At 62.4% G+C, this 395,413-nt stretch carries 349 protein-coding genes, 2 tRNA genes and 4 pseudogenes; 132 read left to right on the top strand and 223 right to left on the bottom strand.

Features of this window, described 5'->3' with window-relative positions:
* The coding region (locus ACS3WB_RS04440) for a lysylphosphatidylglycerol synthase transmembrane domain-containing protein (RefSeq protein WP_438274351.1) at nucleotides 1-512 on the top strand (512 nt) is incomplete at its 5' end.
* Nucleotides 513-654: 142 nt separating this feature from the next.
* On the top strand, nucleotides 655-2,688 hold the full coding sequence (locus ACS3WB_RS04435; protein WP_438274350.1) for a hypothetical protein: 2,034 nt from the start codon (nucleotides 655-657) through the stop codon (nucleotides 2,686-2,688).
* Between the two features lie 131 nt (nucleotides 2,689-2,819).
* Here the strand turns inward: ACS3WB_RS04435 and ACS3WB_RS04430 are convergent, their stop codons facing one another.
* The 3 genes from ACS3WB_RS04430 to ACS3WB_RS04420 form a co-directional block, all read right to left on the bottom strand.
* A complete protein-coding gene (locus tag ACS3WB_RS04430; RefSeq protein ID WP_438274349.1) occupies nucleotides 2,820-3,848 on the bottom strand; it encodes an NAD(P)/FAD-dependent oxidoreductase in 1,029 nt (342 codons plus the stop codon).
* 73 nt (nucleotides 3,849-3,921) lie between these two features.
* Complete coding sequence (locus tag ACS3WB_RS04425) at nucleotides 3,922-4,242, bottom strand: 2Fe-2S iron-sulfur cluster-binding protein (RefSeq protein WP_292618404.1); 321 nt, start codon at nucleotides 4,240-4,242, stop codon at nucleotides 3,922-3,924.
* 125 nt (nucleotides 4,243-4,367) lie between these two features.
* Nucleotides 4,368-4,745: an Hpt domain-containing protein gene (locus tag ACS3WB_RS04420; protein ID WP_438274348.1), complete on the bottom strand. Its 378-nt coding sequence runs from the start codon at nucleotides 4,743-4,745 to the stop codon at nucleotides 4,368-4,370.
* 387 nt (nucleotides 4,746-5,132) lie between these two features.
* Here ACS3WB_RS04420 and ACS3WB_RS04415 point away from each other — a divergent pair, with 387 nt between their 5' ends.
* The gene (locus ACS3WB_RS04415; RefSeq protein WP_438274347.1) at nucleotides 5,133-10,103 is read left to right on the top strand and encodes a methyl-accepting chemotaxis protein; all 4,971 of its coding nucleotides are present in this window, start codon (nucleotides 5,133-5,135) and stop codon (nucleotides 10,101-10,103) included.
* A gap of 71 nt (nucleotides 10,104-10,174) precedes the next feature.
* On the opposite strand, the gene ACS3WB_RS04410 is transcribed toward ACS3WB_RS04415, so the two are convergent.
* From ACS3WB_RS04410 to ACS3WB_RS04400, 3 genes are read right to left on the bottom strand one after another with little or no spacing between them, the layout of a single operon-like run.
* Nucleotides 10,175-11,071, bottom strand: coding sequence for an MlaD family protein (locus ACS3WB_RS04410; RefSeq protein ID WP_438274346.1), 897 nt, complete (start codon nucleotides 11,069-11,071; stop codon nucleotides 10,175-10,177).
* A gap of 20 nt (nucleotides 11,072-11,091) precedes the next feature.
* Nucleotides 11,092-11,862 carry an ABC transporter ATP-binding protein gene (locus ACS3WB_RS04405; protein ID WP_438274345.1) on the bottom strand — a complete coding sequence of 257 codons (771 nt, stop codon included), beginning with the start codon at nucleotides 11,860-11,862 and terminating at the stop codon, nucleotides 11,092-11,094.
* 2 nt (nucleotides 11,863-11,864) lie between these two features.
* A complete protein-coding gene (locus ACS3WB_RS04400) occupies nucleotides 11,865-13,001 on the bottom strand; it encodes an MlaE family ABC transporter permease (protein WP_438274344.1) in 1,137 nt (378 codons plus the stop codon).
* 139 nt (nucleotides 13,002-13,140) lie between these two features.
* Between ACS3WB_RS04400 and dgcA the strand changes: the two genes are divergently transcribed.
* Together dgcA and ACS3WB_RS04390 are read left to right on the top strand one after the other, a co-directional pair.
* On the top strand, nucleotides 13,141-14,151 hold the full coding sequence (dgcA, locus tag ACS3WB_RS04395) for an N-acetyl-D-Glu racemase DgcA (protein WP_438274343.1): 1,011 nt from the start codon (nucleotides 13,141-13,143) through the stop codon (nucleotides 14,149-14,151).
* Between the two features lie 188 nt (nucleotides 14,152-14,339).
* Nucleotides 14,340-15,527 (top strand): hypothetical protein, encoded by a 1,188-nt coding sequence (locus tag ACS3WB_RS04390; RefSeq protein ID WP_438274342.1) that lies wholly within the window; start codon nucleotides 14,340-14,342, stop codon nucleotides 15,525-15,527.
* A gap of 30 nt (nucleotides 15,528-15,557) precedes the next feature.
* Here ACS3WB_RS04390 and ACS3WB_RS04385 read toward each other — a convergent pair whose 3' ends face one another.
* The 3 genes from ACS3WB_RS04385 to thiD all read right to left on the bottom strand — a co-directional run bounded on the left by ACS3WB_RS04385 (nucleotide 15,558) and on the right by thiD (nucleotide 18,289).
* Nucleotides 15,558-16,604: a glycosyltransferase family 4 protein gene (locus ACS3WB_RS04385; protein ID WP_438274341.1), complete on the bottom strand. Its 1,047-nt coding sequence runs from the start codon at nucleotides 16,602-16,604 to the stop codon at nucleotides 15,558-15,560.
* Complete coding sequence (locus ACS3WB_RS04380; protein WP_438274340.1) at nucleotides 16,605-17,402, bottom strand: UDP-2,3-diacylglucosamine diphosphatase; 798 nt, start codon at nucleotides 17,400-17,402, stop codon at nucleotides 16,605-16,607.
* Nucleotides 17,403-17,482: 80 nt separating this feature from the next.
* Complete coding sequence (gene thiD, locus ACS3WB_RS04375) at nucleotides 17,483-18,289, bottom strand: bifunctional hydroxymethylpyrimidine kinase/phosphomethylpyrimidine kinase (protein WP_438274339.1); 807 nt, start codon at nucleotides 18,287-18,289, stop codon at nucleotides 17,483-17,485.
* Between the two features lie 184 nt (nucleotides 18,290-18,473).
* On the opposite strand from thiD, the gene ACS3WB_RS04370 reads away from it, so the two are divergent.
* The 3 genes from ACS3WB_RS04370 (at nucleotide 18,474) to ACS3WB_RS04360 (ending at nucleotide 20,113) form a co-directional block, all read left to right on the top strand.
* Nucleotides 18,474-18,719: an Lrp/AsnC ligand binding domain-containing protein gene (locus tag ACS3WB_RS04370; protein WP_412773235.1), complete on the top strand. Its 246-nt coding sequence runs from the start codon at nucleotides 18,474-18,476 to the stop codon at nucleotides 18,717-18,719.
* Between the two features lie 407 nt (nucleotides 18,720-19,126).
* Nucleotides 19,127-19,552, top strand: coding sequence for a CHRD domain-containing protein (locus ACS3WB_RS04365; protein WP_438274338.1), 426 nt, complete (start codon nucleotides 19,127-19,129; stop codon nucleotides 19,550-19,552).
* A gap of 147 nt (nucleotides 19,553-19,699) precedes the next feature.
* Nucleotides 19,700-20,113, top strand: a complete 414-nt coding sequence (locus tag ACS3WB_RS04360) for a YunG family protein (RefSeq protein WP_438274337.1) — start codon at nucleotides 19,700-19,702, stop codon at nucleotides 20,111-20,113.
* A 102-nt stretch (nucleotides 20,114-20,215) separates the two neighbouring features.
* On the opposite strand, the gene ACS3WB_RS04355 is transcribed toward ACS3WB_RS04360, so the two are convergent.
* From ACS3WB_RS04355 to ACS3WB_RS04330, 6 genes are all read right to left on the bottom strand, one after another.
* Nucleotides 20,216-22,513, bottom strand: a complete 2,298-nt coding sequence (locus ACS3WB_RS04355) for a xanthine dehydrogenase family protein molybdopterin-binding subunit (protein ID WP_438274336.1) — start codon at nucleotides 22,511-22,513, stop codon at nucleotides 20,216-20,218.
* Between the two features lie 50 nt (nucleotides 22,514-22,563).
* Nucleotides 22,564-24,093 (bottom strand): murein biosynthesis integral membrane protein MurJ, encoded by a 1,530-nt coding sequence (gene murJ, locus ACS3WB_RS04350; protein WP_438274335.1) that lies wholly within the window; start codon nucleotides 24,091-24,093, stop codon nucleotides 22,564-22,566.
* 43 nt (nucleotides 24,094-24,136) lie between these two features.
* Nucleotides 24,137-25,285, bottom strand: coding sequence for a DegT/DnrJ/EryC1/StrS family aminotransferase (locus ACS3WB_RS04345; protein WP_438274334.1), 1,149 nt, complete (start codon nucleotides 25,283-25,285; stop codon nucleotides 24,137-24,139).
* Between the two features lie 16 nt (nucleotides 25,286-25,301).
* Nucleotides 25,302-26,312, bottom strand: coding sequence for a Gfo/Idh/MocA family oxidoreductase (locus tag ACS3WB_RS04340; RefSeq protein WP_438274333.1), 1,011 nt, complete (start codon nucleotides 26,310-26,312; stop codon nucleotides 25,302-25,304).
* A 217-nt stretch (nucleotides 26,313-26,529) separates the two neighbouring features.
* The gene (locus tag ACS3WB_RS04335; RefSeq protein WP_438274332.1) at nucleotides 26,530-27,942 is read right to left on the bottom strand and encodes a mannose-1-phosphate guanylyltransferase/mannose-6-phosphate isomerase; all 1,413 of its coding nucleotides are present in this window, start codon (nucleotides 27,940-27,942) and stop codon (nucleotides 26,530-26,532) included.
* A 164-nt stretch (nucleotides 27,943-28,106) separates the two neighbouring features.
* Entirely contained in the window at nucleotides 28,107-29,117 is a 1,011-nt protein-coding gene (locus tag ACS3WB_RS04330; RefSeq protein ID WP_438274368.1) for an NAD-dependent epimerase, read from the bottom strand.
* Between the two features lie 229 nt (nucleotides 29,118-29,346).
* On the opposite strand from ACS3WB_RS04330, the gene ACS3WB_RS04325 reads away from it, so the two are divergent.
* Entirely contained in the window at nucleotides 29,347-30,306 is a 960-nt protein-coding gene (locus ACS3WB_RS04325; protein ID WP_438274331.1) for a lysylphosphatidylglycerol synthase transmembrane domain-containing protein, read from the top strand.
* Nucleotides 30,307-30,333: 27 nt separating this feature from the next.
* Here the strand turns inward: ACS3WB_RS04325 and ACS3WB_RS04320 are convergent, their stop codons facing one another.
* From ACS3WB_RS04320 to rfaD, 3 genes are all read right to left on the bottom strand, one after another.
* On the bottom strand, nucleotides 30,334-32,241 hold the full coding sequence (locus ACS3WB_RS04320; protein ID WP_438274330.1) for an SDR family NAD(P)-dependent oxidoreductase: 1,908 nt from the start codon (nucleotides 32,239-32,241) through the stop codon (nucleotides 30,334-30,336).
* 61 nt (nucleotides 32,242-32,302) lie between these two features.
* Nucleotides 32,303-33,772, bottom strand: a complete 1,470-nt coding sequence (gene rfaE1, locus ACS3WB_RS04315) for a D-glycero-beta-D-manno-heptose-7-phosphate kinase (RefSeq protein WP_438274329.1) — start codon at nucleotides 33,770-33,772, stop codon at nucleotides 32,303-32,305.
* Nucleotides 33,773-33,918: 146 nt separating this feature from the next.
* Nucleotides 33,919-34,899 carry an ADP-glyceromanno-heptose 6-epimerase gene (gene rfaD / locus ACS3WB_RS04310; protein ID WP_438274328.1) on the bottom strand — a complete coding sequence of 327 codons (981 nt, stop codon included), beginning with the start codon at nucleotides 34,897-34,899 and terminating at the stop codon, nucleotides 33,919-33,921.
* A gap of 449 nt (nucleotides 34,900-35,348) precedes the next feature.
* Here rfaD and waaF point away from each other — a divergent pair, with 449 nt between their 5' ends.
* Nucleotides 35,349-36,422, top strand: coding sequence for a lipopolysaccharide heptosyltransferase II (waaF, locus tag ACS3WB_RS04305; RefSeq protein ID WP_438274327.1), 1,074 nt, complete (start codon nucleotides 35,349-35,351; stop codon nucleotides 36,420-36,422).
* A gap of 38 nt (nucleotides 36,423-36,460) precedes the next feature.
* On the opposite strand, the gene waaC is transcribed toward waaF, so the two are convergent.
* A complete protein-coding gene (gene waaC / locus ACS3WB_RS04300) occupies nucleotides 36,461-37,426 on the bottom strand; it encodes a lipopolysaccharide heptosyltransferase I (protein ID WP_438274326.1) in 966 nt (321 codons plus the stop codon).
* Between the two features lie 190 nt (nucleotides 37,427-37,616).
* Between waaC and galE the strand changes: the two genes are divergently transcribed.
* From galE to ACS3WB_RS04285, 3 genes are all read left to right on the top strand, one after another.
* Nucleotides 37,617-38,627: a UDP-glucose 4-epimerase GalE gene (gene galE, locus ACS3WB_RS04295; protein WP_438274325.1), complete on the top strand. Its 1,011-nt coding sequence runs from the start codon at nucleotides 37,617-37,619 to the stop codon at nucleotides 38,625-38,627.
* Between the two features lie 121 nt (nucleotides 38,628-38,748).
* Complete coding sequence (locus ACS3WB_RS04290; protein WP_438274324.1) at nucleotides 38,749-40,551, top strand: ABC transporter ATP-binding protein; 1,803 nt, start codon at nucleotides 38,749-38,751, stop codon at nucleotides 40,549-40,551.
* Nucleotides 40,552-40,617: 66 nt separating this feature from the next.
* On the top strand, nucleotides 40,618-41,319 hold the full coding sequence (locus ACS3WB_RS04285) for a fumarylacetoacetate hydrolase family protein (protein ID WP_438274323.1): 702 nt from the start codon (nucleotides 40,618-40,620) through the stop codon (nucleotides 41,317-41,319).
* 132 nt (nucleotides 41,320-41,451) lie between these two features.
* Here the strand turns inward: ACS3WB_RS04285 and ligA are convergent, their stop codons facing one another.
* Complete coding sequence (gene ligA, locus ACS3WB_RS04280) at nucleotides 41,452-43,602, bottom strand: NAD-dependent DNA ligase LigA (protein WP_438274322.1); 2,151 nt, start codon at nucleotides 43,600-43,602, stop codon at nucleotides 41,452-41,454.
* A gap of 89 nt (nucleotides 43,603-43,691) precedes the next feature.
* Between ligA and ACS3WB_RS04275 the strand changes: the two genes are divergently transcribed.
* A complete protein-coding gene (locus ACS3WB_RS04275; RefSeq protein WP_438274321.1) occupies nucleotides 43,692-43,976 on the top strand; it encodes a GIY-YIG nuclease family protein in 285 nt (94 codons plus the stop codon).
* 168 nt (nucleotides 43,977-44,144) lie between these two features.
* Here ACS3WB_RS04275 and recN read toward each other — a convergent pair whose 3' ends face one another.
* The 19 genes and pseudogenes from recN to rsmH all read right to left on the bottom strand — a co-directional run bounded on the left by recN (nucleotide 44,145) and on the right by rsmH (nucleotide 68,322).
* Nucleotides 44,145-45,830, bottom strand: a complete 1,686-nt coding sequence (recN, locus tag ACS3WB_RS04270) for a DNA repair protein RecN (protein ID WP_438274320.1) — start codon at nucleotides 45,828-45,830, stop codon at nucleotides 44,145-44,147.
* 181 nt (nucleotides 45,831-46,011) lie between these two features.
* On the bottom strand, nucleotides 46,012-46,911 hold the full coding sequence (locus tag ACS3WB_RS04265; RefSeq protein ID WP_438274367.1) for an outer membrane protein assembly factor BamD: 900 nt from the start codon (nucleotides 46,909-46,911) through the stop codon (nucleotides 46,012-46,014).
* Between the two features lie 412 nt (nucleotides 46,912-47,323).
* A complete protein-coding gene (gene lpxC, locus ACS3WB_RS04260; RefSeq protein ID WP_438274319.1) occupies nucleotides 47,324-48,280 on the bottom strand; it encodes a UDP-3-O-acyl-N-acetylglucosamine deacetylase in 957 nt (318 codons plus the stop codon).
* A 339-nt stretch (nucleotides 48,281-48,619) separates the two neighbouring features.
* A complete protein-coding gene (gene ftsZ, locus ACS3WB_RS04255; RefSeq protein WP_438274318.1) occupies nucleotides 48,620-50,431 on the bottom strand; it encodes a cell division protein FtsZ in 1,812 nt (603 codons plus the stop codon).
* Nucleotides 50,432-50,521: 90 nt separating this feature from the next.
* Entirely contained in the window at nucleotides 50,522-51,844 is a 1,323-nt protein-coding gene (gene ftsA, locus ACS3WB_RS04250; protein WP_438274317.1) for a cell division protein FtsA, read from the bottom strand.
* Complete coding sequence (locus ACS3WB_RS04245; RefSeq protein ID WP_438274316.1) at nucleotides 51,841-52,860, bottom strand: cell division protein FtsQ/DivIB; 1,020 nt, start codon at nucleotides 52,858-52,860, stop codon at nucleotides 51,841-51,843. Before ACS3WB_RS04245 ends, ftsA begins: the two co-directional genes overlap by 4 nt.
* A gap of 124 nt (nucleotides 52,861-52,984) precedes the next feature.
* Nucleotides 52,985-53,157, bottom strand: a pseudogene (locus ACS3WB_RS04240) (D-alanine--D-alanine ligase); the annotation flags it as partial.
* 69 nt (nucleotides 53,158-53,226) lie between these two features.
* Nucleotides 53,227-54,216, bottom strand: a complete 990-nt coding sequence (locus ACS3WB_RS04235; RefSeq protein WP_438274315.1) for a D-alanine--D-alanine ligase family protein — start codon at nucleotides 54,214-54,216, stop codon at nucleotides 53,227-53,229.
* A gap of 4 nt (nucleotides 54,217-54,220) precedes the next feature.
* Entirely contained in the window at nucleotides 54,221-55,138 is a 918-nt protein-coding gene (gene murB, locus ACS3WB_RS04230) for a UDP-N-acetylmuramate dehydrogenase (protein ID WP_438274366.1), read from the bottom strand.
* 199 nt (nucleotides 55,139-55,337) lie between these two features.
* A complete protein-coding gene (gene murC / locus ACS3WB_RS04225; RefSeq protein ID WP_438274314.1) occupies nucleotides 55,338-56,741 on the bottom strand; it encodes a UDP-N-acetylmuramate--L-alanine ligase in 1,404 nt (467 codons plus the stop codon).
* Between the two features lie 119 nt (nucleotides 56,742-56,860).
* Complete coding sequence (murG, locus tag ACS3WB_RS04220) at nucleotides 56,861-57,964, bottom strand: undecaprenyldiphospho-muramoylpentapeptide beta-N-acetylglucosaminyltransferase (RefSeq protein ID WP_438274313.1); 1,104 nt, start codon at nucleotides 57,962-57,964, stop codon at nucleotides 56,861-56,863.
* A gap of 173 nt (nucleotides 57,965-58,137) precedes the next feature.
* Nucleotides 58,138-59,289, bottom strand: a complete 1,152-nt coding sequence (gene ftsW, locus ACS3WB_RS04215) for a putative lipid II flippase FtsW (protein WP_438274312.1) — start codon at nucleotides 59,287-59,289, stop codon at nucleotides 58,138-58,140.
* Between the two features lie 199 nt (nucleotides 59,290-59,488).
* Nucleotides 59,489-60,889 (bottom strand): UDP-N-acetylmuramoyl-L-alanine--D-glutamate ligase, encoded by a 1,401-nt coding sequence (gene murD / locus ACS3WB_RS04210; protein WP_438274311.1) that lies wholly within the window; start codon nucleotides 60,887-60,889, stop codon nucleotides 59,489-59,491.
* Between the two features lie 37 nt (nucleotides 60,890-60,926).
* A complete protein-coding gene (gene mraY / locus ACS3WB_RS04205) occupies nucleotides 60,927-62,033 on the bottom strand; it encodes a phospho-N-acetylmuramoyl-pentapeptide-transferase (protein WP_438274310.1) in 1,107 nt (368 codons plus the stop codon).
* 8 nt (nucleotides 62,034-62,041) lie between these two features.
* Nucleotides 62,042-63,481: a UDP-N-acetylmuramoylalanyl-D-glutamyl-2,6-diaminopimelate--D-alanyl-D-alanine ligase gene (locus ACS3WB_RS04200; RefSeq protein ID WP_438274309.1), complete on the bottom strand. Its 1,440-nt coding sequence runs from the start codon at nucleotides 63,479-63,481 to the stop codon at nucleotides 62,042-62,044.
* Nucleotides 63,478-64,935, bottom strand: a complete 1,458-nt coding sequence (locus tag ACS3WB_RS04195; RefSeq protein WP_438274308.1) for a UDP-N-acetylmuramoyl-L-alanyl-D-glutamate--2,6-diaminopimelate ligase — start codon at nucleotides 64,933-64,935, stop codon at nucleotides 63,478-63,480. The genes ACS3WB_RS04200 and ACS3WB_RS04195 overlap by 4 nt, the downstream gene beginning before the upstream one ends.
* A gap of 37 nt (nucleotides 64,936-64,972) precedes the next feature.
* Nucleotides 64,973-66,730, bottom strand: coding sequence for a peptidoglycan D,D-transpeptidase FtsI family protein (locus ACS3WB_RS04190; protein WP_438274307.1), 1,758 nt, complete (start codon nucleotides 66,728-66,730; stop codon nucleotides 64,973-64,975).
* Nucleotides 66,727-67,107, bottom strand: coding sequence for a cell division protein FtsL (ftsL, locus tag ACS3WB_RS04185; protein WP_438274306.1), 381 nt, complete (start codon nucleotides 67,105-67,107; stop codon nucleotides 66,727-66,729). The genes ACS3WB_RS04190 and ftsL overlap by 4 nt, the downstream gene beginning before the upstream one ends.
* Before the next feature lie 3 nt (nucleotides 67,108-67,110).
* Nucleotides 67,111-68,322, bottom strand: coding sequence for a 16S rRNA (cytosine(1402)-N(4))-methyltransferase RsmH (gene rsmH / locus ACS3WB_RS04180; protein WP_438274305.1), 1,212 nt, complete (start codon nucleotides 68,320-68,322; stop codon nucleotides 67,111-67,113).
* 297 nt (nucleotides 68,323-68,619) lie between these two features.
* Here rsmH and ACS3WB_RS04175 point away from each other — a divergent pair, with 297 nt between their 5' ends.
* A complete protein-coding gene (locus ACS3WB_RS04175) occupies nucleotides 68,620-69,495 on the top strand; it encodes an N-acetylmuramoyl-L-alanine amidase (RefSeq protein WP_438274304.1) in 876 nt (291 codons plus the stop codon).
* A 323-nt stretch (nucleotides 69,496-69,818) separates the two neighbouring features.
* On the opposite strand, the gene ACS3WB_RS04170 is transcribed toward ACS3WB_RS04175, so the two are convergent.
* Both ACS3WB_RS04170 and ACS3WB_RS04165 read right to left on the bottom strand, forming a co-directional pair.
* Nucleotides 69,819-70,037, bottom strand: a complete 219-nt coding sequence (locus tag ACS3WB_RS04170) for a hypothetical protein (protein WP_438274303.1) — start codon at nucleotides 70,035-70,037, stop codon at nucleotides 69,819-69,821.
* 16 nt (nucleotides 70,038-70,053) lie between these two features.
* Complete coding sequence (locus ACS3WB_RS04165; protein ID WP_438274302.1) at nucleotides 70,054-70,515, bottom strand: hypothetical protein; 462 nt, start codon at nucleotides 70,513-70,515, stop codon at nucleotides 70,054-70,056.
* A 146-nt stretch (nucleotides 70,516-70,661) separates the two neighbouring features.
* Between ACS3WB_RS04165 and ACS3WB_RS04160 the strand changes: the two genes are divergently transcribed.
* Together ACS3WB_RS04160 and ACS3WB_RS04155 are read left to right on the top strand one after the other, a co-directional pair.
* Nucleotides 70,662-70,910 (top strand): CsbD family protein, encoded by a 249-nt coding sequence (locus ACS3WB_RS04160; protein ID WP_438274301.1) that lies wholly within the window; start codon nucleotides 70,662-70,664, stop codon nucleotides 70,908-70,910.
* Nucleotides 70,911-71,571: 661 nt separating this feature from the next.
* Nucleotides 71,572-72,003 carry a hypothetical protein gene (locus ACS3WB_RS04155; RefSeq protein ID WP_438274300.1) on the top strand — a complete coding sequence of 144 codons (432 nt, stop codon included), beginning with the start codon at nucleotides 71,572-71,574 and terminating at the stop codon, nucleotides 72,001-72,003.
* Between the two features lie 72 nt (nucleotides 72,004-72,075).
* Here the strand turns inward: ACS3WB_RS04155 and hemA are convergent, their stop codons facing one another.
* The 14 genes from hemA to bchF are packed head-to-tail and all read right to left on the bottom strand — an operon-like array spanning nucleotide 72,076 to nucleotide 87,621.
* Nucleotides 72,076-73,287, bottom strand: a complete 1,212-nt coding sequence (gene hemA / locus ACS3WB_RS04150; RefSeq protein WP_438274299.1) for a 5-aminolevulinate synthase — start codon at nucleotides 73,285-73,287, stop codon at nucleotides 72,076-72,078.
* Entirely contained in the window at nucleotides 73,284-74,297 is a 1,014-nt protein-coding gene (gene puhE, locus ACS3WB_RS04145) for a putative photosynthetic complex assembly protein PuhE (protein ID WP_438274298.1), read from the bottom strand. The genes hemA and puhE overlap by 4 nt, the downstream gene beginning before the upstream one ends.
* A gap of 12 nt (nucleotides 74,298-74,309) precedes the next feature.
* Nucleotides 74,310-75,374: a magnesium-protoporphyrin IX monomethyl ester (oxidative) cyclase gene (gene acsF / locus ACS3WB_RS04140; RefSeq protein ID WP_438274297.1), complete on the bottom strand. Its 1,065-nt coding sequence runs from the start codon at nucleotides 75,372-75,374 to the stop codon at nucleotides 74,310-74,312.
* Nucleotides 75,371-75,676, bottom strand: coding sequence for a hypothetical protein (locus ACS3WB_RS04135; protein ID WP_438274296.1), 306 nt, complete (start codon nucleotides 75,674-75,676; stop codon nucleotides 75,371-75,373). The genes acsF and ACS3WB_RS04135 overlap by 4 nt, the downstream gene beginning before the upstream one ends.
* Entirely contained in the window at nucleotides 75,673-76,131 is a 459-nt protein-coding gene (puhC, locus tag ACS3WB_RS04130) for a photosynthetic complex assembly protein PuhC (RefSeq protein WP_438274295.1), read from the bottom strand. Before puhC ends, ACS3WB_RS04135 begins: the two co-directional genes overlap by 4 nt.
* 10 nt (nucleotides 76,132-76,141) lie before the next feature.
* Nucleotides 76,142-76,792: a photosynthetic complex putative assembly protein PuhB gene (gene puhB / locus ACS3WB_RS04125; protein WP_438274294.1), complete on the bottom strand. Its 651-nt coding sequence runs from the start codon at nucleotides 76,790-76,792 to the stop codon at nucleotides 76,142-76,144.
* On the bottom strand, nucleotides 76,789-77,565 hold the full coding sequence (gene puhA, locus ACS3WB_RS04120; RefSeq protein ID WP_438274293.1) for a photosynthetic reaction center subunit H: 777 nt from the start codon (nucleotides 77,563-77,565) through the stop codon (nucleotides 76,789-76,791). Before puhA ends, puhB begins: the two co-directional genes overlap by 4 nt.
* Nucleotides 77,566-77,583: 18 nt before the next feature.
* A complete protein-coding gene (locus ACS3WB_RS04115) occupies nucleotides 77,584-79,014 on the bottom strand; it encodes a BCD family MFS transporter (protein ID WP_438274292.1) in 1,431 nt (476 codons plus the stop codon).
* Nucleotides 79,011-79,712, bottom strand: coding sequence for a magnesium protoporphyrin IX methyltransferase (bchM, locus tag ACS3WB_RS04110; protein ID WP_438274291.1), 702 nt, complete (start codon nucleotides 79,710-79,712; stop codon nucleotides 79,011-79,013). Before bchM ends, ACS3WB_RS04115 begins: the two co-directional genes overlap by 4 nt.
* Nucleotides 79,712-80,620 (bottom strand): ferredoxin:protochlorophyllide reductase (ATP-dependent) iron-sulfur ATP-binding protein, encoded by a 909-nt coding sequence (bchL, locus tag ACS3WB_RS04105; RefSeq protein WP_438274290.1) that lies wholly within the window; start codon nucleotides 80,618-80,620, stop codon nucleotides 79,712-79,714. The genes bchM and bchL overlap by 1 nt, the downstream gene beginning before the upstream one ends.
* The gene (locus tag ACS3WB_RS04100) at nucleotides 80,617-84,204 is read right to left on the bottom strand and encodes a magnesium chelatase subunit H (RefSeq protein WP_438274289.1); all 3,588 of its coding nucleotides are present in this window, start codon (nucleotides 84,202-84,204) and stop codon (nucleotides 80,617-80,619) included. The genes bchL and ACS3WB_RS04100 overlap by 4 nt, the downstream gene beginning before the upstream one ends.
* Nucleotides 84,179-85,699: a ferredoxin:protochlorophyllide reductase (ATP-dependent) subunit B gene (gene bchB / locus ACS3WB_RS04095; protein WP_438274288.1), complete on the bottom strand. Its 1,521-nt coding sequence runs from the start codon at nucleotides 85,697-85,699 to the stop codon at nucleotides 84,179-84,181. The genes ACS3WB_RS04100 and bchB overlap by 26 nt, the downstream gene beginning before the upstream one ends.
* Complete coding sequence (locus ACS3WB_RS04090) at nucleotides 85,700-86,971, bottom strand: ferredoxin:protochlorophyllide reductase (ATP-dependent) subunit N (protein WP_438274287.1); 1,272 nt, start codon at nucleotides 86,969-86,971, stop codon at nucleotides 85,700-85,702.
* Nucleotides 86,968-87,621: a 2-vinyl bacteriochlorophyllide hydratase gene (gene bchF, locus ACS3WB_RS04085; RefSeq protein WP_438274286.1), complete on the bottom strand. Its 654-nt coding sequence runs from the start codon at nucleotides 87,619-87,621 to the stop codon at nucleotides 86,968-86,970. The genes ACS3WB_RS04090 and bchF overlap by 4 nt, the downstream gene beginning before the upstream one ends.
* A 188-nt stretch (nucleotides 87,622-87,809) precedes the next feature.
* On the opposite strand from bchF, the gene ACS3WB_RS04080 reads away from it, so the two are divergent.
* The 6 genes from ACS3WB_RS04080 to ACS3WB_RS04055 all read left to right on the top strand — a co-directional run bounded on the left by ACS3WB_RS04080 (nucleotide 87,810) and on the right by ACS3WB_RS04055 (nucleotide 93,950).
* Nucleotides 87,810-88,712 carry a cobalamin B12-binding domain-containing protein gene (locus ACS3WB_RS04080; RefSeq protein ID WP_438274285.1) on the top strand — a complete coding sequence of 301 codons (903 nt, stop codon included), beginning with the start codon at nucleotides 87,810-87,812 and terminating at the stop codon, nucleotides 88,710-88,712.
* Between the two features lie 75 nt (nucleotides 88,713-88,787).
* Nucleotides 88,788-90,218 carry a transcriptional regulator PpsR gene (gene ppsR, locus ACS3WB_RS04075; protein WP_438274284.1) on the top strand — a complete coding sequence of 477 codons (1,431 nt, stop codon included), beginning with the start codon at nucleotides 88,788-88,790 and terminating at the stop codon, nucleotides 90,216-90,218.
* A 6-nt stretch (nucleotides 90,219-90,224) separates the two neighbouring features.
* Complete coding sequence (gene chlG / locus ACS3WB_RS04070) at nucleotides 90,225-91,127, top strand: chlorophyll synthase ChlG (RefSeq protein WP_438274283.1); 903 nt, start codon at nucleotides 90,225-90,227, stop codon at nucleotides 91,125-91,127.
* On the top strand, nucleotides 91,124-92,470 hold the full coding sequence (locus ACS3WB_RS04065) for a BCD family MFS transporter (RefSeq protein WP_438274282.1): 1,347 nt from the start codon (nucleotides 91,124-91,126) through the stop codon (nucleotides 92,468-92,470). The genes chlG and ACS3WB_RS04065 overlap by 4 nt, the downstream gene beginning before the upstream one ends.
* Nucleotides 92,467-93,669: a geranylgeranyl diphosphate reductase gene (locus tag ACS3WB_RS04060; protein WP_438274281.1), complete on the top strand. Its 1,203-nt coding sequence runs from the start codon at nucleotides 92,467-92,469 to the stop codon at nucleotides 93,667-93,669. Before ACS3WB_RS04065 ends, ACS3WB_RS04060 begins: the two co-directional genes overlap by 4 nt.
* Before the next feature lie 17 nt (nucleotides 93,670-93,686).
* Nucleotides 93,687-93,950: a hypothetical protein gene (locus ACS3WB_RS04055; protein ID WP_438274280.1), complete on the top strand. Its 264-nt coding sequence runs from the start codon at nucleotides 93,687-93,689 to the stop codon at nucleotides 93,948-93,950.
* 9 nt (nucleotides 93,951-93,959) lie between these two features.
* Here the strand turns inward: ACS3WB_RS04055 and ACS3WB_RS04050 are convergent, their stop codons facing one another.
* Complete coding sequence (locus ACS3WB_RS04050) at nucleotides 93,960-94,424, bottom strand: c-type cytochrome (RefSeq protein WP_438274279.1); 465 nt, start codon at nucleotides 94,422-94,424, stop codon at nucleotides 93,960-93,962.
* 336 nt (nucleotides 94,425-94,760) lie between these two features.
* On the opposite strand from ACS3WB_RS04050, the gene ppsR (ACS3WB_RS04045) reads away from it, so the two are divergent.
* Together ppsR (ACS3WB_RS04045) and ACS3WB_RS04040 are read left to right on the top strand one after the other, a co-directional pair.
* Nucleotides 94,761-96,116, top strand: coding sequence for a transcriptional regulator PpsR (gene ppsR, locus ACS3WB_RS04045; protein WP_438274278.1), 1,356 nt, complete (start codon nucleotides 94,761-94,763; stop codon nucleotides 96,114-96,116).
* A gap of 24 nt (nucleotides 96,117-96,140) precedes the next feature.
* The gene (locus tag ACS3WB_RS04040) at nucleotides 96,141-98,318 is read left to right on the top strand and encodes a GAF domain-containing protein (protein ID WP_438274277.1); all 2,178 of its coding nucleotides are present in this window, start codon (nucleotides 96,141-96,143) and stop codon (nucleotides 98,316-98,318) included.
* Here ACS3WB_RS04040 and ACS3WB_RS04035 read toward each other — a convergent pair whose 3' ends face one another.
* The 12 genes from ACS3WB_RS04035 to ACS3WB_RS03980 all read right to left on the bottom strand — a co-directional run bounded on the left by ACS3WB_RS04035 (nucleotide 98,319) and on the right by ACS3WB_RS03980 (nucleotide 108,846).
* On the bottom strand, nucleotides 98,319-99,023 hold the full coding sequence (locus ACS3WB_RS04035; protein WP_438274276.1) for a heme oxygenase (biliverdin-producing): 705 nt from the start codon (nucleotides 99,021-99,023) through the stop codon (nucleotides 98,319-98,321).
* Nucleotides 99,024-99,045: 22 nt separating this feature from the next.
* A complete protein-coding gene (gene pufM / locus ACS3WB_RS04030) occupies nucleotides 99,046-99,972 on the bottom strand; it encodes a photosynthetic reaction center subunit M (protein ID WP_438274275.1) in 927 nt (308 codons plus the stop codon).
* Between the two features lie 12 nt (nucleotides 99,973-99,984).
* Nucleotides 99,985-100,830 (bottom strand): photosynthetic reaction center subunit L, encoded by an 846-nt coding sequence (gene pufL, locus ACS3WB_RS04025; RefSeq protein WP_438274274.1) that lies wholly within the window; start codon nucleotides 100,828-100,830, stop codon nucleotides 99,985-99,987.
* Nucleotides 100,831-100,930: 100 nt separating this feature from the next.
* Nucleotides 100,931-101,119, bottom strand: coding sequence for a light-harvesting antenna LH1, alpha subunit (gene pufA, locus ACS3WB_RS04020; RefSeq protein ID WP_438274273.1), 189 nt, complete (start codon nucleotides 101,117-101,119; stop codon nucleotides 100,931-100,933).
* Between the two features lie 14 nt (nucleotides 101,120-101,133).
* On the bottom strand, nucleotides 101,134-101,364 hold the full coding sequence (gene pufB, locus ACS3WB_RS04015) for a light-harvesting antenna LH1, beta subunit (RefSeq protein ID WP_438274272.1): 231 nt from the start codon (nucleotides 101,362-101,364) through the stop codon (nucleotides 101,134-101,136).
* Nucleotides 101,365-101,480: 116 nt separating this feature from the next.
* Entirely contained in the window at nucleotides 101,481-101,711 is a 231-nt protein-coding gene (locus ACS3WB_RS04010) for a hypothetical protein (RefSeq protein WP_438274271.1), read from the bottom strand.
* 36 nt (nucleotides 101,712-101,747) lie between these two features.
* Nucleotides 101,748-103,196 carry a chlorophyllide a reductase subunit Z gene (gene bchZ / locus ACS3WB_RS04005; RefSeq protein WP_438274270.1) on the bottom strand — a complete coding sequence of 483 codons (1,449 nt, stop codon included), beginning with the start codon at nucleotides 103,194-103,196 and terminating at the stop codon, nucleotides 101,748-101,750.
* Entirely contained in the window at nucleotides 103,196-104,791 is a 1,596-nt protein-coding gene (bchY, locus tag ACS3WB_RS04000; protein WP_438274269.1) for a chlorophyllide a reductase subunit Y, read from the bottom strand. Before bchY ends, bchZ begins: the two co-directional genes overlap by 1 nt.
* A 13-nt stretch (nucleotides 104,792-104,804) precedes the next feature.
* Nucleotides 104,805-105,803: a chlorophyllide a reductase iron protein subunit X gene (locus ACS3WB_RS03995; RefSeq protein ID WP_438274268.1), complete on the bottom strand. Its 999-nt coding sequence runs from the start codon at nucleotides 105,801-105,803 to the stop codon at nucleotides 104,805-104,807.
* A complete protein-coding gene (gene bchC / locus ACS3WB_RS03990) occupies nucleotides 105,800-106,738 on the bottom strand; it encodes a chlorophyll synthesis pathway protein BchC (RefSeq protein ID WP_438274267.1) in 939 nt (312 codons plus the stop codon). The genes ACS3WB_RS03995 and bchC overlap by 4 nt, the downstream gene beginning before the upstream one ends.
* Nucleotides 106,739-106,822: 84 nt before the next feature.
* Nucleotides 106,823-107,959, bottom strand: coding sequence for a methyltransferase (locus ACS3WB_RS03985; RefSeq protein WP_438274266.1), 1,137 nt, complete (start codon nucleotides 107,957-107,959; stop codon nucleotides 106,823-106,825).
* A gap of 17 nt (nucleotides 107,960-107,976) precedes the next feature.
* The gene (locus ACS3WB_RS03980) at nucleotides 107,977-108,846 is read right to left on the bottom strand and encodes a polyprenyl synthetase family protein (protein WP_438274265.1); all 870 of its coding nucleotides are present in this window, start codon (nucleotides 108,844-108,846) and stop codon (nucleotides 107,977-107,979) included.
* Nucleotides 108,847-108,962: 116 nt separating this feature from the next.
* Between ACS3WB_RS03980 and crtD the strand changes: the two genes are divergently transcribed.
* Both crtD and ACS3WB_RS03970 read left to right on the top strand, forming a co-directional pair.
* Entirely contained in the window at nucleotides 108,963-110,492 is a 1,530-nt protein-coding gene (gene crtD, locus ACS3WB_RS03975) for a 1-hydroxycarotenoid 3,4-desaturase CrtD (protein ID WP_438274264.1), read from the top strand.
* Nucleotides 110,493-110,647: 155 nt separating this feature from the next.
* Nucleotides 110,648-111,352 (top strand): hydratase, encoded by a 705-nt coding sequence (locus tag ACS3WB_RS03970; protein WP_438274263.1) that lies wholly within the window; start codon nucleotides 110,648-110,650, stop codon nucleotides 111,350-111,352.
* Between the two features lie 272 nt (nucleotides 111,353-111,624).
* On the opposite strand, the gene ACS3WB_RS03965 is transcribed toward ACS3WB_RS03970, so the two are convergent.
* The 9 genes from ACS3WB_RS03965 to ACS3WB_RS03925 all read right to left on the bottom strand — a co-directional run bounded on the left by ACS3WB_RS03965 (nucleotide 111,625) and on the right by ACS3WB_RS03925 (nucleotide 121,127).
* Nucleotides 111,625-112,671: a phytoene/squalene synthase family protein gene (locus ACS3WB_RS03965; RefSeq protein WP_438274262.1), complete on the bottom strand. Its 1,047-nt coding sequence runs from the start codon at nucleotides 112,669-112,671 to the stop codon at nucleotides 111,625-111,627.
* Nucleotides 112,668-114,209 (bottom strand): phytoene desaturase, encoded by a 1,542-nt coding sequence (locus ACS3WB_RS03960; RefSeq protein WP_438274261.1) that lies wholly within the window; start codon nucleotides 114,207-114,209, stop codon nucleotides 112,668-112,670. Before ACS3WB_RS03960 ends, ACS3WB_RS03965 begins: the two co-directional genes overlap by 4 nt.
* A gap of 50 nt (nucleotides 114,210-114,259) precedes the next feature.
* Nucleotides 114,260-115,165, bottom strand: a complete 906-nt coding sequence (gene bchO, locus ACS3WB_RS03955; protein WP_438274260.1) for an alpha/beta fold hydrolase BchO — start codon at nucleotides 115,163-115,165, stop codon at nucleotides 114,260-114,262.
* A 57-nt stretch (nucleotides 115,166-115,222) separates the two neighbouring features.
* Nucleotides 115,223-116,191: an alpha/beta fold hydrolase gene (locus ACS3WB_RS03950; RefSeq protein ID WP_438274365.1), complete on the bottom strand. Its 969-nt coding sequence runs from the start codon at nucleotides 116,189-116,191 to the stop codon at nucleotides 115,223-115,225.
* A gap of 232 nt (nucleotides 116,192-116,423) precedes the next feature.
* Nucleotides 116,424-118,181 (bottom strand): magnesium chelatase subunit D, encoded by a 1,758-nt coding sequence (locus ACS3WB_RS03945; RefSeq protein ID WP_438274259.1) that lies wholly within the window; start codon nucleotides 118,179-118,181, stop codon nucleotides 116,424-116,426.
* Nucleotides 118,178-119,203: a magnesium chelatase ATPase subunit I gene (gene bchI / locus ACS3WB_RS03940; protein ID WP_438274258.1), complete on the bottom strand. Its 1,026-nt coding sequence runs from the start codon at nucleotides 119,201-119,203 to the stop codon at nucleotides 118,178-118,180. Before bchI ends, ACS3WB_RS03945 begins: the two co-directional genes overlap by 4 nt.
* A gap of 533 nt (nucleotides 119,204-119,736) precedes the next feature.
* Nucleotides 119,737-119,813: transfer RNA gene (locus tag ACS3WB_RS03935), tRNA-His, on the bottom strand.
* 275 nt (nucleotides 119,814-120,088) lie between these two features.
* Complete coding sequence (locus ACS3WB_RS03930; RefSeq protein WP_438274257.1) at nucleotides 120,089-120,502, bottom strand: phasin; 414 nt, start codon at nucleotides 120,500-120,502, stop codon at nucleotides 120,089-120,091.
* A 241-nt stretch (nucleotides 120,503-120,743) separates the two neighbouring features.
* Nucleotides 120,744-121,127 carry a phasin gene (locus tag ACS3WB_RS03925; protein WP_438274256.1) on the bottom strand — a complete coding sequence of 128 codons (384 nt, stop codon included), beginning with the start codon at nucleotides 121,125-121,127 and terminating at the stop codon, nucleotides 120,744-120,746.
* 268 nt (nucleotides 121,128-121,395) lie between these two features.
* On the opposite strand from ACS3WB_RS03925, the gene ACS3WB_RS03920 reads away from it, so the two are divergent.
* Together ACS3WB_RS03920 and ACS3WB_RS03915 are read left to right on the top strand one after the other, a co-directional pair.
* The gene (locus tag ACS3WB_RS03920) at nucleotides 121,396-124,431 is read left to right on the top strand and encodes a PAS domain-containing protein (RefSeq protein ID WP_438274255.1); all 3,036 of its coding nucleotides are present in this window, start codon (nucleotides 121,396-121,398) and stop codon (nucleotides 124,429-124,431) included.
* 81 nt (nucleotides 124,432-124,512) lie between these two features.
* Nucleotides 124,513-125,106, top strand: coding sequence for a hypothetical protein (locus ACS3WB_RS03915; RefSeq protein WP_438274254.1), 594 nt, complete (start codon nucleotides 124,513-124,515; stop codon nucleotides 125,104-125,106).
* Nucleotides 125,107-125,202: 96 nt separating this feature from the next.
* On the opposite strand, the gene ACS3WB_RS03910 is transcribed toward ACS3WB_RS03915, so the two are convergent.
* Together ACS3WB_RS03910 and ACS3WB_RS03905 are read right to left on the bottom strand one after the other, a co-directional pair.
* The gene (locus ACS3WB_RS03910; RefSeq protein ID WP_438274253.1) at nucleotides 125,203-125,853 is read right to left on the bottom strand and encodes a CoA transferase subunit B; all 651 of its coding nucleotides are present in this window, start codon (nucleotides 125,851-125,853) and stop codon (nucleotides 125,203-125,205) included.
* A gap of 177 nt (nucleotides 125,854-126,030) precedes the next feature.
* On the bottom strand, nucleotides 126,031-126,738 hold the full coding sequence (locus ACS3WB_RS03905; RefSeq protein ID WP_438274252.1) for a CoA transferase subunit A: 708 nt from the start codon (nucleotides 126,736-126,738) through the stop codon (nucleotides 126,031-126,033).
* A 245-nt stretch (nucleotides 126,739-126,983) separates the two neighbouring features.
* Between ACS3WB_RS03905 and ACS3WB_RS03900 the strand changes: the two genes are divergently transcribed.
* Nucleotides 126,984-128,915, top strand: a complete 1,932-nt coding sequence (locus ACS3WB_RS03900; protein WP_438274251.1) for an AsmA family protein — start codon at nucleotides 126,984-126,986, stop codon at nucleotides 128,913-128,915.
* Between the two features lie 133 nt (nucleotides 128,916-129,048).
* On the opposite strand, the gene ACS3WB_RS03895 is transcribed toward ACS3WB_RS03900, so the two are convergent.
* The 4 genes and pseudogenes from ACS3WB_RS03895 to ACS3WB_RS03880 all read right to left on the bottom strand — a co-directional run.
* Nucleotides 129,049-129,852 carry an ABC transporter permease gene (locus ACS3WB_RS03895; protein WP_438274250.1) on the bottom strand — a complete coding sequence of 268 codons (804 nt, stop codon included), beginning with the start codon at nucleotides 129,850-129,852 and terminating at the stop codon, nucleotides 129,049-129,051.
* Nucleotides 129,853-129,946: 94 nt separating this feature from the next.
* Nucleotides 129,947-130,861, bottom strand: coding sequence for an ABC transporter permease (locus ACS3WB_RS03890; RefSeq protein ID WP_438274249.1), 915 nt, complete (start codon nucleotides 130,859-130,861; stop codon nucleotides 129,947-129,949).
* Nucleotides 130,858-132,006 (bottom strand): ABC transporter ATP-binding protein, encoded by a 1,149-nt coding sequence (locus tag ACS3WB_RS03885; protein ID WP_438274248.1) that lies wholly within the window; start codon nucleotides 132,004-132,006, stop codon nucleotides 130,858-130,860. Before ACS3WB_RS03885 ends, ACS3WB_RS03890 begins: the two co-directional genes overlap by 4 nt.
* A gap of 252 nt (nucleotides 132,007-132,258) precedes the next feature.
* Nucleotides 132,259-133,980, bottom strand: a pseudogene (locus ACS3WB_RS03880) (putative bifunctional diguanylate cyclase/phosphodiesterase); the annotation flags it as partial.
* A gap of 660 nt (nucleotides 133,981-134,640) precedes the next feature.
* Here ACS3WB_RS03880 and ACS3WB_RS03875 point away from each other — a divergent pair.
* The gene (locus ACS3WB_RS03875; protein ID WP_438274247.1) at nucleotides 134,641-135,744 is read left to right on the top strand and encodes an NAD(P)/FAD-dependent oxidoreductase; all 1,104 of its coding nucleotides are present in this window, start codon (nucleotides 134,641-134,643) and stop codon (nucleotides 135,742-135,744) included.
* A gap of 94 nt (nucleotides 135,745-135,838) precedes the next feature.
* On the opposite strand, the gene ACS3WB_RS03870 is transcribed toward ACS3WB_RS03875, so the two are convergent.
* Entirely contained in the window at nucleotides 135,839-136,024 is a 186-nt protein-coding gene (locus ACS3WB_RS03870) for a YdcH family protein (RefSeq protein ID WP_292610353.1), read from the bottom strand.
* A gap of 307 nt (nucleotides 136,025-136,331) precedes the next feature.
* On the opposite strand from ACS3WB_RS03870, the gene ACS3WB_RS03865 reads away from it, so the two are divergent.
* Nucleotides 136,332-136,538 (top strand): YdcH family protein, encoded by a 207-nt coding sequence (locus tag ACS3WB_RS03865; protein WP_438274246.1) that lies wholly within the window; start codon nucleotides 136,332-136,334, stop codon nucleotides 136,536-136,538.
* Nucleotides 136,539-136,575: 37 nt separating this feature from the next.
* Here ACS3WB_RS03865 and ACS3WB_RS03860 read toward each other — a convergent pair whose 3' ends face one another.
* Entirely contained in the window at nucleotides 136,576-137,250 is a 675-nt protein-coding gene (locus ACS3WB_RS03860; protein ID WP_438274245.1) for a GGDEF domain-containing protein, read from the bottom strand.
* A 124-nt stretch (nucleotides 137,251-137,374) separates the two neighbouring features.
* Here ACS3WB_RS03860 and purE point away from each other — a divergent pair, with 124 nt between their 5' ends.
* Entirely contained in the window at nucleotides 137,375-137,863 is a 489-nt protein-coding gene (gene purE, locus ACS3WB_RS03855; protein WP_438274244.1) for a 5-(carboxyamino)imidazole ribonucleotide mutase, read from the top strand.
* Entirely contained in the window at nucleotides 137,860-138,966 is a 1,107-nt protein-coding gene (locus ACS3WB_RS03850) for a 5-(carboxyamino)imidazole ribonucleotide synthase (RefSeq protein WP_438274243.1), read from the top strand. The genes purE and ACS3WB_RS03850 overlap by 4 nt, the downstream gene beginning before the upstream one ends.
* Nucleotides 138,967-138,971: 5 nt before the next feature.
* Here ACS3WB_RS03850 and aqpZ read toward each other — a convergent pair whose 3' ends face one another.
* Nucleotides 138,972-139,688 carry an aquaporin Z gene (gene aqpZ / locus ACS3WB_RS03845; protein ID WP_438274242.1) on the bottom strand — a complete coding sequence of 239 codons (717 nt, stop codon included), beginning with the start codon at nucleotides 139,686-139,688 and terminating at the stop codon, nucleotides 138,972-138,974.
* A 272-nt stretch (nucleotides 139,689-139,960) separates the two neighbouring features.
* On the opposite strand from aqpZ, the gene rpsU reads away from it, so the two are divergent.
* Nucleotides 139,961-140,248, top strand: coding sequence for a 30S ribosomal protein S21 (gene rpsU, locus ACS3WB_RS03840; protein ID WP_292610358.1), 288 nt, complete (start codon nucleotides 139,961-139,963; stop codon nucleotides 140,246-140,248).
* 182 nt (nucleotides 140,249-140,430) lie between these two features.
* Here the strand turns inward: rpsU and ACS3WB_RS03835 are convergent, their stop codons facing one another.
* From ACS3WB_RS03835 to ACS3WB_RS03800, 8 genes are all read right to left on the bottom strand, one after another.
* Nucleotides 140,431-141,270 (bottom strand): hypothetical protein, encoded by an 840-nt coding sequence (locus tag ACS3WB_RS03835; protein ID WP_438274241.1) that lies wholly within the window; start codon nucleotides 141,268-141,270, stop codon nucleotides 140,431-140,433.
* A 189-nt stretch (nucleotides 141,271-141,459) separates the two neighbouring features.
* The gene (locus tag ACS3WB_RS03830) at nucleotides 141,460-142,668 is read right to left on the bottom strand and encodes a hypothetical protein (RefSeq protein ID WP_438274240.1); all 1,209 of its coding nucleotides are present in this window, start codon (nucleotides 142,666-142,668) and stop codon (nucleotides 141,460-141,462) included.
* Between the two features lie 311 nt (nucleotides 142,669-142,979).
* Nucleotides 142,980-144,074 carry a calcium:proton antiporter gene (locus tag ACS3WB_RS03825; RefSeq protein WP_438274239.1) on the bottom strand — a complete coding sequence of 365 codons (1,095 nt, stop codon included), beginning with the start codon at nucleotides 144,072-144,074 and terminating at the stop codon, nucleotides 142,980-142,982.
* Between the two features lie 11 nt (nucleotides 144,075-144,085).
* The gene (locus ACS3WB_RS03820; protein WP_438274238.1) at nucleotides 144,086-144,556 is read right to left on the bottom strand and encodes a DUF3606 domain-containing protein; all 471 of its coding nucleotides are present in this window, start codon (nucleotides 144,554-144,556) and stop codon (nucleotides 144,086-144,088) included.
* 30 nt (nucleotides 144,557-144,586) lie between these two features.
* Nucleotides 144,587-145,984: an NAD(P)(+) transhydrogenase (Re/Si-specific) subunit beta gene (locus tag ACS3WB_RS03815; RefSeq protein ID WP_438274237.1), complete on the bottom strand. Its 1,398-nt coding sequence runs from the start codon at nucleotides 145,982-145,984 to the stop codon at nucleotides 144,587-144,589.
* Nucleotides 145,985-146,142: 158 nt separating this feature from the next.
* The gene (locus ACS3WB_RS03810) at nucleotides 146,143-146,460 is read right to left on the bottom strand and encodes a proton-translocating transhydrogenase family protein (protein ID WP_292618519.1); all 318 of its coding nucleotides are present in this window, start codon (nucleotides 146,458-146,460) and stop codon (nucleotides 146,143-146,145) included.
* Nucleotides 146,461-146,636: 176 nt separating this feature from the next.
* The gene (locus ACS3WB_RS03805; RefSeq protein ID WP_438274236.1) at nucleotides 146,637-147,767 is read right to left on the bottom strand and encodes a Re/Si-specific NAD(P)(+) transhydrogenase subunit alpha; all 1,131 of its coding nucleotides are present in this window, start codon (nucleotides 147,765-147,767) and stop codon (nucleotides 146,637-146,639) included.
* Between the two features lie 83 nt (nucleotides 147,768-147,850).
* Nucleotides 147,851-148,003 carry an aa3-type cytochrome c oxidase subunit IV gene (locus tag ACS3WB_RS03800; RefSeq protein ID WP_438274235.1) on the bottom strand — a complete coding sequence of 51 codons (153 nt, stop codon included), beginning with the start codon at nucleotides 148,001-148,003 and terminating at the stop codon, nucleotides 147,851-147,853.
* Nucleotides 148,004-148,413: 410 nt separating this feature from the next.
* On the opposite strand from ACS3WB_RS03800, the pseudogene ACS3WB_RS03795 reads away from it, so the two are divergent.
* Both ACS3WB_RS03795 and ACS3WB_RS03790 read left to right on the top strand, forming a co-directional pair.
* Nucleotides 148,414-149,356, top strand: a pseudogene (locus tag ACS3WB_RS03795) (IS1595 family transposase).
* Nucleotides 149,357-149,530: 174 nt separating this feature from the next.
* Nucleotides 149,531-149,923, top strand: a complete 393-nt coding sequence (locus ACS3WB_RS03790; RefSeq protein ID WP_438274234.1) for a hypothetical protein — start codon at nucleotides 149,531-149,533, stop codon at nucleotides 149,921-149,923.
* A gap of 98 nt (nucleotides 149,924-150,021) precedes the next feature.
* Here ACS3WB_RS03790 and ACS3WB_RS03785 read toward each other — a convergent pair whose 3' ends face one another.
* The 3 genes from ACS3WB_RS03785 to ACS3WB_RS03775 all read right to left on the bottom strand — a co-directional run bounded on the left by ACS3WB_RS03785 (nucleotide 150,022) and on the right by ACS3WB_RS03775 (nucleotide 153,148).
* Nucleotides 150,022-150,213: a hypothetical protein gene (locus ACS3WB_RS03785; protein WP_438274233.1), complete on the bottom strand. Its 192-nt coding sequence runs from the start codon at nucleotides 150,211-150,213 to the stop codon at nucleotides 150,022-150,024.
* A gap of 182 nt (nucleotides 150,214-150,395) precedes the next feature.
* On the bottom strand, nucleotides 150,396-150,899 hold the full coding sequence (locus ACS3WB_RS03780) for a hypothetical protein (RefSeq protein WP_438274232.1): 504 nt from the start codon (nucleotides 150,897-150,899) through the stop codon (nucleotides 150,396-150,398).
* 368 nt (nucleotides 150,900-151,267) lie between these two features.
* The gene (locus tag ACS3WB_RS03775; protein WP_438274231.1) at nucleotides 151,268-153,148 is read right to left on the bottom strand and encodes a M3 family oligoendopeptidase; all 1,881 of its coding nucleotides are present in this window, start codon (nucleotides 153,146-153,148) and stop codon (nucleotides 151,268-151,270) included.
* 146 nt (nucleotides 153,149-153,294) lie between these two features.
* Here ACS3WB_RS03775 and ACS3WB_RS03770 point away from each other — a divergent pair, with 146 nt between their 5' ends.
* The 3 genes from ACS3WB_RS03770 to ACS3WB_RS03760 all read left to right on the top strand — a co-directional run bounded on the left by ACS3WB_RS03770 (nucleotide 153,295) and on the right by ACS3WB_RS03760 (nucleotide 159,356).
* Nucleotides 153,295-154,767 carry a sigma-54-dependent transcriptional regulator gene (locus ACS3WB_RS03770; protein ID WP_438274230.1) on the top strand — a complete coding sequence of 491 codons (1,473 nt, stop codon included), beginning with the start codon at nucleotides 153,295-153,297 and terminating at the stop codon, nucleotides 154,765-154,767.
* Between the two features lie 322 nt (nucleotides 154,768-155,089).
* Nucleotides 155,090-157,351: a L,D-transpeptidase family protein gene (locus tag ACS3WB_RS03765; protein ID WP_438274229.1), complete on the top strand. Its 2,262-nt coding sequence runs from the start codon at nucleotides 155,090-155,092 to the stop codon at nucleotides 157,349-157,351.
* 391 nt (nucleotides 157,352-157,742) lie between these two features.
* Nucleotides 157,743-159,356, top strand: a complete 1,614-nt coding sequence (locus ACS3WB_RS03760) for a DUF882 domain-containing protein (protein WP_438274228.1) — start codon at nucleotides 157,743-157,745, stop codon at nucleotides 159,354-159,356.
* Nucleotides 159,357-159,412: 56 nt separating this feature from the next.
* Here the strand turns inward: ACS3WB_RS03760 and ACS3WB_RS03755 are convergent, their stop codons facing one another.
* Nucleotides 159,413-159,682: a DUF2312 domain-containing protein gene (locus tag ACS3WB_RS03755; protein WP_292610372.1), complete on the bottom strand. Its 270-nt coding sequence runs from the start codon at nucleotides 159,680-159,682 to the stop codon at nucleotides 159,413-159,415.
* 300 nt (nucleotides 159,683-159,982) lie between these two features.
* A complete protein-coding gene (locus ACS3WB_RS03750; RefSeq protein ID WP_438274227.1) occupies nucleotides 159,983-160,285 on the bottom strand; it encodes a DUF1244 domain-containing protein in 303 nt (100 codons plus the stop codon).
* Nucleotides 160,286-160,488: 203 nt separating this feature from the next.
* Between ACS3WB_RS03750 and ACS3WB_RS03745 the strand changes: the two genes are divergently transcribed.
* From ACS3WB_RS03745 to ACS3WB_RS03735, 3 genes are all read left to right on the top strand, one after another.
* Nucleotides 160,489-161,073: a DUF1036 domain-containing protein gene (locus ACS3WB_RS03745; protein ID WP_438274226.1), complete on the top strand. Its 585-nt coding sequence runs from the start codon at nucleotides 160,489-160,491 to the stop codon at nucleotides 161,071-161,073.
* Nucleotides 161,070-162,506: a pyruvate kinase gene (gene pyk, locus ACS3WB_RS03740; RefSeq protein WP_438274225.1), complete on the top strand. Its 1,437-nt coding sequence runs from the start codon at nucleotides 161,070-161,072 to the stop codon at nucleotides 162,504-162,506. Before ACS3WB_RS03745 ends, pyk begins: the two co-directional genes overlap by 4 nt.
* Before the next feature lie 225 nt (nucleotides 162,507-162,731).
* Nucleotides 162,732-162,893 carry a hypothetical protein gene (locus tag ACS3WB_RS03735; RefSeq protein WP_438274224.1) on the top strand — a complete coding sequence of 54 codons (162 nt, stop codon included), beginning with the start codon at nucleotides 162,732-162,734 and terminating at the stop codon, nucleotides 162,891-162,893.
* Nucleotides 162,894-162,916: 23 nt separating this feature from the next.
* Here the strand turns inward: ACS3WB_RS03735 and ACS3WB_RS03730 are convergent, their stop codons facing one another.
* From ACS3WB_RS03730 to ykgO, 3 genes are all read right to left on the bottom strand, one after another.
* Nucleotides 162,917-163,174, bottom strand: coding sequence for a hypothetical protein (locus ACS3WB_RS03730; protein WP_438274223.1), 258 nt, complete (start codon nucleotides 163,172-163,174; stop codon nucleotides 162,917-162,919).
* 193 nt (nucleotides 163,175-163,367) lie between these two features.
* Complete coding sequence (locus tag ACS3WB_RS03725) at nucleotides 163,368-164,039, bottom strand: tetratricopeptide repeat protein (RefSeq protein ID WP_438274222.1); 672 nt, start codon at nucleotides 164,037-164,039, stop codon at nucleotides 163,368-163,370.
* 213 nt (nucleotides 164,040-164,252) lie between these two features.
* On the bottom strand, nucleotides 164,253-164,378 hold the full coding sequence (gene ykgO, locus ACS3WB_RS03720; RefSeq protein WP_011314284.1) for a type B 50S ribosomal protein L36: 126 nt from the start codon (nucleotides 164,376-164,378) through the stop codon (nucleotides 164,253-164,255).
* A 373-nt stretch (nucleotides 164,379-164,751) separates the two neighbouring features.
* Here ykgO and ACS3WB_RS03715 point away from each other — a divergent pair, with 373 nt between their 5' ends.
* Nucleotides 164,752-165,966, top strand: a complete 1,215-nt coding sequence (locus ACS3WB_RS03715; protein WP_438274221.1) for an EAL domain-containing protein — start codon at nucleotides 164,752-164,754, stop codon at nucleotides 165,964-165,966.
* A 33-nt stretch (nucleotides 165,967-165,999) separates the two neighbouring features.
* On the opposite strand, the gene ACS3WB_RS03710 is transcribed toward ACS3WB_RS03715, so the two are convergent.
* Both ACS3WB_RS03710 and ACS3WB_RS03705 read right to left on the bottom strand, forming a co-directional pair.
* Nucleotides 166,000-166,362: a DUF3175 domain-containing protein gene (locus tag ACS3WB_RS03710; protein WP_438274220.1), complete on the bottom strand. Its 363-nt coding sequence runs from the start codon at nucleotides 166,360-166,362 to the stop codon at nucleotides 166,000-166,002.
* Between the two features lie 144 nt (nucleotides 166,363-166,506).
* Nucleotides 166,507-166,815, bottom strand: coding sequence for a cysteine rich repeat-containing protein (locus ACS3WB_RS03705; protein ID WP_438274219.1), 309 nt, complete (start codon nucleotides 166,813-166,815; stop codon nucleotides 166,507-166,509).
* A gap of 263 nt (nucleotides 166,816-167,078) precedes the next feature.
* On the opposite strand from ACS3WB_RS03705, the gene hemE reads away from it, so the two are divergent.
* Nucleotides 167,079-168,056, top strand: a complete 978-nt coding sequence (gene hemE / locus ACS3WB_RS03700) for a uroporphyrinogen decarboxylase (RefSeq protein ID WP_438274364.1) — start codon at nucleotides 167,079-167,081, stop codon at nucleotides 168,054-168,056.
* A gap of 85 nt (nucleotides 168,057-168,141) precedes the next feature.
* Here the strand turns inward: hemE and ACS3WB_RS03695 are convergent, their stop codons facing one another.
* On the bottom strand, nucleotides 168,142-168,426 hold the full coding sequence (locus ACS3WB_RS03695; RefSeq protein ID WP_438274218.1) for a sulfurtransferase TusA family protein: 285 nt from the start codon (nucleotides 168,424-168,426) through the stop codon (nucleotides 168,142-168,144).
* 138 nt (nucleotides 168,427-168,564) lie between these two features.
* Here ACS3WB_RS03695 and ACS3WB_RS03690 point away from each other — a divergent pair, with 138 nt between their 5' ends.
* Nucleotides 168,565-168,696 carry a hypothetical protein gene (locus ACS3WB_RS03690; protein ID WP_438274217.1) on the top strand — a complete coding sequence of 44 codons (132 nt, stop codon included), beginning with the start codon at nucleotides 168,565-168,567 and terminating at the stop codon, nucleotides 168,694-168,696.
* Between the two features lie 30 nt (nucleotides 168,697-168,726).
* On the opposite strand, the gene msrA (ACS3WB_RS03685) is transcribed toward ACS3WB_RS03690, so the two are convergent.
* A complete protein-coding gene (msrA, locus tag ACS3WB_RS03685) occupies nucleotides 168,727-169,266 on the bottom strand; it encodes a peptide-methionine (S)-S-oxide reductase MsrA (RefSeq protein ID WP_438274216.1) in 540 nt (179 codons plus the stop codon).
* A gap of 313 nt (nucleotides 169,267-169,579) precedes the next feature.
* Between msrA (ACS3WB_RS03685) and ACS3WB_RS03680 the strand changes: the two genes are divergently transcribed.
* Nucleotides 169,580-169,810: a hypothetical protein gene (locus ACS3WB_RS03680; protein ID WP_438274215.1), complete on the top strand. Its 231-nt coding sequence runs from the start codon at nucleotides 169,580-169,582 to the stop codon at nucleotides 169,808-169,810.
* A 168-nt stretch (nucleotides 169,811-169,978) separates the two neighbouring features.
* On the opposite strand, the gene ACS3WB_RS03675 is transcribed toward ACS3WB_RS03680, so the two are convergent.
* Together ACS3WB_RS03675 and ACS3WB_RS03670 are read right to left on the bottom strand one after the other, a co-directional pair.
* A complete protein-coding gene (locus ACS3WB_RS03675; RefSeq protein WP_438274214.1) occupies nucleotides 169,979-170,719 on the bottom strand; it encodes a LuxR C-terminal-related transcriptional regulator in 741 nt (246 codons plus the stop codon).
* A gap of 516 nt (nucleotides 170,720-171,235) precedes the next feature.
* Nucleotides 171,236-171,754: a hypothetical protein gene (locus tag ACS3WB_RS03670; RefSeq protein ID WP_438274213.1), complete on the bottom strand. Its 519-nt coding sequence runs from the start codon at nucleotides 171,752-171,754 to the stop codon at nucleotides 171,236-171,238.
* 195 nt (nucleotides 171,755-171,949) lie between these two features.
* Here ACS3WB_RS03670 and ACS3WB_RS03665 point away from each other — a divergent pair, with 195 nt between their 5' ends.
* From ACS3WB_RS03665 to pabB, 7 genes are all read left to right on the top strand, one after another.
* Nucleotides 171,950-172,513, top strand: a complete 564-nt coding sequence (locus ACS3WB_RS03665; RefSeq protein WP_438274212.1) for a hypothetical protein — start codon at nucleotides 171,950-171,952, stop codon at nucleotides 172,511-172,513.
* A 277-nt stretch (nucleotides 172,514-172,790) separates the two neighbouring features.
* A complete protein-coding gene (locus ACS3WB_RS03660) occupies nucleotides 172,791-173,669 on the top strand; it encodes a hypothetical protein (RefSeq protein ID WP_438274211.1) in 879 nt (292 codons plus the stop codon).
* A 134-nt stretch (nucleotides 173,670-173,803) separates the two neighbouring features.
* Nucleotides 173,804-175,735 (top strand): hypothetical protein, encoded by a 1,932-nt coding sequence (locus ACS3WB_RS03655; protein ID WP_438274210.1) that lies wholly within the window; start codon nucleotides 173,804-173,806, stop codon nucleotides 175,733-175,735.
* A 43-nt stretch (nucleotides 175,736-175,778) separates the two neighbouring features.
* Nucleotides 175,779-177,797 carry a type I secretion system permease/ATPase gene (locus tag ACS3WB_RS03650; RefSeq protein WP_438274209.1) on the top strand — a complete coding sequence of 673 codons (2,019 nt, stop codon included), beginning with the start codon at nucleotides 175,779-175,781 and terminating at the stop codon, nucleotides 177,795-177,797.
* 38 nt (nucleotides 177,798-177,835) lie between these two features.
* The gene (locus tag ACS3WB_RS03645) at nucleotides 177,836-179,179 is read left to right on the top strand and encodes an HlyD family type I secretion periplasmic adaptor subunit (protein ID WP_438274208.1); all 1,344 of its coding nucleotides are present in this window, start codon (nucleotides 177,836-177,838) and stop codon (nucleotides 179,177-179,179) included.
* Between the two features lie 56 nt (nucleotides 179,180-179,235).
* On the top strand, nucleotides 179,236-179,706 hold the full coding sequence (locus ACS3WB_RS03640) for a tetratricopeptide repeat protein (RefSeq protein ID WP_438274207.1): 471 nt from the start codon (nucleotides 179,236-179,238) through the stop codon (nucleotides 179,704-179,706).
* Between the two features lie 367 nt (nucleotides 179,707-180,073).
* Nucleotides 180,074-182,221 carry an aminodeoxychorismate synthase component I gene (gene pabB / locus ACS3WB_RS03635; protein WP_438274206.1) on the top strand — a complete coding sequence of 716 codons (2,148 nt, stop codon included), beginning with the start codon at nucleotides 180,074-180,076 and terminating at the stop codon, nucleotides 182,219-182,221.
* Between the two features lie 32 nt (nucleotides 182,222-182,253).
* On the opposite strand, the gene ACS3WB_RS03630 is transcribed toward pabB, so the two are convergent.
* The 4 genes from ACS3WB_RS03630 to ACS3WB_RS03615 form a co-directional block, all read right to left on the bottom strand.
* Nucleotides 182,254-183,045, bottom strand: a complete 792-nt coding sequence (locus ACS3WB_RS03630) for a TOBE domain-containing protein (RefSeq protein ID WP_438274205.1) — start codon at nucleotides 183,043-183,045, stop codon at nucleotides 182,254-182,256.
* Between the two features lie 304 nt (nucleotides 183,046-183,349).
* Entirely contained in the window at nucleotides 183,350-184,183 is an 834-nt protein-coding gene (locus ACS3WB_RS03625) for an amino acid kinase family protein (RefSeq protein WP_438274204.1), read from the bottom strand.
* An 11-nt stretch (nucleotides 184,184-184,194) separates the two neighbouring features.
* Nucleotides 184,195-185,007 carry an amino acid kinase family protein gene (locus ACS3WB_RS03620; RefSeq protein WP_438274203.1) on the bottom strand — a complete coding sequence of 271 codons (813 nt, stop codon included), beginning with the start codon at nucleotides 185,005-185,007 and terminating at the stop codon, nucleotides 184,195-184,197.
* Nucleotides 185,008-185,313: 306 nt separating this feature from the next.
* Nucleotides 185,314-186,453, bottom strand: coding sequence for a PcfJ domain-containing protein (locus ACS3WB_RS03615; RefSeq protein WP_438274202.1), 1,140 nt, complete (start codon nucleotides 186,451-186,453; stop codon nucleotides 185,314-185,316).
* A 283-nt stretch (nucleotides 186,454-186,736) separates the two neighbouring features.
* Between ACS3WB_RS03615 and ACS3WB_RS03610 the strand changes: the two genes are divergently transcribed.
* The 6 genes from ACS3WB_RS03610 (at nucleotide 186,737) to ACS3WB_RS03585 (ending at nucleotide 190,357) form a co-directional block, all read left to right on the top strand.
* Nucleotides 186,737-186,946, top strand: coding sequence for a hypothetical protein (locus tag ACS3WB_RS03610; RefSeq protein WP_438274201.1), 210 nt, complete (start codon nucleotides 186,737-186,739; stop codon nucleotides 186,944-186,946).
* Between the two features lie 77 nt (nucleotides 186,947-187,023).
* Nucleotides 187,024-187,473, top strand: coding sequence for a hypothetical protein (locus ACS3WB_RS03605; protein WP_438274200.1), 450 nt, complete (start codon nucleotides 187,024-187,026; stop codon nucleotides 187,471-187,473).
* 64 nt (nucleotides 187,474-187,537) lie between these two features.
* Nucleotides 187,538-188,590 (top strand): radical SAM protein, encoded by a 1,053-nt coding sequence (locus tag ACS3WB_RS03600; protein WP_438274199.1) that lies wholly within the window; start codon nucleotides 187,538-187,540, stop codon nucleotides 188,588-188,590.
* Nucleotides 188,574-188,786 (top strand): hypothetical protein, encoded by a 213-nt coding sequence (locus ACS3WB_RS03595; RefSeq protein ID WP_438274198.1) that lies wholly within the window; start codon nucleotides 188,574-188,576, stop codon nucleotides 188,784-188,786. Before ACS3WB_RS03600 ends, ACS3WB_RS03595 begins: the two co-directional genes overlap by 17 nt.
* Nucleotides 188,787-188,795: 9 nt before the next feature.
* Nucleotides 188,796-189,038: a hypothetical protein gene (locus tag ACS3WB_RS03590; RefSeq protein WP_438274197.1), complete on the top strand. Its 243-nt coding sequence runs from the start codon at nucleotides 188,796-188,798 to the stop codon at nucleotides 189,036-189,038.
* Between the two features lie 32 nt (nucleotides 189,039-189,070).
* On the top strand, nucleotides 189,071-190,357 hold the full coding sequence (locus ACS3WB_RS03585) for a radical SAM protein (RefSeq protein ID WP_438274196.1): 1,287 nt from the start codon (nucleotides 189,071-189,073) through the stop codon (nucleotides 190,355-190,357).
* A 200-nt stretch (nucleotides 190,358-190,557) separates the two neighbouring features.
* On the opposite strand, the gene ACS3WB_RS03580 is transcribed toward ACS3WB_RS03585, so the two are convergent.
* The 4 genes from ACS3WB_RS03580 to ACS3WB_RS03565 all read right to left on the bottom strand — a co-directional run bounded on the left by ACS3WB_RS03580 (nucleotide 190,558) and on the right by ACS3WB_RS03565 (nucleotide 194,722).
* The gene (locus ACS3WB_RS03580; protein WP_438274195.1) at nucleotides 190,558-191,259 is read right to left on the bottom strand and encodes an MOSC domain-containing protein; all 702 of its coding nucleotides are present in this window, start codon (nucleotides 191,257-191,259) and stop codon (nucleotides 190,558-190,560) included.
* A 505-nt stretch (nucleotides 191,260-191,764) separates the two neighbouring features.
* Nucleotides 191,765-192,658: a CbbX protein gene (gene cbbX / locus ACS3WB_RS03575; protein WP_438274194.1), complete on the bottom strand. Its 894-nt coding sequence runs from the start codon at nucleotides 192,656-192,658 to the stop codon at nucleotides 191,765-191,767.
* 163 nt (nucleotides 192,659-192,821) lie between these two features.
* Nucleotides 192,822-193,241 carry a ribulose bisphosphate carboxylase small subunit gene (locus ACS3WB_RS03570; RefSeq protein WP_438274193.1) on the bottom strand — a complete coding sequence of 140 codons (420 nt, stop codon included), beginning with the start codon at nucleotides 193,239-193,241 and terminating at the stop codon, nucleotides 192,822-192,824.
* 11 nt (nucleotides 193,242-193,252) lie between these two features.
* Nucleotides 193,253-194,722, bottom strand: coding sequence for a form I ribulose bisphosphate carboxylase large subunit (locus ACS3WB_RS03565; RefSeq protein WP_438274192.1), 1,470 nt, complete (start codon nucleotides 194,720-194,722; stop codon nucleotides 193,253-193,255).
* 1,428 nt (nucleotides 194,723-196,150) lie between these two features.
* On the opposite strand from ACS3WB_RS03565, the gene ACS3WB_RS03560 reads away from it, so the two are divergent.
* Nucleotides 196,151-196,462, top strand: a complete 312-nt coding sequence (locus tag ACS3WB_RS03560) for a helix-turn-helix domain-containing protein (protein ID WP_438274363.1) — start codon at nucleotides 196,151-196,153, stop codon at nucleotides 196,460-196,462.
* 161 nt (nucleotides 196,463-196,623) lie between these two features.
* Here the strand turns inward: ACS3WB_RS03560 and ACS3WB_RS03555 are convergent, their stop codons facing one another.
* The 10 genes from ACS3WB_RS03555 to ACS3WB_RS03510 form a co-directional block, all read right to left on the bottom strand.
* Nucleotides 196,624-198,579: a MacB family efflux pump subunit gene (locus ACS3WB_RS03555; RefSeq protein WP_438274191.1), complete on the bottom strand. Its 1,956-nt coding sequence runs from the start codon at nucleotides 198,577-198,579 to the stop codon at nucleotides 196,624-196,626.
* 14 nt (nucleotides 198,580-198,593) lie between these two features.
* A complete protein-coding gene (locus tag ACS3WB_RS03550) occupies nucleotides 198,594-199,826 on the bottom strand; it encodes an efflux RND transporter periplasmic adaptor subunit (protein ID WP_438274190.1) in 1,233 nt (410 codons plus the stop codon).
* A gap of 621 nt (nucleotides 199,827-200,447) precedes the next feature.
* Nucleotides 200,448-202,913 carry a TonB-dependent siderophore receptor gene (locus ACS3WB_RS03545; RefSeq protein WP_438274189.1) on the bottom strand — a complete coding sequence of 822 codons (2,466 nt, stop codon included), beginning with the start codon at nucleotides 202,911-202,913 and terminating at the stop codon, nucleotides 200,448-200,450.
* A 111-nt stretch (nucleotides 202,914-203,024) separates the two neighbouring features.
* A complete protein-coding gene (locus tag ACS3WB_RS03540; protein WP_438274188.1) occupies nucleotides 203,025-203,966 on the bottom strand; it encodes a FecR family protein in 942 nt (313 codons plus the stop codon).
* Nucleotides 203,967-204,076: 110 nt separating this feature from the next.
* Nucleotides 204,077-204,586 (bottom strand): RNA polymerase sigma factor, encoded by a 510-nt coding sequence (locus ACS3WB_RS03535; RefSeq protein ID WP_438274187.1) that lies wholly within the window; start codon nucleotides 204,584-204,586, stop codon nucleotides 204,077-204,079.
* A gap of 129 nt (nucleotides 204,587-204,715) precedes the next feature.
* Complete coding sequence (locus tag ACS3WB_RS03530) at nucleotides 204,716-204,901, bottom strand: hypothetical protein (RefSeq protein WP_438274186.1); 186 nt, start codon at nucleotides 204,899-204,901, stop codon at nucleotides 204,716-204,718.
* Complete coding sequence (locus ACS3WB_RS03525; protein WP_438274185.1) at nucleotides 204,898-206,055, bottom strand: PepSY-associated TM helix domain-containing protein; 1,158 nt, start codon at nucleotides 206,053-206,055, stop codon at nucleotides 204,898-204,900. The genes ACS3WB_RS03530 and ACS3WB_RS03525 overlap by 4 nt, the downstream gene beginning before the upstream one ends.
* A 79-nt stretch (nucleotides 206,056-206,134) precedes the next feature.
* The gene (locus ACS3WB_RS03520) at nucleotides 206,135-208,585 is read right to left on the bottom strand and encodes a TonB-dependent siderophore receptor (RefSeq protein ID WP_438274184.1); all 2,451 of its coding nucleotides are present in this window, start codon (nucleotides 208,583-208,585) and stop codon (nucleotides 206,135-206,137) included.
* A gap of 286 nt (nucleotides 208,586-208,871) precedes the next feature.
* Complete coding sequence (locus ACS3WB_RS03515; RefSeq protein ID WP_438274183.1) at nucleotides 208,872-209,810, bottom strand: FecR family protein; 939 nt, start codon at nucleotides 209,808-209,810, stop codon at nucleotides 208,872-208,874.
* Nucleotides 209,811-209,914: 104 nt separating this feature from the next.
* Nucleotides 209,915-210,424, bottom strand: coding sequence for an RNA polymerase sigma factor (locus ACS3WB_RS03510; RefSeq protein WP_438274182.1), 510 nt, complete (start codon nucleotides 210,422-210,424; stop codon nucleotides 209,915-209,917).
* Nucleotides 210,425-210,609: 185 nt separating this feature from the next.
* On the opposite strand from ACS3WB_RS03510, the gene ACS3WB_RS03505 reads away from it, so the two are divergent.
* A complete protein-coding gene (locus ACS3WB_RS03505; protein ID WP_438274181.1) occupies nucleotides 210,610-211,293 on the top strand; it encodes an O-methyltransferase in 684 nt (227 codons plus the stop codon).
* Nucleotides 211,294-211,887: 594 nt separating this feature from the next.
* Here the strand turns inward: ACS3WB_RS03505 and ACS3WB_RS03500 are convergent.
* From ACS3WB_RS03500 to ACS3WB_RS03445, 12 genes and pseudogenes are all read right to left on the bottom strand, one after another.
* On the bottom strand, nucleotides 211,888-212,232 hold the full coding sequence (locus ACS3WB_RS03500; protein ID WP_438274180.1) for a hypothetical protein: 345 nt from the start codon (nucleotides 212,230-212,232) through the stop codon (nucleotides 211,888-211,890).
* A gap of 1,679 nt (nucleotides 212,233-213,911) precedes the next feature.
* Complete coding sequence (locus ACS3WB_RS03495; RefSeq protein WP_438274179.1) at nucleotides 213,912-214,139, bottom strand: hypothetical protein; 228 nt, start codon at nucleotides 214,137-214,139, stop codon at nucleotides 213,912-213,914.
* 769 nt (nucleotides 214,140-214,908) lie between these two features.
* Nucleotides 214,909-215,124 carry a hypothetical protein gene (locus tag ACS3WB_RS03490; RefSeq protein WP_438274178.1) on the bottom strand — a complete coding sequence of 72 codons (216 nt, stop codon included), beginning with the start codon at nucleotides 215,122-215,124 and terminating at the stop codon, nucleotides 214,909-214,911.
* Between the two features lie 183 nt (nucleotides 215,125-215,307).
* Nucleotides 215,308-215,492 (bottom strand): annotated as a pseudogene (locus ACS3WB_RS03485) (PepSY domain-containing protein); the annotation flags it as partial.
* 7 nt (nucleotides 215,493-215,499) lie between these two features.
* Nucleotides 215,500-215,865 carry a TonB-dependent receptor domain-containing protein gene (locus ACS3WB_RS03480; protein WP_438274177.1) on the bottom strand — a complete coding sequence of 122 codons (366 nt, stop codon included), beginning with the start codon at nucleotides 215,863-215,865 and terminating at the stop codon, nucleotides 215,500-215,502.
* Entirely contained in the window at nucleotides 215,834-216,769 is a 936-nt protein-coding gene (locus ACS3WB_RS03475; RefSeq protein ID WP_438274176.1) for a TonB-dependent receptor domain-containing protein, read from the bottom strand. Before ACS3WB_RS03475 ends, ACS3WB_RS03480 begins: the two co-directional genes overlap by 32 nt.
* Nucleotides 216,770-216,851: 82 nt before the next feature.
* Nucleotides 216,852-217,883 (bottom strand): helix-turn-helix domain-containing protein, encoded by a 1,032-nt coding sequence (locus tag ACS3WB_RS03470; protein ID WP_438274175.1) that lies wholly within the window; start codon nucleotides 217,881-217,883, stop codon nucleotides 216,852-216,854.
* A gap of 19 nt (nucleotides 217,884-217,902) precedes the next feature.
* Nucleotides 217,903-219,282 (bottom strand): amidohydrolase family protein, encoded by a 1,380-nt coding sequence (locus ACS3WB_RS03465; RefSeq protein ID WP_438274174.1) that lies wholly within the window; start codon nucleotides 219,280-219,282, stop codon nucleotides 217,903-217,905.
* Nucleotides 219,283-219,595: 313 nt separating this feature from the next.
* Nucleotides 219,596-219,799, bottom strand: a complete 204-nt coding sequence (locus tag ACS3WB_RS03460; RefSeq protein WP_438274173.1) for a hypothetical protein — start codon at nucleotides 219,797-219,799, stop codon at nucleotides 219,596-219,598.
* 379 nt (nucleotides 219,800-220,178) lie between these two features.
* Nucleotides 220,179-221,423, bottom strand: coding sequence for a class I SAM-dependent methyltransferase (locus ACS3WB_RS03455; RefSeq protein WP_438274172.1), 1,245 nt, complete (start codon nucleotides 221,421-221,423; stop codon nucleotides 220,179-220,181).
* Complete coding sequence (locus ACS3WB_RS03450) at nucleotides 221,410-222,234, bottom strand: DUF1365 domain-containing protein (protein WP_438274171.1); 825 nt, start codon at nucleotides 222,232-222,234, stop codon at nucleotides 221,410-221,412. Before ACS3WB_RS03450 ends, ACS3WB_RS03455 begins: the two co-directional genes overlap by 14 nt.
* Nucleotides 222,234-223,613: an NAD(P)/FAD-dependent oxidoreductase gene (locus tag ACS3WB_RS03445; protein ID WP_438274170.1), complete on the bottom strand. Its 1,380-nt coding sequence runs from the start codon at nucleotides 223,611-223,613 to the stop codon at nucleotides 222,234-222,236. The genes ACS3WB_RS03450 and ACS3WB_RS03445 overlap by 1 nt, the downstream gene beginning before the upstream one ends.
* Nucleotides 223,614-223,802: 189 nt before the next feature.
* Between ACS3WB_RS03445 and ACS3WB_RS03440 the strand changes: the two genes are divergently transcribed.
* The 5 genes from ACS3WB_RS03440 (at nucleotide 223,803) to ACS3WB_RS03420 (ending at nucleotide 226,858) form a co-directional block, all read left to right on the top strand.
* Nucleotides 223,803-224,378 carry a sigma-70 family RNA polymerase sigma factor gene (locus tag ACS3WB_RS03440; RefSeq protein ID WP_438274169.1) on the top strand — a complete coding sequence of 192 codons (576 nt, stop codon included), beginning with the start codon at nucleotides 223,803-223,805 and terminating at the stop codon, nucleotides 224,376-224,378.
* Nucleotides 224,375-225,025, top strand: coding sequence for a ChrR family anti-sigma-E factor (locus ACS3WB_RS03435; RefSeq protein WP_438274168.1), 651 nt, complete (start codon nucleotides 224,375-224,377; stop codon nucleotides 225,023-225,025). Before ACS3WB_RS03440 ends, ACS3WB_RS03435 begins: the two co-directional genes overlap by 4 nt.
* 203 nt (nucleotides 225,026-225,228) lie before the next feature.
* Entirely contained in the window at nucleotides 225,229-226,065 is an 837-nt protein-coding gene (locus ACS3WB_RS03430; RefSeq protein ID WP_438274167.1) for a DUF1295 domain-containing protein, read from the top strand.
* Entirely contained in the window at nucleotides 226,062-226,283 is a 222-nt protein-coding gene (locus tag ACS3WB_RS03425; RefSeq protein ID WP_438274166.1) for a hypothetical protein, read from the top strand. The genes ACS3WB_RS03430 and ACS3WB_RS03425 overlap by 4 nt, the downstream gene beginning before the upstream one ends.
* Nucleotides 226,284-226,357: 74 nt before the next feature.
* Nucleotides 226,358-226,858, top strand: a complete 501-nt coding sequence (locus ACS3WB_RS03420) for a hypothetical protein (protein ID WP_438274165.1) — start codon at nucleotides 226,358-226,360, stop codon at nucleotides 226,856-226,858.
* Between the two features lie 6 nt (nucleotides 226,859-226,864).
* Here ACS3WB_RS03420 and ACS3WB_RS03415 read toward each other — a convergent pair whose 3' ends face one another.
* Nucleotides 226,865-227,275 carry a DUF2177 family protein gene (locus tag ACS3WB_RS03415; RefSeq protein WP_438274164.1) on the bottom strand — a complete coding sequence of 137 codons (411 nt, stop codon included), beginning with the start codon at nucleotides 227,273-227,275 and terminating at the stop codon, nucleotides 226,865-226,867.
* Between the two features lie 724 nt (nucleotides 227,276-227,999).
* On the opposite strand from ACS3WB_RS03415, the gene ACS3WB_RS03410 reads away from it, so the two are divergent.
* Entirely contained in the window at nucleotides 228,000-228,461 is a 462-nt protein-coding gene (locus tag ACS3WB_RS03410) for a DUF3489 domain-containing protein (protein ID WP_438274163.1), read from the top strand.
* A 264-nt stretch (nucleotides 228,462-228,725) separates the two neighbouring features.
* On the opposite strand, the gene ACS3WB_RS03405 is transcribed toward ACS3WB_RS03410, so the two are convergent.
* Together ACS3WB_RS03405 and cpdR are read right to left on the bottom strand one after the other, a co-directional pair.
* A tRNA-Val gene (locus ACS3WB_RS03405) sits at nucleotides 228,726-228,800 on the bottom strand.
* 74 nt (nucleotides 228,801-228,874) lie between these two features.
* Complete coding sequence (cpdR, locus tag ACS3WB_RS03400; RefSeq protein WP_438274362.1) at nucleotides 228,875-229,234, bottom strand: cell cycle two-component system response regulator CpdR; 360 nt, start codon at nucleotides 229,232-229,234, stop codon at nucleotides 228,875-228,877.
* 185 nt (nucleotides 229,235-229,419) lie between these two features.
* On the opposite strand from cpdR, the gene ACS3WB_RS03395 reads away from it, so the two are divergent.
* Entirely contained in the window at nucleotides 229,420-230,307 is an 888-nt protein-coding gene (locus ACS3WB_RS03395) for an N-formylglutamate amidohydrolase (RefSeq protein WP_438274162.1), read from the top strand.
* A 494-nt stretch (nucleotides 230,308-230,801) separates the two neighbouring features.
* The gene (gene hisN / locus ACS3WB_RS03390; protein ID WP_438274161.1) at nucleotides 230,802-231,587 is read left to right on the top strand and encodes a histidinol-phosphatase; all 786 of its coding nucleotides are present in this window, start codon (nucleotides 230,802-230,804) and stop codon (nucleotides 231,585-231,587) included.
* Here the strand turns inward: hisN and ACS3WB_RS03385 are convergent.
* Entirely contained in the window at nucleotides 231,584-232,528 is a 945-nt protein-coding gene (locus ACS3WB_RS03385) for an alpha/beta fold hydrolase (protein WP_438274160.1), read from the bottom strand. The two genes, hisN and ACS3WB_RS03385, sit on opposite strands and share 4 nt — an antisense overlap.
* Before the next feature lie 219 nt (nucleotides 232,529-232,747).
* Between ACS3WB_RS03385 and ACS3WB_RS03380 the strand changes: the two genes are divergently transcribed.
* The 4 genes from ACS3WB_RS03380 to ACS3WB_RS03365 all read left to right on the top strand — a co-directional run bounded on the left by ACS3WB_RS03380 (nucleotide 232,748) and on the right by ACS3WB_RS03365 (nucleotide 240,623).
* Complete coding sequence (locus ACS3WB_RS03380) at nucleotides 232,748-233,209, top strand: Hsp20 family protein (protein ID WP_438274159.1); 462 nt, start codon at nucleotides 232,748-232,750, stop codon at nucleotides 233,207-233,209.
* A gap of 429 nt (nucleotides 233,210-233,638) precedes the next feature.
* Entirely contained in the window at nucleotides 233,639-238,417 is a 4,779-nt protein-coding gene (gene gltB / locus ACS3WB_RS03375; protein WP_438274158.1) for a glutamate synthase large subunit, read from the top strand.
* Nucleotides 238,418-238,609: 192 nt separating this feature from the next.
* Nucleotides 238,610-240,064 (top strand): glutamate synthase subunit beta, encoded by a 1,455-nt coding sequence (locus tag ACS3WB_RS03370; RefSeq protein ID WP_438274157.1) that lies wholly within the window; start codon nucleotides 238,610-238,612, stop codon nucleotides 240,062-240,064.
* A gap of 232 nt (nucleotides 240,065-240,296) precedes the next feature.
* Entirely contained in the window at nucleotides 240,297-240,623 is a 327-nt protein-coding gene (locus ACS3WB_RS03365) for a hypothetical protein (RefSeq protein WP_438274156.1), read from the top strand.
* A 101-nt stretch (nucleotides 240,624-240,724) separates the two neighbouring features.
* Here ACS3WB_RS03365 and ACS3WB_RS03360 read toward each other — a convergent pair whose 3' ends face one another.
* Together ACS3WB_RS03360 and ACS3WB_RS03355 are read right to left on the bottom strand one after the other, a co-directional pair.
* The gene (locus tag ACS3WB_RS03360; RefSeq protein WP_438274155.1) at nucleotides 240,725-242,362 is read right to left on the bottom strand and encodes a DUF459 domain-containing protein; all 1,638 of its coding nucleotides are present in this window, start codon (nucleotides 242,360-242,362) and stop codon (nucleotides 240,725-240,727) included.
* A 152-nt stretch (nucleotides 242,363-242,514) separates the two neighbouring features.
* The gene (locus ACS3WB_RS03355; RefSeq protein WP_438274154.1) at nucleotides 242,515-243,957 is read right to left on the bottom strand and encodes a lytic murein transglycosylase; all 1,443 of its coding nucleotides are present in this window, start codon (nucleotides 243,955-243,957) and stop codon (nucleotides 242,515-242,517) included.
* A 268-nt stretch (nucleotides 243,958-244,225) separates the two neighbouring features.
* Between ACS3WB_RS03355 and ACS3WB_RS03350 the strand changes: the two genes are divergently transcribed.
* The 5 genes from ACS3WB_RS03350 (at nucleotide 244,226) to ACS3WB_RS03330 (ending at nucleotide 247,295) form a co-directional block, all read left to right on the top strand.
* Nucleotides 244,226-245,101 carry a UTP--glucose-1-phosphate uridylyltransferase gene (locus ACS3WB_RS03350; protein WP_438274153.1) on the top strand — a complete coding sequence of 292 codons (876 nt, stop codon included), beginning with the start codon at nucleotides 244,226-244,228 and terminating at the stop codon, nucleotides 245,099-245,101.
* 4 nt (nucleotides 245,102-245,105) lie between these two features.
* Nucleotides 245,106-245,375 carry a DUF7662 domain-containing protein gene (locus ACS3WB_RS03345; RefSeq protein WP_438274152.1) on the top strand — a complete coding sequence of 90 codons (270 nt, stop codon included), beginning with the start codon at nucleotides 245,106-245,108 and terminating at the stop codon, nucleotides 245,373-245,375.
* A 161-nt stretch (nucleotides 245,376-245,536) separates the two neighbouring features.
* Nucleotides 245,537-246,262, top strand: coding sequence for a peptide-methionine (S)-S-oxide reductase MsrA (gene msrA, locus ACS3WB_RS03340; protein ID WP_438274151.1), 726 nt, complete (start codon nucleotides 245,537-245,539; stop codon nucleotides 246,260-246,262).
* Between the two features lie 20 nt (nucleotides 246,263-246,282).
* The gene (msrB, locus tag ACS3WB_RS03335; protein WP_438274150.1) at nucleotides 246,283-246,690 is read left to right on the top strand and encodes a peptide-methionine (R)-S-oxide reductase MsrB; all 408 of its coding nucleotides are present in this window, start codon (nucleotides 246,283-246,285) and stop codon (nucleotides 246,688-246,690) included.
* A 317-nt stretch (nucleotides 246,691-247,007) separates the two neighbouring features.
* A complete protein-coding gene (locus ACS3WB_RS03330; protein ID WP_438274149.1) occupies nucleotides 247,008-247,295 on the top strand; it encodes a hypothetical protein in 288 nt (95 codons plus the stop codon).
* 39 nt (nucleotides 247,296-247,334) lie between these two features.
* On the opposite strand, the gene ACS3WB_RS03325 is transcribed toward ACS3WB_RS03330, so the two are convergent.
* Nucleotides 247,335-247,886, bottom strand: coding sequence for a DUF4112 domain-containing protein (locus ACS3WB_RS03325; RefSeq protein ID WP_438274361.1), 552 nt, complete (start codon nucleotides 247,884-247,886; stop codon nucleotides 247,335-247,337).
* Nucleotides 247,887-247,976: 90 nt separating this feature from the next.
* Nucleotides 247,977-248,936, bottom strand: a complete 960-nt coding sequence (locus ACS3WB_RS03320) for an AraC family transcriptional regulator (RefSeq protein WP_438274148.1) — start codon at nucleotides 248,934-248,936, stop codon at nucleotides 247,977-247,979.
* A 316-nt stretch (nucleotides 248,937-249,252) separates the two neighbouring features.
* Here ACS3WB_RS03320 and ACS3WB_RS03315 point away from each other — a divergent pair, with 316 nt between their 5' ends.
* The 3 genes from ACS3WB_RS03315 (at nucleotide 249,253) to ACS3WB_RS03305 (ending at nucleotide 250,237) form a co-directional block, all read left to right on the top strand.
* The gene (locus ACS3WB_RS03315) at nucleotides 249,253-249,495 is read left to right on the top strand and encodes a hypothetical protein (protein ID WP_438274147.1); all 243 of its coding nucleotides are present in this window, start codon (nucleotides 249,253-249,255) and stop codon (nucleotides 249,493-249,495) included.
* 26 nt (nucleotides 249,496-249,521) lie between these two features.
* Nucleotides 249,522-249,770: a GCG_CRPN prefix-to-repeats domain-containing protein gene (locus ACS3WB_RS03310; protein ID WP_438274146.1), complete on the top strand. Its 249-nt coding sequence runs from the start codon at nucleotides 249,522-249,524 to the stop codon at nucleotides 249,768-249,770.
* A gap of 248 nt (nucleotides 249,771-250,018) precedes the next feature.
* Nucleotides 250,019-250,237 (top strand): hypothetical protein, encoded by a 219-nt coding sequence (locus ACS3WB_RS03305; protein ID WP_438274145.1) that lies wholly within the window; start codon nucleotides 250,019-250,021, stop codon nucleotides 250,235-250,237.
* Between the two features lie 82 nt (nucleotides 250,238-250,319).
* Here ACS3WB_RS03305 and ACS3WB_RS03300 read toward each other — a convergent pair whose 3' ends face one another.
* Together ACS3WB_RS03300 and ACS3WB_RS03295 are read right to left on the bottom strand one after the other, a co-directional pair.
* Entirely contained in the window at nucleotides 250,320-251,843 is a 1,524-nt protein-coding gene (locus ACS3WB_RS03300) for a hypothetical protein (RefSeq protein ID WP_438274144.1), read from the bottom strand.
* Nucleotides 251,844-251,995: 152 nt separating this feature from the next.
* A complete protein-coding gene (locus ACS3WB_RS03295) occupies nucleotides 251,996-253,288 on the bottom strand; it encodes an adenylosuccinate synthase (protein ID WP_438274143.1) in 1,293 nt (430 codons plus the stop codon).
* Nucleotides 253,289-253,692: 404 nt separating this feature from the next.
* Here ACS3WB_RS03295 and ACS3WB_RS03290 point away from each other — a divergent pair, with 404 nt between their 5' ends.
* Nucleotides 253,693-255,258, top strand: a complete 1,566-nt coding sequence (locus tag ACS3WB_RS03290) for a S10 family peptidase (protein WP_438274142.1) — start codon at nucleotides 253,693-253,695, stop codon at nucleotides 255,256-255,258.
* Between the two features lie 303 nt (nucleotides 255,259-255,561).
* Here ACS3WB_RS03290 and serA read toward each other — a convergent pair whose 3' ends face one another.
* The 7 genes from serA to ACS3WB_RS03255 form a co-directional block, all read right to left on the bottom strand.
* Entirely contained in the window at nucleotides 255,562-257,151 is a 1,590-nt protein-coding gene (serA, locus tag ACS3WB_RS03285) for a phosphoglycerate dehydrogenase (protein WP_438274141.1), read from the bottom strand.
* Between the two features lie 176 nt (nucleotides 257,152-257,327).
* On the bottom strand, nucleotides 257,328-258,500 hold the full coding sequence (locus tag ACS3WB_RS03280) for a phosphoserine transaminase (protein ID WP_438274140.1): 1,173 nt from the start codon (nucleotides 258,498-258,500) through the stop codon (nucleotides 257,328-257,330).
* 793 nt (nucleotides 258,501-259,293) lie between these two features.
* Complete coding sequence (locus ACS3WB_RS03275) at nucleotides 259,294-260,130, bottom strand: outer membrane protein (protein ID WP_438274139.1); 837 nt, start codon at nucleotides 260,128-260,130, stop codon at nucleotides 259,294-259,296.
* A 173-nt stretch (nucleotides 260,131-260,303) separates the two neighbouring features.
* Nucleotides 260,304-261,143, bottom strand: a complete 840-nt coding sequence (locus tag ACS3WB_RS03270) for an outer membrane protein (RefSeq protein WP_438274138.1) — start codon at nucleotides 261,141-261,143, stop codon at nucleotides 260,304-260,306.
* A gap of 210 nt (nucleotides 261,144-261,353) precedes the next feature.
* Nucleotides 261,354-262,601, bottom strand: a complete 1,248-nt coding sequence (locus tag ACS3WB_RS03265) for an MFS transporter (protein ID WP_438274137.1) — start codon at nucleotides 262,599-262,601, stop codon at nucleotides 261,354-261,356.
* A gap of 132 nt (nucleotides 262,602-262,733) precedes the next feature.
* Nucleotides 262,734-264,080, bottom strand: a complete 1,347-nt coding sequence (gene glmM, locus ACS3WB_RS03260; protein ID WP_438274136.1) for a phosphoglucosamine mutase — start codon at nucleotides 264,078-264,080, stop codon at nucleotides 262,734-262,736.
* Nucleotides 264,081-264,285: 205 nt separating this feature from the next.
* Nucleotides 264,286-264,483 (bottom strand): hypothetical protein, encoded by a 198-nt coding sequence (locus ACS3WB_RS03255; protein WP_438274135.1) that lies wholly within the window; start codon nucleotides 264,481-264,483, stop codon nucleotides 264,286-264,288.
* Between the two features lie 133 nt (nucleotides 264,484-264,616).
* On the opposite strand from ACS3WB_RS03255, the gene ACS3WB_RS03250 reads away from it, so the two are divergent.
* A complete protein-coding gene (locus ACS3WB_RS03250) occupies nucleotides 264,617-265,756 on the top strand; it encodes an alpha-hydroxy acid oxidase (RefSeq protein ID WP_438274360.1) in 1,140 nt (379 codons plus the stop codon).
* A 76-nt stretch (nucleotides 265,757-265,832) separates the two neighbouring features.
* Here ACS3WB_RS03250 and feoB read toward each other — a convergent pair whose 3' ends face one another.
* From feoB to ACS3WB_RS03205, 9 genes are all read right to left on the bottom strand, one after another.
* On the bottom strand, nucleotides 265,833-267,713 hold the full coding sequence (gene feoB / locus ACS3WB_RS03245) for a ferrous iron transporter B (protein WP_438274134.1): 1,881 nt from the start codon (nucleotides 267,711-267,713) through the stop codon (nucleotides 265,833-265,835).
* Nucleotides 267,710-268,027 (bottom strand): FeoA family protein, encoded by a 318-nt coding sequence (locus tag ACS3WB_RS03240; RefSeq protein ID WP_438274133.1) that lies wholly within the window; start codon nucleotides 268,025-268,027, stop codon nucleotides 267,710-267,712. Before ACS3WB_RS03240 ends, feoB begins: the two co-directional genes overlap by 4 nt.
* A 114-nt stretch (nucleotides 268,028-268,141) precedes the next feature.
* The gene (locus tag ACS3WB_RS03235; protein WP_438274132.1) at nucleotides 268,142-268,993 is read right to left on the bottom strand and encodes a shikimate dehydrogenase; all 852 of its coding nucleotides are present in this window, start codon (nucleotides 268,991-268,993) and stop codon (nucleotides 268,142-268,144) included.
* A 135-nt stretch (nucleotides 268,994-269,128) separates the two neighbouring features.
* Nucleotides 269,129-270,880 carry a SulP family inorganic anion transporter gene (locus ACS3WB_RS03230; protein ID WP_438274131.1) on the bottom strand — a complete coding sequence of 584 codons (1,752 nt, stop codon included), beginning with the start codon at nucleotides 270,878-270,880 and terminating at the stop codon, nucleotides 269,129-269,131.
* 59 nt (nucleotides 270,881-270,939) lie between these two features.
* Nucleotides 270,940-271,146 (bottom strand): helix-turn-helix domain-containing protein, encoded by a 207-nt coding sequence (locus ACS3WB_RS03225; RefSeq protein WP_438274130.1) that lies wholly within the window; start codon nucleotides 271,144-271,146, stop codon nucleotides 270,940-270,942.
* Between the two features lie 203 nt (nucleotides 271,147-271,349).
* Nucleotides 271,350-273,425, bottom strand: a complete 2,076-nt coding sequence (locus ACS3WB_RS03220; RefSeq protein WP_438274129.1) for an elongation factor G — start codon at nucleotides 273,423-273,425, stop codon at nucleotides 271,350-271,352.
* A gap of 162 nt (nucleotides 273,426-273,587) precedes the next feature.
* On the bottom strand, nucleotides 273,588-274,070 hold the full coding sequence (locus ACS3WB_RS03215) for a DUF992 domain-containing protein (protein WP_438274128.1): 483 nt from the start codon (nucleotides 274,068-274,070) through the stop codon (nucleotides 273,588-273,590).
* Nucleotides 274,071-274,238: 168 nt separating this feature from the next.
* Complete coding sequence (locus tag ACS3WB_RS03210) at nucleotides 274,239-274,799, bottom strand: DUF992 domain-containing protein (protein ID WP_438274127.1); 561 nt, start codon at nucleotides 274,797-274,799, stop codon at nucleotides 274,239-274,241.
* Between the two features lie 191 nt (nucleotides 274,800-274,990).
* The gene (locus ACS3WB_RS03205; protein ID WP_438274126.1) at nucleotides 274,991-276,193 is read right to left on the bottom strand and encodes a pyridoxal phosphate-dependent aminotransferase; all 1,203 of its coding nucleotides are present in this window, start codon (nucleotides 276,191-276,193) and stop codon (nucleotides 274,991-274,993) included.
* A 579-nt stretch (nucleotides 276,194-276,772) separates the two neighbouring features.
* On the opposite strand from ACS3WB_RS03205, the gene ACS3WB_RS03200 reads away from it, so the two are divergent.
* Both ACS3WB_RS03200 and ACS3WB_RS03195 read left to right on the top strand, forming a co-directional pair.
* Nucleotides 276,773-277,426: a glutathione S-transferase family protein gene (locus tag ACS3WB_RS03200; protein WP_438274125.1), complete on the top strand. Its 654-nt coding sequence runs from the start codon at nucleotides 276,773-276,775 to the stop codon at nucleotides 277,424-277,426.
* Between the two features lie 398 nt (nucleotides 277,427-277,824).
* Nucleotides 277,825-278,979, top strand: coding sequence for a PQQ-dependent sugar dehydrogenase (locus ACS3WB_RS03195; protein WP_438274124.1), 1,155 nt, complete (start codon nucleotides 277,825-277,827; stop codon nucleotides 278,977-278,979).
* Between the two features lie 27 nt (nucleotides 278,980-279,006).
* Here ACS3WB_RS03195 and ACS3WB_RS03190 read toward each other — a convergent pair whose 3' ends face one another.
* The 3 genes from ACS3WB_RS03190 to aceA form a co-directional block, all read right to left on the bottom strand.
* Entirely contained in the window at nucleotides 279,007-279,570 is a 564-nt protein-coding gene (locus tag ACS3WB_RS03190) for a hypothetical protein (RefSeq protein ID WP_438274123.1), read from the bottom strand.
* Between the two features lie 210 nt (nucleotides 279,571-279,780).
* Nucleotides 279,781-279,987: a DUF4170 domain-containing protein gene (locus ACS3WB_RS03185; RefSeq protein ID WP_011509641.1), complete on the bottom strand. Its 207-nt coding sequence runs from the start codon at nucleotides 279,985-279,987 to the stop codon at nucleotides 279,781-279,783.
* A gap of 12 nt (nucleotides 279,988-279,999) precedes the next feature.
* Entirely contained in the window at nucleotides 280,000-281,307 is a 1,308-nt protein-coding gene (gene aceA, locus ACS3WB_RS03180) for an isocitrate lyase (RefSeq protein ID WP_438274122.1), read from the bottom strand.
* A gap of 168 nt (nucleotides 281,308-281,475) precedes the next feature.
* On the opposite strand from aceA, the gene ACS3WB_RS03175 reads away from it, so the two are divergent.
* Both ACS3WB_RS03175 and ACS3WB_RS03170 read left to right on the top strand, forming a co-directional pair.
* Nucleotides 281,476-282,921 carry a helix-turn-helix domain-containing protein gene (locus tag ACS3WB_RS03175; protein WP_438274121.1) on the top strand — a complete coding sequence of 482 codons (1,446 nt, stop codon included), beginning with the start codon at nucleotides 281,476-281,478 and terminating at the stop codon, nucleotides 282,919-282,921.
* Nucleotides 282,922-283,172: 251 nt separating this feature from the next.
* Nucleotides 283,173-284,339 carry a DJ-1/PfpI family protein gene (locus ACS3WB_RS03170; protein ID WP_438274120.1) on the top strand — a complete coding sequence of 389 codons (1,167 nt, stop codon included), beginning with the start codon at nucleotides 283,173-283,175 and terminating at the stop codon, nucleotides 284,337-284,339.
* Nucleotides 284,340-284,436: 97 nt separating this feature from the next.
* On the opposite strand, the gene ACS3WB_RS03165 is transcribed toward ACS3WB_RS03170, so the two are convergent.
* A complete protein-coding gene (locus ACS3WB_RS03165) occupies nucleotides 284,437-285,003 on the bottom strand; it encodes a c-type cytochrome (RefSeq protein WP_438274119.1) in 567 nt (188 codons plus the stop codon).
* A complete protein-coding gene (gene soxC / locus ACS3WB_RS03160; RefSeq protein WP_438274359.1) occupies nucleotides 284,990-286,267 on the bottom strand; it encodes a sulfite dehydrogenase in 1,278 nt (425 codons plus the stop codon). The genes ACS3WB_RS03165 and soxC overlap by 14 nt, the downstream gene beginning before the upstream one ends.
* A gap of 453 nt (nucleotides 286,268-286,720) precedes the next feature.
* Here soxC and ACS3WB_RS03155 point away from each other — a divergent pair, with 453 nt between their 5' ends.
* Complete coding sequence (locus ACS3WB_RS03155; RefSeq protein WP_438274118.1) at nucleotides 286,721-287,224, top strand: DUF1993 domain-containing protein; 504 nt, start codon at nucleotides 286,721-286,723, stop codon at nucleotides 287,222-287,224.
* 179 nt (nucleotides 287,225-287,403) lie between these two features.
* Here the strand turns inward: ACS3WB_RS03155 and ACS3WB_RS03150 are convergent, their stop codons facing one another.
* The 16 genes from ACS3WB_RS03150 to ACS3WB_RS03075 all read right to left on the bottom strand — a co-directional run bounded on the left by ACS3WB_RS03150 (nucleotide 287,404) and on the right by ACS3WB_RS03075 (nucleotide 308,129).
* The gene (locus tag ACS3WB_RS03150; RefSeq protein ID WP_438274358.1) at nucleotides 287,404-289,143 is read right to left on the bottom strand and encodes an ABC transporter substrate-binding protein; all 1,740 of its coding nucleotides are present in this window, start codon (nucleotides 289,141-289,143) and stop codon (nucleotides 287,404-287,406) included.
* Nucleotides 289,144-289,266: 123 nt separating this feature from the next.
* Entirely contained in the window at nucleotides 289,267-289,596 is a 330-nt protein-coding gene (locus ACS3WB_RS03145; RefSeq protein ID WP_438274117.1) for a DUF2160 domain-containing protein, read from the bottom strand.
* A gap of 72 nt (nucleotides 289,597-289,668) precedes the next feature.
* A complete protein-coding gene (locus tag ACS3WB_RS03140; RefSeq protein WP_438274116.1) occupies nucleotides 289,669-290,475 on the bottom strand; it encodes a carbohydrate ABC transporter permease in 807 nt (268 codons plus the stop codon).
* Nucleotides 290,475-291,377, bottom strand: a complete 903-nt coding sequence (locus ACS3WB_RS03135) for a carbohydrate ABC transporter permease (protein ID WP_438274357.1) — start codon at nucleotides 291,375-291,377, stop codon at nucleotides 290,475-290,477. Before ACS3WB_RS03135 ends, ACS3WB_RS03140 begins: the two co-directional genes overlap by 1 nt.
* Nucleotides 291,377-292,462: an ABC transporter ATP-binding protein gene (locus ACS3WB_RS03130; RefSeq protein ID WP_438274115.1), complete on the bottom strand. Its 1,086-nt coding sequence runs from the start codon at nucleotides 292,460-292,462 to the stop codon at nucleotides 291,377-291,379. The genes ACS3WB_RS03135 and ACS3WB_RS03130 overlap by 1 nt, the downstream gene beginning before the upstream one ends.
* An 11-nt stretch (nucleotides 292,463-292,473) precedes the next feature.
* Complete coding sequence (locus tag ACS3WB_RS03125) at nucleotides 292,474-293,553, bottom strand: ABC transporter ATP-binding protein (protein WP_438274114.1); 1,080 nt, start codon at nucleotides 293,551-293,553, stop codon at nucleotides 292,474-292,476.
* Entirely contained in the window at nucleotides 293,550-295,103 is a 1,554-nt protein-coding gene (glpD, locus tag ACS3WB_RS03120) for a glycerol-3-phosphate dehydrogenase (RefSeq protein WP_438274113.1), read from the bottom strand. Before glpD ends, ACS3WB_RS03125 begins: the two co-directional genes overlap by 4 nt.
* Before the next feature lie 185 nt (nucleotides 295,104-295,288).
* Nucleotides 295,289-296,125 carry a DeoR/GlpR family DNA-binding transcription regulator gene (locus ACS3WB_RS03115; protein ID WP_438274112.1) on the bottom strand — a complete coding sequence of 279 codons (837 nt, stop codon included), beginning with the start codon at nucleotides 296,123-296,125 and terminating at the stop codon, nucleotides 295,289-295,291.
* A gap of 192 nt (nucleotides 296,126-296,317) precedes the next feature.
* A complete protein-coding gene (locus ACS3WB_RS03110; protein WP_438274356.1) occupies nucleotides 296,318-296,548 on the bottom strand; it encodes a hypothetical protein in 231 nt (76 codons plus the stop codon).
* A 195-nt stretch (nucleotides 296,549-296,743) separates the two neighbouring features.
* Entirely contained in the window at nucleotides 296,744-297,193 is a 450-nt protein-coding gene (locus tag ACS3WB_RS03105) for an acyl-CoA thioesterase (RefSeq protein ID WP_438274111.1), read from the bottom strand.
* Between the two features lie 10 nt (nucleotides 297,194-297,203).
* Nucleotides 297,204-299,294 carry a 3-hydroxyacyl-CoA dehydrogenase NAD-binding domain-containing protein gene (locus ACS3WB_RS03100; RefSeq protein WP_438274110.1) on the bottom strand — a complete coding sequence of 697 codons (2,091 nt, stop codon included), beginning with the start codon at nucleotides 299,292-299,294 and terminating at the stop codon, nucleotides 297,204-297,206.
* Between the two features lie 7 nt (nucleotides 299,295-299,301).
* Nucleotides 299,302-300,585 carry an acetyl-CoA C-acetyltransferase gene (locus tag ACS3WB_RS03095; RefSeq protein ID WP_438274109.1) on the bottom strand — a complete coding sequence of 428 codons (1,284 nt, stop codon included), beginning with the start codon at nucleotides 300,583-300,585 and terminating at the stop codon, nucleotides 299,302-299,304.
* A complete protein-coding gene (locus ACS3WB_RS03090) occupies nucleotides 300,585-302,849 on the bottom strand; it encodes an acyl-CoA dehydrogenase (RefSeq protein ID WP_438274108.1) in 2,265 nt (754 codons plus the stop codon). The genes ACS3WB_RS03095 and ACS3WB_RS03090 overlap by 1 nt, the downstream gene beginning before the upstream one ends.
* A gap of 333 nt (nucleotides 302,850-303,182) precedes the next feature.
* Complete coding sequence (locus ACS3WB_RS03085) at nucleotides 303,183-303,797, bottom strand: TetR/AcrR family transcriptional regulator (RefSeq protein WP_438274107.1); 615 nt, start codon at nucleotides 303,795-303,797, stop codon at nucleotides 303,183-303,185.
* Between the two features lie 19 nt (nucleotides 303,798-303,816).
* Nucleotides 303,817-306,951 carry an efflux RND transporter permease subunit gene (locus ACS3WB_RS03080; RefSeq protein WP_438274106.1) on the bottom strand — a complete coding sequence of 1,045 codons (3,135 nt, stop codon included), beginning with the start codon at nucleotides 306,949-306,951 and terminating at the stop codon, nucleotides 303,817-303,819.
* 71 nt (nucleotides 306,952-307,022) lie between these two features.
* On the bottom strand, nucleotides 307,023-308,129 hold the full coding sequence (locus ACS3WB_RS03075; protein WP_438274105.1) for an efflux RND transporter periplasmic adaptor subunit: 1,107 nt from the start codon (nucleotides 308,127-308,129) through the stop codon (nucleotides 307,023-307,025).
* Between the two features lie 510 nt (nucleotides 308,130-308,639).
* Between ACS3WB_RS03075 and ACS3WB_RS03070 the strand changes: the two genes are divergently transcribed.
* The 5 genes from ACS3WB_RS03070 to ACS3WB_RS03050 all read left to right on the top strand — a co-directional run bounded on the left by ACS3WB_RS03070 (nucleotide 308,640) and on the right by ACS3WB_RS03050 (nucleotide 313,881).
* Nucleotides 308,640-310,736: a methyl-accepting chemotaxis protein gene (locus ACS3WB_RS03070; protein ID WP_438274104.1), complete on the top strand. Its 2,097-nt coding sequence runs from the start codon at nucleotides 308,640-308,642 to the stop codon at nucleotides 310,734-310,736.
* 307 nt (nucleotides 310,737-311,043) lie between these two features.
* Nucleotides 311,044-311,259, top strand: a complete 216-nt coding sequence (locus ACS3WB_RS03065; protein ID WP_438274103.1) for a CsbD family protein — start codon at nucleotides 311,044-311,046, stop codon at nucleotides 311,257-311,259.
* Between the two features lie 123 nt (nucleotides 311,260-311,382).
* Entirely contained in the window at nucleotides 311,383-312,150 is a 768-nt protein-coding gene (trhO, locus tag ACS3WB_RS03060; RefSeq protein ID WP_438274102.1) for an oxygen-dependent tRNA uridine(34) hydroxylase TrhO, read from the top strand.
* The gene (locus ACS3WB_RS03055) at nucleotides 312,143-312,355 is read left to right on the top strand and encodes a SlyX family protein (RefSeq protein WP_438274101.1); all 213 of its coding nucleotides are present in this window, start codon (nucleotides 312,143-312,145) and stop codon (nucleotides 312,353-312,355) included. Before trhO ends, ACS3WB_RS03055 begins: the two co-directional genes overlap by 8 nt.
* Nucleotides 312,356-312,564: 209 nt before the next feature.
* On the top strand, nucleotides 312,565-313,881 hold the full coding sequence (locus ACS3WB_RS03050; RefSeq protein WP_438274100.1) for a DUF3422 family protein: 1,317 nt from the start codon (nucleotides 312,565-312,567) through the stop codon (nucleotides 313,879-313,881).
* 43 nt (nucleotides 313,882-313,924) lie between these two features.
* On the opposite strand, the gene ACS3WB_RS03045 is transcribed toward ACS3WB_RS03050, so the two are convergent.
* The gene (locus ACS3WB_RS03045; RefSeq protein ID WP_438274099.1) at nucleotides 313,925-314,911 is read right to left on the bottom strand and encodes an NAD(P)H-dependent flavin oxidoreductase; all 987 of its coding nucleotides are present in this window, start codon (nucleotides 314,909-314,911) and stop codon (nucleotides 313,925-313,927) included.
* 226 nt (nucleotides 314,912-315,137) lie between these two features.
* Here ACS3WB_RS03045 and ACS3WB_RS03040 point away from each other — a divergent pair, with 226 nt between their 5' ends.
* The 4 genes from ACS3WB_RS03040 to ACS3WB_RS03025 all read left to right on the top strand — a co-directional run bounded on the left by ACS3WB_RS03040 (nucleotide 315,138) and on the right by ACS3WB_RS03025 (nucleotide 321,228).
* Nucleotides 315,138-315,746, top strand: coding sequence for a DUF2478 domain-containing protein (locus ACS3WB_RS03040; RefSeq protein WP_438274098.1), 609 nt, complete (start codon nucleotides 315,138-315,140; stop codon nucleotides 315,744-315,746).
* A gap of 175 nt (nucleotides 315,747-315,921) precedes the next feature.
* On the top strand, nucleotides 315,922-316,209 hold the full coding sequence (locus ACS3WB_RS03035) for a hypothetical protein (protein WP_438274097.1): 288 nt from the start codon (nucleotides 315,922-315,924) through the stop codon (nucleotides 316,207-316,209).
* A 696-nt stretch (nucleotides 316,210-316,905) separates the two neighbouring features.
* Nucleotides 316,906-320,166 carry a tetratricopeptide repeat protein gene (locus tag ACS3WB_RS03030; protein WP_438274096.1) on the top strand — a complete coding sequence of 1,087 codons (3,261 nt, stop codon included), beginning with the start codon at nucleotides 316,906-316,908 and terminating at the stop codon, nucleotides 320,164-320,166.
* Nucleotides 320,167-320,409: 243 nt separating this feature from the next.
* Nucleotides 320,410-321,228, top strand: coding sequence for a formate/nitrite transporter family protein (locus ACS3WB_RS03025; RefSeq protein WP_438274095.1), 819 nt, complete (start codon nucleotides 320,410-320,412; stop codon nucleotides 321,226-321,228).
* Between the two features lie 278 nt (nucleotides 321,229-321,506).
* On the opposite strand, the gene ACS3WB_RS03020 is transcribed toward ACS3WB_RS03025, so the two are convergent.
* Entirely contained in the window at nucleotides 321,507-321,932 is a 426-nt protein-coding gene (locus ACS3WB_RS03020) for a PadR family transcriptional regulator (protein WP_438274094.1), read from the bottom strand.
* A gap of 215 nt (nucleotides 321,933-322,147) precedes the next feature.
* Nucleotides 322,148-322,363, bottom strand: coding sequence for a hypothetical protein (locus ACS3WB_RS03015; RefSeq protein ID WP_438274093.1), 216 nt, complete (start codon nucleotides 322,361-322,363; stop codon nucleotides 322,148-322,150).
* 1,258 nt (nucleotides 322,364-323,621) lie between these two features.
* Between ACS3WB_RS03015 and ACS3WB_RS03010 the strand changes: the two genes are divergently transcribed.
* Nucleotides 323,622-324,371 (top strand): HAD-IA family hydrolase, encoded by a 750-nt coding sequence (locus tag ACS3WB_RS03010; RefSeq protein WP_438274092.1) that lies wholly within the window; start codon nucleotides 323,622-323,624, stop codon nucleotides 324,369-324,371.
* A 71-nt stretch (nucleotides 324,372-324,442) separates the two neighbouring features.
* Here ACS3WB_RS03010 and ACS3WB_RS03005 read toward each other — a convergent pair whose 3' ends face one another.
* On the bottom strand, nucleotides 324,443-325,813 hold the full coding sequence (locus ACS3WB_RS03005; RefSeq protein WP_438274091.1) for a glycosyltransferase: 1,371 nt from the start codon (nucleotides 325,811-325,813) through the stop codon (nucleotides 324,443-324,445).
* A 265-nt stretch (nucleotides 325,814-326,078) separates the two neighbouring features.
* On the opposite strand from ACS3WB_RS03005, the gene ACS3WB_RS03000 reads away from it, so the two are divergent.
* The 4 genes from ACS3WB_RS03000 to ACS3WB_RS02985 all read left to right on the top strand — a co-directional run bounded on the left by ACS3WB_RS03000 (nucleotide 326,079) and on the right by ACS3WB_RS02985 (nucleotide 332,337).
* Complete coding sequence (locus ACS3WB_RS03000; protein WP_438274090.1) at nucleotides 326,079-326,309, top strand: hypothetical protein; 231 nt, start codon at nucleotides 326,079-326,081, stop codon at nucleotides 326,307-326,309.
* A 248-nt stretch (nucleotides 326,310-326,557) separates the two neighbouring features.
* The gene (locus ACS3WB_RS02995; protein ID WP_438274089.1) at nucleotides 326,558-327,451 is read left to right on the top strand and encodes a hypothetical protein; all 894 of its coding nucleotides are present in this window, start codon (nucleotides 326,558-326,560) and stop codon (nucleotides 327,449-327,451) included.
* A gap of 90 nt (nucleotides 327,452-327,541) precedes the next feature.
* The gene (locus ACS3WB_RS02990; protein ID WP_438274088.1) at nucleotides 327,542-329,995 is read left to right on the top strand and encodes a glycosyltransferase; all 2,454 of its coding nucleotides are present in this window, start codon (nucleotides 327,542-327,544) and stop codon (nucleotides 329,993-329,995) included.
* Nucleotides 329,992-332,337: a glycosyltransferase family 2 protein gene (locus ACS3WB_RS02985; RefSeq protein WP_438274087.1), complete on the top strand. Its 2,346-nt coding sequence runs from the start codon at nucleotides 329,992-329,994 to the stop codon at nucleotides 332,335-332,337. The genes ACS3WB_RS02990 and ACS3WB_RS02985 overlap by 4 nt, the downstream gene beginning before the upstream one ends.
* A 15-nt stretch (nucleotides 332,338-332,352) precedes the next feature.
* Here the strand turns inward: ACS3WB_RS02985 and rfbD are convergent, their stop codons facing one another.
* Nucleotides 332,353-333,267 (bottom strand): dTDP-4-dehydrorhamnose reductase, encoded by a 915-nt coding sequence (gene rfbD, locus ACS3WB_RS02980; protein WP_438274086.1) that lies wholly within the window; start codon nucleotides 333,265-333,267, stop codon nucleotides 332,353-332,355.
* On the bottom strand, nucleotides 333,267-333,821 hold the full coding sequence (gene rfbC, locus ACS3WB_RS02975) for a dTDP-4-dehydrorhamnose 3,5-epimerase (RefSeq protein ID WP_438274085.1): 555 nt from the start codon (nucleotides 333,819-333,821) through the stop codon (nucleotides 333,267-333,269). The genes rfbD and rfbC overlap by 1 nt, the downstream gene beginning before the upstream one ends.
* Before the next feature lie 104 nt (nucleotides 333,822-333,925).
* On the opposite strand from rfbC, the gene rfbA reads away from it, so the two are divergent.
* From rfbA to ACS3WB_RS02955, 4 genes are all read left to right on the top strand, one after another.
* The gene (gene rfbA, locus ACS3WB_RS02970; RefSeq protein ID WP_438274084.1) at nucleotides 333,926-334,801 is read left to right on the top strand and encodes a glucose-1-phosphate thymidylyltransferase RfbA; all 876 of its coding nucleotides are present in this window, start codon (nucleotides 333,926-333,928) and stop codon (nucleotides 334,799-334,801) included.
* Between the two features lie 25 nt (nucleotides 334,802-334,826).
* Complete coding sequence (gene rfbB / locus ACS3WB_RS02965; RefSeq protein ID WP_438274083.1) at nucleotides 334,827-335,894, top strand: dTDP-glucose 4,6-dehydratase; 1,068 nt, start codon at nucleotides 334,827-334,829, stop codon at nucleotides 335,892-335,894.
* A gap of 71 nt (nucleotides 335,895-335,965) precedes the next feature.
* Entirely contained in the window at nucleotides 335,966-337,267 is a 1,302-nt protein-coding gene (locus ACS3WB_RS02960; RefSeq protein WP_438274082.1) for a UDP-glucose dehydrogenase family protein, read from the top strand.
* Nucleotides 337,268-337,333: 66 nt separating this feature from the next.
* Nucleotides 337,334-337,882 (top strand): hypothetical protein, encoded by a 549-nt coding sequence (locus tag ACS3WB_RS02955; protein WP_438274355.1) that lies wholly within the window; start codon nucleotides 337,334-337,336, stop codon nucleotides 337,880-337,882.
* A 191-nt stretch (nucleotides 337,883-338,073) separates the two neighbouring features.
* On the opposite strand, the gene ACS3WB_RS02950 is transcribed toward ACS3WB_RS02955, so the two are convergent.
* From ACS3WB_RS02950 to lgt, 5 genes are all read right to left on the bottom strand, one after another.
* Nucleotides 338,074-339,027, bottom strand: a complete 954-nt coding sequence (locus tag ACS3WB_RS02950) for a ribose-phosphate pyrophosphokinase (RefSeq protein ID WP_438274081.1) — start codon at nucleotides 339,025-339,027, stop codon at nucleotides 338,074-338,076.
* Nucleotides 339,028-339,172: 145 nt separating this feature from the next.
* Nucleotides 339,173-339,757 carry a hypothetical protein gene (locus tag ACS3WB_RS02945; protein WP_438274080.1) on the bottom strand — a complete coding sequence of 195 codons (585 nt, stop codon included), beginning with the start codon at nucleotides 339,755-339,757 and terminating at the stop codon, nucleotides 339,173-339,175.
* Between the two features lie 136 nt (nucleotides 339,758-339,893).
* A complete protein-coding gene (gene pgeF, locus ACS3WB_RS02940) occupies nucleotides 339,894-340,664 on the bottom strand; it encodes a peptidoglycan editing factor PgeF (protein ID WP_438274079.1) in 771 nt (256 codons plus the stop codon).
* The gene (locus ACS3WB_RS02935; protein WP_438274078.1) at nucleotides 340,661-341,788 is read right to left on the bottom strand and encodes a class I SAM-dependent methyltransferase; all 1,128 of its coding nucleotides are present in this window, start codon (nucleotides 341,786-341,788) and stop codon (nucleotides 340,661-340,663) included. Before ACS3WB_RS02935 ends, pgeF begins: the two co-directional genes overlap by 4 nt.
* 25 nt (nucleotides 341,789-341,813) lie before the next feature.
* Nucleotides 341,814-342,680 carry a prolipoprotein diacylglyceryl transferase gene (lgt, locus tag ACS3WB_RS02930; RefSeq protein ID WP_438274077.1) on the bottom strand — a complete coding sequence of 289 codons (867 nt, stop codon included), beginning with the start codon at nucleotides 342,678-342,680 and terminating at the stop codon, nucleotides 341,814-341,816.
* A gap of 313 nt (nucleotides 342,681-342,993) precedes the next feature.
* Between lgt and ACS3WB_RS02925 the strand changes: the two genes are divergently transcribed.
* Nucleotides 342,994-343,251: an accessory factor UbiK family protein gene (locus ACS3WB_RS02925; RefSeq protein ID WP_438274354.1), complete on the top strand. Its 258-nt coding sequence runs from the start codon at nucleotides 342,994-342,996 to the stop codon at nucleotides 343,249-343,251.
* A gap of 22 nt (nucleotides 343,252-343,273) precedes the next feature.
* On the opposite strand, the gene ACS3WB_RS02920 is transcribed toward ACS3WB_RS02925, so the two are convergent.
* The 3 genes from ACS3WB_RS02920 to ACS3WB_RS02910 all read right to left on the bottom strand — a co-directional run bounded on the left by ACS3WB_RS02920 (nucleotide 343,274) and on the right by ACS3WB_RS02910 (nucleotide 344,643).
* Nucleotides 343,274-343,426: a hypothetical protein gene (locus tag ACS3WB_RS02920; RefSeq protein WP_438274076.1), complete on the bottom strand. Its 153-nt coding sequence runs from the start codon at nucleotides 343,424-343,426 to the stop codon at nucleotides 343,274-343,276.
* Nucleotides 343,427-343,694: 268 nt separating this feature from the next.
* On the bottom strand, nucleotides 343,695-344,177 hold the full coding sequence (locus ACS3WB_RS02915; RefSeq protein ID WP_438274075.1) for a MaoC family dehydratase: 483 nt from the start codon (nucleotides 344,175-344,177) through the stop codon (nucleotides 343,695-343,697).
* A 4-nt stretch (nucleotides 344,178-344,181) separates the two neighbouring features.
* Nucleotides 344,182-344,643 (bottom strand): MaoC family dehydratase, encoded by a 462-nt coding sequence (locus ACS3WB_RS02910; RefSeq protein WP_438274074.1) that lies wholly within the window; start codon nucleotides 344,641-344,643, stop codon nucleotides 344,182-344,184.
* Between the two features lie 92 nt (nucleotides 344,644-344,735).
* Between ACS3WB_RS02910 and ACS3WB_RS02905 the strand changes: the two genes are divergently transcribed.
* The gene (locus ACS3WB_RS02905) at nucleotides 344,736-345,029 is read left to right on the top strand and encodes a DUF4282 domain-containing protein (protein WP_438274073.1); all 294 of its coding nucleotides are present in this window, start codon (nucleotides 344,736-344,738) and stop codon (nucleotides 345,027-345,029) included.
* Nucleotides 345,030-345,203: 174 nt separating this feature from the next.
* On the opposite strand, the gene ychF is transcribed toward ACS3WB_RS02905, so the two are convergent.
* The 3 genes from ychF to ACS3WB_RS02890 all read right to left on the bottom strand — a co-directional run bounded on the left by ychF (nucleotide 345,204) and on the right by ACS3WB_RS02890 (nucleotide 347,800).
* Nucleotides 345,204-346,301, bottom strand: a complete 1,098-nt coding sequence (gene ychF / locus ACS3WB_RS02900; protein ID WP_438274072.1) for a redox-regulated ATPase YchF — start codon at nucleotides 346,299-346,301, stop codon at nucleotides 345,204-345,206.
* 152 nt (nucleotides 346,302-346,453) lie between these two features.
* On the bottom strand, nucleotides 346,454-347,068 hold the full coding sequence (gene pth, locus ACS3WB_RS02895; protein WP_438274071.1) for an aminoacyl-tRNA hydrolase: 615 nt from the start codon (nucleotides 347,066-347,068) through the stop codon (nucleotides 346,454-346,456).
* Between the two features lie 15 nt (nucleotides 347,069-347,083).
* Nucleotides 347,084-347,800, bottom strand: coding sequence for a 50S ribosomal protein L25/general stress protein Ctc (locus ACS3WB_RS02890; protein WP_438274070.1), 717 nt, complete (start codon nucleotides 347,798-347,800; stop codon nucleotides 347,084-347,086).
* A gap of 696 nt (nucleotides 347,801-348,496) precedes the next feature.
* Between ACS3WB_RS02890 and ACS3WB_RS02885 the strand changes: the two genes are divergently transcribed.
* The 3 genes from ACS3WB_RS02885 (at nucleotide 348,497) to amaB (ending at nucleotide 351,612) form a co-directional block, all read left to right on the top strand.
* Nucleotides 348,497-348,997: a YbjN domain-containing protein gene (locus ACS3WB_RS02885; protein ID WP_438274069.1), complete on the top strand. Its 501-nt coding sequence runs from the start codon at nucleotides 348,497-348,499 to the stop codon at nucleotides 348,995-348,997.
* 165 nt (nucleotides 348,998-349,162) lie between these two features.
* The gene (gene proC / locus ACS3WB_RS02880; protein ID WP_438274068.1) at nucleotides 349,163-349,993 is read left to right on the top strand and encodes a pyrroline-5-carboxylate reductase; all 831 of its coding nucleotides are present in this window, start codon (nucleotides 349,163-349,165) and stop codon (nucleotides 349,991-349,993) included.
* A gap of 107 nt (nucleotides 349,994-350,100) precedes the next feature.
* Nucleotides 350,101-351,612, top strand: coding sequence for an L-piperidine-6-carboxylate dehydrogenase (amaB, locus tag ACS3WB_RS02875; protein ID WP_438274067.1), 1,512 nt, complete (start codon nucleotides 350,101-350,103; stop codon nucleotides 351,610-351,612).
* A gap of 99 nt (nucleotides 351,613-351,711) precedes the next feature.
* Here amaB and rocD read toward each other — a convergent pair whose 3' ends face one another.
* From rocD to ACS3WB_RS02855, 4 genes are all read right to left on the bottom strand, one after another.
* The gene (gene rocD / locus ACS3WB_RS02870; RefSeq protein ID WP_438274066.1) at nucleotides 351,712-352,929 is read right to left on the bottom strand and encodes an ornithine--oxo-acid transaminase; all 1,218 of its coding nucleotides are present in this window, start codon (nucleotides 352,927-352,929) and stop codon (nucleotides 351,712-351,714) included.
* A gap of 195 nt (nucleotides 352,930-353,124) precedes the next feature.
* Nucleotides 353,125-354,513, bottom strand: coding sequence for an ATP-binding protein (locus ACS3WB_RS02865; protein ID WP_438274353.1), 1,389 nt, complete (start codon nucleotides 354,511-354,513; stop codon nucleotides 353,125-353,127).
* A gap of 10 nt (nucleotides 354,514-354,523) precedes the next feature.
* Nucleotides 354,524-355,252, bottom strand: a complete 729-nt coding sequence (locus ACS3WB_RS02860; protein ID WP_292695435.1) for a response regulator — start codon at nucleotides 355,250-355,252, stop codon at nucleotides 354,524-354,526.
* The gene (locus ACS3WB_RS02855) at nucleotides 355,249-355,761 is read right to left on the bottom strand and encodes a MarR family winged helix-turn-helix transcriptional regulator (protein WP_438274065.1); all 513 of its coding nucleotides are present in this window, start codon (nucleotides 355,759-355,761) and stop codon (nucleotides 355,249-355,251) included. The genes ACS3WB_RS02860 and ACS3WB_RS02855 overlap by 4 nt, the downstream gene beginning before the upstream one ends.
* 273 nt (nucleotides 355,762-356,034) lie before the next feature.
* Here ACS3WB_RS02855 and ACS3WB_RS02850 point away from each other — a divergent pair, with 273 nt between their 5' ends.
* A complete protein-coding gene (locus ACS3WB_RS02850) occupies nucleotides 356,035-357,147 on the top strand; it encodes a branched-chain amino acid aminotransferase (protein WP_438274064.1) in 1,113 nt (370 codons plus the stop codon).
* Between the two features lie 35 nt (nucleotides 357,148-357,182).
* Here the strand turns inward: ACS3WB_RS02850 and ACS3WB_RS02845 are convergent, their stop codons facing one another.
* The 6 genes from ACS3WB_RS02845 to uvrC form a co-directional block, all read right to left on the bottom strand.
* The gene (locus ACS3WB_RS02845) at nucleotides 357,183-358,601 is read right to left on the bottom strand and encodes an MATE family efflux transporter (protein WP_438274063.1); all 1,419 of its coding nucleotides are present in this window, start codon (nucleotides 358,599-358,601) and stop codon (nucleotides 357,183-357,185) included.
* Between the two features lie 179 nt (nucleotides 358,602-358,780).
* The gene (gene prmB, locus ACS3WB_RS02840) at nucleotides 358,781-359,794 is read right to left on the bottom strand and encodes a 50S ribosomal protein L3 N(5)-glutamine methyltransferase (protein ID WP_438274062.1); all 1,014 of its coding nucleotides are present in this window, start codon (nucleotides 359,792-359,794) and stop codon (nucleotides 358,781-358,783) included.
* Complete coding sequence (locus ACS3WB_RS02835) at nucleotides 359,794-360,273, bottom strand: molybdenum cofactor biosynthesis protein MoaE (RefSeq protein WP_438274061.1); 480 nt, start codon at nucleotides 360,271-360,273, stop codon at nucleotides 359,794-359,796. Before ACS3WB_RS02835 ends, prmB begins: the two co-directional genes overlap by 1 nt.
* A 21-nt stretch (nucleotides 360,274-360,294) precedes the next feature.
* Nucleotides 360,295-360,546: a molybdopterin converting factor subunit 1 gene (gene moaD / locus ACS3WB_RS02830; protein ID WP_438274060.1), complete on the bottom strand. Its 252-nt coding sequence runs from the start codon at nucleotides 360,544-360,546 to the stop codon at nucleotides 360,295-360,297.
* A complete protein-coding gene (gene pgsA, locus ACS3WB_RS02825; protein ID WP_438274059.1) occupies nucleotides 360,543-361,160 on the bottom strand; it encodes a CDP-diacylglycerol--glycerol-3-phosphate 3-phosphatidyltransferase in 618 nt (205 codons plus the stop codon). The genes moaD and pgsA overlap by 4 nt, the downstream gene beginning before the upstream one ends.
* Nucleotides 361,161-361,303: 143 nt before the next feature.
* Nucleotides 361,304-363,382 (bottom strand): excinuclease ABC subunit UvrC, encoded by a 2,079-nt coding sequence (gene uvrC, locus ACS3WB_RS02820; protein ID WP_438274058.1) that lies wholly within the window; start codon nucleotides 363,380-363,382, stop codon nucleotides 361,304-361,306.
* A gap of 262 nt (nucleotides 363,383-363,644) precedes the next feature.
* Between uvrC and ACS3WB_RS02815 the strand changes: the two genes are divergently transcribed.
* Nucleotides 363,645-364,265 (top strand): outer membrane protein, encoded by a 621-nt coding sequence (locus tag ACS3WB_RS02815; protein ID WP_438274057.1) that lies wholly within the window; start codon nucleotides 363,645-363,647, stop codon nucleotides 364,263-364,265.
* Nucleotides 364,266-364,357: 92 nt separating this feature from the next.
* On the opposite strand, the gene ACS3WB_RS02810 is transcribed toward ACS3WB_RS02815, so the two are convergent.
* The 4 genes from ACS3WB_RS02810 to ACS3WB_RS02795 all read right to left on the bottom strand — a co-directional run bounded on the left by ACS3WB_RS02810 (nucleotide 364,358) and on the right by ACS3WB_RS02795 (nucleotide 367,193).
* Nucleotides 364,358-364,573: a cold-shock protein gene (locus ACS3WB_RS02810; protein WP_438274056.1), complete on the bottom strand. Its 216-nt coding sequence runs from the start codon at nucleotides 364,571-364,573 to the stop codon at nucleotides 364,358-364,360.
* 252 nt (nucleotides 364,574-364,825) lie between these two features.
* Nucleotides 364,826-365,680, bottom strand: a complete 855-nt coding sequence (locus ACS3WB_RS02805) for a 23S rRNA (adenine(2030)-N(6))-methyltransferase RlmJ (RefSeq protein WP_438274055.1) — start codon at nucleotides 365,678-365,680, stop codon at nucleotides 364,826-364,828.
* Between the two features lie 191 nt (nucleotides 365,681-365,871).
* Nucleotides 365,872-366,561, bottom strand: a complete 690-nt coding sequence (locus tag ACS3WB_RS02800; protein ID WP_438274054.1) for a ribonuclease T2 family protein — start codon at nucleotides 366,559-366,561, stop codon at nucleotides 365,872-365,874.
* A 176-nt stretch (nucleotides 366,562-366,737) separates the two neighbouring features.
* The gene (locus ACS3WB_RS02795; protein ID WP_438274053.1) at nucleotides 366,738-367,193 is read right to left on the bottom strand and encodes a hypothetical protein; all 456 of its coding nucleotides are present in this window, start codon (nucleotides 367,191-367,193) and stop codon (nucleotides 366,738-366,740) included.
* A 166-nt stretch (nucleotides 367,194-367,359) separates the two neighbouring features.
* Between ACS3WB_RS02795 and ACS3WB_RS02790 the strand changes: the two genes are divergently transcribed.
* The gene (locus ACS3WB_RS02790; protein WP_438274052.1) at nucleotides 367,360-367,650 is read left to right on the top strand and encodes a hypothetical protein; all 291 of its coding nucleotides are present in this window, start codon (nucleotides 367,360-367,362) and stop codon (nucleotides 367,648-367,650) included.
* A gap of 50 nt (nucleotides 367,651-367,700) precedes the next feature.
* The gene (locus ACS3WB_RS02785) at nucleotides 367,701-368,231 is read left to right on the top strand and encodes a DUF3617 domain-containing protein (RefSeq protein ID WP_438274051.1); all 531 of its coding nucleotides are present in this window, start codon (nucleotides 367,701-367,703) and stop codon (nucleotides 368,229-368,231) included.
* Nucleotides 368,232-368,417: 186 nt separating this feature from the next.
* Here the strand turns inward: ACS3WB_RS02785 and hisS are convergent, their stop codons facing one another.
* On the bottom strand, nucleotides 368,418-370,088 hold the full coding sequence (gene hisS / locus ACS3WB_RS02780; protein WP_438274050.1) for a histidine--tRNA ligase: 1,671 nt from the start codon (nucleotides 370,086-370,088) through the stop codon (nucleotides 368,418-368,420).
* A 294-nt stretch (nucleotides 370,089-370,382) separates the two neighbouring features.
* Here hisS and ACS3WB_RS02775 point away from each other — a divergent pair, with 294 nt between their 5' ends.
* Entirely contained in the window at nucleotides 370,383-370,760 is a 378-nt protein-coding gene (locus ACS3WB_RS02775; protein WP_438274049.1) for an endonuclease domain-containing protein, read from the top strand.
* Between the two features lie 46 nt (nucleotides 370,761-370,806).
* Here ACS3WB_RS02775 and ACS3WB_RS02770 read toward each other — a convergent pair whose 3' ends face one another.
* Nucleotides 370,807-372,468 carry a pilus assembly protein TadG-related protein gene (locus ACS3WB_RS02770; RefSeq protein WP_438274048.1) on the bottom strand — a complete coding sequence of 554 codons (1,662 nt, stop codon included), beginning with the start codon at nucleotides 372,466-372,468 and terminating at the stop codon, nucleotides 370,807-370,809.
* Nucleotides 372,469-372,479: 11 nt separating this feature from the next.
* Nucleotides 372,480-372,923: a TadE/TadG family type IV pilus assembly protein gene (locus ACS3WB_RS02765; protein WP_438274047.1), complete on the bottom strand. Its 444-nt coding sequence runs from the start codon at nucleotides 372,921-372,923 to the stop codon at nucleotides 372,480-372,482.
* Nucleotides 372,924-373,160: 237 nt separating this feature from the next.
* Between ACS3WB_RS02765 and ACS3WB_RS02760 the strand changes: the two genes are divergently transcribed.
* From ACS3WB_RS02760 to ACS3WB_RS02750, 3 genes are all read left to right on the top strand, one after another.
* A complete protein-coding gene (locus ACS3WB_RS02760) occupies nucleotides 373,161-374,498 on the top strand; it encodes an aspartate aminotransferase family protein (RefSeq protein WP_438274046.1) in 1,338 nt (445 codons plus the stop codon).
* A gap of 119 nt (nucleotides 374,499-374,617) precedes the next feature.
* Complete coding sequence (locus ACS3WB_RS02755; protein WP_438274045.1) at nucleotides 374,618-375,991, top strand: EAL domain-containing protein; 1,374 nt, start codon at nucleotides 374,618-374,620, stop codon at nucleotides 375,989-375,991.
* Between the two features lie 13 nt (nucleotides 375,992-376,004).
* On the top strand, nucleotides 376,005-376,859 hold the full coding sequence (locus ACS3WB_RS02750) for a TIGR01459 family HAD-type hydrolase (RefSeq protein ID WP_438274044.1): 855 nt from the start codon (nucleotides 376,005-376,007) through the stop codon (nucleotides 376,857-376,859).
* Nucleotides 376,860-377,054: 195 nt separating this feature from the next.
* Here ACS3WB_RS02750 and ACS3WB_RS02745 read toward each other — a convergent pair whose 3' ends face one another.
* Nucleotides 377,055-377,450: a response regulator gene (locus tag ACS3WB_RS02745; protein WP_292617193.1), complete on the bottom strand. Its 396-nt coding sequence runs from the start codon at nucleotides 377,448-377,450 to the stop codon at nucleotides 377,055-377,057.
* Nucleotides 377,451-377,694: 244 nt separating this feature from the next.
* Here ACS3WB_RS02745 and ACS3WB_RS02740 point away from each other — a divergent pair, with 244 nt between their 5' ends.
* From ACS3WB_RS02740 to ACS3WB_RS02695, 10 genes are all read left to right on the top strand, one after another.
* On the top strand, nucleotides 377,695-378,678 hold the full coding sequence (locus ACS3WB_RS02740; RefSeq protein WP_438274043.1) for a bifunctional riboflavin kinase/FAD synthetase: 984 nt from the start codon (nucleotides 377,695-377,697) through the stop codon (nucleotides 378,676-378,678).
* 216 nt (nucleotides 378,679-378,894) lie between these two features.
* On the top strand, nucleotides 378,895-381,930 hold the full coding sequence (gene ileS, locus ACS3WB_RS02735) for an isoleucine--tRNA ligase (RefSeq protein ID WP_438274042.1): 3,036 nt from the start codon (nucleotides 378,895-378,897) through the stop codon (nucleotides 381,928-381,930).
* A complete protein-coding gene (gene lspA / locus ACS3WB_RS02730) occupies nucleotides 381,927-382,424 on the top strand; it encodes a signal peptidase II (RefSeq protein WP_438274041.1) in 498 nt (165 codons plus the stop codon). The genes ileS and lspA overlap by 4 nt, the downstream gene beginning before the upstream one ends.
* A gap of 78 nt (nucleotides 382,425-382,502) precedes the next feature.
* Complete coding sequence (locus ACS3WB_RS02725) at nucleotides 382,503-383,216, top strand: hypothetical protein (protein WP_438274040.1); 714 nt, start codon at nucleotides 382,503-382,505, stop codon at nucleotides 383,214-383,216.
* Nucleotides 383,217-383,407: 191 nt separating this feature from the next.
* A complete protein-coding gene (locus ACS3WB_RS02720; protein WP_438274039.1) occupies nucleotides 383,408-384,802 on the top strand; it encodes a M16 family metallopeptidase in 1,395 nt (464 codons plus the stop codon).
* Nucleotides 384,803-384,831: 29 nt separating this feature from the next.
* Entirely contained in the window at nucleotides 384,832-386,196 is a 1,365-nt protein-coding gene (locus ACS3WB_RS02715) for a M16 family metallopeptidase (RefSeq protein WP_438274352.1), read from the top strand.
* 266 nt (nucleotides 386,197-386,462) lie between these two features.
* Nucleotides 386,463-386,882, top strand: coding sequence for an alternative ribosome rescue aminoacyl-tRNA hydrolase ArfB (gene arfB, locus ACS3WB_RS02710; protein WP_438274038.1), 420 nt, complete (start codon nucleotides 386,463-386,465; stop codon nucleotides 386,880-386,882).
* 371 nt (nucleotides 386,883-387,253) lie between these two features.
* Nucleotides 387,254-387,649, top strand: a complete 396-nt coding sequence (locus ACS3WB_RS02705; RefSeq protein ID WP_438274037.1) for a VOC family protein — start codon at nucleotides 387,254-387,256, stop codon at nucleotides 387,647-387,649.
* Between the two features lie 47 nt (nucleotides 387,650-387,696).
* Entirely contained in the window at nucleotides 387,697-388,245 is a 549-nt protein-coding gene (locus ACS3WB_RS02700; protein ID WP_438274036.1) for a twin-arginine translocation signal domain-containing protein, read from the top strand.
* Nucleotides 388,246-388,278: 33 nt separating this feature from the next.
* On the top strand, nucleotides 388,279-389,847 hold the full coding sequence (locus tag ACS3WB_RS02695; protein ID WP_438274035.1) for a GMC family oxidoreductase: 1,569 nt from the start codon (nucleotides 388,279-388,281) through the stop codon (nucleotides 389,845-389,847).
* Between the two features lie 55 nt (nucleotides 389,848-389,902).
* Here the strand turns inward: ACS3WB_RS02695 and ACS3WB_RS02690 are convergent, their stop codons facing one another.
* A complete protein-coding gene (locus tag ACS3WB_RS02690; protein WP_438274034.1) occupies nucleotides 389,903-390,223 on the bottom strand; it encodes a ribbon-helix-helix domain-containing protein in 321 nt (106 codons plus the stop codon).
* Between the two features lie 275 nt (nucleotides 390,224-390,498).
* Between ACS3WB_RS02690 and mutL the strand changes: the two genes are divergently transcribed.
* Both mutL and ACS3WB_RS02680 read left to right on the top strand, forming a co-directional pair.
* Nucleotides 390,499-392,310 carry a DNA mismatch repair endonuclease MutL gene (gene mutL / locus ACS3WB_RS02685; protein WP_438274033.1) on the top strand — a complete coding sequence of 604 codons (1,812 nt, stop codon included), beginning with the start codon at nucleotides 390,499-390,501 and terminating at the stop codon, nucleotides 392,308-392,310.
* A 3-nt stretch (nucleotides 392,311-392,313) separates the two neighbouring features.
* Nucleotides 392,314-392,754 carry a DUF1801 domain-containing protein gene (locus ACS3WB_RS02680; RefSeq protein ID WP_438274032.1) on the top strand — a complete coding sequence of 147 codons (441 nt, stop codon included), beginning with the start codon at nucleotides 392,314-392,316 and terminating at the stop codon, nucleotides 392,752-392,754.
* 3 nt (nucleotides 392,755-392,757) lie between these two features.
* Here ACS3WB_RS02680 and rsmD read toward each other — a convergent pair whose 3' ends face one another.
* Together rsmD and ACS3WB_RS02670 are read right to left on the bottom strand one after the other, a co-directional pair.
* The gene (rsmD, locus tag ACS3WB_RS02675) at nucleotides 392,758-393,321 is read right to left on the bottom strand and encodes a 16S rRNA (guanine(966)-N(2))-methyltransferase RsmD (RefSeq protein WP_438274031.1); all 564 of its coding nucleotides are present in this window, start codon (nucleotides 393,319-393,321) and stop codon (nucleotides 392,758-392,760) included.
* Nucleotides 393,322-393,335: 14 nt separating this feature from the next.
* The gene (locus ACS3WB_RS02670) at nucleotides 393,336-395,372 is read right to left on the bottom strand and encodes a pseudouridine synthase (RefSeq protein ID WP_438274030.1); all 2,037 of its coding nucleotides are present in this window, start codon (nucleotides 395,370-395,372) and stop codon (nucleotides 393,336-393,338) included.
* Nucleotides 395,373-395,413 lie beyond the last annotated feature (41 nt).

Genomic DNA, 395,413 nt, shown 5'->3' with positions numbered 1-395,413 from the left:
ACCGCCGCGAGCTTGGGCAGAACGGCTGGAAAGTCGTGATGCCGTCGGCGCCGCTGACCTTCGTGCAAATCCTGATCGGCGTCGTCGATCTGGGCTTCTGCGCTTCGGCGATGTACCTGCTGATGCCCGCGCAGCCGCCGATCGACTTCGTCTCGGTATCGGTGGTCTTCATTCTGGCAACCCTGCTCGGCTTTGCCAGCCACGCCCCCGGAAGCCTGGGCGTCTTCGACGCAGCGATGCTGGTAGCCTTGCCGCAGTTCGGCAAGGAGGAGTTGCTGGCGACGCTCCTCGTATACCGCATGCTGTATTTCATGATTCCCTTCGCCCTTGCGATCACCATCATGGGCGCGCGCGAGCTTTGGCTCAACGTCGTGCAGCCCTGGCAACGGCGCCGCTTGATTAACGGCCATGGCGGCGACAATGTCCACGACAGCGGTAGCCGCTGCGACACCGCTGCGGACAACACGGCAGCGCCGCCGCCCGCGGTCAAGACGCGGGTCTCGCAGGACTGATCCGACGCCACGCGAACCTGCCGGCCGCAACGCTGGTCCCGGTCGCGACCAGCGATCATTCGCCCGTCACATTCGCTTCATCCATCGCCACCATCGACGACTTCCTCTTATTTCCGCCAAAACTATCGCGTCAAAACTCCTCATGGCTCGCACTTCCGTCTCCTCCCTCGCCCGCATCATCCTGATTTTTCTCGGCATGCTCGCCGCGCAGCACGCAGTCGCGCAGCCCGCGCCCGATGAGCCCGACCCATACCGTCCGGCCACATCGGTCCAGAGCCAGCCTGCCGGCGGAATGGAGATCTCGTGGGAGGTTCGTAACCGTTTCCGACTGTTCCGCGAGGAGCGCGATTTCCAGATCCACGTCGCCACCGAACGCAACCAGAGCATCCTCGCAGCCGAGCAGGCGCTGGAACTACAAAGCGACGGCCGCGGCTGGGCCCGCAACGCCGTGAACCGGCTTTGCATCGATCTCGGCGGCCACATCAGCGAACCCTGCACCAGAGACAAGATCAAGGAAAGCTACCTGACGCCGACGGAGCATCCGGTCACCGTGCGACTGACCGGCGCGATTCCGGTCGGTGCGGTATGCGCCTGGTCGTTCGACGACGGCGACGGCCCGCGCACCACGACGCAGGACTGCGCCGAGCCGATCGACTTCCGCGCCCGCTATGGCCGCGCCACCAATGCCACGGTCGATGTCACGAGCGGGAGCGACGCACCGCAGCGCCTGATGACCCAGATCAAGGTGCGCGACGTCCTCATCGCCGGTCTCGGCGATTCCATCGCCTCAGGCGAAGGCAATCCGGACCGCGCCATTGCGCTGTCGGACGAAGGCTTCTGCTTCCGCTCCTATCTCGGCGGCGCGGCGGACGAGTATTACCGGCCGAGCCGCGCGGGATACAAAGGCGGCCGTGCCTGCGGCACCGCCGGCCCGCTCCAGACCTGGCAGCACTATGGCGCGCTCTGGCTGAACGCGGCCTGCCATCGCTCGCTCTACAGCTATCAGACCCGCACCGCGCTTGCGCTCGCGGTACGATATCCGCACATTGCGGTGACCTACCTGCCGCTCGCCTGCACTGGCGCCAGTATCCCCGACGGCCTGCTCGGTTCGCAGCGCGCGCGCGAATGCCTGTCCTCGGCCAAGTGTCAGGGCACCGTCAACGGCCAGATCGCCGAACTACGCGACGCGCTTGCGGCTGCGAAGCGCCGCCAGCCGGACCGCAAGCTCGATCTCGTGCTGCTCACCATCGGCGCCAACGACATCAATTTCTCCGGCCTCGTCTCCGACGTCATCGTCGACGCGCCGACCGAGCGCGCGTTATTCAAGCGCGGCGGCCTGATCGAGTCGGTCGACGATTCACGATCCGGCCTCGTGCGCGACCTGCCGCAATCTTTCGGCAAGCTCCGCGCCGCATTGAAGCCTCTGGTGGGCAACGACCTGTCGCGCGTGGTGTTCGTCTCCTACGCCAATCCGGCGCTGGCCAACGGCGGCGCGCCCTGTACCGGCGGGAAGGCCGGCTTCGACGTGCATCCCTCGTTCAACGCCGACCCGCGACGGCTCGCCGAGGTCACAGGCTACGTCCAGAACGAATTCCTGCCGCGGCTGAAGGCGATCGCGCTCTGCCAATCCGGCGTGATCTGCCGCGATCCCGACAGCGACCGCATGACGTTCGTCGCGGCGCATCAGACGGCGTTCGCCGATCACGGATTTTGCGCGCGCTCCGCCAACGATCCCGAATTCGATCGCGCATGTTTCTCGGCCAGGGGCGACAGCTTCGTCAGCGACATCGTGGCGGCGCCGCAGCAGCCCATGACCTGCGGGCAGCCGGCGAGCGACTTCCGCGCCTATCTGCCGCGCGCACGCTGGATTCGCGACGCCAACGACAGCTACTTCACGGCGATGACCTATCCGCAGGCGCTGCCCGCATCGATGCAGCCCTCCGACATCCATGACGCGACATGGGGCCTGCTCTCCGCCGTCTACGGCGGCGCGATCCATCCCACCGCAGAAGGCCATGCCGCGATGGCGGACGCGGCGCTGCCTGCGGTCGAGGCCGAACTGCATCTCAATGCAGCAGACGGCAGCGAGGTAACGGGCGAACCGCTGGCGCCGCTCGCGCTCCCGCCTGCATCGATGGCTCCGGCCCCACCTGCCCCGATACAGCCGCAGCAATAGCGGTTAATCTGAGCGCTGGAATTGCTCGCCGCAGATTCTAAAATATTGAAAACGGAAGGATCACCGGGGCAAGCCCGGTGACGACACTCAGTTCGCGGCGCTGAAAACAATGCCGCACACTTCAGCCGGCCTCAATTCACCCCGAGCTTCTTCTGCAGGCTCGACGACGAGGTGGTGTACTGGAACACCAGCCGCTTGTCCGGATAGACGTAGCGATGCGCCTTCTGCGCCATCAGCGCGCCCTCATGGAAGCCGGAGAGGATCAGTTTCAGCTTACCGGGATAGGTGTTGATGTCGCCGATCGCGAAGATGCCGGGCACATTGGTCTCGAACGACGCGGTCTCCACCGGGATCAGGTTATTCTCAAGCTGAAGTCCCCAGTTCGCAACCGGCCCGAGTTTCATCGTCAGACCGAAGAACGGCAGCATGGTATCGCAACTGATCGTCGACATCGCGTTGTCGCTACCCTTCACCTGCGCGGCGGAGAGTTTTCCGTCCGTGCCTTCCAGCGCGGTGACCTGACCGATCTTCAGATCCATCTTGCCGTCAGCAACCAGCTTGCGCATCTGCTCGACGCTGTGAGGCGCCGCGCGAAAATCGTCGCGGCGATGCAGAAGCGTGATGCGCTTCGCCAGCGGATGCAGGTTGAGCGTCCAGTCGAGCGCGGAGTCGCCGCCGCCGACGATCAGGATCTCCCTGTCGCGGAATTGCTCCATCTTGCGCACCGCGTAGAACACCGAGGTGTTTTCATAAGCTTCGATGCCGGGCACCGGCGGCCGTTTCGGCTGGAACGAGCCGCCGCCTGCCGAGACCACGACGACCTTGCACTCGAACACCTTTCCGGCGTCGGTGGTGACGCGGAATCCGGGCTCGCCGATCTTCTCGATGCTCTCCACCATCTCGTTGAGGTGGAATGTCGGGTCGAACGGCTTGATCTGCTCGAGCAACGCCTCGGTGAGACCCTGGCCCGTTACCAGCGGAATGCCGGGAATGTCATAAATTGGCTTTTCCGGATAAAGCTCGGCACATTGCCCGCCGATCTTGTCGAGGATGTCGACAAGATGCACCTTCATATCGAGCAGCCCCAGTTCGAATACGGCGAACAGTCCGCAGGGACCGGCGCCGATAATCAGCACATCCGTCTTGATCGCTTCGCTCATGTCGAAATTCTTTTCCGTTGAAATATTCAGGCCGCGCCAGGCGATGCCGGCGGCGTCCCGCTGATGGAGGTGTTTACGCCTGCCGTTCCGGCGTCATGACCACGAGGCCATCGAGTTCGTCGCTCACCTTGATCTGGCACGACAGCCGCGAATTCGGCCTCACGTCGTAGCCGAAGTCGAGCATGTCCTCTTCCATCGGCGTCGGCTTGCCGACCTTGTCGGTCCAGGCTTCGTCGACATAGACGTGACAGGTGGCACAGGCGCAGGCGCCGCCGCATTCGGCCTCGATGCCCGGAACGGCGTTGCGAATCGCCGCCTCCATGACGGTCGCGCCGTTCTCGACGTCAACAGTACGGGTTTCGCCGGAATGGTCGACAAAGTTGATCTTGGTCATGGGTGCAGTGCTGCCGAACATAGATATCATGAGGGACGGTTCGGCTGTCCTATAACGAAACGATCCGGCCAGCGCCAGCGTTCGGCGCAAAAAGGCGGGCTATTCGTCAGGGGTCGCCGGCGGCATCAGGACCGGCGCAGGATCGCGTCGATCGCTTCGCGGGCCCGGCTGACGGCCTGATCCAGCGCCGTCCGTGGCTCTGCCGCATCGGTGCCGTTGCGCAGAGCAGTCTCCAGATCGGCGGCGGCGGCGGCGACATGAACCGCGCCGATCGCTCGTGCCGAACCCTTCAGCTTGTGCGCAAGAGCCGCGGCGTTCGCCGGGGTTTGCGCCAGAGCGGCTGCCAGCGACGCGGCCTGACCCGCGAACATCGCCAGAACCTCGCGCTCGAGACGACTGTCGCCGAGCGTCATGCGGCGGAGATGGTCGAAATCGATCGGGCCGTCGTCTGGAACCAGTGGCGGCGAGGGCATCCAAACGACCTGCTCAAGGGAATATGGCATTGCTGCGATCCGGGTCCGCTGCAAAGGTGGATGGGTTGCCGCGCGGCCTGCCGAGCGAGCCAATCACGAAACTGGTTAACGGAACGTTTCGCGTACGGACCGCGAGGCTGTCGCCGCTTCCAGGGGAATTTGGGTGACCCATCAACAATTTCGAACAACTCGAAGCAGTTAGCTCAGCCGGCCGTTAACGATGATTAAGATTGTATTAATCACGCCCATTTCATTCGAGACGCCAAGCCAATAGGATGTTGGAGGAAGCGACCGACAAAACGGGCGGCGGCAACGGCCGCGCCCGGAAAACCAGCTTGGGGCTCGGGGTCGGCGACGACAGGGACTTGCAGCGGCGACGCGAACTTGCGGGTTGCTAACACGAGGGCGTGGACTGACATGGCGAATAATCCCAAGAAGGTCAAAGATCCGACGGAGGTCGCTCTTTCCGCCATTCAGGAGGCTCTGAACGTCGGCGAGGCGTCGGCGGGCAGTCCGGACCAGTCCCGCTCCGACGTCACACCGCCGTTCTCCCCTGCAGGGATCCAGGGCGAGGACGGATTTGACGCCCGCGCCACGGCAGACCGGCCGGGCTTCGATAGCTCTGAAGCGTCGCTCTTCAAGCGCCGGCCCGCCAACGACGATCGCGAGACGATCGGCCAGATTCTTCAGGCTATCCAGAACGGCCGCCCGGCCCGCAATATCTATACGCTCGCCTCGCTTTTCGCAGGCATCTGGATTCTCGGCGCCGGCTTTCTGACCATCAGCTTCCTGCCCTCGCTTCAGGCTGCCATGGGCCAGGGCAGCGGTGGCACGCTCGCCCTCGCCGGCCTGATCGCCCTGTTTTTCGCTCCCGTTCTGCTGTTCTATTTCTTGGCGAGCCTGGCCTGGCGCGGCCAGGAACTGCGCATGATCGCGCAATCGATGGCGCAGGTCGCGATCCGGTTTTCCGAGCCGGAGGGCCTCGCCAGCGATTCGGTGGTAACGGTGGGACAGGCGATCCGGCGTGAAGTCGCTGCGATGGGCGACGGCGTCGAACGCGCCATCGCACGCGCCGGCGAACTGGAAGCCCTCGTCGCCAACGAGGTCGCCGCGCTGGAACGCGCCTATTCCGACAACGAGGTGCGGATTCGCGCCTTGCTTCAGGATATCGCGCTCCAGCGCGACAATCTCGTCGGCCAGGCCGAGCAGGTCCGCAGCGCCATCTCGGGTGTCCAGATCGACCTGCGACACGACATCGCACTGATCAGCGATGCCATCGCCTCGCGTGTCGATGAGGTCGCAAAAGGCATAACCGGTGCGCTGGAAGAGCGCGGCGAGCACATCACGACGGCACTCAGCAATGCCGGCGACAATATGATCCTCGCGCTCGGCGAACGTGGCGGCGACCTGCTCGACCGGCTCGAGGAGGCCAGCGCCGAGACCGCGCGCGCCGTGCTCGACGCGAGCGAGCGCCTGACCAGCAGTCTCAACTTCAAGACCGGCCACGTCCACGACGAGTTCGCCGATCTGGCCGACCGCGTCCACGAGATGCTCAACGAGCGGGTCGACCGGATTACCAACGAATTCGAGCAGAAGTCGGCCTCCATCGTCGAAGGCATTTCCGACCGCACCGAACAGGTCCATGACTCGTTGAAGAATTCCAGCGACTCCCTGTTGGTGGAGCTCGAGCTTCGCGGCGCCGACCTCGCCAGCAAGATCGACGATGCCGGGAACCGGCTGGCGACCCGGATTCTTTCATGCGGCGACAAGGCGGGCGAAGCGCTCGATGTCACGGTCAATACGCTGGTCGCCAAGGTCGCTACCCAGACCGAAACCGCGCACGATACGCTCAGCCTCCAGATGAGCGCGTTCGATCAGCTCATGAAGGACCAGGGCAGCGAACTCGCGGAAAAGTTCGCACGCGACAGCGGCACGCTCGGCGCGCTCATTACCCGCCACATCTCGGAATTCGACCGTACCGTGAAGACGTTCGGCGGCGAGATCGTCGATCGCCTGGGCCAGCGCACCGAAGATATAGCCCGGAGCATGAAGGCCTATGTCGATACCTTCGATTCGCGATTGACTTCCAACGGCGGCGAGATCAGCGCCGCGCTGGATCAGCGTCTGGCGCATTTCGAAACCATGCTCCAGTCGGGCGTCACCAATCTCGACGCCTCGTTCGACGCCAAAATCAGGTCCTTCGACGAGTCCGTCAACGGCCGCCTCGCGGTGCTCGAACAAACCTTCGACTCACGCGCAAAGTCGGTCACGGCGACGATCGAGAACCGGCTTGTCACCCTCACCTCGTCGCTGTCCGATGGCGCCGCCCATGCGATCGGCTCGATCGAGAGCCGCCTCGCCCACTTCGCAACCTCGCTGAGCGACGGCGCGACGGAGGCCGTTGCGGCGCTCGAGGGGCGCATCTCGGGAGTGACCGAGACCATCGACGATCGCAGCGCGATGCTTGCGGATACGATCACGGCGCGATTCCAGGAAATCCACCAGGGTCTCGACGAGCGCGTCGGTCTGGTCGCGACCACGATCGAAACGCGCGTCGCCCAGTTCGAAGACCTGCTTGGATCGCGGGTCGAAGCCGTGGCCGGCCGCTTTGAATCCAGTGGACGGCAGGCCAGCGAGGCTCTGTTGGTGCGCGCGGAGGAACTGTCGCACGGCATCAAGTCCCATGTCGACGACGCGGAGCGCTCGCTGACCAATCTGGTGGTCAATACCAGCGAAACCATTCAGACCGGCGCGCGCGCCGCCCAGCAATCCCTGCTTTCGGTTTCGACCGAAGTGGGCGCCCAGTTGCAATTGACCTCGACCGAGGTGGAACGCGCGCTGACCTCGGCCGGAACCGCCGCCGCCAACTCCATCCTCAACAGCGCCCGGGATGCGCAGACGACGCTGATCAACTCATCGGCCGAGACGGCGAGCCAGGTCAAATCCCTGTCGGCGGAAATCGAGCAGACGCTGTCCGCCGCCGGCACCAACACCGCGGATTCCGTGCTGGCCGGGGCGCGCGCGGCGCAGACCACGCTGGTCGCCGCATCTTCGGATGCCGCGACACACGTCAAATCGCTGGCCAGCGATATCGAGCGGACGATGACGGCGGTTGGCACCAACACGGCCGCTGCCATTCTGGGCAGCGCACGCGAAGCGCAGACCGCGCTCACCGCCGTCTCGGCCGATGCAGTCGGCCACGTCAAATCACTGGCGAACGAGGTCGAGCGGACCCTGACCACCGTGGGCGCCGACTCCGCCGCCGCCATCCTCGGCAGCGCACGCGAGGCGCAGACCACGCTCACCACCGCCTCCGCCGACTCCGCCAGCCAGATCAAGGCGATCTCTCTGGATATCGAACGCTCTCTCCACGCCGCCGCGGCGAATACAACGGAAATCATTCAGGCCAGCGCGCAGAATGCGCAGACCGCCCTCGTCTCCGCGTCGAATGAAGTCAGCACCAAGGTCAAGTCGGTATCGACCGACGCCGAGCGCCTGATCTTTGCCGCCAGCGGCAGCTTCGGCACGACGATCACGGGCAAAACCGACGAAATCGTCAACTATGTCCAGCAGCAGACCGATCTTCTCTCGCAGATAATCGACAGCAAGCGGGGAGCTCTGGTCGACGCTCTCGGCGGCAAGGCCGATCAGCTCAACTCCGATATCAGCCGCGTTACGGCCGATGCCCTCAAGTCGATCGAGGTCAAGGGCCAGGCATTCTCGCAATCGATCGCTGCGAACGGCTCCGACGTTGTCCGTACCATCACCAACGCCGGTGAACTTGCGACCAGCGCGATCACCAAGTCGATGAAGGATCTCGAGCAGGCGTCGCGCTCGGCCATCGAACAGTCGCGGCAGGCGTCCATCACGGCCGTCACCGACATGCAGGAAACCAGCAAGATCCTCCGCACCGATACAGTCGCCCTGTTCGAACGGCTGCGCGAGGGCAACATCCTGCTTCAGGAGGTCCTCACCGGCGCGCACGAAAATCTCAATTCGCTGGAGCGTGCGCTCGTCACCCGCGTCGCCGACTTCGTGTCCACCATGAAAGACGTCACGTCGCAAAACGGCCTCGCGACGCAGACGCTCGAGGATCAACTGGCGGTGTTCAACGCCAAGGCCTCGCAGGCCCTCAATGATTTGAGCACGCTGTCCGGCCAGTTCGAGACGCATGGAAACATTCTGGTCGAAGCTGCAGCGCGGGTCGAGCAGAGCAACCAAAGCGCCGCATTGTCGGTCGAGGAACGCAAGTCCGTGCTTGAATCGCTCGTGGCGACGATCGATCTGCGAACGACCGACTTCGATCAGCGACTGACGCGGTTTACGAGCCTGCTCGATGAATCGCTTGCCGCCGCCGAAGAGCGCGCGCGCGATATCGCGCGGGTGGTGGCCGAGACCGCCGGCGTCGGATCGGCTGCGATCAGCCGTCAGTTCGAAGCCGTCCGCACGGCGACCGAGGAAGAACGCCGTCTGACCTCTGAATCCATGAGCGAGATCTGCCAGCAGGCGACCGAGGAAGCCGGCGCGATGCTCCGGCGGTCGGCCGACAAGTTCGCGGCGCTGGTTCAGGACATGAAGCAGATGACCGCGGAAATGCACACCGAACTGGAAGCAACGCGCAACGAGCTTCGCCGCGGCGTGTTCGAGATGCCGCAGGAAGCGGCCGAGAGCACTTCCCAGATGCGCAAGGTGATCGTCGATCAGATCGAGGCACTCGCCGAGCTTAACCGGATCGTCGCTCGCCATGGTCACGGCTTCGACGTCGTCAGCAGCGGGCGACCGGCTGCGCAGCACGAGGAAGAGCCGATGGCGGCGATAGCCAATGGCCGCGGCGCGACGACGGCCCGCTCCGCGTCTCGCATGCGCGACAGCAGCAGTGCGTCGAACCTGCCGCCGCCCGACCTCGGTGTTCCGTCATCCCGCCGCACGGACACGCCTCCGGCCGCACCAGCGAGCGGAGACCAGGGGGGCGACGATTGGCTCTCGGATCTGCTGAACCGCGCCGATACCGGCAATGACCGCCCCGGGCGATCGGCACAGCAAGCCGCCGCGAACCCGCTGGACTCGCTATCGCTCGATATCGGCCGCCTGATGGATCGCAACCTTGCCGGGGAGATGTGGGATCGCTACCAGCGCGGCGAGCGCAAGGCTTTCAGCAAGCGTCTCTACACGGCCGCCGGCCAAAAGACGTTCGACGAGGTCGCCCGCAAATACCGGACCGACCGCACGTTCAAACAGACGGCGGATCGCTACATCGCCGAATTCGAGCGCCTTCTGGACGAAGTCGCGCGCGACGAGCGCGAGCCAACGGCGATACGCGACCATCTGATGTCGGAGACAGGGCTGGTCTATACATTGCTCGCCCATGCAGCGGGACGGCTTGGATAAAGGCCTCGCCTTATCGCTTACGAAGCGCTGCCGCGGCAATGAGGGTCCAAGGCCCCTGCAGGCCTGCGCCGTTACGGCCGCCTCGGAGGGCGGACCGGCGTCGCCGGAGCCGGCGAACTGCCGGTCGCCGCGCTGCCGTTGGCGCTCGCACCGAACAGCAGGCGGGTGGGATTGCGATCGAGATTATTGACAGCCCGACTGATGTCGCCAAGGGTGCGGCGGCCGTCAGCCATCAGCGCGCCCGAGCGCTTGTTGAAGTCCTCGGCGAGTTCGCGAATCGACTTCACGGCCGGAAGCAATTCGCCGCCCCCCTTGCCGCCAGCTATGGCGTTGAGGCCGAGCATCAGGTCATCGGTCCTTGCCATGACGCCGTCGGCCTTGCTCATGACCTCGTTGAACTTCTGCACCAGGTCGCCGATTTTCTCGGCGTTGTGAGCGAGCGAGGCCGTGAAGGTCTCGACGTTCTGCAACGTGTTCTTCACCGCCGTTTCGTTCTCGGCGACGACCCGATTGACGTTTTGCAACGTCGCGCGGATCGACTCGGTCACATCCTGCAAGCCCGCCGGATCGGCGGTGAGGATCGGAACGCCGTCCTGATCGAGAGGCACCGGCGGCGCCGCCTCCTCGCCACCCTTCAGCGAAATCGCAGCAACGCCGGTCAATCCCTGAAATTCGAGACCGACCCGGGTGTCCTTCCGAACCGGAGCGGCGTTTTCGACCATCGCAAGCGCCACAACTCGGCGCGGGTCATCAAGCTTGACCGATACCACCTCACCGACACGGATGCCGTTGAAGTTCACGCTGCCGCCGTTGCGCAGGCCCGAAGCCGATCCTTCGAACACGATACGAAGCGGGCTGCGCGCCTTGGTGGTATGGAGGCCCTGGAACCAGAGAACGAAACCGAAGGCTGCCGCGATCACTGCGAGCGTGAACGACCCGATCAGGACGAAGTTCGCCCGCGTTTCCATCAAATCTGCTCCGGTCCCGCTTAACCCACGACGGCGCGGGCGCGCTTGCCGTGAAAATAGGCTTTCAGCCAGGGATGCTGCGAGGCCAGCATATCGGCCATCGATCCTGCCGCAATGATCTTACCGTTCCCTAAAACGGCAATGCGGTCGCAAGCTGTATGAAGGCTGTCCAGGTCATGGGTTACCATGAAAACCGTCAGCCCCAAAGTTCGCTGCAGCGTCCGCACCAGGTCGTCGAAGTCCCCTGCCCCGATCGGATCGAGGCCCGATGTCGGCTCGTCAAGGAAAACCAGTTCGGGATCGAGCGCCAGCGCGCGGGCCAGCGCCACCCGCTTGATCATCCCGCCGGACAACTCAGAAGGATAGCGGTCCGCAACCTCCGGCCGCAGTCCGACCATGCCGAGCTTGGCGACGGTGATCTCGTCGAGCAGGGCTTGCGAAACGTCGAGATATTCCCGCATCGGAAACTGGATGTTCTGGCGGACGTTCAGCGACGAAAACAGCGCGCCCTGCTGGAACAGCACGCCCCAGCGGCGCTCGACCGCTCTCCGCGCGGTCACATTCGCGGTTTCCAGATCGACGCCGAAGACCTCGATGCTGCCGCCGACCTTCGGCACGAGTCCGATGATGGTTCGCGTCAGCACGGATTTCCCCGCACCCGACGGGCCGACGAAACCGAGGATCTCGCCACGCTTCACGTCCAGGCTCAAGCCGTCCAGAACCGTCGTGGTGCCGAAGCGGACCGAGACGTCGCGGGCGCGAATGATGGGATCGGATGCGTCGTCCGCCATTGCTACATCCCGATCGAGGCGAAGAAGATCGCAAACAGGCCGTCCATCACGATGACGAAGAATATTCCTTTCACGACCGACGACGTTGTGCGCCGGCCGAGCGACTCCGCGCTGCCCTGCACGGCGAGCCCCTCGACACAGGCAACGATCCCGATCACGGCCGCCATCACCGGCGCCTTGATCATGCCCACAACGAAGTGATCGATCGAGATCGCATCGCGCAACCGGATGAGAAATGCCTCGGGTTGGACGCCGCCGTAAAGCCACGCCACTAGCCCTCCCCCATAAAGAGCAGCGATCGCGCCGAGAAACGCCAGGATCGGCAGCGCGATCACCAGCGCGAGCATCCGAGGCAGGACCAGCACCTCGATTGGATCAAAGCCCATGGTGCGCAGCGCATCGATTTCCTCGCGCATCTTCATGGAGCCGAGTTCGGCGGTGTAGGCGCTGCCGGAGCGGCCTGCCACCATGATCGCAACGAGCAGCACGCCGATCTCGCGGAGCACGAGGACGCCGAGCATGTCGACCACGAAGATATCCGCGCCAAATTTCCGGAAATGAAAAATGCCCTGCTGCGAGATGATGCAGCCGATCAGGAACGTGATGAGAACGATGATCGGAACCGCGCGCCAGCAAACCTGTTCGAGGTGATGAACGGTCGAGGTCAGGCGAAACGACCGCGGATGGCGAATGACCCGGCCGCTGGCGGCCAGTACCGCGCCCAGCATTGCGATGAGGCCGGTCAGCGTCGTTCCGAACCCGACAACATTGCGCCCGACGTCTTCGAGCAGGCCGGTCAACGCGCTTTGGCGAACCGCCGATGGAACTGCGGAGGCGGGAACGCGGCGGACCTCATCGACCAGGCTCGAATAATTCACCGACAGCCCCGCGATCGTCGCCTCGATGCCGCCCTGTGTCAGATTGCGGCGCAGGCGTTCGATCAGCCATGCACCGAAGGTGTCGAGTCCCGAGATTTGCGATACGTCGATGAAGATACCTGACCGGCTACCGGCCAGTTTTTCCGCATCCGCCACCATCCGCTCGAGCGCGGGCGCGAAACGCGCCGTCCAGGTTCCGGCCGCACACAGCGCCAGAGCATCGCCGCGCGCAATCTGCTGCAGTGTGGGGCTATCACCCAAAACCAGCTCCCGGCCCGAATCTCTGCTATTATCAAGGCGAAGCTTTTAACATGACGTCAGCTACTCGTGGTGCGATATCCTTCACGCTCACGACCGTCTGCGAAGCGTTCAGGCCTGCCTAATTCCGGATCTGCCCAACTTGCCCAATTTGAAAACGTCGCGGAACGACGTAACCACGCTGCGATGCCGCATCGAGCGCTGGCCGATCGCGGGCAGTTTCACGATCAGCCGTGGGGCGAAGACCGAAGCCGTCGTGGCCGTCGCCGAGATCAGCCGGAGCGGGCGCACCGGTCGAGGAGAATGCGTTCCATACGCCCGCTATGGAGAAACTCCCGAGAGCGTGCTCGCCAGCCTTCTCGCGATGCAGGAGCCTGTCGCCGCGGGTCTGGATCGCCTCTCTCTCTCATCTACCATGCCCGCCGGGGCGGCGCGCAATGCTCTGGACTGCGCGCTGTGCGATCTCGAGGCCAAATGCAGCGGCCGACGCATCTGGACATTGCTGGATCGCCCTGCCCCGGCCCCTCGTTCCACGGCCTACACCATCTCGCTCGGCACGCCTGAGGCCATGGCGGCCGCAACGGCAAAAGCCGCGCGTCGGCCTCTCCTCAAGGTCAAGCTTGGTGGCGACGGCGATGCCGAACGCATCGCGGCCGTGCGCAAACAGGCTCCGGAATCGGAACTGATCGTCGACGCCAACGAGGCATGGACGCTTGATAACCTGGAGCGGAACCTGGCGGCATGCGAGGCCGCCGGCGTCACGCTCGTCGAGCAACCGCTGCCCGCGGGCAAAGACGAGGCGCTGGCGCGAATTCGCAGGGTCATCAGCATTTGCGCCGATGAAAGCGTCCATGACCGCACCTCGCTTGACGGCCTTCGCGAACGTTACGACGCCATTAACATCAAGCTCGACAAGACCGGCGGCCTGACCGAAGCCCTCGCCATGGCCGATGCGGCGCAAGCGCTGGGCTTCGAAATCATGGTCGGGTGCATGGTCGCGACCTCGCTGTCGATGGCGCCCGCCATGCTGATCGCACAGCAGGCCCGTTTCGTCGATCTCGATGGTCCGCTGTTGCTCGCCAAGGATCGCGACGACGGTCTCCGCTACGACGGCAGCACCGTCTATCCGCCCGACGCCGCGCTTTGGGGCTGATTCCGCCGGCCGAGCGTCCAGATGGCGCGACGACCGAATCATGGGGCCGGCCTACGGCGAATCACTGGGCGTCCCGACGCGACGGAGTCGGGGATTTCTGATTCGGACCGCGTCAATTCAATTGCGATTTGCGGCGGATCATGGTGATCGTTACAGTTACGCACAATGATTTGCGCGACGAGTTTGCCATGGCCGATGAAGCTTTCGCCCTGTCGCCGATGTCCGCCAGCGCTGCTCCGCCCAGCGCTGCGGACTTCGACGCCATTCGCGAAGCCTTCATGGAGACGTCGCGGGGCCGATGGTTTCTGACCGAATACGCCAAGCGCAACCGCAATGCGGATACCACCATGGTGCTCGATGCGGTTGCACGCATCGAGCAGACCGTCGCCGCCGCCCAACAGCAGGCAGCGGCCAGCGACGCGCTGCCCAAGGCTCTCGCCGCGATCAAGGTTAGCATCGCCGAAGCGAAAGCCGCCGCAGCCGCGTCATTCGACAAGCGGATCATGGACGATGCGCTCGCCCCGATCGAGAAGGGCGTTCGCATCATCCGCGAAATCTCGTGGAGGTGGCGCGAGATCGGCGGCGACAGCCGGATTTGCGATATTCTCGATTCGCAGGCTGGCGCAATTGATGCTGTTCACGAGCAGCTCGCCGCCAGAGACGATTCCGCGGCGCTTCAAGTTGTATTCGGGTTGATCGAGTCGACGCTCGACGAGTTGTCGGACTCTCCTGCCGCGACGACTTCACCGCGCGCGGAAACAGCGCGCCCGCCTCCGGCAGCCGACCACGAAACTGTCGCCTCGCCGGACGACACCGCGCCTTCGGAGCAGGCGCCCCCCGATGCCGTCACAGCGTTTTCGAGCGACGCGGAGTCCGGTTCACATGAAGAAAACGCATCGAATCAAGAACCTGGAGTTTCTCACGATGAAACGGTGAGAAACTCCAGCGTTGAATCGGAAAACGCGGCTTCCTCATCCGAAGCGCAGGTCGATACCGTCGATACTGCAAACACGGAAACCCGTTGCGAACAACCGGTTGCGGCCGTGAGCGAACAGGACGCGGCGCATGACGATGCCGTGCTGGATATGATCGCTCTCGAAATGGGCGCGCCCGATTTCGACGAGTCCGAAACCGTAGACGCCGCTATCGGCGATCCGGTGATTGCCGAACCGGAGCAGGCTTTCGAATCCGCTGCTAATAGCTCCAATGCAAGTCCTCATGAGCAGTCCGCGACCATTCCCGAGATTGCCGAGCCGCCGTCGCTCGGCGCATCGCTGCTGGAGAGCGGCATTGTCTCGCGCGCCGCACCCCGCTCCGACCCGCTGGCTCCGATCCGGCGTATGACTCAGGCCGAAAAGATCGCGTTCTTTTCCTGACCACATTTTCCATCGCGAACCCGGCGCGGATCAGGCAACGAACTGCGGAGTGACGAGACATGCCTCGCATCCCACTTCGGCCGCGCAAGCCTCTGCGATATTGCTGACGAAAATGCGGGCCGATTTCTCCCACGTGAGGCTTGCGGCGAAGTCAAGGCAAGCCGCGGGAGCGATTTTCAGCGCAGCCAGACACGCCGACCGCAAATCTTCGTCGAGAACGGCGACCGGAGCATCGCCGATGACATCACGGGGACCGGCCACAGGGAGGGCCGCGACCGGTACGCCGCTCGCCAGCGCTTCGAGAAGAACCAGGCCGAAGGTATCGGTGCGGCTCGGGAACACAAAGACGTCGGCGGCGGCATAGGTCTCCGCAAGTTGTTCGCCCGTGCGCGCGCCGAGAAAGACCGCATCCGGATAAGCCCGCTCAAGAGACGCGCGCGCCGGTCCGTCGCCGACGACAACCTTTGTCCCGGGAAGATCGAGACTGAGAAAGGCATCGAGATTCTTCTCGACCGCGACGCGACCGACCGACAAAAAGATCGGGCGCGGCAGGCAGAGATTGGTCGGGCGCGGATGAAACAGGCCAAGGTCGACACCGCGCGGCCATAGCACCACATTGCGAAAACCACGCTGACGTAATTCGTCTGCAAGTGCCGGGGTTGCCGCCATGACCGCGCTGCTGGCGCCATGGAACCGATTCAACGCGCTCCATACCCACGCTTCCGGAATCGGCGCCCGCGCCGAAACGTAATCCGGAAAGCGGGTATGGAAGCTGCTGGTGAACGGCCGCCCGTGCTTGCGGCAATAGCGGCGCACCAGGAGACCGATCGGCCCCTCGGTCGCGATGTGAATGCTGTCGGGAGCGGCCTCCGCAATCAGTGCTGCGATCTTGCGGGGCGTCGGCAGCGCGACGCGCAGGCCGGAGTAACACGGCAGAGCAACAGTCCGGAACGATTGCGGCGTAAGAAAGTGTATGTCGGCGCCGAGAGGCTTTACCGCGGCGGCGGTCATCGCCAGCGTCCGCACCACACCGTTGATCTGCGGAAGCCACGCGTCGGTTGCGATCAGGATACGCATTCAGGCGGCACGCGCGCTGGTCAGCATGAGGGGCGACGATCGCCGCAGCGTGTCGGTCCAGGTGATGATCTCAAACCGGCCATCCTCGTGCTCCGCCAGCGCGGTGCAACTCTCCACCCAGTCACCGCAGTTCATGTAGCGTATGTCTCGCTCGTCGCGGATCGTGGCGTGATGGATGTGACCGCAGATCACGCCGTCGGCGCCGTGACGACGGGCTTCGCCGGCCAGCATCTGCTCGAATGCGCCGATGTAGTTCACCGCATTCTTGACCTTGAATTTCGCCCATTTCGACAGCGACCAGTACGGAAACCCGAACGAGCGGCGGAATGCGTTGACGAAGCGGTTGAGGCGGATCGCGAAGTCGTAGGCTTTATCGCCGAGGTGGGCGAGCCAGCGCGCGTTCTGGACCACGAGATCGAAGATATCGCCGTGGATGACGAGATAGCGCCGCCCGTCGGCGCCCTCGTGGATCGCGCTCTCGACGACTTCGATGCCGCCGAAATGCGTTCCATAGTAGGATCGCAGGAATTCATCATGATTGCCGGGAACGTAGATAATCGTCGCGCCCTTGCGCGCCTTGCGCAGCATCTTCTGGACGAAGTCGTTATGCGACTGCGGCCAGTGCCAGTTCGACTTCAGCGCCCAGCCATCGACGATATCGCCGACGAGGTAGATCGTCTCGGCATCGTGATGCCTGAGAAAATCCAGCAACTGGTCGGCTTGAGAACCGCCAGCGCCCAGATGAATGTCGGAGATGAACAGGGTTCGGAAACGATAATCCGGATTGCCTTCGTTCATCTCGTCGCTCCCCATGACGGAGCAGCTAACACGATGTCATGACAACGCAATGACAGGCATCATCTCGATGGCGACACCTGTCAGCCGCGATCCAGCCTGTGCAGATGGTGGATCGGTCCGTGGCCGTGACCGACGCCGAGCCGGTCCGCCGCCGCGATCGCTTCGGTGATGTAAGTCTTCGCGCCGCGCACGGCGGTTTCGGTGTCGTCGCCTTTCGCAAGGCCGGCTGCGATGGCCGACGACAGCGAACAGCCCGTGCCATGGGTGTTTTTCGTCGCGATGCGCGCAGCGGCAAGCGCCAGCATCCCGTCGTGGGTGACGAGATAGTCGATGCTTTCCGCGCCACGGCCGTGCCCGCCCTTGATCAGGACCGCCGCACAGCCGAGCGCCAGCAGGCGCTGCCCCTGCCGCGCGATGTCGCTCTCGCTTTCGGCGACGGCTTCATCGAGCAGCGCCGCCGCCTCCGGCAGGTTCGGCGTTATCAATTGCGCACGCGGAACAAGTTTGCTCCGCAACGCCTCCACCGCATCGCGCTCCAGCAGGCGAGCCCCCGAGGTCGCGACCATCACCGGATCGAGCACCACATGCGCGGGCGACCAGCGCGACAGGCCGTCGGCGATGGCGTCGATCACGGCGGCGTCCGCGACCATGCCGACCTTGACGGCTCCGACATCGAGATCGCTGAACACCGCATCGATCTGCGCGGTCACGAAATCCGCCGGCACATGGTGGACCCCCGAGACGCCCTGCGTGTTCTGCGCCGTCAGAGCCGTGATAACGGACGCGCCATAAACTCCCAGCGCCGCGAATGTCTTGAGGTCGGCCTGGATTCCCGCCCCCCCGCTGGAGTCGGATCCGGCGATGGTCAAGGCAATCGGAACTGTCATTCGTATTCTCGCGCCAGGGTCGTCGGATTGCACAGCATAGGTATTCATTCACGGCAGGCATAGGCGCGCGCCGGACGCCGGATGTCTCTTCTCAGTCGACGGTCGGCTGGATTTTTCGGCTGGCTCGGTATTCACGCGGCCCGAAAGCGTTATATTGCAAGTTGACGTCCTCCGGAGATAAGCGATGGTTCCTTTCTTCGTCCAGTTCAAGTGCAAGCTCGGCCAATCCTATGCCGTCGCCAACGCTCTCGCGGAGGCCGAGATCGCCTCGGAGATCTATTCCACCGCCGGCGACTACGATCTGCTGGCCAAATTTTACGTCGATAACGACACCGATATCGGGCATTTCGTGAACGAAAAGGTGCAGGTCATTCCGGGCATTCAGGACACCCACACCATCATTACTTTCAAGGCGTTCGGAACCAACTAGTGGAGTGAATTTGACATTCGCTACCCACTTTGCAGCGAACGTGTCAGGCGAATGTCAAATTCAAAACTCCACTAGAAACCTGATAGTTGCTAGTGGTCCTTTGATTCTAACATTTGCAAGAACTCCCTGCGGCAACGGGATGCAAATGTTAGAATTGGACCACTAGTGTCCCGATTCCGAAGTTCGCATACCCTTGCAGCAACCTTTGATGCGAACTTCGGAATCAAAGGGACACGAGCAACTTTATGATTCTAGTGTGGTTTAGGGTTCAGAAGTTCGCTTGACGGACTCGATTGGGCAAGGAAGCGAACTTCTGAATCACCACACTAGCCCCTCCTGCATCTGGAACAAGTGGTGGTGCGCGCGGTTAAAGCTCGCGCCAACCCGAACATGATCAGGAGATAACGATGAAAGCCGCCAAGATTTCGTTCGTCACACTCGCTTTCGCTGCCGCGATCGGTTTGGCAGGCCAGGCGTCCGCCGAAACGCTCAAAGCAACCCTGAACGGCGCATCCGAAGTACCCGCCAATACCAGCAAGGGCACGGGGACGGTCGACGCGAACTATGATCCCGCGACCAAAAAACTGACCTGGAAGCTGACCTATTCGGGTCTGACCGGCCCGGCGACGGCCGCCCATTTCCACGGCCCGGCAGCCGCGGGTCAGAACGCGGGCATTGCGGTTGCAATCCCAAATGCGACCTCCAGTCCCGCCGAAGGCAGCGCCACGCTGACCGACGCGCAGGCCGCCGACCTTTTGGCCGGCAAATACTACGTCAATGTCCATACGGCAGCCCATCCGGGCGGCGAAATCCGCGGGCAGGTCACGAAGTAGGGTCCGGCCCAATCGGGACATAAGACATTCGGCAAAGGGGCGAACCGCCGGTTCGCCCCTTTATTCTTGCGCGCCGGATGGGCGTGGAAGTGCGAGCTTGTGATACAGTGAGTCGGTGAAGCCACTCGCGACTTATCAATCCCCGAAATGCTGAGGTCTGACCCAACCTTTATGTTGCGTCTTCGTGAAGCATTGGAATCGTCCTGGGATAGACAAACCGCTTACGGGGCGGGGCAAGCCGGCAATCCCGCGTTGGGTCAATGTTATCCAACCTCCCGAGTTGTGCAGCACTATTATCCAGAAACCGAAGTCATCAAGGGTAAAGTCTGGACAGGTGAAGGCGAACAAACCCATTTCTGGAATGGTCTGCCGGTGGGTGACGAGTGGCATCACATTGACTTGAGCTGGCGGCAGTTTCCTGCCGGCTCGATCGTCCGAGAATTTCTTGTGCTTGATCGCCGAGATTTTGATGACAGCGAGGCCACGATCCAACGTTGCGCTCTGTTGTTAAAACGCGTTGATGCCTACTTGCGCAACTTGTCAAAGGATTTGCCATCCTAGCAATGCGCATCGCCACTTCGCAACATCGCGTGTCATCGGCCGATACCAAGCAAAGCGGATGAAGGACCGTCACGCCGTCAAATTTATGGGTACACGTCCTAATTAGTCATGGCGCTGAGCTTCCCGGATCGCCGTCCAGACTCGCTCCGGCGTGGCCGGCATGTCGATGTGGTCGATTCCGTATTCGCGCCACAGGCCGTCGATGATGGCGTTGATCACCGCCGGGCAGGAGCCGATGGCGCCCGCTTCGCCTGCCCCCTTCACCCCGAGAGGATTGGTGGCGCAGGGGACATTGCGGGTCTCAAACGTGATTGAGGTGCCGTCGGCTGCGCGTGGCAGCGCATAATCCATGAACGTGCCGGTGACGAGCTGCCCGTCGGCGGCATCGTAGACCGCCTGCTCCATCAGCGCCTGGCCGATGCCCTGCATGGTGCCGCCATGGATCTGCCCCGCCAGCAGAAGCGGATTCAACGTCATGCCGAAATCGTCAACGACGACATAGTTGATCAACCCGATCTTTCCGGTCGCCGGGTCGATCTCGACCTCCACCACGTGGGTGCCGTTCGGATAGGTGCCGTCGGCGCTGCTGAAACTCTCGTTGGCTGTCAGCTTCGAGGGATCGGTGACGCGCTTTGCAAGATCGGCGAAGGAAACGGAACGGTCGGTGCCCGCGATACGAACCGAGCCGTCGCTGATTTCGAGATCGGCCGAACTGGTTTCAAGCGCCTCGGACGCGATCTCGCAGAGCTGGGCGCCGAGCTTGCGGGTCGCCCGCTCGACGCTGACGCCGCCGGAGGGAATCGAACTCGATCCGCCGGTGCCGAGACCGGAGACGACCAGGTCGGTGTCGCCCTGGATCATATGAATTCGTTCCGGCGGCAGTCCGAACTGATCGGCGATGATCTGCGCATAGGCGGTGGCATGGCCCTGCCCGCTCGACTGCGTGCCGATCAGCACGGTAACGTCGCCGTCTGCGTTGAGCCGCACGTCGGCCCGCTCCCGCCCCATCGTGCCGCAAACCTCGACATAGGTCGCAAGCCCGATGCCGCGAACCAGACCCCGCTTTTTCGCAGCCTTCGCCCGCTTCGGAAATTCCTTCCAGTTTGCGATCTCCTGGGCGCGTTTCATATGCGCTGCGAAATCGCCGGAGTCATAGACCTTGCCGGTCGCCGTCCTGTACGGCATCGCTTTCGGCGAAATGAAATTCCTGCGCCGGATGGCGTCCGGTGTCATGCCGAGCTTGCGCGCCGCGGCATCGACCAGCCGCTCCACCACATAGGCCGCCTCGGGACGGCCCGCGCCGCGATAGGCATCCACCGGCACGGTGTTGGTGAACACGGCGCGCACACGGCAATGAAACGCCTGGATATCGTAAAGGCCCGGCAGCATCCCCGCTCCGCCATAGGGAATGTAGGGACCGAAGGTGGAGAGATAGGCTCCCATGTCGCCCATCAGGTCGACGTCCATGCCGAGGAACCTGCCGTCTTGCGCAAGCGCCATGCGTGCGGTCGTGACATTGTCGCGGCCTTGCGAGTCACCGACGAAATGATCCGATCTCTCGGCCGTCCATTTGACAGCCTTGCGAAGTTTTTTCGACGCGACCGCGATCAGGGCGTATTCGCGATAGGGAAACAGCTTGGTGCCGAATCCGCCGCCGACATCGGGGCAGATCACACGCATCTTTTCCGTCGGAATCTTCAGCACGGAGCGGCAAAGAATCTCGCGCAGCCGATGGCTGCCCTGACTGCCGACCGTCAGCGTCAGGCGATCGTGCCTCGCGTCGTATTCGCAGACGGCGGCGCGCGTCTCCATGTAGTTGGTGACGACGCGCGGATTGACGATCGAGATTTCCGCCACCGCATGCGCACCAGCGAATGCGGCGTCAGTCGCATTCTTGTCACCGATCGAAACGTCGAACAGGAGATTGCCAGCATGATCGGGCCAGACCTGAGGCGCTCCCTTCTTCACAGCGTTGTCGACACCTACCACCGAGGCGAGCGGCCTCCACTCCACCTCGAGCGCCTCGAGCGCATCGCGCGCGTGCTCGACGGTGTCGGCCACCACGAAAGCAACGGCGTCGCCGACGTGCCGCACCTCGTCGCGGGGAAGGATCGGATACGGCGGCGCGGTGAAAGGCTGGTCCGGAAGGTTGAACTGGCAGGGCAAGCCGCCGAGGTCTACGACGTCGGCCGCGGCGAGGATCAGGGCGACGCCCGGCAGGCCACGGGCGCGCGACGCATCGATCCTGTAGGTCGCATGGGCATGCGGCGAGCGCAGCATCAGCGCATGCAACGCGCCGGGCGGCGCATGGTCGTCGGTATAGCGGCCTTTGCCGCGAATAAGCGCGTCGTCTTCCTTGCGCCGGACGCTCTGGCCGATGCCGAATTTCACGGGAGCCATATGATCTCCGCCGTTGCAGGGTCGTTATACTGCAGGGCAGCCCCACGAGGCTAGCCCCGCACCAGCGACCTCAGCCAGCGCGGGCCGAACAGCAGCAGGATCACGCTAGCATAGACGAGCGCACCGACGACGATCAGGAGTCCAAGAGCCGCTTCGTCGCGCATCGTGCTCCATTGCGCGAACTGCGCCGAGGCGACGTGCGCAGTCAGCCACAACACCGCCGCGAGCACCAGGCCTGCAACAAGGAATTTGCCGAGCGAGACCCGCAACGAACGGTCGATCTCGAAGTAGCCCGCCCGCACCGCAAATCCGATCACGAGCAGCAGATTGACCCACGCACCGATGGCGGTGGCCAATGCGAGACCGACCTGCGCCAGCGAGCCCATCAACGCGACCTTGAGCGCGAGATTGACTCCGATCCCCGTGAGCGAGGCTTTCACCGGCGTCGCGGTGTTCTTGCGCGCGTAGAACGTGGCGACCGCGCTGCGGATCAGCACGAAAGGGATGAGGCCTACCGCGTAAGCCGACAGCGTCGCTCCCGCGGCCGCGGCATCGGCTGCGGAAAACGCGCCGCGCGCAAACATCGCCCGCATGATGACATCCGGCACGGTGAGAAACGCCGCGACGAACGGCATCGAAAACAACAGCGTGAACTCGAACGCCCGGCGCTGCGACGCCGTCGCCCCCTCATGATCGCCGCCCGTAATCCGCCGTGACATTTCCGGCAGCAGCACAGTGCCGATGGCGATGCCGATCACCCCGATCGGCAGTTGGTTGAGCCGGTCGGCGTAATACAGCGCCGACAGTGCCCCGGTCGGGAGAAACGTCGCGATGATGGTATCGGCGAACATCGCCAGTTGCGTGCCCATCGAGCCCACGGTCGCGGGCCCAAGCGCGCGAAAAAATGATCTGATGTCGTCGCTCAGTTCGATCGGCGAGAACCGCGGCAATCCGCCATGCCGGCCGAGATCGCCAGCCAGCAAAAAAACCTGAAGGAAGCCGGAGATCAGCACGCCCCACGCCGCCGCATGGCCGGCGCTCGGGAAAAAGGCGGCGAGCGCCAGCGTCATGATCATCGACAGGTTGAGGAAGATCGGGGCCGCCGCCGCGCTGGCAAAGCGATGCATGACGTTCAACATGCCGCCGTACAGCGTCACCAGCGTAATCAGGAGAAGATAGGGAAAGGTGATCCGCGTCAGTTCGATCGCAAGCCGTCGTTGCTCGACGTCGTCGGAAAAACCCGGCGCCAGGATGCTCATGACCTGCGGCATGAAAATCCACGCCACGACGAGCAAAACGACCTGGGACAGGAACAGCAGCGTGAAGATGCGATCGGCGAACAGTCGCGCCGAGGCATCGCCCCCCTCGCCATGAACATGCGCATAGGCCGGCACGAACGCCGCGTTGAAGGCTCCCTCGGCGAAAATCGCCCGGAAATGATTCGGCAGGCGCAACGCGACGAAGAAGGCATCCGCGACCGGCCCGGCGCCGAGAATCGCAGCGAGCACAATGTCGCGCGCAAACCCCGTCAGTCGCGAGAGCAGCGTATATCCGCCGACGGTGAAAATGCGTCCAAGCATCCGGCGTTTCTACAGGATCGCCCCCCGGCGCAAAATGGCGAAATCAGTTCGCAAGCGCGGCGCGCACAGCCTCGATGATCCGCTCCTGGGTCAATTCATCGAGGTAAGCATGCATCGGCAGGCTGATGACCTCGCGCGACAGCCTTTCGCTGACGGCAAGACCTGCGGCGGCGACCGGGAAATTCCGGTACGCGGTCTGCTGATGCAGCGACTTCGGATAATAGATCGCCGTCGGAATGCCTTGCGCCTTCAGCGCGGAGGCCAGCGCCTCGCGGTCTCCGCCCGGAAGCCGGATGGTGTACTGCGCCCATACCGACGTGCAATCCGGCGCCACGCGAGGCACGATCGCAACGTCCTCGAGAGCTTCGTTGTAACGCCGCGCCGCCGCGTCCCGCGCTGCGATCTCGTCGGGAAATACCTTAAGCTTCTCGATCAGGATCGCTGCCTGCATCGTATCGAGGCGGCCGGTCAGACCCAGCCGCACATTGTCGTACCTATCGGAGCCCTGCCCGTGCACGCGCACGCTGCGCAACGTGTCCGCCAGTTCGTCATCGTCGGTGAAGATCGCGCCGCCGTCGCCATAGCAGCCGAGCGGCTTGGCGGGGAAGAAACTGGTCGCGGTCGCAAGTCCAAACGTACCCAGCCGTTTCCCCTTGTAGGTCGCGCCGAAACCTTGCGCGGCGTCATCGAGAACGAACATGCCCTCAGTCGCCGCCACGGCTGCGACCGCATCGTGATCGGCGGGCTGACCGAACAGGTCGACGGGAATGACGGCCTTGGGCCGGAGGCCCTGCTTTTTGGCGACCGCGATGCCGCTTTTCAGCGAAGCGACGTCGATATTGAACGTCGCTTCATCGACATCGACAAACACCGGCGTCGCGCCGAGCAGCGCCACGACCTCGCCGGTGGCGCAGAATGTGAACGTCGGACAGATCACCGCATCGCCGGGGCCGACGTTTTTCGCCAGCAGCACCATCAGCAGCGCGTCGGTGCCGCTGGCGCAGGCCACCACATGCTGCGCGCCGCTGAATGCGGCCAGATCGGATTCCAGGCGAGCGACCTCGGGACCGTTGATGAACTGGCAATGCGTCAGCACCCGCGCAACCGCATCGTCGATACGTTTGCCGAGACGGCGGCGCTGTTCGACGATATCAATGAATGGAATCGCCTTCGCAGGCATATGCTGCTGCATTCAGTCCTCTGGACGATCAGCCGACCACGCGGCGCGGAGCCGGCCGCACCGGCGGCGCGACGGAAGACGGCGCTTCAAGGCACTTGATCGCGATCTCGAGGCTGGCGACACCTTCGCCGCCGCTCACCGCCGGAGGCTTTCCTGAGCGCACCGCCTCGACGAACGCAATCAGTTCGGCGCGCAAAGGTTCGTCATGGCCGACCGGGAGGTGACGCATGGAATAGCTGCCGTCCGGCTGGAAACCGAAGCATTCGGTGACCTGGCGGGTCAGCAGATCGCCCATGATGTATTTGCCGCGAGTGGCGACCGTGACGCTGCGAGCCTTGAACGGCGTCAGCCAGTTCGTATTGATATGCGCGAGCACGCCCGATGCGGTTCGGAACTGAAGCAGAGCGATATCCTCGCGCTCGGCGACGGCGCTGGAAAGCTGGGGCTGCACGTCAACGATTTCCGATTCGGTAAACCAGCGGATCAGATCGATGTCATGCACGGCAAGGTCGATCACGACACCGACATTCGACATGCGCGGCGGAAACGGACCAACCCGTGTGATCGCAATCGATAGAATATCCTCGCCCTTGATCGCCTGCTTGATGGCGGCGACCGCGGGATTGAAGCGCTCGACATGGCCGACCATCAAGGTGAGACCGGCGCGCTGAGCGGCGGTAACGATCTTGCAGCCTTCCTCTACCGTCGAGGCGATCGGTTTCTCGACCAGAACGTGAACGCCGCGCTCGATGCAGGCCAGCGCCAACTCGCAATGAAGGTGTGTCGGCGCCGCGATCGTGACCGCGTCGACGCCGGCCGCCATCAGCTCGTCGAACGTTCCGAATGTCCGGCAACCGATCAGCTCGGTTGCGCGAGCGCGATGCGCGAGCAAGGGATCAACGATGCCGGCAAGCCTGACCCCGGCGAGACCGGACAGCACACGGCCGTGATTGCTGCCCATGATACCGGCGCCAACCACGCCGACACGCAGCACACGCTCCGACCCTGCAGTTTTCAATGCAGATGGCTTCAAACTCATCAGGTACCTCGAAATCGACCGGTCCAGGCATCCCTGAACCCTGATCGTGCGCTCTCCCTAGCACGCCATAACGAACGTGGCGATTAGAGGAATAACAATCCCAACACGTTTTGATTCAAAGAATTACATGATACCTAAACTTGTAGGACGTCCGCGTCCCGGGAACAGGGATATCTATACAATTGTTTCCACAGAATAGCTGATTCGTCTCCGCAACTCAGCTTCGACGATAGTCATCTTCGATCCGGACGATGTCGTCCTCGCCAAGGTAGCTGCCGGTCTGCACTTCGATCAGCTCCAGAGGAATCTTGCCGGGGTTTTCCAGCCGGTGGGTGGCTCCGATCGGAATATAGATCGATTCGTTCTCATGCACGGTCTTGACGAGGTCATCCACCGTGACCTTCGCGGCGCCCCGGACCACGATCCAGTGCTCCGAGCGATGATGATGTTTTTGCAGCGACAACCGCTCACCGGCCTTCACGGTAATGTGCTTGACCTGATGGCGCTCGCCCCTGTCGATCGACTGATAGGCGCCCCACGGCCGATGAACACGCAGATGCTCTTCGGTGACCTGGGGCGCGACGGCTTTCAGTTTCGCGACCAGGCGCTTTAACCCATTGGCATCCTTCTGGCGCGATACCAGCACGGCATCCTGCGTCGCCACCACCACGAGATCGTCGACGCCCTCAAGCGCGACCAGCGCCCTGTCGGTCGAGATGTTACAGTTACGGGAGTCCTCGAACACGGCGGTCCCTTGCGCCGCATTGCCCTGACTGTCCTTGTCCGACAACTCCCACACCGCGTGCCACGATCCGACATCCGACCAGCCGCAATCGACCGGCACCACGGCGGCGCGTTCGGTCTTTTCCATCACGGCGTAGTCGATGGAAATCGCCCGCGCCTTGGCGAAGGCGGCGGGGTCGAGCGTGACGAAGCCGAGATCCCGGCCGGCATGGGCCACAGCATCCGATACCGACCGAACGCTCTCGGGATCGACGTTGCGATATTCATCGAGCAGCACAGCGGCGCGGAACATGAAGTTGCCGCTGTTCCAGAGATACCCCGCCTCGACATAGCCCGCGGCGGTTTGAGGATCGGGCTTCTCGACGAATGTCGTCACCGCGCGCACATCGCCCGCGATCACCGCGCCCGGGCTGATATAGCCGTACTCGGTCGCCGCCCGCTCCGGCCGAACGCCGAAGGTCACGATGCGGCCGGCATTCGCGGCAGCCAGACCCTGACGGCATGCGGAGACGAACGCATCGGTATCACGCACCACATGATCCGCGGCGAGCGCGAGCACGACGGCGTCACTGTCGCGCGCCTGCGCGAAAACGGCGCCAGCAGCGATCGCCGGTCCGGAATCGCGCCGCGCCGGCTCCAGCAGGATATCCGCCTCAAGCTCGACTTCCGCGAGTTGTTCCAGCACCATGAAACGGTAGGCGGCGTTGGTGATCACGATCGGCCGCTCGAACAGCGCCGGATCGGAAACCCGCCTCAGCGTATCCTGAAACGTCGAGCGCGACCCGAACAGCGGTAGAAACTGCTTCGGACGGCCTTCCCGCGAGGCCGGCCACAGCCTGGTTCCCGCGCCGCCGCACATGACCAAAGGGATGATGCGCTCACTCACAAAACCATCTCCACATTCTGATGTGTCCATTAGAGCATTTTCCGGTGACGTGGATACCGGTTCGCCGCAAGAAAATGCGGCCAGGCCATGATTTCCGGAGCATGATCCGACCCGACCGGAAACCGATCACGGCGCGCCGAGATGCAAATGTCAGAACCGAACCGTTAGCCGACCCGATGATAGCGAGAATACCAGGTTGCAAAACGATGGATGCCATCTTCAAGCGAGGTCGAGGGACGGAAACCGATATCGCGCGCGAGATCGTCGATATCGGCGAATGTCGCCTGCACGTCGCCGGGCTGCATCGGGAGCATCTCCTTTCGTGCCGTCCGTCCGAATTCCTTCTCCAGGAGCGCGACGACGTTCATCAATTCCGCGGGCTTGTTGTTGCCGATGTTGTAGATTCGCCAGGGGGCTGAACTCGTCCCGGGATCCTGAGCGCCGTTCGCTTCGCCACTCGGAATATGATCGATCAGGCGGATAACGGCCTCAACAACGTCGTCGATATAGGTGAAATCGCGCCGCATGTTGCCGTGATTGAACAGCCTGATCGGCTGTCCGCCGACGATCGCGTCAGCGAACCTGTAGAGCGCCATGTCAGGCCGATACCACGGGCCATACACCGTGAAGAAACGCAGTCCCGTCATCGGCGTGCGATAAAGATGGCTGTAGGCATGCGCCATCAGTTCGTTGGATTTCTTCGTCGCCGCGTACAGGCTGACCGGGTGGTCGACGTTATCGTGGACGGAAAACGGAAGTTTCGTGTTCGCGCCGTAAACGGAGGACGACGAAGCAAACAGCAAGTGAGGGCAATCGCCGTGCCGGCATCCTTCAAGGACATTGGCGAACGCCGTGAGATTGGAATCGACATAGGCGTCCGGATTTTGCAACGAATAGCGTACGCCCGCCTGGGCCGCGAGATGGAGCACGACCGAAAGGCGATGTTCGGCGAACAGCGAGGCCGTCATCGCGCGATCGGCTAGATCGGCCTTGACGAAGTGGAACCGCGGATCCTTGCGCAGCATGTCCAGCCGAGCCGCCTTGAGCGCGGGATCGTAGTAGCTGTTGAGATTGTCGATTCCGACAACCCGGTGCCCCTGCTCCAGGAGCCGGGCAACGACATGAAATCCGATGAACCCCGCCGCGCCGGTGACCAGTATCGGGTGATCCGATATTTCTCTCCTCAGAGCATTCCCTCCTCAGGGTATCCGGGCCGGTGCGCAGCCCCGACATGGGGTAGCCGGTCTTTTTACCAACGGCGATCAGAGGGTCGAAGCGGATCGCAAACGCCCATCGCGCGACTATTGCCAGACGCTCCCCAAAACCATACCAAGGCAACAGGGCCATCGACTATCGTCCGGAAGGTCACCGGCAGCCAGCTTAATCCCGGCACATACAAGCGCAATGCGCCAGATCCTGCTTTCAACGGCAAAAATACTGGTCTCGGCTGCCCTGCTCTACCTTGCTCTCCGCAAGGTCGATTTCTCCGACCTCGTCTCGCGTCTCGGTTTTGCCGGCGCGGGATGGATCGCGTTCGCCGTCGCCGTGACCTTGCTGCAGGTTATTACCAGCGCGCTACGCTGGCGGGAAATCAGCGCCGACTGCGGCGCGCCGCTCACGATCGCGCGGGCGGTGCGCTACTGCATGATCGGCTCGTTCTTCAACCAGACGCTGCCTTCATCGATCGGCGGCGACGCCATGCGGCTCTGGCTGGTCGGACAGGGCCCGGCGGGCTGGCGCGCAGCGGCCTATTCGATCTTCGTCGACCGCGCGATCGGCCTGATCGCGCTCGCCGTGCTGATCGTCGCCAGTCTGCCATGGAGTTACCGGCTGATCGGCGATCCCCAGGGGCGGCTTGCGCTGCTATTGGTCGATTTCGCCGCGCTGGCCGCAGCCGGCAGCTTCCTGCTTCTCGGCAGACTGCATTGGCCATGGCTCCGGAATATCAGGGCGATAAACCATCTTCGCGCCTGTTCGATCATCACCGGCCATGCCATTTTCGGTCGCGGGCGCGGGCTGAAGATCGCGTTTCTGTCGCTATTCATCCATGTCCAGGCCATCGTGATCGCATGGTGTGTCGTGCGCGCGATCGCCGCGCCGATCCATTTCAGCGAGATCTTCCTGCTCATTCCTCCGGTCATGCTGATTACGATGCTGCCGATCTCGATCGCCGGTTGGGGCGTGCGCGAGGCTTCCATGGCGCTGATTTTCGGCTACGCCGGACTGGCCACGAGCGAAGGCGTCAACGTCTCGCTCCTGTACGGCGCGGTGTTTTTTGTCGTCGGCGCGCTCGGGGGCCTCGTCTGGATCTTCAGCGTCGAGCGCGCCGAAAAAAAACCGGCCTCAATCGAACTTACGGAATAACCGCGCCGACAGCCGGGGCGAGGTCCGTCAGGGATGGGTCCCGAATTCCGGCACCGCGTCCTTCAAGACCGAGCGGATCTTCGACTTGTCCTCATTGGCGACGGCTTCCGCAAGAACCGCGATCCACTTGTGCAGCATGTCCATCGGCGGCTCGTTCGGCTTCGCCGCCAAGATGCCCGGCAAGCCGATCTCGATCGTCGGCTCCTCGCTCGCAAACAGGATTTCATTCAACCGCTCGCCCGGCCGCACGCCGGTAAAGACGATTTCGATGTCGTGGTGGGGTTGCAGGCCGGACAGGCTGATCATGCGTTCGGCGAGATCGACGATCTTCACCGGCTGGCCCATATTCAGCACATATACCGATACGTCATGCCGTTCCGGCATCGCCGCATGGCTCGCCGCGGTGATGACGAGATCGCAGGCTTCGCGGATCGTCATGAAATAGCGAACCATGTCCGGATGCGTGACGGTCACGGGACCGCCCGCTTCGATCTGCGCCTTGAATTTCGGCACCACCGATCCGTTCGACGCCAGCACGTTGCCGAAGCGGACCGAAATCAGCCGCATCGGAATCTTGTCGTCGGTGCGCTGCGCCAACTCGCGGTCGAGGGCCTGACAGTACATCTCGGCAAAACGCTTGGTCAGTCCGAGCATCGAGACCGGCTCGATCGCCTTGTCGGTCGAGATCATCACCATGGCTTCGGCGCCCGCCGCCAGCGCCGCATCGGCGACATTGACCGAACCGAAGATGTTGGTCTTGACGCCCTCGCTCCAGTCGCGCTCGAGAATAGGCACGTGTTTGAGCGCCGCCGCATGGAACACGATATCGGGCCTGAATTCGTTCATCAGGCGCATCAGCCGCTCGCGGTCCCGAATATCAGCGATGCGGCCCTCCACCACAGCGGCCCGGGTTCTCGTCCCCAGTTCCTCCATGATCGCGTAGAGCGCAGGTTCGGAATTCTCGATGATCAGCAGCCGGCTCGCGCCGAACGTCACGACGCGTTTGCAGATTTCGGATCCGATCGATCCGCCGCCGCCGGTCACGACGATCGACTTGTCCTTGATCAGCCCGCCGAGCCGCTCATAGTCGATGGACCGGCTCGGGCGAAGCAGGAGATCCTCGACGGCAACCGGCGTCAGGCGCGGAATATCGCCCTCCTCGCCGAGCGACGGCAACCGGCTGACCTTCAATCCCAGCTTGCGGCCCCGCGCGAGAACGGCCTCGGGCTGAGCTTCGGGTTCGAATGCCGAGGGCGTCATGATAATGCGCTTGATCACGCTGCGCCGCTCGGCAAAGTCCGTGATCACGTCTTCGAGCCTGTCTACTGCGCCAAGGACCGGCACCCCACGTATCGTCTGACCGATGTCGGCCGCCGACGGCGACAACAGGCCGACCGGCCGCAAGTGCTTGACCGCGCCGCTCTCGACCGAGCGCAAGAGAATTTCGGCATCCGCGGCACGGCCGATCACGATGGCCGGCGTCGCGTCGTCGGCCTTGACGTGAAAAAGGGTGCGCCTGTAGCGGAAATACCGATAGGTAAAGCGCGTCGCTGCGAGCAGGAATATCTGCAACAGCCAGTACAGTATGATCGTCTTCTTTCCGAGAAAGAACGTGCCATAGAGATTGGGCGCGACGACGACATAGTCGAAGACAAGAACGACGAACCCCAGAACCGATGACGCCTTGACGATATTGAGGGCGTCCACGAGAGAAATGAACCGCCATTTCGTCGTCGTCAGGTTGAAGACATAAAAGACAACGAGACTGATGACGAGGAAATAGGGCAGCGCCTTCAGGAGCAACGGCAGGCGCAGGGCAAATTCACGATCGTCAAAACGGAAGTAACAGCTCACGAGCAGCGCCGCCACGACCATCACGAGGTCATGCAGCGCAATCAGGACGTTGCGCGAGGTCAACTTCGGATGCCGAGTCATGAGGCGATAGCCCGGACCATACACGGAGCGGAAAAGCGCCGGCCGCGGGCGAACAGGGTTCTCATACCCTGCCTCCCGCGCGTTTTACCAAAGACGTGGTGCTGAAGCCCTGCAGAATATCGATCAGCACGACCTCGCCACCATGCGCGGTGACGAATTCATGACCGACGACCTGTTCGAGCGAGTAATCCCCGCCTTTGACGAGCACGTTCGGCTCGGTCCGCTCGATCAGCTTCAACGGCGTGTCCTCTTCGAAAATCACCACGAGGTCGACGGCCTCGAGCGCAGCCAGCACCTCCGCCCGCGCCTCCTCGTCCTGAATAGGCCGGCCCTCTCCCTTGAGCCGTGCCACGGATGCGTCGCTGTTCAATCCGACGATCAGCCGGTCGCAGATCGCGCGTGCTGCGGTCAGCACCTTGACGTGACCCGGATGCAGGATGTCGAAACAACCGTTGGTGAAGCCGATCCGCAGGCCCTGGTCACGCCACGCCGACAACCGCGCGTCAAGGTCGGCCGCCGATCGCACAATTTTCTCTTCGGCCGCCAGAGACGCCGGCGCCAGAATATTTCTGCGGAGTTCGGCGAGCGTGACGATCGCCGTGCCGCTTTTGCCTACCGCCACCGCGGCGGCGGCGCTTGCCGCCCGCAACGCTGTCTCCCAATCGGCCCCGGCGGCGAGCGAAACCGCCAGCGTGGCGACGACAGTGTCGCCGGCGCCGGTCACGTCGCGAACCTTGACGGTGTGCGCGGGAACGTGAATGACCTGACCCTCGCCCGGCACGAGCGTCATCCCGTGCTCGCTTTGCGTCACCAGCACGGCTTCGCAATCCGCGATCTGCATCACCTCGCGTGCCGCCGCCGCAATGCTGGCCTGATCGTCGGCGCGGCTGCGGGTCGCGTCCGCAAATTCCTTCCGGTTCGGCGTCAGCAGGGTCGCGCCGCGATAGATGCCGAAATTGGCGCTCTTCGGATCGACGATCACGCGCTTGCCGAGCCCGCGGGCGGCATCGATGACGGTACGGATCACCCGCGCCGTCAACACTCCCTTCGCATAGTCCGACAACAGCACGATGTCGGCGCGCGGCAGTTGCGACTGAATGGCGTCGACCAGGGCCTGCTCCACCGCCCCGGACGCCGGAGCAGGCGTTTCCCAATCGGCGCGCAGCATGTGGGTCGAAAAATGCTCAGAAACGAATCTCACTTTGCGCGTCGTCGGCCGCGCCGGATCCGAAATCAATGACGGCTCGATCAGGGGTTCGCGCGAGAGTGCGGCGCGGAGCCTGCCGCCCGCCTCATCCTCGCCGGCCAATCCGACAAAGACGCAACGCGCGCCCAGCGCGGCGATGTTGCGCGCTACATTACCCGCGCCGCCGACATTGATTTCGCTCCGCTGGACCGCGATGACCGGCGCCGGGGCCTCCGGCGAAATCCGCGAAATCTCGCCGTACACGAACTCGTCGAGCATCAGATCGCCGACGCAGAGCACCGTCTGGCGGGAAAACGCATTCGACAAGCCGTCAAAATCGATCATCAAGCACTTCACCCACTGCCAGAGTCGGATTCAACCGCGTTGAATCAGGCTACGGCCTTCTCCTTTTAATCGAGCAGAATCCCATCCGAAAACCGCTTTCCACCTTGCGCTGGCGCAGTTCTTCGGGATCTCACGCCCCAACACCTTCAACGAAAGCGATCGTCGCGGTCGAGATAACCTTTGACATAGGCATCGACCGCTTCCTCGAGCGGCGTGAAGCCCCCGTTGTAACCTGCGCGTTGCAGGCGCTCGACCTCACCTTGCGTAAAATACTGGTAGGCTCCGCGAATCTGCTCAGGCATATCGACGTATTCGATGTTCGGCTTCGCGCCAAGCGAGACATAAGCCGCCGTCATCAAATCACGAAAGCTGCGCGCCTTCCCCGTTCCGACATTGAAGAGACCGCTGACCGAAGGCGTTGCCAGCAGCCACATCATCACGCGGACCACGTCATCGACATAGATGAAGTCGCGGCGCTGGTCGCCATCGGCGATGCCCTCACGGTGCGATTTGAACAACTGCACCGGCCGGCCAGCCTTGACGTCGTCGAACCGGCGCGCCAGCACGCTCATCATGGCGCCCTTGTGATATTCGTTGGGGCCGAACACATTGAAGAACTTCAGACCGGCACATTGCGGAGGCAGCGCCTCACCGTTCGCGATGCGGCCGGCGACCGCCATGTCGAACAGGTGCTTGCTCCAGCCGTAGAGATTCATCGGCCGAAGCGCCCGCAGCGCGGCCAACGACTGATCGTCGCGAAAGCCCTGCCGGCCATCGCCATAGGTCGATGCCGACGAGGCATAGATGAAAGGCGTCGCGGTCGCGGTACACCAGTCGAGCAATCGCAGCGACAGGCGAAAGTTGGTCTCGATGACGAGATCGCCGTCGGTCGCGGTGGTTTCGGAGATCGCGCCGAGATGAACGACCGCGTCGAGACGGCGGCCCCCCAGCCAACTCGGCAATTCTGCGGGAGGAACGATATCCGCAAGCTGCCGCTTGACGAGGTTACGCCATTTGCCGTCGTGGCCCAGCGCATCACACACCGCCACGTCGCCGCGTCCGGCGTCGTTCAGCGCGGCCACGAGATTCGATCCGATAAAACCGGCGCCCCCTGTCACCAGCAGCATGATGTCCCCGTCATGGATGTGCGACTCCTGGAGCGTTTTCGGCCGAAGTGGCTATCGGTTGTCATGAAGAAAACGCGTCAAATCAAAAGTATGGAGTCCCCGCCTCAGATTCCGTCAGAAGCGAACAGGCCCAAGCGGTCCAATTCTGACATTTTGCATCAGGTGCGGCGGGCATTCTTGCAAATGTCAGAATCGAAGGACCACCAGTAACCATAAGGTTTTCCAGTGGAGTTTTGAATTTGACATTAGCCTGCCGGTTTGCGGCAAAGCGGGTGCTAATATCGAATTCATTCCGCTGGTTTGCCCCACTCCCGCCTCCGAGGCAACCTGCATGGCGGGAGGCGGCGAAATCGCTCGCCAAACGCATCGCGCGAGATAACTTTACCTCCGACATGGGAGCGGATAGGGAGGATTTTTCATCCGTCCCGATGTTATTTATTCGTTAAGCTATGAAAACCGATTCATCAGAAGATCTGGAGATTGTGGGCGACGCGGACGACTCGCGCCCTGTTCTGATCGTTCCCTATATGTGGATCGGCGATTTCGTTCGCGGTCACACCGTGGTGCGTGTGCTCAAGCAGCGCTGGCCGAACCGGCCGGTGGATATGCTGGTGACGACGCTCTGTGCGCCGCTAGTCGATTACATGCCGGGCGTGCGCGCCGGTGTGGTCTGGGACCTGCCGCGAAGCCGGCTGGCGCTCAGGCAACAGTGGGGGCTTGCTCGCCAGTTGCGGGCGCGGGGATACGGAACCGCCCTCATCATGCCGCGGACCTGGAAATCGGCCATTGCGCCCGCACTGGCCGGCATTCCGGAACGGGTCGGCTTTGTCGGCGAAGCGCGATTCGGGCTGCTCAACCGCTGGCGCTGGGGCGAAAGAGCGCTGCCGCGCATGATCGACCGCAAGGCCTCGCTGGCGCTTCCGGCCAATGCGGCACGGCCGCCCGAATGGCCCGCGCCGCAGCTTAGCGTACCTAACGAGGACGTCGTTCGCTGGCGGCATGCGCAAGGCCTCGGCGGGGCGCCGGCAGTGGCGCTGGCACCCGGGGCGGTCGGTTCCAGCAAACGCTGGACCTATTACGCCGAGCTGGCGCGGCTGCTGGCCGAGCATGGGGTCGACGTCTGGGTGATCGGCGGCCCGAATGAAAAGGCGATCGCGGCCCAGATCGTGGCAACCGGCGGCTCGCGCGTCCGCGATCTCACGGGCCACGACTTGCGAAACGGCATTCTGGCAATGGCGGCGGCTACGCTTGCGATTTCGAACGACTCCGGCCTGCTGCACGTCGCGGCCGCGATCGGAACGCCCACAATGGGAATTTTCGGCCCGACCAGTCCCTATCACTGGGCGCCTTTGAACGGGCTTGCGGCAACGATCCAGACCAAAACGCCGCTGCCGTGCCAGCCGTGCCATCGGCCGGTCTGCTCCAAAAACGATCATCGCTGCATGAAGGATATCTCCGCAGCCGAAGTGCTGGCCATCGCGAAACGAGTGCTTGCGGAAACTGGCGCGCGCGCCACGCCTTGATGCGACGGTGCTTGCACGCCCGATCGGCGCAGCGCGATTCAATTTGAACGGATCACACCCTGATCCAGCAACCGCTCCGCGGCCTCGATCACCTGCCGCGCCGCCGGCGGACCGTTCCTGGCGCCGAGCGCCGCGATGCAACCGCTGCCGACAGGTCCCGTCAGGCCGGGATCGGTGCTGACATAGATGCCGACGAGCGGCACGCGATACGCCGCAGCGAGATGCATCAGACCGGTATCGACGCCGACGACCAGCGCCGCCTTGCCGATCACCTGCGCGGTCAGATCGAGGCTTTGACGCGGCAGGACGCGACTGCCCGCGATGTCCCGCGACAGCCGTTCCGACAGCAGCCGTTCGGCCTCGCTGCCCCAGGGCAATACGATCTGCAATCCCTTCGCACTCAGCCAGCGCCCCGTTTCGATCCAGTCCTCGACGCGCCATTCTTTCGCGGATCGCGACGTGCCATGAAGCAGCACGGCGTAGCGTCGGCTATCCGCCTGCGGCGGACGGATCAAACCGTAATCCACCTCTTCCGGCGGTCGATATCCGAGCGAGAGACCGGTCAGCATCCGGTTGCGCGTGACCGCGTGCAGATCGCGGCTCACCGTGTGCCGGACGTCGTAGAAGCGCGCAGCCAAGGGTTCACGAATGCTGCGGCTGTCATAACCGTGGCGCTTACCGCGCGCGAGTCGCGCCATGATCGCGGAGCGGATCAGGCCCTGGGTGTCGATCACCTTGTCGAACGCCCGTTTGCGCAGAAGCGTGCGGAACCGGCCGATCTCGCGCCAGGTCGCACCTGCGCCAAGTTGCGAACGCCAGCGCCGCGTCGCAACGGTGATGACATCGGCGACCATGGGGTGCAATCGCACCAGCGGCGCGAACGTCTCTTCCACCAGCCACGCGATCCGCAGTTCCGGACATGCACGCGAGGCATCGACGATCGCAGGCATCTGATGCACCACGTCGCCGAGCGAAGACGTCTTGACGATGAGGATGTCGGTCATCGACCCGCAAAGCCGCTCAAGAACATTCGGCTCTCGTTACAGTTTGGCAACCATAATGTCGATTCCCTAAGCGCGAGAGGCGGAAAATCGCGCCGATCAGCGTCATGCTATACGGCAACTCCACCGGTTTGTGCGAGATAACAGCAAACGCGGGAGAGCCCGCAGCGAGCCTTCGCACAGAGGAGCAGATATGACCGTGCTCGTTACCGGTGGTGCCGGCTATATCGGCAGTCATATGGTTCTCGCGCTGGCCGAGGCCGGCGAAAGCGTCGTCGTGATCGACAATCTCTCCACGGGATTTTCATCGGCGCTGCCGGACGGCGTGCCGCTGTTCATCGGCGACGCAGGCGACGAAAGTCTCGTCGAGAACGTCATCGCCCAGCACGGCATCGAAAGCATCATTCATTTCGCGGGGTCCGTGGTGGTACCGGAATCGATGCGCGACCCGCTCGCCTACTACCGCAACAACACGATGACGACGCGCAATCTGCTCAACGCCGCCGTCCGATGCGGCGTCAACCGCTTCATCTTCTCCTCGACCGCCGCCGTCTACGGCAATCCGGAGCGGATGCCGGTTCCTGAAGAAGCGCCGACCCGGCCGCTCTCTCCTTACGGATCGTCGAAGCTGATGACCGAGATCATGCTGCACGACGTCGCGACCGCGCACGGCATGAACTACGTCGTGTTGCGCTACTTCAACGTCGCGGGCGCTGATCCGCTGGCGCGGATCGGTCTCTCAACCGAGGGCGCCACGCATCTGTTGAAAATCGCGGTCGAAGCCGCGACCGGGCAGCGCGCCAAGATCGACGTGTTCGGCACCGACTATCCGACGCCGGACGGAAGCTGCATCCGCGACTTCATCCATGTCAGCGATCTCGCGCAGGCGCATCGCGCCGCGTTGACGTACTTGCGCACCGGCGGACGTTCGACGACGCTGAACTGCGGGTACGGACGCGGCTACTCCGTTCTGGAAACCATCGAGGCGGTGCGGCGGGTCTGCGGCCGCAACTTCGCGGTTCACTATTCCAAACGCCGCCCCGGCGACATCATGACCATGATCGCCGACACCGGCCGGATACGCTCGGTACTCGACTGGACGCCACAATACGACGACCTCGCGACCATCGCCGCGCATGCGCTGGCGTGGGAAGAAAAGCTGGCGCGGCGGCAGGTCTCGCAGGCGCTCGCGGCATCGGCCTGATAAACCGGGCAAAACCCGGTTTTGGCTTGAAAAAGACCGCTATTGCGGGCATTGAGTCGGACGCTTTCGCAACAACCCTGGCGCGCGGGCAACAGCCCACTCACGGCGTCAATGGAACGCGATGACCGAGCTTCCGAAGAAAATCACCGACGATCCCTACGGCGCGGCGATCCTGATCCGCCGCCTGATCACCGAACAGGGCATGGCCTACTGGCGGCGCTACCTCGCCGCCTTCGCGCTGATGGCCGTCTCCGCGGCAACCACGGCGTTTTCCGCCTACCTGCTCGGCGAAGTCATCAATCAGGCCTACGTCGACAAGGACGTGCGCAACATTTTCATTCTGTCGCTGGTGACGGTCGCCATTTTCGCGCTGAAGGGCGCGGCGACCTATGGCCACTCGGTGATCCTCTCGCAGATCAGCAATGCGATCCTCGCCAACAACCAGCGCCGCCTGTTCGCAAAGCTGATGAGCGAAAGCATCGGCTTCTTCTCGGAGCGGCATTCATCGGAATTTCTGGCGCGGCTGACCGCAGGCGCCACCTCGGTGACGCAGGTGCTCAGCCTGCTCATCAACGCCGTCGGCCGCGACCTGCTCTCGCTGGTCGGACTGGTCATCGTGATGGTGACGCAGGATCCCTACATGGCGCTGTTCGGCCTGCTGGTGGCGCCGCCGGCGATGCTTGTGCTGCGCAAGCTGGTGAAGCGTGTCAAGCGACTTGCCCACAACCAGTTCAGCGGCACCACTGATATCATGGAGATCATGCAGGAATCGCTGCAGGGCATCCGCACGGTGAAGGCGTTCACGCTCGAACAGACCATGCGCGAACGGATCGACGCCAGCATCGCGGCCGTCGAACAGACCAACAACAAGATGGCGCGTGTCTCGAACCGCGCCAGTCCGCTGATGGAAACACTCGGCGGTTTCGCCATCGCGGGCGGGCTGATGTATGGCGGTTACCGCGTCGTCGCCATGGGCGCGACGCCCGGCCAGTTCTTTTCGTTCCTCACCGCCTTCCTGCTGGCCTATGAACCGGCCAAGCGGCTGGCGCGCCTCAATATCGAACTCAACAGCAGCCTGATCGGCGCGCGCAAGCTTCTGGAGATCGTCGACAGCCCGGCGAGCGAGCCCGACGACAGCGACAAGCCGGCGCTAAAACTGACGGCCGCCCGCGTCGAACTGCGTGATGTCACCTTCGCTTATCGCGCGGACGAGCCCGTCCTCAACCGCATGAGTTTCGTCGCCGAGCCGGGCAGGATGACCGCGCTGGTCGGCCCGTCCGGCGGCGGCAAATCCACCGTGCTGGCGCTGCTGCTGCGGTTGTACGAGGTAAGCGATGGCGAGATCCTGATCGACGATCAGGCTATCTCTGCCGTGTCGCGAACATCGCTGCGTCAGCAGACCGCCTACGTCGGACAGGACGTGTACCTGTTCCGCGCCACCATCCGCGAGAACATCGCGTTCGGCCGCCTCGGCGCCACCGAGGACGAGATCATCGCGGCGGCGAAAGCTGCCTGCGCTCACGACTTCATCATGGGTTTTCCGCTCGGCTATGACACGCCCGTGGGTGAGCACGGCACGCAACTCTCCGGCGGGCAGCGCCAGCGGATCGCCGTGGCGCGCGCGCTGATCAAGGACGCACCGATCATCCTGCTCGACGAGGCCACCGCCGCGCTCGATTCCGAATCCGAGAAGCAGGTGCAGGAAGCGATCGGGCATCTCTGCCAGAACCGTACCACGATCGTGATTGCGCACCGCCTGCACACCATCATGCATGCCGACGCCATCCTCGTGGTCGAAGGCGGCGAGATTGTCGAACGCGGCCGTCACGACGAGTTGCTGCGGCGTGGCGGACGCTACGCGTCGTTCTTTCGCCTGCAGCATCGCGACGCGCCGGCTCTGGCTCCCCTCAGCGCATCGGCGTAAGCTGTACCTGTTAGGCGTATCCAGGCGATCCCGCCGCATAGCCTGCGAACGAACGCGGAGAGCCGCATGAGTGCAGCGTCCTTTGTGATTCCGCAACCACCGCAAGCGGCTATCGCCGTCGCGGGCGAAGACGGATTTTTTCCGGTCCGCCGCATCTGGTGCGTCGGCCGCAACTATCTCGACCACGTCCGCGAGATGGGCAACGACGAGCGCGCACCGCCGTTTTTCTTCGCCAAACATGCCGACATGATCGAAGCCGACGGCGCGGCCATCCCCTATCCGCCGCTGACCGGCGACCTGCATCACGAGGTCGAGTTGGTGGTCGCGATGAAGAGCGGCGCCTTGCGCATCCCCGCCGACCGAGCGCTCGACCATGTCTACGGCTACGCCGTCGGCATCGACCTCACGCGGCGCGACCTGCAGAACGCGGCGCGCAAGAAGGAGCAGCCCTGGGAGATCGCAAAATCGTTCGATCACTCCGCGCCTTGCGGCGCGCTGCAACCCGCAGCGAGGATCGGCCATCCGACGAAGGGACGCATCTGGCTTTCGGTCAACGGCAGGGAGCGGCAGTCCGGCGATCTCGCGCAGATGATCTGGAACGTGCCGGAGATCATCGCGCAACTGTCGCAGCAGGTTGCGCTTGGCGCCGGCGACATCATCATGACCGGCACGCCCGCCGGCGTCTCGCCCCTCGCGCCGGGCGACAGGATCGAATGCGGCTGCGAGGGCGTCGGCACGCTGACGGTGACGATCGGCCCGCCAGCCTGACGCGTCCGCCTGCGGTGGATACCCCGGAATGACTGTTCACCGTTCCACGGAAACGATGCGACTCCAGCCTCTTGATTTGACGCGTTATCTTCACGCGAAGCGGATTCCACTTCGCTCGAAAACGCTAGTTCCTCATCCCCCGATCAGATCGAGCCACTCGTCCTCGGAAATCACCCTCACGCCGAGCTTCTCCGCATCCTTCAGCTTCGAACCGGCGCCGGGACCGGCGACGACGAGGTCGGTTTTCTTCGACACCGAGCCCGAGACTTTTGCGCCCATGCGTTCCGCCGCTGCTTTGGCCTCGTCGCGGGTGAATTTTTCAAGCGCACCGGTGAAGACCACGGTCTTGCCCGCCACGGCGGAGTCGCTGCGTGCCTGCGCAACCGGGAGCACCTCGATCTCCTCGAGCAGATCGTCGAGCGCCTTGACGTTGCGCTTCTCGGCGAAGAACTCGACCACGGCATCGGCGACGATCTCGCCGATGCCGCCGATGTTGTTCAGATCGGCATAGGCCTCGGAGTCGTTGCCTTCTTCCGTCTGAGCCGCGGCGGCTTCCGCCATGGCGCTGCGAAAGTTTTCGATGCTGCCGTAATGCCGTGCCAGCAGCTTGGCGTTGCCCTCGCCGACATGGCGGATGCCGAGAGCGAAGATCAGGCGATTGAGTTCGATCCTGCGGCGCGCGTCGATCGCGGCGAACAGGTTGCGCTCCGAGACCTCGCCATAACCTTCGCGATCGCGCAGTTTTTTTGCCGCGCGCGCGTCGCGCTTCTGCAACGTGAAGATGTCGACGGGATGCATGATGAGGCCGTCGTCATAGAACTCCTGGATCTGCTTTTCACCGAGGCCGTCGATGTCGAAAGCGAGACGCGAGACGAAATGCTTGAGCCGCTCCACCGCCTGCGCCGGGCAGATCAGCGCACCGGTGCAGCGGCGCACCGCCTCGCCCTCCTCGCGCACGGCGTGGCTGCCGCAGATCGGACACTTGTGAGGAAACACGTAAGGCTGTGCGTTCGCCGGCCGCTTGTCGATGGCGACGCTGACCACCTGCGGGATCACGTCCCCGGCGCGTTGCACCACCACGGTGTCGCCGATGCGCAGATCAACACCGTCGCGGATCGGTTGCCCGTCATTGCCGATGCCTTTGATGTAGTCCTCGTTGTGCAGCGTCGCGTTCTGCACCACGACGCCGCCGACGGCGACCGGCTCGAGCCGCGCCACCGGCGTCATCGCGCCGGTACGGCCGACCTGGATGTCGATGCCCTTGAGAATCGTGGTCGCCTGCTCGGCGGCGAACTTGTGCGCGATCGCCCAGCGCGGGCTTCGCGACACGAAGCCGAGGCGTTCCTGCCAGTCGAGCCGGTCGACCTTGTAGACCACGCCGTCGATGTCGTAGCCAAGCGTGGCGCGCTGCTCGCCGATCTTGCGATAAAATGCCAGCACCTCGTCGACGCTGTGGCACAATTCAATCAGCGGATTGACGACGAAGCCCGCCTTTTCCAGCCACCCCAGCATGCCGTGCTGGGTATCGGCAGGACGATCCGTCATCTCGCCCCAGGCATAAGCGAAAAACTTCAGCGGACGCGAGGCGGTGATCGCGACATCCTTCTGTCGTAGCGAGCCGGCGGCCGAGTTGCGCGGATTGGCGAACACGGTGTCACCGGCTTCCTCCTGCTTCCTGTTGAGCGCGAGAAAATCCTTTTTCAGCATGTAGACTTCGCCGCGCAGCTCGCAGGCGGCGGGAATGTCGCGGCCCTTCAGTCTGTGCGGCACATCCTTGATGGTGCGGACGTTGGCGGTGACGTCCTCGCCGGTAAAACCGTCGCCGCGGGTCGCCGCGCGCACGAGCTCGCCGTGTTCGTAGCGCAGGGACAGCGACAGGCCGTCGATTTTCGGCTCCGCGACGATGGCGGGCATATCGTCCGCGCCGAGTTTCAGGAAACGGCGGATGCGTTCGACGAACTCCGTCACGTCCTCGTCGCTGAAGGCGTTGCCGAGCGACAGCATCGGCACCGCGTGCCGCACTTTCGCAAAACCGCGCGCGGGCGCGGCGCCGATGGTCTGTGTCGGCGAACTCGCGGTAACGAGTTCAGGAAAGCGCGCCTCGATCGCTTCGAGCCGCTGCCGCAGCACGTCGTAAGCGGCGTCGGAAATCGTCGGCGCGTCCTTCTGGTAGTAGCGCGCATCATGCGCCTCGATCTCCAGCGCAAGCCGCTTGTGCTCGACCTTCGCCTTCGCGCGGGTGAGAGAGGCGATGGCGGGAGCGTCCTTGGGTTCTGACGGCATCTGGGCATCCGAACTCTTGCGGACTAGTCTTAGTCATTCCGGGGCGCGAGCGGAAGCGAGCGAGCCCGGAATCCAGTCAAGGGCGACGGATGTTCTACGTTTATCTTCTGGCGAGCCGCAAACAGGGAACGCTCTACCTTGGGATTACGAAGGACCTGGTCCGTCGAACCTGTCAGCACAGAGAGAAACTGCTTCCCGGATTCACCTCGCGCTACGATATCCGCCGACTGGTCTGGTTCGAGACATACGATGATCCCGTCACCGCGATCGAACGCGAAAAGGAAATTAAGAAATGGCGACGCGCTTGGAAGATCGGATTGATTGAGAAGGACAATCCCGACTGGAGAGACCTTTATTCTGAAATTGCTCGTTGATGTTATGGCCGGATTCCGGGTTCGCGTCTGCGACGCGCCCCGGAATGACGGAATAACTAATGGCGGCGGAAATGGTCACGCGAGGGATCAAAACCCAACCATGGGTTACGCGCCGATGAAGGCCATTGCGGTCGGATTTTCGTCGCTAGCGTGTCCGGGAATGACATCCTATCCCGCAGCCTTGAGCAGCCGTTCCGCAGCCGCGCGGGCTTCCGCCGTGATCTCCGCGCCGGCGAGCATCCGCGCGATCTCCTCGCGACGGTGATCCTCCGCCAGCGTCGCGACGCGGGTGGCGACGCGTTTGCCGCGATCGAGCGCATCCTTCGAGATGAGCAGATGCTGGTCGGCGCGCACCGCGACCTGAGGCGCGTGCGTCACCGCCATCACCTGCACCTTGCAGGCCAAGCGCGCCAGCCGCGCGCCGATGGCGTCCGCCACCGCGCCGCCGACCCCGGTATCGATCTCGTCGAATACCAGCGTCGGCGCCGAGCCCTTGTCGGACAGCACCACTTTAAGCGCCAGCAGGAAGCGCGACAGTTCGCCGCCGGAGGCGACCTTCATCAGCGGCCCCGGCCGGGTACCGGGATTGGTCTGCACCCAGAACTCGACGCGATCGAAGCCTTGCGGTCCCACTGATGCCGGATCCGACTCGATCTGGGTGGAGAACGTCGCGCGTTCGAGCTTCAGCGGCGCAAGTTCGGCGTTGACCGCCTTGTCGAGTTTTTCCGCGGCCTTGATGCGCGCGGCGGACAACTTCGCGGCGGCAGCCGCATAGCGCTTGTCGGCCTCAGCAACCTGCTTCTCAAGCACCACCAGCCGCTCCGCGCCAGCGTCGATCAGCGCGACGTCGTTCACGAACTTCGCGGCAAGCGCCGCGAGCCCATCCACCGGCGTCGCATATTTGCGCGACGCCGCGCGCAACGCGAACAGCCGTTCCTCGATGCGCTCCAGTTCGGCCGGGTCGAAATCGGCGGCAGCGAGCGCCGCGGCGAGATGCTGGTCAGCCTCCTCCAGCTCGTTGATCGCCGCGTCGATGGACCTGACCGCTGGTTCGACCAGGCTCGGCGAACTGGCGGCCCGGCGTTCCAGCCGCCGCACCGCCGCCGCCAGCACGCTTACCGGCGAACGATTGCCGCTGACGGCGTCCTGCGCCTCGCGCAAGTCGGCCGCGATCTTTTCACCGGCCATCATGGCGGCGCGGCGCTCGGCCAGCGCGGTTTCCTCGCCATCCTGCGGCGCGAGTTGCCTTAGCTCATCGGACGCATGACGCAGATAGTCGGCCTCACGCGCTGCGCGTTCCACGCCGGCGCGGTGATCGTCGAGCGCGGTGCGGGCGGCGCGGCGGGCTTCCCACAGCGCCTCCAGCGCGGCAACATCGGTCTCCAGCCCGGCAAACGCATCGAGCAGCCGCCGATGAGAGGAGGCATCGACCAGCGCCCGCTCGTCGTGCTGGCCGTGAATCTCCACCAGCGCCGCACCCACCGCTTTCAGGGTCTGCACGCTGATCGCCTGATCGTTGATGAAAGCGCGGGTGCGGCCGTCGGCGAGTTGGACCCGGCGCAGGATCATCTCGCCCGAATCGTCGGACACTGCGCCGTCGATGCCGTTGGCGGCGAGAATCGCGGCCGCCGGATGGCTTTTCGGAATCTCGAAGGTGGCGGTCACCTGTCCCTGCTCGGCGCCGTGGCGGACCAGCCCGGCGTCGCCGCGACCGCCGAGCGCCAGCGCGAAGGCATCGAGCAGAATGGATTTTCCCGCGCCGGTTTCGCCGGTCAACACCGCAAGGCCGGAGGCGAACTCGATATCGAGCCGCTCGATCAGGACGATGTCGCGGATCGAAAGACGCGCAAGCATCTGAGGCTGGTTCCTGCCATGGGTGTCGCTGACGGGCTTGCAGAGACGCGTAACGGAGAGTCTAGCGAAGTTCTGATCAGGACACTAGATCGCGATGATCTTGGATCGATTCGATCCGTCACGATTGCGAAGTTCGCATGCCCTTGCAGCAACCTTTGATGCAAACTTCTGAACCACTCCGCTAGCCGAGCCCCATCTTCTTGAACGCCTTGCTGATCCACGAGCCCCGATTCTCGCTCGGCTCGGCCCCGCCGGACTTCACGAGATTGTAGGCGTCCTTGTACCAGCGGCTATCCGGAAAGTTGTGGCCGAGCACGGCGGCGGCGGTCTGCGCCTCGCCGACGATGCCGATCGCCATATAGGCTTCGGTCAGCCGCGCCAGCGCCTCCTCGACGTGCCGCGTGGTCTGGTAGCGGGTCACCACGGTCTTGAAGCGGTTGATGGCGCCGGTGTAATCGCGCCGCTCCATGTAGTAGCGGCCGATCGCCATTTCCTTGCCGGCGAGTTGGTCGCGCGCACCCTCGAGCTTCTTCTTGGCTTCGCCGGCGTATTCGGACGTCGGATATTTGCGGATCACTTCCTCAAGCGAATTCATCGCTTTTTCGGTCCGGGCCTGATCGCGCGAGATATCCGGAATCTGATCGTAGTTGGATGCGGCGATCAGATATTGCGCATAGGCTGCGTCAGGACTGCCGGGATGCAGGGTGACGTAGCGCGAAGCGGAGCCGATGCAGGTGTCGTAATCGCCGGCCTGATAAGAGGCGTAGGCCGACATCAGCAGCGACTTCCGCGCCCATTCCGAGTACGGGTGCTCGCGGTCGACCTCGTCGAACTTCTTCGTCGCTCCCTTGAGGTCCTTGCTGTTGTTCATCAGGAACAAGCCCTCGTTATAGAGCTTGTCCGCCGGTTCATCGCTGAAGGTCTGCTCGTCCTTCGCCAGGAACTTGTCCCACAGCGCGCCCGTCCCGCAACCGCTCAGGGTCGTCCCCAAAACCACGAGACCGGCGACGAGCCGCAGTTTCCGGCTCAACCGGTCGAGGCGAACTGTGCGATTCGTCAACGCGATCCGTCCGAGCGCCATACGCTTAGCCAACATCGATGAAAACCTGACGTCTGTGATGCGGTGACTCGGGCACCGCCCGGAACAGGCGGTAAACCGGTTCCCAATTTTCGGGATCATGCTCCAGAGCGCATTTTGATGGAACACTGTGTTCTGTCATGGCCGGGCTCGTTCCCGCCATCCACATCTTCCTAAACTCCAAAGATATTCCAAAGACATGGATGCTCAGCACAAAGCCGGGCTGACGGCTGCTGATTCCGCCAAAAGGCAATCTACTCTAACCAAATCGGGTACGCAGCTAATTCGCCCGGATTAAGGCGAAACGCCGGGCCGCAGAACGCTCCAGCTTGCCAGATGACGCCTCAGGCAATTTGCAGAGCGACAGAACAGAACCGAGATGCATGGACAGGGTAGAACTGTTGTGTCCTGCCGATCAGGACACGTTGGGACCATAGGCCGCAGCCATGCCGCCTACCATTCCGCCGACTGCTTCGCTCTGACTGCGCTGACGCGAGGCTGGCTGGCCCTCGACCACCCGCCATGCGGTCCGATCGGCCATCATGGCCGTGAGCACCGCATGGTTGAGCTTGTGACCGCCGCGCACCGAGCGATAGCCACCGATCAGCGGCAGCCCCGCGAGCGCAAGATCGCCGATCACATCGAGAACCTTATGCCGCGCGCACTCGTCGGCATAGCGCAGGCCTTCGGCATTCAGCAGGCGCTCGTCGTCGAACACCATGGAGTTTTCGAAGGACGCGCCGCGCGCAAAGCCCGCGCTCCGCAGTTTTTCGACATCGTTCATGCAGCCGAACGTACGGGCGCGGCTGATTTCGCGGCGAAAGCTTTCGGGATTGAGGTCGAGCGCATAATCCTGATGACCGATCACCGGATTGGCGAAATCGATCTCGACCTCGATGCGAAAACCGCGCGCGTGGGGATGCAGTTCGCCGTAGGCGTCGTCCCTCTTCACCCGCACCGGCTTCAAGACCTGAATGAACCGACGCGCCGCGGACTGCTCGACAATGCCCGCCTGATCGATCGCAGCGACGAACGCGGCCGAACTGCCGTCCATGATCGGCACTTCGGGGCCGTCGATTTCGATGGTGGCGTTGTCGACCCCGAGGCCCCGCAGCGCAGCAAGAACGTGTTCGGCGGTGGACACCAGCGGACCCTGCTGGTCCCCCAGTACCGTGGCCAGTTCGGTCGAGGTGACGGATTTTGCGACGGCGCGAACGCGCCGGTCGTCTCCGTCGGTGCCGCTCCGGACAAAAATAAAACCTGCGTCAATGGCCGCAGGTCCAAGGGTCAGACTGACCGCTGACCCGGAATGAACGCCGACACCCGTCACGGTGGCTCGCGAACGAAGCGTCGTCTGACGGTTGAATTTCATTACCCGTGCCCAAGTGACTCATTCGCGAATGCCGAACTCGTGCCTGGAAGGCAGCGAATCGATTCGTGATCCCCAAAGTCACCGCTAAAACATACCGGTTGCCCCAAAGAGCGCCAATTCACGCTTCTTTACCAATTGTTACCCCATCTCCGCCGCAATCACGCCGCCGGTTGACCAAATTTGTTATCGCCGGCACGATCTTAAAGCGAAACATGAGATTGAGAATTTTCTGTTAAATTTTAATCGCTTGTCGAGAAAGGCTGAAATATCCGATTAAGCAAGAACAAGGGGCCCGGCACGGGGTGGCCGAAGCCCCTGAGTTCGATTTGTTACAAGTGCTCAGTTGGCCTGCCGCCGCAGAAAAGCGGGGATATCCAGGTGGTCGTCCCCTTGCGGCGCCGGTGCGACAGGCGCCGGGCGGCCGTGCGAGTCGAGCCCCTGGGGCGCCGGACGTCTTGCATATTCCGAAACCGGCTCGTGAGCCATCTGCTCGGCTACGCTGCGCTGCGGCCGGCGCTCCGGCAAGGGCGGCATCGGCGCCATGGCCGGCCCGGAGGACCGCGCCGCGATCGGCGGCTCGTCCTGGTCGCGGCGACCGAGGCTGACATTGGCGAGGCGCTGCAACAGCGACAGCCGGCTTTTCTGCGGATGATCCCCCTCGGTCTCGCCCCTCGCCTGACGAATCTCGTTTTGCGCGGGCATCGGCAGTTCCTCGATCCTCGGCATCCGCGGTGCGCGTACCGGCGCGCGCTCGGCCGGCTGCGGGATGAAATTCTCCGGCGGCGGGGGCTCGTGGTTCTCACGCGGCGCGGGATCGTGATCCGGAAACAGCGTCGGCTTTTGCGCGATCGGCCGGACGGTGACGTCGCCGTAGGACGCCGGCTGCATCGCCGTCGGAGCGGCCGGCGGCAGCGGCTCGGCGACGGCGGCGGCAATGGCCTCCAGCGCCGCACGCTCGACGGTGGGAGCGGGGGCTGCGGGCTGCGCCGCTGCAACCTGAACGATCGGGCGCGGCTGCTCGGCGGCCTTCTGCGTCTGAGCAGCAGCCAGAGCGGCCTGGCGCTTCTGGTCCTCGCGCAGCTTCGCGCTCAGATCGGAGATACGGGTGTCGTTCGTGGTGGTCGTTGGCGGAGTGGGCGAAATCGGTTTCGTGGCCGGGGTGGCGGCTGCGGTGCGCGCGATCGTGCTCTGGTCGATGCCGGTCGCCACCACCGACACGCGGATGATGCCGTCGAGGCTCTCGTCGAAGGTCGCGCCGACGATGATGTTCGCGTCCTGATCGACCTCCTCGCGGATGCGGGTGGCGGCCTCGTCGACCTCGAACAGCGTCAGGTCCTTGCCGCCGGTGATCGAGATCAGAAGGCCGCGCGCGCCCTTCATCGATGAGTCGTCGATCAGCGGGTTGGCGATCGCGGCTTCGGCGGCGGTGAGCGCGCGCTTCTCGCCCGAGGCCTCGCCGGTGCCCATCATCGCCTTGCCCATCTCGCGCATCACCGCGCGGACGTCGGCGAAGTCGAGATTGATCAGCCCTTCCTTCACCATCAGGTCGGTGATGCAGGCGACGCCCGAATAGAGCACCTGATCGGCCATCGCGAAGGCATCGGCGAAAGTGGTCTTTTCGTTGGCGACCCGGAACAGATTCTGGTTCGGGATAATCAGCAGCGTATCGACCACCTTGTGCAGCTCGCCGATTCCTGAATCGGCGGTACGCATGCGGCGCTGGCCTTCGAAGTGGAACGGCTTGGTGACGACGCCGACGGTCAGGATCCCCATCTCGCGCGCGGCCTTGGCGATCACCGGAGCGGCTCCCGTCCCGGTGCCGCCGCCCATTCCGGCGGTGACGAACACCATGTTCGCGCCCGAGAGATGATCACGGATCTCGTCGATGACCTCCTGCGCCGCCGCCGCGCCGACATCCGGCTGCGAGCCGGCGCCGAGACCCTGGGTGACCTGCGTGCCCATCTGGATGATGCGCTGCGCCTTGGACATTGTCAGCGCCTGCGCATCGGTATTGGCAACCACGAAATCGACACCCTGCAATCCGGCGGTGATCATATTGTTGACCGCGTTGCCGCCAGCGCCGCCGACTCCGAATACGGTGATCCGCGGCTTCAGCTCGTGAATGTCGGGAACGTTGAGATTGATGGTCATGGTTGCCTCTCGATTACGCGCGCGGTGTCGCTGTGCCAGCGGTCGTCGACCGTGGGAGTTGATGGAATCTGCAAATCGGCGGAAAATTCATCAGAAGCCCTCCCGGAGCCATCGTCCGACCTTTCCGAAATAACCGTTCGTCCCTGTGCGAAGCTCCCGCGTGTGCCGCGGTTCGACATGTTCGAGATGTGCGTATTGCGGATACACCAGCAGGCCGGTGGGAACCGCAAAGGACGCGCTCTTGGCCTCGTGGGGCAGCCGTCCGAAGCCGAGCGGACGGCCGATGCGGACCGGACGGCGGAGGATGCGCGTCGCGAGTTCAGGAACGCCGGTGAGTTGCGACGCGCCGCCGCTCAGCACCACCCGCGCGCGCGGCTCGGCGGCAAAGGGGGAATCCGCGAGCCGGTCCCTGACCATCTCAAAAATCTCCTCGACACGCTGACGAACGATATTGGCGATTGTCGCGCGCGATACGACCTGAGGCGCGTCGCTGTCGCTATCTCCGGCTGCCGGAACCGTCATCAGTTCGCGGACGTCGGAACCGCCCGTCAGCACCGTGCCATATAACGTCTTGATTCGCTCGGCATCCGCAATGCACGCGCCAAGCCCGCGGGCGAGATCCATCGTGACGTGATGCCCGCCGATGGCGAAACCGCTGGCATGAACGAAGCGGCCGGCCGAATAAATCGCGATCGTGGTCGTTCCGGCTCCCATCTCCACCACCGCGGCACCGAGATCGGCTTCGTCGTCGGTCAGAACCGACAGGCCCGCCACATAGGGGCTCGCTGCCATGGCCTCCACGGTGAGGTGACAACGTTCGACCGCCAGCATCAGGTTTTTCGCGACTGTTGCCTCCGCCGTCACCACGTTCATGTCGACGCCGAACCGGCGAGCCACCATGCCGCGGGGATCGCGGATTCCCTTGACGCCGTCGAGCGAATAGCCGACCGGCAGTGCATGAAGCACGGTGCGGCCGGGGGCGGTAGCGTGGCGCATGCCGGTCGAGGTGACGCGGCTGACGTCGGCCGGACTGACCGCGCCGCCCTGGATTTGGGACGCGGCTTCGATCAACTGGCCCTGCAGCCGCCCTGCCGACACCGGCAGCAACACCGATTCGACCCGGACCTTCGCCATCTGCTCGGCGAGCGACACCGCCTGGCGCACCGCCTGTTCGCATTGGGCGAGATCGGCCACCGCGCCGGCCTTCATGCCGCGCGACTGGATCTGGCTGTAGCCGATCAGTTCGACCGAATGGGTCCGTCCGCGCAGGGCTTCGTTCGGCGCGCTCGGCTTCAGCCGCGCGATCAGGCAGGCGATCTTGCTGGTGCCGATGTCCAGCGACGCCACCAGCGCGCTGCGATTGTGCGGCATCGGCCGCGTCTTCGGGGTCTGGTTGCGGTCGAGGCCGGTCATGCGCTGCCGGCCTTCTTGCTGGATTTCTTGAACTGCTCTTCGCGCGCCTTGGCGGCCTCTTCCGAAAGCCGCACAGTCATGCGGTCGGGCAGCCGCATGTCGATGGCGGTGATGTCGCGCGACAGCAGCTTGTCTTCCATGTCGTATTTCACCAGCGCAGCGAGCGCGCGACCGACGTCGGTCTCCGGCAGGCGGATATCGAGGCCATCCTTGAGACGCAGATTCCAGCGCCGCTCGCCGACTAGGATCGCGGCCTTGAGCTGGTTGTTCACCACCGGGTATTGCGCGACCAGAGCGAGGAAATCTTTGGCGCGGGTTTCCGCCCCCTTCCCGACCACGAGCGGCAGCGAAGCGAAGCGGCGGGTGACGTAAGGCTCGAGTACGACACCGTCATCCGCGATCACCGACAGCTTGCCGTCCTCCTGCCATAACGCGAAGGGACGGCGCTCGGTGATGTCGATCTGCAACGCCCCGGGATAAAGTTTCAGCACGGTCGCGTCCGCAATCCACGGATCGCCTTTCAGACTGTCGCGCACGCCGGCCGCATCGAGGAACAACAGCGAGGAACGGCCATTGACGCCGCCGACCGCCAACACCTCGTCCTGCGTCAACTGCTTGCGGCCGTTGACGGTGACCGAACTGATGCGGAAACCCGCAGCATTGGCGAGCGCATTGCGCGCATCGCTCAAAGCACCGATCGCCGCGTCGACGTGTCCGCCCGTGATGACACCGAGCGCCGCGCCGCCGCCGAGGACGATCACGGTCAGCGCCATGCCGAGCCGGCGCGGAACGTAGCGCTCCAGAAAGGCGATTGCGCGGTTGGGGTTCCTGGCACGCGCATCGAGGCGATCCGCCCGGGCGCGCTTCAGCTTCGCGATCTGCTCGCGCAGCAAGATACCCGCGCCGCTCGCGGCGAGCCTGATCAGGTCGGCCTGCTTCAGCAGGCCGGACCCCGTCAGGTCAGATATGGACCCCGGCGATCTCAACGACCGATCGAGACGTCCTCCACCCTTCATCGCGCGCGCTCGTCAACGTTTTGCCCTGCACCGCTTTGGAACTCGCGGCGCCTGAGGCAGGAATCTCAAATCGGAGACACGCGCGACCACCTGGCAATGCCGGACGGGGGCGCCGACCTCGCGGCAGGTCCGCAATTCCCTCGATGCGATCGTCGAAGCGGAAAATCCGCAACAGCTCGCGCCCCGGCAGCCAAGCGTCACATGGGCCGCCAGCGTTAACCTTCGGACGTACTGGTAAACAAAAGGTAAAACTGCTGCCGACAGAGCGCATTTTGATACGAGAAAAGAATGCCTTGCGGCTTTTCGGACGCGGGCCGGCTGTCCTGACCGAAATACCCCGGCGGTTCCTTGCCGGCCGGCAAACTCTCAAGCCGGGCGGATGGCTTTTTCCGCAAGCACGATCTGATCGCGCAGGAAATCCGAAAATCCGATCCCCTGCGCACGAAGCGCCTTCGGGTAGAGGGAGGCCGCGGTCAGGCCCGGCAGGGTATTGGTTTCGAGATAGACCGGTTTTTCGCCGGTCACGATGAAATCGGTGCGGGAATAACCGCGGCAGGACAACGCCCGGTGCGCCCGCAGCGCATCATCCATGATCCGAGCAGCGATCGCGGGCGAAAACCTCCCGGGGCAGATCTCCTGCGTCGTCGCCGCCAGATATTTCGCGGCATAGTCGAACGCCCCCTCCGCCGGCACGATCTCGACCGGCGGAAGCGCGATGACCGTGCCGTCGGCGCGCTCCAGCACGCCGCAGGTCGCCTCGACGCCGGGCACGAACGGCTCGATCACATATTCTTCGGTCCTCGCCGCCTCGCGCACGGCGACGAGATCCTGCGTCGCGTTGACGAAGATCAGCCCGTAGCTCGACCCATCCCGCGCGGGTTTTGCGATCAGCCGGCCATGCTCGGCCAATGCACGATCGATGTCCTGCAGCAGCACGCCGGGCGGCACGTTGACGCCCGCCAGCGCCGCGAACCGCTTCGCCGCGACCTTGTCGAACGCAAGATGTGAGGCGGCCGAGCCGGAGCCCGTAAAAGGAATGCCGCGCAGTTCGCACATCGCCTGCAATTCGCCGTTCTCGGCGCGACCGCCATGAAGGCCAAGCACCAGCAGGCGCTGTTCGGCCTTCGCCGCATCGAGCGCCCGCTCAAGCGCGACGCCTGTGCCGCTGGGGACGAACTCGTCCTCGAACGGCCGCGCGTGACCGAGCAGCGCCTCGGAACGCACACGATAGACATCGTCGCGCACATCCCAGAACCACAGCTCCGCGTCCGGCAAAGCGCGATGCAGCGCCTGCGCGCTCGCCACCGAAACGAGGCGCTCCTTGTTGCTGCCGCCGAAAAGGATGGTGATGCGCATAAGCCTATTCCAACCCGATCCGCTTGATTTCCCATTGCAGGTCGACGCCCGACTGCTTCTTCACCTGCGCGCGCACGAAGTCCCCCAGCGTCTCGATGTCGCGCGCGGTAGCATCGCCGGTATTGATGAGGAAATTGCAGTGCATCTCCGAGACCTGCGCGCCGCCGACGCGATGGCCGCGCATCCCGGCGGCATCGATCAGTTTCCATGCGCTCTGCCCCGGCGGATTCTTGAAGGTCGAGCCGCCGGTCTTGTCGCGGATCGGCTGCACGGTTTCGCGATGGCTCTGCACCTCGTCCATGCGCGCACGGATCGCCTCCGGCGCGACCTTGCGTCCGCGAAACGTCGCACCGGTGAAGATGACGGAAGGATAGATCGCGCTATTGCGGTATTCGAACTTCATGCCGGCATTGTCGAACGTCATCTTGTCGCCGCGGCGGCCGACGGCGCGCGCCTGAACCAGAACATCTTTTGTTTCGCTGCCGTTGGCGCCGGCATTCATGCGCAGCGCACCGCCGATGGTGCCGGGGATACCGAAATAGAATTCGAGGCCGCCGAGACCCGCCACGGCCGCAGCTTCGGCGACGCGCTTGTCGAGCGCCGCGGCGCCGGCGTGCAACGTCTCGCCGTCGGTCGCGATCTCCCCGAAGCCGCGCGCCGACAGGCGGATCACCACGCCCGGCAGGCCGCGGTCGCGCACGATCAGGTTGGAGCCGACGCCAATGCAGTAGATCGGAATTTCCTCCGGCAGATGCCGCAGGAAATAAGCGAGATCGTTTTCATCCGCCGGCGTGAACAGCACCTGCGCCGGACCGCCGACGCGAAACCATGTCAGCGGCGCGAGCGGCTCGTTCGCCAGCATCCGCCCGCGCAACTCCGGCATCTGCGATTTCAGTTTTGCGGTGACGTCGGGGAAGGTCATGGCTGCTTGAGCAATGGCGTCGCCGAACCGCACGGTCGGCTCTCTCCCCCCTTGTGGGGGAGGATCACGGAGGGGGATGTGCAACATGCACCGACGTTAAAGATACCCCCCTCTCCACCTCTCCCCCACAAGGGGGGAGAGAGCAGTCCATGCCACGCGGCAAATTCACCACTTTTCACAAACATCATCGCGAGGACCATCATCCCAGCGCCTTGAGTTCGCCCGGCAGCGCATAGGCCCACTGCGTGATGTTGCCGGCGCCGAGGCACACCACATAATCGCCGGGCTTCGCCAGACCTGCAATGACACCCGGCAGCGCCGCCGACTCCTGCAACGGCACCACCTGGCGGTGACCGTGAGCGCGCAGGCCGAGCACGAAGTGGTCGCGGTCGATGCCCTCGATCGGCGCCTCGCCCGCCGGATAGACCTCGGCGACGACCACGGTATCGGCATCGTTGAAGCACGTGCAGAATTCCTCGAACAGCGACTGCAGGCGGCTGTAGCGATGCGGCTGCACCACGGCGATGACCCGGCCGGCGGTGGACTCGCGCGCCGCTTTCAGCACCGCGGCGATCTCGACCGGATGATGACCGTAGTCGTCGATGATAGTGACGCCGTTCCAGTCGCCGGTCTTGGTAAAGCGCCGCTTGACGCCGCCGAACCCAGCGAGGGCGCTGCGGATGGTTGCGTCGGGAATGCCGAGTTCATGCGCCACCGCGATCGCCGCCGTGGCGTTGAGCGCGTTGTGGCGGCCGGGCATCGGCAGCACCAGATCGGAGATCTCGTGGGCGGCGTCGGTCTTGCGGTTGCGGAACACGACGCGGAAATGCGAGCCGCCGCCGTTCGGCGCGAGGTCGACCAGCCGGGCGTCGGCCTGCGGGTTCTCGCCGTAGGTGATGATGCGGCGGTCCTCGATCTTGCCGACCATGCTCTGCACGACGGCATGATCGATGCACATCACCGCGAAGCCGTAGAACGGCACGTTCTCGACAAACGAGCGGAATGCATCCTGCACGGCGTCGAAAGTCTTGAAGTGATCGAGATGCTCGGGATCGACATTGGTGACGATGGCGACGTCGGTCGGCAGTTTCAGAAACGTGCCGTCGCTTTCGTCGGCTTCCACCACCATCCACTCGCCCGCCCCCAACCGCGCATTGGTGCCATAGGCGTTGATGATGCCGCCGTTGATGACGGTGGGATCGAAATCGCCGGCGTCGAGCAGCGCCGCGACCATGGACGTGGTCGTGGTCTTGCCGTGGGTGCCTGCGATGGCGACGCAGCTTTTCAGCCGCATCAGTTCGGCGAGCATCTCGGCGCGACGCACGACGGGAATGCGCTGTGCGCGCGCCGCCATCAATTCGGGATTGTCGCGCCTGATCGCGGTGGAAACCACAAGCACGTCCGCGCCGTTCACGTTGCCGGCCTTGTGGCCGACCGTGACATGGATTCCCTTCTCGCGCAGGCGGCTGACATTGGCGCCCTCGGAAGCGTCCGAACCCTGCACTGTATAGCCGAGATTGCACAGCACCTCGGCGATGCCGCTCATGCCGATGCCGCCGATGCCGACGAAGTGGATGGGGCCGATTTCGCGCGGCAGTCTCATGTCTGTTCCTTGCCGTCATCGTCCCAAGCGGACGATCCGTATTCCGCGCCACCGATTCCCAGCGGCCGCACGGCGTACTGGATGCCCCGCTTTCGCGGGGCATGACAAGTCCGAATCAGCTAGATTCCGGCCACTTTAACGACCAGATCCGCGAGCCGCTCCGCCGCGTCGAGCCGGCCCACGGTGCGTGCTGCCGCCGCCATGGCCGCAAGCCGCGCCGGATCATCGGCCAGCGCGGACAATTCGGCCGCGAGACGTTCCGGCGTGAAATCCGCCTGCACGATGCGGATCGCGCCGCCGGCATCCGCCAGCACGCCGGCATTGGCGAACTGGTCCTGATCGATCGCGCCGGGAAGCGGCACCAGGATCGAGGCGCGCCCGATCGCGCCAAGCTCGGCCACCGTGCCTGCGCCGGAGCGGGAGACGATGATGTGACTCGACGCCAGCCGCGCCGGCAGGTCGGCGAAGAACGGCGCCAGCTCGGCATTAATCCCGAGCCGATCATAAACCGCGCGGACCCGCGCCATGTCTTCGTCGCGCACCTGCTGGGTCAGCACCAGCCGCCGCAGCAGTGCGGCTTCGAGCTTTTCGATCGCCGCCGGCACGATGTCGCTCATGACGCGCGCGCCCTGGCTGCCGCCGACCACGAGAACGCGGATGGGATCGCCCGGACCAGGCGCGGCAAAGGGAACGGCGGCGGCTGCGAGAATAGCCGGCCGCATCGGCGTGCCGGTCGTCGTGGTCTTGCCGATCAGCGAAGGCTCCTTGGCAAGCACGCCCGGCAGCGAGGTGGCGATGGCGCTGACGCGGCGCGACAGGAAGCGGTTGGCGCGGCCCATTACCGCGTTGGCGTCGTGGATCAGGGTCGGAATTCCGGCGAGCCGCGCGGCAAGCAGCGGCGGCAAGGTCGGATAACCGCCGAAGCCGATCACGGCGGCTGGCTTCAACCGATGCATCAGCTTGAACGCGACGGCCGTGCCGGTCGCGAGCATCAGGCCGGTGCGTGCCAGCGCCAGCGGCGAGCGGCCGCGCACGGTCTCGCTCGGCACCACGTCGGTCATGTCCTTCGAGAACAGCCCGCTATAGCGCAGCGCGCGCGAGTCCGTCACCAGCCGCACCCGCAGGCCGCGCTTCATCAGCTCGACGCCGAGCGCCTCGGCTGGAAACAGATGTCCCCCGGTGCCTCCGGCGGCGAGCAGGATGAGAGGTTGTTGTTCGGTCACAAGATCGTCACCCGGCCCAAATCACCATCGTCATGGCCGGGCTTCGTCCCGGCCATCCACGCCTTTTCCTATCACACGCTTGCAAAAGGTGGATGCCCGGCACCATGGGGGAGCACCGTTCTTCGAACGGCTATGGCCCGGGCATGAGGGTCAGGCCGCGGACACACATCCATCTACGCATAGCTCGCGGCGGCGGTGGCCTCGCCGATCGATTCCATTTCCGTGCGCGGCCGCTGCCGCGTCAGCGCCAGCATCAGGCCGACGCCATAAGCGAGCGAGACCATCGACGAGCCGCCATAGGAAATGAACGGCAGCGTCATGCCCTTGGCGGGGATCAGATGCAGGTTGACCGCCATGTTAATGGCCGCCTGCACGCCGAACATGATCGCGAGCCCGGACGCGGCGAAGCGCGAGAACAGATCCTCCGACGCGTAGGCGCGCGACAGGGTGCGCATGACGATGAAGGTGAACAACGCCAGCAGCGCAAGGCACATGATGATGCCGAATTCCTCGGCGCCGACCGCAAACACGAAGTCGGTGTGACTGTCGGGAAGGCTCCGCTTGGCGATGCCCTCGCCCGGACCGAGCCCGAACCAGCCGCCGTTGGCGAAAGCATCCATGGCGGTATCGACCTGGAATGTGTCGCCGGAAGCCGGATCCATGAATCGCTGGATGCGGACAGCGACATGAGGAACCAGCATATAGGCGGCGAACAATCCGGCGATCGCGGTGCCTGCGAGACCGAACACCCAGACGATGCGCATGCCGGCGATGAAGAACAGCGCTCCCCACACCATCAGGATCAGCATGGTCTGGCCGAAATCGGGCTCCAGCACCAGCAGCGTGACGAGTCCCAATAGCAGCGTCAGCGCCATCGAGGTCGCGGGCATCTCGGGCTTGCGCGCGGATTCCGAGAAGAGCCACGCCGCCAACACGACGAAAGCGGGTTTTGCGGATTCCGAAGCCTGAATGTTGACGCCGAGGATCGTGATCCAGCGTTTCGCGCCCTTGACCTCCGGGCCGAACACGAGCGTGGCTACGATCAGCACGATGCTGAGCCCGAACACGATCAGCGCCGAGCGACGGATCTGGCGCGGCGACAGGAACGACACGCCGACCATCACGACGACCGAGGGCAGCAGAAACAATACGTGGCGATGGAAGAAGTGAAACGGATCGAGTCCGATCCGGGTCGCGACCGAGGGGCTGGCGGCGAGCGACAGCACCACGCCGGTCAGCATCAGAAGGATCATGGCCGCCAGCAGCCACCGATCCACGGTCCACCACCATTCCGAGAGCGGCGTGCGTTGTTCGCGTGAAATCATGACGGATCCTGCGGGCGGAGATCACGCCATTGGTCCCCGATCGTGATTACCGGGAGGTTAAGGAAACCGGACAAGTTTTCGGGAGCGATTTTTTCCTCGTCATGCCCGCACCTGTTGCGGGCATCCACGTCTTAGGAACTGGAGCGAAAAAAGGCGGGTGGCCGGAATAGATCCGGCCATGATGAAGAGTCGGCTCCGTCTACATCACCGGCTTGACGCCCGGCAGTGCCCACACCAGTTCACGGAAACGGTCGCCGCGGACTTCAAAATTGCGGAACTGATCGAACGAGGCGCAGGCCGGCGACAGCAGCACCACGGCATCCGCAAGGCCCGACGCCTCGGCGTCGCGCGCGGCGGCGGGCACCGCTGCTTCCAGCGTCCCGCTGATCTCGTAATCCACTTTGCCGTCCAGCGTCGCCGCAAACTCCTTTGCCCCCTCGCCGATCAGATAGGCTTTGCGGACGCGCGGAAAGAACTCGGCGAGCGAGGCAATGCCGCCGCTCTTGGGCTTGCCGCCGGCAATCCAGAAAATGTCAGCGAAGGACGACAAGGCCTTCTCGGTGGCGTCGGCGTTGGTGCCCTTGGAGTCGTTGACGAACAGAACGTTGGCCTTGCGGCCGACCTGCTCCATGCGGTGCGCGAGCCCGGGAAAGCTGCGCAAGCCCTCTTGCAGGATCTCGTTGGTTACCCCGAGCGCGAGCGCAGCCGCCGAGGCGCAGGCGGCGTTCTGCGCGTTGTGCCGTCCGCGCAGCGAACCGATGCCGCCGATATCGGCGATTTCGGTCTGCGCTCCGCCGCTGGCGCGAACGATCCTGCCATGATCGACACAGATGCCGTCCGCGAGCGGCCGCTTCACCGAGACGCGCAGCACGTGCTTGCCGGCCTGTTCGATGCGATCAGCGGCGGCGCGGCTCCAGATATCGTCGACGCCGACGACAGCCGTGCCCTGCGGCTGCACGCTTGCAACCAGCCTCTCCTTCACCGCCGCATAGTGCTCGATTGTACCGTGACGGTCGAGATGATCGGGGCTGACATTGAGCAGGATGCCGACCGTCGGATCGAGCGAAGGTGTCAGGTCGATCTGATACGACGACATCTCGATGACATGTACGCGCCCCTTGCGCGGCGGCTCCAGCGACAGGATCGCGGTGCCGATATTGCCGCCCATCTGCACATCGTGACCGGCTTCGCGCATCAGATGCGCAACCAGCGCGGTGGTGGTGGACTTGCCGTTGGTGCCGGTGATGGCGACGAACGGCGCGTCGGGAACGTGGCGACGCCGCTCGCGGCAGAACAGTTCGATGTCGCCGATCACCTCGACGCCGGCCTCGTGCGCCGCCAGCGCGCTCCAGTGCGGCGTCGGATGGGTCAGCGGCACGCCAGGCGCAAGTACGAGCGCGGCGAAATTGCTCCACGCCACCGTGCGCAGGTCCGCGGTCATGAAGCCGGCCTGCGCGGCTCTTGCGACGTTGTCTGCGTTGTCGTCGGCGGCGATCACTTCGGCGCCGCCCGCTTTCAGCGCGTGGCAGCTCGCAAGACCGGAGCCGCCGAGGCCGAACACCGCGACCATTTTGCCGGCGAAGGAGGTAACGGGAATCATGGAAAGGCCTTGCCCACCGCGATGCTCAAACCGATCATCACCGCAGCTTCAGTGTTGAAAGACCTGCCAGCGCCAGCATCACCGAAATGATCCAGAACCGGATCACGATCTGCGGCTCGGTCCAGCCGAGCTGCTCGAAGTGATGGTGGATCGGCGCCATCTTGAAGATGCGTTTTCCCGTCAGCTTGAACGACGTCACCTGCACGATCACCGACACCGCTTCCAGCACGAACAGGCCGCCGATGACCGCCAGCACGATCTCATGCTTCACCGCGACCGCGATCGAGCCAAGCATGCCGCCGAGCGCCAGCGAACCGGTGTCCCCCATGAAGATCGAGGCCGGCGGCGCGTTGAACCAGAGGAAGCCGAGGCCCGCCCCGAGCACCGCGCCGCACAGCACCGCGAGTTCACCGGCGCCGGCGATGTAGTTGATCTGGAGGTAGTCGGCGAACACGGCATTGCCGGCGAGATAGGCGATCATGGCGAAGCTCGCAGACGCGATCATGACCGGCACGATGGCGAGACCGTCGAGACCATCGGTGAGGTTCACCGCATTGCCCGCGCCGACGATGATGAACGCGCCGAAAGCGAGGAAGAACCAGCCGAGGTCCAGCACCACGTCCTTGAAGAACGGGATCACCAGCGCGGTCGAGAACGGCTCGCGGCCGAGGCGGACCAGCGCATAGCAGGCGGCCAGTGCGATCACCAACTCCAGCATGAGGCGGGTCCGCCCGGCGAACCCGGCATGGGTCTGCTTCGTCACCTTCAGATAGTCGTCATAAAATCCGATGATGCCGAAACCGAGCGTCACCGCGAGCACGATCCAGACATAGGGATTGAGCGGATTGGCCCACAACACAGTCGACACGACAAGTCCCGACAGGATCATCAGGCCGCCCATGGTCGGCGTACCCTTCTTGCTGACAAGGTGTGACTGCGGCCCGTCGGAGCGGATCGGCTGTCCCTTGCCCTGGCGCAGGCGGAGGTTGTCAATGATCCAGGGGCCGAACAGGAACACGAACAACGCGCCGGTCACCATCGCGCCGCCGGTGCGGAAGGTAATGTAGCGGAAGACGTTCAGGAGCGGCTTGAAAATGCCGAGTCCCGGAACAGTGTTTGAAAGATCGATCAACCAATAAAACATGTGAAACCCTAAACCGCGACTCCGTCGTGCGCGGCGTTGCCGGGAAATCGCCTTTCGAGCGCCGTCACGATCACTTTCATTCGCGATCCGAGCGAGCCCTTGACCATGATGACGTCGCCGGCACGGATCGCCGCCACCACCTGCGATTCGAGCGCGCCCGATCCCTCTGCATAGCCGCCCCGCCTGCCGGAGGAAAGCGCATCCCACAGGTTGCGCATCAAGGGACCGCAGCAAAATACCATGTCGATGGCATTGGCATTGATCGGCTCGGTCAGGCCGCGGTGCAGATCGGCACTTCCGGGACCGAGTTCCAGCATGTCGCCCAGCACGGCGATGCGACGGCCCTGCGTGCCCGTTTCAGCCTGGCCGAGCACGTTGAGCGCCGCCGCCATCGAGGCCGGATTGGCGTTGTAGCTCTCGTCGATCAATGTCGCTTCGCCGTTCAGCACGTTCAGGACATGACGCACGCCGCGTCCCGCAGCCGGCTGCGCCTGCGACAGCGCAAGACCCGCCAGCGCGAGATCCGCGCCGGCCAGCGACGCCGCCGCCAGCACCGCCAGCGAGTTCATGGCCATGTGGCGGCCGGGCATAGCGAGCTTGTAGGTCAACTCATGACCGAGAATTCCGGCATGCACGGCTAAACACGCCGGATGCAACGCCAGGTCGAGCAGGCGCGCGTCGGCCTCCTCGTCCGCGCCGAACGAGACGATCCTCGCGATGCCGAGCTTCTCGGCGCGCTGCCGCAGCCGCGCGAACTGCGCATTGTCGCGGTTCAGCACGACTACGCCGCCCGGCTCGACGCCTTCGAAAATTTCCGCCTTGGCGTCGGCGATCGCCTCGACGCCGGAGAAAAATTCCAGATGCACCGGCTCGACCGTGGTGATAACAGCGATATGCGGCCGCACCATCTTCACCAGCGGCGCGATCTCGCCGGCGTGATTCATCCCGATCTCGAAGATCGCGAAACGCGCGTCCGCCGGGCAGCGCGCCAGCGTCAGCGGTACGCCCCAGTGGTTGTTGAACGAGGCCACCGAGGCGTGGGTCTTGCCCTGCGCGGCCAGCACGCTCCGTAACGCTTCCTTGGTCGAGGTCTTGCCGACCGAGCCCGTCACTGCGATCACCTGCGCTGAAAGCCGCGCGCGCGAGGCCCGCGCCAGATCGCACAATGCGGCAAGCACATCCTCGACGATCAACAAAGGTACATCGGCGGCGAAATTGTCGCGCTGCGCGGCTTCGACGACGGCCAGCGCTGCGCCCGCCTTCAAGGCCGCATCGACGAAGGCATGGCCATCATGCACGTCACCCTTGATCGCGAAATAGGCCTCGTCAGGTGCAATGGTGCGGCTGTCGATGGAGACGCCGGTGACGACCGCGGGCAACGCCCCTCGCCTTTCGGCGCGCATCGCCGCGGCCATCGCGTCCAGTGTCCACAACGGCTGCGTGCTCATGCCACTCTCGCTGCCAACGCCGCCGCCGCCGCCTCGTGATCGCTGAACGGCAGCACCCGGTCGCCGACGATCTGTCCGGTCTCGTGGCCCTTGCCGGCGATCAGCAATGCGTCTCCAGGCTGCAGATCCGCGATAGCGGTCTGGATCGCCTCGGCGCGATCGCCGATCTCGCGCGCGTCGCGCGCGGCCGCGAGGATCGCAGCGCGGATCGCAGCGGGATCTTCGCTGCGCGGATTGTCGTCGGTGACGATAACCGCATCAGCATTGTTGACGGCGATCTCACCCATCAGCGGACGTTTGCCCGCGTCGCGGTCGCCGCCCGCGCCGAACACCACCACGAGCCGCCGCCTGGCATACGGCCGCAGCGCTTGCAGCGCCTTCGCCAGCGCATCCGGCTTGTGCGCGTAATCGACGAAGACCGGCGCGCCGTTGCGCTCGCCAACCAGTTCGAGCCGCCCCTTGGCGCCCTCGAGATGCTCGAGCGCAGCGAACACCTGATCGGCATCGCCGCCGGTGCCGATGACAAGACCCGCCGACACCAGTGCGTTCTCGATCTGGAATTCGCCGACCAGCGGCAGACGTATGATGCGATCTCGCCCCACATGTTCGAGAGTCACCCGTTGCGCAAAGCCCTCGATAGCGGCATCAACTAGACGAATGCCGAGGTGCGCGCCGTCGCCACGACGGCCGATGCGCATCACCGGCAGGTTGCGCGCGGTCGCCGCCTCGATCACCGTGCCCGAGCAATCGTGATCGGCGGAAATCACGGCGACGCCGTCCGGCTCAACCAGTTCGCGGAACAGCCGCAGTTTCGTCTCGAGATAGTGCGCGACGGTCGGATGATAATCCATGTGGTCGCGCGAGAGATTGGTGAAGCCTGCGGCGCGCACACGCACGCCGTCGAGGCGATGCTGGTCGAGTCCGTGCGACGATGCCTCCAGCGCGAGATGCGTTACGCCCTCGCCGGCAAGCTGATCGAGTTCGCGATGCAGCGCGATCGGATCGGGCGTCGTCACTGAGCCGTAGACGTTGCGCGAGGGCGAGACCACACCGATGGTGCCAATGCTCGCGGCGGGATGCCCGAGCCGCTGCCAGATCTGCCGCGTGAAGGCTGCGACGGAAGTTTTGCCGCTGGTTCCGGTAACGGCTGCGATCGTCCCCGGCTGCCGCGGAAAAAATTTCGACGCCGCCAGCGCCAGCGCACGGCGCGGATTCGACGTCACGATGAACGGAACGCGACTACCCCCTGGCGCGTGTTCACCGGCAACCGCGACGGCACCGGCGGCGACCGCGGCATCGACGAATCGCGCGCCATCGGTCGTCGTGCCGGCAAGCGCGAAAAACACATCGCCCGGCTTTACGTCGCGGCTGTCCGCGGCAAGGCCCGTGACGGCCAACTCGCCCGTGCGCGCGTCCATGGCGGCATCGTCGCCGAAAAGCTCGCGAAGTTTCATGCTCTCCTGGTCCCGGCCCGCGCGGCTGGCCCCGCGTTTACTGCGTCGCTCGGGATGCCGCAAGAATAAGGCGGTCGGACGGCGGCAGATCGAACCGGGGCTGGACGCCGAGAAGCGGCGCGATGCGGGCGATTACCTTGCCGCCGGTCGGCACCGCGTTCCAGCCGGAGGTGATGAAGCCGAACGTCTCCTTGAGCGGCTGCGGCTCGTCCAGCATCACCAGAAGCTGGTACTGGGGATTGTCCGCCGGCAGGATCGCGGTGAAGGCGTTGAGCACGCGCTTCTTGGCATAGCGGCCGTTGATGACCTTCTCGGCGGTGCCGGTCTTGCCGCCGACATAATAGCCCTTGACGTCCGCTTTCTTCGCGGTGCCGACCTCGGCGTTCAGCCGCAGCAGGAAACGCATCTTGTCGCTGGTTTCCTTTTTAATAACCCGCTTGGCGAGTTTCATCGCTTCCGCTTCGGATCGCTTCAGGAAGGTCGGCGGAATGAGGTAACCGCCGTTGACCAGCGCATCGATTCCCATCACGGCCTGCAAGGGCGCCACCGCGATGCCGTGTCCGAAGGCAATGGTGACGGTGTTCAGTTCGCCCCACTTGCGCGGCAGGATCGGCGAGGCGCTTTCCGGCAATTCGGTGCGCAGGCGCTCCATCTGCCCCATCTTGCGCAGGAAGGCCTTGTGGGCCTCGACGCCTTGCGCAAGCGCGATCCGCGCCGCGCCGATGTTGGACGAATAGGTAAACACCTCTTTCATGTTGATGAAGCGGCCGAGCCGATGGTCGTCATGAATCGTGAAGCGGCCGAAATGCAGCGGCGCACGCGCATCCCACATCGAATTCAGATCGTACTTGCCGGAGTCGAGCGCCATCGCCAGCGTGAAGGCCTTGAAGGTCGACCCCATTTCGTACACGCCCGTGGTCAGGCGGTTGATGCGATCGGGATCGTGCGCCTCTTTCGGATTGTTCGGATCGAAGTCCGGCAGCGAGACCATCGCGACGATCTCGCCGGTGCGCACATTAGAGACGAGGCCCGAGGCCGCCTTGGCGTGATAGTGCTCCTTGGCCTTGAGCAGTTCGTCGCGCAGCGCGTGCTCGACGCGCAGGTCGATGGACAGTTCCACCGGTTTCTGCAGGCGGTCGGTAGCGAAACCGGCGCGATGCAGATCGGCGAGCCCGTTGGTGTCGAGCCACTTCTCCATGCCTGCGATGCCCTGGTTGTCGATATTGACCAGGCCGATCAGGTGCGCGACCTCGCTGCCGCTTGGATAGACGCGCTTGTTCTCGCGCAGAAAGCCGATACCCGGAATGCCGAGATTATGGATTTCCTTCTGCTGCGACGGGGTGATCTCGCGCTTGAGCCAGACGAAGCCCTTGCGGGTGCCGAGACGCTGACGGACCTCGGCGGTTTCAAGGTCGGGAAGCGTTGCCGTCAGCAGTTCGACCGCTTCGTCGCGATCGATGATGCGGCGTGGCTCGCCGAACAGGCTCGGCGCCTTGACGTCGGTGGCGAGAATCTGGCCGTTGCGATCGACGATATCGGGCCGAGCAGTGGCGATGGCATCCTGCGACGCCGTGTGGTGTCCTCCCCGCTCATCCGGGAATGCCGCAAACATCACGAGGCGCGCTGCGATCACCGCATATATCAGACCGAATATGATAATGACGAGGCCGACGCGCACCCGCGCCTTGGCGGCGCGATCGACGTTGCGCCCGTAGAGCAGGTTGCGGATCATGCGCTGGCTCCACGCCACCGACAGCGTGCGGCTGACGCCTCCGGGTCTGTTCCGGCCGGTCATCGCGGGCCCTCCGACGCGGGAAGCGAGCCGGTGATGACATCAGGATCGACGATCTCGATCATGGCGCCGATCGGGTCCGCAGTGCCGGGCGGCACCAGGCTCGGCGGCCGCTCCGGCAGGTTCTTCAGCGAATCGAATTGCGTGGCCTCAATGGGCTTCAGTTTCAAGTGCCGTTCGGCCAGAACCTGCAGCCGCCTCGGCGCGTCGAGCCTGGCCCATTCCGAACGCAAGGCCGCGATCGCTTCCCGCTGCTCGCGCACCTGAGCGTGAAGCCGCAGCACGCGCTCGGTGCGAGCCGTGGAATCCATCTTGATGCGGTAGACATAGGATGCCGCATAGACCAGTGCGCAGACGACGAGGAAATGGATGATCCGCATCGATCAGCCTCCCCGCATCGCGTTTGTTAGCGAAGGCCAGTCCGGATGCGTGTCCGCGTCGAACGCCGGCGCGGCGGTGCGTTCGGCGGCGCGCAGCTTGGCGGAGCGGGCGCGCGGGTTGGCGCGTACCTCGTCTTCTTCCGCTGTCACCGGACGACGCGTCAGAATGGCAAAGCTCGGCGCGGCGCGTTCGATTTCCGGCCGGTGGCGCGAACCGCCGCCCGCCTTGCCGCGCGCGGCGAAGAAGTTCTTGACGATGCGGTCTTCCAGCGAATGAAAGGACACTACCGCGAGCCGGCCGCCCGGCTTGAGCACACGCTCCGCCGCCGCCAGCGCCGCGATCAGTTCATCAAGCTCCTCGTTGACGAAAATCCGCAACGCCTGGAACGTCCGCGTCGCGGGATGGATCTCGTGCGGCTTGGCGCGAACCACCCTCGAGACGATGTCGGCCAGCGCCCGCGTGGTCACGATCGGCGCGTCCCGCCGCGCGGCAACGATGGCGCGCGCCACCGCGCGCGAGCGCCGTTCCTCGCCGAAGATATAGATGATATTGGCGAGATCGGTCTCGGAGGCGCGCGCCACCACGTCGGCCGCGGTCGGCCCCTGCCCGCTCATGCGCATGTCGAGCGGACCATCGAGACGAAACGAGAAGCCGCGACCGGCCTCGTCGAGTTGCATCGAGGATACCCCGACATCCATGACGATGCCGTCGACGGCGTCAGCGCCCCCCGCGGCGCAGATCGTGGCAAGATTGGAAAAGCGGTCCTCGACCAGCGTCAGCCTGCCGCCGGACTGCTCGACCAGATCGAAACCGCCGGCAATCGCGGTACGGTCGCGGTCGATTCCGATCACGCGGGTATCGGCAGTGGCAAGGATGGCGCGGGAATAGCCCCCGGCTCCGAAGGTCGCATCGACGTAGACGCCGCCCGCACGCGGCGCGAGCATGGCGACAGCCTCGCGGCCGAGCACGGGCACATGACGAACCGGTAGAACCGTCATGGTCCCACCCCCGATGGTTCCGCCCCCGTCCGCAAATGCATTGTTCTCGACACGCGCGCGCCCATTCCGCCTTGAATGCCCGATAACCAACCGGCCGCGTCGATCCTCAAGGCCCCTCGCCAAGGCGGGTCTAGCCGGCTTGGTCCCCGCCAGCTTCCGCGCCAGGAGATCGACTGACAAACCCGGGCTTCCGCATGGAATTTGAGGGGCTGCCATGGGGATTTCGAGCGCAAATGGGACCTCGGCCGCCCCGAAACCGGTTCGGCACTTCATCACTCAGTAACGGCGGTTAGCGTTAAGAAAGTGTTGATGGTTTCGGCTGGAATCGAGTTGTTGCGTCCGATGCGCCGCGCGGAGATTCAGCATTCCAAAGTCGGGGAAAAGGCGAAAGAGGGTCGGGCTTCGATTGCCTGCCGGACCAGGCGTCCGGATAGTGATCCCACTTTGAGTCGTCGATAACGGACCGCGCGCTTTCCGCCTCGTGCCGTTCTCCTATCTGTTCCGGGTTGTTGCATGCTATCAGGTCCGTCCGCATACGCTTATTCTGATCCCAGACGTCGACGTCCTCTCCCGGTCCCCAAGGCTCTCGCTGGAATGCCGACCTTCATCCCGGACTCATCGGTAGTCTCCGATACCGTGCCCTCCATGAATTTCGGCGACCGGGCCAAAGGGCGGCAGCCGGACATGATCGTGCTGCACTATACCGGGATGCCCGACGTCGAAGGCGCGCTGGCGCGACTGTGCACCTCCGGCACCGACGTGTCCGCACATTATGTTGTGCTCGAGGACGGCCGCGTTGTGCAGTGCGTCCAGGAGGCCAAGCGGGCCTGGCACGCCGGCGTCGCCTCATGGGCCGGCGAAGAGGACATCAACTCCTGCTCGATCGGCATCGAGATCGTCAATCGCGGCCATGACTGGGGCTATCCGGACTATCCGCTCCGGCAGATCGCTGCTGTCATCGCGCTGTGCCGCGGCATCATTATTCGGCGCGACATTCCGCCCTGGCGCGTTGTCGGGCATTCCGACGTCGCGCCTGCACGCAAGAAAGATCCCGGCGAAAAATTTCCGTGGCACGCACTGGCGGATTCCGGCGTCGGGCACTGGGTCCAGCCGGCGCCGATCGTGCCGGGCGACGTGATGATGAAGACCGGCAGCGAGGGCGAGGAGGTCCGCGCGCTCCAGCAGTCGCTGGCTCAATACGGCTACGGCATCAAGGCCAGTGGGACATTCGACAACACCACCGCCGAAGTGGTCACGGCCTTTCAGCGCCACTTCCGGCCGGAACGTGTCGACGGCGCTGCCGATCAGTCGACGCTGAAAACGTTGCAATCCCTGCTCGAGAGCCTGCCGGGCGCGGCCAACGCGGCCTCACACGAGACGAGTTCCTGAATTCCGGAAGGAACGCCCGGCTGCCGTGCGGCCGTTTGCGCCCGCTCCGGTGTCGCGGCGATGGAAAAGCCGACAAGGCCGTCCTATACTCAGCCCGTTGTCAGTGGCACACGCCGGGTGACAACCGGCCGCTACGGGGATGATGGACGTAGCCTCTTTTGCCGGTTTCAGGCTGCGGTACCAACGCATCGGCACGCGTTTTATCTAACCCGTGCCCGGCGTGTGATTTTCACGCAGGCCGTCGGCCGTTTCAGGAACGGCAGCGACGCTCGACGAACTCGCCCCTTAAATGTTTGCCCCTTTCGGGGCTGCGCCTCGAAGCCTTACGGCGGCAGATCGGCGACGAATCCGGGCGCTTCAAGACCGGAATCGGCAAAGAAGGACAAGATCGCTGCCTGTGACCAGTATTGCTCGATCAGCAATCTGGCGAAACGTTCCTTCTCCCGCGCGAACATCGCCACCAGCGTATCGATGCTGTCCGGTTTCTTTCCAAAAAGGTCGGCGTTCCATGGTTGCTCGTTGAAAAAGTCCTCTTCAAGCACCACCCGTTCCGAAACATCATCGTTCGCCGCACCGCGCCGCGCGCGCACATTCCGAGACTTCGGTGATCAGGGTGAAAAGCCGCGCTTGTTCAATGAGAAGATCCTGCGTCGGGAAAACATTTTCCACCAGCAGGCCCGGAACGAAGTCGCGCGCCAAAGCGGTCGCAAGCTGCATCCAGGCATCCTCAGGCGATCGCGCGGCGATTTTGTAGAAGTCGAACAGCGCCATCCATCGGCCCCGCAATTCCTCGACCTGGGAGTCGTACCATCGCGACCAGACCGAGTGCTCGCCGACCGGCCCGCCCGCTTTTCTGGCCGCGTCGATCCGCGCCAGCAATCCCAGGTCGACCCTCATGGGATCGCTCAACCGTTCGGGAAGGTCGGGCGCGATGTACTCTTCAAGATCGTGAACAAACTCAGTCGCATCGGGATCCGGATAGGACGTCTTGTGTTTTCCGCTTCCAGTCTTCTGCTTCATTCAACGCCTCCCGACGTCACGATCCGGCAACCGCTTTCGCAACCGAAGCAGCAAAATCCGACCTCGCATTCGGGTGCGACCATTTGACCACGGAACAAACATGCAGGGACCGATTTCTCTTTCGCTACCATGGAGGAGGACTAAAAATGGACTGGAATCGGATTGAAGAAAACTGGGATCAGGTCAAGTACAAGGTCAGAGATCAGTGGGGCAAGTTCACATTCGACGACCTTTGGGAAATCGCTGGCAACAAGGAGCAGCTCGAGAAGAAGCTGCAGCAGCGTTACGGGTGGGGAACAGACTTCGCAAAAAAGGCAGTCGACGATTGGTATTCGACGAAGGCCCTGAGCTGGCCTGACAAGTTGAACGAACCGCCCCGCTGGATGGGGTACTGAGCATCTTTCGGCTAAGTGGAACTCCGTTAGCCGGACAATGCTCTTGAGCGATGACCAGCGCATATTCCGATCACAATCGGCTTTTTGATATGCGCTGATGGCGGTTCGGCCGCGTTTTCGTGAATGTGACGTCGCCGCAAGGGGAATATACGCAGCAGGCAGCCAGGTGCAGCGGATGCAGTGCTGTATTATCTCCGGCGGGCGATCGACGACAGCACGCGCCGAAGAAGAATCGATCGACGGTGCGCCGGGGATCTGGTAGCCCCCGGCGTATCCGCGAAAGAGCGCCGCTTCGGGTTTACGGTATATAGCGTTTCCGTGAGCCGGCCCTTCGCGTGTCCATGCCCGCAAAGGCGGTTTTCAAGAAGGTTGGCGCGGAAATCGTGCGGATCGCCACAGGTTGCGTCGATTGGCGATGTCATCCCCGATGCGTTCCCGCCGTCTCCCGTGAGACTGTCCGCTCCACCTTTTTGGCAAGCAAACATTGCGATCTGCACGCGCCAGCGTCAGGGTTGGGGCAGCCAGCGATGGCTTCCCGATCATCCCGCCCAGTTCAACCTGGATAACGCGCGAAGAAGTCTGACGAGAGTTGGAACCGCTATCCTTAGGAACACTACCGCATCAGAGGCGTAGACACTCCGAAACTCTTTTGGAGGATGCCATGAACGGAGATACGCCCCTGAGCTGGCTTATGTTCTTCACCCTGGCTGCAGGCGTCATCGTCGCAGCGGGGTTCTTTCTTGCCTTCCTGCGATCACGTCGCAACCGCGAGGTGGCGGCTTATGCACTCAAGGGTGACGGCACCTCGCGCGGCGTCGAACCCTCCGGCGCAGGCGCGGAACTCTTCGGCCTGCTCGGCGTGGCGCTAATCGGGATGACTCTCTTGACATTCGGATACCGCTCTCATTCGGGAACGGCGGTCTCGGAAGCCACGCAACCCAACAACCAGTTGTCGACCGAGCGGACGGATCCGAACACGCCAAAACCCTATCAACCGCAAAATCCGTCGCCGGATACCCGCAAGGCTCCGACCGGATCTTCGAGCGGATCCGGGCCTGACAGCGGCGGTCATCTGGAAGGCGTCCCGAAGTGACGGACCCCTTCCGTGCGACACCCCACCTTTAAAGACGTCGATCCGGAACTTCTACGTTGGTCCAGACCGGCGTCAGGCCGCACGCGCCAGTCCGACCTCGGCCCAGATCTCGGAAAGCGCAGTCACCAACGCATCGATATCCTCGTCCGAGTGAAACGGCGACGGCGTGATGCGCAGGCGTTCCGTACCACGAGCGACGGTCGGGTAATTGATCGGCTGCACATAGATGCCGTAGCGATCGAGCAAGGTGTCGCTGATCTGCTTGCAGAGCACCGGATCACGCACCATCACGGGCACGATATGGCTTGGATTATCGAGATGCTGCACACCCGCTTGATCCAGCCGGCGCCGCAAGGTGGCGACGCGATCCTGGTGTCGTTCGCGCTCCTGCGAACTTGCCTTCAGATGACGGATGCTGGTCAACGCTCCGGCAGCGACCGCCGGCGGCAATGCGCTGGAGAAGATGAATCCCGAGGCGAAGCTGCGAACGAAGTCGCAGAGGGTGTGAGAGCCTGTGATGTATCCGCCGATCACACCGAACGCCTTGGCGAGCGTTCCTTCGATGACGGTCAGGCGGTCGGTGAGCCGCTCGCGGTCCGAGATGCCGCCGCCGCGCGGCCCGTACAGACCGACGGCATGCACCTCGTCGAGATAAGTCAGCGCGCCATAATCGTCGGCGACATCGCAGATGTCTGCGATCGGCGCGATGTCCCCATCCATCGAATAGACCGACTCGAACGCAACGAGCTTGGGCGCGTCGCGATCGAGGTCGGAGAGCTTGCGCTTCAGATCAGCGACATCGTTGTGCCGAAACACCCGCGTAACGCAACGACTCTGCTTCATGCCTTCGATCATCGAGGCGTGGTTCAATTCGTCCGACAGGATGACGCAGCCGGGCATGCGGGATGCCAGGGTGCTCAGCGTGGTCCAGTTCGAGACATAACCCGAATTGAATAGCAGCGCTGCCTGCTTGCCGTGCAGGTCGGCCAGTTCCGCTTCCAGCAGAACGTGATAGTGGTTGGTGCCGGCGATGTTGCGCGTGCCGCCGGCGCCGGCGCCGCAACGATCGAGCGCTGCATGCATCGCAGCCAGAACCTCCGGATGCTGCCCCATTCCGAGATAGTCGTTCGAGCACCACACTGTCGCTTCGCGCGGGCCGGAAGGCGTGTAATGCGTGGCGCGCGGGAACGAGCCGGCCTTGCGCTCAAGATCGGCGAAAACACGATAGCGGCCCTCGCGGCGGAGACCATCCAATTGGCGGCGGAAATAGTCTTCGTAGTTCATGGCGATCTCCCCTCAGCTGTCCGGTTGAAACTCAACGATGCGTCCTGCTCGGCAACGCCGGCATGCCCCGACACGATCTGGACTGCGCCGGCAGCCTTGCTCTCGCGGTAGGCCTGGCGAAACTGGTCTTCCAGGCGTTGTCGTTCGAGAAAAGCGGCACTTTTTGCAGCCGGTCGTTCTGGCGCCGAGCCGCCGCCGCCAGGAATGACCGCAAGAACCGGCCGTACCGGCGGCTCCGGGACATCCGCGACGGGCTTCTGCGAGCGGACACTCCAGCGCCAGAGGTCGACCACCGGCATCGGAAGGACCATGAACCAGTGTTCGAGCGCTCCCAGCGCAACGAGCGCTGCCAAAAGCGCAAAGCACAGCGCTTCAAAATTCGATCCTGCATCGACCGCGGCGACGGCGAGCCACGCCGCGGCCGCGGTCGCGAGCGTCACCGAGAGCGGAAACAGCGCATTGATCGGCTTGCGCGCAAAATAACTGCGAAGAAAATTAACCTGCGCTGGCATCAGTTCGTCGTTGAGCGTGCGCACGCCGAGGAACAGATTGATCTTGGCGCTCTGCCGCAACAGCAGCATCGCCGCGAATGTCCACCAGCCAAGCTGATTGGGCGCGCCTGACGTCACCAGGAAGACAAGGCCTGCCGTCGCGATCAGGGCAAACTCATGATAGGCGGTCGCCTGAAGCGCAAACCACACGCGATCGCCCTTGGAGCAATCGCGCGGGCAGGGTTCAGGCCGCGGGCCGGTGATCCAGCCTGCCAGCAGCGATATCTCGACCGCGCCCCACAGCAAAATGGCGCAGGTGAAGACGCAATAGGCGCCTGTGTCGCTCGCTATCTGACTGCTGGCGGTGAGTCCCGCGAGCGACGTCACGAACAGAACTGCCGTCCCCGCTTTCAGCACCGCCTCGTGCCGCAACGACAGTCCGACCAGCAACAGCACCGTGCCCGTCGAAAACCACCAAACGAAGAGAACGTAGGGAATTGCGATTGCAAGTACGCCCATGACAGGCTCCCATCACCAAGCAGGTTGAAGCCTGATCTCGCGCGGCAACTCGTTTCTTTTGGCCGGCAGCATGAACAACCGGGCGAAGGCCGTGGCGGCCGCGAGCGGCAGGACGACGCGCTTGAAGCGCGCAGCCAGTCCACCGCGCGCCTTTGCGTCGGCAATCGCTTCAGCATTCTTCCGCAGCCGTTCAAGACCGGCCAGGAAGCGCGGGTCGTCGATATCGAGCAGGACTGGAAACACCTGTCGCGAGATTTCCGAGGTGATCCTGAACACCCGCATATCGTATTCCGTCGGACTTACGCCAAGCGCCGCGTGAAAGGCCGGTCGCATGTGATCACGCACATACATGGTGGCGAACACCGCAAGCAGGAAGAATTTGATCCAGAGCTTGTTGTAACCTCTGAGTAGGCTGGGATCAGCGCGCATCAGCAGCGCAAAGGCTTCGCCATGGCGGAACTCGTCGTTGCACCATCTCTCGAACCACCGAAAGATCGGATGAAACTGCCGGTCCGGATTGCGCTCCATCTCCCGGTAGATCGTGATGTATCGCGCGTAGCCGATCTTTTCCGACAGATAGGTCGCATAGAAGATGAACTTCGGTTTGAAATAGGTGTATTTCTTGACCTTGGTCAGAAAGCCGAGGTCAACCCCGATTCCGTGATCCTTCAGGATCTCGTTGATGAAGCCGGCATGCCGCGCCTCGTCGCGACTCATATAGGTGAACAGCTCGCGAATATCGGGGTTCTTGATGCGCTTCTTGATTTCGGCATAGAGAACGCAGCCGGAAAACTCCGCCGTCAGCGAACTGACCAGAAAGTCCTTGAATTCCTTACGCAGATCGTCCGGCAGTTCGTCGAACCCTTTTTCGAACTCCGTGGTCTTGACGAAATGCTTGCGATTGAAGTCAGCACGCAGATCGGAGAGCACGGCGTCCCATTCACGCCGCACGAGATCGACGTTGAGCCGGTCCATCGCGTCGAAGTCGGTCGTGTAGAAGCGCGGGCTGAGGATGGTGTCCTCGCTCGCCATGTCGGTGCTCGACGATGTCCGGGTCCCGCCTTCGATCGCAATCATGATGCCCTCCCGTCCGAGAAGCTGACTTCGTAGAGTTCAGTGAGTTCGAGATAGCCGGCGACGTATGTCATGAAGCGCTTGAGCGCGCCGGCACGCACGACCGTGGCGGTGCGACGCAATTGGACGCAGTCGCCGAATGCGACCCGGACCGGTGCGCCCTGAATGGTGACCTGATCCCCAGGGCGTATATCGACATCACCGTCGAGGCTGACATGAGCATGAAGGCTTTCACCGGTCTGCTCGATTTCAATGGTGCATTCGACGTCGAAGCGACGGGGTTCCACTCTGCGGAGCAGGGTCATGGCCTGTTACCCCGCATGGCGATCACATGTTCGAAGGCTCCCATGTTGACCGCGCCGAATGCCCCGAGATCGACGCGGCGACCTGTGGCAGGATCTTCGATGGTGGAATGCCCATCCGACCACTTGGCGATAACGAAGGCCGGTTCCGCGTCCACACCGTAGCGCTGGCGGTCGAAGGCGAGACTGCGCAGCACGGTGCGGACGAAGCCGTCGGTCCCTGCCGGTACGATCCCGACGACCGCGCCGCTCCGGGGCGCTATCACCGCAACGCCGCCATCAGCGCGATCCTCGAACCGGACCGATACGCTTTGCACCACCTTTGCGTAATCGGCTCGGACCGTGCCGATGCCCGTCAATCGACTAACGCTAGCGACGACAAGCGAGAATCCGATCAACGCGGCTGCTCCAAGGATCGCCCCGCGAGGAACCATTCTTTCGGCACGGGCTCCGCTCATCATCTCCTCCCTAAGCCGCAGTCGCGACAACAGAGCCCACCTCTGCCGGCTGCGGCACCGGCATTGCGGTAACGACCGGCTCAGGCGCCGGCGAGGACGCGGTTGTCAGCGCCTTTGTCAGAAGATCGGCGACGTTGTGCGCGTCCGGCACGCAGCGAAGCATGGGCTCGACCTTCGTCAGCCGCCACGGTCGCACATGCGGCCACAGCAGCAGAAACGCCAGTCGTTTTTCGCTGACGACGGCAATGGGCAGATCGCCGGTGCCGTCGGCGTATTCCTTCACAGCAGCGCTCGCGATCTGCTTGAAGGGGATGTTGAGCGTCATCGGCAGCACCGCACCGAATTGCAGCAGCAAACGCCGGTTGGTCACGGTGTACCGGGTCGTGCGGCTGTAGAGCAGCGCCAGTCCGCAAAGCAGGACTAGGCCGGCCGCGAGCGGAATGGCCAATCGCGACGCAGCAATCGTGGCATCAATCCACGACCTGCCGTCGGAGAGGTCAATCATGATCCGCGCCGCGAAAAGCAGCGCGAAGTAGATCGCAACCAGCCGGACGTGAAACACCCGGACCGCCAGAGCGCGCGCATCCGGCCGGCCCTGCCAGAGCAGGTTCTCGCCACGAGGCATATCAAGATGATCGAACTGGCCCACCCGGATACTCACAGCAGCGGCTCCTGGCGAGCGGCGATGGCGTACAGATTGCCGCCGCCGAAATAACCGACGATCCTGTCCTCTTCGCGCTTGGTCACCTGATCGGGGTTGGCAAGCACCGGCGCATCCGCGAATTGCCGGCCAAGGATGGACCGAACCAGGACGCTGCCCTCGCCCCAGCGCATCTTGATACGCGCCATGGTCATCGGCACGAGAACGTTGCGGTTGGCGGCTCCCGCGACCTCGACCTCGAGATAGCGGATCAGCATTTCGGCACGGTCGACCCACACATCCCGAACTATGCCGCCGACCTCGCCATCGGCGCCGATCACGGGCATTCCGCGCGGGTCAGGATCACGCTGCTCGATCACGATCGTGGACTCGACGCGCAGCGGCACGATCGCCGGGACGTCGTCCATCGAGAGTTCGGGGACGTCCTCGCGATCGGCATAGGAGGCAGGGCCGACGCCGTCGAGCATTGGATTACCCGTCGGCACATAGGGCGATCCCGGCCAGGGCGCCATCGGCGTGACCGGCGCATCGCGCCGATCGTTTTTCCAGTTCGGCACGGTCGCGGTGTGACCGTGGCGAAGCAGGTACTTCTTGAGGCCGGGAAAGGAGGGGAAGCCGACGCCACTGCGGCGGCCACCATCCTCATATTGCAGCGGATAGCCTTCGCGCTTGTCTTCGCGCCGCAGATAGAAGATCAGGCAGCCGAAGAAGATCCAGAACGCGTACAGTGTGACCTGCGCGACATCCACATAACCGGTAAGATCTGAGTGCATGACGTCCTCCCGAATGAATTAGCCTGGAAATTCCGCAATGCCGAATTCGGACTTTTGCTGTGGCGCAGGATGCCCCGACCGCACCAAGGGCCCGATCACGGCGAGCGTTGCGAACAGAAGTGCGATCTCGATGTGATAGACGATGCTGTAGCCGGTCGCGGGATTGGCGAGCGCCACGCCAAAATGACCTTCTCCTGCAAGTGCCGACATCACGTCACGAATGGCGCCGCCACCGGCGATCGCTGTTCCCGCCGCTGTCGCCTGCACAGCGCCCCAGGTGCCGAGCGCAAGACCGCTCGCACCATCCCGCGCCAGAGCCATTGCGGCCGTCAGCGTTCCGACGGCAAACAGCCCGCCCCCAAAGCCGATCAGCGTCGTGCCGATCCGGAAAAGCAAGGGTGACATCATCGGTGCAGAAAAGATCACGGAGGAGAATGCAATAAGGCCGACCAACGCGCCGATGGCGGCGATCCGATACGGATCCGATCCATTGCCGAGACGCCGCGCGGAGATGGCAAAGCCGGTCAGCGTGCCAGCGGCAAACAATGCGGTAAGCCCCGTGGTCTCGCCGACGGTGAGATGCAATATCTCGGCGCCATAGGGCTCGAGCAGGATGTCCTGCATGGTGAAGCCGGCGGTACCGAGGGCGACCGCCAGAAGCACGCGAGATGAGCCGCCCGCTTCCTGAAACTTCTGCCAGGACTCCTGGAAGCGCGGTCGCTCGATTGCCGCCGAAGTCCGTGACGGATCGCGTGCCTCCTGCTTCCACAACGCGATGATATTGAGCACCATCTCGGTCAAGGCTGCGCCCTGCACCACCTGGATCAGGCGCATCTCGCTGAAGTTGGCCAGAAGCGCTCCGAAGAGAAGCGCGCTTGCCATCATGCCCAGCATGAGCATGACATAAAGGAAGGCCACCACGCGCGGACGCGAACGCTCGGGCGCGATGTCGGTCGCGAGAGAAAGTCCGGCCGTCTGCGTGGTGTGCAAGCCGGCGCCTACCAGCAGGAACGCAATCGCCGCCCCGATCCGCCCGGCGATAACCTGTCCGGCCGCGTCGCCCGACAGCACCAGCAACGCGAAGGGCATGATCGCAAGGCCGCCGAACTGCAACAGCGTGCCGATCCAGATGTAGGGCACACGACGCCAGCCGAGCACCGAGCGATGATGGTCCGACCGGAAGCCGATCAGCACGCGCAGCGGTGCGAAAACCAGCGGCAGGGCGACCATCAGGGCCACCAGCCAGCTCGGCACGCCGAGCTCGACGATCATCACGCGATTCAGCGTTCCGTTCAGCAACACCACGGATATGCCGACCGACACCTGGAACAGAGACAGGCGCATCAACCGCGGCAACGGAAGCTCGCTCGTGGCCGCGTCTGCAAAAGGCAGGAATCGCGATCCCAGTCGCATCCAGCCTTGCGCAAGCGATGGTACGGCCCTTGTCATCGTCGCAGCAGCTCCAATGCGTGGGACTTGTAGAAGCCGCTGGTGACGCGGTGGCTTCTCTCGAACGACCAATCATCGAGATCCGCATGTTCGGTAATCAGCTTCTTGAGATATCGCTCGCTGACCGGCTCGATCGCAGGCGCACGGTTCTCGCGGGGAAACGCGCGTCCGACCGTATGCATGAACGTCAGCGCCGGCGTCCTTGGCGCAAAGGTCACGAGCAGCGAGTGCAGCGTCCGCGTCGCAAGGCCTGCGAAAATCCGCACCATGTCATCCGGGCGATAATGGATGACGGAGTCCATCGCGACGACGAAATCAAATTTGCCGAAGCTCGGATCCAGCATGTCGCCGGCGACGAAACGAATGGCGCCGGGACTGATGTCGGCGGGAAGCCTGCCGCCCGCGATCTGTATCAGGCTCGGCGAGATGTCGACGGCAACGACATTCGCGCCGCGACGCGCGGCATCGATCGATAACGCGCCGGTCCCGCAGCCGGCATCGAGCAGGCGTGCGCCGCTCATATCCTCCGGCAGCCAGGACAGAAGTGTCCGCCGCATCTCGTCACGGCCGGCGCGGACCGTGGCGCGGATGCGTCCGACCGGCGCCTCCGACGTCAGCCGAGTCCAGGCCGCGACCGCCGTACGATCGAAATAGGTTTCCAGTTCGCTACGCCGCTCAAGATAATGTACGGTGGTCATCAGTCGAACCCCAACAAGTCAAAGATGTCGCGATCTTTCAGCGGGACGGCGTTCAACGGCTCCGCCCCTGCCAGCAAAGAAGCAGCGAGCCGCAGATATTCGTTCTGCACGGCCTCGACCTCCGGGGACGGCTCCATCTCGAACAACGTCGATTTCTTCAGGCGACTCTTGCGGACGACATCAAGATCCGGAAAGTGCGCGACCGTCTTCAGCCCCGTCCTTTCGTTGAACTTGTCGACCTGATCGGTACCGTCGCTGCGGTTGACGATGACCCCGCCGAGCCGGACCGGATAATTGCGCGACTTGGCCTGGATCGCGGCCACGATTCGGTTCATCGCGAAGATCGAATCAAAGTCGTTCGCCGCGACGATCAGCGCGCGGTCAGCATGCTGCAGAGGCGACGCAAACCCGCCGCAAACGACGTCGCCGAGCACATCGAAGATCACGATGTCGGTGTCCTCGAGGAGGTGATGTTCCTTCAGGAGCTTGACGGTCTGGCCGACGACATAGCCGCCGCAGCCCGTTCCCGCCGGCGGCCCGCCGGCCTCGACGCACATCACACCGTTGTACCCGCGATAAACAAAATCGTCGGGGCGCAATTCCTCGGCGTGGAAATTCACCTGCTCGAGGACGTCGATTACGGTCGGCACGAGGCGTTTGGTGAGCGTGAAGGTCGAGTCGTGCTTGGGGTCGCAGCCGATCTGAAGCACGCGCTTGCCAAGCTTGGAGAAGGCAACCGACAGGTTCGACGAGGTCGTGCTCTTGCCGATGCCGCCCTTGCCATAGACCGAAAAGACCTTCGCCGTTCCGATGACCAGGTTAGGATCCATCTGAACCTGCACGCTGCCGGCGCCGTCGGGGCGACGGATCGGCGCGGTCGCAACAGGTTGCCGGACTGGAATGTTCATGCTGCTACTCCCACGCCTTCGAGGCGATCTTCGAACTGCTCTCCCGCCTTGCGCAGGATTTCGAGCATGGCCTGGTCGGGTGACCAGTAATTTCGCTCATGTGCTTCGATCAGGCGGTTCGCGATCTTGGCCGAAGCTGCGGGGTTCAGCGCGAGAAGGCGCTCGCGCATGGCTTCATCCAGCACATAAGTCGTGGTGATCTGCTGGTAGACCCAAGGTGCGACCTGTCCCGTGGTGGCGGACCAGCCGACGGTGTTGGTGACATGCGATTCGATCTGGCGGACGCCCTCGTAGCCGTGCGCGAGCAGCGCCTCGTACCATTTCGGATTGAGCGTCCGCGTGCGCGTCTCCAGCGCGATCTGTTCGGAGAGCGTGCGAACGGTGCCCTCCCCCCTGGTCTGGTCACCGATATAGACCGGCGCCGCTTCACCGCGCGCCCGCTTCACCGCGCGGCTGATGCCGCCGAGCGTATCGAAGTAGTGGTCGACAGTCGTGACACCGAGTTCGATGGAATCGATGTTCTGATAGGCGGCATCGACGCCGGCCAGAACGTGGCCGAGCAATGCGTCGCGGCGAACCGGGCGGCCGTCCGTGCCATAGGCAAAGCCTTTTCGCCGCGTATAGGCCTCGGCGAGTTCCTGCTCGTCGGTCCAGGCGCCGCAATCGATCAGATGATTGACGTTGGCGCCATAGGCGCCCTCGGCATTGCCGAAGACGCGCAGTGCGGCCTCTCTGATATCGCCACCCTGCTTGGCCTGATAATCAAGCGCATGCTTGCGGACGAAATTCTGCTCGATGGGTTCGTTCGCCTCGGCAGCGAGCAATGCCGCCTCGGCCAGCAACTTCGTCTGCAACGGCATCAGGTCCCGGAAGATGCCTGACAGGGTCATGACGACATCGATGCGCGGCCGGCCCAGTTGCTCGAGCGGAATCAGTTGCGCTCCGGCAAGCCGGCCATAGCTGTCGCGGCGGGGCTCGGCGCCAAGCAGCCACAGCGCCTGCGCGATCGGCGCCCCTTCGGTCTTGAGATTGTCGGTACCCCACAACACCAGCGCTACGGTTTCCGGCACTGTTCCCGCTTCGCCAGCGTAACGTGCGAGCAGGCGCTCGACCTGCCGTGCCCCATCCAGCACCGCAAACGCGCTCGGGATGCGGAACGGATCGAAACCGTGCAGATTGCGCCCCGTCGGCAGCACATCGACATTGCGCAGAAGGTCTCCGCCGGCCACCGGATGGATATATCCACCATCGAGCGCGTGGATGAGGGCGGGCGTTTCGTGGTCCTCGGCCAGTATCTTGTCGAGCGAAGCCCGTCGCTCTTTATCGGTGACGCCCGCGGCGTCCAGCATGTCCGCGCGCTCCGTCTCCGAGGGCGGCGCTCCAACGACATGCAGTCCGTGCGGTATCAGAGAGTATTCGAGCTCGATCACGGCGTTGGCGAGTTCCGAAATGCGCTTGGCCGCAGTTTGTCCCCAGAGGGGCTCCGCCTCGGCAAGATCGACCGCGGCGGCCTGAGCCTGGATGAGCGCGAGTGCGTCGGCGCGCTCGCTTTCCCTTGCCTCCGGCTCCATGGCGCGCCAGCTATCAAGCGAAGCCTTCAGATCGGCAAGTCCCTTATAGAGGCCCGCTTTCGCGATCGCCGGCGTCAGGTAGCTGATGAGCGTTGCCGACCCGCGGCGCTTGGCCAGCGTCCCTTCCGAGGGATTGTTGGAAGCATAGAGATAGAAATTTGGCAGGTCATCGATCAGACGATCGGGCCAACAATCGCCGGAAAGGCCGACCTGCTTGCCGGGCATGAACTCGAGCGCACCATGGGTGCCAAAATGCAGAACCGCGTTCGCGCCAAAGTCCTCCCGGATCCAGCGATAGAAGGCCGCGAACGCATGGGTCGGCGCAAAGCCGCGCTCGAACAGCAGCCGCATCGGATCCCCTTCATATCCGAAAGCCGGTTGCAGGCCGACAAAGAGATTGCCGAACCGTTCTCCGAGCACCAGCAGATGGCTGCCATCGGTCTGATGCCTGCCCGGTGCGGCGCCCCACTGCGTTTCGATTTCCGGAAGCCAGCGCTCGCGGCGCACGTAATCGTCGACCGGAATGCGCGCGGAGACGTTCGCGTCGGTTCCGAACCGCTGTGCATTCCCCTTCAAGACACGCGCGCGAAGCTCGTCCACTGTCGCCGGGACATCGACCCCGTACCCGGCTGCCTTGAGAGCAGTCATCGTGTTGTGCAGCGACTGGAACACCGAGAGATAGGCGGCCGTTCCGGCGCTGCCGCCGTTCGGCGGGAAGTTGAACAGCACGACCGCCAGCTTGCGTTCGGCACGCGCACTCCTGCGAAGCGCCACCAGCCGGGACACGCGTGCCGCCAGCATGGCCGCCCGTTCCGGCACCACGACCATGTCGCGGCCGGCATCGACGATGGAAGATCGTCCTCCGAAGGTCATCGGCGCGATCGCGCCATCGAGCTCCGGGATCGCCACCATCATCGTAGCTTCCACAGGCGTCAGGCCGCGAGAATCCTCGCGCCATTGCTCGACGGTCTGGAATTCCAGCGGGTGCGCGGCAATATAGGGAACATCAAGTTGCGCCAGCATGGTCTCGGCGGCACGGACGTCGTTGTAGGCAGGACCGCCGACAAGGGAGAAGCCGGTCAGGGAGAGCACCGCGTCCACCGTCGCCACGCCGTCCCGGATGAAGTACTGCTCGATCGCCGGACGGGAATCGAGACCGCTGGCGAAGGCAGTAATGACGCGAAGTCCCTTTGCCTCGAGCGCGTCAAGGACTCCGTCATAATGCGCGGTATTGCCGGCGAGCAGATAGGATCGCATAACCAGGACGCCAACCTGTCCCGTGGCGCGGGGCGACGGCGGCAACTCTTCGATGCGTGACACAATCCTGTTCGCGAGCTTGTGGTGATAGAGCCCAAGCTCCGGATAGACGACTGGGTCCGCGCCCTGGACCTTTCCGCGCAAGGACGAACGTGCACCATCGGCATACCGGCCGATCAAAAATTTCACCAGGCTGGCGAAATTCTGTTCCGATCCTGCAAGCCAATATTGCAGCGTCAGGAAATAGGCGCGCAAATCCTGCGCCGTACCCGGGATGAAGCGGAGCAGCCGCGGCATCTGCCGCAGCATCTTCATCTGGCTCGCGCCACTGGAATTGCCGGTGCGGCTGACGCGCAGCCGCTTCAGCAGAGATATCATGCCGCCGCTGGAGCCGGACATCGTCAGGCGGCCGAGCCGGGTCAACCGCACCACCTCGCCGGCCGACAGGCAGCCGATCATGGCGTCGCAATGCTCGCGGCGGGCGGCGAGCGCGGGCAGGACCGCCTGAATATGCTCATCCAGAAACAGCATCGTTGCGATAACGATGTCGCCGTGCGCGATGTCCTCCCGGCATTGCTCCAGCGACGCCGGATTGCAGTTCCATTCGTCGGCTGCGTGGATCGCGAGATCGAGCCCGGGCAATTCTGCACTCAGGGCCGTTCGCGCGCGCGACGCTGCGGACGCCAGATGGCTGTCCATCGTCACGATGACGACCCGGATGGGTGTCCTGTCAGCGGCCGAAATGCGCTTTGGCATCGTACAAAGTCTCGAGTGTGATCAAGCCGACATTGCGCTCCTGCGCGAAGCGCTCCGTGTTGCGACGCGCCTTGCCGCGCACGAAGAAAGGAATCTTGTGAAGCTCTTGCTCCGCCTCGGCCGACCAGGCGGCACCCGCAAGCGCCTGCGGCAACTCGATCGGGCCGCCGAGATGCGACGGAGCTGTGTCGTTGAATTCTGCGTCGTCGCGGAACATCCCGAGCAGATGCTCTTCGAGTCCCATCATCAGCGGATGAACCCAGGTGTCGAAGATCACGTTGGCGCCTTCGAAGCCCATCTGCGGTGAGTAGCGCGCCGGAAAATCCTGAACATGCGTCGGCGCGGAGATGACGGCGCAGGGAATGCCGAGCCGCTTGGCGATATGGCGTTCCATCTGAGTGCCGAGCACAAGTTCGGGCTGCAGTTCGGCAACCTTCGCTTCGACCTCGAGATAGTCATCGGTAATAAGCGCCTCGATGCCGTAGGAATCCGCCGCCTCGCGAACGTCGCGGGCGAATTCGCGGCTGTAGCTGCCGAGGCCCACGAGCTTGAAGCCCAGTTCCTTCGTCGCGACCCGTGCCGCAGCGATGGCGTGCGTGGCATCCCCGAACACGAAGACGCGCTTGTCGGTAAGATAGGTCGAATCGACGGAGCGCGCGTACCAGGACGAACGCTGCTCCGCGTTCACCTCCGCTGATGCCGGATCGATGCCGGCGAGCTTGGCCACTTCTTCAATGAATTGCCGGGTCGCAGCCGCGCCGATCGGCACGGTTTTCGTATAGGGCTGGTTGAAATTCCGCTGCAACCACTGCGCCGTCGTCAGCGCAATTTCGGGATACAATACGATGTTGAAATCAGCCTCGGGCAAGCGCGCGATATCGGCGGGGGTCGCATTCCAGGGCGCGACAACGCCGATGTCGATGCCTAAATCCACAATCAACTTGGTCACTTCCGCGAGATCATCGCGGTGACGGAACCCCAGTGCCGTCGGACCAAGCAGATTGCAGACTGCGCGTACACTTTTTGCTCGCGGGTCAGAGGGATCTTCCCGGAGAGGATTGGCAAGCGTACGCACAATTCGATAAAGCGTCTCCGATGCCCCCCAGTTCTCCTTGCGCTGGTACGAGGGCAATTCCAGCGGCACGATCGGAATCGGCAGGTTCAGCGCTTGCGCCAGACCGGCGGGATCATCCTGGATCAATTCTGCGGTGCAGGACGCCCCCACGAGCATCGCGTCCGGTGTGAAGCGCGCGTAGGCATCGCGCATGGCTGCCTGCAGCAAGTCCGCCGTGTCGCCGCCAAGATCGCGAGCCTGGAACGTCGTGTAGGTGACGGGCGGGCGGCGGTCACGCCGCTCGATCATGGTGAACAGCAGGTCGGCGTAGGTGTCCCCCTGCGGCGCGTGCAGGACATAATGGACTCCGCGCATGGCGGTGGCGATCCGCATCGCGCCGACATGGGGAGGCCCCTCATATGTCCAGACCGTGAGCTGCATCTAAGCCACCAACCTTGAGCGGCGGATCAAGGAACGTGCGAACAGCTCAGCGAGATCACCCGCTTGCTCGTAGCCCTGGATCGGCGTGAAAATGAGTTCGATCGACCACTTCGTGGCAATGCCCTCGGCCTCCAGCGGATTGGCCAGACCGAGACCGCAGACAACGAGGTCGGGAGCCGCCTCGCGGCAGCGGTCGAGTTGACGGTCGACGTCCTGTCCTTCGCTAAGACGGACGCCCGCGGGAAGCAGCGCGAGTTCATCCGCAAGATGATCGCGATGCAGATATGGCGTACCGATTTCGACGATATCCATGCCAAGCTCACGCGCCAGAAAGCGCGCGACGGGAATCTCGATCTGCGAGTCAGGAAAGAGGAAGATGCGCTTGCCCGCGAGCTGCGACCTGTAACGCCCGACGGCGCGATCGGCCCGTGCGCAGAGCGGAGCGGTTACAGCATCCAGATGTCTGGTGCGGACACCGAATTGCGCGGCGGCAGCGCGAAGCCAAGCTGTCGTACCTTCGCTCCCGAGCGGAAACGGCGCCGCGATCCGCCGACAGCCGCGCTCTTCCAGCGCGTGCGCGGTTTCGCACAGGAACGGTTGAGCCAGCAGGTAGGACGTATTCGGTCCCACAGCCGGCAACTCGGACGAACGCCGCGGCGGCAGAAACGAGACGGAAAGGATTCCAAGCTCGGCGAACAGCCGGCGGAACTGATCCTCCACAACGTCAGCCAGCGCCCCGACGATTAACAGCGTCGGCGGAGACTTCGAATTGGCCTCGGGCAGAACCGGCACGAGGGAGGCAAGGCAGGCGTCCTCACCCTGGGTAAAAGTCGTCTCGATCCCGCTGCCGGAATAATTGAGCACGCGCACATCCGGCATAAACCGCTGCGAGAGCCGCAGGGCAGCGCGCGACAAATCGAGCTTGATCACTTCAGACGGACAGGAGCCGACCAGAAACAGCAGCTTGATGTCGGGGCGGCGTGCCAGTAGTTGCGCAACGATGCGGTCGAGCTCGTCATTGGCATCGACGAGGCCGGCAAGATCGCGCTCCTCCATGATCGCCGTCGCAAATCGCGGCTCGGCGAAGATCATCACGCCAGCCGCCGATTGAATCAGGTGCGCGCAGGTTCTGGAGCCCACGACCAGGAAAAACGCATCCTGAATCTTGCGATGCAGCCAGACAATGCCGGTGAGCCCGCAAAATACTTCCCGCTGGCCACGTTCGCGCAGAACATTGTCACCGAAGGAACAGGGCTGGGCGCGCGTATTCATTTGACCTCCTCGACGGCAAACTGTGCCGTCAGTCGTCCGGCCTGATCTTGCAGGCGCGCGGCGCGGAACTTGAGGAGGAACTGGGTGGCGTTGATCGCATAGGAGGCATAGGCCGCGAGCGCGAGCATCATCTGCTGCTGCGGGCTGCCGATGTCGCCGATGATCGCGGCGAGATAGGCTGTGTGTAGGGCCAGCACCAGCATGCTGAACACGTCTTCCCAGAAGAAGGCGCGCGCAAAAAGGTAGCGACCGAACACAACGCGCTCCCAGATCGAGCCCGTGATCATGATTGCGTAGAGCAGCAACGTCTTGATTACGACGGAGCAGGTGGCGATCCAGAATCCCTCGCCGGTTGCGAGATAGCGCAGCACCAGACCGAGACTGATCGCGAAGGCAAGAAACTGAATGGGTGCCAGAATGCCTTGCACCCGGGTCCAGGACGTCTCATCGCGGCGACGTTTCTCTTCGGCCGAATAAAGCGGACGCAGCGCACGCTTCACCTGCCGCGACCGCGGCTCGCCGAAAGCAGCGACGTTTTGGCGGCGCATGGGATCGGTCAAAAATGTGAACTTACCATCACAGCAATAGTAAAGTTTGTTTGACAATCCGCTGAGCGAGTGATGCGATGGTGTGGGACCAGGCAGCACCATCAGATCATCCGGGCCGGCAGTATCGGCTTGCGATCGATTGGCCCTCGGATGGTGCATCGCTTGACCCCTGAAGTGCGAGCCCGATGCGTAGAAGGTAACTCCCCCCACGAAGAGTGTCAATAAAAACTTACGTCAATACTTCTTGACGATCTGACCGACTTCCGTTCAAATGTTCAGGGAGGCATTCGATGACCGATCTCAATGAAACAGCCCCTCCACCAGCCGGGTTCGGCGTCCGCACAGGGCGCCGAAGCTTTGAAACCAGTCTTCACCGCAAACTTCCATCCCTGGTCATTCGCAGCGCAACGGTGACGAATATCAGCCAGACTGTCGAGGTCGAGATCATTCCCCGCCTGGTGATGGCTCACGGAAACGGGGTACATCAGACGGCGCCGTCGAACATTCTTCCCGCAACCGATGGCGGAGCATCGGGCTTCGCGGAGTTAGTGTTGGGGACAGAAAGCTATCGGGCCGCGGAACTAATCCAATCCTATCGCAATAGCGGGGCGTCTCTCGAGACGATCTACCTGGATTTGATGGTTCCAGCCGCCCAACATCTCCGTCGTCTCTGGATGAACGACGAGTGGGATTTCGCCGCGATCACGCTTGCGCTCTGGCGCATGCAGCAATTGCTGCGTGACTTCAGTCCCGCCTTTTGCGCCGACGGGGGTTTCAAATCCGCGGGCCTCCGCGCCCTGCTGACGGCGGGTCCGGGCGAAAAGAACGACATCACACATATGATGTTTGGCCTCGTGCTGGCCGGAGAATTTTTTCGGCGCGACGGTTGGGATACGTGGATCGAACCCGATCCCGCCGGCGCAGCGTTCATTGAAACCATCCGCACGCAATGGTTCGACGTCGTCGAATTCTTTGCCAGTCACGACAGGAAACTGGACGACCTCGCGACGAACATCCGCATGATCCGGCGCGAATCGTCCAATCGGAATATCGGTGTAATGGTATGCGGTCCCGCGTTTACCGAACGGCCTGAACTCGTCCTGTTGGTCGGCGGCGATGCAGTCGTCTCCGACTTCAGTCAAGAAGTTTCGCAAGCCCAGAATGTCGTCAAGCTCCTGACCGAGCGGCGATAGCCTGACTTTGTGAAAGCGACTTCGGGATGAAATTCGCCGCTAGAGAACCGCTGCTGTCAGAGGGTGATTTCGTCCGTGAAGGTTTTCAGGGCTCCGAAACAATCGCTTGGCGATCTCGACGCAGATGTCGCGGCCACCCTGATTGCGGCGGCCTCAGACATTGCCCTTGCCATCGACGATGAAGGAGCGATCCACACCGCCTCCTTCCAGCGCTCGGATCTGTCGCTCGAATTGAAATACAGCGATCAATGGATCGGACGCCACTGGCAGGCCACCGTTGCCGAGGAAAGCCAGTGGAAGATCGAACAACTCCTGGAGGAAGCGGCCGCGAAAAAAGTCTCGCGATGGCGGGAGGTCCGCTATCCGGCGACGCGTGGCCCCGACATTCCGATCCTCTACTCCGTGGTCGCAACAGGAAATCGGCGTTTCGTCGCCCTCGGTCGCGACGCGCGCGCGACCGCGGCCCTTCAGCAAAAGCTGGTCGAGGCTCAGATCGCCATCGAGCGCGACTATTCGAAGATCCGCAACGCGGAATCGCGCTACCGGATCCTGTTCCAGATGTATTCGGAGCCGGTGCTGATCGTCGATGCCGCCACCCATCGGGTTGTGGAGGCCAATCCCGCGTCGTCCATCTTGCTCCACGAAGGTGCGGCACAGTTGATCGGAAAGCTTTTTCCGGATGCCCTTCTGATCGATGACCCGGTTACGGTCCAGTCCATTTCCACCGCCTTGCGCAGCCAGATGCGCATCGAGGCGCTGAAACTGAGGTTGAATAACGGGCGGGACTTCATTCTCGACGGAATGTTCTTCAGGCAGGACGTCTCGTCGTTTTTCCTGCTGCGCTTTATGCCTGCCATTCCAGCGCTGGCCGCTGCCTCGTCTCACGCAGACGAGACTTCGCAGATGCTCAGGTTCGTCGAGGATGCTCCGGACGGCATTGTCCTTACCGATCGCGAGGGTCGACTGCTCCGCGCCAATACCGCCTTCCTGCAACTCGCCCAGATCGAAAACGAGAAGCACGTTCGCGGCGAGAATATCGATCGCTGGATCGGCAAATCCAGCATCGATTTCGAGATTCTGCTGACGAACCTGCGTCAACACAGATCACTCAAGCTCTTCTCGAGCGTGATCCGCGGCGAGCACGGCTCGCCTGTCAACGTCGAGATCTCAGCCGTCGCCCTCGGGCGCCAGGAGGAGCCCAGCTTCGGCTTCATCATCCGTAATGTCGAACCCCGCATCGGCGCCATCTCCGACCCGCATTCGGAAATCCCGCGGTCACGCGAACAACTTGCGGAGCTGATCGGACGCGTTCCGCTGAAGGAGTTGGTGCGCGAAACAACCGACGTTATCGAACGCATGTGCATCGAGGCAGCCTTGAAGCTGACCGGAGACAATCGCGCCACCGCCGCCGAAATGCTCGGACTCAGCCGCCAGAGCCTTTACGTCAAGCTGCGGCGCTTCGGACTGGCCGATGCCAGTGAATATGACGAAGGCAAGGTCGAGTAACGCATCATGACCGATATCGCTCCAACCTCCTCGCCCAAGCGCCCCTCCCCACTGGTCGTGCTCGAACTGCTGAAGCCGCTCACCTGGTTTCCGCCGATGTGGGCGTTCGGCTGCGGGATCGTGTCGTCGGGACAGAGCCCGGCCGGACGCTGGCCCACGGTCCTTGCCGGCGTCGTGCTGGTCGGGCCTCTCGTTTGCGCGACGAGCCAGGCGGTCAACGACTGGTTCGACCGCCACGTCGATGCCATCAACGAACCCGACCGGCCGATCCCTTCCGGACGCATACCCGGCCGCTGGGGTCTCGTCATCGCATGGATCTGGACGGCATTGTCGCTTGCTGTCGCCTCGCAGCTCGGTCCCTGGGCATGCGCCGCAACAGTCTTCGGACTCGTTCTGGCCTGGGCTTACAGTGCGCCGCCGGTCCGCCTCAAGCAGAACGGCTGGATCGGCAACAGCGCGGTCGGCCTATGCTACGAGGGACTGCCGTGGCTGACCGCCGCCGCAATCATGACGAACGGCGCGCCGGACCAGCGTATCGTGCTTGCGGCCCTGCTCTATAGCATCGGTGCCCATGGCATCATGACGCTCAACGACTTCAAATCCATCGAGGGCGATCGCAAGATGCATGTCGCCTCCCTGCCAGCGCAACTCGGCACGCATCGCGCAGCCCTGCTCGCCTGCGTCACGATGGCATCGGCACAGGCGATCGTCATCGCACTTCTGTTTCTCTGGGGGCAGCCGGTTCACGCCGCGATCGTCATCGCTCTGCTCTCCGGCCAATTCGCGCTGATGCGTCGACTGCTGCAAAGCCCGCGCGAACGAGCGCCCTGGTACAACAGCACCGGGGTCAGCCTGTACGTGCTGGGCATGCTGGTCACGGCGCTCGCCCTCGGGAGGATCGCGGCATGATACGGGAAACCTTGCGACCGCTTTCCTGGCTGGGAATTGTTCGCCTCGGTCTTGTGCAGGCGGCACTCGGCGCGATTGTCGTGCTGACCACGTCGACGTTGAACCGGGTCATGGTGGTCGAACTTGCCTTGCCGGCGATGCTGCCCGGCGTTCTGGTCGGCCTTCACTACGCGATGCAGGTGTTCCGCCCTCGTCTGGGCTATGGCTCCGACCTCGGCGGCCGCCGCACGCCCTGGATCGTCGGCGGAATGACGGTGCTTGCGGCAGGCGGCGCGCTCGCCGCGGTCGCAACCGCATGGATGGCAACATGGCTGCTCGCAGGCATTATCCTCGCAGTGATCGCCTTCATCATGATCGGCATCGGTGTCGGCGCCGCCGGGACCTCGCTTCTCGTGCTGCTCGCCAAACGCACCGCGCCGGAACGCAGGAGCGCGGCTGCTTCGGCCGCCTGGGTCATGATGATCATGGGCTTCATTGTCACCACGCTCGTTGCGGGTCGCGCGCTCGATCCTTACTCGGGCGGCCGGCTGATCATCGTGTCATCTGCGGTCTCGGCGATCGCCCTTTTCGTTACGATCCTAGGTATCTGGAGGATCGAGGGCGAGACGCTGCCGAACGAACGCTTGAACGCCGCGCCTCGCGAAGGATCCTTCTCGAAAGAACTCAAGGAGGTCTGGACGGAGCCCAAGGTGCGCAGGTTCGCCGTTTTCATCTTCGTCTCGATGCTGGCTTACAGCGCCCAAGACCTCATCCTCGAACCATTCGCCGGAGCGGTTTTCTCCATGACGCCCGGTGAAACCACGCGGCTCTCCGGTGTCCAGCACGGCGGCGCGCTGACCGGCATGATTCTCGTCCCCGTCATCAACATGCTGATGCCTTCGTGGCGAATGCAAACCCGCCCCTGGATCATAGGCGGCTGCATCGCTTCCGCGCTGGCGCTGTTCAGCCTTGCGCTTGCGGCACTGGTCGGCCCCAGATGGCCGCTGCAGCTTTCGGTGTTGATGCTCGGCATCACCAACGGCGTGTATGCGATTGCCGCGGTCGGCGCGATGATGAATCTGGTCGGCGCCGGACATCGGGAGCGTGAAGGCACCCGCATGGGCGTGTGGGGCGCATCTCAGGCGATCTCGTTCGGTCTCGGCGGTCTGCTGGGGACATTCGTCAGCGATGCCGCGCGACACATCCTCTCCTCACCTTCCCTTTCCTACGCCTTGGTGTTTACGGCCGAGGCCGGCCTGTTCGTCGTCGCTGCCTACCTCGCGTTCTGGATCGGCGAGCCGCTGGCCAAGGATAACACCGGCAGTTCGATGACCTTGGCAAGTCACGCAGGGAGCACGACATGACACATCCTTCCACATTCGACGTCGTGGTTGTCGGCGGCGGACCGGCCGGCGCCACGGCGGCCAACGACCTGGCGCACCTCGGATATCGCGTGCTGCTGCTCGACCGCGCCGGTCGAATCAAGCCGTGCGGAGGTGCAATCCCGCCTCGGCTGATCGCAGAGTTCGACATCCCCGACGACCTTCTGGTCGCCCGCATCTCGTCGGCGCGGATGGTGTCGCCCACCGGCAGAGAGGTCGACATGCCGATCGATGGCGGCTTTGTCGGCATGGTCGATCGCGACGTCTTCGATGAGTGGCTGCGCGAACGCGCCGCACAAGCCGGCGCCGAGCGGCACACTGGCACTTTCAAGGAGTTTCGACGCGATCAGGATGGCGTGGCGACGATCATTTACGAATCGCGTGATGCCAATGGCGCCTCGCAGACGCTCTCTGTCCGCGCCAGCGCCGTGATCGGCGCCGATGGTGCCTTGTCGGCAGTTGGCCGCCAATGCATCCCCGGCGCGGAAGACATTCGCTACGTCTTTGCCTATCACGAAATTGTCCGGTCGCCCGAACACGGACAAATCCCCTTCGACGGCACACGATGCGACGTGATCTATCGAGGCAAGCTGTCGCCGGACTTCTATAGCTGGATTTTTCCGCACGGCGCCACCACGAGCATAGGCACAGGCAGCGCATGCAAGGGATTTTCCTTGCGCGGTTCGGTGAGCGAGTTGCGGCAGACGCTCGGTCTCGACCAGGCCGCGACCGTCCGGCGTGAAGGCGCGCCAATCCCGCTCGAACCACTCAAACGATGGGACAACGGCCGTGATGTTGTGCTGGCAGGCGACGCCGCCGGCGTCGTGGCCCCGGCTTCCGGTGAAGGCATCTATTACGCGATGGCGTGCGGGCGCTTCGTGGCCGAGGCAGTCCATCAGTTCCTGCTCACGGGCGACGCGCGGCAGCTCAAGCGCGCGCGCAAGCGCTTCATGCGCCTGCATGGCGGCGTGTTCTGGATCCTCAAGCTGATGCAGCGCTATTGGTACATCAATGACAGCCGCCGTGAGCGCTTCGTCGCGATCTGCCGCGACCGGGACGTCCAGCAACTGACCTGGGATGCGTACATGAACAAGGCTCTGGTGCGCGCCAGACCCCTGTCGCATGTCCGAATCTTCTTCAAGAACATCGCGCATCTGACCGGACTGGCGCGCGCGGCCTGAGACGGGACGGCAGCTCGATGATCGATTTCCTCTCCGGCGTCCACGCGGTCGATCTGATCCTGGCGATTGTCGCAGCCGAAATCGTCGCGATCACGCTTTACTGGTACGCGACCCAACGCGGCATTGCGCCAGCACAGTTGCTGCCGAATGTGCTGGCGGGCGCATTCCTGCTGCTCGCGCTCCGCCTCTCGCTGAGCGGCTATTCCTGGCCGTGGTACACGGCATGCCTGGCGCTGGCGGGCGTGGCCAACGTTGCCGATCTCAGGCAACGCTGGCGTTGAGGCGAGAATTCACTTCTTGTCCTTGTCCGGCGAGAAGGTCTTGATATAGGCGATGACGTCCTTGCGTTGCTGTTCATTGGTGAGACTGTACGTCATCTTGGTGGAACCCGTGGCGAGATCAGCCTTGCCCTTGTCGGTGAGGAATTTCTTCAGGAATGCGTTGGGGTTGGGCAGATACTGGAAGATCATATCCTCGCTCCACACCAGACCATTCTCCCCAGCATGCTTGTTGAGGTCGGAATAGGCGAATCCCGGCGCCGTGCCCGACTGCCGGCCAATGACGCCCGTCAGAACTGGACCGATCAAGTTCTTCGCGTTGGGGCCGATGCGGTGGCAGGTCATGCAGTACTTGAAAACCTGCGCACCCCTTACCGGGTCTCCGCCCGCCCCCTCGCCTGCGGCGAAGCTTGCGGACGGGAGAACTGCGACCGCAGCCACGAGGGTTGCCGCGATGGTGGTCATCTTTCCGATCATCATTACCTCCCGAAGGGCTATTTCTTGGACCAGTAATGATTGCTTAACATAATATATTGTCAATGATTCTTGTCATAAATGACCATCAGAATTGCGTTTTCGCGGTCTCTTTCCCTGCGAATGGGGTGAAACGGCTGGACCCGACATTAAAAGGTGGTGACGCACGTAAATTTTTCTTGACAGTGGTGCGTAACCGCGCAAAACGGTCACGTTGACCGAACTGTCAATATGTCAGAGCTGGTTCGCCAGACCCCTCGGTTGATCCCCCGGGACCTTCTTCACTGGCGCACGCGGGTGGCAATTCAGTTCGGCGATTGAACCTGGATGCAGAGCGCGATGTCGGAGTTCAACACTCCCCAACCTGATGTGACATTGCTTCTCGATATGGATGGCGTCATTCGCGAAGTGACGCTCGCCCCCGCCATGTCCAAAGAAAACATCGACACATGGATCGGGCGTCCGTGGTCAGAGATCGTGGGCAGCGCGGGCGACAAGATCCAGCGCATGATGCAGGACACGCAGCGGACCGGCATCTCGGCGTTCCGGCAAATTATCCAGAAATTCCCGAGCGGTCTCGAACTGCCGATGGAGTTCACGACGGTGCTGCTGGGCGGCCGTGCCGGAATGCTCGCGATCGGCAAGAACCTGCAGGCGGTCGCCGAACTGCAGGCTCGGCTGATTTCCGCGCAGCAGACAATAGAGCGCGACTACTGGAAGCTCCGCGAAATCGAAACGCGATATCGCCTGGTCATCGAAGCCTCCAACGATGCGGTCCTGCTGGTGAAGGTTGCCGACCTGCGCATTGTCGAGGCCAATCGGACCGCCGCCACCGCGCTGGGCGGCGCCACGCGTCGCAAGGAAGGCTTGGTTGGCCGGGACTTCTTGCAGGAGATCGCCGCCAAGGACCGCGAGCCGATCGAATTGATGCTGCGCCGGGTGCGCGACCAGGGCAAAACGCCTGCGATCGTGGTCCATCTCGGAGCGGAAGGCGCGCCGTGGACACTACGCGGCTCCTTGATGACACAAGAGTCGACGCCTGTCTTTCTCGTGCAGATGACACCGATCGGAAAGCCGGCCGGAGCAACCGTGCCGCAGCAAGAAGGTCTCGAGGGCCTGCTGGATCGCCTTCCCGACGCGGTAGCGATCATCGATGACAGTGGCGAGATCAAATTCGTCAATCGGGCGTTCAGCGAACTTGTCGAGATCGGATCCACCGGAGCGGTGACGGGCAAGAATCTCGGCCGCTGGCTGTCACGGCCTGGGGCCGATCTGTCCGTGCTGATTTCGAACATCCAGCGCCACGGCATGGTACGACTGCTATCGACCACGGTTCTGGGGGAGCTCGGCACTGAAACCGAGATCGAGATCTCCGCCTCCGGCTATCAGCACGGCGGCGACAACCGGATCGTCCTTGTCCTGCGGAACGTCGCGCGGCGGCTTTCCCCGAACCCTCAAAACGATAGTCTGCGAACCGCGCTGGCGTCCATGAACGAAACTGTCGGCAAGACGCCGCTGCGGAAATTGGTCAAGAGCACCGTCGAGGTGGTCGAGCAACACTACGTGCGTGCCGCACTGCAGCTCGCCGAAGGGAATCGCACGACGGCGGCGGAAATCCTGGGGTTGAGTCGGCAGAGCCTTTACGCCAAACTCGACCGATATAATCTAGATGAGAAACCGGATAGCACCGGATAGCGAGGAAAAATAAGGGGAGGTTATTTGACCTCGAGCCCTCTTGCATCACCGGCCTTCGGACAGGCAACGCTTGCCAATTGCGAGCGCGAACAGATTCATCTTGCGGGGTCGATTCAACCCCACGGCGCGCTTCTCGTTGTTCGGGAGCCGGACAATATTGTTATTCAGGCAAGCGCCAATGCCGGCGAGATTCTAAAGGTCAGCCCTATTCTCGGTCGTCCTCTGTCTGATTTCGACGGCAATCTGCTGCTACAAATCCTGCCCCATCTGGGAAATCCGCTTCATTCGACGCCGATGACGGTTCGCTGCAGCCTTGGCAGCCCTCAGCAGCGATTCAACTGCACGATCCATCGCCCCTCAAACGGCGGTCTCATGCTCGAACTGGAACCCGCCGGGTCATCAGCCAATCCGACGCCGGCCCTGGATGGCGCCCTTCATCGCATCACCTGGTCGTCCTCGCTGCGCGCCCTTTGCGACGAAACAGCCGCCATCTTCAAGGAGATTACCGGCTACGATCGCGTGATGGTCTATCGCTTCGACGATGAAGGGCACGGCGAAGTGTTTTCCGAACGACGACGCCAGGATCTCGAAGCCTTCCTCGGCAACCGCTATCCGGCGTCCGACATTCCGCAGATCGCGCGTAAGCTTTACGAGCGCAATCGCGTTCGCTTGCTAGTCGATGTCAACTACACGCCGGTGCCCTTGCAGCCACGCCTCTCGCCGCTGAACGGCCGTGATCTCGACATGTCCCTTAGCTGCCTGCGCAGCATGTCACCGATCCATCAGAAATACCTGCAGAACATGGGAGTAGGCGCAACGCTGGTCTGCTCGCTGATGGTTTGCAATCGCCTGTGGGGACTGATCGCATGCCATCACTATGCGCCCCGCTTTATCCCCTTCGATATGCGGGCGGTATGCGAGGCGCTGGCGGAAGCCTGCGCCATCAGGATCGCCGCACTCGAAAGCTTTGCACAGAGCCAGTCCGAGTTGGTGGTGCGCAGGCTCGAGCAGCGGCTGATCGAAGCCGTGTCGCGCGACGGCGATTGGCAGACTGCCCTGTTCGACGGCGCACAATCCTTGCTCCAGCCGCTTGGCGCTTCGGGCGCGGCGCTGCTGTTCGAGGGACAGGTGACGACGATCGGCGACGTACCCGGTACCCAGCGAATCCGCGAGATCGGCGGCTGGCTTGACCGCAAGCGAACGGAGGGGGGAAGCAAGCGGCCGGAAAACCTCGTCACCGCCTCGCTGACGATCGACGAGCCCGCCTTCATGGATCTGCGTTCGGTCGCCAGCGGCCTCATCGCGGTGCCACTTTCGGCAAGTTCCGGAGAATACCTGATGTGGTTCAGGCCGGAACGTATCATGACGGTGACCTGGGGCGGTGACCCGCTCAAGCCGGTCATCATCGGCGACGATCCATCCGACCTCTCGCCGCGACGATCCTTCGCACAATGGCATCAGTTGGTGGAAGGCAAGTCCGATCCGTGGTCGCCAGCCGAGATATCTTCCGCCCGCATGATCGGCGAGACCGTGGCTGACGTTGCCCTGCAATTCCGCTCGGTGCGGATGGTCATTGCACAGGATCAGCTCGAAACGATCAGCCGCCAGGTGACCGGTTCGGTGCAACCCGTCATCATCGCCGATGTCGAAGGCCGCATCCTGCTCCTGAACGAAGCCTTTGAAGAACAATTGCGGGCATCGCACCCGCATTTGCCTCATCTTCGCGATCTCAGCACCTATTTTGCTTCACCGGTCGAGTTCCGCGCAAACCTGGAGGATCTGCTTCGTCACAAGCGAAGCTGGAGCGGCGAGTTGCAGATCAACAACAACGGTGCGCAGCCACGTTCGCTGATGGTGCGCGCTGATCCGGTTATCGGACCGCACGAGCGCGTGCTCGGTTTCGTGATAATCTTCTCCGACCTCAGCGACCGCAAGGCCGCGGAGTCGGCGCGAACCCGCTTTCAGGAAGATATCGCCGGCGGACGACGGCCCAGTCTGGGTCTCGATCCAAGCGCCAGCGTCCTCTATCAGGAGCTCGCAGCCTCGGCGGTCGAAAACGCGCAACTTGCGGCACTCGAAGTCACGCATGGCGCGGAAATCAGCCAGATGCCGGAGATGCTCGACAGCATTCGCAACTCCACCAGCCGGACGCTCGACATCCTCGAGCATCTGGTTTGGCACACTTCGCATTCGGACAGCTAATTACGCAGCCTGTGCTGCGTCCGCCTGCACGGCATTCGAAAGATCGATGTTCAGCTCGAAGGCCAGCGCGCCTTCTTCGACGACCGCATCGAAATCCTCGCTCTCATCGCCCGCGCGATCGATGGCGGACCGATAATCCGACTTGAACACTCCAATGTCCGGGATCGCCGGAAAATCATAGAAGGACAGCGCGGCAAGGGGAAGATTGAGCGAGCGGGAAAGCAGGCGGCTGAGGATTTGGCCACCACTGAGATCGCCCAGATAGCGCGCATAGGCGTGAGCAATCAGCCGGCTGCCGTCGCCACCCGAGGCGGCCATGATTGCGTCCACATATCTAGCTGTCGCCGGTCCGGCTTTCGCCGGCAACTGGTCCTCGCCAATGTCGCTGATCGGAGCGTCGCTGATCGAGAAGTAACGCAGATCGGCTGCTATGGCACCGGCGCGATCAAGCTCAGGACGTACCATCGGTCCGATCCGGGACGATGCTCCATGTTGCGCCAATTGCCGCTCCAGCGTCTGATAAACCGGAAGCAGGCTCCGCAGCAGAAGTTCGTAGCCTTCACGTGTGGCTCGCCCCCGCAGAATATCGGCGATGATCCCGGATCGCTCTGCTCGCGTGTGCAGATCCCGCGTCCGCTCCCTCAACGCTTCCAAAAGGCTCGCCGGGCGCAACGCGCGCCCGGCGTGATCAGTTCGTTCGAGCATGCAACCTCACTTGCATTGAGGCTTATCGAGGCATGGCCAAGCCGTGCTTCACACCCCAGTCGAACCAGTTATCGACGACCGTTCCCGACAGTAGGATACCAATGCCGCCGGTCAAGGGGCAAAGCACCGCGAACCACCAGGCCCAACGATGAATGGACTCAGCCGTAGCGTTGAATCCCATGGTCCACCGCCAGAACAACGCACCTCGCTCGAACGCCGTGCCGCGATCGACAACCTGCTCGATCTCGCGCTCGCCGCCGTAACGGCTGATTGCAAGGACTGTCGCGCCGTGCATGGCAAACAGCAGGGCCGAACCGTAGAGGAATGCGATCGAGAGCATGTGGAACGGATTGTAGAACAGATTGCCGTGCGTGATGGAGAAGTTGTTGGTCCAGTCCAGGTGCGGGAAGATCCCGAACGGTACCGCCTCGCTCCAGCTTCCCATCAGGATCGGGCGGATGAACCCAAGCACGAGATAGAGCCAGATTGCCGACGCGAACGCCCATGCGACGTGAGTGCCAAGTCCCAGCGCCCGCGCGCGGCGATAGGTCCTGATCCACCACAGCAGGATCGAGGTCGTCAGGAAGAAGCCTGCCATCAACCACCAGCCTCCTTCCTGCAGGGGCGGAAATATCTGCAGTCCATATTCCGGCGCCGGCGGCTGCAATGCGAGCCACGGAAATTGCCGGATGAATTCCAGCGGACTCCAGTTGACGGAAGCCAGCATATTGAGACCGATGATCTCAATCGCGACGAAGCCGGCCATCAACGAAGCGAGACCGAAGAAGCCGAGATAGACCGGTCCGATCTGCGCGTCGCCGATCTTTCCGAGCCAGTAGGAGTGGCCTCCCTTTCCGAGGCGCTCCCAGATCCCGGGCTGCAAGGGGATGCCGGGATACACGGGACTGCGGACCTGAACTTGCGTGAAGATGTTCTGATATTCGGCCATTGCAACCTCCATTCAACCGTGCGGCGACCAGATCGGCACACTGCGCCACCACTCCCACCAGTCGGACCACAAGGCTCCTTCCGGACGCAACCAGGCCGGCCCACTGATGACGATGCAGACGGCGCTGAAGAAGACTGCGGAAAGCGCCAGGAAGAGGCCGATCCGGTGAATGCCGAGCGTCCCGATCGAGTAGCCAAGCAGGTCGCGGAACATTGTATTCTCATGCTCCGGCGATTTGACTTCTTCGCCACGGCCAGGGTTGGTCGACGACAATATGAGAGAACCGTGAAGCGCGAGAGCGAAGCAGGTCGTGAAGAAGAACGTGATCGCGACCATGTGCGCGGGGTTGTAGTGGAAATTGCCGAATTCATACCCCGTGTTCGACACCCAATCGAGATGCGTGATGATGCCGTAAGGGAAACCGTAGCTCCACGACCCCATCAGCACCGGACGGATAACTTCGAGCGTAAAATAGGCAAAGATAGCGAAGCCGAACGCAAACGGCACGTGGTACCCGATTGCAAGCTTCCTGCAGATCTCGACTTCGCGCAGGGCCCAGGAGACGAAGGCGCCGAGCGCACACACCGTGATAAGTTGCCAGAATCCGCCTTCAGCCAGCGGTGCAAAGGACAAGCCATATTGGGCATCCGGCGGGTTGATACTGATCTGCCAGATGTTCCAAGTAGGCCCGAGAGACGCGGCATACAGAATGAGCGATACGCCGATGAACGTGAAGAAGATCGTCGTCACTCCGAAGAAGCCGACATAGAATGGGCCGACCCAGAAATCAAAAAGATCGCCGCCGATCAACGTACCGCCGCGGACGCGGTATTTGCGTTCAAAACTGAGCATGGCCATCGGTCATTCCTCCAGTGCTAACGATGCCGCCTCGCCGTTGGAATTGGGAGCGGGCGAACCGGATCTGTCGTCCAGATCGCCCGCTTCCAGATATTGATCCCTAGCCGAGCTTGAGCGGAGTCGCCGGGTCGGAAATGGACGACGTCTTTACCGGACGTGGTCCTTCTAGCCAGTTGAACCGGTTCGTACTGAGCAGGATGAAATGGATCACCAATGCCAGTGCGAACAGGAACGTGAACAAAGCAACCAGTGTTCTGCGCGGATCGAACAACAACCATAAGCGCCACATAGTCTTCTCCTTCTCTAGGTCAGGTAGGAGCTAACGATGCTGGCGTAGTGGATCGCTCCATCCATCGCCGCCTTATACCCGCCAGGGCCCGGTAGCCACGGACGCCACATCCAGGCGAGAATGTGCGCGATGATCGCAATCACCGTGAAGATCACAAAGCTCGTCATGAAGATGCTGTGGAATTCCTTGGCTTCCGATTCGGTCAGCCCCGACAGAGAGCCTCCCTTGCTTGGTACGTCCACCATGTGTAGTACCTCCTATTTAGGCCTTTCGGCCGAATGCCGCTCGAAGCATGAGCGGCGTCGAAGGCCATCCCGTTGCCGGCATGGCCACCCGTGCGGCGAGCCGCACGAATTCCTTGTCACAACCCCACGAACGACGACGACGCGCAGTTCGCAGCCATCTCGCTCGTCTCACTCAGGACTGAATTGCGATGTTCCGCCTCGCTCCCGCTCCGCGCACTGATGCGCTTGAGGGTGACTGGCACGAGGTAAGCGGCGAAACAGGCGGTGTAGACCAAGAGATATTCGAAGCCTGCTTTCGAGCCTGAATCTGCGTTGCGGGGTGTGCTCTCATACGGCGCCATCGACATCGGTCTCTCCTTCCCGGTTGAGATACGATTTCCTGATCATGCGACTTGCCCTTCCAGCGACGTACTGGCTTCGGCAAGAACCTCCGCCGTCACCTGCTCCAGGCCGGATCGGAGCGCCTCGCGCTCGGCGGCGTCGCGGAGGCGCTTGGCAGCGGAGATCCGCACCAGCACGGGCTGACTGTCGACGATGCGGTCGAGCGCGAGTTTGGCCGCTGTTTCCCAGGCGAGTTCGCGATGAGCGCGCGACGGAGTAGCCTCGATCTTGTCGAGGCTGGTAGCGAGCGGAAGAATATGAAACAGCGCATCGAAGAGCGCGTTGCAGACTTCCTGCACCAGAAAGGTGGCTCCGGCATACCCCATGAAAGGCGTTCCGGTGTGCCGCCGGATCACTGCGCCGGGGAAAGAGGCTGGAATGTAGATCGCGCGGCCGCCGACTTCGGACGCGTACATGCGTTCGTTGTAACTTCCGAACAGCACTAAAGGCGTCTTCTCATGCACCGCCTTGCGGATGGTCTCGTTGTCGGTCTTGGTTCCGGCCGTGCGCGCGAAGGCGAACATGCAGGGCAAACCGAGCTCGGCTTCGAGAAAATTCCGTATGCCGCGCGTGTAGGTCTCGTTGGCGACGATGCCGAAACTCGCGGTACCGAAAAAGTCCTGCGTGACCGAACGCCAGAGGTCCCACAGCGGCTTGATGGTCGTATGCTTTTCGCGCTCGATAAAGGGCTCCGGATCGAGACCGAGAATCTCACCGAGCGAGCGCAGGAAGGCGGTCGTGGAATGCAAGCCCATTGGTGCTTGCAGATAGGGCCGCTCCAGCGTTTCGCACAGCAACCGCCCGAACTCGCGATACATGCAGATGTTTGCGTCCGCGTTGATGAGCTTCGGAATGTCGGCGAGGTGGCTGCCGAGCGGAAAGACCATGTTGATCTCCGCACCGATGCCCTCGACCAGGCGACGGATCTCCGCGAGATCGGATGGCATGTTGAAAGTGCCGTAGATCGGGCCGATGATATTGACGCGCGGCTTGGCGCCTTCGGCACGGGGCTTGCGCTCGGGAATTTTGCGCAGGCCGTATTCGCTCCACAGCCAGGACATGGCGCGGTTGGCGCTCTGCCATTGATCCTCGTCAATCGTCCGCGGCAGAAACCGCTTGATGTTGCTGCCTTCGGGCGTCACGCCGCCGCCGATCATCTCGGCGATCGACCCGGTCACCACAACCGCGGGCAGATCGGGATCGAGCACTGCGCGCGCGCGCTTCATGGCCTGCTCGGTGCCCTTCTGGCCGAGTTCCTCCTCGGCGAGTCCGGTCACCACGATCGGCAGTTCGTGCGGCGGCAGTCCATCGGTGTAATGCAGCACCGACGTCACTGGAAGGTTCTCGCAGCCGACCGGCCCGTCGATAATCACCTGCAGGCCCTTGATCGCGGTGAACGCATAAACCGCGCCCCAATAGCCGCCCGCACGATCGTGATCGAGCACGAGCATCAGATCATCTCCTCGGACTTGCGCTTCTTGGCTTGCGCCAGCGCGGCCTTGCGGAATTTCTCGCGGTATTCGGGCCGCAACGTCGGCGTGTCCTGCCATATCCCGGCTTTGTCGCCCTCGCCCACGCCCTCGAAGAATTCGCGCATGGTGTCGAAGCGGGCTTTGCCGGCGATCGCGGCATTGACGACCTGGGCGAGCGAGCCCGCGCCGGCAGCGCCGAACAGCGGGCGGGCCGAAATCAGGTTGGTGAAGTAGAGCGCGGGGATGGCTTTGGCTTTCGCCTTCTGCACGACCGGCGTGGTACCAATGGCGAGATCGGGAGCGAACTCCTCCATCGCGGCGAGATCCTGCTCGAGCGAGGCGCGGTATTGCACGCGCACGCCCTTGGCTTCGAGCCATTCACGGTCGACATCCGACCACGGGGTGCGCGGGCAGGCAGTGCCGACGTAACGCAGGTCCGCGCCGCTTTCGACCAGAAGCCGGCCGACCAGAAGCTCCGATCCCTCATACCCGGACAACGTGATGCGGCCGCGGATCGTCTGGGCCGCGAGCGCGGCGGTGATAGCGGGAAGCGCGGCATTCTTCGCTGCGTCGATGGCGCTCCGCGCCACTCCGCATGCGGATCCGACCGCATCGAGCCACGCGGCGGTGCCGTCGCAACCGACGGGTGCGGAGCCGACGACGGCGCGACCCGCGGCTTCGAATTCTCGGATCGAAGCCTTGTAGAACGGATGGATCGCGGCCACCGCGGCGCAGTCCAGCGCGCCATAGAGTTCGCGCCATTCCCGCGTCGGGACGGCCGGACCGGCGGCCAGTCCCATCGGGGCCAGCAGCATGCCGATGCCAACGGGATCGGCGGGGAACATCTCGCCGAGCAAGGTCACGGTCGGCTTGCCGGATTGCGGCGCGCGCGGCGCCTGGACCGGCCCCTCCTCGGCTTCGTGCCGTGCGTAGTTCAGCATCGCAGCTGCCAGCACGTCCTTGGCTTCGGCATGAGTCGGAACACCGAAGCCGGGCACGTCGATGCCGATGACGCGAACGCCGTTGATTTCCTTCGGCAGGATTTGCAGCGGCACGCCGGAGGCGGTCGGCACACATAGATTGATGACCACGACCGCATCGAATTGCGCGGGATCCGCAAGCTTGAAGACTGCGTCGCGAATGTCTTCGAACAGTTTTCCCGTCACCAGCGTCTCGGAGTTGAACGGCACATAGCCGACGCTGCGACGCGCGCCATAGAAGTGGGAGGTGAACGTCAATCCGTAGACGCAGCAGGCCGAGCCCGACAGGACCGTCGCCGTCCGGCGCATCCGCAGCCCTACGCGGAGCGAGCCGAACGCCGGACACATGCTTTGCGGCTGGTCGTGCGGCCCTACCGGATAGTCGGCGGCGTAACGTGCAAGGGTCTCGCTCTTGCCGGCCGCTTCGGCGGCTTTCTTCAACTCGTCCTTGCCGGCGTGACAGCTCAATCCGCCGCCGGGCGCCGGCGCGGAGCCGACGGCCGCCTCAGACTCAAGCGCAGGCTCAAACCCCGGAGCCGCGACATGAATGCCGCTCTCACTCGTCGTCCTGTCGTGGCGAAGTGCTTCGCTCATTGCGTCACGTCCGTCATACGTTGTCGTAAATCACTTCGAGCGAGGGTTTCGCCTTGACCTGCGGACCGCACATGTCCTCGATCGTCGCCTGCTCCAGCACGACGTCGCGTCCGACATCCGAACTCTTGAACAGGCTCAGCAATCCGTCATGGGTCAGCGTGCGAGGCTGTTGCGGCGGCGCGTCCGCGACACGCGCCGCAAGCTCCTCGAACAGCGGCGCCCATGGCGTGCCGGGCCTGCCGATGATCTGATAGCTGGCGCTCTTGCGGCGGATATCGTCGTCCGCCGGTATAGACGAGAGCACGGGAATGCCCGCCGCTTGCGCGAAAGCGGCCGCCTCGCCGGTGCCGTCATCCTTGTTGACGACGATTCCCGCGACGCCGACATTGCCGCCAAGCTTGCGGAAATACTCGACCGCCGAGCAGACGTTGTTGGCGACGTAGAGCGACTGCAAGTCGTTGGAACCGACGATAATCACCTTCTGGCACATGTCGCGCGCGATCGGCAGGCCGAAGCCGCCGCAGACGACGTCGCCCAGGAAATCGAGCAGCACGTAGTCGAAGCCCCAGTCATGGAAGCCGAGCTTCTCGATCAGTTCGAAGCCGTGGATGATTCCGCGTCCACCGCAGCCGCGGCCGACTTCCGGTCCTCCCAATTCCATCGCGAAAACGCCGTCGCGCTTGAAGCAGACGTCGCCGATGCTGACTTCGTCGCCTGCAAGCTTCTTCTTTGACGAGGTTTCGAGAATGGTCGGGCAGGCACGGCCCCCGAACAGCAACGATGTGGTGTCGCTCTTGGGGTCGCACCCGATCAGGAGCACTTTCTTGCCCAGCTGCGCCATCATGTAGGACAGGTTGGCGAGCGTGAAGCTCTTGCCGATACCGCCCTTGCCGTAGATCGCGATGATCTGAGTCTTTTTGGTCGGCGGCGTGGTGGCTGGCGCATCCGGCTCTACCGCGGCTTCCGCACGCAAATTCTCCGTCATGGCGCTGAGCTTCGAATGAACGTTCATGCGTATGCTCTCCAATCGAGGACCATTTTCAGACAAGAAGGATCGTCGAATGCGGTCCGGTATGCTTCGGTCGCCTCCGGGGCGTCCGCGCGATGACTGATCAGCCCGTCGAGCGACAGCTTCCCGCGATCGACCAGGTCGCGCACGGCAACGAGATCGTCCTGGCGCCATTCGGCGGAGACGCGGATGCGCGCCTCGCGCATGAACGCCGGTGGAAACACGAAGCTGAGCGGCATGCTGTAGAAGCCGGCGAGAACGATCTCGCCTCCGGGCGCAAGATGAGCGATCAAATCGTCGAGCAGCGAGGCATCGCCGCTGACATCGCAGATGACGCGATAGTCGCGCCGCGTATTGGCAGCGGGATCGATGACTTCGTAGCCAATTGCACCCATGGCGCGATCGGCGTCACGCTCCCATACGACCGGCGGCGCGCCGCCAAGCGCCATGGTCAAGCGCGCGATGAGTCGCCCGAGCACGCCATGCCCGACAATGCAATCGGGCTTCGGGTCGCCGCGCAACGCGTGATAGGCCGTAGCGGCAAGCGCGAGCAGCGTACCGTGCTCGCCTAGCGATTCATCGAAGGAGACTGCGCGCCTCGCCGGCACAACGAGATGCGACGCAGCCGCGCCGAACAGGCTGCGCACCTCGCCGAAGCAGCCCGCCGCGCCCGGCACGAACACGCGTTCGCCTTTACGGAAACCTGAATCGGCGTCGCAAGATCGGATGCGCCCGACCGCTTCATAGCCCGGCACCAGTGGATAGCCCATGCCGGGGAAAACCGGCATTCGCCCTTCGAACAGCAATCGCTCCGTACCGGTGCTGATCGCGGTCCATTCGATGTCGACAGCGAGATCGCCGCCAGAGACTTCAGCCAAAGGAAGCCGCTTCAGCGCGAGTTGCTTTGGAGTTTCCAGCACGACGGCCAACGTATGCATCTGGCTAATTCCCCCGGCGGACTTCTCGTCTAAGTGTCATGATAACCTTACTGTTGTATGTGTCAACTGATATTTACAATTTCGTCAGACGCGCGCCACGAGGACCTTTGCAATCATCGGAATCCGCGTAGCGCGTTGGCGGACGTCAGAGAATCCGGATTGCTTCAACATATTTCGCAGTGCCACAACGCTACGCGGGCGGCCGCTGCCCATGGCGCGCAGGTAGAAGACAAAATAAGCGCCGACCGGATCGACGCCCGATAACTCGGACATCGGCTCGCCGATCACCAGCACGCCATCCCGGGGCAATGCCTCGCGCACGCGCGCAAACAATTGCAGCACCGCGTCGTCGTCGTGATCGTGCACGACACGGATCAGAGAAATAACATCGGCGCCCGCCGGCAGAGGATCGGTGAGAAAACTCCCCTCCATGACCGATGCGCGATGGTCAAGCGCAGCTGCTGCAAATCGCTCGCGCGCGATCGCAGCGACTCCAGGAAGGTCGAACAATTTCAAATCCAGCGCGGGAGCCTGTTGTCCGGTCGCAATCAGGAAACTGCCGTCACCACCACCGACATCGAGAAGACAGCGGTGTCGAGCGAAGGAATAGGCGTCAAGCACGGCCTCCGCGACCATAGGCTGAGTGGCGGACATTAGCGCGGTGTAAGGCGAGACCACTTCGCGGGTCAGAGCGGAAGGTGACGTCTGGCGAGCATAAGGCCAATAGCGCGCAAGCCTGCGCTCGCCCGGCTCGTCGCGCAGCAGCGCAACCGGATCAGCCAGATCGGCATAAAGTGCGGCATGATGCTCGACCATGGCAGCAATGCCGGGGTTGCCCAGCATCGCCGCACCGAGCGGGCCGAGACCGTAGCGTTCGCGTCCGCGCCGTTCCAGCAATCGGAGCGAGGTGGCTGCTTCGAGCAACGTCGTCATGGCCTCGATGGGCATAGACGCCTGCGCCGCCAACGTCGCGGCCGGCAACGGTCCGTCCCGCAGCTGCGCGAACAGATTCACGCGAACACAGGCAACCAGAACCTGCGAATAGACAAAGCCCGCGCAAAGGTCGAACAACGCAGCCGCATGGCGCCGCGCGATCGGCCGCGTCAAGGGAAAGGCCGTAGCAAAACGCTGAAAACGCCTGCTGCACAGCAAGAAATCGCGAAACCCCCGCCAGCCCTGGCCGAGGAGACGGCTCGATTCGATTCCGTCGCTGACGGCCATGGCTGGCCTCGCAATTGCTATGCGGCGAATTGCGCCAGACGCTTCGGCACCAGACGCTTCGCCTCCTGCTCCATCAATGCCTTCAGTTCATGGGCGTTGGCGCAGGGCGGCATCGTGCGGATGCCATCGGCGACGAGTTCGTGAAGATAGGAGATCGCACCCGTGAGCCCGTAGCGAATGACGGCGCTCGGACGGCCGAGCGCGACATCCTGGCCGATCGGCTTACCGGCCTCCTCCTCGTCGCTTGCCGCATCCCTGATGTCGTCGGCGACCTGATAGGCCTCTCCAATCTTTTCGCCGAGGCTGCGCCAGGCTTCCGGATTCTCTTCGCCCGCAGCGGCAGCCCCACAGACCGTGGCCGCGGCAAACAACGCGCCGGTCTTCGAACGATGGTAGTGCGACAGATCGACTTCCGATTCACACTCCCAGGCCTGGCCCGCGACGATGCCATGCGGCACGCCGACCGCCGCGCCGACCGTTGCGATCAGGCGCGTGATTCGTTGTGGCGAACATGCGGCACGCGCCATGGTCTGAAAAGCGAGGACGATCAGCGCGTCACCTACGAGAACCGCCAGCGGCTCGCCGAACGCGGCATGGATCGATGGGCGCCCGCGCCGGATCGCGGCGTCATCGAAGCAGGGCAGATCGTCATGCACCAGCGAAGCACAATGCAGAAGCTCGATGGCCGCGCCCGCAGCCGCGGTCGCCTCGGGCTCGTCGTCTCCGCAGGCGCTCGCAACAGCATGGCACAACCGGGGCCGGACCCGCGCTCCTCTCGGAAACACAGCGGCGCGCATCGCTGCCGCAAGTCGAGGTGGACATCGCGCCTGCCCGGCTAATCCGACCGCCTGATTAAGAGAATTCTCGATCCGCGTCGCGACATCCATGGCCTGCCTCCGTGTTTGTGGGCCGCCTCGCCGTGTCAACTATAATTGACGTTTGACATGTAAAGCATAATAGACGGATATTCCCGAACAGCAAGCGGTTTGTTCTGAGACACGTCATGAGCAATCAACGGGTGGTCGTCATCGGAGCCGGAATTGCGGGACTGAGCGCCGCGCTGGCCTTGGTGGCCCGGGGTGTTGAGGTCACTGTGGTCGAACGCGCCGTTCAGCCCGGCGGCAAGATGCGTGAGGCCGTCCTGGGCGACTGGCGAGTTGACTGCGGCCCGACCGTCCTCACCATGCGCTGGGTGTTCGACGAATTGTTCGACTTGCTCGGGGAGCAACTCGACGATCACATCACGCTTCGTCCATTGAGCGTTCTCGCCCGCCACGCCTGGACCGATGGCAGCCAGCTTGATCTGTTCTCCGATGAAGAGCGTTCAGCGGACGCCATCGGCCGCTTCGCAGGTCAGTCGGAGGTCGCGGGCTTCAAGGCCTTCAGCGCGGATGCGAAGAAGATCTTCGACATCCTCAAGGTGCCCTTCATCTCTGCACCTGCACCGAGCATGACATCGCTGCTGCGTAGCTCCGGCGTTCGCGATCTGATGTCGATCAGGCCATTCCAGACGCTTTGGAAGGCGCTCGGCGGATATTTCAGGGATCCCCGCCTCCAGCAATTGTTCGGCCGCTACGCCACCTATTGTGGCTCGTCACCATTCGACGCGCCGGCGACGCTGATGCTGGTCGCGCATGTCGAGAGCGCGGGCGTCTGGCTGGTGGATGGCGGCATGCATCGGATCGCCTCAGCCATGTCCGAAATGGCCGCGAGCCGCGGCGTGCAATTCCGCTACGGCACGGGTGTATCAAACGTCGTCGTCGAATCCGGTCGTGCGTCGGGCGTCCTGCTCGCCAACGGCGAGCACATCGAGGCCGGCAATGTTATCGTAACCGCCGACGTGGCAGCACTCGCGCAGGGCCTGTTCGGCCCTGACGCGGCACGAACGGTGGCGGCCATTCCCGACAAGGCGCGGTCGCTGTCAGCCATGACATGGAGCTGCGTCGCCGCTCCGACCGGATTTCCGCTGCTTCGTCATTCCGTGTTCTTTTCCCGCGACTATCGCGCCGAGTTCGACAGCATCGTCGGTCGCCGTCAGTTACCGGGCGAGCCGACCGTCTATGTCTGCGCGCAGGATCGCAACGACGAGCCGTCAGCAGAATCCTCGCCGGAGCGGTTGTTCATTCTCGCCAATGCGCCGGCAGTCGGCGACCGGCATCGATTCGAACCAGCGGAGATCAGCCAATGCGCGAAACGGACCTTCGGAATGCTGGAACGGTGCGGCCTCACCATCAATCCAACACCGGAATTGACGGAGGTCACGACGCCGACCGACTTCAATCGGTTGTTTCCGGGAACGGGCGGCGCATTGTATGGCCGAAGCTCTCACGGCTGGCTGGCGTCATTCCAGCGGCCGGGAGCAAAAACGAAACTGCCCGGACTGTATCTGGCGGGGGGGAGCGCTCATCCGGGACCGGGAGTGCCGATGGCGGCGCTGTCGGGACGGATGGCGGCAACGAGCCTGATCGCGGACCTGGCTTCGACCGGGTCGTTCCAAAAAACGGCTACGCGTGGTGGTATGTCGACGCGCTGAGCGACGATGGCAAACAGGGCATCACGCTCATCGCCTTCGTCGGCAGCGTCTTCTCGCCTTATTACGCGCTTGCACGGCGTTTCGGCCGCGGCGACCCACTCAATCATTGCGCGTTGAACGTCGCGATCTATGGCCAACAGCGCAAGCACTGGGCCATGACAGAGCGCGGCCGCGCTGCGATACAGCGCAGCAAAAACGAATTCGTCATCGGCCCGAGCCGCGTCGACTGGAATGGTGAGGCGTTGACATTCACGATCGACGAGGTGGCCGTCCCGTTTCCACATCGTCTTCAGGGTGTCGTACGCGTCTATCCCTCCGCATTGACCGGGAACGCTTTCACGCTCGATGCTGCAGGACGCCATCGCTGGCACCCGATCGCTCCCTGTTCGCAAGTTGAGGTCGACTTCCGTCGTCCCTCGACACGCTGGCTCGGGGAAGGCTATTTCGACATGAACTACGGAGAAGCGCCGCTCGAGCACGACTTCATCGGCTGGGAGTGGTCGCGCGCAGATACCGGAAAGGGGACGATCGTCTCGTACGACATGATGGCGCGCAATCAGGACGCAAGCAGCCTTGCCATGCGGTTCGACCAAAAGGGTACAGTGGAGCATCTGGAGCCGTTGCCGCGAGCCAGACTGGATTCGACCGGCTGGCGCCTTGCGCGAACGGCGCGAGCCGACGCGGAGCAACTTGTCACGGTAAAGCGCACACTTGAGGATGCGCCATTCTACGCACGCTCGCAATTATCGGCAAAACTCTTCGGCGAAAGTGCCGAGATCGTGCATGAGAGCCTTTCGCTCGATCGTTTCCGGATGCCGATCGTGCAGGCGATGCTGCCGTTCCGTATGCCGCGCCGATAGCGGTGGACAGCGCCTTTTCGATTCTGATGAAACAGAAGCGAGGCTCTATCATCGTGTTTTGGCACGTTCTCCTGACGCGAACCGGTATCCAATACATGGGTCAAGCAAGGCCATGCTTCGCTCGAAAATGCTCTACTCGCTGGCGTCTCGGGTCTCAGCCGGCTCGCGCTCGGCGCGCTTGCGGTCAAGCCTGCGTCCCTGCCACTCGAGCAAAGCCCAACCAAGCGCGAACATTGCAACCACACAGAACTCAACGAGTCCGCCCATACCGTTCATGAGAGGTCACCGGCGCGCCGCAACTGATCGCGGTGTTCAAGCCGCTCGAACAGATCGAGGACCCATACGGCCCGATCGCGCACACTCTTTCCAGTGGATCTCGACATGCCCAAAACGACGGTCGACTGGGACGCCGCGACCGCATCCAGCAGAAAGCGGACCGCGGGCTCCACATCATCGCTGATCGAGCCTTGCTCCGCAAAAGAAGCGTGCGCCACAGCATCGGCAAGCAGGCGAAGCTTGCGCGATCCGGACACAACCGTTCGGCGTGAAACTGAATCGAGCCCTGCTCGCGCCAGCTCATGTCCAATCTCGGCGTATATCAATCGCGCGGCATGGATGCCGGGTCGGCAAGAAACCGGGAGCGCCCCGACGCCGGCGATGGACCGCTGATAGAATTTGTCGGCGACGGCAAGCAGGCGCCCGATGACGCTGCCGATGCGCATGTCGTAACACGGATCGGCCAGCCACGCCGCGGGATCGATCGCCGCCTCGCGCAGCCACTGCAGTGGCAGATAGAGGCGGCCGGCGCGCGCGTCTTCACCAACGTCGCGGGCGATATTGGTGAGTTGCATCGCGATGCCGAGGTCGCACGCTCGCGCGACGACAGCCGGATCGCGCCGGCGCATCACCAGCGACATCATGGCGCCGACGGCCCCGGCAACGCGCGCGGCATAATCCAGGAGATCATTGAGCGTCTCATAGCGGCGGCCTTCGGCATCCCAGGCCAACCCCTCAAGCAGGGCCTCGGGCAATTTCCTCGGAATAGCGAAGCGCGCGACCACGTCCGCAAACGCCCGATCGGCCGGCGACGGCATTGGCTGACCGGCGTAGGCACGGGTCAGGCGATCCCTCAACGCTTCGACCGCATGCGATCTGCCGCCGCCGAGATCAACGGCATCGTCGGCGAGACGACAGAAGGCGTAAAGCGCGATCGCGGGATCGCTGACCGCGCGTGGCAATATCAAGGAGGCCGCAAAGAAGGTCCGCGAGCCGCCGCGTAGCAGCGTCCTGCAGACTGCGATATCGGAGGCGTCAGTCACGCGATCTTCTCCAGCGATTGTGCATCAGGAACGATGTCGTCAAGCACTCGGGCCGAGGACAGCACACCAGGAAGGCCGGCGCCGGGATGCGTGCCGGCGCCGACGAGAAACAGCCGCTCGACTTCCTCGCTCCTGTTGTGCGGCCGGAACCACGCACTCTGGGTCAGGATCGGCTCGAGTCCGAACGCCGCGCCACGATAGGATGAGAGCCGATCCTGGAAATCCTGCGGGGTCAAAATTCGCGAGCTCACCACTTCGTGCCCGAGGTTCGGCAAGACGGTCTCGCTGAGTGCCCGTTCGATCCGTTGACGATACGGCTCAGCTTGGACCGACCAGTCGATGCCGCTCTCAAGATGCGGGACCGGCGACAGCACATAAAAGGCATCACAGCCCGGCGGTGCCAGCGAGGGATCGGTCGCGGTCGGCCGATGGAGATAGAGGCTGAAATCCTCCGCCAGCACCTTTCGCTCGAAGATGTCCTGCAGCAGTCCACGATAGCGTGGTCCGAGCAGGATCGTGTGATGCGCGACAGTGTCAAAGCGGCGGCGCGTGCCGAAATACCAGACGAACAGGCTCATCGAGTAGCGCGCATTGTCGATGCGGCGATCGGTCCAGCGTTTGCGCGCAATTCCCGGCAGCAGTTTCTTATAAGTCCAGGCGGGATCGGCATTCGACACCACGATGTCGGCCTGCAAGGTCTCGCCGCTCGCAAGCCGTACGCCGGTGGCGACGCCTCGTTGCGTCAGGATTTCGGCGACCTCGGATCCGCACCGGACCGATCCGCCCTGCCCCTCTATCAACCCGACCAGTCCCTTCACCAGGCTGCCGGTACCGCCCATTGCGAAATGTACGCCCCAGCGCCGCTCCAGAAATGCGATCAGGCAGTAGATCGAGGTGGTCGTAAACGGATTGCCGCCGATCAGGAGCGGATGAAAGCTCAGCACGACACGCAGCCGCTCGTCGCGCACGAAGGAGGCGACAAAATCATACACAGTACGATAGCTCTTCAAGCGGAGCATCGCCGGCACGATGCGCGCCATATCCTTCCAGGAGTCGAAGGGCACGTCGCCCAACTCCTCGAAACCAACCTTGAAGATCGCCTCGCTGGCTCTCAGGAAGTTTTCGTAGCCGGCGACGTCGCCCGCTGAAAAGCGGGCGATTTGTTCGCGCATCTCGGCCGCATCGCCGGAGCAATCGAATACGGCGCCGTCGTCGAAACGAATGCGGTAGAACGGCGACACGGGCTTCAGCGTGACGTCATCGGCAAGCCGGCGTCCGCACAACCACCATAGCTCTTCGAACAGGAAGGGCGCAGTGATAATTGTGGGGCCGGCGTCGAAGGTAAAGCCGTCCTGCCGATGCACATAGGCACGCCCGCCCGGTGCATCGAGCTTTTCGAGAACAGTCGTGCGATATCCCCGCGCGCCCAGCCGCACCGCCGCTGCCAGTCCACCGAATCCGCTGCCAATGACGACGGCGTGCGGCCGGGTGTCGGCGCGGAATGTCCGCGCATGAACAGGGGGCGAGACATCGTGCATGCCGCAAAGTGTAAATACAAATTGACGGTAGCGCCAGAAAAAATATCAAGTCAGGTTGACATTCCATGTTGCGGCGCAATGACACCGGAAGAGATTCCTTCGTCAATGATGATTTGCGCGGCAAGTTCGGGCACTTCCTCGTGCATGAGGTGACCATGCCCCGGGATCATCTTCAATTTTGCCTTGGGCAAGATCTCTCGAACCCTGCGCGCAATGTCCGGCGGAATCGTGCGATCGTTGGAGGCTGCGATCAGCAGGAGAGCCGGTTGCAGCCTGGGCAGATCACGGACCAGCGGACGCAGATCCCAATTCGCCATCATCTGCAGGGCGGCCGCCACATGCGCGGGGGTAGAGACGAGCTTGCCGTAGAGCCGCTCGCCTTCGGCGTCGATGATCGATCCTGTTCCGGCGATCAACCGGTGCACCGCCGCCGGATCACCGCCACGCCGCGCGACCAGCCGTGGCACCAGCGGGTTGAACGTCAAGGCTTTGGCGAGCGGCGAAAACACCAGCGCGGCAATGCCGCCGAACGGAAGAAAGGCGCCGTTGAGGCTGACGATCAGGCTCGGCTCGATCGATCGGTCGAGCGCCATGCGCGTGAGAATCGCGGCTCCGGCCGAATGGCCGATCGCGAATTGCGGTTTCACATCGAGTTGCCTGCAGAGCGCGGCGAGATCCCGCGCCATGCTGGGAAGCGACAAACGAAAGGCCGGCGGCATCTCGGTAAAACCGTGACCAGGCAAATCCGGCGCGACCACCGTGAAGTGCCGGGCCAGAAGCGGCATCAGCGCGCGCCAGGAATGCGTGGCCGATCCGGTGCCGTGCGCAAGCAGCGCGACGGGACCGGATCCCATGATTTGAACGTGCCAGCGATACCCGGCGGCTTCCACGAAGCGGCTTGCTTCGCGATTGGGCCAGTCCGCGCCGTCGGCACGCCAGGATAGTTTTGCACCCATCGTGCCGCCACTGACAAAGAAGTTACGAAGTCACCGATTCAGCGTCTCGGATATGAGTTATTTCGTCGCCAAACGATTCAGGAAGCTGTCATAGAGCGCGATGAATTCCGCAGGCTTTTCTAAATGCGGCATGGCGCCTGTCTGAAAAACCGAAATATCCCAGTTCGGCAACCGCTGGACGAGGTCTTTTTGTTCATAGTCGACAAAGTCTCCGCGCGCACCGTGGGACATCCAGACGGGCATCGAGAGGCTTCGGTAGAGTTTCATCGCATCCGTGCTGAAGAGGTAGCCCGACACGAAATAGTACGGTGCGTTCTCCGCGCCCGGTTGATGCGTGGTGATGTAATCGTACTCGAGCAACCCCTCGTCGATCTCTTTCGAACCCCAGGTCTTCTGAAGGAAGAAGCGGATGCTGGCGCGGGAGGTAAGAGCCGAGAAAAAGCCCTGCCTCCATAGCGGAACCCTCAGCAATCCAAGCAGCCAGGGCATCGCGCGCGTGCCATCACCTCCAGTCTGCCCTGCAGCACGGGCAGATCGGCGATCGAAACCGGTCGGACTGATGAGCGCAATGCTGCGGAACGCGTTCGGCGTCTCGGTCGCGGCGCGCGCCGCGAACTCACATCCCAGCGACAGCGCGGCGATGTCGATGGGGCCATCGCCCTCCGCCCGCTGGATTTCGTGGACGGCTGCATGGATGGCGTCCGTCATCAGTCGCGGCGTATACTTTCGATCGCTGCGGTCGGACAGGCCGAAACCCGGAAGGTCCAGAGCATAGACCGCACGCTTGCCGCTATAGTGCTCGAACAAGGGCTTCATCTCGTACGCCGTTCCGGCTGCATTGATGCTGTGCACCAACAGCAAGGGCGGCGCGGTCCCGCCGGGAGACGTCAGCCCCTGGCCGTAGAGCATGACCTGGCCGCTGTGCCGATCGGCAAGTTCGGTGCGCCTGCCGGACAGCGGCGTCGGCAGCACCTCCTCGCGTGCCAGGTTGGCGCTCTGGGCGTTTGCCGTTGATGAGACCTGCAGCATCGATCGTCCTCTCATTGTCTGACCGCTTTACTTGCCGGCCAAATACGGCATTGAGGCATCCAGATGACAGGATATCTTGTCACCAGGCCGTGAGAACGCATGTTGACGATTGTTCGTTCCAGCATGCTGGAATTCGATCTCGTGCGGACACCCAGCCGCCGCCGGTCGGACGACGATGCGGAGACCCCGATCGCACGGGGGGAACGGTGCTGAAGCGGGTTAGCGATCATCATGCCTGACCATCCCCGCGGATGTTTGCCTGTACCGCGCGCGAGAGCCTTGTGGCATCGGCATAGGGTAGCGCGACATACCGCGCCCTCATCTCCGTCGCGATCCGCTCGGCCTGCGGGTGCGGACGCGGTGAGGTGTCGATGACGACAGCGGGAATACCGGTGACACGCAACTGCCGCGCTGCCTCGTGCGCTTCGGCTTCCGCAGCGGCACGGCCTCCGCTGCCGTCGCGTGTCATGTTGGCGCGCCCATCTGTCATCAGCACGACCGTCGGCGAATGACCTTTGCTGCGAACCGCGGACGCGAGCGTGGTCGCCGATGCGATCGCGACCGACAACGGCGTTCCGCCACCGCCGGCAATCGCTGCAAGGCTGCGCCTGACACGGGTCAAGGATCGCGTCGGAGGCAGAACCAGGTCGGCCGTCTGGCCGCGAAATGCGATCAATGCGACCTCATCGCGCCGGATGTAGCAATCGGCCAGCAGCAACTCGATCGCGCCCTTGACTTCGGCGAGTCGCTGTAACGCCGAGGAGCCGGAAGCATCCACGACGAAGATCGTCGACGTCGCGCTCCGTTGCTTGAAGCGTTTGATGCGGAAATCTTCCTTGCGGATCAGAATGCGTGTCGCTCCCCCGAATTCGTTGCTCGCTGAAATCCGGCGAAGCGGCTGCCAAGGCGCAGCCGCGCGCAACGTTTCCAGCAGATTCAGCCCAGCGCCGCGGCCGAGATCGCCACGGCGCACACCGGTGGGCCGGCCGCGCCGCGGACCCGCCCGTGACTGTCCCTGCTTGCCGGCACTCGTATTGCGAGGTCGATTGAGGCTATTGTCCTGCAGCCGCTTCAACAGGTCGGGCGGGATCGCGGCCTGTGCAGCTTCGAGAACGAGATCCTCGATCGAGATTTCGTCGTCGCGACTGTCCTCTGCTTCGCCGGGATCTTGATCGCAGGGCCGCTCCTGCTCCTGCTCGGGCGGCGCCGGCAACACCGTCGCGCGCGGACCCAGCACCAATCGTGCAGCGAGTTCCAGATGTGCGCGTTGCACGGTTTCATCATCGGCAAGCGCCGCCGCTGCCCGCGCCACACGGACCGCCAGCAGGGGAGCGCGAAGCGAGGCGATGCCGAGTGAGACCGCAACCTGGCATAGTGTCTCGACAAGGTCCGCCGCTATCGTCGTCTCCGCCAATCGGCGACGGGCCGCAATGAGATCGTCGGCCTCGAAGTCGAAGCCGGCAGCACTCACGTCCACGCTCCCCAAGGACTGGAGATCGATCTGGAACGCGAGACGGTCGCGCAACGCAGCAGGCGCCTGTTCATCGTCCAGACCTTCATCGAAGGCGACGACGCCAAAGGATGACGGCATCCGGCGAGACACGCCGTCGCGCTCGACAACGACCTCGCGGCGATCCATGACGGCATTCAAACGCCCCACCGTGGCGGGCGGCAGCCGTTCGGCCATCACCGCAAGCAAGACGCCGCCATCGATGTCCGCCAGCAACCCCCGGTCGACCACCGGGCGTCCCGCCCGCAGCGTCGCCGCCAGATCGAGGCCGCCCAGCAGGCGGTCCTCCGAAATCGCGGGCGGCAATTTTCGGAACGGGACGGAAAGCGGAAAGCAGGCCCGCAAGGTCACGAGCCAGCGATCCCTCACCGGGCCCGGACTCGCCCGGACGCAAATGCCACCAACGCCGACGGGATCGACCGCGAACAAGGCGGCCGAGGTTACCGCGTCCAGCCAGATCGCCGCGCCCGCGCTCATGCGGCAAAACATTCGGCGAGCGCACGCTCGACCCGCACGCTCGCTCCGGATTCGTCGAGCGGATTGCGGCGCAGCCGATGCCGCAAAGCGGCCGGTGCGACACGCTTCAAATGGTCTTCGTTGACAACCTTTTCGCCCTCGATGGCAGCGACCGCACGCGCGGCCCGCATGAGCGTTAATTCACCGCGCAGTCCGTCCGTGCCGAGCGACATGCACAGTTGCGCAGCCCTTGTCAGCATGGCGTCGGAGACCAAGACCTCATCGATCCGCTCACGGGCCGACAGAATCGTCTTCCGCGACTTTGCTTCCTGCTTCGCCCATTGCGCGACAAAGTCGGCAGGATTGTTTTCGAACGCATCCCGCCGCTTGATCACTTCGATCCGCGTCAGCAGGTCGTCCGGCGTCTTGACCTCGACCGACAGACCGAAGCGATCAAGCAGTTGCGGACGCAACTCGCCCTCCTCCGGATTGCCAGTGCCGACAAGAACGATTCTGGCGGGATGCCGGATACTGAGCCCGTCCCGTTCGACGACGTTCTCGCCGGAGGCAGCGACATCGAGCAGGAGATCGACCAGATGGTCCTCCAGCAGGTTCACCTCGTCGATATAAAGGAAGCCGCGATTGGCCCGCGCCAACAATCCGGCCTCGAAGGTTTTCTCGCCATGCGCCAGCGCGCGCTCGAGATCGAGCGCGCCGACCACGCGGTCTTCGGTCGCTCCGAGCGGCAGGTCGACCACCGGCACCGGCACGCGATGTGACTTCAGCTTACCCTTGAGGGCTTGTGCCCTGCAGGCCTCGCACCACGAGGCGACGTCATCGGGATCGCACTGATAGCGGCAGTCCACGACGGCCCGCATGGTCGGCAAAAGCGCCGCCAGCGCGCGAACCGCTGTCGATTTCCCGGACCCCCGGTCGCCGAAGGCGAGAACGCCGCCGATCCGGGGATCGACGGCCGCAATCATCAAGGCAAGCTTCATCTCGTCCTGGCCGACGATCGCCGAAAATGGAAAGGCCCTCGCCATGAGTGTCCTCCGTCCTGCAGCGCTCCATCAGATCAGCCGCGCCGTTGCCGAGCGGTTCACGGCCGACCGGACCGATCCAGTTCCCCAAGCAGCTTGTCAGGCCGCGCCGCATTGTGTCAACTTTGGTTGACGTTATGCAGACTAAGCGATCTGGTCAACGGGCGGAGATGCGAAAAGCAGGGATACGCCGCCGAAGACGGTCGGCTAGGCTCTTGGGGGACGGCGGCGGCCGAGCTGCTCGCGAAACCACTCGGCATCGGCATGCCGCGCGAACAGAAGACCGACCAGGCATACGTCCCGGCCGGCCCCCCATCACGTGAAGCGACCGATCGTGCCGCTGGCAGAACGCCGGCGCGCGTTCGGCCCCTCGCTGCCGTCAGCGAGCGCCACCTGATACGGCCATGACCGTCGACGGTATGCTGTATCACGGCGCACAGAAGCACAGCGCCGCCGCAAAGGCTCACATGAGGCTTTTAAAAGTCTCATGTTCGCGCGCTGTTCTGCGTTGGAAACGTCTAAGCTATTGATTGTGTTGGTACAGTTGGGTGGGCTCGAACCACCGACCTCCTGTTCCACAGACAGGCGCTCTAACCAACTGAGCTACAACTGCATCCTGTTCGCGTCCCGAAAAACGGAGGCGAGCGGGGCGGAAACTAGGAGCAACGCTCTGCTTTGGCAAGGCCGCAACCATCGGTTATCGCGAGGCCAGCCGCTTAAGTCGACGACCCAACAACAATGCCCCTGGCCCCTCGCCCTGCCGTTACAAATTCGGCTTCCTGTGCGGAATCAAGAGCATTCGACGAGATGTTCTCGGAAACGAAACCCGAACCCTTCCGGTTCGGGTTTGTCCGATTCGGGTTTGTCGCAAGCCGCGACTCTGATCGATCACGCAGCCGACTGGAACAGTTTCGACGCGCCGGTCCTGATCGGCTCGGCTGTTTCGACCGCGATCTCCTGAGCCAGTTCGGAGAGCTCCTTGGCCTGCGCTGCAAATGTCCCGAATTGCTTGCGGGCATGATTGCTCCACACTTCGGTCACATCGGACAGCGACTTCGCTCCCACCAGTTCCTGCAGAAAATCGAAGCCGGCGCTGGTGTTGGCCTGACCAAAGCCGAGCAGCTTTGTGGAGTAAGCGTGTGCGCCCTTGCTGGCGGCGCTGAATACCGCCTCAACGGCGCCGTTGCCGTCCTGCGCGGCTTCCTTGAATTTCGCGTAGTTGTCGCGGGCTTGCGCAATGCCTTTTTCGGCGAATGCGCGCACCTGCTCGGGGACTTCAAACGGATCGGCTGTGTTGGTCATGGCGTATGTCCTTCGCATCGGATGAAACCGCGTGATCCTGCAAGCAACCTTCAAAACGGCGGATACGGATCACGGATGCCCGGATTCGGTATCATCGCCGCCGGGCAAAGCAGTCTCCAAAACTACTATCATAGCCATTGTGCAATGCAACAAGATTTTGCATCGCAAAAACACCTTAATCGATCAAAAGTTCGAAAAGCTCCTCGCGCCCGGTTCCACGCGACCCCAGTCAGATTTCAGGTCAGATCTTGGGCTTCCCCATTTCCATGGCGGCCCGGCCCATGCTTTGCCCTATTTCACTGGCCTGTTCGGTCAACGCCTTCATCTGACTCTGCACATATTCGGTGTGCAGCCGCATCACCTCGGAGAGATCGGTGGCGCGGAGAAGCTTCTCGGCATAGTCCAGCGACGCCGTCATATTCTGCTGGGCGAAGGAGATCGCCTTGCTGCTGATGTCGCGAACGCTGCTGCGAACCGCCTCATTGCGCCCTTCGATCGAACTGGCGGTCTGCTGGGCTCCGCTGAGAAAACTCTCGAAAGCCTTGCGCGCCTGCTCGAAACCAGCTTCGGCCATCGACCGCATGTCGTTCGGAATCTCGAAACGGTCACGCCCTTCATCGCTCATGATCGCCACTCCTGTTGCATGCCCCCGCCGCTTTCTTCACGGCTTCCTATCGTGGACCTCTGATTTGCTTTTGCAACATCTCAACGTGCTTCGAGCCGCGGAGGTCCATAAACAACGGCCGAATTAAGGTTATCCCGGCTTTAGCGGGGATTACGGAATCCGAGCCGTGGACCTCAGTCGGGCAGGACGCGATACTGACGAATTGCCACGGTGCCGGGATACGCAACGCGGCAGCCAACAACCAGAGACGTCGAACAACACGGTGCCCATGACCAGCGCCGAAACCACCGCCGGTTTCCAATTGCTCGGCGTGACAGATCAGCGGCTCGCCGTTCATGCAGCGGGCGCGCAACCGGCATGGCTGTGGTCGTCCGACGGGACGCGCCTGCTGTGGGCCAATCCGGTCGGGGCTTCCATATTCGGCGTCGCCAGTACGTCCGCGCTTGCATCGCGAAACTTCGGTCCAGACGATCCGCACCGGCAGCAAGTATCCCGGCTTGCGGATCGACTGCCGCCGGCAGGCGCGGTGCGGCTCGAACGCCTCCGCGGCTTTGGCGCAACGCTCGGCGGCCTCGTCACCTGCGCCTGCGCGCGGCTGGATTTTCCGGACGGCACCGAGGGCATCCTCGTCACCTGCGTGGAGCCGGTTGGCGACGGCATGCCGCTGATCGAACGCTTGCAACGACTGACAGAAGGGGTTGGGACGCCGATCGCCGCGTTCGCGCACGACGGACGTTTGGTCAGCGCCAACGACGCCGCACGGCCGCTGCTCGGCTTTCACAGCCTGGCCGAGGCCGGGCTGGAAGGCGCGCGCGAAGAAGCGCTGCGCGAGGGCCGCGCCGAGACGTCGACAGGTCCGTTGCACATGGTGCTGCAACGTGTCGGCAGCGGCCGCGACGTCGGACTCGTCGCGCTGCTCGCACCGGAGGTTGCAGGTTCCTCCGCCTCGGGGAGCGCGTCGCCGCCGCCTGAACCGCAATCTGCACCGCCGTCGTGGAAAGAAGCGGCTGTTGCCTCGACGCCAACCGTCGATGCACCACGCGCGCCTGACGATGCCCGGTCGCGCGATTCCCTTCCGGGAATGCGTCGTCATCCCTTGCGCTTCATGTGGCGGATGGATGCGGAAGGCCGTTTCTCGCTCGGCTCGGACGACTTCACCCGCGTGATCGGCATGCGCACGTCAGCCGGCTTCGGTCGGTTGTGGAGCGAGATCACGGAGGTGTTCGGACTCGATCCCGAAGGCCGCGTTGCGAAGGCGATCGCCACTCGCGACACATGGAGCGGCATCACTCTGCTTTGGCCTGTCGATGGATCCGACACTCGCTTGTCGGTCGAATTGTCGGGGCTGCCGATCTACGATCGCGCGCGGAATTTCGCAGGCTATCGCGGCTTCGGCGTCTGCCGCGATCGTGAAGGGCTGGCGCGGCTCGCAGCGCATCGGCATCACGAATTTTTGTTCAGCAAAATCTCCCACCCGCAACCGGCGGCCATACCGACGTCTTCCGACGCGGCGTCCGCCTCCGAATTTTCACTTCAGCCAGCAGAACCGGATTCAGTCGTGGAAACGCCCAAGAATGTCCTGCCGTTCAGGTCCCCGACCGATCTGAAGCCGCCTTCGCTCACCCCTGTCGAGAACAACGCTTTCAACGAATTGGCTCGGCAGCTTTCGGCGCGGCTCGAGGGCGAGCAGAACGCTTCCGAACACGATGCCGCCACCGAGCCGCCCCTTGCGCAGGAATCACTTCAAGAACAATCCCAGGACCAGTCCCAGGATCAATCCGACACCAGACCCCAGGAAGACGAACTGCCTTTGCCGGAAGCCGCGCCATCCGCACCGCAGGCCGACAGCACGCGCGACAGGCGGGTGCTCGACCTGCTTCCGACCGGCGTAATGGTGTGCCGGCTCGACCGCGTGCTTTATGCCAATCCGGCCTTTCTCGCGCAGGTCGGCTGTGACGGCCTGGCCGCGCTGGAGCAGGCCGGAGGACTCGACGCGCTGCTGGTCGAATCCGGCGTGCCCATCTCCGACAGCAACCCTGCCACCGGCTCTCCCGTCACTATCTCGGCTACCGCGCCGTCGGGCGCGCGGAAGCAACCGATCACCGCTCATCTCTTTACGATCGCGTGGGATGGCGAGCCTGCGCATGCGCTGATCTGCGCCAGTGCGCCGGGCTCTCCCGTGGACCAAGCCACCGCCGAGGAACTCGGCGCCATTCTCGACACCACGACCGAAGGCATCCTGATGTTCGACGAAGGCGGACGGATCACCGCCTGTAATCGCAGCGCCGAGGCGCTGTTCGGTCACCCGGGCGACAGTCTCGCGCAGCTCAATCTCGTCGATCTGTTCGCACCGGAAAGTCAGGGCGCCGTGCGCGACTATCTCAGCGGACTTACGGCCGACGGCGTCGCAAGCCTGCTCGATCACGGCCGCGAGGTATTGGGCCGCGTGCGCGATGGCGGCCTGATCCCGCTGTCGATGACGATGGGCCGGACGCGGGCCGATGGTCCCAATTTTTTCGCGGTGTTCCGCGACCTGTCGCAGGCGAGAAAGGTCGAGACCGAACTGTCGCAGGCGCGGCGGCAGGCCGATCGCGCGGCGAACGCCAAGGCCGATGTGCTGGCCCGCATCAGCCACGAAATCCGAACGCCGCTCAACGCCATCATCGGCTTTGCGGAAGTGATGAGCGAGGAGAAATTCGGTCCGCTCGGCAACGAACGCTACGGCGAATACATGAAGGACATCCGCGCTTCCGGCGAGCGCATCATCGCTTTCATCGACGACCTGCTCGACCTGTCGCGGATCGAGACCGGCAAGCTCGATCTCGCCTTCGTCAACCAGAACCTCAACGAACTGGTCGAGCAATGCGTCGCGGTGATGCAGCCGCAGGCCAATCGCGAACGCATCATCATCCGCACCTCGCTCGCGCATACGCTGCCGCCGGTCGTGGCGGACGCGCAGGCGTTGCGCCAGATCACGCTCAACCTGATCGGCAATTCGATCCATCTCGCCAATGCCGGCGGCCAGGTCATCGTCTCGACGGCGCTCAACGATTTCGGCGACGTGGCGTTGCGCGTGCGCGACACCGGCCACGGGCTCAACGACAACGAGGTTGCGGCCGCGACGGAGCCCTTCCGCACGCAGGCGCCGAACGATCAGGCCTCGGAGAGCGCCGGCGTCAGCCTGTCGCTCACCAAGGCGCTGGTGGAAGCCAACCGCGCCCAGTTCCACATCAGGACCGGACCACATTCCGGCACGCTGATCGAGGTGGTGTTCGCGCAGGCGAAGGCGCTGGCTTCGAAATAGCGATGCCGGTGGCCTGCATGGATCGCTGGCCTGTGACTGCTCGATGACCTAGTATACAATTGCTTGGTCGCCGAGGCTCGAATGTCGACATTCTCGAAAACGTATAGACTGGTTTTGGCGGTTGCGCTCTGCCTGAACTGGTCGGCAGCGCTCGCTCAAGGCGGGCCCGTGAAATACTGGATTCCGTTTGGACCGTTCGGCTTTGGCGGCGCGGCTGATTCCGGCGGCGCGGCAACGTACGGCAACGTTCCGGGGCTTGACCTCGAACAGACTGACAAAAGCGGATTTTCTGTCCGAAGCTACAGCGCGCCCGCCGGCTCGCTCGCAGGCTTCGGCTGGAACGGCACCGGCGGCGCGTTCGGCAATTTCGGCGCGCTGTCTTATGACAGCACGCAGGTCGGCTACAACTTCAAAGGCGCAGGCAACATGCCTGTCACGGTATTCGGCGGCATCGATACGCTGAAATTTGGTCCGGACGCCTTCAACACGATCACGTCCTTGAATCCAGGTGCCGGCACGACCGCCGCCTCCAGCTTCCATGCGGGCGTCGAAATCCGGCCGACGTCGAACCTCAGCCTGTCGTTCTCGGCCGGCTACATCCAGCCGCAATCGGGCATCGCAGACGGCGACATCAGCTCAAGCCTCCTGCCCCGGGAACTCGGCGGACGGCGCTGATCGTTGGTTGTCTTCACCTCTCCCCATCAGGAAGAGGTCGAAGAGAGGTGCGCGCTTCGTTCGGTAACCGCCAGACATGGGGACGACGCCAGTGGCTCAATCGTTCGTCAGGGCAACGCGGTATTCGGCTTCGGTCTTGGCCCTGACCTCGTCAAGTGTGACTCCGTCGGCGAGTTCAATCAGTATCATGCCGTCCTTGCCGTGCTTGTCGATGGTGAACACCGCAAGATCGGTCACGACCATATCGACGACCTTTTCGCCGGTCAGCGGCAGCGTGCAGCGCTTGAGCAGCTTGGGGCCGTCCTTGGCGGAATGCTCCATCACTACGACGACACGCTTGACGCCGGCGACGAGATCCATCGCGCCGCCCATTCCCTTGACCATCTTGCCGGGGATCATCCAGTTGGCGAGGTCGCCGTTCTGCGCCACCTGCATCGCGCCGAGGATGGACAGGTCGATATGGCCGCCGCGCACCATGCCGAACGAGTCGGCCGAGGAGAAATAGCTCGTGGTCGGCAGTTCGCTCACCGTCTGCTTGCCGGCGTTGATGAGGTCGGGATCCTCCTCCCCTTCATAGGGGAACGGACCCATGCCGAGCATGCCGTTCTCGCTCTGGAGTTGCACGTCGATGCCGTCGGGGATGAAATTCGACACCAGCGTCGGAATGCCGATGCCGAGATTGACGTAATAGCCGTCGCGCAATTCCTTGGCGGCGCGCGCCGCCATCTGCTCGCGGGTCCAGGCCATCGGGCTCTCCTGTCTTCCTTGGTATATCTCGTCATTGCGAGGAACAAAGCGACGAAGCGATCCGGTCTTGATCCCAAGCGCGGATTGCTTGGCTGCACTCGCAATGACGGCGCATAAAACCGCCGTTCATTTCATTCGCCACGATCCGTTCGCAAAGCCGCATATCACCTGAACGGATCATGCCGTCGGACGCGGGCGGGTGTTGCGGAATTCGATGTGCTTGCGGGCGTTCCCTACCTCGACGAGGCGCTTGACGAAGATGCCGGGCGTGTGGATGTGATCGGGATCGATCTCGCCCGCGGGCACGAGATGTTCGACTTCGGCGACGGTGATTTTCGCCGCGGTCGCCATCATCGGATTGAAGTTTCGCGCGGTCTTGCGATAGACCAGATTGCCGGCGGTGTCGCCCTTCCAGGCGTGGACGATGGCAAGATCCGCGAACAGCCCCCGCTCCATCAGGTATTTCTCGCCGTCGAACTCCCTCACCTCCTTGCCTTCGGCAATCAGGGTGCCGACGCCGGTCTTGGTATAGAACGCCGGAATGCCGGCGCCGCCGGCGCGGATGCGCTCCGCCAGCGTGCCCTGCGGATTGAATTCGAGTTCCAGATCGCCCGCGAGGTACTGCTGCGCGAACAGCTTGTTCTCGCCGACATAGGACGAGATCATCTTTTTGATCTGCCGGGTTTCGAGCAGCCGTCCCAAACCGATGCCATCGACACCGGCGTTGTTGGACACGACCGTGAGATTCTTGACGCCGGAGTCGCGGATCGCATCGGCCAGCGTTTCCGCGATTCCGCAAAGGCCGAAGCCGCCGGACATGATCAACATGCCGTCCCTGAGAATGCCGTCGAGGGCGGATTTGGCGTCCGGGTAGACCTTGTTCATGGGATGCGACCTGAAGGAGGGCGGCGCCGCCTGCCGGCGCGCCGGGCACGGCTACCGGACAAGTATCAGGCAAAACTCCTTCCGCCGCAACGGGATGCAAATAGTAGAATTGGAGCCATCCGGCGGCCTTGAAAGCGTCAAGAAAACCAATCAAGTTGCGGCCCGGCCGAACCGGTGCCCGACCGCTCGGCGTCAACCAGCCCGGACATGTCATTGACGATGGCCCAAGGACGATGGCCCAAGGAATGAAGCGCCTGGGAATATCGGTCGCGGCAATTCTGGCAGTTGCGCTAACGGCGCTAACCGGTGTGATCGCAATGTCGCGGCTGCTCGACCGCGACGCCTTGCGCGACGCGGTGGAAACGCAGATTCGCGCCGTGACGGGCCTCGACTTCGTTGCCGACGGCCGCATCGACGTCTCGGTTTTTCCCGGCAGCTACGTCTCGTTCCATGATGTCCGAATCAAGGACGGCAATACCGACGCGCCTGCGCTCAGCGTCGATGTGCTCACCGCCAATCTGCGGCTACTTCCGCTCCTGATGCAGCGTTTCCAGATCGCCGACGTCATGATGCTGCGTCCTCACATCCGCGTGACGCGGGCCGCCGACGGCCAGAGCAACTGGACCCCGTTTGTCGAAACGATCGCCCGAACCATGAAGCCCGGAGCGGACAGCCCGGTTTCGTTCTCGGAGATCCGGATCCAGGATGGCGAACTCAGTTATGAGGACACGGCTAACCAGGTCTCCGAAAACCTGGGCGACATCGATCTGTCGCTGGCGTGGCCCTCGATCTCCCGCTCCTTCGCAGCGACCGGACAGTTCGACTGGCGCGGCGAACGCGTCGACGGCAGCATCAGCCTCAGCGATTTTCTCGCCGCGCTGTCCGGCGAGCGCTCCGGCCTGAAGGTCAAGATCGCCAGCGCACCGTTGAAATTCGTGTTCGACGGCGTGGTTGCGAACCCGGTCAGCCTGATGATGGAAGGCACGGTGACCGCCGACAGCGCGTCGTTGCGCGAGGCAATGGGCTGGATCGGACAGCCTCCGCCCGGTAGCGGCGGGTTCGGCCGCTTCGCGCTCAAGGCGCGCGCCAACATGATCGGCGCATCGATCGCACTGACCAACGTCAATATCGAGATCGACGGCAACGCCGCCGAAGGCGTGATGACCTATGCCAACAACGGACGGCAGACCTTGCAGGCGACGCTGGCCGCCGGCGCAGTCGATTTCACGCCCTATATCCAGACCATCCGTCTGCTCGCCAACGGCGCCCGCGACTGGAACAGGCAGTTGTTCGACCTGCACGCGCTGTCCGCCACCGACCTCGACATGCGGCTTTCGGCGGCGAAGGTCACTGTCGGCTCGACGAGGCTCGGCAAGACCGCGCTCGGCGCCAACCTTCGCAACGGAACGCTGGCGCTCAGCATCGGCGAAGCGCAGATCTATGACGGGATCGCCAAGGGCTCGTTCGGCATCTCACAAGCCGACGCAGCCGCGGAGGTGAAGGCGCAGTTCCAACTCACCGACGTCGATCTGCAAGCCTGCGCCAGCGATCTGTTCGGCACCGGCAAGCTCGCCGGACGCGGCAACATGAATGTCTCGCTCGAGGCCAGGGGATCGAGTCCGTTCGGACTGGCGCAATCGCTCGGCGGAACAGCAACCCTGACCGGGCATGACGGCGCCATCAACGGGTTCAACGTCGAACAGTTGCTGAAGCGGCTGGAACGCCGGCCGCTTTCAGGGGGCGGAAATTTCCGCAACGGCAAGACGCCGTTCGACACGCTGAACATCGCCCTCAGCTTCAACGACGGCGTCGCGGTCGCGACCGATGTGCGCGTCGAAGGGCCGGCCGCGCGTCTTAGCATCACCGGCACCGCCTCGGTCCCCGGGCGCGACTACGACCTCAAGGGCATCGCAAGCCTGACACAGGCGACAAATGCCGACAACTTCGATCTGCCGTTCGTGATCCAGGGGCCGTGGGACGATCCGCTGATCTTTCCCGATCCGGAAAGCCTGATCCGCCGCTCCAAGGCATCGGCACCGCTGCTCGACGCGGTCAAGGACCGCAAGGCCCGCGACGCGGTTCGCTCGGTAATCGAGCATCTGACCAACGAGAAAACGATTCCCGAGGCGGCCGCTCCAGCCACTCCGGCGGAATCCGCCACGCCGCGCACGAACTGACAAAACCCGAGCATTCTGATCGTATCAGGAGCGAGGCTCCGGATTGTCGTTGACGCGTTTTCTTCACGCAAACCGGCTGCCATCCTGGGATCAAGCCCGAAGGACATGCTTCGCTCGAAAACACTACCTTTTCTTACAGCGGTGCGGCGCTTTCGCCCTGCCGGCTCGACAGTTTCGACGCCAGCGATGCGGCGATGATAACGAGCGTGATCGATCCGATGATCAATGTGCAGATCGCATTGATCTCCGGCTTCACGCCGAGGCGCACCTCCGAATAGATCCGGATCGGCAGCGTGGTCGAGCCGGGGCCAGTGGTGAAACTCGCGATCACGAGATCATCCATCGACAGCGTAAAGGCCAGCATCCAGCCGGCCGCGACCGACGGCAGGATCAGCGGCAGCGTCACCTTGAGGAAAGCCCGCAGCGGATCGCAGCCGAGATCCATCGCGGCCTCCTCGAGGCTTCGATCGAGCGAGCCCAGTCGCGATTGCACCACCACGGCGACGAAGCACATGGTCAGCGTGGTATGCGCGATCGTGACCGTCCAGAATCCGCGCTCCGCATTGACTGCAACGAACAGCAAAAGCAAGGATAACCCGGTAATGACTTCGGGCATCACCAGCGGCGCATAGAGCATGCCGGAAAACAGCGTGCGCCCGCGGAAGTTCTCGCCGCGCGTCAGGGCGACCGCCGCGAGCGTGCCGAGGATGGTGGCCGCCGTTGCCGAGACGACCCCGACCCGCAGGCTCATCGCGGCCGCGGACAACATCGCGGCATCATTGAAGAACTCCGCGTACCACCGCAGCGACCACCCGCCCCACACCGTCACAAGCCGCGAGGCATTGAACGAATAGATCACGAGTACGACGATCGGCAAATACAGAAACGCCAGTCCGAGCGTGAGCGAGGTGATGTTGAAACGGGACAGTTGTTTCATTTGGCGCACGACCTCCGTCGCGCGCACAGCCCGCTTGGTTTCCCGCTGAGAGAGATGACGGTTTTGCGCGATGGCTTCGGACCACCATTTCCCATCATCGCCTCCCCTCGAGTTGGCGGCGCTGCATCCGCTCGTACACCAGGAGCGGCGCCAACAGCAGCACCAGCAGCACGATGGCGATCGCGGACGCCACCGGCCAGTCGCGGTTGGTAAAGAATTCCAGCCACAGCGTCTGCCCGATCATCGGCGAGCGTGACCCCGCCAGCAGATCCGGGATCACGAACTCGCCGACGATCGGAATGAAGCACAGCAGCGCGCCCGCGCCGGCGCCCGGCAGCGACAGCGGAAACGTCACCAGCCAGAATGTCGTCAGCCGCGAACCGCCGAGATCGGCGGAGGCTTCGAGCAGCGCGGGATCGATCTTGGCCAGCGTCGCATAGAGCGGCAGGATCATGAACGGCAGATAGGAATAAACGATGCCGATATACATCGCAGTGTCGGTGGACAACCATACGATCGGCGCGGAGATGACATGCAGCGCCAGCAGCGTCTTGTTGAGGATACCGTCGTGCTGGAGGATGTTGATCCACGCATAGACGCGGATCAGGAACGACGTCCAGAACGGAACGATCACTAGGATCATCGCGATCGGCTGCCACCGCACCGGCAGTCGCGACATGCCGTAGGCGACGGGATAGCCGACCGCGAGCAGGATCGCCGTCGATATCAGCGCGACCGCAAGGCTTCGCAGGTAGGACAGGATATAGAGATGATCCGAGGCGAGCAGGCTGAAATTCTCCAGCGACAGCGCAGCAAAAGCGGCCTTGAGCGCGGCCATGCCCTGCGCCGGATCGAACACCGGCAGATAAGGCGGCTGCGCAATGACGGTTTGGGACAGGCTGATCTTGAGCACGAAGCCGAACGGCAGCAGGAAGAACAACGTCATCCACAGAAACGGCGCGATCGCGGCCCTGCGGGCAGGCGTTGTGAAGAGGTGTCGCCTGCTCATCTGTCGAGCACCACGCAGTCGTCGGCGTCGAAACACGCCACCACGCGCTGCGTGGTCTCGAACGCATCGAGATCGAGCCGCGCGGTGTTGGCGACTGACGCGCGCAGCAGCGCGCCGCTGTCGAGCCTGACCTGATAGCGCGTCTGCCCGCCGAGATAGCTGATGCCGGCGACGACTCCTGTCAGGCGGTTGATCTCCGCCGCGTCGCCACCATCAGGCACAGACCCGTGAGCCGACAGGCGAACCTTCTCCGGGCGGATCGCAACGCAGATGGAGTCAGTCATCAGCGCCTGCAAGGGCGCTGCGGCGGTCACGCATCCGGCATCCGGCGTCACGATCGTCACGCGCCCGGCATCGCGCGATTCGATTTTACCATCAATGATGTTGACGCCGCCGACAAACTCGGCGACCCAGCGCGAATTCGGCGCCTCATAAAGTTGCCGCGGCGTCGCCACCTGCACCAGACGTCCGGCGTTCATCACCCCGATGCGGTCCGCCATCATCATCGCCTCCTCCTGATCGTGAGTGACGACGATGAAGGTCATGCCGAGCTGGCGCTGCAGTCGCATCAGCTCGGCCTGCGTGTTTTCCCGCAGCTTCTTGTCGAGCGCAGCGAGCGGCTCGTCGAGCAGCAGCAGCCGCGGACGCCGCGCCAGCGCGCGCGCCAGCGCCACGCGCTGCCTCTGGCCACCCGAAAGCTGGTCGGGCTTGCGCCTTTCCATGTCCTCCAGTTCCAGCAGCGCGACCATTTCCGCAACGCGAGTTTCGATTTCCCCGCGCGGCAGACCCGCTCGTTTCAGTCCGAACGCGATATTGTCTTGCACGCTGAGATGGGGAAACAGTGCATAGTTCTGGAACATCATGTTGACGGGACGCTGGTGCGGCGGAACGCCGGCGATGTCCTGGCCGTCGAGAAGAATGCGGCCGACATCCGGCGTCTCGAATCCCGCCAGCATGCGCAACAGCGTGGTCTTGCCACAACCGCTCGGCCCAAGCAGCGCGAAAAACTCTCCTGCCTTGATGTCGAGCGCCAGCCGGTCGACCGCGGTAAATCGGCCGAAGCGCTTGACGAGCGCATCGAGTTGCAACAGCGGGATGGCGTCCGCCCCTGCCACATCGGGGGCTTGTCTCGCGTCGTCGGTCATTCCACCCCGTCTCGTTTCGCGATGAAGCATCGCGTCCATTCAGCGCGTCTCCTTGCGAGTCCGAACGACCCATCGCAATACACGTTGCCGAAGGCTTTTTGGATGCGGCATTCGCGCCCGCAGATTTGCGCTCAAACAGGCAGCGAATGTCAAATCGCTCCGCCACTCACAACAAAACTTCGCGACACAGTCCGCGAAGGAACAAGGAACCCGGACGTGGTGACACGGTCGTCCCGCGATTGAAAATGGCCGTCAGCCGGCCGTGCGGCTGGTTGCCCCGGGAATGTGGGGTGGACGCCCGACCAGGGTGGCGTATCGCGCGATCGGCTCCGGCCTGCCGATGAAATAGCCCTGGACCGCATCGCAGCCCTCGTCGGCCAGAAAGCCCAATTGTTCGGACGTCTCGACGCCCTCCGCAAGGATCGACACGTCGAGGCCGTGGCCGAGGCCGATCACCGCCCGGACGATCGCGGCGGACTGCGGATTGCATCCGAGATACATCACGAACGCGCGGTCGATCTTGATCTTGTCGAATGGGAACGCCTGAAAATAACTCAGCGAGGAGTAGCCGCTGCCGAAATCGTCCATCGAAATGCGAACGCCCAGCGCTTTCAGCCGCCGCAACAGCGTCAGACTGCGCTCGAAGTCCTCGATGAGCACGCCTTCGGTAATCTCCAGTTCCAGCCGGTTAGGATCGAGTCCGGTTTCCTGCAGGATCGAATCCACGAGACCGACCAGATCGCCATGGACGAACTGCACCGGCGACAGGTTGACCGAGATCTGCATGGGGTTCGGCCAGGACGCCGCCTCCCGGCATGCCTCGCGCAGAACCCATTCGCCCATGGCCACGATCAGACCGCTTTCCTCAGCAAGCGGAATGAAATCGTCGGGCAGAATGAGGCCGCGGGTCGGATGGGTCCATCGCGCCAGCGCCTCGAAGCCGGTCACATCGCCATCATCGAGTTTGTGGCCCGTGCGTGCCTGCGGCTGGTAGTGCAGCGACAGTTCGCCGTTCCGGATGGCGCTCGACAGATCCTGATGCAACGCACGGCGATCCCGAATCTGCCGGTCCATGTCGGGGTCGAAGATGCTGATCGATCCGCGCGACCTTTTCTTGGCGCGGAACAGTGCGGCGCCGGAATTGGACAGCAGCGAGGCCGGGTCGATGCCATCGCGCGGAAACAGCGCGATGCCGCTGCTCAGCCCGACGCGGACGGATTTGCCGTCGATCAGAAATTCCGGCGTCATCGCCTCGACGAGCTTTTCGGCGAGCGCCATGCCCGCGGCGGGCTGCTCGCCATCGATGATCACGCCGAACTCGTCGCCGCTAAGCCTCGCGATGAGGCCACCGTGCGCCGCCTCCTGAATGCGATGGGCTGCTTCGATCAGCAGCCTGTCGCCGACCGCGTGACCGAACACGTCGTTGATCTCCTTGAGGCCGTCAAGATCGACCGACAGCACCGCGAACTCGTCGTCCGTTCCCTGGCACGACTCGATCATCTGCGACAATGCTTTCAGGAACGCGGTGCGGTTCGGCAGGTCGGTCAGCCCATCGTGATAGGCCATGTGCACCATGCGCGACTCGGTCTGGCGGCGATCGGTCACATCTTCATGCGTCTTGATCAGGTATTGCGGTTCGCCGTCATCCGCCGCCACAGGGATGCGGCGGGTCAGGAACAGCCGCAGGCCCTCGCTGGTGCTGATCGGATGCTGAGTCAGGAAGCCGCCATTCCGGACCGCCGCTTCATCGCGGGCAAGGATCAGTTCCGCGTCGCGCGGATTGAAAATATCCGATGCGGTCAGCCCGACGACGTCCTCGCGGCGGCGATTGAGAAGCGCCTCGGCGGGCCGATTGGCGAGCAGGTAATGGCCGTCGCTGGCGCGCTGGACGATCAGCGGCACCGGAATATTGTCCACCACTGTCTCGAGAAACTTCTTTGTGTTTTCGAGTTCGCGCGACAGCGATTCACGTTCGAATGCCTGCCTGTGGAGATGCGAGCGCCTGACCTTGCGCACCCTGGACGCGCGGATGGTCACCGCCGTCAGAAAACAGAAGGCGATAAAGCCGCCGGCAAGAACGTGCTGGATCACGTTGTCACGGACTGCGGCGCCTGCGCTCTCGGGTAAAACGATGGCTGCCGCGAACGCGTCCGCAGACGTCGCCGCAACGACCGCGTATACGAGCCCCATCGCAGCAACGAAGTTATAGCCGCCCGCCTGCCAATTCTTGCCAGTCATCGCGCCCCCGGGATCTGCCGGTGGAGTGTCTGGCCCAACGGGTTTGAATCGGGTAAAAACTTACCCCTGCGATCGAAAAATGCGCCCTGGATTGCACAATTGGTCTCTCATGATTAATGCCCTGCTAACGGGCCGTCGGAAGCTCGCTTTATCTTCTCCGCAAGTCCCTCAAACGAGAACCCGACCACACCGAAGATCATGAGTTCGCTATAGCGTTTTCGAGCGAAGCATGTCCTCGGACTTGACCCCGGGATGGAGACCGGTTCGCGTGAAGATAGAGCCTGGCTTCTGATTCCATGAGAAGCGGAAAGCCTCCAGTATCCCTTCTAGTCCGAAGTTCGCTACGGAGGGCGCAACGCAGCAAGATGAACTTCGGATTGGGACACCAGGCCGCGAATGGACAGGGTTGAGTGCGTCATCATCGGTGCCGGGGTGGTTGGACTCGCGATCGCGCGCCGGTTGGCACGATCCGGCCGCGAGGTCGTCGTTCTCGAGGCGGCGGAAGCAATTGGAACAGCGACGTCGTCGCGCAGCAGCGAAGTGATCCACGCCGGCATCTACTATTCCGCCGGCAGCCTGATGGCGCGGATGTGCGTCAGCGGCCGGCGCGCGCTTTACGCATACTGCCGCGAATACGGCATTCCGCACAGCAATTGCGGCAAGCTGATCGTCGCGACGAGCGAGCACGAGGCCGGCAGGTTGCAGTCCATCAGGGCGCGCGCCGAGGCCAATGGCGTCGAAGGCATGCAATCGCTAAGCGGCACTGAGGCCCGCACGCTCGAGCCGGCGCTTCAATGCGTCGCCGCGCTGCTGTCTCCATCGACAGGAATTATCGACAGCCACGCCTATATGCTGGCGCTGCGGGGCGATGCCGAGCGGGACGGCGCGGCGTTCGCTTTTCTGACGCCGCTGCTGCGCGCAAAGGCGACGCCGCAAGGACTGGCAATCGAAACCGGCGGCGACATGCCGATGACGCTCGCCTGCGATCTCATGATCAATGCCGCCGGCCTTGGCGCGCCGGCCGTGGCGCGCAGCATCGAAGGCATGCCGGCGGATCGCATTCCGCAGGCTTACCTCGCCAAGGGCAACTATTTCAGTTGCAGCGCACGCGCGCCGTTTTCGCGCTTGATCTATCCGGTGCCGGAGCCCGGCGGCCTCGGCGTGCATCTGACGTTTGACCTCGCGGGGCAGGCGCGCTTCGGGCCCGACGTCGAATGGATCGACAGCCCGGACTATGCCGTCGACCCGGCGCGGGCCGCGCGGTTTTATCCGGCGATCCGGCGTTACTGGCCGGAACTACCGGACGACGCCCTGCTTCCGGCCTATTCCGGGATCCGGCCTAAAATCGTGCCGCCGACCGTCGCCGTGCAGGACTTCATCATCGAGGGGCAAGCCGATCACGGCGTAGCCGGGCTCATCAACCTGTTCGGGATTGAATCGCCCGGCCTCACGGCATCGCTCGCAATCGCGGACCATGTTGCCGCGCTGGCGGGGGCGTAGCCCGACAAATCAGGCCCGCGCCGATTCTCCGCGCCAACGGCGGCGATCAATCGGCGACGCAAAGGCCGCGGATCCCTCAAAGATTGGAATAATTTTAGTGGAGGGTCTCGACCGCGGAGAGTTTCAGTCTTTCGATCTCATCCTTGAGCATCAGCTTCCGGCGCTTCAATTCGGCAATCCTCAGGTCGTCGGTGGAAAGATGCCTGAGAGCATCGTGCAATTCGCCTTCCAGGATCCGATGTTTCCGTTCCAGTTCAGCGAGATGCGCCTGAATCGCCATTCGAACCTCCTCGGTGGTTTCAACCTCAGATTCGCTCCGAATTCGTGAGTTTACATGAACCCAGACAGCTGTCGATGGGGCAGAAAAGCACATCGATCATATTTGCGGGATTCGGAAAATGAACCGTAAGGAGGGACCTGCTGGCGGCTTGCGCGGCGCGCGGGCAAGGACAATAATTCGCCTGGAGCGGGATGAAGAAAAGTGTTGCGGTTTTCTGTCGGCAGCCCGCTCTAAAATATTGGAATCGATCACGTTCGTGATCTAGCTGAAACCTCCAACTTTTCGCAAACTCTTCACGATTCAACTCATGACCGACGAAGAAGAGCGCGAACTCGGAGCTGAGCTCGCCCGGCTGAACCAGGAACACCGCGATCTCGACGCCGCCATCGATGCCCTGCATCAATCGCCCGCGCCCGATTTGCTGCGCCTGCAGCGGCTGAAGAAACGCAAGCTGCAGTTGCGCGACCGCATCGCCTTCATCGAAGACCAGATCACGCCGGATATCATCGCCTGAAAAACGGGCTCACCGCCCCCGCCGATACCGCCGCCTCTCAACTGCTCCGCCGCTGCGCCTTGCGGACGTACATCGCACAGTCGGCCTGCTCCAGCGCCGCGTCGGCGTCGGCGTGCGGCCCGAGGATGGCTACCCCGATCGACGCGCCGGTGGTGATCGCCCGCCCCCCGAACGTCAGCGCCAGCCCGTCGATGGTCTCCTCCAGAGCCGACGCCTTGGCCCTGGCGTCGGTTTCGCTGAGATTCCACAACAGCAGCGCGAACTCGTCGCCGCCGAGCCGCCCGATCAGATCGGAGGACCGCACGTGCCGGGACAGCGCCGCAACCACGGCCTTCAGCACCGCATCTCCGGCCGCGTGACCGAACGCGTCGTTGATAGGCTTCAGGCGATCGACGTCCAGCACGAACAGCGCCCCGTTCGCATGATAGCGCCGGATATAGGCGACCGAGCGGCGCAGTTCGCGTTCGAAGCCACGGCGATTGAGGACGCCGAGAAGAAAATCGGTATCCGCGGACGCCTCCAGATCCGCGATCCGCGCCTGCGCGGCGGCAAGCCGGGTCTTGAGGCGACGGATCGTGGCCCTGGCTTCGGTCGCGACATCACGTTGTGGCACCGTCGGGCGCTTTGGCGCGGGCGCGGCCGGCGCCGTCTTGCGGCGGCTCGCCTTGCGTTTTGCAACGGTTGAAGCCGACGCTTTCGAGGTCTTTTTCATCGCCACAGGCTTGCCGTCGTTCACCAAGACAGGATAGTTCAGTCCCCACCGCTTGCCCCGTCAAGGCACCCTCCTATAATCCGCACCATGTTTTCCGGATTCCCGAAAGAAATAAAATAAATAAATGACCGCCGCCGTCGCCATCATCATGGGAAGCCAGTCGGACTGGGAAACAATGCGTCACGCTGCGGACACTCTGACCGCGCTTGGCGTGGCCAGCGAGACGCGAATCATATCCGCGCACCGGACCCCCGAGCGGCTGTTCGCATTCGCCAGGGGCGCCAAGGCGGAGGGATTCAAGGTCATCATCGCAGGCGCGGGCGGCGCCGCGCACCTGCCCGGCATGACGGCGTCGCTGACCGAACTCCCGGTGCTCGGAGTGCCCGTGGAATCAAAGACGCTGGCCGGGGTCGACTCGCTGTATTCGATCGTGCAGATGCCGGCCGGAATTCCGGTGGGAACGCTTGCGATCGGCAAGGCCGGCGCCATCAATGCGGCGCTGCTGGCGGCGAGTGTGCTCGCGCTCAGCGACCCGGCGCTCGCCGGACGCCTCGCCGCCTGGCGCAAGCAGCAGACCGACGCCGTGGGCGAGCGCCCGGAGGGATCGGCGTGAGCGCTTCTCGGCGGGTGACGCTCAAGCCGGGCGACACCATCGGCATTCTCGGCGGCGGGCAACTCGGCCGGATGCTGGCGCTGGCGGCGGCGCGCCTCGGCCTCAAGTGCCAGGTGTTCTCGCCGGATCCGGACTCGCCGGCCTTCGACGTCGTGCAGAACGCCACCTGCGCAGAGTACGCGGACGTCGAGGCGCTGGAATTGTTCGCGGCCGACGTCGACGTGGTCACCTATGAATTCGAGAATATCCCGGCTTCGACCGCGATGGTGCTCGCCGCGCGCCGGCCGGTGCTGCCCGACTATCGCATTCTGGAGACGGTTCAGGACCGGCTGCTGGAGAAGAATTTCATTTCCGGTCTGGGTATCGCCACCGCCCCCTATGCCGACGTCACGTCCCCGCAGACGTTGCGCGAAGCGATCAAGGTGGTCGGGCTGCCCGCGGTGATCAAGACCCGCCGCTTCGGCTATGACGGCAAGGGCCAGGCCATCATCCGCGACGGCGACGATCCTGGTCAGGCGTGGGACGATCTCGGCACCCGATCGGCGATCGCGGAAGCCTTCGTGCCGTTCGAGCGCGAGATTTCCGTGATTGCGGCACGCGGCGCCGATGGCCGCGTCGAATGCTTCGACGTGACCGAGAACGAGCATCGCGATCACATCCTGAAATATTCACGCGTCCCGGCTGCGGTTTCCGATACGCTCGCCGCGCAGGCGCGCGACATCGCGAAAAAGATCGCGGATGCGCTCGATTATGTCGGCGTGCTGGCCGTGGAAATGTTCGTGGTGGCGGGTCCCGGCGGCCCGAAGCTGCTCGTCAGCGAGATCGCGCCGCGAGTCCATAACTCCGGGCACTGGACGCTCGACGGCGCTTCGGTCTCGCAGTTCGAACAGCACATCCGCGCCGTCGCAGGCTGGTCGCTCGGCAAGCCGGTCCGGCACGGCAGCGTCGTCATGACAAACCTCATCGGCGACGACATTCTTGACTATAGCAAGTGGCTCACCGTGCCCGGCGCCTCCGTGCATATCTACGGCAAGGGCGCGCAGCGCCCCGGCCGCAAGATGGGCCATGTCACCGAGGTCAAGAATGGCGACGTCAAAACGTGAGCCGCCTATTTTCCCGCCACAACGCCTTCCGGTTCGCCGCCGCTTAACCCGCGATAGACCACGCCGCCGATGACGCCGCCGATCAGCGGTGCCACCCAGAACAGCCAGAGCTGCTCCAGTGCCCAACCGCCGACGAACAGCGCCGGACCGGTGCTGCGCGCCGGATTCACCGAGGTGTTGGTGACGGGAATGCTGACGAGGTGGATCATCACCAGCGCAAGCCCGATCGCGAGCGGCGCGAAACCGGCGGGCGCCCTGCCATGAGTCGAGCCCATGATGACGAACAGGAACATGGCGGTCATTGTCACCTCGGTGATGAAGGCGACCATGAGATTGTAGTGGCCCGGCGAATGCTCGCCGTAGCCGTTGGATGCGAATCCCTTGGCGACATCGAAGCCAGGCGCCCCGCTGGCGATCACATGAAGCAGCGCCGCGGCGGCGATCGCGCCGATCACCTGCGCAATGATATAGGGCAGCACCTGCCCGGCCGGAAATCGGCCGCCCGCGGTCAGTCCTAAAGTCACGGCCGGATTCAAGTGGCAGCCTGAGATATGCCCGATCGCATAGGCCATGGTGACGACGCTGAGGCCGAAGGTGAAGGCGACACCCAGAAGCCCGATGCCGACCTGCGGAAAGGCTGCGGCGATGACCGCGCTGCCGCACCCCATAAAGGTCAACCAGAAAGTACCGATCAGCTCGGCTGCGTATTTCCTGACATCCATGACACGCCTCCCTCTAAATTCCAAAGATCAATCGTTCCGGATCAAGAACCATAAAAGCCGCATTGTGAAGCATTCCCCGGCCACGATGGCGGTACTTTTGGAAGAATCCACCTAACTTTCCGGCCCGTCCCATGCACAAACCGCCTGGTTGGCGGTGGACATCACGGGCTTGATCTGTTACATCGGCGCCCTTGATGCTGAGGGCATGGCCTTTGTCGGCCCTCCTGCTTCTGACCCATTTCTCACTTCGTGCAATTGAAAGAGGATGCCGCGTGCAGGTTCTCGTTCGCGATAATAATGTCGATCAAGCCCTCAAGGCGCTGAAGAAGAAGATGCAGCGCGAGGGGATTTTCCGCGAAATGAAGCTCCGCGGTCATTACGAGAAACCTTCCGAAAAGAAGGCCCGCGAAAAGGCCGAAGCTGTCCGCCGCGCCCGCAAGCTCGCGCGCAAGAAGATGCAGCGCGAAGGCCTGCTGCCGATGAAGCCGAAACCGGTTTTTGGCGCTGGACCAGGCGCAGGCCGTGGTGGACCGGGCGCCGGTCCTCGCGGACCGCGCTGAACGAGCGCTTCCGATCAGACATAAAAAGCGCGGGGTTCCAGCCCCGCGTTTTTGTTTTGTGATCGAGCCCGGTCGGCGGCGCGCCGACGGGCTATTCAGGCTTTGCCAAGCCTTTTGTTTTTGACGGGTTTTCTTGACGCAAACCCTCCCCCTTCGCTCGAAAATACAAACGCGGCCCGCGGCTATTTCGGCAGAACCGCTTGGACAACCGATTTCGCTGCCGAGAGCATGTCGTCCGCGACCGTGGTATGGGCGCTCGTCTGCGCCGCCGCACCGGCCTCAGGATCGAATCGTCCCGAGGCTTGCGGAATGTCCGCGGGCGGAACCGGCAGCCGCGCTCGGTCGTCGGCGCGGTTGGAAGGCAAGCCCTCCCCGGCCCCTGCCGCATCAAGCGCGGGAGTTTCGACAGCAGGCGCGGACACCTGGATCGGTGGCGGGAGCGGCTGCATCGCCGGCGCCGCGCGCGCGACATCCTGCAGGCGCGGGGCTGATTCGGTCGGGCGGCGGTCGGCGTCCGGCTGCGCTCGCGTGACATCCGGTCGGGAGCGCGAACCTTCAATACGCGGGTCCGCCTCGTTGGTGCCGCGCAGACGGTCGATCGCAGCTCGCGCGAGATCGTTGGCGTCGCGAAGATCGTCCGGGATAGAGCCCGTCTGCGCCGGAACGGACGCGACCTTGGCGGCGGCTTTTTCGCCGCGCCGCGCCGTTTGATGTTTCTTCATGGCGGCCGGCGCGGACGCGGTTTCTGCCCGCTTCTCGGCTGGCTTCTCCGCCGTCATCTCGGGCTGAACCTTCTCGGCAGGCACCGTCGCAACCGCCTTTTCGGAAATGCCCTTGGCGCGAACGCCGCCTTCGGCACCACCCGCTTTCTCGGGCACCACCGCGGACGACACGGCGGCGGGGGCCGATGCGTCGGCAGGCTTGCCAACGATGTAGTGGTTGACGATGTAGGCGCCCGTCACCGTCGCCACCACGGACGGCAGGATCTTTTCGAAAAAGAACTTTGAAGCGTATTTCAGCATGGCCGGCCTCTCCAGCGCTGTCTGATGCGGAAACTTTTGGGCCGATTGAGGGATCAATCGCGACTGATCGGTGGCAAGGTGGTGGCCCACGTCACGTTTCGTGTCGGTTATCGCGTTTTTGGGATGTCGGTCCGCGCGACGCAGCTTGCCGGCTGGACACCGGGAGCGCGGCTTTTCACGGCTCCGCCGTCAGAGCAGCTTGATTCGGCCGAACGCCATGAAGCCGGTCAGGTCACGCCCGTAAACCGGCTTCAGCTCGTCGGGCAGCAGGTAGCGGCTGACCAATCCGCCGATGCCGAACTTGGCATGATCGGTACGGATGAAATCGTAGATTCCGCCGACCGAGACCTTGCCCACGCTGAAAACTCCCTCTTCGAGACCGGGAATGTGGTGGGTCAGTTCATTTTCAGCGACCTGTTCCGCGCGCATGAACAGCGTCCAGTTGTTTTTCAGAATCACGGAACTCTCAAACAGATAGGCGTCCAGCGTTTCCCCCGGGCTCAGCATCTTGCGACCCCAGGCCGCCGTCGCGCTCCACAGATGCCCGTCACCGAACGGCGTGGTGTAGATCGCCGACGCCGTCAGGCGGTTTTCATTGACCTCCGGTTCGAGCTGCTCCGGCGAATTCAGGTGCCCGTAGGACACCTGCAGCGACAATTCACGAACCGGATTCCAGCTCACCCGGCCGGCAAAGCTGTCGAGCGCGGGCCGTTCGATGTCGTAGCGGTACTGGTCGGGCTCCCGGCCGCGAAAGGTCGACGCCTCGAACTTCCAGTTGTCGAGAACAAGACCGGCCGTCACCACGCCGAACGTGATGTGCGTCGAATCGAGCCAATGGTGGCTGATCGGCGCCTCCGGATTGTCCATGCCGCTGAGGCGATGCATGAAGGCCGGCGGCCCGAGCGCGGGTTCGCCCGGCAGGCCGCCATAGACGAAGACGCTCGAGTTCGCGGTGATGTTATGGCTGTACGTCGCCGCCAGTTCCATGAACAGATCGTGCGGATGCTGGCGATCGACAAGATGCGACACGCCGTCGGCGGTCTCGCCGCTTGCCAGCAGCAGCGGATAGCCGGACGCGCCCATCAGCGGCTCCGGAGACAGCATGGCGCGCATGCCGAAGGTGCCGTCTCCGAGCGGCCGCTGCGCCATGGTCATGAGCATGCCGCTGACGAAAGTCTTGTCGGCGCCGCGCGGGCCGGGCTGCTGGTCGTAATTCAGGTTGATGGAGCCATGGGTCATCACGCTCCAGGCCTCGAACTGCTGGTGAAGCCCTTCGTGCGGCGAGGTGTCCGGCTGCCAGCTCGTTCCCGACGCCTCGCGCGCCATCATGTAGGGTCCGAGAAACCCGGGCATGGAGCCGTGGCCGTCCATTCCGTGCCCTGTATGCGCGGAACCCATCGCCCCATGATCCATGTGTGCCGTATCCATGTGCGCCATGGTCGGCGCTAGAGGCTTTCGTTTCGCCGCCCCGTGTTTCCGCTTCACTGGATGGACGGGGTGAGAATGATGGGAGATTCCGCCTGAGGCGGCATGGCCCATATGTTCATGACTCATGCGTTCGTGGTCCGGCATCTCCTGGCCGACAGCAGCGGAGGCTATCGCCCCTGCCGCCACGGCCAGATACGCGCGGCGTCTGATCCGGCGCAGAGAACGTTGAGACATGATGATCCTCAAGGCATCAGGCGAAGCGTCGGCGAATGGGGTGCGGACTATGGCACGAACACCATGAAGATGTAGACCGCGAACACGACGATGTGGATCATTCCGAACAGGATATTGGTCCGGCCGGTTCCGAAGGTCAGCATGCTGAGAAGGAACGTCAGGCCGAGCAGGATCATCTTCTGAGAGCTGAGACCGAGTTCGAGCGGCTTGTCCATGACGTAGGCGGCCACCGCCACGGCCGGAATCGTCAGGCCTATCGTGGCCAGCGAAGAGCCGAGCGCGAGATTGATGCTCTTCTGCAGATCGTTCTGCCGCGCGGCCGCTAGCGCCGCGACGCTTTCCGGCAAAAGAACCAGCAGCGCCAGCAGCACGCCGGCAAGGGCTTCCGGCGCGCCGACTACCGCGATGCCCGCGTCGATCACCAGCGAGAACTTCTTCGCCAGCAGCACGACGGCGAGCAGCGAGATCAGCAGCAGCGCGACGCTCAGCGTCAGCAGGCGGTTCGAGGCAGGTCCCTCCCCGCCATCGGCGCTATGCCCGACAATGAAATAGTCATGATGCAGGACCGTCTGCGTGTACAGAAAGACGGCGTAGAGCATGATGGTGACGACGCTGACGAAACCGAGCTGCAATTGCGAATACAGCGGCCCCGGCGTTGTCAGAGTATAGTTCGGCATCACCAGCGTGATCGTCGCGAACACGATCAGCACGCTGAGATAGATGTTCACTCCAGCCGGTTGAAATTCCTGCTCGCGGTAACGAAGCCCGCCGGCCAGAATACAGGTCCCGACCAGACCGTTGCAGACGATCATGACCACCGCGAACACGGTGTCGCGCGCCAGTTCCGGCACCGCCTTGTCGCCCAGCATGATAGTCGCGATCAGGGAGACTTCGATGATGGTGACCGCAAGCGTCAGCAGCAACGTTCCGTATGGCTCGCCGATCCGCTCCGCGATGACCTCGGCGTGGTGCACGGCCGCGAAAACCGTGCCGAACAGGATTACCAGCAGCACGACCGCGAACAGGATGCCGGTCACAGACGGGACGAAGGTGATGCCGAGACCGGTCACTGCGCCGTAAAACAACACGGCCAGAGCGGGAAAAACCCACGCCGAGCGAGGCATCGAACCATGCGCGCTCACAGGCGGCAGGCCTATGCGGCGCGCTTGCGAACGCCCTTTTTCGCCTTCCTGGTCGTCCCAGCCTTTTTGGGAGCTGCCTTCTTCTTCACAGCCGCCTTCTTCACAGCCGCGCTTTTCCTGACCGAGGTCTTCTTTTTGGCGGCCTTGCCGGGAGCGAGGTAAGCGCCGACTTTCTTCGAGGAATGCCCGACCGCCTTCACAGCGGCGCGAAGCCTTGCGGGCGTCACCTTGAACTTCTTCGACCAGTAGCTGACTTCGTAAGGCTGGCTCAGCGCAATCAGCAGTCTGTCACTGGCCTTGTGTTTCTGCAGCTTGATATAGGCCTCGACCTTTTTCGCCGAACGGCCCGCCGCCTTGACAGCGGCCTTCAGCTTCAACGGAGTGACTTTGAACTTCTTGGCCCAGTAGCGGACCTCGTAGGCCTCACTCAACGAAATCAGGCGGCGATCACCACCCCCGCGCTTCGCCTTGTTGTCAGCCATATCGGCCTCCCGCTGTTGAACTCCGCCGTATCACATCGCCTTGACGATATTCTCCGTCATCTTCTTGGCGTCGCCAAGCAACATCATGGTGTTGTCGCGATAGAACAGTGGATTATCGATGCCGGCATAGCCCGACGCGAGCGAGCGCTTGATGAACATCACGGTCCCGGCCTTCCAGACCTGCAAGACCGGCATACCGTAGATCGGCGAGGACTTGTCTTCTTCCGCCGCCGGATTGGTGACGTCATTGGCGCCGATGACGAAGGCGACGTCGGCCTGGGCGAATTCCGAATTGATGTCCTCGAGCTCGAACACCTCGTCATAGGGCACGTTGGCCTCGGCCAGCAGCACGTTCATGTGGCCGGGCATCCGGCCCGCGACCGGATGGATCGCGTATTTGACCTCGACGCCCTCCTTCTTCAGCGCGTCCGCCATTTCGCGCACCGCGTGCTGGGCCTGCGCCACCGCCATGCCGTAGCCGGGCACGATGATGACCTTGGAGGCGTTCTTCATGATGAAGGCGGCGTCCTCCGCCGAGCCGAGCTTGGCGGGCTTCTGCTCGCCGCTGCCAGCAGCAGCCGCGCCGGTCTCGCCGCCGAAGCCGCCCAGGATCACCGAGATGAACGAGCGGTTCATCGCGTGGCACATGATGTAGGACAGGATCGCGCCGGAGGAGCCGACCAGCGCGCCGGTGATGATCAGTGCCGAATTGCCGAGCGTGAATCCGATGCCGGCCGCCGCCCAGCCGGAATACGAGTTCAGCATCGAGATCACGACCGGCATGTCGGCGCCGCCGATCGGGATGATCAGCAGCACGCCGATCAAAAGCGCAAGAATCGTGATCACCCAGAAGTCGAGCACGCTGCCCGACATCACCAGGCCGTACATGAAGAAGATCAGCGCGAGAGCGAGCACAATGTTGATGATGTGACGCGCAGGCAGAATGATCGGCGCGCCGCTCATGCGACCCGACAGTTTCAGGAACGCGATCACCGAGCCTGTGAACGTCAACGCGCCGATAGCGACGCCGAGCGACATCTCGATCAGGCTCTGCGCATGGATATTGCCGGGCGTGCCGATGCCGAAAGCTTCCGGCGCATAGAACGCGCCCGCGGCCACCAGCACCGCCGCCATGCCGACAAGCGAGTGAAACGCCGCCACCAGTTCCGGCATCGACGTCATCGGCACCCGGCGCGCGATCACCGCGCCGATGCCACCGCCGATCGCAACACCGAGGATCACCAGAACCCACGCCATGGCGTCGGCGGGCGGATGCGCCGCGAGCGTGGTCGCGACCGCGATCGCCATGCCGGTCATGCCGAGGAAGTTGCCCTTCCGGCTCGACGCCGGACTCGACAGCCCGCGCAGCGACAGGATGAACAAGACGCCTGCGACGAGATAAAGCAGCGCGGAAAGATTGGCGTTCATGGCGGAGCCCCGACGTCTTGTCCCGGACGCGGCGCAACGCAACGCGATGCGACGCAGAACCGGGGCCGTCCCAAACTGTGGCGGTCCCGGATCAGCGATGCAGCATGGCGTGCCGCATCGCATCCGGGACACTGAAAGTAACCCAGCATCGAAAAAATCTACTTCTGCTTCTTCTTGTACATCGCCAGCATTCGCTGGGTGACGAGGAAGCCGCCGAAGATATTCACGCAGGCAAAGACCAGCGCGACGAACCCGAAGGCTCGCGCCCAGCCGGAGCCGGCCGAAATCATGCCGACGCCGACGGCGAGCAGCGCGCCGACCACGATCACCGACGAAATCGCGTTAGTGACCGACATCAGCGGCGTATGCAGCGCAGGCGTCACCGACCACACAACGAAGTAACCGACGAACACGGCCAGGACGAAAATCGACAGCCGGAACACGAAGGGATCAACGGCCTCAACGATATGTTCCATCAGAACCTCGTTGCTTCTTTCACCTCTCCCCGGGGAGAGGCCGGCGAACGCAGTGAGCCGGGTGAGGAGTGGAGAAATGTCGGATATGGACGCGGCCCCTCACCCGCGCCAGGCGGCGCGACCTCTCCGCGGCGGAGAGAGGTAGGAAAGCGGCGCGCGTTGACGGACAATAACATTCACGCGCTTTTCGGCTGGAAATTCGGATGGATGACCGCGCCGTTCCTCGTCAGCGCGGTCGCCTTGACCAGTTCGTCGTCCCAGTTCACCGCCAGCGCCTTGGTCGTCTTGTCGACCAGCGTCTCGATGAACGAAAACAGGTTGCGGGCATAAAGGCTCGAGGCCGAGGCAGCGACGCGGCCCGCGACATTGGTGAAGCCGATGATCTTCACGCCATCGAGATCGACGACTGTGCCGGCCTTGACACCCTCGACGTTACCGCCGCGCTCGACCGCGAGATCAACCAGCACGGAGCCCGGCTTCATGGAACGCACCATCTCGGCGGTCACGAGCCTCGGCGCCGGGCGTCCGGGAATCAGCGCGGTCGTGATGATGATGTCCTGTTTCTTGATATGTTCGGCAGTCAGTTCAGCCTGCTTGGCCTGATACTCTTTCGACATTTCCTTGGCGTAGCCGCCGGCGGTCTGCGCGTTCTTGAACTCTTCGTCCTCGACCGCGAGGAATTTGGCGCCGAGACTTTCCACCTGCTCCTTGGTCGCGGGACGGACATCGGTCGCGGTAACGATGGCGCCGAGACGGCGCGCGGTGGCGATCGCCTGAAGGCCGGCAACGCCGACGCCCATGACGAACACTTTCGCGGCCGGTACGGTGCCAGCGGCGGTCATCATCATCGGAAACGCGCGACCGAAGGCTTCGGCCGCCTCGATGACGGCACGGTAGCCGGCGAGATTCGCCTGACTCGACAGCACGTCCATGACCTGGGCGCGCGTGATGCGCGGCATCAGTTCCATCGCGAAGGCAGACACACCGGCGTCCGCGATCGTCTTGAGCGCAGCTTCGTTGCCGTAGGGGTCCATGATCGCGATCACCAGCGCGCCACGCTTGTAGCGTGCAAGCTCGCTGGTTTCCGGACGCTTCACCTTGATGACGATGTCGGCATCCTGAACCGCGTCGGCGCTGACCACGGCGCCCGCGGCCACGAAGTCCGAATCCGGAACTCCAGACTTGATTCCGGCGCCCGGCTCGATGGCGACATCTGCGCCGAGCGCCTTGAACTTCTTCACCGTGTCAGGAGACGCGGCTACCCGCGGCTCCGACGGATCGATTTCCTTCGCTATTGCAATCTTCATGATGCCTCCCGCAGCCGACGGCCACGCATGATTAAAGCACCAGCCACATTGCTATCGAACGGAAATCCAGAGCGACCGGACGGTCAGGTGAGGAAAATCGCCATCAGCGAGACGATGGTGATCACGGCCGCCGTGCCAACCGTCCCGAATTTGATGAACGTCTTATACGTTTCCTCATGAGCCGGATAATCCATTCCTTCTGCCGTCGAGTACGCGATTTCGCTATGATCTGACACGTCGAGTCTCCAGCCAGGGTTGATATTGCCCGTGAGGAATTAGCGCAATCGGAAGGACAGAGCAACGGTATGGCGGCCGCCTCGGCGAAGTCATTGTTCTTTTATGTACAAAAGGAAGAAAAATAAGCGAGGGAGCCCGCAATTGCCCGGTTTTACGCTCAGTTCGCGCCCCCACACCGGCCGTTTGACGGAAAATCGCCGTCGTATGGCGATCTAGACGCGGAAATGGCGTCCAAACGCCGCCTTGCCGGTTGATTACGGTCGCGCAATCGGGGCCTCTAAGTCCCCTGCCCTGTGCCGTTTTGCCACGGGCCCCGCCCGTTGCATTCATAGGACCTTATTCCCAATTATCTAGTTGACGCCACAACCTGCAAAGCCTAGTATTTCCTCATTGAATTGAGGATTTACCAATGTCCAGCGCCTTTGCCGCCCCGCACTTTTCCAACGAGACCGATGCCCGCGAATTGATCGAAAGTATCCGCTGGCCGACCGGCCCGGTTTGTTCCCATTGCGGCACCGTGAATCATGCCTACCCGATCAAGGGGCGTCCGGGCCGCTATCGGTGCGCGGAGGCCGATTGCCGGATGGACTTCACCTGCACGACGGGCACGGTCTTGGAGCGATCCAAAATCCCGCTGCACAAGTGGCTGATGGGCTTTTATCTGATGAACGCCAGCAAGAAGGGCGTCAGCGCCCATCAGCTTCACCGGGCTCTCGGCATCACCTACCAGTCGGCTTGGTTCATGTGCCACCGCATTCGGGAAGCCATGCGGGACGGTGGCTTTGCTCCGATGGGCGGACCGGATGGCTCCGGCATTGTCGAGGCTGATGAAACCTACTTCGGTCCGACCGCCGAGAAGCGGATTTCTCCACAGCGTCAGGGGCGCCCCTACCAGAAGGGAAATCGCGGTCCGCGCCACAAGCGCGCTATCGTGGCGCTGGTTGAGCGCGGTGGCAATCTCCGGTCATTCCATATCGCGGTTGCTGACAAGGAAACCGTCTCCAAAATAGTTTTGGAGAATGTTGCCAAGGAAGCGCGGCTATTCACCGATGAAAGCCGCCTCTATTTCGGTGCAGGCCAGCACTTCGCCTCCCATGAAACCGTGAAGCACGGCGCGAAGGAATATGCGCGGGGCGACGTCCACACCAACACAGGGATCATTCTCGATCTTCAAGCGCGGGATGCGCGGAGTCTACCAGCACTGCAAAGAGAAGCACCTTCACCGCTATCTGGCGGAATTTGACTTCCGCTACAATCATCGCGTTGGCCTCGGCTATTCAGATATCGACCGCACCAAAGCCGCAATCAAAGGCATCGAAGGCAAGCGACTCACCTATCATCAAACTCACTGAGCCGGATTTCCGGTATGTCGTGATCCGAGCCGCGCGCCGCTGGCGGCTATTGCCGTCCCGATTGCGCGCACCTGTCCAGCTTGAATTGCCGTTCGGAGACGGGGATGAGCCGTGACGCTCACCCCCGCCGTCGCTATCCTAGAAGCTGCCAAGCAAACTAGGAGCGAACCTCAGATGCCGCTTTCTGATGACATTATCGCGCGTCTCGAAGAACTTGGTCCAAATCAAGTGCGCACGCTCATGGCTAGCGGCGGACTTCCTTCTGGATGGAATTTCGGCTGGGTTACTGAATGGCTCGCCTCCAAAGACAAAGAAGAACGCCGCTTGAGCGAATCTTCCCAAGCAGAACAAATAGAAATAGCTCGTTCGGCCTCAAAAGCAGCGGAACGCGCCGCCGCTGCGGCTGAGCGTGCTTCTGCGGCTGCTGAACGACAGGCGACTGCCGCAGAGCGCGCAAACGCAAGGGCTACTATCGCACTTGCGATAGCAATCATTTCGATTATCGCGACGGTCATCGGCATAGTGATGACTCACTTTGATGCCGTGCGTTCGATGGGTAGATCATGATGACAAGCGCCTCCTGATCGCGTAATCTGGTTACGAGATAAGCGCTGCAGAGCGTCTTAGAATATTAATCGCCTCGGATAGCCGTCCGGGGCGATTTTTTAATGGCGGGATGGCACTGGTATATCGAGCCACCAGATTGGATCGATTACCGCCGATCCCAGTTCTGGTTTTCCGACGATTTGGGGCGCGATCCAAACGCCATTTTCGAAATACGCGAACGACAAATTTCCAGTTCCTGTCGAAACGGCGACAAAGCGACCATCGCGCGGTGCGGTTTCAATCGAATTCATACCGGCCTCCGAATCTTGGATTTCCTGATTGTACCCTTTTTCGATTGTGCCGGGACGCCCTTTTTGGGCATGCTCTTGAGCGGTTTGGGCGGCGTGTTTAGCGCGGCCTTTAGCGAACCGAGGAATCGCTGTTGCGTCTCTTGTTCGCTATATTCATCAGCTTTCCGAGACATCTATTCCGCCTAAGCTATTATTGGCGTTCCAACGATGTAAGGGCTCAAGCCCTGAGGTCTGACCTGCAACAAGTTGGGCAAATGGCCCTGCACAATCGGATTGGTTTTGCTTTTCTCAATCCAAATCCGAACAGCCCCTATCCAACGCTCGCAAAACATTGCCAAGTCAAATGTCATAGCTCCGTTTAAGACCATGCTGTCGACGCGAAATGGTCCCTTCATGGTGAAAATAATTCGTCCATATGACCTCGCGCCGGAAGCTTGAGCGCTGCTTTGGTGAACAACAGTGCATCTTAGCTCAAATGCCTCCTCAGGACTGAGGCCGCCAATCAGGTCGAAAATGTTTGCCTTGTACCAGAGCTTATACAGTTTGCCGCCGTCTGTTCGTCCATTCGGTTGTTCCAGTGCCGTACAGACATCAGGCAAGGTCAGGGTTAAGAGAAGCGCCAGATAGTACAATTCTGCATTAATTGCCTTCTCGATTTCTTGAAGGAGCGCTTCGATCGGATTCATCTCTGCCCCCGGCAGCACTTTCCAGCACCCGCTTATTAGGACCAACTGACATCCAGTCCAGGATGTCGAATAGGTCCACTGTGGTTGAGTTGTTTCCACACTCATTGCGCGCACGAATCACGAGACGGCCCGTGTCATCATCGCGCCAAAGCTCCACGAGGTCTCCCTCCATGTATTCCCGGACTCCCTTCATGTCGCAAATCTTAGGCATTAGGTGCGCCATACGTAGGGGAAACTCCATCCCGTCGGGCGTTATCAAGATAATTAGGACTTTATTCTTAAAGCACGACGCCGCCGACATCGACCGCAGCGACGCTGGTTCACGCGAACGTCCGACCGCCTGACACGCCTATCTTTAAGTCTGACGCCTATCCCATCGCTTCCAACTCATCGATCATTCCGGCGATGACCGACAATCCGCCATCCCAGAACGTGGGATCCCTGGCGTCGAGCCCGAAAGGCTTCAGCAGTTCGGAATAATGCTTGGTGCCGCCGGCGGCGAGCATCGCCAGATAGCGCTCGGCGAAGCCTTCGGTCGCGTGCTCATAGACGGCGTAAAGCGAGTTCACGAGGCAGTCCCCGAACGCATAGGCGTAGACGTAGAACGGCGAATGGATGAAGTGCGGGATGTACATCCAGAACGTCTCATAGCCCGGCTTGATCTCGATCGCGGGGCCAAGGCTTTCGCCCTGCACGCTGAGCCAGAGCTGGCCGATGCGCTCGGCCGTCAGCTCCCCGTTCTTTCGCTCGGTATGGACAGCGCGCTCGAAAGTATAGAACGCGATCTGCCGCACCACGGTGTTGATCATGTCCTCGACCTTGCCGGCGAGCAGCGCCTGCCGCTGCTTCGCATTCTTCGTTTGCGCCAGCAGCCGCTTGAAGGTCAGCATCTCGCCGAACACGCTCGCCGTCTCCGCAAGCGTCAGCGGCGTCGGCGCCATCAGCGCTCCCTGCTTCGCCGCCAGCACCTGATGCACGCCGTGACCGAGTTCATGGGCGAGCGTCATCACGTCGCGCGGCTTGCCCTGATAGTTCATCAAAACGTAGGGGTGCGCCGACGGCGTGGTCGGATGCGAGAACGCGCCCGGCGCCTTGCCGGGACGCACCGGCGCGTCGATCCAGCGGTCGGTGAAGAAGCGTTCCGCGATGCCGGCCATCTCGGCCGAGAAATCGCCGTAAGCCGTCAACACCATCTTGCGCGCGTCGCTCCACGGAATGACGCCGGTGGCGGCGAACGGCAGCGGAGCGTTGCGGTCCCAATGCGCGAGCTTCTTCTTTTTGAACCAGCGCGCCTTCAGCATGTAGTAACGATGCGACAGCCGCGGATAGGCCGCACGCACCGAAGCCACCAGCGCGTCCACCACCTCGCGCTCAACGCGATTGTTCAGGTGGCGCGAATCCGCGACGTCCTGAAAGCCGCGCCAGCGGTCCGAGATATCCTTGTCCTTGGCGAGCGTGTTGGTGATGAGCGCGAAAGTTCGCTCGTTGGTCTTGAACGTCTTCGCCAGCGCCTGACCGGCGGCCTTGCGCTTTTCGGGCGAGCGATCCTGCAACAGGTTGAGCGTCGGTTCGATCGCAAGCTCCTTGGCTCCGACCTTGAAGCGCAAGCCCGCAATGGTCTGGTCGAACAGCCTGTTCCATGCGGAGTAACCGGTCTGCGACTTTTCATGGAAGAGCTTTTCGACCCGGTCTTCCAGTTGATACGGCTTGTCCTTGCGGCTGTCCTCGATCCACGGGCGATAATGCCCAAGCTCCGGCGCCTGCATGGCGCGCTCGATCACATCGTCGTCGATGCGGTTGAGTTCGAGCGCGAAGAACAGGAGATGCACCGAGGCCGCCGTCAGACGCTCGGAGATGTCGCCGTAGAATTTCGAGATCGCGGGATCGACGCTGTCGCCGGCATGGATCAGCCCCGCATACGAGCCGAGCCGGCCCGCGAGATCGTCGATCGCCTCATAGCGCCGCACGGCTTCGGCCAGCCACGTGCCCCCATCGGGCTTGGCCGTTTCCGTCGCGAGCTTGCCCTTGTAGTCGGCCTCGAACGCCTTGCAGTCCGCATCGACCCTGTCGAGATCGCGCGTCACCTCGGGCGCATCGATGCCGGCATAGAGATCTGCGAGATTCCATTCCGGCAGGCGTCCCGCGTCGGGTTTCGCGACGGCCCTTTTCGTGGCGGCGGGTTTGCGATGAGAGGCGGGCTTGCGGGCGGAGACGGATTTGCGGGAGGCGGAGGAAGAACGCGAAGCCATTATCGATCCAGACTTTCTTTTTCGGTTCCGGGCAGGAAGAAAAACTGTTGCACGACGACGGCGCGGCAAACCTTAAGAGCGCATTAATCAGCGTCCGCCAGTGTGCCTCGATTCGGTACAGATAGTTGTAGCGTGCGGGGAATGCCATGACTGCCACCATTTTGATCGCAGACGACGACGCGGTCCAGCGCCGGCTCGTCGAAAACATGGTGCGGCGGTCGGGCTATGAGGCGATCGTGGTCGAGGGCGGCGATGCGGCAATCGCCGCGCTGATGGCTGCCGATGGCCCCGTCATCGATGCCCTTGTCCTCGATCTTGTGATGCCCGGCCTCGACGGCATGGGCGTGTTGGCGAAAATCCGCGAAGCCGACATCAATGTCCCCGTCATCGTCCAGACCGCCCATGGCGGCATCGACAACGTGGTTTCGGCGATGCGCGCGGGCGCCCATGACTTCGTGATCAAGCCGGTCGGCATCGAGCGGCTGCAGGTCTCGTTGCGCAATGCGCTCAATGCCAGCGCGCTGAAAAGCGAATTGCGGAGGGTCCGCCACAGCCGCGAAGGACGCCTTACCTTCGCCGACATCATCACGCGCAGCGAAACCATGGCCAACGTGATGAAAGCGGCGAAAAAGGCCGCAAGTTCATCGATCCCGGTGCTGATCGAGGGTGAATCCGGCGTCGGCAAGGAACTGTTCGCGCGCGCGATCCACGGCACCAGCGATCGCAGCACGAAACCATTCGTCGCCGTGAACTGCGGCGCCATTCCCGACAATCTCGTGGAGTCGATCCTGTTCGGCCACGAGAAGGGATCGTTCACCGGCGCGACCGAGCGCCACGCCGGCAAGTTCGTCGAAGCCTCCGGCGGCACGCTGTTCCTCGACGAGGTCAGCGAACTGCCGCTGACAGCGCAGGTGAAACTGCTGCGCGCGCTGCAGGAGGGCGCGGTGGAAGCGGTCGGCGGCCGCAAGCCGGTCAAGGTCGACGTCCGCATCATCTCGGCCACCAACAGGCGACTGCTCGAACGCGTCAAGGCCGGGGAATTCAGGGAAGATCTGTTCTATCGCCTGCACGTGCTGCCGCTGACGATCCCGCCGCTTCGGATGCGGCGCGACGACATCCCCAACCTGCTGCGGCATTTTCTCGCGCGTTTCTGTGCCGAGGAAAACCGGACAATCGCTGGCATCAGCGGCGAGGCAATGGCGGGACTGTCGCAACTCAACTGGCCCGGAAACATCCGCCAGCTCGAAAACGCGGTCTATCGCGCGGTGGTCATGAGCGAGGGCGAACAGCTAGGCCTCGCGGATTTTCCGCTGATCGGCGCGCAGCCTTTGGCCGAAACAGACGAACCCCTGGTCATGGACGCGGTGCTTCCGCGGATGGCGCACAACGTGATACCCGGTAGTGAAGTACCGATCGTTCCGCCTCTCCCCGATGCAGGCAGCCTCCCGATGCTGGCGCATGGCGAAATGCGCCCGTTGGAAGAGTTGGAGGCCGACATCATCCGCTTCGCGATTTCACATTACCGGGGGCAGATGTCCGAAGTGGCGCGACGGTTGAAAATCGGCCGGTCCACACTCTACCGCAAGCTCGATGACATGGCGGCGAACGAGGAACAGTAACGGGCTTCCTTGCGTTCGCAGGGTAGAGGTCGACCGATTGCGAGCCGCAGGGAGAAAAAAACGTCGCGGACGTGAACCGTTGCGGCGCGGTGACAGACTGACGGAAAACACCTTGAAAAAGGCGTGCCGCGTTGCAAACAGCCTATTTTTAAGGTCAGTTTGTCGTGAGTTGCCTCTGCGGCGCTGGCTGCCCGAATCGGGCGCGTGTAACGTCCGTGCATGAACGTGAATCGCCAATCAAGATCAAGTCGTGGCGAACGTTGGACGAAATCATCGGAAAATTGTTCCAGGTCGGGACAGTTTCACCCAAGGGGTGCTGAGAATGCGGGACTACTCGACTAACCGGACCGGTTTCGACCGGTTCCTGATGGCCCTTGCAGCCGCTTTTCTGACAGTCTCGACAACGGCAGCATCCGCCCAGACGGACACCGCGAAGAAGAGTCCCGCCGAACTCGCAATCGATGCCGCTGTGCCGACGCCGGAGCCGGCGAACGTTCCGCCGCCCACCGCAGCCGATTTCAAGATGAACGACGTGCCGCCTGCTCCGCCCCTCGTCAGCACATCGAAACCGGCTGACAACAAAGCCGCCGATACGCATACTCCGCCGGCAGAGACGAAATCGAACGCCGCAGACTCCGCGGCGGCCTCGACCGCGGCGCCGTCCGCCGAGACGAAGGCCTCTGACGCGAAGGCTTCCGAAACGAAGGCGGAGGCCAAGCCTGCCGACGCCCTGACCCCGCCCGCAGAGGGCGCCAAGGCAGAGACCAAAACGGACGACGCGAAGAAAGATGCGACCGCAACGGTCAGTCCAACCGCCGCGCCTCCCGCCGAGACCGCTCGATCGACCGCCAGCGAGCCGGTGAAGGCCGCGAGCAACGTCCCCGTTGCGGATCAACCCGCGGCCGAGAAGCTGCATGAACTGCTCGATACGAAGGCCGCAAAATTCTTCGATCGCAAGGCAGAGCGGACCGCGATCGAAAAATTCTACACGGAGCGAAGCTATGCCCCGATATGGACCGGGGGCGGCGCTTTGACGGCACAGGCCAAGGGTGTAATCGCGCGTCTGAAGGACGCCGCGGCCGATGGCCTCGATCCCGCCGACTATCCGGTGCCGAATTTTGCCGAAGCGACCTCGCCGGATCAGGTCGCCGAAGCCGACCTCAAGCTGACCGCGAGCATGATGGACTACGCCCGCCAGGCCCAGAGCGGCCGGATGCACTGGTCGCAGGTCAGCGCCGATATCCAGTATCCCGAGCATCCGATCGATCCCGAGCAGGTTCTGACGAACGTCACTACGGCGAAGGATGCCTCCGCAGCGCTCGACGGCTACAATCCGCCGCACAAGCTCTATCGGGAGTTGAAGCAGAAGCTGGCCGAGCTCCGAAAGGCGTCGGAAGGCCCTGTGATCGAAATTGCCGAGGGCCCAAGTCTCGTATTCCGCAAGAATGCCGTGATGGAGGATCCCCGCGTACCGCAGATTCGCGCCAGACTGGGCGTCGCTGAAAATGCCGACGATACCCGGTATGATGCCGATGTCGCCGCCGCCGTGGAGGCTTTCCAGGCACGCAGTCACCTCAAGCCCGACGGTGTTCTTGGCAACAACACTCTTCGCGCCCTGAACGGCGTGAAGAAGGATCGTCAGATCGACACCATCATCGTCAACATGGAGCGCTGGCGCTGGTTGCCGCGCGAACTTGGCGCGCCGTCGCTCGGCAACGCTTACGCCATCCTGAACATTCCGGACTACTCGCTCAAGGTGATGCAGCACGGCGCGCAGGTCTGGAGCACCCGCGTTGTCGTCGGCAAGCCGGGAATTCACGCCACGCCGCTTTTGACGGAAACGATGAAGTACATCACCGTCAATCCGACCTGGAACGTGCCGCCGTCGATTATCTACAAGGAATACCTGCCTGCCTTGCAGCAGGACCCGACTGTGCTGGAGCGCATGGGTCTCAAGCTCGAGCGGGACCGCAGCGGCGGCATCCACATTTCGCAGCCGCCGGGCGAGCGCAATGCGCTGGGCCGCATCCGATTCAATTTCCCGAACAAGTTTCTGGTGTATCAGCATGATACGCCGGACAAATATCTGTTCGCCAAGGAGACGCGCGCTTTCAGCCATGGCTGCATGCGGGTGCAGAACCCTGACCAGTATGCCGCGACGCTGCTCAACATCGCCCTCCCGCAGGACCACTACACTCCGGAGAAGATCCGGAGCATGTACGGCCGGAACGAGTTCGACATCAAATTTCCGACCCCGATTCCGGTCAACATCACCTATCAGACCGCGTTCGTGGACAGCGCCGGCAAACTACAGATTCGCCCTGACGTCTACGGCCGTGACTCCACGATGCTGGCGCTGCTCCGCAACGCCAAGGGCCGTGACCTTGAAGCGGTAATCGCGCATGCCCAGCCGAACTATTCCCGTCCGAAAGGGGATATCCCGCAAGGCGTGGCCCTCAATGACAACGGCGGGTTTGGCGGTGGTTTCACGAGCAGCGGCCCCTCGTTCTTCGAACGGCTGTTCGGGTTTCAGAATCCTCCTCCCCAGGTCGAGGACCGCCGTCGCCAGATCTATCGGCGCTAGCGCCACCCCGCTCCTGACGGAATCAGAAGCGGGATGATTTTATAATTTTGAATTTTGTTTTGGCGCGTTGGCTCCAGGCAAAACAACAGCCATTTACGTGGAACGGGGGGCGGAAATACCCGATCGCCCCTCGCCCGAAGACGTATTTAGTTGATTAAAAACAATTACTTAATCGCACTACCGGGCTCTTTTAACGTTAACCATTGTTGCCCGCGCCTTAATCCCCTGGCTCTTTTTTGCCACAGTCGGCGGGCTAGTTATCCTTTAGGAGGAGTCGGATTAAGGTAAATCCGGATTAACCCTCCTGCTCTACGACTTGAGTAAGCCCTTTCACAAACGGGGTCGTGGAAAGGCTGCGCGACGTAATCGTCCTTCGGGTGGGCTCATTGACGTGCTAGCGGGTTTTGCACGCGGTTTGAAATCATTGTCGATTCCGCGGGCCGGTTACTGCATCGGCCTGACGTCGCTTTTGCTGCTGGCGGGCGCAGGATCGGTGCATGACGCGGCTGCGCTCAACGAGACCCGCACGCTGTCGTTCCATCACACCCATTCCAACGAAGACCTGACCGTTACCTTCAAGCGCAACGGCCGCTACGACGAAGCCGCGCTGAAGCAGCTCAATCACTATCTCCGCGACTGGCGCAGTCAGGAGCAGACCACCATGGATCGTCACCTCTTCGACATCCTCTGGGAGGTCTATCGCGACGTCGACGCCAAGCAGCCGATCAACATCGTTTCCGCCTACCGCTCCCCCGCCACCAACGCCATGCTTCGCCGCCGCTCCGCGCATACCGGCGTCGCGCGATTCAGCCAGCATATGCTTGGTCACGCGATGGACTTTTTCATTCCTGGCGTGCAGCTCGAAAAAATCCGTTTCGCCGGCCTCCGCATGCAACGCGGCGGCGTCGGCTTCTATCCCAAATCGGGCTCGCCCTTCGTTCACCTCGACACCGGCCATGTGCGACACTGGCCGCGCATGACCCACGATCAACTCGTGCGCGTCTTCCCGAACGGTCGCACCGTGCACATTCCCTCCGACGGCAACCCCCTGCCCGGCTATGAGCTGGCAATGGCCGACATCGAGAGACGCGGCCAGAACGCGGATGAAGACGGAGCTGTAAAGAGCAAGCCGTCGAATTTCCTGCTGGCGCTGTTCCGCGGCAAGGCCGCCGCCGACGAGGATGACGAGTCGGAGGGCACACCGGCAACCCGGCCGTCTGTCCAGACGACGGTCGCCTCCGCGGCGCCGGCGACCGCCTCCGCGGCACCGGCGACCACGGCCGACTCGATCCCGCTGCCCCGACCGAAGCCGGTCGCGGTATTCCGGCTCGCATCTGCCGAAGCCCCGCCGGTCCCGCCGACGAAGCAGGCCGCGGCTGCGGTCAGCAAACCGCAGACTCCGGCCGACATCATCAATGCCCGCGGCTTCTGGGACGAAATGCCGGCTGCCCCGACCAAAGCCACGCCCGCGCAGGTCGTCGCCGCCGTCAGCGCCCGCAGGGCGCTTGCCGCCGTCGATCCGCAGCCGACCTCCAGTATTTCCGATTCCTTAGAGGCGCTGGCCTATGCGCCGGCGCCGAAGGACATCCGCCGCGCGCGAATTATCGCGGCCACCGCATCGATACCGCCGATCCGGCCCGTCACTCCCGCGCGAAATCCGATGGCGGTGGACGGCGTGACCACAGTCCTCGTCAAGGGCGCGCAGGACCAGGGCGCCGTGGTGGCCACCTCGCGCCGACTGGCGCCGGCAGCCACGCGCGACAGCGACGTCTGGATGCGCGCGATGATCGTCGCTCCGAGCGCGAGCCGCACGATGTCGGCAACGGTCATGGGCGATCAGGACATGACGTTGATGCATATCTACTTCCAAAAGCCCGAACGGGCGATCGCGATGACCTTCTCAGACGATCCGCAGATGGGAATCCTCTGCGACCGATTCAGCGGATCGGCCGTCGCCACCCTGACCACGACCCGGCTCGCGGCGCGCGCGAGTTCGCTGCGGTAAGTCGGTTCGAACTCGCATCGCGCGACCAATGATCCAGCCGAGCGACGGCTCTCCGCTCACAGCATCCCCAGCGCCTGCATGTAGGTTTCCAGGATGGTTTCCTGCTCCTGGCGCTCGTTGGCATCCTGCTTGCGCATCCGCACGATGGTCCGCAGCGCCTTGACGTCATATCCATTGCCCTTGGCTTCGGCATAGACGTCGCGAATATCGTCAGAAATGGTCTTCTTCTCTTCCTCGAGCCGCTCGATGCGCTCGATGATCGCCTTGAGCTGATCCTTGGCGAATCGGGTCGCGGGCTCTTCCTTGGCGGCGACGGCGGTGGCCATCCTGCTACTCCTGAAATCAATTGATGACGATGGGATGTGAGCCTGAACGCGCTGGCCGCTCACCACACGTGAAGACCGACACTCCCGAGCGGCGTGCCTGACGTCAAGGCGCCATCGTCTTCATCCACAGCGACGCACAGGCTGGCCTACCTCCTCATACCTGATGGACTCGGAAGCGGGCGCCACGATTTTGTATCGACGCATTTCTTGACGCGAACCGGCAGCCATCCTCGGGTTAAGCCCAAGAACAAGCTCCTCTCAAAAACGCTATAAGGGTAAGCGACGGCCCGCTCAAAACGGTCAGTGACCGTTTTGGCTCTTCTTCATCGCCGCAAGCTGCTCCGGCGTTGCCGCGCCCTGATGCTTCATCTTCCAGGTCTCGTAGGGCATGCCGTACACCGCCTCGCGGCTTTCATCCTTGGTCATGGCGGCCCCCTTTTCGTCGGCCGCCTCCTTGAGCCAGTTCGACAGGCAGTTGCGGCAGAAGCCCGCGAGATTCATCAGGTCGATATTCTGGACATCGGTCCGGGAGCGCAGGTGGGCGACCAGTCGCCGGAACACTGCGGCTTCCAGTTCCGTTTTTGTTTTGTCGTCAATGGTCATGAGCCGATCTCGTCATCGCCTGTCCGAACGGAAATTTGTTGGACTAGTCATTTGGTTGGACTAGTCATGGATTCTACCATATCGCAGCGCAAATAGGAGTTTCCTGGTTGGAAAATGCGCACCTTGGCGTGAAAAGCAGGTTCCAGCCGTTGACAGGCCACAACGGGTCACGCGAAATCACGCAAAACGATTTGCCCCGCTAAATGACGAAATCAGATCCTTTCCCACCCCCACCGGTCTCGCCGCGCGTGAGCACCGCGGGCCTCTTGCCTGCGCTCGGCATCCTCATTCTCTGCCTGTGGTCGGCGCCCGCGGCAGCCGACTTCCGGCTTTGCAACAACACCTCAAGCCGCGTCGGCATCGCCCTTGGCTACAAGGACGCCGAGGGCTGGACCACCGAGGGGTGGTGGAATGTCTCATCGCGTGCCTGCGAAACGCTGCTGCGTGGCACGCTCATCGCACGTTACTATTATATTTATGCTCTAGATTACGACCATGGCGGCGAATGGTCGGGACAGGCTTTTATGTGCTCGCGCGACAAGGAATTCACGATCAGAGGTACCGACAATTGTTTGGCACGCGGCTTCGACCGCACCGGCTTTTTCGAGATCGATACCGGAGACCAGCGTGCCTGGACCGTTCAATTGACGGAATCCGGCGAACACGGGCCGCAGATGCCCGGTATGCCTTCCCAGGGTTCATTTCCGGGTATGCCCGATCCAGCGGGCGGAACGCCTCCGGGCGCGTCTGGACTGACGCCAGGCGCGTTGCCCGGACGTAAGCCATGAGACGTCTTCGCCGTATCAAGATTCTCGCCACGCTCGGACCGGCCTCCTCAGACAGCGCCATGGTCCGCCGTCTGTTCGAGGCGGGTGCCGACGTCTTCCGCATCAACATGAGCCACACCTCGCATGACAAGATGCGCGAACTGGTGGCGACGATCCGCAACGTCGAAGGCAGCTACGGCCGCCCGATCGGTATCCTGGTCGATTTGCAGGGTCCCAAGCTGAGGCTCGGCTCGTTCGCCGACGGCCCGATCCAGTTGAACAACGGCGACACGTTCGTGCTGGATTCCGACAAAACCCCGGGGAACAAGACCCGCGTCCACCTTCCGCATCCGGAAATCCTGGCGGCGCTGCGCCCCGGTCACACGCTGCTGCTCGACGACGGCAAGGTGCGTCTGATCACCGAGGAGACCTCCTCGGAGCGTGCCGTGACGCGCGTTGTCGTCGGCGGCAAGATGTCCGATCGCAAGGGCGTCAGCCTGCCCGACACCGATTTGCCGGTGTCGGCGATGACGCAGAAGGACCGCTCCGACCTCGACGCGGCGCTGGAAGCCGGAGTCGACTGGATCGCGCTGTCCTTCGTGCAGCGCGCGGACGACGTGGCCGAGGCCAAGAAAATGATCCGGGGCCGGGCTTCGGTGATGGCCAAGATCGAGAAACCGCAAGCCATCGATCGCCTGCCCGAAATCCTTGAAATGGCCGATGCGCTGATGGTGGCGCGCGGCGATCTCGGCGTGGAATTGCCGCTCGAACAGGTGCCCAGCCTTCAGAAGCAGATGACTCGGATGGCACGGCGCGCCGGCAAGCCGGTCGTGATCGCGACGCAAATGCTGGAATCGATGATCCAGTCGCCGGTGCCGACCCGGGCCGAAGTCTCCGACGTCGCCACCGCCGTTTATGAAGGCGCAGACGCCATCATGCTCTCCGCCGAGTCTGCGGCCGGGAAATACCCGGTCGAGGCCATCTCGACCATGAACCGCATCGGCGAAGAGGTGGAACGCGATCCGATCTATCGCGGCGTGCTCAATGCGCAGCGCGCCGAACCAGAGCCGACCGTCGGCGACGCCATCGCCGATGCCGCGCGCCAGATCGCCGAAACGCTCGACCTCTCCGCGATCATATGCTGGACCAGTTCCGGATCGACGGCGCTGCGCATGGCGCGTGAACGCCCGAAGCTTCCGGTGGTCGCCATCACGCCGAACCTCGCGACCGGCCGCAAGCTAGCGGTGGCATGGGGCGTGCACTGCGTGGTCGCCGAAGATGCCCACGACCAGGACGACATGGTCGACCGCGCCGGCAGCATTGCGTTCCGCGACGGTTTCGCCAAGGCGGGCCAGCGCATCATCATCGTGGCCGGCGTGCCGCTCGGCACGCCCGGCGCGACCAATATGGTTCGGATCGCCTTCGTCGGTCCGGACGGCGACGCGGGCGTTTAGAGCATGATCCCGAAAAGTGGAAACCGGTTTCGGAAAAAGATCATGCTTAATCAAAAAGATAGGCGAGGAGTCTGATCCAACGCAGTTGAAACGGCCTCTAAGAGCGATTTTCCTGCCCGGACGCCAGCCGGTTATCCACGTAATCCACAGGAACCCTCAATCGACTCGCAAACTTTATTCACGTTCTCGATGAAGAGTGAGGCGTCTTGAACCGGAGTAGGTGAGATGAGTTTTGAAGCAGGCGAGGCTTTGATCGACGAGATCGTAGCATCATGCAACGGCGACGTTCGCGGTGCGCTGATGGCGCTGCTGATGGTCAACGAACGGCTGGAGGATGAACTGCAGCGGCTTCATGCGGCGGCGCGCGAACGCAACCAATTGCATTAGATAGCGGCGACGAGGCCGGGCCGTCAGTCTTTTTCCTGGTCAGGGGCTTTGTCGTCCTGATCCTTCGGGCATGCGCCGATTGAGGATCGGGCGAGTTTCGCAGCGGCGCGGGATTGGTAAGGGCCATCCCCGAACCAGATGTCGCCGTCGATGACCGGATTGCTGGTGACGATGTCACAAGACTCAGTGGCATGGTTGCCGACAATCCAGAACTGTCCTTCAGCCAAGGAGGCGCTTCCTGTTGCGCAGACGAGGATTACGGCCAGCATCAGCGATTTCATTGGCGCTCTCCGCTCTCGGATTCCCATTGAATTGAGGCCAAACCCGCATTAGCCGGAAAGTTTCATCGCGCTAAGCATCAACGGCGATGTTGGTTAATCCGCGAGCGCCGCAGGCGCGCGCTGGTGTGCCCGCCAGGACTAGGTTCAAACGATGTCCGGACAGGCTACCCTTTGCTCCGACGCTTCGCGAACATCAGATATCCCGCCCTTCAACCTTTTCGGTCAACGTCCTCACCCGCTCGCGCACGTTTTCGAGATGCGGATTGACGGCGAGCGCCTTGCGGTAGGCATCGAGCGCGCGCCTGTCGTCGCCGAGGTCCTGCATGATCATGCCGAGACCTGCGAGCGCGCCGAAGTGGCGCGGCTCGCGGACCAGCACCTGCTCGATGTCCTCAAGCGAAAGCTGGTAGTCGTTCTGCATGTAGTGCAGCGTTGCGCGCTGGTTCCATCCCTCGATGTAGTCAGGATGTAGTTTCAAAACCGCGTCTAACAGCTTGATTGCAATATCGAACTGTTGGCCGTGCATCGCGACTTTCGCCCGCTGCATCAAAAGCACCGTCGTGTCGCTCGACGTCCGGCTCCAGAGCGCCAGGATCTGCGCTTCGACGTGCCTGGCGCTCTCCTCGTCCGGCGCGGCCTTGAGGGCCCCGAACAGGAAATCGAGTCCGTGAGCCTGATCTTTTGGAATTCCCGGCCGCTTCGAGGACAACGGCGGCAAGTCCCTGGGTTCAGTAGCCTCCGGCGGGGCGCCGTGCGGGAGGAGGCGCGGCGGGGCCTGCGCGGACGCCACCGCAGGCAGAACTCCGGCAGCCGCGACTAGAAGTGCGAGGCAAATACACCCTCTCGTTGAGAGATTCCGTTGCATTCGCGAGGTCCAGATCAATACGAACTTCCGGCCGCTACTATAGCGTTTTCCGGAGGTTCGGGCACTGGTTCGCTGCGGAAAAGGCATCAGATCAAAATCCTGCAAACCCGCTTCTGATGCCGTCAGAAGCGGATGAACTTTAAGCACGACGAAACGCCCGCGGGCGCAGGCGTGTCAGCGATGACGAAGTTTAAGGGCGACTGATGGCGCCAATCAGCCCTGGCGGGCCTTGAAACGGCGCTGGGTCTTGTTGATCACATAGACCCTGCCCTTGCGGCGGACCAGGCGGTTGTCCCGGTGGCGCGAACGCAGCGATTTCAGCGAGTTACGGACCTTCATGGGAACGTTCCTGAATTTTCCAAAGGCCGTATGCAACGGGCCAAAAAAATGATCCTCGGCCTGCAGCAAGGCCTCCCGGGATGCGCGGTTTCTAGGCCCTGGGAGCCCGAACTGTCAATGCAAACCGTCATAGGCAACCGTCTCGATCACGGATTTCCGCAGATCCCGGCCGGAAGTCGCGACCTGCACTTTCCGGGATGGGATTTCCCCTGCGGCGGCCTTTTCGTTCCCGTCGGTTCAATCTTGAATCGCTTTATCAGGGTTAACGATGCGTCGACATTCTCCGGTGCACGACCGGTGCATCACCGAAACGAACCCTGATGGAGCCATAACAGAAGGTTCACCTTGGCGTCCCGCCAAGCGAGGACCCTCCATGACCGCCACAACCAGTCCAGACGACAGAATTGCGGAAACGCCCTTCGGCAAGCGAAGGGTCAAGCCCCGCGCCTGCATTGTCGAGAGCAAGCATCACGTGCGGTCGCTGCTCAGCGAGACGCTTGAGGAACAAGGGTTCATTCCGCATGGCTGTGCGACGCTGGACGACCTCGATGCCTCGTTGCGTTCGGATTTCCCCGACCTCATCGTCGTCAGCTTCTCGATAAACGGTCTTCCGGTTACTGACGTCCTGAACCTGCTAGCGGCCCGGACCAGCGCAGCGATGGTACTGCTGATCGGGCCGCCCGATGCACCCGCCGTCAGGGCGGCGCAGGAACTTGGCGGGAAACTGGCGCTTGAATTGCTGCCCATGTTGCCGACGCCTTTCAGCGACAAGGACCTGCATGAGCGCATCGCCAGTCTTGTCCCGATCGAACCGCCCGCGCCGCCGGTCGATGTCGCAGAGGCGCTCGGCGCCGGCTGGCTTGAACTGTGGTATCAACCCAAGATCAATGCACGAAACCTTGCGCTGGGCGGCGCCGAAGCTCTGATCCGGATGCGACATCCGAGCTGGGGCATCGTGCCGCCGGCTTATTTCATTCCCGACGAGGGCGATCCGCATTTTCGCTCGCTTTCGCGCTTTGTCATCGACCGCGTTTTCCAGGACTGGCGCTATCTCGTCGCCAAATCCGGAAGCATCCATATGTCCATCAACCTGCCGCTCGCCTTCTTCACGGACGCCAATGCCGTCGACGATCTGCGTTTGCAGTTTCCGGCTCACCCCGCTTTCGATGGTTTGACCGTGGAAGTCGACAGCAGCGAAGTCGTCAAGAATCTGCCGCTCGCGATCGAGGCCGCGCAGCGGCTGCGATTCCACAACATCGGCTTTTCACTCGACGACGTCGGCACCGAATGGCCGGCGCTGGCCGCGCTGAACGAATTTCCATTCGCCGAGATCAAGCTGGATCGCCGGTTCGTCGACGGCAGTTCGTCTGCGCGCCTCAAGCGTTCCGTCTGTCGCCGGATCGTCGATCTGGCCAAGAGGCACGGCGTCAAAACGGTGGCTGAAGGCGTCGAGACCCGCGACGATTTTCTCGCGATGCACGGTATCGGTGTCGATTTCATCCAGGGCTTTCTGTTCGGCAAGCCGATGACCACCCGGAAGTTCGCGCGTAACAGCCGCCAGCCACCGGCCTTCGTTCCCGTTGCCTAGAGCCCGCGCTTCTGATCCCATCGGACGCGAGGCTCAGCCAGCCTTGCCGAACGCCTTGCGCAGTTCGCCCTTGGCCGCTTCAAGCGTCCGACGACGAGAGGCGGAGAGATTTTTGCCGCCGCGATTGATATAGAACACCAGCATCGACATCGCCGACCGATAGGGATCGCTCTTGCGCCGATGGCTCTGCTCGGCGGAGCGCTTCAGCGACCGGGCAATAGCGGCGGCGCTACGCTGCTTGAACACTCCTTGCTTGAGATCGAGCGCATCGCTCGTCGCCGTCACCCTGCCCGACCACTTGCGAACCGGCTTCTTCCGGCGTGCCGACGATTTTGCCCTGCTCTTTGTCCTGGTGCGATGAGCCGGCTTGCGCGGCGATGTCGATGCCTTTGTCAATGTGGCCTCCTGTCGGGAATAGCGCGGGGCGTCATAGCGGAGCGCGTCACAGCAACGGCGCGGGCCCCGAATCGGTTCACATTTTTTGTGAATCCAAATCACCGCCATGAAAAATCCCGGACAGCAGGCACTGCCGCTGACGACCTATCGCCGACCATAGGGCTCAACCGGGTTTCCGGTCGCTTTCGCCGCCACATCGTTGCCGGTCGCTTCGGCATTGGATTCGAACACCGCACGGCACGGCGCGCCGAGCTGTGTCTGATTCTGCCGCAGGCAGGCCACAATCCGACCGACATCGGGAATCTCGCTACCGCACAATCTGAAGACGTCAGGGGTGCAGGCCATCCGCTGAGCGAACGTGCCGCGATAGTCTTCCGCGACCGCGGGGCGCGTCAGTACCGCTATGCCGGCGGCAAGAATCCCTGAAACCAGGGCCACCCTGTAGCTGCGCATGTGTCACCTCTTTCGAATGCTTCACATGCCGACACCTCCCCAAACCATTGAGGCGGCAGAAAGGTTCGTTTCGGACATTATGATGGGGGAAGCGCCTAAAGATGCTGCTGCAGACCCTGCCCGTTGCCGTAGACCCTGCGGGTCGTGTATCAGAACATACGGAACTCATCTCATCGACGGAACACGCCTTGGCACAGGATTCGAACACCAAACCCTTTCTCGAGGTGCTCTCGGGCCGGCGTCAGGCTGTGCCGCCGATCTGGATGATGCGGCAGGCGGGCCGCTATCTGCCCGAATATCGCGAGCTACGCGCCAAAGCCGGCGGTTTTCTCGACCTCTGTTTCACGCCGGAATTCGCCGCCGAGGTGACCCTGCAGCCGATCCGCCGCTTCGCCTTCGACGCGGCGATCATCTTCTCTGATATCCTGGTCATTCCCTACGCGCTCGGCCGCTCGGTGCGCTTCGAGGTCGGCGAAGGCCCGCGGCTCGATCCGCTGGATACGCCGGACAAGGTTGCGGGGCTGGCTCGCGAAGCCGACATGACGAAGCTCGAGCCGGTGTTCGAGGCGTTGCGCCGCGTCAAGCGGGAGCTGGGTTCAAAAACCGCGCTGATCGGTTTCTGCGGCGCGCCATGGACGGTCGCGACCTACATGGTCGCGGGACACGGCACGCCCGATCAGGCGCCGGCGCGGATGATGGCCTATCACCACCCCGACGCCTTCGCCAAAGTCATCGATGCGATCGTCGAGAATTCGATCCGCTATCTGCTCGGCCAGCTCCAGGCCGGTGCGGACGCGCTGCAGATTTTCGATACGTGGGCGGGCGTGTTGCCGCCGCGCGAGTTCGCGCGCTGGTCGATCGAGCCCACCAAACGCATTGTCGCTGGCGTGCGCAGGCAGGTGCCGGATGCGAAAATCATCGGATTTCCCCGGGGGGCCGGCGCGTTGCTGCCATCCTATATCGAAGCGACCGGCGTCGACGCCGTCAGCATCGACTGGACGACCGAGCCATCATTGATCCGGGACAGGGTTCAGAACAAGGTCGCCGTTCAGGGCAATCTCGACCCGCTGGCCTTGATCGCCGGCGGTGATGCGCTCGACCGCGCGGTCGATGACGTGCTGACGAATTTTGCCGGAGGACGCCTGATCTTCAACCTCGGCCACGGCATTCAACCGGAAACGCCGATCCCGCATGTCGAACAGATGATCCGCCGGGTGCGCGGGAACGGCGCGGGCCTGTAGAACGCGCGACCGTAGAATCTGTCCAATGTTCATGGGATGATGACCGTCTCGGCCATCCTTTATCGGCCGACGGCCCGTTTCAGGGTCACTTGACGTAGGGACACCAGGACCGCAGCGAGAAGCGGGCGTCCAGCGGCACCGGACCTCCCCCTTTTTTGATCAAAAAAACGATCCGCCGTTCCGCGCGTTCGGTGATTTCCACGGAATCGCCGGTCTCCCGAACCAGATTCGGAATATCGATCACCGAGAGCGGGTCGGTGCAATGCACCTCCAGCCGGTCGCCGGGCGTCAGCGATTTCAACGCCTTGCGGGTCTTGAGCGCCGGCATCGGGCACTTGAGCCCGCTCAGATCGAGTTTCGTTATCAGCATCCCATAAACATGGCGAATCCAGATGGGACCGTCAACCGGCGGCCGGTCATGTCTGCATCACATTAGACGCGATCAAGTCTCGCTTCGGGGATGCTTTGCCGCCGATCACGCCCTATTGTCCCGTCGATCGGACGACACATGACGCGTAGCACCCGCATCGACGCAGCCTCCCCCACGGAATATCCGCCGACGCCGGCCGTCATTCTCGCAGGCGGTCTTGCGCGACGGATCGGAGGCGGCGACAAGCCAGCCGGCTGTGCCGTCTCGTAGGAGCGGAGAGCGGGTAAGACATAGTCTTCCTCAACGAGTTCCGCCGGCCATCGCCTGCCCCGCCTCCTGCCTGCGCGGCAGCTTCCAGTTCGGCCGGACGAAGTGACAGGTATAGCCATCCGGATAGCGCTCCAGATAATCCTGGTGTTCGGGCTCGGCCTCCCAGAACGGACCGGCCGGCGCAAGCTCGGTGACAACCTTCCCCGGCCAAAGGCCGGACGCATCCACGTCGGCGATGGTGTCGTCGGCGATCCGCTTCTGCTCGTCGCTGGTGTAGAAGATCGCTGAACGATAGCTTGCGCCGCGATCGTTACCCTGCCGGTTCGGCGTGGTGGGGTCGTGAATCTGGAAAAAGAATTCCAGCAGTTGCCGGTAGCTGAGCGCGTTCGGATCGAAGGTGATTTCGATGGCCTCGGCATGGCTGCCGTGATTGCGATAGGTTGCATTCGGCACCTCGCCGCCGGTGTAGCCCACCCGCGTCGAGATCACGCCGGGATACCGGCGCAACAGGTCTTGCATGCCCCAGAAGCAGCCCCCGGCGAGGACCGCGCGTTCCGTTGAAGCTGTCATGTCCGTTCCCTTCTGCTTCCGGCGAGCAGGTCAGGTCCCACCGTTACTTTCCCATCTGGCTATCGGGCGGTTGGCGATCAAGCCGCCCGCGCAAGGCGCAGCACAGGTCGCGGGGAACAGGCCCTTGCCGTCAGGCGCGGAGCCACCGGAACAGCCGTGAAATCGGGTCGGGTGAATAACTTTCGGCCCATTGCACATCCGGCCTACAGTCGCAACCCGGATTCCCCGGTTGCATCGTAACCCCCTGCCGAGCTATTCGGAGAACCGGTCGAGGACGAGTAGTGTCCGAGCTTTCAATCGAATGAGGACTGGAATGCCTTTAAAGGTAGACGACACGAAGTTTGCGCTGGACGATCATGCTCCCTTTGGAAAGCTCTGGGGCAGGCTTTTGATCGACGTGGTGGATAGCGATACCGACACCCGGCGGACGATCCAGCTTGAGGTTCTTTTGGAGAAGAGCGACCGCTATCCCTTCTTTCATTATGAAAAGCTGGCTCGGGCGGAAGCCAAGAAATTGCTGAGCACAGTTGCGGAGCAATTGTAGTTTTTCGCCGTCCGTCGAATCCCGCAGTCCCCTCCCTCCTGCAACTCCCGGACGGCACTTTCATCATCGGGCTGAACCAAACATCTCGCCCCTGAATTGTCCAATGCCTGACTGCTTTGGACAATGTCATCGCTCGTCGCGCCGGCCGACGCGCCCATACAACTGGGCTCACGTGTTCGATGCGGGCTTTTGATCCGTGGTCTTGTCGAACAGGCTGCTTGCCATTATCGCGACCTCGGTCCGGTTCCGCGCCTTCAGCTTGCGCATGATATGGCGGATATGGACTTTCACGGTGCTCTCACACATGCCGAGTTCATAGGCGATCTGCTTGTTCGCCTTGCCGCGGCAGAGCGCCTCAACGACCATGATCTGGCGTGCGGTGAATAGCTGGCTTTCGCCATTACCTGGGTTCTGGAACGACGACACCACGCTGATCGGCACGAACGTGCCGCCCGCCTCGACCAGCCGCACGGCTTCGACGGCGATGCCGAGCGTCATGCTGGTCGGGATATAGCCGCGTGCGCCGCTCTCAATGGCGCTCATGATCCGCGAACCGTCCTCGACATCGGAGATGATGATCAGAGGGGCGCTCACGGCGACGCGTGCGAGATTTTCGACGTCATCGAATTCGTCTGACGCTTTCTTCTGGCGGGTCTGAACGTAAAGAAGGATGACCGACGGGTTAGGAAAATCCTCATGGACTTTCATCCAGTCCGCCAGCGTCGCGAATGCGAAAACCTGATGACCGGCATAGGCGGCCTGCAGACAATGCGCCAGACAATCGCGAACAAGCGCGCGATTGTCGATGATGACAATGATGTTTCCGGCAATCTTTGTTTCGTGGGAAAATGAATCGTCCGTACCTTTGAAGCGCCGCGCGTTGGGGCCGCTTTGGTCGGAGTCCGGCACGTCAGGTATGGAGATCGAGGAAAGTACGGAGGGACGAGGTTTCGTAAAAGCCTGCCAAGACGGGGCAATATCAGCCGATTTTTGAGCGCGAACAGCATTTTGCAGGCGCGCCTGCGATTGCGGCGGCGATGCCCCGCATGAGGCGCTTCCAACATTCAACTGTGGCCGGGAGGCGAGTGGAGGATACGGATGGATGACCGGGGCCGGGCCAGTCATGGTTCGTGCGCTTTGATCCTTGTGCGCAGCCTGTGAAATGAAATGATTGGATAACGACACGTTATGAAAATGACTTCGATTACTCGCGCTCATTGGGTACCCCTACTAACCCGATTGAAACGCTGCTACGGACAGGCAGTCCACCCCTCCTGTCTGAAACCTTCCGTGGTCAGCTCACTGCGATATATAAAAAGTGCTTGATTCAGGTTGTCCCTACCTGAAGACGACCAATCCTATTAGATTTTGAGTCCCCGGAAAACATAAAATTATTGGTGAATACGACAGGTTCCCTTTGAACCTTCAACACAGACTGTTTGACGGGAGCGTCGCGATAAAGGCGTCGAAGTTATCACTCCAATTGCCCGTGAGCGGATTGGATATCGAGATCGCGCCGCGCTCATCTCCGGAAAATATCTGCTCCTCCGCGGAAACGATCGGATCCTGCCAGGGTTCATATCCGATCGAGGCGACAGCGGCGGATCCACAAAGACGCGAAGCCACCATTGTTGCGCTGTAGCATCCATGCTGGAATTCGCGCGGATGAGATTTGCTGAGAGTCAGTGCGTCCTCGCCGATCAGATCGGCGTCCATGCCCGTGATCGCTCCCCAAGCCTGTGATTGAACAATGCCCAGATCATGGTCCTGCAAGTTTCGGCTCTCGATGCGCGCGACGATGGTGATGAGCGTCATCATGAAGCCGACCAGATAGGGATCGCGCCACGCGGTGTCGGGAATGCCGTTCAGCGAGGCGCGGCTTCGTTCAACCAGCGGACCGATCGTCTGCACCGCTGCCCGGCGCCCCCTCCTGACATCGGCCATTGCGACCGCCCAGCGCAGCAATTTCTCCTCCCTGGCCGTGTTGACCGGAACGCTCTCACAGCGAAGACTTGTCTTCTTTGCTATCCTACGAGACGATGGCGCCGCAGGACAGTGGTCCGCCGCCGATGTTTTTAAGGTTTTCGGCGCCCGTAACGTTGCAGGGGACAGGCCTGCACTTGTGTCAGATGCTCGATCATGACCGCCAGCAACCTGCCTCCCAAGCCCGATTTCGCCGCGCTCGAGGCGGCCGCGCCGGAATCGGCGGACCGTCGGACAATGATCCTGTCGCTGATCGGCAACCTGGTTTTCAACTGGTCCAACAACGAAAGCCTGTTCATCTATGTTCTGATGCTGTTGCTGAAGGTCGATCAGGCATCGGCAGCCATCGTGTTCGCGACGTTGAACACCACCCGGGCAAGACTCGATCTCATCCAGCGGCTGGCGCGAATCAAGATCAAGGACAAGGTGCTCAGCAAGGAGCTCGACCGTCTGATCGAGCGCTTTAACGAGGGCACCCACATGCGCAACGAATTCAATCACTGCATGTACACCGTGGGTGACAACGGCGAAATCTCGCAGACGCAATCGATGCGGCTGATCCAAACCCGCAGCGGCCTTCGATTCGGCGAAACCAAGCCGCTGGACGATGCGCGAATCCATGAAATGATCAATGGAATGCGCGAAATGGCCAAGATCAACAGAGACATCTGGGATTTCCTGCCGCGCCTCGAATCGCATTGCGATAGCCACAGCGATTAGTCGCATCTCCCATCACTACTTCCACCCTCATCCGAAGTCGTAGTCCCTTACGCCTTTTGGATGATACGGCTTCTCCTGAAGTCCAGGGGGATTGTCCCTAAGGGCAGCTATCGGTGGTGTTGCCATTGGGAGAGCCTTCCAGTGCGAAATCGGCTTCAGCGTCGATCTCGCCGCCGGCAGAACCGGTACATCAACTGCATCGGACCTCGACAAGGCCGCTGACGTAGAAGATTGGCGCGCTTTCGTCGCGACGATGCTCTTATGATTGGAGCCTATTATGCCTAAAAAGCCATATCCCAACGATCAGCATGATTATCACAACGACGATCCCACGCAGCTTCAGGGACAGGGGCAAGCCAATCTGCAGGCTCAGTTGCAGGGGCAGGCCAATCTGCAGGGCCAGCTTCAAGGCCAGGGACAGGGTCAAGGCCAGGGTCAGGATCAGACCCAGACCGCCGCTCAGTCGCTTTATTCAACCAGCGATAACCTGAACGGCAACGGCAACCTCAACGGGAACGGCAACGGCAACCTCAATCTGAATGGCAACGGAAACGAGAACGACAGCAGCAACAGCAACGACAATTCCAACTCGAATTCCAATTCCGTTGACAACCATCTCGACAACGGCGTCTGCAACAATCTCGACAACAACATCGAGAACACCGTCGATAATCACGTCGATACCTGCGTGAACGTCGCCGTGAACGTCGATCTCAGTCTGGATTCGCTTCCGAACTCGCCAGTCATCGATCTCAATGGGATGAACAACATCCACGATTCGCTGGTCATGCCGGAAGTCGTCAACCAGACGCTGACCGGCGACGGCAACATGTTCAATGTCGATCAGATCAACAACCTGGTTGATAGCGATCATCTGTGCGGAGCGTCAGTGAACTTCAGCGCCGACGGCGCCGGCTCCTGGTACGATCCGAGCGACGGTGGTTCCTTCAACATGGATGCCCACATCCATGGCGCCAGTGTCACGGCCAACCACTCACTGGGCGACCTCAATCACGAGAGCACCGGAATCAGCGCCGATGCGGCCGTGACGCAGTCGGCCTTCAATCAGACCATCACAATGGGTGCCAACATCCAGTTCAACAGCCAGACGATCAGCGCTGGACACGACTTCACGGACGATCATCACACCGGCTAGCCTTACTTTTCGCCTGCGCGGCAATTGCCGCGCAGGTTCTTTTTCCCGGTAACCCAACACTCTTAGAAATTTCGAGACTGCGAGGGCGCTCGCGGAATGGGGACGTTTTGCGTGCCTGAAAGCAGGAGGCTCTCATGGTGCCCGGCGGCATAACCGAGATCATCTGGCATTTTGCCGGATATCTTAAGATCTTCGACGACATTGCCCGCTTCCGCATCACCCACGACGAAGGCGACTATCGTTCCGACACCGACGACTATACCAGCCATCGGTCCGAGTTCGCGCTGACGCCGGCCGACGACGAAACGAGCAGTCGTTCGGTCGCGTTCCAGGACGCCCAGGCCGCTGGAGAGCCCGAGCACCACCTGCCCCGCTCGCACCTTCCCTCCGCCTCGAATATCGACATCGACCGGTTCTTGCCGCCTCAACCGCACATCGTCATGGCCCCGATCAGTCCGGGCTCCGGCGGTGGAGGCGGAGGCAGCGATGTCATCAAGGCGGTTTATCAGGAAGGCAGCGAGCAGAGCGAAGTCCAGACGCATCAGTACAACAACATGTACGACGATGATGCGGTCACGGGAACTCATAGCGCCAACGCTCTTGCCGCATTGAATGCATTGGATGCGGAGGCCGGCCACGCGATCGCCACGATGGTCGCCGGTGCAGGTTCGGTCGTTCCGGCCGAATGGTATGTTCCGCACGACACGACTTCGCTTCCGGCTTTCGTCGCCGCGCACGATCAGGACTGGGCCGCTCACGACGGCGCGGCCGACTTGCATTCGGTCAAGCCGGGATATTACCTCAACGGACTACTCCAGGATCCGGCGCCGCTTCCGCCCGATCAGGTGCCCTCCCCCGATCCGCTCCCCGCGCCCGATCTCGGCCATGGTCTGGGCCAGTGGGCGCTTGATGGCGGAAACACCGCCACCAACGGCGCCTATATCGTCGACCTCACGGATTCGGCGCGAACCATGATGGTGATGGGCGACTACTTCAAGACCAACGCGGTCTTCCAGACCAACTCCTACATGGACAACGACCACGTTACGGTCGGAGGTACCGGTGCCAGCATCGCGACCGGCGGCGATCAGGCCACCAATATCGCCGACTTCGTCCAGCATCCCGGCATCTACGAATCCTTGCCGAGTTACTTTGCCGGCCCGAACTGGTCCGTCGACCTCGTGCATGGCGATTACTTCAACGTTCGCGCGCTTGTGCAGAGCAATTATCTGTCCGACAACGACGTGACGATGCAAAGCAGTTCAAGCACGCATTATGAGATTCATGCAGGCCAGAACGAACTCGGCAACTACGTGCTGATCAACGACGGCGATTTCCACTATGATCTCGTCGTTGTCGGCGGCAGCTATCACGGCATGAACGTGATCTTTCAGAACAACGTTCTTTACAACAACGATACCGTTCAGATCACGGGCGATGGCATCGATCCGAACCAGACCGTTTCCACCGGCGGCAATCAGCTTACCAACACGGCAACGATCGAGAATTACGGCGGCGGCAACCATCTGCCATGGACGTCAGATCTCGACGGTCTCGTCCATAATATCTCGGGTGGGGCAACAGAGATCGATCCCTCGTTCGGGAACCTGATCGCCGGCAACGGCGGCACTTTCCATATCCTCTATGTCACCGGCAACTATTATGACGTGAACGCGATCTGGCAGACAAACATCGTCTCCGACGCGAATATGGCGATACAGCTTCAGCAACCGCCATCGAACGTCGCGGCCGCCTACTACGGCGACAGCATGGCGACGCAAAACGTCTCAACCGGCGGCAACGTTCTCAGCAACGATGCGGCCATCGTCGACGTCGGGAACACCAATACCTATGTCAACGGGCACGCCTACGGCGACACCATTCTGATCCAGGCCAATCTCGTAAACCACGATACGGACCACGTCGTTCAAACGAACCCTCAGGCTCTCGTCCCCGAAGTGATCGCCTTTGTCGGACACGACGATACAACCACCACTTCAGATCCGCAGCATCAGGCAACCACGGCACTTCCGCACGACGATCCCATGTCCTGCGTCCTCCACTAGATTGGACCGGGTAATCGATGCTTGTCGGTTGAGGAGAGCCGAAATGAGTCTGAGCGACAATCAAGCCGTTGGCAATCCGCCGACTGTTTCAAGCGATCGCTACTCGAAGGACGCGCTCTTGGCGCAGGTCAGAAAACTGACGCAGAAACTATGGCGAAACTCGTTTGAAAAGCTAGCCGCCACGCTCGATGCACGAACCGACACCAAGCCCGCGCCTCCCCCGCAACAGCACAACGGAGCCAAACCTGCCCTCGCACCGGCCAACAACGGACGCAACCTTAACGGCAGGGGAAATCTCAATGGCGGTGGTGGCGGTGGCGGCCCTCCGCAATTGCACAGGCGCTCCGGCGACAACGAATTTCGGGATGTTCTCGGCAAGGGGCTGACCGCGGCACGGCGCAACCTGATCACTGTCGGCATTTTTTCGCTCGTCGTGAATCTCCTCGTTCTTTCGATTCCCATTTATCTCTTCAACATGTCGGACCGCGTGCTCACCAGCCGAAGCGTCGACACGTTGATCATGCTTTCGTCAATCGTGATTCTGGCTATCGGAGCGCATGTCGTGATGGACATGTTGCGTCGCTTCATTCTGATGAGGGTTGCGGTCGAGACCGAAGCCCGCCTGGGCGGCCCGGTCCTGAGTGCCGCGGCGAAAGCAGCACAAAGCGGCTCGAGCCGGGAGTTTCAGACCCTGGCGGACCTGCAGCATCTGCGCGCATTCATCACGGGCCCGGTCCTGCTGACGATCTTCGATGCGCCGGTGACCCCCGCCTATCTGGCCGTCGTGTTCCTGATCCACCCGCAGCTCGGTCTGATCGTCCTGGGTTCCAGCATGTCGCTGATCGGGGTCGCGCTCATCAACCAGCGCGTGACCGCGATACCCTTCACCCGGGCGAATGCCTTCGGAACCCGCGCCAATCTGCAGGCGGAAGCGATGGCGCGCAACGCCCAGGTGATCAACGCGATGGGCATGATCCCGGAAGGCGTTCAGGTCTGGGGACAGGAAACGGTGGAATCGCTCAAGGCTCAGGTCGCCGGCCACGACCTGAACATCATCATGACCGGCATTTCGAAATTCCTGCGCTTGGGTACCCAGATCACCATACTTGGATGGGGCGCCTACCTCGCACTCGAGAGTGAGCTGACCGGAGGCATGATCATCGCGGCATCGATCGTCGCCAGCCGCGCTCTCGCACCCCTGGAAGGCACGATCGAAGGCTGGCGTCACTTCGTACAGGCCCGTTCGGCCTATAACCGCATCAAGACTTTGCTCCAGAACTCGCCGCTGAATCTCGAACGATTGCGGCTGCCGCGTCCGGAAGGCCGCCTCAGCGTCGAACGCATCCTCTATGTCCCCCCGCCAAACAAGAAGGTGATCCTCAACGGCATCAGCTTCCAGCTTGAGCCCGGCGAATCTCTCGCCATCGTAGGGCCTTCCGGCACCGGCAAGACCATGCTGGCGCGAATGCTGGTCGGCTCGATCATTCCGACCGCCGGAAACGTCCGACTGGACATGATGGACCTGCGCAACTGGGATCCGCGTCAGTTCGGCGAAAGCGTCGGCTATCTGCCGCAAGAAGTTCAACTGTTTCCGGCATCGATCAAGGCAAACATCGCGCGCATGCGTTCCGACGCGATCGACGAGGATATCTTCGATGCCGCGGAAACCGCCGACGTTCATGAGATGATTTCGGAACTCGCACAGGGATACGAAACCGTCATCGGCATGGACGGCAGCCCCTTGTCCGGCGGACAACGGCAACGGATCGGCCTTGCGCGCGCCTTCTATGGCAATCCGCGACTGATCGTACTCGATGAGCCGAACGCAAATCTGGATGCAAACGGCGAACGCGCGCTGGCGAAAGCGCTCGTGCGCGCCAAGGAGAAGCGGATGACGGTCGTTACCATCACGCAACGGCCGGCACTGCTGCAAAGCGTCGACAAGATCATGATCCTGCAAAACGGCTCCGTGCAGGCGTTCGGAACGCGTGACGAAGTGATTCCGCTGGTGACGGGCCGCAGACAGCCCACCGCTTCGGCATCGCCGATGCTCGACGCCTGATCGCGGGAGCGCGAAGACATGAGCCCGGAGAGTCGGCCATGAGCACGACAATGATAGGCGACCAGCCCTGGCATATCGATCTGCCTCGCTCGACACGCGGCCTTACCATGGCGGGCATGGTGGTCATCGCGATAACGGTCATGGGATTCGGAGTCTGGGGCAATACCGCACCAATCGCAGGTGCGGTTGTCGCATCGGGCGTGTTCGTCGCTACGGGCCAGAACAAGACCATCCAGCACCTGGAAGGCGGCATGATCCGCGACATCATGGTTCACGAGGGTGATACCGTCGAAGCAGGCCAGATTCTGGTCGAGCTGGATCAGACCACCGCAAAAGCCGAGATGCAGCGGCTCTACCTTCGCAACGCGCGACTCACGGCTGTCGATGCCCGCCTGCAGGCCCAGGTCCGCGAGGAGCCGGAAATTCACTTTCCGTCCGATCTGACAGCGGTGTCGCAAGATCCGCAAATACGCAGCATCGTCAGCGCCCAGGTTCTCGCATTCACCGCCCAGCGCAACAACACCAATAGCGAGATCGCCGGAATTGAGGACAGCATCAAGGCGCTGAACGAGCGCATCGCCGGATCGAAGATTCAGCTCGATGGCGTGCAACGCCAGATCGCGCTTGTCCAGGAGGATATCAAGACCAAGGAGCAGCTTCTGGCCGCCGGCCTCGTGCGCAAGCCTGACGTTCTCCTTCTGCAACGAAGCCAGGCCAATCTCGAGGGTGAGGTCGGCCGCATCATGGGCGATATCGGCGATGCCAAGGAACGGATCGCCAGAGCGGTCGAGCAGATCAATGGCGTCCGGAAGACGGCGATCAAAACCGCGGTCGAGCAGATGCACGAAATCCGGGGCGAGATGGTCGACGTCCGGGAACGGATGCTGAGCGCGAAAAACGTTCTCGATCGCACCACGATCCGCGCGCCGGTCAAGGGCGTCGTCGTCAAATTGCGTTTCCACACCCGCGGCGGAGTGGTCGAGCCGGGCAAACCCATCATGGAATTGTTGCCGCTCAACGAACCGTTGATCATAGAGGCGCGGGTGAGGCCGCAGGATATCGACTCGGTCAAACACGGTCAGGAGGCGATGGTGAGGCTGACAGCACTCAGCCAGCGCGTCACGCCGATGGTTTCGGGCGACGTCATCTACCTTTCCGCCGATACTGTTGCCGACGAGAAAAAATCACAGCAGACCGGACCGAGCGACATCTATGTGGTTCGCGTGAGGCTTCACAATTCGGAAGTTGCGGCAATCCCCGGCTTCAGCCCGACACCAGGCATGCCGGCGGAAGTCTTCATCAAGACCAGCGAGCGAACGTTCTTTCAGTACATCATGAAGCCTATCGAGGACAGCATGTCCCGGGCATTTCGCGAGCGATAGAGCCACGCTCGCAGCGCGAATAAATCAACCGGGGCCACGAGAGTTTCGATTGCAATTTGCCGAGGAGGCTCGACTTGCGGACGGTCGCAGACGTACTGAAGAAAACGACGGAGTTGCATCAGGCCGGCAAACTGGATCAGGCCGCGCGCGGATATCGCCGGATTCTGGAGATCGACCCGGGCAACGAGGATACACTGTATCGGTATGGCCAGCTTCTCGCTTGCAAGGGCGAGCACGCAGCGGCGAGACGCATGTCTGAATTGCTGACCCGTGTGCGGACCGATAGTTACAAGGCGTGGCTTCTGCTCGGACAATGCTGCGAAGCTCTGGGCCAATTTCACGATGCCGCCGAGGCATATCGCGAGGTGATCCGGCTGCAACCTGCCGTTCCTGGCATTTTCAGCAAACTCGCGAACGTTTCGAGCCGGTCGGGTCGTATAGAGGACGCCCACAAGACCCTCATGGCGGGCTTCGAAATGGTGATTGCCGGAGATATCTCGGGCGGAGCTTCGCTCAGCCTTCACTGAACCAATAGGCCCTCTGCTCTTCCGCAACTGCCGCACCTGTCGTTTGGGATTCGGTTTGGATTGCGTCTCTCGTTTTGCTGACGCACTGGCCAGCAACGGCAATTCGCCGCCGATACCAAATCGCCCGAAACGGGCCGCCGGGATCCCGGCCGGAATGCCCATCCCGGCGAAAAGTACCCTCCGGAAAACCCCTTCGAAAACGGCCCCTCCGCGCCCTCCGCCCCTGGCCGCGGCGATGAATCCGGTTCCGCTTTGAGGTGGCCTCGATTAAACAGCAGCCTTGGCCGCTGCCAGCGGATCAATTCCCGATGAATCTATCCGCGTTTGCCGTCTCGTGCAGGCGCCACTGGGTGTCGAGGTCATTTTGGTGAGGACGCTGATAATCGACAACTATGATTCATTTACCTACAACCTGGTGCAGTTGATCGCAGAAATTAATCAGGAAGATCCCCTCGTCGTCCGCAACGATGCAGCAACCTGGGACGAACTCTCGGGACAGCGTTTCGATAACATCGTGATCTCGCCGGGCCCGGGGCGGCCCGACCGGGCGGCGGATTTCGGCCTGTGCAAGGCTGCTATTGAAGCGGCCGCGGTGCCCCTGCTTGGCGTGTGTCTGGGCCATCAGGGCATCGCCATTGCATCAGGTGCGTCACTGGAACGAGCTCCGTCTCTGGTCCACGGCCGCACGTCCAGAATCGTGCACGGAGGACTTGGCCTTTTTGCGGGGATGCAGCCGCTGTTCAATGCGGCGCGCTATCATTCCTTTGTGGTCGGACGCCCCCTTCCCTCCGCCCTGGAGGAAATTGCCCGCACCGAAGACGGCCTCGTCATGGCCATCGCTCATCGCAGCCGACCGCAATGGGGCGTTCAATTTCACCCCGAGTCAATCCTGACGGAAGACGGCCGCATCCTGCTGCGAAATTTTCGCGACCTCTCATTTCGCGCCTCGGGAAGACCCTCAACGCCTCCGGCGCGCGCGCGCAAGCGACACGCACCGGCGCCGATCGCGGCGACCCGCAAGGCATTCTGGCACGAGATTCCGCGCGCGATCGACACCGAGGCTGCGTTCTGTTCGCTGTTCGCCGACCAGCCCTTCGCTTTCTGGCTCGACAGCAACCTCGCCGGATCGGCGCTGTCGCAATGGTCCTACATGGGGGATGCATCGGGGCCGCACGCGGCGACAGTTCAGTATCGCACCGGCGAGCGAACCATTGCGATCGACGATGCTCATGGCCACCGAACCGAAGCCATCGGCATATTCGAGTATCTCCAAAGGCAGCATCCGGCCCGCCCGCAATCGGCGCCGCCGTGTCCTTTCGTCGGCGGGCATGTCGGCTGGTTCGGTTACGAGCTAAGACATGATTGCGGTTCGCCGACGGAGCGGCGCGCGGCAACGCCCGACGCATTGTTCATCCATGCGGACAGATTCATCGCGGTGAATCATCTGGACGGAAAAACCTATGTGTGCGCCATCGACAATCCAGGCGAAGCCGGCCGCGCGCAGCACTGGATCCAATCGACACTGAAGAAAATCGAATCGGCGCGGAACCCGTCCATGGAATCGCCCCACGCAGTCGGCGGGGAGCCGCTCGAATTTCTCATGAGGGATGGAAAAGCGAGCTACCTCTCCAAGGTCGCGCGCTGTCTCGACCTGATCGCCCAAGGCGAGACGTATCAGGTCTGTCTGACCAACGAGCTTTCCTGCGCCGCCACAGTCGAGCCGCTGCAGGTTTATCGCACCATGCGGCGCGTCAACCCCGCCCCGTTCGCGGCTTTCCTCAAATGGCCCGGCGGAACTCTCCTCACCGCGTCGCCGGAGCGATTTCTCGCCGTCGATGCAACCGGTAACATCGAAGCAAAGCCGATCAAGGGAACGATCCGGCGCGATGTCGATCCGCTTGAAGACGACAGACTGATCGAAACGCTGCGGCACAGCCGAAAGAATCGGGCCGAGAACGGGATGATCGTCGATCTCCTGCGCCACGATCTGTCGCTCTGCTGCGAGAGCGGAACTGTCTCCGCGCCAAACCTGTTTGACGTCGAAACCTATCAGACCGTCCATCAACTGGTGAGCACCATACGCGGGGTTTTGAAGCCGGGGCACACGCTCGTCGACGTGCTGCGCAGCGGTGCGTTTCCGGGAGGATCGATGACCGGCGCGCCGAAATTCCGCACCCTCGAGCATATCGATAAGCTGGAGCAGCGTGCCCGCGGCATCTATTCCGGCGCGCTTGGCTGGCTGGGTGATGATGGCGCCGCCGACCTGAGCATCGTGATCCGCTCCATCGTATCGGCTGACGGAAGGTTCTCGATCGGCGTTGGCGGCGGCGTCGTAGCGGAGTCGACACCCGAGGGGGAATACGAGGAAATGCTCCTGAAGGCCGAGGCTTCGATCAGGTCGATCGTCATCGCCGCACGTGGAGACTTTGACGACCGTCACTTTCGTCTCATGGAATCAAGCGACGACATGGCTTTCGAGCCCGTCCCGAATAAAGGCGGTAGCGGCGGTATATAGCCACTCGCGACAATGCGCGTTCTAAAAACACATCAGTTGATGGCGATGATGACGTGCGCGGCATCGAAAAGAGCGAATGCGGACTTTCCCGGAGAGAGGCCAAGCGACTTGGCGCTGTGCGATGTAATGCTTGACGTGAGCGTCTTGCCGGCGCCGATATCGAGGATGATCTCGGCGTTTATGTCGGACGCCTCGCATCGACTGATGATTCCGCGGATGCAATTGCGCGCGGAGGTTTTCGGCGCGGTCTTGCCGGTCGCGATAGCGACAAATGGCGCCTTGATCAGTAGGGTCACCGATCGGCCCGGACACAGACCCAGTTCTTCCATGCTGGCGTGCGTGACAAGCGAATAGATCGTCGTTTCCGGCGAAACCGAAATTTCGACTTCGGCGCTCAACGCGTCGGAGACGATCTTGACGATGCTGCCGCGGATCGCGTTGCGTGCGCTGGTCTTCATCAAAAATCCCGAGACAAGATCCAGGGGAGAAACGCCGGCCTCGGCAAGTTCGGGCTCGACCGTTCGCAGGACGCGGACCATCTCCGCTTCCATTCTTCTGAACGCCTCGATGACGGTGTGACCGGTCGGCGTCAGCGTCGCGCCACCTCCGGCGCGCCCGCCCGCGCGGCTGACGAGCAAGGGCTTGCCGAAAAGATTGGCCATGGCATCGAGACCATCCCAGGCCGCCTTGTAGGTGATGCCGATCGCCCGTGCGCCGGCCGAAATGCTGCCCTCGCGCGCGACCGCCTCAAGCAGCTTCAGCCGCTCGCGCCCGACGGCCGGAACATTCTCGCTTTTCAGGGTGACCAGCGCTTCTATCGCCATCCGAGCCCGCCCGTACGCTATATAGAGATACTATATAGCGTACGTTATATAGCGCACGTTACACCGCAACGAAAGCGCTATTGCAGGCTGGAGTTGGTCTCAGATAGCTCTCGGAAAAGTCACGGAGGTGGGCCGGGGTTGCGCGGCCTTCGGTATCAGGCAAAGCGCCGGTCTCCGAAAATGAGTCCGGCAATCCCGGCAGCATGCTTTGAAATCGGCGACGTCTTGATCGATCCAACAGGAAACGGGCCGGAACGATTGCTCCGACCCGTTCTGCAGCATCAGATCGCTACGCGGAACTAACTCAGACCTGACGCGCGCCGGTGTGGATGATCGTCCCGACATGCTCGCCGCGCAGCGCGGCGGTGAGCCGACCCGGTACGAGCCCGTTCACGACCTGCACGTGCTCGATGTGGCGCGCGGTCGCGATCACCTCGACGAACGCCCTGTCGACCGGCAGCGTACCCTTGAATTTTGCGAGGTCGGCGGCGCTCGTCTCGCGAAGCAGTTGTGCCTTCTTTCCATCCGGACCATTGGGGTCGGCGGTATACACGCCATCCACGTCCTCGATGATCGTGAGGCCCGCCGCTCCGAGCGCATCGGCGAGCAGGAACGCGCCGGTGTCGGCCCGGTGAGGCGGAATGCGAGAACCCGGAAATTCGTGGTGGTGATAGGGAGGAAAGGCGCTTCCCACGACCGCGCGGGCCGCGGAAAGGTGGATCGCCAACTGGTTGGCGATGGTCGGATGCTCAACATAGGAGACGCTTTCCGGGGCAAGCAGCGACGCCAGAATGTGACCATTCTGGCCGGCCTCCGTCGCGGCGAGCGGGGCGAGTGACCCGACCGGCAGGCCGAGATCGAGGCCAACGCCATAGACATGGCGGGCGCGGATGCCGGCGCCGGTCAGGATCAGCAGACGGTGCTCCGGCAACAATTTCCGGATCTCGTCCACGATCGGAAGGATCGCGTCCCGGCCGCGATCCATGATGGAGCGGCCGCCGATCTTCACCACCTGAAGCCAGGGCAGGAGCCGGATCGGTCGCTTGCCGGCGACGGGATCGGTGAGTTCGCTGTCGAGCAGGGTCTGGCGCGCGAGCGGCGAAGCGACGTGTTTGATGTTGTTGGTCGTGTTGGCCATGACGGTCTCTCTTAGCTCGCGGTGATGATGGTGCCGACGTGCTCGCCAGCAAGCGCGCGGGTCAGATTGCCGGGAACAAGGCCGTTCACGACCTGCACCTGGCGGACGTGGCGCGCAGACTCCAGCAGGTCGAGCATCCGGAATTCGAGGATCGAGTCGTGAAGTCCCTTGGCCTTCATTTCGGCAACGGAGATCTTCGGGATCAGGGTGGCGTCCTTCGAGGTCTTCGGGTTCGCCGTGTAGAGGCCGTCCTCATCCTTCACGAAGATCATCGCCTTGCAGCCGAACTGTTCGGCGACAAGGAAGCATCCGGCGTCGGTCCGGTACGGAGGGATGACGCCCTCGGCGGCGGGACGCATCCAGAGGCCGTAAGGCGGCATGCCGCTGAAGACGACGCCGTTCACCTCGGCGAGGTAGAGCGGCACAGCCGAAAGCCCGGCACCGTCGACCGCCGAGATTCCGTGCTTCGCGAGAAGCTGCCCCAGCATGACGGCGTTCTGATTGGCGACCGCGGCTCCGAGTTGCGACAGCACGCCTGCCGGTAAGCCCAGTCCGGCCGCGATCGAGTAAAGATGGCGGGCGCGAGTCCCTGCGCCGGTCCCGATCAGCATTTTGTGGTTCTTGCGGGCGGAAACGATCTCGTCCACGAGCGGGTAAACCGCCGCGCGGCCGCGGTCGATGACGCTCTGTCCGCCGATCTTGAGAACCGTGGCGTCAGGCAGGATACGAAAGTCAGCCGAAGCCTCCACCGCATCCAGAAGCTGCGTGTCGGTCAGCGAGCGCTGCGTGAGAAGCGCCTCAAGCTCCGCGGTTGTATTGGCCATTGGGGACTTTCCTTTCGTCTCTCGTTCGTTCTGTTCGACAGTCAACCTATCAACGCCGCCTGTTTTGAGGTCGTGGAACGGCTTTTACCCGGCGGACCGACAAGCGGGCATACACGCGACGGATCGCCCTGGCGGGCTCCGTCTTTGCCATGAAACATCGGCGTGCACCGGCGGCTTGTCAACCCGGACAAACGGATAAATCTCTTTATTTTCAAAGCGTTATGTAGATCACGGTGATAGCGGCGTGCGACGCAGGCAGACGGGTTGGCGATCGATCGGAGCTTTCAGGGAGCAACAGTCACGAGCTCATCCGACGGCACGGGCCGTTTCGTTCAGACCGGAAATAAAGGCGCGGATCGCCTGTTCGATCTCCTGCGGGACCTCGGCATTATAGGGTCCCTTGAGCTGAATGAGCTTGTAAAGCGGTCCCTTGGTGGAGGGCAATTGAAGAAACTCGCCTGAGGCAAGCAAGAAACCCGACTTGCTGATCTCGAAGGTTGCGACCCGCCGCCCGTCCTTGCGCACCGAGAAAATCCGGCTGAACCCTCTTATGACATTTCCCGCGTAGCTCGCGACGCAATGATGCATGTCCGCGCCCTCGGCATGAAGCGTTGCGCCGGTTTGCAGCGCGACCATTTCGTAGCCTTCGATCGTCGTGCTGCCGGGCAGATCGCCGTAGTCGATCACCTCGTCCCATCCCATCTTGTGGGTGAGAAAATACGCCTTCTCGCTGCTCGCTCGCGCGAGTTCGTCATGCCATTCGAGCGCGGCTCGGAAAGCACGTTGATAGCTCCAACGCCGATTGAATGTGTCGATATGGATCGCTGCGTAATCCGCAACAGCGGAGGCTTGATCCAGCGTGCCGCCGGCCTCCGCATGATTGCCCATTGCGCATACGGCCCACTCAAAAAGAGCCCTGGCGCTCTGCTCGCGACGACACATGGTCTCGGACCATTCACCGAGCGCGCGCAGCCAGTTATGCTGGGGACGAATCGACGTTGGGATCGCCTGCGCCAACGGCGACGGCGGAACATCGCACAAATTCTGGATGACCTGAAATTCGGCCGGGCCGGCATGGAACGCTTCTCCCTTGAGCGCCCGCAATGGCCGGACCAGTCCATAGTATTTCAGGAGGTCGCGCAATTTCGGACGATCATGGACGATCGTCTGCCAATTCCGCAGGACAAATTCCCGCTCCATTGGCCGGAAGCATTCCATGCCCTGCGCCGCCGCGACGACGAGGACCGGAGCCTGCCTCAGATAGTCGATCGCGAAAGGCTCGACCGCGACCATCATCAAGGCCGCGATCGTCAATGGCTTGACCGGGAACATACTCTCGACCTGGCGCGCACTGACCTGAACCCAAGGCTCGTTCAGCAGGACGCCCTTCGCTGCAAGTTCGGGAGCCAGCCATTGCAGCAGGCTTTTCTGTCCATCATCCTTCATGCGAAGACCTGATTGCTGCGATGGGGCGATTTCGCGGCGATAGCCATTTCGTTGTCTCGAAGCATATCCAACTCACCGCAGCCACGCTAATCCCTGTTTTCGCCCGGCAGCGACCCGGACGCGCGGGCCAGCTCGTCCACGGTCTACTTAGGTGACGCCGAGGACACGCGAAACACCCCGGCGCACGAGATCACCGAACCTCTCGATAGGCCTCGGCTCCCACATACCTGCCGGTCGGTGTTGATTTCGACGAAGGCACGGCGTTCCCAGCGCGGAATCGAACGTGATCATTTCTATCACCTCATCCTTCGCAGCAATCCTGAAGGCCTCGCAAGTCAGGCGGGGAACGCATCTGGCCTATGTGGGCGCGGACACCAGGGGCCAACAGGAGGCCAAGGCCGAACTCGTCGCAGCCGGAACGGTCTTCACCGACGAGGTGGCTCAGCCCGTCACCATCGGGGACGCTCAGCATGCGGTGGCCGACACCTTCTGATCGAGCGGACGATCGTCAAAATCGGTGGGTGATCGACGCGCGCACCCGGCCGCGCATCGGCGCAGGACATCGCGCGGATGGAGCGGGAGTCGACCTGCGGGCTCTCGCGGTTGCGTCTGCAGCCGTCGAGCGAGCGGGCGAAAAGGACGTCGCCGTCAACATCGATTTCTGACAAGCCTGCCGGCAAACAATCTTTTCACCCGGCGCTTGTGTTCGTGCACCCGTTTTCAACTGAGGCGTGTCGCCTTTCAACGCACGCGTCCCTGCTGTCCGCTGCATATTTTTATGTTTTCCTTCGAATGCGAGCAGCCGTTTTTTCTTTAACTCCATTGGATTTTTTCCTTCGCCTTTTCGTAAACAGGCCAATCGGAAACAACGCTCTCAATCTAATCGTTTGCATCGGCTCAGAGAATTTCGAAGTCACGATTCAATCGCATTTATTAGAACTGAAATTCCTGTCGACTTTAATGCTCTATTCTGCAGCAGTGGAAAAGCGCGCATTAGTTATTGCGCGCGAACGGCTTTGACGTTCTGAAAATCCGAAAATAGGTTCCACGTAATATTTTTGTCTGAATATTTTGAGGTTCAATCATGAGTTTGGTGAACGAGACACCTGCTTCTCGCAACAGCCCATTTGATGAAAGCCTTTTAAAGGCGATATCACCGAAGATTTTAGAACTTATCATTTTCCCGACCGAGAAATGCAACTTCCGCTGCACGTATTGTTATGAAGATTTCTCGATTGGAAAGATGAAGCCGAAAACCATTCAGGCGATCAAGAATTTAATCGATCACCGAATATCCGAACTCTCGCTTCTCAAACTTGCATGGTTCGGCGGCGAGCCGCTGCTGGCGAAAAACATCATCCTGGACCTCTGCCGTTTCGGCAAGAAGCGGGCCAGCGAAGCGGCGTCCTGCGATTTCTACAGCAGCATGACGACGAACGGATATCTTCTCGACATTGAAACGGCGAAAGAACTCTCGAGCGCAGGCGTGTGGGAGTACCAGATCACGCTCGACGGGCCTGCTGACAGTCACGACAGGACGCGACCGACTCAATTCGGCGACGGAACATACCAGCGGATCTGGAATAACCTCGTCGCACTGCGAGCGTCCGACCTCAAGTTCTCGATCATTCTGCGGCTGCATTTCGGACCGCATAACATCGAGGTTTTTCCTGCATTCATCTCTGAAATTGTCGCGCAGTTCGGAAACGACAACCGGTTTTGCGTGGACCTTCAAGGTGTTCAGGATTGGGGCGGGCCCAAGACCGGCTCCTTCAAGACCTTCTCCCGGAAAGAACGGGCTGATCTGCTGGCGAACTTCCAGGCGCTCATCGACGGTCACCTTCCCCGCGCTCACGACGGTCCGGGCACGACCATCTGCTATGCGGCGAAGGCGAACTCGTTTGTCATCCGGGCTGATGGCGCCATCGGCAAATGCACCGTGGCGTTATCGGACGAACGAAATCATCTCGGCCGTCTGGCCGATGATGGAACGATGGAGCTGAGGTCCGGAAAATTGGCTCCATGGATGCGGGGAATTACAACACTCGACTCAGGTGCATTGAGTTGCCCGTTTGGCTCCATGCCACAGCAGTGGCACAGCAAGAAGGAGGAAAATCATAATGCCGACGCTTCATGACTCTCTCAAGGACCTTAAAGAACACGATATTTCCATCGACTCATTTGGACGCGTGGTGATCGACAATCCAAATATTGCAAAGGCTGTTTCCGGCGCGGTGCCGAATCTGAAGCGGGTCGCAGGAACGGGTGCTTCAAACAATTGCGACTGTCAGATGCCGCAGCTTCCGCAGCTCGGCGACAAGCAGCAACGCTGAGGAGTGGTCATGCCGAAATCTCTCGCCGACGCCATCAAGGCCGTAACGGCCGACGATCTGCACATCGATGCCCACGGCAGATTGCTGATTACCAACCCGGAGCTTGCACGGCAAATCGCCGAGGCAGCTCCGAACTTGCGCCGGATCGCTGGCGCGGAGGCGTCGAACAACTGTAGCTGCGGAGGCGGAAGCGGCTGCGGCTCCATGCCGGCACTTGATATTGGGATTCAACAAAAAACCCGGCCGCAATGAAACTCAGCCACTATCACGTGGAATCTCCGCCGTTGCGCGATCCGACGACTGCCCTCAATTGCAGGGCAGTTTTCGCGACCCGAACGGCCACACCGGTTGTCCTTGACGAGAAGAGCTGGCAACTCGTCAAGAACAATCGTTGCGAGGAATTGCCCGCTCAAATCTTGAACGATCTGCATCGGATGGAGTTGCTGATCGACGACGACCAGGACGAACTCGGCATCGTCGTCCGTCGGAACATGGCGGCGATCCGTAGTGACGATACGTTTTATACGGTCATTCAAACGACCGACGCCTGTCAGCTTGGCTGCGGCTATTGTGGACAGAAACACGGCCGGACACAATTGTCGGACGACGATCAGAGCAGGATCGTTCAACGAGCCGCAAACGCACTGGCGACCGGCACATACAAAGCAATGGGGGTCTGCTGGTTCGGTGGAGAACCGTTGCTCGGCATGCCATCCATCCGGAAGCTGTCCCCCCTATTGCAGAAGCTTGCCGCCCAGGCGAACTGTCGTTACCAGGCGAAGGTGATTACCAATGGCATTCTCCTGAAACAGGATGTCGTGGAAGAGCTTCTTCGCCTCGGGGTTCATGAAATCGAGATCACCCTCGATGGCGACCGCGAATATCACGACAAGCGCCGCCACAACAAGGCGGGTGCTCCGAGCTTCGATGTCATCTGGCGCAATTTCATCAGGATAGCGGCGGATGCCGACATAACCTGCAAGCTGAGCATCCGCTGCAATGTGGATCGTCGAAACCTGCAAGGCGTTGTACCGCTGGTTCGGCGCATCGCCGATGCCGGCCTGGCTTCGCGGGTCAACTTCTACACGGCATCGGTGTACGAGTGGGGTGGCCGCAGCACGTCCGCAGATGCGCTTCACCCTGATGAATATGCAACGGCCGAAAAGGAATGGCTCACGGAGCTCTACAATCTGGGTTTTGCAGTCAATTGGCTTCCGCAGAAACGGCCCATCGTATGCCTGGCTGTCATGCCGAATGCGAAGTTGGTCGATGCCCACGGCCGGCTTTTCAATTGTACGGAAACCTCATACGTCCCTGAATACGGAACTCCCAATATCTATCAACTCGGTTCTTTGAGTGCGGACGAAAGCTCGCAAGGAAATGCTCTCAGCGTCTTCAATGACGACGTCCTAGCAAGACGCTTTCCATGCGGCGACTGTCGTATGCTGCCGGTGTGTGGAGGTGCCTGCCCCAAGCGGTGGCACGAAGGTACCGAGCCCTGCCCCAGCACAAAGCGGAACATCGACTGGCGGCTGACCGCATATTTCGCAACCACACACTTAAATTCCTGAAAACCCCTGAAGTCCAACAGGACCTTCTCGCCGCACAGGTTCGCCGAGCCGGAATCGTCGACCTTCGCAGGATCTCTGTGCCGCGATCGCATGGGTTTGCCCACGATGGCTGTCGACACGCGCTTTCGGATTGCTTCACTGCTTCCGTCAGAAAGGTGCAAGCCGAAAAAAATGGCCGAGTGGAGCAGCAACCGAGAGGGTCAGGCAGAGCGGGATCGCGGCGTCTCGATCCGCCGGGACCAGTCTTCGATCCTGCCGGATGCCAGACGGGACATGGCCAGCCGGCGCCAGCTTTCGGGAAGACCCGGAAGATCGGCAAATTCAGCAAGCGCCGGCCGGTTCATTCGGTCATGGTAGAGAAGATGGGAGACTCGAGCGAGCGACCAGGCAGGATTCGGCCGTGCTGAGAGCCTGCCATGATCGCCTGCCATGATGGAGCCGGGCTCGATGACCCGGAAGTACCATCCGGTTCGCCCGGTATCTTGCACTCGGCGTGCCATGTCCGGCACATCGAAGCGTATATTAAGCTTCCAGCACGGCTGGCGACCCTGACTGACTTCGACCAATACCGAGCCGATGCGCCAGCGGTCGCCCAGGCAAAGACCGGACTCGCTGATGCCGTCAACCACAAGGTTCTCGCCGAAGGCGCCCGGTCGGAAGCGATCGGCACGCGCCGGTATCTCTTTGGCCCATGCCGAGAAGTGCGATGCAGAGTAGGCATGAACGGCCTTTTGTGGTCCGCCATGGTGCTTGCGGTCAGCCTGCTCGTCGCCCTCGCAGCCTGAATAACCTACGGACACCGGCCCGTGCACCCGTTGTTTATCGATGGCGCTAAGCGCGCCGGTCGAGCCGAGAGGCGCGGCGCGACCGAGACGGAGTTCGAGAACTTCAAATGTGGTCATGGCCCGCCGTATGCGCTGCGACGAAGTTGCAAGGCACCGCGTCATATAATCGCTTCGCGCGTAATACAATCGGCCCGGCTCGCGTCAACACCGACGCCACGCCCCCCCGCCGCGGTCATGGCATCGAGATCGACCCGTTATATTGCGACGTAACCATCCGCAGGTGCGATTGCAGCCTTGAAGCCATCTTCGAAGGCGCAGGCAATCATTTCAGGACATCGACACCGAACGTTCCGAACCGGGTCGAATCCTAAATTGAGGGCTATGAACGCATTCGCTCCACCAGCCATCGAACAGCCCAGCTTCCAGTGCAGCCTCCGCCGCCTGCGTGGTTATCCAAGGTTGCTAATTTGGCTGAAGCCGGCATCGAGAGGGGGCGCGCTGCGACAGATAAAGAAAAAGCGCTCGAACCTGCGATCGTTACGAAATCGCTGAAGATCTTTGTCAAGTCACCTTGTGACCACCGGTTCTTGGCTGAACGCAACCTGGTTTGTGGGCGGTTGCGTTATTGCTCGACAATGGCAGGCCGCGACGTCTCGAACACACGACTTGCAAGAACGTCGGACGCCACCACCGACTGGACATCGTCGACAGTCAGGATGGCATTTTGGTCCGCGACCAGGCGATTGGCCTGACGCAAGCGAATACGATCCAGCGCGTTGCGGATCGAGCGCGCGTTGGAGAACAACGGCTGCGCCTTGCGCAAAGCGATGTAGCGTACAAAGGCGTCGCGAGCATCAGAGGTGAACTTGTAGTTCATGTGGCGCAGCATTACCTCCGCGATCGCGAGCAGCTCCTCGTTGGTGTAGTCGGGGAAGTCGATGTGATGGGCGATGCGGGAACGAAAACCGGGATTGCTGGAAAAAAATCTTTCCATACGGTCGGCGTAACCTGCGAGAATGACCACCAGATCTTCGCGCTGCGATTCCATGACCTGAAGCAGGATCTCGATGGCTTCCTGGCCGTAGTCGCGTTCGTTGTCGGGCCGATGGAGATAATAGGCCTCGTCGATGAACAGCACGCCGCCCATCGCCTTTTTCAATATCTCCTTGGTCTTCGGCGCGGTGTGGCCGATATACTGTCCGACCAGTTCGTCGCGCGTGACCGACACGACATGGCCGCGGCGTACATAACCCAGCCGATGGAGAATATCAGCCATCCGCAAGGCAACGGTGGTTTTGCCGGTGCCGGGATTCCCGGTAAATGACATGTGCAACGTCGGGTTCTCCGACGTCAGTTCCATTTTCTTGCGTATCCGCTCCACGAGAAGCAGCGACGCAATCTCCTGGATTCGTGTTTTGACGGGCCTGAGGCCGATCAGCTCTTGATCGAGCTGCTTGAGGATCTCGCCGATTCCGACGGCTTCGAGTTCCTCGCGAAGGTTGACTTGTTCTTGCATCGAAGGTGGTCCTGATTACTTCGGCCACAGAGCTGTTTATTATCCACCGCGCGAGCAAAAGCCGTTCGGAAAGGAAGGCTCCGTCGTCAGGAGACGACGGAGCAATGCATCCGCGCTGGACGATCAGAAGGATAGATCGTTCAGCTGTTGTCGGATGGACTTATTAATAGCGCTCACCCTCAGGATGTTCAGCCACCGCATAGGAGGTCGTGGTGTACCGGACATTGCGACTATCGGATTCCTGGCGCTCGAGCCGGAAGCCCGGCTCGTTCTTGGGCCTGTTGACGATGAAAGAGATCTTCACCGACTCCCAGCCATGACTGGAATCGAACCCGGAGATCCGGATGTAGCGGTCGCCATAGACCTTCCGGCACTCCTTCAACTCCATCAGCACGCCTGCCGCGTCCGGCAGGTCGAACATCGGCAAATTCCACATGTCCCAATAGGTATTGCGGGGATGCGGATCGTCGGTGAACTCGATGTTCACCGCCCAGTTCTGGCTGAGGCAGTACTGGATCTGCCGGGAAATCTGATCGTCGGTCAGATCGGGCAGGAACGAAAAACAACCTTGAGTAATACGCATGATGTCCTCCATTACGCCGCAGGAACGGCGGTCGGCACATAGTCGGGAGCGTCGGTCGAGGCGTAGTCGAAGGTGACGTCCTTCCACACCTCAAGCGCCTGCTTCAGCGGCGTGCAGCTTGCGGCTGCCTTGGCCAGGATCTCCGGCCCTTCGCTGACGTAATCGCGACCTTCGTTGCGAGCGAGGATCATCGCCTCGAGCGCCACACGATTCGCCGTCGCACCGGCCTGGATGCCCATCGGGTGACCGATGGTGCCGCCGCCGAACTGCAACACCACATCCTCACCGAGGTGCTGGATGAGCTGGTGCATCTGGCCGGCATGAATGCCGCCGGAAGCGACCGGCATCACCTTGTTGAGGCTCGCCCAGTTCTGGTCGAAGAAGATGCCGTGCTCGAGCTGCATCGGATTGTGCTCCTCGCGGCAGATATCGTAGAAACCGCGCGTGGTCAGCGGGTCGCCTTCCAGCTTGCCGACCACGGTTCCGGCGTGGATATGATCGACGCCGGCGAGCCGCATCCATTTGGAGATGACGCGGAACGACACGCCGTGAGAGCGCTGCCGCGTGTAGGTCGAATGGCCGGCGCGATGCAGATGCAAGATCATGTCGTTCTTGCGCGCCCAATTCGACATCGACTGGATCGCGGTGTAGCCGATCACCAGGTCGATCATGACAACCACCGAACCCAAGTCTTTCGCGAACTCGGCGCGCTCGTACATGTCCTCCATCGTCGCTGCCGTGACGTTGAGGTAGCTGCCCTTGATCTCGCCGGTCGCTGCCTGGGCGCGATTGACCGCCTCCATGCAGTAGAGGAAGCGTTCCCGCCAGTGCATGAACGGCTGCGAGTTGATGTTCTCGTCGTCCTTGGTGAAGTCGAGACCGCCTTTCAGGGCCTCATAGACCACGCGGCCGTAATTGCGGCCGGACAGGCCGAGCTTCGGCTTGACGGTGGCGCCGAGCAGCGGCCGGCCGAACTTGTCGAGGCGCTCGCGCTCGACGACGATGCCGGTGGGCGGCCCCTTGAACGTCTTGACGTAAGCAACGGGCAACCGCATGTCCTCGAGCCGCAAGGCCTTGAGCGGCTTGAAGCCGAACACGTTGCCGATGACCGACGCGGTGAGGTTGGAGATCGAACCGGGTTCGAACAGGTCGAGATCGTAGGCGATATAGGCGAAGTACTGGCCTTCCGCTCCGGGTACCGGGTCGACGCGATAGCACTTGGCGCGGTATTTTTCCGCCGCCGTGAGGCGGTCCGTCCATACCACGGTCCAGGTCGCCGTCGAGGATTCACCGGCCACCGCCGCCGAGGCTTCGATCGGATCGACGCCATCCTGAGGCGTAACCCGGAACAGGCAAATGACGTCGGTGTCCTTCGGCGTGTAGTCCGGCTCCCAATAGCCCATCTTCTTGTAGGACATGACGCCGGATTTGTAGCGGTCCTTGCCGCGGACGGTCACCGATTTCTCGTTTTGAACGTTCATGTATCTCTCCTTCTCTCTGTGATCCGAAAGTTCCGGATCGAATTTCACTCCGCGGCAACGGCGGTATCAGCGCTGCGCGGATCAAGTTTGCCCGTACGATAGAAAGCTCCACCCTCTCCGCCCGTGGTCACCTCGAGTTTCGAGGCATTTCCCGCGGTGCAGCGATCGGCTCCTTCTTGAAGCTCCATCCGGGGATGGACTGACGATCGTTACTCGTCAGGCGGTACGCCGAGCCTTGCCTGGCTAAGCGCTTCGCGATCACGGGCACCCCTCCCCAACATCGAGCTGGACACATTTGATCGGCCACCATCGGGCTTCCGAATAGCAGCGGTGGAGCTGCAGTCTTCTTCCGAAAGGTCGATGTGATAGGCAATGAAAGCGTAAAAGCTCGTATCTTCGACCACTATTCACGAGCACCGAACATAAAAGATGATGGAATAAACACCAATTATTATTTCTTATTCGGTGCATTAGACTCGCTTATGCATCAGTCCATGCATTTGAAACATCATATCTTCGTCCTTGCCATGCATCACCAAAGTTTTATGCGCGCCGCCAGTTCCTAGTGCGGGTCCAACGTGTTTGCGTCGGCGATAGAGCATGCGGTGATGTTTGATTGGCTTTGCGCGGCTGGACTTCGACGCCACATGTGGCCCGCAACCGGCGAACGAGACGCGCTGCAATGGCGCGCAAATCTTCTAGCTGCAAGTTGCGGCTTCTTTGAAAGCCGACGTCGCCTGACGCTTGCGCGGCTCTCAGGCGACGCGGGTCGTCGGTTCAGCGTCTCGGCAGCGTGCTGTTTTTGCTCGCATCGAGCCGGTCTCGTGTGGTTCCGCGTTCAGCAATCCGCCAATGATGCGCCCGCGCTCACCGCCGTATGCTCCGGCGAAGACAATAGGCACATCCTGCTTCACGTCCCGCAGCGAGGATGCCCCACAACTTCAGCACCGTTTCCATGATCGATGTCGAATCATGGTCATACCTCGAGTCAGACCTCGCTGAACCTCGCGATACAGATTACGCCCCGCAACGTAAGCTCAGGACTTCTCTGTTTGCCGCATGCCCTGGCGCGACAAATCCTTGCGGAACTCAGCTTCTTTATCACCGACGCTCTTGCATCAGGGAGGCAATTGCCACAGTAGTTTGGCCGTAGCTTCGGCACCACCGCTGATGCCATCATTGGCCAAATGGGCGGAATCACTATCAGCTATCTGCTGCACACCAACTTGGTACAGCCCCTACGGGCGTTACCTTGAACTTGCCGAATCTGGGGAGTCCCGCTGCCAGAAGCTCGTCGGGACGCATCCTAGGCGTTATGGTGCGACGTGATGTATCATGCACTTAAATTGATGCTTGATACTATATTTTAGATATTTTATACATAGAGGACTATATATTCATTGAGTCGTATTGGAGCTGGCCAAATTCATGATTTCCGCTAATCAACTCAAGGCCGCCCGTGCGCTGCTGAATATAGATCAACGGCAAATGGCTGAACTAGCGGATCTTTCAGTTCCGACTATTCAACGCATGGAAGCAAGTGATGGCGTCATCCGGGGAAATGTCGATTCCCTGATGAAGCTGGTTTCAGCTCTGGACAACGCGGGCATCGAGTTGATTAGTCCGGATGGTCAAAGCTTGGCCGGCGGTCGCGGCGTCCGGCTCAAGGAACAAGTCACGAATCCAAAGATAAAGCAACCTAAGCCTTCCTCGTCACGGCCCCTGGAACGAGCCCGATGAACGCTCCGGCTGCCGAAAAATGAACCGTCCCGAAGATAACGAAACGCCCAGTCGAGAAACTGCCGCGTCGGCGATTCGGTGCAGATATAAGATTTCTTCGACAACTTATTACAACTTCAAAGACATCTAAGTTTTATTGAGTTTATTCTGAATGGCGCCTACTATTCCCGTGCCAGGGCTGCGACGGGCTCCAGCCGCGCGGCGCGTAGCGCGGGCATGAAGCCGAAGACGAGGCCGGTGAGCACGGCGCAAATGACGGCACCGAGAACCGCCACCAGCGAAAAGATCACTGGCATCTCGAAGATCACCGCGGCGCCGACACCGGCCAGAAGACCGACGCAGGCGCCCGCAAGGCCACCGACGCCAGAGACCATCATCGCTTCGGTCAGAAACTGGCGCAGGATGTCGGCCGTGCGTGCGCCGGTCGCCATGCGGATACCGATCTCGCGGGTGCGCTCGGTGACCGTCATCAGCATGACGTTCATGACACCGATGCCGCCGACCAGAAGCGAGATCGCCGCGGTGAAGCCGAGCAGCAGGGTCAGCGTGTTCTGGGTGCGATCCTGAGCCTGGATGCTGGCCGCCTTGTTGAAGACTCGAAAATCGCGCACCCGGTGCGCGGCCTCCAGGGTCGATGTGATCGCTGTCGCCGTCTCCTCCGAGCGGGAGAGGTCGTCGACCAGCACCGAGACCCACGATAGTTCCTGCTTGCCGAAGACCCGCACGCTGCCGGTCGAGAACGGAAACACGATCGTGTCGTCGTCGTCGCTGTCACCCGACAGCGCTCCCTTGCTGGAGAGTACGCCGATAACCTGGAACGGCACGTTGTTGACGAGGATCGTCCGCCGCACCGGATCGGAGCCGTCCGGGAACATGCGGGCGGCAAGCTTGCTGCCGATGACCGCGACGGTGGCGAGCGAGCGCTCGTCCTGTCTGGTGAAGAACACGCCGTGCTCGACAGACCAGTGCAGGATACGCGGGAAATCGGTGGTGATGGCGACGCCCGAGGTCGGATAATCGACGTTGCCGGCGCGCACGATTACCTTGCCCTCGAGATATGGCATGGCGGCAGCAACGTTCGGCACACCCCGGACGATATCGGCGTCCGACGCCAGAAGCCGGCCGCCGGGACCGCGGCTGCTCTCGCCGCCGGGGATCACGTACATGCGGTTGGCGCCATAGATCGAAAGCTGCGCCAGTACCTTCTCCTTGGCGCCCTCGCCGATCGCCAGTAGCGCGATCACCGAGGCGACGCCGATGACGATGCCGAGCAGCGTCAGCGCGGTGCGGAACGGGTTGGAGGCAAGCGCCCGGCCCCCGGCATGCAGCGCCTCGCGCATGTCCGAGACAATGGAGGCGCCATCATCGCGGTCACGGTCCCCCTCGATACCGAGCGGGGTCGCGGACATGCCGTTTCCGGTGTCGGACATAATCATGCCGTCGCGAATCTCGACGATGCGGTGCGCAGCCCCGGCGACTTCGCGATCGTGCGTGATCAGGATGACGGTATGACCTTCCTTCGCCAGTTCTGCGAGCAGCGCCATCACCTCCGCGCCGGTTGTACTGTCGAGCGCGCCGGTTGGCTCGTCGGCAAGGATGACGCTGCCGCCGTTCATCAAGGCGCGGGCGATCGACACGCGCTGCTGCTGGCCGCCGGAGAGTTGATTGGGCCGGTGATCGACGCGGTCCGCAAGACCAAGACGCGCCAGCAGGTCGGCGGCGCGAGCGTGGCGAATATTCCGCGCGAGCCCCGCATAGGTCGCGGGGATCTCCACATTCTCCACTGCCGTGACAGTCGGGATCAGGTTGTATTGCTGGAACACAAATCCGAAGGCATCGCGGCGCAACCGGGCGAGCTCATCGCGCGACAGGCCCGCGACGTCGTGGCCGGCGAAGCGATAGGTGCCGCCGGTCGGCTTGTCGAGCAGCCCGAGAACGTTCATCAGCGTCGACTTGCCGGAACCCGACTGCCCCATGATCGCCACGAACTCGCCGGCGCGGATGGACAGCGAAATCCCGCGCAAGACTTCGACCGCGACCGTCTCATCGCTCATGTAAGTCTTGCGCAGGTCGGTGAGTTCGATCAGCGGCGGCGCACTGGCGCTCAGAGAGGACATGGACGTCTCGGCCTTCACAGGCGGAACTTCACGATCGAGTCCTTACCGGAATCCGGCTTGCGTCCGGTGACGACCCTGTCGCCCGGTGCGAGTCCGGACAGGATCTCCGCCTCAAACCGCGTACGCAGGCCGACCTTGACGTCGCGCCGGCTTTCCTGTCCCGAGGCATCGACCAGGATGACCGTCGCTGCATGTTTGTCGCTGTCCGCGAAATGCAGCGCGGCGACAGGCGCGATCGTGCCGCCCTTCACGGAGGCCACCACGAAGAAGGCCTGGGCCGTCATCTCCGGCCGCAGATCGCCGCCCGCATTGTCGACGTCGAACAAGGCGGTGTAGAGCACCACGTTGTTGGCGGGAGACGGCGCGGCGACGTTGGCCTCGGTTTGACCCGGCGCTCGCTCCGGCCTGGCAGGCGCCGGCAGGATCTGCCGCACCGTCGCCGTCCAGCGCCGGTCGTCATGCCCCAGCGTCGTGAAATAGACCGGCATGCCGTTCTTGAGCCGCGTCACGTCGGCTTCCGACACCTGCGTCCACACCGTCATGGTGGCGAGGTCGGCGATGCGCAGGATCTGCGGCGTCGAATAGGCGGCATTGAGCGTCTGGCCTTCGCGCGCATCGATCGACACCACGGTGCCGGCCATCGGCGCATAGATCTTGGTGTAGCCGAGCGCCACCTGGTCGGCCTTCAGCGTCGACTGCATCTGCTTGATCTGGGCGCGGATCGCATCCGCCTTGGCGGCGGATGTCCTGGCGTCGCGGGTGCTCTCGTCGAAGGCCATCTTCGAGATGCCGTCGCCGGCGACAAGTTTGGTATAGCGTCCGAGCGTTGCCTTGGCGAATTCGACATTCGCATCCTGTTCGACGAGGTTTGCGTTGTACTGCGCAAGCTGCGCCTCGTCGGCATCGACCTTGGCCGCCTGAACCTGAGGGTCGATCTCTGCAAGGAGTTGCCCCTGCCGCACGACATCACCGACCCGAACCAGGATGCGCTGCAACTGCCCCGAGGCCTGCGCCCCGACGTCCACATAGGCCCGCGGCTGGATCTTCCCCGTCGCCGTCACCGTCTCTTCAAGGTCGCCGCGGACGATGGCCGCCGTCACCGCTGTCTCGCCGTCCGCCGTCAGAACGCGATGGAAGAGCGCTGCGCCGGCGAGAACCACCACGGCGACCAATCCAAGAACCAGCAGCTTGTGACGCCCCCGCTTCCCGGCGACCAGGTTTGCATTGGACGCGGCAGGGGCGTGCATCATCGCTCCCCGCCGCCGAGAGGCGGAAACATGGCGGGTCGGAGCTTCCGCCGGACGGAAGCGCCATAGTTTCGGTCCATCCTGTCCTCGAACGGATCTCTGCGCAGATCATCTTCATTACCTAAGACGAATGAGACGCCCCATTCCGCAGGCCCAAAGGAAATTTTTGTAGCCTCCCGCCGTGGATCGATCCATCATCTCGTCGAAAGCGGCTTCGTTGAAAGCTTCCAGGCTTTGGAAATTCGCATGGACGGGTTTCAGGATTTCCCCTCCAGCCATATTCCGGAGGGTCTCAACTGAGTTCCGCTATCGGATAAAGAACGGTTGAGCTCCTTGCTGGTTCGTTCGGTCGCGCGGAATCCAACTGATCGAGATCGAAACCCGTCTTGCGATCGGAAGAAAAACGACTACTCGCGCACTTGGCCCATGACGAAGCAGCCTACGCATCCGCCGCAGCGATTCCCTGCGACGGCGCTCGCATGGAGCTCGGTCCAGAGCATGATCTCATCTTTGAATAATGACGTCGTTCCTAACAGAATAATGAAGCCCCCCTACTAGGTGGGAAGCAGCGACATCAATTGGCGAAATTACCTCGCCGGATTCCGTCAAGCGCCTCCCGCATTAGAAGTCGGCAGTGATAGACAGAAGGTAGGTTCTCGGTGCGCCCAGAGCAGTATAGGCGTAATAGTTCGTCTCCCAATAGTTCTTGTTGAAGACGTTCTGGACATCAAATCGAACGGTCAAAGGCGTATTCCACGCTTTGGTCTTATAGCGGAGGCCCACGTCGTATCGAGTCCAGCTCGGCATAACCTGCGTATTGTCGGCATCGAAGTACTGGGATGCAGTGTAGATCGCTCGAGCTTTCAGCGCGAGCCCCTTCACGAAGGGCGCATCCCATTCAGCACCGACATTGAGCTGGAAGTCCGGAACTCCGGGAGCCTTCTTGCCGTCGTTGACGCCCCCGTCAGTTCTGGTTTGCCTTCCATCAATTAACATGACACCGCCCAACAATCGGAGCCCCGGTGTGAGTTCACCGAACGCGTTAGCTTCCATGCCTCGATTGCGCTGCTCGCCATTCAGAGACTGGGTCGGCAGAGGCGTTCCGGCAACTGTGATTAAATTGGGCTGCTGGATCTGAAATGCGCTGATCGTCGTGGTAATCCTCCCCCAATCGACCTTGATACCGGTCTCAACCTGCTTCGAGACGAATGGTGGCAAAACCTGACCTTCATTCGAGAAGCCGGCTCCCACGATGCTTCCCTGTTGAAGTCCCTCGATGTAATTTGCGTAAAGCGAAACGTTCTCCAATGGCTTTACGACAATGGCGTAAGACGGGGTCCATGCGCTCTTGTCATAGCCGGACGTCACGGCACCGCTCCTCATGTCAAAGCTGTCAGAGCTGACTTCCTGATGCCGAACACCGAGCGTCAATTGCACGCGCTTATCGAGCACTGAGAGCGTGTCCGCGACGCCGAAGCTCGTCAGCTTCTGATTGCTCGACTTTGAAACACCCGGTTGAGCGATATCCTGGTAGGGGACAAAAACCGGATTGTAGATGTTGGAGGTGAACCCCGCGCCTTGTACGAAAGGCGACTGATAATAGGTCGAATCGAGGACGGCCCCGTTCAAGTTGAGCGCATGATTGACGGGGCCGGTGTCTGTGGTCGCCCGCACGCCGAATTGACCAGCAAGCGCCTTGGCCTCCGCGGCGCTATAGCGCGGCGCAGACGCGTAATTTCCAGCCGTATCGAAAATGTCGGGGAACGTGGCCACGAGTGTCTTCTGTTGGTAGTCGTGAAGACCGAAGGCTCCATAAGCCGTTACGTTCGGCGCCAGATCGTACTCGGCGTTCATCATCCCGAACCTGTCTTCGTTGTTGAAGAATGCCCAGGATGGCGTAAACAACTTGTCTGCTGCGGGTGCCCGCAGGACCGGAACACCGGGATCGAACGTCACAAAGCGCGTTGCGCCGTGCGTGTCATTCTTTTGGTAGCCAAAATCAGCGGAGACCCGCAGCCGATCGGTTCTGCAGTCAAGACCGAGCGTGGCGAGGCCGATCTGATTGCTTGTGTTGTCGACGGCAGTTTTGCCATCGGTGAACGTGCCGTTGAATCTCGCGCCGCAAGCATTGTCAGCGCCAAAGCGGCGGGCAATATCAACGTGCTCCCCGAATTGCCCTCGCGAAACATACCCCGTCGTGAACCGGGTTAGCGGTTCAGCACCCGCACGCTTCGTCACCAGGTTGATACTCCCCCCGATGCTTCCCCCGGGAGGCATACCGTTCAGCAGCGCACTCGGACCTTTCAGTACCTCGACGCGTTCGACAAAATCGGTAGAGATCAGGTTGCCGGGGGCTAACCCGTAGAGGCCATTCAAACCAATGTCCGAACTATAGAGCGGAAAGCCCCGAACGGTGAAATCGCCTAAGCCGCCGCTGCCTGGTGTTAAGCGTCGCACCGAAGCGTCATTGTCCAGCACATCCGCCAAGGTGTGCGCCTGCTGGTCTTGAATGGTCTTCGCCGTGTAACTCGTCTGGTTAAATGGCGTATCCATCACGCTACGATTGCCGAGCAGCCCGACCTGTCCGCCCGTCGCGACCTGATCGCCCGCATAAGCGGGCATAGGTGTCATTGTCGAATTCGGGTTACCCGCACCCTGCACATCGATCGTGTCGAGATTGATCGCGCCCGCTACTGACGCAGCAGCGCCATTGGCGGCGCCGGGCCGCTCGATGGTGACGCTGGTGCGGCTGGTGAAGCGATATGTCAAACCGCTGCCGGCGAGAAGCCGCGCCAGCGCCTGTTGCGGAGCATACGCGCCGTTCAGGCCGTTGCTGTGCAATCCGCGCGTGATTTCGCCGCTGGAGACCAGTTGCAATTGCGATATGTCCGCAAAACGATTGAGCGCCTGGGCAAGCGATCCTGCCGGAATCGCGTAATTGCGAGTCGCAGCCGGCGCAGGCTGGGACCATGCGGGAGGCAGGACGACGAGCATCTGCATCGCGCTCGTCGCGAGAAGAAATGCGGTAAGGATCGGCGTTTGCCGCCGGCGGCTCCGCGTGCGCCCGAGCTTGCTCTCTACATCCATCTATCCGCCCCCACATTTGCGACCGGGGCGCGCGCCGGTGACGCACGTCCTTCATCTGCTGTGACGAAGCGGGGCGAAAAAGGAGGAGGTCGTCCGGGAGATATTTTTGAATCAGCGGTGCAGGAGGATGAGATAGTCGGTCAGCCGAGTTGAATGCAGGCCGAGCGATCTTTCCAGGAAATCGATCACGCGGAGGGGATCGGCGGTATCGAACACGCCGCTGACGCGCTGATCGCGCATCGCGGCGTCAGTAATTCGAATTGTTCCGCGATGATAACGGTTGAGCTCGGCAACCACTTGTCCCAGCGGGCGATCGACAAAGATGAGCTTGCCTCTCAACCACGCGGTTTCGACGCTGGCATCGACCGAACGCACCGCGCCGAGGCCGGTGGCCGAATAGTCAACCGCCTCGTCGGGCGCGAGCGTAATTAATGCCGGCGCGCCCACGGGATAGGACACGCCGACGCGGCTCTCCAGCACCGTGACCGTCGCGCCGTCGCCGTCGTTCCTGACATCGAATTCGGTGCCGAGAGCGCGCGCTTCGCCACCGGCTGCATCGACCAGAAACGGCCGCGACGGATCCTTGGTCACGGTGAAGACCGCCTCACCCCGCAGCAGCCTCACCCGTCGGACTCCTGCATCATAGGCGAGCGCGACGGCACTCTCGGTATTCAGCACCACCTTCGAGCCGTCCGGCAACATCAGCGTCCGCGTCTCGCCGACGCCGGTATAGCCATCCGCCCGAAGCCGCATCGGCAAGTCGAATGCAAAACCGAGGCCGACGACAACGAGAAGCGCCGCCGCTAACGCCGTTGCATGCCTGGTGAGAGCCGTCCATCCAATGCCGCGCGACTTCTCCACCTCGACGGGGCGCGGAAGGCGGCCGACATTTTCCCACGTACCTCCAATCTCGGCATAGGCGGTGCGGTTTTTCGGGTCGGACAGCCACCGCGCAAACTCCTGCGTCTCGCCGGGCGAAAGCGGCCCGGCGTCGCGCCGAACGAACCATTCGGCGGCTTCCTCAATCGCCGGCTGTTTCTCGCCACGGTTCATCGCTCTTTCACGTCCCGATATCCGTTCCCGCGCGGGGCAGCGGTTTTCCGCCTGTTCATCCTCTATGACGGATAACTTCTAGAGAAGAGGAGGTCGAAGAGCGAACGAATTCAATCGCTCTCGCGCAGCCGTCTGGTGCAATGGACGAGCGCAAGCCTGAGATGTTTCTCGACCATGCTGCGGCTGATTCCCATCCGGCGTGCAACCTCCTCCTGCGACAGGTCGTCGAACCGACGCAGGATGAAGCATTCGCGGCAACGGGGCGGCAATTCCGCAATCGCTTGTGAAAGCAGCGCCAGCCGCTCTCTGGCGATAAGCTGACGCTCGATATCGGTTGCCGGGTCGATTGCATCGACTGTGACCGTCAAGCCTGTTGCGACCTGCGAATGAACCCTCTCCCGGCGCTGATGGTCGGTCACGAGATTTCCGACGACGCGATAGAGATAGGCGCGCGGATTTTCGACGACCTCGTCCCGATGCCCTGCGAGACGCAGGTAGGCCTCCTGCACGATTTCCTCCGCAATCGCCCGATTGCGCAGCCGGCGGACGGCAAACGCGCGCAACTCGGCGTAATGCGCCTTCACCACATGATAGAATCGCGGAATTGCCAGCTCGGACATCATCCCTCGGACCTGAAACCGGTCCGCCATCCCCTGCCCGGTCATCTATAAGGGAAGGTCAAACAGCCGCAATATCAATTGTTTATATCTGTTCTAAAGTTTGCAGAGCAACGGCAGGTCTTCGTCACGTCAATTCTCGACGACGACGACATACCAAGCGACGATGGCAAGTGGCGAGGCAAGCGCGATCCAGGAAAGTCCCCACCAGATGCCACCTTGTCCGAGCAAGGCCGAAAGCAGGCCGAACACAGTCAGCAACGCCAGTGCCACCGGCCAGCGCCAGATACTCCACATCAATCGCGTCTGTGGGCTCATTCGGCCGCTTCCCGCGAAGCCCCAAGGTTGAATTCCGCGTTGGAATTGCCCTCGCCGGATCCGGCCTCGACTCGTGAGCGCTTTCCGAACCAGAGATAGAGCCCGCTTGCGAGAACGACGATGGTGACGAGATCGAGCAAAATCCAGATGATCTTCAGCGGCACGCCGCCGTAGTCGCCGAAATGGAGCGGGCGTGAAACCTCAAGCGCTCGCAGATACCACGGCATCGCCACGATGCCGTCGAGATTGCCGGTCCGCGCGTCGACCAGCACCGGATTGAACAGGCGGGAGGTCAGCGGCGTCTCACCCTTCGCCCACAGCATATAGTGATAGGGCGTGCCGAATTTGGAGCCAGGGAAAATAATGCTGCTCACCCTCATGTCCGGCAGAGCCGCCTTGGCCGCATCCTGAGCCGACTGCACCGAACCGAAGTCGGAGACTGCGGGGACCGGATGATCTCGCCATGATTCCAACATCGCAGCGACGTCGGTTCGCTGCCATAATCCAAATAACGGCGTGGAGAGTTCGTTCATTGCTCCTGTCGCTCCGACCACTAGCGCCCAAGCGAGCGTGGTAACGCCGAGCAGGTTGTGCATGTCGAGCCATTTAAGGCGCGGCGAGCGCCCGCGACGCACGCTGCCGAAGTCGAGCCTCCGCATGAACGGCGAATAGAGCACAATGCCGGAAACGACGGCGACAACGAACAGGAGCGCCATCGATCCCATGAACAGTTCACCGGGGAGCCCCATGAACAGATCTCGATGCAAATCAAGCATCAGGCCCGTGAAGGTCGCAGGCTCTTCGCCGATGGGCTTCGACCGCTTCAGCACCTCACCTGTGCGCGCGTCGAATTTGATCCAGTGTTGTGCCTTGGGATTGGCGTTCGCAATCTCCCATGACGGCGCCATCGAGACGATGACTTTCGGCTCGTCGTCGTCGATGAAGATGGAAGTGATGATTTCGCCCGGATAGAGTCCCCGGCTCGCCGCTACAAGACGATCGAGATTGGCCGCCGGCGTTTCAGCGGGCAACGCCGCGTAAGGCGGATCGTTGCCGAGCCAATTGTCGATCTCTTCCTCGAAAACGAGCGGCAGCCCGGTCAGGCATATAAGCAACAGAAATAGCGTGCAGACGAGGCTCGTCCACGTGTGCACCCAAACCCATCGCCGTAGCACCGCACGCGTCACATCGTGTGTCCAACAATACGCAAGCTATCCAGCAGCCGGCAGGTCGTTACCAGCGGTACGTCACTGTGCCAAGAATTTTTCGACGCAGGCCATAGGCGCAATAATCGGCATTCAAGCATGTCGCGACGTACTCCTTGTCGAACAGGTTCGACGCATTGATCGCAACCTGCAATCCCCGCAAGCTCGGATTGTTCACGCCAAAATCGTAGCGCAACGCCGCGTCGACGACAGTGGCGTCCGGAATACTGAACGTGTTGGCGTCGTCGCCAAAGCTTTTCCCTACGTAACGAACACCGGCACCGAAACCCACCCCTCCGGCCGGGCCGGCCTTGATGGTGTAGTCCGCCCACAGCGACGCCATCATATCGGGAAGGCCGACCGGAGTGCTGCCCACGGCGAGACCTATATTGGAGCTTTTGGTGACAGTCGGAGACATGCGGCTGAACGACGCCACCACGTTCAGGCTCTCGCTGAGAGAAGCGACCGCCGAAAGCTCGATCCCGCGCGACCTTATCTCCCCGACCTGGATGCTGGTCCGTCCGCCGGTGGCGGGATCCGGAGTCAAAACATTCTGCTGTGTCAGGTCATAGACGGAGAACGTGACAAAACCATTCGTCCCGTTGGGCTGGAATTTGAGGCCCGCTTCATATTGCGTACCCGTGGTCGGCTTGAAGGGAGCCAAATTGGCGTCGACACCGATGGTCGGCAGAAACGACTGAGCAAAACTGACATATGGAGCGATGCCGGAGTCGAAGACATAGACCGCGCCGGCGCGCCCCGTGAAGGCACGATCGGTTTGGGGGGTGGAGTCGATGAACTGGTCCAGATAGAAAACATCCGTACGGGCCTTCGCGCTGTCAGAACGCCCGCCCAAGAGAAGGTTCAACTTGCCGATTTCGATGTGATCCTGGGCATAGAAGCCGAGTTGAGATTGGGTCTGGTTGGTTTTGTCCGTGAGTTCCGGAATCGGAATCGACTGAAAATAGACAGGATTGAAAATATCGATCGGCGGCACCTCGCTGGGATCGAAATTGTAGCCGAGCTGCTGGCGATAGCTGGTGTTTTGATAATCGACGCCTAACAGAACCTTGTGCCGTACCGGACCGGTCGCGAAATCGGCCTGCAACTGATTGTCGACGGCAACCCCGTTCAACTGGTCACGCAGCCGCCAGGCGTAGCGGTTGAGGGTATGGAAATCGGCGTCGAGATAGCTCGCATAAATCCTGTCGAACGCCGAATCCACATGGCTATAGCGGAGGTTCTGCCGAACCGTGAAGACGTCGTTGAAACGATGCTCGAACTGATAGCCAATCTCGCCGAGCGTCCTCGAATAGCGATCGAAAGCCGGATCCCCCGCATTGAAGCTTGTGGGAATCTTCGCGCCCGGCATGAAGGGGTTGGTAAGCACCGTGCCGTAGCCGGGCACCCAGTTGTAGAAACCGACATTTGGATCATGCTGATAGTTTGCAAGCAGCGTCAGCGAAGTGTCGGCGTCCGGCCGCCAGCGGAGCGCGGGCGCGATGGAAATTCGTTCGTCTTTGGCGAAGTCGACCTGGGTGTCGGACTTATGGCCGATACCGCTCACGCGATAGGTCCACTCCTTGCCGGCATCGATCGGCCCGCCAAAATCGAATGCGGTCTGAACCCGTTTGTAATTACCGAACTGAAGCTGAACCTCGTGGAAGGGTACGTCGGTCGGACGCTTGCTGACGAGGTTCACGGTGCCTCCTAAGTCCCCCTGTCCATAGAGAACCGACGCAGGCCCGCGCAGCACCTCAATGCGCTCCAGATGGTAGGGATCGATCTGCGGCAGCGCGTAGCCGCCCGACATCTGGAGCCTCAATCCATCCTGGTACTGGTTCACGGGGAAGCCGCGCGCATAGATGTAATCCAGCGCCGTCATGGCCCCCCGCGATTCCGGCTGTACGCCCGCCGAGTAGCGCAGAGCTTCCGGCACGCTTTGTACCTGCTGTTCGTCGATCTGCTGACGGGTGACGACGGAAACAGAGGCCGGCGTGCTAATGATCGGCGTGTTCATTTTGGTGGCACTGCTGCTGTTCTCGGCCACGTAACCATGGACGGGACCAAATGCCTGCTGTCCGCCTTCGATCTCGATTGTGTCGAGCGGGATGGCACCGGGAACAGAGGCAGCCGCCGTGCGCGTCGATCCGGTCCGTTCTATCGTGACCGTGCTGGCATTGGTAAATCGATAGACCAGTCCTGTCCCGGCAAGAAGCCGCCTCAATGCTTCTCCCTTGGAGAACGCTCCCTGCACACCGTTCGTGCGCATGTTCCGGGCAACGTCAGCGGTATAGAGTACCTGAAGATCGGCGGCATTCCCGAACGAGGCCAAGGCCGGCGCCAGCGGTTGCGCGGGAATGGAGAACCGGATCACAGCATGATCCGCTGCTCCGGGATTTGCCGTAACCCGCTGCGGCGCCTGCGCCAGGGCACATTCGCCTGTTATGGCTGCAACAATCAACGCGGCCGCGCCCAACGCGCCGTTTCTCGATCCCATGTAACTCGCCCTCGTCCCTTCGAATCGAGCCATCGGATGAACCGATGACTCCCTGCTTGTCCAAGACGAAGGCCGATGGCGCTTACCTCACCTCAGCTAGAACTCTTTCAAGATGTGCTTGCAAGATGTGCTTGGATTTTGAGCGGAGCGTGCGCCCTGGCGCGTACCCGCAAAAGTAGATGGCGGTTCTGCGATGGGGATAGGTGCAAATTATTGATCAAGTACATTTTCTCAGGGCTAGCCGGATTCCACTTAGCGGAAATGCTCAGGCCGGACGAATAAGAACGAGATAGGGCGTAATGCTGGTCATCGTGACCGGCAGGGTGCGAGCAATCGCGTCCAATACCCCACCGGGATTTCGGACATTGAAAATGCCGCTCACCCGCAGCGCACCGAGCCCGTCGCCAAACAGGACGATGCGTCCTGCCCTGTAACGGTTGAGGTCGCTGATGACGCTGATCAATGATTCATCCTCGAAGATCAGCTTGCCGCTACGCCAGGCGACCTCGGTCTGGCCGGCCGGCTTCATGCTGCCAAGCCTGCGGTCGTCATAGGCAATCTGCTCGCCGGCCCCGAGCGTGGCCTGCGTACCGCCAGAGCCGCCGTCCATGCGCACTGTGACAGCATGTTCAAGCACGGTCACGACTACGCCGTCATTTGCACAATGGACGACGAACTGCGTTCCGAGCGCAGTCGTGACGCCGTTGCGGGCGACCACCGAGAACGGGCGATCGTCAGCGGCGGAGACCTTGAACAAAGCCCTGCCCCGTTGCAACTGGACCCGGCGTTCCCTTTCGGCAAAATTCACCGAAAGGGCCGTGTCTGCGTCGAGCTCGGCCTGGGAACTGTCGGGTAGCGTAACGGTGCGGATTTCACCTATCTCAGTGGTGATGCCGCCCGTGAGCCAATCCCAGACGCCGGCCCGGTAGCCCGCACCAAGTATGGCCGCCACGCCGATCGCGGACCCGCCCGTCTTCAGCGCTCGGCGCCGCGATACCCGCCGCGGATCTTCCACCGCCTCAAGCCGGCCCCACATGGCCGCAAGTTTCTCGAACTCGGCCTGATGCGCCGGATCGGCGGCCTGCCAGTGTCGGAACGCAACCCGCTCCTCGGTGGTCGCATCGCCGGAATTCAGCCGGACAAACCAGGCCAGCGCCTGATCGCGCGCCGTCGGTGGCGATTGCGGTTCGGAGCGTTTTGACATTCAAACCGGGTGTCCATAAGGGCTGAAGAGGAGATCATCGCACGCCCTTCGAATCCAGAGACGTCGCAGAGCCTCGATGCCTCACCTCGCGCCTTGGAATAAATTCAATCGATCAGTCCGTCCAGCCGGTTGCGGCAGTGGCCGATCGCCTTCATCATATGCTTCTCGACCATGCTGGTGGAAATCCGCAGTTGATCCGCGATTTCGCGATAGTTCAACCCGTCGAACCGGTTCAGAAGGAATACCTTCCGGCAACGCGGCGGCAATTCATCGATTGCGTCGGCGAGCGTCCGGATGGCCTGCCTGTAAGCCAACACAGTTTCAGCGTCGGGCAGGCTGTCGGGCGTGTTTTGTGCGACATCGAGACTGACGAAGCGGTTCGATTGCAGCGACCGACGGCGCAGATAGTCGATAGCCAGATTATCAACGACCCGGTAGAGATAGCCTTTCTGATTTTCGACGAGCTCGGCCGAAGGAGACGAAGTCATCAGCCGCACGAAGGTATCCTGAATGATGTCCGCGGCAATGTCCGAGGACTGGACCTTTTTGGAAGCCTGTCGCAAAAGGTCCGCGCCAAAGCGCCGGAACAAATCCTGCAAATCCCAAGCTGACACGAGCCGCTCCGTGCAGAAAGTAAACTGAAAGGCTTGCAACCGCCCCATATCAAATATTTCATTTCGCTTAGGCGGAAGCGGAAAGCGTAGCAACCGGTACCGGCTTAGAGCCTTTCTAAGCGGCGAGATCCGCGAGCGGGGCGATCACTGTCTTACAATCTTGACGATCGCTATGGGGGTTCTTGATGAGTGTGTTGCAGGATCCTGAGCTTGAGCGGCAGCTCTCTGCTTTACACGCCATGAGCGATTCTCAGAATGAGGCGTTGTTCGCATTTTATCAGGAGCATCACCGGCCCGAAGCACCGCTTTCCCCGGAAAACGATCCTCACGTCAAGAAATTCCTGAGCGACAAACTCGTCGCGCTCGATCGCGAGAAGGCAGAGTTCTGCTACCAGCTTTGTCGTGCGACAAACGCCCGCCGCATCGTCGAGATCGGAACCTCCTACGGAGTTTCGACGCTTTATCTCGCGGCCGCTGTCCGCGACAATATCCGGACCAATGGTGGTGAAGGGCTTGTGATAGGCACGGAATACGAACGGTCGAAGGCAGACGCGGCACGTAAAAACTTCGCAGATGCCGGATTGGATGGCCTGATCGAACTGCGGGAAGGTGATCTTCGCGAGACCCTCAAGCGAATCGAGACAAGTATCGACTTCATGCTGGTGGACATCTGGATTCCGATGGCGCGGCCCGCGCTTGAGCTGGTGATGTCACATCTGCGGCCAGGCGCGATCGTGATCTGCGACAACACCGGACGTTTGCGCGCCGAATATGCAGATTATTTTTCTGTCATCGAGAAGCCGGCCCATGGCTTCAGAACCATGACGCTTCCATTCGACGGAGGTCTCGAAATGTCGGTTCGTATCTGACTATCGCTGCGCTCACGGAGTGATACGCGGCAGGCGGATCACCCCAATGCGACCAAGTCGAATGAAGTAGCTGGCGTTCAGAAGCCAAGTTATAATTTCTCTATTCCTGCAGGCTATATTGCGCCCTTCGATCGTGTGCCCCCCTTGTGAGGGCCGCTGTGGGCTTTCTTGTGTGCCGGCGCGAGCATTACATTTCTGCGTCGCATGCGGAGCACCGCGATGCCTCGCATCAGGAAAGACCTAGCGGATCGGATGGCGGCGCCGCCGCCAATCGCGGGCCGGCCGCAGTCATATTTCCGCGTCTCAACCGGTCGATAAGGAAACCATGCTGCCGAATCCGTTCGCCGAAATCGGACAGCCGCACCGGCGTAAGCCCAGCGGAACCAAGAAGCCGGCCGCGCCGTGAGCCAAACGAACTCACTGGCGCGGGAAGTTGCCGCGCGGTGACGAATGCGCTCAACAATTGGGAGCTGGTTGGCACAAGCCACGTTGGCGCCGATTTCACCGTCGAAAGTTAAGATCGATCCGGCGTACGATGATCGAATGGTTCGGGTTTGCAGAGGGATACGCGCTGCAACAGCGCCAGACGTCCCATCAGCGTCGCTGCAACTTCTCCACTCCTACCCAAGGCGAGACGAGAATCGACGGACGCCCAAAATTTTTCGTTGCGCTTCCGCAACCGATCAAAGAGCCGGTGGAAACCCCGCCCGTATAAGGATTATCCAAGTTACAAGTTTTGCCCTCGAATGCGCCGCACGAATAGCCTTGAGAATTGTAGGTATTGATACTCACAAGCGACCCGCCATTCACGCCACTTGGCGCAATGCACATGCAAGTGCATTTTCCGGTTCCTTGTTTCGGCAGTGCATACGCAAGCTGAGGCATAGCAACAACGAAGGAAAGGAGAGCAGCTAATTTTAAGCTCTTTTGAATCAGCATGATCATTCCTCCACACGGCTAACTGTTATGTTAGTATGAAGATCAAACCTTCGGTTCAAAGGCCGGTAGTGACAGACTTCCGGAAAACAAGCGGCCCGCAGTGCATATTGTCAGAATGGACGCCTTAAAAGAGCTTTGCATTGTTGTCGGGATTTTTATCGTACTTAATTTGATCGGGCAGTTTGTGCCGCCTAACCGGAATCACGGCGTGTTGCAGGTCGGTGACCTTCGATGCTCTCTATCGCTTTTCGGTTACGGCTATGTTTGTGAAGATACCCGCCGATGACCCCCAAATGCTCTAGGGACCCCGACCAGTTCGCCAAGGCGGGTTGTCGATGAACCAGGGGCAGAGACTTGTTCTATTTTTGCTCGTATTTTTGAGTCCGACTGCGACGCTCGTCTACATTTCAGTCTTCGAAATTCGTGAGGCGTCTTCTGATCACTTTCTCATTATTGCATCGATCGCTTTAATTTCATTTCTTGTAACGGTTTTGGCGACTTTATCGTCTATGAGAATCTTTAATGTGGGAGACAAAGTGCGCTTTGTCAGGGCTGGTTGGTCCAACTGTGCCCTCTGCATCTTGGATTTTTGTATTTTGCGCTTTTAATTTACGGGCGTCGGTTCTCATCGCATGTCTGCGTTGGATCGAAGTGCGATCTTTATCCGGCCATCTGGATCGCGCTCGCGTGGATGCATTTCTGTATTCGATCACTTGCTTGCTCATGGTCCTAGGAGGACACCCAAAGAACGTTAGAAATGTCTAGCTTGGATGATATCGTAGCCGGATATCGGGGGCAGTGTCCGTGCTACGGATCGATCGGGTGAATGGCGCGGTTTTTATTTGCTCGCCGGTCAGAGCTCCGATAGATCGCTCGGCACTACGCCGAACGACCGCAACACAACAGCATCCTTAAAATCACCTCTGCCGGATCGCCGGTACGACTGCAAGCCACAGCGCCGATATGTCGCTCAGTGCGTGCGAAGAGCAGGGCGAAGGTTTGGAAGGAATTGAGCGCGTCGTGGTATGAGGCGTTAAGTCGACGGACGAAGCTGCTGAGGCCGATTGAGTCCACGACACGAGAAGCGCTGCGGACACGTGCGATCACCAAAACTCCTTCTCGTCCTCATGGTCAACGAGGCCTTGTTCCGCGTGTCGCGAATGAGGTGGGGTGAGAAGTCCTAGACGTTCGCTTTCTGCGGCGGCTTCGGTCGCGATGATACGAAACGCCTCCTGCGAGCGGGTGCCTTTCGCGGCGGATTGAAGAATCCGTTCGGCCATTAGCACTTGTGTTGATGAATCGGGGCAGACTTCCAATTCGGCCTATGCAAGCGCGCCCCTCATGATCGTAACTAGCTCTGCATCAAACATACCGCACAGTCTCAATTTTGGCGTGGCTGTACCAAGAGTCGGCGACAGCCGTACTGCGGAACTCTGACGATGATGAGTCGAGCGGATTAAACTTCAGACACGTTAGGTCACATCGTCACACGACGATGTGACTGACCATACACGTAGTTTGTACTCAGCATTCGCCTTGAAAATGGCCGACCGCGTTTATGAGTTCGCCGTCCAGCTAGACGTGACTCCGTTTATTCATCCGGATCGGCGGAACGGAATGCCGCAGCTACGTGAGCCGGTGGATATGAACCAGTTTGGACGGCGGCCAGCGGGGAGAATCTAGCAATGCGCTTGTTGTAGCTCGGCTTCTATTGTGCGGCGCTGGTGCTTATCGGAAAAAGGAAGTTCTGTCTCACTCTGTTGAATGGCCGGTTTCGCGATCCGAGATGTAGTGCCGTCCCGATTGGTGACGATGCTGTATTCTACGGTGTTTTCTACCCAATGTAGGACGAACGCCCCGCGATCTTTTCCTTCGGTCCGCTCATCGATCGACACCAGTTTCTTCATCGCAGCCTCCTTTCATGAGGGTCGTCTTTAGTTACCGTGACGCACGGCGTCAGACGCCAACTCATGCACGTTCCGGCCGGTAACGTGTAGCCGTCTCCGCTGCAGATCGGGCATTCGCCATTGTCATAGTCGTGCGACATCGTTTGCAACGGATGTGTCATGAACCCAACATTCGATGGCGCCGGAAAACCGCTGCTTTGCGGACATTGATACGGAGAAGGTCAATAAGCTTCCGGTAGGAAAAGCGAGAGACGCGCTTCGTAAGAAAGCCGGTGACCACGAATCAGCCGCGCAGCGCCGATTGGCGGGAGAGGCTTTCTACAACTACTGAAATTGCCGCGCCGAGCGACGCTTTCGGCTATTTCCGCTTCAGCCCTAATTCAACCAGCCGGCGGATGACGGCCTGGTTTGCGCACCCTCTATCCCGCGTTCGGCGCAGCCTGACATGCGGGACGTCGTGGCCTCGTCTCCAAGTGTTTCGAGCAATGTTGCCGTGGATTCACCGGATATTGCCGATCATCCGCCGCTGGGCTTGGGACTTCTGCTTCCTAATGTTCGAGACAGCCGTGTAAGATCTATTGGGGCGAACTCGAAATAAGCTCGCGGCCCGGCTACGATACAGGCGAATATGATCGCTTGCGCCGCAAACCCACCCGGCGCGTTGAATGATCTTCCGATCACGCCCCGGTAAGCCATTGAAGTCGCGTTCCTTCGTCAGTTCGTAAGCTTGCGAGCGCCAGCCCATCGTGGCGTCTCCTGATAGAGCGCGTCAGTTCGGTTTGCTCCGAAGGTTCTTGAACGACGCATCTATTTCGCGAAGCTTCCCGAGCACGACCTTCTGCCGCTCCTCGCGCGTTCCCGGCCCATTCTCAAGGTAGGCTTCGAGAGTGTTCTTGACCTGTCGAACCGTCGTCTCCTTGCTTTCAGGACCGTCGCTGAACCGCGACAATATCTCCCTTATCTGCTGTTCATCTTCGTCGCTCATCTGCACAATCCTCACAGGCGGGCCGGCTAGTATGAAGCGAGCGTGCCCAGGTGGCTAGCGCCAACTGGAGCAAGAAAATCCTATCCTCACGCTCCGGCATCAAGTGATGCTGGCGATCGTCGACGGCAAGTGAAACGCTAGGGGGCATGTGAAGTTCTGCCACGAGTTGAGTGGCTTTTGGTGCAATCGATCCAAAGATGCCCGGGGGTATCCGCTGACATCGTAGGGGCGGAAATTTCCTCCTCGAATAGATCGTCAATCTCATGGTGAAAAATCAGCGGCAGTCCTGTCACGCAGAGCATCAGCAAAAACAACATGCTGACGAGCGATGTCCATGTATGAATGCGTGACCATATCTTGATCGTCATTTGTGCATCAGAAGTTAAATGTAGTCGATACCAGATAGGTTCGAGGAGCTGCGAGCGTGATAACCCCGCTATACGCCGAGGCCCAGTAAGCCTGGTTGGCGACGTTCTCGACGCTGGCACGCACGACGATCGGCTTTCCATTCCAGGGCGACGCAAAGGTGTATCGCGCCCCGAGATCGACACGCGTCCACTCGGGTATACTCAGAGTGTTTGTGGCATTCACGTATTGCGAACCTGTGTAGATGACGCGGCTGGTGAGCGTAAGCCCGGGCACGAAAGGCGTATCCCATTCCGCGCCGATATTCGCGGTGACGGTGGGAACGCCGATGGCTTTCTTGCCGTCATTGACCCCGCCCTGGGTCTTTTCCTGCACACCGTCGCATGGCAACGCCGCCAAGGGCGCGGATGGCTGGTGTGATTTCGCCGAACACGTTGAGCTCTACGCCGCGATTGCGCTGCCTGCCGTTGAGCTCCTGCGTCGCGCTCACGCCAGAGCCGATCGTGAGGAGGCCCGGCTGGTTGATGTCGAAATAGCTCAGCGTCGCGGTGAGCCGGCCTGCGTCGAACTTGATGCCGCCTTCAGCTTGCTGCGTTTGCGACGGCGGGAATACGGTCCCGGCATTCGCATACAACGGGCCAACCACAACAGGCGTTTGAAGGCCCTCGATATAGTTCGCATAAAGCGAGATATGCTCGACCGGTTTGACGACAACGGCGTATGCCGGACTCCACACAGACGAGTCATGCTCGGGGCGGCTGGCAGACCCCGGCGGCCCCAGAAAAACCGTCACCTCCGAGCCGGCGGTCTGATGACGAGCGCCGATCGTGAACTGCACCCGATCGTCCAGCATTGACATGGTATCTGATATGCCAACGCTGGAGACCCGCACGCCGGTTATCTGGCTGATATTTAATGTGCTGAAGTTGGGCTTCGCTATGTTCGTCGGCTCGGTGTAGAGGTTCCAGAAAATCAGATTTGCGATCGGACTTCTTGTACGCGCCCAGAGGGTCTGGTTATAGGTCCGATCGTTGATCGCGTAATTGACGTTGATCGCGTGATTGATGGGGCCGGTATTGATCTTCGCCCGGATGCCCGCCTCACCCGCGAAAGTCTCGAACGTCTCCTTGCCGGTAGCAGGCTGCCCAAAGAGTCCCCCAAGTTGGAATGCTCCGGGCGGGGACGACAATTGCCCCGGCACAGCGTTGGAGATACTGGGTGAGGGAGACACATAGTTGATGTTGCTGTCGTGATAGCCAAATGCCGCATAGGCCGTCATCCAATCGGTTAGGTAACCTCTCCTTTGAAGGAAGAGCATCCCTAGAACGTGATGATTTTACGTTTGTGCATATCCTGCCCGCTCACTCTGACGTGCATTGCGGTGAGGCTAAGCCATTGCCGAGCTTTCGGGTCAGCGTTTTCGACGGCGTTTCGCCATATGTCCGCCGGTACTCCACCGCAAAGCGCCCGAGGTGCAGAAAACCGTACCTGAGCGCGGTGCGCGTCACATTGGTCGAGTTGTCTGGGTTCAACAGTGTTCGTCGGACCATGGCAAGCCGCCGACGCCGAAGGTAGGACAGCGCACTCAAGCCCGTGCGTTCCTTGATGATCGCTTCGAGCGTTCGAAGCGACATCCCGGTTTCGAGGCAAAAGCGTTCCATACTGAATATCTGATCGGCGTATTCGTCAACGAAGCGGTCGACCCGCGCCATCGCCTCAGTCCGGCGCCAGGTCGCTAAATGATCCCGCTTTCCTTGCCCTTCGGTGATCGATGAAACAAGCTCCGCCAGCACAACATCGCGCAAGATGGCGATTCCGTTGCCAGCGAAGGTCGACAGATTCTGACAGGACAATGTGCGCAGGACGCAGTTCACTTGACGATACAAGGCATTCAGCCTCGCCGTGCATCTCGGGTCGGTCAAGATGTTGGCGTCGTGATGCAGATAGGCAGGAACAGAGTGTTTTCCCAGGATTTCGATGGCGTCGAACAACACATCACGATCAACAGTGAAGACCCCGACCTCATGCGTCCCTTTCGTCAGGAATTGATGTTTCACTCCGCCGTTGGACGACGCGAGGTACCGGGCATCGACCTCCTTCCCGTTAAGCAGTGCGGTATCGCCCTGGATGCACGGCAACAGGAAAGAGATCGTGGAGGCATTTTCAATAAAGCGGGAGCGGATCAGGACAGGGCTCTCGAACGCAACCGAGCGAGCCGAAAAGCCCTCCCCCAAACTGGTCGCCCGAATCGTTCCCTCAAAAGGCTGCCCGTTGAACGGCAGGATGCCGAACGTGCCGCCGGGCATGGTTGCCGCCATCACGTCCGGATCGTCGAATCTCAGTTCGGCTGTCGCCTCGAAGCCCAGCCGCTGCGAATCCGGAACCTGGGCCATTTAGCTCGTACACCTCGGGTTATGTCGCCAACGTATTTTTGTAGATGCGACCGTCCTTCATGATGACCTTCAAGTTCTTGTCTGGATCAGCGATCAGCTTGATGTTGGCAATCGGGTCGCCATCGACGAGAAGAATATCGGCATAGGCGCCCGCTTCAATCACGCCGATCTTGCCCGGATAGGGATTACGCGGGCCGGACATCGCCAATAGCGCGGCATTCGTACTGGTCGCCATGGTGAGGATTTCGCCATTCGAGTACCAGCGCGACATCGTGGCGAGGATGGCCCCCTGATTCTTGGTCATTGTCGGGTCGAACAGAATGTCCGTGCCCCAGGCCGTCTTGAGTCTGTGCTTCTTCGCCAGAGTATAGGCGGTGTCGGTGCCGGCGAACATGATTTTCTGCTTTTCACGGTTTGCCGATCCCTCCGGAAAAGGATTGGCGAACTCGTTCTGAATGAAGGCCTGCGAGGAGAACCATATCCCCTTGTCGGCCATAATCCTCGCTGTCTCTTCATCCATCAACTGGCCGTGGTCGATGCAGCGTACACCACCGCGGATCGCAGTCTGGATCGCGCGCGGCGTGTAGGCATGAACGGCAACATAGGTGCCCCAGTTCTCGGCAGAGTCGACGGCAGCGCGGAATTCGGCCTCGGTATATTGGCTGACGTCGATCGGATCGTAGTTGGATGCGACGCCGCCACCAGCCGCCAATTTGATCTGGCTCGCACCGTGCATCAACTGCTCGCGAACCCTCTTCATCACCTGATCGGGACCATCGGCAATGGATCCGCCCCCGATGGCATCACCATGCGAGAGCGGCCCGTTCATGGGTGCCGGGACTTCATAAGGGAAACGGAAATCGCCATGCCCCGAGGTCTGCGAGATCATCGCGCCCGACGGCCAGATGCGTGGACCGGGATTGACGCCGCTGTCGATCGCGCGCTTCAATCCGAAGGCAGGCCCGGCCATGTCACGAACGCTGGTAAAGCCGCGCATCAGCGTCTTGTTTGCCTCTTCCGCCGCGACCAGATTGATAAAGCCGACATCGGCAGTCAGCAGATCCATCATGGAAATTGCGGCCATGGTGGAGTGCCAATGGCAATCGATCAGGCCGGGCATGAGCGTGCGGCCACCGCCATCGATTACGTTGACACCCTCGGGTGCTGGAGTCGACGCTGCTTCGACACTCTTGATCTTGTTGCCCTCGACGACGAGGCGCTTGCCCTCGATGAGCTTATTCGATGTCCCGTCGAACAACTTGATATTGGTGAAGGCGATCGGCCTGGTCGGTGCAGCGGGAATACCGGCAGATGCTTCCTTCGGCCAGAACGCCAATGTCGCGCCAGCGGCGGCAGCGCCCGTCAGGAATGACCGGCGCGAGAATTTCTGCTCGACCAAGGCATTCAGCCGGGCGAAAGCCGGACTATGACAAATGCAGCCGAAACCCGATTCCGATATTTGGTCGACGGGCGTGCATGTGAACATAGAAGCCTCCTTTCAAGCAATCGCGGCAAGCAACCGGGGTGAAACAATCATTTTACGCTTAAGCGAGATGCCTCCAATTTTGTTGACAGCAAAGGGCAACGCTATCCAAATATCGCGAGTTTTGTGCGAAATATTTCCTTGAGAGTCTTACTCAAAAAGGGAGTGAGTGGTGATTTGCGACGGTCACAGCCTCCGTCTGGCTCGCCAAGATTGAGAAATTCGATCCTCAACTTTCGCGAACGTTGCATATTCCAACATCCGCCCGCCCACTGACGACCAAGTCCGTCACTCTATCGGAAACGATTCGAACTTTTTCACCGCCAAACGCCTGGCGGACGATTTCGTAAACCGTGCGCGCAGGCAGCCGGGCATGCTCCTCCACGTCGCGAATATCGCTGTTTCTGTTTTGCTCCTTGGTTTGCCCGTCCATCCGGGCGTACTCGTCGGCCGGGTCAGAGTTACCCAACTAACGTGGTCTGGCGCCGCAGGCGAAAGGATCGTCGGGAGGCGCCGGCACTCTCGACATGCCGCATTCGCTACTGTTTGGGGCAGGTTCAGGATGGCCCCCCGCTGTCCGGACCGGTTCCGGTCGATGAGCCCGTAGGTGCCGAGCGCATGTCAGGACGCGGGTTTTGAGGCTGATAGGGCTTCAGAGTAGTCGGATGAGCGCGGTCGGTCGCGAGTTGATTGTTCGGACCCGAGGTGACTTCGGTAACTGCCGAGACGCTTCGCGCACCGATGGGCATGCGGGCTATTTTGTTGGTCGCAAGTGAGCAGAGATGCGAGCACGTGGTCGGAATCGCTATAACTCAAGCCTGTCGAGAATCGCTGTCAGCTTTCGCTAGGACGTAAAAGCCGACATCGATGGTTCCGGCCCTGAAGCCCGCCTCGCAATAACAGAGATAATAGTCCCAGATTCGGCGGAACCGCTCCGGAAACCCCATCGCCTCTATCGATGGCCAAGACTTGCGAAAACGCTTGCGCCATTCGGCCAGTGTCGTTGCGTAGCTGTCACCAAAACTTTGCGTCGAAAGCAGCCTGAGGCCCGTCCCTGCGCCGTGCTCGGCGATCATCGCTTTGGTCGGAAGCATGCCGCCCGGGAAAATATGGCGCTGGATGAAATCGGCCGAGCGGCGATACGCGGCAAAGCGCGCCTCGTCGATGGTGATCACCTGGAGGACGGCGACGCCGCCGTTCTTCAGGCGGTCATGCAATGTCTTGAAATAGACCGGCCAGTATGCCTCGCCGACGGCCTCCAGCATCTCGATCGAGACGATCCTGTCATAGGATCCCCGGACGTCGCGATAGTCCATCAAGTCAAGCGAGATCGTCCCGGCGATGTCTTTTTCCTCCGCGCCGCGCCGCCGGGCAAATGCCAGTTGTTCGGACGACAGGGTGACGCCGGTAACGCGGGCGCCGGCGCGGGCCAGTCTCGTGGCCAGCGCTCCCCAACCGCAACCGATCTCGAGGACATGCTCGCCGCCGCGCAGGTTCATGAGTTCGACGATCCGGGCGAGCTTGGCGTCCTGAGCATCCTCGAGCGTCTGGCCCGGATGCTGGTAGAGCGCCGAGGAGTAGGTCATGCTCGGATCGAGCCAGGACTGGTAGAACTCGTTGCCGAGATCATAGTGGAACACGACGTTCCGGCGGCTGCCCGACTTGCTGTTCTCCCGCAAAATGTGCCGCATACGACCGAGCATCCGCGCCGGCCACAATCCGGAAATCCAGTCGTTGAGTGGTGCGACGTTGCGTGCCGCCAGACCCAGCAATGCGGCGAGATCGGGACTCGACCAGTCGCCGTCGAGATAGGCTTCGGCGAAGCCGAGGTCGCCCTGAATGGCAAGCCGTCTTAATGCGCGCCAGCGATGGAGAACGAGAGTCGCGGCGATTCCGGGCCGTGTGCCATGGTGCTCGACGAGTTCGCCGGATGGCAGCACGACGGTGATATGGCCGAATTCGATCCGCGCGACGACGCGGCGCAGCAGGCGCGCGGCCAAGCCTGCTGCGCCGCGGCCGACGCCCCTTGCTTCACGGATTCCGCTATCGGAGGACATTGGTCGCGTCCTTTCTCGAACCGGTGTTAGCGGCATCGCCATCGCGGCCGAGCGTGACCGGCCGAACGGGTGGAGCGGGGCGCTCCTGCAAGCGAATGCCCTTGAGCCAGATCCGGAAGGCTTCCCAGTAGATGCCGGCGATCACTTTCAGCGTCAGCAGCGGATAGGCGCAGAAGGCGCGCGCCAGCGCGGCGTCCGTCAGATCCTGCCGGGTCGCGGAAAGCCTGGCGACGATCAGTGGTCCCTGGCTATCGCGGCCGATGACCGAAACCGACAAATTCTTTCCCGGAGGAACGACCGAGAAGGAATAGGCCATGTCGGTGGTCATGAAGGGCGAGACATAGAACGATTTTCGGCTTTCCTGACGGATCGGTGCTTTTGCGTCGCGCGGCACGGGAATGAGATAATTGTGCCGCTGACCGAACGTGTTGTTGACCTCGTAGAATATCGCCGAAAGCGAGTTGTCCCGTCTGTGGCAGAAGTAGATACTGAGCGGATTGAAGGCGTATCCCAGGATGCGCGGCATGGCGAGCAGCCGGATGGGGCCGTTGGATTCGATGCCCGCTTCCTGCAGATGCTGCTCGATTCTGTCGCGCGGCGAAATTGCCGTTCCCTCGCCATGATCGGCATCATGGAGGCTGAAAAGATTGAAGCGATTATGCGAGAACAAGCGAAGCCTGTCCGCCAATGCGTCGATTTCGTCGAGATCGAGCAGCAGGTAGAAAATGCCGTAGCGCAATCGATGCTCCCGCGGCCGCAATCGGTGATGCATGACCGAGCCGAAGTAGAGGGAGGAATGAAACCCCGGCATCAGGCCACCTCTGTTGCAGGCATGGCGGGCAGGACCGCATGAACGCAGATGCGGCCCGACTCGTCCGGGACCGTCCACGGCCGCCGCACGCCGCCGAGAGCTTCGGCGACCGCGAGGCCGGCCTGCAATCCGTCCTCGTGGAAACCTGCGCCAAAATAGGCGCCGCAGAACCAGGTGTTGCGGCGGCCCTGCAAGGACCAGAGCTGTTGCTGCGCCTGCATCGCATGGATATCGAAAAGGGGATGGCTGTAGCGCATTCGTCGCAAGACTGAGTCGGGCGCGATTTCCCGGTGCGGATTGAGCGTCACGAACAGAGGCCGGGCGCTTTCGATGTCCTGGAGGCGGTTCATCCAGTAAGTGACGGCGAGCTTGCGAGCGTTGTCATCGCCCTTGGTCACGTAGTTCCAGCTCGACCAGACCCGGCGTCTTCGCGGCATGAGGCGCGCATCGGTATGAAGGATTGCCTCGTTGGCGATATAGTCGAACGCGCCGAGCAGCCGCAGTTCATCGCCGCTCGGATCGGCAAGCATCTGCAAAGCCTGATCCGCATGGGTCGCGATCACCACCTGATCGAAACGGCGGCGAAGCCCGTCATGGCCGATGATTTCAGCTCCGTCCGCCGTCCGGACGACCTGCCTTATCGGATGGCTGCAAACGATCTCGGATATCGCGTCGGCAAGCCTCCGCACATAGGATCTGCTGCCTCCGGCCACGGTTCGCCAGACGGGGCGTCCGGACAGCTTCAGGAGACCGTGGGTTTCGCAGAATCTGATGAACGAAGCCGCCGGATAGGAGCCGATCCTTGCCGCGGGCGTCGACCAGATGGCCGCCGCCATCGGATAGAGATGATCGTCGCGAAAGCTCTCGCCATAGCCGGCGGCGTCGAGATATTCGTCGAGCGTCATCACGCCCAGCGCCGCTACATTGCGCGGCGCCTCGCGATAGAAGCGAACCAGATCGCGCAGCATCCGCCAGAAGCGCGGGCTGATCGCGTTTCGACCCTGCGCAAAAAGGCCGAGGAAGTTGGTGCCTGAATATTCAAGCCGGCCATCGTCGAGCGAAACGGCGAACGACATGTCGGACCGTTTCGTGGCGACGCCGATATGCTGGAACAGGGCCGTCAGGTTCGGATAGGCGGTCTCGTTGAAGACGATAAAGCCGGTATCGACCGCGACGCCCGCGGCGTCGACTGTATGGCTGTGCCCGCCCAGCCGGTCATCGGCTTCATAAAGGACAACCCGGTGCTGTTTGGAGAGCAGCCACGCGGCAGACAGGCCCGAAATGCCGCTCCCGACAACGGCAATATCGAGGCTTCGAGCAGGTGAAGCCTCATGGCCACGAATGCCATTCCAATCACTGGCAGCAAAGATTTCGGTCAAAGGATTTCCATTGGCGCGGCGTCCTGCCAATATTTACGGAACTGACGGAGCGATGGATCACTTGCGGCGGAGAAAACGGGTGATCCGGGGACTGCGCTCCGACGTATCAGGGGGCAAATGGATGCTGCAGGGTTACATCTCCACCACAGGCGCAGGCGGCAGATCCGCTCGGCAGCAAGGCTCATTGTTTTGAACGACGCCAGAGAGAAGGAGGCGACGCCCTCTCCCGAGGAGCTGATCCGCCTCATCGATGCTGTCGCCAAGGACAAGGACCGGAGTGCCTTCGCGCAATTGTTCGCGTATTTCGCGCCGCGCGTGAAAAGCTTCCTGATGCGCTCCGGTTTTGCCGATCACATGGCCGAGGAGGTAGCGCAGGAGGTCATGCTCACGCTTTGGCGCAAGGCGTCCTATTTCGATCCATGCCGCGCGGGGGCGTCGACATGGGTGTTCACGATTGCCAGCAACCGGCGGATCGACAGGTTGCGCCGGGCGCGTTCCCGGGACCAATGGCCCGATCCGAGCGACGAAGCCGACCAGCCGCTGTCGGGTGAAGAGATCGCGATCACAGTCGATCGCGAGCAGAAGATACGAGCAGCTCTTGGAGGCCTGTCGAGCGAGCAGGCGGCGGTCGTGCAGCTCTCCTACTTCGCCGAGAAGCCGCACGCCGAGATCGCCCGCGAACTGGACATCCCGCTTGGCACCGTAAAATCCCGAATCCGGCTCGCACTGGAGCGGCTACGGACCCTCTTGGACGACGACCTATGACGATCCATCATCACCCCAGCGACGAAACGCTGCTCCGCCTCGCGGCCGGAACGCTGGGCGCCGGACCGGCGCTGGTCGTGTCCGTTCACCTCGAAAGTTGCGCGCACTGCCGCTGGCGCCTGTCGGGTTTCGAGGCCATGGGCGGCGCGCTTCTTGAAGAAATGCGACCGGTGCCGCTTGCCGCGGACCTGTTCGGGCGAACCATTGAACGGCTTGAAGCTATTCCGCCCGAGCCGGCGAGAGAACCCCCGCCGAGGAAGCAGCCGGCACTCGGCATGGATCTTCCCCGCGCACTGCGCCATTGCGACGTCGGACCATGGCGCTGGCTCGGGCCCGGCTTCCATTGGAGCAAGGTGACGATTGCTGGAAGCCCGGAGGCCAAGGTCATGCTGCTCAAGGGCAGAACGGGGCTTCATCTCCCTGCCCATGGGCATACCGGTCTGGAGTTCATGCAGGTCCTGTCAGGATCGCTGGCGGACGAGCGCGGCCGATATTTCCCCGGCGATCTCGACGAAGCCGACGACGAGGTCGATCACCGCCCGGTGGTGGGCGAGGAATCGGAGTGCATATGTCTCGCCGCTCTGGAAGGCGATACGCGTCTTCATGGCTTGTTGGGCCGCCTTCTGCGTCCGTTCGTGGGCTTTTGAACCGTGGCCGGAGCACGGGCCGACCGGATTCATCTCGCCAGTGACGCTCGGCGCACGGACGCATTGTCGTCTCCAGTAGAGATACGCGATACCGTCATTCGCATCGGCTCTCTAATAACCCTTCGGGGCATCCACCATGGATGCAAGCACCGGCAAACCCTCCGCGTCTACCGATCCAGCAAACAGCAGCAGGACCGGATCACATGACACTCGCGATCGCGCTTGCCACGTTCGCGGTTTGCCTTTCGGCGGCGATGGCCGGGGCGTGGCTGGTCGCGCTTCGGACCGGCCGGTCAGGCTGGATCGACGCGATCTGGTCGTTTGCGACCGGTGGTTTCGGCGCGGCAGCGGCTCTTGTGCCCTTCGCCGGCGGCGAAATGAGAACCCGTCAGGTACTGGTGGCGCTGCTGGCCATCGTATGGTCGCTGCGTCTTGGTCTCCATATCGCGATCCGCACCGCCCGCGGCGGCGGCGATGATCCGCGCTACCGGCAATTGCGCGAGGAATGGGGAAGCGCGTTCAAATCCCGGCTGTTCTGGTTCCTGCAAATCCAGGCCCTGGCCGCGCTGGTTCTCGCACTGTCGATCGCAATCGCTGCCCGCAATCCGGCACCTGGACCGAGATTGCCGGACTGGCTGGGCGTCGCGGTGCTGATCGCGGCGATCGTCGGGGAAACCATCGCCGATCGCCAGCTTTCGGCTTTTCGTTCCGATCCGGGAAACAAAGGCAAGGTTTGCAGCGTCGGGCTCTGGGGCATGTCTCGTCACCCGAACTATTTCTTCGAATGGCTGGGCTGGCTCGCCTATGCCGTGATCGCTGTCGATTTCACCGGGGCTTATCCGTGGGGATGGCTGGCGCTTGCCGGACCGCTCTTGATGTACTGGCTCCTTGTGCATGTCTCCGGCATCCCGCCCCTCGAGGCGCATATGCTGCGTTCTCGCGGCGAAGCCTTTCGCGACTATCAGCGACGCGTCAACGCCTTCTGGCCCGGACCGCAACGCCGTGGCGGCGCAGCCGGCGGCAATGGAGTTTCGCCATGAGCCTGATTTCCTCGGCGATCCGCGCCGCCGAGCGCTCCCCGCTTCCCGACCCGTTGGCACGCATCGGGATCGAGCGTCTGGTCAGTCGGACAAAAAGGAAGCTCCCCGCTGCGTCCGGTCAGCAGGAAGAGGATTTCGCCCGCGCCATGGCGAAGCTCCCGATCGCCGAACATGCCGATGCCGCCAACGCGGAGCACTACCTGCTGCGCCCGGCATGACGCGAGGGACGGCCATGGGCCTTGTCCACGAAATCCGGCGGCGAGTTGCGGCCTATGCCGCCCATGACGATCCCATGGTCGCCGCCTGCAACGTGATTGCCTTGGTCGTCGCCGCCAACCAACCCTTCTATCCGCTCTATGTCTATTGGGCGGTCAGCGACCAGATCTGGCCGACCTTCTTCACGTTCCTATCGACGCCATTCTTCCTGGCGGTGCCGGCGCTGGCCAGACGATCGCCGACGGCAGGCCGGGCGCTTCTTCCTGTTGCCGGCATGGCCAACGTGGTTTTGAGTGCCGAAATGTTCGGACAGGCATCAGGCGTGGAGATTTTTCTCATTCCCTGCGCGCTGATTGCCGCGACCTTCTTCCGGGCTTTCGAAAGGCTGACTGCCTTCGTTCTCATCGGGATGGCGATGCTCGTCTACCTGGGATCTGGCGATTTGTACGGTGCGCCCGTCCACCGCTACTCCGCGGCCGAATACCACGCTTTCGTCAGATTGAACGCGATGAGCGCCGGTACGCTGACCGTATTCGTCGGACTTGTCGCCTCGGGGCTGCTGAGCCGCCGAACGTAATCCTTGTCAGGTCGAGGGCGTGATGGCGCGCGTGATCAGGAAACCGATGGTCGCCGCCAACGCCGTCAAAAATGTTCCCCAGCACAGGTCGGCGACGGTGACGGCGGCTGGCCAATTGCGCAATGTCGCCTGGTTTGTCAGGTCATAGGTCGCATAGGCAACGAATCCGAGAAATGCTCCGTAGAATGTGGCGGTGGTCCAGCGCCCGCTGGCCATTGCCGGGGCGATGGCGAACACCACGATGCCTGCGATATAGATCAGGTAGAAGAGCAGCGCGGGCAGAAGGCGGAAGCTCTCAAGCAGCATGTCGCCGATCAGCGGCCGGTAAAGCCGTTGCGCGGCAACTGTCAACCAGACGGCGTCGATGGCGAGAAACACCAGGCCGGTCGCGAGATAGGCGATGCCATAAGTTTTCAAGGGGATTTCCTTTCCCGCTCCAGTCCTGAAGATGTTACGCGCCAGCGGGAGGATCGGATCACTCCGCCTCCTAGACAGAAGAATCTGCGCGACATGTGTGAACGGGCGCCGGGGTCACGTAACTGGAAGGTTGGGCGGTCACGCTCTGAAGGGAATTAAGAAAACCGGGTAGAAGCGGGTCACGATTGACGCCGGTCCAGAGCCGGCCTCGGTGCCGAAGACCTGCCTCATGCGCTTTGACAACAATAAATACTCGGTCAGCGCCAACGCCGTCGGACGGTCAGGGGGCGCATCTCGCCGTCCAGAGAGGCTCGCCGATCGTGCTCATCCGAGAATTTCGCCGGCACCAATCCGATAAACGAGCAACAAGATTGCTCAGAAAGGACTGGCTTTGCTGCGGCAACAGAGCATTAGTGCGGCTGTCATAGCGAGCGCGTAGACTCGTCAGGATCTTGACCCCGCCGGTTTTTGGGCAGTGCGGGGCTGCGGCGGTGGGGCGCGAGGGATGCCCCGTAACCACGGAGATCCTGATGACGAAAGCCAAAGCAAAGCAGCCAGCCACGACCAGACGTACTTCAAAATTAGCTACTCCCCGATCCATTAAAGCCAAACACGTTGCCGCACGACAAAAAGGCCAGCGGCATCGAAGGTATTTCCGGCTAACGATGCATCCGCTTCGCCAGCAAAAGCGACCGGCGCTCGCGCCAATTCCAAGCAGGCCCGGGTGCTTGCTCTGCTGCGATCGACAGATGGCTGCACGATCAAAGCCGTCGTTAAGGCGACGGGTTGGCAACCGCATTCGGTGCGTGGGTTCTTTGCCGGTGTCGTTCGCAAGAAACTGAAGCTCGATCTTGATTCCGAGCTTGTCGATGACGTCCGACGCTATCGCATCACCGATCCGCGCGAACGTCGCGCGGGCCTCATCCGTGCCATTGCACGGAGCCAGCAGTGGCTGGAGGAGATCGTCTCCGGACGATCGACCATCGAACAGATTGCGGTCAGACAAAAATGCAGCGCACGGCAAGTCAATCTGACGCTGTCGATGGCCTTCCTCGCGCCGTCCCTGATCAAGGCCGCCATCGAAGGGCGCCTACCCCGTGGCATCGACATTGCGGCACTCCGCGACGCACCGCTCGAGTGGTCGAAACAGTATATCAAACTCGGATTGCCCACGCTTTTGTTATGATCGTCGGAACGGCGGCTACGTAAGCCAATCCCGTCACTTTTCCAGGGCCAGTGTCAGGCGCTGGGATCTGCGCGACAACCCGGCAACAAGCTCATGAGCTGACGGACTCTGCCAGGAACAGGAATTTTCGTACCAGAGACAGCGAGCGAAAAATGGGCATATCCACGAACGGAGACAGCCACCCACAAAACCAGGGTCAGAAAACCCCGCCAACGGCGGTCCTTTCCGATCGGTCTCCATACAATAGCGAAACAGCCGACTGGATGGTGGGCGCGACAGGGATCGAACCTGTGACCCCTACCATGTCAAGGTAGTGCTCTCCCGCTGAGCTACGCGCCCGGAAAACGTCCGCATGGGGTCGCCGCGACCTATATCGGCTCCGGTGCTGACAGGCAAGGACGGGCGGGCATGAATTACGCCGCCAGCATCTTGTTCACTTCGCTGACCAATTCCCGCAGATGCACCGGCTTGGAGAGCACCTTGGCGTTCTTGGGCGCCGCGGAATCGGAATTCAGCGCGACGGCGGCAAAGCCGGTGATGAACATGATCTTGATATCGGGATCGAGTTCCGACGCGCGCCGCGCCAGTTCGATCCCGTCCATTTCCGGCATCACGATATCGGTGAGAAGCATTTCAAATGGCTCCTCGCGCAGTCTCTGGTAGGCTGACAGGCCGTTGTCATAGGACGATACCTTGAAACCAGCGTTTTCCAGCGCCTTGACCAGAAATCGGCGCATGTCGTTGTCGTCTTCGGCAAGAAGGATTTTGTGCATGGCGGTGGTATCGGGCCCGGCTTGGAGGAGCAATGACCCCACTAAGCCCGATGAGGGTAAATTTGGGGTGAAAGCGAACTTTGGCTTGGCAGAATGGCTGCGATTATCGACAATGCAGGCTCGTAAGGCGCCTGTCCAGCCAACATCCGACAGGCGGCTGCGCAATTTCAGGATGACGCCCGGCAATGACCCAATTTGACGGCGGCCAGACGCCCCCTTTCGAGATCGCTGAGCCGGCGCAGTGGCGGTCTCCCATCATCTTCAACTCCCCGCATTCCGGCTCAATCTATCCGGAGGAGTTTCTGGCCGCGTCGCGAATCGACCTTGCCAGCCTTCGCCGATCCGAAGACTCGTTCATGGATGAACTGATCGTTGGCCTCGTCGACCTTGGCTTTCCCGTGGTTCGGGTCAACTTTCCCCGATCCTATGTCGACGTCAACCGCGAACCTTACGAGCTCGATCCCCGGATGTTCACCGGTCGTTTGCCGAGCTTCGCCAATACGCGATCGATGCGGGTCGTGGGCGGCCTCGGCACCATTCCGCGCGTCGTCGGCGACGGCCAGGAGATCTATCGCGAACGTCTCAGCGTCGACGACGCGCTCGGTCGGATCGAACTGCTCTACAAACCCTACCATCGCGCGTTGCGGCGGCTGATCCACAAGGCCCACCAGACGTTCGGGACGGCCATTGTTGTGGATTGCCACTCGATGCCGTCGACCGGCATTTCTCACGATGAACCGAGACGGCCCGATATCGTGATCGGCGATCGCTATGACACCAGTTGCGCGCCGCTGCTTCCAAACGTCATCGAGGACGTGATGAGCGGCCTCGGCTATTCGGTCGGCCGCAACAAACCCTACGCCGGCGGTTTCATCACCGAGCATTACGGCAATCCGGCAAGCGGACTTCACGCGGTGCAGTTCGAGCTCAACCGCGCCGTCTACATGGATGAACGCCGTCGCGAGCGTGGCCCGCGCTTCGGCCAGGTTGCCGCGGATTTCATGACGCTCGCCGACGCGCTGGCCGCCATCCCGCTCGGCGATCTCGGGACATTCCGATCGGCCGCCGAATAGACCGCCGCCCGCGACGTGGCGAGACTTCGAAGCGACCTCGCGGACGGAAAAAGAAAAAGGGCCGCTCGTCGAACCAAGCGGCCCAAGTCTAGGGAGGAAACGCCCAAGGAGGGCAGCAGTAGCGCGAGGGCTACCGCACCGCAACAATATGCGGCCGCGCTGCACAAAAAGCAAGGGATTTCAAACGATTTTTCCCCGCGATTAGGTATATTCTGATTTCGCCGTGCACCAGCCAGACAACATGTTTTCTAAGTAATTCCAATGATTTAATTCCATCGCGGCACGCTTGGCACAGTCCTGCCGCAACCGCGGGGAACGATTTCCCTCTTCCGAGCGCAGATGTCGCATGTCCGGCACTCCATGGGAGAATGAGCTGAGAATGGGATAACTGCTGTGCAATGGATCGCAGACGGTGCGGCCTTCGATTCCTGCATGTATAGGAGGCGCTCAACTTGGGGGGCGCGCGCGTGCGAACATCGCCCGGTGAGGTAGACGTGACGGTGATCGATTTTACCGCCTTCATAGACCGTCTCGCGACGGCAGCGGGCGAAACGATTCTTCCTTTCTTCAGAACGTCCCTTCTCGGCGTCGAGAACAAGTGTGACGCTCGCGGCTTTGATCCGGTCACGGAGGCGGATCGGGCCGCCGAGGCGGTCATGCGCCGGATGATCAAGGCGAGTTTCCCACAGCACGGCATCGTCGGCGAGGAATTCGGCAACCAGGATGAAGACGCCGAATACGTCTGGATGCTGGATCCGATCGACGGCACGAAGTCGTTTATCGCCGGCTTTCCCATCTGGGGCACACTGATCGCGTTGCTTCATCGCGGCATGCCGGTCTACGGCATGATGCACCAGCCCTACATCGGCGAACGGTTCAGCGGCGACAACCGCTCCGCGAGCTATCAGGGTCCGTCGAACGGGCGCAAGCTCGCGGTGCGCCGGTGTGCATCGCTGAAAGAGGCGACATCGTTCACGACCAGTCCGCTGTTGATGAATGCCGACGACCGTGCAGCCTTCGGCAAGGTCGAGGCCGAGGTTCGGCTGACCCGCTATGGCGGCGACTGTTATTCCTATTGCATGCTGGCCGCGGGTCATCTCGATCTCGTCATCGAGACGGAGTTGAAGCCCTATGACATCGCCGCCTTGATCCCGATCATCACCGGAGCGGGCGGCGTGATCACGACGTGGGAGGGCGAGCCCGCGCAAGGCGGCGGCCGCGTCGTCGCCACGGGCGATCCGCGCGTGCACGAAGCTGCGCTGAAACTGCTGAATCGCTAGAACAACGGCGACCCCGGCACGAAGGCGTCGAACGCCGCCCAGAACTGAGCGCGATAGCGATTTTGCTCCTGCAGGATCTCGTGCTTCGATCCGGCGATAACGAGGTGCGAACCGCTGCGCAGGTGATAAGCGAACTCCTCGATCGCGGGAGTGGAGACGATGGTGTCGTCGCCTGCCGCGATCATCAGCAGCGGCTGACGAATCGTCGATGGATAATTCGTCGCGCAGAATTCATGCATGGCCCGGAAGGCGGTATCGGCCCATGCCACCGTCGGAGAGGCGATCCCCAGTGCGGGATCTTCCTCAAGGATCGCAACGTTGCGGGCGAACCGGACGGGGTCGCTGGTCAAGGGATTGCCGATGAAATCGGCGACGCCGGTGAGTTGATCAGTGCCGCCGGGGACATAGTGCCCACCCTGTCCGAACAGCCGCATCGCGCGCAGCACCACACGCGCCGGGAAGGCGGTGCGGCGTCCGGGCAGATCGATCATCGGCGCCGACAGCACGATGCGGTCGAACCAGCGTTTGCCGGCGTGCGCCACGCGCAGCAGCACCGCGCCGCCCATCGAATGCGCCAGCGCGAAGTACGGCGGCGGGCAATCCGGCAGGACCACCTGCTCCATGAACGACTGAATGTCGATCTCGTAGTCGGAAAAACGACGCACGTAGCCCTTGCGCGGATCGGACGACAGCCGCGTCGAGAGGCCCTGCCCCCGCCAATCGACCATCGCCACCGCAAAACCACGATCGCGCAGATCGCATACGGTCTCGAAATATTTTTCGATCTGCTCGCCGCGCCCGGCAAACACGCAGACCGTGCCTTTTCGCCCCGGCGGCGGCGCCCATCGCGCAAAGCGCAGATCGATGCCGTCGGACGTCCTGACAGTGCCGCAGATATAATTTTCCGGAACCGGATTTGCGGGGATCGAAACAAGCCTCATGACCCGGACCGGCTGGAGGAAAAGGCTCAATAACGGAAGGACGGGACCATCAAAAACGGGCGCGGCCCGTCTCTTGAACCCGTTTGGAGCCCTCCCATATCATCACTGTGCAGGCCGCTACCAGTGTTCCGAAGCCGGATCATCAGGCTGCACACAGACGAAAGCCCGGCCCGATTGGCGGGCGGGTCCATTCAATGTCGCTCTATGGAGGACTGACCTATGCGTACTTTCGATCTCACCCCGTTTTATCGTTCCACCGTCGGATTCGACCGCCTCTTCAACCTGCTCGACCAGACTCATGGCGATGCGCCGGGCTACCCGCCCTATAACATCGAGCGCACCGGCGAGAACGAGTACCGCATTTCCGTGGCCGTCTCCGGCTTCGCCCCGAGCGAACTCTCCATCGTCGCGAAGGAAAACACGCTGACGATCAAGGGCGAGAAGGTTGCCAATGAAAACGGCAAGGACAAGTCCGAGGTGCTGTATCGCGGCATTGCGGCGCGCGCCTTCGAACGCGCGTTCCAACTCGCCGATTTCGTACAGGTGAAGAACGCCTCGCTCGAAAACGGCCTGCTCCACGTCGATCTCGTCCGCGAAATTCCCGAGGCCAAGAAGCCCCGCACCATTCCGATCGCAACCAGCGCGCCCTCGGCGCCGGCGGTCGAGAAAGCGGCAGCCTGACGCTCCTCCCGCGCGAACGATTTTCGAACGCTGAATACAGGACGCCCCGGAAAACCGGGGCGTCCTTGTGTTGAGCGGCAGGGCATAACTTCATGCGATCAGGGACTCCCGGACGCTTGTGTGGTAGAGAAAAATTTGGCAATGTCTGGGTTAGGACAGCAAGGCTGTCTTAATTTTGACGGGACGGCGTGACATCGGGTTTTGCCGCGAATGCAGGCGTCCGATGTCCGGTTGTGGACATGGCAAACCGGCTTTCCACCGAGGACGTTGGGCACCAGGTTTGACTTCTCAAAACTTCGGCTCGCGGCGTGCGAGTGGTGGCCCCAGGATTGTCGATCGGGGTGCCGCGACCGTCCAAGGTGCGCCGTAGACACGGATAGCGTTTCGGGATGTCTCAAATCCCGGCCGGGAAAGGGTACTGGGCTTAAGATGAGTGGGCCATCGTTCGAGCGGGATAACATCGGCCTAAAACCTCCGGCGGCGAATTCGGCCGCCAAACCGCTTGCACCCGCGCATGAGTACACCGGCCGCGACCACGCGCCACACGAACACACGCCGCGCGAACACACCTGGCGTCCGCCGGCGGAGGGCCTCTATGACCTCGCCCAGGAAAAGGATGCCTGTGGCGTCGGCTTCATCGCCAACATCAAGGGCAGGAAATCCCATCAGATCGTGTCCGACGCGATCAGCATTCTCTGCAACCTCGAGCATCGCGGCGCGGTGGGCGCCGACCCGCGAGCCGGCGACGGCGCGGGCATCCTGGTGCAGATTCCGCACGGTTTTTTTGCGCGGAAGGCGAAGGAGCTTGGCTTCACGCTGCCGAAGCCCGGCGAATATGCGGTCGGTGCGCTGTTCATGCCGCGGGAGGTCGTCTGGCGCGAGGTTATCCAGCGCATCATCGCCGACCAGATCAAGGCTGAAGGCCTGACGCTGCTCGGCTGGCGCGAGGTGCCGACCGACAACTCCTCGCTCGGCGAAACCGTGAAACCGACCGAACCCGCCAATATGCAGGTGTTCATCGGTCGCAACGGCGCGGCCGGAACGGAGGACGAGTTCGAACGACGGCTCTATATCCTGCGCAAGTCGATCTCGCAGGCGATCTTCCAGCGGCGCGAGCGCGGCCTTTCCGGCTACTATCCGGTGTCGATGTCGTGCCGAACCGTGATCTACAAGGGCATGTTTCTCGCCGACCAGCTCGGCAGCTACTATCCCGACCTGCACGAGCCGGATTTCGAGTCGGCGCTGGCGCTCGTGCATCAGCGCTTTTCCACCAACACCTTCCCGACCTGGTCGCTGGCCCATCCTTACCGCATGATCGCGCACAACGGCGAGATCAACACGCTGCGCGGCAACGTCAACTGGATGGCGGCGCGGCAAGCGTCGGTGCATTCGGAACTGTACGGAAAGGACATCAGCCGGCTCTGGCCGATTTCCTATGAAGGCCAGTCCGACACCGCCTGCTTCGACAACAGTCTCGAATTCCTGGTGCAGGGCGGCTATTCGCTCGCGCATGCGGTGATGATGATGATCCCGGAAGCGTGGGCGGGCAATCCGTTGATGGATGAGCAGCGCCGCGCGTTTTACGAGTATCATGCGGCGCTGATGGAGCCGTGGGACGGCCCTGCCGCGATCGCCTTCACCGACGGCCGCCAGATCGGCGCCACGCTCGACCGCAACGGCCTGCGTCCGGCGCGCTATCTCGTCACCAGCGACGATCGCATCGTGATGGCGTCCGAAATGGGCGTGCTCAAGATTCCGGAAGAGCAGATCGTCACCAAGTGGCGATTACAGCCCGGCAAGATGCTGCTGGTCGACCTCGAACAGGGACGCCTCATCCCCGACGACGAGATCAAGGCTACGCTGGCGAACAGCCATCCGTATCGGGAGTGGCTCGGCCGTACCCAGATCCAGGTCGAGAACCTGCCGGCCGCGCCCGCCAAGGGAGCCCGCTCGAACCTGCCGTTGCTGGATCGTCAGCAGGCATTTGGCTATTCGCAGGAAGACATCAATATCCTGCTGACGCCCATGGCGTCGATCGGCGAGGAAGCCTCGGGCTCGATGGGCAACGACACGCCGATCTCGGCGCTGTCGGACCGACCCAAGCAGCTTTTCACCTACTTCAAGCAGAATTTCGCGCAGGTGACGAACCCGCCGATCGATCCCATCCGCGAAGAACTGGTGATGAGCCTGGTCTCGATCATCGGACCGCGGCCGAACCTGTTCGATCTCGAAGGTCTCGCCTCCACCAAGCGGCTCGAGGTGCATCAGCCGATCCTCACTGACGCCGATCTCGAGAAGATCCGCTCGATTTCCGATGTCGCGGACTCGCACTTCGTCTCGCGCACTCTGGACATCACCTTCCACTCGGGCCTCGGCGCGGCGAACCTCGAGCAGGTGCTCGACGAACTCTGCGCACGCGCCGAAGCCGCGGTGCGCGAAGGCGTCAACATCATCATCCTGTCAGACCGGATGACCGGCATCGACCGGATTCCGATCCCTTCGCTTCTCGCCTGCGCCGCCGTGCATCATCACCTGATCCGCGTCGGATTGCGCACCTCGGTCGGCCTCGTCATCGAATCCGGCGAGCCGCGGGAAGTGCATCACTTCGCGTGTCTCGCGGGCTACGGCGCGGAGGCGATCAATCCCTATCTCGCGTTCGAGAGCATCATCGCGATGAAGGATCGACTGCCCGGCAGCCTCGACGACAAGGAAATCGTCAAGCGCTATATCAAGTCGATCGGCAAGGGCCTTTTGAAGGTCATGTCGAAGATGGGCATCTCGACCTATCAGTCCTATTGCGGCGCGCAGATCTTCGACGCCGTGGGGCTGAAGGCCGAATTCGTCGCCAAGTATTTCGCCGGCACGCACACCCGCATCGAGGGGGTGGGCCTTGCGGAAATCGCGGAAGAAACCGTGCGGCGGCATGCGGACGCGTTCGGCGACGTCCAGATCTACAAGACCGCGCTCGACGTCGGCGGCGAATACGCCTACCGCACCCGCGGCGAGGATCACGCCTGGACCGCGGAGTCGGTCGCCAACCTGCAGCACGCCGTGCGTGGCAATTCGCAGGAGCGCTATCGCGCGTTCGCGAAGATCCTCAACGAACAGTCCGAGCGGCTGCTGACACTGCGCGGCCTGTTCAAGTTCAAGACCGCCGAGGACGAAAATCGTAAGCCTGTCGCCCTCGATGAGGTCGAGCCGGCGAAAGAGATCGTCAAGCGTTTCGCAACCGGCGCGATGAGCTTTGGCTCGATCTCGCGCGAGGCGCACACCACGCTCGCGATCGCGATGAACCGGATCGGCGGCAAGTCCAATACCGGCGAAGGCGGCGAGGAAGCGGACCGCTTCAAGCCGATGCCGAACGGCGATTCGATGCGCTCGGCGATCAAGCAGGTCGCTTCCGGCCGCTTCGGCGTCACCACTGAGTATCTCATCAACTCCGACATGATGCAGATCAAGATGGCGCAGGGTGCCAAGCCCGGCGAAGGCGGACAATTGCCCGGCCACAAGGTCGACGCCACCATCGCGCGCGTTCGCCATTCGACGCCCGGCGTCGGGCTGATCTCGCCGCCGCCGCATCACGACATCTATTCGATCGAGGATCTCGCCCAGCTCATCTACGACCTGAAGAACGTCAATCCGCAGAGCCTGGTCTCGGTGAAGCTCGTTTCCGAAATCGGCGTCGGCACGGTCGCCGCTGGCGTCGCCAAGGCCCGCGCCGATCACGTCACCATCGCAGGCTTCGAGGGCGGCACCGGCGCGAGCCCCCTCACCTCGATCAAGCACGCCGGCTCGCCATGGGAAATCGGGCTTGCCGAAACCCATCAGACGTTGGTGCGCGAAAGGCTGCGCTCGCGCATCGCGGTGCAGGTGGACGGCGGCTTCCGCACCGGCCGCGACGTGGTGATCGGCGCCCTTCTCGGTGCAGATGAATTCGGCTTCGCCACCGCGCCGCTGATCGCTGCCGGCTGCATCATGATGCGCAAGTGTCATCTCAACACCTGCCCGGTCGGCGTTGCCACTCAGGATCCGGTGCTGCGCAAGCGCTTCACCGGCCAGCCAGAGCACGTCATCAACTACTTCTTCTTCGTCGCCGAGGAAGTGCGCGAGATCATGGCGCAGCTCGGCTATCGCACCTTCAACGAGATGATCGGCCAGGTGCAGATGCTCGACCAGAGCGCGCTGGTAACGCACTGGAAAGCCAAGGGGCTCGACTTCTCCAAGCTGTTCTATCGGCAGAAGGAAGCGCCGGGTCAGACGATCTATCACGTCGAGGCGCAGGACCATCACCTCGACAAGGTGCTGGACCGCAAGCTGATTGCGGAGGCGAAGCCGGCGCTCGATCGCGGCGCGCCGGTGACCATCGAGACCGCCATCAACAACACCGACCGTTCGGCCGGCGCGATGCTGTCGGGTGCGGTCGCGAAGATCTACGGTCATGCCGGCCTGCCGCTCGACACCATCCAGGTCCGTCTCAAGGGCACCGCCGGGCAGGCCTTCGGAGCGTGGCTCTGCCGCGGCATCACCTTCGATCTCGAAGGCGAAGGCAACGACTATGTCGGCAAGGGCCTCTCCGGCGGCCGCATCATCGTACGACCGCCGGCAAATTCCGGCATCGTGCCGGAGGAGTCGATCATCGTCGGCAACACCGTGATGTACGGCGCGATCGAGGGCGAGTGTTATTTCCGCGGCGTCGCCGGCGAGCGCTTCGCCGTGCGCAACTCCGGCGCGGTCGCTGTGGTCGAGGGCGCCGGCGATCATTGCTGCGAATACATGACCGGCGGCATCGTGGTCGTGCTCGGCAAGACCGGGCGCAACTTCGCGGCCGGCATGTCCGGGGGCGTCGCCTACGTGCTCGACGAAGCCGACGATTTTCCGAAGCTGTGCAACCTTGCAATGGTCGATCTCGAGCCGGTGCTCTCGGAAGAGATGATCAATGCCGGCACCTATCACCACAGCGGCGATCTCGAAGCGCATGGCCGCGTCGACGTGTTCCAGAATCTGCTGAACTCCGACGTCGAGCGGCTGCACGTTCTGATCACGCGCCACGCCAAGCTCACCGGCTCCAAACGCGCCGCCGACATTCTTGCGAACTGGAAGGCTTATCTGCCGAAATTCCGTAAAGTGATGCCGGTGGAGTATCGCCGCGCGCTGAAGGAAATGAAGGCCAACGCGGACGCTGAACCGAAAATCGCGATCGGAGCGTAAGATTGAATGGCGTGGCAAAAGCGATTTGCAACCGCACATCGTCTGATATCGTTTGCGATCGCACTAGCCGTACCACTCGCAACTTACCTCATCAGCGGAACGCTGGAGCCTTCGATGATCGTTCTGGGTGCCGTTATCGGGTTCAGCTACTGGTATTTCTTTCCGTCTTTTCTACCGTGAGTGTGAAACGCCGTGGGTAAAATTACAGGTTTTCTGGAAATCGAGCGGCACGACCGCAGGTACGCGCCGGTCGCGGAGCGGGTGAAGAACTTCAAGGAGTTCGTGATTCCGCTGTCCGAGAAGGAGACGCGCGACCAGGCCGCGCGCTGCATGAACTGCGGCGTTCCCTATTGCCACGGCACCGGCTCGGTCGCGCCCGGCACGCCCGGCTGCCCGGTCAACAACCAGATCCCCGACTTCAACGATCTCGTCTATCGCGGAGACTGGGAGGAGGCCTCGCGAACGCTGCACTCCACCAACAACTTTCCGGAATTCACCGGCCGCATCTGCCCGGCGCCGTGCGAAGCCTCCTGCACGCTCAACATCGATGACAATCCCGTCACCATCAAGACGATCGAATGCGCCATCGTCGATCGTGCGTGGGAGAACGGCTGGCTGAAGCCCGAAATTGCGTCGCAAAAGACCGGCAAGAAGGTGGCCGTGGTCGGCTCCGGCCCGGCCGGCCTCGCCTGCGCGCAGCAACTCGCGCGCGCCGGACATGAGGTGCATGTCTACGAGAAGAACGCCAAGGCCGGCGGTTTGCTGCGCTACGGCATCCCCGATTTCAAAATGGAAAAGCACATCATCGACCGCCGCCTGGCGCAGATGCAGGCCGAGGGCGTGGTCTTCCACTACGGCAAGTCGGTCGGCGGCAGTTCGGCCGACGCGATCGATCCGCAACAGCTCGTCAAGGATTACGACGCGGTGGCCCTGACCGGCGGAGCGGAAGCCCCGCGCGATCTGCCGATCCCCGGCCGCGATCTCGGCGGCATTCACTTCGCGATGGATTTCCTGCCGCAACAGAATCGTCGCAACGGAAACGAAAAATTCGAGGCGACGGACATCCTCGCCACTGGCAAGCATGTGGTCGTCATCGGCGGCGGCGACACCGGCTCCGACTGCATCGGCACCTCGTTCCGGCAAGGCGCGAAGTCGGTGACGCAGCTCGAGATCATGCCTGCGCCGCCGGAGCATGAAAACAAGGCGCTGACCTGGCCGAACTGGCCGTTGAAGATGCGCATATCGTCGAGCCAGGCCGAGGGCGCCAAGCGCGACTTCGCGGTGTTGACGCAGAAGTTTTCCGGCACGGACGGCAAGGTGTCAAGGCTGCATTGCGTTCGCGTTGACGACAAATTCAAGCCGGTCGCCGGCAGCGAGTTCGAACTCGACGCCGATCTCGTGTTGCTTGCGATGGGCTTTGTGCATCCGGCGCATGAGGGCATGCTCACGACGCTCGGCCTCGAGCGTGACCAGCGCGGCAACGTTCGCGCCAACATGCAGGACTATCGCACCTCGCTGCCCAAGGTGTTCTCGGCGGGTGACATGCGCCGCGGCCAATCGCTGGTCGTGTGGGCAATTCGTGAAGGGCGCCTGTGCGCACGTTCCATCGACCAGACGCTGATGGGCACTACTACGCTGCCGAGGTAAACGCGCAAAGCGGTTCTTCGCCTTGGTTGTTACGGACGACAGCATTCGCGTCGAGAATCGTTCCAGAGAATTGCGCCGGAAGTGTTTAACCTCTCCGGTTTCAACGGCGGTCATACACACGCAACGTAACAGTGCACAGAGACAATCTGTGAATTGATCGTCATCCACCGCACGTTACTCTCGCGCCAAAGTGGGGGGCGGCGAAGTGGCGGCATCGCGTTGGATCGTTTTCTTGATCGTCGTCATCCCGACGATCCCGGTGCGGGCCATGTCGCGCAACGTCGCCGTCAGCGCGGGCTCCTTCTTCGCCGCCGCCGCGCGTTGCGAGGAGCAAGGCCTGATCACCGTCGGTCAGACCGACGATCTCCTGAGAGCGCTGGATCCTTATCTTTCCAAATCCGACAAGACCAATATGGAAACCGGCCGCACTCGCGGCGAGAAGGACGCCCAGGTGTTCGTCGAGTCCGAGAAAAAATGGGTGAGTTTCACGCCCGATGTCACAAGCTGTTACCGCGTGCAGAGTGTGCTCGACGACTACAGGACGCAACTCGGGGAATAAGACCGCGACGCACCTCTCCCGCGTCGAGCGATATTCAAACGCCAATTCTTCACCCGCGCTCATAACGAGCGGGCCGAGCGTTGTGACAGGGCAGTTCCGATCTATCGCGAGAACAGGTCCGAGAAAAATCCGGCCGGTCCGGAATTGCCGGGCGGGCGCGATGCAGCGCGCGGTCTCGGCGCCTGCTGGGAAGGCGGGGAAGTGCGGAATCCCGATGATCCTTCCGAGCGGGCCTGATCGGCGGAATGGGCTGCGCGCGGCTTCTTCGGCGGCGATGCCGGAGCGGAGTCATTCGTCGCAACCGGCGCGTCGGCCTTGGCCGGTTCAAGGCCTACCTCGCGGCGAGGCCAGATAAAATCGTCTGCGCGCCCGGCGGGCGCGGTCAAGGGTTCGCCCTTCACCAGCGTTCTCGCCGCCAGCGCATCGATCGCGGCGGAATGGCTGCCGGGGCCGCCGAGCAACTGATCTGTGCCGACCGATGACAGCGCCAGCGGCACGATCGGTCCGGCGAGCGGACGCGGCGCGGGCTGTCCCGGCTTGACGTCGGTGTCGGGCGTGCCGGGCTCGGTGGGAATTGCCACCGGGCCGGACCGGGCCGCCAAAACGCGCGTGATCTCGCGCTCGACATAATGCGCGAGCTTGCGCGCGCCGGCCTTGGTGAAATACACGCCGTCGTAGGAACGCAGCCGCCGGGTCTGGCCTTCGAAGTCCGGTCCCTGCTGGATATAGCGGCCGCTCTCGTCGACGAATCCGTCCCAGATATCGACATAGGTAATGCCTGCCTTATCCGCTGCGGCGCGATAGAGCGAGTCGAGGAACAGCATATCGGATGTCGATTTCGTCCCACGTATCGCGGGCAGGCCGACCCAGAACACCGGCACGCCCTTAGACTTGAGGACCGCGATCATCTCGTCGATCTTCCTGCTGTAGAGGTCGGCCCAGCGATCGCTACGAAACTCAGCGATTCCGTTAGGTGAACGCGCGCTCTTCTCCTTGGGGGTCGAAGGCTGGTCGCCCTCCCCCTCGTCGGACGGCAATTCGGAATCCGCCGGCTTGTCTTCGGGCTTGGCGGCGGCGGCATCCGTCTTTTCGGTCTTGTCCGTCTCTTTCCTGTCCGCTTCCTTCTTGTCGACGCCCTTCTTGTCGGTGTCCGCCTTTTTCTTGTCCTCCGGCTTGCCGGTCTTCTCCTTCTCCAGTGCCTCGCGAATCGACACACGGTCGTGCAGGCCGAGCATGACCACAATGGCGTCCGGTTTTTCGGTGGCGAGAATGGCTTTGGCCGCAGCCGCCCAATCCGCCGGTTCGCCCTTCGGCTGATAACGAATGAGGCCCGAGACGGTCTTGTGCTTGCGGATCACGCCCATATCGGGCGTTTCGCTGAGGGCGTCCTCGAGGCCGTAAGCAAGCCAGTCGGCCATGCCGTCGCCGAGCACCACCACATTGCGCTCGGGCACGGTGTCGCGTTTTTCGGGCGGCGGCGCGTGCGAATAATTCTCCGCCGGCCGCTGCTGTTGTTGCTGTTGCTGTCTCGGCGGCGGCTCCTGAAAGGGGGAGAAAAACGGATTGTCGGAGCCGAACCAGCCCCCGCCTCCACCGCGATGCGCCGGACGCTGCTGCTGAAATCCGAAATTGAAGAATTGCGCCGACGCTGGCGCTGCAACCAGCATCAAAACCACGGCCAGCGCAATCAATGGCCCACGTTCGGTCAGTCGGCGGAACAGCGATTTCGGTCCAGGCATGTGCGCATCGCAAATAAAGACTAGCAAAGACTATATCAGCGGAATCGGGCTGCAAGCGGGCGGCGTTCGCTTCATAAGCCGGGCATCGGCCCATGGCGTCAAGGGCAGGTCCCGTGCCGGCTCGAAGGTTAACCGTCGCTGCCCAGACGGACCTAGCGCTGCCGCAACCGTTCCAGCACGTCGGACGATGCAAATCCATCGGCCGGCGCCCCGATCGAGGCCTGGAAGCTGCGCAGCGCCTCCCGCGTCTGGCTGCCGAACTGGCCGTCGGGGGTTCCGCGATAGAAACCCCGCTGGACCAGAAGCTGCTGCAGTTCGAGCCGCTCGGCGCGGGACAGCACCCGTTCCTGGCGCGGCCACGGCTGGACGAACGGAGCCCCGCCGCGCAGCCGGTCGGCAAAATGGCCGATCGCCAGCGCATAGGCTTCCGCGGGGTTGTACTTCATGAAAACCCGGAAATTCTGCAACATCAGGAAGCCCGGCCCTTCGGCCCCGGCCGGCGCGAGGAGATAGGCCCGGTCGGCTGTATGCGGGAAGGCCTTGCCGCCGGCACGCCGGATGCCGAGATGCTCCCACTGCGCCAGCGTCATCGCCTTGGCGCGATCGGCCATCATGTAATTGAAGTTGGCAGGCACCACGACCTCATAGCCCCAGGCCCGGCCGGTCTGCCAGCCATCCTTTTTCAGGTTGTTGGCGGTTGAGGCGATCAGATCGGCGGGGTCATCGACCACGTCGCGGCGGCCGTCGCCGTCGCCATCGACCGCGTAGCGCTTGAACGCCGTCGGCATGAACTGCGTGGGACCGAACGCGCCCGCCCAGGAGCCGCGCATCTGCTCGGGCCGAAGGTCACCGCGATTGAGGATTTCAAGCGCCGACAGGAATTCGTCACGGAAATAATTCTGACGGCGACCGATGCAGGCCAGCGTCGCGGTGGATTGCAGCACGCTGCGATCGCCCATCTGGGTCGAATAGTTCGATTCGATGCCCCAGATCGCCGCGATCGCGTAGCGATCAACACCGTATGCCTTTTCGACCGCATCGAATTGCGGCTTGTAGGTCGCGAGGATTTCCCGCCCGCGCGCAAGACGCGTGTCGCTAACCAGAATGTCCAGATAATCCCAAATCGCCTTGGTGAATTCAGGCTGGGAATCCATCAGATCCATGATGCGCAGATCGGGCGACAGCCCCGCGGTAAATCGCTCGAAATTCTCACGCGTAATATGACGGCGTGCTGCATCCGGCCACATCGCGGCAACGCAGTTCGGAAAGTTGGCCGCGGCCTGGCGGATCGCGTTCGCGGTCATGAGCGGATGCCCCGATGCGCCATCCTCGCCGCTCCATGGCAACGCGGCCGAACTCGCGGGCTGCTTCGGCGCGGGCTGAAGTTGCTCCGAGCCGCCGCGCGCCGCCAGGGAGGCTCCCTGCCCGCCCTTTGCGATCGAACCGGTAAAGAGATTATCGAGGAAACCCTGAATGCCGTTGCCGTTCGATGTCTGCGCGCGCACCCCGGCGGGCAGCGCAAGCACCGCAAGCGCCACGACTGCCGCCGCCATTGCTTTTCCGCGCACCCTGACCTGCATCACCGTCGCGACCATGGCTGACCCATTTCGTAGAGTATCCCCGATCTCAGGAGGCCCTGTCACGGTTTCCATCGGCTTAACGGAGGGTCTTTTTTAAGGCGGATGCGGAAATCCGTCGCAGTTTGCACCGATACCTCACGCTCGCGGCATCCGGAATTGTCCGCGCGCAACGCGGCAGCCCACCGTCACCACAGATCCGCCTTTGTTCCCGGATGCAAAACGGCTAACAAGACACGAATCGACCGTTCATCTTTCGCCCGCAAAACAATCCTGAAGACCCGACATGAAAATCCGCAAAGCCGTTTTCCCGGTCGCCGGCCTCGGCACCCGTGTCCTTCCCGCCACCAAGGCGATGCCGAAGGAAATGCTGACGATCGTCGATCGGCCGCTGATCCAATATGTGTTCGATGAAGCGAGGGAAGCGGGCATCGAGCACTTCGTTTTCGTCACCGGACGCAACAAAGGCACGATCGAAGACCACTTCGACCGCCAGTTCGAACTGGACGAAACGTTGAAGGCGCGCGGCAAGAAGAGCGAAGCCGATCTTCTGGCGCAATTCCAGCCCGCGGCGGGTGCCGTGAGCTTTACCCGGCAGCAGGCGCCGCTCGGGCTAGGCCATGCGGTATGGTGCGCGCGCGACATCGTCGGCGACGAGCCATTCGCAGTAGTGCTGCCGGACGAACTGGTGCTGAATACGCCCGGCTGCCTCAAGCAGATGATACAGGCGGCGACGGATCTCGGACCGAAATCCAACCTTGTCGCGGTCGAAGCCGTCCCGGACGACATGACCCACAATTACGGTATCTGCGGCGTCGGCAAGCGTAGCGGCAATATCTTCGAGATCGACGGCATGGTGGAGAAGCCGGCAAAAGGCACCGCCCCTTCTAATCTTTCCATCACCGGGCGCTACGTCCTGCAGCCCGAGATCTTCAACATTCTGGAAACCCAGGAACGCGGTGCCGGCGGCGAAATCCAGCTCACCGACGCGATGATCGGCCTGTCGAAATCGCAAGCCTTCTACGGCCTCGAATTCGAAGGCGAGCGCCACGACTGCGGCTCGCGCGCGGGCTTTTTGCGCGCCAACATCGCATTCGGAATGGCGCGCGCCGATCTCCGCGACGGCTTGCGCGCGGACATGCAGAAATATCTCAAGGCGTAAGGCAGTGCCGAACTACGACGCGCTGCGCGACTACCTCAAACGGCAGACGCAGGTCGAGTTCGTCCTGAGCTTCGCGCAGATCGAGGACATCATCGACGACGATCTTCCCCGCGCGGCCCAACGCGCGTCGTGGTGGGACACAACACGGGCGCCGGAAGAGCGCATGCCGCAACGCCAGGCCTGCATCGAGGCAGGCTACGTCGCAACGCGTCTTGGCGACAAGGATGGCGTACGATTCCGCCGGGCCGACGTTCCGCGTCCGCGCTTCAAATAGCGCGCAGGCAGCCACCCTCGAAAGATGGTTCGCTCACAAATTCGTGTGCATGAGCCCGCGCAGTCCAACGGTAACAAGCTGGCCGGCTCCCTATATCCTGAACGCCGAGCGGCGCGGCGGCAGCCGAGAGGTTAGTCTTCAACCGCGTGAAAGGAAGCGTCATGAACCGCAATCCGTTCAGCCGTAATGCTCTCTTCGCTGCCACCGCCATCGCCGGAACGATTGCCTTGGCGTTCCTTCTGTCCGGACCTTCCCGCGCTGCCGAAGACGCCGCGATCATTCCGCCACCGACGCTGGATGCGAAGACTGCGACGGGAATTCAGACTGCCGTCGTCGCCGGCGGCTGCTTCTGGGGCGTGCAGGGGGTGTTTCAGCACACCGCCGGCGTGCTCAACGCGGTTTCAGGTTATGCCGGCGGCGCCAGGGAGAGCGCGACCTACGACAAGGTGAGCACCGGCACCACGGGGCATGCGGAATCGGTCGAAATCAAGTTCGACCCGAAGCGGATCAGCTATGGAAAAATCCTGCAGATCTTCTTCTCGGTGGCGCATGATCCGACCCAGCTCGACCGCCAGGGTCCGGACAGCGGGCCGCAGTACCGCTCGGAGATTTTCACGCTCAACGACGAGCAGAAGGAGATCTCTGACGCCTATATCGCCCAGCTCAACGCCGCCGGCGTGTACAAGAAACCAATCGTGACGAGGGTTGCGGCGCTGAAGGGATTTTTCCCGGCCGAGTCCTATCATCAGGACTACCTGACACTGCATCCCAGCCAGCCCTATATTGCTTACTATGACATTCCGAAGATCCGGAATTTGAAGAAGATTTTTGCAGACAGCTACGTCGAGAAACCGACGCTGGTCAGCAGCGCGAAGATCACGAACTGATCGCAGGAGGCAAAAGAACCATGCCAGACAGCAAGACGGCGAAGGTCACGAAGAGCGACAGCGAATGGCGCAAGGAACTGACGCCGATGCAATACGCCGTGCTCCGTGAGAAAGCGACCGAACAACCCTTCTCTGGCGAATACGAGCACGAGCGCCGCGAAGGCACTTATGTCTGCGCCGGCTGCGGTCAAACACTGTTCGAATCCGATGCCAAGTTCGATTCGGGCTGCGGCTGGCCAAGTTTCACCACGCCCGCGGTCGAGAACCACATCGATGAGGAGCGCGACACCAGCCACGGGATGATCCGCACCGAGGTCCTGTGCTCCAGGTGCAGCGGCCATCTCGGCCATGTCTTCAACGACGGTCCGGGCCCGACCGGTCTGCGTTACTGTATCAATTCGGCGGCCTTGAAACTCGAGCCAAAATAACAGCGCGCTCTTTCTCTCTCTGAATTCGTTTTTGGGTCTTCGGGCCAGGTTCCGCGGGGAGGACCTACTCCCTTCCGTTATCCCGGAACGCGCGGAAACGCCTGCCAGCCCAGCCATGGTATTGAAATCAATAACTTATTTATGGAACTTCGATCTTCGCGCCGAATTTCACGATTCCGGCTCCGGAAGGTCGCAATTTCCGCCTCCTACCCTATATAAAAGGAGCATCACGAACATGCTGCATGCCAAGCGATCGCCGATGGGCTTCGCTTTCAGCAGGTTCATTCTCCAAAAGCGCTATCTGTTGAGGTTCCGCCATGGCATTCAGCTTCAAGAAATCCGCCGAACTGTTCCCGGCTGCGATCCGCAAGAAAAAGCGGGCCGGCTTCGCCTATCGCCGTTTTGACACCGCAGCCGACGCGGTGCGTTTCGCGATCGAGGAACTGCCGGTTGACTCGCTGAACGGCGCGTATCTTCAGGTCGACGAAGCCCGCTTCGACCAGAACGGCATCCGCTCGCTCTATGAGAGCCGCGATTTTCCGCTGCCCCGCCGCAAACCACAGACAGTCTCTGCTGAGGCCGGCGCGTCGAAAGACGCCGCCTGACAATTTCGCGGCTCCGAATTCAACGACATCGGTGATGTTCTAACGCGGCTGCCGGTCAAGCCAGCGTTTGAGCATCCGCACGTTGCGCATGTTGGCGCGAAACATCACGTCGAAGGCATCGCCCGCGACAGGCACCAGACCGACCACGCCGTCAACGGCGACATTGCCGAGCATCCGCGCCGTGATATGCCAGGGTGCGCCCAGCGCCCGCGCTTCGCGCACGAGCCAGAGCGAGATCGCGGTGGTGACGATATCGCCGACGATCGGAACCAATCCGATCAGACCGTCGATGCCGTACCGGATGTTCGTTCCCGGTACAATAAAGGCTACGTCGAGAAGTTTCGCGATCGCGTCCAGTCGCGCCAGCCGCTGCTCGCGGGTGAGCGGCCGGAGTGCCGCGCTGAAATCGAAGCCGGACACGAACGAACCTTGACCTTGCTGAAAGGTCCGGAATGCACTCGCGTCAAAACCAGAACCATTGGATCTGAACGGACCCTGAGGAATCTCCCGACCGTCCTGATCGATAACCTTCGCGCGCGATGAAGATCCGCGGGAGCGGCTGCCCGAAGAAAATGGATCGTCGTTCGGCATGGAGTCCGTGGTTTTCGCTTTCATGGCGTTCACATGGGTCCGTTCGTCGACTTTCGCAAGCTGCGGCACGCCGTCGCTGCTCGAGTTCCATCACGAAGGTCCCCTAGCGGCGCTCGGCGTGAGACCGAAGCGGCGGCGAAAGCAGCGATTGAAATAGGACAGATCGTTGAAGCCGCAATCGAAAGCGATATCGCTAATGCGCCGGTCGCCCTGGATGAGGAGATCCGCCGCCTTGCGCAGCCGCAGTTCGTTGAGCCGCACGCTGAAACTGGCGCCATCTTCGTACAACAGCTCGTTGACATAGCGCTCCGAGAGGCCGGCTGCAGCCGCGAGCCTGCGGGCTGAGAAGCCGGGCTCCGCGAACCGCTTCTCCAGTATCATCGTCACTGCACGCAACCGTATCGCGCGCAGCCCGCCGCGCCGCGCCGCATCCTGTGCATCGTTCCGCGCGCCGAGACCCAGCGTCACGAGATCAACCAGATGGTTTGCGATCGTCATGCCGGCTTCACCGACCGCGCCGGGATGCTCCAGCAGCAGATCGCTGTAATCCATGGCGAGCGACAACGTTCCGCCTGGCGCCAGTTCGCGGCCGACAAGATCGTCGAGACCGCGGATTCTGGCGCGCAGCCCGGCAGGCAGATGGACGTTGGTGAATTTCTTGTGGTCGGCACCATCGGCAGTGTGGAAGGGCTCGTCGAGCCGCAGCAGCACGAGGCTGCCGGGCCGCAGTGAAAATTCGCGGCCGCGATGGACCAATTGCGCCGTGGTGAAGCCGGCATGGCGCGCGAGGCAATAACGGTCGTCGTTGGTGATGCGGACCAGCCGCTTGCTGCGGCGGACCGTCCGGAACGTGCCTTCACAGCGGCCCAGCAAAGTCGTGCCGATGGTGATGGAATTCATCGCCGCGCGAAACGGCACATCCTCGGCAGGATCGAGCTCGCCTGTATTGGAGAAGCGCTCGAACATTTCAGCGAACGACAGATAACGCTGCCGGTCGTCGAGACCCTCGGGCAGCATATCGGTCGAGAGGGCCTTCTTGATGACGGACATGGCGCGCCCAAAAATCCGAATCGACGAGGGTGAGGACAGACTCCAAACGACAGTCCGGCCATATCCGGACAACCACGCGCCGCAACGCCGGCGACAGGTTGCCCGCGGCAATATGAACGCCGGCTGAAAACCCGGCTGGCGATAACTGCGCCCCCCAGTCCAAATCGAGCGCCCCCCGGTCCAAGACTGCGGGCTGACTGCTGTCCTATCGATAGTCGCGGTGGGGTGGGGGTGATTCGACGGCAATGCCAGCAACGATGTGGCAGCGCAAAAGACCCATCGGCCACTGATTACTTGTGACGAGGAGACCCCCAGCATGAAAATGTCCTTCCCGCGCGCGGCTCTAGCCGGCGCGGTCATCGCCACAAGCGCGGGCATCGGCTACGCCCTCGCCGCCCAGCCACACATGACCGCGACCATTGGAAAGCTGCGCTCCGCGCGCGCCGAACTCGCCTCCGCGACGCCGAACAAAGGTGGCCATCGCGAACGCGCGCTCGCGCTGATCGATCAAGCCATCGGCGAGGTGCAGGCAGGCATCGCCTTCGCCGGCGGCCGCTAACCGTTCATCACTCAAGGAGACCACAGATGAAGACACTCGTTGCCGCTGCGTTTCTCGCAGGCCTGTTCATCGGACCCGCCGGCGCCATGCCGCTCGCCCCACCTGCGTCCGCGCCGAATGCCGATATCATCGAAGTCGCCGGCGGATGCGGCGGCGGATGGCACCGCGGTCCCTATGGAGGCTGCCGCCGCAACTGGGCTCACCCGGCGGCGCATGCTTGTCCGCGCGGTTATCATATCGGCCCTGGCGGCCGTTGCCGCGGCAACGGGCGCTAAGGGTTTTTCACACAATCGTTGTGTGGGACGTGCGCATGGCGGCGGGTCGATAGCCCGCCGCTTTTTTTGCCACGCCCATGCAAAACCTTGCGACTCGCCGCCTCGTCGGTGGGAGATCGGGCGGATTCGCGTTCGCAGCGATCAGGAAAAACCCTTCACTTTTCCGCCTCGACATCTCCCTTTCCAAGACTCAAACCTGCCCTATTGCGAAGCCACCATTTCCATTCGCGAATGAGGGAGCGCATCGCATGAGCCAGGTTCCGCCGCAGAAATTCGACGCCGAATATGTTGCGCATCTGCGTGAACTGCTCGACATGGCGGTCGAGCAGATCGGACCGGAGCATCGCACGCCGGCAACCAAAGCCAGAATGGCGGAGACATTGGTGCGCAATGCTGCCGACGGCATCACCGACGCGCATCATCTGATGAATGTGGCCGTGCGTGCAGGCGAGGACAGCCCCGCCTGAACCGACATCATGTGCTGCGAGGCTCATCGCCCGGGACTTCGGGCAAAGCGGCGCTATGCAAGATGTCCTTACGCGTTGAAGGCTATTCGCCCCACGCGGTGAACGCCTCGTTGAAAGCGCGCTCGCCCGGAGCACCCTTCTCGATGGCGATGATGGCGCGGCGCTGATTGGTATAAACCAGCGGCACGTCGAACCAGGAACGCTCTTTCAGGAGCTGGAGGTTGCGTGCGCGGTCAGCCTCGACATTGGACAGTCCGACCAGGAAGAAACCGTCGGTGACCTTGACGGCGAGTCCTGCGAGGGGCGTACCGCGCGCCTGCTCGTTGGACTTCATCAGAATGCCGGGCACGTTGGCGACGCCGCCGCCGTCAAAATCCTGCGGCAGCACGAATGTCAGCTCCGCCGTATGACTCGCCGGCAGCGAGGTATCGGTATTACGGCGGAACGACATCGTCATCTTGAACTTGCGTTCGGGGATATCGATATCGGCGCGCACAGCGATCTCCGGCGTCTTGCCGGTTGCGCCCTTCACTTCTTCGGTGCGCCATACCACCGACCCGACATACTGCTTGCCCTTGGGATCGGACGGATCCTCGTCATACAGCACGACGCGCTGCGCCACCGGCGCCACCGTCTCGGAGGACGGTGGCTGGCCGACCCGATCGGTGATCTTCGGCTTTGGCCCCGGTGTCGCCGGCTTTGGTGTCTCGGCAGTCTGGTCCGTCGACGAACCGAACAGTCCGCGCATCACCGAGACCGCCTTTGGACCCCATACGATGCCAGCGCCGGCAAGGATCAGAACGAGGCCGACGGCGATCGCGCTCTTGAACGGAAAGCCGTCACCTAACAAGCGCTTCGGCTTGTCGCGGCCCGGTTGCGGCCAAGAACGCGGCAGCGGCGGCGGTTGGTCGTCAGAGACGCCAGCCGCTTCATCGTAAGGATATGCCCCCTCGAAGCCCCCCCGACTCTCGAGGCTCGGCTCCAGCCGATCGAATTCGGGTGAGGGCGAGGGCACGTTGGCGTAGGTGCGGCGGGCCGAGCGGTTGGCCTGGGCAGCGGCACGGCCGAGATCGTCGGCATCCGCGGTGACATCGCGGAAACCCGGCACCGGAGGCGGCAAACGATCGGACTCCGGATTGCGGCGCGGCTGGCCCTGCCGCTCCCGGGTCGGCGGCGGCGAATCCGGCATCGGACCGGGCGGCGCAGGTGGCCGCCACGACGGTGGATCGGCGGGCTGATCTGCACGCGGGTTGCGCGGTTGAGGCGTTATGTTGGCGCGCGGGCGGACATGCGGCGGCGCGGCCGCGTCCTGCGACTTCATCGCCGCACGGGTCGAGGCGCGGAAAGCATCGCCCGCACGCGAACCGCCGGCGCGCGAGGCTTCGCGGGCGCGCTGGGCGGCCTCGGACTCGACCTTGCGCACGGCCTCCTCCAGCGACAGCCGCTCGCGGGTGATCTCGGATTCGCTCAATGGCGGTTCGACGCTGCGGAGCTGCGCGATCAGCGCCGTCCGCGCCCGCTCATAGAGCGCACGCCTTTGCTCGCCGGGCGCACTGACGTCCAGACCGGCGATGGCGCGCGCGATGAGCGGGTAATAATCAGCCATATCTCTTCAATGCCAAGACTATAAGAGTCTGATTCGACTGCGTTGAACCAGACTCTAGTCTATTCTTCTGGTTGAGCACGATCTTATCCGAAAACGGCTTCCATTTTCGGATTACGCTCCAGCCTTGAACGCATTCCCGTAACATCATCTTGTCAAGCCTCGAACGGGTTCTGCACCAGAATGGTATCCTCGCGTTCGGGGCTGGTGGACAGCAGAGCCACAGGGCAACCAACCAGTTCCTCGATCCGGCGAACATATTTTATGGCCTGGGCCGGCAGATCGGCCCACGACCGGGCGTTGGCGGTCGGCTCCTTCCAGCCCTCGATCGTCTCGTAGACCGGCTCGATCCGAGCCTGCGCCCCCTCTCCCGCCGGCAGATGGTCCATCTCCTTGCCGTCGAGCCTGTAGCCGGTGCAAACCTTGATGGTGTCGAAGCCATCGAGGATGTCGAGCTTCGTCAGAGCCAGACCGTGGATACCGCTGGTACGAACGGTCTGCCGGACCAGCATGGCGTCGAACCACCCGCAGCGCCGCTTGCGTCCGGTGTTGACGCCGAATTCCTTGCCACGCTGACCGATGAGTTCCCCGATCTCGTCGGTGAGTTCGGTCGGGAACGGCCCCTGGCCGACGCGTGTGGTGTAGGCTTTGCAAATGCCCAGCACATAGCCGAGCGCACTGGGTCCCATTCCGGTGCCGGTGGCAGCCTGAGCCGCGACGGTATTGGAGGACGTGACGTAAGGATAGGTGCCGTGATCGACGTCCAGCAAGGCGCCTTGCGCGCCTTCGAACAGGATACGCTTGCCCTCGCGGCGCTTGTGATCGAGCAGATTCCACACACTGTCAGCATAGGGCAGCACACGCGGCGCAATTGCGGCGAGATTCTTGAGCAGCACCCCGCTATCCACTTCCGCGATGCCGTGGCCACGGCGCAGCGCGTTGTGATGAGTGAGCAGCCGCTCGATCTTGTGCGGCAGCGTCTGGGGGTCGGCGAGGTCCATCAGGCGAACGGCGCGACGGCCGACCTTGTCCTCATAGGCCGGACCGATGCCGCGCTGGGTGGTGCCGATCGCCGTCGCGGCGCTGGCGTTCTCGCGCAAGGAGTCCAGCTCGCGGTGCAGCGGCAGAATCAGCGTGACGTTTTCGGCGACGCGAAGATTGTGCGGACCGACATCGACGCCCTGCCCTTTCAGCTTCTCGACCTCGTCAACGAAGGCCTGCGGATCGAACACCACGCCGTTGCCGATGATCGACAGCTTCGACGAGCGCACGACGCCCGAGGGCAGCAGCGCCAGCTTGTAGGTGTTGCCGTCGATAACGAGCGTATGACCGGCATTGTGGCCGCCCTGGAAGCGAACGACGATATCCGCCTGCTCCGACAGCCAGTCGACGATCTTGCCCTTTCCCTCGTCGCCCCATTGGGCACCGACGACGACAACGTTGGTCATTTTCGCGGAAATTCCTTGCAAAGCTGAGACGCGTTTATACCGCGCCCTCCGCGGCAAACGTTGGATTCGAAGGGCACCGGCAACTCATGATCGTAGTACAGGGCGGTTCGGAGGTTCGCCTGAAACGCGTCCCGGCGAAACCGAACTTCCAGACCACCTAAGCTAGCCGAACACGACAGACGCAATACGGACCGCCAGCATGCCAAGCATCCACCGGATAAAGGATGGCTGCGATCCACGCAAGCCGGAATAGCCCGCCCGATCTCTCCAAGCCATTGATTCGGCCGGAAAATCCAAACGCGGGCCGGGCCGTTTGCGCCGGGTCCAGCGCCTGCCATAGTTTCAGGCAAGGCTTGGTCCGAGGTTTGCCGCCCAAAACGGCGAGACGCAGGAGTAGCAGCTAAATGCCCCGTCGGATGTTCCGCCATACCCGCGCCACGGCGATGCTGCTGGCGTTGCTGCTCACCTCCACCGCCCGCGCCGACGATGCGGCGTCCGTCACGACCCAGCATCAGGCGGAGGCGAAGCTGTCCGCCTCGAAGGCCAACGGCAGCTCCGCGCACAGCGGAACAGCCGCTACAGCGAACGATCATCGTTTGCCGCCGTCCTCCACCACCAGGCATAAACTTGCGCTGCCCGGCCGCACGCTGGCCTTCACCGCAAGCGCCGGCGCGATACGCATTTTCGACGATAAGGGCGAACCGCAAGCGGACATCGCCATCACCGCCTATCAACTCGACGGCGCCGATCCCCGCAGCCGGCCGGTGACCTTCGTGTTCAATGGCGGTCCCGGCGCGTCCTCGGCGTGGCTGCAGTTCGGCAGCAACGGTCCCTGGCGCATCGCGATGGACCGCGCGATCGCCGGTTCCGCCGCCCCCCTCGCGCTCGAACCGAACGCGGAAACCTGGCTCGATTTCACCGACCTCGTCTTCATCGACCCGCTCGGCACCGGCTACAGCCGCATGGTCGCAAGCGGAGACGAGGCGCGGAAGCGCTTCCTGACGGTAGACGGCGATGTGGCCTCGATCGCGCTGGTGATCCGGCGCTGGCTGGAAAAAGCCGATCGGATGCAATCGCCGAAATTCATCACCGGCGAAAGCTATGGCGGCATTCGCGGGCCGAAGATCGTCCGCAACCTACAGACGCGACAAGGCGTCGCCGTCAACGGGCTGATTCTGATCTCGCCGGCGCTCGACTTCGGCGACGTGCTGGGCGCCGGGCTGACCCGATTCGTGGCGAGTCTTCCGAGCATGGCTGCGGTCGCGCGGGAAAACGAAAAGCGCGGAGGGTTGACCCGCGCCGACATGGGCGACGTCGAAGCCTATGCGCGAGGCGAGTTTCTCAGCGACCTCATCAAAGGGCAGGCCGACGCGGCGGCGACACGGAGACTTGCGGATCGTTTCGCGACGTTGACGGGAATCGATCAGGCAGAGAGCCGTCGCCTCGCCGGGCGATTTGACGTCAGCGAATTCCGCCGAGCCTTCGACCGCCGCAACGGCAAGGTGACCGGACGCTATGACGGATCGGTTCTCGGCTTCGATCCCTATCCGGACTCGACTAATAGCGACTTCAACGACCCCTCGGAGGAGCCGCTGCTGGCCGCGCTGACATCGGCGGCGTTCGAGCTCTATGCGCACAAGCTGAACTGGCGACCGGACGGCTCCTATGAACTGCTCAGCCGCACCGTCAACCGGGAATGGGATTTCGGCAAGCATCGGACTGCCGTCGAGTCGGTATCCGACATCCGCGAGCTGCTGGCGACAAACCCGCAATTCAAGATCCTGGTCGCGCACGGATTGTTCGACCTGGCGACGCCGTATTTCGCTTCCCAGATACGCCTCGATCAACTGCCGACCTTCGGCTCGCGCGACCGCCTCAAACTCGTGGTCTATCCGGGCGGACACATGTTCTATTCGCATGACGGTTCGCGTCAGGCGCTGCGCGACGAGGTTCGCGCGTTGATGAAGTGAGGGCCTGGTAGAATGATCACCGCGTTATCGCGGCGACACATCGATCGGTTCGCAATTGGATCGGCCCGACATCACGCAATCCTGAATCTGGCTCGCGGATCTGAGTTCGCGCGCGAGCCATAGGCCGGCCGCCAACAACAAGACGACAATGACCAATCCTGCCACCGCACCGCGACGGCTTCCCCCGCCGGGGTCGGGATCGTGTTGCCGAGCAGGCTCATCCATCAGGAAACTCCTTCACGGATCGAACGCCGCCGGCGTGGCAGGATGCGCTTGGCATTTTCGCGCCAACGACTTTCGCTGTCAGAACGTCAGCGCCCTTACCTGCTTGACCTGCGGCAGCGCCTTCACCTTCGCGAGCACGTTCTCCGGCACATTGCCGTCGACCTCGACCAGCGCGATGGCATCGCCGCCCTGGCTGTGACGACCGAGATTGAACGTCGCGATGTTGACGCCCGCGTCGCCGAGCAGCGAGGCGAACTTGCCGATGAAGCCGGGCTTGTCCTCGTTGGTGACGTAGATCATCGACTTGCCGAACTCGGCATCGACACGGATGCCCTTGATATCGACAAGGCGCGGCTTGCCGTCAGCATAGACCGTACCCGATACTGATCGCTCCTGCTGTTCGGTGGCGACCGTCACCGTGATGACGCTTTCGTAGTCGCTCTGTGCGGCGCGCACGACCTCGTCCACCACCATGCCGCGCTCCTTGGCGACGACGGGAGCGGACACCACGTTGACATCGCCCAGCATCGGCCGCAGCAAGCCCGAGAGCGCCGCCGAAGTCAGCGCCTTGATTTTCATTTCGGCGACCTGCCCCTCATAGGTGATGGTCACCTTGGAAATTCCGCTCTCCGTGAGTTGGCCCGCGAACGAGCCGAGCTTTTCCGCAAGCTCCACGAATGGCTTCAGCTTCGGGGCCTCTTCCGCCGTGATCGAAGGGAAGTTGATGGCATTGGCGATCGCACCGGTGAGCAGATAGTCCGACATCTGCTCGGCGACCTGCAGCGCGACGTTCTCCTGCGCTTCCGTGGTGGAAGCACCAAGATGCGGCGTGCAGATCACATTGGGATGACCAAACAGCACGTTCTTGGTGGCCGGTTCTTCGACGAACACATCGAACGCCGCGCCCGCGACCTGCTTGGCATTGAGCGCATCGACCAGCGCCTGCTCGTCCACCAGACCACCGCGCGCGCAGTTGATGATACGCACGCCCTTCTTCATCTTGGCGATGGCGGCGGCATCGATGATGTTGCGGGTCTTGTCGGTGAGTGGCGTGTGCAGCGTGATGAAGTCGGCGCGCTTGAACAGATCGTCGAGTTCGACCTTCTCCACGCCGAGGTCCTTGGCGCGCTCCGGCGACAGGAACGGATCGAACGCGATCACCTTCATCTTCAGGCCGAGCGCGCGGTCCGCGACGATCGAGCCGATGTTGCCGCAGCCGATCACGCCGAGCGTCTTGCCGGTGATCTCGACACCCATGAAGCGGTTCTTTTCCCACTTGCCGGCCTGGGTCGAGGCATCGGCAGCGGGAATTTCGCGCGCCAGCGCCAACATCAGGGTGATCGCATGTTCGGCGGTTGTGATCGAGTTGCCGAACGGCGTGTTCATCACGATGACGCCTCTGGCCGTCGCCGCTGGAATCTCGACATTGTCGACGCCGATGCCGGCGCGGCCGATCACCTTCAGCTTCCTGGCGTTGGCGAGGATTTTCGCGGTTGCCTTGGTGGCCGAGCGGATGGCGAGACCATCATAGTTGCCGATGATCTCGGCGAGTTTGTCCTTGTCCTTGCCAAGCGCGGGCTGGAAATCGACCTCAATGCCGCGATCCTTGAAGATCTGCACAGCGGCGGGGCTGAGGGCGTCGGAAATAAGAACTTTCGGTTTGGTCATGGGATGATCCAACAAAACGAGGAGCTGATGTTCAGCGTCCCCTCTCCCCTTATGGGAGAGGGTGGATCGGCCGAAGGCCGAGCCGGTGAGGGGTTCTGTTCAGACGTGAGGGTTCACCCCTCACCCGCCCGCTTCGCGGGCACCCTCTCCCACAAGGGGAGAGGGAAGTAAGAGCGTCACGCGGCTTTGGCGAGCGAGGCCTTGGTCTCGGCGAAGGCCCAATCGATCCACTGCGTCAGCAGCGCGACGTCGCTCGCCTCAACGGTGGCGCCGCACCAGATTCGCAGGCCCGGCGGCGCATCGCGGTAGTACGCGAAATCGTAGCCTGCGCCCTCTTTCTCGACAGCGGCGACGAGCTTCTTGACGAAATCGGATTGCGCATCCGCCGGCAACGACGTGATCGCCGGATCTGTGAATTTGAGACACACCGAGGTGTTGGAACGAATCGCCGGATCCTTGGCCAGGAAATCGATCCATGGCGTTTTGGCTATCCAGTCGGCGATCACTTTGGCATTGGCATCCGCACGCGCGATCATGCCCTTGAGGCCGCCGACCGACTTCGCCCAGTTCAGCGCGTCGAGATAATCCTCAACGCACAGCATCGACGGCGTGTTGATGGTCTCGCCCTCGAAGATGCCCTGAATGAGCTTGCCGCCTTTTGTCATGCGGAAGATTTTCGGCATCGGCCACGGCGGCGTGTAGCTTTCAAGCCGTGCCACAGCGCGCGGGCTGAGGATCAGCATGCCGTGCGCGCCCTCGCCGCCGAGCGCCTTCTGCCATGAGAAGGTCACGACATTGAGCTTGGCCCAATCGAGCGGCTGGGCGAATGCAGCCGAAGTCGCGTCGCAGATCGTGAGACCTTCGCGAGAAGCGCTGATCCAGTCGGCGTTCGGCACGCGCACGCCCGAGGTGGTGCCGTTCCAGGTGAAAACGATATCGGAAGCCTGATCGACCTTGGAGAGATCAGGCAACTCGCCATAGCCCGCCTTCAGAATCGTGACGTCCTTAAGCTTCAACTGCTTGACGACATCGGTGACCCAGCCTTCGCCGAAGGATTCCCAGGCGATCATGGTGACGGGTCGCGCGCCGAGCAGCGACCACAGCGCCATCTCCACCGCGCCGGTATCCGACGCCGGCACGATGCCAACCTTGTAATCGGATGGAATTTCCAGAACCTCGCGAGTCAAATCGATCGCGAGCTTAAGCCTGGTCTTGCCGATCTTCGCGCGATGCGAACGGCCGAGGGCTGCGTCCTTGAGATTTTGGGGAGTCCAGCCGGGGCGCTTGGCGCAGGGGCCGGACGAGAAATGCGGCACGTTCGGCCGCGAAGCGGGCTTCGCAACGGTCATGATCTATCCTTCCAGATAGCAAGCCTCCCGTTGGGGGGAGGTGTCCCGCCGCTGGGGATATGGGAATCATCCGCTTTCGTCAAGGATATTCGGCCGGCGGCTGCGCAGCCGCCTCCCTGGCACAAATGCCACAAGCATGTTCAAGGCGTGCGAAGTCACGTCGCCCGCTCCATCATCACTATCCGCGATCTACGGCATCCATCGCGTGCCGGATCATCAATGCGCTAGTTACCGACCCGGCCGGGATATCCCGGCGCGTTAGGATCATCGCCGGGCAGACCGCTCGGCGACGCACCGGCACCGATATGTCCGGGCGCGGACGTATTGGGAACGCCGGACTGATTTCCTGTTCCTGTGCCAGTCGTCCCTGGCGATCCGTTCAAACCGGTGCCAGTCGCGGTAGTTGAGGAACCGCCCGGTGCGGGCTGAATACCGGCCGAACCTGAGTTCTGAGTATTCACCGAGCCCGCGCTCGGCATGCCTGAGGATACGCCTCCGGTCGCGCCCGGGCCACCAATACCCGCGCCATACGCGCTCAATGCAAGCAAACTGATGACGGTTGCAGCGACAACCGCGGAGAAAGTCAGTCGGGATTGCATGCGTTGCTCCATCTCTATGGATGGAATCAACGGGCGGCATTCACCGCCGTTCCGGTTCCCCTGCCGCAAAAACAGGCTCCCAATCCAGGAGTGCGGGAACACGCCGGGACGGAACGTACCGCTTACGCGCTCGCTATCAACGAGCGTAGGCGTGGCTTCGAAGGCGAGATCGAAGCGCCCTCACCCCGGCGCAATCAGAACTTGTAGCCAACGCCCGCGCGCACCGTGTTGATGCTGGTGTCGACCACGCCTGTGAACCGTGCATATTCCCATTCCGCTCGCAGGAACAACCCAGCCACCAGCGCTACGTCGACCCCGACACCGGCGCTATAGCCGACAAGCAGATGATTATGTTGCGTGGTGTCAGCGGTGAGCGTTGCACTCGCAGCGCCTGGTGCAACCGCAGCGGCCTGCGTCGGCCCCCACGAGTCCGTAATGGTCACCGCGCGGACGATGTCGGCATTGCCCAGCGCGACACCGCCGAACATATAAGGCAGGAAGCTGCCCACGATGTAACCCGCTCTGGCCCGCAACGTCCCCATGTCGGTGATTTCCTGCGACGCCGTCGACGTCACGTCGACGGCGTGGAAATTATTGTCACTAAGAACAGCACCGGAGACACGACTAACCGTGGCAGACTGACTGCCGAAAAACCTGCCATGCATGTAGCTGGCTTCGACGCCGATGATGACATCATCCCATTGGCTGTTGTAACCCACGAAACCGCCGAAGGCATCATTTTGTTGCGACGACTTACCGATACCGATCGGCCACTGTGACACCTGCATGCCGTTCTGGATCACGGTGTTCTCGAGGAGCCGCGCGGTCTGCCCGGAATTGGCGCGACTGAAATCCATGTCGGCAGATCCGTACCCCGCCTGCCCGCCGATGTAATAGCCCTGCCACACCGTCCGCACCGTGCTGAGACCTTCGGGCAGCGAACCGCGCAGAGCCGGGAGATCGGGCATGTCGGCGGCATGTGCGCACTGCGCTGCCCCAAAGATGACTGCCGCCACTAGAAATCGACGCATTGCAAACTCCATCACCGCCGCTTGGTTTGATGCAATCATCGCCTGTTAACCTTAATCAATCGTTGTCGCGCGACGCGGTCGATGCATATTTGAGGCGTGGTCGATCGCACATCCCGCAAACAAAACGGCGCGGAAACATCCGCGCCGTTAAGAAGTGTTAAAGGAGAGTAGTCTCAGCCCTTGGTGATCAACGGCGGCGGCGCATAGACCGGCGGGCTGTCGAGATCCCAGCGCATACCGAACCTCACGTCCTGTGACGTGATGTCGTGGAATTGCATCGGATTATAGACGTTGTTCGTTCCGTCGAAAGTCCGAAGATCGCCGGTAACTCCGTTACCGAGATTGACGTAGCGATACGACATCTCGAGCGTCAGGTTGTTAGTGACCTTGTAAGCGAGGCCAGCATGAAGCGCCCAGGCGAAATTCCACTTCGATGCATTGTCACCATAAGCTAGGCTCGGTCCGATACCTCCGCCCGGCAGCGAGCCAACGCCCTGATCCACAAAATTGGAGATCGTATTGCGCGACATGCCGACGCCGGCGCCGATGAACGGGGTGACGCAATACCAAGTGCCTAGATCGACATAGCCGTTGGCGAGGACCAGCCATTCCGACTTGCTGCCCGTGTAGGTATCGGAGCCGAAGCCCGGCGCACCGCCGTTGTCGAAGGTGATGATGTCTAGTCCGTGGAAGTTCGACTTGCCACGGTATTCACCGGTGATGTCGCCGCGGAGCCAGTTGTTGAACTGATAGCCAACGCCGATACCGTAGATGCCTGCGCTGTCGAATCCGGTGCGCTGGTTGAGCGACGTCAACGTACTGTAGAGAGCGTTGTCGAGCTTCTTGACGCTCTGGCTGCTCATACCGATATCGCCCCGCAGATACCAGCCGCCGAAATCCGCGGCCGGCGGCGGGGCATAGGGCGGGGGCGCGAGAGGCATGTCGGCGGCGAAGGCGGCCGATGACAACAGTGATGCCGCTCCAGCGGCAAGGAGAAATCTAACTCTACGCATCAGCTTCGTCCCTTTATCCGGTGAGGCGGCGAAGGCCCCACTCCCGAAATCGGACGGACGATGACACCAAATGCTTAAGCGCCGCTTAACCCTAATTTTTAAGGTTGATATTCGGTGAGCATTTCACGCTCGAAAAAATCCGCGGCGCAAATCGCCGCGGCGCTGCCACACCTGCTAACAGTTCGTTGACAAAAAGCCGGCTGGCGAAAATCACCCGTGAGGGATTTTCGGCATCTTCGGCAGGAACATCGCAAGCAGGCCTATCGCAGGCAGGAATGCGCAGGTTTGATAGACGAACTCGATCCCCTTCGCATCCGCCACCTCGCCGAGGATCGCCGCGCCTATACCCGCAGCTCCGAACGCGAAACCGAAGAACATTCCCGAGATCATGCCGAACCGGTGCGGCATCAGTTCCTGTGCGAACACGATGATCGCCGGCATCGCCGATGAGATGATGAGGCCGATGATCACGGTCAATGCCACGGTGCCGGGAAGATTTGCAAACGGCAGCAACAGCGTGAACGGCAGAACCCCGAGGATCGACAACCAGATCACATAGCGCCGTCCGAAGCGATCGCCGAGCGGGCCGCCGAAATAGACGCCGACAGCCACCGCGGCGAGAAACACGAACAGCAGCAACTGCGAGGTCTGCGTCGAGACGTGAAACTTCTCGATCAGATAGAAGGTGTAGTAGCTCGTGAGACTCGACATGTAGATGAATTTCGAGAACACCAGCACGATCAGGATGGCCAGCGCGATCGCGGTGCGTGCGGCCGTCGGCGCCTCCGGTGAGCGGGCTTGCAAGGCGCTGCGACGCGGCGCAATCCGCGGCTTATACCAGCGGCCTATCTGAAACAGCAGAACGATCGCGACGAAGGCGATCGATGAAAACCACGCGATGCTCGGCTGCCCGAACGGCACGATGATCAGCGCTGCCAGCACCGGTCCCATCGCGGAGCCGAAATTCCCGCCGACCTGAAAAACCGACTGCGCAAATCCGTAGCGGCCGCCCGACGCCATTCGCGCGATGCGCGCGGACTCCGGATGGAACACCGCCGATCCCAGACCGATAAGCCCGGCGGAGATCAGGATCATTCCGTAGACATGCGCCACGCTCAGCAACAGTAACCCGACGAAAGTAGAACCCATGCCGATGGCGAGCGAGAACGGCTGCGCCTTCCTGTCGGTGACATACCCGACTACAGGCTGAAGCAGGGACGCGGTCACCTGGAATGCCAGCGTGATCATGCCGATCTGCGCGAAGTCGAGCGCGTAGTTCTCCTTCAGGATCGGATAGACTGAGGGAATCAGCGACTGCATCGTGTCGTTGAGAAAATGCGAGAAGCTGATGCCGCCGAGGACGAGATAGGCAGGGCCAACAGTTACTTTTTCGGCAGCCGCAGGAACCACGACTGGCGCGACCAGCGTTTCCTCAGAGGCGATGACAGGCTTGTCCACGACAGTTTCCGGATTGTTACGAGCGCCGCCTGTTACGACGCGAGACGCCCCATCGACCAGCAACAATAAATAATAGCAGGGATGCACCCGCAAGTGTCGCGGGACGGAACCGCAATCAGACTATCGACGGATTCACGCCGCGGCCGGGCCGCCCAGTGCCGAAACGATGGTGTCAACGACCTCTTCGACCAGAACACGGTCGTCGCCCTCGCCCATCACGCGGATGACCGGTTCAGTTCCGGAAGAACGAACCAGCAGGCGGCCATGGCCGTTGAGACGCTTCTCGCCCGCGGTGATCGCCGACTTGACCTCGGCCCGATCCAACGGCTTGCCGCTGCGATAACGAAAATTCTTCAGGATCTGCGGCAGCGGCTCGAACCTGTGACAGACCTCCGAGACCGGACGGCCAAGCTTCTGCACCACGGCGAGCACCTGAAGCGCGGACACGAAGCCGTCACCAGTGGTCGCGTAATCCGACAGGATAATGTGACCGGATTGCTCGCCGCCCAGATTGTAGCCATGCTTCAGCATCTGCTCGAGCACATAGCGATCGCCTACCGGCGTCCGCACCAGCGACAGTTCATGCCCTTCAAGGAAACGCTCAAGACCCAAATTCGACATCACGGTGGCGACGATACCTGGCCCGGTCAGCCGGCCGTCTTCCTTCCAGCTTTGCGCGATCACGGCGAGAAGCTGATCGCCGTCGACCACGTGGCCGCGCTCGTCGACAATGATGACACGGTCGGCGTCGCCGTCGAGTGCGATGCCGATGTCGCCGCGCATCTCACGGACCTTGCGGCACAGCGCTTCCGGCGCGGTCGAGCCGCATTCCTTGTTGATGTTGAAGCCGTCGGGGTCGACGCCGATCGGAATGACGTCGGCGCCCAGTTCCCACAACGCCTCAGGCACCACCTTGTAGGCGGCGCCGTTGGCGCAATCGATCACCACCCGCAAGCCGTCGAGACTGAGCTCGCGGGGCAGCGTGCGTTTGGCAAATTCGATATAGCGATCATGCACGCCGTCGATGCGGCGAGCCCGGCCGAGACTTGCGCTCCCCGCCAGTTTCCTGTCGAGGTTTTCATCGAGCAACTGTTCGATCTTCTTTTCGACCTCGTCCGACAGCTTGAAGCCCCGAGGCCCGAACATCTTGATCCCGTTATCCTCGAACAGGTTGTGGGAGGCGGAAATCATGACGCCGAGGTCGGCGCGCATCGACTTGGTCAGCATGGCGACGGCGGGGGTCGGCATCGGGCCGAGCAGCAGTACATCCATACCGACCGAGGTGAAGCCCGCAACCAGCGCATACTCGATCATGTAGCCGGAAAGCCGGGTGTCTTTTCCGATCACGACGCGGTGACGGTACTCGCCGCGCTGGAACACCAGCCCGGCCGCCTGCCCCACCTTCATCGCGAGTTCCGGAGTGATCAGGCCATTGGCGCGGCCGCGAATGCCGTCGGTTCCAAAATACTTGCGGCTCATCCTACCCCCCACGACGCTCTCAAATTGCACGCCGCCTTGAAGCTGGTCCGCCGAATCGTTGAACTACAAGCATAGCGCAAAGCCGCTTATAACGCCCAGATAGCTAAAACGACTTCAAGAAATATAATGAATCGTTACCGGAATATGGCGACAAAAATGACGGATTCCCCTGGAAAAGACCCATTCATCCCTGTTTCGAGCGAGTTCAGCCGCCCTCCCCGCGATTCCCGTGACGGCTTGCCGGCCTGTCCTTCATCGGCTTTGCGGGCGCCGGTTGGGTCACGCTCACCGGGTCGGAGCCGGGAAACGATTCTCTTAAGCCGCGATCGAGTTCCTCGTCCAGTTCCTCCTTCTTGGTCTTCGGCCTTTTCTTTCGGTCGTCCTTCTCAGCGTGAGCGCTCATCATGGCCTTCTCCTGGAGAACGGATGTAACGGCCGTCGCCGGGTTCCGTTCCTCTCTCCCCGGCGCGGAATCTGACCATCCTACGGAGATTCCGGATCCAGACGAACGACGACAGGAACAGCCAGACATGCCGATGGATCGGATCACCTGTATCGAAGATCTGCGCGAGGTCCACCGCCGCCGCGTTCCGAAGGCATTCTTCGACTATGTCGATTGCGGCTCATATTCCCAACAGACGTATCGCGCCAATCGCGACGACCTTCAGGCGATCAAGTTTCGTCAGCGAATCCTGGTCGACATCTCCAGGCGCGATCTCGCGACCAATATCCTCGGCGAAAACGCAAGCCTGCCGCTCATCCTGGCGCCGGTGGGTTCGACCGGAATGCAATACGGCGATGGCGAAATCCATGCCTGCCGCGCCGCACAAGCCGCCGGCATTCCGTATACGCTGAGCACGATGTCCATCAACTCGATCGAAGACGTGGCGGAAAGCGTCGACAAGCCGTTCTGGTTTCAGCTCTACGTCATGAAGGATCGCGGCTTCGTCAGGGAACTGATCCAGCGCGCCGTGGCGGCGAAATGCAGCGCGCTGGTGCTGACAGTGGATTTGCAGGTGCTGGGCCAGCGTCATCAGGACATCAAGAACGGCCTGTCGGTGCCGCCGCAACTGTTCAGCCTTTCCAACCTGCTCGACTTCATGCGCAAGCCGTCATGGCTGATCGGCACGCTGCGCGCGAAACGCCGGAATTTCGGCAACATCGCAGGTCACGTCAAAAACGTTGACGATCTCGGATCGGTGGCGGGCTGGGTCGCCGGACAGTTCGACCCAGCGTTGAACTGGAAGGATGTCGAATGGATCCGCGGCATCTGGCCCGGCAAGCTCATCCTCAAGGGCATTCTCGACATCGAGGATGCGAAGAAAGCGGCAAAGACCGGCGCACAAGCGCTTGTGGTCTCCAACCATGGCGGCCGTCAACTCGACAGCGCGCAATCCTCGATCGAAATACTGCCGAGGATCGTCGATGCGGTCGGATCGAAAGTGGAAATCATGTTCGACGGCGGCATCCGCTCGGGCCAGGACGTGATGCGTGCGCTCGCGCTCGGCGCAAGATCCTGCATGATCGGACGCGCCTACGTCTACGGTCTCGGCGCGTTCGGCGGTCCAGGCGTGACCAAGGCACTCGACATCATCGCCAAAGAACTCAGCGTGACCATGGGCCTGTGCGGCGTCAATACGATCGCCGACATCGACCGCCGCGTGCTCGCGGCATGAACGCCTGAAAAGCCGACGCGGCCTTTCTTTCCAGCCGGGCAACCGCCGCGCGTGAAACCGCGCGCCGGATCGGCGCTCAGCCCCAGCCCAGCGCCAGCGCGATGCGATAGGTGACGAAGGCAGCGAGATAGGCCAGCGCCAGCATGTAAAAGAACGTGATGAGCATCCAGCGCCAGCCACCGGTCTCGCGCTTGATGACGGCCAGCGTCGAGGCGCATTGCGGCGCGAAGACATACCAGGCCAGGAACGCCAGCGCGGTCGCGAGACTCCATTGCGAAGCGAGCATGTGGCCGACCTGCTCCGTGGCCTCCTTGCCGCCCTCGATCGCATAGACGGTGCCGAGCGAGGCCACCGCCACCTCGCGCGCGGCCATGCCGGGAATCAGCGCGACGCTGATCTGCCAGTTGAAGCCGATCGGCGCGAGCAGCGGTTCGATCCAGCGCCCGATCATGGCCGCAAGGCTGAAATCGATCGCGGGCTCGGTGGCGCCCGCCGGCGGACGCGGAAACGACGCCAGAAACCAGATCAGGACCATCATGGAAAAGATCGTGGTGCCGGCGCGTTTCAGAAACGCCATCGCGCGCTGGTAGAGATTCATCAGCACGCTACGCAATTGCGGCAGCTTGTAATCCGGCAGTTCCAGCATGAAGGGCGGCGTCGCGCTGTCACGCCAGAAAAAGCGGTTGGCCACGAACGACACCGCGAGCGCGCTGAAGATTCCCATCGCATAGAGCCCGAACATCACGAGCCCCTGCAATCCAAGAACGCCCAACACCGGCCGGTTCGGTATGAAGGCGGCGATGATCAACGTATAGACAGGGATGCGTGCCGAACAGGTCATCAGCGGCGCGACCATGATGGTGGTCAGCCGGTCGCGCTTGTTATCGATCACCCGCGTGGCCATGATGCCCGGAATCGCGCAGGCGAAACTCGACAACAGCGGGATGAAGGCGCGGCCGTGCAATCCGGCGCCGCCCATGATGCGATCCATCAGGAAGGCCGCGCGCGCCATGTAGCCGAGATCTTCAAGCAGCAGAATGAAAAGAAACAAAATGAGGATCTGCGGCAGGAACACGAGGACGCTGCCGACGCCGGAGATCACACCATTCTGGACGAAGCTCTGCAGCAATCCCTCCGGCAGCACGGTCGCAGAGAACGTCCCGAGCGCATCGAAACCTTGCGTGATGAGTTCCATCGCCGGTTCCGCCCAGGCAAACACCGCCTGGAACATCACGAACAGGAGCAGCAGCAGCGCAGCCATGCCCCACACCGGATGCAGCAGCACCGAGTCCACACGCGTGGTCCACGTATCGGGCTTTGCGGGCTCGCTCACGGAGGCGCGGATCACGCGATCGGCTTCACGCTGCGCCGCGCGAAGGTCGGACACGGCCGGCGTCGTCCAGTCGCTCGCGGCGATGGCGCCGGCCGGCTTGCCGACGATGTCGTCGATATGTCGAAGCAGATCGTCGATGCCGCCGCGCCGCACGGCGGTCGACGTTACCACCGGCACGCCGAGTTCGGCGGAGAGCTTGTCGAGATGAATGTCGACGCCGCGCCGCCGCGCGATGTCGATCATGTTCAGCACCAGCAGCATCGGGCGGTGTACGCGCTTCAATTCGATCACGAGGCGCAACGCCACGCGAAGATTGGTGGCGTCGGCGACGCAGAGCAGGAAGTCGGGCGGGCTTTCGCTTGCAAGCTTACCGAGAATGACGTCGCGGGTGATGTCCTCGTCGGGGCTGCGGCCCCGCAATGAATAGGTCCCCGGCAGGTCGATCAGGTTGACCCGGTGGCCGGATGCGGTTTTCAAAAACCCGGACTTCCGCTCCACCGTGACGCCGGCGTAGTTGGCCACCTTCTGGCGGCTCCCCGTGAGGGCGTTGAACAAGGCGGTCTTGCCGCTGTTCGGTGTCCCGACCAGGGCGATGCGCCAGTCATTCACATCGATGGCGCTCATGCTGTGGTTTTCGCCGCCCGGTCGTGAACGCCAACCATGATCGCCATGGCTTCGCGCCGCCGCAGCGCGATCGTCGTGCCGTTAACGCGGATCGCGATCGGGTCCCGGCCGATCGGCCCCTCATGCAGGATCTGCACCGACGCGCCTTCGACGATTCCGAGTTCGAGAAGGCGCCGCTCGATCTCCAATGCCGACACCCCAAGGTGATCGCCGTCGACCATGATCGCACTGACCCGGCCGCTAAAGCCGCGTTGTGCAAGGCCCAGCGGAGTGGTCTCCGCGGCGTCAGGGATGCTGGTTTCAAGATCGGACATAATGGTCGCTTCAGGATGACACTCTACCAACTGGATCATGCTTTCATGGGGGTCAAGACAAAGAGCGTTGATTGGTGGCCAGATTAGAACGGTTAAAAAATCTGGGCGCGAAACTCAAGTCGCCGAATGAGCGCAGAGATCGGCCTCGACCAGGGCACGCAATTCCGGCGTCACCGCCGGACGTCGTCCGAACCACAGTTCAAATCCGCGCACCGCCTGATGCAGCAGCATTCCAAGACCATCAGCGGTTCTGAGGCCGCGGGCCTTCGCAGCCGCGAGCAGCGGCGTTTCCAGCGGAACGTAGACCAGGTCGGCGACCACCGCGTCAGATGGCAGCAGCGGCAGTTCGATGTTCAGCGGAGGCTGCCCCACCATGCCGAGGGAGGTTGTATTCACGAGCAGCCCGGCGCGCGGCAGTACATCCTCGAGCCTGTTCCAGACCAGCGGCACGACTGTTCCGCCAAATTGACCCGCAAGCGCCTGCGCTCTTTCCATTGTGCGGTTGGCGAGATGGATGTGCTTGATGCCGCGTTCGATCAGGCCGAACACCACGGCACGCGACGATCCGCCGGCGCCAAGCACCAGCGCATCCGCGGTGCGATCCCAGCCCGGCGCGGCGACATCCAGATTGCCGATGAAACCCTCGACGTCGGTATTGGTGGAACGCAACGCCTCACCTTCATAATAGAGCGTGTTGGCGGCGCCGACCGCCGTTGCGCGCGCGTCGGGTGCGGTCAGTTGAAGCGCCCGCTCCTTGTGCGGGATCGTGACGTTGGCGCCGACGAAGCCGTGCTTCGAGAGATTCATGACGAATTCGGCGAAACCTTCGGGCGGAATCGCTTCGATGCTGTAGCCGCCATCGATCCCGTACAGGCGCAGCCAGTAATGATGGATCAGCGGTGAGCGCGAATGCGCCGCGGGCCATCCGATCAGGCAGGCGGCGGGGACTTCACTCTTGGCTGACATGGCTGGTCCCATCGCGAAGCGCGCCCGGCGATCGGGCGGCGCGATCGGATGAGATCATGCAAGGCGCGGCCGCTGTCAATGCCACGGACCGCAATCGCGCGACGCAGCGGACACCGCAAATTCGCCCTGCGCGGCTCAAGACGCTGGTTGCGCTTCCCTCGCAGCGACGGGCAGCGCATGGCGGGACGTCTTGATGTCGGCGACGGCCCGCGCGATGGTCTCCCGGAATTTCGCGCGCGGTGGCCTCACTCCGTGGGTCAGGAGCGCCCGGCGCACCGCCGGCGACGCGCCGGTGACGAAAAACGGGATTCCCTGCCGCCCCGCCTTGGCGGCGATCCGGCTGATGGCGTTCGCCGCGGTGGAGTCGAGGAACGGAACCGCAGCGAAATCCACGACGAATGCTTTTTGTCGCTCCATGATCGCATCGAGCACCGACCCTACCTCGGACGCCGCACCAAAGAAGAATGCCCCGGTGATGCGGTATATGACGACGTCCGGATCAGCCACCAGCGCGGCATCGTAGGGCTGACGATCGCCATTGGCGTCGTCGGCCTTGTCCTCGGCCACCAGCGGAATGTCGGCTTCAACGCCGATGGTCTGCGCCATGCGGTTGATGAACAGCACCGCACCGAGCGCGAATCCGACCAGAATGCCCTCGGTGAGATCGCGGAAGATAGTCAACAGGAAGGTGGCGAGCAGGACGACCGCGTCACCTCGCGATGCGCGGATCAGGGTGACGAATTCGCGCTTCTCGACCATGTTCCAGGCAACAATCGCCAGCACCGCAGCCAACGCCGCAAGCGGAATATAACTTGCAAGGGGCGCCGCGATCAGCATGAACAGCAGCAGGAATGCCGAATGCAGCATCCCCGCGACAGGACCACGAGCGCCGGCGCGGATGTTGGTTGCGGTCCTCGCGATCAATCCGGTAACGCAGATGCCGCCGAACAGGGCGGAAGCGACATTGGCGATGCCCTGCGCCATCAATTCGCAATTCGAACGATGCCGCCGTCCGGTCATGCCGTCCGCCACCACCGCGGACAACAGCGACTCGATCGATCCGAGCAGCGCGAACGCCACGGCGTCAGGAAACACCGCCTGCATCTTGTCGAGCGAGAATGCAGGCCAGACCGGCCACGGGAGTTCGCGCGGAATTCCGCCGAAGCGCGTGCCGATCGTCTCCACCGGCAACGACAGCGCCCATGCGGCACCGGCGGCGACCACGATCGCGATCAACATGCCGGGCCAGGTCGGCCGCAGTTTCTTCAAGCCCACGATGATGACGATGGCGACAACGCTGACCGCGATCGCGGGCATGCTGACGGTGTTGCCGGCCCGCGCCAGCGCCGCGAGCTTCGGAATAAGCTGGCTCGGCTCCTGCGCCAGCGTGATTCCAAGAAGGTCCTTGATCTGACTGGCAAAGATGATGACGCCGATGCCGGCGGTGAACCCCACCGTAACCGGATAGGGAATGAACTTGATGTAGGTGCCAAGCCGCATCAGGCCGGCGGCGATCAGCAACACGCCCGCCATCAATGTCGCGAGGATGACGCCGTCGATGCCGTGACGCTCGACCGTCAGCGCCACCAGCACGATGAACGCGCCGGCGGGACCGCCGACCTGAAACCGGCTGCCACCGAGCAGCGAGACAAAAAATCCCCCTACGATCGCGGTGGTCAGGCCGCGATCCGGCGTGACGCCGGAAGCGATGGCAATGGCCATCGACAGCGGCAGCGCCACGATCGCCAACGTGAGTCCGGCGACGACATCAGCGCGGAAATCGGCGCCGCGGTAACCCTCGCGCAACACGGTGAGGAGTTTCGGCGTGAACAGTTCTGCGAAGGTCGGCTGGCGGATTGGGTGGGGTCGTCCGTCGGCAATGCTCATCCCACACATAGTCCTCGCATCGCGCGCAGATCGCAGGAAAGTGCGATTCGGTGACCGTCTCAGCCGCCGGAAAGGCGCGGAGGTCCCGGCTCTTTCAGGTACAAGCCGCGCACGCCGCGCCCGCTATCGTCGCTGGGCGCGTGTTTGCCCTCGCTCGCTTCCATCCACTGGATGGTCGGCAAGGACATTCCCGCCAGCGCGGCGAAGCGCTTCTGGTCAATGCCCAGAAGCGCGCGCGCTGCCCGCACCTGAAAGGATGTGATCAACGCTCGATATCAATATTTGAGATATTATAAATGATGTCTTACACGATTACAATGATGTAAAATACATCATTGTAACTAACAAAACAAGGCAGCCAGCCGAGGTCCCGACGATCAGGCGCACAAGCCCTCCGACTGTTGGCGCGTATTGCGCGAAGCGGAGACCGATCAGAATACGCGCAAGCTATCGATCGAGAACAAGGGCTCTAAGCGGCGACCCGACGCGCGGCAATGATCTGGTCGGCGGCCCGGCCGTTGACTTCAGCCATGCGATCGAACTCGCGGGTAAAACTCCCCGCTCCCGCCGTCGCCGACCGCAGTTCGACGATGAGATCGCCGATCTCGGCTTCCGGCATCATGGCGCGCACACAGTCCCAGCCGGTCCAGCCCTCACGGGTATCAAAACCGAGAATCTGGCCGCGCCGCGCCGACAGGATGGCGTTGATCTTCGCCGTCGCCTCGCTCGGACAAACGATCTCGACGACATGGATCGGCTCCAGCAGCACCGGCTGGCATTGAGGCAGGGCTTCCGTCACGCCGATGCGCGCCGCGGTGCGGAAGGCTTGATCCGAGGAGTCGACGCTGTGATAGGAGCCGTCGATCAGCGTCACCTGCACGTCGATCACCGGAAAGCCGAGGGGACCGCGCGAGAGTCCGTCCACCACACCTTCCTCCACCGCGCCGATATAGTTGCGCGGCACCGCGCCGCCGACGATCTTGTCGACAAAGACAAAGCCCGAACCGCGCGGCAGCGGCGTGATTTCCAGAACCACGTCACCGAACTGGCCGTGTCCGCCGGACTGTTTCTTGTGGCGTCCGCGCTGGGTCATGGATTTGCGGATGGTCTCCTGATAGCCGATCGCGGGCGGATGCGATTTCACGTTGACGCCGAAACGATCGTGCAGTCGCTCCAGCGCGACGCGCAGATGCATCTCGCCCTGCCCCCACAGCACGGTATCGTGGGTCTGCGGATTGTGAACGACGGCAAGCGAAGGATCTTCCTCGTTGAGCTTGGCGAGAGCCTGCCCAAGCTTGACATCGTCCTTGCGGTCTCCGGCTGCGAGCGCCATCGCCAGCACCGGCGCGGCCGCCGCGACGCTGACCAGCGAAGGCGGCGCGACCCTGGCGGTCGTCAGCGTATCGCCGGTCTTCACGGCGTCGAGCTTGCCGAACGCGCTCATCTCGCCGGCTTCAGCCGATGCCCGCCTGGTTTCCTGCGCGCCGGTCGCGGCGAGAATGCCGGAGATTTTTCCGCCCTCGCCGGACGACGCCAGCACCGCGGCGCCATCGTCGAAACGGCCCGTCAGCACCCGCGCCAGCGACAGCTTGCCGCCGTGCTGGAGGTGCACGGTCTTGAATACATAGGCCAGTGCTTCCCTGCTGTCGGCTACCCCCATGCGCTTCGCGGTCGCGCCGATGCCGGGAGCCTCGTGCCGGAGCGCCTTCATCAGACGCAACACGCCATTCTCCCGCGCAGCCGAACCGAGCAGCACCGGGCAGATCTGGCCTTCGCGCAATTCGCGCGCGAGATCGTCGAACACAGCATCACGTGGCGGCGGGATATCCTCGAGCAATTGCTCCATCAGCGCGTCATCGTGATCGGCAAGTTTCTCCAGCATCGAGAACCGCGCTTCCTTTTCGCGGTCGAGATCGCCTCCGTCCAGTTGGACCACTTCGGAGGCCATGTGCTCGCGATAGACGAAGGCGCGCTCCAGCGCGAGATCGACGAAGCCGGCGATCAGGTCGCCGTTCCAGATCGGAATCTGCCGCAACACCAACGGCGTCCGTGATGCCGGCTGCAACGTCGCCAGCGTTTCGCGAACTCGCTTGTTCGCCTTGTCGATCTTGTTGAGAAACAGAAATCGGGGAATGTTCTGGTCTTCCAGTTCACGCAGGATGATCTGCAACTGCGGCAGCTTGCGCTCATCGGCCTCGCATACCACAACGGCGGCATCGACCGCGGGGATCGCCGCGCGCATGTCGTGCGCGAATTCGATCGAACCCGGACAGTCGATAAAGGAATAGGTTTCGCCCATGAAGCTGGTGGTGGCCGAGGTCAGCCCGACGCCCATCTTGTGCTGGCGTGCTTCGGCGCTGGCGTCGCCGACACTGGTGCCCTGCTCGACGCTGCCTGCTTTGGGTATTGCGCCCGTTCGGGCAAGGATGGCTTCGAGAAGTGTGGTTTTACCGCTCTGGAAAGGGCCCACCAGCGCAACGCACCGGGGGCCCGATGCTTGGGTGCCTAGGGGGGTGCCTCGTGGACCTCTGGGGTCTGGTCCCATTGCCGCCTCCTGATCTGGAAGTCGGCCCATGATTGGGTCGGCACAATGATGCTCCTCCCGCGCTCCGGTTTTGGCAAGCGGGAAAACTTCGTGCGGCAAAGTGAGGCGTACAATAGCGGTTCAACCGCTGCGGGGGAGCCGACCCGGACTTACCAAAAGTTGTCAACGCCCCGGACGCAATTCGAGCGCGGCGAGACCGGCCGCAATGTTGAGGCCGACCTGTCCCTGTATGCTGAGCGGTTGCAGGGCGATCGAGTTGGCGGAGCCGCCGATCAGCACGTTGCCCCCAAGTCCGACGCCGATCGAAGCGCTGCCTTGCGCGCCGGCGTAGTCGCCGGAGAGATCACCGGGACCGAGCTGCGCCACCGGCGCGTAGACGGCCCAGGCCAGCGCCGATTCCTGGGTGATGCCGAGATCGACGCCGACCTTGCGGATCGTCGCGACATAGCGATCTTCGGGCAGGCCCTCCATGTGAAACACGCAACCGAGATTGGTCACCGAGCCGACGATAAATCCCACGCTGGCTGCGCCGCGGCATTCGAGAACGCCGACCTTGACGCGCTCGGCGGGCTGTTGCGCTAGAGCACCCGCGATCGAAATGACGACCACCGCCACAGCGCCCGTCAGAGCTGGAATACCGCGCATGAAAACTCCGGATGACATGGTGATGCAGAAATGGACCGCCACACTTATGGCGTGGGCATTTTTATCGCACACTGGCCCGCCTCTCGCCAGACGCGAACTTGCAGCCATGAACATCAAAAACAAAAAAGAGGCCCGCTTGTCGCGGGCCTCTTCGGTCGTCCGATCCGATCAGTGATGATGGCGATGGTGATGCCGGTGATGATGGCGGCGATGGGAATGCCGATGCCGCTTGTAGCGAGGCGCCGCACGCATATCCGCCGGGCGCAGATCGACGTCGACGACGCCGGCCACGGCACTGAGGCCGGTCTGGCCCTGCAGGCTCAGCGGCTGCAGCGAAATCGAATTGTCGGATCCGCCGACCAGCAGGTTGGCGCCGATGCCGACGCCGACCGTGGCATTGGCGCCGACCCCGCCGAAGTGACCGGCCAGTGCGCCGGGACCCAGCCTGTGGCTCGGTGCATTGACCACCCAGGCGAGCCCGGTCTGCTCCGTCACGCCAAGGTCGAGGCCGAAACGCTGCACCCGCGCGATATAGGGCTCAAGCGGCGCGCCGGTATTGCTGCGGAAGACGCACTGCAATTCCGTCGTCGAGCCGACCACATAGCCTACGTTCTGGCCGCCCTCGCATTCGAGGATTCCGGCCTGAACCTGACGATGTTGGGCATGGGCGCCGGCAACGGACGCCACGAGCGTCACGGCGGCCACGGCAAGGAGTCTTGGGAAACGCATAAGTTGATCTCCGCTGGGAAGTTGGGAAAGGTGGGTGGAACATGATGGAACCGCCGTGTCGAAAACAAGGCGGCTGCCACATCGCGGCATCAAAATGCCGGCAACGTTGCTAAAACTTAATGAACTCTGCGCAGCTCCACCCGGCTTTCGCAGAGTTCAGTTGGCTAATGACGCGACCCCGGAGCCCTCCGTCAGCGTAAGCTGCCGCAGAAACGCTGGATGCGGTTGCAGGCGTCCTCCAGATCGGCGGTTTTGGTCGCGTAGGAAATGCGGAACGCCGGCCCGAGGCCAAACGCCGATCCCTGCACCACCGCAACCCCTTCGGCCTCCAGCAGTTCACTGACAAAATCCTCGTCGGTCTCCAGCTTCTTGCCCGATGGCGTGGTCTTGCCGATGGTTCCGGCGCAGGACGGATAGACATAGAATGCGCCTTCCGGCCGCGGACAATCGATGCCTTTGGCCTGGTTCAGCATCGCCACCACGAGGTCGCGACGCTCCTTGAACACCTTGTTGTTATGGGAAATGAATTCCTGAGGCCCGTTCAGCGCCTCGACCGCCGCCCATTGCGAGATCGACGACGGGTTCGAGGTCGACTGCGACTGGATCGTCGCCATCGCCTTGATGAGTTGCGCGGGGCCACCGGCATAGCCGATACGCCAGCCGGTCATGCAGTAGGCCTTCGACACGCCGTTCACCGTCAGCGTGCGGTCGAACAGTTTCGGCTCGACCTGCGCGGGCGTGGTGAATTCGAAGTCGTCATAGATCAGATGCTCGTACATGTCGTCGGTCATCACCCAGACATGCGGGTGCTTCACCAGCACGTCGGTCAGGGCTTTCAACTCGGCGCGCGTATAGGCCGCGCCGGTCGGATTCGACGGCGAGTTGAGAATGATCCACTTCGTCTTCGGCGTGATCGCCCTCTCCAGCGCGTCGGCCTGCAGCTTGAACCCGAATTCCGCCGTGCAGACGACGGGCACGGATTCGCCACCCGCCAGCGCCACCATCTCGGGATAGCTGACCCAGTAGGGCGCGGGAATGATCACCTCGTCGCCGGGATTGATCGTCGCCATCAGCGCGTTGTAGAGAACCTGCTTGCCTCCGGTGCCGATGATGATCTGGGTCGGCTTGTAGCTCAGGCCGTTCTCTCGCTCGAATTTGGCTGATATGGCTTCCTTCAGCTCGGGGATGCCATCGACCGCCGTATACTTGGTCTTGCCGGCCTCGATCGCATGAACCGCCGCCAGCTTGATGTTGGCGGGTGTATCGAAATCTGGCTCGCCCGCGCCGAGGCCGATGACGTTCCGTCCCTCCGCCTTGAGCCGACGCGCTTTATCCGTGACCGCGATGGTCGCGGACGGCTTCACACGATCGAGCGCAGCAGAGAGAAAAGGCATCATCGTCTCCATACCGGCGCCGTGATCCAGCGACGCCGCGACTGTCACAAATCTTCATGATGAGATCGATGCACACTAAAACGCGTTCCGCTGCACCGCAAGAAGATTGGCTATAACTTTTTGGTCTTCCGCTCAGGAAACCTTAAAGCGCCGCCGCTAGCGAGCGGAGGTCGCATGCCTCGCCGGGTTCGCCGACGGCTTCCGCGATTTCGAGATAATGGGCTGGGGGCGGCATGGGCGTAGCCGCTGTTTGTCCAAAGCGTTGCCGGTGCGACGGACGTACCGCTCGGCACGATCGCTCTGCTCGCGCTCTATACTCAACCTCCGTCGCGCGTGGCGAGACCGCCAGGACTTGGCGCTCCGGAACCGCAAACTCGCGCGCATGTGATATCGGTCCGCGCGGTTTGCCGACATGATTTTCTCCTGAAACCCGTGGCTGCAGCAGTTATCGGGCTTTTCGCATGTGTTGAACAATCAGACCTTTCCGGGCCCTTGCGATGCGCCGCCCGCCGCATCATTGTTTACCCGTGCAGCAACCAGCCCGCTTCCTCGGCCCGAACGGATCCAGCCATTCCCCGCATGTACAAGCTCTATTCAATGCAACGCTCGGGAAACAGCTACAAGGTTCGCCTTGCGCTGGCTTTCCTTGGCGCGCCCTATCAAGCCGTCGAGGTCGATATCCTGCGGGGAGAAAGCCGCACGCCGGATTTTCTTGCGAAGAATCCGAGCGGACAGGTGCCCTTGCTGGAAGTGGAGGAAGGGCGTTACCTGGCGGAGTCCAATGCGATCCTGTGGTACGTCGCGCTCGGAACCGCGCTGGCTCCGGACTCCCCGATCGAGCGCGCCGAAGCGCTGCAGTGGATGTTCTTCGAACAGCACGCGCTGGAGCCCAATATCGGCGCCGCCTATTTCTGGCTCTCGCTGGTGAAGGGCGGCCGCGATCTGCAAACCCACGCGCTGGACGACTGGATGGAGCGCGGCTATGCGGCGCTTCAGGTCATGGAGAATCATCTGAGAACCCACGATTTCTTCGCCGCCGATCAACTCACCATCGCCGACATCGCGCTTTATGCCTACACCCATGTCGCCGACAAGTGTGACTTCGACCTTACGGCGTTTCCCTTGATCCGCACCTGGCTGCGACGGATCGAACAGCAGCCCGGCTTTGCTGGCATGGACGGACGCGCTGCTCCGTCGGGAAATGCGGCTGCCGGCATCGCAGCCGGCATCTGATCGCGTTCAGCCGGGAGCGACTCGCCTTGCTTTGGACATCTTTCATGCCGACCGCCGCCCCAATCCTGCCCGCGCAGGGTGAAAGACTCGCGCATTGCTGGTGATTCGTCCTCGAAGGATTGATGCACGATGCGATCGCAGAGCACGAGCGGCGGCTTTGGGGCACCCATCATACGCGTCGCCTCCCCGCGCCTGACCAATGCGGTTGCCGCGTCGCTAGCGATTGCGGCCTTCGCTATTTGCCTTTGCCTGGCCTTCGCGGTGATATCGATCAAGGTCGCGATGACCGTGCCGGTCCCCACCTGAATCGATCCGGTTTCGCGGATCCTGCATCGTGATCTTTTTGCGGTCACCGGCGTTTGTCGTCGTGACCATCCGCTCGACGACGGAACGATTCGATGAAGGCATCCAACGCGTGGGCTACGGCCGTCCTGAGTGCAGCCATCGCGCTGACCCTGCTCTTCGTGATCGCCACTGGCGCGCATGATGAAAGCACGACATCCAAATCGTCGGCCGGCCAGATTCAAGTGAAAACCATCGCCAGCGGCCTGGTCCATCCGTGGGGCCTCGCCTTCCTGCCGGACGGACGGATGCTGGTGACCGAACGTCCGGGCCGTATCCGCATCGTCACTTCCGATGGCATATTGTCGCCACCCTTGAAGGGCGTGCCGAAGCCCTATGTCGGGGGACAGGCGGGCCTCCTCGATGTCGCGCTCGATCACGACTTTACGGCCAATCGCACGCTCTATTTCTGTTACTCTCCCGACAGCGGCGGCAATGCCTCCGTCGCGCGGGCGCGACTGAATGAGGATGCCACTGCGCTCGATGACGTGAAGGTGATCTTCACGCAGGTCGGTCCCGGCGGCCAGGCCAATCATGGTTGCCGTATTGCGCAAGGCGCGCGCGACGGCGACCTTTACGTCACGCTCGGCGACCATTTCGGCCCGCGCGACGAGGCGCAGAACCTTCGCGTCGACAATGGCAAGCTGGTCCGGATCGCTCCCGACGGCTTGGTGCCGCCGGACAATCCGTTCGTCAAGAGCGACGGGGCGCGTCCGGAAATCTGGAGCTACGGCCACCGCAACGGACAAGGTCTCGCATTCAATCCCGCGACCGGCGATCTCTGGGAGATCGAGCATGGCCCGCGCGGGGGCGACGAGGTCAACATTATCGGCAAAGGCAAGAACTACGGCTGGCCGGTGATCGGCTACGGCATCGATTACAACGGCGCGAAGATCCACGAGAGCACATCGAAGCCCGGCATGGAGCAGCCGATCAAATACTGGGTGCCGTCGATCGCGCCTTCCGGCATGGCGTTCTATACCGGAACGCTGTTTCCGGGATGGCAAGGCAGCCTGTTTACCGGCGCGCTGGCGGGCAAGATGCTGATGCGGCTTTCACTCAATGGCAATGTCGTCACCGGAGAGGAGCGGCTTCTGCAAAATCTCAACGAGCGCATCCGCGACGTCAGGCAGGGTCCCGACGGGGCATTGTGGCTTTTGACGGACAATGCGGCCGGGCGCATCCTTCGAGTTTCGCCGGCCGGGAAGTGAGCCACGCCAAGATCAAGCCGCCGCGCGTTATGGACTCCTGAACGCCGCGACCAGCGCGAGCCCGAACAACGCGACGATGCCGGCGATGAATCCGAATGCGAACGCCCAGAACCGGCTGAGGCGCGGTTTGTTCGCCTCAACTTGCTGCGGCAACGCCGTCGACGTTGCCGCCAGCGCACGCTCGCGCTCGATCATGCGGCGGGCAACATAATCGGTGACGGCGTCTGCGATCGCTGCGGCGTCATGGGATTCCGCGAGCACGATCCGGCCGTGACGGGTATCCTGGACGAAACGGTACATGCGCTTGTCGCGGCCCATCAGGACATGCGCCACCACGTCGATCCACAGCCGCGGCGTATCGCCGTGACTGATGCCGCGCTCGAACAGGTCAATCTGGTCGGGCACCTCCGCGAACAGCGGATCGAGCGCCTCGTTCATGATCTCGAGCCGCGCCACTTCCGCGTCGCGCAGATCGACGACGACGCCGGTGCGGTCTGCGGCCTCGATCCGGGCCTGGCGCAGTGCATCTCGCAGCCGCCCGGGCTTGGCGGTTTCCGCTGCGGCCGTTCCCTTACCCGGTGCGTCCGACATTCAGTCGCTTCTCCCGCAGAACCCGGCCACCATTAACCCGCCGGTAATCATAACCTAGCAGCAACGGCGTTTTTCGCGCAAAGGCCGTTCCGTTCCAGCGGCTTAATGCACCCTCGGGAATGGTCGTCTCCCCTGAGCGAACGGCCCCGCCCGGTATCCCGGGCAGGGCCGTCCACTTTCCCTGGGCACTTCTTCTTGAAGACTGGCGCGTCAGCTCGCCATGCGATTGGGCTCTTCCACGATGGAGAAGCGCACGCCGGCGCGGTGACGGTTTTCTTCCGACACCACCCGCCAGGCGTCTTCGGCTTCCTTCCGCGTCTTGAACGGACCCTGGACCTGCGCCGAGCCTTCCACCAGCTTGTGGAAATTCATCGAACCGAACTCGCCGCCGATCACCCAGAAATTGCTGCCGGTCATGAAAGCCTCCTCTTATTCGGCTGCCTGAACCCTGATATCCGAACCGTGCGGCTTGAACTGCGCGGCTTCGGTGGAGTCGTGAAGCGCGGTGGTCGACGACTGACCGCCGCTGATCGTGGTCGAAACCAGATCGAAGTAGCCGGTACCGACCTCGCGCTGGTGGCGCGTCGCCGAATAGCCAAACTGCTCGGAGGCGAACTCCGCCTGCTGCAGGCGGGAATAGGCCGCCATGCCTTCCGCCTTGTAACCACGCGCCAGTTCGAACATGCCATGGTTGAGCGAGTGGAAGCCGGCCAGCGTGACGAACTGGAACTTGTAGCCCATCGCGGCGATCTCGCGCTGGAATGTCGCGATGGTATCCTTGTCGAGGTTGGCCTCCCAGTTGAACGAGGGCGAGCAGTTATAGGCCAGCATCTTGTTCGGATAGACCTTCTTCACAGCCTCGGCGAACTTGCGCGCGCCGTCGAGGTCGGGCTTGGAAGTCTCCCACCAAAGAAGATCAGCGTGCTTCGCAAACGACAGCCCGCGCTTGATGCAGTGATCGAGACCGCTGCTAGGCCTGAGGCGATAGAAGCCCTCCGCCGTTCGCTCGCCGGTGATGAATTCGTGGTCGCGCTCGTCGATGTCCGAGGTGATGAGCTTGGCGCTCTCCGCATCGGTGCGCGCCAGCACGAAAGTCGGCACGCCGCAGACGTCGGCGGCGAGCCGCGCGGCGATCAGATTGCGTTCATGCGCGGCGGTCGGGATCAGCACCTTGCCGCCCATGTGGCCGCACTTCTTTTCCGATGCGAGCTGGTCCTCGAAGTGGACGCCGGCCGCGCCGGCCTCGATATAGGCTTTCATGATCTCGAAGGAGTTGAGCGGTCCGCCGAAACCCGCTTCCGCATCCGCAACGATGGGTACGAACCAGTCGATCTTCGCGCCGCCCTCGGCGTGCTCGATCTGGTCGGCGCGCTGGAAGGTGCGGTTGATGCGGCGGCAGAGCTCCGGCCCTGCATTGGCCGGATAAAGGCTCTGGTCCGGATACATCGTGCCGGCGGTGTTGGCGTCGGCGGCGACCTGCCAGCCGGAGAGATAGATCGCGGGCAGCCCGGCACGCGCCTGCTGCATCGCCTGATTGCCGGTGACGGCACCGAGCGAATTCACATAGGGCATTTCCTGGAGTTGCTTCCAGAGCCGGTTGGCCCCCTTCTCGGCGAGCGTGTACCTGATTTCCACCGAGCCGCGCAGCCGCTCGACCTCCTCAGCGGTGTAAGGACGGCTGATTCCCTCAAACCGGCCCTGGGGGGCGGGAACGAGCTGCTCAAAGGTCTTGGACATCATTATCTCCAGTCCACATTCGTGACATTGCATTGCAAAACGTGGCTCTAGCTAAACGCCAATCAAATCAATCAGTATAGAGGGCTTGATTTCAAATGATGATGTCATGTAACATCTATTCATGTAATAGATGTTATTTTGTAATTCTTGTCATAAACGAGTGCCCGCATGGCAACGGTTTCGGGTAAAAAGCTCTTCGTCGGCCCGCGATTCCGACGTATCCGGCAACAGCTTGGGCTGTCGCAGACCCAGATGGCGGAAGGACTCGGCATCTCCCCGAGCTACGTCAACCTGATCGAGCGCAACCAGCGCCCCGTCACCGCGCAGATCCTGCTTCGTCTCGCGGAAACCTACGACCTCGATCTGCGCGATCTCGCCACCGCCGACGAGGATCGCTTCTTTGCCGAACTGAACGAGGTCTTTTCCGATCCGTTGTTCCGGCGGATCGACATCCCGAAGCAGGAACTACGCGATTTGGCCGAACTGTGCCCCGGCGTGACCCATGCGCTGCAGCGCCTTTATGCCGCCTATACCGAGGCGCGGCGCGGCGAGACGCTGGCCGCCGCGCAGTTTGCCGACCGCGACGAGGGCGCGCGCTTCGAGGCCAACCCGATCGAGCGCGTGCGCGACTTGATCGAGGCCAACCGCAATTATTTCCCCGAGCTCGAACAGGCGGCGGAAAACCTGCGCGACGAGATCAACGTTCCGGCGCAGGAGCTTTTCGCATCGCTGAGCGCGCGGCTGCGGGAAAGGCATTCGATCCAGACCCGCATCATGCCGGTGGACGTCATGCGCGAAACGCTGCGCCGCTTCGATCGTCATCGCCGCCAGCTTCTGATTTCCGAACTGGCGGACGGACCCGGCCGTGCGTTCCAGCTTGCGTTCCAGATCGGACTCGCCGAATGCACGCCCGCTTTTGACACGATCATCACCCGCGCCGGCGCATTGGACGACACCTCGCGTCGGCTGTACCGCATCACGCTGGCGAACTATTTCGCCGGTTGTGTGCTGATGCCCTACCAGGCCTTCCATGCGGCCGCGGAATCGCTCGGTTACGACATCCACGTGGTGGCGCAGCGATTCAACACCGGATTCGAGCAAGTTTGTCATCGCCTGACCACGCTGCAGCGGCCGAACGCGCGCGGCGTGCCGTTCTTCATGCTGCGCGTCGACAATGCCGGCAACGTCTCCAAGCGTTTCTCGTCAGGCACGTTTCCGTTCTCGAAATTCGGCGGCACCTGCCCCTTGTGGAACGTCCACTCCACCTTCGACACGCCGGACCGCCTGTTGAAGCAGGTGATCGAACTGCCCGACGGCAGCCGCTATTTTTCGATCGCGCAGATGGTGCGCCGCCCCGTCGCGCCGCATCCGCAGGCGCAGCCGCGCTTCGCCATCGGCCTGGGCTGCGAAATCAGGCACGCATCAAGACTGATCTATGCCGCCGGCATGGACCTCGACAACGCTGAAGGCACGCCGATCGGCGTCAACTGCCGGCTGTGCGAGCGCGAGAATTGCGCCCAGCGCGCCGAGCCGCCGATCACGCGCACGCTGATCTTGGATGAAACCACGCGGCGCATGACCAGCTTTGCGTTTTCGAATGCAAGAGAGGTGTGAGGACTTTCCTTCGTGATCGGGACGGAGTCCTAGCGGCAATCCGTAAATCTTCTCCGGCGCGAATTGATGGCGAGATCCGGGATATGGATTACCTGGAACCTACGGCCCGCGCGCGCAATTAGCGTTTTCGAGCGAAGCCTATTCTTGGCTTGAGCCGAGGGTGCAGTGGGTTCGCGTGAAGAAAACGCATCAACAATCCGGAGCGTGGCTTCCGAGGAGACTTGCATCGTCAATCATTGGAGCATCCCAACATGAAGCGGTCATTCGTGTTATTGGGAAGTCTAGGCGCTTTGGTTCTCTTCGCGATGACCGGCGCGGTCTGGATAGCCAACCTTCCTCCGGCGCCATCGCCCGTCAGAGCAATGCCGCCGATCTCGCCTCAGGAAACCGACGCCGTCATCGCAGCCTTGAAGCCGCCCAAGCGTCAGCGCCCACTGATCGCGATCCTGGGCATCAACGACGCCACCGAGACCACCGATTACCTGATGCCCTATGGCATCCTTCGACGTGCCGACGTCGCTGACGTGGTAATGCTGGCGACCAACCCGGGAACGGTGAGACTTTTTCCGGCGCTCAAGGTTGAGCCGCAAGCGACGGCTGCTGCCTTCGACGAGCAGAATCCGGAAGGCGCCGACTACGTCATCGTCCCTGCCATGAGCCGCGACGACGATCCAACGGCCCTGCGTTGGATCAGGAACCAGGCGGAAAAGGGCGCGACCATTGTCGGCGTGTGCGCAGGCGCCAAGGTTGTCGGCAATACCGGACTGCTCGACGGCAGACGCGCGACGACCCATTGGTATTACCTCAAGGAGTTGCGCGGCAAGCATCCAACCATCCGCTACGTCCCCGATCGCAGGATAGTGGTCGATCGCGGCGTCGCAACGACGACAGGGATTTCGGCATCCATGCCGATGTCGCTCACCCTCATCGAAACCATTGCCGGACGACACAAGGCTGATGCAGTCGGCCGTGAAATTGGCCTTCCCTCGTGGGATGCGGGCCACGACAGCGACGCCTTTCGCTTCACGCGGCCGTTCGCATTGACAGCGATCCGCAACATCGTCGCGTTCTGGAACCGCGAGCAACTCGGCATCGAACTCAAGCCCGGCATTGATGAAGTATCGCTGGCGCTTGTTGCGGATGTCTGGTCGCGAACCTATCGCTCGCATGCGATCACGTTCGCGCCCGCCGGCGATCTACGCACTCGCAACGGCATCCGCCTCGTCCCGGATCGGATTACGACGAACTGGCCCGCCCGATATCGGCTTCCGGCGATCACCGATCAGCCGCCGGCCGCCGCACTGGATCAGGTGCTTCACGATATTGACGCCCGCTATGGAAGAGATACCGCCGACTTCGTCGCCATGCAGCTTGAATATGCCAGCAATCGGTCATCAGCGGCTGTTCCGACTCCGTAAATCCGCGAGCCGGGTCAGGATTTCCGGACGCGAAACACATCCGGCGTCGTTTGCTGCCGGAGCGGGACGAAGTTTTTATCGGCACCCATGCATGAGTTCATCTGTACAGTTGAAGCTCAGGCCGGGGATCAGGGATAAAGCCGTCCCTGTTGGGCATCTCCACCTTCGGCAAGGTCTTCGCATCCATGGTCTCGTTCGGCTTGATGACCTTGGCTTCCGACAGGATGTAGGCGACCAGGGAATACACGTCGTCGTCCTTGAGCGAACCGGGCGCATTGAAGGGCATCGCGCGCTTGATGTAATCGAACAGCGTCGTTGGGTATGGCCAGTAACTCTCCACGGTCTTGACCGGCGTCTTGCTTGCGAGCGTACCCCGGCCGCCGATCAGACGATCACCACCTATGCCCTTGGCCGGATTTCCTTGCAGCTTGTCGCCATGGCAGGCGGCGCAGGTGTTGGCAAAAATGGCCGCACCTGCTTTTGCTGTGCCGCTTCCCGGGGGAAGTCCCACGCCCGAAGGCGGAATCGAAAAGTATTTAGCCATCTCATCCGTCGTCGCATTCCGGCCGATGCCGAAATGATCGATGGTCGATTGGGCGCTCGCGCCGGCGGAGAACAGGCAGAGGCCGGTCGCAAGAGCGAGATATTTCCTACGCATGGACATTGGTCACATCTCCCGCCTCGCTGACGGCCCAGCTCTGGATCGCGTTGAGGTGATAGATCGAACCGAACGGCCCGTTATCACCGCGGATCGCGATGAGTTGCTTAAGGGTGGGCTGGACATAGCCGGTCTCGTCGATGCAGCGGCTCTGCAGCACCGCAGCCTTTCCGTCCCACATCCACGGGAAGCTGAAGCGCACCGTGCACATCGGCTCGGAAACCGACTCCAGACGCGCCGGATACCAGGTCTTTCCTGAATCGAGCGAGACATCGACGGACTGGACCCGCCCTCGCCCTGTCCATGCAAGGCCTGTGACGTTGTAGAAACCCGGACCCGGCAGCTTCATGTCGCCGGACGGAAACGTGATGACCGACTTCGCCTCCATGTCGAGGGTGAAGATGCGCGCCTTACCGTCTCCGAGAAGATCGGTATACTTGGAAGTCTCCTCGCGGGTCATGAACGGCTTGTCGCTGACCTGCAGCCTCCGCAGCCATTTGATGTGAGTGTTTCCCTCATAGCCGGGAAGAAGAAGCCGCAAGGGATAGCCCTGTTCGGGACGGATCGCTTCACCGTTCTGTCCGTAGACGATGAGGGCGTCCTGCAGCATTTTCTCCATCGGAATGCTGCGCGTCATGACCGCGGCGTCGGCGCCTTCCGCCAGCACCCAGGCTGCACCTTCCTTCAATCCGGTCTCGCGTGCGAACGTCGCGAACTGAACGCCGGTCCATTCAGACGTACTGAGCAGCCCGTGCGTTCCCTGCACGGTCTTCATCGTCGGCTTGTTCCATTCCGTCAGACCGTTGCCGGAGCACTCGATGAAATGCTTGCGCGTCACCGACGGCAGCCGCTTGATGTCCGCCATCGAGAACGTCATCGGCCGATCCACCATGCCGTGGATCAGCAAGTTATGCCTGGCCGGATCGATCGTCGGAATCCCGCCGTGATGACGCTCGAAGTGGAGTCCTGACGGCGTGATGTTGCCCAGTCCCTTGCCGAGCGGAGTGAGACTCCAGGAGGTGTTCTCGTTCGGCGTTGGATAGCGCATGCGAACTTCGGTCTCGAACTGAGACCTCGTTCCATAGCTTTCATCGGCAACCGGACGTCCCTGCTCCTTCGTCGGATCGTCCGGCACATTGAAAAACTCAGCTCCGGGCGACGCTTTCGCCGTCTCGGCATGAGCGATCGAAGCTGCACCCGCCGCTCCGACGAGTGACCCCGCCGCGAACAAAAAGCCGCGCCGACTTGAGATCATGCGACGCGGAAACATTCCGTCCTGACAGTCGCAGTCTTCCTGGAGACGTTGCGCGATATGGCGCTGTTCGGCCATAATCATCTGCTCAGCCATATGGCGAGCCTTGTCGTCGTAGACGACCTTTTCATCGCTGTTCAAGTTGCTCTCCCTAAGAGACCTTACGATCAATCGAGAACCGCACCACGCCTGGTAAAGTCTCGGCTTGACGTTCAACTCGAATTCTCCGCAAAGCCTATCTCTGCGGACCATGAAGCGTATCGGCCGCTCGCCTCGCTTGTGAATTAACATGGTGGTGAAGACGGCTTCGACCAAAGTAGACTCGACATCGCGTTTCGGCAGTTGCGGGGCTACGCTTTTCCGCTGTGACGGAGGTTGCGATATGGAACAAAGCTTCCCATCTGCAGATGGCAGCCCGTTCCGCTGTTTCGCCGTCAGCTTCCGCACCACAGAGCAAACAAAGGCATTCCCATGTCATTTTACGATTCCGCCGCGCCGGCCTTCCTGCAAACGCTCGGCGCGCTTTCCGACATTCTCAGGAAAGCCGAAGCCCATGCGAGCACGCGAAAGATCGCGCCCGAAACTCTGCTGACCGCACGGCTCTATCCGGACATGCTGCCGCTGACGCGCCAGATCCAGATCGCCTGCGATTTCGCTGTGAAGACCTGCGCGCGGCTGACCGGTTCGGAGGTGCCGAGCACGCCCGATACGGAGAAGACCTTTGACGACTTGCAGCAGCGCCTTACCAAGGCGGCGGATTACGTGAAAGGTGCGGCACCCGCCAAGTTTGACGGTGCGGATGGTCGCGACGTCACCTTTCCCGCAGGGCCGGACAAGACGATGACGCTGAAGGGCCAGCAGTATCTCAGTCAGTTCGCGTTACCGAATTTCTATTTCCATGCGACGACCGCCTACGACATCCTCCGTCATAACGGCGTCGAACTCGGCAAACGCGATTTCATGGGCGTAAAGTAGAAATCCGATGGATTTGCGCGTTGCGCATTACAGCAAAAGGCCGGGATCGCTCCCGGCCTTTTCTTATTATAGCGTTTCCAGCGAAATGGATTCCGGTCCGCGTGAAGAAAACGCGCCGATAACAATCTGGAGCTTCGCTTCTGATTCAATCAGAAGCGAAATCCTCCAGAGACACAATTTCAGTTCGAAGCCCGCTTCGGCGGCGTTGCCGGCCACGACTTGATCAGCGTATCGTAGTCGACGGTTTCGCCTTTCGGCTTTTCGTCGGCGAGCTTGCGCTGCGGCGCGATGTTGCCGTCCTTTGCCGATTTCTCATACCAGTATTCGGCAGTCTTCTTCGGATTGAGCTTCGGACCGCAAGCGCCCTGCACGCCGGACTTCTCGATCCGCGCCATCACCGAGTCCTGGGCGGCGGCGAGCGAATCCATCGCCTGCTGCGGGGTCTTGGCGCCGGAGGCGGCGTCGCCGATGTTCTGCCACCACAGTTGCGCGAGCTTCGGATAATCGGGCACGTTGTTGCCGGTCGGAGTCCACTGCACGCGCGCAGGCGAGCGGTAGAACTCGATCAGGCCGCCGAGCTTCGGCGCACGCTCGGTGAACGACTTGTCCCAGATGTCGGATTCACGAATGAAGGTGAGACCGACATGACTCTTCTTCAAGCTGACCGTCTTGGAGACGATGAACTGAAGATACAGCCAGGCGGCCTTGCGCCGATCAGGCGGCGTCGACTTCAGAAGCGTGAGCGAGCCGGCGTCCTGATAGCCAAGTTTCATGCCCTCCTTCCAGTATGCACCGTGCGGCGACGGCGCCATGCGCCACTTCGGCGTGCCGTCCGCGTTCATCACCGGCAGGCCCGGCTTCACCATGTCGGCGGTGAAGGCGGTGTACCAGAAGATCTGCTGGGCGATGTTGCCCTGCGCCGGTACCGGACCGGCTTCGGAGAACGTCATGCCCTGCGCCTGCGGCGGGGCATACTTCTTCAGCCAGTCGAGATACTTCACGATCGAGTAGACCGCGGCCGGACCGTTGGTATCGCCGCCGCGCTCGATCGAGGAACCGACCGGACGGCAGCCCTCCATGCGGATACCCCATTCATCGACCGGCTTGCCATTCGGGATGCCCTTGTCGCCGTTGCCGGCCATCGACAGCCAGGCATCGGTGAAGCGCCAGCCGAGCGAGGGGTCCTTCTTGCCGTAATCCATGTGGCCGTAAACTTTGACGCCGTCGATTTCCTTGATGTCGTTGGTGAAGAAGTCGGCGATGTCCTCATAGGCCGACCAGTTCACCGGCACGCCAAGTTCGTAACCGTACTTGGCCTTGAACCTGGCCTTGTAATCGGGATTGGTGAACCAGTCGTAGCGGAACCAATAGAGGTTGGCGAACTGCTGGTCGGGCAATTGATAGAGCTTGCCATCCGGAGCGGTGGTGAACGACTTGCCGATGAAGTCGTCGACATCGAGCATCGGATCGGTGACGTCCTTGCCTTCGCCTGCCATGTAGTCGGACAATGCGACGGTCTGGCCGTAACGAAAGTGCGTGCCGATCAGATCGGAGTCGTTGATCCAGCCGTCGTAGACGTTCTTGCCGGACTGCATCTGGGTCTGCAGCTTCTCGACGACGTCACCTTCCTGGATGATGTCGTGCTTGACCTTGATGCCTGTGATTTCGGTGAAGGCTTTGGCGAGAGTCTTTGATTCATATTCATGCGTCGTGATCGTTTCCGACACGACGTTGATCTCCATACCCTTGAAAGGTTCGGCTGCCTTGGCGAACCACTGCATCTCCTTCAACTGATCGGCCTTGGACAGGGTCGAGGGCTGAAACTCGTTGTCGATCCACTTCTGGATCGTGGCGTCATCCGCTCGTACGGGCGACGCCAGCGTCAAAGTCATGACGACCAGCGCGGCGGCGCTCGTCATCGCCAGCAGGCGCGACCTGGTTGCGGGGCTTCCTCGTTCTCTCAGATTCAGCATCTTCGTTTCCTCCGTTGCAGCACTGGATACGATTTTAGATCCGAAGACCGGACCCGTTTCCTTTCTCCGTCAGACCGTTCGGAAAATCAGCACGGCCACCCCGAACGAAATCGCGGTCGCGAGCCACAGGCTCGATATTTCGATTCCTTCTCCACCGGCAGGAACCGTCGCGATGGTATCCGCTCCCACGAACCCGATCCACAACAGGTGGATGACCGCGGTCGCGATCAGCGAAATAAACAGCCGGTCACCGCGGGTGGTGGGGATGCGGAGGATTCCGACCCGCTCGGCTTCCGGATAGGCGGCGGCGAGATAGGTCATCGTCAGCAGCGTCAGCGCCAGCGCTACGAAAAAAATCGCAGTCGGCCATGTCCAGGCCATCCATGCGATGTGGCTCATGGCTTAATCCTCCACGCTTGTGCATGATCTGGTCCGGAACCGTTCCCGTTTTTTCCGAATCATGCGCCCTCCTCACACCCGGCCAAGCGCGAAGCCGCGCGCGATGTAGTTGCGGACGAACCAGATCACCAGCGCGCCCGGAATGATGGTGAGCACACCGGCGGCGGCGAGCAGACCCCAATCCATGCCGGCAGCGGACACCGTGCGTGTCATCACCGCCGAGATCGGCTTGGCGTCCACCGAGGTCAGCGTGCGCGCCAGCAGCAGTTCGACCCAAGAGAACATGAAACAGAAGAACGCCGCGACGCCGATGCCGCTCGCGATCAGCGGTACCAGGATCTTGACGAAGAACTTCGGGAACGAATAGCCGTCGAGAAACGCGGTCTCGTCGATCTCGCGCGGCACGCTGGAAACAAAGCCTTCCAGAATCCACACCGCGAGCGGCACGTTGAACAGGCAGTGCGCCAGCGCCACCGCCCATGGCGTATCGAACAGGCCGATCGCAGAATAGAGATTGAAGAAAGGCAGCGCGTAGACCGCCGGCGGCGCCATCCGGTTCGACAGGAGCCAGAAGAACAGATGCTTGTCGCCAAGAAAGCGGTAGCGCGAGAACGCATAGGCGGCGGGCAGCGCGAACGAGATCGAGATAACGGTGTTGATCACGACATAATTGAGCGAATGGATGTAGCCGGAATACCAGCTCTCGTCGGTAAAGATGCGCATGTAATTTTCGAGCGTCGGCTCGTGCGGCCACAGCGTCATGGTCGTGACGATCTCGGCGTTGGTCTTGAAGCTCATGTTGACGAGCCAATAGATCGGCAACAGCAGGAAGACCAGAAACAGCGACAGAATGATCCGGCGGCCGGGAATGGACTGCATCATGCCGCTCCCTGGCTCGGCCTGCGGTCCGCACCGGCATTGGTCATGACGGTGTAGAACACCCAGCACACGATGATGATGATAAGGTTATAGACCAGCGACAATGCCGCCGCCTTGCCCAGATCGAATTGCCCGAGCGCGATTTTGACAAGTTCGATCGACACGAACGTCGTCGAATTGCCGGGGCCGCCGCCGGTAACGACGAACGGCTCGGTGTAGATCATGAAGCTGTCCATGAAGCGAAGCAGCACGGCAATCAGCAGCACGCGTTTCATCTTGGGCAACTGGATCGCGGTGAACACCGCCCAGCGCGAGGCGCCATCGATCTGTGCCGCCTGATAATAGGCGTCGGGAATCGACTTCAGCCCGGCGTAGCACAACAGCGCCACCAGACTGGTCCAGTGCCAGACATCCATCACGATGACGGTCGCCCACGCGTCGAAATCGTTTGAGACGTAATTGTAGTCGATGCCTATGCTGTTCAGCGTGTAGCCGAGCAGGCCGATGTCGGGACGGCCGAAAATCTGCCAGATGGTGCCGACCACGTTCCACGGAATGAGCAACGGCAACGCGAGGATGACGAGACATGCCGCCACCCGCCAGCCCTCTCGCGGCATCGACAGCGCAACGACGATGCCGAGCGGCACTTCGATGGCGAGAATCGCCGCCGAAAAAAACAGGTTGCGCCAGAGCGAGGCGAAGAAGCGGCTGCCGAGGTCGGTAGACGGATCGAGCAGTTCCTTGAACCAGCCGACGCCGTTCCAGAAAAACTGGTTGTTGCCGAACGTGTCCTGGAACGAATAATTGACCACCGTCATCAGCGGCAGCACCGCGGAAAACGCAACGATCAGGAACACCGGCAGCACCAGGAACCAGGCCTTCTGGTTGACGGTCTTGTCCATCATGCGTCCCCTTCGACGAGACGACTGTCAGCATAGACGTGCACGCGAGCGGGGTCGAACACAAGGCCCGCTTTCGTGCCGGGAATCGAAAAGCCAGGCGGCACGCGCGCGGCAAACTTCACGTCGCCGACCCGGACCCGCGCGAATCGGACACGGCCGAGATCGTCGATCCGGTCTATCGTGGCGTCGAGAAGATCCGGTGACGGAGCCGCAACGTGAACAAACTCGGGACGCACGCCAATCTCGATGGCCGCGCGCTCCGGCAGCCTGTCATAACTCCGCGTCAGCCGAATAACATGACCGTCGATGCGCGCCTCGTTGCCCTCCACCGCGGCCGGTACGATATTCATGCCGGGCGAACCGATGAAATAGCCGACAAAAGTATGAGCCGGCTTGTCGAACAGGTCCGCCGGACTACCGCTCTGCACGACGCGACCATCATGCATCACCACGACCGTATCGGCGAAGGTCAGCGCCTCGGTCTGATCGTGGGTCACGTAGATCATCGTCAGGTCGAGAGCACGATGCAGCGCCTTCAGCTTCGAGCGCAACTCCCATTTCAATTCAGGATCGATCACCGTCAGCGGCTCGTCGAACAGTACGGCGGCGACATCCGATCGCACCAGACCGCGCCCGAGCGAAATTTTCTGCTTGGCATCCGCCGTCAGCCGCGTCGCCTTGCGGTCGAGAACCGGCGTAAGATCGAGCAATGCCGCGATTTCGGCGACCCGCGCCGCTATCGCAGACTTTGCGACGCCGCGATTCTTCAATGGAAAGGCGAGATTTTCGCCGACCGTCATGGTGTCATAGATCACCGGAAACTGGAACACCTGCGCGATATTGCGCCGCCGCGTCGACAGCGAGGTGACGTCAGTGCCATCGAACAGGATTTTTCCACGCGTGGGCAGTACGATGCCGGATATCAGATTGAGCAGTGTGGTCTTGCCGCAACCGCTCGGACCCAGCAGCGCATATGCTCCGCCCTGTCGCCAGGTCATCGAGATCGGCTTCAATGCGAAGGATTCCGGATCGGCACCGTCGCCATTGTAAGAATGCGCGAGATCGACGAGGTCGATGCGGGCCATGCGCCTTCCCCTCACGCCGCGCCGGGTGCGGCGGCCAGGCGGCCGCCGGTGTCGAAAGCAAATACGTCGTCGGGATCGAGCGCGACCTCGATCTTTTGCCCCGGCAGGAATTCATGCACGCCTTCGAGCACGGCGACCCAGTCGGCCTGCGCCCGCTTGATGTGCACAAAGCTTTCCGACCCCGTGATCTCGGTGACAATCACTTCAGCCGAAAATACATGGCGGCCGGAGCGGCCATCCGCAAGGCGAAGCTGATAGGGACGGAAGCCGACGCGATAAGCGCCATCCGGCAACGCGGCGTACAGCCCGTTCGCCGGGGCCTCCGTGCCCGCTTCGTATCGCACCGTGTCGTTCCGCTTTTCGATTCCGACAATGTTCAGCGGCGGATCGGAAAACACCTGGGCCGCGCGCATGGTTTCCGGGTGATGATAAACCTTCGAAGTCTCTCCGACCTGCAATATCTCGCCTTCCCAGAGGCAGATGGTGCGGCCGCCGAGCAGCAGGGCCTCGGAGGGTTCGGTGGTCGCATAGACGAAGATCGCGCCGGAGGCCTCGAAGATGCGCGGCAGTTCGATGCGCAGTTCCTCGCGCAGCTTGTAGTCGAGATTGGCGAGCGGCTCATCAAGCAGAACGAGATCGGCCCCCTTCACCAGCGCGCGGGCGATCGCGGTGCGCTGCTGCTGGCCGCCGGAGAGTTGCAGTGGCATGCGATCGAGATATGGCGCGAGCTTCAGCAATTGCGCCGCCTCGCGCACCCGCGCATCGATCTCGGCCTTCGGTCTGCCCTGCACCCGCAAAGGCGAAGCGATGTTCTCGTAGACCGTGAGCGAGGGATAGTTGATGAACTGCTGATAGACCATCGCGACCGAGCGCTTGCGCACGTCAAGGCCGGTGACGTCCTTGCCGTCGACCAGCACGCAGCCCTGCGTCGGCTTGTCGAGACCGGCAAGCAGACGCATAATCGAGGTCTTGCCCGCCAGCGTCGGACCGAGCAGCACGCTGAGCGCGCCGCGCTCCAGCGTCAGCGACACATCGCGGATCGTCGGCAAACCGTCGACCACCCGCGTGACATGGTCGAGGGCGACGCTCATGATCGCGCTCCCGCTTCCCTCGGCGGACCTCCGCTCTGCGTGCGCTGCGCGGCGAGCCAGTCGTCGAGGGCTGCAATGTCGGACGCGGACATCCGCAAGCCGAGCTTGGAGCGCCGCCAGACGATATCGGCCGCGGTGCAGGCCCATTCGTGCGAAATCAGATAGCGGACTTCGCTTTCGGTCAGCGTCGCGCCGAAATGCCGCCCGAGATCAGCCATGGATTTCGCCGAGCCCAGGAGCTTCGCCGTGCGCGTGCCGTAAGCATGTGCGAGACGGTTCGCGTGCGCTTTAGTCAGAAAAGGATAGCCGCGCATCAACTCCGCCGTCAGCGCCGTAACCGCCGAGACCTCCATGTCGCCGCCGGGCAGCGGTGCTTTCGCGGTCCAGCCCTCGCGCGCCTTTGTACCCTTCAGATAGGGCGACAGCTTTTCCAGCGCCTCTTCGGCAAGCCGCCGATAGGTCGTGATCTTGCCGCCGTAGACCGACAGCAGCGGAGCGCCGCCCGGCGTATCGAGTTCGAACGCATATTCGCGCGTCGCGGCCTTGGCTTCGCTCGCGCCGTCGTCATAGAGCGGACGCACGCCGGCATAGGTCCAGACCACGTCCCGCGACGTGACCGGCTTCGCCAGATACTCGCCAACGGAGGCGCAGAGATAGGCAACCTCATCATCGGAGGCCTTTACCTCAGCGGGATCGCCCTCATAGTCACGATCGGTGGTGCCGATCAGGGTGAAGTCGTCCTGATATGGAATCGCGAACACGATCCGGCCGTCGCTGTTCTGGAAGATGTAGGCGCGGTCGTGGTCGTAGAGCTTCCTGACCACGATGTGCGACCCCTGCACCAGCCGGATTCTTGCACGCGTGTTCACGCCGGCACCCAGGGTGAGCACCTGTTCGACCCAGGGGCCACCCGCGTTGACCAGCACTCGCGCCGATATGGTGCTGCGTTCTCCGCTTAACGTGTCCTCGACCGTGACGTGCCAGAGGCCGTTCGCCTGCCGGGTCTCGACCGCGCGGGTTCGGGTCCTGATGTCGGCGCCGCGATCGGCCGCATCGCGCGCGGTAAGAACGACGAGGCGAGCATCGTCGACAAAGCAGTCGGAATATTCGAAACCCTTGCGATAGCGCCCGGCGACCAGCGGTTTGCCAACCTCATCCCGTGACAGATCGACCGAGCGCGTCGGGGGCAACAGTTTCCGCCCGCCGATATGATCGTAAAGAAACAGGCCGAACCGCAGCATCCATGTCGGCCGCAAGCCTGCGTGATGCGGCAGCACGAAACGCAGCGGGCGGATGATGTGCGGCGCGATCCGCCAGAGAATTTCGCGCTCGATCAGCGCCTCGCGAACAAGATGGAATTCATAATATTCGAGATAGCGCAGCCCGCCATGCACCAGCTTGGTCGACACCGACGACGTGCCGCTGGCGAGGTCGTTCATTTCGCACAGGAAAACAGAGTTTCCACGTCCCGCCGCGTCGCGCGCGATCCCGCATCCGTTGACGCCGCCGCCGATGATAGCGAGGTCGAAAACCTTGCCCACGAGCGCCATCCCTTAAGGACTAACTGTCCTATAGTACCATAAATGCGCTTCTTGATATTCGCTTGCAGCTATTTACTTTCGTATATCTATTAAATCACAATCTAAAACGAAAGCAATCGCAATCGCCGCGCAAGCTGTGGATTCGTTCTGATTCCCGGAAATTGATCGTCCTGCGACAGTGAGCGACGAAGAGTTCAGCCGACGGCCCTCGGGCGCCCATCGGCAGCAGGTTCGGCTTCCACACCGTCCAGTTCATTCGGCTTGTCCGGCATCGCCACGATCACCTCGATGCCTTGCGCCTGGCAGATCGCGTCAAGGTCGGCAGGCAGGGCCGCATCGGTGACGAAGGTCTGGATCTGGCTGATATGGGCGATGCGCACCGGCGCGCTGCGGCGCAGTTTGGTGCCGTCGGCCACCAGCATGACGCTGCGCGCGTTGGCGATGATCGCCTGCGATACCTGCACCTCGCGGTAGTCGAAATCCAGCAGCGTGCCGGCCTCGTCGATCGCCGAGGCACCGATGATGGCGTAATCGACCTTGAACTGACCGATCAGGCTGGTCGCACTGGAGCCGATCACCGCGCCGTCAGAGCGACGCACGTTGCCGCCCGCGACAATCACCTCGATGCGCGGATGGCGATAGAGTTGCATCGCCACGTTGAGATTGTTGGTGATGACCAGAAGGTCCTCATGCAAGGTGAGCGCGCCGGCAACCTCTTCGGTAGTGGTTCCGATGTTGATGAACAGCGAGCACCCGTTGGGAATCCGCGCTGCCGCTGCCACCCCGATCGCCTTCTTTTCCTCGGCGGCGACGAAGCGACGAGCTTCATAGGCGAGATTTTCCACACCGGAGGCGATGATGGCGCCGCCGTGAATGCGCGTCAGCGAATGCTGGTCGCAGAGATCGTTGAGATCCTTGCGGATGGTTTGGGCCGACACCTCGAAACGGCGGGCAAGCTCATCCACCATGACCCGTCCAAACGCGCGGGCAATGTTCAGGATATCGGATTGACGCTGGCTAAGGCCGGCCACCGCTGCAGCACCTCGAGACCCACGGACATCCAAGGGTGCCGATGTTATAACGTTTTCGAGCGCCGTGGATACCGGTTCACGTCAGGAAAGCGCGTCAAAATAAAGCTCCGACTTTCCCCTCTGATTCCCTCAGAAGCTGGGAGACCCAGCCGTTAAGCGATCGGCGCAGCCGGCTGCGCCAGCCGCTCGACGTCAGAAGGGGAATCTCGGTAAAGCTCCACGCAGCGATTTCACGAAATCGGGATAAGCGGATTTTTGCGCGCGCTGCTTTGCGGCACGTTCCGCGTCACGGGCGCTGCGGAACAGCTTGCCGTCCAGTGAGCTGAATCGCTGTGAGGCCGAAAAGAACCGGAATCCCGCGCGATCGCGCACCACGATACCCGCGGATTCCGAACCAACTTCGATGATATAGGTCTTCGACATATCCCACTCGCATTTTTCTGGCCGAAAGGCCGCGCCGATAACGGGCAATGGCGGGAAACGTTCCCTGTCGCACCATCAGGATATGGACATGGTTCGGATGTTCGCAACTAGAATCGGTCGAGGTTGGGCGTCGATCGGCTCGGCAAATTTCCGGGCCGGGCCCGGCGCGATCCGCGCCCCGATCAGCGAGCAGTATTATGCCGAAACCGGTGGGTCGGCCTGCGGAACCTCGCGCGGGCGGCCTTGGTCGTCGATTGCGACATAGGTGAACTTGCCGTCGGTGACGAGGATGAACTGCATCTCCTTGCGGCGCATCACCCAGGCTTCCAGATGCATCGTGATCGAAGTCCTGCCGATGCGGACCAGCGTGGCGTGGACGGAGACGAGATCGCCGACAAAGACCGGCTTGCGGAAGTTCATGGCGTCGATGGCCACGGTCACGGTGCGTGACTTCGCAAGCTTGGACGCGAAGATACCTCCGCCAATGTCCATCTGGCTGAGGAGCCACCCGCCGAAGATATCGCCGTTCTGGTTGGTGTCCGCGGGCATGGCCAGCGTGCGCGTACAGAGTTCGCCAAGCGGCGTGGTCTCATCGATCGCCGGGGCGTGAACGGCTGTCGCGTCCCTCGTCTGGGCATCCGTCATCGATCTCACCTTATTTGAAGGTATCCCAGCCCGCGTCCGGCGCAAAACGGACGCCGAATTTTTCCGCAAGCTCGCGCAGGTTGGCGGCGACGTTCTCGGAACCGCGGGTACGCGCATAGTTCAGCGGCCCGCCGCGGAATGGCGCATAGCCGGTGCCGAAGATCATCGCGCCATCGACAAGATCGGGATCACCGACAATGCCTTCGCGTAAACACGCAACGCAAACGTTCGACATTGGCAGCACCAGCCGATCGATCATTTCCGGCGTGATCTGCGACCTGCTCGCGGTGCCCTTGTCGGCCTTGCCGTCGCGCCATGTGTAGAAACCCTGACCGGTCTTGCGGCCGAGTTCGCCTTTCGCGACCTTCTCACGGAGCCACTCCGGCGGCGGCGGCAGCAAATCGCCGAGCTTGGCGCGCAGTTCGTCGCCCACGGCGAGGCAGATATCCAGGCCGACCTGATCTGCGAGTTCGATCGGCCCCATCGGCATGCCGAACTTTTCCGCGGCTGCGTCGATCACAGTCTTGTCGATGTTCTCATCCAGCATCAGCATGGCTTCGAGCATGTACGGCGTCAGCGCGCGGTTGACGAGGAAACCCGGCGAGCTCTTCACCGGCAGCGGCAGCCGGTCGATGGCGCCGACGAATGCCATTGCCTCCTTCAACACCTGCGGGTCGGCGGCATCGTGGCTGACCACCTCGACCAGTTGCAGCCGCGACACCGGATTGAAGAAATGCACTCCGACCAGCCGCTCCGGATGCTGCAGCGTGGTCCGCAGCTCCTGCAGCGGAATGCTCGACGTGTTGGTGGCGAGGATCGCGCCCGGCTTCATCTTCGGCTCGATGCCGGCATAGACCTTCTGCTTCAGTTCGAGCTTTTCCGGCACCGCCTCGATGATGAGATCGGCATTGCGCACGCCCTCGCCCTCGAGATCGGGCATCAGACGGTCATGCGCGTCGCGGATGTCGGTGCGCTTGCGCATGATCTTGCCGTAGAGGATTGCGGCGCGCTTGATCGCGCCGGCGATCGGCTCCGGCTTCATGTCCGCGAGCGTCACGCGGATGTCCTGATGCGCGCACCAGGCGGCGATGTCGCCGCCCATGGCGCCAGCGCCGATGACGTGCAGATGTTTCACGACGTTGCCGCCGCCGGCGAGTTTTTTCATCTGCTCGCGCAGGAAGAACACCCGGATCAGGTTCTGCGCCGTCGACGTCACCATCAAACCGGCGAAGGACCGTTTTTCGGCCGCCAGCATCGCGGCCTTGCTGCCGCCGTGCTTCTCCCACAGATCGATCAGCGCATAGGGGGCGGGATAGTGCTCCTGCGACGCCGCTTTCTCCGTTTCCTTGCGCATCCGCGAGGCGAGAAAGCCGCGAACGGGGCCGAGATTCAGCAATCCATTGAGCGCAGCGGACCGACCGCGCTTCAGTCGGCCGGCCACCGCATCCTTCACCGCGCCTCGGACATGGCGCTCCTGGGTTACGGCATCGACGAGACCGAGCGATTTAGCCTTCCGTGCGTCGATGGTCTTGCCGGTCAGCATCAGCGTCATCGCCTGCATCGGATTGACCAGCCTGGTGAAGCGTGCGGTGCCACCGAGGCCGGGATGAAGACCGAGCATCACTTCCGGAAAGCCGAAGCGCGCATTATCGATCGCGATCCGGGTCCGGCACGCCAGCGCGAGCTCGAGCCCGCCGCCGAGGCAAAAGCCGTGGATCACGGCGACCGTCGGAATCTTCAGCGCCTCGAGCCGGTCGATGATGCTGTGAGCACGGCCGATCGTGGTTTCGACCTCGGTCGAATCCGTGGCACCGCGGAACTCGTTGACGTCGGCGCCGGCGATGAAACCGGAGGTCTTCGCCGAGCGGATCACAATGCCGGCGGGCGGATGACTTTCGAGCACGCTCAGGATCGCGCCGAACTCCTCCATCACCTCCGATGATAGCGTATTGGCGCTGGAATCGGCTCGGTCGAACAACAGCCACGCCACGCCGTCGTCGTCGCGGGTCAGTTTGAAGTTGCGATAAGGGCCGCCTGCATCGGGCTTCGGCCCGAGTTCCAGCACGCGATCCTTGAGAACGTCCAGTACTTTCGAATCCATGACGCCCTCACACCATCTCGATCAGCATGGCGCCGCCCTGCCCGCCGCCGATGCATTCGGTGGCGACGCCGCGCTTCGTGCCCAGCCGCTTCATGGCATTGACCAGATGCAGCACGATGCGATTGCCCGAGGTACCGACGGGATGACCGAGGCTGATCGCGCCGCCGTCGACGTTGAGTCGGGCGCGGTCGATCGCGCCTGCCGCGCCGTCGAGGCCGAGCACCTCGCGGCAGAATTTCTCGTCTTCCCATGCTGCGAGGCAGCCGAGCACCTGCGTGGCGAAGGCCTCGTTGAGCTCCCAGGTCTCGACGTCGGACAGCGTCAGCTTGTTGCGCTTCAACATCTCCGTCGCCGACAGCACCGGGCCGAGCCCCATGATCGAAGGATCGAGCGCCGACCACTGGCTGTCGATGATCATCGCCTTCGGCTTGAGGCCGTGTTTGATGACGGCATCTTCCGAGGCGAGAATGGTCCAGCACGCGCCGTCTGTGATCTGCGACGAATTGCCGGCGGTGACCTGGCCCCACGGCCGCTCGAACACCGGTTTCAGCTTCGCCAGCGTCTCCATCGAGGAATCCGGGCGCACGCCGTCGTCGTGATCGAAGAACTTTCCGTCGCGCGCGAACGCGGTTTCCACTTCGCCCTTGAGCCAGCCTTCGGCCTGCGCCTTCGCCAGCCGCCTGTGGCTTTCGACCGCGTAGGCGTCAGCCTGTTCGCGGGTGATGCCGAACAAGTGGCCGACCACCTCGGCGGTCTGGCCCATGTTGAGTTCGGTGATCGGGTCGGTCAGCCCGCGCTCGAGGCCGATGATCGGCTTGAAGTAGGGCGGCCGCGCTTTCGCGATCGCCTTGATCTTCTCCACAATGCCCTTGGCGCCGGCGACGCCGGCGAACCAGCGCACGCCCTGCTGCGGCCAGACCAGCGGCGCGTGGCTTAAAGCCTCGGCGCCCCCCGTCAGGATCAGGTTGGCGTTGCCGTCGCGGATATAGCGGTAGCCGGTGTCCATCGACTGCATGCCGGAGCCGCAGTTGATCTGCACCGTGAACGCCACCATCGCCTCACCCATTCCGAGCCGCAGCGCCGCGACGCGGGCCGGATTCATCTCGTCGGCGATGACGTTGACGCAGCCGAGGATGACCTGGTCGAACGCGTCGGAGGCGAACGGCTGGCGCGCCAGCAGCGGCCGTCCGCATTGCACCGCCAGATCGACCGGCGTGAATGGCCCCGGACCGCCGCGCGCTTTCAGGAAGGGGGTTCGGCTGCCGTCGATGATATAAACCGGACGCGCCATCAGCCTGCCGCCCTCGCTTCGCTTCGTTCCTGCAACACCTGAACGTTGACGGACTTCTTGAAGGGCGACAGCGCTTCCGGTGCGAAGTCATCGACCTCGATCACGCGGAGCACCGCCTCTTGCGCCACCTTGTATTTCTCGGCTTCTACCTGGGTGATGACGCCCTGCTTGATCGCGGCATCCGTGTCATGCAGACGCGCGGCGCGCATCCGCTTGAAGACGTCCTCCGCGGCCGTCACCAGCAGAAACGCCTTTTCCAGACGCGCAACGCCATTGTCGTCGTCCACATGCGAGAGACCCTGCGTCAGGCGATCGCGAGCGACTGACGGCTCCAGCACCAGTTGAGCGCAAGCATGCACGACCGCGTCGCTTGGCCCGCGCGCCCGCGCGCCCATCGGCTGGATCATGAATTTGAGCATGAACGCAACATACCGGTTTGGCAGGTTCGCCAGAATGTCGGCAAAGCGCTGCTCGATGGTGCGGAAGCCGGTCGCCATGCACCATTGCACCAGTGGCAGATCGGCCTCCTGGCGGCCCTCGTCATGCCAGCGCTTGAGCACGGCAGACAGCAGATACAGTTCGGAGAGAATATCGCCGAACCGCGCCGACAACATCTCCTTGCGCTTCAGCTTGCCGCCGAGCGTCAGGAGCGCCATGTCGGCGCACAACGCAAAGGCCGACGCATAGCGTGAGAGTTGACGGTAGAAGTCCGTCACCGGGCCCGCATCCTCCGGCGCGGGCGCGAACGCTCCGCCGCTCCAGCTTCGGCCCCAGGCGCGGAACAGCGTGGTGACGCTGTGGACGACATGAGCCCAGAACGCCTTGTCGAAGGTGTCGAGCGCCTTGGCCTTGTCGGTGTCGCTGAGCGCGTTCATCTCTTGCAGCAGATAGGGATGCGCGCGGATCGCGCCCTGCCCGAAGATGATGAGGTTGCGCGTCAGGATGTTGGCGCCCTCCACCGTGATCGAGACCGGCACGCCGCGATAGAGATTGCCGAGATAGTTTTGCGGACCGTCGATCACGGCCTTGCCGCCGTGGATGTCCATGGCGTCATCGATCACGATGCGCAGCCGCTCGGTGGCGTGCAGCTTCATGATGCCGGAAATGACGGCAGGATGATGCCCCTCGTTGAGTGCGGCGCAAGTCAGCCGTCGCGCCGCGTCGATCAGGTAGGCCGTGCTGGCGATGCGGGCCAGCGGCTCCTCGATGCCCTCGAACTTGCCGATGGGGATACCGAACTGCTCGCGGACGCGCGCATAGGCGCCCGTGGTGCGCGCCGCGAAGGCTGCGCCCGCCGCCGATAGCGAGGGCAGCGAGATGCCGCGTCCGGCGGCCAGCGCCGTCATCAGCATCTTCCAGCCCTGACCGAGACGCTCCTTTCCGCCGATGACGTAGTCTAGCGGAATGAAAACGTCCTTGCCCCAGTTGGGACCGTTCTGGAACACCTGCATGGCCGGCAGATGGCGCCGGCCGATCGATACTCCCGGCAGATCGGTCGGGATCAACGCCACGGTGATGCCAAGGTCTTCCTGCGAGCCGACCAGATGATCGGGGTCATAGGCCTTGAAAGCGAGCCCGAGCAGCGTCGCCACCGGACCGAGCGTGATGTAGCGCTTGTGCCAGTTGAGCCGGAGCCCGGTCACCTCGCGGCCCTCGAAAGTGCCCTTGCAGATGATACCGGTGTCAGTCATGGACGCCGCATCGGAGCCGGCTTCCGGGCTGGTCAGACCGAAGCATGGAATTTCCTGCCCGTCAGCAAGGCGCGGCAGCCATCTCGCCTGCTGGTCCCTGGTGCCGAAGCGCATCAGCAATTCGCCAGGCCCGAGCGAATTCGGCACCATCACCGTGACCGCGGCGACCAGCGAGCGCGACGAAATCTTGCGCACCACTTCCGAATGCGCGTAGGGCGAGAAGCCGAGCCCGCCATACTCGGTCGGAATGATCATGCCAAAGAATTTTTTCTGCTTGATGAAGGTCCAGACCTCGGGCGGCAGATCGCGCCATTTCCAGTTGATCTTCCAGTCGTCGAGCATGGCGCAAAGCTCGTCCACCGGGCCGTTGAGGAACGCCTCTTCCTCCGCCGTCAAGGTTGCCTGCGCGGTATTCAGCAGTTTCGCCCAGTCGGGATTGCCGGAGAACAGGTCGGCATCCCACCAGACGTCGCCAGCATCCAGCGCCTCGCGCTCGGTATCCGACATCGACGGCAGCACGCGGCGCGCCCAGGAGAAGATCAGCTTGGAGATCACGTCACGGCGAAAACTCATCGCAATGCCCTCTTGTTCGGATAATCCGCGGTGCGTCGACCCGGTATCGCAGCCAATCACCTTATACCCATAAGAGGAAATATCCTTAAAAAGGCAAAAGCGAGTTTCATTTCATGGTTTCATAATTGAAAATTAAGTGAAATTTTGCAATTCGGGGGCGGCCTCGCGACCGCAGGATAGCGCAAGAACTCCAAAAACGCGATTTGCAAACGTCTGAAACCTCAAACGCCGCAATACGGACCCGTGCAGCGCAAAGCAGCGGCGAACGCTTGGAATACGCCGAAGATCGCAGCGCCGTCCGCGCTCGGCGTTCGCGCGAATCGGCGAAAACTTTCAGCCCGGATGCTTGTTTACGCGCGGCGCCAGACCGGCAAGCACGAAATCGATCATCTGGTCGAGCGTCGGCCCCGGTTTGTCGACGCTTTGCGCGATCATTTGCGGATGAAAGAATCGCATCATCGCCGTGCACGTGCACAGCGCTGCCAGCCGCACGTCCGGCGCCTCGAACTCGCCACTCGCAGCACCCTGAGCGATCACCCCGCCGATGGTCGCGGCGATATCCTCCATATGCGCCTTGCAGACATCCCAGTCCTGCTCCATGGCGATGGCGACCATCTCGTGCAGCTTGGCGTCGCCGACATAACGCTCACTGTTCATGTGATGGATCGTGGACAGCAGTTCGCGCAGGCGCTGCGTAGCAGGACCCGGCGCGGCGCCGATCGCCTCCGCTGCGTCCTCGACCTCGCCCATCAGCCGCCGCGCCACGCCCTGGTGGATTGCCTTCTTCGAATCGAAGAAGCGGTAGACGTTGGCCGGCGACATCCGCAGCACTTTCGCGATGTCGGCGACGGTGGTCTTCTGATAGCCGATCTCGCGGAACAGCCGCTCCGCCACCACCAGAATCCGGTGACGCGTATCAGCTTCGGTATTGTCTGTGACCATGGTCATGAGAGAGTCGATCTTTCAATTATTCTCCGGCCTGAGCAAGCGGAAAAACGAGTTGCGTCTCGCGCGGCGCGGGCCTGGCCTGCTCCCGCTCGCCACCTTGCTCGGCCAGACTTTTCCTGAACCACAGCGCGTAAAGCGCCGGCAGATACAAAAGCGTCAGGAAGGTTGCAACGAACAATCCACCCATGATGGTGATCGCCATCGGTCCCCAGAACGCAGAGCGTGACAACGGGATCATCGCAAGGATCGCCGCAAGCGCGGTCAGCACCACCGGCCGGGCGCGCCGCACCGTCGCCTCGACGATCGCCTCGCCCCGGGTCAGGCCATGCGCGACGTCGGTCTCGATCTGATCCACCAGGATGACCGCGTTGCGCATGATCATTCCGGCGAGCGCGATGAGGCCGAGCAGCGCCACGAAGCCGAACGGCTGGTTCGCGACATTGAGCCCGAGGGACGCGCCGACGATGCCGAGAGGGGCCGTCAGGAACACCAGCACGAGCCTTGAGAAACTCTGCAACTGGATCATCAGCAGCGTCAGCATCACGACAGCCATGACCGGAAACAGCACGAAGATCGAGGTGTTGCCCTTGGCCGACTCCTCGAATGCGCCGCCCGCCTCGATGCGGTAAGCCGGCGGCAGGTGGTCGCGAATCTCCTGCAATTTCGGCCAGATCTGGTTGGTGACGTCGGGCGCCTGCACACCGTCCACCACATCGCCGCGCACGGTGATGGCCATGTCGCGGTTGCGCCGCCACAAGATCGGCTCCTCGTGAGCGTATTCGATCTTCGCGACCTGCGATAGCGGCACCGCAACACCGTTGCGCGATGTCACCGTGAGATCGCCGACGCCGGCGAGATCGAGACGCTCCGACGGGATCGCGCGCGCGACGACGCCGACTTTCTCGATGCCGTCGCGCACGGTCGTCACCGGCACGCCCGAGATCAGCATGGCCAGCGCCTGCGAGACATCCTGCGGCGTCAGGCCTAGCGCGCGGGCGCGATCCTGATCGACCACGAGCTTGAGGTACGGCGTCTGCTCGTTCCAGTCGAGGCTGGGGTCCTTCACGTTCGGATTGGCGCGCACGACGTCGCGCACCTTGTAGGCGATATCGCGCACCTTCGCAGCATCGGGGCCGATCACCCGGAATTGGACCGGAAAGCCGACCGGCGGACCGAAGTTGAAACGATCGACCCGGACCCGCGCCGCGGTCAGCGCGCCGTCATCTACCGCCTTTTCAATTTTCGCCTTGATGCGCTCTCGCGCCTCGACATTCTTCGCCACAATCACGATCTCGGCGAAGGCCTCGTTCGGCAATTGCGGATTGAGCCCGAGCCAGAAGCGCGGCGAGCCCTGCCCGACATAGGCGGTGTAGGTCGCGATATCGTTATCGTCCTTGAGGATCTTCTCGGCCTCTTTCACCGACTTCTCGGTGACGCCGAACGCCGTGCCTTCCGGCAGCCGCAGTTGCAGGAACAGTTCGGGCCGTTCCGACAGCGGGAAGAACTGCTGCTGCACATGACCAAATCCGATCACCGCCGCGACGAAGATACCGACTGTCGCCGCGACCACCTTGATGCGGTGGTTGACGCACCACTGGATCACGGCGCGCAGGCTCCGGTAGATCCGCGTCTCGTAGATCGCATGCGGATCGTGATTGTGGCTGACCTTGATGTTCGGCAGCAGCTTGACGCCGATGTAAGGCGTAAAGATCACCGCGACGAACCACGATGCTACCAGCGCGATCGCCACGATCCAGAAGATACCGCCGGCATATTCGCCGACGCCGGAATTGGCGAAGCCGATCGGCAGAAAGCCGGCCGCCGTCACCAGCGTGCCGGTCAGCATCGGAAAGGCGGTGGATTCCCACGCAAAGGACGCGGCACGCATGCGGTCCCAGCCCTGCTCCATCTTCACCACCATCATCTCGACCGCGATGATGGCGTCGTCGACTAATAGGCCGAGCGCGATGATCAGAGCGCCGAGGGTGATGCGATGCAGATCGAGCGACATCGCGTTCATGACTATAAAGACGATGCCGAGAACCAGCGGCACCGACAGCGCCACCACGATGCCGGTGCGCCAGCCCAATGCGAGGAAGCTGACGAACAGCACGATCGCCAGCGCCTCGATGAAGGAATGCACGAATTCGCCGACGGCGTGCTCGACCACTTTCGGCTGATCGGCGATGCGCTCGATGTTGATGCCCTGCGGCACCGCCTGCATGAATTCGTCCGCGGCCTTGGTGACGTCCTCGCCGAGTTTGAGGATATTGGCGCCTTTCGCGGTCACCACGCCGATGCCGAGCGCCGGCTTGCCTTCCTGACGCACCTTGAATGTCGGCGGATCGATGAAGCCATGGGTCACGGTTGCGATGTCGCCGAGGCGGAACACGCGCCCGTTGCTTTCGACCGGCGTCTCCGCCACCGCTTTCGCGCCATCGAACGCGCCGGTAACACGCAAGGCCACCCGCTGCGATGAAGTCTCGACGGTGCCGGCCGGCGTCACCGCGTTCTGCTTCGCAAGCGAATCGAAGATCGCCTGCGGCGCAATGCCGAGCGTCGCCAGCTTGGCATGGGAGAACTCGACGTAGATCCGCTCGTCCTGGGTGCCGTAGAGATTGACCTTGGTGACGCCCTCCACCCTCAACAGCCGCTGGCGAAGGCCCTCCGCGACCTTTTTCAATTGCGCGTAATCGGCGCCGTCGCCGGTCAGAGTGTAGAGAATGGAATCGACGTCGCTGAACTCGTCGTTGACAACCGGCCCGAGGATTCCCGCGGGAAGGCTGCCCTGCGCATCCGCGAGTTTCTTGCGCAGGACATAGAACAGATAAGGCACCTGCTTCGGCGGAGCGGAGTCGAGAAAGGACACCTGCATCGCCGTGAAACCCGGCTTGGAATAGGTTTGAACCTTGTCGAAATAAGGCAGTTCTTGCAGCTTCTTCTCAAGCGGATCGGCGACCTGCGTCTGCATCTCGTCCGCGGTCGCGCCCGGCCACATCACCGAAACGTTCACCACCTTGACCGTAAAGGAAGGATCTTCGGCCCGGCCGAGCTTCTCGTAGGAGAAGAAGCCGGCAATACCGAGCGCGAGGATGAGGAACAGGATCAGCGCGGGATGGCTCACCGCCCAGGCGGACAGATTGAAGCGCTTCATCGCAATCTTCCTTCTTGCAGATGCGGTCGTCAGTTCACTCCGTCATTGCGAGTTCGCAATGACGGAGTGATTCAAAACGACAGTGACGACACCACGCGCACCTTTTGCGACGGATCGAGCTTCTGCACGCCGAGCGCAACGACCTTCGCGCCCTCGTCCACGCCGCCGGTGATGATGACGTCGTTGCTCTCGTAGGATTTCACCGCGACCGGCCTCAGCGCGACATCGCCCTTGTCATCGACGACATAGAGCGCCGACGGGCCGCCCTGACTGAACAGCGCCGAGAGCGGCACCCGCGCTACGCGAGAGGTGGCGGCATCGGCGAGCGTCAGCGTCGCTGTCATGCCGAGCGATACCTTATCGTCGGCATCCGGCAGCGAGAATTTGGCGAGATAGGTGCGGGTCGCGGGATCGGCGGTCGGCGCGATCTCGCGCAGCTTCGCCGTATAGGTCTTGCCGGGCTCCGACCATAGCGACACCCGCGCCGTGCCGGTCCGCGCGCGGCCGATCAGCGTTTCCGGTATGGCGACCACCGCCTCCTTTTCACCAAGGCGCGCGACGCGGATCGCGGGCTGGCCCGAAGCGACCACCTGCCCGGCATCCACCAATGTCGCGGTGACTACGCCGCGGGTGTCGGAGGTCAGCGTCGCATAGGACAGGGAATTCTTGGTCAATTCGACCGAGCGTTGCGCACGGTTCAACCGCGCCCGCGCCTCGTCGGCGGCAGCCTTGGCCTGATCGAGCTGAGCATCCGTGGTCCAGCCCTTGGCGCGCAATTCCTTCGCGCGCGTCTCGGCTGCGGCGGCCTGCGCCAGCACGCCGGTGGCCGCGCTCAATTCCGCCTGGGCCTGCTCGGCCTGCAATTTGAGATCGACTTCATCGAGCGTCGCGAGAGGTTGGCCAACCTCCACGATCTGTCCGACCTCGACCAGACGCTTCGCGACCTTGCCGGACACGCGGAAGCCCATATCGGTCTCGATCCGCGGCTTGATGGTGCCGACGAAGCTGCGATCCGGAATCTCAGCCTCGTAATGCACCGTGGCGGTCAGAACCGGGCGCGCCGGCTCGACTTTTTCGGCGGCCGATTCATTACAGCCCCCTAACGCCAGCGCTGGAAGGGCAACCAGAATGAGCGGCAAATAACTGGAAAAACTGAAGAAAGACGAGCGATCCTGCATCGGAAAATCCTTCGGAAGCCGTTCTCTCATCCTACTGTGGATTGTTTAATGATGATTGTCAATAATCATCATACATCATGAACCCGTGAGCAATGAATGATCTCGGCCCAGATTCCTTGGGTGGTGCTGGGACAGAAATCCAGCAAAGTCCTGAGAGGGTTGCGGGTTCGCGCGGCGGAGTTGCAAGCCGCGAACTCGACGCATCAGTCGCGCGCATCCAAGCGACGAAGGGATCAAGAAGGGATCGAACTGTGCGGAAATGATCCGACTGGTAAGGGGCGCAACCCACGGTCGCTGGAGACGCCGTCCACTCGAAGATTGGTAAAATTTTAATCAGGTCCGTTCAAAGATACCGCCGGGGCTTCATACGGATCGCGCGGGCACTGCGGGCTTATCGCCACGCGCATCACAGAAGCATCCGTAAGCCGAATCGTCAGAGATCGGAGGCTGATTCCCGTCCCATAGAACTGTGGATCAGTGAGAATTCACCTGCATTGGAAGGAATCCAAAATGAAGGCGAAGATAAGCGTTACTCTTCCTGCAATCGTTTCGGCGCTCGTACTTATAGGCGCCCTTTCCGCCGGAATTGCGGCATATCAGGCCTACGAACAACGGCAGAAGTCCGAAGCATTTCTCGAAGTGAATCACATCTCCCAACTGCTGCTGAAAAGCGCAGGGCAGTGGGCCGTCGAGCGCGGACTTACCAACGCGCCGCTGAAGTCGCCCGACGCCCTGCCCGCCGAACTTCTCCCGCGGATCGCCAGCACGCGGCAAACCGCCGATCACGCGTTTAAGGAAGCCGCTCAACTGCTGCACGGGATTCCGTCAATGAAATCTGCAGAGTCGCAGATTTCGGAAGCCGAAAACACGTTCCAGGGATTCATCGGCTTTCGCATGAGGCTCGACGAAAATCTTCCCAAGCGAGGATCGGAGCGAAACCCGGAGGTCGTCGAGAGCTTCTCCCCGACCATCACCAAGCTGATCGACGTCTCTGGCAACAAGCTGCGCCTGACGATGGAAACGTTGAACCGCCCGCCTACTGCGGCTCTGGCGCAATTGGTCAGCATACGTAATCTGACCGCGCAGATGGCCGAGAACGCCGGACGCGAGCGTGCATTCCTCGGCGGAATGGTTGGCTCCCGCGCCAAGATGACGACCGTCGGCTTCCGGACCATCGCTCGCTACCGCGGAAATGTCGAATTGGCATGGGAAACGATCTCGCCACTCCGGATGCGCGCCGACTTGCCGAAGAAGGTGGCGGATGCGATCACGGGCGTCGAGAACGATTATTTCCAGATTTATGGACAAACGCGCGACAGCGTACTCGCGACAGCCGAGAGCGGCGAGTACACGATCAACGGCAACGACTATGTTGCGCGGGCGACTACGGCGATCAATTCGATTCTGCGTCTCGCCGAAGCGGTCGGTGAAGCGGCCGACCAGGAAGCCGCGACGGAAGCTGCAAACAGCGGATCGAAACTGCTCGTCGCCGGATTGATCCTGCTGGGCTGCATCGCTCTCGCGCTGGTCAGCTTCTGGATTGCGTTCTCGCGGATCCTGCGGCCGCTGGCTGCGCTGACCGGAGCGATGGGCGAACTCGCGAACGGCAACTTCTCGGTTGTGCTGCCCGGACTCGAACGCCAGGACGAAATGGGCGACATGGCGCGTGCGGTCGAGACCTTCAAGGTCAAGGCTGAACAGAAGGCGCGCGACGAGGCGGAAGAAAAGATGAAGCAGGATCAACTTGCCGCCCAGCAGCGCAAGGAAGACATGCACAGGCTTGCCGACAATTTCGAGGCGGCGGTCGGCGAAGTGATCCAGACGGTCTCCTCGGCAGCGACTCAACTCGAGGGTTCGGCGACCGCCCTGACCCGGACGGCCGAGCAGACCCACCAGCTTTCCTCCGCCGTGGCCGCGGCCTCCGAGGAAGCGACGGTCAACGTTCAGTCGGTGGCATCCGCCAGCGAGGAGATGGCAGCGTCCGTCAACGAAATCAGCCGGCAGGTCCAGGAAGCGTCGAGGATCGCGAGCGAGGCGGCGCAAAAGGCCCACAGCGCCGACCAGCGGATCACGTCGCTGTCGCAGGCCTCGACGAAGATCGGAGACGTGATCGAACTCATCAACACGATCGCAAGCCAGACCAACCTGCTGGCGCTCAATGCCACGATCGAGGCCGCTCGCGCAGGCGAGGCCGGCCGCGGCTTCGCGGTGGTGGCGTCCGAGGTGAAGGCGTTGGCCGAGCAGACCGCGAAGGCGACCGCCGAAATCGGGCAGCAGATCGCCAGCATCCAGACGGCCACGGACGATTCCGTCGTCAATGTGAAAGAGATTGGCGTCGTTATCGGCAGGATCGCGGAGATTTCCGCGACGATCGCCTCAGCCGTCGAAGAGCAGGCCTCTGCAACTCAGGAGATATCCCGCAACGTCCAGCAGGCTGCGGCGGGCACCTCGGAAGTGTCCTCCAATATCATCGAGGTCAGCAACGGCGCGTCCGCGACAGGTGGCGCTTCCACGCAGGCGCTGGCCGCGGCAAAGTCCCTGGCCAGCAATACGGACCGTCTCAAGCTGGAGGTCGATAACTTCCTGGCAACGGTCAGGGCCGCCTAGAGCTATTCCGGCTTTGATCGAATCAAAGCCGGGCTCTAGCTTTTTGTTTTACGCGTTTTCTTTACGCGAACCGGTACCCGCTTCGCTTGAAAACGCTATAGGCCGGACGCAGTGGGGTTTACTTCGTCGGCAACGATCGAACCTCATCCCGTCTGAGACAACCCATCATGAGCGGATCGCCTCACGCGACCCGCTCATGAACTTTCCCTCCCGCAATCTTCCCAGAGTCGGGCGATCACCCCTCAGCCGCGCCGGAACCCTCCGAAGCTCTCCGCGTTGTCGGGGCTCAACGCAAAGGAGAGGATCCATGGGTTCCACGACAGACAAGATCAAGGGCACAGCCAATGAGGCGATGGGAAAGATAAAGCAGAGCGCCGGCGAAGCTGTAGGCTCCGACAAGATGCGGGGCGAAGGCGCGATCCAGGAAATGAAGGGCAAGGGTCAGAAAGCGCTTGGCGACGCCAAGGAAGCGGTGAAGGATTCCGCCAACAAGGCGGCAAACGCCGTGAACAAAAAACTTTGATCTGAACCTCGCGAGTTCAAAGAAAAGGACCGGTCCCGTAGCCGGTCCTTTTTTGTACCATCAGCTATCCAGTCACCTCCTGCACGGGTTTCGCGACGCGGCGCGGACTGATAAACCGGCGTCATGCTCAAGGTCGCCGCTCTCTATCAATTTACGTCACTGCCGGATTTCCGCGAGCTGCGCGAACCCTTGCACGCGCTTGGCTCCAGGCTGTCCATCAAGGGCTCGATCCTGCTCGCCAAAGAAGGCATCAACGGCACTGTCGCCGGCCTGCCCGACGCCATCGATGCGCTGGTGACAGAACTGCAATCGGGTCCGCTGCTCTCCGGCCGGCTCGACAATCTCGAACTGAAATTCTCGCAGGCATCAGTGATGCCGTTCGCGCGGCTCAAGGTCCGGCTGAAGAAAGAAATTGTGACGCTCGGCGATCCCGCTACGGATCCGACCCGCGCGGTCGGCATCTATGTCGCACCGAAGGACTGGAACGACCTGATCGCAGCACCGGGCACCCTTCTTATCGATACCCGCAATGCCTTCGAGGTGGCGATGGGCAGCTTCGAAGGCGCGATTGATCCGCAGCTTGCGCGATTCGGCGAGTTCAAGGATTTCGTCATGCAAAAGCTCGAAACCCTCAAGCATCGCAGGATCGCGATGTTCTGCACCGGTGGCATTCGCTGCGAAAAGGCGAGCTCCTATCTGTTGTCGCGCGGCTTTGAGGAAGTCTATCACCTCAAGGGCGGCATCCTGAAATACCTCGAAGCCGTCCCCGAAAGTCAAAGCCGCTGGCGGGGCGAATGCTTCGTGTTCGACGATCGAATAGCGCTCGGTCACGGGCTGAAAGAATCGAGGCGCCAGGGTCGGCTCATGGACGGAGAAGCCGGTGATGACTGAGAGGACCTTGGCCGATCGCGTCGACGCGCTGGAGATGCGCCTGACTTATCAGGACGAAACCATCGAGACGCTGAACCAGACCGTCACCGCACAGTGGAAGCAGATCGACGCACTCTCACGGCAGGTCGCCGAACTGAGCGAGCGCGTACGGGAGGCCGAAGCCGCCCGCCCCGCCCCCGCAAACGAACCGCCGCCGCATTATTGAGAGCAGCGTTTCCGCCCGGTCCATGCCGCCGTTGATCGGCAACCGTTATCGGCTTATCACATGCGCGCGATAAACGACGTTGCACGCTTTATCGCCACGCCGCTACAACCAGTGTGGCGATTCAGGGCTCGCATCGCATCAAAGGTTGATGCACGGACCTTCGAACCTGGGCTCGAGACACTGGGCGACACATTGCCGGAAAGGATCGCATGACCGCGGAAGTCTCGATTGGGGACGGAGAAGCCGCCCGGCTGACGCCGCATCCGCTGAGGACCGCCATCCTGGGCGAACTGCATGCGCGGCCCTTCACGGCGCTGTCCGTTCCTGCCCGCATCCTGCATTTCGCGTTTGAAACGGCCGGCGAGCGGGGCCAGGCAGACCGCGACCATCTGGCGGCGTTCTGTTCGGCGCGCGGCCTGCCGGTGCCGACCTTCGCCGAACGGCACTATCGCGTCGCGTTCGGCACCACCGTGCTGCGATGGGAACAGCATTCCGAATTCACCACCTATACCTGGGAGCTGCCCTCCCAACCTGACGGAATTCCGTTTCACCCGTCAGCCGCGGCGCTCGCCGCCCCGATGCAGCTCGTCCCGCAACCCGGTCCGCTTCTTGTCGCCATTAACATGCACGTGCTCGCCGACGGCCCCGCCGTCCAGCCGCCGGAGCGGCTGTTCGATCGGAACAGTCTCGCGCTTGCCGAAAACAGCGACGGCGCGGCGATCTACGCCACGGACTTCCAGCCCGACCCGTCCGGCTTCGTGCGAATTCTGATCGTCGACCGCAAACTCAACCCGGATCGCGCCGGCGCTCTGGCGCAACGCGTGATCGAGATCGAGACCTATCGCACGCTCGCTCTGCTCGGCCTGCCCGAGGCGCAGCGGCTCGCGCCTTCGATCAGCGCCGTCGAGCAACGGCTCGCCGAGGTGACCGACAAGATGCGCAACAATGGCAATCTTGCCGACAACCGGCATCTGCTCGACGAGCTGACGGCGCTGGCCGCGGAAGTCGAGGCCGGCGCGGCGGCGAGCGTCTTCCGCTTCGGCGCCAGCCGGGCCTACTACGAGATCGTGCAGCAGCGGCTGACGACAATCGGCGAGCGCAAGGTGGCCGGGTTGCCGACGTGGACGTCGTTCCTGGCGCGGCGAATGGCGCCGGCGATGCGGACCTGCGTGACGACCGAGGCGCGTCAGGAGAGCCTGTCGCTCAAGCTGTCGCGCACGGCAAACCTGCTGCGCACGCGCGTCGACGTCGAACTCGAGCAACAAAATCAGGAATTGCTCAAATCGATGAACGCCCGCACGCGGATGCAACTCCGGCTGCAGACCACCGTGGAAGGGCTATCGGTCGCGGCCATCACTTATTACGTGGTCAGTCTGTTCGGCTATATCGCCAAGGCGCTCCACGAGTCCGGGCTGGTCCCGGTCGAGCCGGGTTATCTGAACGCCGCCTTCATTCCGGTGGCAGCGCTGTCGATCTGGTCGGTGGTGCGCAGCATCCGCCACAAACATATCGGCCGCGACGGCTGAAGCCTGGTCGCGCTATGAATTTCGCCTAAAGTCTTTCAACGTTTCATGGAAAAGTGCTCTCCAGAAATCCCGTCAGCCGCTGGCGGATGATGCGCTCGGCATCCCCCATGATGCGGTCGATCAGTTCCTTGCAACTCGGCACATCGTGGATCAGGCCAACGATCATGCCGCAGCTCCAGGCGCCGGCATCCATGTCGCCCTCGATCATCACCTTGGGATAGACGCCGGCGACCTCCTCGATAATGTCGTTGATCTTGAGGTCCGCACCTTTCTCCCGTTCGATTTCCATCAGCCGCTCGACCTTGCGGTTGTTGAGCACGCGCTCGGTGTTGCGCAGCGCGCGCATGATCAGCCGGGTATCGAGCTCGGAAGCCGCAACGAGCGCCTTCTTGACGTTGTCATGCACCGGCGCCTCTTTGGTCGCGATGAAGCGCGTGCCCATGTTCATGCCTGAAGCGCCCAGCGCCAGCACGGCGACCAGGCTGCGCGCATCGGCCATGCCGCCGGAGGCCACGAACGGAATCCCGAGTTCATCGGCGGCACGCGGCAGCAGGATCATGTTGGGAATGTCGTCCTCGCCGGGATGACCGCCGCACTCGAAGCCGTCGACGCTGACCGCGTCGCAACCGATCTGTTCCGCCTTTAATGCGTGCCGTACCGCGGTGCATTTGTGGATCACCTTGATGCCGGCCGTCTTGAGCGCGGGCATGTATTGTTCGGGGTTGCGGCCCGCCGTCTCGACGATTCCGACGCCGCCTTCCACGATCGCCTGGATGTATTCGAGATAAGGCGGCGCGGTGAATGCCGGCAGAAACGTCAGGTTCACCCCGAACGGCTTGTCGGTCATGCTGCGGCAGCGCGCGATCTCCTTCGCCAGCAGTTCCGGCGTCTTCTGCGTCAGTCCGGTGATGATGCCAAGACCTCCCGCATTGGAGACCGCAGACGCCAGCTCCGCAAAGCCGACGTAATGCATGCCGCCCTGGATGATCGGATGCCGGATGCCGAACAATTCGGTGATGGCTGTTTTCACGGAAAAACCCCCGGTTCGTTCATGGTGATAGCTGCCTTGACATACCGCTTCAGGTCGGTTTCACTTTATGCCATTCTGCGATTATTTAGTGCAGAATGAAGCAGCGTGCGCTGCGGAAGGAACTGCGGCGCCGCTCGAACAGCACCTGCAATTTCTCCTCCTGCGGTTTCTCTGCGCTGCGCCGGAGAGTTGGATGTACCGCGGACGGATGCCTCTCGAGCAGATCATGACAGACCCCGAAAAGGAAACGACGGAGCGGCATCAGCATGCTCCCCGGATGTCCGCCGAGCATGCAGAACCCGGCGTCGGACAGATCGGGCTCGTCACCCACGAGGACGGTCTCGTCAGGGATTCTCTGATCGCCGAATGTGCCGCAGAACTGGCCAAGCGAGGGTATCGCCTGGGCGGAGTCGTTCAGTCCAACCCGCACCGGGAAGGCCGGCGCCGCTGCGATATGTATGTGAAGGACCTGCTGGGCGGCGACGAGGTCAAGATTTCGCTGGATCGCGGTAACGAAGCGCGGGGGTGCCGCCTCGATCAGGACGCGTTCGCGCGCATCGACGCCTGGATCGAGCGCGCGGTGCTCGAGCATGTCGACCTGGTTGTCATCAACAAGTTCGGCAAGGAAGAGGCACAAGGCCGCGGGCTGCGATCGGTCATCGCAGAGGCCCTGATTGCCGACATTCCGCTCATCATCGGCGTCTCCGAACACAATCTCGATGATTTTCTGTCGTTCGCCGGCGATTCCGCCACCCGCCTGAAGCCCGATGTCGAAGCGATAACTACGTGGTGCCGGAACGCGATCGAACGTCGGGTGCGCCACGAGCCGGGATAGCCGTCCAAGGGAGCATGAGGGATACGCAAAAAAGCCGCTGGCTGGAGTGGCCGGAAAAGGATAACCTCTATTTCAGAGTGTCATAACTGTCGCCAGCTTGCACCCATGGCTCCGAACGGCTCCATTCCGAACAGCGAATTCCCTGTTCTCCAGCGCGATCATGTGAAGTCCCGCGATGGACGATAAGCAGATCCTCCAGAATGCAACGCGCAGTGCAGCTCAGGCCGGCCTGATTACGCTTGTATTCGAAAATTTTACGGCCCAGCTCATCAAGTACGTTCTCAGCGGACAACTCCTTGACGATGATTCACTGATGATGCTCCGCGACAACTGCATCCGCGACCTGAAGAACTCCACGATGACGGGAATGTCCTTGGAGGAAGAGGCCGAAATCTTCAGGCAGGCTGTCGAAAACGCAGAGAAACTGCTCGACGCGGCGATCACAAGGGGACGGAACTTCTAGTCCCCAAAAGGTCCTGGCTGGTCGCTCGGACCCGCGGCTCAGGCAAGGGTCTTGCCCGGCACGTTTCCACGATAGCTGGTCGGCTGACCTGCGCAAGCCCGTTGCAGCGCCCGCGAGCCTCAGGACACGGGTTAACCCAGAGCGGCGACAGCCCTTGACAACCCGCCTCACACCGGCTTCCCAACAGATGGCCGTCAGCAAGACGAGAGTCTCCAGGCCGAACCTAAAATTGAGAGTTAAGAGAATAGAGAATGAAGTAACCCGTGAAATAGTGCTTGACTTGGAAAGCTCGTAGAAGTCTTGCTCCGCTTACCCGCGTTATGGCCTGCATGCCCAAGCTGCACCGTCTCGCGTCACTCTAACCAGAGAACCAGAGACTTCAGTCACTTCGCGATCTCCATTGACAGCTCCGGTTGCAGGCTTCCGGTTGCGGATATGGTGGGGGTCGGGACTTGAACACTCTGGCAGGCGTCGCCTTTGCACGACGCACGTTCGGACCGTCGTCTGAATGTGACCGTCAAATGCGCCATGGAGGACCTTCACGAGGGCGCCGATCAAGGTCTCTCGTGCCGACCGTGCAGCGCGTCAGCGTGGATTCGACCTCGACGTCTCCTGGTTGACACACGACGAAGCTGCCGGATTTGTCCAATTCCATGACGATGCTATAAAATCAGTTGTTCAATGAGGTCCCCTACGATGTCGCAATCGCGTCCGGTATCCGTTAGCAGCACGATCGAGGACATGCAGGCGGAGCGCAGCGCGCTCGAAGCCTTTGCCAACGATCGCGCCCGCGACTTCGTCGGCAGGCAGTCGGTCATCGCGCGCGTCACCGAGCTCTGTACCTCTCCTGCGAAAGCCCTTTCTCCAACGAGGGAAGGTCCGCCCTGGGGCATCTGTATTATCGGCGATCCCGGCGCGGGCAAGAGCGCGCTGTTCGGCGAACTTCTTCGCCGCACCAGGGAAACCGACGCTTTTGTGCTCGCACATGCGGCCGGCGCCACTCCGCAGGCCTCATCGATCGACGCCATGCTGCGCCGCTGGATCAGCGAACTCGGCAATGCGCTCGAGGTCGGCGACGTCGATCTCGCCACGAATATCGAACCCGAGATTGTCGAGAGGGCTTTCGCCTCGCTGGTGGCGCGGATGTCATCGCAGCGCCGCGTCGTTATTCTGATCGATGCGATCGACCGGTTCAACAAGAGCGCGCGCGGAAAATTCACGAGCTGGCTGCCGCGGCCGTGGCCGATCAATGTGCGTCTCGTCGCCACCGCCATTGCCGGCGGCGCCTCCAAGGCGCTGGTCGAGCGTTCGGGCGTGGAATCTTTGACTTTGCCGCCGCTGGACGCGGCGGAGGCGCGTGACATCACAGACACCCTCATCAAGCGCCATCGAAGCAAAATCTCACCGCAAGTGATCGGTGCGTTGCTTGACAAGAAACATGCAGGCGCCCCCGCCTTCGGCAATCCGTTGTGGCTGACACTCGCCATCGAGGAACTGGAGTTGCTCGACACCGAGTATTTCGCCGACATGCAGCGTGAATATTCCGGCGATCCGGGAGAACGGCTGCAGAATGCGATGATGGACAGCGTCGGGAGCATGCCAACCGATATTCCGCGCCTCTATCGCGCAACGTTCGACAGCGCTTCGGCAACGTTGGGCGCACCTTTTGCGTCGGCGTTCATCGGCCTGCTCTCCGCGAGCCGCTCGGGATGGCGAGAAAGCGATTTTCGTCAACTGCTGCCGCAAGTCAGCGGCGAACCCTGGGACGACAAACGTTTCGTCGCATTGTGCCGCGTATTCCGCAGTCAGATTCAACAGCATGGCGCGCTCGCACAGTGGGATTTCAACCATCCCCAGGCGCAGGCCGCCGCCCGTTCGCGCCTGGCGGGGCTTCGCCTTTCCAACGCCCAACTGCATCTGTTGATCGCCGACTATCTTCTGAGCCTGCCGCCGGACGATCCCCTGCGCGCGTCTGAAACGATGGTGCATCTGCTGGCGAGCAAGGACGCCGCACGCACTGCCCGATACTATGGCGATTCATCCTTGAGCGAGGCGGAACTGCAAGGCGCCACGCGCGCGCTTGCCGATGCGGCAATTTCACCGGCCGCCGGTACTCCGGCAGCAGCCGCACAAGACATCAGCCGCTTGCCCGACAACCCCGACAACTCCGTCCGCGCGCATGTGGCCGAGCGCTTTCTTTTCAATCTCGACGAAGCGATCGAACGTCACGTCTCTCCCGAGGCCCGCCAGCTTATCTTGAATGCAGTCGGAGCAGCGTTCGAGCAGTTGCTTCGCACCGATGCCGACAATGCAGGCTGGCAGCGCAGCCTGTCGGTTGTACGCGACCGCGTCGGCGACGTGCTGGTGTCGCAGGGCAAGTTGCCCGAGGCGCTGAAATCGTATCGCGACGGGCTCGCGATCAGGGAGCGGCTTGCAAACGCCGATTCCGGTAACGAGGAGCGGCAGCGCGATCTGTCATTGTCGCACGAGAAGATCGGCGACGTGCTGGCGGTGCAAGGCAGGCTCCCCGAGGCGCTGCAATCCTTCCGGAGCCAGCGCGCGGTCGCCGAGCGGCTGGCGAAGGCGAACCCCGGCAATGCCGAATTGCAGGTCAGTCTGTCGCTATCGCACGAAAAGGTCGGTGAAGCGTTGATGGCGCAAGGCAAGCTGGACGAGGCACTGGAAGCCTTCCGCAGCCAGCTCGAGATCACTGAGCAGTTGGCCCGTGCCGCCGACACAGATGACAACGACTGGCAGCGCGATCGGACGCTGTCCTACGATCGCGTCGGCGAGGTGCTGATGGCGCAGGGCAAACTGCCCGAGGCGCTGGAGGTGCTGCGTAACGGCCTGACGATCAAGGAGCGGCTCGCGAAGGCCCATCCCGACAACACCGGCTGGCAGCGCAGCCTGTTGCTCTCTCATGATCGCATCGGCGACGTGCTGGTGGCGCAGGGCAAGCTGCCCGACGCGTTGACAGCTTTCCGCTCGGGACTTGAGATCGCCCAGCAACTCTCGCGCGCCGAACCCGACAACGCCGGCTGGCTGCGAGACCTGTCGGTGTCCCACGCCAAGATCGGCGACGTGCATGTCGCGCAGAGCAGCCTGCCCGACGCGTTGAAATCCTTCCATGAAGGGCTGACGATCAGGCAGCGGCTGGCAACCGCCGATCCCGATAATTCCGATTGGCAACGCGGCCTGGCGGTGTCCTACGATCGCATCGGCGACGTGCTGCTGGCCCAGGACAAAATGGCGGACGCGCTGCAAGCCTTTCGCGACCAGCTTGCAATTGCCGAACGGCTGGCACAATCCAACCCCGGCAACACTGGCTGGCAGCGCGACCTGTCGGTGTCGCACGAGAAAGTCGGCGACGTGCTGGTAGCGCAGAGCAGTCTGCCCGAAGCGTTGGAGTCGTTCCGCAACGCGCTCGCGATCAGAGAGCGGCTGGCGCGCAACGACCCCGGCAACCCCAATTGGCAGCGCAGCCTTTCGGTGTCGCACGATTGCATCGGCGACGTGCTGGAGGCGCAGGGCGAGGTGGACGAGGCGCTGAAATCCTATCGCAACGCGCTTGCGATCAGGGAACGACTGGCGCAAAGCGACCCCAGCAACGTTGTCTGGCAGCGCGATCTGACGGTGTCCTACGCTCGTATCGGCGAAGCGCTGGAAGCGCAGGGCAAGCCGGACGAGGCGCTGAAATCCTTCAACGAAGAACTCGCGATTCTCGAGCGGCTGTCGCTCGCCGATCCCGGCAACGTCGACTTGCAGCGCAGCGTTGCTGTAAGTCAGGGACATCTTGCCGAGATGTATCGCCGGTCCAACGATCGCGACAATGCGCTGACCGCGCTGCGGCACGGGCAAGCCGCCATGGAGAGCGTTGTCAGGCGTGCGCCGGAGAATGCCGGCTGGAAGAAGGATCTCGACTGGTTCAACGAGCAGATCGAGGCCTTCACGGAGTAAGCCGTCCGCTCCTTCGAGTGATCAATATCGGCGCGACGCACTTTGCTGCGTCGCTTGCAATCGGCCGCACGCGTCTGACCGGTCGAGCGCGCCCTCCCCACGCCTGTCAACTCCGCCGATGAAATCTCGGGGAGCGGAATGGGACGTACCGTTGCACGGTATGCAGATGTCTGATATGCGTTTGAGTGATAACGGGACCGCCTGAAGGGCGGTGATCGGGAAAAATCAACAGGGGGGAACGCGATGGCCGATTATGCGAACGCCAGCGTTGTAATCGAAACGGTACCGCCGGCGGAGATGGGGGCCGCGCTTGCCGCGGACGCCGCCAAGAAGGCCAAGTTCGGCACCATTCATCTTCTCATCCGCGGTTTTCTATGCACGCCCTTTCTGGCCTACGGAGCCTGCGTGACCTTCGCGATGGTCGCCGCCGGCATCCCGCTCGGTGTGGCCGGACTTGTATTCCCGGCCGGTTACGTAACGCTGAGCTTTCTCGGCCTGGAGATGGCGACCGGCAGCTTCGCGACGATGCCCATCGGCATGTACGCCGGAACAGTCACGCCGTTCCAACTGGTTCGCAACTGGACATGGACTCTTGGCGGCAACCTCCTCGGAGGTATTTTCTTTGCCTGGCTGCTGTGGTTCTCACTGACCAAGGGTGGATCCATCGAGCCGGACGCCATGCTCAAGGTCATCGCCAAGACCGCCGAAGCCAAGGTGAGCTACATCCATTACGGCATCGTCGGCTGGTGCGCCGCCATCGGCAAGGGCGTGCTGTGTAACTGGCTCGTGAGCCTAGGATCGGTCATGTCCAAAGCCACCCGCAGCACCGTAGGCCGGGTGGTGCTGATGTGGATCCCGATCGGGATGTTCTTCGCGCTGGGCTTCGAGCACACCGTGGTCAACATGTGGCTCTTCCCGACCGCCATCCTCTCGGGCGCCAATGTAAGCATCTACGAATGGTGGGTGTGGAACCAGATCCCGGTCACCATCGGCAATATCCTGGGCGCGATGGTGCTCAACGGCACGCTGTGGTACTTCACTCATACCCTGCAAAGAGAATGAGCCGGACGCGCAGTTAATCTCGATCCAATCGTCATGCCCGGCTTTACGCCGGGCATTGACGTTTTAAGACCGGAATCAAAGGCGAAGCTGGCCGGAACGCACTTGAAGCGGAGCGGTATGCATCCTGATGAAAACCAGCGAGCCGTCATGGCCGCTAGAGCCGTTTGAAAAAACGGCATTGCATGCACTGCCTACGTCCTGACCAGCCTCTCGCTGCCCGTTTCACTCCGGAGCAGAAAGACTGATCGAAGACCGCATAGGTGTGGCCGCCAGAGGTCTTATTTCCTGGGCATAGCCGCGCGGGCGAGGACGTCCAGCAGGCCTTCCGTGGCGTCTGCATCGGCCTCCTTCAGCCGTTCCGCCATTCCAAGCGCCTGTCGCCAGCGGGTGACGCGTTCGCCGAGGGCAGTCAGGCGTCCGAGAACGGCAGCGGCGCGATCGTGGTTCTGCTCGAGAAAGGCGCGACCTTCATCGGTGATCGTGAAGAGCCTGGGGGGATCGACAGACGCGGTCAGATGACCGGATTCCACGAGACTGGCCAGCATCGGATGAACGACGTTCGGGCTGGGCAAGAACCAGTCGGCCGTCATTTTCTCGATGGTTTGGATGATCTCGTAGCCACGACGCGGCGTCTCGGAAATGAGCGAGAGCGCAATAAGACGCAGATCGTCTTCGGCCACACCCTTCGATGATGGAGCCGTCATTTTTGTTCTCCGTCAAGAAACCTTCGCTCGAAGGAAACCCATATTATGCTGTAACGCAAGACATATTTCGCCGGCTTGCGATCGATATCTTGCAACGTCCAGAGCGCTCCATCTGCGTCAAGCCGTGTGCGCCGCCTGCAAACTTTCCGCGACTCGGTTGGGCCAAACAGGCTCCGACGCAGTTGGACCACTCGGGAACCTGCATCAGCCCCGCTTCAAAAAATTTTGGCCCGGTGCTTCCACTCCGGCCGCGCAAAATCCTCGTCCACCCGCTTCACATGAAGCCCGCGCGGCAAGACCTGACCGCCCTGCTCGTCCGCGACAGGAAGATCCGAAATGAGGCCGGCCTGCAACGCCGCCCTCCAGGCATCCAGTTCCGTCGCCGTGAATGCACCGATGCGTCGATCGCGATCGAATAGCGCGTAAGGCATCGTTTTTCTCCCTGGCTGTGTTCCTAACAACCGGCCGAACTCGTAGACCGTTCCCCGTCGCGTCCTCGCCGGATGAAGTCCGACCCGACATCCATTAACGCGTACTCTTGTGAGCTTCGGACGTGATCGGTTTCCGAACGTCAAAAGATGCTGTGTTAATCAGGTCACAGCCGAATCACCCCGATGTGGATCATCCTGACGGCGTATGGCTGCGAACAAGGTAACGGCAGTACACAGGGCTTGATGATTTCCAAGCTTCGCCTCGAGCCATTCCCTTGAAAAGGGAATGGCTCTCTCTTTGATCTCTCACGGTCCTGCGGCGCCCGGAAATTTTTCCGGAGGCAAGACTTTCCAGCTTCCGGCACGACCGTCAGATAGACTGACTTCAAGTCGTCGAGACTCGCATACCCCAAACAGCAGCGCGATCTCAGAACGACCTGAGCTCGCAGCGAGGCGCGCCACGAAACGACGCCTACTTCGGCGTTTGCAGCCCCGAAGAATTCACCCACGCATCGATATGAGCTGCCGCGTCCGCCTGACGCGCTTTCCTTAACGCCTCATCCCTGCGTGCGCCGGGAGGCAGTTCATGCGCCGCCTTGCGGGCGTTGGCCGCAAACTCGACCAGACGGTCCTTCAAAGGCTTAAGTTGAATAGAATCACGTCGCACCCTCATTGGCGTTGCTCCCTCGTTTGGAGAGGCGGAGCGCGCACAGCGTCTTCCTGACCTCTATCAGAGCCACAACCTTCGTGGTGGTCTTATAAGTGTGCGCCTTCCCTGGGCTGAATGCGAGTCAAATCGAATGGAACAATTCAAAATGCCGCAACAGCAGGCTAGGAATTTGGTCAAACAGCGAAATCCGTTTTCGTTTTTGTCTGTCATATTTGTTCGTCCAACTTGTGTCTGTTCATGCGCCGTTTGCACGCTTGCTCGCATGAGGTGGCCGCAATGAAACCCATCTGTTGGCGAGGACCTGGATTTCCAGCTTGCACGAGCATAGCCGGCAAATGTGGTGTTATCCGCAGGGAGCAATCACCACTTAAAACCGTCCGGCCATAGCGAAATGACTTCGGCATGCCTCACTGGGCTAACGCCCCGTTTGGTGTCATAAAAAATGCTTTCAGCTTATCCAAAGAATAATGAATTGCCCAAATCGCCGAAACCGGATTGTGATGCGGGCGACCGCCGTTCGATCCCCTGCCTGCTCTGGACATCGCGAGCGGACCTGTTGGAAAACTGGCTTTTCGGAATGTTGGGAAAATGAGCGAAACGTTTGCCACGAACTTGCCCCCTGATCGCATCAGGGCGTTGATTATTGAAGCACGCGCCCTGATCCTCGACGTCGATGGAACACTTGCCGAAACCGAGGAGGCTCATCGTCAGGCGTTTAACACCGCTTTCGCCGGAGCCGGCCTTGATTGGCACTGGGATCGCGCGGCTTACAAGAAATTGCTCCGGGTGGCGGGAGGAAAGGAGCGTATCCGCGCGTTCGACCACGCCCGAGACGGCCAACCGTCGCTATTGTCGGACTCCCAGATCGCCGAACTGCACCAGGTCAAAACCAGGCTGTATGCGGAGTTGATAACCCAGGGCGGCTGCCCGCTTCGGCCTGGCATTCGTGCTTTGCTGGATGCGGCGCGGCGGCGCGGCCAGCCTCTGGCAATTGCAACGACAACCTCGCGCGACAATATCGATGTGCTGCTCTCGGCCTCGCTGGGCAAGGACTGGGAGCAGTGGTTTGCGGCCATTGCCGCCGGCGACGAGGTGACAAGGAAGAAACCTGCGCCGGACGTTTATCTGAAGGTGCTCTCAAAATTGAAACTGCCCGCGCCGCAATGCCTCGCTATCGAGGACTCCGGCATCGGTCTGGCTGCAGCAATAGGCGCTGGAATTCCTGTCCTGATCTCACGAAGCGCCTATTTCAGCGACGATGACTTTTCAGGCGCGGCTTGCACGATCGACGATCTGACGGAGGTGACAAACGTCCCTGCAAATGGATCGGAAACCTGATCGACAGGAGATGTTTGATCCGAGTGGCAAGATGGACCTTCGGGTCAGGCCAGCGAATTTTCTTCTTCCCGTTAATCATCGCCTGAGCAGGATGGACTTTGGTCTTCCGCATCTGACATTTCCAGTCCGAGCGGAGCGAACGATTTTCGCGACGGGCGCCTGACGGCCGCCGGCCATTCGGACGCGGGGCGCCCCGTCCAGACGTTTCGCCGGGCTGGCGTCGCGGGCGCCTTCAGATCCAGAAGCTCACGCATCCGCGGAACACAGATGCGCGCAGCATCATAGTGCTCAATGACAAAATGGCGGGCTGCCTTTCTGATTGCTAAAAAGCGGTCAGGTTCCTGAAGCGCTTGGACGACCCTTTCCGCCAGTTCGTCAACGGCAAAAAATGGCACGAGCAGGCCGTTGTCTCCGGAACTGATGACTTCGCGCACCGGCGCGGTATCGGATCCTATCACCAGGCAGCCAGCGCTCATCGCTTCCAGCGCCGACCACGACAGCACGAAGGGATATGTCAGATAGACGTGAGCGGATGAAACCTGAAGTGCTGCAATAAAAGTATCGTATGGAACGCCGCCCATGAAATGAACGCGCGACATGTCCAGCTGATCGCGCACTTCCTCCAGAAAGATCGACTTCCAGTTGCTGCCCGTCGGCGGAGGGAGGCCATAAGACAATCCGTCCCTGCCGATAATGACAATCTGCGCGTCGGGCCGGCGCCTCAGAATTTCGGGAAGCGCGCGCATGAAGATGTGGTAGCCCCTGAGCGGCTCGAGATTGCGCACGACGAACGTCACGATTTCATCGGAGGCGCCGACCCGCCGGCCGTTTGGAAGTGTCAGGTGCGCCTGTGGATCAGGGCGCACGCGTGAAGTATCAATTCCTTCATGAACAACTTCGATCTTGCTTTGATAATGCCTTGGAAAAGTCGATTGCTGCCAATATGTCGGCGAAATTCCGACATCGCAGTCAGCGAGTGCTAGCAAGGTTGTTGCATTCTTGAGCTGCAGTCCGATATGGCCGTCCCGACCGGACACCGGAAATTCCGGATCGAACCCGATGTCGCGTCCTTCGGCACCGTAATAGAACTCGCAATAGACCAATTGCCTTGCCCTGGGGAACATGGTGCGTAACGGCAATGTTTCTCCCCAGCCAGGATGCGCAAGGATCACGTCCGGTGAAAAGCCGGAAGTCGCCAGGGTCGAAAGGCTGTAGAGGACCTGCTCGGCCCGACGGCACTCAAGATCGAAGCGTCTCGCGAATGGATGCGTTCCGGAGACATCGGCATCAGGAAGTGCATATTTAATCAACTTGACCGAAGACATCGGCTGCGCGCTCGATGCGCCGACGGCCGCAAGCTCGAAACCCGGCTCGGTGGCCAGCGCCGCCGCGAGATTGCGGTATTGCGCAGGGAAATTGTTGTGAACGAATAAAATCTTCATCGATATGACATCTCGGCTGAGCGTGTGCGTTGCCTTTTAAGTAAAAAACTTTCGCCAGCGAACCATTCAATAGCAATCTCGTCCAATTATTCCTCGTCTAATTTATCGTGCGTTGACAAGTTCCAAATGAATTGGGAGCCTCAATCATCGAGCGTGACTTCCGTCTGACATCTTCCTGCCCTAAAAGTCGTCGAAGTTGAAGCTGCGTGAAAATTCCGAAGTCGCTATATGGTGTAAAATACAATCGAAACGCAGGGCGTTCGCGATGAGCCTCAAATTGACACAACATCCTTCCGACTACTCGCCGCAAATCCTGCATCCGGATTGGAGTGGCTTTGAGAGCCTGCCGGATACTGCCGAGAGTATCGCAGATACCATCACACTGCTGAGAAATGAGAACGATAGATTACGCAAGATGGCCGCATCGTTGAGCGTGGAGGCTGAAAACATCCGGCAATCTCTCTCGCCGACGAGATCAACCGCCTTGCTGGTTTGATATTCCCGATCATGACCGGTCGTCATGGACGTCTTGGAGAGAATCTTGGTCCGTCTCGTCCGATGCGAGAAGGGTTGACTGCGAGAAAGATCGACAGGATCGGCGCCAGGCAATTTTGAGAAGCGAAGTGATGAGCGCGGGCCGGATCGGCGCAACTGATCGATCGTCGGCTCGGCTGTATCATGACAGCACTTTTCGACACCCGCCGACTGCACACGATGAAGCGGCACGGCTGAAGGAGATGACAGGTGGATCTGTTTCGAGGCACGACAAACGACGCTGAGCAACAGAAAGTGCTGAGTCTCGACCGCGGGCTGTTCTTTGTGAATTACAAGAGTGCCGATGACGCCGTCTCGCCGCCTCACGTAGTCGTCGCCCCCGCCGAAGGGCATGAGCGGCGCATGGAGATTATCCTGCATCCCGATGCGACCGAGCCAACGTTGTGGCAGCCCAATTCCGGCCTTGTCGTGCGGGTCAACACGCCCGGCACTTTGCAGGTTCAGGTTCAGCCAGCAAGACTGGGTGGCTCGCGAGCCGCTATCGTACGCGTCGAACAGATCCAGGCTGGCCATGCACCCGCAGCATTCGGTGAGAACAACAGCGCGAGGATTCCCACGGATGTTGCAACCGACGGCCTGAAAGTGCTCGGCCATGTGGCGGGTCGCGGCGACGTTGTCGTCGGCCCCAATGCGTGGATAGCGGGGCCGACCGCACCCTCGCGCGTGGAAGGCGTGGCTCTGGAGTGGCCGGACAAGCCCGCAGGCGTCGATATCCGTTACGCGGTCCAGTTCGCCAATGGTCAGTCCGGCAGCGGAAAGATGGTGCCGCTTGGCACCTATGCCGGTACTCGCGGCCGGGCTCTCCCCCTTACCGCCGTCGTTCTCGAAATGAGCGGCTCCGACGACCTGAGGTTTGTCGCCGAGGCAGGCTTCCTGAATGCGCCAACACTCCGCGCGGTCGGCAGGCGCGTGGTGTTGTCGGGTCCGACCAACCGCGAACCACTGGTCGGTATTCGCATCGGCATCGAGCATACGGCAACCGCGGAACAGGTCGCGGCACCTGCAATACCGCGCAAGTCTGGCGGTTCTGCGCGGGTGAGGGTCTTCCGCAGTCAGCAGCGTCAGGCGAGTGCGGCCCGATAAACCGCTGGTTTCCGCTTTCGGATCGGCCTCCGGAGGCCAGCAGCCGCTTCGAGGCACAGGTCAGGCGTTCACTGGTCAGGACAATGCCAGATGACCCTCGGGACCGCGAGTGATACTCAGGCTCGTGCCGGATTTGGCTCGCACGTCAAGCTCGAACGCATGGCCGCGCAAGCAATCAGGGATGAGGACTTTCTCGCGGCGTTCAAATACGCCGACAGGCGTTGCCGGATCGGTGCATCGGCTGCGCATTGCTTGGTTCTCCGCGCGGAGGCGAACTGGCGGTTGAAACGCATGGAGGCGGCCATGGCCGACCTCGCCGAAGCGCTCCTTATCGACCCATCTGATCTCGCCGCCAACCGCAGGATGCTTGCCTGGGCAACGGACGACCGCCGGCAAGCCGCAGCAGCCAATCTGATCGGCCGCGACAGCAATCCGGTGATCCTGCGAGCCGCAATCGAAGAACTCCGCCGTGCGGGGGATCGGCATTGGACCGCCTGTTCGGTGTTTGACAATCACGTGACCGGCTGGGTCGCTTGGACCACGCCGACCACGATCGAAGTCAGCCTTGCGGTTGAAAACGGCACTCTTACCAACACGCTTGAACCCAATTCCTTTCATCCGCTGGCCGGCATGGAGGTTCAGGCGACGGCTTTTCTCGTTCGGCGCCCACCGTCCCGCACACCTCAGACGTTGATACTGGCGTGCGATGGCGAGATCGTTCAGGTTCGCCGGCTCGCTCCCAATCTGTCGGCTCCGCCGGGTATCCGAACCGGCGCGCGCCGATCCGCCGCGCAACGATCCGAGATCACCGCGCCCACCGTCATCGTTCCGGTGTACCGGGACGTTCAGGCCACGCTCGACTGCTTCGACAGCCTCATCAAGGCGCGCGCATCGGCCGAACGACAGTCCTTCCGCATTCTGGCGGTTGACGATGCCACGCCCGAACCGGAGTTGCAGCGTCATCTGAAGGAGTTGGCTGCGGCCGGCACGATTGATTGCCTCGTGAACGAGATCAATCTCGGCTTCGTCGGTGCAATCAATCGCGCGCTGGAGACCATACCCGCGGGCGATATCGTGCTGCTCAATTCGGACACCGTCGTCCCGCCGGGGTTCGTCGAGCGCTTGGCGGACGCGGCGCACTCTGCGCCGGATATCGGAACAGTCACCCCGCTGTCGAACAACGGAGACATCTTTTCGTTTCCGACGCCAAACGATCTCAATCCGATGCAAAGCTATGAGAGCATTGTCGACATCGACCGCGTCGCGAGCATCGCAAACGCCGGCGATGTCACGGACGTGCCGAGTGGCATCGGCTTCTGTCTCTATATTAAACGCGACTGTCTCGCCGCCATTGGCGGCCTCTCGGACAACTTCGAGCGAGGCTATCTCGAGGACGTCGACCTTTGCTTGCGCGCACGCGCCAAGGGTTTTCGCAACGTCTGCGCATCATCCGTCTATGTCGGACATCATGGCTCGAAATCCTTTCGGAGCGAAAAGCGAAGTCTGGTGCTCCGCAATCTCGATATCCTCGATCAGCGATTCCCCGACTACCGACGGGAATGCCGCGCGTTCGAGGCTGCGGACCCGTTGCGACCCGCGCGTGCAAGGCTCGATCGCACACTGAGCTGGTCTTCTGAGTCCTCTGTGCTGATTCTCGGCAATCGGCGAAACGTCGCTGCCGTCGCCGAGGAGCGGGCCAGCCACCTCCGCGAGCGTGGCGAGCGCGCCATTCTCCTGCTGCGGGAGCGTAACGTCGTTCATCTCAAGGCGGCCGACGGGAGCAGCCCACAGACCGTTCAGTTGAGTTTCGACACCGAAGCGGCGATCGCCGAGGCCGCCGATATCATGACCCGGCTGCATCCTGCTCGCGTTGAGATCATCGAGCCGAATCCGTTGCCGGAGTTGGTCGCGCTGATGCGGAGACTTGGCCTTCCCATCAATCCATGGGTGACATCAGGCGACCTCGGCAAAGCTATCATCGAGCTTGCTGACGAAACGCCGTTTTTTGCCCCCGGCAAGGCGGCCAGGGCGTTTGCGAAGGTCTGCTGGCCCAACCGCAAAATCGTTCTCAAGGATTGGCCAACCCTTCCGCTGACGCTGCTGCAGGTTCGCGGTGAGCGCCAGTCACTTGCGATCGTGCCTTCGGCCCCCTCGCCTGCGTCGTTTCGCCTGATACGAAGACTGGCGCAGCACCTGGGGCGGCGGGAGCCATCCACATCGATCATTATCGCCGGTACGACAACTGACGACGATCGTCTGATGTCCCACGCGAATGTTTTCGTGACGGGTGCGGTTACAGCCGGCGAGATCGGCGATGTGATCGCGCCGCATCGTCCAGGCTGGCTGCTCACGGATTTCGAGGAGCCGACCTTCGGCCATCCTCTCATCGAAACCGCGAGGCATGCCACGATACCTGTCGCATACCGCGACTGGTCTGCCGGATCGGTCAAACCGCGCAAGCAGGATCTTGCGATCCCGGCGGACGCGGACGATCGAGACCTGGTCGATGCCGTCATCGAATGGATCGAGCGTTCAGGAGCATGACGCGCGTCATACCAGCCCGCAAACTGCCGATCGCCGAGCCGGGACTGGTCAGCCGGCTCGCGCTCGGCGAGGACGGCACGGTGTCAGGTTTCGTGTTCGATCCGCGAGCTCCGGAACGCCGCTTCACGGTCGACATCCTGCTTGACGGGCTGGTGCTGAAGACGGCGCATGCCGATGTTTTCACGCCGGAATGCAGTCAGCAGGACCACAGCAACACATGCGGCTTTGCGGTGGCCATTGATCTCGATCTGCTCCGTTCCGCCCGCCACCTTTCGGCGCGCCTCGCCAATCTCGGAACTCCCGTCGGCCACCCCATCGATCTTGAGAACGCGGCTCCGGTCCGTCTTGGCCGGTCGTGCAAGCTGCGCTGGCTGGGCGGTCTGCACTTTCAGGGCTGGATCGACAGCGAAGCTGCCGTCACGCTGGAAGCAATCGTCGATGGAGAATCAGCCGCACAGTTGCGCGCCGCGGCCTGGACTCACATCGGCGGCGAAGCCGAGGGAGTGGCTTCGCGCAACGTTCGCGCTTTCGATTTCCATGTCCCGCAGCGCTTTGCCGACGGCCGCGTCCATCGAATCCTGCTGCGGCGGGAAGACGGCGAACAGATTCCGGCAACAGCCGTCTTCGTTGCGTTTCCCGATGGCCTCACCGGAATGATCGACGTTATCGGCGGTTACGACGCCGAACGGCTGCGCGGCAAGCTATACGATCAGCTCATTCCCGCCTCGCTGCCTCTTCACGACTATGCCGACTGGCGCGACCGCTTTCCCTTACCAGAGCCGCAGCCAAGTTCGCTTCGGCTGGCGGTCGTGATCGCCGGCAGCGATGGCGCGCAACAAACGCTGTCTACGCTGGAAACCCAGAGCAACCAGAACTGGACCGCGGGCGCGATCGACGGTCAGCCGCTCCTGATCGACAGTGATGCCATGCTGCAATTTCTGCACGATGCCGCATCCGATGCGAGCCACATCGTGGTGGCCATGGCGGGTGTGGCGCTGGAGCGGAATGCGCTGGCGCGGATCGCCGCTGCTTTCGATGCGCATCAAAATGCGTTGGCTATCTATGGCGACCTCGACTTTCTTTCTGATGACGGCCGCCTCTGGCCGCTTGCCTTTCCGGCGTTCGATTATGAAAGAATGCTCGAGCAAGGGTATTGCGCGCATCTGTTCGCAGTCCGGCGTGATGCCCTGATCGCCGCGCTCGGCGCCCGGCCGGATACCCTGTACCGCCTCTTCAATGGCTTGCTGGATCGGACCGGGCCGCAACAGGCGGATGTCCTTCATTTGCCCGGAGCGTTGGCGACCATGCCGGGATTCGATCGGACAAAAGCCGGCCGGTTGCTGTCCGCCGCGAGCCAGTTGCACTTGCGGGCGCGCGGAATTGATGCGGAAGTCACCGACCAGCGAGGCAATTTCTTTCCCGCGGTTCGAATCAGGCGACCCTTCGCGCGACAGCGGACGACCGTGATCATCCCGACGCGCGACCGCGTATCGCTGCTGCGCGCGTGCCTCGACAGCATTGCACCCGCGATCAGACGCTGTCGCGCTGATATCCTCGTCGTCGATAATGACAGCGCCCATCCGGAAACGATCGACTTTCTTGCCGATCTGCCACGACGCGGCGTCCGGACATTACGGATCGAGGGGCCGTTCAATTTCGCACGCCTCAACAATCGCGCCGCCGCACAAGTCGATACCGACATTCTCTGCCTCCTCAACAATGACATCGAGGCAAGCTCCGATGACTGGCTCGAGGAGATGCTGACACGCCTGGGTGAACCGGACGTCGGCGCAGTCGGTGCGCTGCTGACCTTGCCCGGCGGCGTCGTTCAGCACGGCGGCGTGGTGCTGGGCATGAACTTTTCAGTTGCGCACGCATGCACAGACCGAGTCAGCGATGACCCCGGCTTTCTCGATCAGCTCCTCGTGGCGCACGAATGCAGCGCGGTGACTGCGGCCTGCCTTGCAACCCGGCGAAACGATTATCTTGCGGTCGGCGGAATGGACGAAAACCGCTTCGCCGTGGCGTTCAACGACGTCGACTATTGCCTGCGCCTGCGCGAGGCCGGCAAACGCATCGTCTTTACGCCGCACGCGAAGCTGATTCACGCCGAGTCCGCCAGCCGGGGTAACGATAACCGCGCCGACCGGCGAGACCGGTTCGAACATGAACTCAACCTGCTGCGCGCACGCTGGGGCGAGGTGCTCAACGATGATCCAGCCTACAATCCGCAACTGTCGCGCGACGGCATTCCATATGGCGGCCTGGCCTGGCCGCCCGGGCGACGGAACGCTCGCTACAACAGTCCGCCACGTGGGCACGATTTACCGTTGGGGTTTTGACGAGGTGCCGAAAGGTTAGTAACCCGCACGCTCGCGTTGCAAGGTGACAAAATTATCAAGCTCCGCCGATAATGCATCCTGCCAGGCCGGCGTAGTCACTCCGAACCGGTCCTTCAGACGCGACAGATCGAGCCTCGAATTGCCGGGCCGTATGGCCTTCGTCGGGAAATCCGCCGTTGCAATCGGGGTGATCGTCTTGACTGCGAGCTTCATGCCGCGCGACTTCAGCCCCGCGACGATGGCGCTGGCGAAGCCGTGCCAACTGGTCTCGCCGGTGCAAGCGAGATTGACGATACCGCCGCTGCGCGCGAACGACCGTTCGAGATTCGTCGCATTCGGCAGCACGATGCCGGCAATGGCATCGGCGATTGCGCTTGCGGTGGTCGGCGCGCCCACCTGATCGGCGACGATGCGGAGATCCTCGCGTTCGCCGGCGAGCCGCGCGATGGTGCGCAGGAAATTGGCTCCGCCCGCGGCGTAAACCCACGAGGTGCGCGCGATCAGATGCGGTCCGCCAGCGGACCGTATGGCGAGGTCCCCGGCGAGCTTGCTCGCGCCATAGACCGAAAGCGGGCCTGTGCGACTATCCTCGCGCCACGGCCCGTCTTCTGTTCCATCGAAGACATAATCGGTCGAGAAATGCACCAGCGGCACACGCTGACGTGCGGCCCACGCCGCGATCGTGGCAGGCGCCTCGGCATTGATCCGGAAAGCAAGCTCCCGCTCGTCCTCGGCGCGGTCCACCGCGGTATAGGCCGCGGGATTGACGATGAGGTCGGGTCTGAAAGAGTCGAGCGTCTTCGCAAGCGTCTCCGGCTTTGACAGATCGAATTCGGCGCGTGAGGGAGTAATCAGCGTGCCGCCCTTTTCCAGCAACGACCGCAGCGCCCCGCCGACCTGACCGCTGGCGCCTGTCAACAAGATCCGCATCAGACCTGCCCATAGACCGGTAGGTTCTTGACCTCGGCCAGCAGCGGCGCCTCCGCGTCCTTGGCCGACAACGATGGAGCCTCCACGCCCCAGTCGACGCCGATCGCGGGATCGTTCCAGCGAATCGAGAGCTCGTCCTTCGGACTGTAGAGATCGTCGCATTTGTAAAAGAAGTCAGCGGTCTCGGAGAGAACGACGAAGCCGTGCGCGAAGCCTCGGGGGACCCAGAGCTGGCGCCTGTTTTCTTCACTCAGTTCGACGGCAACGTGACGCCCGAAATTCGGACTGCCGACGCGCACGTCGACTGCGACATCCAGCACCTTGCCGCGCAGTACGGTCACCAGTTTTCCCTGGGTCAGCGGATTTTGCAGGTGAAGACCGCGCAGCACGCCACGGGCGGAGCGGGACAGGTTGTCCTGGATGAACGGACGTCTGACGCCGTACTCGGCGTAACGGAGGAATTGATAGGTTTCGAGAAAAAAACCGCGCTGGTCGCCGAACAGTCGCGGCTCGATGATGATGACGTCAGGAACGTCCGTCTCAATAACATTCATTTCATGTCACTTTGAATTTATTAACTTATGCCAGCTCCTCATTGATAACAAACTTGCGAACTTAACACTATATGTTATGTTATCGCCGATATATGTGAGGGGCCATGAAGGGGATTATTCTTGCCGGCGGGACGGGCTCGCGCCTTTACCCGGTGACGACGGTCGTCTCAAAGCAGCTCCTGCCCGTCTTCGACAAGCCAATGATCTACTATCCACTCTCGACGTTGATGCTGAGCGGCATCCGCGAGATTCTTATTATTTCGACGCCGCAAGACGAGCCGCTGTTTCACCGCCTGCTGGGCGACGGCAGCGAGATCGGCATGCGGTTTGCCTATGCCACGCAGGAAACACCGCGCGGCCTGGCGGATGCTTTTATCGTGGGCCGCGACTTTATCGGCTCGGACTCGGTCGCGCTAGTATTGGGTGATAACATTTTCTACGGCCACGGGCTGCCGGGCATGTTATCGACGGCGGCCTCCCGCAACAATGGGGCTACCGTGTTCGGCTATATTGTCAACGCTCCCGAACAATACGGGGTTGTCGAACTCGACGACACCGGACGCGCGCTCTCCATCGAGGAGAAGCCGAAGCGACCGAAATCCAACATAGCCGTCACCGGACTCTATTTTTACGATAACGACGTCGTCGAGATCGCGGCCCGCATCAAACCCTCCGCACGCGGCGAGATCGAGATCACAGACGTCAACAACGTCTATCTCGAGCGCGGAAACCTCTATGTCGAGGTGCTCGGGCGCGGTTTTGCCTGGCTCGACACCGGTACGCACTCCTCACTCGTCGAGGCCAGCCACTTCGTTCAGATTCTGGAGCAGCGCCAGGGTTTACGCATCGCCTGTCCCGAGGAGATCGCGCTGCGTCAGGGCTACATCTCGCTTCAGGCATTCGAGAAAGCCGCCGACAAGAACGCAAAGAGCAGCTACGGCGAATACCTGAAGTCCGTTGCCCTTTCATACGACTGTTGATTCCAGTTCACGGAGGCGATCGACGATGCGCTTCAAGGCTTCGACCATTTTCGTCACCGGCGGCGCGGGATTCATCGGGTCGGCTGTGGTTCGTCATCTTCTGCAAACGACCCACGCTCGCGTGGTCAACATCGACAAGTGCACCTATGCCGCGAACCTCGACTCCCTGCCCGGCGCCAACGAGAACCTGAACTACGCCTTCGAGAAGCAGTGCATTTGCGACGGCGCGGGCCTGCGCCATCTTTTCGAGAAATACCGCCCCGACGCGGTAATGAACCTTGCCGCGGAGAGCCATGTCGACCGCTCGATCGACGGCCCCGGCGAATTCATGCAGACCAACATCATCGGCACGTTCACGCTCCTGCAGGAAACGTTACGTTACTGGCGCTCGCTCTCGCCTGAAAAGCGCGAGAAATTCCGCTTTCTTCATGTCTCCACCGACGAGGTTTTCGGTTCGCTCGGCGATGAGGGCTTCTTCACGGAGGCTACGGCGTACGCGCCAAACTCGCCCTATTCGGCAAGCAAGGCCTCGTCCGACCACCTTGTCCGCGCCTGGCGTGAAACCTACGACTTGCCGACGCTCGTGACCAATTGCTCGAACAATTACGGGCCCTATCACTTTCCGGAAAAGCTGATCCCTCACATGATCATCAAGGGCCTCGCCGGCGAGCCGCTGCCTGTCTATGGCGACGGCAGGAATGTCCGCGACTGGCTCTATGTCGAGGATCACGCGAAGGCGCTGGCGCTGGTGCTCGAGCATGGCGCCGTAGGCGAAACCTACAACGTCGGCGGGCGTAACGAGCGCACCAACCTGTACGTGGTCGAAAGCATCTGCGACCTGCTTGATGAGATGGCGCCGGAGGTTACGCGCAGGCACGGCGACCTGATCACCTTCGTCGCCGATCGCCCTGGCCATGATCGCCGCTATGCCATCGACGCATCAAAGCTCGAGCGTGAACTCGGCTGGCGGGCAGAAGAGAATTTCGAAAGCGGCATCGAAAAGACGGTCCGCTGGTATGTCAACGAGCAACCGTGGTGGCGGGCGATCCTGGCGCGAGGCTATGCAGCAAAACGCGTCGGGCTCAGCGGATAACGCGATCACGGCTCGTCAGGGAACAGCATGACTTTTCTATCTTGCGACCGGGAACCTGGGTCCGTACCGCCATGCGTATTGTGATGATCGGGGCCGGCTATGTCGGCCTGGTGTCCGGGGCCTGCTTCGCCGATTTCGGTCACGACGTCACTTGCGTCGACAAGGACGCCGACAGGATCGCGGCGCTGAACCAGTGCAGGATTCCGATCTTCGAGCCCGACCTCGACAAGCTGATCGAGTCCGGCATCAATTCGGGTCGGCTGATGTTCGGGACCAACCTCTCCAGCATCGGCGATGCGGACGCCGTATTCATAGCGGTCGGCACGCCGTCCCGGCGCGGCGACGGACATGCAGATCTGAGCTATGTGCGTGCCGCAGCGCGCGAAGTGGCCGCACGCCTGGAAGGCTTCACCGTAGTCGTCACCAAATCGACCGTTCCGGTCGGGACCGGCGACGAGGTGGAGCGCATCATCCGGGAAACCAATCCGGCGGTCGACTTCGCAGTCGTCGCGAACCCCGAATTTCTGCGCGAGGGCGCAGCGATCCGCGACTTCCAACATCCAGACCGCATCGTGGTCGGCACCGAAGATGAGCGGGCCAGGAAAGTGATGGGCCAGATCTACCGCCCCCTTTATCTCAATCAGGCGCCCATACTTTACACCAGCCGTCGCACCGCCGAACTGATCAAATATGCCGCCAATGCCTTCCTCGCGACCAAGATCACCTTCATCAATGAAATCGCCGACCTTGCGGAACGGGTCGGCGCCAATGTGCAGGACGTCGCGCGGGGCATCGGACTCGACAATCGCATCGGCGCCAAATTCCTGCATGCCGGCCCCGGCTATGGCGGCTCCTGTTTTCCGAAGGACACCCGTGCGCTGTCGAAGACCGCGCTCGATTACGGCGTGCAGCTTCGCGTCGTCGAGGCGACGCTGACTGTCAACGAGACACGCAAGCGCACGATGTCGCGAAAGGTCGCGGGCGCGCTCGATAATGACATTCGCGGCAAGACCATCGCCGTGCTGGGCCTGACCTTCAAGCCCGATACCGACGACATGCGTGAAGCTCCGTCGATTGCGCTGATTGCCGGCCTGCTTGATTTCGGGGCCAAGGTCAGAGCTCACGATCCCGTCGGCATGGAGCAGGCGAAGAAGGAACTTTCCGGAATCGAATATTGCGACGATCCCTATTCCTGCGCCCGTGGCGCCGATGCGCTTGTGATCGTGACGGAATGGCGGCAGTTTCGCGCGCTTGACCTTGAGAGGATCAAGACAGACATGGCGACGCCGGTGATCGTGGATTTGCGTAATATCTATCGGCCTGAGGACGTGCGATCGGCCGGCTTCAAGTATGAGAGCATCGGACGACAATAGCTCGAGCGGCAAGCGCTGGTCATCTGCATGACCGCAGTCGAAAGGAAGCGATCATTGTTGCCGAGGATGTCAGCAGAGGAAGCGGCTTTGTTCCTGTCGTTCGTCAGAAACAGCCGCAGCTATGTCGAATTCGGAGCCGGCGGAAGCACCGTCGTCGCGTCGAAGCATGTCGAGAGCTCGATACTTTCCGTCGACTCGTCGCGCGACTGGCTCGATCGGGTCAGAACCGCGTGCGCTTCGAGTCGAACCCGGCCCGAGCTGGTATTTATCGACATCGGTCCGACCGGAGAATGGGGCTTTCCGACCGATCCCTCCATGAAATCGCGCTGGCCGGACTACCACTCTGCGATCTGGAAAATGCCGCATAGCACGACGGCCGATCTCTATTTCGTCGACGGCCGCTTCAGGGTCGCATGCTTCGCGCAGATCGTGCTGCATTGCAGTCCGACTGCGATCATCGGCATGCACGACTTCTCCTCACGCCCCAATTACCATTGCGTGAGGGAGATCGCTCGCGAGATTGCGACAGCAGGAGACATGTCGTTCTTCCGCCCGCTCCCGGAAAAGGAAATTGCCGAAGCCATGCTGCAGTCATTCCGCGAGGAGCCATCCTAGAGAATTTTTGCTTCTGTTGGTATCAGCAGCGAAGCTCTGCGGTTTCGCGTCGACGCACTTCTTCACGTGGTATCCCTCCCCGGGTCGAGCCCGAAGACATGCTTCGCCCGAAACGCTATGGTGCGGCGAGCCACGACGCGCACTTCGGAGATAGACCCGCCGCGTCTCTGCCGCTTTCACGAGGACAAGACTCAGTCGAACAGGCTCGACACTGACTGTTCGGCGGCGGTGCGGTTGATCGCTTCGCCGATCAATCCGGCGATCGACAGCAGGCGGATGTTGGCGGTCTTGTTGACGGCATCGGTCGGCTGGATCGAGTCGGTAATGACCAGCTCTTTCAATTTCGAGCCGGCGATGCGTGCCGCGGCGCCGCCGGACAGCACACCGTGAGTGATGTAGGCATAGACGTCCTTCGCGCCCTTGGCGATCAGCGCGTCGGCGGCATTGACCAGCGTGCCGCCGGAATCGACGATGTCGTCGATCAGGATGCAGGTCGAACCGGCGACGTCACCGATCACGTTCATGACCTCGGATTCGCCGGCGCGCTCGCGGCGTTTGTCGATGATCGCCAGCGGAGCGTTGATGCGTTTGGCAAGGCCGCGCGCGCGCACCACGCCGCCGACGTCCGGCGACACCACCATCAGGTTGCCGAGGTCGAACCGCTCCTTGATATCGCGGACCATCACCGGTGAGGCGTAGAGATTGTCGGTCGGGATATCGAAGAAGCCCTGAATCTGTCCCGCATGCAGATCGAGCGTCAGCACGCGATCGGTTCCGGCGCGCGTGATCAGGTTCGCCACCAGCTTGGCCGAGATCGGCGAGCGCGAACCGACCTTGCGGTCCTGCCGCGCGTAGCCGAAGTAGGGAATGACCGCCGTGATCCGTCGTGCCGATGCGCGGCGCAGCGCGTCGGTGATGATCAGAAGCTCCATCAGGTGATCGTTGGTCGGATACGACGTCGACTGGATCACGTAGACGTCCGAGCCGCGCACGTTTTCGAGAACTTCCACGAAGATCTCGTTATCGGCGAAGCGCCGCACGCTGGCTTTGGTGAGTTCAAGCCCCAGCCATTTGGCGATTTCCCGCGCCAGCGCCGGGTTGGCATTGCCTGCAACCAGCTTGACGGCGCCGTTTTTGGCGGACATCGACGCTTCTCCCCGCGATGTGGTGGGTACAACGTTCAACATCCCGACTCCAGAGACCCTCTGCGACCCCGACGGAGGCGGTGTATCAAGGAGTAGCCAACCCTGGCAATACGGGGATCGCGGATTCCGGCGTAAAATGATGGCCTTATTGCGCGGCGAACCCAAGCGCTCCCGCCTGTCCGCCGTCCGTCCCCGCCGAATCCTCGGCGCTGGCAATCGCCGGCTCTTGAGGCTGCGATGGAGCCGGCTCAGCGACGGGCGGCGGAGCGGCGCCATTCGCCATGCTGCTCAATCCGCTCAGCCCGGCCTGCGCGATCTTGCGCAGGGTGAGGTCATCGGCGGCAGCCCACGCGTCGCGCCCGGCCTTGCCACCAGGTTCCTCGCCGCTCAGGCGTAGCGCGCGGTTCTGATTGCGATCGTAAACATCGAAGACCCAGGCGATGGTGGTGCGGCCGCGGCTGACCTCGGCCGCGAGATAGCTCCGCACGCGATAGGCTGCAGTTGCCTCGCGCGACACGACGGAGAGATTGCGAAGCTGGGATTCCGAATTGAGGATGTTGACGAGGCGGTCGAACACCTGCGGCGGCGGACCGTCGACGGAATCGAAAGCAACGGTCGCGCCGCTGCCGGCCTGTGCGAAGGATTCGCTACCGTTGCCGCCAGCCGCGCATCCTGCCAGCGCGCAAAGCGCCGCCAGAAGCGCAACGGCGCGGAAGCTCTTGAAAGGCATTCGCTGACGTCCCCGTTTCGTCGAGCGATATCGTTAAAACGCGTTAACGTCTAGGGCAGAGCGTCCGGGCAGCGCAAAGAATCCGCTTGCCAGCAACGACGTTCTGATTTCGTTCGGCTGCGCCCGGTTCGCTCAATCATTCGGCTTCGAGCACGATGGCATGGACGTGGCGGCCGAAATCCGGCTCCCTGCGATGCACCGAGCGGCGATAGCTGAAGAATCGCTCGTCCGAATAGGTATCGATGCCGGTATCGTCGATCGTCTCGACGCCGGCGTGCTCCAGCCGCATCCGGATGAAACCACCGAGATCGAACATCGCATGGCCGTCGCGCTCCGACGGAATGAAGAACGCGGTATACGCCCGATCCGTCTCCATAAATCGCGCGACGAATTCAGCGCCGACTTCATAGCTCCGTTGCCGGATCAGGGGACCGATGGCGACGGAGATGTCGGAGCGTCGGCTGCCCAGCGTCTCCATCGCATCGACGGTCTTTTCCAGAACACCGGTGAGCGCCCCCTTCCAGCCGGCATGTGCGGCGCCGATGACACGGGCTCGCGGATCGGCGAACAGGACCGGACCGCAGTCGGCCGCGGTGACCCCGATCGCAAGTCCCGGCGTTCTCGTGACGATGGCATCGGCGCGCGGACGCGACGCCGCGTCCCAGGGGTCATCGGCGATCACGGCGTCGGGCGAGTGGACCTGGTAAAGAGAGAGAAAATTCGCCGGCGCGACGCCCATGGCTTCCGCCATGCGCCGCCGGTTCTCGGCGACATGTGCCGGATCATCCTGCGAGCCGATGCCGGCATTCAGACTCGCGTAGATGCCTTGGGAGACGCCACCCTCGCGGGTGAAAAAGGCGTGTCGCAAGCCGGAAACGGCGGAGAGCGGCGAGGATGCGAGGGTCATGGCGCCCTGATCCCGCCGCGGCGCTCCTGATCGCTCAACCCCGCCAGTTCGGTGAGACGGGAATCGGAAATGCCGATCGCCTTGAACATCGATCCCATGCCGCCGCGGCCGCCTTCGGTCAGGCGTTTCAGCGCGGTTGCGACATTCTCCGATACTTCAGGGCTGGACTTCGCCATCAGGCTGACGGCGCGGGCTTCGATGCCGAGCCGTTGCAGGAATGCTCCTTGCGTCACCGGTCCGTGCACACGGGCGCCGACATCCTCGGCGGCGCAGGCAAGTGCCTGGAAATCGACATGGGCGGTGATGTCGGCCTGACCGGGATATTTCAGCGGGTCGACGAAGCTGTGTCCTGCGATGGCCTGAAAGGTATCGCCGGCGTCGCTGCGCACATGGCCATAGTCGATGATCAGCGCGGCGCCCCCCTGATCGCGGAGGCGGGTTGCGATGGACATGATCTCGGCATCCGGCCGCCATTCGAAAATAGCCCCGACCGGCGCCGCGCGCACCAGCGGCGGCAGCAGCGCGTCAAACCGCGGCGTCGGCGCGGCCGCGGCGTCGAACACGAGTTGGCCGCTGCCGTCGACGTCGACCACGCGCTCGTGCCAGCCGTCGCCATGCCTGACCATCTGATGGACAGGAAGCACGTCGAAATACTCATTGGCGAGAATGATCGCCGGTCCCTTGGGGACTTCATCCAGACTCGCGTGCCACTCGACATCCCGCGCGCCGGACAGCGTCGCCTTCTGCTTCTCCCGCAGTACCGGATTGATCTCGACCAGATGGACACGGAGTGCGTCGTACATCGGCGGCAGCACGCGCAGCGCGCGCAGCGCATCCGCCATCAGGGTACCGCGGCCGGGCCCGAGTTCGATCAGCCGCAGCATGGCCGGCGAGCCCATCGAGCGCCACACCGACGCGGCCCACAATCCGATCAGTTCCCCGAACATCTGGCTGACCTCGGGCGAGGTGATGAAGTCGCCCTCGCGTCCGAGCGGGTCGCGCGAAATGTAGTAGCCGTGTTCGGGATGGGTCAGGCAGATCTGCATATAGCGCCAGACCGGCAGCGGGCCGGATGTCTTGATCAGCTTCTTGATCTCGGCCAGCAGCGGAGAAATTTCAGTCACGATCAGCCTTGAAAACAGCTTGGGATCAGCCTTGGGAAGGGTCGGGGTTTGAAATCGTTTGAGTGCCTGACGCTCGCGGACCACGCGACCAGGCGGCGTACATAACGGCAAGCCCCGCAATCATCATCGGAATCGACAGTAGCATTCCCATGGTCAGTCCGCCCCAGAGAAATCCGAGTTGCGGATCGGGCTCGCGGAAGAATTCGCCGGTAATGCGCGCCATCGCATAGAGCGTGATGAAACTGCCGAGAACCAGTCCCGGCCGCTTCAGCGCGCCGGCCCGGATCATCAGCGCGAGGATCGTGAACAGCACGATACCTTCAAGCGTGGCCTCGTAGAGCTGGCTCGGATGCCGCGGCAGCGGGCCACCATTCGGAAACACCATCGCCCAGGGCAGATTTGGGTCGGCCGGGCGGCCCCACAATTCGCTGTTGATAAAGTTGGCGATGCGGCCGAGAAACAGGCCGATCGGCCCGACCGCGGTGGCGACGTCGCCAAGCGAGAGCATCGGCAGGCCGTGCTTGCGGCAAAACAGGATCACCGCAACGACGCAGCCCATGAAGCCGCCGTGGAACGACATGCCGCCCTTCCAGATCTCGAAGATCTCGGCCGGATGGCGGATGAAAAAATCCAGGTTGTAGAACAGCACATAGCCGGTGCGGCCACCGACAATGATGCCGATCGTCACCCACAGGATGAAGTCGTCGAGTTGCAGCACGGAGACTGGCGCAGGCCCGCCCCAGAGCTTTTCACTCTTGAGCAGCGCCCGCGCATAGAGCCAGCCGAGCGTGATGCCGCCGATATAGGCCAGCGCATACCAGCGGATCGCGATCGGGCCAAGCGAGATAGCGACAGGATCGAAGACGGGATAGGTGATGAGGAGAAACGGCATGGTACTTCTAGCCTCTCCCAGCCCGTGGGGAGAGGCCGGGCCGCCTGGACAATGTGTGGGATGGCGGGGCGCGGTCCCGGTGAAGCACGGGCGCGGACCGGCCCTCCAGGGCGGAACTCTCGATCTGCTGGTCGATCATCGGCAATTCATCTTGAGGTCGGACTTCGCATCGCGGGCGTTTACGATTGCAAGGAAATCCGGCACTGACAAGGCTTTGCGGCATGGCGGACCATCAAGCGGGCTTGAACTGCCGGGGCCGGATTGCCATTCTCTGAGTCGACGCGTGGCGATGCCGCCGACCGGAGACAGTGAGATGACCCAGACCAGCAACCGGTTTTTCGACGAGATTGGAAAACTGATGAACGACGCGGCCGGCGCGGCGCAAGGGTTCAAGCGCGAGGTCGATGCGGTGGTCCGCAATCAGGCGGAGAAGATCATGCGCGACCTCGATCTCGTCAAGCGCGAGGAATTCGAAGCCGTCAAGGAGATGGCGCGGCTCGCGCGCGAGGACAACGAGGCGCTGAAGACGCGCATTGCGGCGCTCGAGGCGCGTCTTGGTGGCGGCGGCTAAGCCGCTCACCTTTCCGCCCGGCTCAGCGAACCGCTATACGCGCCGGCGTGCCGTTCTCAAGTGAGTACACGCCGTCGGCATAACCTTTGACCACCGTCCAGGTCGCCAGCGTCACAGCCAGCGTCACGGTCGCAAAGATAATGCCCACGATCTTTAATCCGGTGCGATCCGCCATCGCCGCCTCCCCCTGCCCCCAGAGCGTTTTCGAGCGAAGCTCGTCCTCAAGGCTTGACCCGAGGATGGATACCGTTCGCGTGAAGAAAACGCGTCAAATCAATATCATGGAGCCCCACTCCTGATTTCACCGAAAGCGGAGGACCCCACGCTGCTCGACAAGAGCGGCTGAGGGTTCACAACTCCTTAACGGGATGCCGGTTTTTCGAATAAATTACAGCGCCCGGCTGCAAGGCCGGTCGTGCGGCGTCCCCAACTGCCCGCGAGCATCAATCCTGCGGATGCCGGCGCGGCACGAAAACCGACGCTAGAAAGGAAAACACCAGTTCGCCACGCTGGTTGGTTCCGGTGTTGCGCATTTGCAGGACGCCCCATTCCGGCCGCGAGCGGGAGGCTCGCAGCGACTGGACTTCGCTGGCGTAGCTGACGGTGTCCCCCGCCAGTACCGGCTTGATCCAGCGCAGGTCGCGAAACCCGGGCGACGGTCCCCACATCGCCGGCTGCTCGCCGCGCGCCGCGGCAGCCGCCGCCTCGCGCCGACCGTCCGCCACCGCCAGCTTCATCCAGACCGAAGCGATATGCCAGCCCGAGGCCGCCAGACCGCCGAACAGCGATTTGCGGCCCTCCTCCTCGTCGAGATGGAACGGCTGCGGATCGAATTGCGCCGCGAACGCCTTGATGAGTTCGGCGGTGAAGGTAAACGAGCCGAGATCGCGACGCTGCCCGACTTCCATGTCTTCGAGATAGCGCATCGGATCAGCTTCCCGCCGCCGGCGCCGCACGCCGCCTGATGATGATCGGCGACACCGCCTCGAGCAGCACCTGCCCGGACGCATTGCGCACGCGCATTGCGAAGGTCACGATCCCCGTCTCCGGGCGGCTGCGCGACACCCGCGCCGCGGCAACGTCGACGTCCAGCATCAGATCGTCGCCCGGGCGCAGCGGCGCCAGCCACCGGACTTCATCGACGCCGGGAGAGCCAAGGGAGGCGGTCCGTCCGATATAGCCATCGAACATCATCCGCATCATGAGCGAACACAAATGCCAGCCGGACCCTGACAGACCGCGCAGCATGGAGCGCCTGGCCGCTTCCTCATCGAGGTGCATGGGCTGGGGATCGAACTCCGACGCAAAGGCGATGATTTCGTCACGGCTGACATGCCGCGGTCCGAACGTACCGAAACGCCCGACGGGAAAATCCTCAAATGTCAGGGTCATGTCGATGCCTGCTGAAACAACGCCCGATTGTGGCCCTTATTTGCAGCAATCTCAACCCGCCGGCGGCGGCATGACGCGAGGGGGAGCGGCAGATGTTTGAATTCCGGGACCTGTTTCAGTGGGATCGCTTCATCACGCCCACGATCATCAAGATCTTCTATTGGCTGGTCATCGTGCTGATCGTCCTGTCAGGATTGTCCGGGATTTTCTCGGGCCTGGCCACGATGGCCGTCAGCCCGTTCGGCGGCTTCATCTCAATTCTTCTGAGCATCGCCGGCGCCCTGACCGGTATCGTGTTTTCACGCATTGCCGCTGAATGCATCCTGATCGTGTTTCGCATCAACGAGCATCTCGGCGCAATCCGCGAAAAGGGTACGATGCGATAGAAACAATTGCGATAGAGACAATCTCGACGCCACGTCCGGACGCCGCGTAAACGGCGATCACAGATGTGCGATTGTACATCGGGACTCCAGAATTGAGGGGGCCCACTTATCCGGATTCCGGGCTCGCGCTTTAAGCGCGCCCCGGAATGACTAAGATAAGTTTGAAACGGATTTTCAGGTATTGAACCGGAAATGCATGACGTCGCCGTCGGCGACGACATACTCCTTGCCTTCGAGCCGCAGCTTGCCCGCATCGCGCGCGCCGGCTTCGCCGCCTAGCGCCACATAGTCGGCGTAAGCGATGGTCTCGGCGCGGATGAAACCCTTCTCGAAGTCGGTGTGAATGACGCCGGCTGCGCCGGGCGCCTTGGTGCCTCTGGTGATAGTCCAGGCGCGGGCTTCCTTCGGCCCGACGGTAAAATAGGTGATGAGGTGAAGCAGGTCGTAGCCGGCGCGGATCAACCGGTCGAGACCCGCCTCCTCCAGCCCCAGAGTCTCGAGGAAATCAGCACGCTCCTCGCGCGACAGCGTCGCGATCTCGGATTCGATCTTGGCTGAAATCACAACCGCGACCGCGCCTTCCTTCTTGGCATGCTCGAATACCGCCTGCGAGAATGCGTTGCCGCCCGCCGCCGAACCTTCCTCGACGTTGCAGACGTAAAGCACCGGCTTTGATGTCAGAAGCCCGAGCATGCGGAAATTGCGCTCTTCCTCGGGCTTTCGCTCCATGCCGCGGGTCGGCTGGCCGTCGCGCAGCAGTTTGAGCGCGCGCTCGACCAGATCGAGCTGTTCCTTGGCTTCCTTGTCGTTGCCCTTGGCCTTTTTCGAAAGACTGTCGACCCGTTTCTCGAGGCTTTCGAGATCGGCCAGCATCAGTTCGGTCTCGATGGTCTCGATGTCGGCGAGCGGCGCGATCTTGCCTTCGACATGCGTGATGTCGGAGTCCTCAAAACAACGCACCACATGCGCGACCGCGTCAACCTCGCGGATGTTGGCGAGAAATTGGTTGCCGAGTCCTTCGCCCTTGGAGGCGCCACGCACCAGACCCGCGATGTCGACGAATGTCAGTTGCGTCGGAATGATCTGCGCCGATTTGGCGATCGCCGCGAGCTTGTCGAGGCGCGGATCCGGCACCGCCACGGCGCCGACGTTGGGCTCGATGGTGCAGAACGGATAGTTCGCCGCCTGCGCCGCCGCGGTTTCCGTCAGCGCATTGAACAGGGTCGACTTGCCAACATTGGGCAACCCGACGATACCGCATTTAAAACCCATGATTCATTCCGATGATTGGCGCAAACCGCGCAACAGAGTTGGTGCGTCATACGAGGGCTAAAGCGCGAAGCGCGTCTTCGCGCAAGGGCCCGCGTATCCATCTTCTTCAAAAGATGAAACAGCCGGATCAAGTCCGGCGATGACGGCGTCGTTTATTTGCCGCCGCCATCTTCCTTGTCGCCCTTCTCGGCGAATCCCTTCGCCTGCATCGCAAGATGCACCTTGTTCTGGAACGCCGAATCCCGGCTTGCGACGAGAAGCGCTGCGTTTTCCGCCACGACATCCACCAGCGCCTCGACCCATGGCCGCTCGCTTTTGGCGAAGTCGTTCAGCACATGCGCATGCACAAGATCCTTGATGCCGGGATGGCCGACGCCGAGCCGGACACGGCGATAGTCGTTGCCGACATGCGCCGAAATCGACCGCAAGCCGTTGTGCCCGGCGATGCCGCCACCGACCTTGACGCGGACTTTCGCGGGAGGGAGTTCGATCTCGTCGTGAAACACCACGACGTCACTCTCCGTCAGCTTGAAGAATTGCGCTGCGTCCCGAGCCGCATGGCCGGAGTTGTTCATGAAGGTAGTGGGCTTGAGCAGAATGACGCGCTCGCCATCGAGCGTGCCCTCGGAGGTCTCGCCCTGAAAACGGCGGCGCCATGGTGAGAAACCATGACGCCGCGCGATCTCGTCCACGACCATGAACCCGATATTGTGCCGGTTGCCCTGATACTTCGTGCCGGGATTGCCCAGTCCGACGAACAGGCGCATGGCGCAAGTGGTCGCTTACTTCTTCTTGTCGCCACCGCCTGCGGGCGCCTTCGCGCCTGCCGCGGCCGCGCCGGCAGCAGCCCCGCCCGCCGCGGGAGTCGCACCGGCGGCGGGAGCCGCCGCGCCGCCCGCAGCAGCAGCGGCCGCCGCCTTCAGTTCTTCCGCGTAACCGGATGGCGGCACGATGGTCACCAGCGTGACGTCCTCTCGCGCCAGCGGCTTCACACCGGCCGGCAGCGTGATGTCGGACAGATGAAGCGAGTGGCTGATCTCCAGCCCGCCGACGTCGGCTTCGATGAACTGCGGAATGTTGTCGGCCGCGCATTCGACATCGATGGCGTGGGTCACGAGGTTGACGGTGCCGCCGCGCTTCACGCCGGGTGCGACGTCCGCCTTGAGCAGGCGAAGCGGAATGCTGACGCGAATAGTGGCGCCTTCGCCGAGCCGCATGAAGTCGACATGGATCGGAGTGTCCTTGACCGGATCGAGATGGAAGTCGCGCGGAATCACGCGATGCTTCTTGCCCTCCAGGCTGACGTCGAAGATCGTGGTGAGGAAACGGCCGGCCAGAATGCGCTGGCGCAGTTCCGCCTCCTCGACCGAGATCGGCTGCGGGGGCTGGTTGTTTCCATAGATCACACCGGGCACTCGGCCGGCGCGACGCTCTGCCCGGGCGGCCCCCTTGCCGCTCTTCGGACGCGCGGTCGCCTTCAATTCCCTGACGGTCGCCATCGTTTTAGTCCTTGTTTTTCAAAAAGTTAAAGGCCGCAATCGCGGCCCGTTGCGCGTCACCGGCAAGCCTCCAGGGGTGCGGGGGCCGTGAGACGTGGCGGCGTTCTAGCCGCAAACGCCCGAAATAACAAGGAAACGACAGGGGTTTTCCGGCTCTCCGGCTGTTGGCAAGAGACCCGCTCAGACGCCGGAACATCGAACCGCAACGAGAAAACTCTGCGCGACGTTCCTATTCTCGACCTCGACGTCAATCAACGCGACACGATCGCTCGGTCCGTCCAGAACAATAACGCCGACGTGCATGGGTACGCGGCTGTCGACCGTTCGCAACGCGCGTTCGAAAACGTCCGCCCTCCAATCCTGATTCAATCAGGTCCGATGACGCGAGACTCGCGGCAAGCGAGTCATGGCCGCAGGACTCGCGCGACGCGAATCCGATTCCGTTTTGTTCACGACCGCGAGTCGCAACGCCATTTGATCAGTTGTGGACGACGCGCGCTTTGCCTGTGGACGGACTCGAGGCGGCGTTGCGCGGATTCCGCAAATCACATCACTTGATCCGCGCAGGACATCATTCCTCATCCGGTCCACGCTCTTGATGGATCGTCTGAAAGATCGAAGTCCCGCGACGTGCCAGCACCGCGGCCGTCCTATGCGTGCGTATCAACACAGACAAACAGCAAGGATCGGGACGGCATGTCGCTGCTCGAAGGCGTTATCGATTCCAGAAACAATCCGCTGGCGGCGGTCGAGGACATCGCCGCCACCAACGACTGGGCGTTCGAGCGCTCCGGCGAGGATGAGATCACCATCGTTTCGAAAGGCAACTGGACCGACTATCAGATCACCTTCACCTGGATGGGCGAGATCGAGGCGCTGCATCTCGCCTGCGCCTTCGACATGAAGATCCCGGCGGCGCGCCGCAACGAGGCCCAGCGCGTCATCGCCGCAATCAATGAGCAATTGTGGATCGGCCATTTCGATATCTGGACCCAGACCGGCACGGTCATGTACCGCCACGCGCTTGTCCTGCCCGAAGGAATGACGGCATCGAACGCACAATGCGCGGAGATGCTCGCCGGCGCGATCCACGCCTGCGAGCGCTACTATCCGGCGCTGCAGTTCGTGATCTGGGCCGGCAAGACCGCGGCCGAAGCGATGACCGCCGCGATGTTCGACACCGAGGGCGAGGCTTAGCCTTCTCCCGCGACGCCACCGACGAGACACCTTCTCCCACCCGCAGCCGGGCTTGGTGCGAAGCGCGCCTCACGGGCAAAGACGTGGATGGCCGGAACAAGTCCGGCCATGACGCGGATATCGGTGATAGTATGTCGGCTATTCACTGGTGCCGGAAATATTGTCATGGCTGAATCGCAAACTTCCCTCGCAAACATCTCGGGCACCGTGGTTCTCGCCGGCGCGGGCAAGATGGGCGGTGCGCTGCTGAGCGGATGGCTTGGGCAGGGGCTGGATCCGAAGCGCGTCGCTGTGGTCGATCCCCATCTTTCCGACGAGATCCGCGCGCTCGCCGCCCGCGGCGTCCGGCTGAACGCCGAGACAACGACAGCCGACGACGTCGCCGCGCTGGTGCTGGCGGTCAAACCGCAAACGTTTGGCGAGGCTGGCCCGGCATTGCGGCCGCTGATCAAACGCTCGACCCTGGTGGTGTCGATCATGGCAGGCACGACGATCGCCGCGCTTGACGCAGCCTGCGGCGGCAACATCGTGCGCGCGATGCCTAACACCCCCGCCGCGATAGGCCGGGGCATCACGGTCGCTGTCGCCGCGAAGGGCGTGAACGAGCAGCAGCGCACCACCGCCGATGCGCTGCTGCACGCCACAGGCGCGGTGGAATGGATCGACGACGAGGCGCTGATGGATGCCGTCACTGCGGTCTCGGGATCGGGACCGGCCTATGTCTTTTTGCTCGCGGAGGAACTGGCGCGCGCCGGCGTCGCTGCTGGTCTGCCTGCCGATCTCGCCGCAAGGCTGGCGCGCGAGACCGTCGCCGGTTCAGGCGAACTGCTGCACCGGTCCGATCTCGACGTGGCGACGCTGCGCCAGAACGTCACCTCGCCCGGCGGCACGACAGCAGCCGCGCTCGGTGTGCTGATGGACGAGAACGGTTTGAGAGCGCTGATGACGCGCGCGGTCGCCGCTGCGACAGAGCGATCGAAGGAACTGGCGAGGTAATTTCTGCGTCGCATGTCGCCGGAACGCTCGTGCGGCTTAAAGAATTGTCGCAACATGCCGCAACATGAGCGGTCAGTCAGCGACCGTTCGACGAAAGAAAATCTGCCGTGCTCGCAAACGATGTCACATCCCTGCTCGATCATCTCGGCGTGGCTCCCGACCGTCGGCATGGTACGCGTGCCGTGCGATCGCCGCTGACCGGCGAGACCATCGCTTACGTCGAGGACGCAAGTCCGCAACACGCCGCCGAAACCATTGCGCTGGCCGACGCTGCATTCCGGCAATGGCGTCAGGTCCCTCCGCCGCAACGCGGCGAGCTGATCCGCCTGCTCGGCCTCGAACTGCGCGCCGCCAAAAATGCGTTGGGCCGTCTGGTCACCATCGAAGCCGGCAAGATCGTGTCGGAAGGCCGTGGCGAGGTGCAAGAAATGATCGACATCTGCGATTTTGCGGTCGGCCTGTCGCGGCAGCTTTACGGCCTCACCATCGCCAGCGAGCGGCCCGATCATCGCATGATGGAGCAATGGCATCCGCTCGGCCCGGTCGGCGTCATCACATCGTTCAATTTCCCCGTCGCGGTGTGGTCGTGGAATGCGGCGCTGGCACTGGTCTGCGGCAATCCGGTGATCTGGAAGCCGTCGGATAAGACCCCGCTGACAGCGCTGGCGGTGCAGGCGCTGTTTGAGCGCGCCGCCGCAAAGGCTGGCGCCGTTCCGGACGGCCTGTCCACATTACTGATCGGCGGACGCGACGTCGGCGAACTCCTGGGCAACGATCCACGGGTGCCACTGGTCTCCGCGACAGGATCGACGGCGATGGGCCGCGAGGTCGGGACGCAGCTTGCGCGGAGGTTCGCGCGCAGCATTCTCGAACTCGGCGGCAACAACGCCTCGATCGTCTGCCCGTCGGCGAACCTCGATCTGGCGTTGCGCGCCATCGCCTTCGCCGCCATGGGCACGGCCGGTCAGCGCTGCACCACGCTGCGGCGGCTGTTCATTCATGACAGCATCCACGATGAGTTCGTCGCGAAACTGAAACGCGTTTATGCCTCGGTACGGATCGGCGATCCGCTTGCAGATGACGAGGTGCTGGTCGGTCCGCTGATCGACGAAGCCGCATTCCAGAACACGCAGCGAGCGCTCGACGAGGCTCGCACGCACGGCGCACGGGTCCACGGCGGCGAGCGCCTCGATGACGAACGGTTTCCGGATGCGTATTACGTCCGGCCGGCGTTGGTGGAGATGCCGGCGCAGACCGGACCGGTGCTGCGCGAGACCTTCGCGCCGATCCTATACGTCATGACATATACCGACCTCGACACCGCGATCGCGCAGCACAACGCCGTCGCTCACGGACTGTCGTCCTCGATCTTCTCGACCGACATTCGCGAGGTGGAGAAATTTCTTTCCGCGAGAGGCTCCGACTGCGGCATCGCCAACGTCAATATCGGCCCGTCCGGCGCCGAGATCGGCGGCGCGTTCGGCGGAGAAAAGGAAACCGGCGGCGGCCGGGAAGCCGGCTCCGACGCCTGGAAAGCATATATGCGGCGTCTCACCAGCACCGTGAACTACGGCGACGATCTTCCGCTCGCACAGGGCGTCCGTTTCGACATTGGCTAGAGCGTTTTCGACGGAAGTGGATACGGTTCGCGTGAAGAGAACGCGTCAAAACATGAAGATTGAGCCCCGCTTCTGATTCCATCAGAAGCGGGAAAGGCTCTAGGGATGCACGTCCGCGCGAGCGAATTCGTCCAGCACCTCGGCGACGCGATCCGCCGCCCAATCGATCTCGGATTCCTCGATAATCAGCGGCGGTGCGAAGCGAACGGTGTTGCGGTGCGTGTCCTTGGTCAGCACGCCGGCCTGCAACAGCCGCGTCGCAACCGTCGCCGCGCTGGCGAGATTGCGATCCAACTCGACGCCGGCGAACAATCCGCGCCCGCGCACCTCGCGGATGATCGGATTCCTGATCGCGGCGAGCCGGATGAGCAGATGCGCGCCGAGGCGGGCCGATCGCTCGATCAAATTCTCCTCGATCAGCGTATCGAGCGCCGCCAGCCCGACCGCCGCGGCGATCGGATTGCCGCCGAAAGTGCTGCCGTGATCGCCGGGCTTAAACACCTGCATCACATCGCGGCGCGCCAGAAACAACGACACCGGCAGAAGACCGCCGCCCAGCGCCTTGCCCAGCGTCACCGCATCCGGCTTCACGCCGTCGTGCTGGCAGGCCAGGAGCTTGCCGGTACGACCGAGTCCGGATTGAATCTCGTCGCAGATCAGCAGGACGTTTTGCTCCCGGCAGATGCGCGCCACCTCGGCAAGATAGCCCGGCGGCGGCACATTGATGCCGCCCTCGCCCTGGATCGGCTCGACCAGGAAGGCCGCGGTGTTCGGCGTGATCGCCGCCCGGAGCGCCGCCGCGTCGCCGAACGGCACCGACCTGAACCCGAGTGGAAACGGCCCAAAACCGTCGCGATATTGCGGTACGGATGAGAAACCGACGATGGCGATGGTGCGGCCGTGAAAATTGCCGTCGCACACGATGATTTCGGCGCGGTCGGCCGGCACTCGCTTGACGGTGTAGGCCCATTTACGCGCGGCCTTGAGTGCCGTCTCTACTGCTTCCGCGCCGCTGTTCATCGGCAACGCCTGATCCATCCCGGTCAGCGCGCAGGCACGGCCGAGAAAGGCGCCGAGACGATCGCTGTAATAAGCGCGCGAAATCGTGTCGAGTTGCCGCGCCTGATCGGTGAGCGCCTGCACCAACCGTGGATGACAGTGCCCGAAGCTCGCCGCCGAATAGGCGCCCATCATGTCGATGTAGCGCCGCCCGTTTTCATCCCAGAGATAGACGCCCTTGCCACGCGCGAGAGTAACCGGCATCGGCGCATAATTGGAGGCGCCGAAGCGCATTTCGAGTTGAACCGAGCCATCCATACCGCTCGCTCCTTCGACTCGAGGCTGTCCCGAGGCCGCAGAGTGTTATGCGCGCCTGCCAGAACGGGCTCGATTTAAAACTGGCTTGATTACAATGTGGGGCCGCGACGCGGGAAAGCCAGAGCATGACCTCTCAAAGTGGCAAACAGTCGAAACCGGATTTCTTCGCAGCGAGGAAACGGACGCTAGTTGCCGTTACACCGGCACCCGGACCGTCGCGCGCAAGCCCCCCATCGGACTGTCGCCGAGCGTGATGTCGCCGCCATGGGAGCGCGCGATGTCGCGCGCGATGGCAAGACCGAGACCGGAGCCGCCCTCGTCCTGATTGCGGGCGCTGTCGAGCCGCAGGAACGGCTTGAAAACTTCCTCGCGCATATCCTGCGGGATGCCAGGGCCGTCATCGTCGACCATGACCGTGAGCCAGCGGTGATCGCGATGGCCGTTGATCGCAATGGAGTCGGCATGGCGCGCCGCGTTCGACACCAGGTTGCCGAGGCAGCGCTTGAGCGCAGCCGGCTTGACGGTGACGACGGGAAGCCCTTGAAAATTGGTGGTCGCGGCGTGGCCGTTGCGCTCGGCATCGCTGCGCAGATCCTCCAGCGCGGCCGCCATGTCGGTCGGCTGCGCCTGCTCGCCGCTGTCACCGCGCGCAAAAGCGAGATAGGCCTCAAGCATCCCATGCATTTCGTCGACGTCCTTGCGCATGCCGTCGACTTCCGGACTGTCGCCGATCAGCGCCATTTCCAGCTTGAAGCGGGTCAGGATGGTGCGCAGATCATGTGACACGCCGGCCAGCATCGCGGTGCGCTGCTCGATGCTGCGCTCGATCCGCATCTTCATTTCGATGAACGCCTGTGCGGCGCGCCGGACCTCGCGCGCGCCCCGCGGACGGAAGTTCGGCGCATCGCGGCCCTTGCCGAAGCGCTCGGCGGCGTCCGCCAGCAGCAGGATCGGCTTGATCTGGTTACGCAGGAACAGCACCGCGACGAACAGCAGGATCGATGACGTGCCCAGCATCCAGAAGATGAAGATTTCCGAGTTCGAGGCATAAGCGGCGCTACGCTGCGCGAAGACCTGCATCACCGCGTCGTCGAGCTGGATCCTGATCTCCACCAGACTGGAGCGGCCGACCGTATCGATCCAGAACGGCTTGCCGATCTGCCTGCTGATCTGCACCGACAGCGATTGGTCGAGCAGCGAGAAGAACGGCTTCGGCCCGGGCGGCGGCATGTCGCCCGGCGGCAGGAAATCGACCACGAGCCCCAGCCGCTGCTGCGCGATGCGCCGGATCGTCGCGCGATCCTTGTCCTGCGGGTAGTCCTTGTAGATATCGATCAGCGCGGCGACGTCCTGCACCACCGCCGTCGACAGTCGCCGTGTCACCGTGTTCCAGTGCCGCTCCATGAACACGAAAGCGACCACCGATTGCAGCACCACCATCGGCACGATCATGATCAGCAGTGCGCGGGCGTAGAGGCCCTTGGGCATCCAGTTCTTGAATGCTCGCGCCATCCTGCCATTGGCGAGGGATACGCGCCGGGACGTTGTACGGATCAGCGTCATGCCGGCGTCGAGCGTGCTCATCATCGGCAGCTCAGGGCGCTGCGACCAGGCGATAGCCGACGCCGCGCACCGCCTGCAGGAAGAGCGGATTGGCCGGATCCCGCTCGATCTTCCGCCGCAGCCGGTTGATCTGAACATCGACGGCGCGCTCGTTGACGGTGCCTCCGCCGTTCAGCTCGCCGCGGCGAACCGTCTCGCCGGGCGTGGCGGCCAGCACCCGCAGCATCTCGCGTTCGCGATCGGTGAGATGAATGACGTCGTCGCCCTGCCGCAGTTCCCCACGGTCCAGATGATAGACATACGGCCCGAACGCGATCGATCCGGTCCGCGCCGTCGGCAGCGGCATCGTGCGCTTCAGGATATTACCGATCCGCAGCACCAGCTCTCGCGGCTCGAACGGCTTGGCGAGATAGTCGTCAGCGCCGATCTGCAAGCCCTCGATGCGACTCTCGGCCTCGTGACGCGCCGTCAGCATGATGATGGGCACCGCGGACGAGGCACGGATGAAGCGGGCGAGATCGAAGCCAGTTTCGCCGGGCATCATGATGTCGAGGATCAGCAGGTCAAAATGCAGCCCGAGCAGTTTCGAGCGGGCCGCCTTGGCGCTCATGGCCGTGGTGACACGGTAACCCTCCCCCGCCAGAAAACGCGACAGCAAATCGCGGATACGCCGGTCGTCATCGACCAGCAGCAGATGCGGGGCGTCATCGGCAGGCCTCACCGGCGCGCGCGCGATCCCTGCCGTTTGCATTCCCGTCATGCCTTCACCATCTTGCCGTCGGCCCGCAGGATCGCCTCCAGCACCTTGTCGGGATCGTCGTGGTCGATCATCCCGAGCAGGAACTTGCGCACGGCCTCAACGCCGGACGCGTCGAGACCTTGCAGCGCACGTACGATGCGGTCGGTCTGCAACCCCGCGAGTTTCCCCACTAGCGCCTCGCCTTTCGCGGTGGCGAAAAGAAGGCGTTGGCGCCTGTCGGCGTCGCCAGCCTTCTGCACAATGTAGCCTTCATCGAGGAGTTGCTTGAGAACCCGCCCCAGCGATTGCTTGGTGATGCGCAGTACCTCGAGCAGGTCCGCGACATTAAGCCCGGGATAACGGTAGACGAAATGCATCACGCGATGATGGGCACGACCGAAGCCGAATTCTTCCAGCACATGGTCGGGATCGCCGACAAAGTCGCGATAGGCGAAGAACAGCAACTCGATGATGTCCCAGCGCGTCTCTGCGGGGCGTTCGCCGGGCCGTTGCGGATCGGCGGACGTCATGCCGGAACGAGTCGGAGAATTTAGGACAACCATATTGACATATCTTTGGTCTGAATGTTACAAGGCGGACGTCCACTGCGAAATATTATATCGTCCCGCGAAATTCCCGATCAGCCCTATCATACGGCAAGGCCAATCGGTCCTTCGTCGGTGCGATGTAGAGCTGCCTTTCGGCAACATACTGGACTTCGCGCCGTCCGCCAAAGCGGAAACCGGACTTCGCGGAGCGGCAATAGCCTGCAACGCGAAGACTCTTTCAAGCCGGAGAACACCATGAGAGCTTCGTTCGAAAAAACCGATGGCGCGGTGTCGTTGACATTCGATGTCCAGCCGACGGTCAGTCCGACGCCCGCGACCGTGCGCGAAGCAAAGCTCGCAGATCCCGGCTTCGGCCGGGTGTTCACCGATCACATGGCGGTGGTACGCTACAATCACGCGAACGGCTGGCACGGCGCGCGGGTCGAAGCGCGCGCCAGCTTCCCGCTCGATCCGGCGACCGCCGTCCTGCACTACGCGCAGGAGATTTTCGAAGGTCTGAAGGCCTACAAGCGTGACGACGGCGGCGTGAACCTGTTTCGTCCGGACGCCAACGCAAGACGCTTTCGCAATTCGGCCGAGCGCATGGCGATGGCGGCGCTGCCCGAGCCCGTGTTCATCGAAGCCATCGAGCAACTCGTCCGCATCGACCGCGACTGGATTCCCGGCGGTGAAGGCAGCCTGTACCTGCGGCCCTTCATGATCGCCAACGAAGTCTTTCTCGGCGTCAAGCCATCGGCGGAATACATCTTCGCGGTGATCGCATCGCCGGTCGGTTCCTATTTCAAGGGCGGGCCGGCGCCAGTCTCGATCTGGGTGTCGGAGAATTACACGCGCGCGGCGGTCGGCGGCACCGGCGCCGTCAAATGCGGTGGCAACTATGCCGCCAGTCTGCGTGCGCAGGCCGAAGCCATCGATCGCGGCTGCGATCAGGTCGTCTTCCTGGACGCGATCGAACGCCGCTACATCGAGGAACTCGGCGGCATGAATATCTTCTTCGTGTTCGACGACGGCTCACTCTCGACGCCACCGCTCGGTACCATTCTGCCGGGCATCACCCGCGATTCGATCATCACGCTCGCCAAAGAGTCCGGCACGCACGTGCGCGAGGAACCCTACACGATCGACCAGTGGCGCAATGACGCCGCCAGCGGCAGGCTGAAAGAAGCCTTCGCCTGCGGCACCGCCGCCGTCGTTTCTCCGATCGGCAAGGTGTGCTCGACCCACGGCGATTTCACCATCAATGGCGGCGCCGCCGGTCCCGTCGCGATGGGCTTCCGCAAGAAACTGGTCGATGTCCAGTACGGACGCGCGGCGGATACGCACGACTGGACCCGCAAGGTGCTGTGACCGGCCACGCGCGCATAGTTGTCGGCTCAACCGAGTCAGGCCTCGCGATATCGCATAGTCTTTCGAGGCACCAATCCCAGCCGCTCGCGTCTGACCCAACGCGTGATCATCAGGATGGCTACGGCCGCGAGGCCCGACGCCAGGCCGATCCAGATGCCGGTGCCCTGAAATCCGAGCCGGAAAGCAAACAGCAAACTCAGCGACATGCCGAAGCCCCAATAGCCAAGACCGGCATAGATCATCGGCACGCGGGTATCCTGCAGGCCGCGCAGCATGCCGGCGCCGACCACCTGCGCGCCGTCGGCAATCTGAAACACCGCCGCGCAGGTCAGAAACGACACCGCGAGTCCGACCACCTCGGCATTCGCCGCATCGTTGATGTCGACGAAAGCACCGATCAGCCATCGCGGCGCGGCGATCATCAACACGCTGGTCGCGGTCATGAAAGCGATCGCCAGCGCGAAGGACGTCCATCCGGCGCGGGTGATCCCGTCACGGTCGCCTGCGCCGTAAGCGCGGCCGACGCGCACCGTCGCAGCCTGCGACAGTCCCATCGGCACCATGAAGGAGACCGAGGCGATCTGAATCGCAATGGCGTGAGCCGCGATCGAGGCCGTGCCGAACTGTCCCATCAGGAATACCGCGGCGTTGAACACCGTGATCTCGAAAGCGAGCGCTGCGCCGATCGGCAGACCGACGCGCCACAGCGTGACAAGACGCGGCCAATCGGCGCGCCACCAGTTGCCGAACAGATGGAAGCGACGAAACTTGCGGCCAAGGCTTGCCACCAGCACCAGCCCGACGAACAGGAAGGTGTTCGACAATGTCGTCGCGATGCCGGAACCACGCAGCCCTAACGCGGGCAGACCAAGATGACCGAACACCAGCGCCCAATTCGCGGCGATATTGAACAGGATCGCGGCCGCCGTCACCAGCATGGCCGATAACGGCCGCTCCAGCGCGGCGAAGAACGATCGCAACGCGATAAAGCCCAGCGTCGGCAACATGCCCCATTGCAATGCGCGCACGAACACCTGAGCATCCGCCGCAAGCTGAGGTTCCTGATCGAACAGAATGAGGATCGCCTCGCTATGCCACAGCAGCAGCCAGCTCGGCACCGCAATCAGAACCGACGCCCATAATCCCTGGCGGAACGTCCGCCGCACGTCGCGCACCGAATGCAGCTTGCGACCGAACGCTTCGGCCATCATCGGCGATGTCGCGGTGACGATGCCAATGCCGAAAATCAGGATCGCGAAGTAGAGATTGACGCCAAGCGTTCCCGCGGCCAGCGCGGAGGGACCGACGCGGCCCAGCACAATGACATCGGTTGTCGTCAGTGCAATTTGCGCGAGATTGGTGAGGACCAGCGGCCAGCCAAGCGTCAGCGTCGCCCGGAATTCTCCAAGCCAGGGATCGCGCGAGAATACACTATGGCGGGCGTCAAAAAGCATTTGGTCCGTCATCAACACGGCAGAACGAACAGAAGAACATTTTCCGGACGACAAAAACCTCCGACGGTATCGCCGGAGGTCCTCATGCGTCGTTCGCTGGATCGCCCTTAATTAAGTGAACTCCGGCGATTTTGCCAGAGGCCCGAACGCAAGGTGATCGACCGCGCCAGATCGGCTTGTCATGCGGACACAACATCGGCAAGCCTGACCGCCTCTAACCAGAACACCTCCCCTTCGGACTCCTCGGTGTCGAGCCAGAGAAGTTCCGCACGAGGGTACGCCTTCTCGATCGCCGGCTTGCAGCGGCCGACCTCGCATAAAAGTCCGCCGCCGGGCGCGAGGTGAGCTTTGGCGCCGTCGATGATACGACGCACCAGATCGATGCCGTCGGCGCCGCCGTCGAATGCCATCCGCGGCTCCGCAAGGCATTCACGCGGCAAGCCCGCCATGCCTTTCGCATCGACGTAAGGCGGGTTCGAGATGATGAGATCGTATCGCTGATCCCTGAGCGCGGCGAACAGGTCGCCTTGCAACAGCGTGATGCGGTTTTCCAGACTGTGCTCGCGCACGTTGCGCGCGGCGACCGCGAGCGCGTCTTCCGACAGGTCGGCCGCGTCGATCCTCGCATCCGGAAATGCGCGCGCGGCCAGAATGGCAAGGCATCCCGAGCCGGTGCAGAGATCGAGCACGCGGGTCACGGCTGCCGGATCGCGCAGACGCAGCGGATGGTCGTCACCGAAATGCGAGTCGAGGATTTCGCCGATGAACGAGCGCGGCACGATCACGCGCTCGTCGACATAAAACGGCAGCCCGCGCATGTACATTCTCTTGACGAGATAGGCGGCGGGCTTGCGGGTTGTGATGCGCTGCTCGACCCAGCCGAGGATGCGTTGGGCTGCGGCCTTCGGCACGCGCCGCGCGGCGTTCGGCTCGACCTCGTCGGGATGCAGGTTCATGGCCTCGCCGACCAGGAAAGCGGCCTCCGCAACCGGATCGGTGGTGCCGTGCGCAAAGGTCACGCGCGCGCGCGTGAGCCTTGCGGCGGCGAAGCCGACATAGTCGAAAATCGTCGCGAGTTCGGTAGCCGCAGCGGTGACATCGGATTTGGCGGTCGCGCGCGCCGGCCGGCGTTTTTTGGCTGAACTGCGGGTTGCGGCTTCCGAGTGTCCGCCGCGCGCGGCGGTCTTGGCCATCAGGATTTGGCCCAGCGCGCCGCAGCCGTGTCGTCGCGATCGTGGGCGTCAACCCAACTTGATCCGACGGAGCCCTCCTCGCGCTTCCAGAACGGCGCGCGAGTCTTGAGATAGTCCATCAGGAACTCGGCCGCATGAAACGCCGCCTCGCGGTGCGCGGACGCCGTCACCACCAGAACGATATTGTCGCCCGGCACGATCCGGCCGAAGCGGTGAATGACGGTGAGGCCGGTGAGCGGCCAGCGCAAAACCGCCTCCTCGGCATGCCGCGCGATCTCTTCCTCCGCCATGCCCGGATAATGTTCCAGTACAAGTGCGGCGATCGCGTCACCACCCTCGCCGTCAGCCTTGTCGCTTCTGCAGATGCCGCTGAAACTGACGACGGCGCCGATATCGGTGCGGCCGCGCGAGAGCGCCGCGATTTCGCGCGCGACGTCGAAATCCTCTTCCTGCAGACGAATGGTGACGGGAACGGTCATGGCGACGCCGCTGTTTACAGATCAACCGCCGGTCATCGGCGGAAAGAACGCAATCTCGCGCGCGCCTGCGATCGCCGTGTCCTGCTTGACGTGGATGCGGTCGATCGCGGCACGGATCACCTTGGGCTTTTCGAACGCATGGGCGTATTCATCGCCCCGCTGCGACAGCCATGCGATCAGATCGGCAACCGTCGCAACGGCTTCCGGGGGCTCGAGCGCCTCCTCGGCCTTGCCGACCCGTTCGCGCACCCAGGCGAAATACAGCACCTTCATTTTTCATCCTCCTCGATGAGGTGGTGAATACCAGCCTGGAAATAGTCCCAACCCGTATAGATGGTGAAGATCGCAGAGACCCACAACAGCAGAAGCCCGATCTGGGTCACGAACGGAAATATCAGGTCGCCGGCCTCGCCCGCCAGCAGGAAGCCGATCGCAACCAGTTGCACGGTGGTCTTCCACTTCGCGACCTTGGTCACGGGCACGCTGACGCGCAACTCCGCCAGATATTCGCGAAGGCCCGACACGAGGATCTCGCGGCACAGGATCACGATCGCCGCCCACAACGTCCAGCCATGGATGATGCCGTCGGCCGCCAGCATCAGCAGGCAGGAGGCGACCAGGAGCTTGTCGGCGATCGGATCGAGCATTTTGCCCAAAGCAGATTGCTGATCCCAGATCCGCGCATAGTAGCCGTCGAGAAAGTCCGTGACACCCGCCGCGATGAACACCCCGAGCGCCACCCAGCGCAGGCGCAACGGCCCATCCATGATCGATTGCGCATAGACGCAACCCACCACCACCGGAATCGCGGCGATCCGGGCGCAGGTGAGGATATTCGGTAGCGACAGCATATGTTTCGCAGTCGCCTGGCTGGTTGCAGTGTTCATTTCATCTTACCAATACTGTCGTGGCGCGAACGTCAACGGTCACGGGGCGCATTTTGCCGCTTTGGCCGCGACGAAGGCCTTATCCATTGGTTCTTAATACGAAAAAAGCAGATGAATATCATGCCAAAATCGTAAAGCCACCTTTACGCTGACCGGGCGTGAAAAAAGTCGAAGATCCGGCGGGCGCTTTCGGCGCTGATGCCGGGAACCTTGCCGATATCGGCTACGGAGGCGCGCTCGATCTCCTTCAGCGTTCCGAAATGATGCAACAGCGCCCGCTTGCGCGCGGGACCTATGCCGGGAACTTCCTGCAAGCCGGCCTCGCGCATATCCTTTTTACGTAACTTGCGGTGCGAACCGATCACAAAACGGTGCGCCTCGTCGCGCAGCCGCTGGATGAAATATAGAACGGGGTCGCGCGGTTCGAGCTTGATCGCCGGGCGGTCCGGCAGGAACAGGGTTTCGCGACCGGCGTCCCGATCCGGGCCCTTGGCGACCGCCATCAGCGATATTCCGTGCAGCCCCAGCGCGTCGAAAATCCCACGCGCGGCATTAAGCTGGCCGAGCCCGCCATCGATGATCACGAGATCCGGCCATTGCTGCACCGTGTCCTTCTCCGGATCGGCGGCTTGCTGTGTCAGCAATCTCTTGAAACGGCGCTCCAATACCTCGCGCATCATCGCGTAGTCGTCGCCGGGCGTCAGACCTTCGGAGCGGATGTTGAACTTGCGGTACTGGTTTTTCAGAAAGCCCTCAGGGCCGGCGACGATCATCGCGCCGACCGCATTGGTCCCCTGGATGTGGCTGTTGTCATAGACCTCGATGCGCCGCGGGCTATGCGGCAAACCCAGGGCAGCCGCCAGACCCTGCAACAGCCGCGACTGCGTAGCGGTATCCGCCAGCTTGCGGCCAAGCGCCTCGCGCGCATTGGTCAGGGCATGGGCGACCAGTTCCTTCTTCTCGCCGCGCTGCGGCACGAAGACCGCGACCTTGCAACCGGCCTTGATCGAAAGCGCATCGGCCAGCAATTGGCTTTCCTCGATGCGATGCGACAGCAGGATCAGCTTCGGCGGCGGCTTGTCGTCGTAGAACTGGGCGAGGAACGCGCCCAGCACCTCCTCCGGCGTGAAGGATTTTTCCGCGCGCGGAAAGTAGGCGCGGTTGCCCCAGTTCTGCCCGGTGCGGAAGAAAAACACCTCGACGCAGGAATAGCCGCCCTCCTGGTGGATCGCGAACACGTCGGCCTCTTCCACCGTGCGGGGGTTGATGCCCTGCTGCGACTGGATCGCCGACAGCGCGGCCAGCCGGTCGCGGTAGAGCGCCGCGCGCTCGAAGGCGAGGTCGGCGGAAGCCTGCTCCATCGCGCGGGCCAGGTCCTCCTTCACGGCGCGGCTGCGGCCTGACAGAAAGTCGGTCGCCTCGCGAACCAGCGCCGTATAGCCGGGGAAATCGATCTCGCCGGTGCAAGGACCCGAGCAGCGTCTGATCTGATACAACAGGCACGGCCGCGTCCGGCTTTCGAAGAACGAGTCGGTGCAGGAGCGCACCAGGAACGCGCGCTGCAGCGCGGTGATGGTGCGGCCGACCGCGCCGGCGGACGCGAACGGCCCGAAATACCGTCCCGGCCGCGACTGCGCGCCGCGGTGCTTGAGGATCTGCGGCGCCCAGTGGTCGCCGGTGATCAGGATATAGGGAAACGACTTGTCGTCACGCAGCTGCACGTTGAAGCGCGGCCGCAATTGCTTGATCAAATTCGCTTCGAGCAGCAGCGCTTCGGTCTCGGTTCCGGTCGACACGATCTCGACAGTGCACGTCGCCGCGATCATGCGCGCGATGCGCATCACCTGGCCTGTCGGCCGCGCATAGGACGACAGGCGCTTGCGCACGTTCTTGGCCTTGCCGACATAAAGCACGTCGTTTGCGGCATTGATCATGCGATAGACGCCGGGCGAGGTCGGCGCATGGCGCACGGCGCGTTCGATCGCGGCGCGGCCGACCGCGAGCGGTCCTTCCTCGATCCCATCGGTGGACTCGTCCGGGAGATCGGGCAGCCGGGCCTCGTCGTCTTCGTCAGGCTCGACAGTCTCGGCGGTCTCGACCGTTGCGGGATCGACATCCTGTCCCGCCTCCACCGCCCCCTCTGGCCGCCGCATGTCAGCGTCGGAACCCGGCGGTCGTCCGGAGCCGGCCGGCTTTGCGGGATCGGAGGAATCGCTCGTCATGGCCTTCAATTAAGGGATGAAACCGGCGGATGCCAGCGGCGGCGAGCTTTACCAATTGCGCGGCGTGGTTGCGTCATCGGTTACGGAGCCGCCATGCCGGTAACACTTTTTTAAGAACAAGAGACGGTGGAAGCGCCGCCTTAAGAACCGCTTAACTTAAAACTTTCGATAAATCCTACGCACGGAATTTCGGAATTCGTAACCGTACCGCTGGCGGGGAAACGCCACGACGGGAGCGACGGCAAGGGGTTGGAGTATCGAAATGAGCAAGACAACGATCGCAGCATTGGCCGCCGTGGCATCAACGGCGCTGATCGGCACCGCGCAGGCCGCGGATCTGTCCTACCGCTCGCCCTACACCGTCAATCAGCCGCTCAATGCCTTCAGCTGGGCAGGTCCTTACCTCGGCGGCAACCTCGGTTATGCCTGGGGCAGCGTCCAGAACAGCGCCACCAAGCCGGACGGCGTGTTCGGCGGCGTGCAGGCCGGCTACAACTGGCAGAACGGACCGCTGGTGTTCGGCATCGAAGGCGACATCCAGGCCAGCGCCGCCGACGATACCTTCGCGCCGTGGAAGTTCTCTAATCCGTGGTTCGGCACGGTGCGCGGCCGCCTCGGCTACGCCTTCAACAACGTTCTGGTCTATGGCACCGGTGGTCTTGCCTTCGGCGAACTGCGCGCCGAAACCTTCGGCCTTTCGGAATCCCACACCAATGCCGGATGGACGCTCGGCGTCGGCGCCGAATTCGGCATCTACCAGAACTGGACCGCGAAGGTCGAATATCTCTATGTCGACCTGTCGAGCAGCAACTTCTCGATCACCGGCGCTCCCAACAGCTATCAGTCCGGACTGGTCCGCGCCGGCGTGAACTATCATTTCTGACGAGAACACCACTCACGCCTCAAACTCCCGGCCGTTCGCGGCCGGGAGTTTTTTCGTGATGCCAACGTGCAAGCGTGCCGCTGCGCCGCTCGTCAGGGCGAGATCACAAGATTGACCGCCTTGGGGCCCTTGCCCTTCTTGTCCGGCTCGACCTCGAATGTGACGCGTTGTCCTTCGGACAATTCCTTCAATCCGGCCTGTTCCACCGCCGTGATGTGAACGAATACATCGCGGCCGCCATCGTCTGGCTTGATGAAGCCGTAGCCGCGCTCCCCGTTGAAGAACTTGACCGTTCCAGTCATGGCCATCGGCAAAACTCCTCTCGCCGCATTGCATTCGCCGCCGCGTCCCCACGCGCCGACGAGACCTGACGTTCACTCCCGGCGATACCGCCGTCGCAGCCATCTCCAAAAAACAAGGCCTGCCTGACCGGCATTGCATTCCAGACATTGTAGCCAGGCTGCCCCGCTGCGGGAGGCGCCATGAGCCGGTCGCAAGCGCGGCAGCTTAATACGGTTCCAGTCGAACTGACTACGGCGAAATTGCACGTTGCGAGCGACTCAACCCCCGACCGCCTCCAGCCTGAACCTGGCGGCGCCGCCCTGACCCAGCGGCTTCTCCAGTTCGGGAAGGACAAGCTTCAGCTCAGCCCTCAACGTCCACGGCGGATTGACGATCAGGAGTCCGGCGGCGGTGAGCGGCCCGTCCGGCGTCTGCGGCGCAACGCTGAATTCAAGCCGCAGGCATCTGTCGGCATCGCCTCCGAATTCGGCGCCGACCCTGCGCGCCAGATCATCCGTCGCCCGGCGTCTTTTCGCCGGATACCACAGCATGTAGCAGCCGGTCGGCCATTTCGCGAACGCTCCGGCAAATCCGTCCGCCAGCCGATCAAATTCGTCCTTGTGCTCGAACGGCGGATCGATCAGCACCAGCCCGCGCCTCTCCTTCGGCGGCACGAAAGCGGAGAGCGCCGTCCAGCCATCGAGATCGACGACGTTGGCCTGGACGTCGCGGCGTAGCGCATTGACCAGGTGTTTGCGGGCCACGGGTTCGAGTTCGCAAGCCACCAGACGATCCTGCGGCCGCAGCAGAGCGCGCGCGATCAGCGGCGACCCCGGATAGGATCGCAGGTCTCGCTGCGGATTGAAGGCCCTGACGATATCGAGATAAGGCGCGACCAGCGCGCCGGCCGCGTCGGAAAACCGCGCCTGCATCAGCCGCGCAATTCCGGTCAGCCACTCGCTTCCGCGTGCCGCCTCCTCGCCGGTGAGATCGTAAACGCCGGCACCGGCATGGGTGTCGATGACGCGAAACGCCGCCGGCTTCTCCTGCAGGTAGGTCAGGATGCGAACCAGCACGATATGTTTGATAACGTCGGCGAAGTTGCCGGCGTGGAAGGCGTGGCGGTAGTTCATGGGGCGATGGATTCTTTTTTGGTGCTGATCGTATCACTTCCGTCATGCCGGACTTAATCCGGGCATCCATCTCTCAAAAAGAAGATGGATTGCCGGCATAGGCAAGCGGAAGAGATGCCGATCTTCGAACGGCTATGCCCGGCAATGACGTCGTACCGGCGGCGATACGCCTCTAACAAGCGAGCGAAAGACTAGCCGCCGCGCACCGGTGGAAGCACCACCTGATCCCTGCGGCAGGCGCGGCGGTCGATTTCCTCGCAGGCGCGGAATTGCAGGTCCTTGTTCATGCAGATCCGTACCTCGCTGAGCCTGGTGCGGTCGCAGATCACCGCGATCGCAGAATGGCTGAGCCCGGGATTGTCCTTGATGAAGGCGCTTTCGATGTCGTCGGGCGCAATGCTCTTCGGCGCCGCAAGATCGACGAATTCCGCAGGCACTTTCACCGCGGCGCGGGCTTTGCGGACCTCCTCGAAATAGGCTTGCGCGCCGAGGCCCGAGCAGGTGCCGTGCTTGTCCCACTCGCTGTAGATCAGGCCGGGGGCCGGCATCAAATCCAGCATCGAGGACATGATGCGACGATCAAGCCGGGGCGCGGGACGCTGGCAATAATCCGGAAAGCCGTGCTCGTATTGCGGCCAGAGGCCGTGCACCACGAAAGAGTACGGCCGTCCGCCGCATTGGGTCTGCTGCGACCGACTGGCGGTGCCGCGCTCGGCCGCTGCCGCGCAGAACGACGGCGACCACGACAGCGACAGCACGTAGAAATCGAACGCGCCCGGCGCGTTCTGGCGACGATCCTGCGCCGCGCCGTGTGTCCACCCCGCAAACAGGATCAGCCACGACAGAACAGACGCGGCGCCCGCGCGAGACACCCACCTCATAACGCCAAACTCCCAGCCCGGCCGACATCCGGCCCCGTTGTTCCGAAGTCTAACATTGGCATCGCTTTTCAGCGAGCCTTCTTGCAGATGTCAGAATCGATAGCCGGAGCTCGGCGGAGCGTGAATGTCGAATTCACTCCGCAAACCGGATCTGCATTTTTACGGAAAATGGTTGCTCAGGGCTGCGCTGCGCGGCAGGCCGGATTATAGGCCCAGTTGCGGTCGAGGCCGACCACGCACCACTCGACGCCCTGCCCGATGCTGGCAAACCCGCCATCCTCGATGATGGAATAATGCACCGTGCGGACCTTGCCGTCGCTGACCATCGCATCGGCGGTGCAATAGCGGCGCGGGATGTTGTCGGATTGCCAGGGCCGGAACGCGGTTTCATGGACGTTGCCATAGGCCGTGATTCGCAGGGGAGAACTCCAGAATTTGCTCTCCTTCTCCCAGAATTCCGACGTGATGACCGGCAGCCCGGCTTCGCAGCCCGGTAACCGTCCCTCATACCCCGGTCCGAACACCGGGAAATTGAAGGCCTGCGCTGCCGGCAGGGCGCCAAACAGTCCCAACGCCGCGCCGAACGCCGCGGCAAGGCCGGCTTTCTTCAAGGATATGATAAGGTTGCGCATGGGAGCATCCGCCGGTGATCCGAGCCCCGGACGGTGCCGCGAAGCCCGCGCGAGGTCAAGTGCGACACGGCAACACCCGCCGCCTAACTCCCTATCGGCCGGCTTGCTGTTCTTTTCATGGCCGGCGTGGCGTTCTAGACTTGGACCGGTAACGATGGAGATGACGATGAGACAGCTCGGAGCGGCTTTGCTGGCGGCGATGACGGGCGCGCTGGTTTGCGGACCGGCACGGGCCGACTGGGTGCCACCGGTCAAGGGCAACGACACCGGCGGCATCATCTCCTATGCGCTGGCCGCGACCGCCGACGTGCGCGTGATCGCGGTCGATCACTGCGCGCGCTACGGCAAGGTGGCGAAAGTCCTCGGTGTCCAGGCCTATCCGGGCGGATACATCTCGTTCGCCTGTCGCTGGGTGCCCTATGGGCCCGACCAGCCTCCGCTGCAAACCCGCTACTGAGCGGTCCCTGATCCACGTTTGCGAGTCCTGATCCTTTGACGGAGCCTGCGATGCGACGGTCTCTTCGACTTTCGATTCCCTTCTTGCCGCTGCTGCTTCTCTCGGCGGCACCGGCATTGGCGGAGATGCAATTGCCGCTGCGCAAGGCCGGACTATGGGACATCAAGGTCGATCACGAAGGCGCCAGGATGCCGGACGTGACGGTCCAGCAATGTACCAGCGAGGCCGTGGACCGCGAGTTCACCTCGGAATTCGCTCCGTCCGCCAAGCAGAACTGCTCGAAGGCCGACATTCAGAAAACCGCGGCAGGCTATGTCATGGACTCGGTCTGCATGATGGCGGGCGCGACCGTGACATCGCATGCCGAAACCACCGGCGACTTCAACTCCGCCTACACAGTGACGGTGACCTCGCGCAGCGAAGGCGGCAGGCTTGGAACCCGCGACAGCAAGATCACCATGGCCGCGAAATGGACCGGCCCTTGCAAGGAAGGTCAGAAGCCCGGCGACGTGGTGATGCCCGGCGGCTTCAAGATGAACATGCGCGATCTTGAAAAATTCAAGTCGATGGTGCCGAAGTGACGGAGCACAAATCTTTTCCCGTCCTTACGGGAAAAGTGCTCATGGCCTCATGCCTGGCGATTCTTCAGGCATATTCCCCGGTCGTCATCCGCGAAGGCGGATGATGCAGTAACCCGCAGCGCCATGGTTGACCAACCAGTGCTCCGGCACACTGGTGCGCCTGCGCGGACATGACGGCGGCCGTGGCTAATTCCAGCTCACGCCATGACGCGCGAGCAGCTTTTGCACCTCCGCAACGAGATCGCTTTCGCCGACTTCGATCTGCGCCTCGGCCTGCTTCTTCAGATATTCGGTGCGATCCTCGATCGAGGTGAGCCCGGCGCCCGCGATCAGGTCCTTGATCTGCACCTTGCCGTTGGCTTTCTCGTCGCTGCCTTGAATGATCGCGCACGGCGAATGGCGCTTGTCGGCGTATTTCATTTGCTGGCCAAGCGAATGCTTCGGGTTGCCCAGATACAATTCCGCGCGAATGCGAGGCCCATCCGGCCTTGAAGGATCAGCAGGAGAGTTGCGCAGCTCCGCGACCATCTTCTGATAGCCCGCGATGTCGCCGCCGAACACGGTGACGACCACCGGACCCGGCTGCGGCCTGGTGTCCAGCTTGCCGAGCATGGTGAGCGCGGCCTGCAAGCGTGACACGCCGATGGAGAAGCCTGTCGCCGGCACCGGCTCACCGCGGAAGCGCGAAACAAGGCCGTCATAACGCCCGCCGCCGCCGACCGAGCCGAAACGCACCGGGCGGCCTTTCTCATCCTTGGTCTCTAACAGCAGTTCAACTTCGTAGACCGGGCCGGTGTAGTATTCGAGACCGCGCACGACGGAGGGATCGATGCGGATGCGGTCGTCGCTGTATCCCGCTTCTTGAATCAACTTCAAAATCAACAGCAACTCGCCTATTCCCTCCATACCAATTGGAGCCGCTTTGATTGCCACATTGGCATTAAGTAACGCGAGCAAGCTGGGATTAACCGATGGCGGACCAAAGAATTTCGCCAGACCTATTTCATTGTGAGCATTGAGAACCTCATCCCAATTCGAAATGATTTTATCCGGTGATCCTTCGAGATATCCGATCGTTCCATCATTTTTCTTGTAGTTTACCCGATAAGCGTTTGTCGGCGCAAAAACGGACAGCAGCGTGTCCGCCTGCTGTTCGTTTAGTCCGACCCCCTTTGTAAAATCTCCACTTTCATCTTTTCGACCTGTCGTGAGCAAAAGGCGTACGCCTTCTACTCCGAACTTATCGAATTTATCGAGACATCGAAGCGTTTCGATGCGCTTGAACAGCGGCACCTCGGCCGCGTCCATCACTCCGTCCAAAATCTTCCGACTATTCACCTTCACCACGTACTGGCCGCGCGGAATGCCGAGCGCCTCCATGGTGTCGGCGGCCATCATGCACATTTCGGCGTCGGCTGCGGGCGACGCGCTGCCAACCGTGTCCGCATCGAACTGCATGAACTGGCGGAAGCGTCCCGGTCCCGGCTTCTCGTTCCGAAACACATAGCCGGCGCGATAGCTGCGATAGGGCAGCGCGAGGTTCTGGAAATTCTCCGCGACGTAACGCGCCAGCGGCGCGGTGAGATCGTAGCGCAGGCTGATCCACTGCTCATCGTCGTCTTGGAACGAGAACACGCCCTCATTCGGGCGATCCTGATCGGGCAGGAATTTTCCCAGCGCGTCGGTGTATTCCATCGCGGGGGTCTCGACCGGCTCGAAGCCGTAACGCTCATAGACCGCGCGGATTTTTTCCACCATCTGCCGTGTGGCGTCGATCGCGGCGGGACCGCGATCCTCCAGCCCGCGCGGCAGGCGGGCGCGGAGCTTTTGCGTCTTCTTCGGTTTCTTGTCGGACATGGCGCTCGTTATCGTGTTTGTAATCTATAATCTACAGGGCGTTACAAACGCGACAGGGGTTACCAGCCGAGGCGCGGAGGGGCAAGGCGCTCATCATCCGAAACACCCCCTCGCCCTGCCCTCCCAAAGCGAGTCCCGCTCGTCTCGACCCCGCAGGCGAGGAGAGGGAGAAGCAAGGCCTCCTCCCGCCGAAAGGGAGTGTGAAGAGACAGCCCGTTACGAGCTTTCCTAACCTCTCCCCGCTTGCGGGGAGAGGTCGGATCGTGAAACGATCCGGGTGAGGGGCTTTTTCGCATGCGTGGTCCGAAACCAGCGGTCACCGGTTTCTCACGACGTCTGCGAACCAATTCGACGGACGCCGAAATGAACCTTTGGAAACATCTGCGCGCCCGGCAGAACGGTGGCCACAAATTTGTGCGCCAGGCGCCTGTCGGTCCTTACTTTTGCGATTTCGTATGCCGTGAGCGAAAGCTCGTTATCGAGGTGGATGGCGGACAGCACGCGAATTCGCAAAGAGATAAAACTCGAGACCAGTATCTGATTATGAACGGATATCGAGTTCTTCGATTTTGGAACAATGACGTGCTTGGAAATATTGAGGGAGTGCTGTCGACAATCAGTTCGGTGCTGCGCAGAGCCGCCGAACCCCTCACCCCAACCCTCTCCCCGTAAACGGGGAGAGGGAGAAGCGGAGCAGGCGTCTCATCTGACCTGAGTCTCAATTCACCAGCACGGCGCCGTCGCAGCGGATGCCGGAGACCCAGACATCGGCCTGCCCGATGCCGATGCCGAGCGCCGCCAGAACCTGCGCCAGCACCTGATCGATCGATGCCGTGGCGCCGCCGATGATTCCCGTCACGGTCGGGCCGAGGCCGGGGATCGGCAGGCCCAGCGGTCCGACATTGACCTTGAGTGTGAGATCCCCGAGCAGGCTCGCGGTCAGCGACGCGGTGAAATCTGTTGTGGTCACGGTCTTCTTCATCTGAGCGGCAATGTCGGCATAGCTGAAGGTCACCGGCGTCGGCGCGGTGTTTCCCATGCCGGCATGGGCGCGGCCGGTCACGGTGACCGCGCCGAGATTGACCAGCGTCGCCGCGCCGGGATCTGGCTTGCTGGTGAAGTTGGTCATCTCGGCCACCGAGACGTTGCCGATCCATGCGTCGACGATTCCGGGCGTGACGCCGAGGGAGGCGGTCGACGCCGTTACATCGGGGCGGCTGCAACTCACGTCGTCGAGCGTTGCGGTTCCAGATGCGACCTCGACATAGATCGGCAGATTGACGGCCGGCACCGCGCCGCTGCCGAGCAGCTTGATCGATATCAGGACGCGGGTCTGCGCGGTATGTACGCTGGCGCCCTGCGTACCCACCGTCATCCAGCTCTTGCCCTGCGGATGCTCGCCGATCGTCGCCATGACGGAGACGGCGGCGATGCCGGGCAGGCCGAGATTGACGGACGCCGCGATCTGGTTGGTGCCGTTGGCGATCGCACCCGTCGCCGACAGCAGGTCGAACAACGACGCGCTGACGCCGGTTTTCGGTTTCGAGCCAACCGTCATCGCCGAATAGGGGCCGACGTCGATCAGCGTTCCCGGCACGATGGTGGTGGTCACCCCGGCCAGCGCCAGCGAGATGTTCGACAGCGCCAAGGTCGCCGCGTTCAGGCCATTCGCCGCCTGTTGCGCGCTCAGCATGGCCGCCACGATATCGGCGACCTTCACGTTGCCCGACAGGACGGAGTCGTAGGTGACACCGGTCAGGTCAAGCCGCGTCGCCAGCGCGTTGAGGAAATCGAAGGCGTCGATGTGGGCATCGATCAGCGCCTGATAGTCCATCACCGACAACGACAGCGTCGTCCCCAGCATGCGGCCGAGCACGGCGTTGAGGAGGCCGCCGTTGAGCGCGAGCAGCCGCGAGCCGATCGCGAACGACGCCATCGCAGTGCTTGCCGCGGTGGCGCGCGTGGTGATGTCGAAGTGATTGCCTCCGGTAAACATGCGCGCGAAGTAAAGCGGAGTTTGCGTGCGCAGCGTCACCCGCGCTGCGTTGGCGGCTCCGCTTCCCGGCGTCGCAAAACGTGCCTGCGGTGCGAGCGCGGCGTTGGCGGTATAGGTGCCGAGTTCGACCGAGACCAGCGCGCTCGCCGGATAACCGTTGGCCGTCACCGTGGCGGCCGCCGCGTTCCTGGCCTTGCCGATGTTGCCCGCAGCGACGATCGCCGCCAGGTCGGCCGCGCTCTGCGACTTGCGGCGATCGGCATAGATCGAGCCGATGTCGACGCCGAGCGCGGCGCAGCCGAGCAGCAGCACCATGCATCCGGCGCCCATGATCGCGAAGTTGCCGCGCGTATCCGAGACAAAGCGCCGAAGCAGGCCTGGCATCGCACGTCTCCTCAAAAACCGCCGAACGGGATCGCCGCCGAGCGAACGATGGTGGTGGGCGGCGACGGCACGAATGGCAGCGTGTAGATGAAGTTGCCGGAGGCGTCGTAATTGACGGTGACGACGAAAACGTCGCTGCCCGACGTTGCCGCGCTCACCGACAGACGGGCCGGCTGCAAAAGCGGATACGAGCCGGCATTCGCGGTGATGTAGCTTTCGGCGAGACTCACTCGCTCGGCCTCGCTCAGGCCCGCGACCGAGGAGCGCGCCGCTTCGGCGGCAAGCTGCTGCACGCCGTGCACCATCGTGAAGTAGGCGCCGAACACGACGATGCCGAACACCAGCATCAGAAACAGCGGCAGCAATATCGCGAACTCGACTGCGGATGCGCCGCGAGGGCAGCGCGCCAGCCGGCGCAATCTGGAAGAATCGAAGCGTTTACCGAAGCGTGTCATACGGCGTACTGAGCCATACAACCATTAAGTGTATATGAATGAATTATACACTAAAGGTGGTATATAGATGCGCGGAAGTTCGCCACCCCGCCATTGCCGCGCGTATGCCGCAGGCGCTTCCACAATTCGCACAACATCCGGGCACATGGGCTCGATGCGGCAAACCGCATTTCGCAGCCTTGCAAAAAGGGGATAGGCTGGCGCCGAACATGCCGAGACATCAAGAAGAGGCCTCCGATGCTAGACAAGAGCCCCGCCCCGCCCGCGCCGAACGATCTGGCTGCGTTCTGGATGCCGTTCACCGCCAACCGCGCCTTCAAGGCGGCGCCACGGCTGATCGCCGGCGCCAAGGGCATGCACTATTTCTCAACCGACGGCCGCAAGATCATCGACGGCGCCGCGGGCATGTGGTGCTGCAATGCCGGTCACGGCCGCGCGGAAATCGCGTCGGCGATCGGCAAGCAGGCTGAGGCGCTGGACTTCGCGCCGCCGTTCCAGTTCGGCATTCCGCAGGCGTTCGAGCTTGCGAACCGCATCGCCGCGCTCGCGCCGAACGGCCTCGATCACGTGTTCTTCTGCAATTCGGGATCGGAGGCGGCGGACACCGCGCTGAAGGTCGCGCTGGCCTATCACCAGATCAACGGCCAGGGCAGCCGCATCCGCCTGATCGGTCGCGAGCGCGGCTATCACGGCGTCGGCTTCGGCGGCACCTCGGTCGGCGGCATCGTCAGCAACCGCAAGATGTTCGGCACGCTGCTCACCGGCGTCGACCATCTGCAATCCACCTACGATCGCGAAAAGCAGGCCTTCAGCAAAGGCGAGCCTGACTACGGCGCACATTTCGCCGACGAACTGGAGCGCCTCGTCGGCCTGCACGGCGCCAACACCATCGCCGCCGTGATCGTCGAGCCGATGGCGGGATCGACCGGCGTGCTGCCCGCGCCCAAGGGCTATCTCAAGCGGCTGCGCGAGATCACCGCGAAGCACGGCATCCTGCTGATCTTCGACGAGGTCATCACCGGCTTTGGCCGGCTCGGCTACGCGTTCGCCGCCGAACGCTACGGCGTGCTGCCCGACATGATTACCTTCGCCAAGGGGATCACCAACGGCGCGGCTCCGATGGGCGGCGTGCTGGTGCGCGACACCATCCACGACGCCTTCATGTCCGGCCCGCCGAACGCCGTGGAACTGTTCCACGGCTACACCTATTCGGCGCACCCGCTGGCCTGCGCCGCCGGCCTCGCCACCCTCGACATCTATCGCGACGAAAAGCTGTTCGAGCGCGCCAGGACGCTCGAGCCGACATTCGCCGACGCGGTGATGAGCCTGCGCAACGAGCCCAACGTGGTCGATATCCGCACCGTCGGGATCACGGCGGGCATCGATCTTGCTCCCAACGGCAATGGACCGGGCGACCGCGGCTTCGCGGCGCTGAGAAGCGGCTTCCACGACCACGACGTGATGATGCGCATCGCCGGCGATACGCTGGCGCTGACCCCCCCGCTGATCGCCAGCGACGATCAGATCGGCGAGATCGTCGACAAGGTGGCCAGGGTGATTCGCGCCGTCGCCTGAGCGTCTGGTCCGATTCCGGCGGAAACGGTAGAAGACTGCCCGCCGAATCACCGATAATGGTAGTGTGACGGTCCGAAAGCGCCGGAGATTGCCCGGCAGCGGGAGCCTTTTCGCGCCAGATGATCCGTATTTCCACGATTTTCGTCGCCATCTGCATGGTGCTGGTCTCCGGCTCGCTCGGCGTCGCGCTCTATTCGCTGACCAGCCTGAATGCGTCGGAAGCCGCCGTCGTGGCGCTGGCCGCGCTGACCTTCCTCGTTCTGTTCAACGCGGTCTCGATGCGGATGCGCGACCGCAGCGATGTCGATGGCCAGATCGCCGATCTCTCGCACGGCATCGCCGACCTCGCCCGCCAGGTCGGCGACTTCGGGCGTCGCCTCGCAGCCGCCGAGAGCAAGGTGGTCTCGGCCAACTCCGCCGGGCACGACCGCATTCAATCAGGACTTCAATCCGCGCTCGGGGAAATCAGCGAGCTTGGCGGACTGGTCAGGCAACTCGCCGCCTCTGTCGCCACCCACGAGGACATCCTGGCGGCGCTGCCGGCAGCCGCCCCGCCTCCGATGCCCGAGCCCCCGCCCCCGATACGGGTTGCGGCGCCTGCTCCCCCCCGCCCGCCCGTAACGAGTGCCGCACCGAACCGCAACGACTCGCCGATCCTGACCGCGATCAGGAGCGCCATCGAGGATAACAGCGTCGATATTTTCCTGCAGCCGATCGTCACGCTTCCGCAGCGCAAGATGCGCTACTACGAAGCGGTGGTGCGGCTGCGCGATGCCCGCGGCACGCATCTCGCCGCCGGCGATTTCATCCCCGCCGCCGAAGCGGCCGGCCTGATGGGGCACATCGACAACATGGTGGTGGTGCGCTGCATGGAGGTGCTGCGCCGCCTCCAGATGCGCAACAAGGACGCCAGCCTGTTCTGCAATCTCTCCGCGGCGACGCTCGGCAACCGCACCGCATTCGGGCAGTGCCTCGATTTCCTCGAAGCCAATCGCGCGCTGGCGCCTTCGCTGATCCTCGAATTCAAGCATAGCACGCTGCGCGGCCTCGGCCTGACCGAAAGCGAGCACCTCGCCGCTCTGGCGCAGCGCGGCTACCGCTTCTCCATCGACCATGTGACGGACCTCCGCATCGAGCCGCGCGAACTGGCCGACCGCGGCGTCCGCTTCATCAAGGTACCGGCCTCGCTGCTTCTCGACCCGCATCAGACATCGGCCTCCGACATCCATCCGGCCGACATCTCCGACCTGCTCGGACGATTCGGCATCGACTTGATCGCGGAGCGGATCGAAAACGAACGGGCGGTGGTCGACCTGCTTGATTACGACATCCGCTTCGGTCAGGGTTTTCTGTTCGCCGCGCCGCGACCGCTGCGTCCGGATGCGCCGGCAGACACAACCGACAAGCCGAAAGCCGGCTCCACCAAGCCCGACCATCCGTTCCGCAAAACCGGCACCGCCGCACTGGCGCGCCGCGCCAGCGGTGCGGTCTGAGCATCCGAGCGCAATGACGGCCCTTCGTTTCGTCGAACATCTGCGCGACCTCGCGATCGACAGGGATGTCGTGCTCAGCGACATATGGGGCGTCGTCCACAACGGCCTCGTGTCCTTTCCCGAAGCCTGCGCGGCGCTGAAGACGTTCCGCGACAAGGGCGGGACCGTCATCCTCATCACCAACGCGCCGCGCCCTGCCGAGGCCGTGCAACGGCAATTGCGCAAGTTCGGCGTCCCCGACGACTGCTATGACGCCATCGCTTCATCGGGCGATCTGGCGCGCTGCTATGTCGCCGAGCATCCCACCAAGGCGGTCTACTGGCTCGGCCCGGAGCGCGACAGTTCGATCCACAGCGGCCTCAATCCCGTATTTGCGCCGATCGAACGCGCCGACTACATCATCTGCACCGGCCCGTTCGACGACGAGACCGAAACCGCCGAGGACTATCGCGCCCTGATGATGCAGGCGCGCGAACGCAAGCTGCCGCTGATCTGCGCCAATCCCGATATCGTCGTCGAACACGGCGACCGCCTGCTCTATTGCGCCGGCGCCATCGCCGAACTCTATCGGGAACTCGGCGGCGAGGTGATTTTCTACGGCAAGCCGCACCGGCCAATCTACGAGCGGGCCATGGCGCTGGCGCGGGAGCGGCGCGGCCACGATACCCCGCTGAACCGGGTACTCGCGATCGGCGATTCCGTACGCACGGACCTGATGGGCGCCCACGCCTTCGGCATCGACCTGCTGTTCCTGACGCGCGGCATCCATTCCGAGGAATTCGCCGGTGTCGACCAACTCGATCCGGCCTCGGTCAAGGAATTGTTCGGCCATCCGCCGCTGGCGCTGATGCGCGAACTGAAGTGGTAGGGCTAGAGAAAAATGTCCTCGGAGCTTGACCGAGGATGGATAGCCGGTTCGCTTGAAGCAAAACAATAAAAAGCCCGCTTCTGATTTCATCAGAAGCGAACCTCAAGGCGTGAATGCCCGTGACCGGCACAGGCATGACGGAGACATATCGCCAGAGCAGAAATCGAAACGAGGTCAGTTCGAAAAGCGCCGGCGTTACGCCGGAACGCTGTCGGGGAACACCGCTTCAATCTTGTTCTTCAGCGTCGCCGCGTTGAACGGCTTGACGATGTAGTTGTTCACGCCGGCCTTCTTGGCGGCGATCACGTTCTCGGTCTTCGACTCCGCCGTGATCATGATGAACGGCGTCATCGCGAGATTGGCATCGGCGCGGACTTCCTTGAGCAGATCGTAGCCAGTCATCGGCTCCATGTTCCAGTCGGAGATCACGAGGCCGTATTTCTTGGTGCGCATCTTGTTCAGCGCCGCCGAACCGTCGCTGGCGTCGTCGATGTTCTCGAACCCAAGCTGCTTGAGAAGATTCCGGATGATGCGGATCATGGTGTTGTAATCGTCCACCACAAGAACCGACATCGACAAGTCTACTGCCATTTTGAACCCCCTGCACGCCACATTCTATGTGTGCCGAAATCGTCAAAGGCCCGCCTGTGCGGGCCATCCTGGGAGCATGCCGGAATTCGCCGGTCCTGCCCCCGCGGGTCGGCTCCCCTTCCTACTCCCCAGCCCTTAAACAGCGCGTTAATCCGGGAATGGACGCGGAGCAGCGCCGGTGCTCCGAAAAGCCGGCCAGCCGCGCTTGACTTCAACCGGCTCCCCACCCATCAACGAAACGGTAATGACCTCCCGATTTGCCATCATCCGCGACACCACGCCTACCGCTGCGATTCCCAAGGGTTCGGTGGTGGCGATGGGCAATTTCGACGGCGTGCATCTCGGCCATCGCGCGGTGATCGCGGCGGCACTCCGAATGTCGCGCGCCCGTGGGAAGCCGGCCCTTGCCGTCACCTTCGAGCCGCACCCGCGAAAGTTTTTCAGCCCCAACACCCCGCAGTTCCGCCTGACCGACGAGACCAACAAGCTGCGGCTGCTGGCTGCAACGGGCCTCACCGGGGCCGTGGTTATGACCTTCGACGCCGCACGGGCCGGCACCACGGCGCAGGATTTCATTCACCATGATCTCATCGACCGCCTCGGCATCAGCGGCATCGCCGTCGGTTACGATTTCCATTTCGGCAAAGGCCGGGTCGGTTCGCCCAGCCTTTTGGCGAGCGAGGCGACGCGCTTCGGCATCGAGGTCGACGTGCAGCCCCCTATCGATATCGACGAACGTCCGGTATCCTCCAGCGCGATCCGCATGGCGCTGGCGGAAGGCCAGATCGCGGATGCCACCGCCATGCTCGGCGGACCGTGGTTCGTGACCGGCGAGGTGATCCACGGCGACAAGCGCGGCGCCGGGCTCGGTTATCCCACCGCCAATATCCGCCTCGACAAGGATTGCGGGCTCAGGCACGGCGTCTATGCCGTGAGGGTGGGACGCGGCCAGGGAAAGGATCAGCGGCGCTTCGACGGCGTCGCGAGCTTTGGCCGCCGCCCGACCTTCGACAACGGCGCGCCGCTCCTCGAAGTGTTCCTGTTCGACTTCAAGGGCGACCTCTACGGCACCACGCTGGACGTGGCCTTCATCGGCTTCATTCGCGACGAGCTGAAATTCGACAGCGTCGAGACGCTGGTTCGCCGGATGGACAGCGATGCCGACATCGCACGGGCCATGCTCGCGGCCGCGCCCGATGCATTCCCAAAACTGGGAGAGATCGGGTGAGTCGCGCTTCCTCCCTCTCCCCTTGCGGGAGAGGGTGCTGAGCGACGGAGCCGCGAAGCAAGTGAGGGGGGCAGATGCTGGGGTCGGAAAAACAACCCCTCACCCGGCTCAGTTTCGCTACGCTCACCTCGCCACCCTCTCCCGCAAGGGGAGAGGTAAGAAAGAGCTGCCAAACCGGGTTTCCCCTTCCCACCAAAACACGCTATTCACCCCGCCATGACCGAAAAGCCGAAAAAATCCGACGCCCCCGACTATTCCAAAACCCTCTACCTGCCGCAGACGGAATTCCCGATGCGCGCCGGACTGCCGCAGCGCGAGCCGGAGATTCTGGCGCGCTGGAACGAGATCGATCTTTACGGGCAACTCCGCGAGCGTGCGAAGGGGCGGCCGAAATTCGTGCTGCATGACGGCCCGCCTTACGCCAACGGGCATATCCATATCGGCCATGCGCTGAACAAGATCCTCAAGGACGTCGTGACCAAAAGCCAGCAGATGCTGGGGCACGATTCCAATTACGTGCCGGGCTGGGACTGCCACGGCCTGCCGATCGAATGGAAGATCGAGGAGGAGAACTACCGCTCCAAGGGCAAGGCGAAACCGAACTTCAAGGAGTCGGCCGCGATGGTCGCGTTCCGCAAGGAATGCCGCGCCTACGCCGAGCACTGGCTGAACGTCCAACGCGAGGAGTTCAAGCGCCTCGGCATCATCGGCGACTGGGACCATCCCTACGCCACCATGACCTATCCTGCCGAGACGCAGATCGCGCGCGAACTGATGAAGTTCGCCGCTAACGGCACGCTCTATCGCGGCTCCAAGCCGGTGATGTGGAGCGTGGTGGAAAAAACCGCGCTTGCCGAAGCCGAGGTCGAGTACGAGGACCACACCTCGGATACCGTCTGGGTGAAGTTTCCGGTGACCTCGCCGGCGCACGGCGCGCTGGCGCAGGCGAACGTTGTGATCTGGACCACGACGCCGTGGACGCTGCCGGGCAACCGCGCCATCAGCTTCTCGAACAAGATCGCCTACGGCCTCTACAAGGTCACCGATGCGCCCGCCGACAACTGGGCCAAGACCGGCGATCTTCTGATCCTGGCCGACAATCTCGCCGCCGACGTCTTCAAGCAGGCGCGCGTCACGACGTATGAGAGAGTGCGCGACATTCCTGCCGATACGCTGGATGCGGTGGAATGCGCGCATCCGCTGAACGGCCTGCCCGGCGGCTACGACTTCACCGTGCCGCTGCTGGCAGGCGATCACGTCACCGACGATACCGGCACCGGCTTCGTCCACACCGCGCCGGGACATGGCCGCGAGGACTTCGACATCTGGACGGCGAATGCGCGCGAGCTTGAGGCGCGCGGCATCACGACCGCGATCCCCTACACCGTCGACGAGAACGGCGCGCTCACCGCGCAGGCTCCGGGCTTTACGGGCAAGCGCGTGCTCACCGACAAGGGCGAGAAGGGCGACGCCAACGACGCCGTCATCAAGGCGCTGGTCGAGCGCAACATGCTGCTGGCGCGCGGGCGTTTGAAACACCAGTACCCGCATTCGTGGCGCTCGAAGAAGCCGGTGATCTTCCGCAATACGCCGCAGTGGTTCATCGCGATGGACAGGGATATTCTGAACGCTCCGGCCAAAGCCGGAGCTACGGATATCGCGGACCACGGCAAGGCAAAGCCCGGCGACACCTTGCGCGCCCGCGCGCTGCAAGCGATCAGCGTGACGCAATGGGTGCCGCCGCAAGGACAGAACCGCATCACCGGCATGATCGCCAACCGGCCGGACTGGGTGATCTCGCGCCAGCGCGCCTGGGGCGTGCCGATCGCGGTGTTTGTGCGCGAAAAGGGCGACGGCTCCGCGGAAATCCTGATCGACGAGGCCGTCAACAAACGCATCACCGACGCTTTTGAGAAGGAAGGCGCCGATGCCTGGTACACCGAAGGCGCGCGCGAACGCTTCCTCGGCTCACGTGCCAATGAGGACTGGCAGAAAGTCGACGACATCCTCGACGTCTGGTTCGACTCCGGCTCCACCCACGCCTTCGTGCTGGAAGATCCCGTGCATTTCCCCGGCCTCGCCGGCATCAAGCGCAAGGTCGATGGCGGTCGCGATACCGTGATGTATCTGGAAGGCAGCGACCAGCATCGCGGCTGGTTTCACTCCTCGCTCCTGGAAAGCTGCGGCACGCGGGGCCGCGCGCCTTACGACGTGGTGCTGACGCACGGCTTCACGCTCGACGAGAACGGCCGCAAGATGTCGAAGTCGCTCGGCAATACGGTCGATCCGCAGAAGGTCATCAAGGATTCCGGCGCCGACATCCTGCGGCTGTGGGTCTGCGCCACCGATTACGCTGACGACCAGCGCATCGGCGCGGAAATCCTCAAGAACACCGTGGAAACCTATCGCAAACTGCGCAACACCATCCGCTGGATGCTCGGCACGCTGCATCACTTCGATCGCGGCGACGCGGTCGCGTTCGCCGACATGCCCGAACTGGAACGCCTGATGCTGCACCAGTTGGCGGCACAGAGCGAAGTGGTGCGCAAGGCTTACGCGGATTTCGATTACAAGATCGTGATCGCCAGTCTCGCGGCCTTCATGAACACTGAACTTTCGGCGTTCTATTTCGATATCCGCAAAGACACGCTGTATTGCGATCCGCCGTCATCGGCGGCGCGCAAGGCAGCGCTCACCGTGATCGATACGCTGTGTGACGCGATCCTGAAATGGCTGGGGCCGGTACTGTCGTTCACAACCGAAGAAGCGTGGCGGCTGTATCGCCCGGACGCGGAGCCGTCGGTGCACCTGACGACGTTCCCCGAGAATTTCGACAATTTCCGCGACGACGCCCTGGCCGCGAAGTGGGAGACCATCCGCGCCGTGCGCAGCGTCGTCACCGGCGCACTGGAACTCGAGCGCGCCGCCAAGCGGATCGGCTCCTCGCTGGAAGCCTCGCCGATCATCTATATCGCCGACCGCGCCATGCTGGCGACGTTGTTCGACGTCGACCTGGCCGAGGTCTGCATCACTTCGAACTATGAGGTGCGCGAGGGCGACGCGCCTGTCGACGCATTCCGTCTGCCGAACGTCCAGGGCGTCGCCGTGGTGGTCGAGAAAGCCGCGGGCACCAAGTGCGCCCGTTCGTGGAAAATCCTGCCGACCGTTGGCGACGACAAGGAATATCCGGACGTGTCGCCGCGCGATGCGCAGGCGCTGCGGGAATGGAAGGCGCTGGGGGTGAGCGTGTGACACCGGTACTACGCTCCGGCGTCGTCGCGGCCGTCGCGGCACTGATCCTCGATCAGGCCTCGAAGCTGTGGCTGCTCTACGTGTTCGATATCGGTCGTCGCGGCGCCGCCAGAGTTACGCCGTTCTTCGACCTGGTGCTGGCCTGGAACACCGGCATCAGCTACGGCTGGTTCCAGACCGACAGTCCTGTGGGCGCCACGATCCTGGTCGCGGTCAAGGCCGTCGCTGTGGTGCTTTTGGCGATCTGGATGGCGCGTTCGCACACCCGCACGGCGACAATTGGCCTCGGACTCATCATCGGCGGCGCTATCGGCAACGCCATCGACCGCTTCGCCTATGGCGCGGTGGTGGATTTCGCGCTGTTTCACGTCCAGTTCGCGGGAAAAACCTATAGCTGGTATGTGTTCAACATTGCCGACGTGGCGATCGTTGCCGGTGTGATAGCCCTGTTGTATGATTCCTTCTTCGGAACACCCGCCGCAAAAGCGCCCTGATCCCGGACGATAGGGGCTGGTCGGAGTGCGTGCGGCTTCGGCCGCGATCCCTTCGGAAAACTGAACAGGATAAACGCGATGCGCAAAACCGGACGGAACGGTTGGGATGTGCCCAAGGCTTCGGGAATGCTGCCGCGCAGCGTCCGCCTCGCGGCCGTGGCCCTGGGCATCGCCGTCGTGCTGTCTTCCGGCGTGGCCCGCGCCCAGGACGACGACGATGACTCGACCTTCGAGGAGAAATTCATCAGCAACCTGATGAGCGGCATCGGCGCCACCAACATGGACAACAAGGGCATCGAGTATCGCGAGCGGTCGCCGCTGGTGATTCCGCCCAAGATCGATCTGCCGCCGCCGGGCTCCGTCGCCAAGGAAATCAGGGACCCGAACTGGCCGAAGGATCCCGATGTCGAGCGCCACAGGGAAACGATCGCCGCCCGCAAGCGAAGCAAGCCGACGCCCGAGGAAGAAGGCCGCTCGATCCTGCCGAGCCAGCTCGCAACGCACGGTTCCGGCACCACCCGACAGGCTGAGACGGATCAACCGGGCAAGCCGCAGTACGAGAATCCGTCACTGAGCCCCTCGCAACTCGGTTTCACCGGCAAGCTCGGCAACCTGTTCGGCAGCAAATCGGAGAGCGCTCCATTCAGGGGCGAGCCGGAACGGGAAAGACTGACGCAGCCGCCGCCGGGCTATCAGACGCCGTCGCCGAATTACGCTTATGGCACCGGACCGAGGGAAGCTCTCGGCAATACGTATGTCGATGTCAACAGCGGCAAAGAACGCAAAGAGTGATGGCGATCGGGAGCACGGACGGCCCGGCTGATGGTTTCTCTGTCCGGATCGTACAACACGATGCGGATCGGCTCTCGTAATCATCAGGACCAGACGACGCCGTGACCGAATGCGCGACCGAATGATTGGCTCCAGCACAAGGACCGACGGCAATCCGTGACGCTTCCGACAACTTGCCGCTGGTGCACACCATGAGAGCATTGCGACGACCGACCGCCCGCGCCTTCACGGCGCTGGCCTTTTGCTTAGCGTTCCTGTTTGCCTTCACAGCAGCCCGGGCGCAGACCGTGACCGGGCAGCCCCCGACCACCTTTACCCTGCCGAACGGGCTTGCGGTCGTGATCATTCCCGATCACCGGACGCCGGTGGTCACGCAGATGATCTGGTACAAGGTCGGCTCGGCAGACGAAACGCCGGGCAAATCGGGGCTCGCACATTTCCTTGAGCATCTGATGTTCAAGGGCACCGCCAAACATCCGGCCGGCGAGTTCTCCCAGACGGTGCTGCGCGTCGGCGGCGAGGAGAATGCCTTCACCTACTTCGATTACACCGGCTACTACCAGCGCGTGCCGCGCGATCAGCTCGCGACGATGATGGCGTTCGAGGCCGACCGCATGACCGGCCTGGTGCTGAAGGACGAAAACGTGCTGCCCGAGCGCGACGTGGTGCTCGAGGAGTACAACATGCGCGTCGCCAACAATCCCGACGCGCGGCTGACCGAACAGATCATGGCCGCGCTGTATCTCAATCATCCCTATGGCCGTCCGGTGATCGGGTGGCACCACGAGATCGAGAAGCTCACCCGCGAGGACGCGCTCGCCTTCTACAAGCGGTTCTATGCGCCGAACAACGCGACGCTGGTGATCGCCGGCGACGTGGACGCGCAGAAAATCAGGCCCGAGATCGAAAAGACTTTCGGCCAGGTGCCCCGGCAGCCCGCGATTCCGCCGGTCCGCATCCGCCCGCAGGAACCGCTGCCGGTTGCGTCGCGGACGGTCACGCTCGCGGACCCTCGCGTCGAACAGCCGATGCTGCGGCGTTATTATCTCGTGCCTGCCGCGACCACCGCCGCCGCCGGCGAAAGTCCCGCGCTGGATGTGCTTGCGCAACTGATGGGCGAAGGCAGCAACGCGTATCTCTATCGCGCGCTGGTCGTCGACAAGCCGCTCGCGGTCAGCACCAACGCTTCCTATCAGGGCACCATGGTCGATCCGACCCAGTTCGCGATCGCGGTTGCGCCGAAGCCGGGCGTCAGTTTCGCCGATATTGAGAAGGCGATCGACGCCGTGATCGCAAATCTCGCCACGAACCCCGTGCCTGCCGAAGATCTCGAGCGCGTGAAAACGCAGTTGATCGCGCAGGCGATCTACGCCCAGGACAGTCAGACGACGCTGGCGCGCTGGTACGGCGCGGGCATGACTGTGGGATTGAGCGTCGACGAAATCAGGGGCTGGCCGGATCGCATCCGCGCGGTGACTGCCGCGCAGGTCCGCGAAGCCGCGAAGAAGTGGCTGGTGAAGACGCGCTCGGTGACGGGTTATCTGATCAAGGACACCGCGCCGGCGCACGAGGAGAAGCGGTCGTGAGACGCATCCGGATCGGCGCGGCGCGCCGCCTGCTCGCCACAATATGCTTCGTGTTGATTTCCCTCGCCGCAAATCCGTCGTTCGCCGCGACGAAAATCCAGCATCTGGTGACGCCGGGAGGCATCGAGGCCTGGTTCGTTCAGGATGCGACCGTGCCTCTGGTCGCGATGGAATATGCGTTCGCCGGCGGTGCGGCGCAGGACCCCGCCGACAAACCGGGCGTTGGCTACATGGTCGCGAGCCTGCTCGACGAAGGCGCCGCCGATCTCGACTCCAAAACCTTCCGTGAACGTCTCGACCGCCGCGCCATCGAGTTGAGCTTCAGCATCGAACGCGACCGTTTCCGCGGTTCGTTGCGGATGCTCAAGGAGCACAGCGGCGAGGCATTCGACCTGCTGCACCTCGCCCTCACCTCCCCGCGATTCGACGCCGATGATGTCGAGCGGATCCGTTCGCAGATCATGTCCGAGCTGCGCCGCAACTCCACCAATCCCAACGCGCTCGCCGGCCGACATTTCCTCAAACTCGCATTCGGCGATCATCCCTACGGGCGTCCGTCGCACGGTACCCTCGAAAGCATTCCTGCGATCAAGACCGACGACCTCAGGAACTACGAGCACCGCGTGCTGGCGAGAGACCAGTTGAAAATCGCGGTCGTCGGCGACATCGAGCCGGTCGCCCTCGCAAAGCTGCTGGATCAAACCTTCGGAGGGCTGCCCGCGAAAGGCGACCTCACACCCGTTGCCGACGTCGTCGCCGCCAAGCCGCCGCAACGCGCATTCGTTCCGCTCGATGTGCCGCAGACCGTGGTCATGTTCGGCGGTCCCGGCGTCAAGCGCCACGATCCGGATTTCATGGCGGCCTACATCGACAACCACATTCTCGGCGGCGGCTCGCTGTCGTCCCGACTCTATCGCGAGGTTCGTGAAAAACGCGGCCTCGCTTATTCCGTCTCGGAATCACTCTTGTGGATGAAACACTCGGCGCTGTTTGCCGGAACCACCGGTACGCGCGCCGACCGCGCCAGCGAGAGCATCGATGCGATCGACAAGGTAATCCAGCACTTCGCCGAAGACGGACCAACCCAGAAGGAACTGGACGAGGCTAAATCCTACGTGAAGGGATCGCAGATGCTGGAGCTCGATACCTCCTCGAAGCTCGCAACCGGCCTGCTGCAGTACCAGACCGACGGTCTGCCCATCGACTACATCGAGAAGCGCAATTCCATCGTCGATGCCGTCACCCTCGACCAGGCCAGAAACGTCTCGAAGCGGTTGTGGGGACAGGGGCTTCTGACCGTGGTGGTGGGACGCGCCCAGGCGGCGGCGCAACCGGCGGCGATCCAGCCAGGAGCGACCCGGCCCGCGCCTCACCCCGCCCCCGCCGCCCACTAGAGTCGGGTTCAACTGCGTTGAACCAGCACTCTGGTCTGATCTTTTTAATTGAGCATGATCTTGTCCGAAAACCGGTTTCCACTTTTCGGGATGATGCTCTAGCGTGGTGGTTCAGAAGTTCGCTTCATTTCTCTGCGAGCGCGTCAAGCGAACTTTGAACCTGCACCACACCAGAATTATAAACTTTCTAGCGCCCTTTTGAATCTGAAGTTCGCTCCGGAAGGCGCTGCATAATGAGGCGAACTTCAGATTCAAAAGGGCACTAGATGGTGCGGATTACGCGTGAGATCGCGATCGACGAGAACGATATCGAGATCAGCTTCATCCGTGCCTCGGGTCCCGGCGGCCAGAACGTCAACAAGCTCTCGACCGCCGCGCAACTGCGCTTCGACACCCGCCGCCTGACGCTCGCCCCCGACGTGGCCGTGCGGCTCGCAAGCCTCGCCGGACAGCGGATGACGAGGGACGGCGTGATCGTCATCCACGCCCAGCGCTTCCGCACCCAGGAGCGCAACCGCGCCGATGCCATCGATCGCCTGATCGAATTGCTGCGCAAGGCCGCGACCCGGCCGACGCCGCGCCGCGCCACCAGGCCGACGCTTGCCTCGAAGAAGCGCCGCCTCGAAGGCAAGAAACATCGTGGCGACGTCAAGGCAAGGCGCAAACCGGCGGGATACGAGGACTAGAGCTAGCCCGGCTTTGATGGAATCAAAACTGGACTCTGCTTTTTGTTTGACGCGTTTTCCTGACGCGAACCGGTATCCACTTCACTTGAAAACCCTATAGGAACCTTTGGCTTGTCCATCGGACTTGCCGGATCGTTTCGGCGCGAGCGGTCTCGCAATGATCCCCATCCAACATCAGGTCAGCTCCGGCATCCGCTCTCCGGAATTCGACTTTTGGCGCAGCGCCTTTTTGTTCTTCTCTTTTGTTCTGCCCTGAAACAGCCCGCTACTACCACAGCCCCGAAGCGGCGACTTAAAATCTGTGCACGGCAACGGTGTGAAGACGCCAAGAGTTGCGTCATTCCGGCTGAAAGCCGAGGGAGTTGAACTGAATGGCCAAGCCGGTTCACTCGATGATCCGCGTCCTTGACGAAGCGAAGTCGATCGATTTCTACGCGCGCGCGTTCGGGCTTCAGATTGCGGAACGGCTGGCATGGCCGGAGTTCGCATTGATCTATCTGCGTCATCCCTCTTCGCCTTTTGAAGTCGAACTGACCGTGAATTTCGATCGCAAGGAGCCCTATTCGCTCGGTGACGGATACGGCCATCTTGCCGTCGTGGTCGACGACGTGGATGCGGAGCACGCTCGCTTCGAGCGAGAAAAATTATCGCCGGGACCGCTGCGCGATTTCAAACACGACGGATCGACGCTGGCCCGCTTCTTCTTCGTCTCCGATCCCGACGGCTACAAGATCGAGGTGATCCAGAAAGGCGGTCGCTTCGGATAATGCCTCCACAGCGAGGCAACCAACGAATTCTTCGAGGGAGGACTCCGATGAGAGAAGTCGATCGCCGAAGCAAACATTCGCGGCGCACCTTCCTGAAGGGCGCAGCCGCAGCGGCGCCCGTGGCTGCGATCGCGACCAGCATTCCGCTCAGCGTCGAAGACGCCTGGGCGGAGGACGCCACCGCGCTGCAGCCAGCGACGATGAAGACACTGGTGAAGGTAGCGCGCGACATCTATCCGCACGATTTCCTGGTGGACAGTTACTACATCACCGCGATCAAGCCATGGGACGGCAAGGCGGCGAAAGACCCGGCCGTCAAGGCGATGCTCGAAGACGGCGTGAAGCGCCTCGATCAGAATGCCCAGGACAAGCACAAATGCAGCTACGTGGACGTCGGATGGGAATCCGATCGCGTCGCGCTGCTGCTGGGCATCGAGCAGACCGCCTTCTTCAAGGCGCTTCGCTCCGACCTCGTCGTCTCGCTCTATAACCAGCAGGCGCTGTGGCCGAAGTTCGGTTACGAGGGCTCCTCCGCCGAACACGGCGGCTACATCCATCGCGGCTTCAACGACATCGACTGGCTGCCGAAGACCTGAGGACGCCGCCCAGTTCCGTTGGAGGACATAGACATGGCAAAGTTCGATCTGAATGACGACAGCGTCGTCGTTATCGTCGGCTCCGGGGCCGGCGGCGGCACCCTGGGCAACGAGCTGGCGCAAAAAGGCGTCAAGGTCGTGATCCTCGAAGCCGGTCCGCGCGTCGAGATTGAGAACTTCATCAACAACGAATGGGAAAGCTTCGCGCAACTCGCCTGGACCGACATGCGAACCACCTCGGGCGACTGGCGCGTGGCGAAGGACTTTCCGAATCTGCCGGCGTGGATCGTGAAATCGGTCGGCGGCTCGACAGTGCACTGGGCCGGCGCTTCGCTCCGCTTCGACGAGCACGAATTCAGGGTCCGCACCACCTATGGAGAATTGCCCGGCGCCAATCTGCTGGATTGGCCGATCACGCTCGCCGAGATGGAGCCGTGGTACGCCAAGGCCGAGGATAAAATGGGCGTCACCCGCACCAACAACATCCCCGGCCTGCCCGGCAACAACAACTTCAAGGTGCTCGAAGCCGGCGCACGCAAATGCGGCTACAAGGAAGTGCACACCGGCCGGATGGCGATCAACTCAGAACCGCGCGACAATCGCGGCTCGTGCCAGCAGATCGGATTTTGCTTCCAGGGTTGCAAATCCGGCGCCAAGTGGTCGACGCTCTACACCGAAATTCCCAAGGGCGAAGCGACCGGCAATCTCGAGGTCCGGCCCAACAGCATGGCGCTAAAGATCGAACACGCGCCTTCCGGCAAAGTCACCGGCGTCGTCTATGCCGATGCCGACGGCAAGACACAGCGCCAGAAAGCGCGGATTGTGGCTGTCGCCGGCAATTCGCTCGAAAGCCCGCGCCTGCTGCTCAACAGCGCATCGAACATGTTTCCCGATGGTCTCGCCAACTCATCCGGCCAGGTCGGCCGCAACTACATGCGGCACATGACCGGCAGCGTCTATGCCGCATTCGAGAAGTCGGTGCACATGTATCGCGGCACCACGATGGCGGGCATCGTTCGCGACGAAGCGAAGCACGATCCGAAACGCGGCTTCATGGGCGGCTATGAGATGGAGACGCTCTCGCTCGGCCTGCCGTTCATGGCGGCGTTCCTCAACCCCGGCGGATGGGGCCGCACCTTCACCTCCGCGATGGAGAACTATCCGCGCATGGCCGGCATGTGGCTGGTCGGCGAAGACATGCCGCAGGAAACAAATCGCGTGACGCTCGATTCGACGATCAAGGACAAGCACGGAATGCCGGTCGCGAGCGTGCACTATGACGATCATCCCAATGACATCGCCATGCGCAGCCACGCCTACAAGCGAGGCGCTGCGATATATGAAGCGGTCGGGGCGACGGCGGTCTATCCGACACCGCCCTATCCGAGCACGCACAACATGGGCACCAACCGCATGAGCGCAAAGCCGCGCGACGGCGTGGTGAACAAGTTCGGCCAGACCCATGACATCAAGAACCTGTTCGTATCGGATGGCAGCCAGTTCACCAGCGGCGCGGCCTGCAATCCGACGCTGACGATCGTGGCGCTCGCGATCAGGCAGGCCGACCATATCGCCGGCGCGATGCAGAAGAAGGAAATCTGAGGTTCGTCAGTGCGGGGCGCGCACGCCGCTCCGGCGAACAAAAATGACGCCGCGGCTATTCCGCCGCGTCCATGATCGGCACCGTCGTCGCCCGGTTGAGTTCAGGCATCACCGCGACTTCACGCGACCGGTAGATCAGGCAGGAGCAACGCAGCAGCGAGGCGAAATTTTTCACCTCGCCGTGGTGGTCGAGAACTTCGTTGTGAAGCTTCGTGAGGAATTTCGCGAGGCTGATGCCTTCCTTGCCCGCGATCTCTTCCAGGGTATCCCAGAATGCAATTTCCAGCCGGATCGACGTGCAATGACCGCCGATCCGCAGCGAGCGGGTCTGCGATTCATAGCCGCGTTGAGGCTGATGAGCGAACAGGCGGCACATGGCGTATCCTCCGGTCTGCTTTATAACTTTTCTAAAAGATATACCTGGCGGTCCGAAGCCACAATCAGACATTGGAGCTTTTTCGAGCGAAGCGGATACCGGTTCGCGTCAAGAAAACGTGTCAAAACAAAATCATGGAGCACGATCGCGCTCCCCCGAGGGCTGCGCTAGCGCTGGGAGCGCCGGTTCCCTTTTTTGGGGCATGCATTTGCCGCCACGCCACCTAGAATGCATCAAGCTCGAATCGACCCGAATAGCTAACCAAGCGACCGCGCATGCCCGTCCGCCAGCTTCCCGAGACCGTCGTCAACCGCATCGCCGCGGGCGAAGTGGTCGAGCGACCGGCAAGCGTGGTCAAGGAACTGGTGGAAAACGCCGTCGATGCCGGCGCGGGCCGCATCGACATCTTCACCGACGGCGGCGGAAGGCGGCGGATCGGCGTCACCGATGACGGCGGCGGAATGACGCGTGGCGACCTCGCGCTGGCGGTGGACCGCCACGCCACCTCGAAGCTCGACGACGAGGACCTGCTTCGCATCCGCACACTTGGTTTTCGCGGGGAGGCGCTGCCCTCGATCGGCGCGGTTGCGAAGCTTGCCATTACCACGCGCCACGCCAGCGAGCCGCATGCGTGGTCGCTCAGCGTCGAGCGCGGACGGAAATCGGCAATCGCGCCGGCAGCGCTGACGCAAGGCACGCGCGTCGAGGTCAGCGACCTGTTTTTTGCGACGCCCGCGCGGCTGAAATTCCTCAAGACCGACCGGACTGAGGCTGAGGCGATCCGCGAGGTGGTGCGGCGGCTGGCGATGGCGCGGCCCGATATCGCCTTCACGCTCGCGGGCGAAGAGCGCGCTCCGGTGACCTGGACGGCGGCGCTGCCGGGCGAAGCGGGACGGTTGACGCGGCTCGGCGACATTCTCGGCGCAGACTTCCGCGGCAGCGCCATCGCGGCGCGTGCCGAACGCGAGGGCGTGATCGTGGAGGGCTTCGCCGCCGCGCCGTCGCTGACGCGCGCCAACGCGCTCGGCCAGTATCTGTTCGTCAACGGCCGCCCGGTGCGCGACAAGCTGATCCTCGGCGCGGTGCGCGCAGCCTATTCCGATTACCTGCCGCGCGACCGTCATCCCGTGGTGGCGTTGTTCGTCACGACTGAGCCGCAGGAGGTCGACGCCAACGTCCATCCTGCCAAGACGGAAGTGCGTTTCCGCAACGCCGGGCTGGTGCGGGCGCTGATCGTGCACGCGCTGAAGGACGCTCTCGCGCGCGAGGGCCGCCGCACGGCCGCAAACAGCGACGGCGCGGTGCTGACGGCATTTCGTCCGGCGACCGCGCCGCGGCCGGCGAACTGGGACTGGCGGCAATCACCCGCCTCGCCTCCCGGTGCGCGGCCATGGTCGGAGGGTGCGACCGCGACCGTTTTGGCGGAGCCCGGACAGGCCGCATTCGACGTCGGCGCGCCGAGCGCGGATGTACGGTTCGAGGCCCCTCCGGCGGTTGACCTGATCGACCGGCCGCTCGGCGCGGCGCGCACGCAGATTCACGAAACCTATATCGTAACGCAGACCCGCGATGGCCTCATCGTGGTGGACCAGCATGCGGCGCATGAACGCATCGTCTATGAGAAATTGAAGGCAGCGCTGGAGCGCGATGGCGTGCAGCGGCAGATTCTTCTGATCCCCGACATCGTCGAACTGGACGAGGCGACCGTCGAAAAGCTGATCGACCGCGCGCATGAACTTGAAAAATTCGGTCTCGCCATCGAGTCCTTCGGACCCGGCGCGGTCGCGGTGCGCGAGACGCCGTCGCTGCTCGGCAAAACCAACGCAGCGGCGCTGTTGCGCGATCTCGCCGAGCACATGGCGGAATGGGACGAGGCGCTGCCGCTGGAACGGCGGCTGATGCATGTCGCGGCCACGATGGCATGTCACGGCTCGGTGCGCGCCGGACGAATCCTCAAGCCCGAGGAGATGAACGCGCTGCTGCGCGACATGGAGGCCACGCCCAATTCAGGCCAGTGCAATCACGGCCGCCCGACCTATGTGGAACTGAAACTCGCGGATATCGAGAAGCTGTTCGGGCGCAGGTGATCCATGAAGAAGTCCCGCGCGAAGGAGGCCACAGACGGGGATCTTCCCTCCCGCCTCATCGATGCCCGGATCAGGGAGTTGGGCGACTGGCGGGGCGAGATGCTCGCGCGCGTCCGGGCCATCATCAGGCAGGCCGATCCCCATGTGATCGAGCAGGTGAAATGGAAAAAGCCGTCGAACGCGATGCGCGGCGTTCCGGTGTGGGAGCACGACGGCATCATCTGCACCGGCGAGACCTATAAGAACGCTGTGAAGATGACCTTCGCCAAAGGTGCTTCGCTGGACGATCCGTCAGGTCTGTTCAACGCCAGTCTCGAAGGTAACACCAGGCGCGCCATTGATCTTCATGAAGGCGACAGGATCAATGAGAAAGCATTGAAAGCGCTTATTCGGACCGCCGTGGCACTGAACACGTCCGCTCTCAAGCGCAAGATGAAGGCGTAGCGCCTAGCGGCGGCTGCTCGGCCGCAGAAACACGAACTCGGTGTCGTCATAGGCGCGGCGTTCGAGTTCGTCATAACCGTCCGGCGCGGCAAACGCAGCCGCGGTCGCTTCCTCGACAACGACCAGCGCCTCCGGCACAAGCCACCCGCCCTCGCGCAGCGATGTCAGCGCCTGTTCGGCCAGACCTTTGCCATAGGGCGGGTCCGTGAACACCAGCGAGAACGGCTCCATCGGATGCGCCGGGCCAAGATTGGTCGCATCGCGGCGATACACCTTCGTGACGCCGCCGAGCCCGAATGCCTCGACATTGTTGCGCAACAATGCGCGCGCCTCGGCGCCGTTATCCACGAACAGCGCGAACTTCGCCCCGCGCGACACCGCCTCGATGCCGAGCGCGCCGGTGCCCGCAAACAGATCGAGCACGCGCGCGCCGTCAATCGGATTGGCGTAGGCGTGAATGAGGATGTTGAACAGCGACTCGCGCAGGCGATCCTGGGTCGGCCGAATCGCATTCGACGCAGGCGAGGCGATGTTACGGCCTTTCAGCCGTCCGCCGACGACGCGCATCGTTCAATCCCTTATCAATCCTTTGGCGTCAGGTCGCGCTTGCCGTGATAGCCGCGCTTCGGCCGGCGCGGCGGACCGTAACCGTTGGCTTCGGCCTCGTTGCGCGCCCGCGCCTCGTCGCTGCCGGTCCGCTGCACCACGACGCTGCGGCCCTTGCGATCCTCGATCAGCGAACGTTTCGTTCTCTCTTTGTTATCTTTCTTCGAGCGCAGTGGCGTGCCGTCGCGGCCGAGCTTGGGAGCATCGGCTTCGGCGGCGGCGCCGGCAAAATTCGCGTTGGCGAGCGCGGCGATCTTGTCGCCGAGCTGCTCGCGCAGCACGCGGGTCTTGACTTCCTCGACCTCACCTTCCGCGATCTCGGCCAGTTGAAACGGACCGTAGGAAATACGGATCAGCCGGTTCACCTCGAGTCCGAGATGCGCCATCACATTGCGCACCTCGCGGTTCTTGCCCTCGCGGATCGCAAACGTCAGCCACACATTCGCGCCTTGATCACGCTCGAGCGTGGCGTCGATCGAGCCATATTTGACGCCGTCGACCTCGACGCCGTGCTTCAACGCGTCGAGCTGCGCCTGCGTCACCTCGCCGTGGGCGCGGACGCGGTAACGCCTGAGCCAGCCGGTGTCCGGCAGTTCCAGCGCGCGCGCCAGACCGCCGTCATTGGTCAGCAGCAACAGTCCTTCGGTGTTGAAGTCGAGCCGGCCGACGCTGATCAGCCGCGGCAGGTCTGCCGGCAGATTGTCGAACACGGTCGGCCGTCCTTCGGGATCGGCGTGGGTCGTCATCAGGCCGCGGGGCTTGTGATAGAGAAACAGCCGGGTGCGCTCGCGCTCGGGCAACGGCTGACCATCAACGGTAATGACGTCGCGCGAGGTGACGTCGAGCGCCGGCGAGTTGATGACGCGGCCGTTGACCGCGACGCGGCCCTGCGTGACCCATTCCTCGGCGTCGCGGCGCGAGGCAAGACCTGCGCGCGACATCACTTTCGCGATGCGTTCGCCAGCCTTCTTCGGCTTCGGCTCCGGCCGCGCGCCGCGGCGGTCGTCGTCAGGCCTGCGCTCCCGATAGGCGCCGCGCCCACCGAATGCCGGGCGTTTCGCGAAGACCTTGCTGTCGTCCTCATTGTCGCGCCGCGGGCGATCGTCGCGATCCTCCCGGCGCGGGCGCTCCTGCCACGCATTGCGTTCGTTGCGAGGACGGTCGCCCGCAGAACGATCCTGTCGCGGGCGATCGAAGCGCGGACGCTCGCCCTCCGGACGATCAAACTTGCGCGGGCCACGCTCGCCGCCGGCAGCACGTTCCGGGCGATCTTCCCGCGGTTTCGAGAACCGTGGACGCCCTGCGCCGCCGCGATCATCGCGCGGGCGGGCATCGCGCTTCTCCCACGGCTTGGATTCGCCACGTTCCGGGCGGTCGCCGAACTCCTTGCGCGGCCCGCGCGAACCACGATCCCCCGCACCGCGTGAAAACTTTCTGTCACCGGCAGAGCGATCCCCGCGCGGCTCATAAGCGCGCTTCTCGCCGTCCCCCTGGCGCGGCGGACGCGCGCCATAAGGCCGATCGCCTTGCGGCCGCGCACGCTGCGGACGGTCGCCGTCTTTCCGGAAACCCTCCCCTCGTGGAGTGTAGGGACGTTTCTCCCCGAATTTCTTGTCGGCAAAGCGCCTTGCAGGGGGCGCGTCGCCACGGTCAGCGCGCGGCGCGCGATCGTCACGTTTGAAGGCTGGGCGCTCACCGCGAGGTGAATCCCCGCGCGGCGCGTAGGCACGCTTGCCGCCGCCATCGTCGCGCTTGAAGCGCGGCCGCGCGGCGTCACCGCCATCGCGTTTGCCCGCATAGGGTTTCCTCGCACCCGCCTCCGACGTCCGGGCATAGGATTTCGCGCTGGCGCGCTTGCCGGTCGAGGGCCGCTTGCTGCCTTCGTCTCGCGCGGTAAGGCCGCGCTTGGCGAGCTTCTTTTCCGGCCCGCGCGCCGCGCCGGATCGGCGCTTGCCGCCTGGGGGACGATCACGCCGGCCACGTGCATTGTCTTTATCGGTATCGCGGGGCATGAATGTTCTCGCAAAAGCAACCGGCCGGCGGCGACGCCGAC

This window comes from Nitrobacter sp. (genome assembly GCF_051535215.1).
Taxonomy (GTDB): Bacteria; Pseudomonadota; Alphaproteobacteria; order Rhizobiales; family Xanthobacteraceae; genus Nitrobacter.
This window is presented reverse-complemented; position numbering and strand designations above follow the sequence as displayed.

What these genes read in the sequence shown, in the direction of transcription:
- ACS3WB_RS04435 (WP_438274350.1), top strand. Translation starts at nt 655, where the DNA reads ATGGCTCGCACTTCCGTCTCCTCCCTCGCCCGCATCATCCTGATTTTT.
- ACS3WB_RS04430 (WP_438274349.1), bottom strand. Translation starts at nt 3,848, where the DNA reads ATGAGCGAAGCGATCAAGACGGATGTGCTGATTATCGGCGCCGGTCCC.
- ACS3WB_RS04425 (WP_292618404.1), bottom strand. Translation starts at nt 4,242, where the DNA reads ATGACCAAGATCAACTTTGTCGACCATTCCGGCGAAACCCGTACTGTT.
- ACS3WB_RS04420 (WP_438274348.1), bottom strand. Translation starts at nt 4,745, where the DNA reads ATGCCATATTCCCTTGAGCAGGTCGTTTGGATGCCCTCGCCGCCACTG.
- ACS3WB_RS04415 (WP_438274347.1), top strand. Translation starts at nt 5,133, where the DNA reads ATGGCGAATAATCCCAAGAAGGTCAAAGATCCGACGGAGGTCGCTCTT.
- ACS3WB_RS04410 (WP_438274346.1), bottom strand. Translation starts at nt 11,071, where the DNA reads ATGGAAACGCGGGCGAACTTCGTCCTGATCGGGTCGTTCACGCTCGCA.
- ACS3WB_RS04405 (WP_438274345.1), bottom strand. Translation starts at nt 11,862, where the DNA reads ATGGCGGACGACGCATCCGATCCCATCATTCGCGCCCGCGACGTCTCG.
- ACS3WB_RS04390 (WP_438274342.1), top strand. Translation starts at nt 14,340, where the DNA reads ATGGCCGATGAAGCTTTCGCCCTGTCGCCGATGTCCGCCAGCGCTGCT.
- ACS3WB_RS04385 (WP_438274341.1), bottom strand. Translation starts at nt 16,604, where the DNA reads ATGCGTATCCTGATCGCAACCGACGCGTGGCTTCCGCAGATCAACGGT.
- ACS3WB_RS04380 (WP_438274340.1), bottom strand. Translation starts at nt 17,402, where the DNA reads ATGAACGAAGGCAATCCGGATTATCGTTTCCGAACCCTGTTCATCTCC.
- thiD (WP_438274339.1), bottom strand. Translation starts at nt 18,289, where the DNA reads ATGACAGTTCCGATTGCCTTGACCATCGCCGGATCCGACTCCAGCGGG.
- ACS3WB_RS04370 (WP_412773235.1), top strand. Translation starts at nt 18,474, where the DNA reads ATGGTTCCTTTCTTCGTCCAGTTCAAGTGCAAGCTCGGCCAATCCTAT.
- ACS3WB_RS04365 (WP_438274338.1), top strand. Translation starts at nt 19,127, where the DNA reads ATGAAAGCCGCCAAGATTTCGTTCGTCACACTCGCTTTCGCTGCCGCG.
- ACS3WB_RS04360 (WP_438274337.1), top strand. Translation starts at nt 19,700, where the DNA reads ATGCTGAGGTCTGACCCAACCTTTATGTTGCGTCTTCGTGAAGCATTG.
- ACS3WB_RS04355 (WP_438274336.1), bottom strand. Translation starts at nt 22,513, where the DNA reads ATGGCTCCCGTGAAATTCGGCATCGGCCAGAGCGTCCGGCGCAAGGAA.
- murJ (WP_438274335.1), bottom strand. Translation starts at nt 24,093, where the DNA reads ATGCTTGGACGCATTTTCACCGTCGGCGGATATACGCTGCTCTCGCGA.
- ACS3WB_RS04345 (WP_438274334.1), bottom strand. Translation starts at nt 25,285, where the DNA reads ATGCAGCAGCATATGCCTGCGAAGGCGATTCCATTCATTGATATCGTC.
- ACS3WB_RS04340 (WP_438274333.1), bottom strand. Translation starts at nt 26,312, where the DNA reads ATGAGTTTGAAGCCATCTGCATTGAAAACTGCAGGGTCGGAGCGTGTG.
- ACS3WB_RS04325 (WP_438274331.1), top strand. Translation starts at nt 29,347, where the DNA reads ATGCGCCAGATCCTGCTTTCAACGGCAAAAATACTGGTCTCGGCTGCC.
- ACS3WB_RS04320 (WP_438274330.1), bottom strand. Translation starts at nt 32,241, where the DNA reads ATGACTCGGCATCCGAAGTTGACCTCGCGCAACGTCCTGATTGCGCTG.
- rfaE1 (WP_438274329.1), bottom strand. Translation starts at nt 33,772, where the DNA reads ATGATCGATTTTGACGGCTTGTCGAATGCGTTTTCCCGCCAGACGGTG.
- rfaD (WP_438274328.1), bottom strand. Translation starts at nt 34,899, where the DNA reads ATGCTGCTGGTGACAGGGGGCGCCGGTTTTATCGGATCGAATCTCGTG.
- waaF (WP_438274327.1), top strand. Translation starts at nt 35,349, where the DNA reads ATGAAAACCGATTCATCAGAAGATCTGGAGATTGTGGGCGACGCGGAC.
- waaC (WP_438274326.1), bottom strand. Translation starts at nt 37,426, where the DNA reads ATGACCGACATCCTCATCGTCAAGACGTCTTCGCTCGGCGACGTGGTG.
- galE (WP_438274325.1), top strand. Translation starts at nt 37,617, where the DNA reads ATGACCGTGCTCGTTACCGGTGGTGCCGGCTATATCGGCAGTCATATG.
- ACS3WB_RS04290 (WP_438274324.1), top strand. Translation starts at nt 38,749, where the DNA reads ATGACCGAGCTTCCGAAGAAAATCACCGACGATCCCTACGGCGCGGCG.
- ACS3WB_RS04285 (WP_438274323.1), top strand. Translation starts at nt 40,618, where the DNA reads ATGAGTGCAGCGTCCTTTGTGATTCCGCAACCACCGCAAGCGGCTATC.
- ligA (WP_438274322.1), bottom strand. Translation starts at nt 43,602, where the DNA reads ATGCCGTCAGAACCCAAGGACGCTCCCGCCATCGCCTCTCTCACCCGC.
- ACS3WB_RS04275 (WP_438274321.1), top strand. Translation starts at nt 43,692, where the DNA reads ATGTTCTACGTTTATCTTCTGGCGAGCCGCAAACAGGGAACGCTCTAC.
- recN (WP_438274320.1), bottom strand. Translation starts at nt 45,830, where the DNA reads ATGCTTGCGCGTCTTTCGATCCGCGACATCGTCCTGATCGAGCGGCTC.
- ACS3WB_RS04265 (WP_438274367.1), bottom strand. Translation starts at nt 46,911, where the DNA reads ATGGCGCTCGGACGGATCGCGTTGACGAATCGCACAGTTCGCCTCGAC.
- lpxC (WP_438274319.1), bottom strand. Translation starts at nt 48,280, where the DNA reads ATGAAATTCAACCGTCAGACGACGCTTCGTTCGCGAGCCACCGTGACG.
- ftsZ (WP_438274318.1), bottom strand. Translation starts at nt 50,431, where the DNA reads ATGACCATCAATCTCAACGTTCCCGACATTCACGAGCTGAAGCCGCGG.
- ftsA (WP_438274317.1), bottom strand. Translation starts at nt 51,844, where the DNA reads ATGACCGGCCTCGACCGCAACCAGACCCCGAAGACGCGGCCGATGCCG.
- ACS3WB_RS04245 (WP_438274316.1), bottom strand. Translation starts at nt 52,860, where the DNA reads ATGAAGGGTGGAGGACGTCTCGATCGGTCGTTGAGATCGCCGGGGTCC.
- ACS3WB_RS04235 (WP_438274315.1), bottom strand. Translation starts at nt 54,216, where the DNA reads ATGCGCATCACCATCCTTTTCGGCGGCAGCAACAAGGAGCGCCTCGTT.
- murB (WP_438274366.1), bottom strand. Translation starts at nt 55,138, where the DNA reads ATGACCTTCCCCGACGTCACCGCAAAACTGAAATCGCAGATGCCGGAG.
- murC (WP_438274314.1), bottom strand. Translation starts at nt 56,741, where the DNA reads ATGAGACTGCCGCGCGAAATCGGCCCCATCCACTTCGTCGGCATCGGC.
- ftsW (WP_438274312.1), bottom strand. Translation starts at nt 59,289, where the DNA reads ATGATTTCACGCGAACAACGCACGCCGCTCTCGGAATGGTGGTGGACC.
- murD (WP_438274311.1), bottom strand. Translation starts at nt 60,889, where the DNA reads ATGATTCCCGTTACCTCCTTCGCCGGCAAAATGGTCGCGGTGTTCGGC.
- mraY (WP_438274310.1), bottom strand. Translation starts at nt 62,033, where the DNA reads ATGTTTTATTGGTTGATCGATCTTTCAAACACTGTTCCGGGACTCGGC.
- ACS3WB_RS04200 (WP_438274309.1), bottom strand. Translation starts at nt 63,481, where the DNA reads ATGAGCACGCAGCCGTTGTGGACACTGGACGCGATGGCCGCGGCGATG.
- ACS3WB_RS04195 (WP_438274308.1), bottom strand. Translation starts at nt 64,935, where the DNA reads ATGAAACTTCGCGAGCTTTTCGGCGACGATGCCGCCATGGACGCGCGC.
- ACS3WB_RS04190 (WP_438274307.1), bottom strand. Translation starts at nt 66,730, where the DNA reads ATGACCGGCCGGAACAGACCCGGAGGCGTCAGCCGCACGCTGTCGGTG.
- ftsL (WP_438274306.1), bottom strand. Translation starts at nt 67,107, where the DNA reads ATGCGGATCATCCATTTCCTCGTCGTCTGCGCACTGGTCTATGCGGCA.
- rsmH (WP_438274305.1), bottom strand. Translation starts at nt 68,322, where the DNA reads ATGGCAGCCCCTCAAATTCCATGCGGAAGCCCGGGTTTGTCAGTCGAT.
- ACS3WB_RS04175 (WP_438274304.1), top strand. Translation starts at nt 68,620, where the DNA reads ATGCTATCAGGTCCGTCCGCATACGCTTATTCTGATCCCAGACGTCGA.
- ACS3WB_RS04165 (WP_438274302.1), bottom strand. Translation starts at nt 70,515, where the DNA reads ATGAAGCAGAAGACTGGAAGCGGAAAACACAAGACGTCCTATCCGGAT.
- ACS3WB_RS04160 (WP_438274301.1), top strand. Translation starts at nt 70,662, where the DNA reads ATGGACTGGAATCGGATTGAAGAAAACTGGGATCAGGTCAAGTACAAG.
- ACS3WB_RS04155 (WP_438274300.1), top strand. Translation starts at nt 71,572, where the DNA reads ATGAACGGAGATACGCCCCTGAGCTGGCTTATGTTCTTCACCCTGGCT.
- hemA (WP_438274299.1), bottom strand. Translation starts at nt 73,287, where the DNA reads ATGAACTACGAAGACTATTTCCGCCGCCAATTGGATGGTCTCCGCCGC.
- puhE (WP_438274298.1), bottom strand. Translation starts at nt 74,297, where the DNA reads ATGGGCGTACTTGCAATCGCAATTCCCTACGTTCTCTTCGTTTGGTGG.
- acsF (WP_438274297.1), bottom strand. Translation starts at nt 75,374, where the DNA reads ATGATTGCGATCGAAGGCGGGACCCGGACATCGTCGAGCACCGACATG.
- ACS3WB_RS04135 (WP_438274296.1), bottom strand. Translation starts at nt 75,676, where the DNA reads ATGACCCTGCTCCGCAGAGTGGAACCCCGTCGCTTCGACGTCGAATGC.
- puhC (WP_438274295.1), bottom strand. Translation starts at nt 76,131, where the DNA reads ATGAGCGGAGCCCGTGCCGAAAGAATGGTTCCTCGCGGGGCGATCCTT.
- puhA (WP_438274293.1), bottom strand. Translation starts at nt 77,565, where the DNA reads ATGCACTCAGATCTTACCGGTTATGTGGATGTCGCGCAGGTCACACTG.
- ACS3WB_RS04115 (WP_438274292.1), bottom strand. Translation starts at nt 79,014, where the DNA reads ATGACAAGGGCCGTACCATCGCTTGCGCAAGGCTGGATGCGACTGGGA.
- bchM (WP_438274291.1), bottom strand. Translation starts at nt 79,712, where the DNA reads ATGACCACCGTACATTATCTTGAGCGGCGTAGCGAACTGGAAACCTAT.
- bchL (WP_438274290.1), bottom strand. Translation starts at nt 80,620, where the DNA reads ATGAACATTCCAGTCCGGCAACCTGTTGCGACCGCGCCGATCCGTCGC.
- ACS3WB_RS04100 (WP_438274289.1), bottom strand. Translation starts at nt 84,204, where the DNA reads ATGCCAAAGCGCATTTCGGCCGCTGACAGGACACCCATCCGGGTCGTC.
- bchB (WP_438274288.1), bottom strand. Translation starts at nt 85,699, where the DNA reads ATGCAGCTCACGGTCTGGACATATGAGGGGCCTCCCCATGTCGGCGCG.
- ACS3WB_RS04090 (WP_438274287.1), bottom strand. Translation starts at nt 86,971, where the DNA reads ATGAATACGCGCGCCCAGCCCTGTTCCTTCGGTGACAATGTTCTGCGC.
- bchF (WP_438274286.1), bottom strand. Translation starts at nt 87,621, where the DNA reads ATGGTGCTGCCTGGTCCCACACCATCGCATCACTCGCTCAGCGGATTG.
- ACS3WB_RS04080 (WP_438274285.1), top strand. Translation starts at nt 87,810, where the DNA reads ATGACCGATCTCAATGAAACAGCCCCTCCACCAGCCGGGTTCGGCGTC.
- chlG (WP_438274283.1), top strand. Translation starts at nt 90,225, where the DNA reads ATGACCGATATCGCTCCAACCTCCTCGCCCAAGCGCCCCTCCCCACTG.
- ACS3WB_RS04065 (WP_438274282.1), top strand. Translation starts at nt 91,124, where the DNA reads ATGATACGGGAAACCTTGCGACCGCTTTCCTGGCTGGGAATTGTTCGC.
- ACS3WB_RS04060 (WP_438274281.1), top strand. Translation starts at nt 92,467, where the DNA reads ATGACACATCCTTCCACATTCGACGTCGTGGTTGTCGGCGGCGGACCG.
- ACS3WB_RS04055 (WP_438274280.1), top strand. Translation starts at nt 93,687, where the DNA reads ATGATCGATTTCCTCTCCGGCGTCCACGCGGTCGATCTGATCCTGGCG.
- ACS3WB_RS04050 (WP_438274279.1), bottom strand. Translation starts at nt 94,424, where the DNA reads ATGATCGGAAAGATGACCACCATCGCGGCAACCCTCGTGGCTGCGGTC.
- ppsR (WP_438274278.1), top strand. Translation starts at nt 94,761, where the DNA reads ATGTCGGAGTTCAACACTCCCCAACCTGATGTGACATTGCTTCTCGAT.
- ACS3WB_RS04035 (WP_438274276.1), bottom strand. Translation starts at nt 99,023, where the DNA reads ATGCTCGAACGAACTGATCACGCCGGGCGCGCGTTGCGCCCGGCGAGC.
- pufM (WP_438274275.1), bottom strand. Translation starts at nt 99,972, where the DNA reads ATGGCCGAATATCAGAACATCTTCACGCAAGTTCAGGTCCGCAGTCCC.
- pufL (WP_438274274.1), bottom strand. Translation starts at nt 100,830, where the DNA reads ATGGCCATGCTCAGTTTTGAACGCAAATACCGCGTCCGCGGCGGTACG.
- pufA (WP_438274273.1), bottom strand. Translation starts at nt 101,119, where the DNA reads ATGTGGCGCTTATGGTTGTTGTTCGATCCGCGCAGAACACTGGTTGCT.
- pufB (WP_438274272.1), bottom strand. Translation starts at nt 101,364, where the DNA reads ATGGTGGACGTACCAAGCAAGGGAGGCTCTCTGTCGGGGCTGACCGAA.
- ACS3WB_RS04010 (WP_438274271.1), bottom strand. Translation starts at nt 101,711, where the DNA reads ATGTCGATGGCGCCGTATGAGAGCACACCCCGCAACGCAGATTCAGGC.
- bchZ (WP_438274270.1), bottom strand. Translation starts at nt 103,196, where the DNA reads ATGCTCGTGCTCGATCACGATCGTGCGGGCGGCTATTGGGGCGCGGTT.
- bchY (WP_438274269.1), bottom strand. Translation starts at nt 104,791, where the DNA reads ATGAGCGAAGCACTTCGCCACGACAGGACGACGAGTGAGAGCGGCATT.
- ACS3WB_RS03995 (WP_438274268.1), bottom strand. Translation starts at nt 105,803, where the DNA reads ATGAACGTTCATTCGAAGCTCAGCGCCATGACGGAGAATTTGCGTGCG.
- bchC (WP_438274267.1), bottom strand. Translation starts at nt 106,738, where the DNA reads ATGCATACGTTGGCCGTCGTGCTGGAAACTCCAAAGCAACTCGCGCTG.
- ACS3WB_RS03985 (WP_438274266.1), bottom strand. Translation starts at nt 107,959, where the DNA reads ATGGCCGTCAGCGACGGAATCGAATCGAGCCGTCTCCTCGGCCAGGGC.
- ACS3WB_RS03980 (WP_438274265.1), bottom strand. Translation starts at nt 108,846, where the DNA reads ATGGATGTCGCGACGCGGATCGAGAATTCTCTTAATCAGGCGGTCGGA.
- crtD (WP_438274264.1), top strand. Translation starts at nt 108,963, where the DNA reads ATGAGCAATCAACGGGTGGTCGTCATCGGAGCCGGAATTGCGGGACTG.
- ACS3WB_RS03970 (WP_438274263.1), top strand. Translation starts at nt 110,648, where the DNA reads ATGACAGAGCGCGGCCGCGCTGCGATACAGCGCAGCAAAAACGAATTC.
- ACS3WB_RS03960 (WP_438274261.1), bottom strand. Translation starts at nt 114,209, where the DNA reads ATGCACGATGTCTCGCCCCCTGTTCATGCGCGGACATTCCGCGCCGAC.
- bchO (WP_438274260.1), bottom strand. Translation starts at nt 115,165, where the DNA reads ATGGGTGCAAAACTATCCTGGCGTGCCGACGGCGCGGACTGGCCCAAT.
- ACS3WB_RS03945 (WP_438274259.1), bottom strand. Translation starts at nt 118,181, where the DNA reads ATGAGCGCGGGCGCGGCGATCTGGCTGGACGCGGTAACCTCGGCCGCC.
- bchI (WP_438274258.1), bottom strand. Translation starts at nt 119,203, where the DNA reads ATGGCGAGGGCCTTTCCATTTTCGGCGATCGTCGGCCAGGACGAGATG.
- ACS3WB_RS03930 (WP_438274257.1), bottom strand. Translation starts at nt 120,502, where the DNA reads ATGACCAACACAGCCGATCCGTTTGAAGTCCCCGAGCAGGTGCGCGCA.
- ACS3WB_RS03925 (WP_438274256.1), bottom strand. Translation starts at nt 121,127, where the DNA reads ATGAGCGATGAAGGGCGTGACCGTTTCGAGATTCCGAACGACATGCGG.
- ACS3WB_RS03920 (WP_438274255.1), top strand. Translation starts at nt 121,396, where the DNA reads ATGACCAGCGCCGAAACCACCGCCGGTTTCCAATTGCTCGGCGTGACA.
- ACS3WB_RS03915 (WP_438274254.1), top strand. Translation starts at nt 124,513, where the DNA reads ATGTCGACATTCTCGAAAACGTATAGACTGGTTTTGGCGGTTGCGCTC.
- ACS3WB_RS03910 (WP_438274253.1), bottom strand. Translation starts at nt 125,853, where the DNA reads ATGGCCTGGACCCGCGAGCAGATGGCGGCGCGCGCCGCCAAGGAATTG.
- ACS3WB_RS03905 (WP_438274252.1), bottom strand. Translation starts at nt 126,738, where the DNA reads ATGAACAAGGTCTACCCGGACGCCAAATCCGCCCTCGACGGCATTCTC.
- ACS3WB_RS03900 (WP_438274251.1), top strand. Translation starts at nt 126,984, where the DNA reads ATGAAGCGCCTGGGAATATCGGTCGCGGCAATTCTGGCAGTTGCGCTA.
- ACS3WB_RS03895 (WP_438274250.1), bottom strand. Translation starts at nt 129,852, where the DNA reads ATGAAACAACTGTCCCGTTTCAACATCACCTCGCTCACGCTCGGACTG.
- ACS3WB_RS03890 (WP_438274249.1), bottom strand. Translation starts at nt 130,861, where the DNA reads ATGAGCAGGCGACACCTCTTCACAACGCCTGCCCGCAGGGCCGCGATC.
- ACS3WB_RS03885 (WP_438274248.1), bottom strand. Translation starts at nt 132,006, where the DNA reads ATGACCGACGACGCGAGACAAGCCCCCGATGTGGCAGGGGCGGACGCC.
- ACS3WB_RS03875 (WP_438274247.1), top strand. Translation starts at nt 134,641, where the DNA reads ATGGACAGGGTTGAGTGCGTCATCATCGGTGCCGGGGTGGTTGGACTC.
- ACS3WB_RS03870 (WP_292610353.1), bottom strand. Translation starts at nt 136,024, where the DNA reads ATGGCGATTCAGGCGCATCTCGCTGAACTGGAACGGAAACATCGGATC.
- ACS3WB_RS03865 (WP_438274246.1), top strand. Translation starts at nt 136,332, where the DNA reads ATGACCGACGAAGAAGAGCGCGAACTCGGAGCTGAGCTCGCCCGGCTG.
- ACS3WB_RS03860 (WP_438274245.1), bottom strand. Translation starts at nt 137,250, where the DNA reads ATGAAAAAGACCTCGAAAGCGTCGGCTTCAACCGTTGCAAAACGCAAG.
- purE (WP_438274244.1), top strand. Translation starts at nt 137,375, where the DNA reads ATGACCGCCGCCGTCGCCATCATCATGGGAAGCCAGTCGGACTGGGAA.
- aqpZ (WP_438274242.1), bottom strand. Translation starts at nt 139,688, where the DNA reads ATGGATGTCAGGAAATACGCAGCCGAGCTGATCGGTACTTTCTGGTTG.
- ACS3WB_RS03835 (WP_438274241.1), bottom strand. Translation starts at nt 141,270, where the DNA reads ATGCTGAAATACGCTTCAAAGTTCTTTTTCGAAAAGATCCTGCCGTCC.
- ACS3WB_RS03830 (WP_438274240.1), bottom strand. Translation starts at nt 142,668, where the DNA reads ATGGGTTCCGCGCATACAGGGCACGGAATGGACGGCCACGGCTCCATG.
- ACS3WB_RS03820 (WP_438274238.1), bottom strand. Translation starts at nt 144,556, where the DNA reads ATGGCTGACAACAAGGCGAAGCGCGGGGGTGGTGATCGCCGCCTGATT.
- ACS3WB_RS03815 (WP_438274237.1), bottom strand. Translation starts at nt 145,984, where the DNA reads ATGAACGCCAATCTTTCCGCGCTGCTTTATCTCGTCGCAGGCGTCTTG.
- ACS3WB_RS03810 (WP_292618519.1), bottom strand. Translation starts at nt 146,460, where the DNA reads ATGGAACATATCGTTGAGGCCGTTGATCCCTTCGTGTTCCGGCTGTCG.
- ACS3WB_RS03805 (WP_438274236.1), bottom strand. Translation starts at nt 147,767, where the DNA reads ATGAAGATTGCAATAGCGAAGGAAATCGATCCGTCGGAGCCGCGGGTA.
- ACS3WB_RS03790 (WP_438274234.1), top strand. Translation starts at nt 149,531, where the DNA reads ATGCCGCTTTCTGATGACATTATCGCGCGTCTCGAAGAACTTGGTCCA.
- ACS3WB_RS03785 (WP_438274233.1), bottom strand. Translation starts at nt 150,213, where the DNA reads ATGAATTCGATTGAAACCGCACCGCGCGATGGTCGCTTTGTCGCCGTT.
- ACS3WB_RS03780 (WP_438274232.1), bottom strand. Translation starts at nt 150,899, where the DNA reads ATGAATCCGATCGAAGCGCTCCTTCAAGAAATCGAGAAGGCAATTAAT.
- ACS3WB_RS03775 (WP_438274231.1), bottom strand. Translation starts at nt 153,148, where the DNA reads ATGGCTTCGCGTTCTTCCTCCGCCTCCCGCAAATCCGTCTCCGCCCGC.
- ACS3WB_RS03770 (WP_438274230.1), top strand. Translation starts at nt 153,295, where the DNA reads ATGACTGCCACCATTTTGATCGCAGACGACGACGCGGTCCAGCGCCGG.
- ACS3WB_RS03765 (WP_438274229.1), top strand. Translation starts at nt 155,090, where the DNA reads ATGCGGGACTACTCGACTAACCGGACCGGTTTCGACCGGTTCCTGATG.
- ACS3WB_RS03755 (WP_292610372.1), bottom strand. Translation starts at nt 159,682, where the DNA reads ATGGCCACCGCCGTCGCCGCCAAGGAAGAGCCCGCGACCCGATTCGCC.
- ACS3WB_RS03750 (WP_438274227.1), bottom strand. Translation starts at nt 160,285, where the DNA reads ATGACCATTGACGACAAAACAAAAACGGAACTGGAAGCCGCAGTGTTC.
- ACS3WB_RS03745 (WP_438274226.1), top strand. Translation starts at nt 160,489, where the DNA reads ATGACGAAATCAGATCCTTTCCCACCCCCACCGGTCTCGCCGCGCGTG.
- pyk (WP_438274225.1), top strand. Translation starts at nt 161,070, where the DNA reads ATGAGACGTCTTCGCCGTATCAAGATTCTCGCCACGCTCGGACCGGCC.
- ACS3WB_RS03735 (WP_438274224.1), top strand. Translation starts at nt 162,732, where the DNA reads ATGAGTTTTGAAGCAGGCGAGGCTTTGATCGACGAGATCGTAGCATCA.
- ACS3WB_RS03730 (WP_438274223.1), bottom strand. Translation starts at nt 163,174, where the DNA reads ATGAAATCGCTGATGCTGGCCGTAATCCTCGTCTGCGCAACAGGAAGC.
- ACS3WB_RS03725 (WP_438274222.1), bottom strand. Translation starts at nt 164,039, where the DNA reads ATGCAACGGAATCTCTCAACGAGAGGGTGTATTTGCCTCGCACTTCTA.
- ykgO (WP_011314284.1), bottom strand. Translation starts at nt 164,378, where the DNA reads ATGAAGGTCCGTAACTCGCTGAAATCGCTGCGTTCGCGCCACCGGGAC.
- ACS3WB_RS03715 (WP_438274221.1), top strand. Translation starts at nt 164,752, where the DNA reads ATGACCGCCACAACCAGTCCAGACGACAGAATTGCGGAAACGCCCTTC.
- ACS3WB_RS03705 (WP_438274219.1), bottom strand. Translation starts at nt 166,815, where the DNA reads ATGCGCAGCTACAGGGTGGCCCTGGTTTCAGGGATTCTTGCCGCCGGC.
- hemE (WP_438274364.1), top strand. Translation starts at nt 167,079, where the DNA reads ATGATGCGGCAGGCGGGCCGCTATCTGCCCGAATATCGCGAGCTACGC.
- ACS3WB_RS03695 (WP_438274218.1), bottom strand. Translation starts at nt 168,426, where the DNA reads ATGCTGATAACGAAACTCGATCTGAGCGGGCTCAAGTGCCCGATGCCG.
- ACS3WB_RS03690 (WP_438274217.1), top strand. Translation starts at nt 168,565, where the DNA reads ATGACGCGTAGCACCCGCATCGACGCAGCCTCCCCCACGGAATATCCG.
- msrA (WP_438274216.1), bottom strand. Translation starts at nt 169,266, where the DNA reads ATGACAGCTTCAACGGAACGCGCGGTCCTCGCCGGGGGCTGCTTCTGG.
- ACS3WB_RS03680 (WP_438274215.1), top strand. Translation starts at nt 169,580, where the DNA reads ATGCCTTTAAAGGTAGACGACACGAAGTTTGCGCTGGACGATCATGCT.
- ACS3WB_RS03670 (WP_438274213.1), bottom strand. Translation starts at nt 171,754, where the DNA reads ATGGCCGATGTCAGGAGGGGGCGCCGGGCAGCGGTGCAGACGATCGGT.
- ACS3WB_RS03665 (WP_438274212.1), top strand. Translation starts at nt 171,950, where the DNA reads ATGACCGCCAGCAACCTGCCTCCCAAGCCCGATTTCGCCGCGCTCGAG.
- ACS3WB_RS03660 (WP_438274211.1), top strand. Translation starts at nt 172,791, where the DNA reads ATGCCTAAAAAGCCATATCCCAACGATCAGCATGATTATCACAACGAC.
- ACS3WB_RS03655 (WP_438274210.1), top strand. Translation starts at nt 173,804, where the DNA reads ATGGTGCCCGGCGGCATAACCGAGATCATCTGGCATTTTGCCGGATAT.
- ACS3WB_RS03650 (WP_438274209.1), top strand. Translation starts at nt 175,779, where the DNA reads ATGAGTCTGAGCGACAATCAAGCCGTTGGCAATCCGCCGACTGTTTCA.
- ACS3WB_RS03645 (WP_438274208.1), top strand. Translation starts at nt 177,836, where the DNA reads ATGAGCACGACAATGATAGGCGACCAGCCCTGGCATATCGATCTGCCT.
- ACS3WB_RS03630 (WP_438274205.1), bottom strand. Translation starts at nt 183,045, where the DNA reads ATGGCGATAGAAGCGCTGGTCACCCTGAAAAGCGAGAATGTTCCGGCC.
- ACS3WB_RS03625 (WP_438274204.1), bottom strand. Translation starts at nt 184,183, where the DNA reads ATGGCCAACACGACCAACAACATCAAACACGTCGCTTCGCCGCTCGCG.
- ACS3WB_RS03620 (WP_438274203.1), bottom strand. Translation starts at nt 185,007, where the DNA reads ATGGCCAATACAACCGCGGAGCTTGAGGCGCTTCTCACGCAGCGCTCG.
- ACS3WB_RS03615 (WP_438274202.1), bottom strand. Translation starts at nt 186,453, where the DNA reads ATGAAGGATGATGGACAGAAAAGCCTGCTGCAATGGCTGGCTCCCGAA.
- ACS3WB_RS03605 (WP_438274200.1), top strand. Translation starts at nt 187,024, where the DNA reads ATGGAGCGGGAGTCGACCTGCGGGCTCTCGCGGTTGCGTCTGCAGCCG.
- ACS3WB_RS03600 (WP_438274199.1), top strand. Translation starts at nt 187,538, where the DNA reads ATGAGTTTGGTGAACGAGACACCTGCTTCTCGCAACAGCCCATTTGAT.
- ACS3WB_RS03595 (WP_438274198.1), top strand. Translation starts at nt 188,574, where the DNA reads ATGCCGACGCTTCATGACTCTCTCAAGGACCTTAAAGAACACGATATT.
- ACS3WB_RS03590 (WP_438274197.1), top strand. Translation starts at nt 188,796, where the DNA reads ATGCCGAAATCTCTCGCCGACGCCATCAAGGCCGTAACGGCCGACGAT.
- ACS3WB_RS03580 (WP_438274195.1), bottom strand. Translation starts at nt 191,259, where the DNA reads ATGACCACATTTGAAGTTCTCGAACTCCGTCTCGGTCGCGCCGCGCCT.
- cbbX (WP_438274194.1), bottom strand. Translation starts at nt 192,658, where the DNA reads ATGCAAGAACAAGTCAACCTTCGCGAGGAACTCGAAGCCGTCGGAATC.
- ACS3WB_RS03570 (WP_438274193.1), bottom strand. Translation starts at nt 193,241, where the DNA reads ATGCGTATTACTCAAGGTTGTTTTTCGTTCCTGCCCGATCTGACCGAC.
- ACS3WB_RS03565 (WP_438274192.1), bottom strand. Translation starts at nt 194,722, where the DNA reads ATGAACGTTCAAAACGAGAAATCGGTGACCGTCCGCGGCAAGGACCGC.
- ACS3WB_RS03560 (WP_438274363.1), top strand. Translation starts at nt 196,151, where the DNA reads ATGATTTCCGCTAATCAACTCAAGGCCGCCCGTGCGCTGCTGAATATA.
- ACS3WB_RS03555 (WP_438274191.1), bottom strand. Translation starts at nt 198,579, where the DNA reads ATGTCCTCTCTGAGCGCCAGTGCGCCGCCGCTGATCGAACTCACCGAC.
- ACS3WB_RS03550 (WP_438274190.1), bottom strand. Translation starts at nt 199,826, where the DNA reads ATGCACGCCCCTGCCGCGTCCAATGCAAACCTGGTCGCCGGGAAGCGG.
- ACS3WB_RS03545 (WP_438274189.1), bottom strand. Translation starts at nt 202,913, where the DNA reads ATGGATGTAGAGAGCAAGCTCGGGCGCACGCGGAGCCGCCGGCGGCAA.
- ACS3WB_RS03540 (WP_438274188.1), bottom strand. Translation starts at nt 203,966, where the DNA reads ATGAACCGTGGCGAGAAACAGCCGGCGATTGAGGAAGCCGCCGAATGG.
- ACS3WB_RS03535 (WP_438274187.1), bottom strand. Translation starts at nt 204,586, where the DNA reads ATGTCCGAGCTGGCAATTCCGCGATTCTATCATGTGGTGAAGGCGCAT.
- ACS3WB_RS03530 (WP_438274186.1), bottom strand. Translation starts at nt 204,901, where the DNA reads ATGAGCCCACAGACGCGATTGATGTGGAGTATCTGGCGCTGGCCGGTG.
- ACS3WB_RS03515 (WP_438274183.1), bottom strand. Translation starts at nt 209,810, where the DNA reads ATGTCAAAACGCTCCGAACCGCAATCGCCACCGACGGCGCGCGATCAG.
- ACS3WB_RS03505 (WP_438274181.1), top strand. Translation starts at nt 210,610, where the DNA reads ATGAGTGTGTTGCAGGATCCTGAGCTTGAGCGGCAGCTCTCTGCTTTA.
- ACS3WB_RS03500 (WP_438274180.1), bottom strand. Translation starts at nt 212,232, where the DNA reads ATGCTGATTCAAAAGAGCTTAAAATTAGCTGCTCTCCTTTCCTTCGTT.
- ACS3WB_RS03495 (WP_438274179.1), bottom strand. Translation starts at nt 214,139, where the DNA reads ATGAAGAAACTGGTGTCGATCGATGAGCGGACCGAAGGAAAAGATCGC.
- ACS3WB_RS03490 (WP_438274178.1), bottom strand. Translation starts at nt 215,124, where the DNA reads ATGAGCGACGAAGATGAACAGCAGATAAGGGAGATATTGTCGCGGTTC.
- ACS3WB_RS03475 (WP_438274176.1), bottom strand. Translation starts at nt 216,769, where the DNA reads ATGACGGCCTATGCGGCATTTGGCTATCACGACAGCAACATCAACTAT.
- ACS3WB_RS03470 (WP_438274175.1), bottom strand. Translation starts at nt 217,883, where the DNA reads ATGGCCCAGGTTCCGGATTCGCAGCGGCTGGGCTTCGAGGCGACAGCC.
- ACS3WB_RS03460 (WP_438274173.1), bottom strand. Translation starts at nt 219,799, where the DNA reads ATGGACGGGCAAACCAAGGAGCAAAACAGAAACAGCGATATTCGCGAC.
- ACS3WB_RS03455 (WP_438274172.1), bottom strand. Translation starts at nt 221,423, where the DNA reads ATGTCCTCCGATAGCGGAATCCGTGAAGCAAGGGGCGTCGGCCGCGGC.
- ACS3WB_RS03450 (WP_438274171.1), bottom strand. Translation starts at nt 222,234, where the DNA reads ATGCCGGGGTTTCATTCCTCCCTCTACTTCGGCTCGGTCATGCATCAC.
- ACS3WB_RS03435 (WP_438274168.1), top strand. Translation starts at nt 224,375, where the DNA reads ATGACGATCCATCATCACCCCAGCGACGAAACGCTGCTCCGCCTCGCG.
- ACS3WB_RS03430 (WP_438274167.1), top strand. Translation starts at nt 225,229, where the DNA reads ATGACACTCGCGATCGCGCTTGCCACGTTCGCGGTTTGCCTTTCGGCG.
- ACS3WB_RS03425 (WP_438274166.1), top strand. Translation starts at nt 226,062, where the DNA reads ATGAGCCTGATTTCCTCGGCGATCCGCGCCGCCGAGCGCTCCCCGCTT.
- ACS3WB_RS03420 (WP_438274165.1), top strand. Translation starts at nt 226,358, where the DNA reads ATGGTCGCCGCCTGCAACGTGATTGCCTTGGTCGTCGCCGCCAACCAA.
- cpdR (WP_438274362.1), bottom strand. Translation starts at nt 229,234, where the DNA reads ATGCACAAAATCCTTCTTGCCGAAGACGACAACGACATGCGCCGATTT.
- ACS3WB_RS03395 (WP_438274162.1), top strand. Translation starts at nt 229,420, where the DNA reads ATGACCCAATTTGACGGCGGCCAGACGCCCCCTTTCGAGATCGCTGAG.
- ACS3WB_RS03385 (WP_438274160.1), bottom strand. Translation starts at nt 232,528, where the DNA reads ATGAGGCTTGTTTCGATCCCCGCAAATCCGGTTCCGGAAAATTATATC.
- ACS3WB_RS03380 (WP_438274159.1), top strand. Translation starts at nt 232,748, where the DNA reads ATGCGTACTTTCGATCTCACCCCGTTTTATCGTTCCACCGTCGGATTC.
- gltB (WP_438274158.1), top strand. Translation starts at nt 233,639, where the DNA reads ATGAGTGGGCCATCGTTCGAGCGGGATAACATCGGCCTAAAACCTCCG.
- ACS3WB_RS03360 (WP_438274155.1), bottom strand. Translation starts at nt 242,362, where the DNA reads ATGCCTGGACCGAAATCGCTGTTCCGCCGACTGACCGAACGTGGGCCA.
- ACS3WB_RS03355 (WP_438274154.1), bottom strand. Translation starts at nt 243,957, where the DNA reads ATGGTCGCGACGGTGATGCAGGTCAGGGTGCGCGGAAAAGCAATGGCG.
- ACS3WB_RS03350 (WP_438274153.1), top strand. Translation starts at nt 244,226, where the DNA reads ATGAAAATCCGCAAAGCCGTTTTCCCGGTCGCCGGCCTCGGCACCCGT.
- msrA (WP_438274151.1), top strand. Translation starts at nt 245,537, where the DNA reads ATGAACCGCAATCCGTTCAGCCGTAATGCTCTCTTCGCTGCCACCGCC.
- msrB (WP_438274150.1), top strand. Translation starts at nt 246,283, where the DNA reads ATGCCAGACAGCAAGACGGCGAAGGTCACGAAGAGCGACAGCGAATGG.
- ACS3WB_RS03330 (WP_438274149.1), top strand. Translation starts at nt 247,008, where the DNA reads ATGGCATTCAGCTTCAAGAAATCCGCCGAACTGTTCCCGGCTGCGATC.
- ACS3WB_RS03325 (WP_438274361.1), bottom strand. Translation starts at nt 247,886, where the DNA reads ATGCCGAACGACGATCCATTTTCTTCGGGCAGCCGCTCCCGCGGATCT.
- ACS3WB_RS03320 (WP_438274148.1), bottom strand. Translation starts at nt 248,936, where the DNA reads ATGTCCGTCATCAAGAAGGCCCTCTCGACCGATATGCTGCCCGAGGGT.
- ACS3WB_RS03315 (WP_438274147.1), top strand. Translation starts at nt 249,253, where the DNA reads ATGAAAATGTCCTTCCCGCGCGCGGCTCTAGCCGGCGCGGTCATCGCC.
- ACS3WB_RS03310 (WP_438274146.1), top strand. Translation starts at nt 249,522, where the DNA reads ATGAAGACACTCGTTGCCGCTGCGTTTCTCGCAGGCCTGTTCATCGGA.
- ACS3WB_RS03305 (WP_438274145.1), top strand. Translation starts at nt 250,019, where the DNA reads ATGAGCCAGGTTCCGCCGCAGAAATTCGACGCCGAATATGTTGCGCAT.
- ACS3WB_RS03300 (WP_438274144.1), bottom strand. Translation starts at nt 251,843, where the DNA reads ATGGCTGATTATTACCCGCTCATCGCGCGCGCCATCGCCGGTCTGGAC.
- ACS3WB_RS03295 (WP_438274143.1), bottom strand. Translation starts at nt 253,288, where the DNA reads ATGACCAACGTTGTCGTCGTCGGTGCCCAATGGGGCGACGAGGGAAAG.
- ACS3WB_RS03290 (WP_438274142.1), top strand. Translation starts at nt 253,693, where the DNA reads ATGCCCCGTCGGATGTTCCGCCATACCCGCGCCACGGCGATGCTGCTG.
- serA (WP_438274141.1), bottom strand. Translation starts at nt 257,151, where the DNA reads ATGACCAAACCGAAAGTTCTTATTTCCGACGCCCTCAGCCCCGCCGCT.
- ACS3WB_RS03280 (WP_438274140.1), bottom strand. Translation starts at nt 258,500, where the DNA reads ATGACCGTTGCGAAGCCCGCTTCGCGGCCGAACGTGCCGCATTTCTCG.
- ACS3WB_RS03275 (WP_438274139.1), bottom strand. Translation starts at nt 260,130, where the DNA reads ATGCGTCGATTTCTAGTGGCGGCAGTCATCTTTGGGGCAGCGCAGTGC.
- ACS3WB_RS03270 (WP_438274138.1), bottom strand. Translation starts at nt 261,143, where the DNA reads ATGCGTAGAGTTAGATTTCTCCTTGCCGCTGGAGCGGCATCACTGTTG.
- glmM (WP_438274136.1), bottom strand. Translation starts at nt 264,080, where the DNA reads ATGAGCCGCAAGTATTTTGGAACCGACGGCATTCGCGGCCGCGCCAAT.
- ACS3WB_RS03255 (WP_438274135.1), bottom strand. Translation starts at nt 264,483, where the DNA reads ATGAGCGCTCACGCTGAGAAGGACGACCGAAAGAAAAGGCCGAAGACC.
- ACS3WB_RS03250 (WP_438274360.1), top strand. Translation starts at nt 264,617, where the DNA reads ATGGATCGGATCACCTGTATCGAAGATCTGCGCGAGGTCCACCGCCGC.
- feoB (WP_438274134.1), bottom strand. Translation starts at nt 267,713, where the DNA reads ATGAGCGCCATCGATGTGAATGACTGGCGCATCGCCCTGGTCGGGACA.
- ACS3WB_RS03240 (WP_438274133.1), bottom strand. Translation starts at nt 268,027, where the DNA reads ATGTCCGATCTTGAAACCAGCATCCCTGACGCCGCGGAGACCACTCCG.
- ACS3WB_RS03235 (WP_438274132.1), bottom strand. Translation starts at nt 268,993, where the DNA reads ATGTCAGCCAAGAGTGAAGTCCCCGCCGCCTGCCTGATCGGATGGCCC.
- ACS3WB_RS03230 (WP_438274131.1), bottom strand. Translation starts at nt 270,880, where the DNA reads ATGAGCATTGCCGACGGACGACCCCACCCAATCCGCCAGCCGACCTTC.
- ACS3WB_RS03220 (WP_438274129.1), bottom strand. Translation starts at nt 273,425, where the DNA reads ATGGGACCAGACCCCAGAGGTCCACGAGGCACCCCCCTAGGCACCCAA.
- ACS3WB_RS03215 (WP_438274128.1), bottom strand. Translation starts at nt 274,070, where the DNA reads ATGCGCGGTATTCCAGCTCTGACGGGCGCTGTGGCGGTGGTCGTCATT.
- ACS3WB_RS03210 (WP_438274127.1), bottom strand. Translation starts at nt 274,799, where the DNA reads ATGCGTTTCCCAAGACTCCTTGCCGTGGCCGCCGTGACGCTCGTGGCG.
- ACS3WB_RS03205 (WP_438274126.1), bottom strand. Translation starts at nt 276,193, where the DNA reads ATGCCTTTTCTCTCTGCTGCGCTCGATCGTGTGAAGCCGTCCGCGACC.
- ACS3WB_RS03200 (WP_438274125.1), top strand. Translation starts at nt 276,773, where the DNA reads ATGTACAAGCTCTATTCAATGCAACGCTCGGGAAACAGCTACAAGGTT.
- ACS3WB_RS03195 (WP_438274124.1), top strand. Translation starts at nt 277,825, where the DNA reads ATGAAGGCATCCAACGCGTGGGCTACGGCCGTCCTGAGTGCAGCCATC.
- ACS3WB_RS03190 (WP_438274123.1), bottom strand. Translation starts at nt 279,570, where the DNA reads ATGTCGGACGCACCGGGTAAGGGAACGGCCGCAGCGGAAACCGCCAAG.
- ACS3WB_RS03185 (WP_011509641.1), bottom strand. Translation starts at nt 279,987, where the DNA reads ATGACCGGCAGCAATTTCTGGGTGATCGGCGGCGAGTTCGGTTCGATG.
- aceA (WP_438274122.1), bottom strand. Translation starts at nt 281,307, where the DNA reads ATGTCCAAGACCTTTGAGCAGCTCGTTCCCGCCCCCCAGGGCCGGTTT.
- ACS3WB_RS03175 (WP_438274121.1), top strand. Translation starts at nt 281,476, where the DNA reads ATGGCAACGGTTTCGGGTAAAAAGCTCTTCGTCGGCCCGCGATTCCGA.
- ACS3WB_RS03170 (WP_438274120.1), top strand. Translation starts at nt 283,173, where the DNA reads ATGAAGCGGTCATTCGTGTTATTGGGAAGTCTAGGCGCTTTGGTTCTC.
- ACS3WB_RS03165 (WP_438274119.1), bottom strand. Translation starts at nt 285,003, where the DNA reads ATGTCCATGCGTAGGAAATATCTCGCTCTTGCGACCGGCCTCTGCCTG.
- soxC (WP_438274359.1), bottom strand. Translation starts at nt 286,267, where the DNA reads ATGTTTCCGCGTCGCATGATCTCAAGTCGGCGCGGCTTTTTGTTCGCG.
- ACS3WB_RS03155 (WP_438274118.1), top strand. Translation starts at nt 286,721, where the DNA reads ATGTCATTTTACGATTCCGCCGCGCCGGCCTTCCTGCAAACGCTCGGC.
- ACS3WB_RS03150 (WP_438274358.1), bottom strand. Translation starts at nt 289,143, where the DNA reads ATGACGAGCGCCGCCGCGCTGGTCGTCATGACTTTGACGCTGGCGTCG.
- ACS3WB_RS03145 (WP_438274117.1), bottom strand. Translation starts at nt 289,596, where the DNA reads ATGAGCCACATCGCATGGATGGCCTGGACATGGCCGACTGCGATTTTT.
- ACS3WB_RS03140 (WP_438274116.1), bottom strand. Translation starts at nt 290,475, where the DNA reads ATGCAGTCCATTCCCGGCCGCCGGATCATTCTGTCGCTGTTTCTGGTC.
- ACS3WB_RS03135 (WP_438274357.1), bottom strand. Translation starts at nt 291,377, where the DNA reads ATGGACAAGACCGTCAACCAGAAGGCCTGGTTCCTGGTGCTGCCGGTG.
- ACS3WB_RS03130 (WP_438274115.1), bottom strand. Translation starts at nt 292,462, where the DNA reads ATGGCCCGCATCGACCTCGTCGATCTCGCGCATTCTTACAATGGCGAC.
- ACS3WB_RS03125 (WP_438274114.1), bottom strand. Translation starts at nt 293,553, where the DNA reads ATGAGCGTCGCCCTCGACCATGTCACGCGGGTGGTCGACGGTTTGCCG.
- glpD (WP_438274113.1), bottom strand. Translation starts at nt 295,103, where the DNA reads ATGGCGCTCGTGGGCAAGGTTTTCGACCTCGCTATCATCGGCGGCGGC.
- ACS3WB_RS03110 (WP_438274356.1), bottom strand. Translation starts at nt 296,548, where the DNA reads ATGTCGAAGACCTATATCATCGAAGTTGGTTCGGAATCCGCGGGTATC.
- ACS3WB_RS03105 (WP_438274111.1), bottom strand. Translation starts at nt 297,193, where the DNA reads ATGACGGATGCCCAGACGAGGGACGCGACAGCCGTTCACGCCCCGGCG.
- ACS3WB_RS03100 (WP_438274110.1), bottom strand. Translation starts at nt 299,294, where the DNA reads ATGGATTCGAAAGTACTGGACGTTCTCAAGGATCGCGTGCTGGAACTC.
- ACS3WB_RS03095 (WP_438274109.1), bottom strand. Translation starts at nt 300,585, where the DNA reads ATGGCGCGTCCGGTTTATATCATCGACGGCAGCCGAACCCCCTTCCTG.
- ACS3WB_RS03090 (WP_438274108.1), bottom strand. Translation starts at nt 302,849, where the DNA reads ATGAGTTTTCGCCGTGACGTGATCTCCAAGCTGATCTTCTCCTGGGCG.
- ACS3WB_RS03085 (WP_438274107.1), bottom strand. Translation starts at nt 303,797, where the DNA reads ATGACCATGGTCACAGACAATACCGAAGCTGATACGCGTCACCGGATT.
- ACS3WB_RS03080 (WP_438274106.1), bottom strand. Translation starts at nt 306,951, where the DNA reads ATGAAGCGCTTCAATCTGTCCGCCTGGGCGGTGAGCCATCCCGCGCTG.
- ACS3WB_RS03075 (WP_438274105.1), bottom strand. Translation starts at nt 308,129, where the DNA reads ATGCAGGATCGCTCGTCTTTCTTCAGTTTTTCCAGTTATTTGCCGCTC.
- ACS3WB_RS03070 (WP_438274104.1), top strand. Translation starts at nt 308,640, where the DNA reads ATGAAGGCGAAGATAAGCGTTACTCTTCCTGCAATCGTTTCGGCGCTC.
- ACS3WB_RS03065 (WP_438274103.1), top strand. Translation starts at nt 311,044, where the DNA reads ATGGGTTCCACGACAGACAAGATCAAGGGCACAGCCAATGAGGCGATG.
- trhO (WP_438274102.1), top strand. Translation starts at nt 311,383, where the DNA reads ATGCTCAAGGTCGCCGCTCTCTATCAATTTACGTCACTGCCGGATTTC.
- ACS3WB_RS03055 (WP_438274101.1), top strand. Translation starts at nt 312,143, where the DNA reads ATGACTGAGAGGACCTTGGCCGATCGCGTCGACGCGCTGGAGATGCGC.
- ACS3WB_RS03050 (WP_438274100.1), top strand. Translation starts at nt 312,565, where the DNA reads ATGACCGCGGAAGTCTCGATTGGGGACGGAGAAGCCGCCCGGCTGACG.
- ACS3WB_RS03040 (WP_438274098.1), top strand. Translation starts at nt 315,138, where the DNA reads ATGACAGACCCCGAAAAGGAAACGACGGAGCGGCATCAGCATGCTCCC.
- ACS3WB_RS03035 (WP_438274097.1), top strand. Translation starts at nt 315,922, where the DNA reads ATGGACGATAAGCAGATCCTCCAGAATGCAACGCGCAGTGCAGCTCAG.
- ACS3WB_RS03030 (WP_438274096.1), top strand. Translation starts at nt 316,906, where the DNA reads ATGTCGCAATCGCGTCCGGTATCCGTTAGCAGCACGATCGAGGACATG.
- ACS3WB_RS03025 (WP_438274095.1), top strand. Translation starts at nt 320,410, where the DNA reads ATGGCCGATTATGCGAACGCCAGCGTTGTAATCGAAACGGTACCGCCG.
- ACS3WB_RS03020 (WP_438274094.1), bottom strand. Translation starts at nt 321,932, where the DNA reads ATGACGGCTCCATCATCGAAGGGTGTGGCCGAAGACGATCTGCGTCTT.
- ACS3WB_RS03015 (WP_438274093.1), bottom strand. Translation starts at nt 322,363, where the DNA reads ATGCCTTACGCGCTATTCGATCGCGATCGACGCATCGGTGCATTCACG.
- ACS3WB_RS03010 (WP_438274092.1), top strand. Translation starts at nt 323,622, where the DNA reads ATGAGCGAAACGTTTGCCACGAACTTGCCCCCTGATCGCATCAGGGCG.
- ACS3WB_RS03005 (WP_438274091.1), bottom strand. Translation starts at nt 325,813, where the DNA reads ATGAAGATTTTATTCGTTCACAACAATTTCCCTGCGCAATACCGCAAT.
- ACS3WB_RS03000 (WP_438274090.1), top strand. Translation starts at nt 326,079, where the DNA reads ATGAGCCTCAAATTGACACAACATCCTTCCGACTACTCGCCGCAAATC.
- ACS3WB_RS02990 (WP_438274088.1), top strand. Translation starts at nt 327,542, where the DNA reads ATGACCCTCGGGACCGCGAGTGATACTCAGGCTCGTGCCGGATTTGGC.
- ACS3WB_RS02985 (WP_438274087.1), top strand. Translation starts at nt 329,992, where the DNA reads ATGACGCGCGTCATACCAGCCCGCAAACTGCCGATCGCCGAGCCGGGA.
- rfbD (WP_438274086.1), bottom strand. Translation starts at nt 333,267, where the DNA reads ATGCGGATCTTGTTGACAGGCGCCAGCGGTCAGGTCGGCGGGGCGCTG.
- rfbC (WP_438274085.1), bottom strand. Translation starts at nt 333,821, where the DNA reads ATGAATGTTATTGAGACGGACGTTCCTGACGTCATCATCATCGAGCCG.
- rfbA (WP_438274084.1), top strand. Translation starts at nt 333,926, where the DNA reads ATGAAGGGGATTATTCTTGCCGGCGGGACGGGCTCGCGCCTTTACCCG.
- rfbB (WP_438274083.1), top strand. Translation starts at nt 334,827, where the DNA reads ATGCGCTTCAAGGCTTCGACCATTTTCGTCACCGGCGGCGCGGGATTC.
- ACS3WB_RS02960 (WP_438274082.1), top strand. Translation starts at nt 335,966, where the DNA reads ATGCGTATTGTGATGATCGGGGCCGGCTATGTCGGCCTGGTGTCCGGG.
- ACS3WB_RS02955 (WP_438274355.1), top strand. Translation starts at nt 337,334, where the DNA reads ATGTCAGCAGAGGAAGCGGCTTTGTTCCTGTCGTTCGTCAGAAACAGC.
- ACS3WB_RS02950 (WP_438274081.1), bottom strand. Translation starts at nt 339,027, where the DNA reads ATGTCCGCCAAAAACGGCGCCGTCAAGCTGGTTGCAGGCAATGCCAAC.
- ACS3WB_RS02945 (WP_438274080.1), bottom strand. Translation starts at nt 339,757, where the DNA reads ATGCCTTTCAAGAGCTTCCGCGCCGTTGCGCTTCTGGCGGCGCTTTGC.
- pgeF (WP_438274079.1), bottom strand. Translation starts at nt 340,664, where the DNA reads ATGACCCTCGCATCCTCGCCGCTCTCCGCCGTTTCCGGCTTGCGACAC.
- lgt (WP_438274077.1), bottom strand. Translation starts at nt 342,680, where the DNA reads ATGCCGTTTCTCCTCATCACCTATCCCGTCTTCGATCCTGTCGCTATC.
- ACS3WB_RS02925 (WP_438274354.1), top strand. Translation starts at nt 342,994, where the DNA reads ATGACCCAGACCAGCAACCGGTTTTTCGACGAGATTGGAAAACTGATG.
- ACS3WB_RS02920 (WP_438274076.1), bottom strand. Translation starts at nt 343,426, where the DNA reads ATGGCGGATCGCACCGGATTAAAGATCGTGGGCATTATCTTTGCGACC.
- ACS3WB_RS02915 (WP_438274075.1), bottom strand. Translation starts at nt 344,177, where the DNA reads ATGCGCTATCTCGAAGACATGGAAGTCGGGCAGCGTCGCGATCTCGGC.
- ACS3WB_RS02910 (WP_438274074.1), bottom strand. Translation starts at nt 344,643, where the DNA reads ATGACCCTGACATTTGAGGATTTTCCCGTCGGGCGTTTCGGTACGTTC.
- ACS3WB_RS02905 (WP_438274073.1), top strand. Translation starts at nt 344,736, where the DNA reads ATGTTTGAATTCCGGGACCTGTTTCAGTGGGATCGCTTCATCACGCCC.
- ychF (WP_438274072.1), bottom strand. Translation starts at nt 346,301, where the DNA reads ATGGGTTTTAAATGCGGTATCGTCGGGTTGCCCAATGTTGGCAAGTCG.
- pth (WP_438274071.1), bottom strand. Translation starts at nt 347,068, where the DNA reads ATGCGCCTGTTCGTCGGACTGGGCAATCCCGGCACGAAGTATCAGGGC.
- ACS3WB_RS02890 (WP_438274070.1), bottom strand. Translation starts at nt 347,800, where the DNA reads ATGGCGACCGTCAGGGAATTGAAGGCGACCGCGCGTCCGAAGAGCGGC.
- ACS3WB_RS02885 (WP_438274069.1), top strand. Translation starts at nt 348,497, where the DNA reads ATGTCGCTGCTCGAAGGCGTTATCGATTCCAGAAACAATCCGCTGGCG.
- proC (WP_438274068.1), top strand. Translation starts at nt 349,163, where the DNA reads ATGGCTGAATCGCAAACTTCCCTCGCAAACATCTCGGGCACCGTGGTT.
- rocD (WP_438274066.1), bottom strand. Translation starts at nt 352,929, where the DNA reads ATGGATGGCTCGGTTCAACTCGAAATGCGCTTCGGCGCCTCCAATTAT.
- ACS3WB_RS02865 (WP_438274353.1), bottom strand. Translation starts at nt 354,513, where the DNA reads ATGAGCACGCTCGACGCCGGCATGACGCTGATCCGTACAACGTCCCGG.
- ACS3WB_RS02860 (WP_292695435.1), bottom strand. Translation starts at nt 355,252, where the DNA reads ATGACGGGAATGCAAACGGCAGGGATCGCGCGCGCGCCGGTGAGGCCT.
- ACS3WB_RS02855 (WP_438274065.1), bottom strand. Translation starts at nt 355,761, where the DNA reads ATGACGTCCGCCGATCCGCAACGGCCCGGCGAACGCCCCGCAGAGACG.
- ACS3WB_RS02850 (WP_438274064.1), top strand. Translation starts at nt 356,035, where the DNA reads ATGAGAGCTTCGTTCGAAAAAACCGATGGCGCGGTGTCGTTGACATTC.
- ACS3WB_RS02845 (WP_438274063.1), bottom strand. Translation starts at nt 358,601, where the DNA reads ATGCTTTTTGACGCCCGCCATAGTGTATTCTCGCGCGATCCCTGGCTT.
- prmB (WP_438274062.1), bottom strand. Translation starts at nt 359,794, where the DNA reads ATGGCCAAGACCGCCGCGCGCGGCGGACACTCGGAAGCCGCAACCCGC.
- ACS3WB_RS02835 (WP_438274061.1), bottom strand. Translation starts at nt 360,273, where the DNA reads ATGACCGTTCCCGTCACCATTCGTCTGCAGGAAGAGGATTTCGACGTC.
- moaD (WP_438274060.1), bottom strand. Translation starts at nt 360,546, where the DNA reads ATGAAGGTGCTGTATTTCGCCTGGGTGCGCGAACGGGTCGGCAAGGCC.
- pgsA (WP_438274059.1), bottom strand. Translation starts at nt 361,160, where the DNA reads ATGAACACTGCAACCAGCCAGGCGACTGCGAAACATATGCTGTCGCTA.
- uvrC (WP_438274058.1), bottom strand. Translation starts at nt 363,382, where the DNA reads ATGACGAGCGATTCCTCCGATCCCGCAAAGCCGGCCGGCTCCGGACGA.
- ACS3WB_RS02815 (WP_438274057.1), top strand. Translation starts at nt 363,645, where the DNA reads ATGAGCAAGACAACGATCGCAGCATTGGCCGCCGTGGCATCAACGGCG.
- ACS3WB_RS02810 (WP_438274056.1), bottom strand. Translation starts at nt 364,573, where the DNA reads ATGGCCATGACTGGAACGGTCAAGTTCTTCAACGGGGAGCGCGGCTAC.
- ACS3WB_RS02805 (WP_438274055.1), bottom strand. Translation starts at nt 365,680, where the DNA reads ATGAACTACCGCCACGCCTTCCACGCCGGCAACTTCGCCGACGTTATC.
- ACS3WB_RS02800 (WP_438274054.1), bottom strand. Translation starts at nt 366,561, where the DNA reads ATGAGGTGGGTGTCTCGCGCGGGCGCCGCGTCTGTTCTGTCGTGGCTG.
- ACS3WB_RS02795 (WP_438274053.1), bottom strand. Translation starts at nt 367,193, where the DNA reads ATGCGCAACCTTATCATATCCTTGAAGAAAGCCGGCCTTGCCGCGGCG.
- ACS3WB_RS02790 (WP_438274052.1), top strand. Translation starts at nt 367,360, where the DNA reads ATGAGACAGCTCGGAGCGGCTTTGCTGGCGGCGATGACGGGCGCGCTG.
- ACS3WB_RS02785 (WP_438274051.1), top strand. Translation starts at nt 367,701, where the DNA reads ATGCGACGGTCTCTTCGACTTTCGATTCCCTTCTTGCCGCTGCTGCTT.
- hisS (WP_438274050.1), bottom strand. Translation starts at nt 370,088, where the DNA reads ATGTCCGACAAGAAACCGAAGAAGACGCAAAAGCTCCGCGCCCGCCTG.
- ACS3WB_RS02775 (WP_438274049.1), top strand. Translation starts at nt 370,383, where the DNA reads ATGCGTGGTCCGAAACCAGCGGTCACCGGTTTCTCACGACGTCTGCGA.
- ACS3WB_RS02770 (WP_438274048.1), bottom strand. Translation starts at nt 372,468, where the DNA reads ATGCCAGGCCTGCTTCGGCGCTTTGTCTCGGATACGCGCGGCAACTTC.
- ACS3WB_RS02765 (WP_438274047.1), bottom strand. Translation starts at nt 372,923, where the DNA reads ATGACACGCTTCGGTAAACGCTTCGATTCTTCCAGATTGCGCCGGCTG.
- ACS3WB_RS02760 (WP_438274046.1), top strand. Translation starts at nt 373,161, where the DNA reads ATGCTAGACAAGAGCCCCGCCCCGCCCGCGCCGAACGATCTGGCTGCG.
- ACS3WB_RS02755 (WP_438274045.1), top strand. Translation starts at nt 374,618, where the DNA reads ATGATCCGTATTTCCACGATTTTCGTCGCCATCTGCATGGTGCTGGTC.
- ACS3WB_RS02750 (WP_438274044.1), top strand. Translation starts at nt 376,005, where the DNA reads ATGACGGCCCTTCGTTTCGTCGAACATCTGCGCGACCTCGCGATCGAC.
- ACS3WB_RS02745 (WP_292617193.1), bottom strand. Translation starts at nt 377,450, where the DNA reads ATGGCAGTAGACTTGTCGATGTCGGTTCTTGTGGTGGACGATTACAAC.
- ACS3WB_RS02740 (WP_438274043.1), top strand. Translation starts at nt 377,695, where the DNA reads ATGACCTCCCGATTTGCCATCATCCGCGACACCACGCCTACCGCTGCG.
- ileS (WP_438274042.1), top strand. Translation starts at nt 378,895, where the DNA reads ATGACCGAAAAGCCGAAAAAATCCGACGCCCCCGACTATTCCAAAACC.
- ACS3WB_RS02725 (WP_438274040.1), top strand. Translation starts at nt 382,503, where the DNA reads ATGCGCAAAACCGGACGGAACGGTTGGGATGTGCCCAAGGCTTCGGGA.
- ACS3WB_RS02720 (WP_438274039.1), top strand. Translation starts at nt 383,408, where the DNA reads ATGAGAGCATTGCGACGACCGACCGCCCGCGCCTTCACGGCGCTGGCC.
- arfB (WP_438274038.1), top strand. Translation starts at nt 386,463, where the DNA reads ATGGTGCGGATTACGCGTGAGATCGCGATCGACGAGAACGATATCGAG.
- ACS3WB_RS02705 (WP_438274037.1), top strand. Translation starts at nt 387,254, where the DNA reads ATGGCCAAGCCGGTTCACTCGATGATCCGCGTCCTTGACGAAGCGAAG.
- ACS3WB_RS02700 (WP_438274036.1), top strand. Translation starts at nt 387,697, where the DNA reads ATGAGAGAAGTCGATCGCCGAAGCAAACATTCGCGGCGCACCTTCCTG.
- ACS3WB_RS02695 (WP_438274035.1), top strand. Translation starts at nt 388,279, where the DNA reads ATGGCAAAGTTCGATCTGAATGACGACAGCGTCGTCGTTATCGTCGGC.
- ACS3WB_RS02690 (WP_438274034.1), bottom strand. Translation starts at nt 390,223, where the DNA reads ATGTGCCGCCTGTTCGCTCATCAGCCTCAACGCGGCTATGAATCGCAG.
- mutL (WP_438274033.1), top strand. Translation starts at nt 390,499, where the DNA reads ATGCCCGTCCGCCAGCTTCCCGAGACCGTCGTCAACCGCATCGCCGCG.
- ACS3WB_RS02680 (WP_438274032.1), top strand. Translation starts at nt 392,314, where the DNA reads ATGAAGAAGTCCCGCGCGAAGGAGGCCACAGACGGGGATCTTCCCTCC.
- rsmD (WP_438274031.1), bottom strand. Translation starts at nt 393,321, where the DNA reads ATGCGCGTCGTCGGCGGACGGCTGAAAGGCCGTAACATCGCCTCGCCT.
- ACS3WB_RS02670 (WP_438274030.1), bottom strand. Translation starts at nt 395,372, where the DNA reads ATGCCCCGCGATACCGATAAAGACAATGCACGTGGCCGGCGTGATCGT.